Origin of the sequence: Methylorubrum sp. POS3, from assembly GCF_043352485.1 — a bacterium.
GTDB lineage: Bacteria > Pseudomonadota > Alphaproteobacteria > Rhizobiales > Beijerinckiaceae > Methylobacterium > Methylobacterium suomiense.
This window is the reverse complement of record NZ_JAPRBT010000001.1, coordinates 4,107,763-4,559,065: the sequence shown is the minus strand read 5'-3', so window position 1 is coordinate 4,559,065 and position 451,303 is coordinate 4,107,763. Positions and strand designations below refer to the sequence as shown.

The following is a 451,303-nucleotide window of genomic DNA, read 5'->3' as shown; positions in this document are numbered from 1 at the left end:
TGGGCCTGGAACGCTACGTCAACGGCCTCGGGCTGTCGCTCGCTCGAACGGCGGTCGGGGATCGCTACGTTCTCGAATATATGCGGGAGCACGGCTACAATCTCGGGGGCGAACAGTCCGGCCACATCATCATGTCGGATTATGCCACGACCGGCGACGGGCTTGTCGCGGCCCTTCAGCTCCTGAGCGTGGTCAAGCGTCAGGAACGGCCGGTGAGCGAGGTCTGTCATTGCTTCGAGCCGTTGCCGCAGATCCTGAAGAACGTCCGCTTCCGCTCCGGTGAGCCGCTGCGCGCCGATTCCGTCGTCTCGGCCATCGCTCAGGCCAAGGACCGGCTCGGCGCCTCGGGCCGTCTCGTCATTCGTCCGTCGGGGACCGAGCCGGTGATCCGCGTCATGGCTGAAGGCGATGACCGCGCGCTCGTCAACGAGGTGGTCGATGAGGTGGTCGACGCGGTGACCCGCGCCGCCGCCTGACGGCGCTGATGGGCAAGCCCCCGGCTTCCGCAATGAGGCCGGGGCTGGCGGGTCATCTCCTCCGCATCCGCTGAAAACAAAATCACCCTGTGATCATCGAGGGCTTCCCAACAGTTGCGATAGCTGTCGGCCGATCGAATGAACTTGCGGACGGCCTCCGGAATTCGCTGCAATTCGCCCACCTGTGGCAGTTTTGAAGTTCCGACGAGAAATCAAGGAAATCGGCAAGGCTAATTTTTAGCGTTAAGCGCGGCTTAACCGCCGGGGATCATTCTCCCACTCGCACCACGGGCTGGCCTCCCTGTTCTTCGGCGCGCCCAACGAGTGAAGGATACCCGCATGCGCCGCCGCACAACGCAGCTCGCCTGGGCGCGCTCTCTTACGCTCCTCGCGGGCGTCGGGGTGCCCTGCCTGGCCCAAGCCGCCGACCTTCTGCCTCCGCCGCCTCCGCCCCCGCCGCTTGTCGAGACCGTCGATTTTGCCGGTGGCTGGTACCTCCGCGGTGATGCTGGCTGGGGTGACCTCGAACTGCGTCGCACGGAGGCGATCGACGTCTCCAAGCCGCCGACCCCGTACAGTTACAAGGCCATCCAGGACAAGGTCGGTAGCCAGTGGTTTGCCGGAGGCGGTGTCGGCTATCAGGTCAATCCGTGGCTGCGCTTCGATGCCACCGGCGAGTACCGCTTTCATGCGAAGTGGCACCTCTATGCCGAGGATACGACGTTTCCGAACACCAACGGTTACAACCTGACCAAGGGTAAGTTCGATTCGGTCGTTGGCCTCGTCAACGGCTACGTCGAACTCGGTACCTTCTTCGGCGTGACACCGTTCTTCGGCGCGGGCGTCGGCGTGGCCCACCACATGTTCGGCACCGCGAACGATTACGGCTTCGGCGCCTATGCCGGCGGCTACGGCACCGGTCCGGCCAAGGACAAAACCAATTTCGCATGGGCTGCCCACGCGGGTATCGCCTATGCCCTGTCCCACAACGTCAAGCTCGAATTGGCGTATCGCTACCTCAACATGGGTGACGCCCAGACGGGTATCGTGACCTGCGGCGCGACCTGTCTGAGCACGGTCTACCGCGTCAAGGAAATCGATTCCCACGACGTAAAGTTCGGTCTGCGCTACCTGCTTGGCGCGCCTGCGCCCCTGCCGCCGATGGATTATCCGGCGCCGGGCCCGCTGGTGCGCAAGTACTGAGTGCAGCCATTAGAACAGGTTGCCTGACGGAAGAGACGGCGCGGGGCATTCCGCGCCGTCTTTCTTTGTTCGGACGTGAGCCGTTAAGGTTAAGTGGATCATAACCTTATTGCGGCAACCTTTGGACAATCGCAGAGCGGCTCCGGCCGCCGATGACCCGAGAGAGTCCATGATTGGTCGGCAGAGTTTCGCCCTTGCGGCGGCCATCATCGTCTGCGCTGCGCCCGGCCTTGCCGCAGCGGCGGATCTCCCCCCTCCGCCGCCGCTGCCGGTGGCCGCTCCCGTCGAGATCGGCGGCAGCTGGTATCTGCGGGGCGACTACACGGAAAGCTGGTTCCGCCATCCCAAGGATGCGGCCTTGCCCGATCCCAACGATCCCGGCCTGCCCCCCCTCGTCGGAGTGCGCATGAGCCGCGAGGGCGGCTATGGCGGTGGCATCGGCTACCGCATCAATCCGTGGCTTCGCGTCGATGCGACGTTTGATCAGCGGTCCAGCTCGGATTTCCGCGCCTTCTCGTCGCGCTCAAACTTCGCGACCGGTTACAACGTCGAGGCCGGCAAGATCGATGTCCTGACCGGCCTGGTGAACATCTACGCCGATCTCGGCACGTGGTACGGCTTCACGCCCTATATCGGCGCCGGCATCGGCTTTGCCGAAAAAAACATGCGTCGCAATTACACCCAAACCACCTGCCTGATCGCGGAATGCGACGGCGTCACCGGCTCGCTTCCTGGTCCGCGTGATGCGGTGCCCCGGCCCAATCACTCCGTTGCGAGCTTCGCCTGGGCGCTCACCGCCGGTCTGTCCTACGACATCGGCGCGGGCTTTACCGTGGACGCTGCCTATCGCTACGTCGATCTCGGGCGTTCCAAGAGCGGCCTCGACGCCTACGGCTTCGGCACCCGCGTGAAGGACTTGGCCTCCAACGAGTTTCGCATCGGCCTGCGCTACAGCTTCTCGAACCTGTTCACGCCCGGGCTGAACAACCCTTACGGCAATTGATGCCGGGGCGCCGATCGCGACCGTAGGTCGGGGTCGGTCACCCTATCCATCAGGCGCTTCGGGTCTTGAACACGTGCCCAATGCCGTAACGGCAGCCGGGGAATATCGACGACGCTTCGCGCGGATTGCCTGAGCCTCAAGGGCTTCAGGGTGCCGCGCTCCTGGCGCTGGCACCCGGCGGCGAACACCGCGCCGAGCCGGTGCGCCCCTTCATCATAACCATGACGACCGGATCAGACCGCTTGCCATTCTTGGCGTGGTCTTCGGAAGATCATAGCTGTCCGAATGAGACACAACCCGATACTGTCTTGGAACAGAAAATTAAGGTTACTGAAGTACCACGGTATGATCAGCCCGGCGCATCGTTCCGCTCCGGTGGCTGGAGGACGATGACGATGCGTATCGCGACCCTTGGTCTTCTCGCTGCTCTCGTGTCGGCGTCCGGCGCCGCCGCGGCCGATCTCGATTATGGCTATTTGCGCGGCGCAGACGACGATTATGCTCCCGCTCCCGATATCGATTGGAGTGGCTTCTATGTTGGCGGACATGGAGGATACTCTTCGTCGTCCATGAGTTTTTCCAGCTCCCTTGGTAAGATCTATAGCGCTTATTTTCGGAACAGGGACATCGAAGCTGAATACAACGTCTCTTCGTTCCTTGCGCTGCCGCCCCGTCGCGTCCACGGGGCAACTTATGGCGGATATGCTGGTTATAACCTGCAGTTTGACGATATTATCGTCGGCGTAGAGGCGGATTACACCTACTTTGGCAAATCAGGTGAGTCCTATAATGCCATAAGTCGGATTATGACCACTAAAGGCAACATGGTTGAGACCGTTAACTTGCGCGGAGTCTCGAAAACTGAGCTTGAGGATTACGGGACAATTCGTGGTCGGGCTGGATACGCCTTCGGGAGCTTTTTGCCCTTCGTGACGGCCGGTATTGCTATCGGGCGGGCGACAATCTCTGACCAGCCTGAAGTTCAGAACTACGGCTACGATGCGACGGCCGTTGCAGCGTATCAAGCCGATACAAAGGCGGGAATACCCTACAATCACGGGTACACTCGGTTCGATCCCAATAATCCTAATCTCTCCACCCCATCGGGCTTCGTTAAACTCCCGGTCAAGGAGAAAAGCAAGGCTATGGCCGGCGTAGCCCTCGGTGCCGGTTTTGAATTTGCCCTGACATCGAACATCGTTCTGCGCGGCGAGTATCAGTACATCCTCTTCAACGATTTCGATGGTCACAAGGTCAATGTGAACACCGTCCGCGGCGGTGCCGCCGTCAAGTTCTGACGCACTCGAATTTGTGAGGCAGCCCCGTGCGACCCATTCTCTCTATTGTCGCCGCTCTCGCTGCGTCCGCCTGCGGCTTCGCCTGCTGCTCGGCCGCCGCGCAGGAAATCGGGCGTGGTCCCGCGCATCGTCCGGTAGCCGAGATGCTGCCGCCGGAGGTGCCGTATCGCGATCCCCGGCCACGATTCCGCCTGCCGCCGCCCGGGCCCGGGTTCCGTGCGCCCCCTCCCGTGATCCGCTACACGGTACAGGGCTATCAACCCCGCGCGACCAATCAACCGATCTACAACGAACCGCCACAGCCGCTTCGCTGAGGGGATCCTCCGAACGGTCGCCCTCGTCCGCTGTGAGAGGGTTGGGCAAGCAAACCGCTCAGCTGTCGAGCTCGCTGTCCCAATAAAGGTAGTCGAGCCAGGTGTGGTGGTATTGCCGGTGGTCGAATTCCGGCTGGCGGCGGTGCAGTTCGTAGCGGGTGGGTCGGTGCGGCTCGTTGAGGAGCGGCATCTCGGCCTCGGCCGGGGTGCGGTTGGCCTTTCGAAGATTGCACGGTGAGCAGGCCGCGACCACGTTTTCCCAGGTCGAAAGGCCGCCGCGGGAGCGCGGCACCACGTGGTCGAAGGTGAGGCCGCCGGAGGGAAGGCGCAGGCCGCAATATTGGCAGCTGAAGGTATCCCGCAGGTAGATGTTGTAGCGGGTGAAGGCCGGGCTTCGGGCGAGGGCCACGTAGCTCTTCAGAGCGACGACGCTCGGTACTTTCAGGGACCGGCTCGGGCTATGCGCCTCGACGTCGTAATTGGCGACGAGCGTGACGCGGTCGAGGAAAAGGGCCGTGAATGCGTCCTTCCAAGACCATAAAGACAGCGGATTGTAGGAGAGCGGCCGGTAATCCGCGTTGAGGACCAGGGTTTGCAGATCGATCATCGACGCCACTCGCTGCTCGCGGCGGCGCCCGGTGGCGCCGCAGCCTCGGCCGGAGGAAGTCCGGAAGGCCCATGCCGCACCCGCCACGGCGGAAGCCCGGCATCCGGCGGGGCCGGATCCGGGCGAACGGCATCCTGGTAAGGGGTATCCTGACGGCGACGCTTCTCCCGTCCGGCGGAACGTGCCGGCTCGGTCCCAAGCGTGGCGGGGCGGACGATCAGCGCCGCCTCCTCGCTGCGTGAGGATATGGCCAAGTCCATCGGCGCTTAGTCTAATATCAGCGTGACAAGCTTGTGAAGGCGAAGCGTCCTGCCGTGTCGTCGCGGCGGGTGATATCCCCCGCCGATGTCGTCCGTACGGAATTGGCCGAGCCGCACGGTTTCGCCCCATTGCGCGGGCAGAGGAACGGGGCCGGTGGGGGGCGAGCGTGGCAGGATTGCCGCGCAACCGCGCCACACCGGCCTCCGCGGGAGGCACGACTGCGACCCAGGCGATCGAAGCCGGGCTGCACGGGCATGCCCGTGAACCGTCAGGACCTCGAATCCTCCGGCAAAGGATGACGATGCTCTCATCACTCCCCGGCCTCCGCCGCCTCGCCCGAAGCGCCGGTCTGATCGCCGGTCTCGGTGTCAGCGCCCTGCTTCCGAATGCAGCGATCGGTCAGGGACAGGCCGCGCCGCCCGCGGCTCAGCAGCCGGCCTCACCGCCGAAGGCTGCGCCCGCACAGCCCGCCGGAGCGCCGGCGCAGGGACAGGCGGCCGCACCGGCTCCCGCCGCCAAGCCGGCCCAGCCCAAGACCCCGGTCTCGGAGGCGCTGCAGACGGTCCGTGACCGGCTGGAAGGCATCAAGACCGACCTCGAAGCCCGGGAAAAGTCGATCACCGGGCCGAATGCCGGCCCCGGAGACCTGACCCGCGCCCGCGACGGGCTTGACGCCGTCGCGGATCGCCTGCGGACGATCATCGACGCCCTGGCCCCGCGCCTGGACGCCGCCCGCGAACGCCTGGAGCAGATCGGCCCGAAGCCCAAGGAGGGCGAGGAGGGCGAGGACGTCGCGCGCGAGCGGGCCGAGCGCGAGCAGGCGGTCAACGATGTCGACGGGACGCAACGGCTGGCGAAATCGCTTCTGGTCCAGAGCGACCAGATCGTCGATCAGATCGCGAACCGCCGCCGCGCCGCCTTCACCCGCGGTCTGCTGGAGCGCTCCTCGTCACTGCTGAGCCCGGATCTATGGATGCGGGTCGCCGCCGACATTCCGCGCGATATCACTTCGCTCAAATCGGGCCTGGACGATACGCTCACGCTCTTCCGCCGCAACGGCACCCTCTGGAACCTTCTGGTGCTCGGGCTCGCCTTCGGCCTGTCCTTCGCGCTCTATTTCGGACGCCGCAACATCGCACCCCGGCTCGGGCGTCGCGATACCGCGGTCACCGACCCATCGCGGCGGCGCAAGTTGCTGGCGGCGTGGCGGGTCCTGCTCCTGGGCACGCTGCCGGCGGTGGCGGGCAGCTACGCGATCTACTACGCCCTCGACGCCACCGAACTCCTACCGGTACGGTTTCTGCCGGTGGCGAGTGCGATCGTCGGCGGCTTTGCCTTCGTGGCCTTCGTCCAGGCAAGCGCCGATGCCCTGCTCGCCGTCGGCAAACCGGCTTGGCGCCCGGCTCCGGTCTCGGACGCGGCAGCGTGGCGGATCTCGGCCCTGGCCGTTTCCATCGCCGTCGTCATCACCGTCTCGAAGTCGCTCGAAGCCTTGAACTCGGCCATTTACGCGGCCCTGCCGATCTCCATCGCCACGCGCGGCCTCGGCGCCGTCGCGGCCGCCGCTCTGCTCGCCATCGGTCTCCACCGCTTCGCCGACACGGCGGAGAAGGAGGAGGAATGCTTCGGCCCCTACGTCGCCGCCGATGCCTCCAGCGGCATCGGCGGCCCGCTGCGCCTGCTCGGTTGGGCGGCGGCGGCGGTGATCGCGGTGGCGCCGCTCGTCGGCTACGTCGCCCTCTCGTCCTTTCTGGTCGACCAGCTCATCTGGGCCGCCGGGCTCATCGTCCTGCTCTGGCTGCTGATGGCCAGCGCCGATACCCTGATCGGCGGGAGCTTGAGCGGCGAAACGCGCCTTGCCACGACCCTTCAGGCCAATACCGGCCTGCGCCGCCGGTCGCTCAATCAGATCGCCGTCCTCGCCACCGGCGCCGCCCGGGTGCTGCTGATCGCCATCGCTGCCCTGTTGATCCTGGCGCCCTGGGGGCTCGATTCCACCGACGTCTTCTCCTCAATCCGTACCGCCTTCTTCGGCTTCAAGATCGGCGACGTCACCATCTCGCTCTCGGCCATCGCGCTCGGCATCACCATCCTGGGCGTCGGCGTCTTTATCACCCGGGGCATCCAGCGCTGGCTCGAGAACACCTATCTGCCGGCGACCGACCTCGATGCCGGGCTGCGCAACTCGATCTCGACCGTCGCGGGTTATGTCGGTTTCCTGCTGACCCTGGCGCTGGCGTTTTCGTATCTCGGCCTGAGCCTCGAGAAGCTCACCATCGTCGCTGGCGCGCTCTCGGTCGGTATCGGTTTCGGCCTTCAGTCGATCGTCAACAACTTCGTCTCAGGTCTGCTGCTGCTGTGGGAGCGTCCGATCCGCGTCGGCGATCAAGTGCTGATCGGCGATTCCGAGGGCATCGTGAAGCGCATCTCGGTGCGCTCCACCGAGATCCAAACCTTCGACCGCTCGGCCGTGATCGTGCCGAACTCCAATCTCATCTCCGGCATCGTCAAGAATCGGGTGCGCGGCGACCGGACCGGCCGCGTCATCATCGCGGTCAGCGTCCTGCGCAATCAGGATCCGGTGCGGGCCGCGGAGATGATGGTGGCCTGCGCCAGCGCCCATCCGGATGTGCTCAAGCAGCCGCCGCCGCGGGTCGTGTTCAAGAAGATCGGCGATCCCTTCCTGGAATTCGAGCTGGTCGCGATGATCGTCGACGTGAACCTATCGCAGAAGGTCCAGAGCGATCTGAATTTTTCCGTGTTCAAGACACTCTCCGACGCGGAATTCATTCCGCCCATGGGCCCGGCGTCGAGTTTCATTACGGTTCAAGGTTTGGAGCCGGTGCGCGACGCGCTTGGCCAGATCGCGCACGCGGTCGGCAACACTCAGACCGTCGCAGTCGCGGCTTCGGCCGAGGCGCCTGCGGGGGAGGGGGGCAGCGGCCCGGTTTCCGGCTCCCGCGACGAATCACGCCGTGTGGATGGTCAGTGGGACGGCGGGCGGCGCAAACTCGGTCAGCCCTCTTGAGCTGAAGCCGAGCCGTTCCCACCTAACGCCATCTCTTTCGGGACTTGGATTCGTGTTGGGACGTCCGCCTCTCGCCGCCATCGTTGCGGCTCTCGCTCTCGCTGCCCTTCTGCAGGGTTGCGCGAGTCGCACGACGCCCGAGGCTGCGCTTCCGACCCTCTACCTGCCGCTGACCACCGCTTCGACCTCCCTGAATACGGGCGAGGCGCGCGACATGATCTCGGCCTATCGCGGCAACAACGGCCTTCCGCCGCTCCGGCTCGATCCGGACTTGCAGAGGCTGGCGGAAGCGGAGGCGGCGGCGATGGCCGCGGCCGATCGGCCGAGCAGCAGTCGCACGGTCCGCAGCGCGGTCGGACGGCTGGGCTACGAGGGGGCCGATGCCAATCTCTCGGCGGGCTATCACACGCTCGCGGAGGCGTTCTCAGGTTGGCGTGACAGCCCACCGCATCGTTCGGTGATGCTGGCACCGGAGACATCCCGAATGGGCATCGCCACGGCCTACGCGCCGAATTCGAAGTACAAGGTCTACTGGGCGCTGCTCGTCGCCAAATAGGCCATCGACGCAGCCCTCACGGCATTCCCTTGCCGTTGGGCGTCGCCGGCGGTTCCGAGAGCAAGGTGACCGTCACCCGGCGGTTGGCCGCCAGATAGGGATTGTCGGGAAACATCGGCTCCGTGTCCGCCTTGCCGCTCACGGAGGCGAAGCGATCTTCCGGCATGCCGGCACTGGCCAAGATCTCGCGGACACTCAGAGCACGGTTGGCCGAAAGCTCCCAGGGAGGAGCGGTGTCGCGGGAGCCCGGCCGTGGGGTCGCCGTGAATCCCGTCACGACGATGCGGTTGGGCAGCCGTACCAGGGTGGGTACGAGGCGCTCCAGCAGGCGACGGGTGCGATCGTAGGGACGGCTCGATCCCTCCGGAAACATCGAGCGCCCGTCCTGATCGACGATGGCGACGTCGAGACCGCGCTTGGTCGGCGCAATGATGATGTTCTTCGACAACTCCGCCACCTCCGGCATGTCCTGCATGGCCTGATAGAGGGAGGCGGCGGCTTGGCCGAAGGCGTCCGGATAGCCGCGATCGGGGATCCCGTCGTCGAGACCGCTCTCGACCTGCGGCGGCGTGGTGCGGTCGCTCGCCCGATCCGGCGAGACGTCGCGCAGATTCCGCAGCTTGTCGGCGGTCGGCAGGCCCTCCTGCTCGATGATGCCGGCGAACTTCGATTCCTTGTTGGTGCCGAAAGCGTCGCGCATCGACCCCGCCACGACCTGCAGCTTCTTCTGGTCCTGGGTCGAGTAGGCGGCGATCATGACGAAGAAGCTCATCAGGAGCGCCATCAGATCGGCGAAGGTCACGAACCAGCCGTGACCGCCATGCGCGCCACCGCGCTTCTTCTTGGCCACGCTCCTGTCTCCTCAAACCGGACGCGTCGCTCCTCGGGGAGCGGCGCCCTCGTGGATCAAGCCGCTTCGGCGACGAGGTCGGCGCGGTGGTTGGCCGGCAGGTAGGCGATCAACATCTCGCGCACGAGCGAGGGGCTCTTCTGGTCGCGGATCAGCAGGATGCCGTCGATGATGAGGGAGCGCGACACGTCCTCCTCCTCCAGCTTGACGTGGAGTTTGTCGGCGATCGGCAGGGTGACCATGTTGGCGATCAGCGCGCCGTAGAGGGTCGCGAGCAGGGCGGTCGCCATGGCGGGGCCGAGCTTCGACGGGTCCGACATATTGGCGAACATGGTCACCATGCCGAGAATGGTGCCGATCATGCCCCAGGCGGGGGCGCAATCGCCGAAGGCGCGGTAAATCTTCGAGCCCTCGTCGAGATGCATCAGGAAATTGTCGCGGTCGCGCTCCATCGTGTCGCGAATGAAGTCACGGTCGTAGCCATCGGCGATGTAACGAGCGCCCTGGGCCAGGAACGGGTCGGAGATCTCCATGTTCTCCAGCGCGATCGGACCGGACTTGCGCACCACGTCCGCGATCTTCGTGATCTCCTCGATCAACTCGTGCGGCTTGATGGAGCGCATGGTGAACGCGTAGCGCAGGCCCATCGGCAGGCCGTGCAGCATGGTCGAGAAGGGGAAACGGATCATCGTGGCGGCGATCGCGCCGCCGAAGATGACGATGACGGCGTGCTTGTCGAAATAGGCGGCGAAGTTGCCGCCATCGATCATGATCAGCGTGAAGACCACGCCGACGCCACCGACGAGCCCGATACCGGTTGCGAGATCCATTGACGCGACGCCCGATCCAGCCCGCCTGCGGGCACTCGTCACAGGTCTAAAAAAACAGGCTGAAGGAAGCGTAAAGGCGTTGCCGGATCGCCGCTCTCCGCGTCATGTGCCGTTCAGGGGAGGCAGGGCATAAGTCCCGCACCGATGGTCGGAAAACCGCTAGAGCGGGTCGTGATCGTCGGGGCCGGGACGTTTCCCGGCGAGTCTCACAACCCGGTGCCGCACGACGGCAGGACGGGACGGGGAGCGAACACCTGATGTCGATGTTTCGACTCTACGCGCGGGTACTGGGCCTGCTCGGGGCGGAGAAGCGGCTGGCCGTCGGCTTGATCCTGGCCAACGTCGCCCTGGCGGTCGCCGCATTTGCCGAGCCGCTCATCATGGGCCGGATCATCGATGGCTTGACCCATCTGTCGAAGGAATCTCCCGCGAGCACTTTGGCTCCCTGGATCGTCGCCTGGGTGGTGTTCGGCCTGTTCACCATCGGAGCCGGCGTGGCCATCGCCCTGCATTCCGACCGGCTGGCGCATCGCAACCGCCTCGCCACCATGGCGAATTACTTCGAGCACGTTCTCGAACTGCCCATCGCCTTCCACTCGTCCAACCATTCCGGCCGCGTGCTCAAAGCCATGCTCGAGGGCACGAACGGCATGGCCTGGATTTGGCTCAATTTCTTCCGCGAGCATTTCGCCGCCCTGCTCTCGGTGGGCGTGCTGCTGCCGCTGACCCTGTTCGTGAACTGGCGCCTCGGTGCGATCCTCGTCGTGCTGGTCCTGATCTTCACGGCTCTGGCGAGCTACGTCCTGCGCCGCACGGAGACGCTTCAGGGCGAGGTCGAAGAGTACCAGTCGGGTCTCGCCGCCCATGCGTCCGACGCGCTCGGCAACGTCGCGGTCATCCAATCCTTCACCCGCGCCCGGGCCGAGAAGGAGGCGATGCGCAACATCATCCACGATCTGCTGCGCGTGCAGATCCCGGTCCTGTCGTGGTGGGCGCTCGCCAATGTCGCGACCCGCGCGTCGGGCACGCTGACCATGACCGCGATCTTCATCACCGGCATCGCCCTGCACCAGAAGGGCGCCGCGACGGTCGGCGAGATCGTGGCCTTCATGAGCCTCGCCACGATGCTGGTGACGAAGCTCGACCATGTCGTGACCTTCGTGAACGGTGTCTTCATGCAGGCCCCGAAGATGCGCGAGTTCTTCGAGGTGCTCGACACGGTGCCGACCGTGCGTGACCGGCCCCAGGCGAAGCCCCTGGCCCGGCCCGAGGGCGCGGTCGAGTTCGAGAATGTCAGCTTCTCCTATGACGGCCGCCGCCGTGCGCTCGACAACGTCTCGTTCAGCGCAAAGCCCGGAGAGACGGTGGCCCTCGTCGGCACCACCGGCTCGGGCAAGTCGACCACCCTCGGCTTGCTTCACCGAACCTTCGACCCGGAGCACGGCGCGATCCGCATCGACGGCATCGATATCCGCGACATCGGACTGTCGAGCCTGCGCCACAACATCGGTGTCGTGTTCCAGGAGCCGATGCTGTTCAATCGCTCGATCCGCGAGAATCTCCAGGTCGGCCGCCCCGATGCGACCGATGCCGAGATGCTCGACGCGCTGGAGCGCGCCCAGGCCGGCGAGTTCATGGCGCGCCAAGCCGATGGACTGGACACCGTGATCGGCGAGCGCGGCCGCTCGCTCTCCGGCGGCGAGCGTCAGCGCCTCTCGATCGCTCGCGCCTTGCTGAAGAACCCGCCCGTGCTGATCCTCGACGAGGCGACGAGTGCCCTCGACGCCGCCACGGAGCGGAAGCTGCAGCAGGCGCTGGAAACGGTGATGGAAGGCCGCACGACCTTCGTGATCGCCCACCGCCTCGCGACGATCCGCAACGCCGACCGGATCCTAGTGTTCGAGCAGGGCCGGATCGTGGAGGCGGGAACGTTCGACGAGCTCGTCGCCCAGGGCCATCGCTTCGCCGACCTCGCGAAGGCGCAGTTCATGGCGGCGCAGACCGAGGACGATCTGCCCATGGCGGCGTGACGTCCCACAGAAAAACGGCCCGCTCTCGGAAGAGGGCAGGCCGGGTCAGGGGAGGTTTCGCAGGAGAGTGCTGGTTGAAAGCGTGAGACGGGACAACGGTTCCCCGGCAAACCGCCTCAACGCGTCGAAACTCCGCAGCGTCACGGATCGGCCACACCTTCACGAGGGCGCGAGGCGTGGTATAGGGCGCGCCCCGCCCCCGCTCCCGGACCGCGATGTCGCCGATCGTCTCGATCGAGAACCTGTCGAAGGTCTACGCCTCCGGCCTCCACGCCCTTCAGGACGTGAACCTGACCATCAGCAAGGGTGAGATCTTCGCCCTGCTCGGTCCGAACGGCGCCGGCAAGTCGACCCTCATCAACACCGTCTGCGGAATCGTGACGCCGAGCTCGGGACGCATTCGCGTCGCTGGGCACGACCACCTCACCGATTACCGCGCCGCGCGCCGCATGATCGGGTTGGTGCCGCAGGAACTCACCACCGACGCCTTCGAGAAGGTGTGGGACACCGTCAGCTTCAGCCGCGGGCTGTTCGGGCTGCGCAAGGATCCCGGCCATATCGAGCGGATCCTGAAGGATCTCAGCCTCTACGAGAAGCGGGATAACCGCATCATGCAGCTCTCCGGCGGCATGAAGCGGCGGGTGCTGATCGCGAAGGCCCTCGCCCACGAACCGCAGGTTCTATTCCTCGACGAGCCCACCGCCGGCGTGGATGTCGAGTTGCGCCAGGACATGTGGCGTCTGGTGCGTCGCCTGCGCGATCAGGGCGTCACCGTGATCCTGACCACGCATTACATCGAGGAGGCCGAGGAAATGGCCGACCGGGTCGGTGTGATCCGGAAGGGCCGCATCATCCTCGTCGAGGACAAGGTCGAGCTGATGCGCAAGCTCGGCAAGAAGCAGCTGACCCTGCATCTCAACGAGCCCATCGCCGCTCTGCCCGACAGCTTGGCCGATTACGGCCTCCAGCTCGCCTCCAGCGGCCGCACGCTGATCTACACCTACGATACCAAGCGTGAGCGCACCGGCATCACCGGATTGCTGACCGACCTCGCCGCCGCCGGCATCGGCTTCACCGATCTCGACACCAGCCAGAGCTCGCTCGAAGAGATCTTCGTCGATCTCGTCCGCGAGCGGGCCTGAGGACTTCCGCCATGAACCTGCCGGCAGTCCTGGCGATCTATCGCTTCGAGATGGCGCGCTTCTGGCGCACGGCGCTCCAGAGCATCGTGGCGCCCGTGATCGCGACCTCGCTCTATTTCGTGGTCTTCGGCGCGGCCATCGGTTCGCGGGTGCAGACGGTCGATGGCATCGCCTACGGCGCCTTCATCGTCCCCGGTCTGATCATGCTGTCGCTCCTCACCCAGAGCGTGTCCAATGCCGCCTTCGGCATCTACTTCCCGCGCTTCGCCGGTACGATCTACGAGCTCTTATCCGCGCCGATCTCGCCGTTCGAGGTCGTGCTCGGCTATGTCGGCGCGGCGGCGACCAAGTCGATCTTCATCGGGCTCGTCATTCTGGCGACGGCAGCGATGTTCGTGCCGCTGCATATCGAGCATCCGGTCTGGATGGTGGCGTTTCTCCTCCTGACCGCCCTGACCTTCAGCCTGTTCGGCTTCGTCATCGGTCTGTGGGCGGACGGCTTCGAGAAGCTCCAGCTCGTCCCGCTGCTCGTCGTGACGCCGCTGACCTTTCTCGGCGGAAGCTTCTACTCGATCGAGATGCTGCCGCCATTCTGGCACGGCGTGAGCCTCCTCAACCCGGTTGTCTACCTCGTCAGCGGCTTCCGCTGGGCCTTCTTCGGCAAGGGCGACGTTTCGGTCGGGATCAGCGTCGGCGTGACGTTCCTGTTCCTGGCGCTGTGCCTCGGGCTGGTGACCTGGATCTTCCGCACCGGGTACCGCCTGAAGAGCTGAAGTGGGATCAGCCACCCGTCATCGGCGGGAAGAAGGCGATCTCCTGCGCGCCGGCGATCGGGCTGGCAGGCTTGGCATGGACGCGATCGATGGCCGTCCGCACGACGCCTTCCGCCTCGAAGGCATAGGCATATTCCTCGCCGCGGGTCTTCAGCCAGCCGATCAGGTCGGCCACGGTCGCGACCTCGGCCGGCGGGTGCACGGTCTCCTCGGGCTTTCCGACGCGCTCGCGCACCCAGGCGAAGTAGACGAGTTTCATGCGCGTGCTCCCGCACCCGCACCGCTCGTGCGGATGGTCTTCAAGACTCGAACGAATTCAGCGCGGATCGTCGATCGCGTGCCGGACACCGGCTCTCATGTAGTCCCAGCCGGTATAGAGCGTGAGGGCGGCGGCGAGCCACAGCAGAACGATGCCGAGCGTCATGCTCCCCGGGAACAGTTCCTCCGCCGCCGGACCCGCGACGAGAACGCCGAGGGCGAGGAGTTGCACGGTCGTCTTCCACTTGGCGATACGGCTGACCGGCAGTCCGACCTTCAGCTCGGCCAGATACTCGCGCAACCCCGACACTAGCACCTCCCGGCACAGGATTACGATCGCGGCTCCGATCGACAGCCCCTCGATGGTGCCGTCGGCCGCCAGCATGAACAGGCAGGCGGCCACAAGCAGTTTGTCGGCGATGGGATCGAGCATACGACCGAGGGCCGAACTCTGCGCGTAGGCGCGCGCCACGTAGCCATCGAGGTAATCGGTGATGGCCGCGACGACGAAGACCCCGAACGCGGCCCAGCGCGCGGTCAGCTCTTCCGGCCAGAACAGCAGGACGACCACGACCGGGACCGCGACGAGGCGGCCATAGGTGAGGCAGTTCGCAAGCGTCCAGGCCGGCGACCGGCGTCGAGGGAGGACGGCGTTCATCGGCGCCGAGAAATCATGGGCCGGGGAGGGCGTCAACCGCGGTGTCTGCGGCGCATCCTCGCGAACCGGAACGAAAGCGGGGCCGGGGACGGGTTCAGGCATTGGTGTGGAAGAAGTCGTAGACCGCTCGGGCGGTGGCGGCATTGACGCCCGGAGCCTTGGCGAGATCCTCCAGAGCCGCCCGCTGAATCGCTTTGACGGTTCCAAAATGGTGCAGGAGCGCGCGCTTGCGGGTCGGCCCGATGCCGGCAATCTCGTCCAGGGGGTTCTTCGTCATCTCGCGTTTGCGACGGGCGCGGTGGGTGCCGATGGCGAAACGGTGCGCCTCGTCACGCAGGCGCTGAACGAAATAGAGCACCGGATCCCGTGGCGGCAGCTTGAAGGGCGGTCGACCCGGCAGAAAGAAAGTTTCTCGGCCGGCGTCCCGATCTCGTCCCTTGGCGATTCCGACCAGCGGGACATCGGTCACGCCGATCTCGGCGAGCACCGTCCGCACGGCCTCCAATTGGCCGGCGCCGCCATCGATCAGAACGAGGTCGGGCCAAGCCGGGAAGGCGTCGATATCCTCCGGAACCGTCTCCGCTTCGGTCGCGGCGGGTACTGCCTGCCCCTCCACCGCCGCTTGCGGCTCGCCCACCTCCGCCTCCCGGGGCGTCCGGGGGGCCTCCTTGGCCAAGCGCTTGAAGCGGCGGGTCAGCACCTCCCGCATCATGCCGAAATCGTCGCCGGGGGTCAGTTCCTCCGACTTGATGTTGAAGGTGCGGTAATGCGTCTTCATGAAGCCGGTCGGGCCCGCGACGATCATCCCACCCACCGCGTTCGTGCCCGAGATGTGGGAGTTGTCGTAGACCTCGATCCGGCGCGGCGGCTTGTCGAGCCCAAGCGTCTGGCCCAGCGCCGTCAGCAATTTGCCTTGCGAGGCGGTGTCGGCGAGGCGCCGGCCGAGGGCCTCCTTGGCGTTGCGCTTGGCATAATCGACGAGGTTCCGGCGCTCGCCCCGCTGCGGCAGGTGGATCTCCACCCGGTGTTCCACCCTGCTGGACAACGCCGCAGCCACCAGCTCCGCATCCTCGACGGCATGGCTGACGAGCACCACACGCGGCGCCGGCTTGTCGTCGTAGAACTGCGATATGAACGACGCGAGCACCTCCTCGGCGCTCATGGATCGATCCGCTTTCGGGAAATAGGCGCGGTTGCCCCAGTTCTGGAAGTTCCGGAAGAAGAACACCTCGATGCAGAACTGACCCGCCTGCTCGTCGAGGGCGAAGACATCGGCTTCCTCGACGCCTTGCGTGTTGACCCCCTGCGTCCCCTGAATGGCGGAGAGCGCCGCGATACGATCCCGGAAGCGCGCGGCGCGCTCGAATTCGAGCGCCTCGGCGGCGCTCTGCATTTCCTCCCGCATCCGGTCCTTCACGGCGTTGGATTTGCCGGACAGGAAGGCACGGGCATTGTCCGCGAGGGCGATGTAATCCTCGGTGGCGATCTCACCGGTGCAGGGGCCGGAACAGCGCTTGATCTGGAACAGCAGACAAGGCCGGGTCCGATTCTCGTAATAGCTGTCGGAGCAGGTGCGCAGCAGGAAGGCTCGCTGCAGCGCGTTGACGGTGCGGTTGACCGCCCAGACATTCGCGAAGGGGCCGTAATAATTGCCCTTCCGGCGCCGCGCACCGCGATGCTTGACGATCTGGGGGGCCGGACCGTCGCTGGTGAGCAGGATGTAGGGGAACGATTTATCGTCCCGCATCAGCACGTTGAAGCGCGGCTTCAACTGCTTGATGAGGTTGGCTTCCAGCAGAAGCGCTTCCGTTTCGGTGGCGGTAGTGACGAACTCCATAGCCGCCGTCTGCGCGATCATGCGCGCGATGCGGTTCGAGTGGGCCTGACCCCGTGCATAAGAGCCGACCCGCGCTTTCAGGTTCTTGGCCTTGCCGACGTAGAGGACATCGCCCTTGTGGTCGAACATCCGGTAGACGCCGGGCGAGGACGGCAGGGTCGACCAGAATCGACGGATGATCTCGGTGCCGACTTTGACCGCGCCGTGATCGATATCGAAATCGATCTCGGGTGCCTCGTCGAGGGCCGCGATCTCGTCGGCCCCCTGGGTCTCGCCCTCGTCCTCGTCGAAATTCTCGGGCGGGACGTCCTCGAAGCTGGATCGGGTCGCGCGGTTCATGCCGCTGATGTAGGCCGACGCGATTCCGGTTGGAAGGGCAGCGCCGGATCCGTATCCGGCTCAATCTGCGTCGGCGTTGCTTCAGTCGAACAGCGCGTCGATATCCGACTGATCGACGTGGCCGGGATCGTCGTGGAGCTTGGGCCCGTTGAGCAGCGAGCTCTCGTCGTCCTCGGACGGTCCGATCGCATCGACCGCCAGGAGATCCCGGAAGCTGTCGAGCCCGCTCCAGGCATCGATCACCCGGTCGAGATGCTCCTCGACGAATTTCAGAACGCCGACGATCTTGCTGATGCGCTGTCCGGTGAGATCCTGAAAGTTGCAGGCCTCGTAGGCGCCGATCACGCTGTCGAGAATCGCGTCGACATTCTCCTGGGCCGCCTTCGGCAGGCGCACGCCGCGCATCATGTTGGCGTTGGTCTCGATTCGCTCGATCGCGCCGAGGATCGTCGAGGTGGCCTGCTCGGTCGACTCGACGACGGCATCGAGCTCACCGGCGACGCGGCGCATGCCTTTGCCGGAATGCTCGGAGCGGTGGAGGCTGGCGATCTCGGTCTTGGTCCGGGTGATCGCTTCCTTCATCAGTTCGAGTTCGTGACGCATGGCGAAGGCTTCACCGAGTTCGCGTCGGCAGGCTTCCACGGTCTCGCTCGCGCTCATCTGGGTGATGCGGCGAAGGTCGTTGATGGCGGCGAGGATCTCCTCGATACGCGGGCTCGGCGCGGCCTCGACCGGCTGCACGGGCGCAACCGGGGTGGCCAAGCCGAGGCTGTCCTCGATGCGGTAGCGCTTGGTCATCATCGGTCGTGTCGGCCTTCGGAATCGCGTCGTCGCGATACAATCCCGCGCAGTGGTTTCCATTTGCTGAAGATGGCCCATCCCCGTCGCCGTTAATCGGACATTGACGACATCGATCGATTTGCGGGGGCCCTTCCGCGATTCACCATCTTCATTCATCGGCCGCGAGCGGCCTTGCCGGACCCTTGCGCCATCCTGAGCAATCGGCGGGAGGGAACGATGCGGTTCGGATGGCGCGGGGCGGTGTTCTGCCTCGCCATGGTGGGATCGGGGCCGGCCCTGGCCCAGGCGCGCGCGCCGATCCAGCCCGGTCAATATGGCGGCGGCTTCATCGAATACCTGATGACGGGTAGCGCCCAGGGTCAGCCCTCTTCATCCGCCTTCGACGGCTACGGTGCGGTCTCCGCGCGTCCCTCCGAGCCCCGAGCCATGATGCGGCCCGAGTCTCGCACCCGGTTGGCGGCGCTTCCATCGCAGCCGATGGCGGAGGAGGGGGCCATCGCCCGCGCGGCCGATCCGCGCTTTGCCCGTCAAGTGGTTTCGTATGACGGCCCGGGGCGGCCCGGCAGCATCGTCATCGATACCCAAGCCAAGTACCTCTACCTGATACAGCCGGGAGCCCAGGCGATCCGCTACGGGATCGGCGTCGGTCGGCCAGGCTTCGTGTGGACGGGGACGAAGTCGATCACGAACAAGCGCGAATGGCCGGATTGGACGCCGCCCGCCGAGATGCTGGCACGCCGTCCCGATCTGCCGCGACACATGGAGGGCGGACCCGGCAATCCGCTCGGCGCGCGAGCGCTCTATCTCGGTACTTCGCTCTACCGCATCCACGGCACCAACGAGCCGCACACGATCGGCCAGAACGTCTCCTCGGGCTGCATCCGCATGATGAACGAGGACGTGATCGATCTCTACGAACGGACGCCCGTCGGCACCCGCGTCGAAGTGATCTGATCCGATCGGCGAGGGTGTCGGCACCGGCTTCTTCGAGGGTCGGACGCCTTTCCACGCATTGTAACGAGCCCGAAAAAAAAAGCCCGACACCGCGAGGTGCCGGGCTTTTCCGCGCTACGTCAGGGCCGGATCAGGCCCAATCGTCGTCGCCGCCATCGCTCAGGTCGCCCCCGAAATCGCCGCCGCTGTCGCCGCCGCCGAAGCCTGCGCTCTGGAAGCCGCCGTCACCGCCGCCGAGCGCGGACCCCAGGTCCTGGTCGCCGCCGGAGCCGCCGAAGTAATTGTTCTCGACGATGGTATCGCCGCCGCCGGTCAGACCGGCTGCCGACGCGCTACCCAGGCTCGAATGCCCGCCGGCGAACGCGTTGGACAGGGCGCTGCCGAGCAGCATGCCGCCGGCCGCGCCCGCCGCCATGGGAAGGGCGGTTGCGAGGAAGCCGCCACCGCGGGCCGGTTGCTGCTGCGCGTAACCGGGCTGGCCACCCCACGGACCGCCCTGCTGGGGACCGCCATAGCCGGGCTGCTGGCCATAACCGGGTTGCTGATTCCCGTAGCCGGGCGGCTGCTGGCCCCAGGCCTGTCCGGCCGGGCGCTGCGGCTCGGGGCGACTGCCGCCACCGAAGATGCTCGACAGGAAGCCGCCGCCGCCGGACGACTGGGGTTGAGCCTGCTGCTGGCGGGCCTGCTCCAGCTGCTGGTTGAGGCTCTTGATCGCTTCTTCCTGCACGTAGATCAGCTGCGCCATGGCGTAGGGCGCGTAGGGCTGGCTGCGCAGCTTGTCGGCGATGAAGCGCTCGGCATCGGCGTCGCGGGGCTGGCCGGATGCCTGTTCGAGCCGCTGGAAGATGCCGTTGATGATGTCGCGTTCTTCGCTGTTCATGGAGCCGTCCTCCTGAAGCGCCGGCGTCGCTGGCGTGGTGATCCACCGTGCGGTGCCGCTGAGATGGGTAATCGGCCGAGCTAATGTAAGAGCCGGACGAGAGACGGTGCCTTCGGCACCGCCGCCCGTGAGGGGAGGGCGGGCACCGGAATCCTGCCTCATGGCTTGAACGAACGAGATCGGATTTTCGACGCAGTCAAACTTGCGTGGCCACGAAAAAAGCCCGGCGCAGGAGCGCCGGGCTTTTTCGAAAGATAAGGAGGCGGCCCTTCAGGGGGCCGCCGCCGCGTTCGGCTTAATACGAGCCGAACTTGTAGTTGATGCCGGCGCGGACGACGGCGAACTCGCTCTCGCGAACCTGACGGCCGCCGCTGACGAGCAGGACGCCGGGGCTGTTCACGGTGACGGTGCGGCCGGCGTTGTCGACGGCGAAGGCGCCGTTGCGGGCCGAACCCTGGTCGAGGTTCACGTACAGGCCTTCGACCTTCAGCGTCACCGCCGAGGAGCGGAAGAAGTTCAGGAAGCTGTCGGTCGGCAGGGCGTACTCGACACCGCCGCCGGCGGCCCAGCCGGTCTGGAAGTCGTTGCTCGACACGCCGGTGCCGAAGTCACGGCCGCCGCCGCCACCATAGGCGAAGCCGCCGGTGCCGTAGACGAGGGTGCGGTCGAAGGCGTAGCCAAGGCGGCCGCGCACGGTGCCGAAGTAGTCGAGACCGGCGATGCCCGCCGGGTTGAACACCTGCTGAGCGGCAAGGCCGTTGACGCCGGCGGCGCTGTTGACGACCTGGAAGCGGTTCCGCTCACGGCCGAAATCGGCGTACTGGGCGTCGGCCTCGATACCGACGACGAAGCCGGAGCCCGGCGTGAACTGGTAGTTGTAGCCGATCTGGCCGCCGCCGACGAAGCCCTCGTTGGTGCGGTTGTTGTTGAAGGCGACGACGGCGGTGGTGCCGGCCGGCACGAGGCCCGAAGCGCTGTTCACGCCGATCACGGTGGAGTCACGGCGGTTGTCGTTGGTGCCGAAGCCGTAGCCCGCGTTGAAACCGGCGTAGAAGCCGGTCCAGGTGAACACGGGAACCGGGGTGAACACCGGCGGCGGGGCGGCGCGGCGCGGCAGATCGGCGGCGAGGGCGGAACCCGCGACGACGATACCGGCGAGAGCCGTACCGGCCCGAAGAATAGCTTTCATTACTCTGGTCCCTTTTGACTGTGCCGGCGCTTTCGTGAAGCGCGGCGGCACGGTGCCCCGTATCTATTCCAGCATCTCGCAAGATGCTGTTGCGGCCCGATCACGCCGACCGTCCCGAAGGCGGCCCCTTTGTGGCGAAGATCGTTTTCGTCCGTCAGTTCGAACATCAAACGTCACCAAACGGCCAAGGTTCATTTATGGCCGAGCTTTTCTTGGTGACATTCGTTGACAGATTGTCGCAGCCCATGGCCACGGCGATCCGCTGCCCGAACGGCTTACGACGGAGCTGCGGGATGAGCATGTGCGGCACCGCACAAAAGCTCGGCCGCAACGGGCGCCCCCTGACGAGGTGTGGCTTTAGGGTATCAGGGCGATCGCCGAGATCAGACGGCCGTAATCGGGTTCGCCGCGATGGGTCGTTCGGCGGAAGCTGTAGAAGCGCTCCGCATCGGCATAGGTGCAGTGCCCGAGCACGGTCGCCTCGCCGATGCCGGCTTGCCGAAGACGATCCAAAATGAAGGCGGGCAGATCGAACTGCGCACGATCCTCGCGACCTCGGGCGAAATACGGCGCGGAGCCCGGCACCTCGGCCAGAAAACGGGCCACGAAATCGGCACCGACCTCGTAATTCGCCTGAGAGATCGTCGGCCCGAGCACGGCAATGATCGATGGACGGGCAGCGCCCAGACGCTCCATTGCGGCCACCGTCGCCTCGACCACCCCGCCCAGGGCGCCCTTCCACCCGGCATGGGCCGCGCCGACGACGCCATTTTCGGGATCGGCGAACAGGATCGGCCCACAATCGGCCGTGGCGATTCCCAGCGCGAGACCGGGCACCCGGGTCACCATCGCGTCCGCCTTGGGCCGTTCCGCAAAGGGCGCTTCGACGGTGACCACGTCGGCGGAATGCACCTGATAGAGGCTGACAAGGCTTTCGGGCGGCAAGCCGAGATGGTCGCACATCCGCGACCGATTCTCGGCGACGGCGCCGGGCGCGTCGTTCGAGCCGAGGCCGCCGTTGAGCGAGGCGTAGAGGCCATCGGACACCCCGCCCTGCCGCGTGAAGAAGGCATGCCGCAGGGAGGCGTGGGCGCTGAGTTCGGGCGCTTCGATGAACATGGGATCTCCCGGGCTCAGGCGGTGGAGGGAAGGGCAGGTAGCCGCACGACGGCCGGGTGGCTGATGCCGAGGACCTTGAAGAGGGCGCCCATTCCGCGCGGGTTCGGGTCGGTCAGGCGGGCGACGGCCGCGTCGATCTCCGACGCCTGTTCAGGCCGCGTCCGCGCCTTGAGCCGGGCTGCGCGATCTTCGAGGCCGAGTGCGAGAAGGAAATCGCGCTGCGAGACGGGGCCGTGAACGACCGCTCCCTCGGCGATGGCGGCGCGAGCGAGGGCGGAGAAGTCAACATGAGTCGTGAGATCCGCCTCTCCCGGTCGCGCGAGTGGATCCGCGAAGCGGTGATCCTCGAGGGCTTGGAGCGTGTCGCCGAAGCCGGCCCGCTCATGCCCGTAATCGATGGCGAGGAGCACGCCGCCGTTGCGCACGAGGCGGCGAGCGAGGTCGCGCATTGCGGCAAGGCTCGCGCTCGGCAGTGTCAGCACGGCGCCGTCCGCGGCCTCGGCGGTGATCTGCGGATCGGGCTCCGGATCGAGTCCGAACATCAGATCGGTCTGGTCGGCATTCAGGCCGATCCGGCGCTCGCACCAACCGCGCGGGGTGCGCACGAATTGGCGGACAGGCAACGCGTCAAAGAATTCGTTGGCGATGACGAGAAGCGGCGCTTCGGGCAGGCTCGTCACGCTGTCGTGGAAGACAGGGCTGGCCCCGGCCAAGCGCTCCGCCTGAAGCGCCCGCAGAACCGGGCTCGTTTCGACGAGATGCAGGTCGAACGCTGCGCCCGCGGCCCGCAGGGAACGGAGGGCATCGCTCATCAACGTGCCGCGCCCCGGTCCGAGTTCGACGAGGCAGGGGCGCGGTCCGGAGAATCCGGCGAGAAGCGTGGCGGCCCAGGCGCCGATCAGCTCCCCGAACATCTGGCTGATCTCCGGCGCGGTGACGAAATCACCAGCCGCACCGAGGGGATCGCGGGTGGCGTAGTAGCCGTGGTCCGGATGGCTCAGGCACAGGGCCATGTAGCGGTCGAGGCCGATCGGCCCGTCGGTGCGGATCGTCCGCGCGAGCACCGGGAAGAGCGGCGTGGACACGCTCAGATCTGCCCGGCCTCGGCCTGAATCTCGGGGCCCTCGCGCCGGGGCCGCGTGACGCCGCGGGCGGCCAGAACAATGGCGGCAAGGCCGACGATGGCCATGGGCAGGCAGAGCAGCATGCCCATGGTGATGCCACCGCCGAGGGCATCGACGTCCCGGCCGAACAGGAAACCCAGCTGACGGTCCGGCTCGCGGAAGAACTCGCAGAAGGTGCGCGTGACCGCGTAGCCGAGAACGAAGATGCCGCCGAGCAAGCCGGGTTTGCGGAAGCCGTAGCGCCACACCGCGAGCGCCATGACGATGAACAGGAGCAGTCCCTCCGTCGCCGCCTCGAACAATTGGCTCGGATAGCGCGGCACGTCGCCCCCGGTCGGGAAGATCACCGCATAGGCAAAATCCGGCGCGGGCCGACCCCAGAGCTCGCCGTTCACGAAGTTGGCGATGCGGCCGAAGAACAGGCCGATCGGTACGACCACGGCGGCGATGTCGAGCATCGTCAGGCCGTTGAGGCCACGCGCACGGGCGAAGAGCAGGAGCGCCAGGATCGCGCCGAGGAAGCCGCCATGGAACGACATGCCGCCGTTGCGGATCGCCAGGATCTCCAGCGGCTGATCGAGATAGAGCGGAAGATTGTAGAACAGCACGTAGCCGATGCGCCCACCGAGCACGACGCCCAGAGCCACCCAGACCACGAGATCGTCGATATCGGGCAGACTCGGCCGCGTGGTGACGCCCCAGAGCGAATCCGCCTGGACCAGCCGTCGGGCGTAGAACCATCCGCCGATCAGACCGACGATGTAGGAGAGGGCGTACCACTTGATCTCGATCGGCCCGATCGAGACCGCGACCGGGTCGATGGCCGGAAAGGGCAAGGCGAGGAGCGGCGGCATCGGCGGCCCTTGGGCGACGTTGTCGAGAAGGCGCGCCGCATTGGACCCGCATGCCTCCGGGCGTCAAGGCGGGCGGGTTGCGCGCCGAGCGGCCCAGGGCGCAGGCTCACGGTGATCCCGCGATTCAGGAGGACAGATGCTCGGCAACACGGAAATGGTGGCGCGTCTTCTGCTCGCGGGCGCCATGGGCAGCGTGGTCGGCTTCGAGCGCGAACGATTGCTCTGGGCGGCCGGCCTGCGGACCCACATGCTGGTCTGCGTCGGCGCTTGCCTGTTCATGCTGGTCTCGGCCTTCGGCTTCGGCGACGTTCTCGGCCGCAAGGACGTCGTGCTCGATCCCTCCCGGGTGGCCGCTCAGGTGGTCTCCGGCATCGGCTTTCTGGGTGCGGGCACGATCCTTCTGCGCGGTGAAGTCGTGAAAGGGCTCACCACCGCCGCGAGCCTCTGGGCGGTGGCGGCGATCGGGCTCGCGGTCGGCGGCGGCCTCTACATCCCGGCCGTCGCCGCAACCGTGCTGGTGGTCGGCATCCTCGCCGGGGTGAAGCCGATCGAGGAACGCTGGCGTGATCGGATGCAGTCCTGCGAGATCCATCTCACGGTGAAGGCCGGCAGTCTCGCGATCGACGCGGTGCCGGATCTCACCGGCGAGCGCGCCTCGCGCATCCGGCAATTCGTGGTGCGACCGGGCGATGAGCCGGGCTTGGAGGACGTCACCATCACTTTCGCCCGTCTGCCGCGGGCTCATGTCGAGGCCGTCGCACGCCGGTTGCGCGAAAATCCTACGGTGATCCGGGTTCGATCCGGTCCAGATCTCTAGCGGGTCCGAGATTCGCTACGTCATCAACCGGGGAAATCGGCGACGATCACCTTCGCGCACGGCCAAACTGCGCTAGGACAAGCGGATCTTACAACGGGAACCGAGCCGCATGGCACTGAGACACGTCAGCACCAGCCCTTTTGCGGACCAGAAGCCGGGCACTTCGGGACTGCGCAAGAAGGTTCCGGTGTTCCGGCAGCCGAATTACGTCGAGAACTTCGTTCAGGCGATCCTCGACTGCATCCCGGAACGCGACGGCGCGACCCTGGTGATCGGCGGTGACGGCCGCTTCTTCAATCGCGAGGTCGTCCAGATCGCCATCAAGATGGCGGCCGCCAACGGCCTGGGTCGGGTGCTGGTGGGACGCGACGGCCTGCTCTCGACGCCGGCGGCCTCGTGCGTGATCCGCAAACACGGCGCCATCGGCGGCATCGTGCTCTCCGCCAGCCATAATCCCGGCGGACCGGACGGCGATTTTGGCATCAAGTTCAACGGCGCCAATGGCGGCCCGGCACCCGAGGGCGTCACCAGCGCGATCTTCGAACGAACCAAGACGATCACCGCCTATCGCATCTCCGATGCGCCCGATCTCGATCTCGGGGTCACCGGTACGAGCGAGATCGACGGCATGTCCGTCGAAACCATCGATCCGGTCGCCGATTATGCCGAGTTGATGCGCTCGCTGTTCGACTTCGAGGCGCTCACCAAACTGTTCGCCTCCGGCTTCCGCATGCGCTTCGACGCGCTCTCGGCGATCACCGGGCCCTATGCCAAGGCGATCTTGGAGGACACGCTGGGGGCGGAGGCCGGCACCGTCGTCAACGGCGAACCCAAACCCGATTTCGGTGGTCACCATCCCGATCCGAACCCGGTCCATGCCCACGAGCTGTTCGACCTGCTGCATGGCCCCGACGCGCCCGATTTCGGTGCTGCCTCGGACGGCGACGGTGACCGCAACATGATCGTGGCGCCCGGCCTGTTCGTGACGCCGAGCGACAGCCTCGCCATCCTCGCGGCCCATGCCCATCGCGCGCCCGGCTACGCGACGGGGCTCGCCGGCGTGGCCCGCTCCATGCCGACGAGCCGAGCCGCCGACCGTGTGGCGGCCAAGCTCGGCATCGAGGCGTTCGAGACGCCGACCGGTTGGAAGTTCTTCGGCAACCTGTTGGATGCCGGCCGCATCACACTCTGCGGCGAGGAGAGCGCGGGCACCGGCTCGAACCATGTACGGGAGAAGGACGGTCTCTGGGCCGTTCTTCTCTGGCTCAACATTCTGGCGGCGACGGGCAAGCCGGCGCAGGATCTGGTGCGGGCGCACTGGGCCGAGTTCGGCCGGGACTACTACACCCGCCACGATTACGAGGAGATCGACTCCGATGCCGCGAAGCGGCTGATGGACGGACTTCGGGCCAAGATCGCCTCTCTCCCGGGCCAGGCGATCGGCGGGCTCACGGTCAAGACGGCGGACGATTTCCGTTACGTCGATCCGGTCGACGGATCGGTCACCGAAGCCCAGGGCGTGCGCATCACCTTCGCGGAGGACGCCCGGATCGTCTACCGGCTCTCCGGCACCGGCACCGCCGGGGCGACGCTTCGTGTGTATATCGAGCGCTACGAGAGCGATCCCGCTCGCCTGGAGCAACCGGTGGCGGAGGTGCTCGCGCCGGTCGTCGCGGTCGCCCGTGACCTCGCAGACATCGCGGCGATCACCGGCCGGGCCGAGCCGAGCGTGGTGACGTAGGCGCCCGGCTGCATCGGTGAGATCCGCGCGCCGATCGCGCTCCGGACCTCACCGCGCGGCGCACTCGCAGGATGCTGCCGTGAGAGAGACCTAGTAACGCCCTCGGCCCATCCGCGCATCGACGCTCCAGGGGCCAGGGCCGGCGAAGAAGATGTAGAGGAAGACGAAGCAGTACAGGATCGCCGCATCGCCCCCGTTCAGGGCTGGAAACACGCTCTTGGGCGCATGTGCGAGGAAATAAGCGACGGCCATTTCACCGGAGAGCAGAAACGCCACGGGCCGGCTGAACAGACCGATCAGGAGCAGGGCGCCGCCGACGAGTTCCAGCACGCCCGCGATCCACGGCAGGCTGAACATCGCCGGGTTCATGGAGCTTGCCGGGAAGCCCAAAATCTTCTGCGTGCCGTGCGCCATGAAGATCAGGGCGGAGACGATCCGCAGGACGCTCAGCATCCGCGGGGCCCAGGGTGCGGTGGTGGTCGATAGGTCCATGCCTCGGTCTCTCCGCTCGGTTCGTCCGATCAGCTTCCGTAGCTCTGAACGAGCGAACCGGCCACCAGCGTCCAGCCATCGACCAGCACGAAGAAGATTAGCTTGAACGGCAAGGCCACGGTCGCCGGCGGCAGCATCATCATGCCCATCGCCATCAGCACCGAGGCGACGACCAGATCGATGATCAAAAACGGGATGAACAGCAGGAAGCCGATCTCGAAGGCCCGGCGCAGCTCCGAAATCATGAATGCGGGCGTGACGACCTCCAGCCCGATCGCCTCAGGCCCGGCCGGCACGGGCTGGCGGGCCATGTCGAGGAACAGCTTGAGATCCTTCTCGCGGGTGTTGCGCAGCATGAAGGTCTTGAACGGGCCGGATGCCCGTTCGAAGGCTTGGGACTGGCTGATCTGATTGGCCAAGAGAGGCTCGATCCCGGCCTTGTAGGCCTCGCGGGCGGTCGGAGCCATCACGAAGGCCGTCAGGAACAGGGCGAGGCTGGTGACCACCGCGTTGGGCGGCGCGGTCTGCGTTCCGAGCGCCGAGCGCAGGATCGACAGAACGACGACGATGCGGGTGAAGGCCGTCGCCATCACCAGGACCGACGGGGCCAGCGCCAGGACGGTGACGAGGGCGACGAGTTGCAGGGCGCGCTCGGTCGTGCCCCCCGCGCCGAGGTCGAGTGTGACGCTCTGGGCGAGTGCGGCGCCGCTGCTACCCGCCGTGAGCAGAGCGGCGAGCGCGAGGGTTCGCAATCGCTTCGACAGGGTCATCGCAGGCCGCAGCCGGAAATGGCGGGTGGGGTGACCGGGCTGGCGGATCGGGCAGCCGCCTCTAGGGAAAGACCACGGCCAGCTCATGGTGCGCGGCACCGTACCGGTTCGACGATGCTTCAGATCTCGCCGTCGCCGACGACACCGGCTTCGTCCTGGGCCTGGAGCACCGCGGGGCGGGGCATCGAGATGATGTTGTAGCCGGAATCCACGAAATGGACCTCGCCCGTCACACCTCCCGACAGGTCGGATAAGAGATACAGGGCCGAATTGCCGACATCGTCGAGGGTGACCGTCCGGCGCAGCGGGGCATGCGCCTTCTGGTGATTGTACATCAGCCGCGCATCGGCGATGCCGGCACCGGCCAGAGTCCGCATCGGACCGGCCGAGAGGGCATTCACCCTGACGCCGTCGGGTCCGAGATCGGTCGCGAGATAGCGGACCGACGCTTCCAGAGCGGCCTTGGCGACGCCCATCACGTTGTAGTTCGGCATGACGCGGGTCGAGCCGGCATAGGTCAGCGTCAGCAGAGCACCGCCACGTGGCATGCGGGTGGCGGCACGCTGGGCAATTTCGGTGAAGGAGAAGCACGAGATCGTCATGGTCCGCGAAAAATTCGCCCGGGTCGTCACATCGACGTAGCGGCCCTTGAGCTGCGATTTGTCGGAGAAGCCGATGGCGTGGACGATGAAATCGATCCCGTCGGGGAAGCGCTCGTCGAGGGCGCTGAAGACGGCGTCGACGGAGGCAATATCCTCGACGTCGCAGGGCAACACGATGTCCGAGCCGACCGAGGCGGCGAGCGGCGTGACCCGCTTGCCGAGGGCATCCCCCTGGTAGGTGAAGGCAAGTTCGGCCCCGTGCTGGTGCAGCGTCTTGGCGATACCCCAGGCGATCGAATGATCGTTGGCGACACCCATGATCAGGCCGCGCTTGCCCGCCATCAACCCTGTCATTCGCTTTAAACCCGTACGCGTTTCAGGTGGGGCGCCGCAGCACCGCCCCGACGCTTAGCGCGCCGGATGCGCGCCTGTCCACGCGGGAGCAATCATGCGAAGGCCCCGCCCGCTCGTGCGGGACGGGGCCTCGGAGCTGCCGGAAAGGGGATCAGAAGTAGCCGCGAGTGCCCGACTGGGCGTCGTCGATGAGCGTCTGCTTGGCGCGCCAAGCGACACTGCCCGCAACGGCGACGCTGAGCAGACCAATAACGACGAGCGAGGCGACCATGAAGCGATCCCGTAAAGGTCTGAGGGGAACGCAATTCTGGATGCGCGGTTCCGAATGGCTGCCAGTCTAGCTCTAGCCGCAAGCCTCGCCTTATTGCTCGCGACTGCGAAGGAACACTGTGCAGCGCCGCAAATGTCTTATGCGTCCGGATGTTTCAGGACGAGGGTCGCATTCGTTCCCCCGAAGCCGAACGAGTTCGACATGACATGGCTGAGCTTGGCGCCGTCGCGCCGTTCGCGCAGGATCGGCATGTCGGCGAAGGCAGGGTCGAGTTCGTCGATATGCGCGCTTTCACAGATGAAGCCGTTGTTCATCATGAGAAGCGAGTAGATCGCCTCTTGGACGCCCGTGGCACCAAGGGAATGGCCGGTGAGCGACTTGGTGGCCGAAATCGGCGGGCACGCCTCGCCCGCGCCGAACACTTCGCGAATGGCCTCGATTTCCTTGTCGTCGCCGACCGGCGTCGAGGTGGCGTGCGGGTTGATATAATCGATCTTCACGCCCTTCAGGTCTTCCATGGCCTGACGCATGCAGCGCATCGCGCCCTCGCCCGACGGAGCGACCATGTCGTGTCCGTCCGATGTGGCGCCGTAGCCGGCGATCTCGCCGTAGATGCGCGCGCCGCGGGCCTTGGCGTGTTCGAGTTCTTCCAGCACCAGCACACCGGCACCGCCCGCGATCACGAAACCGTCACGATTCGCGTCGTAGGCGCGCGAGGCCCGGGCCGGGGTGTCATTGTAGCGGGAGGACATCGCGCCCATGGCATCGAACAGGACCGAAAGCGTCCAGTCGAGATCCTCGCATCCGCCCGCGAAGATCACGTCCTGTCGGCCGCCGCGGATGATTTCGGCGGCATTGCCGATGCAATGGTTCGACGTCGCGCAAGCCGAGGAGATCGAGTAGTTCACGCCGCGGATCTTGAACCAGGTCGCGAGGGTCGCTGAGGCGGTCGAGGACATCGCCTTCGGGACTGCGAACGGGCCGACGCGCTTCGGGCCCTTGTCCCGCGCGATCGCTGCCGATTCGACGATGGTGCGGGTCGAAGGACCGCCCGAGCCCATGATGATGCCGGTGCGCTCGTTCGAGACTTCGTTCGCCTCAAGGCCGGCATCCCGGATGGCCTGATCCATCGCCACGTGATTCCAGGCGGTACCCCCACCGTGGAAGCGCATGGCGCGCCGATCCACCGCCTCCTCGGCGACGAGGGACGGTGCTCCAGCGACCTGGCTGCGGAAACCGTGCTCGGCCTGCGACTCCGACCGCGCAATCCCGGAACGGGCCTCGCGCAGGGAGGCGAGCACCTCCTGGGTGTTGTTGCCGATGGACGAAACGATGCCCATCCCGGTGATGACGACACGCCGCATGGTGGCTCAGGCTTGTTGTGCCGCAGGCGGTGCGGCACTTCATTAACGGTCAACTAGGATGCCGCGCCGGCAATCTCAACTGGTTGATTGGTGGCCAGGACCGAAACCCGACAGCCCCGCCTGAAACGAGGTTGCCGAGCCTACCATGGACGGCAGGCCGATCGGCTCGAAATCAGGCGCGGAACAGAGCCACACGCAGGTCGCTCGCCTCGTAGATGCGCCGGCCATCCGCCTCCAGCCATCCGTCGGCGATGCCGAGGACGAGCTTGCCCGTGCGGACGCGCTTGATGTCGATGCCGTAGACCACCTGCTTCACGGTCGGCAGCACCTGATCCGAGAATTTCACCTCGCCCACGCCGAGCGCGCGGCCACGGCCGGGGGCCCCGAGCCAGCCCAGATGAAAGCCGACGAGCTGCCAGAGCGCGTCGAGGCCGAGGCAGCCGGGCATCACCGGGTCGCCCTTGAAGTGGCACGGAAAGAACCAGAGATCCGGCCGGATATCGAACTCGGCCAGGACGTGCCCCTTGCCATGGGCGCCGCCTTCGGTACCGATCGAGGTGATGCGGTCGAACATCAGCATGGGTGGCAGCGGCAGCTGAGCATTGCCGGCGCCGAACAGCTCCCCGCGTCCGCAGGCCAGTAGCTCCTCATATGAGTAGCTCGAAGCCCGCTGCGGCGTCGCGGTGTCGTTTTGCGGGTCGGTAGAGGCCATGGAGAGGGTGCGTCCTCGCTAACGGACGAGTCCGATCGGTGCCGGACGGGGAATGACGGGGTCGGCGCCTCGTTAGCACAAGCTCCGCCGGCGCTCAAAGCGTCCTCGCTCCCCAATCATAGAGATTGCGAGCGCGATGCATCCGGCGTCCCGCATTCGAACGGAACGCGCGGTTCGGTCGTCTTTTCCCCAACCATTCGAACCGCGGCGTTTCGGTCCCCCCGATCATCAATGTTTCTCGGAGGCACCGACCCCCGAGCTATGCACTCACTGGGGGAACGCACCTGCGTGGCCATGCTTCGGGTTGCCGCAGGCGGGTGCGGACCGTATACTTGCCAGATCATTGTCTGCCTAAAGGTTGGGAATCACTCCCCGCGATGTCCGATCTGTTGCCCCTCCAGGCCGTGCTGAACGCGCGAAGCTCCCTGCCGATCGACGCTTCCGGCCCGCGTCGCGGCTGCCCGCTGTCCGATCTGCGTGATCGCCTGCGTCGTGCCGGATTGCGGCCGACCCGCCAGCGCCTGTCGTTGGGCTGGCTCCTGTTCGGGCGCGGTGACCGCCACCTGACTGCGGAAATGCTCTACGACGAGGCCATGCGCGCCAAGGTCCCGGTGTCGCTCGCGACCGTCTACAACACGCTGCACCAATTCACTGAGGCCGGGCTGCTGCGTCAGCTCGCGCTCGACGGGTCGAAGGCCTATTTCGACACCAACCCGAGCGAGCATCACCACTTCTTCCTGGAGGAGGAAGGCAAGGTGCTCGACATGCCGGAATGCGGAATCTCGGTCGATTCGCTGCCCGAGGCCCCGGAAGGCATGGAGATCGCGGGCGTCGAAGTCATCGTTCGCCTGCGCCGCCGCCAGGTTTCCGGTCGCGGCTGAGCCGCTCAGATCCTGACTATGAAAAGGGCCCGGTTCTCCGGGCCCTTTTTATTTGTCTCAGTCGATCTTCTCATCCGGATAGACACCCCAAAGGCGGTCCTGCCGGATATAGCCGTCGACATCGCCCTGCTTCTGCGGCAGCGCCACGACGAGGCGGCACCAACGGCCGGTGCAGGTCTTGACGCTGCCGATGACGCCCGGTTGCAGCCGCGCCTCCTCGCCGGAGGTTTCATCGGCCCGCGCCTTGAGCGGCACCGTGGATTTCGCGGCGTCGGCCTTCTCCCCCGAAGGCGGGATGACGACGGCCGTGCGGCGTCCGGACAGGAGCGAGTGCAGCACCCACCCTTCGGTGCCCTCCGAATCGCGGATGCGCCGCCAGGTTTCGAACTCGGCGACGATCTCGATCGGCAAACCAGCACGCTGAAACACCCAGAGGGTGCGATGATCCTTGGACGGACCCTCGCGCAGATTCACGCGATCGGTCTTGAGGCTGGCATAACGCGGCAAGGGCAGCTTGGTGACCGGTCCCTTGCCAACTTCGGAGGCGGCCGGGGGGGGAGCCGGCGCCGCGCGTGACGTCAGCGGTGCGATCAGGGCCAGCACCGCCGCCAGGATCGCGAGGCGGGCGGGGTTGACCAGGGGAAGGGCAGGCGGGCGCATGGTCCTCGTCTCCGAACCTTGGTTCCTCGAACAAACGAACGCAAATTCGATCCGCCTGGGGGGCGAACCGGTCCGCATTGTGTTCCCCAACCTCTCTGATAGAGAGGCCGGACGTCCTGCGGCGCGGCCGGGGATCGGCCGGTTTGCCGCCGGCCCATCTGGCCGCGACGTGGTTAAAGGAGCGTAAGCCGGACCATGTCCGGGCCGGCGCCGCCGGGAGGGATCATGTCGTCAATGAAGCGCAAGCCGCTCGTGGTCGTCACCCGGCGTCTGCCGGACGCGGTCGAGACGCGCATGCGCGAATTGTTCGATACTCGCCTGAACCACGACGACGCGCCGCTCTCGCCGGAGGCTCTCGCCACGGCGATCCGCGAGGCGGACGTGCTGGTTCCGACCGTGACCGACGAGATCAATGCCGGCCTGCTCGCCCAGGCCGGGCCGAATCTGCGGCTCATCGCCAATTTCGGCAACGGCGTCGATCACATCGACGTGGGGGCCGCCCTGGAGCGGGGCATTACCGTCACAAACACGCCCGGCGTGCTGACGGAGGATACCGCCGACATGACCATGGCGCTGATCCTCGCGGTCGCCCGTCGGATCGCCGAGGGCGCGCGCATCATCCCCGACGACGACTGGACCACCGGCTGGTCGCCGACTTGGATGCTCGGCCGCCGCATCACCGGCAAGCGCCTTGGGATCGTCGGCATGGGCCGTATCGGTCAGGCGCTTGCCCGGCGGGCCAAGGCCTTCGGCCTGTCGATCCATTACCACAACCGCCGCCGGGCGCCGACCGCGATCGAGGAGGCGCTCGACGCCACCTACTGGGAATCGCTGGATCAGATGCTGGCCCGCGTCGACATCGTGTCGGTCAATTGCCCGCACACACCCGCGACCTATCACCTGCTCTCGGCTCGCCGGCTGAAGCTGCTCAAGCCCGAGGCCATCGTCGTCAACACCGCCCGCGGCGAGGTCATCGACGAGAACGCCCTGGCGCGCCTGATCGAGGCGGGCGAGATCTCGGCGGCAGGCCTCGACGTGTTCGAGCAGGAGCCGGCGGTCAGCCCGCGCCTCGTTCGCCTCGCCCGCACCGGTAAGGTCGTGCTGCTGCCGCATATGGGCTCGGCCACTCACGAGAGCCGCACCGAGATGGGCGAGAAGGTCATCATCAACATCAAGACCTTCATGGACGGTCATCGGCCGCCGGACCGCATCCTTCCCACCATGCTCTGAACGCAGTCGAACGGGGGTTAGAATCCGCGGCTGCCCGATAGCGGGAAGCCGCGGAGCCATCCCGCTGCGTTTAAGATTGGGACACGGCTGCAAGCGGTGTCCTCGGGTTCCGGCGGGAGGCGGAGACGTCCGATCAATCGTCGATCCCCGGCGCGCCGTTACCGGCCCCGGGGTGGATCACCCCAACATCGACGGCACGGCATCGCCTCGAATGGCCGCTTTCGCCCGTGCCGAATCCACGTCCATCTGCGCGATCAGCGCCTCGGCGCTCGCAAACTTCTCCTCGCCCCGCAGATAGGCGACGAGCTCCACCGCGACCTCTTGGCCGTAAAGGTCGCCCGCGAAATCGAACAGATGCGCTTCCAGCAGCGGCGCACCGTCGTCGAAGGTCGGACGGCGACCGTAGCTCGCGACGCCGTCAATGAGCCGTCCATCGGCGAGGCGCACTCGTACCGCGTAGATGCCGTGGGCGAGGCCGCAGGAATCGAGGGCGAGATTGGCGGTGGGGTAGCCGAGCGTGCGCCCGCGCTTGTCGCCATGTCGCACCTCAGCCAACACGAACCAGCGATAGCCCAGCAGCGCGTTGGCCCGGGCCGTATCTCCCGCGGCGAGCGCGGCGCGGATCGCGCTCGACGAGATCGGCTCGTCGCCCGGTCCCGCCCCCACGGCCGGCACGACCCGGCAGGCCATACCGGCATCGGCGCAGAGCGCGGCCAGGATGGCGGGGGTGCCGGCGCGTCCCTGCCCGAAGTGGAAATCGTGGCCGATCACGACGCCCGAGAGGCCGAGATCGTCGCGCAACCAGCCCTCGACGAATCCGCGAGGGCTCGTCGCCGCGAGGGTTCCGTCGAAGCGCCGCACGAACAACCCGTCGAGGCCGAGCCGTGCGAAGACGATCTCCTTGGCGCGCGGCCCGGTGAGGCGGAACATCGGTTGATCGGGAGCGAAATAGGCGCGCGGATGCGGCTCGAAGGTCAGCACGGCCGCCGGCCGCGTTCCGGCTTCCTGACGAACGGCATCGATCAGCGCGCGGTGGCCGCGATGCACGCCGTCGAAATTGCCGAGCGCCGCCACCGCCCCCTGCAGGGCGGGCGGAACCGGGTCGTCCGCTCCACAGACCGTGAACGGACGGTCCGACGCATTCGGGCCGGGCTCGGTGATCGGATCGCCTGACGGCATCGGCTCCTGCGGGGCATCACGGCGGACCGGAGCGGGCGACGTCGGACGACGCCCTGGCCGCGAGATGCGGCTTGGCGAAAACCGCATGCCCGGTCAAGCGACACGGACAGGCGCCAAGCGCACAGGGATCGTTCGCGTGAGGCCGGTCGGCACGCGAACGCGGCGATTAAACCTTTCGCAATTCGCCGATGTCTAATGTTGGCGAGACCGGAGGCTCCCGGCACCTGCGCTCGCGAGACAGCGCGTCCAGATGAGCCTTCCGCCTCGACACAGGGACAACGGAGTACGATTCATATGGCCCTCGACCTCAGCATGCCGATCCTGGTGGTCGACGACTACCAGACCATGGTGCGCATCATCCGCAACCTTCTGAAGCAGCTCGGCTTCGAGGACGTGGATGAGGCCTCCGACGGCACCGCCGCGCTCGCCCGCCTCAAGGGCCGCAAGTACGGCCTCGTCATCTCCGACTGGAATATGGAGCCGATGACGGGCTACGAGCTGCTGCGCCATGTGCGCGCCGACGAGGGTCTGCGCACCACGCCGTTCATCATGGTCACGGCCGAGTCGAAGACCGAGAACGTCATCGCCGCCAAGAAGGCCGGCGTGAACAACTACATCGTCAAGCCGTTCAACGCCGCGACGCTCAAATCGAAGATCGAGGCGGTCTGCGGTGCGTGACCGACCTCGACCCTCGCCCGCCGCGGAGAGCCGCGGCGGAGCGGGGATCTCCCTGGTACCCGATCCTGCCCGGGACAGCACCGGCGCAGGGAGGCTCGAAAGCGCATCCATGGGATCGATGGCATTCCCGTCAGACGCGCGTCCGTCATCCGGCACGCCGTCGGCGATGATCCAGGAACTCCTCGACATCGCGGACTACATCGCCAAGCTTCGTGACGCCATCGCATTGCTGCGGGCGAACGAATTGACCCGCGACCGACTGCCGATGGTTCACGAGGAACTCGGCGAGGTCGTTGCCGCCACGGCAAGCGCGACCAACACGATCATGGGGAGCGCCGAGACCATGCTCGCTCTGCCCGATGGTCCGGATTATCGAGCCGCCGTCGAGGCGCAGATTTTCCACATCTTCGAGGCCTGCGCGTTTCAGGACATCACCGGTCAGCGCATCGCGAAGGTGGCCGAGGCGATGAGCCTGCTCGAAGGACGCCTCGCGCGCTTCAGCGTCGCCGTGAAGGCTCGCGACGCGGGCGGAATCGACGAGAGCGAGGCCGATCGGCGCCAGAGAAACGAAACGCTGCTGCTCAACGGGCCGCAGAAGGGCGGACCGGCCACGCCACAGGATGCCATCGACGCCCTGTTCGACTGAGCGCACCGGATCAGGCGTTCCAGCTCAACACCGACGCGGCCGATGAGAGCGACGGCCTGTACGCCGCCCTTACCAATCGAGTGCGGACGCTCGGATCGGAACACGGCTCACGGTCAAGCTGCCTTGATCGCGACACCGGGTGTGCGAAAAACTGTCAAGGTCATCCCGGAGACTGACCTCGGAATTCGCTCGAAGCGGAACCGAAGGGGCTGACCATGGCGAGCATCGATCTGCGGCCGGACCGCCGGTCCAACCGCGACACCGGCCGCGTTTCGAACCCGGCTGATACGCACCTCCTCGATCGCGCCCATGCGCAGGGTCGCCTCGACCAGTCCATCGCCACCACGTTGCTGTTGATCGCCGCTGCCCGCGTCGAGCGGGATGCCGCACCGGTGCTTGCCGCCCGGCAGCGTTTGGCTGAAGTGTACGGTGCCACGCGCCTGCGTCGCCGGTTGGAGCGCGAGACCGCGGCCGGCTGAACTCAGCTCGCCCGTCTCAGGAAATCCCGGAACGGGCGCCGCTGCGGCGGCGGGCTCGGCGGTGGATCCGGGGAGGGGGGTGGCGTGGGCGCCGGTGCGCTCGCCTCGCTCAAGACCTCCGCCCGCACCGCCCGCGGCGCGGCGAAGACCGGGCCCTGCGCCAACGGCACATCGAGATCAATCAGATCCGGAACCTCGCTCTCGCTTTCGACGCCCGTCGCCACGAGCCGGATACCGGCTCGGGCCAGGGAGGCGACCAGATCCTCCAGCGCGATTTCGGGGGTCGCCTCGCGGGGAAGGGGGCGGAGTAGCTGCACGGCCTGCACCTTGACTTGACCGATGCCGCGCTCGGCCAGCGCGACCGCGTCGAAGCGGAGATCGATCGGCCGATCCATGACGAAGCCGATCCGGCCTTTCAGCCCGGCCAGCAAAGCTGCTTGCTCCGCATCGAGATTTCGCCAGCTCGTCTGAGGGAGCGCCAGCACGACGCGACCGGCCAGATCCGGACCGTCCGAAACGAGGCGCCCGAGCGATCGAAGGAACCCCGGTTCGAACAGCGAGTGCGGCGTCAGCCCGTAGCCGACCGCTGCCGAACTGCCCCGGCCCTGCAGATGGCGGGCGATGGTGGCGACGCGCTGCAGCATGCGTCGGTCGAGCGCCGTCGTCCGCCCGTGCCGCTCCAGCACCGGTAAAAACGTCTCCGGATCCAGAATCTCCGAACCGACCTTCAGACGGGGCAGCGCCTCGTAGGAGACCACCTTGCGCTGCGGGAGAGTCACGATGGGCTGGAGATAGACCTCCAATCCTTCGCCATCGAAGGCTTCGACGAGAGCCGCCTCCGCCGCCGGATCGCGGGGCGGGGGCTCGACGCGCGACGGCGGCGGCAAGTTCGCCCGCGGCACGAGGCGGGCGGAGGGCGGCGCCGGCTCACCGGCGGACGCGGCAGGCTCCGGGACGACCCTATGCGCCGCAGGGGCCGGAATCTGGGGGGACGCGACCGCGCGCTCCCGATCGGCCTTGAGCCGGGTAATGTCGCCATCCTGGCTGGACACCACGGCGGCGAGTTCGCGCACGATCCCGCTGAGCAAACCGATTTCCGCCGTCACCTCCTCGATACCGGAGGCCAGTCGCGTTTCCAGTTCCGCCACCGCCTCCGCGTTGTCAGGGGCGTTCTGCGGAATGGGCGCCGGATGCGCCTTGTGGCGGGATTGGACGAGGGCGGCGGCCACCGCCTCCAGCTTGACGAGACGCTGGGACAGGACGCCGATTTCCTGCGAGACGACCTCCTGCGCCGTAGCCATCGCGATGAGGCGGCGGCGCAGGAAAAACCCGCTCACGACCGCGAGCCCGGACACGCCGGCTGCCGCCACGAGCGGGACATAGATCGCCAGCGGCACGAGGATCAGGACGACGATGAGGCCGAGGATCCAGGGGGTGCGGCGCGGGCCGATCGTCGGGGCTTTCGGTGTCATCACCGTCGGTCGACGCGCTTCTTCTCGAGCGGCTGCAGGCCGCTTGCCTCCCCGGAACGGAGCCGCCCCCTCGGGCCGCTCCGCATACGATCTGTAAACCTACTGTTGCCGAGCCGGCTCGTCGCCGCAAGGCGGCAGGCTGCCGGGCCGGCTCATGCCTGTGCAAAGGTCGCCGCGCTTGCCATCGGCGTGATGGGGGGCGACATGAACGGTCTCGAAGGAGACCGCAATGGACGATACGCCGATCGAACTGACGATGCGGGTCGAAGGCATGACCTGCGAGGGCTGCGCCAATGCCGTGCGCCGGACGATTCAGCGGCTCGATCCCGAGGCCGAAGTCGCCTTGGACGTCGCCCAAGGGCGCGTCACGACCTTCACCCGGGCGCAGAGTCTCGATGTGGCGCAGGCGCTGACCAAAGCCGGTTATACGGCGACGGCCATGACGGGCTGAGACCGTGGACGGCTCTCCGCGCAATGATCTCGACGCTTGGTGGATGCCGTTCACGGCCAATCGAGCGTTCAAGCGGGCGCCGCGGCTGATCGCGAGCGCCGAGGGCCTTCATTACCGGGACGATGCGGGGCGGATCCTGCTCGATGGCATCGCCGGCCTCTGGTGCTGCAATGCCGGTCACAATCGCGGGCCCATCGTTGCGGCGATCCGCGAGCAGGCGGGACGACTGGATTACGCGCCGCCCTTCCAGTTCGGTCACGGGCCGGCCTTCTCCCTGGCCGCCCGGGTCGCGGCGCTCGCGCCGCCCGGCCTCGACCACGTCTTCTTCTGCAATTCGGGATCCGAGGCGGTCGACACCGCGCTCAAGATCGCCTTGGCCTACCGCCATGCCCGTGGCGAGGGCGGACGGACCCGTTTCGTCGGCCGCGAGCGCGGATATCACGGCGTGGGCTTCGGCGGCATTTCGGTTGGCGGCCTGCCGAACAATCGCAGGGTGTTCGGCCATGGCCTGTCCGGTATCGATCACCTGCCCCACACCTACGACCGGGCGCGGCAGGCCTTCACGATCGGCGAGCCCGAATGGGGGGCGCATCTCGCCGACGAGCTCGAGCGGATCGTCGCGCTCCACGACGCCGCGACGATTGCAGCCGTCATCGTCGAACCGATGGCGGGTTCCACCGGCGTGCTGCCGCCGCCGATGGGCTACCTTAGACGCCTTCGCGACATCTGCGATCGACATGGTCTGCTGTTGATCTTCGACGAGGTCATCACCGGTTTCGGGCGCCTCGGATACGCCTTCGCGGCCGAGCGGTACGGCGTCACCCCGGACATGATCTGCTTCGCCAAGGGGGTCACCTCCGGGGCGGTGCCCCTCGGCGGCGTGATCGTCGCTTCATCCATTCACGAGCAGCTGACGCGGGGCCCGGAACAGGCCATCGAGCTGTTTCACGGCTACACCTATTCCGGACATCCGCTGGCCTGCGCGGCCGGTCTGGCGGCCCTCGATCTGTACCGCGACGAGGGATTGTTCGAGCGCGCCCAGGCCATGGAGCCGGTCTTCGCCGAGGCCGTGATGCGGCTGCGCGGCGCGCCGAACGTGCTGGACATTCGCACGGTCGGGCTCGCTGCGGGCATCGACCTCGCGCCTGACCCCGCTGGGCCGGGTGCCCGTGGCTTCGCCGTGCTAGAGCGGGCCTTTCACGATCACGACCTCGTCGTGCGCGTCTCCGGCGATACTCTGGCCCTCTCGCCACCGCTCAACATTGGGGCGGACGATATCTCGACGCTCGTGGAGCGGCTCGATCGCGCGATCCGCGCCGCCGCGTGAGGCCGCTCCTCATCCTCTGAAGAAAGTTGCTGGGGTTTCTCAAAAAAATCCGAGAGGCATTTCCCTTCGGCTTCGCACAAAATGCGATGATCGGTTTATCGTGGCTGCAAGGTTCGCCCGCTCGGACCGTGCTTCGGCATGCGCCACACCCTAAGAAACGACGGTGAGAGAAATGCCCTCTGATATCGAGATCGCCCGCGCGGCGACTTTGAAGCCTATCGCCGAGGTCGCCCGCAAGATCGGCATCCCGGACGAGGCGCTGCACAATTACGGTAAGCACATCGCCAAGATCGACCACGACTTCATCAAGTCGCTGGACGGCAAGTCCGAGGGCAAGCTCGTCCTCGTCACCGCGATCTCGCCCACGCCCGCGGGCGAGGGCAAGACCACCACGACCGTCGGTCTGTCCGACGGGCTCAACCGCATCGGCAAGCGCACCGTCGCCTGCCTGCGCGAGCCGTCCCTCGGTCCCTGCTTCGGCATGAAGGGCGGTGCGGCCGGCGGCGGCAAGGCGCAGGTCGTGCCGATGGAGCAGATCAACCTGCACTTCACCGGCGACTTCCATGCCATCACCTCGGCGCACTCCCTCGCCGCGGCGCTCATCGACAATCACATCTACTGGGCGAACGAGCTCAACATCGACGTGCGCCGGATCCATTGGCGCCGCGTGGTCGACATGAATGACCGGGCCCTGCGCGCCATCACCCAGTCGCTCGGTGGCGTCGCCAACGGCTTCCCGCGCGAGGACGGGTTCGACATCACCGTGGCCTCTGAGGTGATGGCGGTGTTCTGCCTCGCCAAAGATCTCGCCGATCTGGAGGAGCGTCTCGGCCGCATCGTCATCGCCGAGACCCGCGACCGCAAACCGGTGACGCTGGCACAGGTGAAGGCCACCGGCGCCATGACGGTTCTGCTCAAGGATGCCTTGCAGCCGAACCTCGTGCAGACGCTCGAAGGCAATCCGGCCCTCATCCATGGCGGCCCCTTCGCCAACATCGCCCATGGCTGCAACTCGGTGATCGCGACGCAGACCGGTCTGCGCCTCGCCGATTATGTCGTGACCGAAGCCGGCTTCGGGGCCGATCTCGGAGCGGAGAAGTTCTTGGACATCAAATGCCGGCAGACCGGCTTGAAGCCTTCGGCGGTGGTCATCGTCGCCACCATCCGCGCGCTCAAGATGCATGGCGGCGTCAACAAGAAGGATCTCGCCGGCGAGAACCTCGAGGCGCTGGAGAAGGGCTTCGCCAATCTGGAGCGCCACGTGACGAACGTGCGGAGCTTCGGCCTGCCGGTGGTTGTGGGTGTGAATCACTTCTTCCAGGACACCGATGCCGAGCACACCAAGCTGAAGGAGCTGTGCCGCGAACGCCTGCAGGTCGAGGCCATCACCTGCAAGCACTGGGCGGATGGCGGCGCCGGTGCCGAGGATCTCGCGCAGGCGGTCGTGAAGCTGGCCGAGGGCGAGCAGAAGCCGCTCACCTTCGCCTACGAGACCGACACCAAGCTCACCGATAAGATCAAGGCGATCGCGACGAAACTCTACGGCGCGGCCGATATCCAGATCGAATCGAAGGCGGCGAGCAAACTCGCCGGTTTCGAGAAGGACGGCTACGGTCACCTGCCGATCTGCATGGCCAAGACCCAGTACTCGTTCTCGACGGACCCAACCCTGATGGGAGCGCCGTCGGGACACTTGGTCTCGGTGCGCGACGTCCGTCTCTCGGCTGGTGCCGGCTTCGTCGTCGTGATCTGCGGTGAGATCATGACCATGCCGGGTCTTCCCAAGGTTCCGGCGGCGGACAGCATTCGTCTCGACGCCAATGGGCAGATCGACGGGCTGTTCTAGGCCATCGACGACATCTGCTGAAGACCAATGTGCCGCCGGACGAATGGTCTGGTCCGGCGGCACGGACCCGCGGAAACAGCACAAACTTCGCGCTACGCCGTTGTTGTTGCGCAAACGGCATGTGTGTATCGGCACGCGACTGTTGCAGAGCGGCGATCGTCTTTTGTGCCAATCAAGAAGGCACAGATGATCAGACCACGATGAGCTCGCCGAAGATTTCGGCAGCACAGTGCACAGCCATCGACCCCGGCACTCACAGAAATCGAAGACAAGTTTGCGGCGTTCCGTCAGTTCCAACGGTGCGATGCCACGTTCAGCCGCGGCTGCCGTTCGACAGCGCGCCCTATCTTCTGGTCACCACCCGATCTCCAGCGGATGACCATGAGCATTTTCAAAAGGATCAGCGGCGCTGCCGCCAAGACGATGCGCGCAACCGTCGGCGTGCTGACCACCGTCCTCGACGCGACGACCCGCATCGTTGACCGGACGAACGGGCGGATCGAGGCTCATCTTCTCGATCGGACCAAGCTCCTACGGGCGCATTATGAGCAGAAGACCAACCGGCAGGCCAAGCCGCTGCCGATCATCGAGGGGCCGATCGATCTGGCGATGCGCGGCGGCGTCCGGGACGCCGCCTGACCCTTTACCGGAACGCTTATTCCGGTCGCCGGCGCCCTTCTTCCAACTCGCGCCTCAAGCCGCCAATCCCCGCTTCTTCAGCAGGGGCTCGATGCTCGGCAGACGACCGCGGAAAGCGGTGTAGGCTTCGCGCGCATCGCGCAGGTTTCCCGCGCCGTAGACGAAGCGGCGCAGGCGTTGCGCCGTTTCGGGGTGGAAGATGTCGCCGGCTTCGCGGAACGCATCGAAGGCATCGGCATCGAGCACCTCCGACCAGAGGTAGCTGTAATAGCCGGCCGCGTAGCCGTCGCCGGAGAAGATATGCGCGAAATGCGGCGAGCGATGGCGCATGGCAATCTCGGTCGGCATGGCGATGCGCTTGAGCGCGTCCGCCTCGAACGCCGGCACGTCGAGCCCGTCCTCGCCGGCCGCCGACAGGTGCAGCGTCATGTCGACGATGGCCGAGGCCGTGTACTCGACCGTCGCGAAACCCTGGTTGAAGGTGCGTGCCGCGAGCAGACGCTTCAGCAAAGCCTCCGGCATCGGCTCGCCGGTCCGATAGTGGCGCGCATGCTGGCGCAGCACTTCCGGCTGCTCCAGCCAGTGCTCGTAGAGCTGCGAGGGCAGTTCGACGAAATCGCGGGAGACCGCCGTACCGGACAAGAGCGGGTAGGTGACGTCGGACAACAGGCCATGCAGCCCATGGCCGAATTCGTGGAAGAGGGTACGGGCGTCGTCGAAGGAAAGCAGCGTCGGCTCACCCCGCGGTGCGCGCGCGAAGTTCATCACGTTGACGATGATCGGCTTGATGTCGCCGTTCAAACGCTCCTGCGAACGGAAGGCGCTCATCCAGGCTCCCGACCGCTTGGACGAGCGGGCGAAGTAGTCACCGAGAAACAACCCGATCTCGGCGCCATCCGCATCCTGGACTTGCCAGGCCCGCACGTCCGGATGGTAGCGCGGGACGTCAGCGACTTCCTCGAAACGCAGCCCGAACAGCCGTGAGGCGGTGTCGAAGGCCGCCTGGATCACACCCTCCAGCGGCAGGTACGGCTTGATCTCGGCTTCGTCGAGGTCGTGCTCGGCCCGGCGCAGCTTCTCGGCATAGTGCCGCCAATCATGGGCTTCGAGGGCGAAATCCTGCCCCTCCGCCCGTACCAGCGCCTGCAAACGCTCGCGTTCCTCGGCCGCCCGGCGAAGGGCCGGCGCCCAGACGTCGCGCAGCAACGCCATGGCGGCGTCGGGCGAAGCCGCCATCGTGTCGTCCAGACGGAAATGGGCGAAGCTGTCGTAACCAAGCAGACGTGCGCGCTCGGCCCGGAGGGCGACGATCTCGGCGATGAGACGGCGATTGTCGGTCTCGCCCCCGTTCTCCCCGCGGCGGGTCCAGGCTTCGTAGGCGCGCGCCCGAAGATCGCGACGGGTGGAGAAGACGAGGAACGGCTCGATCAGCGAGCGCGAGAGCGTGACGACGTGGCCGTGCGTCCCGCCCCGTTCCGCCGCCGCCGCCGCGGTGGCATCGCGCAGGAAGGGCGGCAGACCGGCCAGATCCTCCTCACCGTCGAGCGGCAGGATGAAGCCGTTCTCGTCGGCGAGTAGGTTCTGCCCGAACTGGGTGCCAAGTTCGGCGAGCCGGGTCGCGATCTCGGCGATGCGGGTCTTGGCCTCGGGCGCGAGATCGGCACCGGCGCGGCGGAAGCGGGTGAGCGTACGGTCGAGGACGCGTTGCTGTTCGGCATTGAGGCCCTCGGCCTCCGGATCGATCGCCGAGAGGCGGGCCCAAAGCTGCGGGTTCAAGGTGATCGCGCTCGAATGCCGGGCAAGCTGCGGCGCCACCGCCCGCTCGATCGCCTGCAGTTCCGGGCTCGTGGTGCTGCCGGTGAGGTTGAAGAACACGCTCGCCACCCGATCCAGCGCTTGGCCGGCGCGTTCCAAGGCTGCGACCGTGTTCTCGAAGTCCGGCGCTTCCGCGTTTCCGGCGATCTGCGCGATCTCGGTCTCGTGCGCCTTCAGGGCCTCGGCAAAGGCCGGCACATAATGCTCGGGTCGGATCGATTCGAATGGCGGCAGGCCGAACGGCGTCGCCCAGTCCCCCGCAGCGAACGGATTCGCCTCCGTCGCGGCGGAGGCGGCGTTCAAGTCGGGGACAGTGTCGACGGTCATGCAGGAAAACCCTTCGATATCGGCGCCGGAACGCCTTTCGATCGGCCAAACGCCACTCGATCACGCAGAGCGTCGTGGGCGTCGGAACCTTCGCCAGGATAGGGCCCCGATCGGACACAGGCAAAAGGGCGTCCGGACGAGGGCGCGTTACCCTTCGCCGCACGATTGCCGAAGGGCGTGGCCGCAGCGTCCTAGTCGGGACGCCGTCAGGATAGGATCACGAGGCCGGTCCGCCATCCGTCGCGGAAGCGTTCGGGAAGGTCCGAGGCATGAAGCCTGTCATCGTCGCCTGCCTGCTGGGTCTGACCCCTTGTCTCGGTTCGGCTCTGGCCGACCCGGTTAAGCCGCCGGTCGCAACCGTCCCGCTTCCGCCGCCGGAGCCGCCCCAGCGCCCGAACGATCTCCTTCCCCCGGAGCCCCAGGTCACACCCCTCCCGCCGGAGCGGCCGCCGGAGTTCGTCACCGGCAAGGAAGCCGTGAAACCTCCCGAGGGAAAGACCGGCAGCGATGCCCCGAGGGGGCAAAGCCCTGACACGACCAATCCCACCGCTTTACCCGAAGCGCCGCTGCCGCCTGCGCGACCGCCGGAACTATCGGGCGAGGCGGCTCTGGCGTTGAAGGTCGCGGCGCCCGACGATGCCGCCTGCCTGCGCCGGCTGGAACGGCTCGGGGCGCGGTTCGAATCCGTGGCGCCGCTCGGCAACGGCCAGTGCAGCGCTCCGCGGCCGCTCAACGTGACGGCCCTGGCCGACGGCGTCGCGCTGGAACCGGCCGCGATCCTGACCTGCCGGGCGGCGGAAGCTTTGGCCCGTTGGACGACGGAAGTACAAGCGTCCGCGCGCAAGGAATTCGACGATCGGCTTGCAAGCCTGTCTCTGGGCGGAACCTATGTCTGCCGTGGCCAGAACCATGACAGCGACGCCAAGCTGAGCGAGCACAGCTTCGCCAATGCCATCGACGTGATGGGGTACGGTTTCGCCAAACGCCCGGCGATCAAAGTGACGGCCGCGGCGGAGGGGAGTCCGGAGGCCACCTTCCTCGCGACGGTGCGCGCCAGCGCGTGCGAGTTCTTCCGCACGGTGCTCGGACCAGGGAGCGATGCCGCCCACGGCAACCACCTCCACCTCGACGAGCGCGAGCGCAACGCCGGCCATCGCCTCTGCCAATAGCGGTCGCTTCGCCGCGGGAACGGCAGCGCTTTCCCGTCATTTCCTCTGCCATTGGCAGTGGGAGAGCGGACGGGCGATGGCGTGGACATGGATGCGGAGCGTCCCCGCGGCGCTCGTCCTCGGATTCACCCTCTCAGGCGTGAGCTTCGCTGCTCCGGCAACGGCTGAATCCAGCTCCGAAGCGCCCACGTTGACCAAGGATTCGATCAACAACGCCACCTTCCGCGAAGCGGAAGACGCGACCAAGGACGGTGCCCCGAAAGGGCGGACAAAGGGCAAGGCCGACCGTTCGAACATGAAAGCCGAGCCGGACACGAAACGTCCGGATCCTCTGCTGGTGAAGGTGCAGGTGCTGCTCGACCGTGCCCGCTTCTCCCCCGGTGCCATCGATGGACGCGACGGCGAGAATCTGCGTGGCGCACTCAAGGCCTACGCCTCCGCCCAAGGGCTCCCCGCCGAAGGAAAGGTGACCCGTGCCGTGTTCGATCGGCTCCAGGCCACGAGCCAGGACCCGGTCGTCACCGATTACGCGATCACGGACGCCGATGTGAACGGGCCCTTCGTCGAAAAGATGCCGGCGAAAATGGAGGAGCAGGCCGATATCGGTCCGATGCGCTACACCAATAACCGCGAGATGCTGGCCGAACGCTTCCATATGCAGCGGGATCTGCTCTCGGCGCTCAATCCGGGCGTTCCTCTGGACAAAGCCGGCGGTACCTTGATCGTCGCGGCCGTGCCGCCCACCGGTTCGGGCAAGGTCGAGGGCGTACCGTTGGCGCCCAAGGTGTCACGCATCGAGGTCGATAAGGAGACGAAGCGGGTTCGGGCCTTCGGTGAGGATGGCACCCTCACGGCCGATTACCCTGCTTCGATCGGCAGCTCCGAGAAACCCGCGCCGGACGGCACCGCCAAGGTGAAGGCCGTCGCCTTCGACCCATGGTACACCTACAATCCGAAATATCGCTTCAAGGGCGTCAAGACGAACCGAAAGTTCTCGATCCATCCAGGCCCGAACAATCCTGTCGGTCTCGTTTGGATCGATCTCTCGATCGAATCCTACGGCATCCATGGCACGCCGGAGCCGGAGAAGATCGGTAAGACGGAATCGCATGGCTGCATTCGGCTGACGAATTGGGATGCCCGCGACCTCGCCAGCCGCACCGTGAAGGGGGCGAAGGTCGAATTCCTCGATCGATAGGTCGATCAGCGTCGCTCGATCCGGCCGCCGACGACCTGCAGCAGGCCATCACCGAGGAAGGCGAGGGCGGCCGTCGCCAGCGTGCCTTGAAGCATCGCGGCGAGATTCTGGTTTTGAAGACCGGCGACGATGGGCGTGCCGAGGGTCGGGGCGCCGGCAAGGGCTCCCACCGCTGCGACGGAGACGGACAGGATGAAGGCGGTCCTCAGCGTCTCGAAGATGCCAGGGACAGCCAGCGGCAGTTCGACTCCGAGGAGAATCTGGATCTCCTTGAAGCCGATGGCCTCGGCCGCCGAGCGGGCCTCGGCCGGGACGGTTTCGATCGCGCCGACGATCCCGCGCAAGACCGGCATGATGCCGTAGGCCAGCAACGCCAAGAGTGTCGGGGGGCCGCCGAAGCCGAGGATCGGGAGCGCCAGTGCCACCACCACGACCGGCGGGACGGCCTGAGCGAAGGCCGCGAGCGTGTCGATGGCCGGGCGCAGGGAGGCAAAAGCCGGACGGGTGGCGGCGATACCGAGACCGAGGCCGAGCAGGGCGACGACGAGGAAGCCGGTGCCGGCCAGCATCAGGTGATTCAAAGCGAGATCGAGGAGGCGTTCCGCCGCCAGCGGGCGTGCTCCACCGCGCGTGAGCAGGCGGACCAAGGCGGGATGGCTCGCCGCTGCAAGAGCGAAGCCCAAGAGCAGCGGCGCGAGCGCCGGTCGGAACACCGCGATCATGATGACCAGCGTCGGCGCAAAGCCGCCTCGACGGTGCTCAGACCGGATTCGGTGGCGAGCGAGAGCCCCACAACGGGGACGGCGCCGAGCACGATCAGATCGGGGGCGAACTGGGCCATGCCGTCGAAGACGAGCCGACCGAGCCCGCCTGCTCCGACCAGCGGTGCCAGTGTCGCGAGACCCAAGGCCTGCACCGCCGCCACGCGCAGACCGCCGATCAGGATGGGGGCACCGAGCGGCAAACGCAGATCGACGAAGATCTGGCGGGGTGTCAGACCGATGGCGCGGGCGGCGTCGAGCATCGCCGGATCGGGCGCTCGCAAGGCACCCTGCAATCCCCGCCAGAGCGGCAGAAGAAGATAGGCGGCAATGCCGATGAGGGCTGGACCGGATCCGAGAGCCGACAGGCCCAGCCCGCGAAGAGCCGGCAGCATGGCCAGCAGCGCCGATGCTGCGGCGACCAGACCACCGAGCAGCGCGACAGCCGGAACGACTTGGAGTCCGCTCACGAGCAGATCGACGACCGCGCGTCCGCGCCGCCAGGAACCGAGCGCCGCGACGACGAGAGAGGCCAAGACCAACGCGCCCCCCGTCAATGCGAGATGGTCGAGGATCGCCTGGGTCAGGCCGTCCCGCCTTCCTCTGAGTTCCACCGTGAGGGACAGGGCATCCAGGAGGCCGGATGCACCGAGGGACACGATGACGAGTGCGATACAGGCCGCGACCAGCCAACAGGGCGCCGGGATACGGATCGCGCGAGCACCTTGCAGCATTCCGAAGCACAGGCCGAACCCGGTAAGCCACGCGCCTGCGGCCAGGCGAGCCCGTGCCGCCGGCGGCTGACCGGCCAGCAGATCGTGCGCCCCGCTCCCGAGTGCCGCCAGCAGGAGGGCGAAAGCTCCCGCGCAGGTGACGAGGGCGAGAAAGCCGGCAATGCGCCCCCGGCCTGACACCGCCAGACCCGGACCGAGGGCCACGAGGATGAGCAACGGCCAGAGCCCTGCGCCCAATGCCGTCGTGGAGGAAATGGCTTCGCCGCTGACGAGTCGGTTCGGGGCGAGATGCAGCAGAGGCAGTCGCCAGAGGATGAACGGCAGGGCGAGCGCTGCCGCGACGGAAAATGAGTTTTTGAAAAAAAGCCGCCCCCACGATTCGGCAGCAATGATCATCAACGGGCGCCCATGCGCTCGGCGAGCCATGAGGCGGCGACCTCTTCGGCCTGACGTCCCTCCACCGTGATCGCCCCGTTGAGGCGGCGCAAGGTCGCGGCATCGAGCGCTTCGAAAACCGGGTCGAGAGCTGCACGGATCTCCGGATACGCATCGAGGACGCGCGCGCGGATCACCGGTGCCGGCTCGTACACGATCTGCGCACGCTGAGGGTCACTCATCACGGTGAGGTCGAGGGCGGAGATTGCTCCGTCGGTGCCGTAGACCATTCCGGCATTGATTCCGCTGATCCCCTCGGCTGCCGCCCGAGCGGTGACGGCCGTATCGCCTCCGGGCAGGCTGACGATGCGGGTGATCGGCAGGTGAAAATCATAGGCCGCCTCGAAGGCTGGAAGCGCGGCGGGACTTTCGACGAATTCCGTCGAAGCAGCGAGCCGGATGCGATCGGCCCGCACGGCGCGCGCGAAATCCGTCATGGCTGCAAGGCCTTCTGATCGGGCGAGCGCGCCGTTGACGGCAATGCACCATGTGTTGTCGGCCCGAGCTCGGGCGAGCCAGCTGAGGCCCTCCGCCGCATCCAGCCGCCGCGCCATCTCAAAGGCGCTCTCACCGTCCTTCCAACCCGGATCGGTTTCCGTGCCGGCGAAGAACGCGACGTTGCCAGTATATTCCGGATAGAGATCGAGCTCGCCGCCGATCAGGGCAGATCGTACGATCAGCGTCGGCCCGAGCCCGAGGCGTCTCTCGACCCGGAAGCCAAGTCCTTCCAGAATCGTGGCGATCACGTTGCCGAGCAGAGTGCCCTCGGTGTCGCTCTTCGAACCGACGACCAGCGATTTCGAGGTCGCTCCGGACGCGCCGCGAGGCAGGAATCCAGCGGCGGCGGCCGATCCGGCAAGGCGGGCCAGCCCTCGCCGGGTGAAGCCAGGTCGGGACGGAATTCGCGCCCCCGTGCCGACCCGTGAGCAACAGGTCGGACGAAATGTATCTCTGAATAACATTGCGGCGGTCACGATAGCATACCGGGCCCGTCGCGGTGCTTGACACGCCTGGCTTTCCAAGCGACCCCTCCCAGGACCGGGGCAGGATCCGGAGGGGGCCGGGTCCGTCAGCGGGCGAAGTCACCTCGGTAACAATCCGGGATGCGACCGGACCGGCCGAGGCCGTGCCGCGACGATAACGGATCTGAAGGAAGACGACCCGGCGTGACTGTGGATTCGAACGAGGATCGTCTGGCGGGCGCCCGCGTGCTTGTCGTGGAGGACGAGGCCGCCATCTCGATGCTGCTCGAGGACATGCTCCTCGATTTCGGCTGCGAGATCGTCGGACCGGCCGCGCGCCTCGCGACTGCCCTCGAGATGGCGCGTGCGGAGGACTACACGGTCGCCATTCTCGATGTGAACGTAGCGGGCGAGCCGATCTATCCGGTTGCCGAAGCCATCGCCGAGCGGAACCTGCCGATCGTGTTCTCGACGGGCTATGGCGGCGCGGGGATCCGCGAGCCGTTCCGTGATCGTCCGGTTGTGCAGAAGCCGTTCAGCCAAGCGGATCTCAAGCGTACCTTGATCGCCGCGATCGTCAGCGCCCAGGGCTGACGGCGGCCCTATCTTTCCCGAAAGTCATCAGCGACTTCGGGACAGAGCTTCGGTCCATCGTGACCCACTCATCGATGGATGCGTCCGATCCGTCGATCCGACACCGTCACGGGCATTCACGCACTCACAATTTTTCGAGTTCGAAGACGTTGGGCAGGTGTCGAGGCCATGTCCTCGGCATCACGAACACGGCGTCGGCACGCAGGGTCATGTCCGCCTCGGTCGGATGGCGAGAGATCCAAGCACGCGCCGCCCGCGACATCCGCGCCCGTTTGCGGGCATCGATGGCGATGGCCGCCATCTCGAAGCTGGGCCGAGCCTTCACCTCGACGAAGGCGATGACCCGCCCGCGACGGACGATCAGGTCGATCTCACCGCCCGCTGCGGCGTAGCGCCGGGCCAGCGGCCGGTAGCCCTTCGCCATCAGGGCAACGAGCGCCCATGTCTCGGCGAAGAGGCCATGGCGATGGGTGGCGCGGCGCCGATTGCGGATCGTGTCAGGACGAAGCTTCGTCATTGCTGCGTCGGGCCAGGGCCAGGGCGCGGGCATAGACGACCCGCTTGGGCTGTCCGGTCTCGTCCGCGACCAGGGCAGCGGCGTCCTTGATCGAGTGACGGGCGAGGGCTGCCTCGATTCGCGCGTCGAGGCCGGTATCGACCTCGCGGGCCTTGGCGTCCTCGGGTTCGGCGCCGATCACGACCACGACCTCACCCTTGGGCGGTCCTTCCTCGGCGAAGGCGCGGGCGAGGCCCCCCAGGCTGTCGCGGCGGATGGTCTCGTAGAGCTTCGTCAATTCGCGGGCGACGGCCGCTTGACGGTCCGGGCCGAGCACGTCGGCGGCATCCGCCAGCATTTCCGGAAGGCGATGGGGGGATTCGAACACCACCAGAGTGCCGGGGATCGGCGCCAATGCCTCCAGACGGCTGCGGCGCGCCCCGGATTTCTGCGGCAGGAACCCTTCGAAGAAGAAGCGGTCGGTCGGCAGGCCGGCGGCGACGATGGCGGTCATGACCGCCGACGGACCGGGGATCGGCGTCACGGGAATGCCCGCGGCGATCGCGGCCTGCACCAGCTTGAAGCCTGGATCCGAGACGAGGGGCGTTCCCGCATCCGAGACCAAAGCCAAGGTCTCACCGGCCTGAAGCCGCAGCACCATCCGCTCGCGCACCGCCTCGTTCGAGTGCTCGTGATAGGAGAGGAGCGGTGTGGTGATCCCGTAATGCATCAGCAGCGTGCGGGTGACGCGGGTGTCTTCGGCCAGCACCGCGTCGGCGGCAGCGAGCGTCGCCAGCGCGCGGAACGAGACGTCGCGCAAATTGCCGATGGGTGTCGCGACGACGTAGAGGCCGGGCGCCGGCCGCTCCGCCTCCGCGGCGAGGCCGAAGGCGGTGAAGGTGGCCGGCCGGTCCCGGCGGGCTTCCGAGTCGCTGCGCTGTGTCATCGACGCGACAATGGCACGCCGCAGCGTGTTTGCGGACCGTGGAGAAGGCCGGCCTCACATTTACTTTTTGAAGGGCTCTCCGCATCGTGACCGACAGTTGCGGGCATCGGGAGGGTCGGCAATGACGCGGATCGGCGGGCGGCGAACGGGATTGTACGGCGTGGCGCTCATCACGCTCGCCCTCTCGGCCTGCGCCGGCGGGTCCGACGTCCTCGCGCCGTCGTCGCGTCCGACCCCCGCACTCAACGCCGACGCCCCGCCCCCAACCAATCAAAGTCAGCGCATCGGGACCGGATCGATCAAGGTTGCGCTGATCGTGCCGCTGACCGGCCAGGGCGCAGCGGTGGGAGCGGCTCTGCGCAACGCCGCGGAACTCGCCTACGACGACTTCCAGAAGCCGGATCTGCAGATCCTGGTGAAGGATGACCGCGGCACGCCCGACGGCGCCCGGGAAGCGGCGCAATCGGCCCTCGCCGACGGGGCCGAGATCGTCCTCGGGCCGCTCTTCGCCGCCAATGTCCAATCCGCGGGCGCCGTGGCGCGGGGCGCCGGGAAGCCGGTCGTCGCCTTCTCGACCGATGCCGGCGTCGCGGCGCGCGGCGTCTACCTCATCAGCTTCCTGCCGCAATCGGAAGTCGACCGCATCGTCGAGGAGGCGACGGCGGCCGGGCGACGCTCCTTCGCGGCCCTGATCCCCGAATCCACCTACGGCAATGCCGTCGAAGCGCAGTTCCGCGAGGCCGTAGCGCGTCGCGGCGCCCGCCTCGTCGCCATCGAGCACTACCCGACCGGCGCCCCCGGCCCGGCCGTCGAGCGCCTTCGCACGGTGATGGTGGGTTCGGCGGCCCCCGCCGACGCGTTGTTCGTGCCCGACACGCCCGACGGACTCTTGGCGGTCGCGCCGGCCCTGACCAAGATCGGCTTCTCGCCCACACGGGTCCGCCCGATGGGCCTCGCCCTGTGGAACGACCCTCGGGTGCTGTCGCAGCCGGCCTTCAAGGGGGGCTGGTTCGCCGCCCCCGACACGGCGGGCTTCTCTGGCTTCGCCCAGCGCTATCAAGCCCGCTACAATGCGTCTCCGCCGCGGGCCGCCTCGCTCGGCTACGATGCCGTCTCGCTCACGGCGGCGCTGATCCGCCAATACGGGACGCAACGCTTCGCCGACGCGACGCTGACGAGCCCGGCCGGCTTCTCCGGCCTCGAAGGGACGTTCCGCTTCCGCCCGGACGGCCTCAGCGAACGGACGCTGGCGGTCTACGAAATCCGAAACAACGCGGCCGCTGTGGTGAGCCCGGCGCCGAAAGTGCTGGGTCCCTCAGGGATCTGAACCTCACGCCGCCAGTTCCGCCACCACGGCGTTCAGCACCGGCGCCCCCCGTGGCGTGACGCCGATGCGTCCGTCGTTGCGGCGTGCGACCAGCCCATCGGCCGTCAGCGCGGCGAGACGTCCCGTATCGAGCGGGCGGCCCTTGAGGGCAGCGTAGCGGGCGGGGTCGATGCCCTCGGCAAGCCGCAGACCCATCATCAGGAACTCGTCGCCCTGATCCTCCGCCGACAGGGCCTCGGTCTCGACGATGCCGTGGCCCTCACCCTCGACGCGGGTGAGCCAGGCTTCGGGCGCCTTCTCGGTGAGCGTGCCGGTCCGGCCCTCCGGCAGGACGAGCCGCCCATGGGCACCGGGGCCGATGCCGGCATACTCGCCGTAACGCCAGTAGAGCTGGTTGTGACGGGACTCCGCACCGGGGCGGGCGTGGTTCGAAATCTCGTAGGCGGGCAAGCCGTGGGCCGTGCAGATTTCCTGCGTGACGTCGTAGAGCGCCCGCGACAGGTCATCGTCCGGCGTGACGAGCCGGCCGGTGCGGGCCAATCCGAAGAACGGCGTGCCCGGCTCGATGGTGAGCTGATAGAGCGAGAGGTGTTCGGCCGCATGGGCGATCGCTTCGCGCAATTCGCTGCGCCAAGCCTCCGGCGTCTGGTCGGGCCGGGCATAGATCAGGTCGAACGAAAAGCGTTCGAAATGTTCGGCCGCGACGCGCACGGCGGCGAGGGCTTCCTCGACCGAATGCAGCCGGCCGAGGCGCTTGAGATCGCCGTCGTTCAGGGCCTGGACGCCGAGCGACACCCGGTTCACGCCCGCCGCGCGATAGCCGCGAAACCGGCTCGCCTCGACGCTGGTCGGGTTGGCCTCGAGCGTCACCTCCGCATCGGCGGCGATCGTCCAGCCGCCGGCGACCGCATCGAGCAGGCCCGCGACCGTCTCCGGCGCCATCAGCGAAGGCGTGCCCCCGCCGAGGAAGATGCTGGTGACGGTGCGCCCCGGAACGAGGGCTGCCGCATGCGCGATCTCGCGCCGGAAGGCGGCAAGGAAACGTGGCTGGTCGACGCCCGCATGGCGGACATGGCTGTTGAAGTCGCAATATGGGCACTTCGCCGCGCAGAACGGCCAGTGCAGATAGACGCCGAAACCCGCATCGCGGGTCGGGTGATCGGGCGGTGTCATGACGGGCATCGGGCTTCTGGCGGGCTCATCCGCCCTCATCTCGACCACAGCTTGCTGTGTCGGCCCGCCCGTACGAAGGTCGCGACCGGGCAGCGATATTCGGGAGAGATCTCCCGTTCGACGATGTAGGTCCTGCGGGCGGGAAGCGAAAGCCTATGCCGGCCGTCGCAGGCAGGCTGCCGCCAGGGTCACGAACGCTCGAGCCCGGTGCGACAGGGCCTCGCCGCTTTGCCAATCGACGCCGTGCTTCTCCTCGGACGAGATCTCGCCGAAGGTCCGATTCATTCCCTCGGGCCGGAACATCGGATCGTAACCGAAGCCGAGATTGCCGCGTGGCGTCACGAGGTCGCCGAAGACGCGGCCCTCGAACAATTCGGTATGCCCGTCGGGCCAAGCGAGCACGAGGGCCGAGATGAAATGGGCGCGGCGATCCGTGGCTCCGCGCTTCGACAATTCGGCCTCGATCCGGGCCATCGCCCCGGCAAAATCCTTGTTCGGGCCGGCCCAGCGGGCGGAGAAAAGGCCCGGCGCACCGTCCAGGGCATCGACGCAGAGCCCCGAATCGTCGGCGAAGGCGGGCAGACCCGAGGCTTCCGCGGCGGCGATCGCCTTGATGGCGGCGTTCTCGGCGAACATCGTGCCGGTCTCGTCCGGCTCGGGCAGCCCGAGTTCGCCGGCGGACACAGCCTCGACGCCGAAGGGTGCGAGCAGCTCGCGCATCTCGACGAGCTTGCCGGCATTGTGGGTGGCGATGACCACCTTGCCGGACAGGATGCGGTGGTGTTCGCTCAAGCGATGGCCTTCCGTTGCAACTCGACCAACTGGGCAACGCCACCCTTGGCGAGCCGCAGCAATTCGAGGAACTGTTCGTCCGAGAAGGGCTCCATCTCGGCGGTGCCCTGAACCTCGACGATACCGCCCTTGCCGGTGACGACGAAGTTCGCGTCGGTCTCGGCCGCCGAATCCTCGGCGTAATCGAGATCGAGCACCGGCTTGCCCTTGTAGATACCGCAGGACACGGCCGCGACATGGTCCCTGAGCGGATCGACCGAGATGATCGATCGGGTCCGCATCCAGGCCAAGCAATCGTGAAGGGCGACCCACGCTCCGGTGATCGAGGCGGTGCGCGTGCCGCCATCGGCCTGAATCACATCGCAGTCGATCGTGATCTGGCGCTCGCCCAGAGCCGGCAGATTGGTGACAGCCCGGAGCGAACGGCCGATCAGACGCTGGATCTCCTGGGTGCGGCCCGACGGCTTGCCCGAGTTCACCTCGCGCCGGGTGCGCTCGTGGGTGGCCCGCGGCAGCATCGCGTATTCGGCCGTCACCCAGCCCTTGCCGGATCCCCGCAGCCACGGCGGCCCGCGCTCTTCCAGCGATGCGGTGCAGAGTACGCGGGTATTGCCGAACGTGACGAGGCAGGAGCCTTCCGCGTAACGGGCGACGGCCCGCTCCAACGTGACGGCACGCAACTCGTCGGGCGCGCGCTTGGACGGCCGCATCCGCAGGACACTCCAGGATCGAGAACGGAAGTCGGCGCTCTTAGGCGCTGCCGCGCCGGGCGGCAACTCCGCCGGCCTTCCGAATCGAGCGCAAAAAGGGCCGCCGTCGGTCCGACGGCGGCCTCGTGTTTCACGCGCGACCCGCGAGTTCCGCGCCGTTCGCGCTGCCTTAGCGCCAGTGATGATGGCGGTGATGGTGGCGCATATGGTGCCGCATCATGTGGCGACGCATCATGTGACGGTGATGATGGCGCATGTGGTGACGGTGCATATGCCGGTGATGCCGCATGCGATGGCCGTAGCCGTAGGCGACCTGCGTTGCCTCACCGGCGCTGGCCGCGGCCTCGGCCGGAACGGTGACCGGCGCCGCTTCCGCCCGATGCGGCGAGGCGGCCAGGCCGAACCCCGACAGGGCGATCGCGACGGCCGCGACCTTGATCATCTTCCAGTTGGCGCCGAGCTTCACGGGCATTCTCCACAACACAGAAATTTCTTCGTTGGCACCGCGAGCCGGAGCGCACGGTCCCCCGCTAACCGTCATCGCGGGAAGAACGATCCCTCCAGGCTAGAGGAGCGTTGATGGATGGTGGATTGGATCGACCGATCACGATCGAACCGAAGTCGCGAGCCATCGTTAGCGTTCTGCCGGGTGAGGTGATCGTCGCAGATCGGTCGGCTCGAATCCGAACCCGGGCATGACCGCCTTGGAGGAAGCCCCGCGGCTTGCCCGTCGAGAAGGATTGATCGCGGGCGACCTTGCGCCCACAATCGCATGTCAGATTGAGTTGGTCGTGTCCGAGATCCCGTTCAGCACCGCGCGTCATTCTTCCCAGGCGCTCTCCGCCCTCAACGAGCGCGCCCGGGAGATCTTCCGGCAGATTGTCGAGAGCTACGTCACCACGGGCGAGCCGCTGGGATCGCGCACCCTTGCCCGCATCCTGCCGATGAGCCTGTCGCCGGCCTCGATCCGCAACGTGATGGCGGATCTGGAACATTCCGGCCTGATCTTCGCGCCCCACACCTCGGCCGGAAGGCTGCCGACGGAGATGGGTCTGCGCTTCTTCGTCGATGCCATGATGGAGATCGGCGACGTCGATCGCGAGGAGAAGGCGCGGATCGAGGCGCAGATGCAGGCCGCCGCCTCGCGCCACACCTTCGACTCGGCCCTGGCCGAGGCCTCGACCCTGCTCTCCGGCATCTCGCGCGGCGCGGGCGTGGTGCTGACCACCAAGGTCGATTCCGGCCTCAAACACGTCGAGTTCGTGCGCCTCGACGCCGACCGGGCGCTGGTGGTTCTGGTCTCGACCGACGGCACCGTCGAGAACCGCCTGCTCGACCTGCCGCCGGGATTGCCCGCGAGCGCCCTGCAAGAGGCGTCGAACTTTCTCAATGCGCGGCTGCGCGGACGCACCCTCGATGCCCTGCGGGCCGATATCGAGGCCGGCCGCAAGGCGATGAAGCGTGAGCTCGACGCCATCACCGAGCGGCTCGTCGATGCCGGCCTCGCCACCACGGTCGGCCCCTCGGAAGCACGCCAACTCATCGTCCGGGGTCAGGCCAACCTCCTCGACGATCTCCGCGCCGCCGAGGATCTCGAACGGATCCGCCTGCTCTTCAACGATCTCGAAACGCAGAAGGACGTGATCGAACTCTTGGCCCGGGCCGAGCAGGGCGACGGCGTGCGGATCTTCATCGGATCGGAGAACAAGCTCTTCTCGCTGTCCGGTTCGTCGATGATCGCTGCGCCCTTCCGCGACAGCGCTCAGAAGATCGTCGGCGTGGTCGGCGTCATCGGCCCGACCCGCCTGAACTACGCCCGCATCGTGCCGATGGTGGATTACACGGCCCGCGTGGTCTCGGGCCTGCTCGACCGACCACGGTGACGCCCCCGGTCGAAACCGGTGAACTGCCGCCGCGTGTCTGACGTTGTCGCTGGACCTTGCCGATCCATCGACTTCGGAGACGCTCCGTGCGTTCCAACGCCTTGACCTGCCTCGCCCTCACACTCGGACTCGCGCTTCCATGGGCCGCGCCCGCCTATGCCGAGCCCGCAGCGCCCTTCATGACCACGAGCCCGGCCGGAACGGTGCGCGGTTCGAAGATCGTGGGCGTGCCGGTGATCGGCATGGATCACGTCCGGGTCGGCGAAATCGAGGATGTCCTCCTCGACGGCTCGGGTCAGATCCGGGCTGTGGTGATCGGTGTCGGCGGCTTCCTCGGCTTGGGTGAGAAGTCCGTCGCCGTTCCATTCGATCAACTCTCTTGGAACACGGGCGATGTCTCGCTGACCAGCGGGCCGTCCTCGGTGGTGAAGGTGGACGAGGCGCCGAGCCAGAAGGCGGCGGACAAGGCGGGGCCGGAGACGATGCCCGGTTCGCAGACCTCCAACGAGGTTCTCGGTGCCGTCCAGAACCAGCATAGCGGCCGGGTGACCGACGCGACCGGGTCCGTCGAGCCGCAGCGTCCTTCCAAGCACCCCGCGACCGTGCTGGCGGGCGATAAGATCGTTCATGCCGAGGTTCGGCTGACGAAGGCGCAGCTTCAGGATGCGCCGGCCTTCACCTTCAAGGCAGATTGATGCGTTTGACCGAGAGCAAAACGGGAGGTCCCATGCGGGCCATCGCCACCGCCGTGCCGTTCTGGGCTTTGACGGTCCATCAAGGGCTGGCGCAGCAGATGAATCCGGCGCCGCCGATTCCGGAGTCGGGACCGTCCGGTTCGAGCTCGCCCGCGGCGACCGCCGCCGCGATCGACTTCAACTGGGTCTGGATCAGCCTGTTGATCGCTCTTGCCGCTCTTGGCCTCTGGCTTTTCGCCCGGCGGCGGCAATCGGGACCGCCGCGATCGTAGAACCGCACAGTCGAGGCCGCCTTCGTCGGCGGCCTCTTCATGCTAACACCAACGGCGCTTGACGGATTATTTGTTCGTTTTGCCGGCGCTCGGGAAGAACAGGGCCTCGCCGCCGATCTTGTAGTTCGCAATCGCCGTCTGCCCCTCGGGTGAGACCAGCCAATCGATGAATGCCTGACCCTCCTTCACCTTCACGTTGGGATGCTTTTCGGGGTTCACCAGCATCACGCCGTAGGGGTTGAACAGGCGCGGGTCGCCCTGGACCAGAATCGTCAGTTCGCCGCGGTTCTTGAACGAGAGCCACGTGCCGCGATCGGACAGAATGTAGGCGTTGAGCGCCGAGGCCGTGTTGAGGGCCGGGCCCATGCCTTGTCCGACATCGCGATACCAATCGCCTTTGACGGCCGCGAGGTCGATTCCAGCCTCTTTCCAGGCCCGCAATTCGGCGCTGTGCGTGCCGGAACGATCACCCCGTGAGATGAATGGAGACTTGGTCTCGGCGAGCTTACGGAATGCAGTCTGAAGATCGGCGCCCTTGATGCCGGCCGGGTCCGATGCGGGACCGACAACGACGAAGTCGTTGTACATCACGTCCTGGCGCGCCTTGGCGAACCCTTCCGCGACGAACTTATCCTCCGCCGGGCGGTCATGGACCAAAACCACGTCGGCGTCGCCCCGGCGGGCCGCGTCGAGGGCTTGGCCCGTGCCGAGCGCCACGACCTTCACCTCGATCCCGGTCTTGTCCCGGAACAGGGGCAGGATGTGCTTGAACAAGCCCGATTGTTCGGTGGAGGTCGTCGAGGCGACGACGATGGATTGCGGATCGGCATGAACCGGAGCGCCGACTGCGAAGCCGGCAAGGAGACCGAGGGTCAGGAAGCCGCGGCGAAGGAAGTCCAAGGCAGTTCTCCGGTCAAGTAGGCCCGGGCTTCGGGCGTTCGGGGGGAGGAGAGGATCGAGCGGGTCGGGCCCTGTTCCACGGCGCGCCCTCCATCGAGCACGACGACGCGGGCAGCGAGGCGAGCGACCTGCCCGAGATTGTGGGAGACGAGCAGCACGGTGGTGCCGGCCTCGGCCATCTCGGCCACGAGATCCTCGACGATGGCGGTCGCGGTCGGGTCGAGGTTCGCGGTCGGCTCATCGAGCAACAGCAGCGTGGGGCGCAGGGCCCAGGCACGGGCGAGAGCGAGCCGCTGCTGCTCACCGCCCGAGAAGCGCGTCGCGGCATCCTTCGCCCGATCGGCAAGGCCGACCCGCGCCAGGGCCGACGCCACGCGCTCCGCCCGCTCCCGGCGGCAAAGCCCCAGGGGAGCCAGCGCCAGGGCAATGTTGGTTGCCGCGCTCGCCCGCACCAGGGCGGTGCGCTGGAAGACGAAGGCCGAGCGGCCCGCAGCCACATGCAGGGTGCCGGAATCGGGACAGAGCAAGCGGTCGATCACCCGGAGTGTCACGCTCTTGCCGGCGCCGTTCGGCCCGATCAGAGCGGTGACGCCGCAGGCGGGCACGGCGAATGTCAGACCCTCAAGGATCGATCGTCCGTCGAGCGCGAGACGCACGTCGTCGAGTCGGATGACCGGCGGCACCGTCATCCGTAGGCCCTCGCGGCATGACTTCGAAGGAACGCGGCGACGGCATTGATGGCAACGACGAGGCCCATGAGCACGATGCCGAGGGCCAGGGCGAGGCTGAGGTCGCCCTTCTGCGTTTCCAGCGAGATTGCCGTCGTCATGGTCCGCGTGTGGCCGTCGATGTTGCCACCGACAACGAGCACGGCACCGATTTCGGAGATCGCCCGGCCGAACGCGGCCAGCGCCGTCGTCACCAGCGAGAAGCGGGCATCGAAGATCAGCACCATCGCCCGTCGCGGGGCGGAGAGGCGCAGCGAGCGCAGCTGCTCGCCGAGATGGGCCTCGGCATCCGCCACCACCTGTCGCGACAGGGCAGAGACCAAGGGCGTGGCGAGCACCGCCTGAGCCGCGATCATCGCGCCGGGGGTGAAGAGCAGGCCGAAACTTCCCAACGGGCCGGAGCGCGACAGGACGAGGTAGAGGACCAGCCCGACGATGACCGGCGGCAGGCCCATGAAGGCATTGAGCAGGGCCACCAGCGCATCGCGTCCGGGAAAGCGGGCGACGGCGACGAGGGCACCGAGGGGAACACCGAGCGCGAGGCCGATGCCGACCGCCGTGAGACTGACGCGCAGCGAGAGCCACGCGATCGCGACGACGTCGCGGTCGAGGGACCAGAGGCGGATCAGCGTCTCGTGGAAGGTCTCAGTCATCGACAAAGCCGGCGCCGAGGGATGCGCCATGCTTCGCCGGATGCTACGTCCTTGTCGGATAAATCAATAGGAAAGGGCTTGCATATGAGGGTGAGCCTCCGGATCGACGGCCGCGCCGGTGGAGGTCGGGCCGACATCCCCCTCGCGCCGACTCAAGCCCTGCTGGAAGCGCTCGACCGCAGCGGCTCCCTTCAAGGCGTCGCCAGTGAGCTCGGCATCTCCTACCGCTCGGCCTGGGGACAGCTCGCAGCCCTCGAGCACGCGCTGGGGCGCCCGGCGGCGGTGAAGACCAAGGGACATGGCAGCGCGCTGACCCCGCTCGGAAACGGTCTGCTCGCCCTGCTGAAATCGTCGCAGGTTCGGCTCGGGCCCGCTCTCGCTGCCGAAGAGATGGCCCTCGCCGATGGGCTGCGTCGCCTCTTGGAACCCGGAATGGTGCGCATCCGGCTCGCGGCAAGCCACGATCCCCTGTTGCTGGACGCTCTCGAGACGCGTCAGGACATCGATCTGATGATCGCCGGCAGCCTCGATGCGTTGGCACGGCTTCGCGAAGGTGCGGTCGATGCCGCGGGATTCCATTACGGGGCCGAGGGACCACCCCCGCCGCCTTTCGATATCCTATTCTCGGATCCCGAATGGTCCGTGGAATCGCTGTTCCGGCGGGAGCAGGGATTGCTGTTCGCGCCGGGCAACCCCCTCGGTCTCACGGACGTCGCCAGTATTGCCGATCGCAAAGCCCGATTCGTCAACCGGCAGCGTGGCGCGGGCACCCGCATCTGGTTCGAACGATTGTGCCGGGAAGCGAGCGTGCCGCTCGACTCGATCGTCGGGCATCACACGGAAGAGTTCACGCATCAGGCGGTGGCGGCCCTCATCGCCACGGGCGCGGCGGATGTCGGGATGGGGACCCGTGCCGTGGCCGAGCGCTTCACCCTCGACTTCCGCCCGCTCGGCTGGGAGACCTATCACCTCGTGGTTCGTGCGACCCTGCCGCCGGAGCGTCTGGCCCCGTTACGGGAGCAGATCCTGAAGCGCGCCCAATCGGCCCCGGGCTACGCGCCGCCGGCGGCTCACCAGAGCAGAACGTGAGGGTAGAAGGCGAGGCTGTCGCCCGGCACGACACCGGTGGCATCGTCGGGCAGTTCGACCAATCCATCGCTGCCGGTAAGCGACGTCAGCACGCCCGCCCCGTCGCGGGGGTATTTGGTTGCAACCAGGCCGTCTCCGTCCCGGACGAGATTCACGCGCACGAATTCCCGGCGGCCCTGTTTCTTCTTGTAGGCGAAGCCCGCCCGCACCGGATAGGCGAGGGGGGCCTCGTTGCGCGCGCCGCCGAGCCGCGCCAGGAGCGGGCGGACCACGAAGAGCAGCGTCACGTAGACAGCAACCGGGTTACCCGGCAGGCCGACGAAGGGCGTTCCGGCGACGAGTCCCGCCGCCACCGGTCGGCCCGGTTTAACGGCCAAGCGCCACAGAACGAGCTGGCCCAGCGTCTCGACCGCCGCCTTCACGTGGTCTTCCTCGCCGGTCGAGACGCCGCCGGAGGTGAGGATCAGATCGTGGTCCTGCGCCGCGCGGGCGAGATGATCCGGCAAGGTCGTGGCATCGTCCCGCAAGATGCCGAGATCGGACACGGTGCAGCCGAGCCGCGTCAGAAGGGACGCCAGCAGGACGCGATTCGAGTCGTGGATGGCGCCTGGGCGCAGGGCGGCTCCGGGTTCGGCGAGTTCGTTGCCGGTCGAGAACAAGGCCACGCGCAACCGCTGCCTCACCGGAATGGTCGCATGACCGGTGGCGGCAGCGAGCGCGAGATCCTGCGGGCGAAGCCGCTGACCGGCGGGGATCGCCAGCGCATGCTGAGGCAGATCCTCCCCCGCGGGCCGGGCATTGGCGCCGAGCTTCAGGCCCGGCGGCAGAGCGACACGTTCGCCCTCGCGACGGACGTCTTCCTGCATGAACACCGTGTCGGCGCCGGGCGGCATCGGCGCTCCGGTGAAAATGCGGATCGCGCCCCCCGGCCATTCCGCGTCCGCCGGGGCGCCCGCGGGCAGGCGGCCGGTCACCGGCAGCACGGTCTCTCCCCCCGCGGTCAGGTCGGCGTGGCGCACGGCATATCCGTCGACCGCGGAATTGGCGAAGGGCGGCAGCGCGTGCTTCGCAAACACATCCTCGGCGGCGATGCGCCCGTCCGCCTGTGCCAGCGGCACGGTTTCGCTGCCGGCGATCACCGGGAAGCGCTCGGCGATCTGCGCCACCGCCTCCTCGAGCGGAAGGAGCTTTCCGCCGAACGCGAAGCAATCGTCGGTGAGCTGCGCCATCACGGAATCTCCAGGCGAGCGAGCACCGATTCCAGGGGCTCGGCGCGGGCGAGCACGAGATCGGCAATGGACTCCACGTCGTCGAGATCGATGACGGGCACACCGGCTTCCGGGAAGGGTACGTCGCTGGCGATTCCGACGATGCGCGGATCGTCGGGATGGATCGGCGATCGTCCGTTGCCGTGACGAAAGATTTCAAGCTTCGGATGACTCTCGCGCTTGAAGCCCTCGACCAGGGCGATGCCCTCCGGCGTCAGGCGTCGCAGGAGATCGGGCAGGCGCGCCTCCTCACCCTCGCCGACCTCGCGGATCTGCACCCAGCGTCGGGACGAGGAGACGATGACTTCGCTCGCACCCGCTTGCCGGTGAGTGTGCGAATCCTTGCCCGGGTGATCGACGTCGAAATGGTGATGGGCGTGTTTCAGGGTCGCGACGCGAACCCTGCGGGCGACCAAAACTGGAATCAGTTTGGCCAGCAACGTGGTCTTGCCAGCGCCGCTCCAGCCGGCAAGTCCGATCACCCGCAAGCCGCGCGATCCTGGCGCCATCATGGGGCGTCCCCCGCAGGTGTGAAGCCGAGCGCTTCCAGAACAGCGGCCGCTTCCGATGTCCTGAGCAGGGCGAGGAAGGCCGCGAGGGCTGGCCGGTCCTCGGCTCCGGCGGCGTAGGCAAAATCGTAGTGTTCCTCCGTCAACGGCAAAAAGTTCAGGCCGTAGGCCTCAGCCACGCTGGCGATGGCGACGCCCCAATCGGCCCGTCCCTGCGCGACGGCCGCCGCAACGGCATTGTGCGAGCGCGGCTGGTTCCAGAAGCCCGTAGGCCGCGCACCTCCGACCAGACCGTCGATGAGAAGGCGCGTGCCGGAACCGGCATTGCGGTTGACCATCACGGCATCGGGGTCCGCGAGGGCGGCAGCGACGCCATCTGCGGCCTTACGGCCCTCGAAGCGGCCATCGCCGGCCCGGAACACCACGCCCTGCAGGCGCCGCCAACCGGGAGCGAGCCGCATCCCGGCATCGAGCAACGGCGCGTTGTAGAGGCCCGTCTCGGGATCGAGCAGATGCATGGCTGCCAGATCGCACTCCCCGCGCCGCAGGGCCGCGAGGCCGCCGGCCGACCCGACCCAGACGGTGCGGGCCCGGTAGCCACGGTTGGCCAGTAGCCCCACGAGCCGGTCGAGTCCGACACAATGGCTCCCGACGATGGTGAGGTCCGGCGCCCGTACGCCCGCGCCCAGGCGCACCAGTGACACCGCCTCGCCCGCCTCAAGCCCGGACCGGGGGGCCGGGATCGCGAAGAAGCCGTCGGCCTGCGAGAAGGCCGTGACCGAGCCCGATCCTTTCGGCAGCGGCAGGGCCACCGGGCCGTCAAGGCCACGGCCGAGCGAGGCCATCACGAATTCGGTGCGGCCGAGTTCGGACGGGACGCGCTGCGGCACGCGGGCCGCCACCGCCGTCTCCTCACGCGGCGGCAGCCCCGCGAGCGCACGGATCAGCGGCACGACGAATTCATGGAAGGTGAACATCGCCGAGGTCGGAAAACCCGGCAGAACCACGACCGGCGTCCCGGCCGCCACCGCGAGGCAGAGCGGCTTGCCGGGTTTGAGCGCCACGCCGTGAACCAGGATACCGGGAGCGCCCAGGCGGTCGAGGATGCGGTGGGACACGTCGCCCGCCCCCTTCGAGGTGCCTCCGGATAGGACGACGAGGTCGTGCCCGGAGATGGCCTCGCGCAGGGCCCGTTCGAGCGCCGCCTCGTCGTCGCGCACGATGCCGAACGGAGCCGGCTCGCCCCCGTTCTCGGTCACGGACGCCGCGACGATGGCTCCATTCGAATCGTAGATCGACCCAGGCGGGAGCGTCGCGCCCGGGGCGACCAATTCGTCGCCGGTCGAGAGGATCGCGATGCTGGGCCGGCGCACCACCGGCACGGCGGCGAGACCGCAGGCCGCGAGCATCCCGATCTCGCGGGCCGTGATCGGCAGCCCCTTCCGCAGCACCGTTTCACCCAGTGCCATATCGGCACCCGCATATCCGACGAACTGACCGGGCCGGACCGGCGCCGATAGGTCGATGGCGAGCGCCGCCTCGTCGAGCTCGGTGTGCTCCACCATGACGACGGCGTCGGCCCCGCGCGGGATCACGCCGCCGGTGGCGATCGGGGTCGCGGTTCCGGGTGCAACCGAGAGAGACGGGGAGACGCCGCAGGCGAGGATCTCGCGGTTCAAAGCGAGGCGTCGGGGCCGACCCGCGCCCGCGCCCTCGGCGTCGGCAGCGCGCACCGCGAACCCATCGACCAGGGCGCGGTCGAAGGGTGGGACGTCGATCGGCGAGGCCACGTCCTGCGCCAGCACTCGACCGAGCGCGTCGGCGAGCGGCACCGTTTCGGCTGACAACGCGGCGTGGGGCACCGCGGCCCGGAAGGCGGCATGCGCCTCGTCCTGGGTCGCGACGCTCAGGAATTGCTCCTGGCGGGCCGCCGCCGTGAGGCGACGGACGAAATCCTCGGTTTCGCGGGGCTCGCTCACAGGTCCAGAACCTCGACCTCGGTTCCCTCGGGATAGCCCTCACGCTCCGGCGGCACCAGCATGGCGGCATCCGCCCGGATCAGTCCGCGCAACGGCAGATCGGCGCTCCCGAGCGGCTCGACCTCGCCCGGGCCATGGCGCCCGAACACGACCTCGCTCAAGCCGATACCGGAGGCAATCTTTCTGCGCAGCCGCGCCCGCCTCGGAGCGGGAGGAACGCCACCGGACAGGGCCGTCATCAGGGGGCGCCCGAGCGTCAGAAACACCGCCATCGCCGCCTCGGGTGAACCCGGCACCAGGATCACGGGCCGCCCGCCCGCTACGCCGATTCCTGAGGTCTCGCCGGGTCGCAGAGCGATTCCGTGCGCCAGGATCCGGCCAGCGCGGGAAAGGCCGGCAGCGCTGCGATCGGTACGGCCGAATCCGGTGCCGCCCAGAACGAGGATGGCATGGGCGTCCGTGTCGAGGATTGCCGCGGCGATGGCGTCCTCCGAATCCGCCACGGCGACGGTCCTGGCCGTACCGCCCTCCCGGGCGATCGCGGCGGTCAGGAAGGCGGACAAGGCCTCCGGTCCGGGCGCTCCGGTGACGATCAGCGTCACGCGCGGACGCCGAACCCGGATCTCCGACAGGGCGCAAAGCGCGAGGGCGAGGACATGACGCGACGCGATCCGCTCGCCTGACGCGACCACGACATCTCCCGACGACACATCGTCGGCGCGCTCCCGCACGCCCTCATGGACGAAGACGTCCGACACGGCATCGCGCCCTTCCAGCCCCTCGGGCGGAAGCACGGCATCGGTACCGTCCGGAAGGTCGTCTCCGGCCTCGACCCAGAACGGTGTCGCCAGCAGCCGCACCGGGGCGTAGGGCGATGCCCCGCCGAGCTCGGTTGCCGCCACGGCGTAGCCATCGCGCGACGCCCGCCTCCGCTCCGGAACATCGCGGGGCGCAAGCACCGGCTCCGCGCAGACATGCCCGGGAGCATCGGACAGAGGAATCGCCTCGCTCGGGACGGGGCCTGCGAGCGCGAGCAGAAGCGCGCGGGCCTCGACGAGCGGCATCAAGGCCGCGGAGGCAGCCCGCATCATCGTGGCGCCCGAACGCGCGACCGAATGGATCGACGGGGGGATCGTCTCATGCACCGAGCGATGCGCCATCCCTCCCGGATGATCAAGCATGTGGGGAGCGGCTGGGACATCGCGGCCCACCCGCCTCGCGCTGACAGTCGACGGGTGTCTGGTTATGGTCCCGCGCCCTCGCTCGACCGTGCCCCGATGCCCAAACTGCTATCGCTCCTCGCCTTCACCCTTGCGGTTGCCCTCGTCGGGCCGGCCAACGCCCAGATGCGGGGCCATGGTGGACCGGTGCGGGCGCTCGCCGTGACCGGCGATGGGCGGCTCGCCATTTCCGGTGGGTTCGATCAGGCAGCCATCGTCTGGGGGCTCGACACGGGCACGGCCCTCTCCGTACTTCGCTTTCACGAGGGGGCCGTGAACGCCGTCACGGTGCTGCCGGACGGACGCTTCGCCACCGCCTCGGAGGACGGTCGCATCGCCCTGTGGCGGCTCGGCCTTGCGGAGCCCGAGCGCGTGCTGGAGGGCCATGCCGGGCCCGTCGCGGCCCTCGCGGTCGCCCCGGACGGAACGAGCCTCGCCTCCGCTGCCTGGGACGGCAGCGCCCGCCTCTGGCCTTTGGCGGGCGGCGCCGCGCGAAGCCTCGAGGGGCACCGGGGCAACGTCAATGCGGTGGCCTACCTCACCGATGGGCGCGTCGTCACGGCCGGTGCCGACGCGACCGTGCGGATCTGGTCGGCCGAGGGCGAGCCGCTGTCCAACGTGACGCTGCCAAGTGCCGTCAGCGCCCTCGCCGTCGCGTCCGATGGGGAGATCGCTGCCGCCGGGGCCGATGCGACGGTGCGCTTTCTCGATCAGGCAGGCGGCGTCCGCGCCCCGGTGGAACTCGGACCGGCGCCGGTGATCGCCCTCGCTCTGTCGCCGGACGGGACGCGAGTCGCCGCCGCCGGAGCGGGCGGGACGGTGGCGGTGATCGATCGAGCGAAGGCGCAAGTTCTCTACACCTTGATCGGGCCCGGCTTGCCGGTCTGGTCGGTGGCATGGTGCCCCGACGGCTCGGAACTGATCACCGGCGGCGGCGACCGCCTCGTGCGCCGCTGGGACGCGGCGACCGGTGCGCCGATCGGTCCCCTCGCCATGCCACGCCCCGTCGACGCGCTGGCGGCTTTCCACGGCGAGCGCGGGGCCGAGGTGTTCCGCGCCTGCGTGGCCTGCCATTCCCTCAAAGCCGACGAAGGCCCCCGCGCGGGCCCGACGCTCGCCGGGATCTTCGGCCGTCGCATCGCCAGCCTGCCGGATTACCGGTACTCCGACGCGTTGAAGCGCATGGACATCGTCTGGACGCCGGAAACCGTGGCCCGCCTGTTCGAGGTCGGCCCCGCGCGCTACACGCCCGGCACACGGATGCCCGAGCAGACGATCAACAGCGCTGCGGATCGCGAAGCGCTGATGCAATTCCTCGAGAAGGCGACCAGGTAACGGGAGGGCCTTTGGCCCGTCACCGTCCCATCCGAAGGGACGGCGCGTTTCCGCGCCGTCTCAGGAGGCCGTGCCGCTCGTCTCACGCTCACGGAAATAGTCTTCCGTGGTGCGCGGTTTCGCCCGCTCCGGAGCGTGGGGATCGAAACCCTGGTTCAGGGCAGCCTCGACGCGGCAATCGTCGCACATCATAAGAGAGCGGATCCGGGCCTCGCCGGCCTCGCCCGTGAACATCCAATGGCGGTCACGCAGCTTGTCGATCACCCGCTCGATGCTGGCGCGGGTGCCGAATGGCTTGGCGCAGGCGATGCAGGCGAAGGGCTCTTCCTCCTTCACGATCCGGCGCGGGGCGGCCCAGGCGACGAAGTCGATCTGAGGCTTCAGGTCGATGACGTTCTCGGGGCAGGTCGCGGCGCACAGACCGCACTGGACGCACAGGCTCTCCTCGAAGGCGAGAAGCGGACGGTCCGTGCTGTCGGTGAGGGCATGCGTCGGGCAGGCGCCGACGCAGGAAAGACAGAGCGTGCAATCGTCCACGCGGAAGTTCAATCCGCCGAACGGCGCTCCGGCGGCCAGCGGCACGGCATCGACCGGCACGGGCGCGGCGGCATGCATCTCGCGGAAGGCGAGGCGCAGCATCTCCCGCTTCCCGCCATCCGGAACGAACCCCGCGGCGGTGACGGCCGTGCGCCCCGGAGTGAGATTCCGCAACGCCGCGCCGAGGGCATCGGGGTCGTCGGTCTCGATCGCCGCGACCAGACCGGAGCCGTAGCCGAGGGCTTCCGCCAGCGTCTCGGAGAGGGCGATGGTGCGGTAGAGGGCATCGAGGTCGTGCTTCGGCCGGGCACGGGCGAGCAGCCGCACGCCCGCGGCGCCGTAGGCGAAGAGCGCGGCGAACACTTCCGGGCCGAGTTGGGTCACCTCATTGACCCGCACCGGCAGGACATTGGCCGGAAGCCCATCGCCGTAGCGGCCGAGCGCGTCGATCAGCGGCTCGCCGTGCTCGCCGTCATGGAACAGGACGACGGCCTCCGTCCCCCCTGCCGCGCGATAGGCGCGCATCAGGCTGCGCAGCCGCCGCATCAGCGCGTCGCTCGGGGGCAGGGCATAACCGGCCGCACCCGTCGGGCAGACGGCGGCACAGCTGCCGCAACCGGCGCAGATATAGGGGTCGATCGCGACGCTATCGCCCGCGGAAGCGATGGCGCCGGTGGGGCACACGTCGAGGCAGCGGGTGCAGCCGGTGATGCGCGAGCGCGAATGGGCGCAGAGTTCGGCGCGGAACTCGACGAAGCGGGTCTTGTCGTACTCGCCGACGAGGTGGGACGCCGCCGTGACGGCGCGCTCGACCGCCGCCGGATCGCGCGGATCGGCCCGAAGGTAGCCGCTGCGCAATTCGTGCGCGGGAAACAGCGGCGTGCCGCCGGTGAAATCGATCACGAGATCGCAAGTCGAGGTCGCGCCGTCGCGGGGCACGCCGAAATCGAGCTGCGTGCGGGAGGACGGGGCCGGGAGCGCGTAATCGTCGATGCGCAGTTCGAACGCGCCCAAATGGCCCTTCGCGTTCCGCACCGTGCCCTTGAGGATCGGGAACTCGTTGCGATGGAGCGGCGCCACGGCGCCGGGGCGCGAAAGCAGCACCGTGACGTCGAGATGCTCGGCGAGGCGCTTGCCCGCCTCGACCGCAACCTCGTCGCGGCCGTAGATGAGGGCGACGCCGCGGCTCTCCATCGGGACCGTGCCGGCCGTCGGCAGCGGCTCGGCGGCCGCGGCGAGGAGAGCCGCCATCTTGGGACCGGAGCGTGCGGCCTCCGACGACCAGCCGGCCGTCTCGCGGATCTTGGCATAGGCGACGCGGCCCTCCGCGCCCATCTCCTCGGCCACCTCGTCGAACAGCGGCGCCTGAAGCGTGCAGGAGACGGTGATCGGCGACGATCCCGTGAGGGCTTGCCGAAACCGATCGAGCTCGCGGCCGCAGAGCTGATCGGCCGTGGTCAGACGTCCGCCGCAGCCCTTCTCCAGGCTGGCGGTATCGAGCGGCATCGTCCTCTCGCAGGAACAGGCGAACACGAGACGATCGGACACGGGGGAACCTGACTGCTTCAATGGGTGGCCCCTTCGCGGAGGGACATTCATTTCATATACTCATACCGATTCCAAACTACGAGCCATGGCTCGGCTCACGGCCCAGGGTGCGGACGCGACGCCGCAGCCCCGAAGACGGTTGCTGATGATTTCCATCTCCGAGGACCGCCCGGCGGACCTCATCCTTCCACCGGCCTTCACCGCCCGCATGGCAGAGCCGGCTGCGGACGTGCATGCGCAGGCCTGCCGTAGTGCCGAGGAGGGCGCGGAGCCGGGCACGTTGCTGCTCGGCGAGCGCGACGGCACCGTGACACTTGCCGTGGTGCTCGCCCCGGACGAGCCGCTGGCGCCCGCGCGCCGCGCATTGTTTGCCGGAATGTGGGCGATGGCCGAGGCCATCGGCGGCTTCGGCCCGCCGGAAATTCCCGTCGTCATCGCTTGGCCCGACACCATCCACTTCAACCAGGGGCGCCTCGGCGGGGGCCGGCTCGGTTGGCCCGATGGGTGCCGTGAGGACAATGTTCCGGATTGGCTCGTGTTCTCGGTGAGCCTCATCGTCTCGAAGCGCCATGCGGGCGATCCGGGGCTGACGCCCGATTCCACCTCGCTGGAGGAGGAGGGCTTCCCACCCGATCTCGCCGGTCCCCTCGCCGAGAGCTTCGCTCGGCTTCTCACCAAGGCGTTCGAGATCTGGAGCGAGGACGGTTTCTCGGTTCTGGCGCAGCGGTATCTCGATCACCTCGTCCTGCCGCCGGGCGCTCGCGCAGAGATCGACGACATGGGCGATCTGCAGCTGCACCGGCCGGATGCACAGGTCGAATCGTGGCCGCTCCAGCCCGTTCTGAACGTGCCCGCTTGGCGGGACCCCGACACCGGGACGGTGCGGCTGTGAGCGGCTTGAGATTGCCGCGTACCCTGCGGCTCGACCCCTCCGACACCTTCGTCTTCGCGGACGCCGCCGAACCCGGCGAGTGGGCGGTGACCGGCTCGTTCCTGTTTCTCGACGCCGACCCCGACACGCTGACCGGCAAGGCTCGGGCGGCGTTCCGCTCCGGTTTCGTCGGCGTGCGCTCCCTCGGATTCTCCACCCTGGTCGTGGTCAGCGAGGCGAGCGCGGCCGAACGGGCGGCGGCGGTGGAAGACCTCGCGCGCCACATCCTGGAGCGGTTCGGAGCGCCGGACCTCGCGGCGGCGCGCGGCGCCGCCGAGGAGGAGATCGCCGTGTCGGCCTCCCTCTGCCATCTGCCGGTCGGCAGCGTCGTCGCGATGCACCGCACCGCGGAAGGCGGGGAAATCCGCGAGAACTTCCGCACGCTTCACCAACGGGCGCCGGGTGCCGACCCGCTGCATGCCCGGGCCTTCCATTTCATAGAGACCGATGAGGACGCCGCCGAGGAAGAGGCCGACCTCGTCGGGCTCCTCCGCGACGCCGCTCCGGGACGCTGACACGATGACCGAGTTCTGGGTTTCGAGTGGCCACCACCTGACGCAACGCCACGAAGGCGGCGGGTTGGCCGTCACGGATGAACTGATCCTCGCCTATCTCGCCCGGCCCGAATTGATGCCGCCGGACGAGGCCTGCGCCGCCGAACGGGCGCTGCACGCATCGTTGATGGCCGAGCCCCGCCGCCCGGTCTCGGCCGAGGATCTGCGCGCCATCGCCGACGCGGATGCGCGCGAGAATTGGGAGGTGATGCTCGCCTTTCGGGATCGGTTGCTCGCCGCCCGCTCGGTGGAGGCGGCCTATCTCGCCCTGGTGCGCGGCGGCCTGCAGAACGTGCCGGGTCTGTTCCTGAACCAGCTCTGCCACCTGATCCTGCGCAACGCGCTCGACGGCTGCGACGACCCGCATGTCCTGCGGGCGGCCGAGCTGTTCTTCCGCCCGCAACGGGTCAGCCTGCACGAGGGTGCGGTGCTGCTCGCCGATGCCGAGGTGATCGAGGCGCGTGAGGGATCCTCCCCGCTCTCGCCCCTCGTCTCCATGCTCGGCAAGGAAGCGGCCAACGAACTCGACGTGCTGAACGACGACAACGCCTGGACCTACTGGAGCCGGTCCGACGCCTTCACGATGGCCTTGAACCTGAACGGCGCCAAAGCGCGCGTCGGGCTGGCCCGCGCCATCGAAGCCTATGTCGGCCATCTGCTCAACACCGCGATCCGTGTCGAACCGCGCGACGGATTGGAGGATCCGGATTGGCGCTGGTTCGTGGGGCTCGACGCCGAAGCCACCCGGATCGGCAATGCCCTGTGGAACGGCGAGGCACTCGATGCGGCCGCCCGCGAGCGACTCCTGGCCGTCTTCGCCCTGACCTTCGCCGATCCGGCCCGCGTCGATCCGCGGGTCGGGGAGAGGCCGGTCTATCTTCTGCTCGCCATGAACGCCCAGAAGACCGTCACGTTGAAGCCGCACAACCTCGTCGTCGGCCTTCCCCTGGCCCTCGACCGCGCCGCCTGAGGATTTCACATGACGCCGCAGGATCGCTTCGAGGTCGGCATCATCGTCGCCCGTCGACGCCTCAAGGGACCGTGGGCGAGCCATGCCTGGCTCCCGGTCGCGGCGCTTCCCGCCGCCCCCGACGCGCCCGCCTGGACCCAACTGGGTGAGACCGAAGACGAGGCGACCTTCTACGCCGGCGCGTACGAAGTTTCGCTGCACGTGGCCGAAACCGCGCATTACCGCGACAACCTCGTATCCGGACGACCGTCCCTCTGGGTCTCCCTGCGCAACACGGGCGAGGAGACGTACGAGATCGCGACCGTGACGGCCGACCCCTACGAGGGCGAAGCGATGGCTGAGGGGATCGGCGAAATCGTCGAGGCCGTGCCGATGCCGCCGGAGATTCAGGCCAAGCTGCTGGCCTTCTTCGAAGCCTTCCACATCGAGCGCATCTTCGAGAAGCGCAAGCGCGACCGGGCCGACCCGGAAGCCCTGGCCCGCAGTGCCCGCATCGAGGGGAGGGGAGAATGAGCGACGGGTTCCTCTCCCGTTGGGCCCGGCGCAAGGAGGCCGTGCGGGTCGCCGAGCAGTCTGCGACCAGGGAAGCATCGCTCACGCCCACGGCGCCAAGCGTGGGGGATTTGGACGGAGCGACTGAACTCCAGGCGATTTCACCGCTCCCATCGTCCCCGCATGGCGCGAGCCGGGCGCCGGACGATCGCCAAACGATCCCCGAGCTAGGCGCCGATGCCGAGCCGGATCTTCTCGCAGACCTCCCATCCCTCGACGCGCTGACGCCCGAGACCGACCTCACGCCATTCCTGAGATCCGGCGTGCCCACGGCCCTGCGCAACGCGGCCTTACGTCGGATGTGGTCGCTCGATCCCGGCATCCGCGATTTCGTGAGCGAGGCGCGGGAATACGCCTATGACTGGAATACGCCGGGCGGCGTGCCGGGTCTCGGGCCGCTTCTACCGAGCGACGACGTGAAGGCGATGCTCGGTCGGCTGTTCCGCGATCCCGCCGAAGCGAAAGCCCTTCCGGTCGAACACCCGCAGGAATCGATCGATGAATCGAATCCCGCTCCGGCCGATGCGACGCCCCCCGTCGAGGCGGCCCTGGAGGGCGAGCCGGTTCCCGACGAGGCGATGCGGCCAGCCACGGCCGCGATCCCCTCGGCGCCACAATCCGAAGTGGCACAAGTTCCGTCGATGGAACCGCGCATGCGGCGACATGGAGGCGCGATACCGGTCTAATTCTGACAAAATCTGATTGCGGCCAACTCAAACGCTTTTTATTATCGGTCCAAACAAGCGGTCCGGGCATGGGCCCGGAGGGACGATGGGTTCGGTGGCGTCGGTGTTGGCACATTCTGCCGAAGGGGTGTCGGGGTCGGTCGCAGTCGTCGACGATATCGACCTGCTTCGTGCGCAGCACTACGATCTGCTGGCGACCCTTCTCGGACGTGCGCCCGACGTGGCGCTTCTCGATGTCTTGAGAACGTTGGAGGGCGGCGAGGGCGCTCTCGGCCGTCACCTGTCCGATCTGAGCCGGGCCGCCGCCACGACCTCGGCAAACGCGGTCGAGCGCGAGTTCTTCGCGCTCTTCGTCGGCGTCGGCCGCGGCGAGCTTCTGCCTTACGCATCCTACTATCTCACCGGCTTCCTCAACGAGCGTCCCCTCGCGCGGGTGCGGGAGGATTTGTCCCATCTCGGCATTGAGCGGGGCGAGGCGATGAGTGAGCCGGAAGATCACCTCGCCATCCTCTTCGAGGTCATGGCGGGTCTCGCGGCCGGTCGGTTCGAGGCGGAGCCCGGAATGCAGGCCCGCTTCTTCGCGCGCCACATCGAGCCCTGGGCGACGCGCTTCTTCGCCGACCTCGAACAAGCGAAGGCGGGCCGGTTCTATCGGACCGTCGGAGAGCTTGGACGGACCTTCATCGAGATCGAGACCGAAGCCTTCTCGATGGAAGGCTGAGGCGGCGAACGCCAGAACCATCGTCGTCGCGGAGAGCGACGGCGGGGAACAAATTCGAGCCTCCGTTTTCGGGGGCGGAACAGAAATCTACGCGGAAGGATCATCTGGAATGAGCCTCCGCCAGGGGAGACAGGACGATGGGACAGGACGGGAAGACGCTCGGTCGTCGGCAGTTCTTCCGGGCACTCGGCGGCAGCACGGTGGTCGCCGCGGCGGCCGTCGCGTCGCCGATGGGGGCGACCGAGGCTCAGGCCTACGACCCCGGCAACGAAGAGACCAAGAGCCGCTACCGCGAGAGCGACCACGTCAAGGCGTTCTATCGCACCAACGGATACGAGACCTTGAAGAAGAACATGGACCCGGCGTCCACGGGCACGAAGTGAGGCGGCGATGCTGATCAAGCGTAGAAGCGGCGAAGCGTCCCGTTCCAAGCATCAGGCGGTGGCCGCCGGGCTCGCCGCCGGCGTTCTCGACCGCCGCGCCTTCCTGCGTCGCTCCGGTCTGACGGCCGGTGCGATCGCTGCCGCCGGCACGATCCAACTCGGCGCCGTGCGCAAGGCGCAGGCCGCCGGCTCTTCGGCGGTCGGTCCGGACACCGTCATCAAGAAGAACGTCTGCACCCACTGCTCGGTGGGCTGCACGGTAACGGCCGAGGTCGTCAACGGCGTTTGGGTCGGCCAGGAGCCGTCCTATGCCAGCCCGATCAACCGTGGCACCCACTGTGCCAAGGGCGCGGCCATCCGCGAACTCGTCTCGTCGGACCGCCGCCTGAAATACCCGATGAAGCTCGAGGGTGGGCAGTGGAAGCGGATCTCGTGGGATCAGGCCTACGAGGAAATCGGCGACAAGCTGATGGCCATCCGTGAGAAGAACGGCGCGGATTCCGTCTACTGGCTCGGTTCGGCCAAGTTCACCAACGAGGCTTCTTACCTGATGCGCAAGTTCGCGGCCCTTTGGGGCACGAACTCGATCGACCATCAGGCGCGCATCTGTCACTCGACGACCGTCGCGGGCGTGGCCAACACCTGGGGCTACGGCGCCCAGACCAACAGCTACAACGACATCCGCAACGCCAAGACGATGATCGTGCTTGGCGGCAACCCGGCCGAAGCGCATCCGGTCTCGCTCCAGCACGTGCTGTCGGGCAAGGAGATCAACCGCGCGAACATGATCGTCATCGATCCGCGCTTCACCCGCACGGCGGCGCACGCGACCGAATACGTCCGCATCCGCTCCGGCACCGACATTCCTGTCGTCTACGGCATCCTCTGGCACATCTTCCAGAATGGCTGGGAGGACAAGGAGTTCATCGCGCAGCGTGTCTACGCCATGGACGATGTCCGCAAGGAAGTCGCCAAGTGGACGCCCGACGAAGTGGAGCGGGTCTCCGGCGTGCCGGGCGAGCAGCTCAAGCGCGTGGCGGAGAAGTTCGCCAAGGAGAAACCCGCGACGCTGATCTGGTGCATGGGCGCGACCCAGCACACGGTCGGTACGGCCAACGTCCGCGCGCTCTGCATCCTGTGCCTCGCCACCGGCAACGTCGGAAAGCCCGGCACCGGCGCTAACATCTTCCGCGGCCATACCAACGTGCAGGGCGCGACCGATCTCGGCCTCGATGTCACGACGTTGCCGCTCTATTACGGCCTCGTCGAGGGCGGCTGGCGGCACTGGGCCCGCGTGTGGGACGTGCCCTACGAGTGGCTGCAATCGCGCTTCGACGAGGTTCCCGCGCAGGCCGGCCGCAAGGCCCGGTCCCGCAAGGAGAACATGGAGGCGCCCGGCATCACCTCGACCCGGTGGTTCGATGCCGTGAACCTGCCGCCCGAGCAGATCGACCAGCGCAGCCCGGTCAAGGCCTTCATGGTGTTCGGCCATGGCGGCAACACCGTGACCCGCATGCCCGAGGCGATCGAGGGCATGAACAAGCTCGAGCTGCTCGTCGTCGCCGATCCGCATCCGACCACCTTCGCGGCACTCGATGCCCGGCAGGACAACACCTACCTGCTGCCGATCTGCACCTCGCTGGAGATGGACGGTTCGCGCACGGCCTCGAACCGCTCGATCCAGTGGGGCGAGCAGATCGTCCAGCCGGCCTTCGAGTCCAAGAACGACTACGAGGTCCTCTACAAGCTCGCGACGAAGCTCGGCTTCGCCGACAAGCTCTGCAAGAAGATCAAGGTCGAGAACGGCATTCCGGTCGCGGAGGATATCCTGCGCGAGATCAACCGCGGTGGTTGGTCGACGGGCTACAGCGGCCAGTCGCCGGAGCGGCTGAAGGCGCATATGCGCAATCAGCACAAGTTCGACCTCATCACCCTGCGGGCGCCGAAGGACGATCCGGAAGTCGGCGGCGATTACTATGGCCTGCCCTGGCCGTGCTGGGGCAAGCCGGAGTTGAAGCATCCCGGTTCGGCGATCCTGTACAACACCAACCTTCACGTGAAGGAGGGTGGCGGCACCTTCCGTGCCCGGTTCGGCACGGAGCGCAACGGCGCGACGCTGCTGGCCGAGGATTCGTTCTCGAAGGGTTCGGATCTGACGGACGGCTACCCCGAGTTCACCTTCGGGGTGTTCAAGAAGCTCGGTTGGGACAAGGATCTCACGGAGGAGGAGCGCGCCACGATCCTCAAGATCGGCGGCGAGAAGCCCGATACCGTGAGCTGGGCGACCGACCTGTCCGGCGGCATCCAGCGCGTGTGCCTGGAACACGGCGTCTCGCCGTTCGGCAACGGCAAGGCCCGGGCCAACGCCTGGAACCTGCCCGACCCGGTGCCGGTCCACCGCGAGCCGATCTACTCCCCGCGCCCCGACCTCGTGGCCAAGTACCCGACGCGGCCCGACGAGCGGCAACTGCGCGTGCCGAATATCGGCCTCACGGTGCAGAAGGCGGTGGTCGACAAGGGCATCGCCAAGGACTTCCCGATCATCCTCACCTCCGGCCGTCTCGTCGAGTACGAGGGCGGCGGCGAGGAGACCCGGTCCAACCCGTGGCTCGCCGAGCTGCAGCAGGACATGTTCGTCGAGATCAACACCGGCGACGCGGCTGATCGCGGCATCAAGGACGGCCAGTTCGTCTGGGTCTACGGCCCGGAGAACAGCTCGAAGGCCAAGGTGAAGGCCCTGGTGACGGATCGCGTCGGTAAGGGCGTGGCCTTCATGCCGTTCCACTTCTCCGGTTGGTACCAGGGGAAGGACATGCGCGACTATTACCCGAAGGGCACCGACCCGGTGGTCCTGGGTGAGAGCGTGAATACTGTGACCACCTACGGCTTCGATCCTGTGACGGGCATGCAGGAGACGAAGTGTACCCTGTGCCAGATCAAGGCGGCGTGACGAGGAGCGACTTGAACCATGGCCCGCATGAAGTTCCTCTGCGACGCGGATCGCTGCATCGAATGCAACGCCTGCGTCACCGCCTGTAAGAACGAGCACGAGGTGCCGTGGGGCATCAACCGTCGCCGCGTCGTGACGCTGAACGATGGTAAGCCCGGCGAGCGCTCGGTCTCGATGGCCTGCATGCACTGCACCGACGCGCCCTGCGCGGCGGTGTGCCCCGTGAACTGCTTCTACACCACCGCGGATGCGGTGGTGCTGCACTCCAAGGACATCTGCATCGGCTGCGGATATTGCTTCTACGCGTGCCCGTTCGGCGCGCCGCAATATCCGCGGGTCGGGAACTTCGGTTCGCGCGGCAAGATGGACAAGTGCACCTATTGCTCGGGCGGCCCCGAGGCGGATTTCTCGACCGCCGAGTACGAGAAATACGGCTCGAACCGCCTCGCTGAGGGGAAGCTGCCGCTCTGCGCCGAGATGTGCTCGACCAAGGCGCTTCTGGCGGGCGACGGCGAGATGATCGCCGAGATCTACAAGCAGCGGGTCATCAAGCGCGGTTACGGCTCCGGCGCCTGGGGCTGGAAGACGGCCTACCGCGAGACCGTCGCGATCTGACGCCCGGTTCGAGGGTTTTTGCCCTCGAACCATATTCCCACCCTCGACCTCATCCTGAGGTGGCGACGCGAAGCGGCGCCCTCGCAGGAGGGCTCCAGGGATCGCGAAGGTTTCTTGAGCCCTCCTTCGAGGCCGCTTCGCGGCACCTCAGGATGAGGGGGATGGATGGGACGCCAACGTCGCGCGGGCTCGGCGGCGTCTCGACAAGGATTCGGAAAGGAACGCCGATGCGGCGGGCAGTAACCTTCCTCAAGACTTTTCTTCTGGCCGCGATGCTCGTCGCAGGTCCGACGGCGCTCGCGCCCGCCCTCGCGCAGAACCCGATTCAGGCGGACGGCGTGAACCCGATGGGCGCGCGACCGACCGCGGATTCGGTCAACGAGGAATTTCTGTTCAAGCAGTCCGACAAGATCCAGGGTCGAATCTCGATCCCGGACCAGAAGGCCGCCAACCTCATCCAGCCCCAGGGCCGGGAATACCGGAACTTCCGCGAGAGCTGGCTTCCGTGGATCGGCGGGCTCGTCATCCTCGGCATGATCGCCGCGCTCGGCGCCTTCTTCCTGTTCCGTGGCCGGATCATGATGGAGCACAGCCAGGAATCCGGAAAGAAGATCCTGCGCTTCAACGCCTTCGAGCGCTTCACGCACTGGATGACCGCGACCTGCTTCATCATCCTGTCGCTGTCGGGCCTGAACTACATCTTCGGCAAGCGCCTGCTGATGCCGCTGATCGGCCCCGATGCGTTCGGCGCGCTGGCGCAATGGGCGAAGTACAGCCACATCTATCTCGCGTGGCCGTTCATGCTCGGCGTTGCCTTCATGTTCGTCCTCTGGATCAAGGACAACATCCCGAACAAGATCGACATCGCCTGGCTGAAGGCCGGCGGCGGCCTGATCGGCAAGGGCCATCCCCACGCCGCCCGCTTCAACGCCGGCCAGAAGGGCGTGTTCTGGATGGTCGCCGGCTTCGGCGCCGCCATGAGCGTCACCGGCCTGATGATGATCTTCCCCTTCGCCCTCACCGACATCAACGGGATGCAGTTGATGCAGGTGGTCCACTCGGTGATCGGCATCGTCTTCATCGCCGGCATCCTGGCCCACATCTATATCGGCTCGCTCGGCATGGAGGGCGCCTACGACGCCATGGGCAGCGGTAAGGTCGATCTGGCCTGGGCGCGCGCCCACCACGACCTCTGGGTCGAGCAGGAGCAGGCCCGCACCGCCAGCGGTCCGCAGCTCAAGGGTCATCCGGCTCCGGCCGAGTAAGTCCAGGGGCGGCGGAAACCCGCCGTCCCGGCCAGCCTTTCGAACTGGAGCCACTTGGGCTCCTCGGAAAGAACCGCCCCCATGAAAGCCTTCGCCGTCGCCGTGATCGCAGCCATCTCCCTCGGGGTGTTGGCGATGTTCGCGCTCAACAGCAGCCAGAAGCTCGCCTATCAGGCCTTCGCGACCTCGGGTGCGCGCGTGTCCGAGCCCGGCACCAACCTCGTCGGCCCGCGCTGGAACGGCGCCCCGCGCCCCGACGAGTTCGAGTCCGAGCCGCACGGCAAGGCCGAGGGCGAGGCCTCGAACCCCAAGCGTTCGTGAACCGTCCCGATCACCGTTCCGTATCCAGGGACCGCCCATGATCTCGTCCTTTCTCGCCCGTCGGTTGGCGGCTGGTCTTTCAGCTTTCTCCTTCAGCGTCGGCTTGGCCGTCGCGCAGGACGCGCCTCCCCCCGCCCCGGAGCCGGGTAAACCGGCCAATCTGTGCCAGGAGCTGGTGGCTTTCGTGAAACAGCCTGAGCCTGCCAAGCAGGCGGCGGTGACGCCGCCCCAGCAGGCGACCGCCGTGTCGAACCCGTCCGGCAACACAGCGGGCGCGAAGCCTGCTCAAGCCGCTGGCACCGAGAAGTCCGCTGGCCTGAGCGGCCCGGTCAACGAAAGTGGACCGAAGTCGGAAGCCAATCGTCCCGCGGATGCGAAGCCCATGGATCCGCAGACCGCTGCGACGACGCCGAACGCTGCGACCAACCCGGCGACCGATCCCCGCGCTCGCGCCAACGCCGATGCCAAGGTTCCGCCCGCGCCCGCCACGCCCGCCCCCGGCCCGAAGCCTGATCAGGCGACGATCGAGAAGATCGAGGCGGCAGCCGCCGCCAACGATCTGCCGACTTGCCGCTCCGCCGCTCGTGCCATGCGGGTTGCCGGGGTCATCATGCCCCCGCCGCTGCTGGCTCTTTCGGCGCTCGATCTCAAATACTCGCAGCCGTAGCGGCCTCGTCTCCGTCCAGGCAGGGACGGTTCAATACGGGATCCTACTCCCCGCATCCGGGGAGTAGGGCGAGCCGGAACAGCGAACGCTCATTCCGTCAGCTTCGGCGACGTCCCCCGCCGACCGCAATCGCCGCGACGGTCGCGGCGACGCCGATACCGAGAACCGATGACGCCAGCGGGTGTAGGCTCGCCCGCGTATAGGCGCTGGTGCGCTGGACGTAGCCCGGCTGGTCACCGCGCTCGCGTCCGGCGTTGCGCGGCGCGTGCAACGCCCCTTCCGGTTCACGCGGGGGATCCTTCCGCTTCTGCATGGCGATGATCGCCGGTGCGAGCTGATCGAAGGCACCGGGCGCGAATTCCTTGCCCGCCGTGAACAGCTTCCCGCCACCACCGACGACGATGTCGCGCACCGGATGCTCGGCGGCATGCAGGATCGCGGCGGCGACCTCCCGGGGTGGGTAGACCGGCGGCGGCAGCATCGGCTCGCGATCCATGTAATTGCGCGCCCGTGCCGGCAGCGGCGTGTCGATCGAAGCGGGCTTGACGAGCGTCACCGAGATCGGTGCTCCCTCCGCGATCAGCTCCATCCGCAGGGTATCGGTGAAGCCCTTCACCGCATGTTTCGAGGCGGCGTAGAGCCCCTGGAACGGAAAGGCGAGATCGGAGGCGATGCTGCCGACATTGACGAGCGCGCCGCCTCCCGCCCGCAAATGCTCGGCCGCCACCAGAGAGCCGTTGACCGTGCCCCAGAAATTGGTGCGGATCAGGCGCTCGTGATCGGCCTGCTCTATCTCGCGCAGGGGGCCATAGACCGTTAGTCCTGCGACGTTGACCCACGTATCGATGCGCCCGAACGCCGCCACAGCCCGTTCGGCCAGATTTTCGACATCGGCGCGTTCCCCCACATCCGTCACCACGGCGAGCGCATCGGGGCCGAGTTCACGGGCAATGTCGTCGAGCACGTCACCGCTGCGGGCTGCGAGGACCACCCGGGCCCCTCGTTCTGCCGCTCGCCGTGCGGTCGCCAGACCGATGCCGCTTGAGGCACCTGTGACGACGACGACCTGATCGCGCAATGATTTCAATTTCACGGGCGCAGTTCCTCACTTCGCTCGGACGGCAATCCCGCTGCGATTTCAGCTGGGATCCTGCGCGGGAACCACCCGTTCGATGCCCCTGTTCCGGGCGTTGCGGCCGCACCACAGCGACGAGCACGGGCCACTCTCGTTAACCATCACTTCATTGGCTGCCCCTAGCGGAGCGACGTGCAAACGAGCGCGAAGACGCGCGCCGTCACGGGTTCGGGACCGGACGCCGGTACAGCCCAAGTCACCGCATCACACGAAGCGCCCATCATGACCGCCGCGGATCTCGGCTTCCTCCTGGCGAACGCCGTCCTGCCTCACCTCGACCTCTTCGGGGCCCTGGGGCTCAGCCTCGGCTTCGCGTCAGGGCTCATGCCGAGGCGGGATTGGATCCTGGTCACCGCGGCCGCATGCTCCCTTTGCTTCGCCCTGCATTTCTTCCGCTTGGGCGCCTATACCGGCACGGCCATGTGCACCGTTTCGATCCTGCAGAGCTTGGTCGCGGCCTACGCCATCGGCAACGGAGAACGCCCGGCCTGGATCGTGCCGCTCTTTACCGGCTCCAGCGTCGTCGCTGCCGGATTGACGCTGGCCACCTGGAATGGCTGGCCCTCGGCCTGTGCCGGGATCGGTGCGCTCCTGGCGACGCTGGCCCGCCTGCAGGCCGAGCCGCAGGCCATGCGCCGCCTGTTCCTGGGTGCCTCGTACTGCTGGGCCGTCCACAATCTGCTGGTCGGCTCGGTCTTCGGCCTGACCTGCGATTGCCTCACGCTCTCCGCCCTTGCCATCGCCCTGAAGCGCGGCTCCCGCACCCGGAACGCCGGCTTGGCTTCGGCCGTGTAGAGCGCCGACTTGTTGAGCGGATACTGGCCTTCGGAAAGCTGCGCGGCGACCTAAAGCCTAAGTAGTCATCTCGGATCTCAGATTTCAGACCATTCCCTAACGCAGCAGCCAGCGAAGGGAGCGACGCAGGGCCGGCGTGGCATCGTGCTCGAACCATGCGCCGTGGGCAAACAGCACCCGCTGAGGTGCGAGCGCGACGAGCGCAGCAGCGGCCCGCGAAGCGGCCCGACCGCCGAACCGTATGGCGAGGCGCAGATAGATCGGCGCACGCCCATCCGGTGCTGTAGCCCCGATGAGATGCATCGGCAGCCGGAGAGGGAAGGGAAGCTTTCGAGGCTCGAGGTTCAACACCAGATCGGTGAGGATCAGGCTTCGCGAAACGGGGTGGAAGAAGGCGATCTCGCGGAAACCGAAGCCACCGGGAATCACGGTTTGGCGGATGTCCGCGGCCCATTCCTCCGGGCTTTGCTCCCCCAGATCGCGATCGATCCGCAGCGCTCCCGCCTCGATCTGACGTTGTACCTGACCCCGACGGCGCAGTTCCGGCGGGGCCCAGGTGATGGCGGCAGGACAGCGCCGCTGCCATGCTCCGAGGAACATCCAGTGGGCGATGTTCGGGGCAACGAGGTGCCGAATGGGTCCGATGGCCTCAATGGACCGGGCGAGAGCCTCATCGAATCGCGTGGGCGAGTGGAGCCAGACCGAGCCGTCGCCCAAGCGCAGCACCGTCATCCGCACCGGCAACGGCAGGATGCCGGGGAGGGGACCGCTGTCGACGATCCAGAGATCGGGCGCGACCGGCTTCAAGGTGTCGAGGGGCGGATAGGTCGGATCGGTCAAGGCATCGCCGTGGCATTGTCTCGGCCGTCCCGGATGGACGCTCACAGGATCGGCGTCCACAACATCGGTTCGATTCTGACTGCAGGAGCGTCGGCTCAACCTGCAGCGGGCGCCCGCAACATGAGATCAGTGATCCGGTTCGACAGGCGCAGGGCCGAGGCGGGCCCGCCAAAATTCCAGATGTTGCGCTCGATGAGCCCGACACGGCCCGATCGCAGAGCCGGCACGCGCTGCCACGCGGCGCTGCGCGTCTTGGCGTCCAGCGGAACGTTTGGCCCGGTCATGCTCACGAGTATCACATCGGCATCGTCGAGACCGAGCAGCTCCTCCGATGTCAGTGGGCGTACGCCCTCGCGGCTGCGTTCGGACGGCCAGAATCGCAAGCCGAGCCGCGATGCCAGACCCGCGGACAGACTGTCGCCGGTGAAGACCCAGTAGGTGTCCAGCCCGGCCAGTTCCTGGAGAACCACAAGGCGCCGATTGCTGCGTCCGGCCGCCGCGAGGCGTGCGGCATCCCGATCGAAGCCCGCCGACACCTCGGCTTCGGCCCACACGGCCTCGGCATCCCGACCGACGAACTCACCGATCATCCTCTGAAGTGCGAAGGCGGAGTCGAGACGCGTTCTGGGTGGCTCGGGGGCAAAGTCGAGGAGGACGGTCGGAGCAATGCTCTCGAACACGTCGAAGAGCGGTGCGTGGCGGTAGGTGAGTCCGAGGATCAGGTCGGGCTTGAGGCGGGCGATGGCTTCGAGGCTCGGCTGCTGACGCGTGCCGACATCGGCGACGTCGGCGAGGCGTTCGGTTAGGACATTGATCCACCCGGGATAGAGCGTCGGATCGGACATGCCGACGGGCGGACGACCGACCGCCACGAGCATCTCGGCCAGGAGGAATTCGAGCGCCACGACCCGTCGCGCAGCGGCCGGCAGGTTTGCCGAGCGGCGAACCACGAGGTCAGAGGAGGAGGCCGCGCGAAGACCAAGCCCGGCTGCCGACGCGAGCCCCCAGGCGAGGCAATGGCGGCGGTTCGGCAAGCCGGTCACCGTGTTCCCCTCCGGCCGCGGGACATCAACCAGAGGAAGTAGGGGGCCCCGATCAACGCAGTCAGCGCACCGGCCGGAATCTCCTTCGGCGCCAAGGCGACCCGTCCGAGGATGTCGGCACCGACGGTGAGGAGCGCCCCCAGAAGCATCGCCACCGGCAGCCGATCCCCGTGAGCATGAAAGCCGACGAGGCGGGCAAGGTGGGGTGTGAGCAATCCGACAAAGGCCAACGGGCCGACGATGGCCACCGCCGCGCTGGCGAGCATGGCGGCGAGCCCGAGGCCGAGGGCCCGCAACAGCGCGACGTTGAGACCAAGCCCGGCAGCCGCGTCCTCGCCGAGCGTCAGCAGATCGAGCGGGCGGCTCAGGAGCGCCAGCGCCGGCAGGCTCACCAGGAGCCATGGCAGCAGCGCCACCGCGTCCGGCCAAGCCCGGCCATAGGTTCCACCCACGAGCCAGATGAGAGCACGGGCGGGTTGCGCGCTGGTCTCGACGATGACGGCGTAGGTCAGGGCCGCGAACAAGCCGCTGAAGGCGAGGCCGGTCAATGCCACGGGGAGCGGGGCGAACCGGTGACGGCGGTTGATGAGCAGGATCAGCCCCAGCGTGGCGAGCCCACCCACCAGCGCCAACGCGAAGGTCTCGGGCCGTCCGATCAAGGGCCAAGTGAGAAGCCCGACGAGGGTTGCGAGCGCTGCCCCCTGCGTGACGCCCAACAGCTCCGGCCCGGCCAGAGCATTGCGCACCACGCTCTGGAGAACGACACCGCTGGCCGCCAGCATCATGCCGGCGATCGCCGCGACCGCGATGCGGGGACCGCGAATACTTAAGATCAACGCCGCCTCGTTGTCGCCGCCCACGAAGGCCGCAACCCAGCGGGCGGGCGCGAGCCACGTCTCACCCCAGGCAAGGCCGAAGGCGGACAGGGCCGCCAGCGCCAGACCAAGGGCAGGCGCCACGACAGCGAGGGAAGCGACGCGGGTCGAGGCGGCGGCCTCCGTCCGATCCGGCGGCGAGAGCACCTGTCCGCGTACCACCAGAATCAGAAGCAGCGGCGTGCCGACGAGAGCCGTAGCGACCGCCGTCGAGAGCCCCGCCGAGAAGCCGAGGCCAGCGACCACGCCATCCGCGGCGAGCAGAAGGCCACCGCCGACCAGCGCCGAAAGGGCGATGAGCGCGGTCAGCCGCCGGATTTCTGCGGCGCGGACGAGATTCGGGGCGATCAGGCCGACGAAGCCAATGGGCCCGGCGAGGGCTACGGCGAAGGCAGTCAGCGCCGTCGCCGTGATCAGGCCCGCGAACCGAACCGGCAGCACAGCGACGCCGATGCCGGTGGCGGCATCATCCCCCAGAGCCAACGCATCGAGGCCGCGCAACAGGAAGGGAAGCACGAGGAGCGGAGGCAGCAGCCAGCAGGCCGCCTCGATAAGACCATCGGCGCCGGGCTGGTACAGCGCTCCACCACTCCAGAGTGCGAGGCCGGCAATATCCTGTTCGAAGAGAGCCAGCATCACGGTGAGGACGGCGCTGAGAAGCAGGGCGCAGGCGCCTCCTGCGAGGAGCAGCCGGAGGGGAGGGGCATGCCAACCACCGGCCGCCAGCAAAGCCAAGCTCGCGGCGCCGAGACCGCAGACGAAGAGGAGCGGGGGGCCGGCAATGCCTGCCAGCGCCGGCACGGTCAGACCGATGAGCACACCGACCTGTGCTCCGGCCGTGACCCCGAGGAGGTCCGGTGCCGCCAAGGGATTGCGCGTCACCGCCTGAAACAGGGCGCCGGCCATACCGAAGGCCGCACCCGCCGCGAGCCCGGCGAGAATCCGCGGCAGCCGCAATTCCCAGAGCAGGAAGCGCGCGGCCTCCGCCTCGACCGGGCCGGGCGCGGTCGTGAGTGCGTACCAAGTCGGCCAGAGCCGGGCCAAGGCGACGAGCGCCACGAAGGCGGTGATCGGCAGCCCAATCCGGAGACTGGGTATGGGCCGAACCAAGGTTGGCCGCTCAGCTGCCAGGACCGTCACGAGCGAAATTCGTGGGACCGGTGCCGGGCCGGAGCGAAAGCCGGGACACAGAGAGGCGCCGCCGATTCCGGGTGGTCGAGCCGCCACATCTCGACGCCGTAGACCTCGGCCAAATTGTCCGGCGTCAGCACTTGGTCCGGCGGACCGTCATGGAGGATGCGGCCCGCCTGCATCAGCAGCACCCGATCCGCCAAGGCCGCGGCCTGGTTGAGGTCGTGCAGCACGCAGACGATGGTGATGCCCCGCTCGCGATTGAGGGCCTTGAGGGCCAGGACCAGCTCGACCTGATGGCGCACGTCGAGCCATGTCGTCGGCTCGTCGAGGAGGAGCACGCGGCATTGCTGCGCGAGTGCCATGGCAATCCAGGCGCGCTGCCGCTCGCCCCCCGAGAGGGCCGTGACGTCACGGGCGGCATGCTCGCGCAGGCCCGTGGCGGAGAGAGCGTCGAGGATCGCGGTGCGATCGGTCGTCGAGAGCCCGCCGATCAACGGGCGATGGGCGTGACGCCCATAGGCGGCCAGCTCGAACACCGTCAGACCCGCCGGGACCTCATTGGCCTGAGCCAGCAGCGCCAACGCGCGAGCCCGCTCACGGCGTCGCAACGTGCCGAGCACGCGCCCGTCAATCCTCACGCTGCCGGCTTGGATCGGCTGCAATCCGGCCAGAGCGCGCAGCAGCGTCGACTTTCCGCATCCATTCGGACCGCACAGGGCCGTTACGCCGCCCGCGGTGATCGCCACCTCGAGGCCGTCGAGAACCCGCCGCCCGCCGTAGGCGACGGTGAGCTTCCGACCTTCGAGCGCGATGGCGCCGCTCATGCCGTCACGCTCATGCTGCTCGGCTCATCCCGTGGGCCTCTGCCATGGCGACCACGACCTTGCGCGGTCCCGCATAGGGTTCGCGACCGTGCATGATCAGCATGTTGTCCAGCATGAGCACGTCACCCGCCTGCCACGGGAAGCTCACCTTCTCGGCATCGAGCACGGCGCGCACGGCATCAAGCTCCGCATCGGGAATCGGGCTTCCGTCGCCGAAATAAACGTTGCGCGGGAGTTCGTCTTCCCCAACCGTGTCCAGCAGCACTTCGCGCTCCACCGCGTCGAGGGCCGAGACGTGGAACAGGTGGGCCTGATTGAACCACACATCCTCGCCGGTGCGGGGATGCTTGGCCACCGCTTGGCACAGCTGACTGGTGCGCAGTTCACCATCCTCTTTCCAAGTAAAGTCGATGGCGTGATCCCGGCAATAGGACTCGACGGCGCTTCGATCCTCGGTGTTGAACACCTTGGTCCAGGGCAGATCGAGGCCGTTGCCGAAATTGCGCACGTAGCGAAGCCCCTTCCGCGCGAACCGGTCCCGCAAATCCGGGTCGAGCGCGCGGTAGATCGCACGGCTGTCGGCGAGAGGGGTCGCTCCTCCTTCAGGAGAGGCGGTGACGCAGTGGAACCAGATCCGCAGCGGCCAGTCGCGCGTATAGGATTGCTCGTTGTGTAACGGGATCTCGCGATGCGCCGGATATTCGGTCGAGGAATAGACACCGCCCTCGACCTTGCTGCGTGGCGTCGAGCCGAACTCATAAGAGAGAAGCGGATGGCCGAAGGCGGCGGCGAAAGCCCGAAATGCCTCGACGCTCTCGACCGTGTAACCGCGCAATAGAACAGCGCCGACGGTGCCGAGCGCGTCGCGAATCTCGGAATCGCGTGCATCCTGCGCCCGGATCAACGGGCCATCACCTTGAAGCAGGACGGGAAGTGCGAGAGGGGTCATGGTCGGCTTCCTCGATCAGCGGCGGTTTCAGGCGCGGCTGGAGTCACGGTCCATCGCCTCGCGCAGGCTACGCGGGCGCATGTCGAGCCAGACGGACTCGATGTGCTTCAAGCAGGTGGCCTTGTCCCCGCTGACGCCGACGCGGCGCCATCCTTCGGGAGTCGGCTTGAAGTCGGGCCAGATCGAGTACTGGTCCTCGTCGTTCACGACGACGTGGAACTGGATGTCGTCGCGGTCGAAACTCATCGGATCCACCCTGCCTCGATGACGCTCGGCTTCGAACACACCGCCAGAAGCGGGGTCCTTCGAAGCGACTCGAAGCGGAGACGAACCGGGATCCGAGAAATTTAGGCGTCCCCATCCGCTTTGAGGTGACTCCGCGCTCCAGTCTGGAATAAGTAAAATATGCAGCTTTGTCCGCTTCTCGACGCTGGACGATTTGTTGATTGACGCTCGGAGCGATCGTCTCATAGTAAGTGAGGTGTTTTATCTTCGACCTAGCAACAAATCTCGCCCTTGGATGTGATCCAACGTGCGCGAACGGACCAATCGGATTGGCCGGATGTGTTGCTTGATGTGCCGACAGGAGCCGATCCGCGATGATGTTCTCCGAGGCCGCGGTGGCATTGTCGGATCCCGAACGGCTCGTCGCCGATCTCGTCGATCACATGACCGCTCACGATGTCGCTCACGACCGGATAGGACGCCGCGTCGTGGTGCATCTCGGCCTCGGCGACGCGACGCTCGAGCCGGATGGGGGTATCCTCCGGGTGCGGGTCGAAGCGCCGGACGAGGGGGGCCTGGAGATGATGCGCTCCGTGGTCGCGTCCAACGTCGTCGACTTCGCCGGAGGCGATACCCCCCAGATCGTCTGGTCGGGCTTCACGGCGGGGGCCGAGACCTTCTCGAACTTTCGCGAGCTTCGACTCATCGAGAGCCGATCGCTCACCCCGCGCCTTCGTCGGCTCACCTTTAGCGGTCTGAATCTCGGCCGCTTCGCCGATCATGAGAACCTGCACGTGCGGCTCTATCTGCCGCCGTCGGGTGTGGCGCGTCCGGAATGGCCCCGCCCGGGGCCCGACGGGCGCACGATCTGGCCGGACGCCACTCGGCGCCCGGATATGCGCTACTACACGATCCGCCGCGCCGAGGCCGAAACGGTAGAGATCGATTTCGTGCTGCACGACGCCCCTGGACCTGGGGCGCGCTTCGCCCTGCATGCGAAGCCCGGCGCGATCTGCGGCATCGCCGGCCCCCTTGGTCGGACCGCGTCACCCGCCGCCTGGACATTGCTCGTCGGCGACGAGACGGCCCTACCGGCCATCGCCCGCATCCTGGACGCCATGCCCGCCGATGCGCAGGGCATCGTGCTGCTCGAGGCGGAGTGCGAAGCGACGCACTATCCCCTGCGTGCCCTTGAGGGCGTGCCTGTGCGGTGGCTCGAGCGACGGGCAGATGCCGAGAGCCCGCTCATCGACAGTGTGCGGCGCCTCGAATTTCCGATGACGGACGACGTTTTCGTCTGGGCCGGCTGTGAATCGACGATCGCCCGCTCTCTGCGCCGCATCTTGCGCACCGAGCGGGGCTTGAGCCGAGAGAAGCACCTCGTCGTTGGCTATTGGGACCGGAATGAGCCGGCGACGCGCTGAGATCGATTTTCGTGGGCTCGACGCCTCACTTCATCAATGCAAAAGCTTGAATGGCTGCCGGCGTCATGATGACGACGAACAAGACCGGGAGGAAAAAGACAATCATCGGGACCGTCAACTTCGGCGGCAGTGCAGCGGCTTTCTTCTCCGCCTCGTTCATGCGGATGTCCCGGCTTTCCTGGGCCAGCACGCGTAAGGCCTGCCCCACCGGTGTGCCATAGCGCTCTGCCTGGATGAGGGCTGTGGTGAGTGACTTCACCGGCTCCAGGCCCGTACGCAGTGCCAAGTTTTCGTAGGCCACACGCCGATCCGGCAGATAAGACAATTCTGCATTGAGCAACGCCAATTCTTCGGCAAGGACGGCCGATTGCGTCGCAATTTCGAGACTGACCCGACGGAACGCGTTTTCCGAAGACATTCCCGATTCGACGCAGATCAAGCACATATCGAGCGCATCGGGCCAAGCTTGACGGATCTGTGCCTGCCGTTTGGAGGTGAGGTTGCTGAGGTAGAGTTCGGGCAATTTCATACCGATGAAACCTGCCAGCACCACGAGCCCGGCACGAATCATGAGAGGCTGGTCGAGGACTTGCAGTACGAACAAGTAGAACAAAGCCACAATGGTGACGCCGATTGGCATCACGAGGCGAAAGAAGAGGAAGGCTGTTTCGGCGCCTGCGCCGCGGTGGCCAGCCAGAACCAGTCTTGCCTTGGCTGTCTCTGTCCCGAGCCAGCGTGTGAGGTTAAACTGCTCCACCACCCGCTTCATGTAAGCCTTGGGCTCCGTGCGCAGTGTCACGCGATTTGAAAGCCGCTCCCGCTCACGCACCCGCATCTGCTCGCGCTCGTCACTCACGAGCTTCATGCGCTTGCCGAGTTCATCCGTTTCCAGCAGCGGCTGAACGAGCGTGTAGACTGTCGCGGCAGCAGCAATGCCCGTCAGCACGGCGGCGATAGAGCGCGGCTGAAAAGCCGTTTCGACCATCTGTTCCAGCATCACCCGCCTCTTCGTCCCCTCCGCGCCACCGCTCTGGAACCCCTCACCGGGCTTGTGGTATCACTGCAAGCATGTTGCAGTTCCGGGAAGCATGCTGGTGGCCGCGTCACACCGTGCGATGCACAGAATGTCTATTGCCCCTTGAAATAACGACTATCTTCAAACGTCGAAGTTAATCATTTTCCGCATCATCAAGATCCCGAGACCCATCCAAATACCAGATGCTGCGAGCGCCACCTTTCCGATCCAGGTTGTCCACAGGAGAGAGATGTAATCAGGATTTGAAAAATAGGTCGTTGAAGCCACCACGAAAGGAAGCGCCGCAATAATTCCCGCGGACACTTTCGCCTCCATACTCATAGCGGCAACCTTGCCCGCCATCTTCTTGCGCTCGCGCAGAACACGCGACAAATTACCAAGGGCTTCAGATAAGTTGCCGCCCGCTTTGGCTTGAATACCGATCACTACGGCGAAGAAATTCACCTCCGTCACCGGTACGCGCTCATACATGCGCTGAATCGCCTCCGACATCGACAGGCCAAGCGTCTGGGCCTCGTTCGCAGCCTTGAACTCCGATTTCAGCGGCTCTTTCGCCTCGCGGGCGATGATCCGGAGGCAATCGCCGAGGGGAATGCCGGACTTGAGGCCCCGGACGATCACGTCGATGGCATTCGGCAATTCGTCGATGAAGCCAGCGATGCGCCTCTTCTGCAGGTGCTTCAGCATCCAGACAGGGACACCGAGGCCGCCCGCGAACATCGCCAGCAATGCAACGTAAAAGTTGTCGGAGACTAAGAAAACGCCGAAGGCAAGCGCCACGGCAATCAGCACCGAGATAACTTGATATTTCCGTGGCGTCCAATCGAGGCCCGCTCTAGCCAGCTTCAGCTCCAAGGTAACTTTAGTGCTGTCCTTTTTCGCTTCCAGTTCCTTGAGGCTCTTAGCGACCTGCTCCCGTCGATTGGAAGCAAGGGCGCGCTCGGCGCTGACGGAACGGCTTTGGCCGACCGACTTACGACGCTGCTCCGCTCGGCGCTCGCCGGAAAGCAAGGGCATGAGCGTGACATAGGCGACAGCCCCCGCCGCCACGGCGACCAAGCCTGCCACAAGAGGAAGGTTCGGTATGCTCATGCCGCCTCTCCGGCCAGAGCAGCAGCGTCGAGTGCCTCCGCCAGCGCGCGCTCCTCGCCGTAATACCGCGCGCGATCCCAGAAGCGCGGGCGACCGATCCCGGTCGAACGGTGACGACCGATCAATCGGCCGTTCGCATCCTCGCCGAGCACATCGTAGACGAACAGATCCTGGGTGATGATGACATCGCCTTCCATCCCCAACACTTCGGTGATGTGAGTGATGCGGCGCGAGCCGTCGCGCATGCGCATGGCCTGGATGATGACGTCGACCGAACCGGTGATCATCTCGCGCAGCGTCCGCGAAGGCAGCGAGAAGCCGCCCATGGTGATCATCGATTCGATACGAGCGAGGCATTCGCGCGGCGAGTTCGAATGCAGCGTTCCCATCGAGCCGTCATGGCCGGTGTTCATGGCTTGCAGCAGATCGAACGCCTCCGGACCACGCACCTCGCCGACGATGATGCGCTCGGGGCGCATACGCAGGCAGTTCTTGACGAGATCACGCATGGTGATCTGGCCTTGACCCTCAAGATTTGGGGGCCGTGTTTCGAGGCGGACCACATGTGGCTGCTGAAGCTGCAATTCGGCGGCATCTTCGCAGGTGATGATGCGCTCATCGTTCTCGATAAAGGCCGTGAGGCAGTTGAGCAGCGTTGTCTTTCCCGAACCCGTACCTCCGGATATGACGACGTTGCAGCGAACCTTGCCGATGATCTGCAAGATTTTCGCACCCTCAGGCGAAATGGCGCCGAAGCGAACGAGTTGATCGAGAGTCAGCTTATCCTTCTTGAACTTACGGATGGTCAGGGCCGGTCCATCGATGGCGAGCGGGGGGGCGATGACGTTGACGCGCGAGCCGTCGGGAAGGCGTGCGTCACAGATCGGCGAAGATTCATCGACGCGGCGCCCGACCTGACTGACGATACGCTGGCAGATGTTCATCAGCTGCTGATTGTCGCGAAACCGCACATTGGTGAGCTGGATCTTGCCGGCGACCTCGATGAATGTCCGATCAGCACCGTTCACCATCACGTCGGCGATGTCGTCCCGGGCAAGCAACGGCTCGAGCGGGCCATAGCCCAACACGTCGTTGCAGATATCGTCGAGCAACTCCTCCTGCTCTGCGATCGACAGCACAATGTTCTTGAGGCCGATAATCTCCGTGACGATGTCGCGGATTTCCTCACGGGCCGATTCGCTATCCAAGCGTGCGAGCTGAGCGAGATCGATCGCCTCGATCAGCGCCCCGAAGATCATGCTCTTGGTACGGAAATACTCTTCGGATTTGTGTGCGGCAGGGGGCGGTGCCGGTTTCGGAATCGGTGGTGCTTCCGGACGCGCGGGGCGCACCTCGTCCTGCAGCACCGGCGCGGGCGGCAAGGCCTTCCCCACCGAAACGACAGGTGCGGCCGGAGCAGCGGGAACAGTGTTGGAGCGACGTCCGAACATGGCGCTATTCGCCCTCACCTGACGAGAGTGAAGAGGACGACATACCTACGATGCCTTCTTGCGGCCCAAGCGCGCCAAGAGCGGTTCAAGGATGTTCGCCCGCGCCCGCTTCACCTCGCTCCGGCCGGTGACGAGACTCGCGATTTCCGAAAAGATCTCGGCGGCCTTCGCCCCTGCCTGCACCTCAGCGATCATCTGACCGTTGTTCGCCGCCGTGCCGAACAAGGCGGGATCGAACGGGATGCTGGCCTGCAAGCCGGCATCAAGGGCCTTCTTGAAGTCGTTGGCGGAGATTTCCGGGCGCTTGGGCATCCCGACGCCGTTGAGGATGACCCGCGCTTGAGCATCGTTGGGCCTGCTCGCCTGAAGCAGCGCGAGCAAATTCTTCGTGTTGCGTAGAGACGTGAGATCTGGTGAGGCGACGATCAGGATTTCGTCGGCGGAGACAAGGACGCGACGGGTCCAAGCCGACCAGCGATGCGGGACATCGAGCACGATGCAGGGCACCGCCGCCCGCAGCAGATCCGTCAAGGCGTCGAAGGCGGGCTCGGTCAGATCGATGGTGCGATCGAGGGTGGCCGGAGCGGAGAGCAAACTCAGATTGTCCGCGCATTTGGACAGCAAGCGGTCGAGCAGGTTGGCGTCGAGGCGTTCGGGAGCGAACACGGCCTCGGCAATGCCCTGGGGCGGGTCCTGGTTGAAGTTGAGGCTCGCGGTTCCGAAGGCGATGTCGAGATCGGCGATCACGGTCGCGGTGCCGTGCTCTCGGGCGACTGTCCATGCCAGGTTGTGGGCGATCGTCGAGGCACCGACCCCGCCCCGCGCACCGTAGACGGCGATCGTGCGACCGACGGGCTTGGCTCCCGGCGCCGCAAACAGATCCGACACCGCCGTGATCAGCACGACGGGCTCTACCGGAGCGATAAGATACTCGCTCACGCCACGTTGCATGAATTGCCGATAGAGCAACACATCGTTGACATGCCCGACCACGAGGACTTTCGTTCCCTCGTCACAAACCTCAGCGAGTTGGTCCAGGCATTCCAGCGGACGCGATTTCGGCCCAACGAATTCGATCAGGATCACGTTCGGCGTCGGAGCGTGGCGGTAGGCTTCGACTGCGGCGGCGCCACCGCCCATCTGCACCTTCACATGCGCTTTCTGCATCCGCCGGTCGGAGACGATGCCTTCAATCATCGCCGCCGTCTCGGACGTCTCACAGAAGGCCTGGATCGTGATCCGGGGCACCGGGGCGATCGTCCGCTCTGTAGCCTCGTGGATGTCCGGCATGACGCGTGTTTCCGGTTCGATAATCGCACATCACAGGGGGGGCGAAGCGCGGGGGTGCCGCTGCTCAGTTCTTCACCTCGTCCTTGACGTTCGTCTTCCCATCCTGCCGCCAAGCGGTTGATGGATCCTTGCCATTGCGCAGATCGTCGATGTCGCGAGTGCGCCGGACGGTGTCGATGCGGCCTTCGGGGCGACCGCGGACGAGGTCGATCGGATCGGCGATTTGAGAGGCGACGTTCGATTGCATCGAGCAGCCCAGATTCCAGTGCGGCTCGTTTGACCAATCGGCACGAAGATCGCTCGTACCGAGATCCCGGGGCCATAGCCCGCATTTGCTCGATACCTTGGCCTGCATGCGCTGGAAGGTGAGGCGGATTGGGGAAGCGAGGGCGGGGTTGGCGATCGGATAACCACCGATCAACCATCCCCCCGGCGGCACGCCCAGATCTCCGCCGAGGCGGCGAATTGCTGCGCCGGTGCGCTCAACCGGTCCGACCAGGGCCGGGGCAACGCCGCGCGGGAGTTCGAGAGTGATCAATCCGCGTCCGTAGCGGCGATACTCGACGAGAAACGCTTCGAGATCGGCCGATTGGCGGGGATCGAGATGGCCGATGCCCGTGGGAAAGACGTCGAGGGTTCGATCGGAATCCGCCAGCACGATCGGATGGCGGGTGCGAACGTCGATCGGGTAAGTCGAGCCGGTGGTGGCAACACGGTCGGCCCGACAGGCGCTGAGCAACCCAGCGACCATCAACACCGCGACCGCGGATATCGGGCGAACAGGGAAGTGAGCGGGGAAACGCATCGGTCTCTCGATTCTGCTGAAGCGGCTCTGCGCCCGCGATCCGTCTGGTCCGGCAGGGCCTTGGAGTGGCTCGGCCCCGGTGCACGCATCGACCTAGTCGGCGATGAAGCCGACACGGCCGCGATAGGAGGGTCCGAGCGTGCCGCCCCCGACCGTTCCGTAAAGTTTGTTGAATCGTCCGAGCAGCACGGCCTGACCATCCGGCGCATCGACGAAGTTATCGTCCGGCCGTTGGACTTGGCGCGCTTCCATCGCCTGCGCGATGTAGGGCGTGACCATGATCATCAGCTCGGTCTCGTCGCGCTGATAGTCGCGTGAGCGGAACAGAGCGCCCAGAATCGGCAGGTTCATCAGCCCCGGCAGGCCGCCGATGGCAGCGCGGTTCTTCTGCTGGATCAGGCCTGCCGTCATCATCGTCGCGCCGGAAGCGAGTTCGACCGTCGTTTCCGAACTGCGCTTGGTGGTCGCAGGAATTGCCGTCGACCGCCCGTTGCCGGCGAAGGCGAAGTTGAAGCTGTTCTGCCGGTCCAATTCTGTCACGTCGGTCGCGACACGAATGGAGATGCGGTTTTCTGCCAACACGACTGGCGTGAAAGAAAGGCTGACACCGTAGGGCTTGTAGAGAATGGAAATCTGACAACCCGTCCCAAGGGTATTCGCCGTACAGGCACCCGGTACAGGAATTTCGCCACCCGCCGTGAACTTTGCAGCTTCACCGGAAATTGCCGTCAACGTTGGCTCAGCAAGAATTCGTGAAACGCCTGCCTGCTCAAAGGCTTTCAGCGTAGCTTTGAGTGAGAACCCCCCGGCCCGAACGGATGCATTCAAAGCGTTCCCTTCCGGCGAGTAACTGCCGGTGATCGGGAACGGTGTTGCGTTGCTGAGAAAGCTTCCTGGTGCCGATGCCGCTGAATCAACAGGATTCAACGCAGCCCAGTTTCCGGTCGTGCTAATACCGAATTGCTTGATGACGGAGCGCGACACCTCCACCACAGTGACGCGCAGCATCACCTGATCTTTGTTTCGAATCGTCAAATTATTGATGACCGCACCGCGAGCGCCGCCGCCGGCACTCGATATCCCAACAAAGGCGTTGGCGATGTCGACCGCCTGCTGAGCCTCTGAGGCCGAACCGACAGCGCCAGACAGGACGATCGAATCTCCAACTGCCTTCACATCGAACCGGCCCGCCGGCATGCTCTGCTGCAGCGAGAGTTTCAGAACGTTGATGTCGCGGGCAATCGTAACGTCGAGGGCGGCGATCTGCCGACCTTCGGCATCCATCACGAAAATCGAGGTGGCACCATTCTCGATGCCGATCAGAAAGAGCTTGCGACTCGACCGCACCACCGCATTCGCGACGGCAGGGTTAGCCACGAACACCTCTTTCGCATCGCGAGGGAGATCGACGATCAAGGAGCGGCCTTTGGTCAGCTCAATCTTGCGTGAAGCATTCGCCTCGGCTGCACCAATCGTCAGCACCGGGGAACCCGACGACGCACTTTCCGCGACCGAGGGGAGAGCTGCAGAGCAGGAGCTGGCAGCGAGCGCGAAGGCGAGGGCCCGGCGGTGTAACTGAAGGAACATGCGATTCGTCCTCACCGGCGCTGCTGCTTGGCGACGCCGAAGCGCACCACGGTCATGGCTCCGTCGGGCTCGGCATCCGCGACCGCTGTAGCTTGTCCTGCGTCCTGAACGCTGCGCAGCACGAGCGAGAGTTGTCCGACCTTCTGCGCGAGCGTCACGACCTCAGCTTGGCTGGGCGTCAGCGCCAAAGTCGCGGTTTCGGCGGTGACGACGTTCGCGCCACCCTTCTCCTGAACGATTTGACCGACTGCCAACACGCGGATGTCAGTCAGCAGCGTTTCGGCGAACTGATCGTTGCCATTGCCACTCTCGTCGCGAGCGGTCTTGATGACGTCGACGCGGTCATTCGGCAGGATGAAGCCGCCGGCCGAGCTCGAACCGCGGTTGTCGGTGGTGATCGCCACGGCTCGCATGCCCGGCGGCAGAATCGCCGACATGAAGCCGCTGCCGGCTTTGACGAGGCGCTCGGGGCGGATCGGCTCATTGGCCGAGAATGGCGTCCTAACGATCGAACCAACCGCGTCCTCGAGTCCGTGCGGCGCGGCTTTGCGCTCGACATAGGACGGTGACAACGCCTGCTCGGGCCAGGACATCCAACGAAGGTCTTCGGCCTTCAGAGTCTGCCCCATCGGCAGGTCGGCAGCGGCGACGAGCACGTCGGACAGTTGGATCTGCGGTGCAGGCTCCGTGCGGAGGACTGGCTCCGGCGGCTTCTCCTCACCGCTCATCAGAAGGGCGGCGCCGCAGCCCGCGACGATCGCGATGGCCAGTACGGCAAGACGGGCTGGTTTCATGGCGGGTGCAGAACCGTTCAACGGCTTCACTGCCGTCTGATCCCCACACTGCACCCAGATTCGTGTAGTTATGGTTAACCGACCGTCACCTCGCCGCGCCAATCAAATTAGGGAATAGCTCAAAAGCACGACTGTGTTTTCAGCGGCTCGATGGTTGACCACAATCCCGCTGTTAGATTAGTAGAAGATTTTTCCAGATCATGGTTTCCGGCGCCACGAACAGCGCAGCGCTTGCGAGAGCGATCCCGTAAGGGATACCAGTCCGAGAGTCATGTAGACGCACAGCAAAAGGCAACCGTAGAGTCGCCAGGGGGAGCGGATACATGCGAATATAGAGTATGGCTAAAGTCAGTGCTCCGCCAGCCAAGGACGCAACGAAGAGGAAATCCGCGAGATTGGCAAATCCGAACCAAAGGGCAATTCCCGCTGCAAGCTTTGCATCTCCCCCGCCGACCCAGTTGAGCGCAAACAATCCGAATGCAACGGCCAACGTAAAGGCACCAGCGGCGGCGTGCCAACTCATTGCTTCGATGGTCATGCCGGATGCAAGCCCATAGAGCGCAAATCCAGCAACTAAAAACAATGAAATTTTGTTAGAAATTTTCATTGTGAGGAGATCACTTGCAGCAGCATACGCCAGCAAGAAAGGAAACAAAACGCACAAGAGAAAGCCTGCTATATGGGCTGCCATAGGTAGTCCCTCATATGTCGAGACACGAGATACAGCCAAATAGCTGACGCAAATTATTTCTCCGATTATAAATCGATGTAAATGCTAGTTATTTGGTCGGATGTATAGGCGGGGAAATCCATGATTTTTATATATAATTTATATCTAACACATGCATTCCAACACAACAAACCATCCCGAATATTGTTCTTGAGTCACATATTAACATTATTATTAAATTATCTGTTTTCTTACCTAGAGATGGTGGCAGCAGAATGACGCTGAGCCTGAGGATGCGAGATGATAATCATCCCGCATTACTAAGACTTTTCCCATTCTAACTGCCACTCAATCAACAGTATTACTTGTTGATATCGCTTGCCTTGCTCTGAAGGGCGGAGCCCATCGTGGTAAAGGCGGTCTGAAGACTGGAGCCGAAAGCCTTGAAAATCGTAACGACGGCAATGCCCATCATCGCAGCGACCAGGCCATACTCGATCGCGGTGGCGCCAGACTCGTCGGCGACGAAACGCTTGGCAATAGCTTTCATGGTACTCTCCACTTGACCGTTATCTGATGTGTCGGTCGAAAGTCTGTTCAGGCCCCGATCGGCGACGGGGCTAGAGTTAGCGCCCATGAGTTGCTTTTGAGTTAAATCATCCGATGAACCTTGAGGAACGGGGCTCGTTCGAAAGCTGCGTTAACGGTCGGTTTCACCAATTGCACAGCGAAGGAACAGTGAGGAAGCGCCGACGCAAACGAGCCTTAGCAGTTCTTTCACCACTTTTCGGTTGTGCTGTGGGTCGCGCGCTGCCCGTTCGCCTCGCTCGTTATTGGGGTCTGGCAGGCGGCGCATCCCGGCAATGACTCGCCGGCTCATCGGACCGGATCGACCGCCCATGCCCTGCTCGCGACCTGCCCGTTCTGCCCTTCTCGCCATCGGCCCGGCGCTGCTCGCCCTGTTCGGTCATGCGGTCGCGAACGAGGCGGTGCCGCAGAACGTGGTGTCCGTCTCGGTGGACAACGCGAAGGTGATCCGATTGCCGGAGAAGACCGCGACGGTGATCGTCGGCAACCCGATGATCGCCGACATCACGCTTCAGCGGAACGGGGTCGTCGTGCTGACCGGCAAGAGCTTCGGCAGCACCAACCTGATCGCGCTGGATCACAAGGGCACGATGCTGGCCGAATCGACGATCAGCGTGCAAGCCCCGCAGGCTTCGATCATCACCGTGCAGCGCGGCCTCGATCGCGAATCCTATTCCTGCACGCCGAACTGTCAGCCTTCGGTGCAGTTGGGCGATGCCCAGAAATATTTCTCGGACACCAGCGCCCAGGCCGAACAGCGACGCTCGATGGCGGCGGGCAAGTAGCCCACCGTCGACGCAGCGCGGGGGACGTCAGATCGTCTGATTGTAAGCGCCCACTTCCGGGTGCTGCCGCAGCACGCCGTCGACGGCTTTGAACATCGCGTGCAGCCGCGCCTCGGAGACGGGGCTCTCCACCACGACGACGAGTTCCGGCTTGTTCGAGGAGGCGCGCACCAAGCCCCAGGTGCCGTCCTCGGTGGTGATCCGGACGCCGTTCACCGTCACGAGGCTGGTGATCGCCTGACCCGCCACCGGCTCACCTCTCGCCTGCATCGACCGGAAGCGCTCGGTCACCGCCTCGACGACGCCGTACTTCACCTCGTCGGCGCAGTGGGGCGACATGGTCGGCGAGCCCCAGGTCTTGGGGAGGGCCCGGTACAGGTCGGCCATCGTTTGGGTCGGATTGCGATCGAGCATCTCGATCACCGCGATCGCGGTCAGCAGGCCGTCGTCGTAGCCGCGGCCGACCGGCTCGTTGAAGAAGAAGTGCCCCGACTTCTCGAACCCGGCCAAGGCGCCCAACGCGTTGACGCGGCGCTTGATGTAGGAATGCCCGGTTTTCCAGTAATCGGTCTGGACCGCGCGCGATTGCAATTCCGGATCGGCCGCATAGAGCCCGGTCGATTTCACGTCGACCACGAAGGTGGCGCCCGGGTGAAGCTTCGACAGGTCGCGAGCCAGCATGACCCCGATCTTGTCGGCGAAGATCTCCTCGCCCTCATTGTCCACCACGCCGCAGCGGTCGCCGTCGCCGTCGAAGCCGAGGCCGACATCGGCGCCGGTCTCTTTCACCTTGGCCGCGATCGCATGGAGCATCTCCATGTCCTCGGGGTTCGGGTTGTAGCGCGGGAACGTGTAGTCGGGCTCGACGTCGAGCGGGATCACCTCGACGCCGAGGCGCTCCAGGAGGGCCGGGGCGAAGGCGCCCGCCGTCCCATTGCCGCAGGCCGCAACGACCTTGAGCTTCCGCGAGATCGGCTTGGCCCGCGCGACCAAGTCCGCGAGGTAGACCTCTGCGAAGCCTTCGACGAACGCGTAGGAACCGCCGTCGCGGTACTGAAAGGTGCCACCGGTGACGATCTCCTTGAGGCGGCCCATCTCCTCCGGGCCAAACGTCATGGGGCGATTGGCGCCCATCTTCACGCCGGTCCAGCCGTTGTCGTTGTGGGATGCGGTGACCATGGCCACGCAGGGACAATCGAGGGCGAACTGACCGAAATAGGCCATCGGCGAGAGCGCGAGACCGATATCCTTCACCCGCAAACCGGCAGCCTGCATCCCGGCGATAAGCGCGAGCTTGATCGAGGACGAGTAGCTGCGGAAATCGTGCCCGGTGACGATCTCGGGGCGCACCCCAAGTTCGTGCACGAGTGTGCCGAGTCCCAGTCCCAAAGCCTGGACGCCCATCAGGTTGATCTCCTGCGGGAACAGCCAGCGGGCGTCGTATTCGCGAAACCCCGTCGGCTTGACCAACGGCAGCTGCTCGAACGCGAAGGTGTTCGGATCGAGCTTCGGCACGGGCTTGGGGAACATCGCGGGCCCTTCGCGTCGGTGGGTGCGGAACCGCCGATGCATGTAGCCCGCGCTACCGGCCAGGGAAAGCGCGGCGGCTCTCCCTGGCCGGGCCCTCAACCGGTCAGAATACGCGCTTCTCGCGGATGCCGCCGTCGAAGCCGACATGGAGCAGGCGCTCGCGTCCATCCGTGCCCTTGGCAGCCACATCGAGATGGCGCGGTCCGCGCCCCGCGATGCGGACATCCGTGTAACCGGCCGCCTCGACCTTCGCCTTGAGGCCCGGAACGTCGATCTCGGGGCCGAGACCGACCTTGTCCTTCATCCAATCGACGCTGCCGGGGGGCGGGCCGCCCGCGGGCTTGAGACTCGTCGTGGTGCCATCGGCCCGGACCAAGGCAGCGGCGTGGAGGAAGCCGTTCTCGAAGCGACCGCGCACCGTCACGGTCTCGCCCTTACGGACGAGATCGCCGCCTTCGCCCTGACGGCCGGTCTCGATCAGCGCCCGGCCGGACGTGTCCTGCAGGATGAACTTGTTGCCGAAGATCTCGGCCACCTCGCCCTTGGCCGCCACGGCGCCGGACGGAGCCAGCGCCGAGATCGCCACGGGCTCCAGCGGGGTCGTCGCGACGTCGCCCTTCTGGGCGAAGGAGAGGCCGACGGCGCCGAGCGCCAACGGAACGGCCAGCGCACCGACGACGAGGCCGCGGCGGGCGCCGGAGCGGCGCGCTGCACGGGCAGGCTCGGCCTCGGTGGGGGTGGTGATGGGGGTGGGGATGGACTGCTCGGTCATCGTTCTCGTCTTTCCTCTGGGATCTCGAACATGCTCCGGCGACCGCTTCGCCGCCGGGATGCAGCGTGTTTAGGAGACGGCCCGAAATCCGGCCTGAACCTGCAGGTTCAGTTCCCGTTAAAGCTCGGCGCCTACAGCGCGCCGCCCTTCGAGATCCTGCGGGAGGCCCTTGGACGCCGATGAAGCTGCTGCTCGCCGAGGACGATGCCGCTTTGGCCGCGGAGCTGTTGCGGGCCTTGCGCGCCGAGCACTTCGCCGTCGACCACGCGGTGAACGGCGAGGATGCGCGCCATCTCGGCGAGACCGAACACTACGATGCCGTCATCCTCGATCTCGGCCTTCCGGTGGTGGACGGCGTCACGGTCCTCCGCGACTGGCGGACGGCAGGGCTCACGCTTCCGGTCTTGATCCTGACCGCGCGGGACGGCTGGAGCGACAAGGTCGCGGGATTCAAGGCGGGCGCTGACGATTACCTGGTCAAGCCGTTTCGTGTGGAGGAACTGGTGATCCGCCTGCGCGCGCTGGTGCGGCGCGCCAGCGCCAACGGCGCGACGCAGATCACCTGTGGCCCCCTCGTCTACGATTCCGGTCTCGGCAGCTTCGAGCGGGACGGCCTGCCGCTGCGCCTCACCGGCCTTGAATGGCGCGTGCTGTCCTGCCTGATCCTGCGCAAGGACGTGGTGGTGCCGCGCGATCAGCTGATCGAGCGCGTCTATGACGGCGATGCCGAGGTCGATTCGAACTCGGTCGAGGTCATCATCACGCGGCTGCGCCGCAAGATCGCCCCGGCCCGAATCGAGAGCGTGCGGGGTCACGGCTGGCGCCTTCATGCGGAGCCCGACGCGTGATGGGACGGCGCAGAGGTGCCTCGCTACAGCGGCGCCTGTTTCTCGGTGCCCTCGTCTTCGTCACGCTGGCCCTCGTGGTGGCGGGCCTCGCCATCGGTCTCGTGCTCTACCGCTTCGCCCGCGGGCAGATCGATGCGCGGCTCGATGGCGAGATTTTCGCGATATCCGCTGACCTGAAGACCGGCAAAGACGGTCCCGTTCTGTCGTACGCCCATGACGGGCCGCCCTTCGATCGCCCACGCAGCGGGTGGTACTGGCAGGTTCGGACGGGGGAGGGGATCCTGCGCTCCCCCTCGCTCGGCGAGGCCGAGCTCACCGTGCCGCGCGGCCCCGAGCGGGAGGATGGCCGACCCGCTCCCGCTGACGGAACGGGGCCACGGGGCGAGGGACTGATCCTGCGCGTGCTACGTCTGGCCGGTCCCCGCGATGCGCCCGAGACGGTGATCGTTGCCGCTGCTCCGGCGGCAACCCTGCACGGCCCGCTGCGCGAAGCGGGCAAGACGCTGACGCTGGCGCTCGGACTCCTGGGCATCTGTCTGCTGGCGGGCATTGCCGTGCAGGTGCGGCTCGGCCTGCGCCCCCTCGATACCTTGCGCCGCGAACTCGCGGCGGTGCGAGCCGGCGAACGGGACCGCGTGCCGGAGGAACAACCACAGGAGATTCGGCCGCTGGTGACCGAATTGAACCTGCTGCTGGACCAGAATGCGGCCAATCTCGAGCGTGCCCGCGCCCATGCCGCCAACCTTGCCCACGGTCTGAAGACACCGCTCGCGACCTTGGCCATGGCGGCGGAGCGCAGTGCCGAGCCCGGCCTCGCCCCGCTCGTCGCCGCCATGGACCGGCAGGTCCGCCATCACCTGCGCCGCGCCCGAGCCGCGGCATTGGGCGGGCCCTCGCGCGCACGCGCCGATCTCGCCGGGCAGGCCCGCGATCTGGCCGCCGCCCTGGCCCGGCTGCACGCCGAGCGCGGCTTGGCCATCGAAGCGGAAATCGCGCCGGGTACGAGCGTGGCCTGCGATGCCCAGGATCTCGACGAGATGCTGGGGAACCTGATCGACAATGCCTGTCGCTGGGCACGCAGCCGCGTTCGCATCGGAGCAGCGCGCAGCGGAGCCCTGATCGAGTTGCGCGTCGAGGATGACGGACCCGGCCTCTCGACCGGTCAGGTTGCCCATGTCCTCCAGCGCGGTCGTCGCCTGGACGAGAGCGTGCCGGGTGATGGGTTCGGGTTGCCGATCACGCTGGAACTCGCCGAACTCTACGGCGGGGATTTGAGATTGGAACGCTCGGACCTCGGCGGTTTGCTGGCGCGCCTGCGCCTTCCGGTGTGAGGAAGACTCGGTTCGACCCGCCGCCGCACCCAAGCGGCGGCGGATCGATCGGAGCCCCTACGGCAGACCGTTGCCGCCCGCGGCGCCGTAAATCTGCCCGGTCGCGTAGCTGCCATCGGAGGCGGCAAGCTGCACGTAGATGCCCGCGAGCTCGACCGGCTGACCGGGCCGGCCGAACGGTGTCTTCCCGCCGAACGTCTCGAGCTTGTCCATTGAAGCGCCGCCGGACACCTGCAGCGGCGTCCAGATGGGACCGGGCGCGACTCCGTTGACCCGGATGCCCCGAGCGGCGAGCTGCTTTCCGAGGGAGCGAACGAAGTTCGTCGTGGCGGCCTTGGTCTGCGCGTAATCGTAGAGGTCGGGCGTCGGGTCGGTCGCCTGCTCGGAGGTGGAGGCGATGATCGTCGAGCCGGGCTTGAGGTGCGGAAGCGCGGCCTTGATGATCCAGAACGGGGCGTAGATGTTCGTTTTCATCGTCCAGTCGAACTGCTCGCTGGAGATGTCGAGAATCGAATCGTGTGCCTGTTGGCGCGCGGCGTTGCTGACGAGAATATCGAGCCCGCTCAGGCCCTGAACGGCCCGCTCGACCAGAGAACGGCAGAAGCCTTCGTCGCGCAGGTCGCCCGGAATGGCGATGCCCTTGCGCCCCGCCTGCTGGATCAGGCGGATGACCTCCTGAGCGTCCGGCTCCTCGTCGGGATGGTAGTTGATCGCGACGTCGGCGCCCTCGCGGGCGAAGGCGATGGCCGCGGCCCGGCCCATGCCCGAATCGCCGCCGGTGATGAGCGCCTTCCGTCCGGCGAGGCGGCCCGAGCCGCGATAGCTCGTCTCGCCGTGATCGGGCTTCGGATCCATGCGGCTGGCCAGACCCGGCCAGGGCTGCGACTGCTTTTTGAAGGGCGGCTTCGGGTATTTGTCGATCGGGTTGATCAACGGGTTCGATGCGGGCTCCTGCGCCGCCGCTGGCCCGGCGGCAGCGACCGTTCCGGTCGCCGCCATGGCGAGGCCGCCACCGACGCCCCCCACAAGTTGGCGTCGGGAAAGGGGAATTCGGTTATGGTCGTCCGTGGCCATGGTCGCTCCTCGTGCAATGCCGATGGGAACGGCACCACCCGGTGATCGTTTCGGAGCGCGTTGCCGCAGGGCGGAGGCGAAGTCCGGATGTCCCGGGGGACACGAGCCCCGCTTGTGAACGGTGGACGCGCGATGGCGGGGGGCGGCTCGACCGGCCCGCCATTGCCAGAATGGGTGTTTGCGTGTATGCGCGCCTCGCGCCCTTGAGACACCCTTGGAGGCACGGGCGCGCTGGGAACGGTCGGGCCGTCCGCTTCGGGCGGCCTTTGTCGTTGGGCCCGGCTCCATTTTTCATCAGAAGGATCACGCCATGAGCGCTTCCAAGTCGCTTGAGGCCGTGGCACGCGACCGGGTCGGCAAGGGGGCCGCCCGGGCCGTTCGTCGCCAGGGCCAGATTCCCGCCGTCATCTACGGCGGCAACCAGGCTCCGCAGGCCATCGCCGTCGACCTCATCCGCACCCGCACGCTGATCTATGCCGGCGGCTTCAAGACCACGCTGTTCGACATCAGCGTCGGCGGCAAGAAGGTCCGTGCGATCCCGCGCGACTACCAGCTCGACCCGGTCTCCGGCGTGCCAATGCATGTCGACTTCCTGCGCGTCGTGGCCGGCCAGACCGTGACCGTCGAGGTGCCCGTGCACTTCGTGAACGAGGACGAGGCCCCCGGCATCAAGCAGAGCGGCGGCACGCTCAACGTCGCGCTGCACACCCTCTCGCTCGACGTCGCGCCCGATCAGATCCCCGAGGCCGTCGAGATCGACCTGACCGGCCGCCAGATCGGCGACGTGATCCACGTCTCCGACATCAAGATCCCGGCGGGCACCTATACCGGCGAGGCCACCGACACGGTCGCCAACATCCTGCCGCCGACCGTGCTCGGCGCCGAGGTCGAGGCCGAGGAGGCCGCGATCGCCGAGGCGCAGTCCGCCGAGGCCGCCGAGGAGAAGGCCGAGGGCGAAGAGACCGAGGGCGGCGAGGACGAGAAGTCCGACGCGTCCGACAAGGAGTGATCCGGTCCGGGCGCGGCAGCGCGCCCGGTCGATCGGAGAGATGCCTCGGCCGCCCGGCCGGGGCATTTTCATGTGTAACGGGGCATTCGCATGCGGCTCATCGTCGGCTTAGGCAATCCCGGCCCGCGCTACGCACGAAATCGCCACAATATCGGCTTCCTGGCGGTCGACGAGATTGCCCGCGTCCATCGGGCGAGCCCGTTCCGGCGCCGCTTCCAAGGCGAGGCGGCGGAAGTCGTGCTCGGTTCCGAGCGCGCCATTTTGCTCAAGCCGCAGACCTACATGAACGAGTCCGGCCGCTCGGTCGGCGAGGCGCAGCGCTTCTTCAAAATCGCGCTGGCCGACGTCATCGTGCTGCACGACGAGCTCGATCTCGCCCCGGCCAAGCTGCGGGTGAAGCTGGGAGGCGGCAATGCCGGCCATAACGGCCTGCGCTCGATCACGGCGCAATGCGGCAACGATTACCGCCGCGTGCGCCTCGGCATCGGCCATCCCGGTGACAAGGCGCAGGTTCATGCCTACGTCCTCAACGACTTCGCCAAGGCGGAGGAGCCCTGGGTCGAGGATTTGTGCCGGGCCATCGCCGACCACGCCGCCGTGATGGCCGCCGGAGAAGATGCGAGCTTTCAGAACAAGGTGCATCTCGCCATGGTCGGACGCGGATGGGACGCGGTGAAGACGCCCGCCGAGGCCGGCAAGGCGAAGGCCGCGTCCAGGGACGCGAATTGACACGACGGCACCAGACCCCGATGGAGCCCACAACCGGGTGCGGCTCCCGACCGATCACGACGGACCTTTAGGACCAGCCATGGGCTTCAAATGCGGCATCGTCGGCCTGCCGAACGTCGGCAAGTCGACCCTCTTCAACGCGCTGACCCAGACGGCGGCGGCGCAGGCCGCCAATTATCCGTTCTGCACCATCGAGCCGAATGTCGGCGAGGTCGCGGTGCCGGATCCGCGCCTCGACAGCCTCGCCAAGATCGCCGCGTCGAAGGAGATCATCCCGACGCGGCTCACCTTCGTGGACATTGCCGGCCTCGTCCGCGGCGCCTCGAAGGGCGAGGGGCTCGGAAACCAGTTCCTCGCCAATATCCGCGAGGTCGATGCCATCGCTCACGTCGTGCGCTGCTTCGAGGACGGCGACGTGACCCACGTCGAGGGCAAGGTCGATCCCATCGCCGATATCGAGACGATCGAGACCGAGTTGATGCTGGCCGATCTCGACAGCTTGGAGAAGCGCGTGGTGGCGCTGGAGAAGCGCGCCAAGGGCTCCGACAAGGAGGCCAAGGAATTCCTCGACCTCGTCAACCGGGCGCTCCCGCTGCTGCGGGACGGCAAGCCGGCGCGCCTCGTCGAGCGCAAGGATGACGAGGAACGCCTGTTCCAGCAGCTCGGCCTGATGACGGCCAAGCCCGTGCTGTACGTCTGCAACGTGGACGAGGGCGATGCCGACAAGGGCAATGCCCATTCGCAGGCGGTGTTCGATTGGGCGAAGGCGGAGGGCGCGGTGGCGGTCGTCGTTTCAGCAAAGATCGAGAGCGAGATCGCGGTGATGCCGGTAGCCGACCAGGGCGAATTCCTGGAAGCGGTCGGCCTGACCGAGCCCGGCCTGAACCGGGTGATCCGCGCGGGCTACGATCTGCTCGGCCTCGTCACCTACTTCACCGTCGGCCCGAAGGAGGCCCGCGCCTGGACGATCACCAAGGGCACCCGCGCGCCCGCCGCCGCCGGGGTGATCCATACCGATTTCGAGAAGGGCTTCATCCGCGCGGAAACCATCGCCTATAAGGACTACACCGCCCTCAACGGCGAGTCCGGCGCGCGCGATGCCGGCAAGCTGCGGCTGGAAGGCAAGGAATACGTGGTGCAGGACGGTGACGTCCTGCATTTCCGCTTCGCCAATTGAAGCCGCCTTGCACCTCTATTCGCGCCACGCCTGGGACCTGACACCGTCCGAGGCGGTGGCGCTGCAGAAGCGCCTGCGCGGGGAGGTGGCGATCGACCGGCCGATCGATCTCTCGTCCGTCCATCTCGTGGCGGGCGTCGATGTCAGCGTGAAGAACGAGCGCTCCCGTGCTGCGGTCGTTGTCGTGACGTTTCCCGGTTTTCTCGTCGTCGAGATCGCCACCGCCGAGCGCCCGACACCCTTCCCCTACGTGCCCGGGCTCCTCAGTTTCCGTGAAGGGCCGGTGCTGGAGGAGGCGTTCGGACGGCTGAGGGCCGAGCCCGACGTCTTCCTCTTCGACGGCATGGGCACGGCCCACCCCCGTCGCATCGGCATCGCCTGCCATATGGGCCTGTGGCTGGAACGCCCGACCATCGGCGTCGGCAAGACGCGCCTCGTCGGTACGCACGGACCGCTTGCCGAGGAGAAGGGTGCCTCCACGCCGCTGATCGACCGCGGCGAGACCATCGGCGCCGTCCTCCGCACGCGAACGGGCAAGCACCCGCTCTTCATCTCGCCGGGACACCGGGCCGATCTCACGAGCGCGGTGGCTCTCGTGCTTGCCTGTACGCCCCGATACCGCCTACCGGAGCCGATCCGGCTCGCTCACCGAGCGGCGGGAGATTTTTGAGGTATTCGAGAGATTCACTTCGGGCTCGAACCGGTCGTGAACCCCGCAGCGGCATCCCGCCCTATGAGGCATCCGCGGTCAGCTTTCTCCGCCCGGCCCGCACAGGTTGGATCTGCGAGGCATGACGCACCCGCGCCAACGCTTCCCCCGCCTGTCGGGCCAGAGCTTCGATGCGTGCGAGCGCGGTGGGATCCAGCCACACCATGGCGCACCAATAGGCCCCCAGGGCCGCTACGGGGTTGGGCGAGCCGATCGGAACCATCACGAGGCTGCAGATGGCCTTGTTCACGTAGCTGGCATGGGGCACGCGGGAATCGGACGCGATATCGGTGATCACCACCATCTCGTCGTTCAGCATCGCCCAACCCGAGATGCAGGCGTCGAGCGGAAAGCGGGAACCGCACCAGAGGGGTTCGATCGCGTCCTCCGCGACGTAGCGGCACGACGTACCCTCGCGCAGGACCACGGCAATGCCATCGGAACCGGCGATCCACCGGGCCGTGAGCCGCAGCACGTCGATCACCTCATCCTCCGATCCGGCTTCCGCCATCAGGGCGGCGGTTCTCGTCAGCGCCGGATCGTGCCTGTCATACGCATTCACCATGATGGCACGCTAGCGCGCTTAGCGCGGGGCGTACAGGCGACCCCAGGCCGCCGGAACCATCCGTACGGTCCGGCACAGTGCCGATCCGCTCTCGGGTCGAGTCAGCGGCGACGCCGGGTCGAGCCCGTCGAGAGCGACTGGGCCTGCGCCATCGCATCCGCCCGATCCCCCTCGCTCGCTGAGGCCCAGGCCTTGTCGTAGAGATCGACGATCCAGGCATCGGACGAGCCCTGCACGCCCGCGCGGGCCAGCGCGAGCCATGTCAGGCCCTTGACCATCTGACGCGGCATGCCGGTGCCGTTCACCAGCAGGTCACCCAGCAGCGCCTGGGCCGGGCGGTGGCCCTTCTCCGCAGCGAGATTGAACCAGCGCGCGGCTTTGCGCGGATCCTGCTCTACGCCGGTGCCTTCAAGGTAGAGCCGGGCGAGATTGTACTGGGCGTTCGGATCACCGAAATACGACGCCGCGTAGTTGAACATCTCGTAGGCACGCTCGGGGTTCGGGCGCACGTAAGTGCCCTTGATCCCCTCGAGGAAGTAGGTCCCGAGCGCGTTGAAGGCGCTCGCCAGCACCCCGGAATTCGGCGTGTCGGGCGCATCGTCGGTGGTGTCGTCGGCGATCCGCGAGAAATACTCGAACGCCTTCAAGTCGTCCTGAGGCACCCCGTCGCCCGACGCGTACATGCGGCCGAGTTTCCATAGGGCCAGGGTCTGGCCCTGGTCGGCGGCGTATTCCAGCGCGCGCACGGCGCCCTGCTTGTCACCCGCATTGTAATCGCGCACGCCCGAGCGCAGGGCGTCACGGCCCGACCGGAACCCCTTCTCCGGGACCGGGGTGCGGACGGTGGCATCGAGTGCGGTCGTCGGACCGTTGGCGGCGAGCATCAGCGTGAAGCCGAGGAAGCCGGCGAGAAAGGCCGCACGAAGCCGACCTGGATCGGCCCCGGCCGGCCACATGGGCCGGAACGAGACAGTCCTAGATATCGGCATAGATGTGCGTCTCCTGGGCACCGCCCGGATGCGTGACGGCGCCGTTCACGGCGGGCCCCACGGTCTGCGCGTATTTCCAGAGATAGCCCGAGGTCGCAGCATTGCCCCGCGGTGTCCAGGCGGCACGGCGCTGGGCCAGTTCCTCGTCGGACAGGGCGACGTCGAGGGTGCCCTGGATCGCATCGAGGGTGATGATGTCGCCGTCGCGCAGGAGGCCGATCGGACCGCCGATGGCCGCCTCGGGACCAACATGGCCGACGCAGAAGCCACGGGTCGCGCCGGAGAAGCGCCCGTCGGTGATGAGCGCCACCTTGTCGCCCATGCCCTGTCCGTAGAGGGCGGCGGTGGTCGAGAGCATCTCGCGCATGCCGGGGCCTCCCTTCGGGCCCTCGTAGCGGATGACCAGAACGTCGCCCGGCTTGTAGGTGCGGTTCTGCACCGCCTCGAAGCAGGCCTCCTCGCCGTCGAAGACGCGGGCCGGCCCGGTAAAGACTTGGCTCGAGGCCGGCATGCCCGCGACCTTCACGATGGCCCCCTCCGGCGCGAGGTTGCCCTTGAGGCCGACCACACCGCCGGTGACGGTGATCGGCTTGTCGGCCGGGCGGACTACATCCTGATCGGGATTCCAGGCGACCTTGGCCAGGTTCTCCGCGATCGTGCGGCCGGTGACGGTGAGGCAATCGCCGTGCAGGTAGCCGTGGTCGAGAAGTGTCTTCATGAGGAGCGGGATGCCGCCGACCTCGAACATGTCCTTGGCGACATAGCGGCCGCCGGGCTTCAAATCGGCGATGTACGGCGTCTTGCGGAAGATCTCCGCGACGTCGAACAACGTGAATTCGATCCCGCATTCGTGTGCGATTGCGGGCAGGTGGAGCGCCGCGTTGGTCGATCCGCCCGAGGCCGCCACCGTCGCCGCAGCGTTCTCGAGGCTGTTCCGGGTCACGATGTCCCGTGGGCGGATATTCTTGGCGATGAGTTCCATCACCTTCTCGCCCGCCGCGGCGCAGAATTGGTCGCGGATCTCGTAGGGAGCCGGGGCGCCGGCGGAATAGGGCAGGGCGAGGCCGATGGCTTCGGACACCGTCGCCATGGTGTTGGCGGTGAACTGCGCGCCGCAGGCGCCCGCCGACGGGCAGGCGACCCGCTCCAGTTCGTCGAGATCGTCGAGGCTCATGTCCCCGACGGCGACCTTGCCGACCGCCTCGAACAGATCCTGCACGGTGACCGGCCGACCGCGGAACGAGCCGGGCAGGATCGAACCGCCATAGATGAAGATCGACGGCACGTTGAGGCGCACCATGGCCATCATCATGCCGGGGAGGGACTTGTCGCAGCCCGCGAGCCCGACGAGCGCGTCGTAGGAATGGCCGCGGATCGTCAGCTCGACCGAATCGGCGATGACCTCGCGGGAGGGCAGGGAGGCGCGCATGCCGCCATGGCCCATGGCGATGCCATCGGTGACCGTGATGGTGCAGAATTCGCGCGGCGTGCCCTTGGCGGCGGCGACGCCCTTCTTCACCGCCTGCGCTTGGCGCATCAGCGAGATGTTGCAGGGCGCGGCCTCGTTCCAGCAGGAGGCCACACCGACGAGCGGCTGGTGGATCTGCTCGGTGGTCAGGCCCATGGCATAGAGATACGAGCGGTGGGGTGCCCGCTCGGGTCCCTCCGTCACGTGCCGGCTCGGCAGCTTCGACTTATCGGTCTGACGCGCGTCCATCGCTGATTGATCGCCGATCTCTGCCCCGGTCCCTGTACGCATCCGAGGTCGCGGCGCCTCCCGAGAGAGGTCTCGCGAAAACGTCGTTCGACGTCCTCGAAACTCCGCGATAAAGTGTTGGAGCGACAGCACTTACCGCGACCCCGGAAGTCGTCCCGGTTTATGGTGGGATTGCGGCGCTCGAAGGCACGCCCCAAGGCAAAGTCTGGTTGGTTTCGCGGTGTGTCGGGCCCGCAACAGCTACGCTTGCTTCAATTCATGTCCTGAGATTTCGTATCGAGCTTCATCCGCCTGCACGTTGAGCGCTCATCACTTGAAACCGTCGTGCGGCTTCATCCGGTTTTCCGGGTGATCAAATCCAGTCACACCCAGCATCAACTCGACGATTCGCGTCATCCCCAAGGAATCGACCGATCGCGCGGTGCCTCTGAGGATCTAGGCTCGATCTTGGCTATCCGTTGTCGACGACGCTGAGGCCATAGGCAGGTCGCACCCTCAACGACAGCCGAGCGCTGTCGGCTGCCATGAAAGCTGGAGGACGAGAAGGGAGGCCGATCGGCCTCCGTTCCGATGCGGTTCCGGCGCGGGACGCTGCGGCGTCGGAGCGATATGTCAGCTGGGCGGCGCCAGGGCCTCGGGTGAGTCGGCGGCCTCGATCAGCCGGTCGCTCTCGTCCTTCAAGCCGACCCCGGTCAGCCCGCGGGAGAAGGCTTGAGTCAACAACCAGTTCAGCTTGAAGGCGGCAAGGTCGTGCGAGAGACCGGCCGGGCGCACATTCGAGATGCAATTGCGCTCGGCATCCGAACGGCCGACCTTGGGATCGAAGGTGACGTAGAGGCCAAGACTATCCGGTGAGGACAGGCCCGGTCGTTCCCCGATCACCACCGCCACGGCGCGGGCCCGCAGGGCTTCCGCCGCCTCGTCGCCGAGGGCGACCCGCGCCTGCGTCGCGATCACCACCGGGGCGAGCCTCCAGCCGGCTTTGTCCGCGTGCGGTTTGAAGGCCCTCAGCATGGCGGCAGCCCCCTCGTGAACCGCCCGGGCGGACAGACCGTCGGCCACGACGAGGGCAAGATCGACCGATTCATGGGCCGCCTCGGCAAGGCTGGTGCGACCCTCCGGCGAGAGGCGGCGCCCGTAATCGGGCCGGCGAAGATAGGTCGCGCGATCCTCGGCGCGGGAGGTCACCGTGACGGTGGGCAGCGCGAGCGCTTCGATCTCGGCGGCCAAAGCCGCCGCATCCATCGCGGTGTGCACCGCGTCCCGTGCCTGCGCATGGGCGAGACCGAACTTGAGCACTTCACGGGTCGGCAGGCCTGCGCCGGCGCGACCCAGCCCGATGCGGGCCGGCGTCAGCGCGCCGAGGCGACGCCAGAGATCGTCGGTATCCCCGATCATGCGGCGAGCTCCGGTGCGACGGATATCAAGCGGGACGCCGCATTGCCGGGCAATAGGGTGCCGGTGGCATCGGTGAGCCCGATGCGGGCCAGCCATTCCTCGAATTCCGGGGCGCGCTTCAGGCCCAGGACCTCGCGGATGTAGAGTTGATCGTGGAACGAGGTGGATTGGTAGTTCAGCATCACGTCGTCCGCGCCGGGAATGCCCATGACGTAGGTGCAGCCAGCCGCCCCCAGCAGGGTGAGCAGCGTATCCATATCGTCCTGATCGGCCTCGGCGTGATTGGTGTAGCAGACGTCGACACCGAGCGGCACGCCCATCAGCTTGCCGCAGAAATGATCCTCAAGGCCGGCACGGATGATCTCCTTGCCATCGTAGAGGTATTCGGGCCCGATGAAGCCCACCACCGTGTTGACGAGGAGCGGCCGGTAGCGACGCGCCACCGCGTAGGCCCGGGCTTCGAGGGTCTGCTGATCGATGCCGTGATGGGCATCCGCGGAGAGCGCCGAGCCCTGTCCGGTCTCGAAATACATCACGTTGTCGCCCAAGCTCCCGCGCTTGAGGGCGAGCGCCGCCTCGTGCGCCTCCTTCAGGATCGGCAGCGTGACGCCGAAGCTCGCATTGGCCTTCTGGGTGCCGGCGATGGACTGGAACACGAGATCGACCGGCAGACCTCGGTTCATCGCATCCAGCGTCGTGGTCACATGGGTCAGCACGCAGGCTTGCGTCGGAATTTCGAGGCGGTCGATGATTCCGTCGAACAGGCGCAGCAGGCCGGCCATCGTCTGGATCGAGTCGGAGACCGGATTGATGCCGATGACCGCATCGCCGCAGCCGTAGCTCAATCCGTCGAGTATCGAGGCGGTGACGCCGGCGGGATCGTCGGTCGGGTGGTTCGGCTGGAGCCGCACGGCCAGCGTTCCCGGCAAGCCGATGGTGTTGCGGAACTTCGTCACCACCCGGCACTTGCGGGCGACGAGGATAAGATCCTGATTGCGCATGATCTTGGAGACGGCGGCGGCGATCTCCGGCGTCACGCCGGGCGCGATGCGGGCCAGGGTCTCGGACGTGGCGGTGAGCAGAAACTCGCGAAAATCGCCGACCGTCAGGTGAGCGATGTCGGCGAAGGCCGCCTCGTCGTGATCGTCGAGGATCAGACGGGTGACGTCGTCGTCCTCGTAGGGAATGAGCGGACGCGCCAGGATCTCCTTCAACGGCACGTCGGCGAGGCACCAGCGCGCGGCCATGTTCTCCTCGGCCGATTCCGCGGCGATGCCCGCGAGGCAATCGCCGGAGCGGATCGGCGTCGCCTTGGCCATCAGCGTCGCCAAATCGGCAAAGACATGGGTCCGCGGGCCGACGGTATGGCGATAGGGCATTCAGTGGCTCTCCTGCTCCGATCCCAGGATGCAAGGATCGGGGGAGATGTCGAGGCGCGAGGCCAGAATGGGCATCGGGCCGCCTATCAACGACAGGCTCACCGGATTTCAGGTCGTATCCCGCGAGGAGACTCGTGCCGCGGGTGTCATGAAACCGTTTGGGCGAAGGGCGCCGTCGTCAGTTCGTCGCGGGTGCGGCGCGCCCCGCAGCACGGATGCGCTCCAGCACGCTCGCGTAATTCTCCGGCGTCAGGATGCCGACGAGCTTGTCGCGAATGATGCCGTCCGGACCGATGACGAAGGTCTCGGGAACGCCGTAGACGCCGAGATCGATGCCGGCGCGACCCGTCACGTCGGAACCGACCGCGGAGAACGGCAGTCCGTGACGTTCCAGCCAGCGGCGACCGGCATCCCCCGGATCCTTGTAATCGATGCCGACCAGCCGGATGCCGGGTTCCTGCGCGAGCCGCATCAGCATCGGGTGCTCGACCTGGCAGGGTGCGCACCACGAGGCGAAGATATTCAGGACCGTGACCTGACCCTTGAGGTCGGTGCTGCTGAGCCCCGGCACCGATATGCCTTTGGCTTGCAGGCCCGGCACGGGACCGAGCGCGAAGGTCGGCACCGGCTTGCCGATGAGGGCGGACGGCAGGGCCTGAGGGTCGGCGCCCGAGCGCAGGCGGACGAAGAAGACCACCGCCAGCACGGCGAAGACCACCACCGGCAGCAGGACGAGGAGCGAGCGCCGGGGGCGCTCCACCGTCGGATTCACGCTCACCGGTTGCTGCTCCGCTCGTCCTGAAGTTCGGCCAATGCGCGGAGCTGAGCCCGCCCGTCGCGCCAGCCATTGAGAATCAGGGCGCCGAGCACGAGCGCCGTGAAGCCGAACGCGCCCGCGATGAACGCTGTGTAGGGTCCGAAGGCCATCGCTGGTTTCTCAGATCGCTTGACCGACGGGCAGCGATACCGCCGCCCGGGTGACGGGCGCCTGCACGCCCGAATCCAGCCGTTCGGCCTGGCGGATCAGCAGCGCCCGGACTCGGCGCCGGTAGATTTCGGTACGCATCGCCTGGAGATGCAGCGTCACGCCGAGAAGCGTCATGGCCAGGATCATCTCGAGGAGCGGGTAGAGCATCGACGCATGCAATGTCGGGCTGCCCATCCGGAGGATCGAAGCCGGCTGATGCAGCGTCGACCACCAGTTCACCGAGAACTTGATGATCGGCAGGTTGACCGCGCCGACGAGGGTGAGGATCGAGACCGCACGCGCGGCCCGGTTCGGATCCTCGATGGTGCGCCACAGGGCGATGATGCCGCAATAGAGAAGGAACAGCACCAGCATCGAAGTCAGTCGTGCATCCCAGACCCAGTAGGTGCCCCACATGGGCTTGCCCCAAAGGGAACCGGTGACGAGGCAGATCAGGGTGAAGGCCGCTCCGATCGGCGCGGCAGCACGCTGCGAAACGTCAGCGAGGGGATGGCGCCAGACCAGCGAGCCAACGGCCGACAGGGCCATCGCTCCGTAGAACCCCATTCCGAGGACCGCCGCCGGCACGTGGATGTACATGATCCGCACCGTATCGCCCTGCTGGTAATCCGGCGGCACGGTGAAGAAGGTCAGGAACAGACCGACCGCGATCATCACGGCCGAGAGCCCTGCGAGCCAGGGCAAAGCGGCGCCCGACCAGCGCAGGAAATGGCCCGGTTGGGCGAGGCGGTTCCAGAGAGCGGTCCACATGCCACTCTCCATAACGCTTGCTGCGGCGCACCAGCAATGCGCGCGTTTCGCGCGGGCGGGATCACAAAGGCTTGTGTGCGATGCGCAACATTTGAGCAGCGTCGTTCGGAACGACAAATCCGTCAAAGGATTGTGGGCTCACTCGCGCATCGATCGCAATCTCCGTTGTCGATCGAGCGCCCGTGTTGCAGTCCAAACCTCAAGGCACGGCCATGCTGATCCGCACCGGCTACGACATCGCGTTCGAAACCTTCGCCCCAACTCCGATGACGTTGCTGCTGAACGTGCATCCTTCCCGCAGGAAGGATCTGCGCAGCCCCGAGATCATCACGACCGATCCGCAGGTGCCGCAGCGGCAATCGCTCGACGCGTTCGGCAATGTCTGCACTCGGCTTCTGGCTCCGGCCGGACGCATCACGCTGTCAGCCGATTTCCTCGTCGAAGATTCCGGACTGCCCGACATCATCGAGCCGACGGCGCGGCAGCTTCCGGTGCACGAGTTGCCCGACGACGTGATGCCGTTTCTCCTCGGCAGCCGCTACTGCGACACCGACAAGCTGTGCCCGACGGCTTGGCAGCTCTTCGGCCAAACCCCGGAAGGCTGGGGCCGCGTGCAGGCGATCGTCGACTTCGTGCACGAGCGCATCCATTTCGACTACCAGCAGGCCGACGCCACCCGCACGGCCTTCGACGGCTACACCCAGCAGGTCGGGGTCTGCCGCGACTTCGCCCATCTGGCCATCGCCTTCTGCCGCTGCATGAACATTCCGGCGCGCTACTGCACCGGTTACCTCGGCGATATCGGGGTGCCGGCGGTGCCCGATCCGATGGACTTCTCGGCGTGGTTCGAGGTGTATCTCGACGGGCGCTGGTACACGTTCGACGCGCGCCACAACACGCCCCGCATCGGCCGGATCGTGATGGCGCGTGGGCGCGACGCCACCGATTGCGCGATCTCGACGAGCTTCGGCTCGGCGCGCCTCGTTCGGTTCGACGTGCACACCGACGAGGTGACGCAGTCGGATGCCGTTCGCATCGAACAGGCGGCGTGACCCGCGATCCGCTCCCCTCCTGAACGGGAGGGTAGCGGCCCACGGCCTCTTCGGGTCTTTACTCTTCGAGCCGACGCACGGCGCCCTTCGCCGCGCTGGTCGCCAGCATCGCGTAGGCCCGCAAGGCCGTGCTGACCTTGCGCTTGCGCGGTGATGCCGGGCGCCACCCCTCCCGTTCGCGCAACGCACGGCGCTCCGCCAAGACGGTCTCGTCCACCGCCAAGTGAATGCGGCGGTTCGGGATGTCGATCTCGATCCGGTCCCCCTGTTCCACGAGGCCGATTAGACCGCCCTCGGCGGCCTCCGGCGACACGTGTCCGATGGAGAGACCCGACGAGCCGCCCGAAAAACGTCCATCGGTGACGAGCGCGCAGGCCTTACCGAGCCCCTTCGATTTCAGGTAGCTCGTCGGGTACAGCATCTCCTGCATACCCGGCCCCCCACGGGGGCCTTCGTAGCGGATCAGCACCACCTCACCGGCTTTGACCCGACCGTTCAGAATGCCGTCGACGGCCGCATCCTGGCTCTCGAAGACATGGGCCGTTCCGGTGAAGGTGAGGATCGATGCGTCGACCCCAGCGGTCTTCACGATGCAGCCGTCCTCGGCCAGGTTGCCGTAGAGCACGGCCAGGCCGCCATCCTTGGAATAGGCATGTTCCGCATCGCGGATGACGCCGCCCGCCCGGTCGAGGTCGAGGTCGTCCCAGCGTGATTCCTGGCTGAAGGCGACCTGGGTCGGCACGCCGCCCGGGGCCGCGCGGAAGAATTTCTGCACCGATTCGCTGCGGGTCACCGTCACGTCCCAACGATCGAGCGCCTCGCCGAGGGTGCCGGCGCCGACATTGCCGACATTGCGGTCGATCAGGCCGGCGCGGTCGAGTTCACCGAGGATCGCCATGATCCCACCGGCGCGATGGACGTCCTCCATGTGAACGTTGGCCACCGCCGGGGCGACCTTGCACAGCACCGGCACGCGGCGCGACAACCGGTCGATATCCGCCATGGTGAAGGGCACCTCGCCCTCATGCGCGGCGGCGAGCAGGTGTAGCACCGTGTTGGTCGAACCGCCCATGGCGATGTCGAGGGTCATCGCGTTCTCGAAGGCCGCGAACGAGGCGACCGAGCGCGGCAGCACGCTGGCATCGTCCTGCTCGTAGTAACGGCGGGCCAGATCGACCACGAGGTGCCCGGCCTCCACGAACAGGCGCTTGCGGTCGGCATGGGTCGCCAGGGTCGAGCCGTTGCCGGGGAGGGACAGCCCCAGCGCCTCGGTGAGGCAGTTCATGGAATTGGCCGTGAACATCCCCGAGCAGGAACCGCAGGTCGGGCAGGCGGAGCGCTCGATGACGGCGACATCCTCGTCCGACACCCGGTCGTCGGCCGCTGCCACCATCGCATCGACGAGGTCGAACTTGCGGGTGATGCCGTTCATGACGACCTTGCCGGCCTCCATCGGCCCGCCGGAGACGAACACCGCCGGAATGTTGAGGCGGAGCGCCGCCATCAGCATGCCGGGGGTGATCTTGTCGCAATTCGAGATGCAGACCATGGCGTCCGCACAATGCGCGTTGACCATGTACTCGACCGAGTCGGCGATGAGTTCGCGAGACGGCAGCGAGTACAGCATCCCATCGTGACCCATGGCGATGCCGTCATCGACCGCGATGGTGTTGAATTCCTTGGCGACACCGCCCGCCTTCTCGATCTCGCGGGCGACGAGCTGACCCAAATCCTTCAAGTGGACATGGCCGGGCACGAACTGGGTGAACGAGTTCACCACCGCGATGATCGGCTTGCCGAAATCCGAGTCCTTCATGCCGGTGGCACGCCACAGGCCGCGGGCGCCGGCCATGTTGCGGCCATGGGTGGTGGTGCGGGAGCGATAGGCGGGCATTTTTGCTGATCGACTTTTCGAGCCGGATCGGCCGATGGGCCGGTCCTCCAAGACACGCCCTCATCCTGAGGTGCGAAGCGAAGCGGAGCCTCGAAGGAGGGCTCCAGAAGCCGCCGTGGTCCCTGGAGCCCTCCTTCGAGGCCCCGTAAAGGCGGGCACCTCAGGAGGAGGGGTTCGGGTGGGACAACGCGGCTCGTATTAGACCACCGCGGCGTGCTGCGCGTGCAGCCGGACGGAGGCCGCCGAGAGCTTGTTGAGGGCCGACAGATAGGCCTTGGCCGAAGCGACCAGGGTGTCGGGATCCGCGCCGCGAGCCGTCACCGAGCGCTCGCCGGCCTTCAGCCGCACCGAGACCTCGGCCTGCGCGTCGGTCCCCTCGGTGACGGCGTGGACCTGATAGAGCTCAAGGGTCGTGTCGTGCGGGACCATGGCGTGGATCGCGTTGAACACCGCGTCCACCGGCCCATTGCCGTCGGCCTCCTCGGTGAACGTGCGCCCGTCCATCTCGATCTTCATCGTGGCCCGCTGAGGCCCACGGGTGCCCGCGATCACCGAGAGTGAGACCAGCCTGATCCGGTCATGCGCGGTCGCGAGGTTCTGATCCACCAGCGCCTCGATGTCCTCGTCGTAGACATGCTTCTTCCGGTCGGCCAGATCCTTGAAGCGCTCGAACACGTCCTGCATCTGGTTGTCGGACAGCGAGATGCCGAGTTCGGACAGCTTCGATTTGAACGCGGCCCGGCCCGAATGCTTGCCCATCACCAGGGAGGTCTTGGACAGACCGACGGAGGCCGGCGTCATGATTTCGTAGGTCTCGGCGTGCTTGAGCATGCCGTCCTGATGGATGCCGCTCTCGTGGGCGAAGGCGTTCCGGCCGACGATGGCCTTGTTGTACTGGACCGGGAAATTCGCCGCGTGGCTGACGAGCTTGGAGGCGCGCGTCAGCATCGTGGTGTCGATCGCGGTCTCGTAGGGCATCACATCGCCCCGGGTGCGGATGGCCATCACGATCTCTTCGAGAGCCGCGTTGCCCGCCCGCTCACCGATCCCGTTGATCGTGCACTCGATCTGACGCGCGCCGCCCTCCAACCCGGCCAGCGAGTTCGCCACCGCCAATCCCAGATCGTTGTGGCAATGCACCGAGAACACCGCCTTGTCGGCATTCGGCACGCGCTCGCGCACCTGGCGGAACATCGCACCGTATTCCTGGGGGGTGGCGTAGCCCACCGTGTCGGGGAGGTTGATGGTGGTGGCGCCCGCGCGAATCGCCGCCTCGACGCAGCGGCAGAGATAGTCGATGTCGGTCCGGGTCGCGTCCATGGCCGACCATTCCACGTCCGCGACGAGGTCGCGGGCCTGGGCCACGGTCTTCAGGATGATCTCGATCACCTCGTCCTGCGTCTTGCGCATCTGGTGGGCGAGATGGATCGCCGAGGTCGAGACGAAGGTATGGATGCGCCCGTTCTGCGCATGGCGCACCGCCTCGCCCGCGCGGGCGATGTCGGCGGGGATCGCGCGGGCGAGCCCGGCGATGGTGGCGCGCTTCGTGCGCCGGGCGATCTCGGAGACGGCCTCGAAATCCCCGTTCGACGCGATGGGGAAGCCTGCCTCGATGATGTCGACGCCCATCCCGTCGAGGAGTTCGGCAACCGCCAGCTTCTCGTCGAGGGTCATGGTGGCGCCGGGGCACTGCTCGCCGTCGCGCAGCGTCGTGTCGAAGATGACGACGCGGTCCTTCGGGGTGGTGTTCGTCATGGGTCTGTCCTCGCGGTCGGCGCGCTCGACCTCGTGAGGAGCGGCGCCGGAAAAGCCTGTATCCGGGTTGGCGCGGCATCCCCTGAGAGCCCAGGCGCCCACGCCCGGACGGCCCTCAGGGGCGGCTAAGAAGCAGGCCGACGAGGATGAGCGCGCGCGACGATACGGCCGCGGAAGCGGCGCCGTCACTCGTCTGCGCGGAGCGGCCAGGGGCCACGCTCTCTCTCCTCAGGGGCTGACTCGCCGGCAGACCGCCCGCGACCAGGGTTCGGGTATGTATCGATTGGTGGGGAGTGTGACAAGCACAGCCGCGCGGAGCGATTGACCCGTCTCTTCGAGCACCGCACAAGTTCGCTCGACGAAAGCTTGGCCTTTCTCGAACGCGCCGCCCCCGATGGGAGACACGCCTTGACCCTGCCTCGCTCCGCCGCTCTCCTCGCCGGCCTTGGTCTGTCGCTCGGCGCTTGCCAGTCGAGCGCGCCGCCGCCGGTCGCGGCGGTGGCCGCCGCCCCGGCACCTGTGATCGCCGATCTGGCGCCGGGCGCCGGTTGTGCCCCGACCATCGCCCGCACCCAATCTATCGTCGCCGGCGACGTGCAGACCGGCGATCTGTCGGAGGCGGTCGGCAAGCGCTTCGGTGCCGATCTCGGTAAGGCGGCCGATGCCTGCGCCGCCGGACGCGACGCCGAGGCCTTGCGCCTGCACGCCGCGGCCAAGGCGCGCTACGGGTACCGGTAAGTCTCCGCCCCCGACGCAAACCCTCCGGGTAGGAGCGAAAGGAAGCCGGGTTCCGGCTCGGTCCTCTCTCAGTCCGGAAACACGCTCGCCAGATAGGCCTGAACGAAGCCGGGCATTCGCGCGGCGTCGATATCGGCGCGGGAGCGGGCGATGACGCTGTGGGCGAGTTCCGGCTCCGCCTCCTCGCCGCGATGGGCGTCGATGCGGGCCTTCAGCGATTCGGCATCGAGGTCGAACCGTACCGGGCGCAGGAAGGCGAGTTGTCCGTCGCCCCGCAGGAGAACCCAATCTTCGGCCGCGTCCTCGGGCAACGAAAGGCCCGTCTCCTCCAAGAACTCGCGCTCGGCGCTGCCGGCCAGATCGACCGTATCGTCGTCGCGCCGATCGCCCGGATCGGGCGTGCCGCAGGGGAAGTAGATCTGACCGGCATTGGCGGTCTGCGCGCCCATCACGCCGAGCACCACCGCGCCGTCGGCGCTGAGCGGCACGATCGCGGCGAAGGCGTTGGCGACGAGCGCATCCGGCACGCCCGCATCGCGAAAGGCGATGAAGCGCGAATACCGCACCTCGAAGAACGCTGCCTCGCAGGCACCGTCCTCGATGGCGCAGCCGCTCGCCAAGTAGACCGGGCCGTCGAACAGCTCCGGCGTGGCTTCCAAACGGCGTTGCCAATTCCGCTCGATCGACGCCTCGTTGTCCCTGGCCCAGACCCATTCGTAGGGTACGAGACGAGCGGCGATGCGCGTCAACGGCGTCAGGGTGAAGCCGGGCGCCGGCAGGCTCGACCCGTCAATCGACATGCAGTGTTCCCTCGGCGATCAGAACCGCGGCGCCACCGATCTCGGCCGAGCGCAAGGCGCCCTCGGTGATGACGAGTTGAAGCGCGATCGCGCTCGGGCGACCCATGGCGATGCCCTGGCGGATGAGCACGTCGTGGGTCCCGTCACCCAAGGGCTCGAATTGCATCAGCACGCCGGCGAAGGCCGCCGCGGCGCTTCCCGTGGCCGGATCCTCGCGCACGCCGAGCCGCGGAGCGAACATCCGCGCCTGATACTGATGGCCGATGCCCTCGGGATCGAGGGCGTAGAGATAGAGCGCGTCCGCCTCTCTCCTGAAAAGCCGGGCAAGACCGGCTTCGTCGATCCGTGCCCGGTCGAGAGCGTCACGGCTTGCCAGGGGAACGAAGGTGAAAGCGGGCCCCGCGGAGTGGCGGCTGGGATGATGTCGATGGAAGCCGATCTCCGAGTGACTCAGGCCAAGCGCAGCGGCTAGCGCCTCCGCCTTGGGAGCCTCGCCGAGATAGGTCGGCAGAACCGGCAGCTTGAAGCGCGCGCGGCCGGAGCGCCCATCCGCATCCGCCTCGACCACGCAGGAAACGGTGCCGATGCGCTCCTCGAGACCGAACGCCACGGCGTCCGCCGCCTCGACCTCGGCCCGCTCGGAACGGTCGCGCAGAGCGAGGAGCAGAGCCGTCCCGACGGTCGGATGACCGGCGAAGGGGAGTTCGCGGGCCGGGGTGAAGATCCGCAACGCCGCCCTGTGACGCGACTCCGCGGGAGCGGAGACGAACACCGTCTCGGACAAATTGAACTCGCGGGCGATGGACTGCATCGTCGCCTCGTCCAATCCGTCGGAGTCCAGCACCACCGCCAGCGGGTTTCCGGCAAGCGGCGTGCCGGTGAACACGTCGAGGATGGCATAGCGGCGTTTGGGCATCCGGAATGTCCTCGTCCTCAAACGGCCTCGACCGGGAAGGCGCTCGTCGGCGCCACGAACTCGTCCTGCGCCTCCACCGTCAGCAACTCCTCCGCGCCCGCCTCCGCCGTGCGGCGCAGGAGACCGTGGATCGACGCCGCCGCCATGCCGAGGGCCAGAGCCGCCGAGCGTGTGCGCCAGTAATGCACGAGATAGAGCGCGGCGACCGCGTCGCCCGCGCCCGAGACCGCCTTCAGATCGAGACGCGGCGTCCGTACCCGCCAGAATGCCCCGCCTTCGCCCGCCATCATGTCGATGGTCTCCGGCGGCGTCTCGGCGGTGGTCAGCGAGGTGACCAGCACGACCCTCGGGCCCAAAGCCTGGACGGCATTCACAGCCGCCTTGGCGGCGGCCAGCGTATCGGTCGGTCGCCCGGCGATGAGATCGAGCTCGAATTGGTTGGGTGTGAGGATGTCGGCCGCTGGTACCGCCTGGCTCCGCATGAAATCGGCGATGCCCGGGCGAACATAGACCCCGGAATAGGTGTCACCGATCACCGGATCGCAGCAATAGATCGCCTCGCGATTGGCCGCCCTGACGGCGGCGACCGCCCGCAGGATCGCCGTGCCGATATCGGCCGAACCCATATAGCCGGACAGCACCGCATCGCAGTGCTTCAGCGCGCCGCGTTCGGCCACGCCCTGGATCACCTCCTCGACCGCCGGTCCATCGAACACCCGACCGCGGCAGGCCCCGTAGCCGGTATGGTTGGAGAACTGCACGGTGTGCACCGGCCAGACCTCCACCCCGAGCCGCTGCATCGGGAACACCGCGGAGGCATTGCCGACATGGCCGTAGGCAACGTGCGACTGGATCGACAGAACCTTCATGCAGGGCGTTCTCGGCGCTCCGGGTTACGGCGTCCACTGCGTTCGTAACCCGATTGGCCATCCGGTGCATCCCGTGCCCTTGCTGCCGCGTTGCGGACCGGACAAGGGACGCCCTGAGGCACCGGAGACGGCATGGACTTCGAGACGATCAAGCAGACGGTGCTTACCTTCGTGGAGACCCACAAGGCCTGGGCACCGGTCGTGACGGCGGTCATCGCCTTCTGCGAGTCGCTGGCGTTCCTGTCGCTGCTCGTACCCGCCACCTTCATCCTGCTCGCCATCGGCGCGCTGATCGGATCGAGCGACCTGCCGTTCTGGCCCATGGTGATCGGGGCCGGCATCGGCGCCGGCATCGGCGATTGGGTGTCCTACGAGGTTGGCCATTACTTCAAGGACGACGTGAAGCGGGTCTGGCCGATGAAGCGCTATCCTGAGATGACCGACAAGGCCGAGGATTTCCTTCGGCGCTGGGGTGCGGGCGCAGTGGCGATCGGGCGCTTCATCGGTCCGGCCCGCGCCGTGGTGCCGCTGGTGGCGGGCTCCTTCGGGGTCCATCGCATCCCGTTTCAGGTTGCCAACTGGCTGTCGGCCTTCGTCTGGGCCTTCCTGATGCTGGCCCCCGGAGCCGGTTTGCTGACATGGTTCAAGCATTGAGATGCGCCGCTTCCCGCCCGAACGGATCGTCTGCCTGACGGAGGAGACCGTCGAGACGCTGTATCTGCTCGGCGAGGAGCATCGCATCGTCGGCGTCTCGGGCTACGCGGTGCGCCCGCCGCGGGTGCGCAAGGAGAAACCGCGCGTCTCAGCCTTCACGAGCGCGGACATCCCGAAGATCCTCGCCCTCGATCCAGACCTCGTCCTCGCCTTCTCCGACCTGCAGGCCGGGATCGCCGCCGACCTCGCCCGAGCGGGGATCGCCGTTCATCTTTTCAACCAGCGCGACGTGGCCGGCTGCCTCGCGATGATCCGCACGCTGGGCGCCCTCGTCGGCGCCGCAGAGCGGGCCGACGCCCTGGCCCGCTCCTACGAAGCGCGTCTGCGGGACGCCGCCGCGGCAGAAGCCGAACGGCCACGCCTCAAGGTCTATTTCGAGGAATGGGACGAGCCGATGATCTCCGGCATCGGCTGGGTCTCCGATCTGATCGGACATGCGGGCGGCTGCGACGTCTTCCCGGATCTCAGCCGAGCCCAAGCCGCCAAGGACCGCATTGTCACATCGGAGCAGGTGATCGCCGCGGCACCCGACGTGATTCTCGCCTCTTGGTGCGGAAAGCGCGTCAATATCGAGCGCATCCGCGCGCGGCCGGGCTGGCACGACATCCCCGCGGTGGCGGCCGGGCGCATCCATGAGATCAAGTCGCCTCTGATCCTCCAGCCGGGCCCGGCGGCGCTGAGCGACGGGTTTGATGGGATCCGCGCGGCCCTCGGATGAGCGTGGTCAGAGGTTGCCGGTGGATGCGTAGCGTCCCTCGGGCCCAACCCGGAAGCGCGGGAGCGACCCGCATCAGCAGCCTGAAACATTGCCGCAGGTGACAGCGGCGGCTGGCGCCTGCCAGGATAGGCCGGTCACGATTCGGCCTCACCCGCAAGCCATCGCCCCGCCATGTCCACAGCCCTCGCGTCGCCTGCCCTCGCGCACGTGGTTCTCCCGCCCGATCGGCGGCAATCGCCGACGGCGCTCAACATCCAGCGCGGGGTCCGTCGCCTGTTTGCCGAAATGGGCTGCGTGACCTTGCCGGAATTCTCCCTCGCCAACGGGCGTCGGGCCGACGTGATCGCCCTGTGCGGAGCGGGAAAGCTCACCATCGTCGAGATCAAGTCGAGCGTGGCCGATTTTCGTGCCGACCGGAAATGGCCGGATTACCGCGATTACTGCGACCGGTTCTACTTCGCGATTCCCGAGAGCGTACCTGAAAGCCTTATCCCGGAGGATTGCGGCCTCATCGTCGCCGATGCCTTCGGCGCTGCGATCCTGCGTGCGCCCCCGGATCATCCCCTGAGCGGACCGCGACGCAAGGCCGTGACCTTGCGCTTCGCCCATCTCGCCGCCGGATTGCTGCACGCTTTGGCCGATCCCGGAGCGATCCGCGAGGGCGCGCTCTGAGATCGATTCGATGCGGCCACGCTGAAGGGGCGCCTCAGGCTGCGCGGACCGTGTCGAGGAAGCGCTGAACCTCGGTGCGCAGGTGTTCGGATTGCTGGGATAGGCCGGAGGCCGCGCCGAGCACTTCGTTCGCCGCCGTGCCGGTTCGCTCCGCCGCCTGGGCGACCGTTACGATGTTGGCGGTCACCTCACCGGTTCCGGCCGCCGCCTGGGCCACGTTGCGGACGATCTCCTGCGTGGCCGCGCCCTGCTGCTCGACGGCCGCGGCGATCGACGTGGCAACGCCGCTGATCTCGCGAATCCGGTCAGTGATGCCGTCGATTGCGCCGACCGCCCTGCCGGTCGAGGCCTGGATCCGGCCGATCTGGTTCGAGATCTCGTCGGTGGCGCGCGCGGTCTGGTTCGCGAGTTCCTTGACCTCAGCCGCGACGACGGCGAAGCCGCGACCGGCGTCGCCGGCGCGCGCCGCCTCGATCGTCGCGTTGAGCGCCAGCAGATTGGTCTGTCCGGCGATCGTCGAGATCATGGCCACCACGTCGCCGATCCGGGTCGCAGCGCCGCTCAATTCCTGTACCAGGACGGCGGTTTCGCTCGCTTCGGTCACGGCGCTCCCGGCGAGCAGCGCCGAGCCGTCGACCTGTCGACCGATCTCCTGCACGGAGGCCCCGAGTTCCTCCGCCGCTGCGGCGACAGTGCCGACATTCGCGGCGGCTTCCTCGGCGGCGGCCGCCACCGACGTCGATTGTCCCGCCGTCTGCGACGCCGTACCGGCCATGCTCCGCGCGGTCGCTTGGAGCTGCGTCGCGGCCGCTCCCACAGAGGCGACGATCCCGCTCACAGCGCGCTCGAAGCCGTCGGCCATGGCCAGGGTGGCGGCCTTGCGCTGGGCTTCCGCACCGGCGCGGGCGAGAGCGGATTCCTCTTCGAGAGCGCGGCTGCGGATGAGATTGTCCTTGAACACCTGAACGGCGGCGGCCATCGCACCGATCTCGTCACGACGCTCTTGGTACGGTGTCACGGCGGTGGCATCGCCCGAGGCGAGGCGGTCCATCGCCGCCGTCATGGCGGTGATCGGTCGGGCGATGCGCAGCATGGCCATCATCGAAGCGGCGACGGCGACCGCGACGGCAAGGGCCATCGCCACGTAGGACGCGACGCTCGCCGCCTCCGCCTCGGCCACGCTGACAGCAGCGCTGTGTTTCGCGCCGCGCTCGTTCAATAGGACGTCCTGCATGATGACCTCGCGCATCGCCGCGTAGGTCCGGATGTTCTCCGCTGCGACGAGAACCGTCAGCGCCTCGTCGAACTTGCCGGCCTCGACCAGTGACTCGATCGGCCGGTTCATGACGAGATACTGTTCCCACAAGCGCAGGAAGGGCGCGTAGACGCTGCGCTCTTCCTCGGAGGAGATCAGCGGCTCGTACCGGTTCCGGGCGGTCGACACGGCCCCGAGCGACGCGAGGTAGTCGGTCCGATGCGTGGCGCGGCGCTGAGGATCAGCGGATGCGGTGATGTAGCGGTATTGGAGGATGCGGACCTGATCGATTTCGCTGCGCAGCCCCGCGAGTGCGGTCATCGATGGCAGCCAATTGGTCGATACCTCATTGGCCTCGTAGCGGATCCCCGACAGCTTGATCGTCGAGAGTATGCCCTGCCCGCAGGCTATGGCCGCCATCAGGGCGAAGAGGCCGGCGAGGGTTGTCTTAAGAGAGATCCCTCGGAGCGTTCCCGAACCCGAACCCATAACGATTCTCCCGACACGCTCGTCACGGCCGCGGCCGGTCTGGCGCGCCGTCGGAGCTCTCCCCCGCGGCGAGACGACAATACCGGGACGCTCAACGATTGATGAAGACGGCGACTGGCGACCCGTGTGATTTCGAGCCGGGATGCGCCAGAAAATGCGCGCTCATCGAGCAACTTTCGAGATGGTAATGCGTAAAACGCCCCATCTACTTCAGACTAGCGGCCTTATTCACCTCTGAGTAGTATCTGCATACATAATTTTGCAGCGACGAGTTGTTCGAGGTTCGGAGCAAGCGGCAAATTTGGGCTCTTCACGTCTCCGTGACAGGTCAAATTCTCTCGGACTAATCCATCCGGCCAGTCGTGGTCGTCTGACAAGCTTCCAAGATGAAAACCCGGATCGCCGAGGAGAGATTGCGCCCTTCGCGCGCCGCATCGACGGCGCCGACGAGGGCCTGGACCGATTGGCCCCGGCTTCGAGCCAGGGTCTGGAGGGCCTCCCAGAACTCGGTCTCGAGCGAGATGCTGGTGCGATGACCCGCGATACTGACCGAGCGCTTGACGATGCCCGGCTGCGGTGCCGCGCTCATTCCTTGTCGGGATCGGTCAGACGGTGGCCTTCGTGGCGGGCGGTCTCGATGGACTTGCGCGTCTCGGCCAGGGTCTTGGCCTTCTTCGGGCGGCCGAACAGAACCCGGTTCTCCGCAGCCTTCGCCTCCCGCTCGGCCTTCTCGCGCGCCTTACGCACCTGCCGCAGGTTGATGATCTCGGCCACCCCGTCCTCCGTCATCGCCCGGCGCAGGGTATCGCCCACGCCGGGCCGGAAGTTTGCGCTTATTCGGCGCCCGGCGCCAGCATGGTTTCCGGCCGCACCACGCGCTCGAATTCCTCTTCGGTGACGTAGCCCAGTCGCAGAGCCTCGTCCTTGAGCGTGGTGCCGTTCTTGTGCGCCGTCTTGGCGATCTCGGCAGCCTTGTCGTAGCCGATCGACGGGGCGAGGGCCGTCACCAGCATCAGCGAACGGCTCATCAGATCCGCGATGCGATCCTCGTTGGCCTTGATGCCGACGACGCAATTGTCGGTGAAGCTCACCGCCGCATCCGCGAGCAGCCGCACCGATTGCAGCACCGCGTTGGCGATCACCGGTTTGAACACGTTGAGTTCGAAATGGCCCTGGCTGCCGGCGAAGCTCACCGTCGTGCCGTTGCCGATGACCTGCGCGCAGACCATCGTCAGCGCCTCGCACTGTGTCGGATTGACCTTCCCCGGCATGATCGACGAGCCGGGCTCATTCTCCGGCAGCGAGAGTTCGCCGAGGCCGGAGCGCGGGCCGGATCCGAGCAGGCGGATGTCGTTGGCGATCTTGAACAGGCCCGAGGCCAGAGCCGAGAGGGCGCCCTGGAGGAAGACGAGGGCGTCGTGGGTCGCCAGCGCCTCGAACTTGTTTTCGGCGGAGGTGAAGGGCAGCCCGGTCAACTCGGCGACCTTGGCGGCGAAACGATCCGCGAATTCCGGATGGGCGTTCAAACCGGTGCCGACGGCGGTACCGCCCTGCGCCAGCGCCAGCACGCCGGGCAAAGTCGCGGCGATCCGGGCGCCGCCGAGGGCGACCTGCGCGGCGTAGCCCGAGAATTCCTGGCCCAGCGAGACCGGCGTCGCATCCTGGAGATGGGTTCGGCCGATCTTCACGACGCTCTCGAACGCCTTCGCCTTGGCGTCCAGCGCCCCGTGCAGGTGCGTCAGGGCCGGCATCAGGCGCTCCTGCACCTCGCGGGCGACCGCGATGTGCATGGCCGTGGGGAAAGTGTCGTTCGAGGATTGGCCGCGGTTGCAATGGTCGTTGGGGTGAACCGGCGATTTGCCGCCGCGCTTGCCGCCGAGCCGCTCGTTGGCGAGGCTGGCAATGACCTCGTTGGCGTTCATGTTGGACTGGGTGCCCGAGCCGGTCTGCCAGACGACCAGCGGAAACTCGTCGTCGTGCTTTCCGGCGACGACCTCGGCGGCCGATTCGGCGATGGCGTCGGCGACCTTGGCGTCGAGCCCGCCGAGATCCTTGTTCACCAGCGCGGCGGCCTGCTTCACGATGCCCAGCGCATGGACCAGGGGCGCCGGCTGCCGCTCGGTGCCGATGCGGAAATTCTGGATCGAGCGCTGGGTCTGCGCGCCCCAGTAGCGGTGGGCCGGCACCTCGATCGGACCGAAGGTGTCGGATTCCGTGCGGGTCTCGACGCGGGACTCGGCAGCTGGGGACTCGTGCGGCGACATCGTGGCCTCTTCGTTGGCTCGGGCGTGCCCCTACTTAACGAAGCCGAGGCTCGAGCGCGATGGCGCCCCGCGGAGGGGCGTGACGCATCTCCCGCTCCGTCACCGCGAAGGTTGTTCGGCCGATGCAGGACACGATTTCCCTTACGGCCGAGACCCTCACGGCGCGCCCGCCGTTCCGGCCGCAAGTGCCGCCACCGCTGACCCGGCCGCTCGGTCTGTTCGCCTTCCTCAAGGCCGTGCGGGAGAACCCCATCGCGACCTGGATGGAATCGCATTTCGAGGATTTCGTCGTAGCGGGCGAGGGCGCGATGGGGCGCATCACGGTGGTGAGCGAGCCCGATCTCGTGCGCTACCTCCTGGTCGAGAACGGTGCGAATTACCGCAAGGACGACCTGCAACGCCGCGTGCTCGCTCCCGGTCTCGGAAACGGCCTGCTGACCGCCGAGGGTGACGAGTGGCGCCTGCAGCGCCGCACCATGGCGCCGATCTTCTCCGCGCGCCACGTCGCAGGCTTCCTCACACAGATGGATGCCGCCGGCGCCCGGGTCGCCAAGCGCCTCGCCCGCCGCGACGGCGCCAGCATCGATGTCGTGCTGGAGATGACCCGCACCACCCTCGACGTGCTGGAGCGGACGATCTTCACCCAGGGCCTGCCCGGCGATCCCGATGCCCTCGGCCGCGCCCTGACGCGTCTTCTCGAATCGATCGGGCCGATCGACCCGCTCGACGTGTTCGGCGTCCCCGGCTTCGTGCCCCGGCTCGGGCGGTTCAAGGCGCGGCCGTCATTGCGATACTTCGCCGAAGTCGTCGACGAACTTCTGGATCGTCGCAAGGCGGCGCTGGCCAGGGGCGAGGCGCCCCACGATCTGATGACCCTGCTTCTGGCGGCGCAGGATCCCGAATCCGGCAAGGGCCTCTCGGACCTGGAGGTGAAGGCCAACATCGTCACGTTCATCGCCGCCGGACACGAGACGACCGCCAACGCCCTCACCTGGGCGCTTTACTGCATCTCGCAGGACGAGGCGGTGCAGTCCCGACTCGAGGCAGAGGTCGATGCCGCCCTCGGCGACGATGGCACCATGCGGCTCGACCGCCTTCCCTTCACAAAGGCGGTGATGGAAGAGACCTTGCGGCTGTTCCCGCCGGTGCCGTTCCTCAGCCGCCAAGCGCTGCGCGACGATCGCATCGGCCGTGTGAAGATCCCCCGCAACTCGACCGTGATCATCGCGCCCTACGTGATGCAGCGGCACAAGAAGCTGTGGGAGGCGCCCGACGCGTTCATCCCGGATCGGTTCTTCGGCGAGCGGCGGGACGCGGTCCGACGCTTCTCCTACCTGCCGTTCGGCGCCGGCCCCCGGATCTGCATCGGCCAGAGCTTCTCGCTGCACGAGGCGACCCTCGTCCTTGCCCGCGTCCTCCACGCGGTGCGGCTCACCCTGCCGGAAGGGCATCCGCCGGTCACACCACTCCATCGCGTGACCTTGCGCCCGAAGAACGGCTTGCGAATGGTCGTCACGCGGCGTCATTGACGCCGATGTGGCACCGCTTCCGAATGCCCGCGATGCCGATTGAAGAGTTTGCCTGCCCATGAAAAGCCTGCCGATCCTCGCCGTCCTCGCCGCCGCTTGCGGTGTGGCCACCCTCGCTCTCGCCGAGGGCTCCCATCACCACGATCACGGGACGACGTCCTCATCCAGCAAGGAGGTCGAGACCCCCGCCACCCGTGCCTTCCGGAAGGCCGACGCGCAGATGCACGGCGACATGGCGATCCGCTACACCGGTGATGTCGACGTCGATTTCGTGCGCGGCATGATCCCCCATCACCGGGGCGCCGTCGCCATGGCGAAGGTGGCCCTGGAGCATTCGAAGAACCCGGAGATCCGCAAGCTCGCGGAGGAGATCGTTCGTTCGCAGGATGGCGAGATCGCCTGGATGGAAAAGTTCCTGAAGGAGCGAGGCGTCACCCAACCGCGCTGACCGCCGCGGACGGGACTTCGCCGGCCGGCCTGCGACCGTTTCGCACTGCACTGGCCGAGTTCCTCACATGGGCTAATTGAAATGCTTCCAGATTGGGAGCCGACCCATGGGACAGCACGACAGCCTCACCGTTTCGCTGCGCGTCAACGGCGAGCCTCACGACATCGCCCTCGACGACCCGCGGGTGACCCTTCTCGACCTGCTGCGGGAACGCCTCGGACTCACCGGATCGAAGAAAGGCTGCGACCGCGGCCAGTGCGGTGCCTGCACCGTGCTGGTCGATGGACGGCGGGTGAATTCCTGCCTCAGCCTCGCGATCAGCCTCGACGGCTCCGAGATCACCACCATCGAGGGTCTGGCCCAGGGTGACGTTCTTCATCCGGTCCAGGCCGCCTTCATCGCGCATGACGGCTTCCAGTGCGGCTTCTGCACGCCCGGCCAGATCATGAGTGCCGTCGGCCTCATCCGCGAGGGACATGCGGGCGACGATCCCGAGCGGGTGCGGGAAGCCATGAGCGGCAATCTCTGTCGCTGCGGCGCCTATATCGGCATCACCGAGGCCGTACTCGACGCGCAGGCCAGGATGGCGTCCGACCGCCAGGGAGAAGCCGCGTGAACCGCTTCGACTACGTTCGCGCCCAGACCGTCGCGGAAGCCGTGTCGGCGGCGTCCGAGCCGGGTGCGGCCTACCTCGCCGCCGGGACCAACCTCCTCGACCTGATGAAGGGCGGCGTCACGCGACCCAATCGGCTCGTCGATGTCACGCACCTGCCCGATCTCGATCGGATCGAGCGCCTGCCCGACGGTGGGTTCCGCGTCGGCGCCCTCGTGCGCAACAGCGACCTCGCCTACGATCCGACCTTTGCGAAGGCCCATCCCTCCGTGGCCGAGGCCCTGCTGTCGGGGGCGTCGGCGCAGTTGCGCAATGCCGCCACCGTCGCCGGCAATCTGATGCAGCGCACGCGCTGTCCGTATTTCTACGACCCGGCTAGCGCCTGCAACAAGCGCGAGCCCGGCGCGGGTTGCGAGGCACGGGGCGGCGAGACGCGGCTTCACGCCATCCTGGGCTGGAGCGAGCACTGCATCGCGACCCACCCGTCGGATTTCTGCGTACCTCTGGTGGCCCTCGATGCCGAGGTCGAGATCGCGGGCCATGAAGGAACGCGAAAAGTCTCGCTCGACGCCTTCCATCGCCTGCCGGGCGATGCACCGCAGCACGAAAGCGTGCTGACGCCGGGCGAATTGATCGTCGCCCTTCACCTGCCGGCCGCTTCGGCAGCGTTCGCCGGCCATTCCCGATATCTGAAGATCCGCGACCGGACCTCCTACGCCTTCGCCGTCGTCTCGGCCGCCGCATCCCTACGCCTCGATCACGGACGGATCGTGGAAGGCCGTCTCGCTCTGGGCGGCGTCGCCTTGAAGCCCTGGCGGGCCCGAGAGGCGGAAGCCGTGCTGGCCGGGGCCGAGATCTCCGAGACCCTGTTCCGGCAGGCGGCGGACGCGGCGCTGGTCGCGGCCAAGCCCTCCGGCGACAATGCCTTCAAGATCGAACTCGCCCGCCGGCTGATCGTGCGCACCCTCGCGCGCGCCGCCGCCGGGACGCCGGCGCGCATGCCCGCGCTGCCGGCCTCCGCCTTCGCCTCCGAGAAGGACACGCTCCATGCCTGATATCGCTTACGAGCAGGCCCGGCACGGGTCGAGCATCGGCCAGCCGCTGACCCGACGCGACGGCTTCCTGAAGGTCACGGGCGGCGCGACCTTCGCCGCCGACAATCGTCCCGAGGGGATGCTGCACGCGGTCTTGGCCGTGAGCCGGATCGCCAAGGGGCGCGTCGTGCATCTCGACATCGCGGCGGCCGAGGCCCATCCCGGCGTCGTCGCGGTGATGACGCCGCAGAACGCCCCGAAGCTCGCCGCCGATCCGGACGCCAAGAACGACCCCTTCACCTTCCGGCTCGATCTCCTTCAGAACGATCGGGTTCGCTACGCGCATCAACCGATCGCCGTCGTGATCGCCGAGACGCTGGAAGCCGCCACCGAAGGCGCCGAATTGCTGGCGCCCCGCTACGAGACCGAAGCGCCCCGCATCGGCCTCGATACCGCCGAGCCTCATAAACCGCAGGCTGTCGGAGCGGGCGACAAGACGGCCGCCACCAAGGGCGATATCGAGGCCGGTCTCGCGGGAGCCGCGCGGCGGATCGAAGCCGTGTATGAAACGCCGGCGCAGTACCACAACGCCATGGAGCCCCACGCCATCGTGGCGCAGTGGGACGGCGACCGCTTGACCGTGGACACGCCGAGCCAGGGCATGGCGATGGCGACGATGCGGCTCGCCGGTCTCTTCGGGATCGATCCCAAGAACATCCTGGTCCGTTCGCCCTTCCTGGGCGGCGGCTTCGGTTCCAAAGGTTTCCTGTCAGGCCCGCAGGTTCTGGGCGTGATGGCGGCCAAGCTCGTCGACCGGCCCGTCAAACTCGTGCTGCGGCGGGAGCAGATGTTCGGCCCCGTCGGCCATCGGGCCGAGACGCGTCAGACCCTGCGCCTCGGCGCAGACGGGTCCGGCGCCCTGACCGCCCTCGACCACCATACGCTCACCGCCACCAGCAGCCACGACGATTTCTACGAGCCGGCGAGCGCGCTCTCGCGCTATCTCTATGCGGCACCGACGCTCTCGACGACGCATTCGGGTGTGCGCGTCGATACCGGGACGCCGCTTTTCATGCGCGCCCCGGGCGAGGCGTCGGGGAGCGCGGCCTTGGAAGCCGCCATCGACGAGATGGCCGAGGCCTGCGGCGTCGATCCGCTGGTCTTCCGCCAGATGAACTATGCCGAGGCCGAGCCGATTTCCGACCGGCCGTTCTCGTCGAAGGCCCTGCGTGAGTGCTACGAGCAGGGAGCCGCGCGCTTCGGTTGGGAGCGCCGCTCGGCGGCGCCGCGCTCCATGCGCGACGAGGCCGGGCGATTGATCGGGTGGGGCGTCGGCACCGCCCTGTTCCCCGCCCTGATGATGCAGGCGGAAGCCCGCGCCGAGATTCGTGCGGATGGCAGCGGTGTTGTCGCCATCGGCGCCCACGACATGGGACAGGGGGCCTGGACGGCGCTCGCACAGATCGCGGCGGATGGACTGGGTCTCGATCTGGAGCAGCTCGATTTCAGGAGCGGCAGCTCGGATCTGCCGAACGGCGGGATCGCGGGCGGCTCGGCTCATACGGCAACGGCGGGTTCGGCGATCCACGCCGCCGCCGCCGCCGTGCTGGCGCAGCTCTCGGACTTGGCCACCAACGACGAGAACTCGCCCCTCTTCGGTGCCGGCAATGCCGGCGTCTATGCCAGCAAAAGCCGCTTGATCCGTCGCGACGACGTGAGCCGCAGCGAATCGTTCACGGATATCCTCGCGCGTGCGGGGCGCGCGTCGATCTCGGCGTCCGGCAAGGGTGCGCCCGATCCGGCCGCCCGGGAATCCTATGCCATGCATGCCCACGGGGCGGTCTTCGCGGAGGTCAGCGTCGATCCCGATCTCGGACAGATCCGGGTGACGCGGCTCGTCGGGGCCTTCGCGGCGGGACGGGTCGTCAATCCCCGGTTGGTGACCAGCCAGTATTACGGCGGCATGATCTGGGGTGTCTCGTTCGCGCTCCACGAGAACGCGGTGGTCGATCCTCGCACCGGCCGGGTGATGAATCCCAATCTCGGCGAGTACCACGTGCCGGTGAATGCCGATGTACCCTCGATCGAGGCGATCCTGGTCGAGGAGAACGATCCGCACGTGAACCCGCTTGGGATCAAGGGTGTCGGCGAGATCGGCATCACGGGAACGGCAGGCGCCATCGCCAATGCGGTCTATCACGCGACCGGCGTGCGCGTCCGCAAGATGCCGATCACCCTCGACAAGCTACTGGGGTGAGATTTCGACCATAGTATTGGCCGGAGAGGTCGGAGACAACGTCAAGAAAGTTGTCTTTGAGATTATTTCAGAGCACCGTACTGTATCAATAATTCGGTACGGTGCTCTCAATGCGGTTGTTTCAACGTGCCGCGCGCCCTTGACTGGGCCTGACGGGACGAATCGGGCGAACCTGTCGATCAATGCGCAGCCGCCCTGCGACCTTCAGCGAGGCCGTTCCCACTGCCAGAACACCGATCCGGTGAATTCGAAGACCGGTTCGCCGCGCTGATTTTTTGCTGTGTTGTGGTGCGTGGCGATGCCCCAACCGGGTCGTGAGGCCGAGGCCCGCCGGTCGGTCAGTTGGCTGGCATAGGAAATGGTATCGCCGGCATAAACCGGGCGCAGCCAGCGCATATCCTTGAAGCCCGGCGATGGACCGAGTTGCGGCACCGGACCGGAGCGGGCGGTGAAGGCGACATCGCGGGCGAAGGTCGCGTGCAACCGCTTCATCCAAACGGCCGCTGTCTGCCAGCCAGACGCACAGAGACCACCGAAATGCGTGGCGCGGGCGGTTACAGGATCGAGGTGGAAGACCTGGGGATCGTATTCCTTGGCAAAACCGACGATGGAATCGGCCCCAAAACGATGGGCGCCGAGATCGCGCACGTTGCCGATCTCGGCCTCGGCGAGAAACGGGAAGTCCCGAGCCTCCTCGGCCTCAGGCAAGGGCGTCACCTCCACGTCCGTTGTGACCGCCCGCGGCTGCGGCACCGCTCCCGCGCGGGCGAACATCACCGCGAAGGCCTGGGTCATCACCCGGTCGCCGGACGCATTCGTGAGCGTCATCGACAGGCGGGCGAAGCCGCGATCCGGTTTCGAAGCCGAGGCTCGGACCTCCTCGACACGAACGACGGCGCTCAATTGGTCACCAGGCAAGACCGGCCGGATCCAGCGGAGGGCGTCGATGCCCGGCGAGCCCATCGAGGTGGAGCGCGAGATCAACGCCTCGGCGAGCAGCCGCATCCCGAAGGCCGCCGTCTGCCAGCCGGAACCGATCAGGGTGCCGACGAAGGTGTCCCTCGCCGCGGCCTCATCAAGATGGAAGGGCTGCGGATCGTAGTCCCGCGCGAAGGCGACCATCGCCTCGCGGGTCACCGTGATGGGACCGGCCGTATATTCCTGACCGGGAGCGAGATCGTCGAAGGTGAGAAGAGCCATGGCCTGCCGTGCGGCGTGACGGGTCCGCGCCGGGCTACCATGCCGCGTCGGATGGGTGCCAGTGCGCCGCGCTGTGCCGCGAGGAGCCCGATCCGTGCCGCCCATTCGCTAGACCGATCGAGAGTCCCAGGGGCAGCTCTGGGACGGAGCGTATTCCGCCCGCCGATCAAGACGAACCTCGCGGGCTGAAACCTCAGCCCGATGCTGTCAGGAGCCAGTTAAGGCAGGCCGTATCGGCTGGGCCGATCTGCTCCGCGCGCACCATCACGGCCACAGGCCCCTACGAGCGCACCTCGCGCTTGGCGACGAAGTTCAGCTCATCGACCAGCACATCCTTCACCACATCGGAACCCAACCGCTCGTTGACCTTGCTGCGGATCTGGGCGAGGCGCCCATTGATGTCGTACCGAGCCAGCTTTCTGAAATCGATCGTGGTGTCGCCGTAGATCTGGCGGAACGTCTCGTCGACGACGAAGGCGTTCGGCGAGACGGGCAGCGTGTGCATCAGCTTGGCATCCGCCGTGAAAACCAGCACGGCGACGATGTAGCCTTGGACCTTCCCATCGGCCACCATCGGAATGTTGATGGGGGCGAGCTTCTGGTACTGGAGGCCCTCCAGATACGGCTCGGTCGACTTCTTGAAGAAGCCTCCGCCGTAGGTCACGGCCGCGTAACAGGAGGCGATGGTGACGGCGCAGATCCACAGGCCGCTGACGAGGACGCGCATGGTTCAGCGTCCGGGATGCGCCGAATAGGTGCCGTCGGAATCCGCCGCCCGCAGCGTCGCGGCCAGCGTGTCGCCGATCTCTTCCACGGCCCGCAGATGCCGAGCCACAGCTTCCTGGTTGCGCGCCAGCTTGTCGTGGAGCCGGGCCAGGACGATGCCGGTGGCGGCGTCGATCTCCTCGGCCGGAACCGAACGGGCGAGACGCGTCAATTCGAGGAGGCTCTGGCTCTTGGCGCGATTGACGGCTTCCAGATCGATCGCGGCGTTGAGCGTGAGGGCCTCGGTCTCGGCCTCGATGGTGGCTTCGAGGCGCTTGAGGGATTCGAGCAGCATGGCGTGTCAGACCTTTCCGGCGACGCCCGTCGCCGCGGGAGAAAGCGTCGGTGCCCGAGTCGGTTGGGAGGCCTCCAGCATCCGGGCGATCCCGATGCCGCCGGATTTGGCGATCTGCTGACCGATTTGCTCGGCGAGCATGGATTTCCAGAGATTGCCGGTATGGCCCTTGCCGTAGATCGCCTCGGCCTTGTCCGGCAGCATCGTCTCGATGAATTGCTGAAGAACCTGCCCCTCGAACTTGCGGTAGGGATCGGAGGCTTCCTTCAGCGTCGTGTCGTTCTTGAGGTTCGTGAGCGTGCCCCTGGCATCGAGAGGCATGTGGAGGCTGTAGCCTACGTCACGGGCCGCCTCGGCCGCGATGCCGGCGAAGGCCGCTGGATCGCCGGGTTGCGAGAGCTTGGCCGCGGCCTCCTGATACCGCGCCGGATCGGCGGCACGGGCGACGTCCATCACGATGTCGGAGGGAGGGGTGATGCTCATCGCGGCAAAGTCCCTGGCAGCTGTCTTGAAACTGCGCCTCATCGCGGGCCTGCTGCCCGCCGCGGGCTGTCGTCGCCACCCCTCGAAGCGGGGAGGGGAAAGCACGCGGACGACCCTAGCGCCGCTGGCTTACGGCAGGCTTGCGTCGCGGCGTTGGGCCAGCCCGTCGAGGCGCTCGATGCCTTCGACCCGCTCGCGCTCCTGCCGCAGCAATTCGGCGACGCGCTCGGTGCCGCGTTCCGCCCGCTTCTGGGCGAGGCTCTGTTCACGCACGGCCTCGGTCTGTCGGGCAGCGGCCTCCTCCAGTTCGGTGGCGCGGGCAGCGAGCGACCTCAGACGGCGATTGGCGGCTTCGAGGAAGAGATGACCGTGGCTGTCTCCGCCGAGGGCTGCGAGCAGGGCGGCGCGATTCTCCTCCAAGGCCGCAGCATCGCGCTGGATCGCCGCCAGCTCCCATTCGGCCGCGCGGCGCATCTGCGCCTGAACGGCGCTGAGGCGCTCGGCGCGCTTGAGACGCTTGTTCAGATCCCCGGTCGCGGCCATGGCCTCAGCCGCGCCTCAGCCAGGCGGCGTATCCCGCCAGGAACTGGGTCACGAGTTCGTCCGCGACGCTGTAGAGCAGGATCAGCGCCCCGAACATGATGAACGGCGTGGCCACGAAGTAGACGGGAATCGTCGGCGTCAGCTTGTTCACGAAGCCTGCCGCGAGGTTCACCGCCACGGCGTAGATGACGAACGGGGCCACGATGCGAAGGGACAGGGTGAAGGCTTCGCCGATCTGATCGGTGATGCGGACCAGCGCCGTCTGCGTGCCGAGACCCTCCCCGGGTGGGATGCGGGAATAGGAATCGACCAGCCCGCGAAACAGCTCCCAATGCAGATCGGCGGCGAACATCAAGGCGACCGCCGAGAAGACGATGAACGACTCGACCGCCGGAACCGCCTCGGTGCCCTCCACCGGAGTCCCCGGCATGCTGCCGAAACCGACCATGGTCGAGGCCGCGTTCAGGACGGTCTCCAGCACGAAGACGAAGATGCGGCCGAGAAAGCCGATCATCAATCCGGTGAAGGTCTCGCTGGCGATCCAGGCCAGAGTCTCGGTCGGCGCATGGCCCGTCACCTTGGTCTGGAACAGCGGCAGCAGCAGCGGCGTCACGGCGAGGGAGACGCCGCCCGCCACCAGTAGCCGCACCTGCGCCGGCACCCGCGGGCTCGACAGGCCGGGTACGATCAGCAGGCAGGCGCCGACGCGGCAGAAGATCAGGAAGGTCGCGAGAAAGGCCTCGCCGCCGACGAGGCTTCCCGCCAGGGCCATCATGAGATGGTGCCCAGGGATTTGATCTCGACGCCGCGGGCGATCTCGAGATGCGAGAGCACCGGCAGGGTCGGGAAGATGCGCTCGACGATCATGCGGATATAGGGCCGCGCATCCGGTGCCACGACGAGGGCGAAGCTGTGGACTTGGCGCATCCGCTCGCGGATCGCCTCGCCGGCCTCGGTGCCGAATTGCTCGACGAGGCGGGGATCGATGTCGAACTCGATGACCTCGCCCTTCGCGTCGCGCTTGAGGGCTTGATGGAAGGTCAGGTCCCAATTGGCCCCGAGGCGCAGCACGTGCAGCGTGCCGTCCTCGGCGAGATCGCCGCAGATCTGCTGCGCCACCCGCATGCGCACATGCTCGGCGATCTGCTCGGCCCGGCGGGCATGGGGCGAGATCTCCGCCACCGCCTCCAGAATGAGGTGCAGATTGCGGATCGAGACGCGCTCGGACAGCAGCAATTTCAGAACCGCCTGCAGGCTCGAATGCGAAATCTGCGATGGGCTGATCTCATCGAGCAGGCGCTTGTATTCGGGATCGAGCCGATCGAGCAGCGCGCGCATGTCCTTGTAGGACAGGAACTGGGGCAGGTTGTTGCGGATGACCTCCGAGAGATGGGTCAGCAACACCGAGGCGCCGTCGATCGCCTCGAAACCGGCGCGGCGGACCTCGGCGGCATAGGCATCGACCACCCAGAGCGCCTTCATGCCGAAGGCGGGCTCGCGCACCTCCTCGCCTGGCACGTCCGGGCGCGGTCCCTCGCCGACGACCACGAGGAGTTCGCCCGGCCGCATTTCCTGGGTCGCCGCAACGGTCCCGTGGATGCGGATCTGGTAGTGTTTCGCCGGCAGGGTCAGGCTGTCGGTCAGCTTGATCTCGGGGACGACGAAACCGTACTGGCGCGCAAACTTGCGGCGCATCTTGGCGACGCGGTGCTGCAACTCCGTGTGGCTCGTCTGAATCTGCGCCGAGACCTGACGGCCGAGACACAGCTCGATCTCCGGGGTCTTGAGCTGCTCCTTGACCGAATCCTTGGCCTCAGCCTGCTTCGCCTCGGCCTCGAGTTGGGCCTTGGCGGCGGCGAAGGCGGTGCGGGCGGCTTGGCGCTTCGGGATGGTGATCGCCACGAAGCCCATCAGGCCCGACAGCGCGACGAAGGGGAGGAACGGCAGGCCGGGGACGAGGGCGAACATCAGCATCAGGGCGGCGGCCACCATCAGGGCGCGGGGATAAGCGCTGAGCTGACCGAGCACGGCCTCTTCCGCAGTGCCGCGGGTGCCCCCCTTCGAGACGAGAAGACCGGCGGCGAGGGAGACGATCAGCGCCGGGATTTGCGACACGAGGCCGTCGCCGACCGACAGCTTCACGAAGACATCCGCCGCCTGACCGAGCGGCATGCCGTGGCGGGTGGTGCCGATGATGACGCCGCCGAACACGTTGACCGCGATGACGATGAGCGACGCCACCGCCTCGCCGCGCACGAATTTCGAGGCACCGTCCATGGAGCCGAAGAACGCGCTCTCCTCCTCCAGTTCGCGGCGGCGGCGCTGCGCCTCCTTCTCGTCGATCAGCCCGGCATTGAGGTCGGCGTCGATCGCCATCTGCTTGCCGGGAATAGCATCGAGCGTGAAGCGAGCGCCCACCTCGGCGATACGGGTTGCCCCCTTGGTGATGACGAGGAAGTTCACCGTGATCAGGATCACGAAGACGACGATTCCGATGACGAAATCGCCGCTCATCACGAATTGCGAGAAGCCCTGGATGACGTGGCCGGCGGCGTCGACCCCCTTCTGACCGTTCGCCAGGATCAGGCGCGTGGTGGCGATGCCCAGGGCCAGCCGCAGCAGGGTCGCGATCAGGAGGACGGTGGGGAAGGCCGAGAATTCGAGGGGCTTCTGAATCCAGAGCGCCACCATCAGGATCAGCACCGACAGCGCGATCGAGAAGGCGAGGCCGATATCGATCAGTACCGCCGGAACCGGCAGGAAGAGAACCGCCAGGATCGCGACGATGCCGGCCGCGAAACCGAAATCCCGCCGTGACCGCTTCTCCGGGACGAGCGCCTCGCTCACCGCCATGTCGACACCGCTGCCAGCCTCATGGAGCGGTCATGGCCGAGCAAGCTTGCGTGGGGATGGGGGGCGGACCCGGCGAACGGGAGGCGCTCAGCCCAAGTTTTCGTCGCGGTTCGTCAGGTCTGGTTCGGCTTCAATTGGTAGAAGATGTGCCGGCCGATCATATCCTTGCGCTTGAGGCGACGGGACCAGCCCGGCTTCACGTAATCGGCGTGGTAATGCGTCGCCCCGCCGACTTCGCTGAGATAGGTCCGGCCCTCGATCACGGCGCTGGCGATGCGGGTCGCCGTCTGCCACGAGCCGGCATCGGTGATGCGCAGCGACTTGCCCTCGCAGGCGAACGAGAACTGGCATCCCATGAAGCGATGGCGGTTCTGGTAGACGACGCCGCAGACGCTCTGCGGATAGAGGCCGCTCTTGACGCGGTTGAGCACCACTTGGGCCACCGCGGCCTGTCCCTCCTCGGGCTCGCTGCGGGCTTCGAAATAGACGGCCTCGGCGAGGCAGCGCTGCTCCTTGTCCATGGCCTCCGGCCCGATCAGATCGGCGTAGCGATGCTTGGCGTCGGGGGCGGCATCTTCCGGTTCGGTGGCCGGCGCACGGTCGAGGCGCGGCGAGAAGCCCGGCATGACGAGGCTGCCGGCGGCGACCTCGATCGGTGTCGCGTCGGCCGGCGCGGGTGTGACGGAGGAAAGGGCCACCGCGCGGGGCACGGCAGGGGTCGATCCGTCGGAATCGGCCAGGGACGGCTGAGTGCCATCGTCCGGATCGCTGTCATGCGTCGAATCCGGCGTGGCAACGATGCCCGCGGCGATCATGTCGGAAGTCCAGGCCGAAGGGAGACCGCCTGTCGTGGTGACGTCGTGATCGTAGAGGCGCTCCGGCGGCATGGTCGTGTCCGTGCCGGCCGTGGCCGTGAACGAAATCAACAGGCCGCTCGCGAGCATCCACGGCACCACGGCCGAGACGATGAAGCGCGGCCCAAGGCCCAGTCCTCGAACGCGTCTCGTACGCAACGCCGACATCCCACGCTCATGCCAGGCCCGGGGATCGCAGCGTAGCGCACGCAGCAATCACCGTTCCCCATCAGCGTCAGTTTAATCGCGAACGTGGTTGCCGGACGGTTAAGTCCCGGCCGCGATCCGAGGAGAACCTGTCAGCGGGACGGCTGTCCGTGCCGCGCGGCAAAGCCGCCGACGACGATCGTCAGGTAACCGACCTGCCCCTGGGCTTCGACGATCATCCGTCCGGCCTGGCGCTCGCTGCGGTCCGCCAACGCGAAACCGAGCCCGAGCAGCCCTGAAGCGGTGACGAGGCTCGCCAAGATCCAGAGGAAGGCGTGCTGCATGGCCCGCGGGGACGGCGCAACGGTGCGCGCGTCGAGAAGGGCGATGGGGGAATCGGGATGGGGCATGTGGCAAGTCCCGCGAGGACCCGGACCAAACGAAAGGCCGGCGCTCCCGCGCGTAGACTCCCGCTAGCATTGAACGCGCCAGCACGACACGGGTTCACGCCGTCATCCGCAAAAATATTGCGTAGCTTCGTGTCCCTGAGCCGGCAAAGGCGTCCCGGAGGCTCCACTCCGGGACGCCGAGCCTTTTACTCGGTCTTGCCGAGCGCCGACTGCGCCGCGGCGAGGCGGGCGATCGGAACGCGGAAGGGCGAGCAGGACACGTAGTCGAGGCCGACTTCCTGGCAGAAGCCGATCGAGGCCGGATCGCCGCCGTGCTCGCCGCAGATGCCGAGCTTGATGTTCGGACGCTGCGCGCGGCCGCGCTCCGTCGCGATCTTCACGAGTTCACCCACGCCTTCCCGGTCGATCGATACGAACGGGTCGACGGCGAGGATTCCCTTCTGGGTGTAGGGCCCGAGGAAGGTCGCGGCGTCGTCGCGGGAGATGCCGAGGGCCGTTTGGGTCAGATCGTTGGTGCCGAAGGAGAAGAACTCCGCCGTCTCCGCGATCTCGCCGGCCTTTAGCGCCGCCCGCGGCAGCTCGATCATCGTGCCGACCTGATACTCGAAGGTCGCGCCCGTCTCCTCGGCCACCGCCTTTGCCATCGCGTCGATGCGCGATTTGACGATGTCGAACTCCATCCGGGTGAAGACCAGGGGAACCATGACCTCCGGGGTCACCGGGGCGCCGGTATCCTTGGCAGCCTGCACCGCGGCCTCGAAGATGGCGCGGGCCTGCATCTCGGCGATCTCCGGGAAGGCGATGGCCAAGCGACAGCCGCGGAACCCGAGCATCGGGTTGTGCTCGGACAATTCGCGAGTGCGGTGGCGGATCTTGTCCTCGCTCACGCCCGTCGCGGCCACGACCTCCTGCACCTCCTCGTCTGTATGCGGCAGGAACTCGTGCAGCGGCGGGTCGAGCAGGCGGATCGTGACGGGCAGGCCCGACATGATCGTGAACAGCTCGACAAAGTCCTGGCGCTGATAGGGAAGGAGCTTCGCCAAGGCGGCGCGGCGGCCCTCCGCATCGTCGGCCAGGATCATCTCGCGCACCGCGACGATGCGGTCGCCCTCGAAGAACATGTGCTCGGTGCGGCACAGGCCGATCCCTTCCGCGCCGAACTTGCGGGCGGCCCGGGCATCGGCGGGGGTGTCGGCATTGGTCCGCACCTTCATGGTGCGGACCGCGTCGGCCCATTCCATCAGCGCGGCGAAGTCGCCCGACAGCTCCGGCTGGAGCATCTTGACCTCGCCGTGGATCACCTGACCGGTCGAGCCGTCGATGGTGATGACGTCGCCCGCCTTCAGGGTGACGCCGCCGACCGTCATGGTCTGCGCCTTGTAGTCGATGCGGATCGAGCCGACGCCGGAAACGCAGGGCTTGCCCATGCCGCGGGCGACGACCGCCGCGTGGCTGGTCATGCCGCCGCGCGTCGTCAGGATGCCCTCGGCGGCGTGCATGCCGTGGATATCCTCCGGCGAGGTCTCGATGCGCACGAGGATCGACTTGCGCTCGGCCTTGCGGGCGGCCTCGGCAGCTTCGGAGTTAAACACGATCTCACCGACCGCCGCACCCGGCGAGGCGGGGAGACCCGTGGCGATCACCTTGCGCTCGGCATCCGGGTCGATGGTGGGGTGGAGCAGCTGATCGAGGGCACCGGGCTCGATACGCTTGATCGCCTCGTCCTTGGAGATCAGACCCTCGCCCGCGAGTTCGACGGCGATGCGCAGAGCCGCCTTAGCGGTGCGCTTGCCGTTGCGGGTCTGGAGCATCCAGAGCTTGCCACGCTCGATGGTGAACTCCATGTCCTGCATGTCACGGTAGTGCTTCTCCAGCACGCCGTAGATGCGGGTCAGTTCCGCGAAGCTCTCGGGCATCGCCTTCTCCATCGAAGGCTTGTCCGAGTTGGCCTCGATGCGGGCCTTCTCGGTGATGTCCTGCGGGGTGCGGATGCCCGCCACCACGTCTTCGCCCTGCGCGTTGATCAGGAACTCGCCGTAGAGCGCGCTCTCGCCGGTGGAGGGGTTGCGGGTGAAGGCAACGCCGGTCGCCGAGGTGTCGCCCATGTTGCCGAACACCATGGCCTGAACGTTCACCGCCGTGCCCCAGCTCTCCGGGATGCTGTTCAGCTCGCGGTACTTCTTGGCGCGCGGAATCATCCACGAATCGAACACGGCGCCGATGGCGCCCCAGAGCTGGTCCTCGGGCTTCTGCGGGAAATCCGAACCGTGCTCGTCGCGGACGATCTTCTTGTAGACGCCGATCAGGTGCTTCCAATCGTCGGCCTTCAGCTCGGTGTCGAGGCTGAGATTCTTGCTGTCCTTGTAATGCTCCAGGGCCTCCTCGAAGGCGTGGTGCTCCACGCCGAGCACGACGTTCGAGTACATCGTGATGAAGCGACGGTAGGAATCGTATGCGAAGCGCTCGTCGTCGGCGTCCTTGGCCAGGGCCTCGACGGTCTCATCGTTGAGGCCGAGATTCAGCACCGTGTCCATCATGCCCGGCATCGAGGCGCGTGCGCCCGAGCGGACCGAGACGAGGAGCGGCTTCTCGGCATCGCCGAAGCGGCGGCCGGTGAGGGCACCGACCTTCTCGAGCGCGGCCTTCACCTCCTCGGCGAGTTCCGACGGATAGGTCTCACCGTGCTGATAGTAGTAGGTGCAGACTTCCGTCGTGATGGTGAAGCCGGGCGGCACCGGCAGGCCGAGGTTCGACATCTCGGCGAGGTTGGCACCCTTGCCGCCGAGGAGGTTGCGCATCGACGCCTCGCCCTCGGCCTTGCCGTCACCGAAGGAATAGACCCATTTCGTCATCAGGCTCTCCGCTCGACGGATGGCGCGAACGCTCTTCCAATTCTCGTTCCGTCTGGCTCATATCGCCCGAACAGAACATGAAGGCCGCCAACGGGGCGCCCGAGAAGCATTCTAACGCATCGTTCCCGCGGGCGTGGCGCATCTGATCCCGCAGCGCAAGAAGAAGCTTTGCACTGCGCACAGACGCTGGTGACGAAGAGAGCCGTCTGTCAGAGGCAAGACCGGCGGGTCAGGTGAAGGACTTCAGCACGCCGAGCCCGATCAACCCGACCGCGATCAGGTAGATCGCCACGATGTAGTTCAGGAGCCGCGGCGCGATCAGGATCAGCACGCCGGCCACGATGGCGATGATGGGCTGAAGGTGGGAGATCGTGATCGTCATGGGCATCCTTCGCTGGTCGTAAGGCCGATCACGCGCGGTACTTGCCGCCGCGCTTCACCAGCACCCGTGTCCCCACCGGCACCCGCTCGTAGAGATCGACGATGTCCTCGTTGAGCATGCGGACGCAGCCGGACGACATCTGTTCACCGATGCTCCAGGGCTCGTTGGTGCCGTGGATGCGGAACAGCGTGTCGCGGCTGCCCTGGTAGAGATACAGGGCGCGGGCACCCAACGGATTGTCGACGCCGCCCTTGCGAGAGCGGTCGATGTCGGGATTGAGCGACACCATGGTGGTGGTCGGCGTCCAGTCGGGCCACACCCCCTTGCGGGCCACGCGCGCCTCCCCCTTCCACGAGAAGCCGAGCTTGCCGACGCCGACCCCGTACTGGATCGCACGCCCCCCCTCCTGCACCAGGGCGAGCTGGCGCTTGTCGATATCCACCACGATGGTGCCCGGCGCCTCGGGGCCGGCATAGGCGACCTCCTGGCGGCGGTATTTCGGATCGAGCCGGGAGGTATCGACCAGCGGCACGTCGTGCGGCTTGTCCGGCATGGTGCCGATATACCAAGCGGATTCGTCGTCCAGGGCCGCCATCGAGCCGGGGCCCGTGGATTTGCAGGCCGCGAGCGGCAGGAGGCAGAGGGCGGCGAGCAGGGTCCGGCAGGTGGACAGGCGGGCGGTCATGGCCACTCCGTTGCGGGCACCGGGGAACGGGCGTCGAGGAAACGTCATGTTTCATGACTAGCCCCAGCCGGGCCGTTCGGGTGTGACCTCCGGGCCGCATGGCGGCGGGAACGCGCCCAACCGGGCGCCTCGCCGAGGGACGGCCTCGCATTATCTTGATGGCCGATCGCTTCCCGGAGTTGCGCGTGATGCCCGAAACCGAGACCCTGACCGTCGAGGATGCTCCAGCCGACGCCCTCGCCCTCGCACCCGCGATCCATCTCGATCACTGCGTCATCCACGTCTCCGACTGGGAACGCGCGACCGCTTTCTACCGCGACGTCCTCGGCGCGGAGGTGATCCCTGCGGGAAAGGGCGTCGCCTTCCGCTTCGGCGGCGTGCAGCTCAACGTGCACGGCCCCGGCCAGATCGGAACGCCGCGGGCGGAGAAGCCGGTCATGCCCGGCGGCAGCGATCTGTGCTTCCGTTGGTCGGGATCGATCGAGGAGGCGATGGCGCATCTGGCCGCCCAAGGCGTGGCGGTCGAACTCGGGCCGGTCGAGCGCCAGGGGGCGGCGGGGGCCGGCATCAGCGTGTATTTCCGCGATCCCGACGGGTCGCTGATGGAGTTCATCACCTACCCGACGCCGTGAGCGGCTCGGCGCCTAGCCGCCGCCGCGCTCGGCCAGCCGCTGATTGGTCTGTTCCAGGCGCAACGCCAAATCCCGCATCACCGCGATGCCGATCTGGGGGAACTGGGCGAGCAACTCGAGAAACACGTCGCGGTCGATGCGCAGGGCGGTCGTCGCGCTGTTCGCGGTGACCGTGGCGGAACGGGGCTGATCGGCCAGGATGCCCATCTCGCCCACCAGCGCATTGGCGCCGAGAAGGGCGAGCGGGACCGGTCCGTGCGGGCCGTCGATCGTCACAGCCGCACCCCCTTCGAGGATGAGATAGGCGGCGTCCGCCGCCTCGCCCCGTGCGAAGACGAGCTGTCCCTCTTCGAAATGCACCCGCTCGCTGGTGAAGGCGAGGAGCTTGAGGCGCGCGGTCTCGACCTCGCGGAACAGCGGAACCTGCCGCAGCGACGTCACCTCGTTGTCGAGGGTCATTGCTTCCTCCGATCCGCCGCCAGAAGCGGCGTAGGAAAGCGCCGCGCCTAGACGCGTGCGCAGACCCTGTCAAAGCCGACGCTCCCGCACACCCTAGTCGCGCCGTTTCGTGGCGAGCCCGATCTCACCCGGCGCGGGCGGCTCGCGCTTGGCGCTGGCATTGGGCTGGGGCGAGTCGATCGGCTCCTCGCGCGTCGTCGGGGTGCAGCTGTCTTCCGGGGCCGGCCTCGGTGTCGAGGGTACCTGTTGCGCCCGCGAGGGCTTGGCCGCAGCGTCAGGCTTTACCATATTCCGATTGGTCATTTCCGGTGTCCTCCGGAGGTGATGGGGCCTGTGCAAGGCCTGTTCACAAGTCTGCGCAAATCCTTGTCTCAGCGCTCGTAACGTCTGGACTGGACTGGGGTTTCGCACTCGACCGTGATCGATACGGCCAAGGAACCATCGATTGCGCTGAAGGTTGAGAAACGTGTGAAGAATCGAGCCTGAGGAGGCGTCAATGGCAACTGGAAACTCGACCTCGAAGCGAGGTTTCGCGTCGATGAACATCGAGCGTCAGCGCGAGATCGCCAGCAAGGGCGGCCGTTCCGTCCCGGCGGAGAAGCGGTCTTTCTCGCAGGACCGCGAACTCGCTTCGTCGGCTGGCCGCAAGGGCGGACAATCGACCGGCCGCACCGGCGAAGCCTGATCCGGCAGGGGGGCGCGCAGCGCGCGCGACGCGCCGTGCCACCCCGGTCGACGATAACCAGAAACGTCAGTGATCTTCGACAGGCGCCCCCGGCGTCTGTTTTTGTTTGTCCGGCCCCTCGGCATCGGCACGTGCCAAGGCCCGCCATTTCAGGACCAGAGCCTCGAAGCTCTCGAGTTCCCGCCCCGTGAATTGCCCCAGGGTTCGCGCCACGTAAGCCGCCTGCGCTTCGATGCCGCGGGTGGCGAGAGCGGCGCCGGCAGGCGTCAGGTGGAGGGCGTGCGAGCGCCGGTCACCCGGTATCGGCCTTCGCTCGACGAGGCCGGCTTCGACCAGACGATCGATCAGGCCGGAGACATTGCCCTTCGTCACGTAGAGCCGTCCGGCCAGTTCCTGCTGGGTCAGACCCTCCCGCTCGGACAAGGTTGAGAGCACGTCGAATTGCGGAATAGAAAGACCGGTCTCACGCAACTCCGCCGCGACCGCCGCGGTGACGCGACGGCCGAGGCGGATGAAGCGAAACCAGACGCGCAGCGGATCGGGCTCGCCGCTCGGCTCGGGACGGGGGGGCTGCGACATGCTGCGTCAAGCTATAGCAGAGCGAAGTCCGGCGGGCAGCCGAGTGGCGCGGTCCGCCCCCAGGCGATACAAGTCGACTTCGACCACCGCCTCCTGATCCAAGGTCACGCTCCCGGCGATGCGCCGTCACATCCTCGACGAACCGGTGACGCGCGCGGGGCGCTACGCCCGCACGCTCGCGATCTTCTCGTTTCTGGTCACCGGCATGGCCGTGCTGATCGTGCGCAGCCCGTCCGCCGACGCGATGCCGGCCCTCGCCGTTCTCGGCAGCGGCGTGGCTCTCTCGCTCCTGGCGGTCGCCTTCGCCCTGTTCGCCTTCGTGCGGGTGTGGCGGGAGGGCGCGGGCGGCCTCGGCGCGGCGCTGGGTGGGCTGTTCGTCGCGAGCCTCGTGCTGGCCTACCCGGCCTACGCGGCCCTCAAGGGTGTGCGCCTGCCGGCGATCACCGACGTCTCGACCGACACCGAGCGTCCGCCCAGCTTCTCCCGCTCGCGCCAAGCCTTCGCGGCGCGCGAGGGCCGCTATCCGCCCGATCCCGGAGCAAAGGCCAGGGAGCTGCAGCGGGCGGCCTATCCGCAGATCGCACCGCTGACACTCGACGTCGAGGCGGATCAGGCCTTCGAACTGGCGCGCAAAGCGGCGGTGAATCGGAAGTGGCAGATCGTCGAGGCGATCCGCCCCGGCGGCCGCATGGGCAATGGCCGGATCGAGGCCGTAGCCCGCTCCCGCCTGCTCAACTTGGCCGCCGACATCACCGTCCGGGTGCATCCGCGGGCGGACGGCGCGCGGATCGACGTGCGCTCGGCCTCGCGGATCGGAACGCGCGATCTCGGCGATAACGCCGATCGCATCCGCTCCTACCTGGATGAGGTCGCCAACCTCGCCATCGCGCTCAAATAGGTCAGGCGGGCCGGAAACGGCCATCGATGAGCGGTGCCCCGTCGGTGACCACCAAGCCGCGCTCCACCAAATCCTCGAGATGGGCGAAGACCGAGAGCCCGGCTGCGCCCAGCAGCTTGGGGCTGAGTCCCTGATAGATCGCCCCGACGATGGTGCGGATGTCCTCGTCGCCCGCAGCCAGTCGTGCCCGGATCGCCGCCTCCCGCTGGCGCCGATGGGCCGCGAGGCCACGAACGAACCGGCGCGGATCCCGGACCGGCCCGCCATGGCCGGGCCAGTAGATCACCTCGTCGCGCGCGCGCAGGCGATCCAGCGACGCCATGTAGGCGCGCATCGAGCCATCCGGCGGCGCGACGATCGAGGTCGACCACGCCATCACATGGTCGCCGGAGAACAACGCTCGCTCTTGCGGCAGAGCGAAGGCGAGATGGTTCATGGTATGGCCGGGGGTCGCGATCGACGTCAGTGTCCAGCCGTCGCCCTCGTAGCTCTCGCCGTCCGCCAATTCGCGATCCGGGCGATGATCCCGGTCGGCGCTGGCGTCGAGCATCGGCAACTCGTTCTCCGCCAAGTCCCGCGCCGCACGGTGAGGTCCGCAGCCGATGATCGGCGCGCCGGTCGACGCCTGGAGCAGGCGTGCCCCCGGAGAATGGTCGCGGTGGGTATGGGTGACGACGATGACGTCGACCCGCTCGGGACCGAGATCGGCGAGCAATGCCGCGATGGTTCCGGGATCGGCCGGTCCCGGATCGATCACCGCAACACGACCCCGTCCGACCACGTAGCTGCAGGTCCCGCTGGCCGTGAACGGGCCGCCATTGGGACAAATCCGCCGTCGCACCAGCGGGCTCACCGATTCCATCTGCCCGGCGGCGGGCAGGGCGGCATCGAAGCCGGGGGAGGGGGCGGACGCGTCCGGCGCCTCTTCGTCGTGTCGGCTCATCAGGGGCTTCGGCGAGATTCGGATCGCGGGGACTCGGAGATGCCGCCTACGATAGCCGGCGGCATTCGCCAAATGCGATACTTTCACTGCCCGTACGGAGAGGGGGCGACCACCCGCACCGATGTGAAGCCTGTGCCCGCTCCGGGCAGTTCCGAGAAGCCGGTGACATATCCATCCGCGCCGGAACGGTCGATCCGAACCTCGGCGATCTGGATTCGGTGGGCGCGCTGATCGGCAAGCCGCAGGACCTGTCGGAAAGCGGCGGCCTCGGCATTCCGGCGGATCGCGCCGACCCGCCCTTCGATCGAGCGACGCCGCTTCTCGGCGATCTCCGCCTCGCGGTAATCGGTCAAAACCGGACCGTTCGGGGTGAGGGCCGTCACGACATCGGCGCTGTCCTCGGTGGCGAACACGTCCCCTTCCCGCACGGTACGATCGTCGCCCGGACCAAGCAGGCTGCCCGATGCGGCGGCGGGGCGGCAGGCGCATTCGGCCACGCGGGTGCGCCGGTAGAGACCCGCGTAAGCGGCCAAGCGATACGATTGGCCAGTCAGACTGACGGCCTGTTCGTAATCGGCCCGGCCCGAGGCCAGGGTGAAGAGCTCCGTACGGGCGCCGGGACAAGCGGCGGCACAGGCCGCTTGGTGGATCGGCAGGTCGGCAGCGTCACGAAGCCGACCGACAGGGAAAGGGAGGCCATCGCAGAGGCGCACGCAGACCGTCTGCGTGCCTTTCAGCGCCGGGGGGCCGAACCCATGGGTCGCTGCGGTCAGCGCCGGGCGCGGCGTGCGGGCACGAACACGCTGAGTCGGTTGCGCGAGCGAGGGTCCGGTCCGAAGCGTCCGGGCATCGGGTAACGACGCGTAACGCCGCTGTGCTTTGGGCGAGATCGTAACGGGCGCCGCAGCCACGGGGGTCGGCGTCTTCGGTGCTCCGAACAACGCATCGAACATCTCGGTCAAAAGACTGCGCTCGGAGGCCCGCACCAACGAGGTCGTTGCGCCTAAGCCGATCATCCCCAACGCGAGACCGAACACGGCGCGTCTGGACACAAGACGGAGTCTGCTCGGGAGCCGCGAACGGGAAGGCGTCCGGCCCCACGCTCCGGGCGCACGTTTGCCGAAAGCCATGTCTGTCCCGCTCCCGATACCGCGCGTCGGAGGCAAATCTTCACGCGCCGGGGCAGCTATGAACGCCCGCGCATGAGGGACAATTGCGGGAAATCACCGAGTTTTCCGCCCGAGAGATCGTATCGGTGAAACCCACACAACGCGCCAGGGCCAAGCTCTTGTTCCGGCACAGCTAACGGGATCGCTGCACGACCGATCCACTCGACATCGAAGACAATCGGATGTGGATGATGACCCTTGAATACGAAACGCCGCTCGATGGGGCGGCGCCTCAGATCTCCGTGCCCGACGTCGGCCGATTCAACGCCGCCGGCCGGTCTTGACGCGTACGGGGATCGGCTGAAGTACCGGCTGTGGCGTGAGAGACGAGAGCCGCTCAATGGCGGCATGCACGGCTTTCGCGAGAGCGGACTTGAGAGATCCCGGCTTGGTCTGTGCAGGCACGCCGAACGCCTCCTTCGGAAATCCTTGAGGGCCATCGCCCCTGAGGGCCATCGACAAATACTTGGTGACGAACGGCCCGTCACGCCACCCGGTTCCGCCCGGCATTCCGCCGCAGCCCTCAACCGCCGGGTACCGACGTGGCCCCAGAAAATCGTGTGGGCGGAGACGGAACCCGCACCGTCAAAAGGAACTGATGGCGAAACCTTGACGTTATTGCGGTCATGAGGCTGCTGCAGATGCCGCGCCAGTTCTTGGAAGGAAATCTAAAATGCTCGGTTGGGCCGTTACATTCCTCGTAGTCGCCCTGGTTGCCGCCCTGCTGGGATTCGGCGGCATTGCCGGCACTGCCATGGAAGCCGCGAAGCTCGTGTTCTTCGTCGCGATCGTGTTGTTCGCCATCTCTGCCGTGATCGGCCTGATGCGCGGCCGCTCGCCGACGCTTTAAGTACACCTGATCAAGTGCCGCCGCGGTCCGATCTCCGCGACGTAATTTGATTGATGGAGCCCTCGGCGGACCCGAACTTGGGTCAGGCCGGGGGTTTTTCTTTGAACGCTTGCGGTCGTCTTGCATTCCGCAGACCGCCGTCACGCCGCCACGAGCAACGCCGCTCCGGCCACGCCGGAAAGCGCCAAGCGCAACCGGCTCATCCAGTTCGGCACCATTCCTCGGCGGGCGAGATCCTGGTCGACGAAGCCCCAGAGCAGCACCAGCGCGCCGAGCATGCGCAGGTCCCAAGGGCTGGGGGCAGCCAGGGCCGCCCAGGCCAGGAGGGACGGGACGATCGCCAGAAGATAGTCCGGCCAACCGGCGCCGCGGGCCGCGGCGACCCCCCAACGGATACCGCCGAGAAACGACGCGATCACGGCTCCGTAGGCCGACAGGATCGTGCGCGGCGAAAGGCCGATCGTACCGAGCCCGCCGTCGGACCCACTGACGGCGAGGGCCGAAAAACCGATGAAGGGAATCAGTCCGGCAATACCGAGGAGAACTGCGCTCATCGGAACCGTCGTCAGCCGCGACATGCCGTCTCCCGGTTGTTGCTCGTACATCGCATTGCCGACCCGTTCGCTCGCGGGTCCATCTCGGAAGCGCAGCGCCTACTCACGCAGATCGGACCGCGTCCCGCAACCGGGACCATTTGCTGCACCGCAAGAGATGGGCTGTGAGTCCGCGACGCATCCATCCCCTTTTCGCGTACCGAAGCATGGCGGTGGATGACGCAGCACGGCAAGATCGCCGCGAACCAGAAAGTGACGTGTTCCTGATACCGGATCTCGATGGTGCTGCGTCCCTCCGCCCTGCGTTCCGCCCTCCGCCGCCTGCGCAGGCCCCCGGCGGATGTCTGGACCATCTGGCGCCGTCGCGCTCTGTTCTTGGCGGGAGGCATCAGCGTCGGGCTTGCCGCCGTCTTGATGGCCTGGGCCGCGGATGCCGCTCAGGCGGGATTCCACGGCCTTCTCGACCTGTCCCCATGGCTCGCCCTGATCATCTGCCCGGCAGGCTTCGGTTTGGCGGCTTGGCTGGCGCGGGCGGTTTTCCCCAACTCGCAGGGATCCGGCATCCCACAAGTCATCGCCGCCCGCGCCCTCGATGATCCGGAGGCCCGCCACGCCCTGGTCTCGCTCAAGGTCGCGGCCGGCAAGGTGACCGTGATGGTGATGGGTCTGCTGTGCGGCGCATCGATCGGTCGAGAGGGGCCGACCGTGCAGGTTGGGGCGGCGATCATGGCGGCCTTCGGGCGGCTCAGCCCGGAACGGGCGCGCGTCCTGTTGCTCGCGGGCGGCGCAGCCGGCGTGTCGGCAGCGTTCAATACCCCGCTCGCCGGCATCGTCTTCGCGATCGAGGAATTGGGTCGCGCCTATGACAGCCGCGGCAGCGGGCTCATCGTCGCCGCCATCGTGACCGCCGGCCTGACTTCCTTGGCGATCCTGGGCGACTATACGTATTTCGGGACGAGCGAGGCGAAGCTCTCGCTGGCCACCGGCTGGCTCGCCGTGCCGCTCGTCGGTGGGGCAGGGGGATTGCTCGGCGGATTGTTCAGCCGCACCGTCATTGCCGTCGCCCGCGGCCTTCCAGGCAGGATCGGGGCTGGAATCGCCCGATACCCAATTGCCTTCGCCACCCTCTGCGGACTCGGCGTCGCACTCTGCGGGCTCGCCTCCGGTGGCACGATCTACGGCACCGGCTACGAGGAGGCGCGGGCGATCCTGCACGGCGAAAGCCAAGCCCAAGCTGATTTCGCGCCGCTCAAATTTCTGGCGACGCTGCTCTCCTCGATCAGCGGGATCCCGGGCGGCCTGTTCGCACCGTCCCTCGCCGTGGGCGCAGGACTCGGTGCGGAGGCCGGCCTTCTGCTGCCCCAAGTCCCGATCGGGGCGCTCGTGCTGATCGGCATGGTCGCCTACCTGACCGGTGTGCTCCAAGCCCCGATCACGGCCTTCGTCATCGTCACCGAGATGACCCAGAACCACGCGATGATGATTCCGCTGATGCTGGCGGCGCTCATCGCCGATGCGGTGTCGAAGTCGGTATGCCGCGGCGGCCTTTATCACGCGTTGGCCGAGGTGTTGGTATTGCGGGCCGCGACCGTGCCGGAACGATAATCGTCAGCGGACGGAACGCCGCAGGCTCTGCGACGATTATCGCGACGCTTACGCTTCGGAGTTTCGCGTCATGACCCTTCTGAAATGGGCCCTCATCGCCTTCGTGATCTCGCTGGTCGCCGGTGCCCTCGGCTTTACCGGCATCGCCTCCGGCGCCAGCTCGATCGCCCGCATCCTGTTCGGTCTCTTCCTCGTCCTGGCGATCGTCATCGTGGTCATCGCCCTCGCCGTCGGCCAAGCGGTGTTCTGATCCCCGTGAGCGCCGCTCTGCGCGGGCGCGTCGCCCTCGTCACCGGCGCGACCTCCGGCATCGGGGCCGAAACAGCTCTCGGCCTCGCTCGTCTCGGGGCGCGGGTCGGGATCGTCGGACGCGATCCCGACCGGACCGAGGCCGTGGTTGCCCGTATCCGCCGCGAAGCGGGCGCCCAGGCCGATGCGTTCGTTGCCGATCTTTCCGAGCAGGCAGCGATCCGTCGTCTCGCGACGGAGGTCAAAGGCCGTTACTCCGCCCTCAATATCCTCGTGAACAACGCGGGCGCGATCTTTTCCGATCGCCACGTCACGGCGGACGGATTCGAACGAACCTGGGCGCTCGATCATCTGGCCTACGTGCTGCTGACGCACGAACTGATGCCCTGCTTGTCCGCCGCGTCGGCGGCCCGGATCGTCAATGTCGCCTCGGCCGCCCATACCCGCGGGCGCATCGATTTCGACAATCTGGACGGTGCCCGGCGCTACGCGGCGATGCGATCTTACTGTCAGGCCAAGCTTGGCAATGTGCTGTTCACCTATGCCCTGGCGCGCCGTCTGAGCGGGACGACGATCACCGCCAATGCGGTCCATCCCGGTGTCGTGGCCAGCGGCTTCGCGGGCAACACACACGGGCTGCTGCGCCTCGCCTGGGGCTTGATCCGCCCCGTATTAATCACACCGGAGAAGGGCGCCCGCACTTCTCTCCATGTCGCGTCCTCACCCGCGGTCGCGAGCGTGAACGGTCGCTACTTCGTGCGATGCCGCGCAATCGCATCATCGGCGATGAGCCGGGACGAGGTGCTGCAGGAAAGGGTCTGGACGCTGAGCCGCCGGCAGGTCGGCATAACGGACTGATCGGCAGCGGCTCCGCGGGGCCGCGCCCCCTTACGGGCTGGAGCGAGAACCCCGAGCCGTCGCGCTCAGAAATGGCTGAACGATCCCGCCGTGAAGGTCATCGCTGCACCGGTCGCATCGAGCACCCGCGGCGGCGCCTCACCCGGTTCCACAGACCCGATTTCAGTCGCCCGCACACCGGCCTGCTCCGCCTGGTGGAGAAACGCCGCAAGCCTCTCCGGCGGCACGGCGCAGAGAATCTCGTAATCGTCGCCACCGGTCAGCGCGATGGTGAGGCGTCCGGCATCGCCTCCGATCACGGCCCGTGCGGCCGACGACAGCGGCACCCGTGCGGCTTCGATCTGAGCGGTGAGGCCCGTCCCGGCCAGCATCTTCGTGAGATCGCCGACCAGACCGTCGGACACGTCCATGGCGGCGCGGGCGTGACGCCTCAGAAGCGGGGCGAGGGACAGGCGCGGCCGCGGATGCAGGTAGCGATCGCGCAGAGCGTCGAGAGCGACGGCGTCGGGCGTCGTCACCGTCGAAAGCCGTAGCGCCAGTCCCAGAGCCGCATCACCGATGGTGCCGCTCACGCAGAGGCGGTCGCCGGCCCAGGCCGTCTGCCGACGCACCATGCAGCCCGCCGGGACTTCGCCGAACGCCGTGATTCCGATCAGCGCCGGTCCGCCGGATCGGACGGTATCGCCGCCGAGAAGCGGGCATGCGTGATGGCGCGATGCCGTACCGAGCCCCTCCGCGAAGGCGCAGAGCCACGCCTCGGTCCAGTCGTCGGGCAAGGCTAAGGTCAGCAGAAAGCCGCGGGGGGAGGCACCCTTGGCGGCGAGATCCGAGAGATTGACGCCGAGCGCCTTGATCGCGATCGAACCCGGCGGATCGTCGGGAAAATAATGCACCCCGGCGACGACGGCGTCGGTGGTCACTACGAGATCGTGGCCGGGGGAGGGGGTCAGGCTGGCCGCATCGTCGCGCAATCCCTCCGCGCCGGGGCCGCTCAGCGGTGCGAAGTAACGCGCGATCAGAGCGTCCTCGCCCGCGCGCGCCACGACGGCGTCAGGCCTTCTTCGGCGCGGCCGGGATGCCGAACTCGGTCGATCGCGTCTCCCGGCCGACCCGGTCGAGCACCGCGTTGACCAAGCCGGGCTCGTCGCCGGAATAGAAGCTATGGGCGACATCGACATATTCGGAGATGGCCGCGCGGGCCGGTACGTCGCGGCGGAACATCAGCTCGTAGGCGCCCGCCCGCAAAATCGCGCGCAGAACCACTTCGAGGCGGCGCAGCGGCCAGCCCTTGGTCAGGGCAGCGTCGAGCTTCGGATCGATGGCACGCTGCTCCTCGACCGCGCCGCGCAGGACGTCCCGGAAGAAGGCCGTCTCGGCCGGCGGGTGGACGACACCGTCGACCTCCTGCCCGATCCAGAACGCCTCGAACTCGGCCAGGGCCTCGATCACACCCTTGTCTGAGATCTCCATCTCGTAGAGCGCCTGCACGACGGCGAGACGGGCCCCCTTGCGAAGGCTCAGGGGAGCGGGCTTCGGCTCGGGCTTGGCGGCCTCCGGCACGGCCGGGGTCTCGGCGGGCTGACTCATCGGGTGGGTTCCAGATTGGCGGCGCGCTTGATCGCGACGAGGCTCAAGGCCGCCTCCGCCGCGCCGCCGCCCTTGTTCATCTGCGAGACTCGAGCGCGGACAAGCGCCTGCTCCATGGTCTCGACGGTGAGAATGCCGTTGCCGAGCGGCAACCGCTCCGCGACGGAGAGATCCATCAGCGCACGGGCGCTCTCACCCGCGACGATGTCGTAGTGGCCCGTCTCGCCCCGGATGACGCAACCGAGCGCCACCGCCGCGTCGTAGGGCTCGCCGCGCCGCTCGCCAGCCTTGAGCAGGATCGCCATGGCAGCGGGAATCTCAAGCGCCCCCGGCACGGTGAAAACCCGCGCCTCGGCGCCGACCGCTTCGATCGCGGCGCGGGCACCGGCCAGCAATTCGTCGGCGATATCCTCGTAATAGCGCGCCTCGACCACCAGCACGCGGATGCCCGCGAGGCTCTCGAGAATGGCTTTCGGCGCAGCCGCGTCGCGGTTCTGGGCTACCATGGCGTCGGACGGGTCCGGGGAGGGGGTGGGGCCGGAGGGTTAGCCCAGAAGCCTTCCACACCACAAGCGGTGCCAACGCTCATGCGGCGATGCGCAGGGTGCCACCCTGAGCCCACCATGAGAGCCTGGGCGAGATCGGAGGATCGGGAGGCGACATGAGCGAGGAGCTTGAAGCGGCACTCGCGACGATCAGCGCGGAACTGAGTGCCACGCAGCAGCTCGTGACGATGCTGCCGGTCCAGCATTCGCTCGATCGCTCCCGTACGGAGCCGTCCCGTGCCATCGATGAATTGGAACGCGAGTTCGCACGGATCCTGGCGGAGCTTTCGGACGGTGCGGCGAATGCCGTCGACAAGCAGCATTTCACCCTGGTTCGGGAAGCGCTCGAAGCGCAGCTCGACAGCGCCTGCCAGCTCGCGCACGCGCTGGCGTTCAGCGCGACCCAAAACGAGACGCGCTGAAGAAAGGAACGCCGCGCCATTCTCCTGGGAGATCGCTTTTCGCTCGGAAACGGCGATCAACGATTTCGGACGGGCGTCCTCCCGAAGACGCGCGGGATCACTGAATAAGGTTAATTAGACGCAAGCCGATCGAATTATCTGTAAATATCACCGAATGGTCTCATCATACCGCCCCGGTGTCGTGCAGACAGGCGTTGTTCCGTCTCTGATTTAACCGAAATGAAGTTCTGATTGTCGGAAGCTCCAGCCACGAGACGGCGGTCGCGCGGCGGCTGCGCCTTCGGCACAGGCGATCGGCATGGGCTTCGCGAGCGTTCGACGGGCGGAACTTCCCACCCCCACTCCGGTATCCGCGCCCAGCGTACGGCCCGTCCCATTGGTGATCGATCTCGACGGCACGCTGCTGCGCACCGACCTGCTGCTCGAAGGCGCCGTCTCGATCCTTCGGCGCAACCTGTTCATGGTCTTCGCCATGCTCCTGTGGCTGCCGCGGGGGCGCGCCTTCTTCAAGCGGAAGGTCGCCGAGCGAGCCACTCTCGACATCGCGACGATGCCGGCCCACGCGGAATTGCTCGCGCATATCGAGGCCGAGCGAGCGACGGGCCGTGAGATCGTCCTCGCCACCGCCGCCGACGCGCTGATGGCTCTCAAGGTGATGCAGGCGTTTCCGGTCTTCGACCGCGTGGTGGCGAGCGACGGGATCCGTAATCTGAGGGGCGAGGCCAAGGCCCTGCAACTCGCCGCCCTCTACCCGCAAGGCTTCGATTACGCCGGCAACGCCGCTGCCGACCTCCCGGTCTGGGCCAGGGCGCGGGCGGTGATCGCGGTGGAAACGCCGACCAGGGTGACGCTTGCGGCGCGGGCCCTCGGCAAGCCGATGCAGGAGTTTCCCGCCGCTTCGCGAGTCCGCGCCCTGGTCAAGGGTTTGCGGCTGCATCAATGGGCCAAGAACGGCCTCGTCTTCCTGCCCCTCGTCCTCGGTGGCAGGGCGGGCGACCCGGCCGCCTGGGGGTTGGCTCTGGCGGCCTTCCTCGCGCTCGGCCTCGTCGCCTCGGCGAGCTATCTCCTCAATGACCTGCTCGATCTGCCGCATGATCGAGCCCATTGGTCGAAGCGCGAGCGTCCGCTGGCGAGCGGACGTCTGCCGCTGGCCACGGGCATTGCCGCCCTCATCCTCGGACTGGCAGGCGGCCTGGCCGTCGCGTTCGCGGCGGGCGCGGCGGTCCTCGCCGGTGTTCTCGCCTATCTGGCGCTGACGCTGACCTACTCCGCTTGGCTCAAGCGCGTGCCGATGCTCGATGCGCTGACCCTCGGCAGCCTGTTCACCCTGCGCATTGCCGTGGGCGTCGCGGCGATCGCCGTGGCGTGGTCACCCTGGCTCCTGACCTTCTCGATGTTCCTTTTCACCTCCCTGTCCTTCGCGAAGCGCCATACCGAACTGCGCGGAGCAGCCAAGCGCGGGCGCTTCGGCAAGCTCTCCGGGCGCGGCTATCAGAGCGCGGACGAGCCGGTCGTGCTGGCCTTCGGGATCGCGGCGGGGCTCGCCAGCATCGTCATCTTCATTCTCTACCTCGCCAACGAGGCGTTTCGGCACGCGGCTTTGGCGGCGCCCCTCGCACTCTGGATGTTCCCGATGGTCCTGGTCCTGTTCATGGGCCGGGTCTGGTTGCTGGCCGGCCGCGACGAGCTGCACGACGATCCGGTTGCCTTCGCCGTGAAGGACCGCCCGAGCCTTGCTCTGGCCGGGATCGCCGGCCTCGCTTTCGGCATCGCCGCCTTCGGATTGCCCCAGGGTCTTTTGCCGGCCTGGGGGCTTTGATGCGGCTCGCGCAGAACCGCGAAATCCTTCGCTTCCTGCTCGCCGGGGGCTTGGCCGCGGCGCTCAACTGGATCGCGCGCATCCTCCTGTCGCTCGTCATGCCGTTCGAGGCGGCCCTGCTCCTCGCCTACGTGATCGGCATGGCCGCGGGCTTCTGGCTCTACCGCCGCTTCGTGTTCCATGGCGCGCGCGGCGGCTCGCTGCGTGGACAACTCGCGGTGTTCGTCGCGGTGAACATGGCGGGCGCCGGTGTGGTGCTGACCGTCAGCGCCGGCCTCGTAGCCGGGCTGACACCATTGCTGCCGCAGGTGCCGCTCGCCCTGGTCGAAGCCTTCAGCCATGGGGTCGGCATCGCGGTGGGGGCAGGGGCGAACTATCTCGGCCACCGCCTCCTGACCTTCTCGGCGCGGTCGGGCGAGCCTCAGACCCTGTAGACCGACAGCACCGCGAGGACGGCGAGGTTCGCGGTCACGCCCCAGGTGACGAGGAGCGGCAGCGCCGCGAAAGCCGCCGGGCGTCCCGTTCCGGAGCCCTGCCCGTCCCCTGCGCGCGAATGCGGCCTCGCCATCAGGACGATCAGGATCGGCAACCAGTCGAGGGCGTAGCGCTGGGTCGCGATCTGCTCGGCGCCGTTCGAATGGTAGAAGAGGGTGATGCCGGCGATGGTCGCAATCACCGCCGCGCCGGCGAGGAAGACCCGATCGACCTTGGCGTAGAAGGCCAACAGAACCCAGGGGCTCGTCACCAGAAGAGCCGTTCCGGCTTTGTCGAAGCCGGTGAGCGCCGTGAGCTGCGGACCTCCGAATTCGAAATGGAAGCCCTGCAGGAACAGGTAGAGCGTGTTGAACAGCAGATAGTCGCGGGATAACAGACCCGTCTCGCTGATGCGCCGCCAGATGAAGGTGGTCTGATCCGGATTGTTGATGAAGGCGTAGCCGGTCTCGGTCGGACTTCCGAAGCGGGCGATGTTGTAGGCGAAATAGACCGCCAGCGCCGCGGCGACCGGTATCGCGGCGAGGATCACCGGCTTCGCCAATCCTGTAAGACCGCTCAGAAGCGGTCGCTCCCTCGGGAGGCACAGGAAGAGGAGAAACAGCGGGTAGAAGATCGCCATCTGCCGGCACAGGAAAGCAAGGCCGATGAAAAGCCCGGCGAGCGGCAGCGAAGCCCGGCAGATCGCGGCCCAGAGGCTGAGGCTGACCATCAGGAAGCCCACCGCCTGCGCGTAGAACCAGACACCGTCGGCGCGCAAAGTGACTTGGTAGAGGGGGCTCGCGAAGGCGAGAGCGGCGAGGAGCCATAGCGTGTCGCTCCGAGACAGGCCGAGACCGCGCAGGATCGCGCGCCAGACCAGCAGACTGAGTGCGCTCAGTGCGAGTCCCAGGACAACGAAGCCCTTGAAGCCGGGAAAGCCGAATACGGCCACGAACGGCATCGCCAGAACCGCCGGCAGCGGGGGAAAGATGACGTAGGTCCGCCCCTGAAACAGCGCGCAGTCGATCTCCGGGCAGGTCTCGATCCAGAGCCGCCCGTGCAGGAACGCGTCGGCCAGCGCGCCGTGCGAATTGAGGCCGGGATCACGCAAGGCGCCGCGCAGGAGGATCAGGGCCAGAAGAGTCGCCCCGGCGAGGCCGGTCATCACGGCCAGTAGCCGGTCGCGCCGCGCCTCGAACCCGTTCGCCGTCATCGCCGCTGCCCTTCGCTCGCGAATCGCGGAAGTCAGCTTTCGTGACGAAGGGTTAAGGACGATTCACCGTGCTGCCCACGACCGTAGCGGGGCGGAACCGCCGACCGCGGGTATCTTCGGTCAGGCGCGGGTCAATCCGCGCGCTTCGGCAAGGCGCGCGGCGTAGCGGGCGATCAAATCGACTTCGAGATTGACCCGGTCCCCGGCCCGACGCTCTTCCCAGGTCGTCACCGAGAGGCTGTGCGGGATCAGCAGCACGGAGAAGTCTCTGCCGGCGACCGAATTGACGGTGAGCGAGGTGCCATCGAGGCAGACTGAGCCCTTCTCGGCAATGAACCCGGCAAGCGCGGCCGGGGCGCGGAGCGTGAAGCGCTCGCTCGCCCCCCAGGGGTTGTCCTCTCCGGTCACGGTCTCACGTGCCACGATCTCGGCCACGCCGTCGACATGGCCGGTGACGAGATGGCCGCCCATCTCGTCGCCGAGCTTGAGCGAGCGCTCGAGATTGACCCGGGTGCCGTCGCGCCACGCTCCGACGGTGGTACGGGCGAGCGTCTCGGCGGCGGCATCGACGGCGAACCGGCATCCCGTGCCGTGCGGTTCGATCGTCACGGCGGTCAGACAGGGGCCGGAACAGGCGATGGAAGCCCCGAGCGCGATGCCGGCGGGATCGTAGGCGCTCTCGATCACGATGCGCCGCAGCCGATCCGTGCCGTCGATCGAGACGACGCGGCCGACATCCGTGACGAGCCCGGTGAACATCTCAGTGCCTCTCGTAGGTGATCGCCTCGTCCTCGCCATAGGCCTGCGCTTCGACTTGGCGCAGCGTGCCTTCGGCCAGGCGGCGGGCGAGGCTCGGTCCGATCGCCGGCAGGCCACCCGCGCCTCCGAGATCGATCGGGCCCGTGATGAGCGTGCAGGCATCGACGAGATCGTGCGCGGCGAGGGCGTCCGCAAGCGCGGGCCCGCCCTCGCTACAGATCCGCGTCAATCCGGTCTCGGCCAGGGCGATGAGCGCCGCGCGCAGATCGATCCGCCCATTGGCATCGGCGGCGACGGGCAGAAGCTCGACGCCGAACGAGGTGAGCATGCGCCGCGCATGGGCCGGGCTGTTGGGACCGGTGACGACGAGGGTCGGAATATCGCGGGCGCCGCGCACCAGATGTGTGGATGGCGTCAGCCGGAGCGTCGAGTCCAGGACGATCCGGATCGGCGACCGGTCTGATAGGCCCGGCAAGCGCACCGTCAGCGACGGGTTGTCGGCCCGCGCCGTGCCGATCCCGACCATGATGGCATCGGCATGGGCCCGCCAGAGATGCACGGCGCCATCGGCGATTGCGCCGGTGATCTTCAGCCGATCGCCGCCCGGGGGGGCCGCGAACCCGTCGCGGGTCCGGGCGAGCTTGAGATGCACGCTCGGACGCCCGCGCGTGATGCGGGAAACATGACCGCGATGATCCCGAAGCGCCTCGTCCCGCAGCAGCCCCGTTTCGACCGTGATCCCGGCCTCCCGCAACAGGGCATGACCGCGGCCCGAGACCCGCGGGTCCGGATCCTCCATTGCGGTGACGACGCGAGCGATGCCCGCGCGGATGGTCGCGTCGGTGCAGGGCGGCGTCCGGCCGTGATGCGAGCAAGGCTCGAGGGTGACGTAGAGTGTGGCCCCCCGCGCCGCCTCGCCCGCCATGGCGATGGCCAGCGGCTCCGCATGCGGGCGACCGCCCGGCGCGGTCGCCGCTTGGCCGACGATGCGGCCATCCGCGACCACGACGGCACCGACGCTGGGGTTCGGCCATGTCAGACCGAGATGGCGGCGCCCGAGGGCCAGGGCGAGGCGCATCGCGCGGTGGTCCAGGGCGTGCGTCGCGCTCACAGCCGACCTCGTCAACTTCGCGCCCGCGCCGAACGGCGACGCGGAGCCGCCACAGCCTCCGGCGTCCCCTCGACCGGGGCGGCATCGGCGACCGGGTCGCCTTCACCGGCAAGACGCCCCCCCAGGGTCCCAAGGAGATCCTGGAAGTCCTGGGCTTCGCGAAAATTCTTGTAGACGGAGGCGAAGCGCACATAGGCCACGTCGTCGAGGCCCTTGAGCCCTTCCATCACCGCCTCGCCGATGGCTTCGCTGGTGACCTCGCCGTCACCGGTGCTCTCCAGGCGACGGACAACGCCCGAGACGAGACGCTCGATCCGCTCGGGCTCGACCGGCCGCTTCCGCAGAGCCACATCGATCGAGCGTTGCAGCTTGTCCCGGTCGAACGGCATCCGCTTGCCGGACCGCTTGAGCACGGTGAGTTCGCGCAATTGCACCCGCTCAAACGTCGTGAAGCGCCCGCCGCAATCCGGGCAGATGCGACGACGGCGGATGGCCGCGGAATCCTCGCTCGGCCGCGAATCCTTCACCTGCGTGTCGGGACCCCCGCAGAACGGACATCGCATCGCGCGTCTTCGAACCCTTGCTCTCTCCCGGTCGTCCGGGACGCCTCTGTGCCCCAGCCAGGACCGGATTGCCAGGATGAGAATGTCTCATCGCAAACGAGAGCGGCCGCGGATCGCTAGGATCCGCGGCCGCGCCGTCATCCGTTGCCGGAAACGATTACTGGTAGATCGGGAAGCGGTCCGTGAGGGCGTGGACCTTCTGCTTCACGGCCGCTTCCACCGCCGCGTCGCCACCATCACCCTTGGCCCCCAAACCGTCGAGCACCTCGACGATGAGCGAGCCGACCTGCTTGAATTCCGCGACGCCGAAGCCGCGGGTGGTGCTGGCCGGGGTGCCGAGGCGGATGCCGGAGGTGATCGTCGGCTTCTGCGAGTCGAACGGAACGCCGTTCTTGTTGCAGGTGATGTCGGCCCGCGACAGCGCGGCTTCCGCCGCCTTGCCGGTGAGACCCTTCCGCTGCAGATCCACCAGCATCAGGTGGTTGTCGGTGCCGCCCGAGGTGATGTCGTAGCCGCCGGAGATGAGGGTATCGGCCAGCGCCTTGGCGTTGTCGATCACCTGCTTGGCGTAGATCTTGAACTCGGGCTTCAGGGCCTCGCCGAAGGCCACGGCCTTGCCGGCGATGACGTGCATCAGCGGGCCGCCCTGCAGGCCGGGGAAGATCGCCGAGTTGAACTTCTTGGCCAGGGCCTCGTCGTTCGTCAGGATCATGCCGCCGCGCGGACCGCGCAGGGTCTTGTGCGTCGTCGTGGTGGCGACATGGGCGTGGGGGAACGGCGACGGGTGCAGACCGGCGGCGACGAGGCCGGCGAAATGGGCCATGTCGACCATGAAGTAGGCGCCGACGGAATCGGCGATCTCACGGAACTTGGCGAAATCCCAGTGACGCGGATAGCCGGAGCCGCCCGCGATGATGACCTTCGGCTTGTGCTCCTGAGCGAGCTGAGCGACCTGCTCCATATCGATGCGCTGATCGTCGCGGCGCACGGTGTAGGAAACCGGCTTGAACCACTTGCCCGACACGTTCGGCGGGGCGCCGTGCGTGAGGTGACCACCGGCGGCGAGGTCGAGACCGAGGAACGTATCGCCCGGCTGCATCAGGGCCATGAATACGCCCTGGTTGGCCTGCGAGCCCGAATTCGGCTGCACGTTGGCGAAGCCGCAATCGAACAGGCGCTTGGCGCGGTCGATCGCCAGTTCCTCGGCAATGTCGACGAATTGGCAGCCACCATAGTAGCGGCGGCCCGGATAGCCTTCCGCGTACTTGTTGGTCAGCACCGAGCCCTGCGCCTCGAGCACGGCCCGCGAGACGATGTTCTCGGAGGCGATCAGCTCGATCTCGTGCTGCTGGCGGCCGAGTTCCTGGGCGACTGCCTTGGCGATCTCGGGATCGGTCTGGGCAAGGTTGGCAGAGAAGAACGTATCGAGGGCGGTGTGGTCGGTCGCGGTACCGGCGCTCATGTGAGGAGCCTCTTCTGATGTTTCCTGATTAAACCCGCCCGTTTGTCGTCGGCATGCACGGGGGTGTTTTTCGAGTCCATTCCTACACGGCGGAGCATGACAGGCCAAGCGCAGCTGATTTTGCGACTTCCGTCAAAAATTTTCACGGGAGCGTCATCGAATGCAGCACCGCATAGGTTCTTGCACGCAGCAAAACGCCCGGCACCGGGCCGGGCGTTCGCCGAAACGGATTCTTGCGAGACGGTTCAGGCGGAAAGGCGGCTCTTCACGTCGCCGAGGCTGGCACGGAGCAGATCCTGTGCGGCAGACCCCTGGAGCCGCTCGCGGAAGATCGTCTCCGAAACCCTCACGGCGGCATCGGCTGCGGCGGCACGGACCTGAGCGGCGGCCTGGACTTCCGCCTGCGCGATCTTGGATTCGGCGGACTTGGTGCGGCGGGCGACGAAATCGTTCAGACGGGCTTGACCCTCGGCCGCGAGGCGCTCGGCCTCCTCGCGGGCGCCTGCCACGATCGCCTCGGCATCCTTCTCGGCCTGGGCGCGACGACGCTTGTAGTCGTCGAGAACGGCGGCGGCCTCTTCCCGAAGGCGGCGCGCCTCGTCGAGTTCGTGACGCACGCGCTTGGCGCGGGTGTCGAGCCCGCCGGTCATCATGCCGAAGCCACCGACCTTCCACACGATGGCCAGGAACGCCACGAAGGCGACGGCGACCCAGAATTCTGCGGTCAACAGCATGTCGGTCTCAAACCCTTGGTCGGCCTGTCCCGGCGCGTCGGCCCGGGTCCGGTTCGTCGAGCGGGGCCGGCACCATGGCCGGCCCTCGGGATCAGTTCAGCGCGGGCGTGGCGTCGAGGGCCCGGTTCAGGGTCGCCGGATCGGGCGCCTGACCGGTCAGCCGCTCGACGATCGCGGAGGCGGTCTCGCCGGCGATGGAGCGGACATTGCCCATCGCCTCGGCGGTGCGGGCGCGGATCGTGGCGTCGGAGGCGGCCAACCGCTGGTTCAGCTCGGCCTCGAGCGTCTTGCGCTTGGCATCGGCTTCCGCCGAAAGGGTATTGCGGGTGTCCTGAGCGATGCCCTGAGCCTTGGCCTGCGCCTCGCGGAGGGACTTCTCGTAGGCGGCGCCGGCGGCGTCGGCCTCGGCCTTCATGCGTTGCGCCTGGTCGAGATCGGCGGACAGCCGGTTCGAGCGGTCGTTGAGGATCGCCTCGATGCGGGGCAGCGCCACCTTGGACATGAGGTAGTAGAGCAGGCCGAAGGCCAGAGCGAGCCAGATCAGCTGCGAGAGAAAGGTATGGCTCTCGAAGGGCGGGAAGGCCGCGCCGTGCCCGCCGGGCGCATGCTCGGTATGGGTCTGGGTGCTCCCGGGCGGAACGATCTTCGTATCCGCATTCGGGGAGGGGGTCGTGAGGGGATTCTTCTCGGCCATGGCCCTGTCCGGTGACGTCGGAAGGCCGGCTCCGCGGGCGGAGCGGCCGGATCAGCGAGCGGGGGAGGGAAGATCGGCTGAAGGCGCGACCTCCCGCTCCCCCGATAATCGACGCGTCAGACGGCGAAGAGCAGCAGCAGGGCGACGAGCAGCGAGAAGATGCCCAGCGCCTCGGTGAGCGCGAAGCCGAGGAGGAGGTTGGTGCGCTGGCTATCGGCGGCCGACGGGTTGCGCAGGGCGCCCGAGTAGAACTGGCCGAACAGGTTGCCGAGGCCGATGCTGGCGCCCGCCATGCCAAGGCAGGCGAGGCCGGCGCCGATGTACTTCGCAGCGACGGGATCCATGAAACACTCCTGAGGTTCGAACGAGGGTTCTCGGGGGAAGGGTCCGACCGATGAGGATCAGTGGCCGGGGTGAAGGGCGTCGGCGAGATAGACCGCCGTGAGCGTCGCGAAGACGTAAGCCTGGAGGGCCGCGACGAGGAACTCGAGAGCCGTCAGCGCGATGGTCAGCGCGAGCGGCAGGGGCGAGAGCACGCCCCAGGCGCCGGCCACCAGCAGCTGGACCACGAAGAAGGCAAAGATCTTCAGCGCGATGTGACCGGCCAGGATGTTGGCGAAGAGACGCACCGAGAGGCTGATCGGACGCGACAGGAACGACACGATCTCGATCGGCACCATGATGAGGAGCAGCGGCTTCGGCACGCCCGACGGGACGAACACGCCGAGGAAGTGGGTGCCGTGCTTGGCGACGCCGTAGATCACCACGGTGAGGATGACCACCAGGGCGAGGCCGAAGGTGACGATCAGATGGCTCGTCACCGCGAAGGCGTAGGGGATCATCCCGAGCAGGTTCAGGATGAGCACGAACATGAAGAGAGAGAACACCAGGGGCAGGAAGCGCTTGCCCTCGGCGCCGGTCGCCTGGTGAACCGTATCGGCGATAAATTCGTAGAGGGTCTCGGCCAAAGCCTGCAGGCGACCCGGCACCACGGAGCGGCCCGAGGTGGCTACGATGGTGAGGAGCGCGATGATGCCCACCGCAACGAACATGTAGAGAGCCGATTGCGTGAACGCGATCTGCTGGTTGCCGATATGCCCCAGCGAGACGAGCGGCTGCAGCTCGAACTGGTGGATCGGGTCGACACTGACCGCCATGTGCTCGCTTCCGCCCTTCTTCGAGTCGCGCCGGGCGCCTGGCGGCTCCCGTGTTGCGCGTCGCCCTTACACGATGCCGGGCGAGTCTCAAGACCCTTCCGGTCGATCTTTCTCAGCTTTCTGGCCGCTGAAGCCGCTCACCCGCATGACGTTGTAGATACCGGTCACGAAACCGAGCATCAGCAACACGATCATTCCCCAGGGCTTGGTGCCCAGAAGATGATCGAACAGGTATCCGAGAATTCCTCCGGCGATCACGCCCGCGATGAACTCGGTCGAGAGGCGCATGGCCTGCCCGAGCGGAGCCGATCCACCGGGCGCACCGTTGCGCGCAGGCCCGCCGGGAGCGGCTTTCGGCCGCCTGCCCTCGAGCTGCGTCTCGAGACGTCTGAGCCTCGCGGAGAGATCGCCGTCGTCGGGAGCCCCACCCGGCCCACTCCCGCTGCCTGAAGGATCGCCGCTCACGGGCGACCCCACATGTCGTCGGGAGCGGAGGGAAAAGGCTCGCCCCCTCGGCGCGGCGCACCATAGTTTCGCCATCCTGACGAGTCAAGGCACGGCTGGCTCAGCTTAAGCCGTTGATTTTTCATAGCAATCCGAGTTTTTCCGCACCTTTTCGAGGCCGATCGGCTACGCGCCGATGATCGGCTTGATGATCTTCTCCATCTCTTCGATCGACAACGCGCCGTTATGCTTGGTGCCGTTGATGAAGAACGTCGGTGTGGAATCGACCTTGAAGGTTTCGAGGCCGCGGGTCTTCACCGCATTGATGGCCGCGTAGGTGTTCTGATCCTTCAAGCAGGCTTCGAACTTCTCTTTCGAGAAGCCCGCCTGCCGCACGATCTGCTCGAGGGCATCGACCGGAGACTGCGGCTTACGCACGAAGGCCCAGTTCTGCTGCTGATCGAACAAGAGATCGGAGATCGGGTAATACTTGTCGTTCCCGTCGCAGCGGGCGAGCATGAAGGCCGCCGTCGACAGCGGGTCGAGCGGGAACTCGCGGAGCGTGAAGCGCACCTTGCCCGTATCGATGTAGCGCTCCTTCAGGACCGGATACGTGGTCGCGTGGAAATGGGCGCAGTGCGAGCAGGTCAGCGAGGCGTACTCGATGATCGTGCACTTGGCATCCGCCGGCCCGAGCCAGACGTCGCCGAGCGGACCTGGCTGCATCAGGGCGGCCGTGTCCGCCGATTGCGCCACCGCATCGGCAATGAGGCGGGGCATGAGGATGGCCGCGCCGAGGGCGAGACCGGTGGTCTTGAGGGCGTCGCGCCGGGTGATCATGGCAGGGACGGGCTCCTTGGGGGCCCAATCCGGGCCCGGGACATGCGAGGTATAGGCGGAACGGCGTCGCACGGGCCGCGGACGCGTCGCCGCACGGGTCGAGCGCCCCTTACCACGGCGAGCGCGCGCGAGGCAGCCCCGGTCTCAGGTGCGTCCGGCCACCACGGCGATGCCGAGCCGGTCCAGGGCGTCGCGCAGGGGATCGTGCTCGATGCGCGAGACCGCCAAGGCCACCTCGCCGCGCCGGGCGGGATCCAAGGGTGGGACCGGTCGGCGGCGGAGGGGCCGGCGCAGGCGGTCCTGCCGGAGCACGATCTTGCCGATACAGGCCCAGCCGTAATGCGCATTGACCCGCTCGATCACCACCGGGGCGAGATGCTGGAGTTCGAGAGCGAAGGCGCCCTCCACCCGAACCACCAGGGTGCCGGGCTCCGGACGCCCCTCGGCGTCGCGGCGGGCGCGGCGGGGCCATTCGAGCTTGACCGGCTGGCAGGCATCCGCGAGGCGCGACCCGACGATGCCAGGCCAGACCGCCAGGATGTCCGCCGAGGCGAACCCCTGCGCGGCGAAGGCGGGACCGACACAGTCACCGATCAATTCGGCCAGGGGTTTCGCGCGCGCCATCGGAGATCCGGTGGGTGAGGGAACGGGATTGTAGCCCAAGGTCGTGCGCGTCGGGAGTCGCGCGGGGCCGGGACGCCTGTGTGACCGATCTTCCCTACCGGTTCCTCTCGAATTGCAGTTCGCGCGCCGATCACGACGCGAGCCCGGCGTCCTGCTCGGCGAGCCGCCGATTCTTCCGGAAAGACGGTGCGTCGCGGATTTTTGTCGTCCCGGTGGAGAGCCCCACCGCTTTTGCGGTCGGCGCGGCCCGGCTATGGGTTCGCGCCATGTCCGCGCCCGCCGCCTCGGCCGACGACCTGCTCGCCTGGTACGACCGGCACCGCCGCGCGCTGCCCTGGCGCGCCCTGCCGGGACAGCGTTCCGACCCCTACCGCGTCTGGCTGTCGGAAGTGATGCTGCAGCAGACGACGGTCGCGGCGGTCAAACCGTATTTCGAGAAGTTCCTGACGCTCTTTCCCAGCGTCGATGCGCTCGCCGCCGCTCCGGAAGAGTCGGTGATGTCCGCCTGGGCCGGGCTCGGCTACTATTCCCGAGCGCGTAATCTCCATGCCTGCGCCAAGGCGGTGGCCACAGCCGGACGCTTCCCCGATACCGAGGAGGGCCTGCGCAAGCTCCCCGGCATCGGCGCCTACACGGCAGGCGCCATCGCGGCCATCGCCTTCAATCGCCCCGCGGCGGCGGTCGATGGCAATGTCGAGCGGGTGATGACGCGCCTCCACGCGATCGAGACGCCGTTGCCCGCCGCCCGTCCGCAGATCCGCGCGCTCACGCAAGCGCTCGTGCCGCACGACCGACCGGGGGATTTCGCGCAAGCCGTGATGGATCTCGGGGCGACGCTCTGCACGCCGCGACGCCCCGCTTGCGCACTGTGCCCGTGGATGCGCCCCTGCCACGCCCGCGCCGAAGGTTTGCAGGAGACCTTTCCGCGCAAGGTGAAGAAGGAGAAGGGGACCTTGCGCAAGGGCGCCGCCTTCGTCGCCCTCAGGGCCGGCGACGAGGCGATCCTCCTGCGCACGCGACCGGCGGAAGGTCTGCTCGGGGCCATGGCGGAACCGCCGGGCAGTCCATGGCTGCCCGATTACGATCCGGCCAAGGGCCTGCTCGACGCACCGCTGGATGCCCGATGGAAGCGTCTTCCGGGCGTCGTGAAGCACGGCTTCACGCATTTCCCGCTGGAACTGACGGTGTTCTTCGCCCGCGTCGCGGCGGGCACGGTGGCCCCGGACGGCATGCGCTTCACGCCCCGCGAGAAGCTCGATACGGAGCCGTTGCCTGGGGCGATGAAGAAGGTGCTGGCCCATGCGCTGACCGGCCCGGCCCCGGTCACCACGGCATCGGTGCCACCCCCGCGAGAACCGGATCTCGCCACCCCGCCCGAGCCTGAACCGGTCAAGCGTCGCGGACCGCTGCCCAAGCCGCCCTCATCCCGGCCGTCCGACCTGGCGCGGATCGTCAAGAAGGCGCCCAAGCCCCTCAAGACGCGCTGAGCGAAGAACCAGTGGTGCCGCCCCGACCGGGACCTCGGATCGCGCGCGTGCATGCCGATCCGCGGGAGCACGGCAGGAGCAGGCCAACCCGGCGTTGCGCCCAGGCGCCGGATCGGTTATCCGTCCCGCCGATTTCCCTTTCGGAACCGTCAGGATCGCGGTGCCCTGCGCACCCCGATCCGTCTTTCGTTTCAGCCGGGGATGTCGGCCCTCGACCATCGCTTGTTTCAGCATGCGTCGGCCCTCCGAGAGGAGGTTGGCTCGGCCGGATCGTTCCATCCGGCGGCCGGCGATGACGGGGGTCCTTGCCACGCTTGCCGTCGACGCGGCCTCCCGCGGGAGGCCATCTAGGAGAGAGAATGTCCGCTGGTCTGAACGTTTTCCAGCCGAGCCGCGAAGATTTCGCGAGCTTGCTTGAGGAGAGCTTCCTCAATCACGAGATCACCGAGGGTTCGGTCGTCAAGGGTCGCGTCGTCGCGATCGAGAAGGACGTCGCCGTCATCGACATCGGCGCCAAGACCGAAGGTCGCGTCGCCCTCAAGGAGTTCAACGGCCCCGGCCGCGACGGCGATCTGGCCGTCGGCGACGAGGTCGAGGTCTATGTCGACCGCATCGAGAACGCGCTCGGCGAGGCCGTCATCTCGCGCGACAAGGCGCGCCGCGAGGAGAGCTGGGTCAAGCTTGAGAAGGCCTTCGAGGCCAACGAGCGCGTGACCGGCACGATCTTCAACCAGGTCAAGGGCGGCTACACCGTCGATCTCGACGGCGCCGTGGCGTTCCTGCCGCGTTCGCAGGTCGATATCCGCCCGGTGCGCGACGTGACCCCGCTGCTCGGCACGCCCCAGCCGTTCCAGATCCTCAAGATGGATCGCCGCCGCGGCAACATCGTCGTGTCGCGCCGCACCGTTCTCGAGGAAAGCCGCGCCGAGCAGCGTTCTGAGCTGGTGGCCAACCTTGAGGAAGGTCAGGTCATCGACGGCGTCGTCAAGAACATCACCGAGTACGGCGCCTTCGTCGATCTCGGCGGCATCGACGGCCTGCTGCACGTCACCGACATGGCATGGCGCCGCGTGAACCACCCGTCCGAGGTCGTGACCATCGGCCAGACGGTGAAGGTCAAGATCATCAAGATCAACCACGAGACGCACCGCATCTCGCTCGGCATCAAGCAGCTGCTCGCCGATCCGTGGGAGGGCATCGCCGCCCGCTACCCGGAGGGTGCCAAGCTCAAGGGCCGCGTGACCAACATCACCGATTACGGCGCCTTCGTGGAGCTGGAGCCGGGCATCGAAGGCCTGATCCACGTCTCCGAGATGAGCTGGACCAAAAAGAACGTCCATCCGGGCAAGATCGTCTCCACCTCTCAGGAGGTCGAGGTGCAGATCCTGGAAGTCGATTCGGTCAAGCGCCGCATCTCGCTCGGCCTCAAGCAGACCCTGCAGAACCCCTGGGACGCCTTCGCCGAGAAGCACCCGGTCGGCTCCGAGGTCGAGGGCGAGGTCAAGAACAAGACCGAGTTCGGCCTGTTCATCGGCCTTGAGGGCGATGTCGACGGCATGGTTCACCTGTCGGATCTCGACTGGAACCGTCCCGGCGAGCAGGTGATCGAGGAGTACAAGAAGGGCGATATCGTGCGCGCCCAGGTTCTCGACGTCGATGTCGAGAAGGAGCGCATCTCGCTCGGCGTGAAGCAGCTCGGCGGCGATCCCTTCGCGGAGGCCGGCGAGATCAAGAAGGGCCAGATCGTCACCTGCGAGATCGTCGAGGTGAAGGATTCGGGCCTCGAAGTGAAGCTCGTCGACACCGACATGCAGACCTTCATCCGTCGCGCCGAGCTCGCCCGCGACCGTGCCGACCAGCGCCCCGAGCGGTTCGCCGCCGGTGAGAAGGTCGATGCCCGCGTGGTGCAGTTCGACCGCAAGGCCCGCCGCGTGCAGGTCTCGATCAAGGCCCTCGAAGTCGCCGAGGAGAAGGAAGCGATGGCCCAGTTCGGCTCGGCCGATTCGGGTGCCTCGCTCGGCGACATCCTCGGTGCCGCCTTCAACAAGAAGAAGGGCGGCGACGAAGAGTAAGGCGAAGCGCCCCGGGCCATCGGCCCGGGGAAGCCTTCGGCTCACGCGACGTCCCGTACCAACGGCCCGAAAAGCTTCGCTTTTCGGGCCGTTTCCGTTTGCGTTGTCCGCCGATCGTAGCGATGCCGCCTTGATCGTCCCCCGTGCCCGTCGGAGCAGGAGGGGCATGCCAGTCACCCTCCGGGCGCGTACGGTCGCGTCGTTCGAGTGGGTTGTTGTGTCATCGGGAACCGCCCGCCACGCGCGGCATGAGTGAGGATCGCGTGTCGAAACCCTCTCAGGACGATGGCCCGGTCGATCGGATGCGGATCGGCCTTCGCAGGCGGCTCGACGGCCTCTTGCGCGGCCGACGACGCAGCGCCGCTCTCCCAGTCGATTTCGACGCGGATCTCTATCTCGATCTCAACGCCGATGTGGCCATGGCCGTCGAGGCTGGCCACATCGCGTCGGCCGCCGAACATTGGCGCCATTTCGGTCGCCGCGAGCGTCGCGCCTACCGCTTGCCGATCCCGACGGCGGCCCTTGGTGGGGATATCGTCGGCGCGGGGACCTTCCGCTATCCGTATCGGGCGGTCGGCAGCCTGCCGCGGATCGAGTTCGCCGAACCCGCCATCGGTGGGGAAGACGGGGCGATTGCGCGTCGCCTCATCGCCGCTTGGCGTCACTCCGCCGCCGCTGCGCCGAACGCCGTCGAGGAGGGAATGTGGGCCGCCCGCACCCAGGGCTTCTCGGCCTTCCATAGGGCATTGCACGGAGGGGACGCGCCGGCTTTGGCCGCGATGCTCGTCGACCTGTTCCAGTCGCACCTCGCGCACGGCATCGCCATGGGCCGCACCACCGCGACGCTCGCCCGTCACGCGCCCGACACCTTCGCCGCCGGATGGCACGATCGCCTGCTGAGGCTTGCCGAGGCCCTCGCGGTCGAGCCGGTCCGCTGCCCCGAACAGGGCGACTACGCGCGACCGCTGGAATCCATCACGGGACTCGAACGCATCGAGGCCGCCCTCGGCTTTCCGCTGACCTTTCCGAATGTCGGTGCGCCCTACGGCGTACGCCTCGGCGGGAGCATCCTGCCCGAGCATGCCTTCAGCCACGCCTACGCTGCCCGGCGCATCCGTGATCTCCGACCCGGTCCGCGACTGGCCGAGATCGGCGGCGGATTCGGCGGCCTCGCTTGGTATCTGCACGATGCCGCGCAGAGCTACACGATCCTGGATCTGCCGTTCACCAACGTGATTCAGGGATGGTTCCTGCTCAAGGCCGGGCTCCCCGTCTCCCTCTCCGGCGAGGCCGATGCGCGGATCAGGATCCTGCCGTGGTGGGAAATCCATCGCGACGAGCGATACGACCTCGTCATCAACCAGGATTCGATACCGGAAATGCCACCGGATACGGCCGAGATGTATGTGGGCCGGATCCGCGAAATCGCGCCGCTCTTCTACTCGATCAATCAGGAAGCGGCCGCCGTGAACACGGATGCGTTCCGGCAGGGTGTCGTGCCCGACCTCGTTGCCCGGGACGGCGGCTATCGCCGCCTCAGCCGGAACCTCTTCTGGCTGCGCGACGGCTATGTGGAAGAGGTCTACGCCCGCCGCGGGTAAAGAGCCCGCGCTGACACGCCCCGCGGCATCAACCCCTTGCCGCCCCGCCATCGGCGGGTCTAAACACGGCCGCAAGGTCGAGCGGCCTGCACGAATCCAGATGCGTCAAGGACTTGGCCGCGAGTCGGGCCAGGGTGACGCCCAGGCTCGGACGCAGGTTGCCCGAATGGACAAGTGTGGTTCGCCATACCGCGGCGCATCCTGCGGCGGGCGAATCGCGAGGCGGCCTGAATGAGGCCGAACGCCAGGGAGTGGACCGTCGGATGGCCGCAGACGCCGAGTTTCTGATCGACCGCCGTCGTCTGCGCCGCAAGCTGACCTTGTGGCGGGTGATCGGCATCGGCGCGCTCATCGTTGCTGTGGGCGCTGTCGGCTACCGGGCCCGGATCGGCGAGGGACGATTCTTCGCGCCCAAGCGGGATCAGATCGCGCGCATTTCCATCGGCGGCTTCATCGCCGGCAGCGAATCCACCCGCAAGCTGATCGAACGCGTCGGCAAGGCCGACTCGGTGAAGGGCGTCGTCCTCTCGATCTCGTCGCCCGGTGGGACGACGACGGGTTCGGAGGAACTGTACCGCAACATCCGCGCGCTCGCCGACAAGAAGCCGGTCGTCGCTTTCGTGGACGGCACGGCAGCCTCGGGCGCCTACATCACGGCGATTGCCGCCGATCACATCGTCGCCCGCGAGACCGCCCTCGTCGGCTCCATCGGCGTCCTGTTTCAATATCCCGAAGTGTCCGGCCTGCTCGATCGGGTGGGCGTGAAGGTTGAGACGGTCAAGTCATCGCCGTTGAAGGCCGAGCCCTCGGGCTTCGCTCCGACCTCGCCGGAGGCCCGCGCTGCCCTCTCGGCGATCGTGATGGACACCTATGGCTGGTTTCGCGGGCTCGTCGCCGAACGTCGCGGCATGAACGAGCAGCAGCTCGCGGCGGTGGCCGATGGACGCGTGTTCAGCGGGCGCCAGAGCATTCCGCTCAAGCTCGTGGACGAACTCGGCGACGAGCGTCAGGCGGTGGTTTGGCTCGAGCAGAAGCGGGACGTGCCGAAGGACCTGCCGGTGAACGACTGGAAGCCGAAATCCGAGGGCGGCTTGACCCTCTGGTCATCCCTCGGCGGTGCTGCGGACTTCGCCGGTTTCGCCGGACTTGCTGCACGGCTGCGGGCGGTCGGCGCCGAGACGGCGGCGTTGGAGCAGGGCGGCCTCCTCGCCGTCTGGCGTCCGGCGCCCTGATCCACCCCCGCATGCCGCACCTGCCCCGCATCCGGAAGATGGCCGTATGATCAAGTCCGAACTCGTGCTCAAGATCGCCGAGCAGAATCCGCATCTCTACCAGCGGGACGTGGAGACTCTCGTCAACGCGATCCTCGACACCATCGCCGATGCGTTGGCACAGGGCGACCGGGTCGAGCTTCGCGGTTTCGGTGCCTTCTCGGTGAAGCGCCGGGAAGCCCGGCGCGGTCGCAATCCCCGCACCGGCGAATCGGTCGCCGTGTCCGAGAAGGCGATCCCCGTCTTCAAGACCGGCAAGGAGATGCGGCTGCGCCTGAACAAGGCCGGCATCGGCGAGGAGCGGGCCGAGGCGTGAGCCCTCTGTAGAACTGCCCCGTGACGGCGACGGTGTCTCGCCCTAACTCACCCTGAGAACAGCACCCGCCGTTGCCGGTCGGGCGCCAAGGCCCTTCACTCGCGCCGTCCGAGCCGTCCAGGCTCCCGCGGCGGCTCGCACCGGGCGTCGCCCCGGTACGCGCCGGCCGGGTCGGCGAGACCGATCCGTCGGAGACACGTTGGAATGATTCGTTTCCTGAAAGCTCTGGTGCTCCTGCCGGTCGCGATCGTGGTCGTGCTGCTGGCGGTCGCCAACCGTCAGGCCGTGACCCTGTCCTTCGACCCGTTCTCGCCGGAGCCCCTGTTCAGCGCGGTTCTGCCGCTCTACGCGGTGCTGTTCGGCGCCGTCGCCCTCGGCGTCGTGTTCGGCGGCATCGGCAGCTGGCTCGGTCAGAGCGGCACCCGCCAGAGGGCCCGCTACCACCGCCGCGAGGCCGACCGTCTCGCCAAGGAAGCCGCCACCCTGAAGACCTTCGGCGCACCGGGCGTCGAGCCCGGCTACGCGCCGGTTTCCGGCCATACGGCGCTGCCGGCTCCCGCCGGGCGCTGAGCGTTCACACTCCCGTCCCGATGTCGAACGTGCGCGTCAAGATTTGCGGTCTCTCCACAGAGACGACGCTCGACGCCGCGCTCGATGCGGGAGCCGATCTCGTCGGCTTCGTGCATTTTGCCAAAAGCCCCCGCCATCTCTCCCTTGAGGCGGCGGGCCGCCTCGCAGGCCGGGCGGGCGGTCGCGCGGAGCGTGTGCTTCTCTTGGTCGATCCCGACGACGACCTGCTGGCGGCGGCCATCGAGGCGGTCGATCCGGATTTGATCCAGTTGCACGGCCGAGAATCGCCGGAACGCGTGGCGTTTCTGCGTAGGCACGGTGGGCGGCCAATCATGAAGGCGCTCGGCATCGCGCGCGCCGAAGATCTTGCGGCTTTGGCGGTCTGGTCAGATGTGGCCGACCGGCTGCTTCTGGACGCCAAACCGCCTCCCGGCGCGCCGCTTCCCGGCGGCAACGGGATCGCCTTCGATTGGGATCTGCTGGCGCAGTCGCGTTTGCCGGAGCACACGATGCTGTCGGGCGGAATCGATGCTTCCAACGTCGCCGAAGCACTGGCCCGCACAGGTCTCTCGGCGGTCGATGTCTCTTCGGGCGTGGAGGTTCGCCCCGGCGAGAAGGATCCGGCCCGCATCGCCGCCTTCGTGACCGCCGCCCGTGGCCGGCCGACGATCAGGCAACGCGGCTAACGACATTCCCACGCAACGAGCCGAGAAGGCTCCGTCGCCGTCGATCCGCGGACCAACGAAAGTAGCCCGTCACTTCGCCGATCGGCAGCTCGCAGCTCGGGGCCCGTCCCGCACCGGTGCCGATAGCTTCCACTTGGTTCAGGCGAGCCGATCGAGAGTACGTCTCCAGCCGGCAAACCCGCCCCGACGAGATCCCGAAGCCCGAGGAAGCACGGGACGTCGCATTGCGGCCGGCCTCCCATGGGTCTAGCACGCGCAATCAGAAAGATTGACGCCTGATCGAGGACTGCCCGTCGTGACCCTGAACCCCGCACCGAACTCCTTCCGCACCGGGCCGGACGAGCGCGGCCGCTTCGGCATCTTCGGCGGCCGCTTCGTGGCCGAGACGCTGATGCCGCTGATCCTCGATCTGGAGAAGGCCTACGAGGACGCGAAGTCCGATCCGTCCTTTAAGGACGATATGGAGAGCTACGGCACCCATTATATCGGCCGCCCGAGCCCGCTCTACTATGCCGAGCGCCTGACCGAGCATTTCCGCGCGCAGGCACCGAAGGGCAACGGCGCCAAGATCTATTTCAAGCGCGAGGAGCTGAATCACACCGGCTCGCACAAGGTGAACAATGTGCTCGGCCAGATTCTTCTGGCCCGCCGCATGGGCAAGCCCCGGATCATCGCCGAAACCGGCGCCGGCCAGCACGGCGTCGCGACCGCGACCCTCTGCGCCCGCTTCGGCCTGAAATGCGTGGTCTATATGGGAGCCGTCGACGTCGAGCGGCAGGCGCCGAACGTATTCCGCATGAAGATGCTGGGCGCCGAGGTCGTACCGGTGCAGTCCGGCACCCGGACCCTCAAGGACGCGATGAACGAGGCGCTGCGCGATTGGGTCACCAACGTGGCCGACACCTTCTACTGCATCGGCACGGTGGCGGGTCCTCACCCATACCCGGCGATGGTGCGCGATTTCCAATCCGTGATCGGTCACGAAACCAAGGCGCAGATGCTGGCCCTGGAGGGGCGCCTGCCCGATTCGCTGATTGCCTGCATCGGCGGCGGCTCGAACGCGATGGGCCTGTTCCATCCCTTCCTCGACGACCGCGAGGTCGAGATTTACGGCGTCGAGGCCGCCGGCCACGGTGTCCAGAGCGGTCTGCACGCGGCCTCCCTGACGGGCGGCAAGCCGGGCGTGCTGCACGGCAACCGGACCTACCTGCTCATGGATGCCGACGGGCAGATCGCCGACGCGCACTCGATCTCGGCGGGCCTGGATTATCCGGGCATCGGCCCGGAGCACGCCTGGTTGCACGAGGCCGGCCGCGTCACCTACCTCTCTGCGACTGATTCCGAGACGCTGGAGGCGTTCAAGCTCTGCTCCTCCCTGGAAGGAATCATTCCGGCGCTGGAGCCGGCCCATGCCCTCTCCAAGGTCGCCGAGCTGGCTCCCACGAAGCCGGCCGATCACCTGATGGTGCTCAATCTCTCGGGGCGTGGCGACAAGGATATTCCCCAAGTCGCCCGCATCTTCGGCCAGACGCTCTGACGTCCGCCTGAGCATCCCGCGAAGAACCTGCAGCTCGAGGGCTGCAGGCCGTTGACACCCCCGCCCCCTTCTTCCTATATCGCCGCCCACCGGGGGACGCCGCAGCGCCCCCCGCGACGGTGGCGGGGTAGCTCAGCTGGTTAGAGCAGAGGAATCATAATCCTTGTGTCGGGGGTTCAAATCCCTCCCTCGCTACCAAAATTCTTCAATCAATTATCGAGTTATTCTGCCAAGCCCCGGATCGACTGTCCGGGGCTTTATGCTGTCCGGCCTATCCCTTGGCTGTGATATCCGGACTTTTTACCGGTGCATCTCACCGAGATCATGCCCGGTCATGCCTCAGGATCCGATCGTCTCGCACCGTGTTTGGCGGTGGCAGGCCCAAGCACAAAACGGGTTCACCCGAAGGTCCTGGGGAAGCCCTGGCAGCACCTGGCAGCATGAACCGCCGCTCCTGTTCCTGAGGCCGTAAAGTGCCCGCCGCTGCATCCTGAAGGGGTTCCACCAGGGCCGACATCGGCAGCCGCCCAGGTTACTCTGTTGCCCCGCCGGCATCATCGCTCGACGATACCCTATCCCACGACGATCAATGGCAGGGCCGATCGCTCCGTTGCGCTTCCCTCGCGCGGATGGGCCCATAGCAGCCCCTCTATCGTCTCAGATCAGCGTCGCGCGGAGGCGCCTAAGTTTCCTTCCCCTACGATGGAAAGCGGCCCGGCGAAGGTATCGGTCGTCAAACCTCAAAAGCCGCCCCAAGGCAGATCGAGAACGATCTATTGAGCCACGAAGGTGGACGTCATTTCTGCCAAAATCGAATCATGAGGGATACGTGGCCTGCACGTTACATTCTTCGCTTGCAGCAATAAGCAATATGAGACTCTGCGCCCACATGTTTGGCCGCAGTAGCAACACAGTTCCTCTTGGATTTTAGCAGAGTTACCACTATCGTAGTTGACGAAAGATAATATTTTTCCGCATCCGTAACGATATCGCCGAACGAGGAAAACACCTCAACGGGATGACACGGGCTGCACCGCATATCACCGACTGCCACCGATGTTGACCATCCGAAATCGGTTTCTTGTGTCGATCCGCTTTTTATAAGAAAATCAGCATGAGCAGATGCGGATGCGACCAATGCTTTCAAAAGTTGTTGCGCGGCATCTGTTGAGCGTTTTCGTTGTTCTCGTCGCCCTGCGCGTTTCGGCTGCTGCCGAACCGATCGTCGTTGTCGGAAAAGATTTTACGGAACAGGGTCTCGTCGCAGAACTGACGCGACAGCTTCTCGCCTCGAAAGGCTTCGATGCCCAAAAGGTCCAAGGCTTGAGCACCTCAGAGATGCACGCGCATATGCGGGCGAGAAGAGGTGACATCTATTGGGAATATACGACCACGCGCCTCTCGCTGATCTATGGCGACCGGGCGAACTACGACAAGGGCGCGGCCTATGCCCGGCTGCGAGAACTCGATCTGTCGATCGGATACACTTGGCTGAGACCGACGGACATCAACAATACCTATGCCCTCGCAATGCGTACCCAATCGTCGCAGGCGCTGAAGATCGCGACGATCTCCGAACTCTTTGCCGCCATCGGGAGAGGTGTGAATCTGATCGTTGGCATCAACAAGGAGTTTGCGGAACGTCCGGATGGGTTGGAGCCGCTCGAACGCACTTACGGCAGTCGTTTTCCTCGAGAGATCGTCAGGCAGGTCGACACCGACTATATCTATCAGGCACTCCGGATATCCGGCGTCGATGTCGGCGTCGTTTTTTCCACGGATGGACGTATCAGCGGCTACGACCTCCAAATCCTCCGTGATGACAGAGGCTTCTTCTTCAATTATTTTCTCGCACCGATCATCAAGACCGAGACGGCACAAGCTCATCCGACGCTGGTGCAGATCTTGGAAACGTTGTCGTCGAAACTCGATAGTGCGACGATCACTCGGTTGAACGCCGAGGTGGACGTCAAAAGGCGCCTGATCAGGGACGTCGCCGCTGAATTTCTTAAGGACAGCGGTCTCATCCAGGGCAATCGATGAGCGGACAGACGTTCACCGCATCCCGACATCCATCCGCCGAGCAAAATCACAGCATCGGTCCAGCCGAGCGAAGATCGCCCCCAACCTCGACGGCTGCCATGACAAGGTGCCGTCCATGGACGGCACCCTTCACCACATTCAGTACATCGGAGTGCCGCCGGTGACCGGGACGAGGGCACCCGACATGTAGCTGCCCTCGCGCGAGGCGAGCAGCACATAGGCGGGAGCGAGTTCCGCTGGCTGACCGGCCCGCCCGAGCGGCGTATCGGCCCCGAGTTGCTCGATCTGTTCCGGCGTCTTGGCGATCGGCTGGATCGGCGTCCAGACCGGCCCGGGAGCCACGCAATTCACCCGAATGCCCTTAGGTGCCAGGAGGTTCGACAGGCCGATGGTCAGGCTCGCGATCGCCCCCTTGGTTGCGGCGTAGATCAGCATCGAGCTGTCCGCGACCTTGGCCTGCTGACTCGTCGAATTGACGATGGCCGAGCCCGGGCGCAGGTGCGGCAGCGCGGCCTGGGCGAGGTAATACATGGCGAAGACGTTGGCGCGGAACGCCCCTTCGAGATCGTGGGACGTCACATCGTCCAGACCCTCGTTGATGGTCTGTGCGGCCGCATTGTTGACGAGGATGTCGAGGCGGCCGAGCTCGGACACGGTGCGCGCGACGATGGCGCGGCAATGGTCCTCGTCGCGCAGGTCGCCCGGCAGCAGCAGCGCGCGCCGGCCGGCCTGCTCGACCCACCGTGCCGTCTCCTCGGCATCCGATTGCTCGACGTCGAGATAAGAGATGGCCACGTCGGCTCCCTCGCGGGCATAGGCGATGGCGACGGCGCGGCCGATACCGGAATCGCCGCCGGTGATCAGCGCGACCTGATCGGTCAGCAGACCCTTGCCCACATAGCTCATCTCACCGTGATCCGGCGCGGGCGTCATCTTCGAACTGAGCCCCGGCCGCTCCTGCTGCTGCGCCCCTGGGAAAGGGGGACGCGGACCGGCCTCGTGCGGATCGATCGTCATGGTGGCTCCTCGATAGCGCCTGGGGGGCTCCTCGGGAGCGCCACCTGCGGTATCCGGTAACGTGTCTGGCCCCACTTGGTGGCCGCGACAGAATGGTGCCGAGATGTGCAACCTCTACAGCCTGACGAAGAGCCAGGATGAGATCCGGCGAGCCTTCCGGATTGACGACGACCGCACCGGCAACCTTCCGCCCTTGCCCGGCATCTTTCCCAATACCGCTGCGCCGATCATTCATAACCACGAGGGCCGGCGGGTGCTGGCGATGCATCGCTGGGGCATGCCGTCTCCGGCCTTCGCGCTTGAGGGCAAGCGAGTCGATCCCGGCGTGACCAATGTGCGCAACACCGGCTCACCGCATTGGCGCCGCTGGCTCGGCCCCGAGCATCGCTGCCTCGTGCCGCTCTCCGCCTTCAGCGAGTTCAACAAGGCGGAGGGCGGAGATGTGTGGTTCGCCCTCGGTGCGGAACGCCCGCTCGCGGGCTTCGCCGGTATCAGGACCGAGGGTTGGACCTCCGTGCGCAAGCTCAAGGATGGCGAGACCACGGACGACCTCTACGCCTTCCTGACCTGTCCCCCGAATGAGGAAGTCGGCGCGGTGCATCCGAAAGCGATGCCGGTGATCCTGACCACGGAAGACGAGTGGGAGACATGGCTACGAGCGCCATGGTCCGAAGCGAAGAAACTCCAACGTCCTCTGCGAGATGGTTCTCTCACCCTGGTCGGGCGTGGCATGAAACATGACGATGCCCGCTGATCGCAGGACCGGTGACCCCTTCGGCCGGATGCATGAGCCGGTGAAGCGCGCCACGACCAAGACCGACACCGGCCCTACGCTGTTCGACGAGGTTTCCGCGCGCCTGCCGCTCTTCGACGGCCTCACCGGAGACAGCGTCGAACGCCTCAGTTCATCGGGCTACGGGCGCGGATTGCTGACGGCGTCGCTCCGAGCACGGCTGCGAAAGGCGGGCTTTGCCGATATGGGCGCGCTGGTCCGCGCCTCGCCGACGGATCTTCTGGCCGTGCGCAAGATCGGTCCGCTGCGGGTCGCCGCATTGCGAACCCACCTGCTCGGCGAACTCGCCAGAATGGTGCCGGGCGCCCGCGCCGATCACGACACGGAGGCAACCCAGCGGCGACGGCTCGAGCGCCTGCGCAATGCGCCGGCGGCTACGCTTTCCCTCGAACCGTCCCTTCGCGCGCGGCTCGCTCGGGCCTTCACGACCGGGGCCGATCTGGCCCAGCGGCGCAGGACCGAGATCGGGACGGACCTCGGGATTGCCTCGGTCGATCTCGACCGGATCGTCGTCGCTCTCATGCGGGCGGTGCAGCCGGACCCGTCCCCGGCAACCTCGAACATTCGTACACGCGACGATGGGGTGGAGCAGGATGCAGGGGACCGGCTGGATCGAGCCGAATTGCTGAAAGAGCGCGATCGGGAATGGGACGCGGCAGCCCCCGCCGCCGAGGCCCGGCCCCGCGGCAGGTCCTGAACCAAGGTCGGCACCCATCGGCAGCCTGTCCCCGCCGCGTCGTCTCGGCTATCTTGGCCGTATGAAGCGGCATCTCGATTCGTCCACGCTGCGACGCCTCGCGGCGGGCCTCATCCTCGGATCCGGCCTCGTCGGAGCAACACCGGCCCTGGCGCAGAGCGTCCTGCCGTTCGCGGGCTTCGCGCCGCTGCCCACCTTCGCTTGGTCGACACCGAGCGTCGACGGCGTTTCGCGCTGGTCCGGCTCCTACGCCGCCCTGTCGACCGGCTACGCGTTTTCCTCGTCCAAGCATTTCGGCAGCTATGGCGGCCCGACGATCGGGTTCGAGGGCGGCCGAATGTGGCAGGAAGGGCGGTTCGTCTACGGCATCGTCGGCGGGGCCGATCTTCTGATACCCGGCACCGGCGGTCTCACGCCGGGCGTCGGAGGTTTCGGCTACGCGCGAGACTTTGCCGGCGCCTTCCAAGTGCAGGTCGGGACGCTGCTGACCGACAACGTCCTGCTCTACGGCAAGGCCGGGGCGTGGGCGGTGCACGAACGGCTGCGCTTCGGCGGCAATGCCGCCGCACCGCTCTACACCCGCGAGGACATTGCCGTACTTCCCGATGCGCGCGTCGGCGTCGAATGGGCGATCACCGACCGGCTCTCGGTGGCGGTCGAGGCGGGCGTGGTCGGCAACCGATTCCGCTGAGGGTGGGAAGCGATCGCCCGGCGCGCCCTTCATCCTGGGGACGCAGCGAGCAGGCGACGCTATTGACAGGCCGGGCCGCGCCTGTCGCCCGATCAACCGCCCCGTGGGGCGAACAGGATCACCGCCATTCCGACGAGGCAGATTGCACCGCCGGCCAAATCGAAGCGGTCGGGCCGGTGGCCCTCCACGGCCCATAACCAGCCGATCGACGCCGCGACATAGACGCCTCCATAGGCGGCGTAGGCGCGACCGGCGGCTTCGCTTTCCACGAGGGTGAGCAGATAGGCGAACAGAGCCAGCGAAGCGAGGCCCGGCACGACCCATCCCATCGAGCGGCCGAGGCGCAGCCAAGCCCAGAAGGCGAAGCAGCCGCCGATCTCGGCGAGCGCGGCGGCGGAGAAGGCTAGGAGCGAGCGGGTCATGGCGTGCGCTTGCACCGGACCGGGCCGATGGCCAAGCCGGGTTTCGGCGTCACGCATCGTCCTCGGGTGCGAAGACCTCGCCGCGCTCGGCGAGGTGGACATTGTCCTCGTCCGCCCGAAGCTGTCGCGCGGCGCGATAGGCTGCGACGGCCCGGTGGAGCTGAGCTGCCTCCGGATCCGCCGGTTCGGTGTCGGCGGGATTGCCGCGGTCGGCCAGTGCCTCCACCTCGCGATCGACCGCCGCCCGATCCTGCGGAGCGAGCTCAATTGGATCGGCGAACCCCATCCGGCGCGCCACCAGAGCCGCCAGAGCCTGCCGCTTCACTTCCCAATCCGCCATGGCGTCCTCGGTCGCTCCGGTGAGACGATTCCACGCCCCCGGAAACATCGCGCAGCGGCAGGCGCGGTTCCGAACCGGGTGGACCCGCGGGCCGAGTCGATCGTTGCCCTGCCATGATCGAGGCACCCGACAGGTCGAGCGAGGCGCGCGAACGCGCATTCCACCCCGGAGCGGCGGCCCGCAAGCCGGCCCGGCTGTGGCGGCCGCGCCGGGTGCTCGTGACCCCGGCGGCCCTGGAGCATGCTCATGGCCGCGCCATCGCCGAACGGGCGGAAGGGCAGGGCTTGCCGGTGGAATACCTGGCAAGCAACCGGATCAGCGCGAAGCAGGGCGACCCGGGCCGCGCCTATGCCGAGGCGAAAGCGACGCTGGCGATCGTCGTGGCGCCGCCCTCGAAGCTCAAGCTTCAGCCGATCCCGCCGAGCGCCGATTGGCGCTTCGATCTCGCCGAAGGTTGTCCGGCACATTGCCAGTACTGCTACCTTGCCGGGTCCCTGTCGGGGCCGCCGATCACCCGCGCCTATGCCAATCTCGACGCGATCCTGACCAATCTCGACACTTATGTCGGTCGCGGCAACGTCACCAGCGCGTCCGCAGAGCGCGCGGCGGAGGGCACGACCTTCGAGGCCTCCTGCTACACGGATCCCCTCGGGATCGAGCACCTGACCGGGTCACTCTCGGCAGCGATCCGGCATTTCGGTGCCTGGGAAGCGCCGGTCCAGCTGCGCTTCACCACCAAATTCGCCGCGATCGGGCCTCTCCTCGACCTGCCGCATCGCAGGCGCACCCGCATCCGCTTCTCGGTCAACGCCGCCCCCGCTGCCCGTTACGAGGGTGGCACCGCGCCGCTCGCCGAGCGCTTCGCGGCGCTCGGCGCCATGGCCGGTGCGGGCTATCCGGTCGGCCTCACCATCGCGCCGATCCTCCCCGTGGAGGACTGGCGAGAGGCCTACGATGCCCTTCTCGCCGATGCCGCCGAAGCGCTGGCCGACGTATCCGCGCCCGACTTGACGCTCGAACTCATCACCCACCGTTTCACGCCGGGGTCGAAGGAGGTCCTGGAAGGCTGGTATCCCGGCTCCGACCTGCCCATGCGCGAGGCCGAGCGCAGCCGCAAATTCACGAAGTTCGGCTCAGTGAAATACGTTCTCCCGGCGGACGTCATGCGGGAGATGCGGGCCTTCTTCCACGAGCGGATCGGGATGCGGCTGCCCTTCGCGAAAATCTTGTATTGGACGTGAGCTGGTCTGGGATCGTCCCGATCCAAGTGGCCCGCGCGCGACGATCGGCTCGCAGTACGAAGCTTTACTTTCCAGACAATTCGTTCGTGGCACGCCTTCTCCCGGGTCGCGGTCGAAGCGCGAGACCGCTCCGCTTACCGCTGCATGCGCGCCTGTCCGGTTGGGCAGAGTTCCAGCAGCACGCAGCGGTCACAGGCCGGCTTGTGGTGGAAGCACACCTTCTGCCCGTGCAGCATCAGCACCTCATGGTTGTCGTAGAGGGCCTGAGCCGACCAATCGGCGGGCAATTGCGCCCGCAGGATCGGATGGCTCGGCCCGACATCGACGCTCTTGCCGATCAGCCCCGTGCGCTGTGCGACCCGATGGTGATGACTGTCGACGGGCAGCGCCGGCATCCGCAGCGTGCTGAAGGAGAGCACCGCCGCGCTGGTTTTCGGACCGATGCCGGGGATTGCCTGGAGCCAGGCGCGGGCGTCCTCGACGCTCATCTCCGAGAGGAAATCGAGATTCAGCGATCCCTGGCGCTCGCGAATGGCCGACAGCACCGCTTTGATGCGCGGTGCTTTCAGCTCCGGCCAAGTGACGCCGCGGATCGTCGCCTCGATCTCTTCCGTCGGCGCCGCCTCGACCGCTTCCCAATCCGGCCAACGCGCCCGCAATGCTTTGAAGGCGCGTCCGGAATCGGCGTTGCGCGTGCGATGGGACAGGAGCGAGGAGATCAGCTCGGAGAGGGGATCCAGGCTGTGGAAGTACGGGATCGGGCAATGATAGACGCCGCATAACCGGCGGTGAATATCGAGTGCCTTGTCCCGCAGGGCCTCGCTCGGCGCAGGCGGCTCGGCCCGGCGGGCGCGGCGCGGGGAGGGGGTCTCGAATCCGGGCAGCATCGACATGTGAGCCGAATCCACCAATGGAGTCTCCGGTTCCCCCGCGCCGGTGAAGACTATTTCGGCAGGGCGTAGATGTTGATGTCGAGCTTGTCCTCCGAGCCACTCTTGAGGTCGCTGACATATTCCTCGACGAAACGGTCCTGAACGTCGATCTCCTTCACGTCCAGATAGGCGGTGAGGGTCTCGTAGGTGCCGTCGATCTCCTCGTAGGTCCCATTGTGCTTGAAGCGCAAAGCCCGACCCGAAGGCGTTGACCCGAAGCGCACGCCATCGACTGCGCCACCGCCCGCGGGGGCCGCCTCGATCGGGATCATCGCCTCGTACTGGAAGCCGTCCTCTTCCGTCTTCGTGAAGACCGAGAGCGGGCGACCGGCCGCCTTCAGGCCGGCCTTCGCCAAGGCCGCCTCGATCGTCCTGAACGAGCCCGTCAGGCTCGCGACGGCGTCCTCCCACTTGGTCTGGCCCGAGAGGATCGCCGCCGGCTTGGCCGGCAGGGTCACCTCGTCGACGTCGTTCGCCTCGCCGGAATTCGGCACGAGGGTCGGCAGGGTGGAGGGGCCGGGCTTGGCGATCGGTGCCGGATCCGAGCCGCCGGGATTGCGCACCGGCGCTTGTTCGGGGGCAGGCATCGCCGTTCCGGGGCCGGATTTCGAGGGATCCGGGGATGTGGTGAGGGGCAAGGGGTTGGTTTCCGCCGGTGAGGGCGCGTTGGTGGGGGGCGGGGCGCCCTTCGGCGCGTCGCCGGGCGCGGGCGTCTGGGCCAGGGCGGCGAGAGGGCCGAGGACCAGGAGACTGACGGCAACGAGGGTGGAACGGGTCAAGGCGCGAGGCTCCCAAGGGTCCGCGGCGCAAGCGCGGGCCATGGCATCAGGTTAGGGCCGAACGGGCCTTTCCGCGAGGGTGCAGAGCGGATGCGTCTCACGATCCGCGACGCGCCCGCCGGTTTGCCCTATAGGGCGACGGACAAGCTCCCTTCGCCGCTCCACCTGCAAAGAGGTCGCATGAGCCCTCTCGCAAACCGCCGCTTCCTGAAAATGCACGGCGCGGGCAACGCCATCGTGGTGCTCGACCTGCGCGGCACGAACCTGCGCGTCTCCGCATCCGAAGCGCGTGCGATCGGGGCCGATCCCCGTTCGCGCTTCGACCAATTGATGGTGGTGCACGATCCCGTCAGCCCCGGCACCGACGCGTTCATGCGCATCTACAACACCGACGGCTCGGAATCCGGCGCCTGTGGCAACGGCACGCGATGCGTCGCCTACGCGCTGCACGACGACCCGGCCATGGCGCGACCGGCCGAGGGCGGACGGCTGACGCTGGAGACCAAGGCGGGGCTCGTCGCCGTGCGCCGCGTCGGCGAACTCTCCTTCACCGTCGATATGGGCAAGCCGCGGCTCGCCTGGGACGAGATCCCCCTGGCCGAGCCGTTTCCCGACACGCGCCGCATCGAGCTTCAAATCGGGCCGATCGACGATCCCATCCTTCACTCGCCCGCAGCGGTCAGCATGGGCAATCCGCACGCGATCTTCTTCGTCGACCGTGATCCCGACAGCTTCGATCTCGGCCGGATCGGACCGCTGCTCGAAGCGCATCCGATCTTTCCCGAACGGGCCAACATCTCCATCGCCCAAGTCACCAGCCCCGACACGATCAAGCTCCGGGTCTGGGAGCGGGGCGCGGGGCTGACCCTGGCTTGCGGAACCGCCGCCTGCGCCACCGTCGTCGCGGCCTCGCGCCTGCGCATGATCGGCCGCTTCGCCCGCGTCGCCCTGCCGGGGGGCGTCTTGTCGATCGAATGGCAGGCCGACGACCACGTGCTGATGACAGGCCCGGTCTTCCTCGAAGGGGAGGGCACCTTCGCCCCCGGCATCTTCGAGAGGGCGGACGGATGAGCGTCGAGACGCTGACCTTCGGCTGCCGGCTCAACATTGTCGAGTCGGAGGTGATGCGCGGTCGCGCGGAGCCCGGCGCCGAGGGCCGCGACCTCGTCCTCGTCAACACCTGCGCGGTCACGTCGGAAGCCGGCCGGCAGGCCCGCAAGGCGATCCGCCGTCTGGCCCGCACCCGTCCCGGCGCCGAGATCGTGGTGACGGGGTGCGGTGCGGAGGTCGAGCGCGCGGCCTACGCGGCCATGCCGGAGGTCGCGCGGCTCGTCGGCAACGCGGTGAAGCTCCGCCCTGAGAATTGGGGCGAGACCGCGGACATCATGGCCCCGCGCGCGGCCGAAGCGAGCGCCCTCGATCGGATGGCCGGTCACACCCGCGCCTTCGTCGCCGTGCAGAACGGCTGCGATCACCGATGCACCTTCTGCGTCATTCCGTTCGGCCGCGGGAACTCACGCTCGGTGCCGGTGCCGGATGCGGTTGCGCAGGTCCGCCGCATCGTCGAGCATGGCGGGCGCGAGGTGGTGCTGACCGGGGTCGATCTCACCGCCTATGGCCGCGACCTCGATCCCGACTTGACCCTGGGACGCCTCGTGCGGTCGATCCTGAGGGAGGTACCGGACCTCGCGCGACTGCGCCTGTCCTCGATCGATTCCGTTGAAGCCGATGCTGAGCTGATCGCGGCCTTCGCCGAGGAACCGCGGCTGATGCCCCATATCCATCTCTCCCTTCAGGCCGGGGACGACCTGATCCTCAAGCGGATGAAGCGACGTCACTCCCGCGCCGACGCGATCCGCTTTTGCGAGAGCCTGCGGGCGCTGCGCCCCGGCCTCGTCTTCGGTGCCGATCTCATCGCCGGTTTCCCGACCGAGACGGAGGCGCAGTTCACCCGCTCCCTCGATCTCGTGGCGGAATGCGGGCTGACGCATCTGCACGTCTTCCCCTACTCGCCGCGCCCCGGCACGCCGGCCGCCCGCATGCCGCCGGTCTCCCCGGACAACGTGCGCACCCGCGCCGCCCGGCTGCGCGAAGCCGGCGCGGCCGCGCTCCGGCACCATCTCGACGGCGCCGTCGGTACGGATCGCCGGGTGTTGACCGAGCGCGGCGGGATGGCTCGGACCGAGGATTTCACCGGAGTGCGTCTCGTTACGGAGGTGCCGTCGGGGGAGATCCGGGACGTGACGATCACCGGCCATGACGGGCAGGTGCTGCTGGCCGCCTGAGACCATCCGCCAAGGGCTTTTCGGACATCTCGCACGTTGCGGCAGGTCTGATATCGTCTTCGTCCTGCGGAGCCGCCGATGCCTCCGACGCGCCTGCATCACCGGATCGGAGCGCGTCCTTGTCCTTGGGTGAGCGAGGCGGATCGAGCGCTGCCGCCTCACCGAACCGGCACGTTCGCCGCCCAGGGCACCGTCATTGGTGAAGCGCTAGATCAAGGAATTGCTTCCAACGTCTTCGTCCTCCGGCTTGAGGCCGCAGGCGAGAAGGCCGCTGCGCATATGCACCGGCGCGGGCGAAACGACCGTGATCGGGTCGCGTTTCGGATAGAGTGGCAGGCTCAGGGCGCGGGCGTGAAGCTGTAAGCCGGTCCGCTCCGTTCCGGCGATGCCGTAGATGGCATCCCCCTTTATCGGCCAGCCCATGGCGGCGCAGTGGACGCGAAGCTGGTGCGTCCGCCCGGTGACCGGCTTCAGTTCAAGCCAAGCCAAGCCATCGGCGCGGCCGAGAACACGAAAATGTGTCAGCGAGGGCAGGCCCGCGGGATCGACCTTCATCCACCAGCTGCGCGGATCGTCGGATCGACGGGCGAGGGGAAGGTCGATACGGCCTTCTTCCGGCGGAGCCCCCTCCACCAACGCCCAGTAGGTCTTCTCGACCTTTCCGTCGGCGAAGAGGCGGTTCAGCCGCGCGAGGGCCTTGGCGTGACGGCCGAGCACGAGGCAGCCCGACGTATCGCGGTCGAGCCGGTGCGCGGCCTCCGGGCGACGGGGCAGACCGAAGCGAAGCGCGTCCAATCGATCGGTCAGCGTCGGGCCGCCCTTCGGCCCGGGATGGACAGGAAGGCCCGCCGGCTTGTCGATGACGAGCATCAGGGCATCGCGGTAAAGGAGGGAAAGCCCTATCTGCGGGTCAACGCTGCGGTTCGGCGACGATGCTCGGGGATCCATCCCCGGTGGCTAGTGCGCCGGACCATCGGGAGCAAGGTTTTCGAGGATGAGCGACGACGAGAAGCCCGGCTGGTTCGGGCGCCTGTTCGGGCGAAAAGCTCCCGAGACGAAGCCGTCCGAGGAATCGGTTCTCCCGGAGCCGACTTCGCCGGCATCCGAATCGGAGGGCGTGCCGGACTTCGCCACAGGTGCCGAAGACGTCTCCCACGTGCCGCCCCCGGTGAGCGAACCCTCACCCGACGGCCCGAACAAGAATCGCATCCCCGACGAGATCGAGGGCGCCGACCTCCAGCCCGAGCCGCAGCCGCCAACCGAGGACGTGGCCTTCGATGCACCGTCGGATGAGGCGCCGGAACCGGTGCCGGAGCCCGAACCGGCGATCCCCGAGCCTGCGGCCGCTCCCGCGGAAAAGCGCAATTGGTGGTCTCGCGTCACCGGCGGTGAGACGCCGCCGGCGGAGCTGACAGCGCCCGCCGAAGTCGACATCCAGCCCGTCGACAGCGCGGCGGCCCTCGCGAGCGACGCCGTTCAGGGCGCCGTCGAAGGTACGGAGAAGCGCGGTTGGTGGTCGCGCCTCACCGGCGGATTGATGCGCACGTCCACGGCCCTGTCCGACCGGGTGACGGGCCTGTTCACCAAGCGCAAGCTCGACGCGACGACGCTCGAAGATCTCGAGGACGCGCTGATCCAGGCCGATTTCGGCGTCGAGACCGCGACACGGATGGCGGAGGCCGTCGGCAAGGGACGCTACGAGAAGGGCATCTCCCCGGACGAGGTGCGGTCGATCCTGGCGACCGAGATCGAGCGGGCTTTGGATCCCGTAGCGGTGCCGATCACCGTCGATCCGGCGAAGAAACCCTACGTGATCCTCACGGTCGGCGTGAACGGCGCGGGGAAGACCACGACCATCGGCAAGCTCGCGCTCAAGTTCAAGGCGGAAGGGCGCCGCGTCATGTTGGCGGCGGGCGATACGTTCCGCGCCGCCGCCATCGAGCAATTGCGGGTCTGGGGCGAGCGCACCGACGTGCCGGTGATCAGCCGGGCGCAGGGATCGGATGCGGCCGGTCTCGCCTTCGATGCGTTCAAGGAGGCGCGGGAAGCCGGCGCCGACGTGCTCCTAATCGATACGGCGGGCCGCCTCCAGAACAAGGCCGGTCTGATGGACGAGCTTGAGAAGATCGTCCGGGTGATCCGCAAGCTCGATGCGGAAGCGCCGCACGCCACCCTGCTGGTGCTCGATGCCACCGTGGGGCAGAACGCACTGAGTCAGGTCGAGCTGTTCTCGCAGGCCGCCCCGGTCTCGGGCCTCGTCATGACGAAGCTCGACGGTACGGCGCGGGGCGGCATCCTCGTCGCCCTCGCTGCCAAGTTCGGCCTGCCGGTCCATTTCATCGGAGTCGGAGAAGGTATCGAGGATCTGGAGCCGTTCGCGGCCCGGGACTTCGCCCGTGCCATCACCGGCCTGCCCAGGGAGGAGCGCGTATGAGCCTCACCGACACCGGAACCGAGCGGACCGGCCTCAAGGTCGAGGGTGTGCCCCCGCGCCGCCACCTGCCGCCTCTGCTGAAGCTTGCCCTGGAAATGGGCCCGCTCGTCGTGTTCTTCTTGGGCAACGCCTATGCCGAACGCTTCGGCGTGCCGCCCGAGAGCAAGCTGTTCGTCGCGACCGGCGTCTTCATCGCCGCGACCGTGATCGCCCTCGCGGTGCACTTCGCCCTGCTGCGTCGATTGCCGATCATGCCGATGGTTTCCGGCGTCGTCGTGCTGGTGTTCGGGGGTCTCACCCTGGCGCTTCAGGACAAGACCTTCATCATGATGAAGCCGACCATCGTGAACACGCTGTTCGGCCTCGTCCTCCTCGGCGGGCTCGCCTTCGGGAAGCCGCTGCTCTCGGTCGTTCTCGACAGCATGTTCGCCCTCTCCGACGAGGGCTGGCGAAAGCTGACCTTCCGCTGGGGCTTGTTCTTCCTCGCGCTGGCCGCCCTCAACGAAATCGTCTGGCGCACACAGACCGAGGATTTCTGGGTGAACTTTAAGGTCTTCGGCATCATGCCGCTGACCATCGCCTTCGCTCTCGCGCAGACGCCGTTGCTTCTGCGTCATGAGAAGAAGGACGGCACGGAAGCGGCGTAGTTGTCCCGATTCAGGCAATCCGCCGCGGCATCCGGAACGGCAGCATGAACTGCACGGCCGGGTGCCTGAAGCGCCCGAGCGACAGGCTCTCATGCACCGGTCGCACCTGTTCGCCGTCGAGCGTCGAGGCGAGGAGCGAGCGGGCGTAGAACGGCGTGTCCTCGAAGGTCTCGACCACGCGGGCCTGCCCGTCGTCACTGCGGGTCGCGCGCGGCATTCTCCAGAAGCTCGTCCTCGGTAGCGCGGCGGCCAGCGGCGCGGGCATTTCCCGCCGGCGACCGTCGCCGTCGAAGCGCAAGGTGAGGTTCTGGCCGCTGCCGTCCTTTCGACGGACGTCGTAGAGAATCGCCGAGCCGCGCTTCATCGACGCCCGACACCATGTCCAATCGGTGAAGGCGTCCTCCAGCCGTCCGTCGCCGTCATTGGTGTCGAGATAGCCGCTGCCGCGCCACGCGAGATCCGGCGCCGTGAAGGCCGCCTCGACCTCGCAGGACGGCGCCATCGGCCACCAGCGATGCAGCCCTTGGCTGTCCAGGGTGAAAGGCTGCGCCGTGATGGCCTGCGGGCGCACCCGGACGGTGCCGCGTAGCGCCCTCGGAATTGGCGCGGAGCGCTCGTCGAGATGGATCGTCAGCACGCTTCCGTCCCACTGAAGTGAGGACGGGCCGATGGCGATGGAGGTGGCGTCGCGCGCCAAGGACCGGGCATTGCGTTCGGTCATGGCGAAGCGTTTGTCGGCCCCGTAGAGCACGACGTTGATGGCGCAGTGTGCGAAGGGGTCCTGCCGCGCATCCCAGACGTAGTAGGGCGAGAAGACGCTGCCGATGAAGGCGATGATGGTGAGGCCTTGGCGGCCGTCGTCGCTCAGCGCGTCGACGTACCACCAGACATAGCCGCCCCGCGCCACGTCGGCGTCGAAGCGAGGTCCTCGATCAGTGCCGCCGCCGCGAGCCGGCCGGACTGCGCCGCCATCGGCACGCCCGGACCCGGATGCACGCTGCCCCCCGCGAGGTAGAGCCCCGGCACCCGCGTCCGCGCGCCCGGTCGCTTGAAGGTCGCCGTCCAGCCGTGGGACGCTCGACCGTAGAGGGCCCCCCCGGTCCCCGGAAACAGCCCCGAGAACCCGTCCGGCGTGGTCACCGTGGCGGGGGCCGCCGAGTTCAGACTCAGCCCGCAGGCCGCCAGCTTCCGGGTCCAGCTCGTCTCGCATGCAGCGATCTCCTGCGGTGTGAAGCGGCGCTCACCGCCATCGGCGGGCGCATTGACGAGGACGAGCAGGCGCTCGGGTCCCTCGGGAGCTCGGACCATCTCATCCCGATCCTGAGCGCAGACATAGACGGTGGGGTCGGGCGGCAGACGCCGTCCGCGCAGGATCGTGTCGAATTCGGCGCGGTAATCGGCGGAGAAGAACACGGTGTGATGGGCCAGCGGGAAGCCTCGCGCCCGCGCATGCAGGCAGAATGTCACCGCCGAGAGCGACCGTTCGCGGGGCGGCACGCGATCCCCCGCCGCCGCGACGTCGGGTCCGAGCAATCCCGCGCCGAGCGCCGCCACATCGCCGCCCGCAATTACGGCATCCGCCGCGAGTCTTTCCCCGTCGGCCAGCTGGACACCCGCGACGCGTCCGCCCTGGGTCAGGATCCGGGCCACATGGGCCGAGGGGCGGATCCGCGCACCGCGCCGCTCGGCGAGATCGGCCACGGCGCGGGCGAGCTGGCTCAGGCCGCCCTCGACCGTCCAGATTCCGGACTGTTCGACATGGGCCACCAGCATCAGGGTGGCAGGCGCTGCGAAGGGCGAGGCCCCGCAATAGGTGGCGTAGCGGCCGAACAATTGGCGCAGACGAGGATCGCGGAAATGGTCGCCCAAGGCCGACCAGAGGGTCGCGAAGGGCTGGATCCGCCAGAGATCGCCGATGCCGCTGAGGCCGACGCGCTTGCCGAGCTCGACCGGGTTCGGTCGATCGGAACGGATGAAGGGCCCTTCCAGCGTGCGATAGACCTCGGCGGCTCGCGCACAGAAGCGGCGGTAGCCATCGGCCTCTCGCGGGCCGGCAAAGGCGGAGACGGCCTCGGCCGAGGCATCGATGTCGGCAAACAGATCGAGTCGCTCGCCCGCGCTCCAAGCGTGACGAGCCAGCAGCGAGGCGGCTTGCAACCGAACTTCGGCGGCGAGCGAGGCGCCGGCTTCGAAGAACAATTCCTCGAACACCCAACGCATGGTGAAGACGGTCGGCCCGGCTTCGACCGGTACGGGGCCGACGGCCACGGAGCGCATCTTTCCGCCGACGGTGTCGGCGCGCTCAAGCACCGTCACGTCGAATCCCCGTGCCGCGAGCGTCAGGGCTGCGGCGAGACCACCGATGCCGGCGCCGACGACGATGACGCGCTTCTCCGCCACGACTCCCCCGGTATGCCCTCAGGTCAGCGTTGATCCCGATCCCGGAAAGTGTCAATCTGAGATGACATACAAAGAGACAACATGAGTTGACATAGGAAGAGCGCCATGGATGTCGGCCGGCGGATCGAAACAGCGCTCGACGTGGCGGTCTCGCATCTCGAGGCGCCCGGAGCGCCGCCGCAGCTGGCCGAAGCCATCCGCTACGCCGTTTTCCCCGGCGGCCACCGCATCCGCCCGCGCCTCTGCCTCGCAGTGGCCCTCGCCTGCGGCGACGACGATCCGGCGGCCTCCGATGCGGCCGCAGCGGCGATCGAGCTGCTGCATTGCGCGAGCCTCGTCCACGACGACCTGCCCTGCTTCGACGATGCCGCCGTTCGCCGTCAAAAGCCCTCGGTTCATGCCGCGTTCGGCGTGCCGCTGGCGGTCCTCACCGGCGACGCGCTGATTGTCGCCGCCTTCGAGACACTGGCCCGCAGCGCCGCGCGCCGGCCGCAGCGGCTCGCCGCCCTGGTCGGCCTCGTCGCCCGCGCCGCCGGCTCGCCGGCCGGCATCGTCGCCGGTCAGGCCTGGGAATCCGAGGCGCATGTCGATCTGAGCGCCTACCAGCAGGCTAAGACCGGCGCGCTCTTCGCAGCCGCGACCGTCGCCGGGGCCGCCGCCGCCGGGGCTGCCCCGCTGCCCTGGCGCCTCCTCGGCGAATGTCTCGGCGAGGCCTATCAGGTTGCCGACGATCTGCGCGACGTCGCCTGCCGCCAGGAGGAAATCGGTAAGCCGGCCGGGCGCGATGCCACTCTCGGGCGACCCAACGCGGCGGCGCTTCTCGGCTTGGGCGGTGCGCTCGACCGCCTCGCGCGACTCACCCGCGAGGCCATCGAGGTGATTCCGGCCTGCCCCGGCCTGGAAGCGATCCGGGCCGAGATCGAGGCGCAGAGCCGGCTGTTCCTGCCCGCCTCCCTCCGCCCTGCCATGGCCTGAGGCGACGAACCCATGACCGCCGCGACGGCCCGCACCGAACCGCCGGCGGCGCCCCGACACGGCTGGCGCGAGCGATGGCTCGCCTTTCGCAATGGACTTGTAGCGCGCCCGGCCTTCCAACGGTGGGCGGCGGGCTTCCCATTGACCCGCGGAATCGCGCAACGGAACACGCGAGCGCTGTTCGATCTCTGCGCGGGATTCGTCTACGCGCAGGTTCTGTTCGCCTGCGTGCGCCTCGACCTCTTTGGTTTGCTGCGGCCCGGACCGCTCGCGCCCGAAATCATCGCGCGCCGGCTCGACCTGCCGCCCGAACGCGCTCTGACGCTCCTGAAGGCCGCTGTCGCCTTGAAACTGCTGTCCCGACTTCCTGATGGCCGCTTCAGCCTCGCCGACCTCGGGGCCGCGATGATCGGCAATCCCTCGATCGCTGCGATGGTCGAGCACCATGCCATGCTCTATGCCGACCTCGCCGACCCCGTCGCGCTGCTGCGCGGCCCGTCCGATCAAACGCGCCTCTCGCGCTACTGGCCCTATGCCGAGGGCGTCGAGGCCATTCGACCCGACTCGGTCGCGGCCTACAGCGGCCTGATGGCGGCCTCCCAGGCCTTCATCGCGGGCGACGTTCTCGACGCGCTGCCGCTGAACGGGCGCACCTGCCTCATGGATATCGGGGGCGGCGAGGGCGTGTTCCTGAGCGAGGCGGGTCGGCGACATCCGAACCTGTCCCTGTGCCTGTTCGACCTGCCGCCTGTTGCGGAACGCGCGCGCGTCCGCTTCGCCGCTGGCGGTCTCGCCTCGCGCGTCACGTGCCATGGCGGCAGCTTCTCGGACGGAAACCTCCCGACCGGCGCCGACGCGATCTCGCTGGTGCGGGTCGTTCACGATCACGACGACGCCGTCGTCGAAGCCCTCCTGCGCGCGGTCCACGCGGCACTTCCCCCCGGCGGGCTCGTCGCCATCGCCGAGCCGATGGCCGGGACACCCGGCGCGGAGCCGGTTGGCGACGCCTATTTCGGCTTCTACCTCTTGGCCATGGGCAGCGGGCGCCCGCGCCGAGCGGACGAACTCACCGCGATGCTCACCCGCGCCGGCTTCACCGACATCCGCGAGCGCCCGACGCGCCGCCCCCTGCTCGCCCGGATGATCACGGCAAAGCGCTGATCGGTGTGTAAAGATAGCTTGACGCACATCAGTGTAAGTCTAGGATGACATTAAGCGCTCTTCCAATCGGCAGAGTCGCAATGATCGGGGCGGAGGCGGGGACATGGAGGCTTTGGCCGTCGTCCTTGAGCGACCGGAGCACTTGGCGCTCAACCGCCTCGCGCTGACGCCCGCGGCCGGAGGTGACGCGGTGGTCGCCGTGTCCTGGAGCGGGATCAGCACCGGCACCGAGCGCCTGCTCTGGTCGGGCCGGATGCCGCCCTTTCCCGGTATGGGCTACCCCCTCGTCCCCGGCTACGAATCCGTCGGTACCGTGATCGCGGCCGATCCGGCCTCCGGGCTCGCTCTCGGCCAGACCGTGTTCGTGCCCGGTGCCCGCTGTTTCGGCGAAGTGCGCGGCCTGTTCGGCGGCGCCGCCTCCCATCTCGTCGTCCCGGCGGCGCGCCTGGTCCCAGTCGATGCCGGCCTCGGCGACCGAGCCTGCCTGATCGCGCTCGCCGCCACCGCCTATCACGCCTTGTCCGGCGTCACGCCCGGCACCGCCAACCTCATCGTCGGGCACGGCGTGCTCGGGCGTCTGCTCGCCCGGCTCACCCTGCTGGCGGGCGGCCAGCCCGTGGTGTGGGAGCGCGATGCCGTGCGGCGAGAGGGTCGCTTCGGCTACCCGGTCCTCGCGCCCGAGGACGACACGACCCGCGACTACGCCACCATCACCGACGTGAGTGGCAGCGGCGGACTTCTGGACACGCTGATCGCCCGCCTCGCACCGCAGGGCGAGATCGTGCTTGCCGGCTTCTACGAGGCGCCGCTCGCCTTCGCCTTCCCGCCTGCCTTCATGCGCGAGGCCCGCATCCGCGTCTCGGCCGAATGGCGCCCGGACGACCTCGCCGCGGTGAGTGCCCTGATCCGGAGCGGCAGCCTGTCGCTCGATGGGCTGATCACCCACCGCCTGTCCGCGGACCGGGCCCAGGAGGCCTATCGCACCGCCTTCACCGATCCGGCCTGCCTGAAGATGATCCTCGACTGGAGGGCCTGCTCATGAACGTCCAGCTGAACAAGGCGTCGCTGAACGCCGCGGAGCGGCTGCGCGAGGAGGCCGCCCGCGAGCCGGATCCCGTCGCCACCGGACCCGTGAAGCGCGAGACCCAGATCATCGCGATCTATGGGAAAGGCGGCATCGGCAAGTCGTTCACCCTGGCCAATCTCAGCTACATGATGGCCCAACAGGGCAAGAAGGTGCTGCTGATCGGCTGCGATCCGAAGAGCGACACGACCTCGCTGCTGTTCGGCGGCAAGGCTTGCCCGACGATCATCGAGACCTCCACCCGCAAGAAGCTCGCGGGCGAGCCCGTGGCCATCGGCGACGTCTGCTTCAAGCGCGACGGCGTCTACGCGATGGAGCTGGGCGGCCCTGAGGTCGGGCGCGGCTGCGGCGGCCGCGGCATCATCCACGGCTTCGAACTGCTCGAGAAACTCGGCTTCCACGATTGGGGCTTCGACTACGTCCTGCTCGATTTCCTCGGCGACGTGGTCTGCGGCGGCTTCGGCCTGCCGATCGCCCGCGACATGTGCCAGAAGGTCATCGTCGTCGGCTCCAACGACCTTCAATCGCTCTACGTCGCCAACAACGTCTGCTCGGCGGTGGAGTATTTCCGCAAGCTCGGCGGCAATGTCGGCGTCGGCGGCCTCGTCATCAATAAGGATGACGGGACCGGCGAGGCGCAGGCTTTCGCGGAGGCTGCGGGCGTTCCGGTTCTGGCCTCGATCCCGGCCAACGAGGACATCCGCCGCAAGAGCGCGAATTACGAGATCATCGGCCGGCCCGACGGGCGCTGGGGTCCGCTCTTCGCGGAGCTCGCGCAGAACGTGGCCGAGGCCGCGCCGCATCGACCGACCCCGCTCACGCAGGACGGCCTGCTCGGGCTGTTCTCCAGCGCGACGACGGGGCGGGACGTGGTGCTGGAGCCCGCGACGCTCGAGGACATGTGCGGGGTCTCGACGCTGGTCAAGCCGTCCCTCGAAGTCGTCTACGACGAGGTCTGAGGCATGGCCGTCTCCCTCGACATCGCAGCCCTTCGCGCCCGCAGCCCGGCGGATGCCGTCAACCTGGACGCCACCAAGGGCGACGGGCTCGGCTGCCACGCGGGGAAGGACGCGATGCGGGCGGCTGCCGAAGCGGCCGGCATGTCCGAAACTCTCGAGCAGCTGCGACAGGATTATCCGGCGGGACCCCACGACCAGCCGCAGAGCATGTGCCCGGCCTTCGGGAGCTTGCGCGTCGGCCTGCGGATGCGGCGGACGGCGACGATCCTGTCGGGCTCGGCCTGCTGCGTCTACGGGCTGACCTTCACCTCGCATTTCTACGGCGCCCGCCGCTCCGTCGGCTACGTCCCGTTTAATTCCGAGACGCTGGTGACCGGCAAGCTGTTCGAGGACATCCGCGAGGCGGTCCACGCCTCGGCGAGACCCGAGGAGTGCGACGCCGTCGTCGTCATCAATCTCTGCGTCCCCACCGCGTCGGGCGTGCCCCTCCGCCTGCTCCCGAAGGAGATCGGTGGCGTCCGCATCATCGGCATCGACGTGCCGGGCTTCGGCGTGCCGACCCACGCCGAGGCCAAGGACGTGCTGGCCGGCGCGATGCTCAAATTCGCCCGCGGCGAGGCCGAGCAGGGGCCGGTCCAGGCGCCCCGCGGCGGCCGGTCCGAGCGCCCGAGCGTGGCGCTTCTCGGCGAGATGTTCCCGGCCGATCCGGTGGTGATCGGCGGCCTCCTCGAACCGCTCGGGCTCGCGGCCGGGCCGGTGGTTCCGACGCGCGAGTGGCGCGAACTCTACGGCGCCCTCGATGCCGGTGCCGTCGCAGCGATCCATCCGTTCTATACGGCAAGCATCCGTGAATTCGAGGCGGCCGGCCGCCCGATCGTCGGCTCCGCCCCGGTCGGCCATGACGGAACCGCCGAGTGGCTCGCCGCCATCGGTCGAGCCTGCGATGTGCCGTCGGAGACGATTGCGGCAGCGCAGAACCGGCTGCTGCCGGCCATCCGCGGCGCACTCTCAGCCATGCCGATCAAGGGCCGCATCACGCTCTCGGGCTACGAGGGCTCCGAGCTTCTGGTCGCCCGCCTCCTCGTCGAGAGCGGGGCCGAGGTGCCTTACGTCGGTACCGCCTGTCCGCGCACGCCCTGGTCCGAGCCGGATCGGGTCTGGCTTGAGGCGCGCGGTGTCACCATTCGCTACCGGGCTTCGCTCGAAGACGATCTCGCGGCCTTCCACGAATTTCGGCCCGATCTCGCCATCGGGACGACGCCGGTGGTGCAGCATGCCAAGGAGCGCGGCACGCCGGCCCTCTACTTCACCAACCTGATCTCGGCCCGCCCCCTGATGGGGGCCGCCGGTGCCGGCTCGCTCGCCCGGGTGATCAACGCCGCTCTCGCCAACAAACCGCGCTTCGACGCCATGCGGGACTTCTTCGAGGGCGTCGGCACCGGGCATGCCGCCGGCATCTGGCAGGAGATCCCGACCCGCAAGGCGTCGCCGAAGGCCGCCGCGCCCCTGAAACCGATCGGGGAGATGGCCTGATGCTCGTCCTCGATCACGACCGCGCCGGCGGATATTGGGGCGCCGTCTACGTCTTCACCGCGATCAAGGGGCTCCAGGTCGTCATCGACGGCCCGGTGGGCTGCGAGAATCTGCCCGTCACCTCGGTGCTCCACTACACCGACGCGCTGCCACCGCACGAACTGCCCATCGTCGTCACCGGTCTCGCGGAGGAGGAACTCGGCCGCCACGGGACCGAGGGCGCGATGAAGCGGGCGCATGCCACGCTCGATCCGGGCCAGCCGAGCGTCGTGGTCACCGGATCGATCGCCGAGATGATCGGCGGCGGCGTCACCCCGGAAGGAACCGGTCTCCAGCGTTTCCTGCCGCGCACCATCGACGAGGACCAGTGGCAAGCGGCCGACCGGGCGATGTCCTGGCTCTGGCAGGAATACGGCGCGAAGCGCTTCGCCAAGAAGGGCATTCCGGCCCGGCCCGAGCGAAAGCCCGGAGAGAAGCCGCGGGTCAACATCCTCGGCCCGGCCTACGGCACCTTCAACATGGCCTCCGATCTCGCCGAGATCCGCCGCCTCGTCGAGGGCATCGGCGCCGAGGTGAACCTGACCTTCCCCCTCGGCTCGCATTTGGCCGACGTGCCGAAGCTCGTGAATGCCGATGCCAATATCTGCCTCTACCGCGAGTTCGGCCGGTTACTCTGCGAGAGCTTGGCGCGGCCCTATCTGCAGGCGCCGATCGGCGTGCTCTCGACGACCAAGTTCCTGCGCTCGCTGGGCGAGATCCTCGGCCTCGACCCGGAACCCTTCATCGAGCGCGAGCGGCACACCACGATCAAACCGGTCTGGGACCTGTGGCGCTCGGTGACGCAGGATTTCTTCGGGACGGCGAGCTTCGGCATCGTCGCCACCGAGACCTACGCCCGTGGCGTACGGAATTTTCTCGAAGTCGAGATGGGGCTGCCCTGCCATTTCGCGTTCAGCCGCAGCGCCGGGACGAAGCCCGACAACGCCGCCGTGCGCGAGGCGATCCGCGCGAACCCGCCGCTCGTCCTGTTCGGCTCGTTCAACGAGCGGATGTATCTCGCCGAGGCGGGTGGGCGGGCGGTCTACGTGCCGGCCTCCTTCCCCGGCGCGATCATCCGGCGGCACACCGGAACGCCGTTCATGGGCTATTCCGGCGCGACCTACCTCGTTCAGGAAGTCTGCAACGCCCTGTTCGACATGCTCTTCCACATCCTGCCGCTCGCCCGCGACATGGATGCGGTCGAGGCGACACCCGCGCGAAGCCATCGCGAATTGCCGTGGGACAGTGCGGCGCGGGAGAAGCTCGAAGCCCTGGTCGAGGCGCAGCCGGTGCTGGTGCGTATCTCGGCCGCCAAGCGCCTGCGCGACGCCGCCGAGCGGGCCGCCCGCCGGGCGGCGGCAAGCCAAGTCGCGCCCGCCCATGTCGAGCGGGCCCAGGCCGACCTCACGATGGGGGCCGCCGCGTGAGCGCCGCTTCCCCCCTCGCATCCCCCTTTCACCGTCCGGCGCCAGCCAATCCCGGACCCATCGCGGAGAGCCCGTCCATGCAACGCTCCCTGACCGCTCCGTCGCGCCAGCACAGCGAGGCGATCCAGTTCCGGATCATCCTGGCGGCGACCTATCCGTTCTTCCTCGCCGCCGCCCTGGTGCAGCGTGTGCTCCCGGGTCATGCGGAGCCGCGGCGCGGGCTGCCCGCGATCCGCCGCTCGGTCTTCAGCGAAGCCAAGGCCATGGCGGTCTCGGCGATCCCCTTCGCCTTCATGGGCTAGCCGCATCGGCCAGACGATCCGACGGGCGAAACACACTTCCGTGCGGTGTCACGGGGGATCCTACGCCGCGATGTCATCGAGTTGCGGCGTCACCCGCTGCGTCCCTCAAGGGCGCGGCCCAACCAGCGGAGGTTCAATCGATGGCCAACGGAGTGACCACCGAAAGACCGAGCAGCCTGTCGGGGCTGACGGAACCGGAAGCCAAGGAGTTCCACGCGATCTTCCTGACGAGCTTCATCATCTTCACGGCGATCGCCGTGGTCGCCCACATCCTCGTCTGGCTGTGGCGCCCCTGGCTTCCCGGGCCGAAGGGCTACGCCATGCTCGACGGCGTGACACAGGCCGCGCACGGCCTCGTCTCGATGATCGTCTGAGGAGGCTCGCATGCACAAGGTTTGGCTTCTGTTCGATCCGCGCCGCACGCTGGTGGCGCTCTTCACCTTCCTGTTCATCCTGGCGCTGCTGATCCACTTCATCCTGCTCAGCACCGACCGGTTCAACTGGCTGGAAGGCCCGAAGGACGCCAAGGCGGCCGCCGCTCACAGTCTCGTCCTCCCGACCATGCCGGGCTGACACGACACCTCCGCCGCGGACGGGCCTCGCCTGCCCGCGGCATTCCCTCTCCGACCACCCGGGAGGAACCGCCCCATGGCGATGCTGAGTTTCGAGCGCAAATACCGGGTCCGCGGCGGCACCTTGCTCGGCGGCGACCTTTTCGATTTCTGGCTGGGCCCGTTCTACGTCGGCTTCTTCGGCGTCACGGGGATGTTCTTCACGGTGCTCGGCACCGCGCTGGTCATCTACGGCGCCGCCATCGGCCCGACCTGGAACATCTGGCAGATCAACATCGCCCCGCCGGACCTGAAATACGGATTGGCGCTGGCGCCCCTGAAGGAGGGGGGCCTGTGGCAGATCATCACCTTCTGCGCGGTCGGGTCGTTCTCGTCCTGGGCCCTGCGCGAGGTCGAGATCTGCCGCAAGCTCGGCATCGGCTACCACGTGCCGTTTGCCTTCTCGGTGGCGATCTTCGCCTACGTGACGCTCGTGGTGATCCGTCCGTTCCTGATGGGTGCCTGGGGCTACGGCTTCCCCTACGGCATCCTCAGTCACCTCGATTGGGTGTCGAACACCGGATACCAGTACCTGCACTTCCACTATAACCCGGCGCACATGCTCGCGGTGACGTTCTTCTTCACCACGACCTTCGCGCTGGCGCTCCACGGCTCGCTGATCCTGTCCTCGACCAATCCGCCTAAGGGCGAGTCCGTCAAGACGCCGGAACACGAGGACACCTATTTCCGCGACACGATCGGCTACTCGATCGGCACCCTCGGCATCCACCGGCTCGGCCTGTTCCTGGCCCTCTCGGCGGGCTTCTGGAGCGCGGTCTGCATCGTCATCAGCGGCCCGTTCTGGACGCAAGGGTGGCCCGAATGGTGGGGCTGGTGGCTCAACCTGCCGATCTGGCGCTGAACCGACCTCGTCGGCCGGCGTCCGCGCCGGCCGCTTCATCCGTGGAACGATCGATCGACGGGCACGAGGGTCACCTCGGGCGACCGTAGGTCCAGGGAGGGAGAACCCGTGGCCTACTATCAGAACATCTTCACCGCGGTTCAGGTGCGCCCGCGCGAGCCGGAACACGGCATCCCGGTGGCCGTCGACAACCGCGTCGGCCGACCGTTCAACAGCTACCTGTTCGGCCTCATCGGCAATTCGCAGGTCGGGCCGATCTACGGTGGCTATCTCGGGGCGCTGTCGCTGACCTGCGGGCTCATCGCCTTCGAGATCATCGGCCTCAACATGCTGGCCTCCGTGAACTGGGATCCGATCCAGTTCGTGCGTCAGCTACCCTGGCTGGCGCTGGAACCGCCGCTGCCCAAGCACGGGCTCAAGGTACTTCCGCCGCTGAACGAAGGGGGATGGTGGCTGATCGCCGGCTTCTTCCTCACCGCCTCGATCCTGCTATGGTGGGTGCGCATGTACCGCCGCGCGAAGGCGCTGGGGCTCGGCTCGCACACCGCCTGGGCCTTCGCCGCAGCGATCTGGCTCTATCTCGTGCTCGGTTTCATCCGCCCGCTGATGATGGGCTCGTGGAGCGAGGCGGTGCCCTTCGGCATCTTCCCGCACCTTGATTGGACCGCGGCGTTCTCGCTCCGTTACGGCAATCTGTTCTACAACCCGTTCCACATGCTCTCGATCGCGTTCCTGTACGGATCGACGCTGCTCTTCGCCATGCATGGCGGGACGATCCTCGCGACGAGCCGCTACGGCGCGGAGCGTGAGATCGACCAGATCGTCGACCGCGGCACGGCCACCGAGCGCGCCGCCCTGTTCTGGCGCTGGACCATGGGCTTCAACGCCACGATGGAATCGATCCACCGCTGGGCGTGGTGGTTCGCGGTGCTGACGACAATCACCGGCGGGATCGGCATCCTGCTCACCGGCACGGTGGTCGACAATTGGTACCTCTGGGCGGTCAAGCACGGCGTCGCGCCGGCCTACCCGCAGGTCTACGGGCCGATCACCGATCCGCTGAGCACGCCGGGAGGGACGCCATGAAGACCCTGCTCCTCGTCGCGGCGGCGGTGGTCGCCGCGTTCCTCACCATCGCCCAGTTCGGCACCGCTGGCTGGACCCGACCGCCGATCCTGGCCCAGCAGCACGGCTACCGCGGCACCGGCATGGATCAGATCCAGACCAAGGCGGGGGCGGCCGCGCTCAAGGCCGCCAACGTCGCCCCGGATCCGGCCGAACCGGTGGAGCAGGGCAGCGAGAAGGCCGGGACGACCTACGAGAACGTCCAGGTGCTCAAGGACGTCAGCGTCGAGGAATTCAACCGGTTGATGACCTCGATGACCGAATGGGTCGCCCCCGAGCAGGGCTGCACCTACTGCCACAACACGGAGAACATGGCCGACGACAGCCTCTATCAGAAGAAGGTCGCCCGGCGCATGATCCAGATGGTGCAGCACATCAACACCAGCTGGAAGGAGAAGCATGTCGGCGAGGCGGGCGTGAATTGCTACACCTGCCACCGCGGACAGCCGGTGCCGAAGAACATCTGGTTCGAGAACCCGGGTCCGAACTACAAGACCGCGTTCACGCCGCGCAACAACGGCCAGAACATGGCGTCACCCTCGGTCGGCCTCGCCTCGCTCCCCTACGACACCCTGAGCGAGTTCTTCGGCAAGAAGAACGTCGACGAGAACCTGATCCGCGTCAACGCCACGACCGCTCTGCCCGAAAGCAAGGGCAAGCCGATCCAGGCCGCGGAGAAGACCTACGGCCTGATGATCCACATGTCGTCGGCGCTCGGGGTGAATTGCACCTATTGCCACAACACCCGGGCGATCTCGAACTGGTCGCAGAGCACGCCGCAGCGCACTCTGGCCTGGCACGCGATCCGGATGGTGCGAGACCTCAACGGCGACTACATCGAGCCGCTGACCTCCACCTTCCCGGCCAACCGCCTCGGGCCCACCGGCGACGCGCCGAAGCTCAACTGTGCCACCTGCCATAACGGCCAGAACAAGCCCCTTGCGGGTGCCCACGTGGTCGAGACCTACCCGGAACTCACGCAGGTGACGGCCGATGCGGCGGCGACCCAGGAACCCGGCAAGGCTCCCGCCCAGGAGCCGACAAAGGAGCCGTCTCCGAATCCGCCGCAATAGGCAATTCGGCGAACTAAACCAGGCGCTCGGTCATTGAGCCGCCGGCCCGTCTCCTCGGGCCGGCGGCATTTTTCATCACACCCAAGCCGCGAAGGCAGACAACTTTCCGTGTTGAGTGGCCACGTGTCACGTCACCCGGATCTGTTCTATGCCTTCCTATAGTGCACAAAATCGGTGGACAGCCGGATCGCACCATCAGAATACATAGATCTTAAGTTTTATTACAAATAATAATCGTTTTCCAACAGATATTATCATTCGATTATTGCATGGTCGTGGACATTCATTGACATATGAGATAAACTCAGAATCTTACACTATATGAATTATAGAACTCCGCCAAATCGGCTGGATATTGTTATATACAATAAGAATTGTGCCGGTGTGCGCAAGCCTTGATCGCGGCAACATTGCTCATCGGCGCGATACGCAGACCCATCGCTTAAATTTGGACGCATTTACGAATATGAAGGCTGGACGTCCGAAGCATTTGGGCGGCGCATGCCACGACGGTGGTGGGGCGTACGCCGGAGGACGGGGGGCCAGAGCGGTGAATCGAGGGCGCGACCACAACGAGATCGCTGCCGCATTGAGGCAGTGCAAGGCGGCGTTCATCGGCGTCGCCGTGATGAGCGGCCTCGTCAATATCCTGTACCTCACCGGCTCGTTCTACATGCTGGAGGTCTATGACCGCGTGATCCCGAGCCGCAGCGTGCCGACGCTGATCGGCCTCAGCGTACTCGCCCTCGTACTGTACGGCTTTCAGGGCGTGCTGGAGGCGATCCGCTCGCGCATCCTCGCGCGGATCGGCGCCGCGCTCGATGAATCGCTGAGCGCGAGGGTCTTCGACATCATCGTCCGCGCACCGCTGAAGGGTGCGATACCCGGCGACGGTCTACTTCCCCTGCGCGATCTCGATCAAATCCGGAGTTTTCTATCGGGAACCGGCCCGTCGGCGTTCTTCGACCTGCCGTGGATGCCGATCTATATCGGCATCTGCTTTCTGTTCCATCCCTATATCGGCATCGCGGCGATTGCCGGCTCGCTGATCCTGGCGGGCCTCACGTTCCTGACCGATCGGGCAACCAAGGCCCCGACCCAGGCCGCTACGGGACATGGCCTCCGCCGCAACGGGCTCGCCGATTCGAGCCGTCGCAACGCCGAGGTCTTGGCCGCGATGGGCATGCAGCAGCGCTTGGCTGCCCGCTGGGCCCTCGCCAACCGCGAATACCTTTCCGCCAACCAGACCGTGGCGGATGTCGGCGGCGGATACGGTGCCGGCTCCAAGGTGTTCCGCATGGCCCTGCAATCGGGCGTGCTGGCGCTCGGCGCCTGGCTCGTGATTCATGCCGAGGCCACCGCCGGCATCATCATCGCCGGCTCGATCCTCGTCTCCCGCTCCCTCGCGCCAGCGGAACTCGCCATCGGCAATTGGAAGGGGTTCGTTGCCGCCCGTCAGAGCTGGCGCCGTCTCACAGACCTCTTCGCCAAGCTGCCCGCGACCGAGCAGCCGCATACCCTGCCGGCTCCGACCCAGACCATGGCGGTGGAGGGTGTCAGCGTCGCTCCGCCCGGCACCCCGCGCGTGGTCATTCAGGATGTCAGCTTCACGCTGGAGGCCGGGCAGGGCGTCGGCGTGATCGGCCCGTCGGCCTCCGGCAAGTCCTCCCTGGTGCGGGCGATCGTCGGCGTGTGGCCGCCGATCCGCGGCAAGGTACGCCTCGACGGCGCGGCGCTCGATCAATGGTCGAGCACCGACCTCGGCGTCCATGTCGGCTTCCTCCCGCAGGAGGTGGAGCTGTTTGCCGGAACCGTTGCCGAGAATATCGCGCGGTTCGAGCCGAACGCGCCGTCCGAACTCGTCATCGCCGCGGCGCGCGCCTCCGGCGTCCATGAGCTGATCCTGCGCCTGCCCGAGGGCTACGACAGCCGCATCGGCGAGGGCGGAGCCGGCCTCTCCGCCGGCCAGCGCCAACGCATCGGACTGGCGCGCGCCCTCTACCGCGACCCGTTCCTCGTGGTTCTCGACGAGCCCAACGCCAACCTCGACAGCGAGGGCGAGAACGCACTGACCCAGGCGATTCTCAGCGTCCGTCAGCGCGGCGGCATCTGCATCGTCGTCGCCCACCGTCCCAGCGCCTTGGCGGCCGTCGATCTGATCCTGATGCTGGCCGATGGGCGCGCCCAGGCCTTCGGACCCAAGGACGAGGTGCTGAAGCGGGTGTTGCGTCCGGCTCCCGCGCCGGTGGCGGCACCGGTCGCCGCGCAGCAGGTCGCCAAAGGCAACATTCCCGGCATGCAGGAGAGCGCCTGATGTCCTCGAGCCTCGCTCCGATGGTCGGCCTCAATCCGGCTCTGCCGCGACCGACCGCTCTGGGTTCGATCCGCCGCCATCTCGCGGTCGCCCTCGGTCTCGGCGTCGCCCTCGTCTTCGGCATCGGCGGCTGGGCGACCTTCACCCATGTCTCGGCCGCGGTGATCGCACCGGGTCAGCTCGTCGTCGAGACGGATGTGAAGAAGGTCCAGCATCCGACGGGGGGCGTCGTCGGTCAGCTCCTCGTGCGCGAGGGCCAGAAGGTGTCGGCGGGTGATGTCTTGATCCGCCTCGACGAGACGCAGACCCGAGCCAATCTCGACATCGTCCTGAAGGCCATGGACGAACTCGCCGCCCGCCAAGCCCGGGACGAGGCCGAGCGTGACGGCCACAAGACCATCGCTTTCCCCGACGAACTTCTCTCGCGGCTCAACACCGACCCGACGGTCGCCCGCCTCATCGACGGCGAAACGCGGCTGTTCGTCTCCCGTGTCGCCGGTCGCGAGGGCCAGAAGGCGCAGCTGCGCGAGCGCGTTCAGCAGCTTCGCCAGGAAATCCTCGGCCTCACCGATCAGGCGGCGGCCAAGGACCGTGAGATCGTCCTGATCGGCCAGGAACTGAAGGGCGTGCGCGAGCTCTATTCCAAGAACCTCGTGCCGCTGTCGCGCGTCACGGCGCTGGAGCGCGACGGCGCGCGGATCGAGGGCGAGCGCGGCCAGCTCATCGCTTCGACGGCCTCGGCCCGCGGCAAGATCGCCGAGACCGAGTTGCAGATCTACCAGATCGACCAGGAGATGCGCACCGAGGTCGGCAAGGATCTGGCCGATATCCGCGGCAAGTGGTCGGAACTGCGCGAGAAGCGTGTCGCTGCGGAGGACCAGCTCAAGCGCATCGACCTGCGCGCACCCCAGGACGGTTACGTCCACCAGCTGACCGTGCACACCATCGGCGGCCTCGTGACGCCGAGCGAGCCGGCCATGCTGATCGTCCCCACCGCCGATCAGCTCCTCGTCGAGGTCAGGGTGCAGCCCCAGGACATCGACAATGTCCGCGTCGGACAGAAGGCGACCTTGCGCTTCTCCGCGTTCAACATGCGCACGACGCCGGAGGTCGACGGACAGGTCATGCGCGTCTCGGCCGATGTGACCACGGATCCCAAGACCGGGATGAGCTATTACACGGCCCGAATTCGCATCGACGACGGCGAGAAGAACAATCTCAACGGCCTCCGGCTCGTGCCCGGCATGCCGGTGGAATCCTACACGCAGGTCGGCGAGCGCTCGGTGCTCTCCTATCTGGTGAAGCCGCTGACCGACCAGCTGGCGAAAGCGTGGCGCGAGCGCTGAGGCGACACCTTGCCTGCGAAGGCTTTTGTCTGATATGGCGGCGGCCTTCCCGCGATGTCATAAACCGCCATCGCCGGAGTGCCGTCCGCGGCGCTCCGTTCCGAGAAACACTTTCTGACAACAGGCGGCCGGTCTCGATCCGTGCCGACGTGAGACCGATGAAGATTCGCAACTCGCTCAAGTCGCTGCGCGGCCGTCACCGCGACAACCAACTCGTGCGCCGCAAGGGCCGGGTCTACGTGATCAACAAGACCCAGAAGCGCTTCAAGGCCCGCCAGGGCTGATCGGACGCGCCGCCGCCCGCTGCGGGCGCGGCGCCCGGGCGCGTTGACGCCCCCGGCGACCGGGTGGATGCTGGCGACATGCCCGCCCACCCGCTCCCGAGCCTGACCCTCCTCCTCGCCCTGATCCTGGCGGGGACAAGCGCGTCGGCCGCTCCGGCCAATCCCGAGCAGGGCAGGCGCGAGCAACCGGAGAAGGAGCGCAAGGCGCCACCTCCCGTCAGCCTCGACGATCTGTACAAGCGCTTGAAGGAATCGGACGACGAGGCCGAGTCCAAAGCCATCGCCACGTTGATCGAGCGTCGCCTCGGCCGCTCCGGAAGTGCGACGGCCGACCTCCTCTCCGACCGCGCCCGCCAAGCCATGGCCGGCAACGAATTGGCCCTCGCCGTCGAATTGATGGACCGGGCCGTCGCTCTGGAGCCCGACTGGGCCGAGGGCTGGAGCCGTCGGGCCACCTTGTTCTGGCGGCTATCCGATTCGGCGAGTGCCATCGCCGATCTTCAGCGCGCCCTCGTGCTGGAGCCCCGCCATTTCGAGGCTTGGGCGGCCCTCGGCAAGCTCTACCTCGCGGCGGACGACAAAGGCCGCGCCATGGACGCCTTCCGTCGCGCAGAAGCGCTCTATCCCCGCTGGGACGTCCTCAAGAAGGCGATCGACCGCTTGCGGCCCGAGGTAGATGGTCGCGACCTCTGATCCGGTCGCCGTGATCCGTGCCTGACCCCTTCGTCATCCTGCGCTTCGCCGCCGGCTTCCTGGCCTTGGCCGCCGGCCTGATCATCCTCGTGCTCGGTGTTGCCGCTGCCGCAACGCTGCTGATCGCCGCCAGGGTCGAAGCGCGCCATCCGCCGGCCGGGCATCGCATTCCCGTTCCAGGCGGGTCGGTCGCTTATCTCGAGGATGGCCCGCGAGACGGCCCACGGGCAACGATCGTGCTGCTACACGGCGCATCGGCCAATGCCTACGACCCGATGGAAGGCGTCGGCCGGCGCCTTGCCGCTGCCGGATTCCGCGTCGTCTCGTTCGATCGTCCCGGCTATGGCGGCAGCGATCGGCTTGCCGGGGCCGAGGCCGCGACGCCGGCCTTCCAGGCCAGGATGCTGGCCGACGCCATCGACCGGCTCGGCCTCGGACCGGTGATTCTCATGGGCCATTCATGGTCCGGGGCACTGGCTCTGCGGATGGCCCTCGATCGGCCGAAGGGCATCGCCGGTTTGGTTCTCGTCGCGCCGGTCGCCATGCCGTTCCCGCCGATGCCCCTCCCGTGGTGGGCCGATCTCGCGCTGAAACCGCCGGTGACATGGCTGCTGACCCGCACGATCGCGGTACCCCTCGGCTTGTATTACCTGCCCGGCGTCGCCCGCGGGGTATTCCGGCCCGAGCCGCCGGTGGAGGATTATGTCGAGAAGAGCCGCGCCGCGCTGATCCTCAGACCGGGATCGGCGCTTGCCAACATCCAGGATCTGGCCGGCCTGCCGGCGGCTCTAGCGCAGCAGGCACCACTTTATGCCTCGCTCCGACTACCGACCGTGATCGTGACCGGGGAGGGCGATCCGGTCGTCGTCACGGCGAAGCAGGCGGAGCCGTTGAGCCGTGCCGTGCCCGGCGCGCGCCTCGTGGTGCTGCCGGGCGCCGGACACATGATCACCTACACCGCCCCCGACGCCCTGGTGCGGGAGACGGAGGCGTTGCTCGGGCGGCAGTGAGATTTACGCCTGTTCGGCGTGCTCCCGGGTCACGAAGGCGATGCGCACCATGTTGGTGGCGCCGGGAATGCCGAAGGGCACGCCCGCAACGACGATGACCCGGTCGCCGAGTTCGGCAAAACGTTCGCGCACGGCGAATTTCGCCGCCCGGAACGCCATGTCGTCGATGTCGCTCGCATCCTTGGTGACGATCGGGTGCGTGCCCCAGACCATGGTGAGCCGGCGGGCCGTCTCGCGCTTCGGCGTCAGCGCGATCACGCTGGCATTCGGCCGCGAGCGGGCGAGGCGCTGGACCGTCGAGCCCGAATGGGTCCAGGCCATGATGGCGCGCAGGCCCAACGCTTCGACGATCTGGTGGGCGGCCGCCGCGATGGCGTCCGAGGCGGTCGGCTCGGGGGCGGTGCGCTGCGCCGTCAGGATCGACCAGTAGAGCGCGTCCCGCTCCACCTGCTCGGCGATGCGGCTCATGGTGGTGATCGCCTCGACCGGGAAGGCGCCGGCCGCGCTCTCGGCCGAGAGCATCACGGCATCCGCGCCCTCGTAGACGGCTGTGGCGACGTCCGACACTTCGGCGCGTGTCGGCACGGGCGCGGTGATCATCGATTCGAGCATCTGCGTCGCGACGACGACCGGCTTGCCGAGACGACGGGCGCCACGGGTGATGCGCTTCTGCACGCCGGGCACCTGCTCCAGCGGCATCTCCACGCCGAGATCGCCGCGGGCGACCATGATGCCGTCGGAAATCTCGATGATCTCGTCGAGGCGTGTGAGCGCCTGCGGCTTCTCGATCTTAGCCATGACCAGGGCGCGGCCGGCGGCGACCTTCTTGACCTCGGCGACATCCTCGGGACGCTGAACGAAGGACACGGCGATCCAGTCGGCGCCCGCGGCGAGGCCGGCTTCGAGGTCCGCCCGGTCCTTGTCCGTCATCGCCGGCACCGGAATGACCGTCTGGGGCAGCGACACACCCTTGCGGTTCGAGATGCGGCCACCGACCTCGACGCGCGTGACCGCACGGCCCTCGCTGACCTCCGTCACGATCAGGCGCAGCTTGCCGTCGTCGATCAGAATGGTGTGCTCGGGCTCGAGCGCCGAGAGAATCTCCGGATGGGGCAGGTAGACGCGGTGCACATCGCCCGGGGTCGGATCGGAATCGAGCACGAAGCTCTGCCCGTTCTCCAGCTCGGCCGCGGTATCGACGAAGGTGCCGAGCCGCAGCTTCGGGCCCTGGAGATCGACCAGGATGCCGATCGGCCGCTTCGCTTCACGCTCGATCGTGCGGATCACCTCGATCCGCTCCGGCAGCTTGGCGCGGTCCAAGTGGCTCATGTTGATGCGGAATACGTCCGCGCCGGCCTGGAACAGCTTGGTGATCATCTCCGGCGTGTCGGAGGCCGGCCCCAGGGTTGCGACGATCTTGGTACGGCGCGAGCGCTTCAATCCAGCCTCCATGACCCGCTGGACCCGCCGGTCGCGGGAGCGCGAGGGCGGGAACGGCCCGGCTGCCGCGCGGCGGGATGGGGCGCTGGCGGCCGGACGGGGGCTTCCGGCGCCAGAAGCATCCCTGGGCCCCACAGGTCAAGGTCGTCTTGCCGAGCGCAACGGCAGCCCTTTTTGCGAGTCGTCGGGCGCCGACAATCGGCAGTCGAAACATTCGAATGATCAACGTCCTGACCGGTGGGACCGGCGTGCATCGCAACAAGAGGCAGGCGGTCGCTACGTGTTGCTTCGTTGCCATAGGCAGCGTGGCCGTAAGGCTGCTACGGTTACGCTACAAATTCAGCTCTCCAAGGCGGCACCTCGTGATCAAAGCTTTCCTCCTCGGCGGCGCAGCGGCGCTCGCGACCTCCGCGGCCCTGGCTGCCGACCTTCCGCGCCGGGCCGAGCCGCCGCCGGTCTTCTCGCCGGTTCCGGTCTTCACCTGGACCGGCTTCTATGCCGGCCTGCACACCGGCTACGCCTTCACCGACAACCCGAACATCCGCACGGTCGGCAATCAGGCCGGCACGGCTCTAAACGTTGCCAACAACTTCCGCCCCGCCTCGCTCAAGAGCGAAGTCGACGGCTTCTCGAAGATCGGCGGCGGCTTCGGCTATAACCTGCAGTTCACGCCCGGCTCCGGCTTCGTCGTCGGCGCGGCGTTCGACATCACCTGGACGGATCTGGAGAAGAACCGCGGCTTCCTCGGCTCGCCGAACACCGTCGGCGGCCTGTTCCCGGCCACGCCGAACGCCAGCGTCTACACGCAGAACCTCGACTATCTCGGCACCGTGAACGGCAAGATCGGCTACGCCTTCGATCGGTTCCTCGTTTACGGGACCGGTGGTTTGGCCTTCGGTCAGGTTGCCTACGGCGCCTCCTTCTTCGGCACCGCCGCGCAGGGCCAGCCTCTGCAGTTCGTCGGCGGCTACGACAAGCAGTTCGAGACCGGCTACAACTACGGTGGCGGCATCGAGTACGCCATTCCGGCCGAATCGTTCCTCAACTACTTCGCATTCGGTCGCTTCCTCGGCATCAAGTCCGACGTAACGATCAAGGCGGAATACATCCGCTACGATCTCGGCGGCCGCAGCATCGTTGTGCAGGGCGTCCTGCCCGGCAACGCCGCCACCAGCTACACCTCGACCTTCAAGACCGAAGGCAGCCTGATCCGCGCCGGCTTCAACTACAAGTTCAGCGCCTACTGATCGCCTTCCGCTTATTCAGTGGGAACGAACGGGCGCCCCTCGGGGCGCCCGTTCGCGTTTCAGGAGGACCCACCTGGATCCAACGGCCAGGGTGAATTCGCGCACCCGTCGATGGCAAGGTCAGCGCCGTTTGTCCGCTGAGGCTCTCCCGAACAGCGTGCCTGGGGCTTCGGCGCCGCCATCCCTCATGCCTTCTTCTTCTTGTTCTTCTTCTTGGCGCCGTCCTTCCGTTCCTTCTTGCCCTCAATCTTCGTGTCCCCGGCGGCATCCTTCGTCTTGACCGGCGCATCGTGATCCACCCCGTCCCACGTCGCCGCGAAGGGGCGGCTGACGAGGGCCCTGGGTGGCGGGGCCGGGGGTGAGGCGGACTCGGGTGGAGCGGTCTCGCCGCGGCGCAGCGGTGCCTCCCCGGCCGCGAGCGCGGCGAGGCGACGACGGTGCCAGCCGGGCGTTGCCTCTTTCAAAGTCGGATGATGGGGATCGAGGCGGGTGACCACCGCCTTCACCTCCGCATCGGTCAGGCCGTCGGCGATCAGGGCGAAGGCTTCCATACCGATCACGTCCCGGATGAGGCGAAGTGCCGGGACCTTCAGGGTTCGGGCCTTGAGCTGACGCATCACGAGGGAACGGGCGGCCTTCGGCACCTCGGCGCGGATGTCGGGGAAGGCTTCCGGTGCCGAGGCCATGGCCTGCAACACCGCGTATCCGTCGACATCAAGCGCCATGGAGGATGTCCTTCACTTCCGCGACGAGGGGGATCAATACGTTCGGCACATGCGCGCCGTACTTGGCCGAGAAGGTCGGCGGCGTCCCGCCGACCGGGACAAGGGCATCGGCGAGTGCCGCAGCCTGGGGTATGCGGGTCTCCAGCAGGCGGAAGCCTGCATCCGCCGCCGCCGCCTCGGCGACGAGCCGCGCGAGCGTCTGCTGATGCTGGCGCACCTGCGCCTGATAGCGGGTGACGAGCACATATGGCTCGCTCTTGGGGCGGATATGGCTGCCCTGGCGTCCGCTCCGCCGCCAGATCGTTTCCACGAAGGCGTTCAGGCCGTAAGTCGAGAGGAAATCGGGGATCGATGTGACGAGGACGAGGTCGGCGGCGCGCACCGCGACCTCGGTCATCGGCGAGATGCCGGGCGCACAATCGAAGAGTACGTAATCGTAATCCTGAACCAGCGGCGCGAACTCGTCCTGGAACAGCGTCCAAAGCCGAGCCTCGATGTCGTGCATCGAGAACTTCCGCTCGGTCAGCTCGTACAGGATCTCCCGCTCGACCAGTCGCAGATGCGGACCGGAGGGCAAGAGCGCGAGTTCCAGCGGCCGGTTCTTGTGCATGGTCAGGCTGACGCCGGGCTGGATGCGGGCGCGCAGATCGGGCTTGTGCCGGGTAATGAGCTTGAGGGCGAGATAAGCCTCGAGCGTCCGCCCGCGGCCGATCATCTGCGCCAGCAGGTCGTCGCCCGCGAGACAGACCGAGACGGAGGCTTGCGGATCGAGATCGACCACGAGAACCCGGGCCCCGTCGGCGGCAAGCGCCTCGGCCAGCATCACGACCGTCGTCGTCTTGCCGACGCCGCCCTTCATGTTGGCGACCGCGATCAGCTTGCCGCTCACGAACGCGCCCTCCCACGTTTCTCGGTGCCGACATCGGCGCAAGGCAAGACAGACATATGTCAGCCTTCGTCTTCACGAAGCGATGCAGAGCCCGACCGATCTCGATCAATCCACAGCGGCATCCCCCCGCGACCGGCACGGATCAACACGTTGACGTGCGTATGTGGGGGGGAACCACTGAGACCGGTGCCGATTGGTGCCGTGATCGGCACCTTGGCCGAATCGCGACGGAGACCGATGCCTGTGATCTTTCCGGCCACCACCGCCTTCTATGCCGGCCTGCTCGGCCTGATCTATGCCGGGATGTCCGGCTGGGTGATCGGTGGACGGCTGACGGGTAATGTGCTGTTCGGCGATGGTGGACAGGACAGCCTGCAGCGGCGCATCCGCTCCCACGCCAATTTCATGGAATACGTGCCGATTACCCTTCTGCTGATCGCCCTCTACGAGGCGGGTGGGGGCGCGCAGGGTTGGGTACGCGGCCTCCTGATCGTGCTGGTGATCGCCCGAATCCTGCACCCGATCGGCATGTTCGCCGCCGCGAACACGCCGCGCCAGTTCGCCTGCCGCGGCGTCGGCATCCTGGCAACGCTCGCGGTCATGACGATCGCTTCGATACTGCTGTTGCTGCGGACCGCCTGAGCGTCCCCCGGTCTCGGCCCTGCCATGCTGGGCTGATCGAGCCTGCTATATTCGTCACGCACCCCGGCGGTAGCTGAACCGTTGTAATTGAGCCACGCGTGGCGATCAGACCATCGCTGGCCCACGGCCAAAGAGGAACGGCTGACGACCCGGCCTACTCGGCGACAGCGAACATCTCGTCGAACGAGTAGCCGGACCCGCGCACGGTCCGAATCGGATCGCTCTGGCGCGGACGGTTGATCGCCTTGCGCAGGCGGCCGACATGCACGTCGACGGTGCGCTCGTCGATATAGACGTCGTGGCCCCACACGCCGTCGAGCAATTGCTCCCGCGAGAAGACCCGGCCGGGGCTCTGCATGAGATATTCGAGCAGCTTGAACTCGGTCGGCCCGAGATGGATCTCGCGACCCTGGCGGCGGATGCGATGGCTCACCCGGTCGAGCTCGATATCACCGGCGGTCAGCATGTCGGCGACGTGGGTGGGCTTGGAACGGCGCAGGAGCGCGCGCACCCGGGCGAGCAGTTCCGGCACAGAGAACGGCTTGACCACGTAATCGTCGGCTCCGGTCGACAGGCCGCGCACCCGGTCGGCCTCCTCGCCGCGGGCCGTGAGCATGATGACCGGGAGCCGTTCGGTCTCGCGGCGGGCACGGATACGCCGGCACAGCTCGATCCCCGACAGGCCGGGCACCATCCAATCGAGCAGCACGAGATCGGGGGTGGTCTCGTGCAGGCGAAGATCGGCCTCCTCGCCGCGGCTCGCGACATCCACCACGAAACCTTCGGCTTCGAGGTTGTAGCGCAGCAGCGTGGTCAGTGATTCCTCGTCCTCGACGATCAGGATGCGCGCGCTCGTCATCGCCCGTCTACCCATTCGCATGCGTCGCCTCGGGCTTTGTCCGTCACCGTGACGGTGCCGGAGCGGCGCGCGGGAATCCAGTCCCGCCGCAGGGTCATGCCCTGCGAAGACGATTCTTGCTTCATTCTACATTCCAACCGGTCGCGGGTTCAGGCGCCCGGCACGACCGTCGCGTAGTTCGACGCGTCGTTCTTGGGTCGCTCACCGGCGGGGGCCTCGCCGGTGGCAAGATAATGGATGGTTTCGGCGACGTTGGTGGTGTGGTCGCCGATGCGCTCGACATTCTTGGCGCAGAACAGCAGATGCGTGCAGAACGAGATGTTGCGCGGATCCTCCATCATGTAGGTCAGGAGTTCGCGGAACAACGAGTTGTAGAGCGCGTCGATGGCACCGTCGCGCTCCCACACGTCGTGCGCGGCGGTCGTGTCTCGGCTCGAATAGGCATCGAGGACGTCTTTGAGCTGTTCCTGCACGAGGTCGCTCATGTGCTGAACGCCGAGCACGATCTTCTGCGGCTGGGCCTGATCGCTGATCGCGACGACGCGCTTGGCGATGTTCTTGGCGAGATCGCCGATCCGCTCCAGATCGGCGGCGACGCGGATGCCGGAGATGGTCTCGCGCAGGTCGATGGCCAGGGGCTGGCGCCGGGCGATCAGCAGCACCGAACGCTCCTCGATCTCGCGCTGCAACACGTCGAGGCGCTTGTCGGCGGCGATCACCGCCTGGGCGAGGGCGGTATCCCGGCGCACCAGCGCCTCCGTGGCCTCCGAGAGCATCTTCTCGGCCACGCCCCCCATCTCGGCGATGGAACGGCGCAGGTTTTCGAGGTCGTTGTCGTAGGACGAGACGATATGTTCGGACATCTTCGGACTCTCCGGTCGGGCGTTGCCGCCCGTCGCCTGGTCGATGGGTTGCGCGGGCGGGCCGGTCAGCCGAAGCGGCCGGTGATGTAGTCCTGCGTCTGGCGCTTGGCCGGGTTCATGAAGATCTTCGAGGTCGCGTCGAACTCGATCAGCTCGCCGAGATACATGAAGGCGGTGAACTGTGAGATGCGCGCGGCCTGCTGCATGTTGTGCGTCACGATGACGATCGTGAACTCGGACCGCAATTGCTCGATCAGCTCCTCGATGCGGCCCGTCGAGATCGGATCGAGGGCCGAGGTCGGCTCGTCGAACAGGATGACCTCCGGACGCTGGGCCACGGTGCGGGCGATGCAGAGGCGCTGCTGCTGACCGCCCGAAAGGCCCATGCCGGACTGCTTGAGCTTGTCCTTCACCTCGTCCCACAGCGCGGCCTTCCGAAGCGACTGCTCGACGCGCTGGTCGAGTTCCGCCTTCGGCAGCTTCTCGTAGAGCCGAAGGCCGAACGCGACATTGTCGTAGATCGACATGGGGAAGGGCGTCGGCTTCTGGAAGACCATTCCGACCCGCGAGCGCAGCTCGTTGAGATCGATCTTGGGGTCGAGGACGTTCTGCCCGTCGAGCAGGATCTGACCCTCTGCGCGCTGCTCTGGATAGAGGCTGTAGATCCGGTTGAAGGTGCGCAGCAGCGTCGACTTTCCGCAGCCCGAGGGGCCGATCAGCGCGGTGACCTGCCGGTCGCGGAAGTCGAGGTTGATGTTCTTCAGGCCGTGGAATTGGCCGTAATAGAAGTTCAGGTCCTTGACGGCGATGCGGACCGCCGCGGCGTGATCGGCCGGGTTGCGGCCGTCGAGCTGGCTGCGGATCGCGGGGGAGGCGCTCATCGGAGGTCTCTCGTGGGGTAGGAGGTCGGGACTGAGGCCGCGCGACGGTCAGCGCTGCCGCTGTTCCTTGATCACGAAGCGGGCCGTCACGGAGAGGGCCAGGATGGTGACGGTGATGAGCAGCGCCCCGGCCCAGGCAAGGCTCTGCCAGTTCGGGTAGGGCGAGAGGGCGAACTGATAGATCATGACCGGCAGGTTCGGCACGCCGCCGAGCAGATTGGCGTTGAACCACGAATTGTTGTTGAGCGCGGTGAAGAGCAGCGGGGCGGTCTCGCCGGCGATGCGGGCAAGCGCCAGGATGATGCCGGTGACGATGCCCGCGGAGGCCGCCCGCCAGGTGATCGCCCGGATCACCAGGGAGCGGGGGGCACCGAGTGCCGCACCGGCCTCCCGCATCGGACCCGGCACGAGGCGCAGCATATCCTCGGTGGTACGGACGATGACCGGGACGGCGATGATGGCGAGCGCCACCGCGCCGGCCCAGCCGGAATAGGTCCCCATCGGCCGCACCATCAGGGTGTAGACGAACAGGCCAATCAGGATCGACGGTGCCGAGAGCAGCACGTCGTTGAGGAAGCGGATGACGTCGGCGATCTTCGAGGTCTTGCCGTACTCGGCCAGGAACGTCCCGGCCATCAATCCGATCGGCGTGGCGATGACGATGCCGATGAAGGTCATCACGAGGCTGCCGAGGATGGCGTTGGCGATGCCGCCGCCTTCCGAGCCGGGGCCGGGGGTCGGCGCGGTGAGGAGGGTCGGGGTGAAACCCTTCACACCCTCGACGATCAGCATCAGCAGGATCGAGCCGAGCACGACGATGCCGAGCAGGGTGGCGAGGGTGCTGGCCACGATCAGGATCCGGTCGGCAACCCGGCGGCTCGAGCGCACGCGGCTGACGGCGGGCGTCCGGCCGGCCGCGGTGATGGGGTTGGTGGCGTCCATGGTCGGCGCTCGTCCCGCTTGAGGCTCAGGCGATATCGGTTCAGGCGACCTTCGCGCGCCGCACCAGCAGGCGCGCAATGATCAGCACGAAGAAGGTGATGATGAAGAGCAGGCAGCCGAGCGCCATCAGCGAGGAGAGCTGGAGACCGTCGGCCTCGTTGAACTCGTTGGCGATGCGCGAGGCGATGGTGGAGCCGGGATCGAAGATCGAGGCGGAGAGGCGGTTGGCGTTGCCGATCACGAAGGTGACCGCCATGGTTTCGCCGAGCGCGCGGCCGAGGCCGAGCATGATCGCGCCGATGATCGATACGGAGGCCTGCGGCACGAGGACGTGCCGGACGACCTCCCAGGTGGTGCAACCGATCCCGTAGGCGCTCTCGCGCAGCACGGTCGGGATCTGATCGAGCATGTCACGGGTGATCGAGGCCACGAAGGGCACGATCATGATGGCGAGGATGATGCCCGCGGTCAGCACGCCGACGCCGGAGGGGATGCGGGCGTAGAGGATGGTGCCGACGATCGGCATGCCCTCGACGAGGTTCGACACCGGAACCTGCACGAAGCGGGCGAAGAGCGGGGCGAACACGAACAGGCCCCACATGCCGTAGATGATGCTCGGCACCGAGGCGAGGAGCTCGATCGTCATGGCGACGGGCTTGCGCGCCCAGCCGGGGCAGAGCTGCGTGAGGTAGATCGCGATTCCGAAGGAGATCGGCACGCCGATGACGAGGGCGAGCAGGGCCGCGGCCACGGTGCCGATGATCGCGGGCAGCGCCCCGAACTGCTCGGTGCCGATGTTCCAGGCCGACGAGGTGAGGAAGCCGAAGCCGAATTCCGCGAAGGCCGGCCACGCGCCGTAGATGATGGAGCCGAGGATGCCCGCGAGCACCAGCAACACCAGCAGCGCCGAGGCGTAGGACAGCCCCTGAAAGAGCCGGTCCCCGGTCTTGCTCGGGGCAGTGCGGGGGGCCACGCCGCTCTCGCGGGCCAGGGCGACGGATTGGGTCAAGGCGGTCATCCGCGAATGCTCATCGAGTGCGTGGCGTGTAGCGCGCTCGTGGGCGCGAGGCGAGCCGGCGCGAAAAGGGCCCCTCGGAAAGGGGCCCCGGTGACGCCTCACATGCTGCCGAAGACCGGCTTGCCGTCCTTGCCCTTGATGGTCTTCCACTCTTCGTGGATCAGGCCGACGACGTTGTCGGGGAGCGGCACGTAATCGAGCTCGGTCGCGAGCTTGTCGCCGTTCTTGTAGGCCCAGTCGAAGAACTTGAGCACGTCGGCGGACTTGGCCGGATCAGCGGGCTCACGGTAGACCAGGATGAAGGTCGCGGCCGTGATTGGCCACGCGTCGTCGCCGGCCTGGTTGGTCAGGGCGATGCCGAAGCCGGGGGTCGACTTCCAGTCGGCGCTGGCGGCGGCGGCCTGGAAAGCCTTGTCGTCGGGCTGCGGGAACTTGCCGGCCTTGTTCTGGATCAGGGCGTAGGCCAGCTTGTTCTGCTTGGCATAGGCCGACTCGACGTAACCGATCGCGTTCGGCACCTGCTTGACGGTGGCGGTCACGCCCTCGTTGCCCTTGCCGCCCTGGCCGACCGGCCAGCTGATCGTGGTGGCGGCGCCGAATTCCTTCTTCCAGCTCTCCGAGACACCCGAAAGGTAGGTGGTGAAGATGTTGGTCGTGCCGGAGGCGTCGGAGCGGTAGATCGGGGTGATGTTGGCCTCGGGCAGCTTGAGGCCTTCATTCAGCTTGGCGATCTTCGGGTCCGACCACTTCTGGATCTTGCCAGCGTAGATGTCGGCGACGATCTCGCCGGTCAGCTTCAGCTTGCCGGGCTCGAGGCCGGCGATGTTCACCACGGTGACCACACCGCCCATGACGGTCGGGAACTGGACGAGACCGTCTTTTTCGAGCTGAGCGGGCTTGAGCGGAGCGTCGGTGGCGCCGAAATCGACGGTCTTGGCCTGGATTTGCTTGATGCCGCCGCCGGAGCCGATCGACTGATAGTTCAGGCCCGTTCCGCTGTCCTTGCGGTAGGCCTCGGCCCATTTCGAATAGACCGGGAAGGGGAAGGTGGCACCGGCGCCGGTGATGTCGGCGGCGAGCGCCGAGGTCGCGAGCTGAGCGGCGGCGAGGCCGACGGCCAGGGCGTAAGCGAAGGGTTTCACAAGCATCTCCGTAACGGGTCGGGCGCTGCCGGCGGCGGAGGGCGATCCCGGGCGTCCCCACCCGTCAAGAACCGGCCTCCCGCCACGACGGAACAGCCTTAGCCAGCCGACGCGCCGCCTCTATGACGGCCACATGACGGGGACATGACAGCGCCGGCCACTCCCATGCCTTCGCCGAATTTCGCTGCGGATGGGACCGCTTGGCGGCTTTCGGGCGTTGAGGGAAGTCGGGGCGCTCCGGCCCGGTTCCGGTCGGGTGGGCTGCGCAGGGACCGACACCGCAGGAGGACGACAGCGTGGCGGAGCCATCCCGCAGAAACGATCGCCCGGGCGATCCGACGCCAGGCGACCCGCAGACCGAGGATACGACCGAGGCGCTCGATCCGCAGGAGGCGGTCTATCGCGCGCTGCACAGCGAGCGTGATGCGCTCGAACGCGCCCTTACCCTGGCCCAGCAGACTCAGCGATTCGGTGAGGCGGACGATGTGGAGGTAGCCCGCCACAACGAGGCGGCCCTGCTGAAGGACCTCGACCGGGTGATGACCCTGATCCGCGCCGCGGAGATCCGGCGCAGCCAGCCGCTGGCGCGGCGCTGGCAGTAGCGCCCAGTTCGGCGATCACACGCCGCGGCGGCGATCCCGTTCCTTCTGACGAAGCCGGAGCAGCAATTCGACTTGTACGTCGGTGATGGGCCGCGATTCGCAGGTATCGACGTAAGCCTCACGGAGCGCGTGACCGAGACGGTCCCGCGTCTCGTCGCTCAGGCCCGGCATGGACGCTTGTGTGAGGGTCTCGGCGGCATAGTCCGTCGCAAGATGTGCCATGGAGGACCGAAGCGATGATGAATGTTCCGTCACCGCAGAGATGCGGATCTGCAACCGAGAATGAAACCTGCCGCAAGATGGTTAACAAGGGTTTAACATTCCAGGTCCGATCGAGAATTCCGACCGCCGGAGCGACGAATTGAATCCCCGTCGCGTTCCGTCGAACGCGACGAAGGATGAGATTTGGTCAGCCGATCAGGAGCAGATCGAGCAGGACTGCGGCGATGCCGCCGGCGACAGCGATTCCGAGCAGGACCACGCTGCTGACTTGATCGACACTGTTTACGTCATGACCGACGCGGTGGGGGAAATCGTTGGCGGACAAGATCGGCTCCTTACTTCTGCCTTGGCCAACAATCGCCGAGGGCGCCTTTCGGTTTCAGCCCATGACGCTCGGTGCCCTTGCGGCGTTCATCCCGTGGAAGCCGATTTGCGGATCTGCTCGATCGCTGCGTCCCGGTCGAAACCGGGCGACAGCAGCTCGTCGAGGGTGAAGAGGGATTGACGCGGCAGGGTGAGATTGACCCGCCCTTCCAAGGGTTGAAGCTCCGGCGACTCCGCCATTTGGATCGCGAGGGTCCAGGCGCCGTCCATGCGGAGTTCGGCCGGATTCGGAGGATCCTCGCGCAGCTCCGCCAAGCCGGTCCGCGCCGCCTCACGGAAGGGGAGCCCTTCGTGATCATCCGAGATCAGGGCCGCCTTGATCAACGCGGCCAGGACATCCCTGACCCGATTCACGCTCTCGTTCATCCGTCCCTCGTGCTCAAGCATCGCCCATAGGGGGCAAAGGCAATGCCAAGGGATCAGTAAGGCGTTCCGGTCGCGCGCTTCGCCCGCAACGCCTCGGCGTACCAGGTGAGTTCATCGAGGAACTTGCGAGCAGCCTTGGGCAACCACTCCTCCGCAGGCTCCCCGGTCTCTGTCAGTGCCTTGTGCACGCGCGGGATCGGCAACAGCGACGGGATGCTCGGGGCGCCGAGTTCCGCCATCATCGCGCGCAACTGCATCGCCGCACGCACGCCTCCATATTGACCCGCGGAGTAGCTGCAGATGGCGGAAGGCCGCCAGTAATACTCCTCCAAGAAGTGGTCGAGCGTGTTGGAGAGAGCCGGTGGGATCGAATGATTGTACTCGGCTGAGACGACGATGAAGGCGTCGGAACTCCGATAGAGAGCAGCCAGCCGCTCGAGAGTCTCGGGCGCTTCGCCCTTCGGGTATTCCTTGTACATGCGATCGAGGAGCGGGAGGTCGAGTTCGGCCGGGTCGACCAGCGGCGCCGTATGGCCGCGTGCCTCGATCTGCGCGACGAGGAAGCGGGCGGCGCGCAGACCGTTGCGGTCCGCCCGCACCGAGCCGAGAATCACGGGGATCGTCAGGGACATGGTCGGGCCTCGGTTTTCGCAACGAGCCCGGAGACTATACGAGTCGGACCGTCGCCGTCAGGCTGCTGCCGGCTGCCCCTCTCGCCCCTGATGCTTGATCATTCCCGGACCGGAAGCGGCATCGAACGCGGCGATCGCCTCCGCCGGCATGGGTCGTTGGAACAAGTATCCCTGCATCGATCGGCAGCCGACCGATCGCAGCAGTCGTTTCTGCTCGATGGTCTCGATCCCTTCCACGACGCAGTCGAGCGCAAGGTGGCGGCAGAGGTCGAGAATTGAGCGGATGATGTTAAGGGACGTCTCGTCCTCGGTGCAGCGGGAGATGAAGCTGCGATCGATCTTGAGCCGATCCACCGGCAGACGCTGGAGATAGCTCAAGCTCGAATATCCGGTGCCGAAATCGTCGAGGGCGATGCGAACGCCGAGTGCCTTGAGCGAGGTCAAGGCCCGCCGGGCATCGACGAGATCGCGCATCAGGCCGCTCTCGGTGACCTCGAAGACGATCCGGCTCGGATCGATCCCACTCGCCACGACCAGGGTGGTCAATGCATCGACACCCTCGGGGCCTGCAATGTCGTGGGCCGAGAGGTTAAACGACAACCGACGCTCGACCGGCCAGCCCCGCATCGTCTCCAAGGCTTTGGTGAGCAGTATGCGGGTCAAGTCCCGGATCAGGCCGCTGCGCTCGGCCACGGGGATGAAATCAGCGGGCGAGACCGAGCCGAGGATCGGACTGTTCCAGCGGGCCAGCGCCTCGTAGGCCTCGACGCGTCCGTCCGCGACGTCGATGATCGGTTGATAGAGCAGGTGAAACTCGGCGGCCAGGTCAGCCCGTCGCAGCGCCTGCTCGACATCGGCATGACGGCGCAACTCCGCCTCGTGCTCGGGCGCAAAGCAGGTGGACGAGCCCCGGCGACGCGCCTTGGCGTGATAGAGGGCGAAATCCGCCCGGTCCACGAGCGTCTCCGCCCGCGTCGCCGCGTCAGGGAACACCGCGAACCCGATAGAGGCGCCGATCTGCGCCTGTCCTTCCCGCAGATGATAGGGTCTCCCGAGATCTGCGCAGATCCGACGTCCGATTTCATCCAGATCAATTCCGTCCTCGACGATCAGCCCGAACTCGTCACCACCGAGACGGGCCGGCCAGCCGAGACCGACCGATTCAAGCCGCCGGGCGACTTCGCGCAGCACCGCGTCCCCTGCGCCGTGGCCGAGGCTGTCATTGACTGGCTTGAACCCATCGAGATCGATGACGCCGACGCCGAAACGCCCGCCCTTCGCCAGGGCGGTCTCCACGGTTTCTTCGAGTCGCGCGACGAAGGAACGACGGTTCGGTAGACCGGTCAAAGGGTCGGTAAGGGCGAGGCGGCCGTTTTCTTCCGTGAGACTCACCAGATCACAGAAATCGCGATAGGCGAATTGGTGCATGACCAAGGAGCCTAACAGCACCACAACGTAGTTCACGACCGTCATCTTGACCAACGGTTCGCCGATACTGATATAATAAACACAATAGGGGAGAGCGACCGTCGCAAGAATATAAGACGCACTGCGCAGTTGCGAGAGGCACTGCATGCAGAACATCACCGTAATGCCGAGGAAGAAGAGGATATGGATGTCGTCCGCCGGACTACCCCGGCCGAATAAGGTCGTCGCCCAGACGGCAATGCATAAGGCAAGCAGGAAGGCGAAAAAGTTTACGATACGGAGGCTGGCGAAGGCCTCCTCTCCCTGAGGGGGCCGTCGCGACATGTGCACCCAAACCGCCGCACTGATCACGATCACCGTGATGAGGACCGCGGGCGGCCCGACGATCGACCAGAAGGGCGCCTGCCCGTAATGGGCAAAGGCCAGCCCGACGAGGTTGAAGCTGAGGACCGCGTAGAGAATCAGAACCTGTCGGGCGAAGGCCCGGAACTGCGCCTCCGCCAGAACCGGGTCGTTCTGGCGGATGTCGTAGAGGCCCAGGAGGTGCCGGAGCCCCGGGATCGTCATGGTCGCCTCGCCCTCAACGCGTCGGAGGCTCGATAAAAACTATCATCTGTTAAAAATTAGAGACCTCGTTCCCCCACGATCGGTTTGAACCGCAGTTTCCCGAGGATGATCACGTCGGCTTCAAGAGCGGCAGGTCACATCCGTTACGAGCATCGGCAGCTAAACTGATCTGGGTCGGCAAAGGGATTTTCCAGAAGAACAATAGGCCCTCGCATCGGCGGAAAGTTGGTGCCGACACCACCACAGCCGGACTTCAAGGTCGGCCTGAAAACCGAAACGCCGGCACCTTGTACGAGGCACCGGCGCTGCGGTAGGGTGGTGGGAGAGGAAAGGCGGGCCGAAAAATCGGCCCGCTCAGCCCTCGCTCAGAGGGAGTAGTACTGCACGAACTCGATCGGATGCGGGGTCATCTCGTAGCGCAGCACCTCGGTCATCTTCAGCTCAATGAACGAATCGATCTGATCGTCCGAGAACACCCCGCCGGCCTTGAGGAAGGCGCGGTCCCGGTCGAGATTCTGCAGCGCCTCGCGGAGCGAGCCGCAGACGGTCGGGATCTTCTTCAGCTCGCGCGGCGGCAGATCGTACAGGTCCTTGTCCATCGCCGGACCCGGATCGATCTTGTTGATGATGCCGTCGATGCCGGCCATCAGCAGGGCGGAGAAGGCGAGGTAGGGATTGGCCATCGGGTCGGGGAAGCGGACCTCGACGCGCTTGGCCTTCGGGTTCGTCGTCCACGGGATACGGCACGAGGCCGAGCGGTTGCGGGCCGAGTAGGCGAGCAGAACCGGCGCCTCGTAGCCCGGGACCAGGCGCTTGTAGGAATTGGTGGACGGGTTGGTGAAGGCGTTCAGCGCCTTGGCGTGCTTGATGATGCCGCCGATGTACCACAGGCATTCCTGGCTCAGATCGGCATACTTGTCGCCGGCGAAGAGCGGCTTGCCGTTCTTCCAGATCGACTGGTGGACGTGCATGCCGGAGCCGTTGTCGCCGTAGACGGGCTTGGGCATGAAGGTCGCGCTCTTGCCGTAGCTCTGGGCGACGTTGTGGATGCAGTACTTATAGATCTGCATGTGGTCGGCGAGCAGCGTCAGCCGGTCGAACTTCATACCGAGCTCGTGCTGGGCCGAGGCCACCTCATGGTGGTGCTTCTCGACCTTCACGCCCATCGACTGCATGGCGGCCAGCATCTCGCCGCGCATGTCCTGGGCCGAATCCTGCGGCGGAACGGGGAAGTAGCCGCCCTTGGTCTGGACCCGGTGGCCGAGGTTGCCGCCCTCGTAATCGGTGAAGCCGTTGGTCGGCAGCTCGGTGGAATCGAGCTGGAAGCCGGTATGGTACGGGTCGGCGCCGAACTTCACATCGTCGAACACGAAGAACTCGGCCTCGGGGCCGACGAAGATGTCGTCGCCGATCCCGGTCGAGCGCAGATAGGCCTCGGCGAGCTTGGCGGTGCTGCGCGGATCGCGGGAATAGGGCTCGCCGGTGGAGGGCTCGAGCACGTCGCAGACGATCGACATGGTCGAGGCCGAGAAGAACGGGTCCATGCAGGCCGTCACGGGATCGGGCATCAGCAGCATGTCGGACTCGTTGATCGCCTTCCAGCCGGCGATCGAGGAGCCGTCGAACATCGTGCCGTCGGTGAAGATCTCCTCATCGACGAGGGAGACGTCGAAGGTCACGTGCTGCCACTTCCCACGGGGGTCGGTGAACCGGAAATCGACGTATTTCACGTCGTTGTCCTTGATGGCCTTCAGCACATCAGCGGCCGTTTTCATCGTAAGCGTCTCCTCGGTCGTCTCAAAAGCGGAGCGGCGCAGAATGCCGTCCGGGGCCGGGGCTGATCCCGGCCGGTCCGTCGGATCGATGGAGGGGGGAGGGCGTTCGCCTCAGAGGCCCGCGCGCCTTCGGCGTGGCACGGATCCTGAAGCGGACATCCTCCTCGCGCCCCCGGGTCGATCCGGCCGACGGGCGCGGACGATACTGCCCGTGCCCCACGGTTGCCAGCCATCCTGAGACAAAAATCTCCGCCGAAGCGGGTGTCTGACGGGTCAAACGGCCTCCGGGCGGCTCCTCAAAACCGCGGCGGATTTTTGCGGGAAGACATGGCGCGTTTGTGGGCAGTTTGGCACGCCGCATGCTAGAGGGCTGGCCGAAGCGATCGGTATGGGCCCGACGCTTCGAGGGTTGGGCGAAAGCCGTGCCCGCCGGCGTATCGGCCCCCGCATGACGGCAGGGATATCCGCCGGAGGCGACGATACGGACCGGAGGGGAAGGCGGACAGGGCGCCGGACCTTGAGGGGCTGCGTCAGACGGAATTCGTCGATCAGGAACGAGAGACTCGAAATGACAAAGTATAAGCTCGAGTACATTTGGCTCGACGGGTACACCCCGGTTCCGAACCTGCGCGGCAAGACGCAGATCAAGGAGTTCGACAGCTTCCCGAGCCTTGAGCAGCTCCCGCTCTGGGGCTTCGACGGCAGCTCGACCCTGCAGGCCGAGGGCTCGTCGTCGGATTGTGTGCTCAAGCCGATCCGCCACTTCGTCGATCCGGCCCGCACCAACGGCGTGCTCGTGCTGTGCGAAGTCATGATGCCCGACGGCAAGACTCCGCACCCGTCGAACAAGCGCGCCACCGTGCTGGACGATGCCGGTGCGTGGTTCGGCTTCGAGCAGGAGTACTTCCTCTACAAGAACGGCCGCCCGCTCGGCTTCCCTGAGTCCGGTTACCCCGCCCCGCAGGGCCCCTATTACTGCGGCGTCGGCTCCTCGAATGTCGGTCCGGTTGCCCGCAAGATCGTCGAAGAGCATCTCGACCTGTGCCTGGCCGCCGGTATCAACCACGAGGGCATCAACGCCGAAGTGGCCAAGGGACAGTGGGAATTCCAGATTTTCGGCAAAGGCTCCAAGAAGGCCGCCGATGAGATGTGGATGGCCCGCTACCTGCTGCAGCGCCTGTGCGAGACCTACGAGATCGACATCGAGTACCACTGCAAGCCGCTCGGCGACACCGACTGGAACGGCTCGGGCATGCACTGCAATTTCTCGACGACGTTCATGCGCGAGACCGGCGGCAAGGAGTACTTCGAGGCCTTGATGGCCCAGTTCGAGAAGAATCTCGACGACCACATCGCCGTCTACGGCCCGGACAACCATATGCGGCTGACCGGCAAGCACGAGACCGCCCCGTGGAACAAGTTCTCCTACGGCGTGGCCGATCGCGGCGCCTCGGTGCGCGTGCCCCACTCCTTCGTCAACAACGGCTACAAGGGCTACCTTGAGGATCGCCGCCCGAACTCCATGGGCGACCCCTACCAGATCGCCAGCCAGGTCCTGAAGACGATCACCGAGGTTCCGCTCCCGGGCGAAGCCGCCGCGAAGGCCGTCGCCTAAGGATCTCCGAGGTCGATTGACCGTGTGCAACAGCCGCTCCCGTCACCAGACGGGGGCGGTTCTTTTTTGGGTCGGTCGCTTTCCTCACCCGTCGATAGCTGCGCCTTGCGGGACACCTGGGCGAGTTTCTCGAGAGCCGCGCGACTTCACCGAACGCTCGTTGAGACGGTCGCTCAACGCCATGGCCCTGAGGAGTACGGCGCCTCGGCTTCAGGTACCGAAAATCGACCAGCCGGTCCGTTTCACCAGCATCTCCAGGGCGATGCGCCCGAGATGCGAGTTGCCGGCAGCGTCCAGCCCCGGCGACCACACGCAGATCGAGGCTTTCCCCGGCGCCACCGCCAGGATGCCGCCGCCGACCCCGCTCTTGCCCGGAAGGCCGACGCGATAAGCAAAATCGCCCGAGCCGTCGTAATGCCCGCAGGTCAGCATGATCGCGTTGATGCGACGCGCCCGCTCTGCCGAGATTACCGAATGGCCGGAGAGCGGATTGCGCCCGGAATAGGCCAGAAACAGCCCGGCGGTGGCGAGCTGACGGCATGTCATGGCGATGGCACAGTGGTGGAAATAGACGCCCAGCGTGTAGTCCACCGGGTTCTCGATCACGCCGAACGAGCGCATGTAGTTGGCGAGCGCCGCGTTGCGGAACCCGGTGCGCTTCTCCGAAGCCGCCACCGTCTCGTCGATGGTGATGCTGGAATCCTGCGCCAGGAACTGCAGGAAGCGCAGGATCTCGCCGAGCGCCTCCCGCGGCTGGTGCCCCGACAGGATCACATCGGTCACCGCGATGGCGCCCGCGTTGATGAAGGGATTGCGCGGGATGCCCTGCTCGCGCTCCAACTGGACGATGGAATTGAAGGGGCTGCCCGAGGGCTCGCGGCCAACCTTGCGCCATAGCCGGTCGCCGACCATGCCGAGCGCCAGGGTCAAGGTGAAGACTTTGGAAATGCTCTGGATCGAGAAGGGCGTATCGGCCTCGCCGCCCGCCGCGACGCGCCCCGCTCCGTCGATCACGACGAGGCCGAAAGCCCGGGGATCGACCCCTGCCAATTCGGGGATATAGCTGGCGACTTCGCCGCGATCGGGCCGGGCCCGCATCTCGTCGGCGATCTCTTTCACGATGAGGTCGAGATCGGGCACAAACTTGCTCGCGTCGCCGCCGCGCCTCGTCGGACGCGCAGCCGCCCGTTCACGAAGCGCGCCAAAATCGTTCGTTGTGGGGGGAGAAGCGTAGAGCTGCCGAAAGGGCCACCCTGTTAGATCGCGTCAGCGCCGGTTTCGCCGGTCCGGATGCGGATGGCTTCCTCGATCGTCGAGACGAAGATCTTGCCGTCTCCGATACGCCCGGTCTGAGCCGATTTGCGGATCGCCTCGACGGCGCCCTCGACCATCGCATCGGACAGGACGATCTCCAGCTTCACCTTCGGCAGGAAGTCGACGACATATTCCGCGCCCCGATAGAGCTCGGTATGTCCCTTCTGCCGCCCGAAGCCCTTCGCTTCGATGACGGTGATACCCTGGAGGCCAACTTCCTGGAGGGCCTCCTTCACCTCGTCGAGCTTAAATGGCTTGATGATCGCCTCGATCTTCTTCATCCCGGCTCGACCCGATCCACACGTCGTCACTACGTCGCAGGTGTATCATCGCAGGGGCGTGACCGCCACGGCGATTTGCGATGCCGGCTCGGTATGCTGCGCATCACGCAGGCACAAACTGCGGATTATGTAGGCATATGCGGCTTTTTGGATGAATTTATAGGCACATTGTGAGCGCGATGCATGCATGATCCGTCCGCCGCCGAGAGCGCGAACCTCGCACTGCTTACCGTACAGGCGATGCGCCGGGTCGATGCGGCGGCCATCAGCTCCGGTACATCCGGTCTGACGCTGATGCAGAGAGCTGGTGCCGCCGTCGCCGACAGAGCCCTGGCCATGGGCGGAGAAAAGATTTTAGTCCTATGCGGACCGGGCAACAACGGAGGCGACGGCTTCGTCGCCGCCCGATTGCTGGTGGATGCTGGACGTTCGGTCGAGCTGCAATTGCTCGGTGATCGGGCATCCCTGGCTGGCGACGCCGCTATCGCCGCAGCCGAGTGGCCCGGGCCGGTGGGCCGAGCAAATGCGTCATTGCCGGATTGCGACCTCGTGATCGATGCCCTGTTCGGGGCAGGTCTATCGCGTGACTTGGAAGGCGACGCCCGCGCCCTGGTCGAGGCCGTGAATGCGGCCGGGCAGCCCGTGCTGAGCGTCGATGTTCCGAGTGGTCTCGACGGTGACACCGGCCGTATCCGCGGCGCGGCGATCCGGGCGCAGGAGACCGTGACATTCGTCGCCCTCAAACCCGGCCATCTGCTTCAGCCCGGCCGGTCCCTGTGCGGGCACATCACCCTCGCCGATATCGGCACGGGGCCCGCCGCGCTGGAGGCCGGATTGGCGGGTGCGCCGAGACTGTTCCGCAATGCGCCGGGCCTGTGGACGCTGCCCGCCCTGAGCGCATCGAGCCACAAATACACCCGCGGTCACGCCCTGGTTCTTTCCGGCCCTGCCTTCAAAACCGGCGCCGCACGTTTGGCCGCGCGCGGCGCGCTGCGGGTCGGCGCGGGACTCGTCACCATCGCCTCGCCCGCCTCGGCGCTCCCGGAGAACGCGGCCCATCTCACCGCGATCATGCTTCGCCCGTGCGAGACCGCCGACGATCTCGACGATCTGCTCGTCGATGACCGCCTCAACGCCCTTCTGATCGGCCCCGGCCTCGGGACTGGCCCGACGACCTGCGAGCTGGTGGCCGTCGCCGCCTCCGCTGGACGCGCCCTGGTTCTCGATGCCGATGCCCTGACGAGCTTTCGCAGCGAGCTTCGCACGCTCGCCCGCCATCTCCGCGACGGCGAGGCCCGGGCGGTGCTGACGCCGCATGAGGGGGAGTTCGGTCGCCTGTTTTCCGGCACCGAGGTGCTGGCGCAGGATTTGACCAAGCCGGAACGCACCGCGCGGGCGGCACATCTCGCCGGCGCGGTCGTCGTGCTGAAGGGTGCCGATACGGTGATTGCCGCGCCCGACGGGCGGATCGCGATCAACGACCACGGCTCGCCCTATCTCGGCACTGCCGGCTCCGGCGATGTGCTCGGCGGACTGATCTGCGGGCTGTTGGCACAGGGCCTGGAGCCGTTCGAGGCGGCTTGCGCGGCCGTCTGGCTCCACGGCGATGCGGGCCTCCGCCACGGGCCGGGCCTCATTGCCGAGGATATCCCGGAATTGATGCCGGCAGTCCTGCGCGATCTGGCTCCCAGCGTCAGCTGACCTCGAAGCTCGTCCACAATCCCGTATCGAACCGCTCCAGCACCGTCGAGGACAGGAGCCAGCGACCGGGATTGTCCGCGACGAAGGCGATCTGGGCGTGCCGATTCTCCGGAATCTGCATGGTATCGAGCCAGTAGGGCTCCCAGCCGTCATCGAGGAGATGCAGCAGGCGGAAGACATGGCCGTGCAGGTGGAGGATCTGAGGAAAGGCGGTGTCGTTGCGGATCGTCAGGACGACGACTTGTCCACGCTTGACGGTGAACAGGGGAGGGGCGCCGGACGCGCCACTCGCGCCGTTCACCTGCCAGATCTTCGCGGGGTCGGCGATATAGGGCGTGTCGTCGCCCGGCTTGGCGCGGTCGGGTTTGACGCCCCCGGTCAGAACGAGATCGCGGCGAAACGCAGTCTGCAGCCGGATCTCATCGGGAAGGCGCTTGTTCTCGGGGATCGACGCGATCGGGCTGCGACCCGCCTGCGTGACGGGGTCGCCGGCGACGATCAGGTTCGCCAAAGGCAAGCCCTGTCCGAGGAGGGCCATGATCGCACCGGCCGGGCCGGACTGTGTCGGCAGGTCGAGGAGCAGATCGTAGCGCGTGCCCGGTGCGAAGGGCAGGGTGGCCTTGAGCGGCTCGAACGTGTCGGCGGGCTGCCCATCGACGGCGGCGACATAGACCTTCACGCCGTCGAAACGGATGCGGGTCGCGCGGGCGTTGCACGCATTCGCCAGACGGAGACGCAGGCGGCTGCCGGGACGCCCCTCCAGCTTCAACGGGATTGCCTGGCCGTTCAACGTCACGGCGCTTCCCAGGCGTCCAGCGGAGGCGGCGAACGCCACTTGGCCGAACGGAAGCAGGGCTCCGGCCTCGTCGAGGCGCCAATCCTGAAGCAGCAGCGCCACGTCCTGCTCGACCGGGGGCGGGGACCTCTCCTCGACGACCAGAAGGCCGGCCAGCCCGCGGCCCGACGGTTCGCTCGCCCCGCCGATCACGAGGGGACGGATCAGGAACGTGCCGGCATCCGGCGGCGTGAACTCGTAGGTGAAGTCCTGTCCAGGGCCGATCGGAGCCTGGGTGACGCCACCGACACCGTCCATGGGATTGCGATTGCGCACACCGTGCCAATGCAGGGAGAGCGGCTTGTCGGTGCCGTTCTCGAGCCGCAGACGCACCGCCTCGCCGAGCTTGATCCGTATGACCGGCGGTGCGGCGCCGTCGCCGAGGCGCCACACCTGGGTCTCCGCGGCGGGCTCCGGCCTGAGCCGGGCTTGAGCCGGACCCGCCTTGAGCGACATCGTCTCCGACGGTTTGGCTTCGGGAACGGGCGCGTCGGCGGGCTTGGCCGCCGGAGCCGATTTGCGAGCCGGCGACTGGGCCAGGGCGGGGAGGGGTGCGAGCATGAGCGCCGCACTTCCGACGATCAGCGCGCGGCGGGACAGATCGCCCGCTGTCCGCGCATCCTCCCGCATCGGCTCGTTCGGGGCCTCGGGGGCGGACATGCGCATGGGGGCTCGTGCGGCTGGTGGGGCAGTGGCCCGCGTTGTAGCTGCGCCCTTCAGCGGGCGCCAATCGTCCCTCAGGATAAAAGCGGCGCGAGCGATCATCGGCGCGGATAGAAACGGGGTCGTACGCCTGGACGCAAAGAGCGCTCCCCGGCTGGGCTCGACGAGGACACAGCGTCTCGTGGTGTGCGGCGCCAAAGCCGCAGGCGCGGTTGACGGCGTTTGAGGTCGACCCCGAACAAATTTTTGCTGCGGCCCCGAACGCGCGTGCTATAGACGCGCGCTTCGAAGGCCCGGACAGGGCCATGTCGCTCAAGCGCTCGCGGGCGTGGCGGAACTGGTAGACGCGCTGGATTTAGGTTCCAGTGTCGCAAGACGTGGGGGTTCGAGCCCCTCCGCCCGCACCAAGTCCGCATCGGGCCGGCATCGGGACCGGACCGGTTCCTGCCGGGCCTTGCGCTGTTTGGGCTCCCGCCAGGGTTTCCCACGGCGCCGCGGCATCGAGGACGAGATTGCGGTTTTTAAAAAAAGCGGACGAACGACGATGCAGGTGACCGAGACGACCTCCGAGGGGCTGAAGCGCGAGTTTCAGGTACTCCTCCCCGCCACCGAGCTTGAGGATCGCCTCAACACCGAGCTCTCGAACATCAAGGGCAAGGTTCAGATCAAGGGCTTCCGCCCCGGCAAGGTGCCGGTCGCGCACCTGCGCAAGGTGTACGGCAAGTCGGTGATGGCCGACGTGCTGCAGAACGCCGTCAACGAGGCCAACCAGCAGATCGTCGCCGACAAGGGCCTCAAGCTGGCTCTCGAGCCGCAGATCGAGTTCCCGAAGGACGAGGAGCAGAACATCATCGAGCGCGCGCTCGATGCCAAGGGCGACCTCGCCTTCAAGGTGAAGCTCGAGGTGCTGCCGAGCTTCGAGCTCGCGGACCTCTCCGACGTCTCCATCAAGAAGCTCGTGGTGAAGCCCTCCGATGAGGAGATCACCGAGGCGCTGGAGCGCATGGCCAAGGATGGCCGCTCCTTCGAGGATCGCGACGAGGGCGCCGAAGCGCAGTCCGGCGATCAGGTCGTGATCGATTTCGTCGGCCGCATCGACGGCGTGGAGTTCGAGGGCGGCAAGGGCGAGGACGTCCCGCTGGAACTCGGCTCCAACACTTTCATCCCCGGCTTCGAAGACCAGCTCGTCGGCGCCAAGGTCGGTGACACCCGCCTCGTGAAGACCGCCTTCCCCGAAGGCTACCAGGCCGAGCAGCTCGCCGGAAAGGACGCCGAGTTCGACGTGACCGTCAAGGCGGTCAAGGCGCCGGGTGAAGCCAAGATCGACGACGAGCTCGCCAAGCGCTTCGGCATGGACGACCTGGAGAAGCTCAAGGAGGCCGTCTCCAAGGCGATCGGCTCCGACTACGAGGCGCAGTCCCGCCGCAAGCTCAAGAAGGAGCTGCTCGACGCCCTCGACGGCAAGTACGCCTTCGAGCTGCCCCCGAGCCTCGTTCACCAGGAGTTCGCCGCGGTGTGGGCCCAAGTCGAGCAGGACCTGAAGAACCGCGGCAAAACCTTCGAGGAGGAGGGCACCTCCGAGGAGAAGGCGCAGAGCGAGTACCGCAAGATCGCCGAGCGTCGCGTGCGCCTCGGCCTGGTGCTTGCGCAAGTCGGCGAGACCGCCGATATCAAGATCTCGGATGACGAGGTCAACCAGGCCCTCTTCGCTCGGATCCGGCAGTTCCCGGGTCAGGAGAAGCAGGTCTACGACTTCTACCGCAACAATCCCCAGGCGCTCGCCGAGCTTCGCGCGCCGCTGTTCGAGGAAAAGGTCGTCGACCACGTCCTCGGTCAGGTCCAGGTCGTCGAAGAGCCGGTCTCGAAGGAGACGCTCTTCGCCGAGGACGACGAAGCCGACGCCGAGGGCGCGTCGAAGGCCGACGAGCCCAAGGACGTGACGAAGAACGAGGCGGCCGCCGAGACGGCTGCCGGCTGATCGACGCCTAGCGGCTCCGCGGCGGGCGACGATCGTAACGTGATCTTCACGGGGCGCCTGCCACGCGGGCGCCTCGCGAAGCACTGAGGATCAGACGGCGTTAAGGCGCGCCGTGTTCGCTGTAACCACCGGCCCCGGAGGATTCGTCCGAGGCCGGATTCCGGAGCCGAGGGCTGTCATGAGAGATCCGGTCGCATATTTTCATAATTCACTCGTCCCGATGGTGGTCGAGCAATCGAGCCGCGGCGAGCGCGCCTTCGACATCTATTCCCGGCTGCTGCGCGAGCGGATCATCTTCCTGACCGGACCGGTCGAGGACCAGGGCGCCTCGCTCATCGTCGCCCAGCTCCTGTTCCTGGAAGCCGAGAACCCTAAGAAGGAAATCTCCTTCTACATCAACTCGCCCGGCGGCGTCGTGACTTCGGGCCTGTCGATCTACGACACCATGCAGTTCATCCGCTGCCCGGTGACGACGCTCTGCGTCGGCCAGGCTGCCTCGATGGGCTCCCTGCTGCTGGCCGCCGGTGAAGCCGGTCACCGCTTCGCCCTGCCGAATGCCCGGATCATGGTCCACCAGCCCTCCGGCGGCTTCCAGGGGCAGGCGACCGATATCCTGATCCACGCGCGCGAGATTGAGGCGCTCAAGAAGCGCCTGAACGAGATCTACGTGAAGCATACGGGTCGCGAGTACGAGACCATCCACCAGGCGCTGGAGCGCGACAACTTCATGACCGCCGACGCGGCCAAGGAGTTCGGCCTCATCGACGACATCCTCCACAAGCGCCCGGAGCCCGCCGCCGCCTGACGCGGACGGTTCGGCCCGTGATCCGGGGCGCCTCGGGTGAGGCGTTCCGGGCACGCCCGTTAGCCATGCGGCCTTTCGGCGCTTCGCCGACCCCCGGGGCTGGTTGATCCCGAGACGGCAGCATGGTTGCATCGGGATTCGAGCGCCTCACTCCCGACGCATCCGCGCGGTGTGACTGTTTCTTTAGGCGGATGCGCTTACATCCTATGACGAAGCGCGTGCCCTGCTGGCTGGGGCTGCGCCCGCGAACCGGAGACCGACATGAGCAAGACAGGCGGCAACGACTCGAAGAGCACGCTGTACTGCTCGTTCTGCGGCAAGAGCCAGCACGAGGTCCGCAAGCTGATCGCGGGCCCGACGGTGTTCATCTGCGACGAGTGCGTCGAGCTGTGCATGGACATCATCCGCGAGGAATCGAAGTCCTCGCTGGTGAAGAGCCGCGACGGCGTGCCGACCCCGAAGGAGATTCGGCGGGTCCTCGACGATTACGTCATCGGCCAGGACTTCGCGAAGAAGGTCCTCTCGGTGGCGGTGCACAACCACTACAAGCGGCTTGCCCACGCGACGAAGCACAACGACGTGGAGCTCGCCAAGTCCAACATCATGCTGATCGGGCCGACCGGCTCGGGCAAGACGCTGCTCGCGCAGACGCTCGCCCGCATCCTCGACGTGCCCTTCACGATGGCGGACGCGACCACCCTCACGGAAGCCGGTTACGTCGGTGAGGACGTCGAGAACATCATCCTCAAGCTGCTCCAGGCCTCCGACTACAATGTCGAGCGGGCGCAGCGCGGCATCGTCTACATCGACGAGATCGACAAGATCTCCCGCAAGTCGGACAATCCGTCGATCACCCGCGACGTGTCGGGCGAGGGCGTCCAGCAGGCGCTCCTGAAGATCATGGAGGGCACTGTCGCCTCCGTGCCGCCGCAGGGTGGCCGCAAGCACCCGCAGCAGGAATTCCTGCAGGTCGATACCACGAACATCCTGTTCATCTGCGGCGGCGCCTTCGCGGGGCTGGAGCGGATCATCTCGCAGCGCGGCAAGGGCACCTCGATCGGCTTCGGCGCCAGCGTCCAGGCTCCCGATGACCGCCGCACCGGCGAGATCTTCCGCTCGGTCGAGCCGGAGGATCTGCTGAAATTCGGACTCATCCCCGAATTCGTCGGCCGTCTCCCGGTCCTGGCGACCCTCGAGGATCTCGACGAGGAAGCTCTCAAGAAGATCCTGCAGGAGCCGAAGAACGCGCTGGTGAAGCAGTACCAGCGGCTGTTCGAGATGGAGAATGTCGAGCTGACCTTCCAGGACGAGGCGCTGAGCCTCGTGGCCCGCAAGGCGATCGAGCGCAAGACGGGCGCCCGCGGCCTGCGATCGATCCTGGAAACCATCCTCCTCGATACGATGTACGATCTGCCCGGCCTCGACTCGGTGGAGCAGGTGGTCATCGGCCCGGAGGTGGTCGACGGAAAGTCGAGGCCACTCTTCATTCACGGCGACCGCAACAAGGACGCCCCGGCAAGCGTCAGCGCCTGACGGGTATGAAGTGAGGGCCGCCCGGCCATGCCGGCGGCCCTCTCTCGTTCCGGGGTGTCGCGCTTGAAACCGCGCCGACGAAGGACCAACTCAGGTCCATCGCAGCCGGCACGCTTTCACCCCTCTACAAGGTGCGAGCTGCGCTACCAGCCGCAGACGTATCATTCGCCTCCGACCCTTCGCGGCCCGGTCGGCACCTGGCAGGATGCTTGCTCGATTCGAGGAGCGTATGCCCGGCGTCAACAGATAAGGGAAACTCCATGACCCAGTCGAAATCGCGCCAGCCGGTCGTTCCCGGTTCGACGGGCTCCTACGCCGTCCTGCCGCTGCGCGACATCGTCGTCTTTCCGCACATGATCGTCCCGCTCTTCGTCGGTCGGGAGAAGTCGATCCGCGCGCTCGAGGAGGCGGTGCGTTCGGATCGTCACATCCTGCTCGCGACGCAGATCAACGCGAGCGACGACGACCCGGCGACCGACGCGATCTACAAGATCGGCACGCTCGCCTCCGTGCTTCAGCTCCTCAAGCTGCCCGACGGCACCGTGAAGGTGCTCGTCGAAGGCGCCGGTCGCGCGCAGATCGAGGAGTTCGTCCGCTCCGACGAATTCTACGAGGCACGCGCCCTGACCCTCGACGACGACCTCGGTGATCGCGTCGAGGCCGAGGCCCTCGCACGCTCGGTGATCTCCGAGTTCGAGAACTATGTGAAGCTCAACAAGAAGATCTCCCCCGAGGTCGTGTCCGCCGTCACCCAGATCGACGAGCCCTCGAAGCTTGCCGACACGGTCGGCTCGCATCTGGCGGTGAAAATCGCCGACAAGCAGGCGATCCTCGAAATTCCCACGGTGGCGGCACGCCTGGAGCGTGTCCTGTCCCTGATGGAGAGCGAGATCTCCGTGCTGCAGGTGGAGAAGCGCATCCGGACCCGCGTCAAGCGGCAGATGGAGAAGACCCAGCGCGAGTACTACCTCAACGAGCAGATGAAGGCGATCCAGAAGGAACTCGGCGACGAGGACGGTCGCGACGAGCTGGCCGAGCTGGAAGAGAAGATCGAGAAGACCAAGCTGACCAAGGAGGCCCGCGAGAAGGCCACCGCCGAGCTGAAAAAGCTTCGTCAGATGTCACCGATGTCGGCCGAAGCGACCGTCGTGCGCAACTATCTCGACTGGATGCTCGGCATCCCGTGGGGCAAGCGCTCGAAGATCAAGAAGGACCTGCTCGGCGCCCAGGCGATCCTCGATTCGGATCATTTCGGCCTCGACAAGGTCAAGGACCGGATCGTGGAGTACCTCGCCGTCCAACAACGGACGAACCGCCTCACGGGCCCGATCCTCTGCCTCGTCGGCCCGCCCGGCGTCGGCAAGACTTCGCTTGGCAAGTCGATCGCGAAGTCCACGGGCCGGGAGTTCGTCCGGATGTCGCTCGGCGGCGTGCGTGACGAGGCCGAGATTCGCGGTCACCGTCGGACCTATATTGGTTCGATGCCCGGCAAGATCGTCCAGTCGATGCGCAAGGCCAAGACATCGAACCCGCTCATCCTGCTCGACGAGATCGACAAGATGGGCATGGATTTCCGCGGCGATCCGTCGGCGGCCCTCCTCGAGGTGTTGGACCCGGAGCAGAACGCGACCTTCAACGACCATTACCTCGAGGTCGATTACGACCTGTCGAACGTGATGTTCGTGACGACCGCGAACACGCTCAATATCCCTGGGCCTCTTATGGACCGCATGGAGGTGATTCGCATCGCCGGCTACACCGAAGAGGAGAAGCTGGAGATTGCCCGCCGCCACCTGATCCCCGAGGCGATGAAGAAGCACGGGCTCGGGACCGACGAGTGGTCGATCACCGATGACGGTCTGATGATGCTCATCCGCCGCTACACGCGGGAGGCGGGCGTCCGCAACCTCGAGCGCGAGATCTCCAACCTGATCCGCAAAGCTGTGAAGGAGATCCTGATCACCAAGGTGAAGCAGGTCGAGGGCAACCCCGACACTCTGCCGGTCTTCCTCGGCCCGCCGAAGTTCCGCTACGGCGAGATCGACGCGGACGATCAGGTCGGCGTGGTGACGGGTCTGGCCTGGACCGAGGTCGGCGGCGAGTTGCTGACGATCGAGGGCGTCATGATGCCCGGTAAGGGCAAGATGACGGTCACGGGCAACCTTCGCGACGTTATGAAGGAGTCGATCTCCGCAGCGGCCAGCTATGTCCGTTCGCGGGCCATCGATTTCGGCATCGAGCCGCCGCTGTTCGAGCGTCGGGACATCCACGTCCACGTGCCGGAAGGGGCCACCCCGAAGGACGGGCCGTCGGCGGGTATCGCCATGGCCACTGCGATCATCTCGACGCTCACCGGCATTCCGGTGCGTCGCGAGGTGGCGATGACCGGCGAGGTGACCCTGCGGGGTCGCGTCCTGCCGATCGGTGGCCTCAAGGAGAAGCTGCTCGCGGCGCTCCGCGGCGGGATCAAGACGGTTCTTATCCCTGAGGAGAACGCCAAGGACATCGCCGAGGTGCCCGACAGCGTGAAACAGGGGCTCGAGATCATCCCGGTCTCCCGGATGGATCAGGTTCTGACGCACGCCCTCGTGCGCCAGCCCGAACCCATCGAGTGGGACGAGCCGCTCCCGGCCAAGACCCCGGCGCGGGACGACGACGGGGCGACCCTGATCGCTCACTAAACTCGAGCGAGCCCGACTCCTCGCGAAAGGCCCCCGACGCTCAGCGCCGGGGGCCTTTTTCGTGCTGGAGATCGCAGGAAATCGAGCTTGAGCCTTGCGCGTCCAGCCCCGCTCTCGTAACCCTGCGGCGCAGGCGAGCGGGCGGTTAGCTCAGTTGGTAGAGCGTCTCCTTTACACGGAGAGGGTCGGGGGTTCGAGTCCCTCACCGCCCACCAATATTATCAATATGTTAGACTGCCTCAGGAGATTAGGGACCACCCGTCTCCCTTTTCACTACACAAGAATGCTTCCCTCATTGTTGCACTGAGCCTCCCGGGGCACGTGCCTGCCGTTAGCTTAGAGCGTCTAACAGAACGGGCACGGAACGGTTGGGCGTGCGTTGGTTGTGATGGCTCGTCCGCTTCTGCCGCCGCCCCGGCCACGTCCGAAGGGCGGGCGGCGCCCGATCGAGAACCGGGCGGCGCTGACCGGGATCCTGTCGTGCTGCGCTCAGGTCTGCCCTGGGAGATGCTGCCCGCCGAGATGGGCTGCGGCTGCGGGATGAGTGGTTGGCGCCGCCTGAGCGACTGGCAGGAGGCCGGCGTCTGGGCGTGGCTGCATCAGGTGCTGCTGGAGCGCTTGCATGCAGCTGAGCAGATCGACTGGAGCCGGGCGAGCCTGGACAGCGCGTCCGTCCCGGCCAAAAAGGGGGGCCTGCCACCGGCCCGAACCCGACGGATCGGGGCAAGCCGGGCACCAAGCGCCACCTCGTCACCGACGCGCGCGGCACGCCGCTCGGCTTCTGCCTGAGCGGGGCCAACCGGCACGACAGCGTGATGATGGCCCAGACCCTCGAGGCCATCCCGCCCCTGCGCAACGGCCGGCGCGGACGCCCACGACACCGACCCGACAAGCTGCACGCCGACAAGGCCTACGATGCCAAAGCACGCCGCCAGGAGTGTCGGGCGCGCGGGATCGTGCCGCGCATCGCCCGCAAAGGCATCGAGTGCAGCCAGAGGCTCGGCCGCCATCGCTGGGTCGTCGATCCTTCGACAAGCTCAGGATGAGGGCACCCACGCTTGGTTCAATCGTTTCCGCCGCCTGCCCATCCGCTACGAGCGACGCGCCGACATCGACGAGGCCTTCACCAGCCTCGCCGCAAGCCTCATCACCATCAACCAGATCAGACGGTTCTGTTAGGCGCTCTATATCTTGAAGGAGGGGGGATGCCATGCCTCGCAAACGCTTCATGAACAAACAGATCACCTTTGCCCTGCGGCAAGCGGAGAACGGCGCGAAGGTGGACGAGGTCTGCCGGAAGATCGGCGTATCCGAGCCGACCTTTGATCGCTGGAAGAAGCAGTTCGTCGGCATGGGCGTGCCGGAGATCCGACGGCTCAAGCCACTGGAGGACGGGAACAGCAAGCTGAAGCGGCTGGTCGCCGATCTGACGCCGGACCGCTCCATGCTGCGGAACGTCCTCAAACGAAAGTGGTGAGGCCTGCCGCTCGCCGTGAGGTCGTTGGTCAGCTGCAGGGGGCATACGAAATTAGCGGGCGTCGGGCCTGTCTGGCTACCGGCTTCGGCCGTTCGTCCCAGCGCGACAGGAAGCGCTTGGACCTTCAGGCGGGTTTGCGCATGCGGCTGACGGAATTGGCTGCCGCACGGGTGCGCTACGGCTACCGGCGGCGGCACATCCTGTTGCGACGGGAGGGCTGGGAGGTGAACCATCAGCGCGCCGACCGGATCTACCGCGACGAGGGGCTCTCGATCCGGTCCAAGATGCCTAAGCGCAAGCGAGCCCGGCGCTCTAGCTAGGGACGACCGGCGATCGGTGGAGCCAACGAGGTCTGGGCCATGGACTTCATGTCCGACTGCCTGTTCAACGGGCGTCCGTTCCGGATCCTGACGGTGGTCGATTGCCACACGCGAGAGGCGCTCTCACTGATACCAAGAGCCAACTTCCGCACCTTCCAGGCGACCGAGGCTCTGGACGCCTTGGTCGGGCTGCGAGGTTGGCCCAAGAGCCTGCGGGTGGATACTGGACCGGAGTTCGCCGGGCGCATGCTCGACCGATGGGCCTCCCTGAACGGGGTCGAGATCGACTTCTCCCGACCGGGCAAGCCGACCGACAACGCCTGTATCGAAGCGTTCAACGGCCGTCTTCGAGTGGAGTGCTTGAACGCCTCGTGGTTTCTGTCGCTGACAGATGGCCGTGAGCGCATTGATGACTGGAGGTGCCACTCCAACGAAGATCGACCTCACACGGCCTTGAGCTGATTGACGCCTCGAGCCTTCGTCGAACAAGCTGTCATAGCCCGATAACTTGCATGGGCCGTGGAATACAAACCGGGGCAACTCCAAATGCCCGAAAAACTTGCGCTCAGCGCGGATCAGTTTGGTGGGTCAGGGTCAGCTCCCTCGTAGCTCACAACTTCGGACCGGATGAGCGCCTCGGCGACGCTCTTCTTCGGCAGGGCTTCCTCGCGGCGCCGAGGCTGTCCTTCCGTTAGGGCATGCAAAAGAAAGACAGTCATCCAAGTTACTGCGCACGCTCATAAGGTTTGAGCATGCCACCGCATCACATGCATCCGACCCAGCGGCACGGAAGGCCACCGCAGAGGCGCGGATGGCTGCAGGCATTGCGATCGCATCGTTGTGGACAATAGAGAACGAATTGAATTTTATTATCTGAGAGTCGGCACAATTTCGCATCTCTTAGGCAGCCGGACACCGGCGATTGGCACTCGATGTTGAAAACAAACGTGCCGATTTGCAGGATTACTTTCGAATTCGCTTCGTTCATAACGAGAGCGAATTCGCGAGGCGACGTTGCAGGTTATCCCGATAGACGATCTTTCAGTCTGGGACGCGGCGGTGTGGGCGCATGCAAGCGGCACAATCTTCGCAACCGCGGGCTGGGGTACCTACAAGGCGCGATGTGGCGCGGACATCGCCCGCCTAGGCGTCTCCGACGAGAATGGCGATCTACTTGGCTTAGCGCAGATGCAGATCCGCGCTCGCGGCCCCGCGCGGCAGATATACATCCAGGGTGGGCCGCTCCTGACCGACAAGGGTGAACGTCATGGCGAGGCCGTCATGCGCGCGCTTCTCACATACCTTGCGCTCGGGCCGCTCGATCTCATGATCGTCGATCCCGCACGAGCGGAGAGCCCTGGCGCGGTGCTCGGTCTCCTGGCAGCCGGCTTCGCGCCCGTCACCGCGGCTGGTCGCCATACCCTCGAGGTGGATCTCACCCACGGTCTCGAGAAGGTGCAGGCTGAGATGGAACAACGATGGCGCAAGGCTTTGCGAAAGGCCCAGCGCAACACAGAGCTCAGCTTGCACTTCCTCGATACAGTGACCGAGCGGCTCGCCGCCTTCGATGCTTTTGCGGAGATGTACAAGGCTCTGAAGCTACGGAAGGGCTTCTCGAACAACTTCGACGCTTCCGCTTATCGCGACCTCGCAGCAAACGATCCGCATCTCGTTATGCTGGATGTCCGAGATGGTGGCGAGCGGTGCTTGGTCCGCATCGCGCATGTGAGCCGCAATCGCCTCACCGATTTTTTCACCGCCTCGACCGAGCGAGCCAAAGTGAACGCTGCCGCCTACTTAGCAGTGTGGGGCTTCATCTGCCGTGGGGCAGAGGAGGGCTGCCGAGTGTTCGATTTTGGCGGGATCGATCCGGCGAACAATCGCGGTGTTTATGATTTCAAGCGCGGACTGACCCGCAACGTCGTTCCAAGCAGCTCACTTTGGCTCTACAGCCGCACCCGCACCGTCAGGGCGGTAGCCGGGACTTTGCTGTCAAGATGAGCACGCTCTCGGTTCCTCGATTACTATCAGCACAGCACCTCAACAATTGCTCTTAAATGGCCACGGACAGCAAGGCATTAACATCGTGACGTTCGCAATCTTGCTGGCAAGAGCTGCTTCATTGCTGAAAGGGCTGTCATCGCGTGCGTCGGGAGAGCCGATCTATCTGCGTCGAGTCAGCAAGACGATCCGATGGGACTGGTCGATGTGCTAAAGGTTCACGGTGCATCGAGCCCAGCAATCGAACCCAAATCAAGGCCACCTCTGACTCGTCGTATTGCGTGATGATCGGATATCCAGCGGGAACGCACCAAACTGCCGCCTTCGCCTCAAAGTGGGAGTTCGGAAGGTCCAGTTTAAGGCAGCGGGTCGGGCCTCAGCTGACACTGGAACCATGATAGAGTTCAACTTCTTATTGGGCGCGAAACCAGTTCAACATGCCCTAGCTCCTCAGAATATCACCGGTATAGGCGGATGTGGCGGTGTCTCATGAAACATTCGCCTGATGATCAGGCACACGGCGATGTCTAGGATCCCTAGTCCCACCGACTTGTGCAGGACGAACCGGGTGCCCTCGTTTGCCGCCTCCGGCGACAGGCTTGTGGCGCCCTAGGCCAATGACAGCACCGCGAGCACGAGGAGCGTCGCGGGCCAGTGCATGACCGACGCGACGCCACCTGAGCAATAGAATTACGAGGCGGTTGGGTTGGACATGACGGCCCAACGGGATCCCAACTGACTCCATCGGGTCGGTGCGGCGGCGAGTCCCTCGTGGCACGCCACCGGCATGCTCTCGGGACAGGCATGGCCAGTGCACGCGTCAGGTTGTCGACTGCGACTCGGCCAGATGCTGTTCGATCAGGTCATCGAAGCGCGCATCGCCCTTGAAACCTAGATCGAGCGCGCGGCGTGTGTTGAAAGCCTCCGGCCAAGTCTCGACGATCGCCTGGATCGCCGGGTTCGGCTCGCGCCGGATCAGCGCCACCGCCGCGTCGCCGCCCACCCGGCGCAGGGCCTCGATTTCGTCGGCCACCGTGGCCGAGAGGCCGGGCATCGTCAGGCTTCGGCGCAAGCCCAGGGGACTGAGGTCGATGCGGGCGGCGTGCAGGAGGTACTCGGTGGCCGAGCGCGGGCTCGCGAACCAGTGGCGTACAGTGTCGGGAACCGGAAGGATGGCCTCCTGGCCGGCCAGCGGCTCCCGGATGATGCCCGAGAAGAACCCGGAGGCCGCCTTGTTCGGCTTGCCCGGCCGGACGCAGATGGTGGGCAAGCGAAGTCCGATGCCGTCGAAGAAGCCACGCCGCGTATAGTCGGCGAGGAGCAGCTCGCCCATGGCCTTCTGCGTGCCGTAGGAGGTGGCCGGCGTGAGGATCATATCGTCAGGAATGACGCCCGGCAGCGGCGGCCCGAACACGGCCAACGACGAGGTGAAGATCACCCGTGGGCGATAGCCCTCGGCGACATGGGCATGCCGGATTGCATCGAACAAGAGGCGCGTTGCGTCGAGGTTGACCCGGTAGCCCTTTTCCAAATCGGCCTCGGCCTCGCCCGAGACGATTGCCGCGAGGTGGAAGATCACGTCCGGTCGGCCGATCAGCGCGGCTTCCGCCGCGCCTGGACTCGAGAGGTCGGCGGCCGCCGTGACGACCGAGCCAGCGAAGCCCGCCGGCGCCGTCGGCTCCACCACGTCGACGAGCGTGAGGGCGCGGGCATCGCCCTGCGCGGCGAGAGCATCGGCAAGACGCCGGCCGATCATGCCGGCGGCGCCGAGGATTAGGGCATGCATGGATTGTCTTCCTCCAGAACGGGATTCAGAGCATCAGGTCGAGGGCGCGGGCGAAGAAGTCGCGACCGCCGAAATTGCCCGATTTGAGGGCGAGCAGCATCGGATCGCCCTGTCCCAGGGTCCGCAGCACCGGCACCCCGGCGGCGATCTCCGGCCCGAGTTGGAAAGCCCTCAGCCCGAGCCGGTCCACGACGGCCCCCGAGGTCTCGCCACCCGCCACCACGAGACGGCGCACACCGCGCGCATTGAGGCCCTCGGCGATGCGGGCCAGTGCGTCTTCGAGGGCATGGCCGACCCGGTCGCCGCCGTAGCGGGCCTGGAGCGCCCGCACGGTCTCGGGTTCGGCGCTGCTGGCAATGAGGATGGGGCCGGTCCCCACGCGTTCGCCGGCCCAGGCCAGGGCGGCCTCGATCTCGGCATCGCCCGCGAGCACCCGCTCGGGGTCGAGGCGACGCACAGGCATCACGGCTTCGGCCGCCGCGATCTGGCCGAGGGTCGCCTGGGAACAACTGCCGGCCAGGCAGGCGGCAAGCCCCCCGACCGGGGCGCCGACATCGGCGGCGCTGTCCGGCGCACAGGCGCGCCCGGCCGCGACCAGGGCGCGGGCGAGACCGAGGCCGAGGCCCGAGGCGCCCACCGAGACCCGATGGGCGAGGGCTGCCCTGCCGAGGGTTTCGAGGTCGGCCTCCGTCACGGCGTCGGCGATGGCGGCGCCCACGCCCTCGGCGGCGAGCGCGTCGAGGCGCTTGGCCACCGCCTCGTGGCCCCGGACCACAGTGGCGAAATCCACCAGCCCCACGGGCGAAGCGCTCTGGCGCGCCAGCACCCGCACGAGGTTGGCGTCCCGCATCGGATTGAGGGGATGGTCCTTGAGCGGGCTCTCGTTCAGCGGGACCGCGCCGACGAAGAGATTGCCTTGGTAGACCGTGCGCCCCGTCTCCGGGAAGGCGGGAGTGACGAGGGCGATGGCTTCACCGGCCTCGCCGCGCAGGGCGTCCATGACGGGACCGATATTGCCCGCGTCGGTGGAGTCGAACGTCGAGCAGATCTTGAACAGGACGTGGGCGGCGCCGCGTCGGCGCAACCAAGCCTCCGCCGCGCGGGAGCGCGACACGGCCTCTCCGACCGGGATGGAGCGGGTCTTGAGGGCGACGACGACGGCGTCGATACCGGCCAGATCCAGATCGTCGGCGGGGATGCCGATGGTCTGCACCGTGCGCAGACCGCCCTTGGTGAGCGTGTTGGCGAGGTCCGAGGCGCCAGTATAGTCGTCGGCCACCGATCCGAGGGCGAGGCTCATCGGCCGACCTCCCCGCTCTGCGCGGCGCGATAGGGCTCGAACCAGCCGAGGCCTGCCTCCGTGCCGGCGGCCGGGTTGTACTCGCAGCCGACGAAGCCCGCGTAGCCGAGGCGGTCGAGTTCGGCAAACAGGAAAGCGTCGTTCATTTCGCCCGTGCCGGGTTCGTTCCGGGCCGGGACGCTGGCCGTTTGGACGTGACCGATCATCGGCATCAGGTCGCGCAGGCGGGTCGTCACGTCCCCGTGCAGAATCTGGCAGTGATAGAGGTCGAACTGCAGTTTCAGGTTCGGCAGCGCCAGCTCCGTGATCAGGCGGGCGGCGGCGCCGAAGTCGTTGAGGAAATAGCCCGGCATGTTGCGGGCGTTGATCGGCTCCAGCACCAGATCGAGGCCTTCGCGCCCGACGCGCTCGGCCGTCCAGGCCACGGCCCGGCGATAGGCCTTCCTCGCCTCGGGATCGTCCGCCGCGGCCATGCCGGCCATGAGGTGGAGCCGGGCGACGCCGGTCGCCTCGGCGTAGGTCAGCCCGGTCTCGACGCCCGCCTGCAATTCGGCGAAGCGGTCCGGCAGGGCGGCAAGGCCGCGCTCGCCCGCCGCCCAGTCGCCCGGCGGCAGGTTGAACAGCGCCTGGGTCAGCCCGTACCGCGCCAGGCGCTCGGTGATGGCCTCGGGCGGATGGTCGTAGGGAAACAGGAATTCGACCGCGGTGAAGCCCGCCGCAGCGGCGGCGGCGAAGCGGTCGAGGAACGGCCGCTCCGTGAACATGAGCGTGAGGTTGGCAGCGAAGCGCGGCATGGGCGCGGTCTCCCTTCAGTCCTTCGGCGACGGCAGGACGGCGCCGGCCACCTGCGCGTAGAGGCGGGCCACGGAGGCGTCGTCGTCCCGGCCCATGCCGGAGCCCGAGGCCATCAGGAACATCTGCAGCGCGGCGGCGGCCACCGGCACGGGGTATTTCTCGGCCCGCGCCATGTCCTGCACGATGCCAAGATCCTTGACGAAGATGTCGACGGCGCTCTTGGGGCTGTAATCGCCCTCCAGCACGTGCGGCATCCGGTTCTCGAACATCCAAGAATTACCGGCCGACGCCGTGATCACCTCATAGACCTTGTGCAGATCGAGGCCTTGCTTGGCGGCAAAGCTCATCGCCTCGCTGGCCGCGGCGATGTGAACCCCGGCAAGCAGTTGGTTGATCATCTTGAAGGCGGCGCCCTGCCCAGCCGCATCGCCGAGTTCATAGAGCTTGCCCGCCATGGCCTCGAGCGCCGGCCGGGCCGCGTCGAAGGCGGCTTTGGTGCCGGAGGCCAGGAAGGTCAGTTCGCCCTCCGCCGCTCGGGCGGCCCCACCGCTCATCGGCGCATCGAGGTAGTGGCGCCCCGTCTCTTCGAGTCGGGCCGCGAGGCGCCGGGCGATGGCCGGGTCCATGGTCGCGGAGGACACGAACACGGTGCCCGGCGGCATCGCGGCGGCGGCTCCCTCGGGGCCAAACAGGACGGCCTCCGTCTGTGCCGCGTTCACGACGACGCAGACCACGACGTCGGCACCGTTCGCGGCCTGGGCCGGGGTCGCGACCCCGCGCCCGCCCGCAGCTTCAAAGCGGGTCACCGCCTCCGGATCGACGTCGCAGGCGGTGACCGAGAATCCCGCCCGCAGGAGCGAGCCGGCCATGCCGGCGCCCATCGACCCGAGGCCGATCACCGCAACGCGACCTGTCTGAGGGGTGATACTCATCGTGTAGGATCCATTCTCTGAGATCGAAGCAGCGAGATTGGCGGTCTCGCCGCCGCGGACGGGGTATCCCTTGCAGCCGCGGGGGCCAGGCAGGGCGACGGTCGAAAGACGCGCTAGCGGTTCACGAGCCGCTTCGGCGTCAGGAACACGCAGACGGCGCCGACCACCAGCATCCCGGCCAGGGCGTACATGCCGGCCGCCGTGCTACCCGTGGAATCTCGCAGCGTCCCGATCACGTAGGGGCTGGCGAAGCCCGCGAGGTTGCCGACCGAGTTGATCAGCGCGATGCCAGCCGCCGCGCCGGTACCGGTGAGGAAGGCGGTCGGGAGCGACCAGAACAGCGGCGCGCAGGTCAGCACGCCGCCCGCCGCGACCGAGAGGGCTGCCACCGCGACGACGGTGCTGCCGGTGCTCGCCGCGACGATGAAGCCAACCGAGCCGAAGAGCGCCGGCACGATCAGATGCCAGCGGCGCTCACGCATCCGGTCGGCGCTGCGGCCGAGCAGGATCATCACGAGGACGGCAAACAGGAACGGGATCGCGCTGACGAGACCGATGTTGAAATTGCCTTGGATCCCGGAGGCTTTGACGATCGTCGGCATCCAGAACGTCAGGCCGTACTGTCCGGTGACGAACGCGAAGTAGATCAGGCTCATGAACCAGATCCGTCCGTTGCGGAACACGCTGGTGATCGAGTGCGGGCTCTCGACCTTGCTCGCGCGCTCGGCCGCAATGTCGCGCTCGATCACCGCCTTCTCGGCCGGAGAGAGCCACGCCGCGTCGGCCGGGCGGTTGTCGAGGTAGAGGAACACGGCCACGCCCACGAGCACGGCGGGAATGGCCTCGATCAGGAACATCCACTGCCAGCCGGAGAGGCCGTAGGTCCCGTTGAAGGCATCCATGATCCAGCCCGAGAGCGGGTTGCCGAAGATGCCGGAGACAGGAATCGCGGACATGAACACTGCGATCACCCGCGCGCGGCGATGGGAGGGAAACCACGCCGTCACGTAGAGGATCACGCCCGGATAGAAGCCTGCCTCGGCCAACCCCAGCAGGAAGCGCATGATGTAGAACGAGGTCGCCGAGTTCACGAACATGAACGCCCCAGAAATGATCCCCCAGGTGATCATGATCCGGGCGATCCAGACCCGAGCACCGACCCGGTCCAGGATCACGTTCGAGGGCACCTCGAACAGGAAGTAGCCCACGAAGAACAGGCCTGCGCCGAAGCCGTAGACCGTGTCGCTGAACTGCAGCTCCTGCGACATCTGAAGCTTGGCGAAACCGACGTTCACCCGGTCCAGGTAGGCGATCACGTAGCAAAGCATCAGGAACGGCACGAGGCGCCAGAACACCTTCGTGTAGGTCTGCTCGACGAATTCGTTCGGCGGCGCGGCGGCCCCCGAGAGTGCGGCGGCTGGCGTGGTCATGGGCGTTCTCCCGGCTGCCCGTCCAGGCGGGCGGCCTATCGGCACCACTCGAAGTGGCAGTGCTCGAATCGATACGTATGATGTTTTGGCAGCGCTGCCAATTTATATTTGGCAGCGCTGCCAAAATCGGTTGTGATAGGCAGGCCCGGTTGTTATGCAGAACCTCAGCCGGAGGGAGCAGGCATGACCCTTCACCAGGTGCCGGGCCGCCTCGTGACGATCGCCGATGTCGCCCGCGAAGCGCAGGTCGGCGAGAGCACGGTCTCCCGCGTTCTGCGCGGCCAGGGTTCCTACTCGAAGCGGGCAGGCGAGCGTGTGCTGGAGGCGGCCGCCCGGCTCGGCTACGTTCCGAACCGGCTCGCCGGCTCTCTCGCGGGCAACGCCGATTCGGTCGGCTCGCAACTCGTCGGGGTCGTGATCCCGTCGCTCACCAACATCGTTTTTCCCGATCTGCTCCGCGGGCTTACCGGTGATCTGGATACCACCGGCTTCCAGAGCGTCATCGGGGTGAGCGACTACGATCCCGCCCGCGAGGAGACGCTGGTCGAAAGCCTCCTGTCCTGGCGCCCGTCCGCCCTCGTGCTGACCGGGCTGGAGCACACGGCGCTGACGGTGACCCGTCTGCGAGCCGCCGGCATCCGGATCGTCGAGATGATCGACACGGATGGGCCGGGTCTCGATATCGTCGTAGGTTTCTCAAACCGCGCCGTGGGGCATGCCAGCGCCCGTCATCTGATCGAGCGCGGCTACCGGCGCATCGGCTATGTCGGGCACGACTTGAGCCGGGATTTGCGAGCCGCGAAGCGGTTCGCCGGTTTCGAGGCGGCACTCCGCGAAGCAGGGCTCAGCCTGCACAGCCAGGAACTCGTGTTCGATCGTTCGTCAGCCGCCGTCGGCCGCGCGGCTCTGGAGGCGCTGATGGCGCGGGCGCCGGACACGGACGCGGTCTATTTCTCGAACGACGACATGGCGCTCGGCGGCTATTTCGGCTGCCTCGGACGCAGTTGGGCCGTGCCCGGGCGCGTCGCCCTGTTCGGCTGCCACGCCCTCGACATCACGGCCGCGATGCCGCAGCCGCTCTCCACGATTCGGACGCCACGCCTGGAGATCGGCCGTGCGGCGGCCCGGAGCCTCGCCGACGGCGCGCTCGCGGGGACGATCGATCTCGGCTTCGAACTCTGTCAGGGGGCAACCGCATGAGGACTTCGGAATGAGCAGCTCGGACGGCAAGCTGCGCGAGGAGATCTGCCGCTACGGCCGCTCGCTCTTCGAGCGGGGTCTGACGCCGGGCTCGTCGGGCAACATCTCGGTCCGTCTCGACGACGGCGGCTGGCTGGTCACGCCGACGAACGCCTCGCTCGGCTTCCTCGATCCGGCCCGGATCGCCCGGCTCGATGCGGCGGGCCACCTCCTATCCGGCGACAAGCCGACGAAGGAGATTCCGCTTCACGCCGCCCTCTACGAGAGCCGGACCGAAGCACGGGCAATCGTGCATCTGCACTCGACCCATGCGGTGGCGGTGTCGATGCTGCCGGAAATCGATCCACGGGCGGTGCTGCCCCCGTTGACGCCCTACTACGTGATGCGGACCGGCGGCACGGCCCTGGTCCCGTATTTCCGACCGGGCGACCCGGCCGTCGCGGACGCGATCCGTGGGCTCGCCGGGCGCTACAGTGCGGTGCTGCTGGCCAATCACGGTCCGGTGGTAGCGGGCGACAGCCTGGAAGGCGCGGTCTTCGCAACGGAAGAACTGGAGGAGACAGCCCGGCTCTACCTGCTTCTGCGCAATCTCAATCCCCGCGCGCTCTCACCGGCCCAGGTCGACGACCTCGTGGCACATTTCGGCCTGACGCTGCCGGATCACCGCGGTGATTGCGGATGATCCGGCGCGGTCCGCGCGGGAGGAACGCGCGCAGGGCGCTCCCGAATGGCCGGCAGACGGTCTGCGCGTCGTGGCGCTGCCGTGGGGACCAAAGCCGAAGACGTCATCCATTCGAGCGAGTTTCGGCTGACATCCTCGCCGTGGGCTCAAGATAAAACCAAATACAACAAGATAAACAACGGGAGGAATATCATGCGCACGAATATGGCCGTTGCCGGCGTGCTCGGCTACGCACTGTGCCTCACACCTGCACAGGCACGCATCACGAGAATCGACATTGCCTCAGTCGAGCCATTCGCGGACGGCGCCGAGTTCGGAACCGCCGGGAGCTACGAGCGTGTGATCGGCACGGCCCGCGGCGAGCTCGATCCGTCCGATCCTGCGAATGCCGGCATTGTCGACATCGCGCTGGCGCCCCGCAACGCCCGCGGCATGGTCGAATACAAGACCGACCTGTTCATCCTTCGCCCGAAGGATCCCGCGCGTGGGAACGGCACGCTGCTGTTCGAAGTGCTGAATCGCGGCCGCAAGTTCCTGTTCAACTGGGTTCTCGATGCGCCCGCCCAGGCGGTTCAAGCCGTCAACGACCCAAAATCCGCGGCCGATGCCGGGACCGGTCTCGTCCTGCGTCGCGGCTACACCCTGGTCTGGTCGGGTTGGGAGGCGGACGCGCTGCGCCAGCAGGGCGGCATGGCGATCGATGTGCCGGTGGCGACCCGCTTCGGCCAGCCCATCGTCGAGACCGTGCGGGACCAGCTCGTGAGCGCCACACGCGGTCCGCCGGAAGCGCCGTTTTTCCTCACCTTCAAGACGGCGAGCCCGGACAAGGACAATGCCCGCCTCACGGTTCGGCGCCGGGAATCCGATCCGCCGCGACCGGTGCCCGCCGAGGCATGGCACTACGCCACGCCGCGCCAGATCGAGTTGCTGCCCAAGGGCACCAAGCCGCTGCCCGGCTCACTCTACGAGTTCACCTATCAAGCCACCGAGCCGAAGGTGCTCGGCATCGGTTTTGCCGCCACGCGGGACGTGGTGGCGCATCTGCGGACTGAGGCCTCTGGCGATGCCAACCCGGCCGGAGGCAGCATCAAGCAGACCCTCGCGCTCGGCATCTCGCAGAGTGGGCGCTACCTGCGTGATTTCATCCAGCAGGGCTTCAATCGCGACGAGGCTGGGCGGCGCGTGTTCGACGGCGTCCTGTCGCACATCGCCGGCGTGGGCGGGGTGTTCCTCAACGCCCGCTTCGGCCAGCCGTCGCGCACCAACACGCAGCACGAGGATCACCTCTACCCGGAGAACGCGTTTCCGTTCTCGGCCGCGGCCCAGCACGATCCGGTCACGGGGCGGACGGGCACGATTCTGCGCGGCGACGGCTTCGATCCCCTCCTGATCGAGATGAACACCGGCACCGAGTACTGGCAGAAGGGCGCTTCCCTCCTGACCACGGATCCGATCGGACGCCGCGACGTCGCGCTGCCGGACACGGCGCGGGCCTATCTCGTGTCGAGCGGCTTCCATTACGGGCGCGCCGGCATGACCTCGACCAAGGGCCCCTGCGCGAACGAGCGCAGCACGCTGAACCCCGCACCCGCGATCCGGGCGCTGCTCGTCGCACTCGAAGAGTGGGTGAAGGAGGGCAAGGCCCCGCCGGAAAGCCGCGTGCCACGCATCTCGGACGGGACGCTGGTCGAGGCGGCTGAGATCGGCTTTCCGTTCATGGTCGGCGTGCCCGTGCCGACGGCACCGAACGCCATCGCCCGGTTCGGCACCTACGTCGATCCGCGCCCCGAGGCTGGGCCGCAGTACCGGCCGCTGGTCCCGCGGGTCGATGCGGATGGCAACGACGTGGCGGGCATCCGCCTGCCCGCCATCGCCGCCCCCCGCGCGACCTATACGGGCTGGAATCTCTACGCCGATCCGTTCCCGGCCGGCGCTCTGTGCGACCGGGAGGGCAGCCAGATCCCGTTCTCGCCCAAGCAGGCCGACCGGATCGCGAAGGGTGATCCCAGGCCCTCGATCGAGGAGCGCTATCCGGATGCGAACGCCTACGTCGCCGCCGTCACGAAATCGGTCGATGCACTCGTCGCCGATCGCCTGCTCCTGCGCGAGGACGGCGACCACATGATTGAGGCCGCCCGGCCGCGAACCCCGTAACGGTTTTCTGCAGCCGAGCAGGCATTCACCAATTGCCTGTTCGGCTATGCGTCCGAAGCGACGCGAGGCTTGGACGCGCGAAGCGCGGCTACGGTCTCCTTGCCGAAATACAACGCCCCTCCCAAAGTCTGGATCGGGTTATGAGCTGCTTAGGCAGTCTAGTAAATTTCACTGAGAATACCAAAACCATTAGGAGCGCGAAATGCGCGATTTTTACTTCATTTGTTGAATGCTTTCCTAAAAAATATCTCGTTGTAGAGCTATGTACCGAATTTTAATAGATAAAATTTTCGATATGTATTGATTTGCCGAGCGTCAGGTCGGCAACCGCCCTGCGAAACCTGCGGTTCTCGCGCTGTAGATCCTTCATCCGTCGGACCTGACTGGTCTTCAGACCACCAATCTCCTAACGCCAGCGTTTCGTAGGTAACCTCCAGCACAGCCAGCGTACGGATTACCTAGGTCACGCTCTGGGCCTGCGCGATCAACACGTCCGCCTGCTGCAGCTTGGCGACGACATTCTCCGGCTGGTGCCACTACGTTCCCGACTGTCTCACCTTGTCTTGGCCCGCAGGCCATGCCGCAGGGCGGACCACTCACAGGGGGCGAATTAACTGCAATCCGACCAAACGGAGAGGCTTCCACTGAAGTGGAAATGCTTGCGATGCTGCGGATATTAGGGGCGATCGCGTGCGGGTGGCGACAGGCGATATGGCTTCGGCGCGCTACCATGCGTAGCTGCTGATCACCGAGGATTCGGCAGCGTTGCGGCGTGGAAATCAGTCCACCGATACGAACAAAAGTCGATGCTCGGATGTTACGTATGAAAACTTAGATCGTAACGCTCCATTTCCAATCAGCTGAACGGAACAGCCTCAGCGCAGGCCGTAAACCGTATTGAGATGCGGCATGTCGCAAGGCCAAGGCGCCGGTGCCCCAACGTTGAATCGGAAAATGCAGTCTCGGCTGGCAAATCTCACACACTAATTGCCTTTCAACCAAATGCATCATTTGATCGTTATGTAGCCTCTCGCCTGCCGCACGATGATCTGTAAGTTGAAAACGCAGAGCATCTACGCTTTTGGCACTCACTCGTTGGCCTCGTTGGGCAATCTGAGGGGGCGTCAATTAGCTATTTTGCCAAGTCCGACATACGGGGAGGGGTAGTCATGCCGCAGTTTACCTACAACTTCAGCGATCCCGCCGGCAGTAGCTTCACGGTTACGACAGAAGACAATACGACCGTATTCACGTCCCCGAGCGGGCAACAGGCTGAGGGATTTGCAATCACGGGGATCAGTGGCACATTCAACGGCCAAGAGATTACTGGCCTGTCAGGCCCGGCCGGTTTCAGTCAAAGTGACACCGATGCAAATGGCGGCGGAGCGTCCGGACCTTTCAATAACATCATTTTCATCAACGACACGCAGGCCGAATTCGGCACAAGCTCGCGCGGAGTCGATTCGAACGGTATCGGGTTCCGAACCGCAACGACTGACTATGGTGTCTTCACCGACGGAACCGAGTTTCGCTATCAGGCAAACGGGAACCCGACACCTGCTACTCTCTCCTCCACGAACGCCCCCTGTTTTGTCACGGGCACGATGATCCGTACGACTCGGGGTGAAGTGGCAGTGGAGGATCTGCGTGTGGGGGATCTGGCCGTTACCGCTTCAGGGGCGGTGCGTCCGATCACCTGGATCGGTCACCGCGAGGTTGCCTCCGCGAGCGGTTCAATCTGTTTCAGTCATCAGCCGGTGCGTGTGCGCGCCAACGCGTTCGGTCGCGGCCTTCCTGTGCGGGATCTTCGCTTGTCGCCGGGCCATCCCGTTCTCGTCGGTGCGGATGCGGACAACGAAGGGGGTTACCTCGTCCCCGTGATGTGCCTCATCAACGGTACGACGATCGCGCGCGAACCGGTTTCTTCGGTGACCTATTGGCATGTCGAACTCGAATGCCATGATATCCTGCTAGCCGAAGGCCTTGCTGCAGAAAGCTACCTGGATGGAGGCGAACGCGCTTTCTTCGAGGAAGCCTCCGACCATGCCCTCCACAATCCGGACTTCGTTGTTCCGGGCTGGGATGCTCGGTGCCGCCCGGTCGCGGTGGATGGGCCCGTGGTCGAGGCCGAGCGGGCTCGTCTTGCTGGGGTCTTCGCCGGAAGCCTCACCGCCGATTGCGCATGGGAAGACGCCACGCGCTTTCCTTGGCTCGCTGCCTGAGACAGCACGCGCCGGAGGCCGGGTCGTGAGACCCGGCTTCCCTCCTTGAACACCGTTCCAAACCGTCGAGCGGCGGACGAGCGGCAACTCAGGACAAAGCTGAAACGTGTGCCGTTCGTGCGGGGTGCAGAAACGGGCAGCACGAAAATCGACAAAGGTGTGGTCATGCGCAAGAGCGACAAGCTTCACACCGTTCCATTCAAAGCCCTCGATACTGGGGCTTCAAGGCAGACCCAATTCAACGGGTTGGGCGATATGGCAGGAGAATTTGCCGGGTTCGGCCGGGCCTGACTGTCGAGACTGTTTTTCCCGCGATCCATTGCCAAACCTGAATGTCGCTCACAAGCTTGGCTGAGTGGACGAAGGCGAAAAAAGTCATTGAATTCGCCACGCATGGTTTTGATGTTATATTGATCTCATACGCTTTGACCGTGATCATATCGGGCAGATAATAGAAATTATCTGCACTCGTCAGCCAATCCGATGCCGACGAGGCCTCTGCCAACTGGCCATAACTTTGCAATGATGCGCTCAATAGATGCGCGCAACATTGTCTCAAGCTCAAAGAATATTATATCGTTTGAAGTAATTCGAGGAATCCCTCCGATTTGGGCTCTGCCTGTAGGATGGGCGGACTCGAACACCATGGCTGCCACGCGAAGGGTGGTGCGAACGGCCGCGCCCTTATGGTTCTGGGGACTGCCGGTCACTACGATGTCGCCGGGTATGAGCCGGGGCATCAACACTCAATCGACTCCGGTTTGGAAGGCTACACGGTCGATTGGCCTGCGGAACACGAGCGAGGTCGTGAATTAAATAAAACGCAAATTTATTATAAAGTTGTTTGTTTCCAGGCCTGCGAACAAATTTTGCTGGCTCAGGAAAGTCGCGATCACATCATTGTGACTTGGTACGGGGGCGAACAAATATTGATTTTCAGCCATCTTGCAGCCGGAAACTGCTCAGGTTTCGGTTGCAAGCGGGGGAGCGATGTCTGTCGATGCGGCGACGAAGGGCCATTTGATGGACTTAACTGCGAGTATTGTCGGCAATTATGTGTCCAACAACACAATTGCGACGATACAAATGTCTGAATTTATATTGAATATTTATGCAACCTTGGCTTCGATTGTGCAAAGTGATCCAGCCTTAGCAAAGCCCAATACGCCGAGCAAACCGACCAAAACTCAAATCCAAACTTCGATTACCCCAGAGGCGATTATTATTTTTATCGATGGCAAACCATACAAGTCGCTCAAACCGCATCTCAATGCGAATGGGTATAATGCCGATTCATACCGCGATCACTACGGCCTACCGTCTGACTACCCAATGGTTTCTCCACACTATTCTGCGAAGCGTTCGAAAATTCGAACCAAAATAAAAACTCGGTAGTATGCTTTTAATACAATATTCGAATAATTTTTATTGCATAGCCCAATAAATACCGAGCCAATTGTCAAATGTCTATGCCGTAATGTAATTTATATTTACGATCTAAATGCGCAAAGAATTCTCAAACGGTGAATTATCGTCATATTTGAAGCACCTGCGGTGAATTCGAAGTCGTCAGCAAACCGTAACGCTTCAAACCTAATGGAAGGCGACGACACTTTCAAACGTTGTTCAACGCTCCAGCATGCTCTCAAGATTCAGGAGCGGCTCCGAAAAGTCGCTCCCAGGTTCTCTATTGAGCCGTTGCTATCCTACAATCAGGTTTCGACTTTTTCGGCAACGGCGTTTAAGCGATAAGACAGTTGAAGTCGAGTTCCGTCAGAAATCTACGGACGCCGACAGGATGAAAGTTCGGGGCGCACCGACGGCGAGGAACCCGCGTGCGGCGGACGCCCAATATTTCTCGTCGAACACATTCTTGACCGTGGCCCGCAGGACCACCGGCTTACCGTTGACGCCCTCGAACGTGTAACGCAGTCCCGCATCAAACCGCGTCCAGTCCGGCACTGTCTGTTTGTTGGCCTGATCGAAGTACACCCCACTCGTGTAGATCGCCCGGCCCGTCAAGGTGAGCCCCGGCGCCAACCACGGCGGCAGGTCGAGTTCGCCGTAGAGGTTGAATGTCGTGCTGGGGACACCGGGCGCGATATTGCCATTGAAGTCCGGTACCCCGTTCTTGTCCTTGTCCTCGGTGTTGACCAGCCTCGCATCGATGAAGGTCACGCCGCCGAGCAGCCTCACGCCGGGCAGGGGCTCTCCGAACAGGTTGAGTTCGAGGCCACGGTTCCTCTGAAGACCGCTGACGGTGAAGGTTCCGGCATCGTTGAACGCGTTCGGCTGCTCGATTTCGAACAGTGCGGCCGTGACGGCATAGGTGCCGAAATCGTACTTCGCACCGATCTCCTTCTGCTGACTCACGACAGGGGGAAACACTTGACCTGGATTGGAGACGCCCGTGCTCGGTGCAATTGGTCCTTCCGTGAGAGCCTCGATGTAATTGCCGTAGAAGGAGAGATTGTCGAACGGGCGGAACACCAGGGTGATGGCCGGGCTAAACCGGCTTTCGAGATAGTTGGTCGAGAGGCTCCCCTGAGTTGCGACCGGTCGGGTGACGTAGCTCTTCAGCCCGACCTCTTGATAGCGGCCGCCCAAGGTTAGGAGGAAGCGATCATCGCCACCGAAGGAGAGCGTATCGGCCACGGCGACGCTCCGAACGGTGAGGTCGTTGAAGAGCGGTTGCTGGCCGGATCGCGGAAGGCCGAAAGTGGCGACCGAACCGAATGGAAGATAGTTCGGCTCGTAGATATTTGTCGTGAAACTTGGGAGTTTTGGAGGGAAGTATCCTCTCGAGTAATTCTTATTATTGACTTCGGTGGCGGAGACACTGAGCTGATGGCCGATGAAGTCGGTCTGGAAATTGGAGCGGAGGCCCACTTCCCCGGTCAGTCCATGCAATTGAATGGGGGCGATAGCGAACGTGTTGGTCGCCCGCCCGTTCGAGTTCGTGATCAGATAGTACGAGCTGAGGGAATCCTCGCTGTAGCGACTGATACCTCCCGCTGCGTAGAGCGTGGTATCGGGCGTCAGGTCATATTCGACGCGACCCACCGCCATATTGTATCGGCTATCGTTGAATTCGAAGCTGCTCGCGGTGTTGCGCCGATTGGCGGGATTGCGGGGGATGCGGATATCCGCCACCGCTGAATTGAAAAGGGATGTCGGGGCGGTGATGTTCTGCCGGCTATGCACCAGATCGAGCGAGGCCCGGACCCGCTCGCCGCGATAGTCGAGTCCGAGCGCTGCGACCCCGACCTCGATCTCGTTCTTGTCGAGCGCTGTGGCTCCGTTCCGGTACGCACCGTTGAAGCGCACGCCCCACTCCTTGAACGTGCCGAAGCGTCGGCCAAGGTCGGCATGCGTCCAGATCTGCGCGTCGCTGATATACGTGGTCGTGAGCCGGGCGAGGGGCTCGTCGAGGGCACGCTTGGGAACGAGATTGATCGTACCGCCGATCCGGCCGATGCCGCCGCTCAGAAGGGCTGTGGGCCCGAGCAACACTTCGACCCGCTCGATCCCCTCGACGAAATGGCGACGTGGGCTGACGAGGTAGAACAACCCGTCGAAGGCGGTATCGAGATTGGTCACCGAGTAACCGCGGATGAAGTAGGAGTCCCGCTCGCTGAAGGCCGGCGCATCACTGCGGACGGAAGGATTGTTCAGCGTGACGTCGCCGATGGATTGGGCCTCCTGATCCCGGATCAATTTCTCAGTATAGCCGGTGACGCTGAACGGCGTCGTGAGCACCGAGCGGTTGCCGAGCATGCCGAGGCGGGTCCCCGTGGCGACCTGCCCGCCGGCATAGGGCGCGGGCGGCTGACCGATGGTGCCGGACCGAGGCGGCTGACCAGCTGAGACCGTGTTGCGGCCTCGGGCATCGCCTTCGACCCGCAATTCATCGAGTCGCACCGAGCCGACCGGGTCCGGGCCGAGTTGGGCGTAGCGCGGATTGACCAAGGTGATCGTCGTCGCGCCGGCCGGCCGATAGGTCAAACCCGTCCCCTTCAGCAGCTTGGCCAGCGCATCGATGGGGGAGAACTCACCGTCGAGGCCCTCGGTCTCCAACGTTGCCGTCAATTCGGTCGGGTAGACCAGTTTCACGCCCGCCTGCTCGGTGAAGGCGACGAGGCCGTTCTCCAACGGTCCCTTGGGGATGGTCAGATGGACGCTGCTCCGCTCCCCAACGAGGCGCTCGGCCGGCGGGCTGGGTTGGGCCGCGACCGCCTGAGCCATCGCCCCAAACGACACGCCAGCGAGGGCGATCGCCGCCACCCGGCTCCGTGAAATTCTCCTGATCTGCGCTGCCATGTTCTTGCCCCTTGATCGGTCGGGGCGGGCGTTTCGCGCGCTCTTGCCCCGTTACGGACCAAGATCAACGAGCTCGCGATCTCCTGACGTCGGCGGCAGAATTTTTTCGCGCTCCCTCAGAAAGGCGCGCCGACCAGGACCAGCAACGGAGATACGCGATGGAGGGAGACCCCCATCGTGGCAGCAATCACCGCAAGGGCGTCGTCCGTGTCACGGGTGTCGAACGCTCCGGTCACACGCCGCTCACCGAGGCGGCGGTCGAGGAGGAGGATACGCCCATGGCGATAGCGACCGAGTTCAGTCAAAACCGCGGAGAGCGGCTGACCGGCGAAGAGAAGCCGATTCTCACGCCAAGCCATGCTGCGCTCAACATTCGCTGCGGCTGCGGTCAGGGAGGCGTCGCTACCGCGGTGAACGGCTTCGCCGGCCGATACCAGCGAGCGGCGACCCGCCTCGCCGACTTCGACACGGCCCTCTGCGACGCCGACCGGCTGATCGGTGCCGTCGGCGCGCACGAAGAAGCGCGTCCCCACGGCCCGCGCGCTCAATCCTCCGGCCTCGACCGTGAAGGGTCTGCGAGGATCCGACACAACATCGAAGCTGGCCTCGCCGCGGAGCAGCGAGATCCGGCGCTCTTGGGGCGTGAAGCGGATGATCAGAGCCGTATCGGTATTGAGGTCGATGCGGCTGCCGTCGGGAAGCGTCGCGTGCGTGATCTCGCCAACACCGCTCCAGAGATCGGCCCGCAGCCGATCCACGAGACCGTACCGATCGGCCAATATCCCACCGAGCGCGGCGGCGAGAGCGATGCCGGATACGGTTTTGGTCACCCGTCGTCTGAGCAGCCGTCGTGCGGCTTTGTCGGAGCCGGACTTGGCTTCGGGCAGCTGCCCGAGCCTGTGCCAAAGGGCGTCCATCTCGTCGTAGGCATCCGCGTGCAGCGGATCGGCCGAGCGCCAGACTTCGAACGCGGCCCGGTCGGCCTCGGTCGCGTCCGCTGACGACAGACGGGCGACCCACCCGGCGGCCTCCTCGAAGACCGGATCGTCGGATTCGACGCCGCTCCCTTCGGTCTGCTCGTTGCCGGCCACGGCCGTTCCCCCGGTTCGCGCCGTCTGCCAGGCGATGCGCTTCCCTGCTTTAGATCAACGAAGCACCGAACTCCTGAGGCCTTGCGTTTAAAAAAATTCCGATTGCCGAGTTCGGCAGTGCAGAAGCGCCTTGATGAGGTGCTTCTCGACCATGTTTCGCGAGATGCCCAGGCGAATCGCGATCTCCCCATTCGCCATGCTCTCGAAACGGCTCAGCAGAAACACCTCACGGCAGCGCGGCGGCAACTCGTCGATGGCGGAGGCAAGACGCCTCAATTCCTGACGGGCGATCACCTGCCGTTCCGGAACAGCCAAGCCGTCGACGGCGTCCGCGAGATCCACCTCACCGTTGTCGCTGAAGAGGCAACGTTCGAGCCGATGGCGGTTGCGCGTTCGCAACGCGACATTTCGGGCGATCCGAAAGAGGAGCGCCGAGGGATGCTCGACATGGGTGCGCGACAAGGCCGCGATCATGCGCAGGTAGGTTTCCTGCGTCGCATCGGCGGCATCGACGGGGTCGCCCAGCATGCGCAGGAGGAAGCGCTGCAGCTTCAACCCTTCCCGGCGATGAAGAGCATCGACCGATACTCCGCTCATGACTCCAATCCTGTCGGTGACGGACCTCCTGGCCGCTCAACGCCGTGACGCATCGCTGATCGTCAGACAAGACAGCTCAAATCATACCCGGATTTTAGGGCGCTTCTAAACACGGCAAGCTTCTAAGATAAGATGCTGAGCGCAATATAGGAAATAGTTTGATTTGAATTGATCAGAATTGCCGCGGCCCAAAATCCGTTTGCTCTTTCCGGAACAGTTGCGTTTTTGCGACAGGCATAGACCACAGCTTCACAATCTGGAATATATAAATTGTACACCGAATAGAAACCATCAATTTATGCTGTATTCAATGTTAGGCATGCGCATTCGATCTATCACAAGCCTTAATCAATGCGATTCAAAAAATATTCATATCGACATATTTCTGTACTTAAGCGTGTTGATCAAAGTTACATTGATGTTAACTTGATACACTGCGCAACCAACCTGCATTAAATAGGATCCTATCTTATAGACTCATAAAATTCGCTATTGATACCAATTTTTTCATAAACTATAGGTAACTAATCAGCTGAACGGAATGCAGAAGAAATATTTAATTGACATAATGTATGTCAAGACTTGCCTACCAATGCTCCAAGTTGCCGTTTAGGCTTCGTTCTAGGAAAACATATTACCAACCCTCATGGCGCGCCCTGATTTCGAAAGATTCACAAGCGACACAATTTTATCAGGAATCAAAGCGATCTTTCGCGACAAAAAAGGGAGGATGCTTCGAACAGCTTGGCCGAGCAAAGACTGAAAGGCGTTCACCGAATGTTTGCAAGCGCTTGCCGCTCAAAACGGAAGCGCAGTGCCGCGCAAAAAGGGCTGCAACGAATTTGTGATGGACCGGGTTAATGCCTAGCTCAGGCGAACCGGCTCGAGCGACAGGAGAGCCATCGATGTCCGTCACAACCATTCTGCTGATTTTGCTCATCCTCCTCGCATTCGGCGGTGGTGGTTTCCTCGGCGGTGGCGCTTATCGGGGTCCCGGCTTCGGCCTCGGCGGCATCCTGCTCATCATTTTGATCGTGCTCCTGGTAACAGGCAGGATTTGAGGCAGCTTCACACGATCTACAGTGGCCTGATCGCTCTATTGGCGGTCTTGTCGGAATGAGGATGCGGGTTGTCCCTCCCAGCTACGGCCGGGAGGGACGTTGCCGCTTGATGGGTTCCGAAGCCAGCCTCGGTGCCACGGGAACCTGGCGATGAGCCGGACCCGGCATCAGAGGCACCGGTGCTGTTCGATGTGCCTGAGCGGCTCTTGTCGCCCGCCGATGGCGCGCTGCCCGATGCGCCGGGCGTTGAACCCGAGCCCGCATCGTTCGCACCCGTCGCGTTGGCCGTGCCTGAGCTGCTAGCCCCAACCGATTCTGATCAGGAGCTTGAGCGGCCGGCAGCAACTTGCGCGACCGTTGCGACCAGAGGCAGACCTGCGAACGCAGCTGCTGTCATCCCCGTTAAGTTTCTTCTTCTTGATGCCTGCTGGCGACTGGAGAACTTCAGCCGAACGCGGCCGTTCAAAAACGTCATAATTAATCAAACGGCTATATTCCGAGGGTTATGGTACAAAACGATCAATTACGCCGTCGATATAGATAAGATGTACTTACCAATAATTCGATCAAGGCCGATTTCGAAGCAATTGCTTGAAAATTGGACGTCATGACGAAATTTTTAAACGCTAATAGTGCGGTAAGTCTTTTCATTAAACAGCCCGCACCCTTCATTCATCGATATATTCCAACGAAACGCATCACCGCACCGAGTCTAAAGGTGCGTTACAAAATGACATCCAAGCGAGGCGTGACGACCACTTACCTTAACAAATTCTTCACGACCACCGTTCAGACTCTCCGCATCCTGAGCGATCCCTCACCCTTTGCCGGGGTCATCGACCAATCGTGCGAAGGTCGATGCTGAACGGATGACGAGGATCCATGTTGCGCATCTTGATGACGATCCTCGCATTGTCGCCCATCGCGCAGGCACAGGCCGAATTCCGCGCCTATGCCCCTTATCGGGTTGCCTATCGGCAACCGACCGCCGCACTCGTGACGGATAGTCCGGAAGCCGAGGCTCCCCCGGACCCCGTGCGCGAGGCGGCCAAAGCGCAACAGGAAGCTTTCGATCGAAAGATTGCGGACAGCAGCGATCGGGCCGTGAAGTCGATCTGTTCGCGCTGCGCAGATTCTCAAATCTCCGTCGCATCGGCATCGCCGCGGCAGCGTCAGGCGCGCGCACGCGTCAATGCGGATGGGGTGATGATCGCAAATCCCGGTCTGGCCCCCCTCGACTGAGTGGATCTCTGAAGATCCTCTCTCGCCATAGCGCGCAGCGGGTTCTGGATGGGGTGAACCTTCGCGTCTGAGGGGGAGCGGGAATTGTCATGGTTCATATCCCGACAGTCATCGGCCTCGCCCCTGTGAAACCATAGGCAGCACGGGACCGCGTCACAAAAGGGTCAAGCTCGCGCAACACCCTCTGCCTTCCGTTCGGTCGGCAGAATGTACGGGATACGGGCATGACGGTTCGTCGGACCATTAGAGGCAGCACCCACGGGTCGCTGCATCAGGCGAACAAATTTCTGCGCTTCCTTTCGGTCCTTCTCATTTCGACAATCGGCCTCGGGATCTTCCAAACCCCTTGCGCATCGGATTCGGACGACGATGCGGATCGCGAGGAACGGGTCGTGTTTCGCCACTACGTCTGACCGAGGGGAGGGACCGCCGGCACATCGGCGCTTCCTCGATTTCGGCGCGATTGGCTGAGATGAATCGCGCAAACACATCATCCGCGCGACGGATTTCATGAACCTACAGCCCCCGACCGCCCTGATACGGCGAAGCCAGACGGATATCTATCTACAGGTCCTCAACGCATTGATCCTCCGGGACATGCGCAGTCGCTTCGGCGGTTCGTACTGGGGCTATCTCGTCCAGATGCTGTGGCCGGTCGCCCACGTCATCCTCATCGTCGGCATCATGGTGTTTCGTGAGGTGCCGTCACCGATGGGCGATTCGACGATGCTCTTCGTTGCATCGGGTGCGTTTCCCCTTTTGGCTTTCAAGTATATCTCGCGCGAGATGATGAAGGGATATCTGGTCCACAAGAGTCTCACGTGGTTCCCTCAGGTCAAACGCATCGATACGATGGTGGCCCGTGCTGTCGTGGAGATCTGCAGCAGCTTCATGGGCTTCGGTGTCATCTGCCTCTTCCTGCTGGCATTCGGCGTCGATCCGATCCCGGTCGACATCACGACCGCCATGACTGGTTATATCGCCGCCATCGCCCTCGGAATTTCAGTCGGCACCGTCAATGTTGGGATTGTTTCGATTTTCCCACCTTGGCAGATCATCTACATTCTTGTTGTTCTGCTCGTGTATTTTTCAAGCGGATTGATGTTTGTTGCCGCCTACATGCCGGAGCAGATCTATTCGCTGATGCGGTGGAACCCCTGCGTACAGATCGTCGAATGGGTCCGCCTGGGCTATGAACCGAGCCTCCCGATTCAAATTGATTATCTGTACATTCTCGGCTGGATCTTCGGCAGCCTCACCGTCGGCCTCTTGATGGAACGGTACGTCATGGAACGGTGAAACGACGGCCGGGACGCTCCGTCAAACCAGACGGAGCGGGCGGCCGGGTGTGAGGCCGAGTCTCGCGGCGACATTCGAATTGAGCACCTCGCCGGTGATCTCGGCGATGTCGGACAGGCCGAGATCGGCGACCATTGCGGCCATGGCCTGTCCCGAACTCGGGGCAAGGACGGCAAAGCGGGTCGGGGCCTTGTTCGGGCTGGAAACGCGGATGACGTAGGTCCGCACTGCCGAGGCTCCATGTCGGAGGGTGGTTCGATGTGACCGCCGGCTTCGCGCACAGCGTGTGCGAAGCCATTAGGCACTGACGTCTCCCATTCCGCGAAGCCCCGATAAATAACAAAGAGCAAGGCGTTCCGCCGAGAAAGTACGCTCCTTGGAGTTGGTGATCGGCAGACCGAACCTGTTGCCTCGAAGAAACAGCCGCGGCTTTCGGCCTTCGAGCCGATTAATTGAAATGCCTCCTGGGCCGACATGGAAACGGCGCACGGCGTTCGTCACGACATGCGTCGTGAACGACACACCGCCTCCGAGGATCTCAACGCCAGTAAGAGGTTGCCAGTGCGGTACAGGTGACGTGCCTTCAGGCCATCCCGCTTCTTACCGCTCAAGAAGTTCCGCCGACGAACACGCTGATCGAGCCGTTCGATCTGCCTGCAAGCAGGCGTGCCCCCCGCAAGGCTGGCGGGCGGCACGCTTCTCGTTCGACTGGGCGATCTACCAAGCCACCGTATAAGCGACCTCGAACGAACGGGGCCGTCCGAGATACCAGCACGTGTTCATCCCGCCGGCGGCACGGCCATCGACGGCATAAACCGTATCGAGCAGGTTGAAGACCCGGAACGACAAGCGGGAAGATGGGGTTACCTGCCGATCTAGGCCGAGCGTCACCAAGGTATAATCCGGCCTGCGGGCGAGGTTGGCGAAATCGCTGAAGACTGCGCCGACATACTGCACCCCGACCCGAGCCTCCCAATCGCGGGCGAAGGCCCAGTTGACCCAGAGATTGGCGACCTGCTCCGGCACGTTGATGGGACGGTTTCCGGCGAAGGAGACGCCACCCTGACTGAAGGCATCGTATTCAGCGTTGAGCAAGGCGAGATTGGCATCGACGCGCAATCCAGGCGCGGGCAGCCAGGACAAGGCGGCCTCGGCACCGTAGGAGGATTGCTGGCCGACCTGGACCGAGACCGTAGGCCGAGCGGGGTCGTTCGAAATCAGGTTGTCCTTGACGATGCGGTAGCCGGCCAGCGTCCACTCGACGGCGCCGCCGAAGGCGAGCCCCTTCGCCCCGACTTCGACTTGGCGACCGGTGGACAGCTCGAAGCCCGCCAGCGATTGCGAGAGCGAGATGAGGCTGTTCACCGGGTCGGTGGCGGTGGCGTATTGCGCATAGAGCGTCGTGTCGGGCGCCACCGCGTAGACGAGGCCGAAACGATAGCCGAGGGCGCGGAACGAGCGCTCGAAGGACGTGCGGTTCAGCAAATTGACCCGCGACAGGTGCGGGGCATCGAAGCGCACACCCGCCAGAAACGATAGCCTATCGGTCAGTTCGAGCCGGTTCTCGGCAAAGACGGACGCTTGGTTCGTGCTTGTGGCGTAGGCCGGAACCGCCCGACCATTGGCGGGGAAGAACCCCGGATCGTATCCGATCAGCGGGACGCTCGTGGGCGTCTCCACGAAGTCGCCGCTGAAGTTGTTGGTATGGCGGAACGCGATATGGTTCACATCGAAGCCCGCCGTGAACTGGTTCGCCAACCCGAAGGCCGAGCCCCGGATCGTCGCATCGAAGCGATTCCCGATCTGTTCCTGACTATGGTAGATTTCGGTATAGTCCGACCGATCGACGAGGCCGGTCGTCGGGTTGTAGGCGGTCTGCTCCACATCGAACCAATGGCGGCGGCTCTGTAAACGATAAGCCGTGTTGCGCACAGTGATATCCGCGGACGGCGTCCATTCGGTGCGGAACTGGGTCCAGTTGTCGTTGTAGGTGATCTTGGAATCGCGGACGTTGTAGTTGTTGAAGCGCACAGCATCGAGCACGCGCCCATTCACCAGCGGCGTACCCCAGTAGCGGGTCGGCTCCTGGTAGCCGAGGTCGTGGCTCACAGTGAAGGTAAGGTCGGGCGTCGCCCGCAAGGTGAGGGCGCCGGAGATCGCGAGATTGCGGAACTCACCGTTCGGCGAGATCCAACCATCGGCGCGGTTGCCGCTGATATTGAGGCGGTAAGCCATCGACTCACCGATCGGCCCGGTCGTGTCGACCGCCGCACGCGCCAGCCCGTCGGAGCCAAGGCCGACACGGGCGACGTTGAGCGGCGTGAAGAGCGGCTTCTTCGAGACGACATTGACGATCCCGCCAATCGCGCCCTCTCCGTAGAGCACCGAGGCCGGCCCGCGCAGCACCTCGATCCGCTCGACATTCCACGTGTCGAACGGGAAGGTCAGTGTATTGGCCCCGACATAGAGCCGTGTGCCGTCGAACAGCGTCTGGATCGAGTTCTGCCCGGCGAAGCCTCGCGCGGTAAAGGCGCCGATGCCGAAGCCGGGCGAGCCGAAGGCGGTGATGCCCGTGCCGTTCTGCGAGACGGCCTCCAGCACCGACGATTGACCGCGCAGCCGGATGGTTTCCCCGGACACGATATCGAGGCTGGCCGGTGTCTCCAGAGGGGTCAGGCCCAGCCGGCTCGCGCCGCGCGACGGCGTGCGCAGATTGAGCCCGACCGGTGAGGCCTGAGTCAGGCTCGGCTTGCGCAGCAGGGCGGCCGCCTCCGCACCGACGGCGTCGGCGGGCGCATTGGCCGGAATGCCGGCGATCGCGATCTCGTCGAGGTGGGTCTCGACGGGTGCCACGACCTGGGACTTCGCGGCCAAAGGAAGAGAGGCGGAAAGAGCAGCAGAGAGGGCGGCGAGGAACGGCCTCGCTCGGCGGCCTGCGGGATAGGACATGATGGCAACAGCCTCGGACGGCAACAATGGCACGTCACCGCGAACGAGGCCGTGGCGCGAATCCGCGCTTTGGCAACCGCCGAGGCACCCCGCCCAGCGCGTTTCGCGTGTGACCACGGCAGACGGCAGGTCTCCTGGCTCGCGGGTCGCCGCCCCCCATCGTCTTCCCAGGCGAGGCGCCCAGTGACGTGGTGATGGGGAACTCTCCGCTCACAGTTGCGGGGGCAGCCGCGGGTTCGGGACCGATCCCTCACCGCGTTCCCTTTTGATCCCTCGCGGGAACCGTCTAGTATTAGACTAAGAGGAGCGGGACCCGGCGGTCAACTGAATTTGAACAGGTCTCAGGGGATTTCCCGTGGACGATCAGGCCCACGGCATCGCGCACCGAACAAGAAAAAAGGCCGCCCCAATGGAGCGGCCCGAAGTCTAGGGAGGAAACGCCCAAGAAGGGCAACGGGACCGCGACGCCATCGCGATCTCGCATGCGGATCAGTCTCACGTTGCGCTGCACAAAACAATCCGGGAGTGACGATCGCAGCTATGCACCACATGCATGAATGGGAGGGCCGCGGCTGCCCCCACGCGTCGTGATGAGCGCGCGAAACGGAGGGTCGTCCCACTCGCTGCCGGATGGACATTCATTTCGCGGCCCAGGAACGGACGCACCTTTGATCACCGCATGCGAAGGCCCAGTGTATTGCCGAATTTGTACGCATGATCGGCACCGGATGGACGGCGCCGCCTGATTTGATTGTGCGCGAATGCGAACTCGTGATTGCAAAGTGATTGGATTAATGCCGATCGCAGATTTTGCCCCTCAAATCAGTGGAGCGAGCACAAACACGTGACGCGCCCAGGGTTTCAGTCCCGCAAAGTTGCATAAGCTTTGCTTAGGTTCGGAAGCGACGAATCCGAGGCCCCGACGATCATGCGGATATCAGCACTTCTTCCCGTTCTCCTCTCGACACTCCCGTCTCCGGCGGAGTTGATGGCCATGGAGTCTCATATCGCGGCGGTCGAGTTCTCCGTTGCGGCCGATCAACTGATCGGCGAGCGCGTGACCCTCGAAGATTGCCATCTCGTGTTCGCCACGGAGAACGAGGCGACCTGTCTCGGTTTCACCCCGCAGCCGGTCGCGGCCGAGGCAACGGCTCCCCTACGCCGGGTGCTAATTCGGCTGGCGGATGTCGGCGAACTCGCACAGCGGCAGGCCCGCGGCCTGTGCGAGGGCGGGGCGCTCGACGAGGCCTGCCATGTCAGTGTGTCCGGCGTGGTCGAAGATCAGTCGAGCGATTTCGGCGTCAGCGATCGGCACGTTCTCGGCTTGCGCGAGGGGACGATCCACTGGCCGGATTGACCGGTTCGTCTTGCCTTCGCCGATGGGAAACCCACTCCAGGCCCCGGCGTTGACGGGCCAGGGAGTTCCATCATGACCATGCGCATTCTGCTCGCCGCGGCTCTCGGCGTCACCGTTGCGACCGCAGCCTCAGCCCAAACGCCGCAGACCGGGACCGGCGGCGGTCCCACCTCGACCGTCACGGCACCGAACACCTCCGCCGTCGGACGGACCATGCCCCCCGCCGGCGGTGGGCTGGATCGGATCGATCGCAGCGAGTCGCGTTCGATCGAGCGGGAATCCCGCACCGAGCGGCGGAACGACAAGATCGACACCGGCATCTGTATCGGCTGCGATAAGTAGCCGGCCGTTCCGTCGAGCGGTTACTCCGACCAGCGCAGCGACGCCGCAGCGGCCAGGGTCCCGATCACCCCCGCAATCAGGCTGAGCGCACCGAGTACGGCGAGGGGTGTCGTGAACGGCACGGTGCCGCCGAGCGCCGCCTCCGTCGCCGACACGCCGAAGATGAGGGTCGGAATCATTAAGGGCAGCACCACGATCGCCAGGATCAGGCCCCCGCGACGGATGGTGGCGGTGAGGGCCGCCCCGACCGCACCGATGAAAGCGAGCGCCGGTGTGCCGATCAGCAAGGTCAGAGCCGTTGCACCCATGGCCGTCGGCGAGAGCGCGACCAGCAGGCCGAATAACGGGGCGCTGAGCGCCAGCGGCAGACCGGTGGTCAGCCAATAGGCGGTGACCTTGGCGAGCACCACGAGTTCCAGCGGCACCGCGGCGCCCGTCATCAGGTCGAGGGAGCCGTCCTCCTCATCGGACTGGAACAGGCGGTCGAGGCCGATCAGGGTCGCCAAAACCGCGGCCAGCCACAGGATCGCCGGGCCGATCCGCGACAGCAGGTTGAGATCGGGACCCAGCGCGAAGGGCACCATCACGACGATCATCAGGAAGAACACCAGCGAGAGTGCCCCCGAACCGCCGACGCGGGCAGCTAGCCGGAGATCGCGGGCGAGCAGCGCCGAGAAGGCCCGCATCATGCCCAACTCTCCTCGATCCGCTCGTCGAGCACCTGTTCCGCCGCGGCCGGACCGATCCGCAATTCACGGGCATCCTCCAGTCCAAGCGCCTGATGCGTCGCGGCGACGACGAGACCGCCCTCCGCCCGGTGTCGGCCCATCATCGCGGCGAGCACATCCTGGGAAGCGAGATCGAGGGCGGCGGTCGGTTCGTCGAGCAGCCAGAGCGGGCGGCGGCAGACGAGCAGCCGGGCGAGGGCGACGCGCCGCCGCTGACCGGCCGAAAGGTAGCCCACCGGCAGCCGCGCCACATGCGGGAGCCCCATCGCCGCCAGGGCCTCGCCCGGCGTCAGCTGCGCGTCGCCGAGAAGGTCACGGGCGAAGTCGAGATTCTCCTGGGCGGTCAAAGCGGATTTGAGGCCGTCGCGATGGCCCACGACATGCAGGCATTCGGGGAGACCCGCGTCGCCGATGTCCTCTCCACGGATCGTCCCCGCGTCGGGCTTCAAGCGGCCGGACAGCATGGCGAGCAGGCTCGATTTCCCCGCGCCGTTGCGGCCCGTGATCATCAGGGCCTCGCCCGGTCCAAGGGTGAACGAGAGCCCGAAGAAGATGCGTCGACCGGAACGCCGACAGGCGAGGTTCTCGACGATCAGCCGCACGGATTGCCCTGTGACGCCACGCGTCCATCCTCCGACCGCCCGGAACGACCCAGCGGAAACGGGAACCCGATAGCCTAATGCGCGGCGAGAGGCGAACCGCGCCGCTCTCGCATCGACGATCGCAAGGGCCCGGGCCGGTGGGGGCCTGACCCAAGGCGGATATTTAGCCCGATGCCGCGACCCCGTCCCAAAGGTGGCGAGGACCGAGGGCGATCCGGCATCCGTCGCCGACCGTGCGCCGCTGAAAGAGCATCACGCTTGCATCAGGTGCGAACACGGGCCGCATGCGGGTGGCTCGTCGGTGACTGCTTCAGGGCACCGCCGACGAAGGCATCTTAAGGGGACGTTACCCGCCGCAGGCTGAGGTCTCCGTTTCAATCATGGGACGGCGTCACTGCCCGCGTAAGAGGCAGTAGCGGCCAATTTCGAAACGTTCTATAGACCGGGCAGGCTGCGCCGCGCGATTTTCTCAGGGCGTCCAATTCGCCCCTCGCGCACCATCCTGAGTGTCCTCTCGGGCACTCTTCCCGGGCGCCCCCGGGGCGGCGCGCGCTCGTTAGAGCGCATACGGCCGAACACCTTTCGTGGCGCAGGTTATGCCTACGCCGTGTTCGACAACGCCAGCTTCAGGATGAGACCCGCCGTGGCATCGCTCGACAGCTTCAAAGCCCGCCAGACGCTCCAAGTCGCGGGCAAGACCTACACCTATTACTCGATCCCCGAGGCGCAGAAGAACGGCCTGGCCGACGCCGCCGCTCTCCCGTTCTCGATGAAGGTGATCCTCGAGAACCTCCTGCGCTTCGAGGATGACCGCTCGGTCCGCAAGGGCGACATCGAGGCGGCCGTCGCGTGGCTCGACAACAAGGGCAAGGCCGAGACCGAGATCGCCTTCCGCCCCTCTCGCGTGCTGATGCAGGATTTCACGGGCGTCCCCGCGGTGGTGGACCTCGCGGCGATGCGCGACGCCATGGCGGCGCTCGGTGGTGACCCGCAGAAGATCAACCCGCTGGTGCCGGTCGATCTCGTCATCGACCACTCCGTGATCGTCGACGAGTTCGGCACCCCGAAGGCGCTCGCGGACAACGTGGCGCTGGAATACGAGCGGAACGGCGAGCGCTACACCTTCCTCAAATGGGGTCAGTCCGCATTCCGGAACTTCTCGGTCGTGCCGCCCGGCACCGGCATCTGCCATCAGGTGAACCTGGAATACCTGTCGCAGACGGTGTGGACGCGGTCCGAGGACGGCACGGACGTCGCCTATCCGGACTCGCTCGTCGGCACCGATTCGCACACCACCATGGTCAACGGCCTGGCCGTGCTCGGTTGGGGCGTCGGCGGCATCGAGGCCGAGGCCGCGATGCTCGGCCAGCCGCTGTCGATGCTGATCCCCGAGGTCATCGGCTTCAAGCTGTCGGGCAAGCTGCCCGAGGGCACCACCGCGACCGACCTCGTGCTCACCGTGACGCAGATGCTGCGCAAGAAGGGCGTTGTCGGTAAGTTCGTCGAATTCTACGGCCCCGGCCTCGACGACATGGCGGTGGCCGATCGCGCCACGATCTCGAACATGGCTCCGGAATACGGCGCCACCTGCGGCTTCTTCCCGATCGATCAGAAGACCATCGACTTCCTCAAGGTCACCGGCCGCGACGACGACCGCATCGCCCTCGTCGAGGCCTATGCCAAGGCGCAGGAGATGTGGCGCGACGCAGAGACCCCGGACCCGGTCTTCACCGACACGCTCGAACTCGACATGGGCACCGTCCGCCCGTCTCTCGCCGGCCCGAAGCGCCCGCAGGACCGGGTCCTTCTCGACGCCGCCAAGGCCGGTTTCGCCGACGCCATGGAGAAGGAGTTCAAGAAGGCTGCCGATATTTCCAGCCGCTACGCGGTGGAGGGCACCAATTTCGACATCGGCCACGGCGACGTGGTGATCGCGGCGATCACCTCCTGCACGAACACGTCGAACCCGAGCGTGATGATCGGCGCCGGGCTGCTGGCCCGCAACGCGGTCGCCAAGGGCCTGCGCTCGAAGCCGTGGGTGAAGACCTCGCTCGCCCCCGGCTCGCAGGTGGTGGGCGAATACCTCGACAAGTCGGGTCTGCAGGAGAGCCTCGACGCCCTCGGCTTCAACCTCGTCGGCTTCGGCTGCACCACCTGCATCGGGAATTCGGGTCCGCTCCCGGCCCCGATCTCGAAGGCGATCAACGACAACGACGTGGTCGCGGCGGCCGTGCTCTCGGGCAACCGCAACTTCGAGGGCCGCGTGAACCCCGACGTGCGGGCCAATTACCTCGCCTCGCCGCCCCTGGTCGTCGCCTACGCGCTCGCGGGCTCGCTCCAGATCGACATCACCACGGAGCCGCTGGGCCAGGGCGCCGACGGTCAGCCGGTCTACCTCAAGGACATCTGGCCGTCCTCGGAGGAGGTGAGCCGCTTCATCGAGGAGAACATCACCTCGGCCCTGTTCAAGAGCCGCTACGCCGACGTGTTCGGCGGTGACGACAACTGGAAGGGCGTCGAGGTGACCGAGGCCGAGACCTTCGCCTGGGACGGCGGCTCGACCTACGTGCAGAACCCGCCCTATTTCGAGGGCATGGAGATGAACCCGGCTCCGGTGAAGGACATCGAGGGCGCGCGCATCCTCGGCCTCTTCCTCGACTCGATCACCACCGACCACATCTCGCCCGCGGGCAACATCCGCGCGGCCTCGCCCGCCGGTGAATATCTGCAGTCGCACCAAGTCCGTGTGCAGGACTTCAATCAGTACGGCACACGGCGCGGCAACCACGAAGTCATGATGCGGGGCACCTTTGCCAATATCCGCATCAAGAACCAGATGGTGAGGGACGAGAGCGGAAACGTCGTCGAGGGTGGCTGGACGCTGCACCAGCCCGATGGGGAGAAGATGTTCATCTACGACGCCGCGCAGAGATACGCGGCGGAGAACACCCCGCTCGTCATCTTCGCCGGCAAGGAATACGGCACCGGTTCGTCGCGCGACTGGGCGGCCAAGGGCACCAAACTCCTCGGCGTGCGCGCGGTGATCGCCGAGAGCTTCGAGCGCATTCACCGCTCGAACCTCGTCGGCATGGGCGTGGTGCCGCTGGTGTTCCAGGGCGAGACCTCCTGGCAATCCCTGGGGCTCAAGGGCGACGAGACCGTCACCATCAAGGGCCTGGAGGGCGAGCTGAAGCCCCGCCAGACCTTGACCGCCGAGATCACGTCGGCCGACGGCTCGAAGAAGGAAGTGCCGCTGACCTGCCGGATCGATACCCTCGACGAGCTGGAATACTTCCGCAACGGCGGGATCTTGCCCTACGTGCTGCGTTCGCTCGCGGCCTGAGGACGACCCGTCGATCGGGGCGCTCCTGAGCGCCCTGGAAATAGGCTTCTCCCGAAAGGGAGGGGCCTTTATCGTATCGGCGCGCTATGTCGTGGCGTGGCAGGACTCGGAGACACGGCACGCATGATCTTGGAAATCGCGCAGATCGACGTGAAGGTGGGATCGGAGCCTGCCTTCGAAGCCGGTATCACTCAGGCCGCGGAGATTTTCCGCGCGGCGAAGGGCTGCCGCAGCTTCACGGTGCGTCGTTCCATCGAGAAGCCGCAGCGCTATCGCCTGCTGATCACGTGGGACACCCTGGAGGCCCATACGAAGGACTTCACCGGCTCTCAGGCTTGGAAGGACTACCGCGCGCTGGTCTCCGACACCTTCGAGAGCCCGCCCCAAGTCGAGCACACCGAACTCCACCTCGAGGCGTTCTGAGCGGAAGAGGGGAAACGCTCTGATGAAGATGTATGGCAATTGGCGCTCGGCGGCGGCCTTCCGCGTGCGCATCGCGATGAACCTCAAGGGTATCGCCTACGAGGAGATCTTTCTCGATCTCGACGCGGGGGAGCAATTCAAGCCCGACTTCCTGGCCATCAATCCGCAGGGCGCGGTCCCCGCTCTGTTCGATGGCGATGGCCCGCCTCTCACGCAATCGCTCGCGATCCTCGATTACCTCGAAGAGACGCAGGGCGGTATGAAGCTCCTGCCGGCCGATCCACGGGAGAGGGCGCGCGCGCGTTCCCTCGCGCAGGTCGTCGCCTGCGACACGCACCCCCTCTACGTCCCTCGGGTGCGCACCTTCCTGATGGAGCATTACGGTCTGCCGCGGGAGAAGATGCTCGACTTCCTGCGCAACGCCTTCACCACTGGCCTGAAGGTGCTGGAAAAGCGGCTCTCGACCGAGGCCGGCACCGGTCGTTACTGCCAGGGCGATGCGGTGAGTCATGCCGATCTCTGCCTGATCAGCCTCTGGGTCGGCACCGGCATCTTCGGCATCGACACCGCGCCCTATCCGACGGTCAAGCGCATCGCCGAGGCTCTGCTCGCCCTCGATGCCGTCGCCAAGGCTCACCCCTTGCGGCAGCCCGGCGCGCCGGCGCAATAAGACCACCACCTGTCCGCCCCGCGCCCCACCCGCGCACGGTTGGTGTGGGCCGTTGCAGGATTGCTGGTGTAAGATCATTCCAAACTGGCAAAAGGGCCGTCCGCGAGGCGGCCCGTTCGTGGAGTGGGGCGAGGATGGTTCCGAGCGAGTCGGTCACCGATCTGCACAAAATCGTCGTGGTGGGGGGAGGGGCGGCCGGGCTGGAATTGGTGACGGCACTGGGCAACAAGTACGGCAAGTCCGGCAAGGCCCATGTCACCCTGGTGGACCGGGCCCGCACGCATATCTGGAAGCCGCTCCTGCACGAGGTGGCCGCCGGCTCGCTCGATGTGGGCCATCACGCCGTCGACTACCTGCACCACGCCCACGCCAACCACTTCCGCTACCGCATCGGCGAGATGACCGGGCTCGACCGCGAGCGCCGTGTGGTCCAGCTGGCCGCCAGCACCGATAGCGAGGGACGCGAGGTCACCCCGGTCCGCTCGATTCCTTACGACACGCTGGTCATGGCGGTGGGCTCGACCACCAACGATTTCGGCACACCCGGCGTGCAGGAGCATGCCATCGCGCTCGACACCCAGGAGCAGGCGGTGCGCTTCCACCAGCGCCTCGTCAACGGCATGCTCCGTGCCCATACGCAGGCGGGCCCGGTCCGTCCCGGGCAGCTTCACGTTACAGTGATCGGCGCGGGCGCGACCGGCACAGAGCTCGCGGCGGAGTTGCATCGCACGACCCGGGAGGTCGCCCAGACCGGCCTTGATCGCATCGATCCGGCGAAGGATCTCAAGATCACCCTGGTCGAGGCCGCCGACCGCATCCTGCCCGCGGTCCCGGCCCGACTTTCCTCCGAGGTGATGACGCTTCTCAGCAAGATCGGCGTCGAAGTGCGGGTGAAGGCCCGCGTGACCGAGGTGCGGGCCGACGGCGTTCAGCTGGCCGATGGCGGCTTCATTCCGTCCGAGCTCGTCGTCTGGGCTGCGGGCGTGAAGGGCGCGGGCTTCCTGAAGGATCTCGGCGGCCTTGAGACCACCCGCAACAATCAGCTCATCGTGACCCCGACCCTTCAGACCACCCGCGACCCGGACGTGTTCGCCATGGGCGACTGCGCCTATCTCGTCGAACAGGGTTCGGACACGCCCATTCCACCCCGCGCCCAGGCCGCCCACCAGCAGGCCGCCCATCTGTTGAAGCAAATCCCCAACAAGATGGCCGGTAAGCCGCTCAAGCCGTTCAAGTATCGCGACTTCGGTTCCCTGGTGTCTCTGGGCGAGTACACCACTGTTGGAAATCTGATGGGGTTCATCCAGGGCAAGAACATGTTCATCGCCGGCCTCTTCGCCCGGCTGATGTATCGCTCGCTCTACAAGATGCACGAGACGGCGGTGAACGGCTTCTGGAAGACCAGCCTGGACGCGCTCGCCCGTGCGATCACGCGCCGGACCGTGGCGCGGGTGAAGCTGCACTGATCCTGCGCAAGACGGAGGTTGTGGCCGGCCATTCAGCGCAGCGGCACGATCGAAGCGGGCGCTTCGAGAAGGCGGGATCGACACGCGCTTGAAGCGTGACGGACCGCGCCTCATCTTCCTGTACGGCCGCCTCGCGTGAGGATGGCCGGAAGGAGATGCCATGGTCCTGATCAGCGTGATGTACCCGAGCGACAGCGGCACCCGCTTCGACATGGGGTATTATCTCAAGAGCCACATGCCTTTGGTGAGCCAGCGTTGGTCGTCCAAGGGGCTGCACGACTACACGGTGCTCAAGGGCGTCGGCGCACCGGATGGGGGCGCTCCGGTCTATCAGGTGGTGGCCAATCTTCGCTTCGAATCGGCCGACGCCTTCAAGAAGGCGGCCAGCGAGGACGGTCCGGAAATCTTCGGCGACATCCCGAACTTCACGGATTCCCAGCCGGTGGTTCAAATCAGCGATTTCGCCGAGTAAGCGATTGCCCGGGCCGTCTTCACGGCCCGGGCAGCGTGTTTGAAGAGGGAAGGGCGCCGATGATCGACATCATCAAGCAATTGCAGGAGGCGAACCCCGCCCTCGGCACGACGATCATCGTTCTGCGCGCCGATTCGCGGGCACTCGACGGCACAGATCGGCTGACGCCCGAGGCGCAGGCCTGGATCGACGCGAATGCGCCCGACGCGCGTCTCTCGCAGGAAACCGTGTTGCTCGCGCCCTATCCGGGCGGGACACCGTCCGAGCGGCGCGTCACGGTTCTGGCCTTCTCCGATTCCCGCCAGCTTGCCGCCTTCGCGACGGCCTGGACCGCGGACCCGATCGAGGAAGAGGATGCCGCCTGAGGCTGTCGCTCGTTCGGCCGGCCCCGTTTCTTAAGGGTCGGCTCGATCGAGTGTGGCCCGTCTTTTCCGAGACCGAATGCGCGACGGATCATCCGTCGTCCCGGATCGGACATCCGGGACGACGGTGAGGCGCGCTCAGACGATTTTCTCGGCAGCCAGGATCATGTCCTTCATCGCGGCCGTGGCCGCCTTGTAGGCCGGGGTGCCGACGTCCCAATTGCCCTGGGCGATGGCGGTCACCATGCGCGCGGCTTCCTCGTGGGCCTTGGCCTCGGCCGTCAGGAATGCTTCGATCGCCGCCGAAGGGGCGGAGCCACCCTTTGCCGCTTCCGCAGCCCGCTTGGCCGCACGGCCCCGCAGGGTCGCGGAGGCGTGATCGGCGGGGGAGAAGCCGACGAGGATCGTGGCGAGCGCCCGCTTCCACTGGCCGATATCGGCCGGCAGCCGCACCAGTTCGTAATGGTCGATGCCGACGGGCTCCTCCAGCCCCTTCTGCGCGAGCGCCTCGGCCTTGGCGAGCCGGCTCGTGATGCTGTCGATTTCGGTGCGGGTCTTGGCCGCCTTCTCCGCAATGCTCTGAACGCTGCCCGAAATCTCCGAGGTGGCGCTGCGTTGCTGGCCGAGGGAGGCGGCGAGCGCCGCGTTCATCTCGCTGGTCTGAGAGATGCGCTCGGCTGCGCCCTCGACGCGCCCGCCGAGTTCCTCGACGACCGTGCTGCCGGACGCCACGGCGGCGCGGCTCTCTTCGACCGCCTTGGCGATCTGGCCCATCTCACCCTGGAGAGTGTTGAGCCAAGTGCGGATCTGCTCGGTGGAGCGGGCGGTCTGGCCGGAGAGCGACTTCACCTCCGCGGCCACCACGGAGAAGCCGCGCCCCGCCTCGCCGGCGCGGGCCGCCTCGATGGTGGCGTTGAGGGCCAGCAGGTTGGTCTGGCTGGAGATCGTCGCGATGGTTCCCGCCATCGTGCCGATCTCGGCGATCGCGTTCTGAAGCAGCTTCAGCCGCTCGTCGATCTGGTGGGTGCGGTCACGGATCGCATCCATGGCGGCGCGGGCATTGCGCACATCCGCCGTGCAGCTCGCCATCGCCTCACGGGCGGCAAGCGCGCAGGCTCCGGCCGATTCCGACGTATCCGAAACCTCGGCGATGGAGGCGACCATCTCCTCGATGGCGCTGGCGATGGTCTGCGTCGATTGTGCGACCTCGCCGATATCGTAGGTAGTCCATCCAATATTGATCGCGGCTTCGGACGCTTCCTTGGCGACGGAGGCGAGATTCGTTCGTTCGGCCTTGAGACCGGCGCTGCGAGCGCGATTCAGCCCGTCGAGGGCCGTACCGACCGGCGTACCGGCAAGGGCAGGCTCATCGACGCGACCGCTGGTCTTCGTCAGCCGCTCGATTGCCGCCACGAGGCGCGCATCATCGGACGGTGTACCAGATTGGCGTTCCGGGACCGGCGGCGAGACGGTGCCAGCATCGCGGCGGAACTTGAGTGGCAGCATAGGAATCCCGTTTACTTCGCCATCCCGGGTCGAGCCGGGACGACGGATCGTAAAAGGACGATGAGCCGCTCGGGTCGGACGCTCGGTGCGGTTATCGTCCGCTGGCCGATACAGTGTCAGCGCGTCGTTAAAATTCGATTTCCGAAATTCATCTGGGATATTCTGTCAGCTGCCTTGGGCACACAACCCTCGCCTGCATAGTCACGTACAATCCTTGCGGGTTTGAAGCCCGCCACTCATGCGATTTTTGTGCGTCGCAAAAATGTTATGCTCAGTCGTAGCATATCTGGACAACGGATCGGACGATCCCTAACTTAGGCGGCACAATGCTCACTTTGAGCATAAAGGAGTCCGCGATGTTGCAGGCTGGATCCGCCCCCCGCGAGGACATCGGCCGGGCCTTCACGCTGCCCGAGCTGTATGCGCGCGTCAGCCGCCACGTACCGGCCATGGAATGGCCGGCGCTCGCGCCCGACGTGGAAGCGATCCTGCGGCTCAAGCGCGAGCGGAACGCCGTGGTACTCGCCCACAATTACCAGGCGCCGGAGATCTTCCACACGGTGGCGGACATCGTCGGCGATAGCCTGGCTTTGGCGCGCGAGGCCGTCAACGTCGATGCCGACGTGATCGTGCTGGCCGGCGTCCACTTCATGGCGGAAACCGCCAAACTCCTGAACCCGAACAAGACCGTGCTCATACCGGACATGGGCGCGGGCTGCTCGCTGGCGGACTCGATCACCGCCGCCGATGTGCGCGCCCTGAAGGCGCGTTACCCCGGCGTGCCGGTCGTCACCTACGTGAACACCTCCGCCGCGGTGAAGGCCGAATCCGATGTCTGCTGCACCTCGGGCAACGCCGCGGACGTGGTCCGCGCCCTGGGCGTGCCGCGCGTTCTGATGATCCCGGACGAGTTCCTGGCGCGCAACGTCCAGCAGCAAGTTCCCGAGGTCGAGATGCTCACCTGGGCCGGCCACTGCGAGGTGCACGAGCGCTTTACCCCCGCCGACATCGCCGAGGTGCGTGACAGCTATCCCGGCATTACCGTGATCGCCCATCCCGAATGCCCGCCGGAGGTCGTCGAGGCGTCCGATTTCTCGGGGTCGACCGCGATGATGATGAACTACGTCACCGAGAAGCGTCCCGCCCAGGTCGTGCTCGTGACCGAGTGCTCGATGGCCGACAACATCGCCGTGGCCAACCCGGATATCGAGTTCATCAAGCCCTGCAATCTCTGTCCGCACATGAAGCGGATCAGCCTCGCCAATATCCGGCACGCTCTTGAGACGATGACGCACGAGATCACCGTCGAGCCCGCTCTTGCGGACCGGGCGCGCCTCGCCGTCGAGCGGATGCTCGCCGTGCAGCCGACCAAGACCGTCTCGCCCGCACCGGCCGCGGCGGCCGCCTGATGAGCATCGTCGCCCGCAGCCCCGCCGACCGCGTGATCGTGGTCGGCGGCGGCGTCGCCGGTCTCGCGACCGCCCTGCGGCTCGCCCCGTGCCCCGTCACGCTCATCACCGCGGCCCCCCTGGGCCTCGGTACCGCGACCGGCTGGGCGCAGGGTGGCATCGCCGCTTCCATCGGCCACGACGATGCGCCAGCCCTCCACGCCGCCGATACCGAGGCCGCGGGCGCCGGCCTGACCGAGACGGACGTCGCTCTGTCCGTCGCGGAAGCCGGCCCCGGATTGATCGATTGGCTGGTCGATCTCGGCATCGGCTTCGACCGCACGGCGGACGGGGCGCTCGCCCTCGGGCTGGAGGCTGCCCATTGCCGCCGCCGCATCGTGCGGGCGCGGGGCGACTCGACCGGAGCGACCGTGCTGCAAGGGCTGGTGCGCGCCGTGCAGGCCTGCCCGTCCGTCGAAATCGTCGTCGCGACCCTGCAGGATCTGCTCCGCGACGCGGATGGGGCGGTGCGGGGCGTGATCTGCGCCCGCGACGGGGCGGCGTTTCGCCTGCCCGCCCGCGCCGTCGTCCTCGCGACCGGCGGGCTCGGCGGGCTCTACGCCTCGACCACCAATCCCCGCGGCGCCACCGGCCGTGGCCTGCTCGCGGCGGCTCGGGCGGGCGCAGCCCTGCGCGACCTCGAATTCGTGCAGTTCCACCCGACCGCCATCGCCTCGGGGCGTGATCCGATGCCGCTTGCCACCGAGGCCCTGCGCGGCGAGGGCGCGGCGCTGATCGACGAGCACGGCGAGCGCGTTATGGCCGGCGTGACCGGAGGCGACTTGGCCCCACGCGATGTCGTCGCACGCGGCATCTTCCAGGCGCTGGCTCGGGGCCGCACGGTCTATCTCGACACGCGCGGCGCTCTCGGTCGATCCATGCCGACGCGGTTTCCGACGGTTGCGGCGCTCTGTGCCGAAGCCGGAATCGACCCGGCGGTGCAGGCGATCCCGGTGCGACCGGCGGCGCACTACCACATGGGCGGCGTGCTCGTGGACGCGTTCGGCCGCAGCAGCGTCTCCGGCCTGTGGGCTTGCGGCGAGGTGGCCTCGACCGGCCTGCACGGCGCCAACCGCCTCGCCAGCAATTCCCTCCTCGAGGCACTCGCCTTCGCCCCCCGGATCGCCGCGGCGATCACCGACGCGGCTCCGGCCCATGCTCCGGTCAGCCCCGCGCCGCTGCCCGCGTCATTCCCGGCCGGGGAGGGCGCGCCGGACGAGGTCCGTTCGGTGATGGAGCGGCATGTCGGCGTGGTGCGCGATGAGAACGGTCTCTCCACGGCGATCGAGCAGTTGGACCGCCGTGCCCGCCTCGGCTGCGCCGCGGCCGAGACCGGCCTGATGATCGCGCGGGCGGCGCTCGCCCGTCGCGAGAGCCGTGGCGCTCATTGGCGCAGCGATTTCCCCGAGCAGCTTCCGGCTTACCACGCGGTGACGACGCGGGCCGATACGATCGGGATGCCGGCGAAGCAGGAGTTCACCGATGCCTGACGATCGGCTCTTGCCGCTCCCCCGCATCCTGATCGAGCCGGTGGTGCGCGCCGCACTCTTGGAGGATCTCGGTCGGGCCGGTGACATCACCACCGACGCCATCGTTCCCCCATCCGAGCGGATGGAGGCGGTGATCGCGTCGCGTCAGGACGGGGTGATCGCCGGCACCGACGCGGCGGCGATCGCCTTCGAGCTGATCGACCCGACTCTCTCCGTCACGGTCGAGCATCCCGACGGGGCCCGTGTCGTGCCTGGGGATGTGGTGATCCGCCTCTCCGGCCCCGCCCGCGCGGTCCTCACCGCCGAGCGCGTCGCCCTGAACCTGCTCTGCCGTCTCAGCGGCGTCGCCACCGCCACGGCCTCCCTGGTCGACGCGGCGCGCCCGCACGGCAAGGCCAGCATCGTCTGCACGCGCAAGACCACGCCGGGCCTGCGGGCTTTGGAGAAGCACGCGGTGCGGGCAGGCGGGGGCTCGAACCACCGCTTCGGCCTCGACGACGCGGTTCTCATCAAGGACAACCACGTCGCGGTGGCCGGCGGCATCGTGCCGGCGATCGAGCGGGCCCGCGCGCGGGCCGGGCATCTCGTGAAGATCGAGGTCGAGGTCGATACGCTGGCGCAGCTCGAAGAGGCGCTGCGCGTCGGGATCGACGCCGTGCTCCTCGACAACATGAACCCCGAGACCCTAGCTCGGGCCGTCGCCATGGTCGATGGCCGCGCCATCACCGAGGCATCGGGCCGGATCAATCGCGACACGGTCGGCGCAGTGGCCGCCTCCGGCGTCGATCTGATCTCCGTCGGATGGATCACGCATAGTTCGGCGATCATCGATCTGGGGCTGGACGCGGCCTGAGCCCGTCCTTGCGCATCCGGTAGCGCCGGAAGTGTTGGCCACTCCGAGCCACCGTCTCCTCCGCGAGAATGCGGAAGCCGACGGCCTCGAAGAAGGGGCGGGCGGTCAGGCTTGCCTCGGTGTACAGCGCGCTGAGCCCGGAAGTGACCGCGTGCGCCTCTAACGCGGATATGAGGCATCGGCCGACTCCGCGGCGAACGAAGCCAGGATGCACGTAAAGATGATCGAGATGGCCGTCCGGCTCCAGGTCGGCGAAGCCCGCAGGCACGGCCTCGATCCGGGCGACCCAGGTCGTGCGCGCCGCACGCTGTCTGATCCAAGCCGCAGGGTCGAACCGGGACCACGCAGCGATTTGCGCCGGATCATAATCGGCTGAAGCCGTCTCACGGATCGCGCGCACGAAGATGTCGGCGACGGCCGGGAGGTCAGCCGGATCGTAAGGATGAAAGTGGCAATCACTCATCGCAAACCGTTCCGCCTTCGCTTCGCGGACGACACGCGCCAGAAGCAGTTTCCTTCCCATCGCACGGCCAAGCTGACATAGTGTTGCCACACGGTCACGAGGCGCCCCGAACCGGTGGTGCGGTGCAAATCAAGCTTGGCTTTAAGCGGCGAGCGTTTACGCCTTGGCGATGATCCGCACGGCATCGTGCGACCTGAGTTCACCGCGTTCCCGCACATTCCGCCTGTCCCCGAGAGGACCTGATGCGCCGTTTCGTCACCGCCCTGAGCGGGCTTGCCTGCGCGACGATCGCGCTGGCCGGCCCCGTTGCCGCCTACGAGATCGACCCGCTGACCCGCCAGCCGCTCTCCGACGTCCTGACCGTCCGCGTGCGCGCACAGGCGGTCCCGACCGCCAACGCCGCCCTGCCGAGCGCCGACCCCCTGCTGCCGAGCTCGGCCGCGGCTGCCGTGCCGCAGGCGACCGCCATCAGCCGCGAGACGATTCCGTATTCCGGCCCGCACAGCCCCGGCACCATCGTGGTCTCCACCGCCGAGCGGCGCCTCTACCTGGTCCTGCCGGGTGGGGAGGCCATGCGCTACGGCGTCGGCGTCGGACGCCCCGGCTTCACCTGGGGCGGCGCGCAGACCATCACGATGAAGCGCGAATGGCCGGATTGGCGTCCCCCGGCCGAGATGCTGCGCCGTCGTCCCGACCTGCCGCGCTACATGAAGGGCGGCATCGAGAACCCGCTCGGCTCCCGCGCGATGTATCTCGGCAACACGATCTACCGCATCCACGGCTCCAACGAGCCGGAGACGATCGGCACCGCCGTGTCGTCGGGCTGCATCCGCATGACCAATGAGGACGTCGCGGATCTCTACACCCGGGTGAAGGTCGGAACTCGCGTTATCGTCCAGCGCTGAGGCGCATCAACGCCGTCGAAACATCGGGGCTGGCGGCGACGCCGGCCCCGATTGCGTTTCACGGCTGCGTGAGACCGGAACATCGAGCCTGCGCCTCCCGTTGCGCCAGCAACCGAACGGGAGATGAAACATGGTCGATTCCAGCACCATCCGTGAGCACGCCACCGTCGTCGGGTCCGACGGCGGCCATGTCGGCACCGTCGATCACGTCGACAAAGGCGAGATCAAACTGACGAAGAAGGATTCCGAGGCGGGCGGCCTGCACCATTACATCCCGCTCGACTTCGTGGACTCCGTCGATGGCGATCAGGTGCGGCTGAACAAGCCGGCCGATGAGGTCAAGCGCGAGTGGAGCACCTCCGGCGCCGCCTGACGTTTCGAGACGGGCGGCGCTTTGCCGCTCCGCCCGTCTGGTCGCCGTTCAGTGGCAGCCACAGCTTCCGCTGCCGCATCCGCCCCCGCTCTGGCCGCTCTTGGCCGGTGCGGTGGCAATCCGGTCTCGGTTCAACCCGCGCTCATCCAACTCCTTGAGGTAGGTCGCCCATCGATTCCGATATTCGCGACCGAGATCGTAAAGATAGCCCCAGCCGTAAATCCCGGTGTCGTGCATATCGTCAAAATGCAGCTTGACGGCATAGTTGCCGATCGGCTCAACCGAGAGAATGGCGACGTCGCGCTTTCCGCCGATCACCTTGCGCTCTGCCGGCGAATGGCCTTGTACTTCGGCCGATGGGCTGGATACGCGCAGGTATTCGGCCGGGAGATCGAACCGGCCGCCATCGTCGAACGCCACCCGCAGGATGCGCTTGTCCCCGGTCAATCGAATTTCTGTGGGCCAGCGCTCGCTCATGGGACAAGTCTCACGTATTGGCTCGCGTATCTGATCCACGCCCCGCGCGGTTGTGGGCGGGCGCGTAAACCCTCATATGGCCGAAGATGTTGGATCTGTCAGCCGACAAGCCGCGTGCCGCCGAGACCGCCCATGACGAGGCGTCGACGCTGCTGAGACCGGCTCCCCTGATCGACCCGTTCCAGCGGGCGATCACCTATCTGCGCCTTTCGGTCACCGACCGCTGCGACTTCCGCTGTGCCTATTGCATGGCCGAGGACATGCAGTTCCTGCCCAAGCGCGACCTGCTGACGCTGGAAGAACTCGACCGGCTCTGCGGCGTCTTCGTCGAGCGCGGCGTACGCAAGCTGCGGATCACCGGGGGAGAGCCCCTGGTGCGGCGCGATATCATGCAGCTGTTTCGAAGGCTGTCGCGCCATCTCAAGAGCGGCGCTCTCGAAGAGCTGACGCTCACCACGAACGGCTCGCAGCTTGCGCGGTTTGCCTCCGAGCTTGCCGATCTCGGTGTGCGACGGATCAACGTCTCGCTCGATACGCTCGACCCGACGAAGTTTCGCGAGATCACCCGGCGCGGTGATCTCGCCACCGTGCTCGGCGGGATCGAGGCCGCGCGCGCCGCCGGTATCAAGGTGAAGCTCAACGCCGTGGCCCTGAAGGGGGTCAACGAGGACGAGATCGCGCCGATGCTGACCTGGGCGCATGAGCGCGCCATGGACATGACGTTGATCGAGGTGATGCCGCTCGGCGAGATCGACGGCGACCGGACCGATCAGTTCCTGCCGCTCTCAGTCGCCCGCGCGCGGTTGGAGGAGCGCTTCACCCTGACGCCGCTGCCGGACCGTACCGGTGGCCCGGCCCGCTATGTCCGCGTCGAGGAGACCGGCGGGCGGCTCGGCTTCATCACGCCGCTGACCCATAATTTCTGCGAGAGCTGCAACCGCGTGCGCCTCACCTGCACCGGCAAGCTCTACATGTGCCTCGGACAGGAGGATGCCGCCGACCTGCGTGCGGCCCTGCGCGCCTCGCCGGACGACACCCTCGTCACCCGGGCCGTGATCGAGGCGATCTCGCGCAAGCCGAAGGGGCACGATTTCGTCATCGAGCGCGCCCGCCCGGCAGCCGTTCCGCGCCATATGAGCGTGACGGGGGGCTGAGCTTTCAGCCCGTCACCGGCTGCAGCACCGCCCGCACCTCCGCATTGTCGAGCCAGCCCTGCACCCGGTCGCAATGCTGCGCGATTTTCGGTGCCGGAGCATAATGCGCGAGCGAACCCTCGACCATCGCCTGTAGATCGAAGCAGCGAACGGCATCCAAGAGGAAATCGAAGCCGCCGGCCGGCGGTTTGAAGGTGGTCCCACCGGTGAGCCCGTATCGCGCCGCGATCTCCGGATAGACCGGCCAGACGATGCCGCTCAGCGGATCGGTGAGAATCTCCTCGCAGCGAACCGGGCGGGCCGGAATATCGGCCCGCGCCAGGGCTTCGCGGGCGAGATCCTCCATCACGAACAGCTTCGGATGGTTGATCGTGTGCATGAAGCAGCCCCGGCGCATCCAGCCGGCGAACAAGCGCCCGAGCTCGAAGCCATGCGCTCGGCTCATCGCCAGGAGCGAGTCGCGCGCGCCGAACCAGCCGTCGAGATAGCCGATCTTGGCGAACACCTCGGCCCGGAACAGCGAGACGATCTCGCGCGCCGAGTAGCCGCAGGCGAAACCGTAGACGATCAGTGCCGAGTGGTAATCACCCATCGGCGAACCGAAATTGCGGCCCTTGTTGCTGATATAGACGATATCCGGATGGAAGGCCGGGAAGATGATGCTCGGCACCGGCACATAGGCACGCGCGGCCTCGCGCAGGCGGGCGGGCGTCAGAGCACCCAATTGCCCCTTCTCGAAGGGCAAGCTGACGGTGAGATCGGCGCCCGCCGCCATCGTCAGAACCCGTTCGGGGCTCGACTCGAACTCAGTGACGTTCGCCGGTTCTACCGTGGCGACCTCAGCATCCGGCGCAAGGAACCGAAAGCACCCGCCCAGGACCGCGACCTGACAATTGTGGCCGACGACGAGGATACGCCTAGCCACGGCTGTGCGCTCCCGCCCGCCAGAAGCTCCTCATCGCAGATGATGGCAGCCTGCTCGGCGAATTCGCGCCGCGCTTCGTGGAGGCTGCGGGACGAGGCGGGGAGGGCATCGGCGTCCCCGCCTTCGGTGAGATGGCGGAAAAAGACCCGCATGACATGGTCGACACCGTCCTTGCTGACGGATCTGAGATCGCTGTCGAGATAGCGAAACGCACCCTCGGGTGAGGTGACGATCTCGTAGGAGGGGAAGTAGAGCGTATCCGAGCGGGTATCGGCGAGGCGCTGCGCGGCGACCCGCAGGACTGCCTTGCTGTGCACGGTCGATTGCAGCACGTGCCGCGGCGCGTAGGTCGCCACCAGCGGCACCGGCGACACGGTGAGGATGAGGCGAGCCTGCGAATTCACCGCCTTCAGCGCATCGGCGAAGGCGGTGAGATCGGCGATCACTTCCTCGACCGGCTGGTTGGCGAACAGGTAGGCGGCCGCATCGTAGCGGCCGGCCGCGACGCCTGGGCATAGCGGGAACGCCGCCCCGTCGGAGGCCGCCTGCCATCCCTCGGTGAGGCCGAGAGTGAAGACGAAGACGTCGAGCGTTTCGAACAAGCACCGCACCTGCGCGAGATGCGCCTGCCGTTCGATCTCGACCGCCTCTGGGGAAGCGAAGCCGTCCGGCTCGATGCGCGGGCGAAACGGATCGGCGAAGCGTCCGTCCGGCCGTGTCCAGACCCGGTCCTGCGGGACGAAGCGGCCATAGGCCCGTTCGATCAATTGGTGCAGCTGGCGGGCGGTGTAAACGTTGCCGTAGCGCGCCGAGAACAGCCGATAACCGCGCGCCCGCGCCGCTTCGGGCGTCGTGCCTTCCGGTGCGTCCTCAGTGACGAGATAGCGGTAGCCACTTTCCTGGAGCCGCTCCGCGATATGCTGCGCAAAGCAACTGCCGGCCGTGCCGATCCGTGTCTGTCGTGTCAGGCGGAACGCGTCCGGGACCGCATGTCCCACCATCGGATCGAGGGCGAAGAGAGGAACGCTGCCGACCGACCGCTCCCAGAAGGCATGGTCGGGCAATCCCGAATAGGGGTTCTTATGCGGCGCGCGGTCCTGCATCGGCAGGCGGACCGTAATGGAGCGGGGAGGGGGCGGCAATGGCACCCTGTGAAGCGACGCCGACCGAAACCGATGCCGAGTTCCCGTGTCAACCTTCCGGCTTTCAGCATGCGTCGCTCGCTGAGATCGCCAGCGCAACAAGCAACCGAGCAGCGTTCAGTGCCCCCGGATTCCAACACCGGAACGGTGCGGATCGCGCGCCCTGGACACTCTTCGCATTTTGAATGCGACCGCGTCGGCGATAAAGCGGGCCTACGATCCGATCAAAGGCTGAAGAGACGATACCCATGGCCAATGTCGCATTCCTGGGGCTCGGCGTGATGGGCTCGCCGATGGCGGGGCATCTCGCCAAGAAGGGCCACACGGTCACGGTCTACAACCGGACGGGATCCAAGGCCGAGGCCTGGGTCGCGGCCAACGGAGGCCGGGCCGCCGCGACGCCCCGTGAGGCGGCACGGGGCTGCGCCGTCGTCTTCGCCTGCGTCGGCAATGATGACGATCTGCGATCGGTCGTGCTCGGAGAGGATGGCGCCTTCGCCGGCATGGAGAAGGGCGCGATCTTCGTCGATCACACCACCGCCTCCGCCGAAGTCGCCCGCGAATTGTCGGACGCGGCGGAGGCCGCCGGTCTGCGCTTCGTCGATGCACCGGTCTCCGGCGGCCAAGCCGGGGCCGAGAACGGCGTGCTGACCGTGATGTGCGGCGGCGACACCGCCGCCTATGAGGAAGCCGAGCCGGTGATCGCCGCCTATGCCCGCTCCTGCCGATTGCTCGGGCCGATCGGGTCGGGCCAGCTCACCAAGATGGTCAATCAGATCGCCATTGCCGGCTTGGTGCAGGGCTTGTCCGAGGCGATCCACTTCGCCAAGCGCGCCGGGCTCGATGTCGAGGCGGTGCTGGAGGTGATCTCCAAGGGTGCGGCCGGCTCCTGGCAGATGGAGAATCGCGGCAAGACCATGAATGCGGACAAGTTCGATTTCGGCTTCGCCGTCGAGTGGATGCGCAAGGATCTCGGTATTCTTCTCGCCGAGTCGCGCCGCAACGGCGCCCGGCTGCCGGTGACCGCTCTGGTCGATCAGTTCTACGCCGAGGTCGAGGCCATGGGCGGCAAGCGCTGGGACACCTCCGCGCTCATCGCCCGGCTGGAGCGCTCAGGCGGCTGACGGCGAGATCGCGCGCCGCCTCCGGCGGCAGCCAGTGCCAGTCCGCCCCCATCTGGTGGCGGAACCACGTGTGCTGCCGTTTGGCGTAGCGGCGGGTGTCGCCCTGGCCCCGCCGGATCGCCTCGTCGCGGCTGATCGTCCCGTCGAGATGGGCGATCAGCCCCGGCACGCCGTGAGCACGCATCACCGGCAAGAGGGGATCGAGCCGACGCGCCCGCAGCGCTGCGACCTCGTCGAGGGCGCCGTCGTCCATCATCGCGAGGAAGCGCGCATCGATCCGTCGACGCAGCGTGTCACGTTCGACCTCGAGAAAAAGCTTCAAGGTTGCCCGTCCGGCCAGCGGGCCGGGCTCGCGGCTCTCGTGGAACGCGCCGATCGGCCGGCCGGTGGCGGCGAAGATCTCCAGGGCCCGCATCACACGCATCCGGTCAGTGGGGCGCAGGCGCGCGGCACTGACGGGATCGCGCTCGGCGAGCCGCGCGTGCAAGGCCTCGGTCGGTCGATCCTCCGCCTCCAACCGGACGGCCTCGCGGACGGCGGCCGGAACCTCGGGCAGATCGGACAGACCTTCGTCGAGCGAGAGGAAATAGAGGCCGGTGCCCCCCACGAAGATCGGGAGCCGGCCGGTTGCCTCGGCCTCAGCGAGAAACGCGGCGGCTTGGCGCTGAAAATGACCCACGGAAAAGTTCACGGCCCCGTCGACGCTGCCGTAAAGGCGATGGGGAGCGAGCGATTCCTCCTCCAGGTTCGGCCGTGCCGTCAGGACGCGCAGGTCGCCATAGACCTGCATCGAGTCGGTGTTGATCACCGTCCCACCGAAGGCACGGGCGAGCGCCAAGGCCAGGGCCGACTTGCCCGACGCCGTCGGCCCTGCAATGAGAACCGCGGGCAGGCGGCCTTCCTCGCGTCCCTGCGCCACAGGCACGGCGTCGCCTCCATCAAGCTTTCGCACCACGCACTCTCATGACACTCTTCGCGACGCTGATAGCAAACCCGTCCCGGCCCGCCATCACCGATGCGGTGCTCGCAGAGACCCGCAGGGTGCTCGCCACCGACCATCAACCGCGAATCCTGCACGGCGAGGTCGCCGCGGAACTGCTCGTTCCGGCGGAGCCGGACGAGGCGGCGGCCCTCACGGAGCGGCTGCGCCACGCCTTGCAAGGGGAGCCTATCGACGTGGCGGTGCTGGAGGGTGGCCCCCATCGGCGTCGACGCCTGTTCCTGGCCGACATGGATTCGACCATGATCGAGCAGGAATGCATCGACGAGCTCGCTGACCTCGTCGGCATCAAGCCGCAGGTGGCCGCCATCACCGAGCGGGCCATGCGCGGAGAGATCGCGTTCGAGCCGGCGTTGCGGGAGCGGGTCGGACTGCTCAAAGGTCTCTCGGTCGATGTCATCGACGGGCTGATCCGGGACCGCATCCGCCTGACGCCGGGCGGGCGAACCCTCATCGCGACGATGCGGGCGCACGGAGCCCATACCTGTCTCGTCTCGGGGGGCTTCACCCTGTTCACCGGGCCGATCGGAGCGATGCTGGGCTTCGAAGAGACGCGCGCCAACACGCTCGACGTGGCGGATGGCCATCTCACCGGACGGGTGGTCGAGCCCATCGTCGGGGCGGAGGCCAAGCGTGCGACGCTGATCGAATGGCGCCAGCGGCTCGGCCTGTCCGAGGCCGACACGCTGGCTGTGGGGGATGGGGCCAACGACCTGCCGATGCTCGGCGAAGCGGGCCTCGGCATTGCCTTTCGCGCCAAGCCCAAGGTCGCGGCGGCGGCGCGGGTGCGGATCGAGCACGGCGATCTGACGGCGCTCCTCTACCTCCAGGGATACTCGGCCGCCGAATTCGTCGGTTGACCGGACGCCTCAGGTCTTTCGCCGGGCGATGAGCCCGACCAGAACCAGAGACACCGCAAGCGAGGTCGAGAGCGCGACCGTGTAAGTGACCGCCATGCCGGTCGTCGGCGCGAGGCGGATCACCGCGAGGTTGAAGGCACAGAGGCCCACGGCCCCTGAGACGGTCCCGCGGATGGTGGCCACGGCCTCGGGACGTCCGTTTTGAGCGTGGACGAAGACGATCAGCGGCCACGCGATCACCGGCACCGGAGCGAGGAGGCCGCTGACGGCGGGCCCCAGCAGCGGTGCGCCGAGCGTCACCAGCACGACGAGTCCGGTCGAGACGGCGATCCGCGCCGGGAGATCCCAGGGCGGCAAGCGGGCAGCCCGCGTCCCCGCAGGTGCATCGCGGGTGAGCACCAGCATCAGCCCAGTCAGGACGAGATCGAGGAGGACAAGAACCGTCTCCGCGCCGATACGGCCGGCGGCGAAGGCCCAGAGGATGAAGCCGGACAGGCCCGCCAAGCAGGACAGCGGAACCGACCAGCGCCGGCTCGCCTGGAGATAGGCGAGATAGGAGGCAAGGACCGCCCCGACGCCGACCAGCGAGCCGTGAGCGGCCTCGCCGGCAAAGCACAACCCCTGCTCCGCGGCGAGATAGATCGAGATCGGCCCGGAGGTCAGGGGCAGGCCAGCGGCGACGCCGCCGGCGAAGCTGCCGAAGCGCCGGTTCACGTAGGTGACCAGCGCCATCAGCAGCGGCGTGACGGTCAGCTTGACTGCAAGCAGTCCCACCGTCACGCGGCCGGTAAGCAGGCGTCAGTCGAGCCCGATCGCGACGAAGCGCACATCGCCACCCGTGCTGGCGACCAGCAACAGCACGGATTTGCGGCCCTCTTTCTTCAGGGCCTCGACCCGCTTGGTGACGTCGGCGGGGGCCGCCACAGCCTCCTGTCCAACTTCGACGATCACCTCGCCGGGCTGGATGCGCTTGTCGGCCGCGGTGGAGTTCGGATCGACCTTGGTGACGACGACGCCGCTCTTCACCGTATCCTTGATGTTGTAGCGACGGCGGGCCTCATCGGAGAGGCCGGACAGGTTCAAACCGAGGATTTGCCGGTTGACGGTTTCCGGCTCGGGCTGCTTCGCGTTGGCGACCTGGGTCTTCTCGCCGTCCTCGAGACGTCCGAGCAGGACCGACTTCGACTGCTCCTCGCCCTTGCGCACGACCAGCACATCGACGGTCTTGCCGACCGGGGTCGCGGCGACGATGCGGGGCAGCTCGGTGGACGACTTGACGGGCACGCCATTGAACTTGACGATGACGTCGCCGACTTCCAGGCCGGCGGTCTTGGCCGGGCCCTTCTCGTCGATGCCCGCGACCAGCGCGCCCTTGGCGCCGCCCTTGAGGCCGAGCGCCTCGGCCGTGGCATCGTCCACGTTCTGGATGCGCACGCCGAGCCAGCCGCGGCGCACTTCGCCGAACTGGCGCAGCTGATCGATGACCGGGCTCGCCGTACCCGACGGGACCGCAAAGCCGATGCCGACCGAGCCGCCGGAGGGCGACAGGATCGCGGTGTTGATGCCGATGACCTCCCCGTCCATGTTGAACAGGGGTCCGCCGGAATTGCCCTTGTTGATGGCCGCGTCGGTCTGAATGTAGTTGTCGTAAGGACCGGACTCGATATTGCGGCCGCGGGCCGAGACGATGCCGGCGGAGACCGAGCCGCCGAGGCCGAACGGGTTACCGATCGCCATCACCCAGTCGCCCGGGCGCATCCTGTCGGAATCGCCGAACGGAACGGCCTTCAACGGACGCTCGGCGGTCGGCTTCACGCGGAGCAGGGCAAGGTCGATCTTGGAATCCTTGCCGATGATCTCGGCCTTGAGCTTCACGCCGTCGCTGAGAATGACCTGGATGTCATTGGCATCGCCGATGACGTGGTTGTTCGTGACCACGATGCCGGACGCATCGATGATGAAGCCGGAGCCGAGCGAGTTCGATTTGCGCGACGGCGAGCGCGGGCTGTCCTCATCGCTGCGAGGGGTGCCCTGCTGTCCGCGACGCTTGAAGAATTCCTCGAAGAGATCCTCGAACGGGGTTCCCTGAGGCAGCTGGGGCAGGCTGCGACCGGTGCTCTTGGCCTCCACGGTGGTGGAAGCAGAGATGTTGACGACGGCGTCCGTCACCTTCTCGGCGAGGTCGGCGAGCGATTCCGGGCCCTTCGCCAGGGCGGGAAGCGGCAGCGACGTTGCGGCCACCGCAACACCGATCATCGCGGCAGTGAGCGCCGAGGCGGCGCGTCGGGCGATGGTCGAGCCGGACGACGGCCGACGGCCCTGTTCGGCATTCGCGGCGAATCTCGCTGCGGGCATCATCGGCGGTTTCCTCACGTTCATGAACGCGGCCCGTTTCGGGCCTGCCCCTCTATAAATTCGGCGGCCGGCACCCCGATCAAGAGTGCCGGCCGCGGATGCCGCAGGCTCAGGCGGCTTAGCGGACCGTACCGGTCGTGCCGGGGCTGGCCTCGCCCTTCGCCGCTTCGCCCTTCGCCGCCTCGGGCTTGCGGCCCTGCGGATCGGAGAAGTAGCGGAAGAAGTCCGAGTTCGGACTGACCACGAGCTTCGTATCCTGCCCCTTGAGCGCGGATTCGTAGGCCTGCATCGAGCGGTAGAAGGCGAAGAAGTCGGCGTCACGACCGAAGGCTTCGGCGAGGATGCGGTTCTTGTCCGCCTCGCCCGCGCCGCGCAGTTCTTCGGCCTTCTGATTGGCTTCGGCCAGGATCACGGTGACGTCGCGATCCGCCTTGGCGCGGATCAGCGTTGCCGCCTGATCGCCGTTGGCGCGGATATCGGTCGCCTCCTTCTTCCGCTCAGAAGTCATGCGATCATAGACCGCCTGACTGTTCTTCGCCGGAAGGTCGACGCGGGTCATGCGCAGATCGACGATCTCGACGCCGAGTCCCTTGGCCTCGCGGTTCACGCTGTCCTGGATCTCGTTCATCAACTTCGCGCGGTCGGTGCGCACCAGCGCATCACGGCTGGAGCGGGCGAGCACGTTGCGCAGGGCCGAGTTGGTGAAGCTCGCCAGACGCTGGTTCGCCTGGGCCACCGTGCCGACCGACTGGTAGAATTTCAGCGGATCGACGATGCGGTAGCGGGCGAAGGCGTCCACTTCCAGGTTCTGCCGGTCGGCCGTGAGCAGCGGCTGGACCGGCAGGTCGAGATCGAGCACGCGCTTGTCGAACAGCACGACGCTGTCGGCGAACGGCACCTTGAAGTAGAGGCCCGGCTTGTTCTGGCCGACCGGATTCAGGACGTCGCGCACGCGGCCGAGCTGGAGCACCAGCGCCTGCTGCATCTGCCCGACGGTGAAGACCGAGGCGTAGAGGCCGACCGCGATCGCTGCCGCGACCACCATCAGGCCCGTGCGGAGGGCGGGATTGTTCATCGGTTCGTCGCTCCGCTCGCAGCAGGGGCCCGCAGGGTGTCGGTCAGGGGCAGGACCGGCAGCACGCCGGCCGCTCCGCCGGCACCCGAGACACCGGAGCCGCTCTGGTCGATGATCACCTTGTTCACGGAACCGAGAACCTTCTCCATGGTCTCCAGGAAGATGCGCTCGCGGATCACGGCGGGCGCGGCCTTGTACGACTCGTAGACCTGGCTGAACCGGGCGGCCTGACCGGTCGCGTCGGCGGTTGCCTGGGTGCGGAAGGCTTCCGCGCCCTGGACCACTTGGCTCGCCTTGCCTCGGGCCTGAGGCACCTCGCGGCTGGCGTAGGTTTCGGCCTCGTTGCGCACCTGCTGGGCGTATTGCTGCGCGGCGTTCACGTCGATGAAGGCCGGACGCACCTCCGGAGGCGGGTTGACGCTGGTGAGCTGCACCACCTCGATGCGCACGCCCGCGCCGTACTCGTCGAGCGCCGCCTGAAGGATCTCCTTGACCTCCTGGGCGATGCTGGACTGCTCGTTGGTCAGGATCGGCTGGATGTTGCGCCGACCGATCACCTCGCGCATGGCGCTCTCGGCGATGGCCTTGATGGTGCCGTCGGGGTTGGCGAGATTGAAGACGTAGTCTTCGGCCTTGAGCGGATTGACGCGCCACTGCACCTCGAAATCGAGGTCGACGATGTTCTCGTCGCCGGTGAGCATCAGGCTCTCCTCCGGCACGTCGCGGGTGCGCGTGGCGCTCCCACCGGTGACGTAACCGATCGGAATCGAGTTCACGACGCCGACATTGGGCTTCTGCACCGTGCCGATCGGATAGGGGAAGTTGTAGCGCAGGCCCTCACCCGTCGAGCCGGTATAGCGGCCGAAGATGGTGTTGATGCCGACTTCGTTGGGCTTCACGATGTAGAAGCCGGTGAGCAGCCACGCCCCGAGCACGAGGCCCGCCGCGATCAGGATGCCCTTGCCGCCGCCGAAGCCGCCGCCCGGCATCACGCCGCGCAGTCGGTCCTGTCCGCGCCGGAGCAGATCCTCGAGATCGGGGGGCGTCTTGCCGCCGCCCCCGCCACCCCAGGGACCGCCGCCGTTGCCGCCGCCGGGACGGCCCCAGGGACCGCCACCGCCGCCGCTCTGATTGCTCCAAGGCATTCTCGACGTGAACTCCTGCTCAGGCCGCGCCCGCACGGGGCGGATACGACAAATTTCTCAAGCCGCGAGAACGCGTTTGCGGCGCCAACCGGACGCCGCGCACCTGAGTGGCCACGAACGGTCCTGTCAAGGCTGGCAGGTGGGCGCGCGGCCCGTCAATGGCAACCGCACCGACCGACCTCGCCCCCATCGGAACCCTGCGGCCAATGCGCCCCGGTTCGATCAACGGCTGGACCCGCGTTCCCAATCCACGAAGCTGTAGGGAAACTCGTCGCGCTCCCCCGCCGGATGCCGTTCCCGCAGGGTCTCGTGGAAGAGAGACCGGTCGAAAGCGGGGAAATGCACATCGCCCTCCGGGCTCGCCTCGACCTCGGTGAGATGCAACCGGTCCGCATGGGGTAGGGCGAGTGCGTAGATTTCCGCACCGCCCGTCACCATCAATTCGTCGGACCCGGCGGCGGCCACCGCCTCTTCCCAGCTATGGACGATCTCGGCGCCGTCCAGGGTGAGGTTCCGGTCACGGGTCAGCACGAGGCTGCGCCGTCCGGGCAGGGGCCGCCCGATGGAATCCCAGGTTTTGCGGCCCATCAGGATCGGCTTGCCGAGGGTCAACGCCTTGAAGCGCTTCAGGTCACTCGACAGGCGCCAGACGAGGTCGTTGTCGCGGCCGATGACGCCGTTGCGGGCAACGGCCGCGACGAGGGAGATGCGGGAGGCCATCAGACCGCCACCGGTGCCTTGATGGCGGGGTGGGGGGCGTAATCCGCGATGGCGATGTCCGCGAAGGTGAAATCGAACAGGGAACGGACCTCCGGGTTGAGCCGCAGCCGGGGCAGGGGGCGCGGCTCACGGGAGAGCTGGAGGCGGGCCTGCTCCAGATGGTTCACGTAGAGATGGGCGTCGCCGAAGGTATGGACGAAATCGCCGGGTCGATGGCCCGTCACCTGCGCCATCATCGCGGTCAGCAGAGCGTAGCTCGCGATATTGAACGGTACGCCAAGGAAGACGTCGGCCGAGCGCTGGTAGAGCTGGCAGGAGAGGCGCCCATCCGCCACGTAGAACTGGAACAGGCAGTGGCACGGAGCGAGCGCCATCCGATCGAGATCGGCCGGATTCCAGGCCGAGACCACGAGTCGGCGCGAATCCGGATTACGGGCGATCTCGTCGAGGACCCACGCGATCTGGTCGACCGTCCCGCCGCCGGGCTTCTCCCAAGACCGCCACTGACGCCCGTAGACGGGGCCGAGATCGCCCTGCGCGTCGGCCCACTCGTCCCAGATCGTGACGCCGTTCTCGCGCAGATACCGGACGTTGGTGTCCCCCTTCAGGAACCACAGCAATTCATGGATGATCGAGCGCAGATGCAGCTGCTTCGTGGTCACGAGGGGAAACCCCTCGGCCAGATCGAAGCGCATCTGATGCCCGAACACCGACAGCGTTCCGGTGCCGGTGCGGTCCTCCTTGCGGATGCCGTCCGTGAGGATGCGGGTCAGGAGATCGTGGTACGCGCGCATGTCCGGTCAGGTCTGACGGGCCGCGAAGCGGATGTCGAGTCATCGTCGCAGTCAGCGTAAACCGGGCCCGATCTGGTAGACGACCAGCGCGAGGTTGCTCCACGCGTGCAGCAGCATGCAGGGCCACAGCCGTCCCGTACGCCAGCGCAGCCAACCGAGGGTGAGGGCGAGCGGCAACAGGGTCAGGGGCCGGGCTAGGGCGTGAAACGCGTTGGCGTTCCTGGGGGCTGGCTCCAATCCGATATGGGCGAGGCAGAAAATCAGCGCCGTCGTCACGATGGTCGCGGCCGGCCCGAGGAACCGGCTCGCCCGCGCATAGACCTCGCCCCGCAGGAGCAGTTCCTCCGCGATCGGCGCGAGCAGGACCACGAAGGCGAACCACAGGGCGACCATGGAGGGCGACAGGAACGGCGAGATCCGCACGCCCTGGGCGAAATTGACCTGGAGCGCCGCGGCGGTCGCCGTGACCCAGGCGATGTGGATGAGGGGCCAGAGCGGCAACAACCACAGGAGCCGCCGGGTCGAGGCGCGGGGTATGGCCGGGGCGGCGAAGCCCAGCCGCGCCCACACGGCCCCCGGCCCAGCGCTGCGGCAGGCCCAGGCGGCGAGCGCCACCACGAGGAGTGCCATCAGCCCCTGCCGCAAGGCATCCGTCACGACGCCACGGGCGGCGAGTTCGGCCAGCGGCAGGCGCGGACGCTGAAGGGTCGGGGTGAACGGGTCGATACCCAGACGCCAATCGCCCACGAACCGGACGAGGGCGATCGCGAGGAGCGTCGCGGCGATGAGGACGACGAACGGCACCGCCACGAGCGCGAGGATGCGCCCCATCCACAGGAGCGGAGCGACGGGGGAGGGGGAAAACCGCGGCGAATCCGTAGGGGAAGGTAGGGACGCGCGCATGCCATCGGGCGGCATATCGGCCACGCTTGCAACGCGGAGCGGATCTGAGCGCGGATCGCTCTTCAAAACCGCCGTCAGCCCCTCTATATTCCCCTTGCCGGTCGCAAGGCCGGCTATGGCGATAAACGTTCTTCGCAATAAACCTATCGGACCCGGGGGCGGTACCCGGCGCCTCCACCCGAACCCAGGACCGATGGCCGCATGGTCATCACGCGGCAAATTCCTGGGCTCCGGCGGGGGCGAAATAGGATCGACGAGGGCGTAAAGGGAGCACTTTCGCTCGGCATGGTTCCGCCGTTATCGGGCCTTTGCAATAGTTGCCAACGACAACTTTGCTCCGGTGGCTGTCGCCGCGTAAGCGGTGCCAAAAACCGACCTAAAGTCCTAGCGGGTAGCACCGCATAGGCGGGGTTCGGAGGTACCTGGCAACAGAAACCTCCACTCAATTTCCACGTCCCGGCGCTGCCGCCCTCCGGCCGTGACCGGACAAGCGAGCGCCGATGGCCGAAGATCTGATCCGTTACGATCTCCTGGTTCAGGATGCCCTGCGCGGCGTCGTGCGCAAGGTGCTGACCGACGCGGCCCGCGAGGGCCTCTCGGGCGAGCATCATTTCTACATCTCGTTCCGGACCGAGGCGCCGGGTGTGCGCATGTCGCAGCGTCTGCGGGAGAAGTACCCGCAGGAGATGACGATCGTTCTTCAGCACCAGTTCTGGGATCTCGGCGTCACCGAGCACAGCTTCGAGGTCGGCCTGTCCTTCTCCGGCGTGCCGGAGCGGCTCCTGATACCCTTCGACGCGCTGTCCGGCTTCTTCGACCCGTCGGTGCAGTTCGGGCTCAAGTTCGACCTGAACGACGGCACCGAGGGCGAAGAGACCGCCGAGGTACAGCCGGCCACGCCGAAGATCGGTCCACGCGGTGCGGCGTCCGAGCCCACCGAGATGAAGCCCAAGGGGACCGGCCTCACCCCCATCGCCGCCGGCCCGAAGATCGTTCCGGCACTGCCGGCGACGCGCGAGGGCAAGGAGACCGAGGACGGCGCCAAAGCTCCGAAGCCCGAGGCGGCCGAGAAGGGCGACAAGGAAGCCAGTGCCGAGGTCGTCAGCCTCGACGCGTTCCGCAAGAAGAACTGACCCAGGCCCCAGCCGTTTGGCGTTTACCGCACTTGGGAAAATCCCTGTCGCGCCCTCACTAGGCGGGCAATTTTGGTATCCAGAACCGGGATAAATCGGTAATTCACACGGGCGGCCTCGAGTCGCTGGCGGGGGTCACGCGTGTGAAGGGGCGAGGCAGCTCACAGTCCTGGCTCATCGTTGCGCTCTTCCTGGCGGTGGGCTGCCTCGTATTGGCGGTCGAGCCACGGCTGCTGGAGCGCGTCCCGAGCCTCGCCCTTCCCTCGGCGAGAACAGCGTTCAGGGCGGAATCGCCCGCCCATGAAGCCCCTGCCGTGCCGAAGCCCGCGTCGCGCACGGCCATCGAAGGTGGGCGCATCGTCGTGAAGCTCGCCCCCGGCGAGCGCGAGCGGATCGGCGTCGAGACACTGGATGTCGCCCCGGGCAACCACCGCATCGAGATCCAGGCCTATGGCAGCGTCCTCGATCTTGCCCGGGTCACCGAACTCACGAATGCCTATGCCAGCGCGCAGGCCGCGCTTCAGACTGCCCAGGCCAAGGCCGAAGTCTCGAAGAGCGCTTTTCAGCGTGCCCGCAATCTCGGCCCCTACGCGACCCAGGTGCAACTGGAAACCGCCGAGGGCACCTACCAGACCGATCAGGCGAGCCTCTCCGCGGCCCAATCGCAATTGCGAACGTTGGCGGCCACGGCCCAGCAGGAATGGGGACCGGTGATCGGGAAGGCGATCATTGAGCGCGCCCCGGCGGTGACGCGCCTGATCGAGCGAACCGAGTTCCTCGTCCAAGTCACGCTGCCCCCCGGCGAGGTGCTGAAGGGCCAGCCCAACACGGCTTTTGCCGAAGTCCCGCCGCAGAGCGAGCGCGTGGCCCTGCGCTACGTCTCGCCCGCCACCCGCACCGATCAACGCATCCAGGGGGTCAGCCTCTTCTACGTCGTATCGGGTGACAGCGGGCTGCTGCCGGGCATGAGCACCCTCGCCTTCATCACCGCGGACCGGGCGGCACACGGCATCCTCGTGCCGGAAGACGCCGTGGTGCATTGGCAGGGCGGGGCGTGGTTCTATCGGGCGATCGGCGAGGGCGGGTTCGCCCGCCATCCGCTCCCGTCGGGCGCCGCGATGTCGGCGGATGCCTACGTCGTCGGCGACATCGCCGAGGAGACCGAGATCGTCGTCCGCGGGGCACAGGCGCTGCTGTCGGAGGAGGCGAGGGCCCAATCGCCCGCGGCCGTGGACGACGACGATTGAGTCCGCCCGTGTCACCGGCCACCGGCCCGCAGGCCGCCCTCGTCGCCTTCGCGGTGCGCTTTCCCGGCGTGGTGCTGGCGCTCGCGCTGGCGCTGCTCGTCTACGGTGCGATGGCCCTGAACGAGGCGAAGTACGACGTCTTTCCGGAATTCGCCCCACCCACCGTCTCGATCCAGACCGAGGCACCCGGCCTGAGCCCGGAGCAGGTGGAAGTGATCGTCACGCAGACGGTCGAAGGCGCGATCAACGGCCTTCCCGGCATCGCGACACTGCGCTCCTCCTCGATCCAGGGGCTCTCCGTCGTCACCGCCACCTTCACGACCGGGACCGACATCTATCGGGCGCGCCAGCTCGTCAATGAGCGCCTATCGACCATCGCGAGCCGGTTGCCGCAGGGCATCATGGCCCCGACCATGACGGCGCTGACCTCCTCGACCGGGACGGTTCTGGTCCTCGGTCTGACATCGACGACGCGATCGCTCCTCGACCTGCGCACCGTCGCGGATTGGCGGCTGCGGCTACGGCTGCTCGCGGTTCCCGGTATCGCCGAAGTGCTGGTCTATGGAGGCGATCTCCGCTCGATCCAGATCCAGGTCCGGCCGCGCGATCTCATCCGTTTCGGGATCGGCCTCAACGACGTGCTCGTCGCGGCGCGCAAGGCGACCGGCGTGCGCGGCGCCGGCTTCGTCGACACCACCAACCAGCGCATCGCCCTGCAGACGGAAGGACAATCGCTCACGCCGGAGGAGGTCGCCCGCACGGTGCTGGTCAACGAGGGCGGGGCCAGCGTCACCCTCGGCGATGTGGCCGATGTGCGCGACGCCCCCGAGCCGTCGATCAGCGCGGCGCAGATCGACGGCGTGCCCGGCGTCCTGCTCTCCGTCGGGGCGCAGATCGGCGCCAACACCGTCGAGGCCACCGCGCGGGTCGAGGCGGCGCTCGCCGAATTGCGGCCGAGCCTGGAGCGCGAGGGCATCGTGCTGCGCACCGACCTGTTTCGCCCCGCGAATTTCGTCGCGGTCGCCAACGGCCACGTGATCCAGGCGCTGGCGCTGGGCGGCCTTCTCGTCGTGGTCGTGCTGTTCCTGTTCCTGCTCGACTGGCGCACCAGCCTCATCAGCGCGGTCGCCATCCCGCTCTCGCTGATCGCGGCGGTGGTCGTCCTCGCGGCCATCGGCGAAAGTCTCAACGCGATGACGCTGGGCGGGCTCGCCATCGCCATCGGCGAGGTGGTGGACGACGCGGTCATCGGCGTGGAGAACGTCGTACGGCGCCTGCGCGAGAACCGGCGGTCGGACATGCCCCGGCCCGGACCCGCCATCGTCTTCGACGCGGTGATGGAGGTGCGCACCTCCGTGGCCTACGCGACCCTCGCCGTGCTGCTTGTCTTCCTGCCGGTCCTGGCGCTGACCGGAGTGGCGGGCCGGCTGTTCGGGCCGCTCGCGCTCACCTACATCCTCGCCGTTCTGGCCTCGCTCGCGGTGGCGCTGACGCTCACCCCCGCCCTCGCCGTCCTTCTGCTCGCCCGGCGCAAGCGACTGCCCACGCACGATCCGCTGCCCATGCGGACCTCGCGCGCCGCCTATATGCGGCTGCTCGCGCGCATCGACCGCGCCCCGAAGCGGGTGATGGCGGTGGGGGTCGTGGCGGTGGCCGCCGCGGGGGCGGTCGTGCCCTTCCTCGGCGGCGCGTTCCTGCCCGATCTGAAGGAGGGGCACCTGATCCTCCACATGGCCGCGGCGCCCGGCACCTCCCTCGAGCAGTCGCTGCGGCTCGGGCAGCACCTGACGAAGGCGCTGAAGGAGGTGCCCGGCGTGCGCGCCGTGGCGCAGCAAGTCGGGCGGGCCGAGGCCGGCTACGATGTGGGCGGCACCCATTACAGCGAGATCCATATCGATCTCGCGGCGGGACTCGATGGCGAAGGCCAGGAGGAGGCCGAGGCCGGCATCCGTGCCGTCATGGCTCGCACGCCCGGTGCGGGCTTCTCGCTCAAGACCTTCCTGACCGAGCGCATCGAGGAAACGGTCTCGGGCTTCACCGCACCGGTGGCCGTCAACGTGTTCGGCAACGATCTCGCCGCGATCGAGGCCGCCGCCCGCGACGTCGCCCGCGAACTCGCCGAAGTGCGGGGGGCGGCCGACGTGCAGGTGGTCTCGCCCGCGGGTCTGCCGCAGATCAACGTATCGCTGCGCGCCAACGATCTGCGCCATTGGGGCCTCGACGCGGTCGAGGTCCTCGAGATCGTACGCACCGCCTATCAGGGCGACGTGGTCGGACAGACCTACCAGGGCAACGCCGTCTTCAACGTCACCGTCATCTTGGAGCGCGCGGCGCGGACCCGATTATCAAATCTCGGCGACCTGCCGATCCGGGTGCGCGGGGGCAGCTTCATCCGCCTGTCCCAGGTCGCCGACATCTACGAAACCTCCGGCCGATACGCCGTCCAGCATATCGGCGCGCAGAGGGTGCAGCCGGTCACGGCCAACGTCGTCGAGCGGGACGTCGCCTCCTTCGTCGAGGCGGCGCGGCGCAAGATTGCCCGCGAAGTGAAGTTGCCGCCCGGGGTCTATGTAAGTTTTGCGGGCGCGGCAGAGGCGCAGACCAAGGCGCGGCGCGATCTCATCGCCTACTCGGCCCTCGCCGGCCTCGGCATCGTGGTGCTGCTCGCCGTCGTGACCGGATCGGTGCGCAATCTGATCCTCGTTCTCGTGAACCTGCCCTTCGCCTTCGTCGGCGGCGTCGCCGCCGTGGCGGCGACCGGAGCCGTCGTGTCTCTCGGCTCGATCGTCGGCTTCGTCACCTTGTTCGGCATCTCGCTGCGCAACACCATCATGATGGTCTCGCATTACGAGCACCTCACCGCCGTCGAAGGTCGCGCCTGGAGCCGCGCAACCGCGATCGACGGCGCGGCAGATCGCCTCGTGCCGATCCTCATGACCTCCCTGGTGACGGGCCTCGGCCTCCTGCCGTTGGCGCTCGGCGCCGGCGAACCGGGCCGCGAGATCGAGGGACCGATGGCGCTGGTGATCCTCGGCGGCCTCGTGACGTCGACCGTTCTGAACCTCCTGATCCTTCCGACGCTCGCCCTGCGCTACGGCCGGTTCGGCCGCACATCCCTTGCTGGCTAAGCCTTCAACGGTCCGGCTCGGAGTGGAGCGGTTGCCTTCCACTTGACCGAGTACGCTGTCCAGACAGCTCTCGACTTGAGTGCGTCACTCTCAATACCCACAAGGCAAACGTAGTTTTTTAAAAACCTCCCTTGCGTCTTCCTGCAACACGTATGATCTTCGCGCACGGGGGCCTTAGGAGCGGACAAGCAGGATGACGGAAGAAAGCCAGAAAACGTTCAACGACTTCGTAGAATTAGCGAGTGATATCGTTTCGTCCTACGTGTCGAATAACTCAGTGCCTGCATCCGAGCTTCCGGGCCTGATCATCAACGTTCACGCAGCTTTGACCGGCCTCGGAACGGCCACTACGGCAGCGCCCCCCGCTGAAGAAGCCATCGAGAAGCCCACGCCGGCCCAAGTCCGCAAGTCCGTGACCCCGGATGCCATCATCAGCTTCGTCGACGGCAAGCCCTACAAGACCCTGAAGCGCCATCTCGGCACGCACGGTCTCGATCCCTATTCCTATCGTCAGCGCTACGGCCTGCCGAACGACTACCCGATGGTCGCTCCGAACTACGCCGCGCAGCGCTCGGCGCTCGCCAAGTCGATCGGCCTGGGCCGTCCCGGTGGGCGGATCGAAGACGAGGTCGAGCCGGAGCCTGAGCCGAAGCCGACCCGTTCGCGCCAGAAGGTCGCCTGAGCGCCGCTCAAGCCCGAAGGAGCGCCCGCCTCGATGCCGATGCGGGCCATCATTCGACCGACCCAGCCCGCTTCCCGGCTACGGTCGTCGCTCTAGATCAATGACCGGCCCGTCCCGTGGGGCGGCCGGTGTCCCTGGGATGCGGGATGCCGCGGAGGCTCGCGAGGGATGAGGCATGGCGGGCGCCGCCCATCTGATAGTCGACGTGGCCGGCACGCCCTGTGCCCTGCCGCAGGCCGAGATCCGCGAAATCCTGCCGTTGCCGCGTCTGCACGCGCCGCCCGCCTCGGGCGGCCCGCTGGCCGGGTTTCTCAATCTCGGTGGCGAACCGGTGCCGGTCGTCGATCTTGCCCTGCTGTTCGGCTTGCGCGACGTCGCGGAGACGGACGACCCCTACCGTCACGTGATCCTTGCCCGCGGTGGGTCGCTCGGCCTCCTGGTCGACCGCGCCCTCGATGTGATGCAGATTGCGGATGAGAGCCTGCGACCCGTCGAGCCGGAGCGAAGCCTGAATGGCTGCGTCGTCGCCGAGTTCACCCGCGGTAACGAACTCGTTCATCGCCTGTCGCTACCGCGGATCCTGACGCTGGAGGAGCGGGTACGACTCGATGCCCTGGCCGCGGAGGCGCGCGACCGCCTCGCACGGTTCGCCTTCAACGAGACCATTCGGCCCGCGTGACTCGCCCGCCCGAACGTTTGCAGCGCGCCCCGCTCGCGGGCGCCGATCCCGGCTTTCCCGCTCTGAAGGAGCAGGTGATCGCCCGCACGGGCCACAACTACTACATCGACAAGGACGATCTCCTCCACGACCGGGTCCGGCGGCGGCTGAAGATCTGCGGTCTCCCGGATTGCACCGCCTATCTCGCGCGGCTCGAAGGACCGGGCGGGCGCGAGGAATGGGCGGCGTTGGAAGCCGAGATCACCATCGGTGAAACCTTCTTCTTCCGCTACGCCGAGCAATTCGAAGCTCTGCGCGGTCGCATCCTGCCCGAACTGATCGCGGCGCGCGGCAATGTTCGCACCCTGCGCATCTGGAGCGCCGGCTGCTCGACCGGCGCCGAGCCCTATTCTTTGGCCATCCTGATCCGCGACCTTCTCGGCGAGGCGTTGTCCGACTGGTCGGTCACGATTCTCGGCACGGATCTGAGCGTGGAGGCGCTCGCTACCGCCCGCGAGGCCGAGTTCGGCCCCTGGGCTCTGCGGACACTCGGCGAAGCCGACCGCCTACGCTGGTTTCGTCGTCTTCCCGCACGGTCCGGCCGGCCGCACGGATCCTATGCCCTGCGTCCGGTCTACCGCCGCATGGTCCGGTTCGAGCGGCAGAACCTGCTTTCGCTGATCGACGCTGCGCAGCCTGCCGGTGGGGCGGCATCCCCGATCGGACCGACCTACGATCTGATCCTGTGCCGCAACGTGCTGATCTATTTCAATGCCGATCATGTGAACCGGATCGTGCGTGCCCTCGGACAGCGGCTTCAACCCGGTGGATGGCTGCTGATCGGTCACGCCGAGCCCAACCCCGCCTTCGCGCAATGGCTGGAACCGGTGGCCTTGCCCGGCACCGTCGCCTACCGCCCGGCGGGAACGGTTCTGGAGGTCGATCCACCGGCTCCCTTCATGCCGCCCCTACTGGAAGCGGCAGCGGTCGAGCAGGCCGTTCCCCTCCCACCTCTTCCGGAACCGCCCCAAGACTTGCCTCCCGCCCCCATGCCGGAGGCATCTCGCGAACCCCTATCGGTCGATGCTGCAATCGAAGCGGCGGAACCCGCCGCGTTGATCGAAACGGTCCGAAGGCTCGCCGATGCGGGAGAGACCGCTCAGGCTTGGCGCCTCCTTCAGGACGCGATCGGCGGGCGAGGCACGGAACCGGCTCTCCGCTATTACGAGGGCCTGCTCGCGCTCGATCTCGGCCGCGAGGTGGAGGCGGAGCGGGCTCTGCGGGGCGCCCTGTTCCTCGACCGTGGTTTCGTGATGGCGCATTATCAGCTCGGCCTGCTGCTCGCCCGCCACGGGCGTCGGGACGAGGCGGCCCGTGCCCTCGACAACGCGCTCCGGCTCGCGCAAGGACTACCGCCCGTCACGATCCTGCCGGAGGGAGACGGCGTGAGCGCCCATCTGTTGGCCGAGAATGCGCGGGGGATCCTCTCCGGCATCGGTGGGCCGCCCGCCCGGGAAGCCGCCAGGGAATCGGAATGAAGGCCGCTCTCGATGCCAGCCGCGACGCCCTGCTCGACGCCCGCGCGGCGGCTCTGGCCGGCCGCTCGACGGAAGCGGCCCGCCCCATCGAAACGCACGGCTATCTCGTCTGTCTCTGCGGACCCGAACGCTACGGCCTGCCGCTCGGTGCGGTCGCGGGCGTAACGCCGCCACGTCCCATCACGGCGCTGCCCGGCGCACCGGCGACCCTCCGCGGCATCTGCGCCATGGCCGGGACGATCGTCAGCGTTCTCGATCTCGCTGCCTGTCTCGGACTCGTCGCCGAAGGCGAGGGCGGGCATTTCGTACGGCTTCGGGCGCAGGAGCCGCCGCTGGCCCTCGCGGTGGATCGTGTCGTCGGGATTGCCCGCATCGAAGCCCGCCCGGCCGATCCCGCGAGCACCCTGGGAGGCGGACCGCTTCTGGGCTATGTCCCGCCCGGCTCCGACCGCACCGACGACGTCCGCGACGGCTTCACGATCCTCGACCTGCCGGCCTTGCTGGCTCGCTTCCTTTCCTGATGGCCCGGCTGAGGCCGGATCCCTCTCGCCGGAGTCTTCGAACGCTCGTGTCACCGACGCATCGGACCACGCATTCTCCCGGGACCGGTGAGGCAAGCCTCCACGGATCGGCGTTCGCCGCTCCGGCGATGAGACGATCCATTCGCGGCTGGCACGAGATCGCGTCGAGCCCGGCCCGCTCCGGCGCGGCTGCGTCTCGCTCGAACGGGAATCGCTCTGTCGGGCAGCGCGGACACAACCATCGCGAAGCGGCTTTCGCCGCCCCCATCGACATCCGGGACGCCGTTCCCGACGGTTCCTGGATCTGAGAGAAGTCGAGCATGGCGAACACATTCGGCCTCAACCGCTCGCTGGGCGGCGCCATCGGTGCGATCGCGCTCGTGTCGGTTCTCAGCAGCGTTGCCGTGCAGGTGACGCTCGCTCAGTTGCACGACGCGACCGAGGCCCGCGGACGATCCAATCGTATCATCCGCGGCCTCGACGCGTTCCGCTCGGCCATGCTCGATCAGGAAACCGGGATTCGCGGCTACCTGCTCACCGGGCGGGAAAGCAGCTTGGAGCCCTACAAGACCGGCCGGCTCGCACTGGACGAGACGATCAATCGCCTCCGGGCGACGATGGGCAGCGACACCGACCAATCGCGCATGCTGGCCGATGCCGTCGTGGCGGCTCGGGCATGGCAGACCGATGTCGGGGAAGCCGCCCTCCGCCGCGCGGCGGATCCGGCGACGCGCTCCGAAGCCGTCCGGATCGAAGCCGACGGGTCGGGGAAACAGCTCTTCGATACCCTGCGCGAGAAGCTCGGCGCCATCGAGATGGCGGAAGAGCGCGTCCGCGCCAAGCAGAACGAGCGGGTCGCCGAGGGCGAGCGCAATTCCAATTTCGCCCTTTGGGGCACCACGCTGCTCACCCTCCTCATCTGCGCCGGGTTGGCCTTCGTCATCAGCCGCCTGATCGTTCGCCCGCTCGCGAGCGTGATGGCCTTCGTCGAGCGGGTCGGCTCCGGGGATCTGACCGGCCGTGTCGAGGCGACGGGCCTCAACGAGGTCGGGCGGCTGGCCACGACGCTCAACACGATGGTGGCAGGCCTCGGGGACCTAGCCCGGACGAACCGCTCCGCCACCAACGACCTCAACGCCGCCGCGGCGGAGATCCGCGCCTCGGCCCAGCAGCAGGCGGCCAGCGTCGAGGAGCAATTCGCCGCCGTGCAGGAGACCGCCGCCACGGTCGACGAGATCACCCATTCGGGCGCCCAGATCTCGAAGCGGGCGAGCGAAGTGATCGCCACCGCGCAGGCTGCGGCGCAAACCGCCCGCTCGGGCCTGCGCGCCGCCACCGACACCGCCAAGGCGATGGAGTCGATCCGCGAGCAGGGCGAGGCCGTGGCCGGCAACATCGTCGCGCTCAGCGAGAAGACGCAGGCGATCGGCGAGATCATCGTCACCGTCAACGACATCTCCGAGCGCACCCATCTGCTGGCGCTCAACGCCGCCATCGAGGCGGCGGCCGCGGGGGATGAAGGCCGCAGCTTCGCCGTCGTCGCTTCGGAGATGAAGCTGCTGGCCGATCAGGCCAAGCAGGCGACCGTGCAGGTGCGCGGCATCCTCGGCGAGATCCAGCGGGGCATCAACGCCTCGGTCATGCTGACGGAGGAGGCGGTCAAGCGTGCCGCCGCCGGCAAGACCCGCACCGACTCGACCGTCCGCACGATCGAGGAGATGGCCGCCCGGGTCGAGGAGGGCGTTCAGACCTTCCAGCAGATCGTGGCCTCGACCAACCAGCAACAGCTCGGCATCGAGCAGGTGATGGGGGCGCTCCAGAACATCCGGCAGGCGAGCCAGCAGACGGCAGCCGGCACCCGCGAGGTCGAGACCGCCTCGGCCAACCTGACCGAGCTGGCGCAGGGGCTGATGGCGTTGGCCGAACGCTACCGGCTCTGACGCGCGCTGATGGATATCCGTCAGCAACTGCTCGCCGCCTTCGATGTCGAGCATCGGGAGCATCTCGACGCGATCCGCGCCGCCCTCGCGGCCGAGGGCGGGGTCGATTGGCACGACGTGTTCCGACGGGCCCATAGCCTGAAGGGCGCCGCCCGCGCCGTCGATCTGCCGCCGGTCGAGGCCGTGGCGCATCAGCTGGAGGCCCTGTTCGAGCGCATCAGCGCGGGCCGGCATCCCCTCGACCGGGACGCCAGGGCCGCGACCCATCTCGCCCTCGACCGGATCGAGGCCTACGTGGCCGCGGGTGGCGCGGCGTCGATGCCGGACGATGCGCTCGCCGCCCTTGCCGCCTGTCTCCACCCCACCGCATCGACGCCCTCAGGGACCGGGACTTCGGGAGCGGAGGCTGCGGCCCCCCCGCCCCCTGAAGCGATCCCGTCAGCCGCAAAGCTGCCCCCCTCCACTGCGCCGGAAGCGGCGGGCGAGCCGTCGCTCGCGGTCCTGCGCGTACCGGCCGCCGCGGTCGAGGCGCTGACCCGGGCAAGCCATGGGCTCGGGGCCGCCTTGCCGACCCAGCTCGCGGCAGCCGAGCGGGCGTCGCGGCTCGCGGCCCATGCGCGGTCGCTGCGGGGCCGGACCGAGGCCGTCCAGCGCCAGAGCTTGGCCGGCGGCATCGACGAGGTCACCGCCCTGCGCCGTGCGCTCGCCGAGATCGAATCTGGACTTGGCGCTTTGGCACGCGAGGCCTCCGATCTGGCCCAGGGGCAGAAGGCGGCCAATCTGGCCGTCGAGACCGCCGCCGCCCGCGTCCGCGAGGAGACCGAGCGGCTCGCCCTGGTGCCTGCCGAGACGGTGTTCGGCGGTCTCGCCCGGATGGTGCGGGATCTCGCCCGTGCCGAGGGACGCGATGTGGAGGTGAGCGCCCGTGGCCTCGACCTCCCGGTGGAGCGGGCCATGCTCCAGTCTCTCAAGGATCCGGTTCTGCACGCCCTGCGCAACGCCCTGAGCCATGGCGCCGAGGCGCCGGAGGCACGGCGCCGCGCCGGCAAGCCGCCTACTTTGTCCATCTTGCTGACCATCGAGGCCCAGGGCGGACGCCTCGTGCTCGGTATTCACGATGACGGGCGCGGGCCGAATCTCGACGCGATCGCGGCGACGGCCCGGGAGCGTGGTCTCATCGCTCCGGACGAGCATCCGGCGCCCGAGGCTCTGCTCGCCATGCCCTTCGAGCCCGGCTTCTCGACCGCCGGCGCCGTGGATGCCCTGTCGGGACGCGGCATGGGCCTCTCCGTGGTGGCCGAGGTCGCCCGCGCGCTCCATGGGCAGGCACGGCTCGCTCCGCGCACGCCGCACGGCACGTCCCTGATCCTGACTCTGCCCCTCTCCGCCGCCCAGCGCCCGGTGGTGATCGTCGAGGCGGGCGGTGCCCGCTACGCCCTGCCGAGCGGCGCGGTCGAGGCTCTGACCCGACTCGATCCGGACACGCTGGAGACCGTGGCGGGCCGTCCGGTCGTACCGGTCGAGGGTGATGGGGCGCGGGCCGGTGCGACGCTGCCGGTCGCCTCGCTCGCCGCGCTGCTCGGCGTGCCCGAGACGGCCGCCGAGGCCGGGACGGTGCCCGCGCTGCGGCTGCGCGGGAGCCAGGGAAGCGGTTTCGTGACGGTCACTCAGCTGCACGACGTGCGCCGGCTGCTCGTCCTGCCGGCCCCGCCGATCGGTGTCGATCCCGCTCTCGTGACTGGCACCGTGCTGCTCGGCACGGATATGCCGGCCCTGGTGCTCGATCCCGACGGCCTGCTGGCGCGGTTCGGCCGCACCGGTCCGCGGCCGGCGCAGGAACGTATGAAAGGATACGGTTCCGCCGACGGAACGATGGCAGAGAAACGACGTTCGACGATTCTTGTCGTCGACGATTCCATCACGACCCGCACCCTGGAGAAGAGCATTTTGGAAGCGGCGGGCTACCGCGTGATCGTCTGCGTCGATGGTCAGGAAGCACTCGACCGTCTGCGGGCGCGGATCGAGCCGGTCGATCTCGTCCTGGCCGACGTCGAGATGCCGCGTCTCGACGGCTTCGGCCTCGTCGAGGCCCTGCGCCGGGAAGACGATTTCGGGCGGTTGCCGGTCGTCCTGATGACCTCGCGCGGCGACGAGGCGGACGTCGCCCGCGGGCTCGAACTCGGAGCGGATGCCTACCTGACGAAGCAGAAATTCGATCAGCGCGCGCTCCTGGATACCATCGGTCAGCTGCTGTGAGCGGGGGGAGCGATCATTCCGCGCCGAAGGGGCGCGTGCGCGTGCTGGTGGTCGAGGATTCGCTCGTCGTTCGGATATTGCTGACGCACATCATCGCCCGCGATCCGCGGCTCGAACTCGCGGGGGCCGTCGAGTCCGGCGAGGAGGCTCTCGCCGTCCTCGATACGGTACGGCCGGACGTGATCTCGATGGATATCCGCCTGCCGGGCATCGACGGATTGGAGACGACCCGGCGCATCATGGCCGATCGGCCGACACCGATCGTCGTCATCGCCGATGCAGTCGAGGATTCTTCGCTCAAGATCTCGATGAACGCGTTGCGGGCCGGTGCCCTCTCCGTCGTCGAGAAGCCCGTCGCGACCACGAATGACGGGTACGACGCGGTGGCCGGGCAGATCTGCACCCAGCTGCGCATCATGGCGGCGGTTCCCGTGATCCGACGCCGGCCGATCGGCGCCGAATGGGCCAGCCGCAAATTCGCGGGTCCCAGCGAGACTCCGGTCCCGTTCGAGCCCGTCATGGCGGCGCCGACCGTCCTCGCCATCGCGGCGTCGACCGGCGGCCCACCGGCGCTCGCCAAGGTGATCGGCGGACTCGCCGCCGATTTCCCGCTGCCGATCCTCCTCGTCCAGCACATGGGCGCGGCCTTCATGGAAGGATTCGCGAACTGGCTCGACGGCGTGGTGCCCCTACCCGTCCACCTCGCCCGCGACGGCGAGATGATGCGGGCCGGGCAGGTCTACGTCGCCCCCGGAGACCGTCACTTGGAACTTGGCTGTGGCGGCGTGCTCCGCGTCCACGACGCGCCTCCGGTCGGGGGACAGCGCCCGGCCGCGACGGTCCTGTTCGCCTCCGTCGCCCGGCAGGCCGGGGCTCAGGGCATCGGCGTGCTCCTGACCGGCATGGGGGAGGACGGCGCGACGGGGCTTCTCGACATGCGCAAGGCGGGGGCCGCGACGGTGGCCGAGCACGAGAGTTCGGCGGTGGTTTACGGCATGCCCGCCGCGGCGGTGCGTCTTTCCGCTGCCTCGCGGGTCCTTCCCCTCGATCAGGTCGCGCCCCATCTGCTGCGGCTCGCGCAACGGAGGCCGGCATGAACGCACCGATGGGTGCAGCTGCCCCCGAAGCGGCGGCGCGGGAGCACCGCCTGCTGCTGGTGGAGGATTCGGAAACGCAGGCGCTGGAATTGCGGCTCCAGCTCGAAGCCCAGGGCTTCTCGGTCCAGCGCTGCGCGACCGCAGAATCCGCCCTCGATCTCCTCAACACCGATCTGCCGGATCTGGTGGTCGCCGACCATCACCTGCCCGGCATGAACGGGGACGAGTTCACGCGGCAGATGCGCCTGTCGCTGCGCACCCGCGCGCTGCCGGTGGTGATGCTGACGAGTGCCCGCGACGGCGAACGCCACGGCTTCGAGAGCGGCGCCGACGCCTATGTCGAGAAGTCGGCCGACCGTGATCTCTTGGTATTGCGGATCCGCGCCCTTCTGCGCGAGCGCAAGAACGGCGCGGCGGAGGGCCCCTCCGGCGCTGCCTTCCGCCGGGGCCGCGTGCTGATCGTCGATGGCAGCGCCACCTACCGCGCCTTCTTCACCGGCCTGCTCTCGCAGGAGGGCCACGCCGTGATCGCCGCCGCCGATCGCGCGGCGGCGCTGGCGGCTCTCGACGCGCCGGGGGCGAGCTTCGATTGCGTGACGCTCGACCTCATCGGCAGCCCCTATGACGGGATCGCCCTTTGCACCGAGATCGGTGCGCGCCGCCTGAAGGAGGTCGAGGCGGGTGGCCTCGGCTTTCCGCTGATCGGCATGGCCGGGGCCAAGCCCGACAAGAGCCTCCTGGTATCCGCCTTCGCGGCAGGTGCCGATGACGTTGTGTCGAAGGCCGACGGCGAGGTCTTGGCGATGCGGGTGCGCGGCCTCGTACGCCGCCGCCTTCTGGAAGAGGACAATCGTCGAATCTCCGGTGAGTTCGGGGACCGGGAGCGGGCCGTCGAGCGGGCCCGGGCCGAGGCGGAGGCCGCGGCGGCCCGGGCGGCCCTGGCCGACGCGCTGCAGCAGGCCAACCGCGATCTGGAGGATGCCAACCGCAAGCTGACGGAGGCGCAGGCGAAGCTGGTTCAGGCCGCCAAGATGGCCTCCCTCGGCGAGTTGGTGGCGGGCATCGCCCACGAGATCAACAATCCGCTCGCCTTCATCCTGGCGCATCAGGGCACCGTCGAGCGCATTCTGGGTGAGCTGCCCGCTCCGGAGGCCCCGGACAGCGCGCGGGCCCTGACCAAAGCCCGCGACCGGGTCGGCTCGATGCGACTCGGTCTCACCCGCATCCAGGATCTCGTCCTCAACCTCCGCAAATTCTCGCGGCTCGACGAGGGTGAGCGCGGTCTCGTCAACGTGCCGGAAGCGATCGAGACCGTGCTGGCCCTCATCCAGCACAAGCTCGGCACCCGCATCGCGGTCATCCGCGACTTCTCCGGACGGACGGAGATTCACTGTACGCCCGCGCTGCTCAATCAGGTCGTGATGAACATCCTCGGCAACGCAGCCGACGCGATTCCGGGCGAGGGCACGATCACCATCGCGACGTCCACCGACGCGGAGACCGACATCATTCGCATCAGCGACACGGGGCCGGGCATTCCCGAAGATCTGCGCGAGAAGATCTTCGAGCCGTTCTTCACGACAAAGCCGGTCGGATCGGGTACCGGACTCGGCTTGGCGATTGCCTACAGCGTCGTTCAGGCGCATAGCGGCTCGCTGACCGTGGAGACGGCGCCGGGTGGGGGCGCATGCTTCGTCATCGGCATCCCGAGGCAGTCGGCAGCGGCATGAGCAGAGGCACGATCCTGGCCGTCGATGACGAGCCGGACATCCTGATCGCCCTGGAGGACCTGTTCGAGGACGAGTACCGGGTGCTCACCTCGGCCAAGCCCGAGGAGGCGCTCGCGATTCTCCGGAGCGAGCCGGACATCGCCGTCGTCGTTTCCGATCAGCGCATGCCCGGCATGACCGGTGATGCGCTGCTGGCCGAAGCCCGGCTGTTCCACGAGGCGCAGGCGATCCTGCTCACCGGCTATGCCGACATCTCGGCGGTGATCGCGGCGCTCAATCGCGGCGGTATCATCGGCTACGTCGCCAAGCCCTGGGATCCGACGCTCCTGCGCGCCACGGTGCGCAACGCCTATGAGCGCCACCGCCTCGGCCGGGACCTCGCCACCGAGCGCGCCCTGCTGCGCGGCCTTCTCGATCACGCCGAGGAGGCGATCTCGTTCAAGGATGCGGGCGGGCGCTTCGTGCGGCTCAACGCCCGCAAGGCGGCCCTCATGGGCGCGGAGGTCGAGACGAGCCTCGGTCGCACCGAATCTGCCATCACCGACGCGGCCGAGGCGCGGGACGCGGAGGAAACCGATGCGCGCGCGGTCGCGGCGGGTGAGGCGGGCTCGACGGTGATCGCCCGCGGCGTGCTCGGCGCCGAGCGCTGGTCACATGTCATCCGCGTGCCAATCCGCGGCGCCGGTGGGGACGTGACCCACCTCGCGACGATCGAGCGCGACGTGACCGAGCAGAAGAGCCTGGAGGCGCGTCTGCGCCAATCCGACAAGATGCAGGCACTCGGTACCCTCGCCGGGGGCATTGCCCACGACTTCAACAATCTCCTCACCGCGATCCTCGGCAGCCTGGAACTGGTCGGCCCCAAGATCGCCGACCAGCCACGCGTCAAGCGCCTCGTCGACAACGCCACGGGCGCGGCCCAACGCGGCTCGGCGCTGACGAAGCGCCTCCTCAGCTTCAGCCGATCCAACGATCTGAAGGCGCGGCCCGTCGATCCCAATGCCCTGATCGAGGGAATGAGCGCCCTGTTCGGGTCGAGCCTGGGCAGCCTCGTCACCGTGATGCGCGATCTCGAACCCAAGACGCCCCATGCCCTCGTCGATCCCGACCAGCTCGAACTGGCGGTGCTCAATCTCTGCATCAACGCCCGTGATGCGATGCCCGACGGCGGGAGGGTGACGATCTCGACCCGCCGCGTCGAGATCGCGGACGATCCCGACCTGAAGCCCGGCATTTACGCCGTGGTGACCGTCGCCGACGAGGGCACCGGCATACCGCCGGAGCTGCTGGAGCGGGTCTGCGAGCCGTTCTTCACCACCAAAGCGGTGGGGCAGGGAACCGGCCTCGGTCTCGCGATGGTGTTCGGCCTCGCGCAACAGGCGGGGGGACGCCTGCGCATCACCAGCACGGTCGGCGTCGGCACCCGGATCGAGCTGGCCCTACCGCAGGCCGAGGCCGTCAGCGAGGGCGACACTGCCGAAACCCTGCCGCCGCTGGCGACGGCGGCGGCACCGGCCCGCATCCTCGTGGTCGACGACGATCCGGAGGTGCGGCACGTGACGGCCTCCTTCCTCAGCGACTTCGGATATACCGAAACCGAAGCCAACGACGGACACACGGCGCTCGCCCTGATGGAGGAGGGGACCGCCTTCGATCTCGTCGTCGCCGACCTCGCGATGCCGGGAATGACCGGGGTCGAACTCGCCGCCGCGATCCGCAGCCGCTTCGCCGGCGTGCCGGTCCTGCTGCTCACCGGTCATGCCGAGGCTGTGCCGATCCCCGACGATCTGCCGGTGATGCAGAAGCCGTTCGCGTCGGCGGAACTCGCCGCGCGGGTATCACAATTGCTCGCCGGAAGCGCCTGACGCGCCCGTCTTCCTCGCGGGCGCAGCGACGCCAAAGCGATTCGAGGGAGAACGGTTCGATCGCGAAACGTCCTTCGCTCCCGGCGTCTCCGCGCATGTTGGCCCCCGGCGGGGTCTTGTGACGGACGCGAAAAACGTGGTCCGTTCACCGGCGCGCCGCGTCATCGAAATCCCCCGATCCGCGTCCCGAGCGCAACATTCCTGCGATCTTAGCAGGAGATGATTGCGCTTCGATCAGCTGAGGCAGAAGATCGATTTGCGTCGGCACGCGCCGGAACGCGCAACATTTGTCTTAAGGGGACCGTGATGAGCAGCGTGAATGTCGAGATGGTGAAGTGCGCCTGCCCGGACTGCGTCTGCGTGGTCTCGCTGGAAAAGGCGGTGAAGCGCGAGGAGAAGGCGTTCTGCTGCGACGAGTGCGCCGACGGCCATCCCGAGCACAATGGCTGCGACCACGCCGGCTGCACCTGCCACGGCTGAAGCGTCAAGGCCGGGCCCTGGTCAGGGGAGCGGCCATTCGTAGAGCCGTGCCGGAAGTCCTTTGAAAGGGGTTTCGACGCGGAACAGATGTCCGGCCATCGGGTCGATGGCCGGATCACGCCCTCGCTGGCAGGTCGTCACGTAGAGCGTCGTGAGGTCCGGCCCGCCGAAGGCGCATTTCGTGACGAGCGCCGTGGGAATCGGCAGCACGCGCTCGATGCTTCCGTCCGGGCGGAAGCGCGTGATGCGCGAGGCGCCGTAGTGGCAGATCCAGAGATGCCCCTCGGCATCGAGCGTCAGGCCGTCGGGCTTTCCCCATCCATCCTCGAAGCGGATCAAGGGTTCCGCCGGGCCGATCTCGCCGCCTTCATAGGTATGGGTCCGCACGATCCCCTCGGCCGTATCGATGGTGTAGAGCCGTCGCCCATCCGGGCTCGCCACCGGCCCGTTCGTCACCGCCGCGAGCCCGCCGAACGTCGCGAGCCGGGTGCCGTCGAACCGGTGATAACTGCCGGTCTCGGCCTCCTCCGCATCGTCCATGCTGCCGAAATAGAGGCTGCCGTCAGGGCCGATATTGCCGCTGTTCAGACGGTTGCCCTCGGGAAAATCGTCGGGCCGCACGATCGGCCGGCACGTCCCGTCGGCGAGGTTCAGCGCCGCCACGCCGGAACGGAAACCCGCCACGACGACATCCGGGTCAGTCGTCGGTAGGGCAAAGCTCAGCTTCTCGTCGAGACCGAGCCGTTTGGTCTCGCCGGTCTGCGTCCAATGCCGCCAGATGGCGGGATTCTCGATGTCGACCCACAGGAGCGAGGCGTCGCGCGCGTCCCAAATGATCTCCTCCCCAAGGGTGCAACCGCAGGCCACCGCGACACAGGCAGGTTCGGGATGGATCGTCGGGGTCATCGCAGCTCCGCGGACTGAGAGGTCGCAGGTCAACGCCCGGCGGCCCGGTTTGTCACGAAGCCTTGAAGCCAGTTCGGTCGGCTGATCCCATCGATTCCTCGTCCTGAGATGCGCTGCGAAGCGGAACCGTGAAGGAAGGCTTCGGAAGTCTCAGCGATCCCTCGAAGCCTCGTTCCAGGCCGCCGACGCGGCAGCTCAGGATGAGGGGTTGGCGAGGGCGAGCCGGACAAAGCCCCTCAGCGAGTCTGCTCGGCGATGATCTCCGTGTTGATGGCGAAGGCCGCCATGGCGCCTTCCGCTGCCGCGACGACGGCGAACTGGACCCGGCGCGACGCGTCGCCGGCCACGAACAATCCCGGCACGTTGGTGCGCTCGTATTCGCGGGTCGGCACGACCCCGCGCTTCTCGTCGAGGTCGCACCCGAGTTCGGTGATGAGCGGGGAGGGGCTGCAGGCGAAGGGCATCACGAACAACGCCGCGCAGGGAATGTCGCTGCCGTCCCGGAAATGCAGGCGATGCGGGCGGGCCCCGTCGCCGTCGAGCCGGTCGACCGAGGCCTCGACGATGCGGATGCCGTTGCGGGTGAGGCGGGCGCGGTCCTTGTCTGTAAGCTCCGCGTCGGCGCCATCGGTGCAGAGCGTCACGTCACGGCTCCAGGCCGACAATTCGAGGGCGAGCCCGCTTCCGCCATGTCCGCGTCCGTAGATCGCGAGGGGCCGGTCGCGCACCTCGTAGCCGTCGCAATACGGGCAGGAATGCACCCCCGTGCCCCAGTAGATGTCGAAGCCGGAGACCGGGGGCAGATCCTGGCGAAGGCCGGTTGCGAGGATCATGCGGCGGGCCTGCTCGCTTCGTCCGTCGGCGAGGCGCACGGAGAAAGCCTCGCCGTCGCGGGAGGCACCGATCACCTCGACATCGCGAATTTCGACGGTGTCGTAGCGGGCGAGATCGGCCCGTGCCTGCGCCCGCAACGCGGTGGGCGGGGTGCCGTCGCGCGTGAAAAGGCCCCAGGTCGCCGGCGTTCCGGCATTGCGCGGATGCCCGGCGTCGCAGAGCAAGACGCGGCGTCGCGCCCGGCCGAGGATCAGGGCGGCGTTGAGCCCGGCGGGGCCACCACCCACGATGATGACGTCGTACATGCCGTCTCCCGGGCTGACCCGGGAGACAAGTGTTCGGGCAGAAAAGAGTTCAGACGGAGTACGGCGATCAGGCCGCGCTCTTCACCGGCACGCCCTTCTCGGACAGGAACTGCTGGAGCTCACCGGACTGGAACATCTCGCGGGCGATGTCGCAACCGCCGACGAACTCACCCTTCACGTAGATCTGCGGGATGGTCGGCCAGTTGGAGAAGGCCTTGATGCCCTCGCGGATGCCCATGTCGTCGAGCACGTTCACGCCCTTGAACGGGACGCCCAGGTAATTGAGGATCTGGACGACCTGACCGGAGAAGCCGCACATCGGGAATTGCGGCGTGCCCTTCATGAACACGACCACGTCCTGCGACGCGATCTCGTTCTGGATCGTGGTGTTGGTGTCAGTCATCGCGTGGTCCTCGTCGAGCTTTCGTTCATGCCACTGGCCGTGAGGTCAGGCCGGCCCGTCCGAATACAAGGCCGTACCGCCCTGCGCGGCACATCTCCGCTTCAATCCTGGGGGACGCCCGTGGTCAGCGCAAGAGCGTGGAGCACGCCGCCCATGCGCCCCTGCAGCGCGCCGTAGACCATCTGGTGCTGGGCGACACGGGTCTTGCCCTTGAACGCGGCGGAGATGACCGTTGCGGCGTAATGGTCGCCATCGCCGGCGAGATCCTTGATCTCGACCTTCGCGTCGGGCAGCGCCTCGCGGATCATCGCCTCGATGTCGCGCGCATCCATCGGCATGGAGTGTCTCCCGTTTCTCGTGTCGCCCGGAAGATCACACTGGATTTCGGATCCAGGGCGATCTTCCGGAGTGTTGGTCCGCATCGGCTTTTTCCGAAAGCCGTCATCCGCCTTTCGGGCCGATGCTCTAGGCCGCCGGAGCGGCGGGCTGGCTCGCCATATAGGCGGGGAACCAGCCCTCGTGGGCCGACTTCAACGCGGCCACCGCAACCGATTCTTCGCCCGGCAGGACGAGGCTGTCACCCCCGACGATGCCCACGGTCGCGGCGTCGATCCCCTGCGCCGAGGCGCTGTAGAGGAGATCGGCGGCCGCCTCGGCCGGGACGGCGATGAGGTAGCGGCCCTGATCCTCGCCGAACAGGTAGGCATGGACCGGCAGCTTTCCGTCCGGCACCGCGGGAAGCGTCGCGCCGATCCCCCCGGCCATCGCCATCTCGGCGAGCGCCACGGCGAGACCCCCATCCGACAGGTCGTGGACCGTGTCGGCGATCCCGGACACGATCAGGCTGCGCACGAAGTCGCCGGCCCGGCGCTCGGCAGCGAGATCGACGGGGGGCGGCGCCCCCTCCTCGCGGCCGGCGATCTCGGAAAGATACAGCGACTGGCCGAGCCAACCCTCGGTGCGGCCGATCAGCACCAGCACGTCCCCCTCGCGCTTGAGCGAGAGCGTCGCGTGCCGCTCCACGTCATCGAGGACGCCGACGCCGCCGATGGTCGGGGTCGGCAGAATGCCGACGCCGTTGGTCTCGTTGTAGAGCGAGACGTTGCCGGACACGACGGGGAAATCGAGGGCCTTGCAGGCCTCGCCGATGCCCTTGAGGCAGCCGACGAGCTGGCCCATCACCTCGGGCTTCTCGGGATTGCCGAAGTTGAGGTTGTCGGTGATCGCCAGCGGGCGCCCGCCGACGGCGGAGATGTTGCGCCACGCCTCGGCCACGGCCTGGCGCCCGCCTTCCACCGGATCGGCCTCGCAGTAGCGCGGCGTCACGTCGGTGGAGATGGCCAGCCCCTTCGGACCGTCCTCGATGCGCACGATCGCCGCGTCGCCGCCGGGCTTCTGCACGGTGTTGCCGAGGATGAAGTGGTCGTACTGCTCGTAGACCCAGCGCTTGGAGGCGAGTTCGGGCGAGCCGATCAGACGCGTCAGGGCCTCGGCATTCGGGACCGGCGCCGCCACATCGGCGGCGGCGATCACCGGCTGGTGCGTGTTGGCGATGTGCGGGCGGTCGTAGAGGGGAGCCTCGTCGCCGAGTTCCTTGATCGGCAGGTCGGCGACCGTCTCGCCGTTGTGCTTGATGACGAAGCGGAGCGTGTCGGTGGTGTGGCCGATGACGGCGAAGTCGAGACCCCACTTGACGAAGATGGCCTGGGCTTCGGCCTCCATGCCGGGCTTGAGCACCATGAGCATGCGCTCCTGGCTCTCGGACAGCATCATCTCGTAAGGGCTCATGCCCTCTTCGCGGGTCGGCACCTTCTCGAGATGCAGCTCGACGCCGAGATCGCCCTTGGCGCCCATCTCCACCGCCGAACAGGTCAGCCCGGCCGCGCCCATATCCTGAATCGCGATGACGGCGCCGGAGGCCATCAGCTCCAGACAGGCCTCGAGCAAGAGCTTCTCGGCAAAGGGATCGCCGACCTGCACGGTCGGGCGCTTCGACTCGCTCTCCTCGTCGAACTCGGCGGACGCCATGGTGGCGCCGTGGATGCCGTCGCGTCCGGTCTTGGAGCCCAGATAGACGATCGGATTCCCGACGCCGGTCGCCGCCGCGTAGAAGATGGAATCGGCCCGCGCCAGGCCGACCGCCATGGCATTGACCAGGATGTTGCCGTCGTAGCGCCGGTGGAAGCCGACAAGGCCCCCCACCGTCGGCACGCCGAAGGAATTGCCGTAGCCGCCGACGCCCGCGACGACGCCCGAGACGAGGTGGCGGGTGCGCGGATGGTCGGGCGAGCCGAAGCGGAGCGCGTTCAGGGCGGCGATGGGGCGGGCCCCCATGGTGAACACGTCGCGCAGGATGCCTCCGACGCCGGTCGCTGCGCCCTGATACGGCTCGATGAAGCTCGGGTGGTTGTGGCTCTCCATCTTGAAGACGCAGGCTAGACCGTCGCCGATATCGATGACGCCGGCATTCTCGCCGGGGCCCTGGATCACCCACGGCGCCGAGGTCGGCAGCCCGCGCAGATGTTTTCGCGACGACTTGTAGGAGCAGTGCTCGTTCCACATCGCCGAGACGATGCCGAGCTCGGTCAGGGTCGGCTCACGACCGACGAGCGCGCGGAAGCGCTCGTACTCGTCGGGCGTCAGACCGTGCTGGCGCACGAGCTCGGGGGTTATCGGAACATCGTTGCGAAACATTCGCAGCCCTTGCTCAAAATCCTCGCCGCGCGAGCGTCCAAACGACGGCGCCGCTGCCCCGCCAGACCCGCGGCCGATCCCCGCAAGGACCGGCGCGACGCGGGCTTCGCTCTAGAGCGGAACGGGGGCGGCTGCAAACACGGAACGGCATCGCAACATGATCGCGCGCGATACGGTCTCGGCTTTTCCTCACAATTCCTTAACCGGTTCCAGGATGGCAAGCCCCTAGGTCTTCGTGGCCGGGGCCGCGATCCGGGCAACCGCCGCGTGGACCGGCTCGGGTCCGGCCACGAAGGCCGCGTAATCGAAGGCACCCGGCTTCCGGCTCGACATCAGGAGCTGGAAATGCATGCGGAACAGGTTCCAGCGCCGCCGCGCGACGATGGCCGGCTCGATCAGATCCTCGATGGACACCCGCAGCACCGCGAACCGCCCCGGCGGCGGCGCGGGCAGCCCCGAGGCACTCACGGGATCGCGCAGGTGAATCGACAGCCAATCCCAACTGGCGCGCACGTCGAGCCAGCCGATGCGGGTCTCGCCGCCGATCCGGGCGAGGGCATTCCGCGTCCGCTCGGCCCGGGGATCGAGGGTGATCCAGGGAATCACGCTGCCGATCGTCACGAGAGTCACCGGCGTGCCCCGCGATCCGAAATCGGGATCCTGGGCAAGGATGCGGTCGAGGACTTCGAGGGCGAGGAAGCTCGAGGAGGAATGGCCGATCACGACGATCTCGGAGGCGACCCCTTCGGCGGCGCGGATACGCTCGGCCCAGGGAGCCAGACGTTCGCGCATCGCCGGCTCACGGCCGGACGCATGGTCGTGGGTGAAGGCGGTGTCGTCGACGAGATGGGCGACGTAGAGCGGTTTTCCCCGCGTCACCCGCATCACGAGGCTGAGGATCGCGTAGGCGAGAGGCGGTACGACGGCTGCGGCGGCGAGGCCCGGCCAGCCCGCGGGCGATACGATCGCGACGAGTCCGGCGGCGAGCGCGAGGCTCAGCACGACGAGGACCAGGTAGATGAGGTGGATGCCGAGGATGACGCGATGGAAGCGCCGCGCCTCGCGCCGGAATGCCCTGAGATAGCCGCTGCGCCACAAGCGCCACCAGAGGGCAGGCACCTCGGCGAGGCGGCGCAGGTTCGAGCGGGGGAAGCGGGCACGCACGATATCGTCCCAGCGCAGCAGGCTGTAGCGCAGGCGGGTGACCGCGCCATCGACATCGCTCGTCACGTCCCAATCGAGACTGATCTCGTCGCCGGAGCGCACCGGTTCGCCGACCGTGATGCCGATCCCCCGCCGCTCCGCCGTGATGCGGCTCTCCCGGCGGAACAGGCCCCAATACGTCTCCGGCGGGCGCGGGTCGAAGCCCGGCAGGTAGAAGACCTGCCGCACCGGCTCGGAAGGGTCGGGGCGGGAAATGGCGTGCGGCCCTTGTTGCGACGTGCGGCCAGCGGCCGTTTCCGTTGCCTACACGATGGCGCACGGGGCGCGCGAGGGCAAAAGGGCAACGGCCCAGGCTTCCACATCACCGCCGCCATCCTGTGGCGCTGATCAGCGCCCCAGGCTGACGGCGTCCGGTGACCGCTCGCTGCGTCAGCCCGCCTCCAGCCATTCCTGCAACCGGGTCCAGCGGCGGCGCACGGTATGATCCTGCACCGCCATCCGGATGGCCCGGGGCTGGCCGATCAGGACCACGACGCGACGTCCCCGGGTCAGCCCCGTGTAGAGGAGGTTGCGTGCCAGCATGGTGCGGTGCTGCGTCACCACCGGAATCACCACGGCCGGGTATTCCGAGCCCTGCGCCTTGTGGATCGTGGTGGCGAAGGCCGGCACGAGCGTGTCGAGTTCGGCGAAGGGATAGACGACCGCGCGCCCGTCGAAATCGACGCTGAGCGCCTCCTCCGCCATATCGATCGCGGCGATCGTGCCGAGATCGCCGTTGAACACGTCGCGATCGTAGTCGTTGCGGGTCTCCATCACCCGGTCTCCGGGGGCGAAGCGCCAACCGAAGCGCTCGACCAGCGTGGGCGGATTGGGGTTCAGGACCGCCTGGAGCCGGTGGTTCAGGTTGCGGCTGCCGAGGGATCCACGGATCATCGGCGTCAGAACCTGGATGTCCCGGGTCGGATCGAGGCCGAAGCGACGGGGGATGCGCCGGGTGACCGCCTCGATCAGGGTCTCGACGCCGGCATCCGGATCGTCGATCTCGATGATGTGGAAGTCGCTCGGCTCGCCCCGCGGCGGGGTCTCGGGCACACATCCGCTGTTGACCCGATGGGCGCTCGTCACGATCCGGCTCTGCGCCGCCTGGCGGAAGATCTCGGTGAGCCGGGCCACGGGGACGCGCCCGGAGGCGATCACGTCGGCCAGGACCTGTCCCGGACCGACCGAGGGAAGCTGATCGACATCGCCGACGAGGATCAGCGCCGCGCGCTCGGGTATCGCCTTGAGCAGAGCGTGCATCAACGGCACGTCGACCATGGACATCTCGTCGATGACGACGAGATCGGCGTCGAGGGGATTGGTCTCGTCGCGCTGGAAGCCGCCGTTGCGCGGGTCGATCTCAAGAAGGCGGTGGATCGTGCGCGCTTCGAGCCCCGTCTGCTCGGCCATGCGCTTGGCGGCGCGGCCGGTCGGGGCGGCGAGCAGCACGCGGACGCCCTTGGCCGTGAGGATGCGCAGGATCGCGTCGAGGGTGCTGGTCTTGCCGACGCCCGGCCCGCCGGTCAGCACGCAGAGTTTTGCGGACAGCGCGAGATCCACGGCTTCGGCCTGGGACGCGGAGAGCGCCTTGCCGGTCCTCGCCTCGACCCAGGGGCGGGCACGTCCGGGAAAATCGATCGGGGGCCAGGACGGCGTGCCTCCGGCACGGTCGAGGAGGCGGGCAGCGATGGCACGCTCGGCCCCGTGCAGGCCCTTCAGGAACAGGCAGGGCTCGCCCCGGAGCGTATCGGCGACGACATCCCGGCCCTCGCGCAGCGCCAGGGCGGCGGCGCAGCGCACCAGTTCGGGTGCGACGTCGAGCAGATCGGCGGCCGAGCGCACGAGGGCATCGACGGGGAGGCCGCAATGGCCCTCGTCCATCGCTTTCTGGAGCGCGTAGGCGACACCGGCAGCGAGGCGCCGCGGCGCCTCGCGGGCGAGCCCGAGCCGGAGCGCGATCGCATCGGCCGTGCGAAAACCGATGCCCCGGATGTCGCGGGCCAAGCGGTATGGGTCCTCGGCCATGACCTTCAGGGATTCATGGCCGTAGGTGCGGAAGATGCGGGTCGCCCGCGCGGTGCCCACGCCGTGGGCGTGCAGGAAGATCATGATCTCCCGCACGGCCTTCTGCTCGGCCCAGCCCTTCACGATGCGGGCGGCGCGGGTCTTGCCGATGCCCTCGACCTCGGTAAGGCGGCCGGGCGCGGCCTCGATGATCTCGAAGACGGCCTCGCCGAAGGCCGCGACGATGCGCTTGGCCATGAGCGGGCCGATGCCGCGCATCTGGCCCGAGGCGAGGTAGCGCTCGATTCCCTCGATCCCGGTCGGCGCCGTGACCTGAAGCGTCTCGGCCCGAAACTGGAGCCCGTGCTCACGATCGTTTGTCCAGCGGCCGGAGGCGGTCATCCACTCGCCGGCGGCGATGGCGGGCGCGTGCCCCACCACTGGAACGAGATCGCGCTTACCCCGGGCATGGACCTTGAGGACGCAGAATCCGGTCTCCGCGCTGTGGAAGGTCACCCGCTCGACCGAACCCGCCAGCACATCCATGCGTCACCGAATCCAGGTTTCGAAAGGACAAGTCCTTTCGCGGGTCCAGGGCGGAGCCCTGATCTAGGAGGGAAACCGGGGCTCTGTCCCAAAGCCCCGCCAAAGGGCTTGCCCTTTGGGAACCCGTTACGCGGCCCGTCCGCGCCCTGCCTTCTTGGCCGGCGGCCAGCCCAATGCCCGCAGGCGGGCCTTGGCGTAGTCGCGCACCTCCTCGCGGGTGCCGTGGGGCATGGCGTTGAGGATGCCCTGGCTGCGCTCGTCGAGCATGAGATCGGTGACGGCGTTGATCGATTCCGCCTCGTCGATCAGTCGCTTCAGGTCGGCTTCCTGCTCGGTCACCTCGTCGAAGGCGGGCGGGGCGTCGTAATCCTCGTCCACCGCGCGGATCGGCACGCCGTGGTTCTGGCGGAACTCGTCGGCCTCCTCCTCGGAATAGACGAGCCCGTGCAACTCGATCAGCTTGAGGATCACCCGGTCCTTCGCCCGCTTCTCGGCCATGGCGTAGACGTAAGCCGCCTGCCGGCCCGAGACGCGGTAATTCACGTTCACCAGCGCCTCGCCGATCGACCACTCGACCCGCTCCTCCCCGGCCTTCTCGCCGGGCATGTGGCCGGTGACGAGAATCACCGCCTCGTCGCGCTCCGAGCGGATCAGCGTCGGCGGGTCGAAGCGGATGCGGGTGTGAGCGGCGATGCGCTCCAGCGTCTTGTGATAGATCACGGCGGTGCCCTGCACGCGCCAGACATTGCCCGCGAAGGGCTCGCCGTAGCGCACGAGGATATCGGCAATCTGCTTGTCGGCGGTTCTCATGGTGCGTCCCGATCTGGGGGCGGAGCCCGTGAGCGAAAGGTGCTGCGGCCGCGCTTGTTCGTGTTTTGTTCCGTTGAAGATTTATATGTGGATAAGTGTGGACGACGCAATGCATCCGCCTGCGGCGGCCGGTCGCTGTCGCCTGTGGATAAGCCTGTTGAAGAAGGCCGGACTCGTCCCATCCGCCCCCCTCATCCTGAGGTGCTGCGAAGCAGCCTCGAAGAAGGACTCCAGGGATCGCGCGACTTCTGGAACCCTCCTTCGAGGCTCCGCTTCGATCCGCACCTCAGGATGAGGGGATTTGTTTGGATGAACCTCAGCCGGGTCCCGCCCCGCGACCCGCGGCGTCGCTCAGAAACTCGCGGATCGCGTCGGTGAAGCGCTCGCCATAGGCCTCGCGCTTGCGCTCGCCGACTCCGTGGATCGAGCGGAGCGCCCAGAGATCCACCGGCTTGCCGCGGGCCATCTCGATCAGGGTGCGATCGGGAAACACCATGAAGGCCGCGATGCCTTCCGCCCGGGCGATGGTGGCGCGCAGCCCTCGCAGGTGCTGGAACAGCGCCTCGTCGGCCTCGTTAAGGCCATCGGCGCCGTCCTCGGTGCGGGTGGTGCGGCGGCTGCGCGGCTCGGCCTTCTTCGGTTCAGGATCCGGGCGCACCTGCACGGTCTCGCGGCCGAACAGGATCGCCTCGCCCTTCTCGGTCATGACGAGGCCGCCATAGCCGTCGGTGTTCTCGGCCACCGCGCCGGCCGCGAAGAGCTGGCGCAGCAGCGCGCGCCAAGCGGCCACCGGCTTGTCCGCGCCGACCCCGAAGGTCTTGAGGGCGGCGTGGCCGTTGCGGCGGATCTGCTCGCTCTCCTTCCCATGCACCACGTCGCAGACATAGGCCGCACCGAAACGCTGGCCGGTGCGCACGATCGCCGAGAGCAGCTTCTGCGCGCTCACCGTGCCGTCGATCAAAGAGACACCGCCGCGGCAGAGATCGCAGCGTCCACAGGGCTGGCTCGCCTCGCCGAAATAGCCGAGCAGCGATTGCCGGCGGCAGGCCGCACCCTCGCAGAGCGCGATCATCGCCTCGAGCTTGCGTCGCTCGACCCGGCGGCGCTCGTCCGGAATCTCCTTCTCGTCGATCTGGCGACGGCGGAGCGCCATGTCGTCGAGACCGTAGAGGGTGAGCGTGTCGGACGGCAGGCCGTCGCGGCCGGCGCGGCCGATCTCCTGATAATAGCCCTCGATATTGGTCGGCATGTCGGCGTGGCAGACGTAGCGCACGTCCGGTTTGTTGATGCCCATGCCGAAGGCGATCGTGGCGGTCATCACCACTCCGTCCTCTTGCAGGAACGTGTCCTGGTTCTTCGCCCGCGTGCCCTGATCGAGACCGGCATGATAGGGCAGGGCGTTGAAGCCGTCGGCCTTCAAGGTATCGGCCAGCTGCTCCACGCGCTTGCGCGAGGAGCAGTAGATGATCCCGCTCTCCGAGCGGCGGTTCTTCAGGAAGCGTTCGAGCTGCCGCGTCGGGTTGTCCTTGGGCTGAAAGGTCAGCCGGATGTTCGGCCGGTCGAAGGAATGGACGAAGGTCTTGGGTGGGCGGCCCGCGGGAAAGAGCCGCTCGGCGATCTCGGCCCGGGTCGCCGCATCCGCCGTGGCGGTCAGCGCCAGGGTCTGCACGTTGCCGAGCGCCTCGCGGGCGCGGGCGATCTCGCGATATTCGGGCCGGAAGTCGTGTCCCCATTGCGAAACGCAATGGGCCTCGTCGACCGCAAGCCGGCACACACCCGCGCTCTGCAGCGCCTCCATGCAGCCATCCATCAGGAGGCGCTCGGGGGACACGAACAGCAGGCGCAGATCGCGCGCGCGGATCTTCCGCCACGTCTCGCGGGAGGTCGTCTCGGCCACGGTGGAATTGAGGGTCGCCGCCTCGATGCCGAAGGCGTGCATCTGCTGCACTTGATCGTGCATCAGCGCGATCAGCGGCGAGACCACCACGGTCAGCCCGTCATCGACGAGAGCCGGCAACTGGTAGGTCATCGACTTGCCGGAGCCCGTCGGCATCACCGCGAAGACGTCGTCGCCGTCGAGCACGGCCCCGATCACCTCGTCCTGCCCGGGCCGGAAATCGTCGTAACCGAAGGTCTTTTGGAGCGCGGCACGGGCCTCGGCGAGGCGAGCGGACATGAGGTCTCGGAGGGCTCAGGGGAGGGGTGCGGACCAGCTTATCGCAGCCGGCCGATAGGCAGCCATATCGCAGATGACCGGCGATCGCGCGAGCCGATGCGCCGCAGGATCTTGGTCGGCTCACCCATCTCCCGGCAGAATTCGACCCTCGGCCACGCGGACGAGGTCGGCCCGGCCCTCCAACTCGCCGAACAGGGCCGGATCGGCGCCCGTCATCCAGACCTGGCTCTCCAAGGCCTCGAGGGCGTCGAACAATCCGCCGCGACGGCGCGGATCGAGATGGGCCGCCACCTCGTCGAGGAGGATCAGCGGCGAGAGGCCGCTCATGGCGCGCACGAGGCGGGCATGGGCCAGGACGAGACCGATCAGGAGTGCCTTCTGCTCGCCGGTGGAGGCCGTGGCCGCCGGTACGTCTTTGGGGCCGTGACGCACGACGAGGTCGGTGGTTTGCGGGCCGATGAGGGTGCGGCCGGCCGCACGGTCGCGATGGCGACCCTGCATCAGCGCCCGCCGGAACCGGTCCTCGGCCTCCAAGGCGGGCCAGACCGCGACGAGGTCGTCGAGATCGCCCTCAAGACGGATCGACGCCCAGGGGAAGGGCGCAGCATCGTCCCGGGTCTCGGCGATGAGCCGGTCCAGGCGCTCCGCGGTCTCGCGGCGGGCGAGCGCCACGGCGACGCCGAGTTCGGCCACCTCGCGCTCGACCGCGTCGAGCCAGCGGGTGTCGTCCGGGCGCTCGTCGAGCAGGCGGTTGCGCGAGCGCAGGGCCCGCTCCATCGCCGAGACGCGGGCGCCGTGGCTGGCATCGACGGCGAGGACCAGCCGATCGAGGAAGCGGCGCCGGTCGCCCGCCGGACCGCGGAACAGCCCGTCGAGATCGGGCGTCAGCCAGACGATCCGCAAGAATTCCGAGAAGGCGACCGGCGAGGGAGCCGCCGCCCCGTCGATGCGGCAGACCCGCGTGCCGCGCGCCTCGTAGACCGGGGGCTCGTAGCCGGTGCCGAGCCGATGCTCGGCCTCGCCGCTGTCGAGCGTCAGCGAGACCGCGAATCCGCCGGGCCCGGAAACCCGCGCCATGGTGGCGAGATCCGCCCGGCGCAGGCCGCGACCGGGGCAGAACAGCGAGACCGCCTCCAGCAGATTGGTCTTGCCCGCCCCGTTCTCGCCGACCAGCGCCACGAAGCGGCGCGCGGTCGACAGATCGAGATCGACGTGGTTGCGGAAATCGCGGGCGATCAGGCGGGTGAGGCGCGTCGCCGGGGCTGGTGCTTCATTCATACGGCAGCAGGCCGGACCGATCTCGGGCAGAATGGATGACGCGATCGATCAGGACGACGTCGTCGCCGACACGGTGGAGAATCAGATAGGAACGGAACACCAGAACGCGGACTTCTGCCGCGATCTCCGGTGTCGGCCGGCCCTGGAACGGGGTGTGGGAAAGAGATCGGCACCGCTCGCGAAGTTCCGTGACGAAGCTCACGGCGCGCGTCGGATCGTCAACCGCAATGAAATCGCCGATATCCCTGAGGTCCGCTCGCGCCCGCCGCGAGATGACGACCGATCTCACGAGCCGGCCGCATCCCTCGTCTCGTAGCGCGCGGCAAGCGCGTCGAGAACATCCTCGACCGGCTCATACGCGCCGCTCTCGACGCCCTCGACCCATGCCGTGCGCAATTCCGATAGTCGCTCTTCGCGCAAGCGCAGGAGACGAATGCCGTCGACCACGGCCTCGTCGATCGAAGCGTAGCGCCCGGCCGCAACGAGATCATCGACGAAGGCCGCGTTTTCCGGGTTGAGGACGACAGGTTCGGACATGGGCTCCCTCGCGCCGGCCAATCTAACCGGTCGATCCGAGCGAGGCGAGGGACCCTTTCGCCTCACACCCGCATCGGCATCAGCACGTAGAGCGCCGGGGCCCCGTCGCGATCCTGTATCAGCGTCGGCGAGCCCGGATCGGCGAGCTTGAACAGGGCGGTGTCGCCCTGGAGCTGGGCGGTGATGTCCAAGAGGTAGCGGGCGTTGAAGCCGATATCGAGGGCGGCGGCCTCGTAATCGGCGTCGAGCTCCTCGGTCGCCGATCCGGCATCCGGGTTCGTCACCGAGAGGGCGAGCCGCCCTTCCGTCACCGAGAGCTTCACGGCGCGGCCGCGCTCGGACGAGATGGTCGAGACCCGGTCGACGGCGCGGGCGAAGGCGTCACGCTCCACCGTCAGGCGCTTGTCGTTGCCGGTCGGGATCACCCGCTGGTAATCCGGGAAGGTGCCGTCGATCAGCTTCGAGATCAACGTCACCCCACCGGCGAAGGTAAGGCGGATCTTGGCCGGCGAGATCTCGACCTCGACGCTCTCGCCGCCGTCATCCACGAGCTTCTGTATCTCGGCCACGGCCTTGCGCGGGACGATGATGCCCGGCATGCCGCGGCTGCCCTCGGGCGCGGCAGTCTCGACCCGGGCCAGTCGATGCCCGTCGGTGGCGACGGCGCGGAGCTTGGCCTCGCCTTCGACCTCCACCGCGTGAAGGTAGATCCCGTTGAGGTAGTAGCGGGTCTCCTCCGTCGAGATCGCGAACTGCGTCTTCTCGATGAGGAGCTTCAGCTCGGCCGCCGGGATCGAGAAGGAGTGCGGCAGCTCGCCCGCGGCGAGATCGGGGAAATCGCCCTCGGGCAGCGCGCCCAGCGCGAAGCGCGAGCGGCCGGACCGGATCGTCATCTGCCCGGTCTCGCCGGAGGTCTCGAGCGAGACCTGCGCGCCGTCGGGGAGCTTGCGGACGATGTCGTAGATGACATGGGCCGGCACCGTGGTGGCGCCCGCATCCAGAACGTCCGCCGGCACGGTCTCGGTGACCTCGATATCGAGGTCGGTCGCCTTCAGCTGCAGGCCGTTCTCGGCGGTGCGCAGCAGGACGTTGGAGAGGATCGGGATGGTGTTGCGCCGCTCCACCACCCGGTGCACGTGGCCGAGCGATCTGAGGAGGGCCGCGCGCTCGACAGTGACTCTCATCGACGGATCCGTGATCTTTCGCAACAACGCCCGCCCGCCAGGAGGCTCGGCCCGGAGCCGTGAGCGGAAAAGGGCCGTATAGCTTGGCGAAGCCCCCTGCCGAAGGCAAGGGCACGGGGGCGCCTGTCCCGCCTCGCGGCATGCGAACGCACCCGCGCCAAGCGCGCGGGTGGCCTCGGGCCGCCGGTCTCGGCGTGCACCGACGCCGGACTTTACCTGCAGCGCCCTGCGCCGTCGCGGAGCCCCGGCATTGGAGCCGGGATCAGAGCCGCGGAGACCGGCGCAGGACGATCCCGCGGGGTCAGTCCTGAAGCATGCGCTTCAGCAGCTCGACCTCATCCCCCAGAACCGCGTCCTCGCCGATCTGCTTCTCGATCTTGCGCACGGCGTGGAGCACCGTGGTGTGATCGCGTCCGCCGAAGCGGCGGCCGATCTCGGGGAGCGAGCGGAGCGTCAGTACCTTCGACAGATACATCGCGATCTGGCGCGGCTTGACGACGGCGGCAGTGCGCCGTTCGGACAGGATGTCGGAGCGTGAGACATTGTAGCGCGAGGCGACCAGTTTCTGGATGTCCTCGATCTTCACCCGCTTCGGCTCGCGATTCTTGACGAGATCGCGGATCGCCGATTCCGCGGTCTCGACCGTCACCGGGGCACCGGTCAGCGTCGCGTGGGCGAGCAAGCGGTTGACCGCACCTTCGAGATCGCGGCCATTCGCCGTGATCGCGCGGGCCACGTAAGCCGAGACCGCCGGCGAGACTTCGAAGTTCGGGTGGCTCTGGCGCACGGCGGCGAGGCGCGCCGACAGGATCGACGTGCGAAGCCCCTCGTCGAGGGTGCCGATCTCGACGACGAGTCCGCCGGCGAGACGCGAGCGGACCCGCTCGTCGAGGGTCTCGAGTTCGGTCGGCGGCCGGTCCGAGGCGACCACGACCTGACGGCCGGAATCGATGAGGGCGTTCAGGGTATGGCCGAACTCGGTCTGGATCGACTTGCCCTGGATGAACTGCACGTCGTCGAGGATCAGCAGGTCGATCGCCCGCAGCTTCTCTTTGAAGGCGAGCGCGCTCTGCGTCTTCAAGGCGTTGACGAAGCCGTACATGAACCGGTCGGCGGTGAGATAGATGACCCGCCGGCCCGATTCGCGGGCGGCATGTCCTGCGGCATGCAGCAGGTGGGTCTTGCCGAGGCCGACCCCGGCATGGACGTAGAGCGGGTTGTACAGAGCGCCCTCGCCGTCGTTGCGGGCGATCCGCTCGGCTGCGGCATGCGCCAGCGCGTTGGAGCGGCCGACCACGAAGCTCGCAAAGGTCAGGCGCGCATCGAGGGGCGCCCCGTTGAGATCGACCGCGGCCGATTCACCGCGCGGCACCGCGATCTCGGTCTCGACCATCGGGCCGGGGCCCTGAAGCGCCGCGGGCGTCGCCGTGGCGTGGAGCCGAGTCAGCGGCCCGCTCGTCGGGCTGGGCTTGCCCGCATTGGCGACGGGGCGCGACGGCGCCGAGGGACCGCGCACGCCCACCTCGATCCGGCCGACGCTCTCGGCCTCGGCCCGGAAGGTGGTGAGCACCCGGTCGAGATAATGCGATTCGATCCAGCTCTTCAGGAATCGGGTCGGCACGGTAAGACGGGCCACGCCGCCGGAGACCTCTTCCAGTTCGAGCCGGGCGAACCAGCTCGCGAACACATCCTCGCCCAGTTCGGCCCGAAGGCGCCGCTTCACCCGCCCCCAGGCGGCGGACACGTCGATCCCGTTCCTCCCATCGCCGCCATTCCCGCCGTCCGCCATGCTGCCGTCGAGGTGCATCGAAACTCTCCTCGCACCCGCCCGGCGGACCGGACGGCTGCGTACGCAAACGCTACACGAGAGGGCCCACCCGACTCAGGCGGGACCGAATGAACTCCGCGACGCTGTCAAGAGGCGCGTCGACGGCCATCGCTCAAGAAGGCTGTGTATCAACAATCCTCTATCGTTCTCCTAACAGCGGGACGATCGGGGACAACTTCTTCGCTGGCACGGAGACGTGATCGGGCCTCCGCCGAGTCGAGAGCGGGGGACCATCTTGGGGAAGACTCGCGCAGCATCGGTGCTCACCTTGTGCAGCGCCCCCGCTATCAAGGTTTTGTTAAGCTACACGTCGCGCCACGACTCGGCGAGTCGATAACGATTCGAACGTGGTTAATGGATATTTGCCAATGCTGGCGCGCCATGGCGCAAGAGGCAATCCGGGAGTATGGCGCGAAACCTGTGGACACCGGACCGAGTCCGGTGGATGGGCGCGCTCCTCATGGGGACAGCGAAGGCCTCGTTTCGCGCACGAAAAAAGCCCGGCACAGGGCCGGGCTTGTGTCGTCCATAACGATGTCACCCGGCCGACGGCCGGGCGAAGGGGCTTAGGCGGCGATGGCCTTCACCCGGGCGGCGAGGCGCGAGACCTTCCGCGAGGCGTTGTTCTTGTGAACGATGCCGTGCTGGGCAGCGCGCATGATCTCCGGCTCGGCAGCGCGGAGGGCGGCCAGAGCGTTGGACTGATCGCCCGAGGCGATGGCCTCCTCGACCTTGCGGACGAAGGTGCGCATCCGCGAGCGGCGCGAGCGGTTGATCGCCGTGCGCTTGGCGATCTTGCGGGTCATCTTCTTGGCCGACACGGTGTTGGCCATGGGGCATCCTCGTCTGGTCGCGGCGGCAACGACCCGAATTCGGGAATTTCCCGTGTCGGTCAGCGCAGCCTGAATGATTGGCAATGGCGAAGCGCCCGGTCACCGAGAGCGGCCGGTCGCGGAGCGGGTCCTATAGCGGTGCCCCCGCGCTCCGTCAACAAATCGTCACGCCGCGGCGGCCCCGCCGATTTCCTTGCCTCGAAACGCCGGAGAAGCGTTGCCAAGCGGAATTCGATCCGCTAATGCCGCCTCCGGTTCGGCGACGGCACCGCCCGCCGAACCCGCGCTGCGGTAGCTCAGTGGTAGAGCACCTCATTGGTAATGAGGAGGTCGAGAGTTCAATCCTCTCTCGCAGCACCATCCATCTCAACGACTTAGCTGACAATTAATGAAGTGCTTGGGGGTTCTGTTGAACCCACAGCCTTTCCCTGAACCTGTCGATAGGTTCAGCACATGGCCGAATCGTCCCTCCCTCATCTCCGAATTGCATAAGGCGAAAGCCATCACCAACGGTGACGGGAACCGCCTGGTGCAGGCGGCGCTCAATCGCGGAAGCGGTAAAAAACCATTCGCCGTTACCGACCTAGCCGCCCTTATTTTTGCGGCGAACTGGGGCACAGTTTTGAAACATATCACGTACCCGTGAACGCTTGTCCGAGATACCTGTGACGCTCCAGACATCGTTACGAGAGCCCCGGGGCGAGGGGGAGCACTATGGTAAAAAAATGCACACCTGAAGATGTCTCGAGCAATGCCAAAACTTTAGAAGTAATATCTAATCTTTGTCTTGCAGCCGCCGCCCTCGTTGATAAAGAAAAATTACCATCAATACACAAAGCAATGCAGGTGCTTATTGCGGAAATCGATGCAGAAATCGCGATGGGCACGCGCACACGCGCGCGCAGCTGAAACAGGTTCGGTCACGGGTCGGTGATGTTGACTTGGCTTCTTAAGGCAGTGCCGAAGCGTTATCCTTAAAGGAGTGCTGTCTCTGACCCCGATCGTGGCAGCACCATCTTCCAGACCGCGTCCTTCGGGACGCGTTTTTTTTGGCCGGACCCAATTCACGGCAGAGGCGATCGAGCGATCGCGCTCATGATTTGGGCGGGTGGAGGATCCGAGCAATCCCGCGGGGCCGAGCCTCCGCTCCGCTGAAAGTTCGCCCTGATGATCGTACCTCTCGTCTGATGTTTCCCTCGGGATACGCCGCAAGCATGGGCGACTCGTCCCCTGTTGTCTCCGAGCTTTTCAAAGCGAGAGACGTCACCGACGACGACGTGAACCGCCTTGTGGAGGCGGTACTCGACAGCCCAATGGACCGGGCTCGGCCTAACGATGGCTACGCGGTCGATCTGGCCGCAGCCGTGGAGGCGAGCGCTTTTGCCAAGTCGGTGCTGGGCAACAAGGACAGCGCGCCGGCAACCAGGCGCAGCGCGGCGCGGACGGCGATCCGGCTGGCCCGAGCGGATAAGGCGTGACCTCGGATCCTGAAGTCTGGACTCACACCTTCGGCGAGCGTGCCCCCGACTTCGTGCTGGCGATCCGTGGCGAGATGATTGGCCGGGTCTACCATTGCGAGGTTCGACACGGCGGCCCGCGATGGGTCTGGACGATCCTGTGCTCGATACGGTGGGTATCTGCTCACAAGCCTACAATCATGCCCGGCGGTGAGGCTGATACGAAGGCAGAGGCGATCAAGGGGCTGCGGGCTGCCTGGAAAGTCGAGCGCGAATGGCGACGCGAAATGCGCGAGGTGACCGCCACGACGCACGGATGCTGGTCACCCTTCATGCTGGCTGTGGTCTGGCGCGGGTACGAACTGGAATCGACCACCCACTAATCGCACATCTCTGTACGATTTTCCTTGCTGATCGCACATCCATGTGCGATAACAGGATCATCGAAACGGAGACGAGAGGTGAAGCGCGAGGCACTGATCCGAGACCTTCGCAAGTACGCCAGGAGCCACGGGTTGGACTTCGAGGTGTACGAGGCGAGGGGCAAAGGGAGCCACTACTTGGTCCGGCTCGGCGATGCGGTGACGACGATCCAAAGCGGAGAACTCGCCCCCCAGCAGGTCCGGACAATCAAGCGGCAGCTCAAGGTGAACCCCGCCTAACGGTGGGGTTCAACCCGTGCCTGGCCTTCACCCGCAGGAGAGCGGAGATGGGAAGCAACTGGATCTATGGCGTCGCGGTCGTGCGCGAGGACGACCAGTTTCGCGCGGTGTGTGCCGAAGCCCCCGAGGCCATCGCCTACGGGGCGACCGAAGCCGACGCGCTGCGCGAAATGGCGGAGGCCCTCAAGGCGGTCGTGCGCGGTCGCATTCATATGAAGCTCGACCTTGTTCCGCCCGCCGGCGATCCCGCCGCGCCGCATCAGGTCGGCTTGCCGGCGCAACTCGCGGCCAAGGCGTCGGTCTACGTCGCATGGCGGGCAAGCGGCCTCAGCAAGGTCGCGCTTGGCGAGCGCCTCGATCGTCGCGAGGGCGAGGTGCGACGCATTCTCGACCCGGATCACCGCACCGGCCTCGACCAGCTTGAGGAGGCAGCCGCAGCTTTGGGCGGACGGCTCATTGTGTCATTCGAGGCGGCGTGAGCCTCGCAACGCAAAACCGCGCCAAGGCGGTGCCGGGTGGGGATAGATAGAACGGGCAATGCATCGTCGAACTGAAAGGGTCACGAGGTGGCTTCGAAGCGACGCCAGCGACGGAAGGCTTGCGAGGGCAAGGCGAAGCACGCCGATCAAGCTGCAGCCCTTGTCCAGATGAAGCGGTCGCAAGAGGGAGGCTTGCACGCCTATAAGTGCCAGCATTGTAGCGGCTGGCACGTTGGTCATCCGCCAGCCCGTGTACGCCAAGGGATCGCCGCAAGGAGACGGAACGACGATTTCAGGGGCCGGCTTGGTTGAGAAGGATGATGAATGCTTTGTTGAGCATGGTGATGGGGTCAAAACCTAGGCGTTTATGTAGCTTGCAAACCGCAATGCTTCAGGTAGCCCTGGGGAGACAGCAGATCTGGATTGCATCATGAGAGGCCGGAGAGTTCGATTAGGTTTGACTTGCTTGTGGCTGGCAGCAATCACATGCTTGTCCCAATCTATTACAAGTTACGGCGAGGAACGAGATACATTGACCCGAGAAGATCGGGATCAAATCCAGCTTACTGATGAGCAAATTGAGAATATCAAAGTCCTTATTCGCGGCATAGTCGGGCCAACGGCGCAGTTCGGTCCTATCAAGGCAAATAAAAAAGGATCAAACCCGATTTCTGTGTGTTCGACGGTCAACGCCCGCGATGGATATGGCGGAAAAACTGGGTATAGACCATTTACAACTTCGATACGGGGCAGCGAAAAGCCACGATTTGCAGAAATCGACAAGCAGGATGGCAGACATGACATCGCTAAAATTTGTAGAGATAATGGACTCAGCATCGATTAGCTAGACGACCAATCCGCCTTTGCCAGCTTCCTCAACCGCTCTTTGAAACGCTCGGGATCTTCAAAGGCTTATGGGGCGATCAACGATGAAATTGTTTTTGCAGCCTTTACACCTGCCTTAGGCGGAAAGGGGTTTCTGGGTTGCATGTAGAGAACCCACCTAAGTGTGGCTTACCGGTCATAGTACGGCCCATTTGTTCGATGCCAGTTTCTCGCCTTGAGTCATATCAACCTACAGATTGATACAAGAGGTATGGGGCAATGTTGTTGAGATCAGCCTTGGCAGCAGCTGGAATTATTCTGATAACAACATTTCAGGCAGTCCCTCAATACAGTATACCCCGTGGTAGTGTTGAAATCAATCTTGATAAAGCAACCGATCTGTATAAGTTAATGATTGATCAAACTTGCTATCGCCAACGTCATTCACTTCAAAATCTTGTTAGGGAACGCCCAACATCTGAGTTTACGCTAGTTCCACGCCAGTATCCTTATTATGACGAAAAAAAGAAGAGAACGTTACTCGCGGAGTGGGGGATTTTCACCCGTAGCGGTCCCTACCTTGTCACTTTGTACGACAATAATGAGCATGATAATATCACATCATGTGTGGTTCATACGGTTGCGGTACAAAAAAATGCCCTGAAGGATACGATATTACAAATAGACGGACTATATTTCGTCGATGAAATAGAAGAAAACGGAATGAAAATTTTTGGCTTCAGGCACAAAAAAGAGCGCGGTTTGCGAGTTCTATGCATGATATCCAATATATCAAATGACTTTACCTGCGAATGTCATTTGTGGTCTTGGCCAGAAGATGGCTCTTAGCAAAGCCTCAAACTCTTATGGCAATTGATTTATAGATTTGAGATGCTGCATTTGATAGGCGCCAAGGGGGCAAGTAGCGGACGGGAACTTTTCGCCTGCTAAGGGCGGGCAGCGGTCATTTGGGGTGAAGTTTACGAATAACCGTGCCGTAAGATGCTCGAATGTCTATCTCACTGAGGAAAATTTGTAGCGCGTTGCGCCGGCCCAGGCGATGAATCATTGTATACACATAAGGATCCGAGGCCGTTAACAATGCCATTCGTAAAATGGTAGGAGAAAGCAATGTTAAGAAAACTTGGTGCGTCGGCAGTAGCTTTCGCATTATTGGGTTATACGCTAGCATTCTTTATTGCATATGAGACTGGATATTATATTGAAAAGGCTTTCGCAAGAGAAATGTACGACTATAGTATCTCAGGTGAAAATATTAGAAGTCATCTAGCCATATCAGCGAATCACGCAATGTTAAGCGACTACAGGAGAGATAACCCCAAATGTTGTAAACAAGAAATAGTTTTTTCGGACTTATATGGGAATATGACCTATCTACCGATGATTCATGTGATGTTGCAGAGCGAAGCTAACGATACGTCCTACCTACTTGACATATTTGGAGATCTGCGTGGCTTCAGCGGTTACTCTCGATCTGAGGGTGAGAAGCTTGAGATGCGCAGGAAGCCGTTCAATTGATTGCTCGCAGTCGGCTCCTAATTTGTGGATTAACTTCGGTACAATTTAAAGGCACAACGTCCGCTGAGGGTGGGAAGCGGAGTTTGGAGCTTGTATCATCGCCGATCTTATAGAAGCCATACGCCGGTAATAAGATTACCATTCTTTATATATAGGCGACGGCGCTCCTAGCAATTAATATAATAATTCCGGAAAATAACGATCTTCAACCCAAATAAAATATTTCATTTTCCCCCTGATGATAACTATTGAATCCGCCAAATATTGATACGAATATTCCAGCCATGCCGACCCAGGCAAAAAGCAAGGCGATTATGTATCTTACAAACTCGCCTGTTCAAGGCGTGCGGTTGGCGGGCCCCCAATTCAGTCCGCCATTGTATATAATTGCACCACACTTATCGAACTCAAGTTCGTGTTGAAACTCATTTGGGACGCCAAAAGCAGAAATTTGTACGTTCCAGCCTATTCCTGATCCTTCAATTTCATATGGACCATAGGAGGCATCACAGCAATTGGGGTTTTGTTCTATGGCAACAATATATGCCCTGCCGTTTGCAAATCCCGACCTCGCTACAGCGGACTTGCCTGATGATATGGCATTTTTTGCAAATTCAACAGCCTGGGCCTTCGTTTCAATAACCTGATCTACACAGGGTGCATCGACCTGATATACAGATCGTAATGCTATCGTAATGATGGCCGCCGTAATGACGGCCGAACTTACGACGGTGAGGTACGCGGTCCTCATCACCTTTTTGTCGATGGGATCGTTGCATCAGGTTCATGCTCAGATCGCCGCTTTGCCAGCCGTTTAACCCGCTCGGCGAACCGCTCGGGATCATCATCGGTCCCAAGCTCCTGAGCCGTTTTGATGAAGCGCTCGGATTGGCTAAGGCCGCCGTCGGACGTCGGCCTTCCCGCGCCCGTCTCCACCTTCGACTTCGTTGCTGGGTCAGTCACTACGCATCCCCCTCGGCAACGGAGCGGAGCAGGCTCCATAGGGCCTGATGTTCAGGACCATCCCGACCGGCGCCTAGGAACGTCGCCAGCGGTATATCCGTGACACTGCCACCTGACGCCATGTTGGCGGTATGGCACACAACAACGTGCCCGGTCGCCTCGTCGGCCTTGAGGTACCAGTAATCCCCGTTCGAACTGACGTACAGTTCCCGCATATCGACCTCCGCTAGCGGTGAATGTAGGCCGAACCCCAAAAAAATACGCCCCGGCCGAAGCCGAGGCGCCTGGAGCGTGAACAAGTGTCAATGGCCGCGTATCAGCCGGACGGTCGCCGCCCGCGCTCCAATTCGTCAATGCGGCGCTGCATCGCCTGGATCGTGTCGCGCGGCGTGTTCAGGTCGGACAGGTCCTTCCGCAGGCTGTCGATCTGACGCTGTATCCCCTCGTCCTTCTGACGCTGGGCAGCGGCGCGCTCGTCATGCTCGCCGCGGGGAACGAGGGTCTTCTGCACGGTGTCGACGTCCCGCTCCACGCGCTCAATTCGGGCATCGGTGAGCCGCTGGAGGTCGTCGCGCCGCTGCGTGATGACGTTGAAGCGTGCATCAAGATCAACACGCGGCACGAACGACTCGGTGCGGCCCTCCACCTTCGCAATTAGCCCCTCGAGCCGGCCCTGGCCCGCGTTGATCCACGAGAACCCCATGCCGCCGACGATGGCGAGCACGGTGACCAGGATCGAGATCGGCGCCCAATTGATGCCGGAGCGGGCATCGAGCTTCGTCACGATGGATTTGATGCCATCCTCAATCCCGGCGACGCGGGTTTCGAGGACGCCGATGCGGGCCTCGACAGGGTTGGTGGTCATGACATGCAGGCCCCGATGACGGCGTTTGAGGGGAGCCCTTCCCCAGCGGGGCAGAGCCGAGTTGATGAGAAAGTGGCTACTTGGCCAGGACCTGCGGGACGATCTTGTCCACCGAGCGGGCCAGCATGTAGGCGCCGATCCCGACGGACAGCAGCGACCACAGATCCGCAGGCACGCCCTTCAGCGCTGCGATGGTCTCGGCTTGCAGCCCGATCATCGGCGAGACGACGCCAACCCAGGTGATCATCGCCAGCGCCCAATAGACGACGATCGGCCGGGCGTTGCGGGCCATGGCGCTTTCCGACGAGGCGTCCGCCTTCATCACGTCGGCCATGGCCTTGTTGAGATCGGCCTGCTGCTCGAGCATCGCCCGTTGGAGCTCGGCCTGCGCTTCGGCGCGCTTGCCTTCGTCGGGGATGACTTTCTGCAAGACGGGCCCGAGGACCTGCATCAGGATCGGAAACAGGGTGAGGAACGCGCCCATGGTCAGGCCCCCTTCGTCATGTTGCTGCGGATGGTTTCCCGCAGGCGCACCCACCACGGCGCGGCCGGCGCCGGGCTCGGCGCAGAAGAAAGCCCGCCGGAGGGGGCGGGCTGGGGAGCGGGCTGGGTCGGCGCCGTCTTCATCGGCGCCAAGGGGTCAGGCATCGGCTTCGCCACCGGAACGGAGCCGGCCGACGCCCAGACGGGGTTCGGATCCCCGCGGCGCGCTCGAGGCAGCGCTTGGCTGTAGGGCGTCGCGGCTTGGTCCCGCTCGCCCTGCCGACGCGGGATGATGACCGCGGGCTTGTTCCACATCAGGAACGCTTCGGTCGCACCCGCCATGTCGCCCGCATTGGCGCGGCGCACGACCGAGCTTTGTGCGAAGCCGACCGGGCCGATGTTGTAGGCCAGCGACACGCAGGCGTCGAAGAACTCCTGCGGCCATGCCCGATCGGAGCGCAGCGCCTTGCGGACCGGGTCGACGTATTTCGCGACGGCCTGCGCGAACAGCGCCTCGCTCTGGGCCTTCGTGATCGTGAGCCCGGGGGTGACCTTGATGAGCCCCGACGCCGTGGTGATCCCGACGCCGATGGTCAGAACGCCGACCGAATCCTTGTAGGCAGTCAGCCGCTCGCCTTCGCGCGCCACGAGGGCCGCGCGTCCGATGGGGGACAGATCCATTGTCTTCTCCGATGAGGGCGAGGGCCCGAAGCCGCTACTCGACGAACCGGGCGGTCATGACCGTGCTCGGGATGCCGCCTGCGGTCGCCACGGTCGCAACCGATCCGGTGCCCGTGATCCGAGCTTGAAACTCGACGTAATCGCCGGCCTTGAGCGTGAGGCGCTCGGCAACCTGCACCGGCGTCAGGAACGCGCCGTTCGGGCAGTAGGCGAAGACCGTCGCGACCGTGTTGCCGTTGACGCGAATGTCGAGCAGCACCCGGTCGCCACTGTTCAGGCCGGAGACGACCGAGCGAAGCGCGACGTCATAGTCGCCCGGCGACTTGATCGTGAGCCGCTGCGTCGCCGTGCTGAACTCGGACCGGCGATCGGTAGAGACCGTGTCCAGGCCGAGGGCGACCCCGCCGGCCGTGAGCGGCACCGCAGCGGCGGCCGAGACGCGCACGTTGGTCTTCACGTAGGGGACGAACTTGCCCCCATCCGTCATGTGGGCCACCTCTCCGGACCGTCCGGGCTGCGCGAGCTTGTTGTCCGCATAGTCGTTCGAGCCGGCCACGCTCCGGACGATCCCGTAGCTTGCGCCATTCGGATCGAGCGTGTTGTTCTCGATGACGTTGCCGGTCGGCAGCTGCGTCGCGCCGCCGGTGTTGCCGGAGCCGTTCGCGCCACCGTTGTCCTGCATCAGCACGCAAGCGGAGGTCGCCGTGCTGAAACTCGGATTGGCGGCGTAGTCCTTCACCAGGTTGCCGCTGACCCGATTGCCGGTGGTGTTGCCGACGTCCTTCTCGGTTGAGCCCGCCAGCGTGATCCCGGCGAGGCCGAAGCGCATGATGACATTGCCGAAGGCGGCGTTGTTCTTGGCCCCGTGGATGAACTTGAGGCCGAAGATGTAGCAATCGAGCAGCTCGTTACCAGAGAAGGTCCCATGAGAGCCGAAGCTGTCGATGCCTTCACCGACGGAGCGGATGTAATTGCCGATCACGCGGGCATAGAGCGTGCCGCAGAGATTGATGCCGTCGGTCTGGTAGCCGTAGAGCGCCAGGAAGTCGGCGCCGACCTTCAGTCCGACGATGCGGTTGCCTTCGATCAGCACACCGTCGCTGAAGATGCCGCCGACGCGGTCGTTATCGATCTCGATGCCGGTGATCTGGGGAACGTTCGCGGCCAGCCACCCCGTCGAGTTGTCGAGGAAGTCGTGGATGTGGTTGCGAATGATGCGTCCGTTGCCCTGGAGGGTGCCGGCGACGATGCCCTTGCCCAGCGGGAAGCCGACGATCTCATTGTCGGCGATGAGGGCGTCGAGGACGTTGAAGGCGCGCACAGCGGACACGGCGCGGATCAGGTCGGTGCCGGACCCCGACGGCGCTCCGTAGACGACGCGCACGTTCTCCAGGCTCGGCGCGAGCGAGGCTTTCGCCGGATCGGTGGGATGCCCCGACAGGTCGATGACGACCGCGTTATTGCCCTTGCGCCCGTCGGGCGTCAGGTCCTGGTTGTTGAACGAGCCGCGACGGGCCAGGATCTTCGACCCGCCCGCGCCGACGAGACCGCCACCCGCCGGGATCACGATCTTGGTGTTGCATCCGTAGAGGCCGCCGCCCTTGAGACCGACCTTCCGGCCGGAACTGGCCATGTACTCGATGGCCTGAGCGAAGGCGGCATCCTCGTCGCGTCCGCTGCCGAGCGCCCCGAAATAGTCGAGCGTGCGCAAGGGGGCGCTCGCATCGACGGACATCTCGGGAATGATCGATCGGACGACGTCGGACGCTGCGTCATAGACGACGCTGTAGATCCGGCCCGCTCGGAGCACGACCGGGACATCGGCGCCGGCCGAAAGCCAGTCGACCGCCGGCAGACCGTCGATGCGCAGCGTCGGGGCGATCACGCTGTCGCGGTTGGCTCGCACCATGAATTGCAGGCCAGCCCGCAGGCCGGTCAGGCCGACGCCGGTCGTGACGGTGTAGGCGTCGCCGACACCCGCGGTCGTCAATGCGCCGCCCTGTGCGTCACTCATCCGACGGATCGCGGCCATGACGCCGCGGATCAGCGACGGGATTTCCCGTCCCGATGCACCGTCGTGAGCCGGAATGCTGCGGTCGGCCACGGCGTTGCCGCTCGGCTGGGGGGACCAGTCGATGACGCTCATGCGAGATGTCCGATTTTTGAGGAGCCGAAGGCGCTCAGGCCTTGATGGCGAAGACGACGACGAGGCCCGGGGGGATGTTCGGGTGAGCACCGCCACCGCCCGCGTTATCGACGCTGACCGTGTGGCTGTGCGCCGGGATTTCCGGAACGGAGTGCGTGTGATCGGGCGCGCCCGGGATCGAGTGCGCGTGCGCCGACACGGCGTCGGTCGTCAGGCCGTGGGTGTGGCCAGCGATCGGATCGGTGGTGAAGCTGTGACCGTGTTCGCCCGCCGCATCGGTCTGTGCGGTCGAGTTGGTGCCGGGCGGATAGAGCTGCGTCACCGCGAAGACCGCGCTGCCCTTCTCGTAGATGGTCTGTCGCTCGTATCGCTGGCCGTGGACGTGCGAGCCGGCCACGTCGGTAGTGCCGCTGTGGCTGTGGCCGCCTGCGTTTTCGGTCGACCCGGTGTGACTGTGAGCGCCGCCTGCACCCGTCGTGCTGGCCGCCACCGCCCCGCCGGCGCCGGTCGTCGTCGCTGGCTGCGCCCCAGCCGCGCCGGTCGAACCGGTGTGGCTGTGGCTCGGCATTTGTGCCGCCGTCAGCGTCACCGTCTCCGAGCCGCCGCTGTTGCCGACGCCACCACTCAGGCCGCCGACACCGTTCAAGCGGCCTGCCGCCGAGCCCCCCATCGCGTCGGCGCCGAAAGGCGCACGACCCCGCAGGTCCGGCACACGGAAGTCTGTGTCGCTGGTCGAGCCGTGTGCGGTGCCGATGGCGCCGAACAACGCATCGTAATTCGAGCGAGACAGCGCTCGCCCGTCGCAGACGACCCAACCCTTGGGGATCGCCGTCTCGGCCCCGAACATCTCGATTTTGCCGGGGGCCTCGGGGACCGGCGAGACCAGAATGTAGCGGCCGAGAACCCTCACCCAGCGTGCGCGATAGACGACTTTGGGGGTCAGATCGCCCGGCCCCATGGCAATGTTGCCGGGCCGGTGGAGCGGACGTGAGGGCGCGCCATCCACCACCATTTCGACAGGCCCGGTGTTTTGGCTGTCGACCGTAAAATTGAATTCGAAGGCCTTGGTGAGATTGACGCCCTGCGCGGTGGCGATCGTGATGGTTCCGCGGGTCGGACCTGAGCCGACGATGACGTCGGTATTGTCGGCGTACCAGTTGGCCAGCGCCGCCATCATCTGCCGCGCCGAGTCGTTGATCGATCGTGCCGATTGCCCTTCAGGCCAATAGATCGGCGGCGCCGCGACGTCGTTCGAGGACGAGTCCTGGCTGAAGTGGAACAATCCGGTCATCGGCAGGTCCGCGAAGCGCGCAAGCGTCCGGCTCCGACGACGCCAGGGCGTTCGGATCGATCGGCTCGGCTGGGAAGGGATCAGCTCAGCGCGGCAGGCGCGCGAGGTAGGCGTTGAGATCGAAGGGGATCGCGCGGCGCGGGGGCGGCGCCGGCATCCGCGAGGGTTCGGCGGCCCCGGCCTGCGGGGATGCCAGGGCGGCGAGGCCCTTGTCGCCCGCCACGAGCTTCAGCAGCGCGCCGTAATCGGTCGGCTTGTCCTCAGTCTGGGCCGGCGTCGTCATCGTCGGCGCGGACGCGGCCGATGGCTCGATGCCGGCAAACCCGAAGCGGCCGGAGGCGGAAGCAGAACCAGCCTCCGCCGGCATCGTCATCGCCGCATCGCCGCCGAGGAACGCCGCGGCCTTGGCCCGATGGCCCGCCATCTGGGAATTGACCTTGTCGGCCACGGTGCCCGGCGCACCGCCGTTCCCGGCATCGCTGGCATTGTATCGGCCGGGGCTGCCCGCGTTGATTGTCGAGTAGAGATCGAGAATGCCCATGCCGGGCTTGAAGCCGCGATCCACGAGGTAGCGCTCGACGGCCGGCAGCTGCTCCGCGAAGCTCTGGTCCTGGCTCGCGCCGTACTGCTTCTGCTCCGGGATGCCGAACTGGATCAGGCCGATATGGCGGTTGCCGGACCCGCCCCGGATTGAAGGGGAGAAGGTGCCGCCAGTCTCGTACGAGATCACCGTCCCATAGTCGGTCGGATCGGCGCCGATGCGCCGCGCCGAGGCGATCAGGGCATCGCGGTCGGCAGCGTTCATGGCGGGATCCTGAAACGACGAAGCCCCGCGCAGGGGCGGGGCTGTCGGGTCCGGCGGGTAGCGCTGCGGACGGTGATGAATTCGCGGGTTTCGCCCGACGGGTCAAGTGCGCAGGCGCCGGCTTTGCGCTACGGTTGCGAAATGCCCCGTTGGCTCCAGATCACCCTCAGCCTCGTCCTGTTCGCCGCCGCGATGCTGGCGCTGCGCTGGGTTCTGCACGCCACGGTGCCGGGCGGCATCCGGTGGGCCGATGCGATGATCGGCAAGAACGCCGTCACCGGCATCATGGTCGCCGCTTTTTGCGCAGGGGCATACTTCGTTTGGTGGCCGCTACTTCGCGCCTGGCTGGCGAAGCGGCGCGGCCCCTCCGTTGGCCAGCGTCAGCAGACGACGGGTGAAGAGTTCGGCGTTCGGCGACCCGACGGGCGATTTCGCGAGCGCCCGTAGATCGGGCAGCGCGCGCGGATCAAACATCAGACGCGACAACGCCTCGCTCTGGCCAAGCATGCTCGCCCGAGTCATCGCATCGCCTGCCGTCCGTCGCAGACCGACCATGGCGCCCGCCGCCGCACCCGTGACACCGCCAACGGATGCGCCAGCGGCGGCGCCGGTGGTGACGTCCGAGATTGCCTGCCCGATCCGGGTGTTTCCGCTGTCGAGGCGCTTCTGGATCGCCTGATTGAATGCGGTATCCGACCCCTTCTGCGGCCGGTAGCCGGTCGCCTCCAGCGTCGTCATGAGGCGATCGACACCCTTCCAGATCGTTTCGCCGTCGGGGAGGGCCCGTAGCACCGCCTCAAGGTTCCGCCGCTGCTGCGGGTTGCCCCGGACAGCCGAGGCGAACCCCGCACCGCCGTACTGTGCGGCGAGACCCCGCTGCTGCTGTGTCGCTTCGTTGAACACCCCCTCGAGGTGGACCCGGGCGAGTTCGCGCGCCGCGGTTGGACGATTGCGGGCGAGCGCCGCCATCGCATCGGCAACCTCGTCCGCGCTCCCAGGCAGCGGGTTGGCGTTGAACACGGCGCCGATCGCACGCTTCACGTCGGGCTGCTCCGCGATACGGCCGAGCGGAGAGGCGAGGACGCGGTCGAGCCCGTCACGAGCCCGGACCACGCCGTCAAGCCGACCGTAGACCTCCGGCAGCATCTCCAGCACGTCGGCGTTGTCGCGAAGAAGCCCGTTCAGCCGGTCGGGATCGATCGCGCCGCGCTTGTCCGTCGCCCCGTCGAGGATCTGCGTCGCCAGCCGATTACCGTAGGCGGTCCGCGCCTCCGGCGTGGCATTGGCGAGCAGCTCGCGCGCTGCGGTAGCGCCCCGGAGGTGGGACGGCACCTCCTCCGACGGGGTCGCCATGCGGCCGGTGAGCGGATCCTGCTGCGTCACCCGACCGAGAGGCGTGTCGCCGCCGAAGACATCGAGCGGGCGGCTGTTGCGGGCGAAGTTCGCATCCGCCGTCGCGACCTCCGGAGCACCCTTGAGCTGCTCGTCGAGGCTCGCGCGCACGGTCTGGAGATCGCGCACCTTCGTCGCGTCGCCATCGCGCCGCGCTAGACCGATGCGCTGATCCAGCCGCTCGCGGGCATGCAGCAGGCCTTCGACGCTCAGATCGGTCTCGCGGACGCCGGAGACCGGATCGGTGCCAGCCTCGAACAGATCGCGGCGGACCTGGTCGAGCGAGGAACGGACATCGCCCTTGGCGGTGAGCGCCTGTCTGTCGAGCGCATCGACCGCAGCCTGCGGGTTCACCTGCCCGAACCGCGGCGCCGAAATCTCTTCCGTCACCGTCGTCGGCACCATGCGCGAAGACGGTCCGCTCATGGGCTCTTTGGCTGCCATGACGACGCGTTCGAAGGCGGTGAGGGGATCGGAGTCCTCCCCGCGCACCAGCGCCGCCGCCGTACGGTCCAACACGCCCTTATCGACGGTCCTGGGATCGACGCCGGCTTCGGTGAGCGCCTTGCGGACATCGGCCAGGGCGGTGCTGGACGCGGCCTGGAACTCATCGCGCATCTGAGCGAAGCCCGAGCGGTCGTCGCTGCCCTGCCAGTCCCACGGATAGGTTCGGCGACCGCGCTGCTCCTGCTCCAGAAGCCTGATCAGCTCGTCGTGAATGTTGCGCTCCATCCCGCCGCCGCGATCCGGCGGAAGGTAGCCCTCCTCAATCAGCTTCGTGCGCCAGTACGCGTCGATGCCCTTGCCATTCTCGCGCACGAGGTTCGCGACGCCGGGCTGTCGGTAGCGGTCGAGACCGGCGGCCTTCACGTCACCGCGCTCGAGGCCGATGCCGCCGTTCTCGGCGATGTAGCGTGCGAGCGATTTCGCGCCGGGCGGCACCGGAGGCGCCTCTGGTCGGGTCGGCGCAAGAGATCCGAGCGTGTCCGGCCCCTGCGGGGGCGGATCGTAGCGCAGCGGCGCACCCGCGTTGTTGTCGAGGGTCTGGAGCATCGGCTCGCCGGGCCGCTCGACGGTCACGGTCCGCTCGATACCGATCCGATCCGGCGCGGCGCGGGCAGTGCCGTAATCCCAGGCGGCCTGCTCTGCGCGGGTCGCCTCGCGCGCATCGCGCACGGTCGTCATCTCGCGCTGGATCACCTGCCCGGCGCGATCGGCCGAAGTGCGCGGCCCGACGGCTTCGCGCGCCTGTGTCAGGGCCATGCCTTCGGGCGTTTGGGCGATGCCGGCACGGGCCGCGGCTTGGACGTCGAAGGCCAACCCGGTCGGCGTACCCGGAGTCGGCGTCACGCCGTCGAAAGCGGCGCGGGCGGCATTGTCGATGGCCGCCGGGCGAGCGGCATAGAGTTCGGAGGCGATGCGTCCGCCCTCACCGCCGGAGTTCGCCGCAACGCGCTCCAGCTGCGAGACACGACCCGCCCGTCCGCCGGTGGCGGCATTGAGCGCCTCGCCGACCGACAGCGCAACCGGACCACCGGGCGAGGAAAGCGCCTGGTCGCGGATGAACTGTGCCGATGCGAGTTCGGCCTCGCTCAGCCCTTCAGTCGCCTCGCGCAGCAGCGGCATGCCCGGAGCCTCGCCGCGCACGGCCGTCACGAGCTTACCAATGCCGCGGCCGATCGCCGGCCCCGCACCACCGAGTGCGCCACCAACCCCCGCGCCAAATCGGATTTCGTCGAGATCACCGCCGCTGCGCACCGCTGAATCGGCACCGCCAATTCCCGCGCCGGAAAGAGCCCCGGCCACACTGCGGACGGCGAGCGATCCAGGGCCGACGCCGAAGGCGGCCGGAGCTGCGGCGACGAGAGGAGCGGTTCCCACCACCCCGCCGCCGATTTCGCCCGCAACGGTCGCGATGGGATGCTCGGCCGCGGTGTTCTCGCCGAAGCGCTCGACGTTCGCGAGTTCGTCCGAGAACCGGGTGTCGTTCTTGAGGGACCGGATACCGGCTGCGACGCGATTCACGCCGCCCAGGAGGTACGGACCGACTACCGGCACACCGTTGATGAGCCCGCGGCCGACGGCGGCAGATGCATCACCCACCTGCCCGTCGGCGAACGGGTCATGATCCACCGGCACGAGCTTCGGGCCGGACGACGAAGCCGCCGGCGCATCGGCGAAGGGATCGTGATCGACGGGGACCAGCTTCATCACTGCACCTTCAGGTACTTGCCGGGCCGTTTCGGGTCAGGGACGTACCACATGCCGTCGCCGGCCTGCCGGGCGCCTGCCGGAGCGCCCTGCGGCGGCTCTCTCGGAGCTGACGCCGTGGCGCCTTCGCGGGCCAGCGGGAACAGCGGATTCGCGGTCGCGTACTCATCGAGCACCTGGTCGAACCCAGCGTCGAGCCGGCCCTGGTTCTTGCCAGCATATTCGCGCGCGAGGCGCGCAACATCCTGCTGGCGCTGAGCCAGCTTTCGAGCCACGCCGATCAGGTCCCGGTTGCCCTGTTCGGACTGCGCGAGCGTCGGCGCGGTGCGGCTGATGTAATCGCGATCGGTGTTCGAGATGCCGGGGCCGAGCGAACCGCCGAGGCCGTCGAGCACCACCTTGTTCGAGAGGGCGTCGAACACTTCCGCAGCGGAGGCGGCGCGGGGATCCTTCACACCGAGCGCTCCGAGGAACTGGTTCGCCCGCTTCATGCCCTCACCGCCGACACCGGAGTAGAAGCCCGGCGTCTTCATCGCCTGCTCCATCAGCGCCAGGGTGTTGAGGGTGGATCCGGCGTTCCGGCCCTTCGTGGCAAGGTCGAGCTGATACTCGCCGTATCCCTTGCCGACCGTGGCGTCCTGCGCCTTCTCGGCACCCATGTTGATCGTGGTGCCGGCCTGGTTCACCGCCGAGACCTTGCCGTTCGCATCGCGCTGGTACGAGCCGGCCGGCAGCCCGAGCCGGACCCGCTCATCCTCCGGCACCATCGACACGGATTTGTCCTCCTGCCGCTGGAGCGCGACGGTGCGCTGTCCGGTGCGGCGGTTGACGCTCCAGGTGTTGCCGGCTTCGTCCGTCTCGGTGCCGTAGACGTCCTGCGGCTGGCCCGCGGCGGCACCCTCTGCCTGCGCCTGGGCACGGGCCCGGATGATGCTGGGATCGTTTTCGCGCCCATGGTTCGGGTCGCGGACGATCTTCAGCGCTTCGGTGACGAGAGAGGTGTTCGAGCCCGCCGCCAGCGCTTCGGCGTCGGACAGGTCCGGGAAGGCGCGTTTCAGGATCTGGGCGTTGCCCTGGAGGGCGCCCGTCTCCTGCTGAAGCTTGCGCTGCTTCAGCGCGAGTTCGGCCTGCGCCAGATCGGTCGCTACCCGAGCTTTCTGGGCGGTCTGGTGATGCTGAAGACCGGCGCCGACGGCAGGGCCGAACCCCGGCGTGGTCATCAGCCCCATGCCGATCGAGGTGAGCAGCCCGTCGGTCGAGCGGATGGCGCCGGCAGCCTTGTCGAGGAAGCCAGGTTCCTCGCGGGTCGGCGCGGTGGCGAGGCCAGCCTGGGGCTGGGGCGCGGCCATGATCGGCTTCGCGCCCTCCGCCGGCAGGTCGGCCTCAGGGTTACCCGAGAATTCGGGAGGACGGGTCGGCGGCATCGGCATGCGCATCGAGGCCGTGGGCGCCTGCGGGGCCGCTGCCTTGGGAGCAAGGCCCGGAAACCCGTAAGGAGCCGGGGCGGCTGACCCCGACCCTTCGAGGCGGCGCACGTCGTTCTCGGTCTCCGCGATCGCGGGTGGAGCAGCCTGAGGGCCGGCCACCGATCCGCTCATCGGCATGGGACTGAACAGTCGCGCGACGTCTTCCGGGCGCATGGACGCTGTCCCGAGACCGACGGGGGATGCGCTCACCGTCCCCTCGAGACGGCGCACATCGTCCTCGGTTTCTGCAACCGCGGGGGCGAACGGTGCACCGCCGACCGGCCCGCTGAGCGGCATACGGTTGAACAGCCGCGCCATGTCTTCCGGACGCATCGAGGCCGCGCCGAAACCGAAGGGGGATGCGCTCACGGCTTAAACCTTCCCGTAGAATTTCGAGGCGGTGTCCGCGCCGGCCAACGCGAGGCCGATGAACTGCTGCAAGGCGCTCGGCTGCGGGATCTTCTTCGTCTCCTGCCCGACGACCGTTCCGCCGAGCCCGGCAGCCGGGAACACGAGGCTGCTGGCGAGCCCAAGCGACTTCCACGGCGCGGCCTGCGTCTCGTCGAACAGCTCGCGGCTGGCGTCGATTTCCTCCTGGCGGGCGGCATCGCGTGCCGCACCGACGGTGGTGACATCGCGACCGCCTTGGGTGAGGGCGGCCTGCATCGTCGGCACCATGCCGGCAGCGGCGAGCCCCGCCGCCCTGTCGCCCTGCGCCCCCGAGAGCAGCGCGCTCGACTGCTGGAGCCGGCGGGTGATGTTGTCGGCATCAAGCCCGGCCAGCGCGGTCTCGCCCGTCAGCGCGTCCTTGAGCGCGCCCTGCGCCAGCCCGGCGCCGGTGGCGGCGATCGAGGCGTTGCCCTGGTTCACGCCCGCGACCTGCCCCATCAGCGAGCCGGCGAGGCCCGCGCGGGCGTTTTCGGCCGCGTCGATGGCGGACGCCGCCGAGGCCTGGCGACCCCGCTCAGCGTTGTAATCGGCATACCGCGCTTCGGTGCCGATCCGGTTGGCGGAGTCGGCGATGGCCCCGGCGAACCGGCCGGAACCGTAGCGACCGGAGGCGGCGAAGCGCTGCGCGACGGCGGTGCCGGCCTCGTTCGCTCCGCGGGAGATGATCGATTCCAAATAGGGATTGCCGGCGTCGAGGTACTTGCCGTCGGCGACGTCCTGGAGGGAGCGCTGGGTCTGGGACGAGCCCGAGGCCAGCCCGGCGGCGAGGCCCGCGACCGGCTTGGTGTCCGTCGCGTAGGAGCCGCCTGCCATCGCGGCCCCCGTGGTGGCCGCGACGTTGTTCGGATCGGACAGCTTGCCGACGATGGCCGAGGTGCCTCCCCTGTTGACCGTCGTGTCGATCCCGGCGAGCCCTGCGGTCGCGTCCCGCGTCGCCGCGGTCGTGCCACCGGAATCGGTGAGACCGTTGACGAAGCCCGCACCGGACTGCGCGACACCGACCCCGGCCTGAGCGCCGGACTTCAGCATGTCGAGCCCGGCCTGCGTGTCGGACCCGAGCCCGGCGGTGCGCTGGCCCCCGTAGACCGCCGAGCCCGCACCGGAGTCGAGCAGCCCGTTCGCCCGGTTGACGATGTTGGTGGCCGCCGGGATGGCGGGGGCCCAAGGCGTCGATTCCTGCTTCGTGTTGGTGGTCTGCGTCTTCGATCCGCCGCCGGGCATGGTCAGAGGTCCTTGGACAGAGAGATCAGGGGGCGGCGGCGGTAGCCGCGGAAGATGCGTTCCCAGCCCGGACGACCGCACAGGTGCACGCTCATGGCGCCGAGGTGCCGCGCCCAGGCCTCGAAATCGGGGATGACGTGCTGCCACGCCCGCAGCGAGCCGCCGCCCGCCGCGACGAGTTCGCAGGCCACGGTGCCATCGGCCTGGAGACAGAACCGGGCGACCGCGGCGGCGAGGATCGTGTCGTCCCGGCAGGTCAGCAGGAGATGCGCCGCACCGGCCCGGCAATCGGTCAGCAGCGTGTCGGTCGAGATGTCACCGACGCTCCGCTCGCAGGCCCGGCGGAGATGCGCCTCGACGGCGGGCCAGTATCGCACCGCCTCGACGGGCGGGATGGCGTAGAAGCGGATCATGGCTTCCGCACCTCGAAGCGGACCCGTCGCCCCTCCGCTCCGGCAGCGTGGCCGAGCGTGAACGAACCGCGGCCCGTCGAAAGGACGTGGATCCCGGCCAGTGCCGCACCGGCATCGAGCGGGGAGAGCAGCACGAGGCTGTTCGGACCGCACCGCGGATCCAGAACCTGCGTGGTGGAGGCCGCCGCGAGCGTCGCCTCACCGATGGCGTTCGAACTGCCCTGCGCGAGATCGCGGATCGCGCGGGTGATCTTCGCGAACGAGGTCTCGAATTCGCCGGGGACGATCATCGGCCGCCCTCCTCGACGACGTCGGCCTCGACGCCCGTTGCATAGGACCAGGTCGTGCCGGCCGGGATGCGGAAGCGGGCCCGGTGCACTCGCGCCGAGACGCGGCACGGCGACCAGCCCTCGACGTTCGGGGGCCGCTCCCTCGCATAGACCGGCGCGTCCGAAGCCTTCAGGCTTTCCCGACCGCCGACGGCGGCGCGCCAGTCGTCGGCATCTGACGACAGGCGGACGCCGCGCGCGAAGGCCCGGTTCGGCAGGAACGGGCGAAGGTCCGGCGTCTCGAATTCCGCCTCGAGCGGATCGCCGTTGAACAGCGCGAGCCGATTGTCGGAGGTGACCATGCCGAGCGCGGGCACGCCGCCGGCATAGGTCGCATCGTCGAGCGAGAGCTGCCCCTCGTCATCGAGCGAACCCGCGATGTCGTCGATCGACGTGGCGGGCGTGGCCGCGACGAGGCCGGCGCGGATCGAGAGCGTGACCGGACCCGCCCACCGGTCGAGCAGCCAATCGTAGACCAGGGCTTCGCCCAGCACCGTCGGATCGGCGGCCGGCGCGCCCTTGAGGCGATAGGCGAAGAACATGCGCGGGCCGGTCGCGTCGCGGATCGCCAGCGTCGCGGCGATGCGGTTCGGATCCACCCTGGACAGGAAGAACCGATTCACGCGCTCCGCGCCGATCGGCGTGGAGGTCGAGCCGGCGAACGGGAAGGCGTGGAAGCCGTCGCGATCGACGAAGAACACCCGACCACCGACCCGGGCGACCGCCGAGGGCGAGACCGCGCCGCGGTTCTCCTCGAGCACGGTGAAGCCGAACACCGCCTCACCGCCCGCGAAGTCCATCCGGCGCGTGGTGCGCTCCTGCAGGAGGAGACCGCCATCGCCGCCGGCCAACCCGGTGACGGCACCACCGTCGGGGAAGCTCTGAATGTCCCCGTCGTGGCCATCCTGGACGCCGAGCGGCCAGGAGGCGGGATCGCCGATGTCCGACCACTGCACCGCGTTCGGGTCGGAAGCGAGGTTCCCAAGCACCAGGTACTCGCGCACCACGGCGACGAGGCGGGCGCGCGGCGGCGGAAACGCGCCCCCCGCGCCGAGATCCCGGAATTGCTTCTCGATGTCGACGTCGATGACCTGGGGCGGGGCGCCGAGATGCACCGCGACGAGGAGCATGCCGTAGAGCGCGAACTGCCAGGAATCGTCCGTCGGCATCGAGTACGTGCGGGCCGCGTTCGACACGTCGACCCACTCGCCCCGTCCGAGGGAGCGATAGAGCTTGGTGCCGGTCCCGGCGAAGTAGACCGGCGTGCCGAAGCGCGGGGAGATGACCGCGACCGCGCCGCGACAGGCTGCGGGCAGCGCTACCGTGATCGGGACCGGCGACAGGATCGGCGCGTAGCCGTCGGCGCGCGGTACGACGTTACGGGCGACAGCCGACACGGTGGCATCGACCGAGGCGACGTCCGGCGCGTATGGGGCGAGCGGGGTGGCGGGCACGGATCAGCTCAGCGCTTTGGCGGCGACGTCCGCCTCCATCTCGGCCGTCTTCTCGGGACGGCGCCCGACCTTGCCTTGGCTCGAGCCGCCCATGAGCAGCTTGAGCCGCTCGTCGGCATCGGCGCGCCACTTCGCGGCGTTCGCCTCGTCCTTCTGGAATTTGTAGGCCTCAGCCAGCACCCCGTAGAGGTAGAGGTGCGGCGCCTTCGCGATCAGCCAGTTGGTCTGGGCGCTCGCCGACAGCGGGGGGATCTGCCGGTAGAAGGCGAGGTCGATTGATCCGGCGACGAAGGGCTTGATTCGGACCGCGCCCGCCAGGACCGTGAAATACTGCGGCGGGCCGTTCGGGCGGTAGCGGAAGGTGAATTCCGGGCTGTTCGGCTCGAAGAAGCGAAGGGAGCGCGGGCGCAAGCCTCCTTTGGCGCCGGTCCATTCCGCGCTGATCCACTCGACATAGTCGGCCGGGACAGGAGCCCCCTTGAGCGTCGCGTCGAGCGCGATGGTGGCAACCTGCTCCATCCCCGGCGCCTTCAGGGCCGAGTTGAACCGGTTTTCGGTGAGCTGCACGAAGGTCGGGAAATGCTCGTCGATGTCGCTGCGGGCGAGATACGCGCCCACGGCGTCGAGGAGCGTGTCGAACGACGTGATCGTTGCCGGATCAGCCATGGTGTTCTCCGGGCAGGCCAGCCCGGTCCCCTGCGCTGCGTGGCGCCGGCAACGGGACGATCGGGATGGGAGGGGCCGTCAGAGGTCGTGCGCGGCGATCCGGCCGGACGAGGCGATGACGTTCGAGCGCGCCCGCAGGCGGCCCTCTTCCTCGCTCACGAGGACGCCCTGTGCCTGCGCGAGCTTGGCGTCCTTCAGGCTGTTCAGCGCGAGGTGCCGCTTGGCCGACGCCGCGATCAGGCTGCCGGCCTCGTCGGTCCAGGCGTTGCCTTCGTCGAGCGGCGGCACCGGCAGCAGGACATGCGCGGTCAGGCGCACCGTCCATTCGCCGGACGGCATCGGCCAGAGCCGGAGCGACCGGTCGAAGTAGGAGAACCCGCAGGGCCGGGACGGTGCCGCGGGATCGTCGAGCGCCTCGATGGACGTTTCGGGAATGCGCCGGAGCGTCGAGACTTGGCCATTCTCGATGAGAACGGCGCTGTCGATCGCCATCAGGTCCGGGATCGCCGGGGCGTCGCCGGAGCCGTAGACGTCCGTCCCCGGTAGGGTCACGAACGTCAGGATCTGCTCGTTGAAGAAGAAGCGGACCGGCTGGTAGTGCCGGATCGCCCGCTCAACGGCGCGGAGGACCTGCGGCTCCAGGTCGGCCCGCTCGATGTCGTCCTCGATCTCCGCGACGAGTTCGGCCAGCGTCGGGCGGTTCTGCGCGTCCGGCATCGGCATCGCTCGGTTCGGGAGGAGGGGGCGGCGGGGCCGGTGGCTCCGCCGTCAGGAGCGCGGCGGCCGCAAAGTGCAGCCAGACCAGCGACATCAGGCGTCGTTGTTCGGCGCGTATTCGAACACGAGGGTCGCGGCACCGGCGGCCGGACCGCCCGTGATCGTGCCGTAGAGCGGGGTGTCGGCCGCCAGCGGACCCTTGAGGGTGCCGGTGTCCGGACGCTTCACGCCCGCCGCGGTCACGGCCGAGTCGGCAGCCGCGACGATGTCGTTGCCGCCCGGCGTGGTGCCGACGATCAGCGCAGCGCCGGCCGAGAACGCGGTCGAGACGAGCACGAGGGTGCGGGAGATGAGCGCGCCGGCCGGGAGCGCGGCGGGCATCACGAAGGTGCCGTTGGCGAAGGTGACGGAGCGGCGGACGTAGTGGATTTCCTGCTCGCGATACTCGCGCGCGGGCGGGTTGGACGGGGGGACGTCGGTGGCCATGGCGGGCCCTCTTCAGGATGGGGGGAGGAGGACGCGCGGAGCCCGTGGCCCCGCGCGCTGATCACTCAGGGGAGGGCGATGCCTCAGGCCGCGTCGGCGGGCTTGGCGTAGGTCGGGATGACGATCGTGCCGAAGTCGTCGCCGTTGTAGGTCGTCTTCTTCATGCCCCAGATCGCCCAGGCCGAAACCTCGAGGTTGCGCTTGTGGTCGAGCAGCTCCTCGTTCCAGCGGTAACGGGTGTCCCCGCCGGCCTTGCCGTAGGCGATGGTGGCCGCCTGCGCGCCGAGCAGCACGGCGCGGCGGGTGTTGGCGACCGCAGACTTGCCGTCGGCCGAGACGCCCGCGGTGATGTCCTGGGCCTCGCGCAGGATGACGCCGTTGTACTCACCGAGCGCGCCGGTGAAGATCGGGCTCTCGCTCGACTTGGCGCCGGCCATCGCCGCCTTCTGGATATCCAGCCACTGGCCCGCCGAGGTGTTGGTGCGCAGCGAGGTGATCTGCTCCGAGGCGAGGTAGAGGATGTAATACTTCTTCCCGTTCACCACGACGGGGCGGATCATCACCTTGCGGCCCTGGCCGCCGGTCTTCGCCAGCTCGACGGAGCGGTCGATCAGGTCGAGGGTGAAGATGTCGCCTGCCACGAGGGCGGCGTCGTTGGCACGGCCGTTCGGACGCATGATGCGACCGGACGACGGCGCGGTGACGACGTTGTTGGCGGTGAACTTCTTGCCCAACTCGTTGGCCGGGGTGAAGCCGCAGACGTGGTTGAAGAAGCAGACCGTCTTGCGGGTCTGGAACCAGTCGGCGAGGCCGGCACGGGCCTGCTCACGGAGATCGAACGGCACGCGCTGCTGGTCGATCGTGTTCTCGGACTTCACGCCGACGACGTGACCGAGCTCGTCGATCGTGACCTTGTCGGAGTTGGTGCCGAGCTGCTCGCCGTTGCCCTCAGCGACGTCCGAGGACGAGAAGCCGGGGCCCTTGAGCTGCATGCGCAGGCCGAAGGTGACCTGGTCGCCGTTGCCCTTCTTGGTCTCGGTCTTCTCCTGAACGACCGAGGCGTCGGAGGTGCCGATCAGGGGATCGATGTCGATGGACTTGTTGGCTTCGACCGCGAGCTTCTTCGACCAGAGCTTCACGGCCATCGGGTCGTTCTGACCGAAGGCGGTATAGGACATGGGGGTGCCTCTGAGGCTTGGGATTCCGTGGGAAGGGGCGTTGCGGGCGTGCGTCGCGCCGCGGACGGAAGCCGGGCCCCATGTGCCGTTGGGGACGGTGGTCGGACGGGAGCCGTAACGGGGCTCAGGCGGAGGCGCTGACGCGGCTTGGGCGGATCGCGTGACGTGCGATCAGGCGAAGCGGCATGCGACGGCGCGCCGGTCCGCGGATCGCGGGCAGCGTGTCGAGGATGCCGAAACTCGGAGAGATGCCGCAGACGGGGCCTGTGTCCGCACGTCTCGCGACGGATAGTCCTTGGGGCTGTTTTGCCCGTCGGGTCAAGGGGGTCGCCGGCTGCCGCAGCGGGATGGTCCCACCGCGACAGCCTCATTCAGCCGTTCGCTACGTCACGCTGGGCGGTTTTGCTCCAATGCCAGCTTGGCACCCGTCTCCATCCGATAGTTGTCATAGATGACAGCCTGAGAGGGGATCGGGGCGAGGTATTCGCCATAATCCGCTGCACCGTTCTTCTGATTGCTCGGGAAGTTCTGCGCAGCGAAGTAGTTACCGTTGATGACGATCGCCGTGTTTTGGCCGGGGAACGAGATGTCATAGTTCGGATCGACGAACACATTGCCTGTGATCGTGATCGTCACGCCGGCGTCGATTGCAGCGATGTCAGCCAGCCTCACGGCCTGAACGTGTCCGACGCCGCGACGCATATCGAAGTAGTTATCTTTGACGACGATACTGCCCTTGAGCGTGCGCGGCACCACGTTCGGGAGCACCTGAATGCAGTCGAAGTGTGGGTCTTCGAGCTGAGACTGGCCGCCGCCGAAGAAGAAGTTGCCCTGTACGGTGCCACCACCTTCCGACAGGCGGATGTGGTCCTCCGGCATGTTCCAGAAAGCATTATCCTTGTAGGTATGCGATCCCGTACCACCGGGATGCATGACGAAAGTCTGCGCGCAGCCCGCCGCGTCTTGGATACTGCCGCCGATGTCGTTGTTGATCAGCGTGTAACTGCCGTTCTGGCGGTTATCGATCGCGCAGATCTTGGACTTCGCAGGCTTGATGACGTTCTGCGAGAACGTGAGGTTGAGCGGCGTACCTCCCGAGGCCGGAATGCGGAACGTCCAGTCGTCCTGAAGCAACCAATCCGAGATCGTCGTCTGGTCGGACGGGATCGAGCTTGTGAGATTGATCCACTTGTTCGTCGTGTCTCGCTGCCACCCGGTCGGCAGGGTCGCCGTGGCCGCGTCCTTCAGAGCATTCGTCGAGGTCCGCCCGACCAAGCGTCCGTTGGCATAGGCGCCGCCCTCGTAGAGGTTCGAGCCCGGCAGAGCGCTTCGGATAGCCGAAGGCAGGTTCGCCAGGTTGAGGGGCGCCGGATCGACGACCGCGTTGACCCACCCCATGAACTGCTTCCAGGGGACCACGGCCTCCATCGCGATCTTGATGTGATGCTTGGTGCCGGGATGGAGGCCGGTTCGGTCGTTCAGCGCCGCGGTGACCCGAGTGCCGGCCGCCATGGCCGTGCTGCTGCTGCCGGAGAGCGTCACGACGTTGCCGTTGATCGTCTTGACGATCGCGTCATAGGACCCGGTGCCGCCCGGGTTCACGATCAGCATTTCGCCGAGCGAGATGCCGGTGACGCTGGCGAGCGTGACCGTGAGGTTGTTCGCCGCGCTGTCGACCGTGATCGTCGTGTCGAAGGGGACAATAGCGAGTTTGTCGCGGTTCGCCCCGGTGTCATAGGAGCCGGGCCGCCACGCCGCGAACGAGCCCTGGATCCACCCCTCGGAGCGGGCCTGCGCAGTCGGATCGCCGTTCGCAGCGCCCTTGCCGATGATCTCGTTCGCGGTCCAACGGATGCCCGGGGACGTGCCGCCGTTGTACGCGTCCGATGCCTGTACGTTCTGGCCCGCGAGGGACTGCCAACCATCCGACGAGGAGACCGGACGGGCCAGCAGCTCGGAGTGATAGATCGGGACGCCCGGCCACTCCGTTTTCAGCACCTGCCAGAAGCCGGTGAGCCATGAATACGGGTTGGCGATCGACGCGGAGTTATTGCCGTGGTTCGAACCGATGAACGTCATCGGCGGCTTGTTCGAATTGACCGCCGTCACCTTGGCGACCGCGTCGAGCTTGCGGCTCCAGTTGGCACGGGTCGACCAGTCGCTCGGCCGCGCGCCTTCAAGGGCCAGCGTGCCGAACGCGATGCGCTGGGAATTCGTGTTGTCGTCGAGACCGCGCTGCCAGTAGCCCTGCGTGCCGCGGGGCGACATGAAGCCGGTGATCGAATTCTCGTTCGCGCCCGCCTGGATCGAGTCGCCGGCGAGCAGGCCGACGGGACGCCCGTCCCAGCCCTTGGCGACCATGAAGGCCGGGATGACATGGCGCGCGAAGCCGTTGGCGGTCAGCGCCGTGCCATCGGTGCACTTCGCCGCGAGGCTCCCAGAAGATGAGAGCATGCTGATTTCAGCGATGTCATTCGCGCGCGAAACGCCCGCGAGCGTCGAGCCGCCCGGCGCATTCCAGGCCATCCGGCACTCGATGACCGTGTTTGCCGGCATCGTGACGGGGATGGCGTCGAGGAGGAACCCGGAGGCATCAACGGCCGGATCGACCATGAACGCTGCGTTCGGGCACTCGTACCAGGTGCCGCCGACCTTGATGGCCAGCTTTTCGTACTGATAGGCGGTCGGAAGCGCGAACTCGGACGGGTTCGCCCCTGTCGTCACCCCGTAAAACGTGGGCAGGAAGAACCGCGGGTTCGACACCGCATAGTCCGGCGTGCCGATGAAGAACGACTGCACGGAGTAGACCGTGCCGCTCCCCGACAGGGTGCCGGTCGTGGAAGGGAACCGCAGGCGCGTCGCCGCGAACATGTAGCGGTTCGGGTCGCCCGCCGCCGGGGCCTCCACCGTCACGGTGATGTTGAACGTCTCGCCCGTGCTCAGCGTGACCGTGTAGGCCTTCGTGCCGACCGAGGAGGCGGTGAGGCCGACGAGGATCGCGTTGCCGGCAGCGTTGAGCGTCAGACGGCCGTCGTTCGGCGCGATCGACTTCGCGGTCACACCGGCATCAAGGCCCGTGATCGCCGCAACCAACGAACCCGCCGACGCGCCGGCCGTGAACTTGGTGGCCGCCGGGCCGAGTCCGACGATGACGGCTGTGAACACGCTCTCGCCCGGCAGCGTCCAGGCGAAGCCGTAGCTTTCACCGCCGGCCGCCGCGGCGCTCAGGGTGTAGCTCGCCGCGCCGGTCGCCGTGACGGTGGCGGCGCCGAGTGTGGTCACCGTGCTGCCGACCTTTTTGCGGCAGACGGCGGTTGCGCCGGCCGGTACGGTGCCGGTGACGAGCATGGCGCCGACGGCGACCTTGCCGACCGAGGCAGCGGGCGAGTTGCCGCCGCCGAAGAGGTTGAAGGGGTTGCGCTGGGCCATGGTTCAGCCCCGACGCAGGACGGTGACGGAGCAGGTCGCCGAGGTGCCGGCGGCCGAGACGTCCTTGACCGCGAGGTTGTCGACGATGGCGGTGCCCTGCTGCGCATAGAAGTCGAGCAGCGAGCCGTCGTGCATCACGAGCCGGAGCGTGCCGCCGACCGAGCAGGCCAGCGCGACGCCGTCACCGGAGGAGACCGGCGTGCCGGGCGTGATCGGCGCGGCGGAGCGATAGGCCGGCACCACCGACTGCGCCAGGACGGGCAGCGGAGCGAGTAGAGCGCAGGCAAGCGCAAGGGTTCGGACAAGACGCATGGTGCGCTCCGTGGGGTCGTTCGGGGAGGGAGGAGGGGCTTAGGGGCGGTCGCCGACCCGCAGCGTGGTGCTCAGCACGGCGGTCTGGCCGCTCAGGAGCGTTGGGCGCACGCCGGGCGGCAGGAGGACGATGGCGACGACGACGCCGAGCGCGAGGATCGCCCAGCGCTTCGCCGGGGCGACGTACATGTTGGCCGGGATCAGGGCTTCGGGCTCAAGAAGGTCCCAGCGGCGATACCCGACGTTGGCGGGCATCAGTCGACGTCCGCCTCAACCGTGATCGAGAACCGCTGACCGCTCGTGGGGGTGAAAGCGGTGCGGGCCTCAAGCAGCGCGTAGATGTCCGATGCGCCCGCAGGCACGTCGAAGGCGATCGGCGGCGAGAAGGCCATGAAGCCCTTCGAGCCGTCGGAGAGGATGCCCTGCGCGAGCGTCACATCGGCGGAGCCGTAGTAATTCACGTAGTTCGCGACCGCGGCGGCGAGCACGCCGTTATCGCCAACGGCCGGCGCGACCAGCGTCTTGAACAGGTGAAGCCGCAGAGTGCCGGCGAAGGCTGCTTGGTTGGTCGCCGCACGAACCTGGATGACGCGGCCCGTCCCGCCCGGAATGCGGGCCACGCCGGGCAGGGTGATGACGTTGCCGACGCCGGGTGCGGTCGAGGCGCCGATCAGGTCACCGACCGCATAGTCCGCGGTATCGGCCGGGCGGATCAGCACGCCGGTCGAGATGATCGTGGTGCCGCCGACCTGCCCGATGTGGGCCTCACCGGGGGCGTTCGAGGTGACGAGCGGGGCCGCGGCGACGCCCAGCGGATTGCCGGAGCGATCCACGAGCTGCGTGGTGACCATGGGTGCGGGCATCGTGCCGGGCTCCGTTCAGCGTTTGATCGAGGTGACCGCCCTCAGGCGGCCTCCCCCATGAGGCGGGCGACCTTGCCCGGGTTCTTCGCCTGGAAGGCCTCGAACTCGCTCTCCGACATGGAGGCGAGCATTTCGAGCGTGACCTCGCCGGCCGGAGCGCCACCGGCGGACGACAGCGACTTTGAGGCAGCCTGCCCGGCAGCGAGGCGGGTCTGACGCTCCGCAGCGGTCTCGGCAGGGGCAGCGGCCGGGGCTGCGGGCTCCGAAGCCTTCGGGGTAAAGCCGCGCGACTTGGCGAGGGCGAAGGCCTGCTCGGCGGGCGAGACGTTGCGGGCGAAGCAGGCACGGACGAAGGACAGCTCGTCGGCGTTGGCCTGCGCGATGGCCTGCTGGTCGTTGAGGCCGAACATCTTCAGCTCGGCGACGCGACCGTGGATCAGGTAGGCGTAGGCATCGCCGTAGGTCGGTTCGGCCTGGACGAGGCGGGCGTGATCGCGCTGGAACGCGGAGACGACGCTGTTGCGCTCCTGGGTCTCGCGATCGGCCTCCGCCTGCTGCTTCTGCGCCTCCGTCATCTGCTGCTGACCGGAGGCGATTTCGGCGAGCCGCTTCTCGAGGTGCTGCACGTACCCGAAGATATCCTGGTTCGGATCCGGGACGGGCTCGGGCTCGGCCGCCGCCGGCTGGGCGGCCTGCTGGCCCTGCGGACCGGCCTGCATCGCCTGTGTCAGGAGCTTCAGGCGCTCGTCGCCGCGAGCATAGCGCTCCTGCAACTCGGCGAGTTGGCGCTCGGCATTCTTGCGGCGCTCGCGCTCCTGATGGAACGCGCCATGGCGGACGAACTTGCCCTTGTTCTCCTCGGGCGAGCCGTCTTCCGCATCGGGATCGACCACGTCGCCGGGCGCGGCAGCCTCACCGCTCACCGCAGGGGCAGCAGGAGCAGCCTCAGGGGCAGCAGCGCCACCCGGCGCCGGCTCACCGCCGCCTACGGGCGCGGGAGGGGCTTCAGCACTGCTCGCATAGGCGTCGAACGCGGCCTGTTCCTCAGCCGTGAAAGCATCATCGCCGCCGCTGTTCGCGTCGTCGTTCATGGTCGATTCCCCGTAACGTGATGGAGACGAAGGCCGGACTGACGCGCCGACCGTGCGGTTTAGCTTGGCCCAGAAACTGCTCAGCGACTTGCCGGGCCGACGTCATCGCGTTCTCGTGATTACACCTGGAAGTAACCTCAGCTCATGCAATAATGCCATTCAGTTTGCGCGTGATGTGTGAGCAGCTTAGGCTACGTCCGAATTTGCCCATTTAGTTTACGAATAAATATGCTTGAATGGAGCCGAAATTGACAAGAGAAGACTTGAGCGACAGCCTCGTGCACCTGACAAAAGTAGATTGGCATAAATGGAATGCAAGCGTACCATCTGGAAAATGTGACATGGAGAATGAAGCGTTTTTTACACTCTTGAAAATCCTCAAAGAGAAAAAACTTCGGAGCCACGACGGAATGATTAAGGGTCGCTATAAATGCGTATGCTTTAGCGAGACGCCTATCATGACCTTGCAACAGCTATTTGATAATAATCATGACAACTTTAGGTACAGACCTTTTGGCATAATTTTCAAAAAGAAATATATTTTTGATAAAGGGGGTCGGCCTGTTATTTATCAGCCAGCGGATGACTTTGAGAAACTTCACGAGGATCATCAGCATTTACATGTAACATATGACTTGAAAAATTCGCCTTCAATAGATTTTACATGGGAACGGGAGTGGCGATTTCGAAGTGATACCGGAATAGAACTCACAAAAGAATGTGCAGAAATACTTGTCCCCAATAATGGGATTCGCAAATTAATTGGGAGGTACCTACGTGAATCAACTAAGGCAGCCGACGACCCTTGGAATTATGTAGTTCTAGATCAGTATGGCGTCAAAGTTTCCGTTCCAAATTTGTCGATTCCCGAAACATAACCGAAATATCTACGCAAAAAATTACTGAAAAGATCAATTTTGACTGGCAGCATTTCCATTGGCAAATCTGGATGGTTCAGCCTCGGCTAAAGTTGTCCTCAAGCCGTTGAATCGGTCCTGTTCGGCCAGCCCACGCTCGCGATCGGCTTTCGCGGCCTTGAGACCGGCGCCGGCCGTCATGTCCTCGATTTTGGCCACTGCGGTGCGAACCGCGATCTGCCGCTGTTCCTCGGCATGCGGGTCGGTCGGCGCGTTGGCCAGCAACTCGCGCAGCTTGGCGACGAAGCTGTCGGGGAACGGCGAGTAGGGCAGCACCTCGAGGAGGACCTGTGGGGTGATCATATCCTTGATGATCGGCAGGACCTGCACGAACGTCGCCCAAACCCGCTCCTGCTGGTTCGGCGAATTTGGCGCCTCGTCGATGACGACGTCGTATTGACCCGCCGTCTTGTCTCGCACGAGCGGCACGACGCGGGTGCCCTTGTCGCCGACGATGCGGATCAGGCGCCCATCGGAGAGGTACGTCTGGATGAAGTAGAGGCGCACGCGGCCGATGTGCTTGCGGGCGCGCCGCAGGGCATCGAACAGCGAGGCCAGGATCGTCATGGCCGCCTGCTTGCGCTGGTACTCCAGCACGCCGGCCTGCTCCTGCTGCTTCGCCCCCAGCAGTTCGAGGTTCACGCCGGACGAGTCCCGAATGGACCCGATGGCGAACTCCATGAGCTGCCAGTGCCCCGACGGCAGGACCGGCAGTGGCTTTTCCTTCATCAGGCCGCCCCTCAGCGCACCGTCGGCAACCCAAGAGATGCCGCCGGGCTTGGCGTAGGAGGCTTCGAACGCGGCTTGGTCCGGCACCGCGCCCTGCTCCATCATCATCCCGCCCTTGGCTTGGCGGTTGAGCATGTCGAGGGTCTGACTCAGCCACTTGTTGGCGAAGCGCTGCGGGTCGCGCATCGGGCGCACGATGCCGAACCACGAATTCCGGTTCTGGTCGCGGTCGCCGGTCAGGAACGCGTAGCTGAAACGGTCACCGGCCGGGGCCGGACCCTGCTCCAGGACCTCCGTCCCGAGGAAGGCGCGCCGATAGCGCCGCTTCATCCGGTGGACGATCTGAACCGGCATGGCAAGCACGTTGGCGCGCCTCTCCAGCACCGCAGCCTGCTCCGGCTCCATTTCGGTCGTCTCGCCCGTGGCCGGGTTGATGGCCACCGCGATGCGAACCCGCTCCCACCACTGGCATTCGACGATCGTGACGCGCGACGTGCCCTCGTCGGCAGTGCCGGGCCGATCGATGCGACGCTCGCCGGCCCCGATCTCGCGGTGCGGCTTCCCACCGTCGCGATCCTCAGCCCATGCCGCATCGAGCACGGACGGATCGGTATCGGGGAACAGCCCCTCCGCTTCGAGGCGATCCATGCTCTTCGCGCGAAAGATCCGGCGGGCATCCGAGAGGTTCCGCTTCGTCGCGGAGGCGTCCCAAAACATCTCCAGCGGGTTGACCCGATCTTCGCAGTACGCGCCGTCCGGATCGATCTCATAATCCAGCCGCATCTCGACGGCGCCGAGCCCGCAGATCGCGCAGTCGACGAAAGCGTCGGATTCCTCGTCCTCCGCCTCAGCCTCATCCGCGAGGTAGCGTGAGCCTTCGGTGAGCAGCTCGTTCAGGGCACCATCACCGACCTCGCGCGGCAGGTATTGGATGTCCTGGCGAGCGTTGACCTCGGAGCCCGCGACCGCCTTGATGACCGGCAGGACGCGGTTGAACGTGATCGGGGGCCGACCCTGCTCCCGCAGCGCGGCCGCATCCTCCGGCGCCCACTGCTCACCTGCCACGAAGTCGTAATCGGTCCGAGCCTCAGACCGCCACTTCGAGGAGGCATCGCGATCGGCGCGGAACCACCCCTGCAACTTGCGCAGCAGCGCGGCATCTTCGAGGGCGGCCCGCTCCTCAGCGGACGCGGGCTCGCGATCGGCGTGGGTGTCCGTCATGCCGCCCAACCCGATTCTTGTGAGGTGCTGATGCGCTCGCGACGGCGGCGCGCATAAACGTCGTTGGGGCCCGCCACCGTCTCATCGGGCGCGCGCGGCTCGGCGATGCCGACCGCGAAGTAGCGGAAGGCGTCGGCGCCGTGGCTGGCCCAATCGTGCAGCGGGTTCTTTGAAAACTGCTGCGTGTCGGGATCCACGTCGTAACGGTAGTTCCGCAGCGCCTGGAGCCCGTCGGCGCACCGGGTCTCATCGAAGAAGCACCGCCCGAACACCTGGCGCGCGGCGTCGATGCCGGCGGCGACGGTCAGGCGAGGCACGATGCGGACCCGGTACTTGGCGTCCCAGAGCTGCTGCTCGATGGTGCGCTTCGAGGCCAGAAGCTCGTTCTGCGCGTCGTGAGGGAGCCAGTTCTCCCCGTAGACGTAGCCGCGTTCCTCGGAGAGCGCCTTGAGCTTGTCGAGGTAGTGCTCGAGCGCGAAGCCGCGGTTCTCGTAATAGTCGATCAGCCGGAACTCGAAGCCGACCATCTGGGCAAACCAGATCGAGGTTTTGTCCGCCCGACCCAGATCCCAGAACGTGTGCACCGGCTTCGAAGGATCGAACGGAACGCTGGTGAAGCGCCCGGCCCGCGTCGCCGCCAGGATCTCGTTCGAGTAGATCGCGCCGTCGAGGACCTGCTTGCAGTGCCCCTCCCAGACCGTCTCGTAGGCGATCGGGTCGCGGGCCAGCAGGTCCTTCGCTTCCTGCTGTAGCTCCACCGGAAACCACGGATTGTCGTACCAATTGATGGTCGCGACTTCGGAATTTGTCGGCGGGTGCGCGATGAAACGCTTGTACGTTTCGTCCTCTGCAAGTTCCGGGTTGAAGCTGATCCAGATTTCCGAGCCCGGTTTGCGGATCGTCGGTATCAGCGTGTCCCAGGACGACTTCGAGACGGTGCGGGCCTCTTCAACCCAGCAGATGTCGACGCCTTCAAAAGACTTGATCTTCGTGACGTTGTGCCGAAGGCCCTCGAACGAGAATTCGGTGCCGTTCGCCCCGATGATCCGCGTTTGCTGGACCTGATAGAAGTGGCCGAGCCCGAGCTTCTCGGCTTGGTCCTTCAGCAGCGCGTGCACGCTGTCCGCCGTCGAATTCTGGAACTCGCGGGCGCAGAGGATCCGGAGCTTCCGCTGCGCACCGAGGATCAGGAGCGCCCGGGCGAAGGCCCAGGATTTCCCGCCGCCGCGTCCACCCTTGGCGATCTTGTACCGTTTCGGCTGGAACAGGAACGCCAGCTTGCGCGGGAACTCAGCTCGGTTTTCCGGGGCCATCGATGAAGGTGACGGCGATGCCAGCATGGATTGGCCCACCCTCACCGTCGCCGTCTATGGGTTGGGTCGCCTTGCCGTACCCGCGGTCGAGGATGGCCGAAGCGGCGGAAACGCGCGCGGCCGAGGCCGCACTGTCATCCCGCATGATGCTCACCAGCGTCTCGATCGCAGCTTCGGTGTATTCACGGGCGGCGTCACGGACGCGGGCCGAAGCTTTCGGGCGACCGCCGGGATTGCCCGACTGCCCAGGTTGGAAAGCCATTGCTCGAGCCTTGTTCTCAGAAGCGCTCGACGGGCGTCAGATACGCAGCCGGGAACCAGCGCTCACCGCCGGGCCACGCGCACAGGAAGCGCCGCGGATAGAGCTCCAAGTCGACGACGAGCATCTGACGGGCGCCGGTGTTGAGCCGGACGCGCGAACCGATGCCCATGGTCATCGACCGCATCCGTTGCTGAGGACGCGGCCGGTGCGGATCACCGGCAGGGCCGGCGCCTTCGGCTCAGGCGAGGCGAGGAGCCTGCGGAAGAAGGCGATGAGCTTCACGGTCAGAACCTCGCGGAGACGTGCCGGCGCAGCTCCGCCGCCGCGGCGGCGACGTCGTCGGCGGGCGTGGTGACGAGCACGGGCGTCGCGGCCGGCAGGCGGCACACCGCCATCAGGATGCGGACGCGTTCGGCCTCGCGGCGGATCGCGCCGGGATCGCGCATGTGCGCGCCGTAGGCGGACGCGGCCGGATCGGTGCGGCCGAGGGCGACCGCTTCCGTGCGCGACATGGGGGAAGCGGTCATAGAAATTTGCGTCCGGCGTGATCGTCGAAGGCGCGGGCGCGCCGGTCGTATTTCTGGAGCGTCGTCACTGCGGTATGCCGGGTGACGTGCATGACCTTGAGGACGTCGGCCCCGGCAGCGAGCGCCGAGGTGACGAAGCCGGCGCGCAGCGAGTGGCCGGAGAACAGCGAGGCATCGAGACCGGCGGCGCCGACGTGGCGCTTGACGATGTCCGCCACCGAGCGATCGGTGAGGCGGTCCGGCAGCACGCGCCCGCCCTTGTTGACCGGACGAAACACCGGCCCGGCAATGATCCTCGCCGCCGCCAGCCACGCATCGAGCGCGTCGCAGGGCTTCAGCTTCCCACCGCGCGGGACCGCGATCTCCTGCCCCTGCCCGTCCTGGTCCGTCTTCGAGCGGCGGACGTGGACGATGATGCCGTCGGGCACCCGCTCCAGGTCGGCGACGTCGAGCGCCACCAACTCGGAGCGCCGGAGCGCCGCGGCGAATCCGATCAGGAGCAGCGCCCGATCCCGTGCGCCGGAAAGGTCGTCCGGGATCTTGCGCAGCGCCTTTTTCAGCGTCTCGACGGTCACCGGGGCCTTGCGGACCTGGCGCGTGCCAAGCGTTCGGCGAACGCCGCGCTGTGTGGCCTTCACCGCCTCCGAGGCGGTCGGGACGTCGAAGCCGCCCGCCCGATGCACCGCCGCGATCGCTGCGACGTGCAGGTTGATGGTCGCCGGCTTCCGGCCGGTATCGGCGAGGTGCGCGACGTAGGCCGCGACCGTGACCGGCTCGGCCGGCATGGCGTTGGCGTCAACGCCCCGGCACCAGGTCACGAACATCCCGAAGGCGGAGGCGTAAGCCTTCCGGGTCCGCTCGGACCGGGCTTCCGCCGCGTAGGCTCTTGCCCGATCGAGCGACACGACCTCCGCCGGTGCGGCGGGCACCAGCGCAGGGATCGTCATTGGTTTTTCGCTTGTTCGAAAGCCGAAATGGCGTTGTTTTTCGAAGCGGGATCAGCGGGTTGGAACTTAAGCTCGTCCGGCCCGGCTTATCGTCCGATCACTTCCGACAACAAAACTTAGCGGAAGCTCTGCCCATGGCAGATCGACCATATTCCGCGAGCGGATCAGCCCGCTTTTCGGGCCCGCGGCATCCGCAACTCGACGCTGAACGAGCGTCCGCCGAACGAGCGCCGGCCGGTGCCGAGGCTCAGCATCTCGGGCATGCCGATCTGCCGACGAAGCTCCCGAACCAGCCGATCGACGCGCTTGCAGTGCGCATCCTTGGCCTCGAGGTAGCTGGCGGCATCGGTGAAGCGCAGGCGACAGAAGGCACGGGCCTCCTGCTCAATCGCCGTGAGGGTGGCGTGCGCGCTCATCGAGGACCGATCATGCCATGAAAGCCCGCAGCCGTCCCGCCAGGGCAACGCCTTGGCTGTGGGGAGGTTCGAGGGCTTGATAGGGTGCCGGCCTCTTCGCCGCCGGCAAGCGGCCCACGGTTCTTTCACCGGGTTGGGGTCTGAAGCCTTGCGGCTCCCGGGTCATCGGTCGCAGCGAGTAGGTAGGGGCCGTCCCGCCGGTTCCAGAAACGACAACGCCCGGCGGCTGGAAGGCCCCAGGCGCGCGTCTCGCGACGGATAGTGAGATGCAGTGTTTCGCCCGACGGGTCAAGAACCAAACCAACGCCTCAAGACATCGCCAACCACTGCCCATCGAGCGAGCTGCTTCACGCCTGGCCAGCATGATGCAATGGTATCGCACCAATATAACAGGCGAGCCTCTGACTCAGACCTTTCAACAACGTTGCGATTGAAGCGCTCTTCACGACTGCCGAGGACGCGATCCCTGAGGGATGGTTTAGTCACTAGGCGTGATAGCGCTTCGGCGAGTACGGGGGGCTTTTTGAGCACCTCATTTTCTACCAACTCGGCCTTTTCGGACAGCTCAGTTTTTTCAGACAGCGCACCTTCCAGCGCGTCACTAAGCATATGTAAATCGGCGTATAAATTGGCAAGCTTATGACTTTCATTTTGCCAACGTTTTTCAGCAGCCTCCAAAATGAGCATATGCGTAGGCGCATGCTGTTCAGATACTGGCCTTCCACGCAATTCAGCTAAACGTAGAGCCGCAAGGTCACATTCTTTATGCTGCTCTGCGATTGCTGATTTTATTTTCTCATTCTTGAGTATGATTTCGATGCTCATATCCGGACCTCCCCACCAATACCAGCTCGAAGGGAGTCCAGAGCCATCATCGAACTATTCAGTGCTCGGTGCCCTGGCGCGCTTACAGTAAAATGCACTTTCCTTCGCCCGCCCCGCTCAGCGGTTGGCTCGCCCTGGCGAGACTCTACGAAGCCACGCTCTTCAAGCTTGTCGAGCGCCGCATAGATCGAGCCGAACGACACGGTCTTGCCGGTACGGGAAAGGATCTCATCCTGGACCGACACGCCGTAGCCGTTCGGATGCAGACGCGTAAGCGCGAGCAGTATGCGCTGCTCGAGGGCGCTCAGTTCATCGGGGTCTTTGGCCATGGGCCACCTCATATCTTCTGAAACACGAAGATATGCGATCGCCAGCAAACTGCAAGGGGAGGGTGCTACTGCTCTCGCGTGGCCCGGATCGCCTATCCCGTGGCTTCCGTCGCAGTGTGCTGCGCCTCAGGCATTGTCCTCAAAATTTTTTCGCAACCCTCCCATATAAGTCTGCCATGCCGTAAACATCTTCATTGTCTTCCTCGTATATTCTTACGATAAATAATGCGCTTCTTATTTCCTTCCCCTCATCAAATGCACCAACCGTATCAACTTCCCCCCGAGCCCAAGCAAGAGGTCGTACCGACAGAGCATATAATTTCGCAGAATCAACTATAGCTGTTGTAAAATCACTATTACTTGGCCTACCACTTTCATTTGCAATATATTTTCTAAATTCACGCAATCTTGCTTCACTTACCTGAAACCACGATATTATGTCCGCAAGTGTCAAAGCATGCTTTTCGTCGGTCGCAAGAACCGCACTTTTAATTTCGTTAATCGCCTCACTCGGACGCGGTGGCAGCGTATAACGATGTTTGTAGATGTCTAAAACATCAGGATCATTTCTGAGCGCATGAATGATCTCTGTGCAATTTTGCGAATATTCCGCCATCCGACTAAGCGCGTCGGGTAGAGCTACCCTGGCAGCAAAAAAAGCGCCGCTTTAATTGCCTATCTTCAGAATCCTTTATTTGCGCTATTTGACGATCAACACCTTTGAGTGTAGCCCAAGCTCCAAAAATTGCTAATATACCGGCTATCAATGTTTGCCATTTTTCTAAAAATGACACAAACTGAACAATAAATTCCATCACACACTCCCATCAGCCTAATCGAGTGAAGTGGATTCGCTTCGGTGTGTCTATGGGCAGAGTGGCTGCATTTTATTCCTCGACCGTAGATCTGTGCCTTGCAGATACCCGATCGCGAACCCGCGCATCACGTCCGGCGAGGTTGAGTGCGTGATCGTTCATGTGCGGGGCGTAACGGCTCTCTTCACCGCCCCAGGCGTACCCATGCCCCGCAGGAACGACCCGCCCGCGCTCGTCGGTCACCTCGCCGGTATCGTCGGTGCGGAAGAAGCGATCCACGACGGTGGCGACGCCCTCAGCTGCGAAGTCGGCATCCAGATATTCGAGCAGGATGCGGAAGTGCTCGGCGACATAGGCAGTCCCGCGCTCACCGGCCTTGCCGCGCGCTTCGGCGAACTGCCCGAAGGTCTGGCGTCCGGTCAGGACCTCGCCAAGGAAGCGAGCGCCCGGTTTGCCGACGGCTCGGACGATCTTGCCCTTGAGCTTGTCGACGAGGCGGGCGTCGTCGAGCGCGTAGATGACAGCCAATTCGTGGGCGATGACCTGGTCGCGTGACCCGGAATTGTCCCACATCCCACCGCCGGAGCGAGCGCCCGAAGCGCGCTCGAGGATGGCCTGGACTTGGCGACCGACTTCGTACTGTGAGACCGTGATGCGCCCGTGCCCGCGCTCCATCTCCAAGACATCGACGCGCCGGTTGATCGTCGCCTGAACACGCTTGCCCGGCTCCAAGGGATCATCGACCGCGCCGACGGCAGTGTCGACAGCCTGACGACGAGCAGGGCGGCCGAGCCCGGCGCCGTGCTGATAGGCGCCCGAACGATTGTAGCGGTCACCCCGCGCATCGCGTTCACGGGCAGGGCTGGCATAGCGCGAACGCTGGGCGGAGATCGACGGAAGGGAAGACGAAGCGGCGACGGACACGAGCCAGACCTCGATGAGGGCACAACCGGATCGGGCGCCCGTTATTCACGGGATCGTGCGCCGGTTTCCTCACCGTCAAGAGGTATTAACGCGCCGCGTCGTCTTGGCTGTCGGCGCGGTTCTTCGCCTCGACGATCCGCTCGCAGGCCCTGATCCTGATACGGTCGAACGTCGCCCGGCTGCGCCCGGTCCGCAGGCAGTATTCCGAGACGGAACCGCCGACCCCGCCGCCGGTCGCCATGGATCGCGCCCACAGCAACAGGATATGCCGTTCCTCGCTCTTCTCGCCGAGAACGGTGCCGGTGAACGCCAGCAGGTCAAAGGTCGCGTCTGGGGTGACGCCGGCCGCCACCTGGAGCGTGCTACCGCGCGGGGCGTAGATCGGTGCATAGGGCATCGCCCGGAACGCAGCCTTCAGCCAGCGTTCGACATCGGCACGGGTCCACGGATCAGCGCGACGGGCAGGCGGGTCAGGTCCTTCGATCCGGGGCGGCATTCAGTTCAATGTGGCGATCTATAGTCACAACTCATAGCCTTTGACGGCGCTGTGATCAGCCATGAACCAAAATTGCAGCCTTCAAGACCCGGCGGAAACACCTCATTGAGCGCGCGGTGGTCTGGGTTTGTTGGCCTGCGCAATGGCCACGCGCCGAGCTGAGTATTCAGCAGCGGTCATCGGATAATCTTGAGGCAAACCATAACGAGCCCGGTAACTTTCAGGCGTCATATCATGCTGTTTTAAATGCCTACGAAGCATTTTGTACGGTTTCCCGTCGATAAACGAAATCAAAGCGTCGCGGCCGATCGATTTTTTAATTTGATCCTGTGTAGGTATCTCCAAACTTGGCGTAATCTGCGTGCCACCATGGCGCCCGTCCAAGTTGGCAAGGGTTACATGTACGTTGGCTATCAAAGCCGGCAGATCTTTTGCGGGAATTGTATTGTTACCCACAAAGGCAGAAACTATGCTGACGACACGATCAGCAATCTTATCTCGATCATCTGGGCTGGAGTTGCCTGGAAGGTTATTTGACACCACCAAACATTCCTACGTGATACTTCAGGATAATTGATGATTATTATTTGAATTATAAGCTTATATACTTAGATAACTATCTTGCAATCCTCAAAATGATAAAGACGTTGTGAAATCCGCAAAGTGCGATCACATTGTTTTGTAGTGAGGCTTCCCACTGTGGTGTCGGCGTCCGAGCCGGCGTGAATGGGGCCGCCGAACGCCTGCCTGGTCTCAGGATCGAATGATCCGCCGCGGATTTCGCCGGTGCGGCTGGGGACGCGCCCGGTCCCGCAGCAGGTCGTGCAAACATCCGGACGGGTCTCGGCGTGCCGGTCCTCGTGCGTGGCCCAGCCGGTGCCGGCACAAGCCTCACATGGGAGGGAGAGATCGGGCATGCTCATTCTCCCCGAAACAGCCAGATCGTCACCGAGTCGGCCGGGTTGGTTTGGGCGGTGGCGACAGTGATCGAGCCACGGCGCTCGAGGTGGATTTCCCGCTCGCACAGGGCGACGCAGCGGCGGGGATAGATAGTGACCAGGGCGCCCACGGAATCGACGCGATAGGCCCCGGCGAGCCGATGGACGCCGAACAGCGCTTCCGTCGACCAGCCCAGGCGCGCGGCGTCCTCACCCCACTCGTCGATGAAAGCGAGCATGGCCTTACGGACCGCCGGCCAGACGCCGGAGCGCCCTCTCGCGCCCGGCGCCGTCCAGATCATGCCGGGACACGGCACGCGGTCCTCCGGCAGGCTGCACACGCCGATGCGCCACGAGGCGGCGAGCTGCTGCGCGTCGGTGAGGGCGAGGGCGACGCTCATGCGACCTCCGCCCCCTGTCGCGGCACCTTCGCATCGAGGCGGCCCATCAGCCGGCCCAGCGTGGCGCCGTCGGCCGCGTCACGGAGTTGCGCGCCGAGATGGTGGAGGTGCGCCTCGCGAGCCTGCGCGACCTCCTCCGGCGCGGGATGGGCCCGCTCGCGCTCCGCATCGGTGGTGGCGCGCGTGTCGCGCCAGTTCGCAGCGATCGCCTCAACCTTCGCCCGGTCCGCTTCAGACGGCGGCTCGAAGACCTCAGCGTCGAGGATCTGGCGGACGTGGACGAGCTTGAGATTGTGCAGGAACAGACCGCGGCGCGCCTCTTCGGCGAACTCGGCCGGCGACGGGCGAAAGGCCCGATTCCAGGTGATGATCGTCTCACCAGACCGGAAGCGCTCGCCCGCGCCATGGATGGCAAAGAGCGGGAGGCCGGCCAGACCCTTGATGTACTCGTTCACGAGGATCTCGTTGCCGACGTCCTCGCGCCCGCGGCCCAACTCGAAGCCCAGCAGGACCCGCGAAACCGTGACATCGACGGCCGTGGGGTCCGCGGGTGCTTTCCGTTCCAGCTCAAGACGCTCGGCGACGGCGCAGAGCGCTCGACGCTCGGCTGTCGTGACCGCCATATCCCGCCGCACGCAGAAGCGGTTCGGCTGGCCGTCCACCGGAACCAGCCTGCCACGCAAGGCCGGAATCTTCGCCTCGACTCGGTTCAGCGCCGGCAGAGTTCGCATCGACGGAAGGCGGTTCGACATCGAAGGCTCCGGCTAGGGATTGCTCGTGGAGGCGGACAAGGCGGCCGGCGAGGCCGGTGACGTTGGCGGGTGAGTGGCGGCCGCCGCCGCGAGGGCCGTTGAACGGCGGGTCGCGATCCGGGGGCCGGTCGAGTTCATGCCGGCGCCTGCGGAGCCGAAACTCGACCCAGGTCGAGAAATCGGCCAATTCGCGCCCATCGGCGTCCTCGATCACGTCGAGCACTACCGCGGCCTCGTCCCGGGCGATTCCGAGCCAATGGCCGATGAGGCCGCGCGCCGAGCGACGGGACCGGCCAGTGTTGGCGCTGATCAGGTCCACGCCGATCGTCAGCAGGGCTTGCCGGTTCGACCGAGCCAGTTCCGCCGCCTCGCTGCCCGCCTGCCCGGCATCGCCGGCCGAGCCGTCAGGCTCGGAACCGGGGGTTGGGGAGGGATTAAGGGTGGGGTGAGGGGGTGCAGGGGGAGAGGGGCGACCATCAGGGGAGGGGCCGGGGGGTAACGCGTTACCGCCGTTACTTGCGTTACGGTGCGTTTCACGGTGGCGCCGGACCCGTGCCGCCGTCAGCGCCCGCCGCTTCTCCGTCCTGGCATCGACCTCTTCAGCCTCCGCCTTCTCATCGGCCGCGACGGCCGCGACCAGCATCTCCGCCGAAGCACCGGCCGCGAGCATCGCCCGTAGAACTTCCGATCGAATGGCCATGGCTCTACTCCGCCGCGACCGGCAGGGGTTGGGATTCAGGCTCGTCGACGAAGTCCTCCCAGGAGAGGCGGCCGAGCGTCGTCGGACCTCGATGAGAGCGGTCCCAGACGAACCAAGCGAAGGCCGTCATGCTGGTGGCCTTGGGGCCGTCCCAGCCGTCGCGGTGCATCATCGGCAGCCGCTTCCGAAAGACGTGGACGCGGGCCAGTGTGCCGGTGTCGAGCAGAGAGCCGCGCGTGATCCCTTCGTAGAAGGCGAGCCGCAGCAGCATCATCACCCGCGGGCAAAGCTCGACGGCTTTCTCGGCGAAGGCGCGGGCGTGCTTGTAGGGAGGATTCGTGACGATGCAGTCGACGCCGAACGGGGCGCCGTGCAGCTTCAGGAAGTCCATTTCGGCGACCTGACCAGGGCAGCCGTAGGATACGAGATCGGTTGGCACCACCTCGTGGCCAGCCTGAACCAGTTCGCGGACGATGGCGCCGGGCCCGCAGGCCGGCTCCCAGATCCGCTGCGGCAGCCATTCGGTTGCGAGCAGCGCCCGAACCGCGACGCCCGGCGTCTCGTACAGATCGTTTCCGCGCTCGGCGTGCGGGTGAGCCTTGTTCTCGCGGTAGCCGCTCATGCGGCGGCCCTCGCGACCTGGACACGCACAACGCCCCATCGCTCAAGCACAGCGATCGGCTCATCACGGCCACGGGTGACGACGCAGGGTATACCGAGGCGGTCGCACCGCTCTCGGAACGCGATCTGCGCATCGCTCTCGACGCCGCGCGCTGTCTTCAGCTCGATGAAGCCAATCCGGATCAGACCGCCAAGCACGAGGAGATCGGACAGCCCGGCGGTGAGGCCCGCTTGCCCAAGAGCGCCCGCGTTTGGGATGGCGGCCACGAGCGTGTCCGGCAGGCCAAGAACACGCCAGTGCTCGACAACGGCCGACTGGATAGCGGATTCGCGGAGGTGCGGGCGCTTCATGGCTCAGCCCCGAGCCGCGACGTAATCTTCGAGATCGACCTGAGCGCCAGCCTCGCGCATCTTTCGGGCGGCCTGACGCATAATCGGACCGGCATCCCGGCCGATGGTGACGGTAACGCCTTCCATGCCGGCGAAGGCATGGTTCAGCGTCTCGCCGATCCGTCGGCGCAGTCCGCTTTCGCTGGCTCGAGACCGAGAGGATTCGCGCTCGATCGCAGCTTGGCCAAGCGGCGTGTCCGCCAGCATGCCGAGCGCCTGCATGTAGAGTTCGAGGATCGCCTCCTCCTCCATGCGCTCGTCATAGTCGCGCTTTCGAAGGCCGATGATCTTGCGAATGATCTTCGTATCGAAGCCGTTGGCCTTGGCCTCCGCATAGACATCCTTGATGTCGCCCGCGATGCCGGCCTTTTCCTCTTCAAGCCGTTCAATGCGCTCGACGATGGTTTTTAGTTGATCGGCTGCAACGGACGACGGATCGACTTGCGGCAGGGCCGTAGATTTGGCATTCATTTGGCTCACCATGACTTCGGCATTCGACCGCCCGGCACCCGCTCCCCAGCAGGCCGGGCGGTTCGCGTTTCAGGGGTTGGCGGTGGCGGCAGCCGGGATCGTCGTCCCCGCGCCGCACATCCGGATCCGATCCTCAGCCGCGGAAAGCAGGCGGAGGGCTTCCCGCAGGTTCGCCCGCTCGCTCCGGGCGGCCGGCTCGTCGCACCCGTGCAGCTCACCGCAGCGGCGCACGACCTCGTCCCGGAGGCTGGAGACCTTTTCGGCGATGGCGGCGAGGGGCGAGGCGCCGGACATGATCAGCCGAGGCGTCGCTCGATGCGGGCCAGCGCGTTTCGAATGCGGACGATCGGATCGCGCACGGCCTCGGCACGCTCATTCAGCGCGTCGGTCAAACAGTCGATATCCCGACGCCCCTTCGTCAGACTCTCCCCTGTCGGGGCGACGCCTGCGAGATGGTTCGCGAGCCGCTCGGCATGATCCGCGGCACCGTTCGCCAGCTCGCCGATATCTGTCAGCACAGCCAGGGCACCGCCCAGCGTCGGCGCCGCTACCGCCATGCCGCCGACAGGACCGCTTTCGTGGGACGCCATTCTCGTGGCGGACGCATACTGATCCATCGTCTCTTCCTCAGGTTCGGCGGCTCACGGCCGCGGGTCGGCCGCCCGGAACAGCGGCAGATCGGTCAGTTCGGGGGGAGGCCGCCGTCGCGACGACCGAGCACGCGTGCCCAGAGGCGGCGGCACCAGGTCGTCACCGCTGTCGTCAGGCTCGACGGCAGCCGCACGCAGAAGAGCACCAGCCGCGCGAACAGCAGGGTGGTCAGGCCCGGCGACGATGGCGGTGAGCGCGGTTTCATCGGCGAGCTTCCTGAGTTGCCGCTCGCGTTCGGCGGCATGGGCGGCTTCGAGCCTGGACAGGACGTGAGAGGCGATTTCCTTGGGCGGCCGGTATTTGAGCGCCCAGACCTTCGAGAACGGGACCTTGGCGCGCGCCGCGACCCGCTTCATTGCGTTGCCGGCGTCGCCCCAGCCCTTGGCTTCCCAGCGAACGAGATCATCGGCCCAGGTCTGAGCCCGTGAGACGTCAGCGCTATTCATTTGCGCCACCCGCAAAAGCTTTTTGCACACCTGCAAATCCCCCTGTGGTTACTTCGAACCACTGGAGGAGGAGACGCAGGTGCGGAGGGAGGACGAACGCACGAGGTACACAGGCGCGACCGCTACTTGCTGGCAGGCGTCGGCGGGCGCGCGGGATGAGAAGGGCCGGAGCCCGCAGGCTCCGGCAGTCACGGAAGGAACCATCCAAGACGGATGTGCCCTCGCGGGCCACGGACGCATCGTGAAGACGATGCGAAGAGGGGAGGCGCCGACGACCATCGGAAACGGGGGCCATCGACGCCACCGGCCGGGTCATTCCAGCGCGGTTCGAAAGGGGAGCGCGGCGGACGCTTGGGGGCTTTAGCGCACCCGCCGCGCACGGGAGGCCAAAGCCGCCCGATGACAAGAACGTTACCGGATTGCTGAAGGGGTTTGGAACGTGGGCACCTTGGCCGCCGTATCGTACCCGAACGCCTGTTTTGGGCGCAGAAGGATCCTCGATGGCTTGGCAAATGCTGAATGTGACTTGCCCGTATTTGAAGGAAATGTGGTCAATACTACAAGCAGATCGCGCCGCCGGTATCGCGGCGACCAGCTTGGAAGTTATGAAAGATTTATCAAACTTGGAGCACCGCGCCATAGCAGAGCGCGCGAACCCAGATACCTTGACAGTTTTATCAGTGTTTCGAGAAATCGCTACAGAGCAAGCCCTGGCGCTATTCCCACCACGTGCGCGGGAAATCTGACCGGGGGTATTCACGGCAGTCGCTCCACGAACCAGAGCGCGCCGGCCGCGAGGATTTCGACGCCGCCCAGCACGAGCGGCAGCGCAGCGCCATGCTTCACCGCGAGGGCGATGCAGACGACAGCGGAAGCGGCGAGGGCGAGCGGGGCCATCTCAAGCGCCCCGCAACATCAGGCAGGCGAAGCCCGCCGCGAGGAAGCACGCGCAGGCCGCAGCGGGCGGACGACCATCCGCGCCGCCCAAGCGGGTCGCATGCTCCCGCTGGGCAATGCCTGCGGCCAGGGCGGCGAAGTAGAGGGCGGCCGCGCTGCTCATCGCCCGCCCCCGAACGCGTCCCAGGTCGGGGCCCGGCTGGCGACGATCCTGCCGCCGCGCACCTGCGCGTCGTGAGCGCCCTCGGACACAGCGCACAGCACGCCGGAGATGCGCCGCCCGTCGCGCGTGGCGACGAAGTGCCGGGCGTAGAGCTGCGACCAGTCGCAGGGGCGACCGAACACGGGTTCAGCGGAAGTCTCGACGTGTTCGAATCCCTCGTCACGAAAAGCTTCGCGCGCAGCCTGGGGCTCAATCGCGCAGGCGCCGAGCGCCAGGAGCGAGAGCAGGGCGAGCGTGGAGCGGGGCGCGCTCATGCTGCCTCCGGCGAGGCAGGGGCAGGAATCAGGTCGGAAGCGGTGACCTTCCCACCCGTACCTTCCACAATTTTGCGGATGGTCGCGCCCCTCGGATCGCGCTCACCGCGAATGATCCGATGAATAGTCGAAGGCGGCACGCCGATCTCGGCCGCGAAGGCGGTCGGATTGATCCTGCGTTCAGCGAGATAGGCGGGAAGGTCCATTCCCCATGAATTCGCCAATTGGCGAATTTTGTCAACGGGGTTCTCGCCATTTGGCTCTGTTCGATCCCCAGCCACTCAAGCAGTTTCGCCTAATGGCAATGCCTGAGCTGAAACGACGACGCAAAGAGAAGAAGCTGACGCTGGATGCCCTGGCGCAGATCGTTGGCGTGTCGCTTTCGCAGATTCAGCGCTTTGAAACTGGAGAGCGCGAGCCAAAGCGAACCGAACTCGAAGCGTTGGCCCGTGCCTTGGACTGCTCGATTCCCGAGCTTCTTGGCGAAGAGGCGGCTGGCGCCAAAACACCGCCGCGGCGAGGTGACCTGTTACCCGTTCCTCTGGTCGGCCGAACGGCTGCTGGTATTTTTCGCGAAGTAGTTGAATTCGACGACGCCGAGCCAGATTACGTCTTTGAACCGGAAGATGAAGATTTCCCAAAAGCCAGGCGCTTCGCACTGACAGTCGAGGGCGACAGCATGGACGCTGCTGTCCCGCCTATGCCAGATGGCGCCCGAGTAGTTTGTTTAGACTTCGACCAAACCGGGCAACCCTTCGTCGAAGGAATGATTGTTGTTGTGCAGCGGGTCCGCGAGGGAGGACATCTGCGCGAATGGTCCGTCAAGCAGATTGAATTACACGACGACGAAGTTTGGTTTTGCCCAAGATCGACGAATTCTAAGCATAAGCCCATCAAAATTGTAAACGACCCCAGCAATGAGCAATGGGGCTCCATAGAGGTCATTGGATTAGTTCGCGACGTCTCAATGAGAGTACGCGTTCCCCGGATGCGTTTATCTCGCTAATTCAGTCGCTCAACTTACCGTGATGTTCACAAGTTGCATTTTCGCCCGCGAGGGCATGGACGGCTCGTGTGCAGTTGTAGAACAATGAGTGAACACTGAGGGAGAAGAGCGCGCATGTTCGACGAGGGGTCCACGGTTCGAGCGCGGTTCATAGTGCGGTTGCGGTGTCACAACTGTTTGAAGACGACCACGCGGACCATCGAGTCGCCGGACCGGGAAGACGCTCCCTGCAACGTTGAGGAGTTGCTCGAGAGCGCTTGGCTTCAGCGTCAGAGCTTTGCCTGTGGAGAGTGCGAGAACCCGATCGCGACATTGGTGAGCGTGAAGCAGGAGGACATCAACTAAAGGCCAACCAGTCGGCAAATTTCGCCAATTGGCGAGAAATGCCTTGACGACGTTTTCGCCAATTGGCAAACTTTCTCCATCGCCTCCCCAGCGATGGAGCCCCAAGTGCCCGCCGCCCCCGACTTCTGGATCGTTCGCCTCGACGGCGCCTATGCCGTCCGCTCTGCCGCCGGCATCGAGCTAGAGGGCATCCCCTGTTTGGGGGAGGCCGAGTCCCACATCCTCGACCTGAAGCACGCTGCCCAGGACGACGACGCCGCGCTCGACGACTTCGAGGCGCAGCGCTTGGCGGAGGCGGCGTGATGCTGGCCTTCCTCGACGCCCTCTCGCCGCTCCAGGCCCTTGCCGTCTGCGGCATCGGCCCGGCCGTGGGCACGCTCGCAGCGTCCTTCTTCGTCTACGAAGCCGCGTGCTTCGTGCGCTTCGCTTGGCGGGGGCGGTAATGGCCGCGCCCGTCCTCCCCTGCTGCGGTCACGGCGAAACCGCCGACGACCTGCGCCACCTGCGCAACGCCCTCGAAAGCGCCCGCTACCACGCCGAGCGCATCCGAGCCGGCGCCGACATTGGAAGCGCCGACACCTTCCAGAGCCTGGTGGCCGCCGAACTGGCCGCCGAGGCCGAGCAGCTGCGCGACGTCCTGAACGACGTGCGCCTGACCGTCACCACCTCCGCCACCCTCAGCCAGCGAGCCGCAGCATGAGCGCGCCCGAAGCCCAACCCGTGTCTACCGCCCAAGCAGCGCGCGTTATCGATGTCTGCGACCGGGCGCTCGCCCAGGTCGGCTGGGCCTCCTACTCCGACCTCGTCGCCCGCATCGAGGACCTCGAGCGACTAGCCGCGCTCCGGTATGGGCAGGTCTACGCCCTCACCTTCGATCACGAGGCGGTCGCGCAGGGCATCCACCGCAACACCGAGGCGAGCCTCGACGAGGCGATCGAGCGCGCCGCCAGCGCCGCGCGCCGTGGCGCCAGCTTCCTCCTGGAGGCGATCGCCAGCCCGGACCTCAGCGACCCGCCCCCGAACGTCGTGCTGTTCGCCGCCCACCGCATCCAGGTCGCGGCAGGTCGGCCATGAGCATCGAGCAGATACCCGCCGGCCTCGCCGGCATCGGCTTCATTCTGCTCATCGCCTCGCTGTGCGCCTCCGCGACCGCCCGTCGGGACGGTCTCCGCCAGCAGGCTACCGACGACGGGGAGAGCCGCGACCGTGGCTGATCACATCACCCTCACCGGGCTCGCGCCCGCCGGCCTCTTGGCCGACCTGCACGACGTCGGCGCCTACGGGCCCTTCCACGTCGATCCGGCCCGGACGGCCTGCGTCGTTGATCGTGAGGGCCACGGCGTCGTCACCATCGCCGCGGCCGATTGCGGTCCGGCCCTCCGGCGGAAGCTCGCCGAGCTGCTCGCGGCGGATCTCACCCACCTCGAAATCGAGGCCCGGGCGATCCGCGACCCCTTCGACCCGAATCACCTCAACGCCGTGTCCGAGCAGAGCCGCGCGCTTGGCGAGCGGCTGGCCCGGCGCCGCTCTGCTGCGGAGTGAGACCGATGCGCATCATCGACCACCGTCTTGAGGGCTTCGTGCCCGGCCCCGGCCTCTACCGGTTGAGCGCCGAGGAATACCACGCCGACCCTTGCCCGGAGCCGTCGCTGTCGTCCTCGATCGCGAAGCTTCTGATCGACCGCAGCCCGGAACACGCCTATCTCGCGCATCCCCGGCTCGGCGGGCCGCAGGAGGACTCGGACCCGACCCGCCCGAAGGAGATCGGCACCGCGGCGCATAAGCTGCTGCTCGGCCAAGGCCGCGACCTCAGGATGGTCGAGGCCGACGACTGGAAGAAGCCCGAGCACCGCAGGCAGCGCGCGGAAGCCTACGAGGTCGGCGCGTGTCCGATCCTGCAGCCCGACCTCCTCAAGGCCGAAGGCATCGCCGACCAAGCGCTCGCTCGCCTCGCCAAGGTTCCGGGCTGCGAAGGCTTCCAGAGCGCCCCCGCCGAAATCGTTGCCATCGCCCGCGACCGCTCCGGCGCGTGGCTGCGGATCATGATGGACCGCGTCGAGATCACCGACCAGGGCGCCATCATCTGGGACGTGAAGACCGGAGATCAGGCCGCCGCTCCGCAGGGACTCGGTCGCCGTATCGAAGGCATGGCGATGGAGGTTCAGGCCGCCTTCTACGTCCATGTCCTTGGGCTGCTGCTGCCGAAGCTTCAGGGCCACATCCTCTTCCGGTGGGTCTTCATCGAGAACGACCCGCCACACGCCGTCACCGTGGCCGAGGCCGATGGGGCGGGCATGCACGTCGGCGAGCGCAAGGTCGCGCTGGCCCTGCACCGCTGGAACGCCAGCCTGCGCCGCAGCGTCTGGCCGGGCTACCCCACCCAGATCATCCGCGCCGAATACCCCGAATGGGCCGCTCGCCGCTGGGCAGAGCGCGAGGAACTGGACCCCACCGTCGCGGACGTCGCTTGGTCGCTCGACAAGAGCCCGTGGCGCCCCCTCGACATGGGAGATGCCGCGTGACGTTCACGTTCGCTCCGGCTGCTTCGTTCACCGAACGGGCCGGCCTCTTCGTCTCGCTCACCGGTGGGACCAACTCCGGAAAGACGTTCTCGGCGCTGCGGCTCGCTCGCGGCATCGCCGGCAAGAACGGCAAGGTCGCCGTCCTCGACACCGAGGGCGGCCGGACGCTTCATCTCAAAGAGGCCTTCGACTTCGACGCGAACGTGATGCAGGCCCCGTTCCGCCCGGAGCGGTTCGCCGAGGCTGCGCTCGCTGCCGAGAAGGCCGGCTACGACGTGCTGGTAATCGACAGCTTCTCGATGGAGTGGGTCGGCGTCGGCGGCGTGCTTGACTGGCAGGCCGAGGAGCACGCCCGGATGGGCGGCAAGGACAGCACCAAGGGCGCGTCCTGGATCAAGCCGAAGGTCGCCCACAAGGCGATGGTCTACTCGCTCCTACAGCGCCGCATCCCGATCGTGTTTTCGATCCGGGGCGAGGAGACTTTCGTCCCGCCCAACAAAACCCTGTTCAAGTCGATCACGAACAAAGCCTTCCCGTTCGAGGTGACGGTCTCGTTCCGGCTCGCCGCTGACCGGAAGGGCTTCATCGATCTGTCCGACCCCCTGTCCTTCAAGATGGAGGGCGCGCACCGCCAAATTTTTCGCGACGGTGACCGGATCAACGAAGACCAAGGCGCCGCTCTCGCAGCGTGGGCCCGTGGCGACCAAGGTGCGCGTGAGACCCAGGCGGAGACGCCGGAGCCGAGCGAACAGCGCCAGCCCAGCAACCGGGATCGGTTGTTCACGGCCGCGCGTGCCGAAGCGGCCAAGGGCAGCGCCGCGCTGCGCACCTTCCGCGATGGCATCGATCCGAAGGCCGACAAGGCACTCGCCCCGATCCTCGCAGAGTTGGAGCGCACCGCCGAGCACGCCGACGATGACGACGGATTCCCCGGCTTCGGTGGCGTGAACTGGGAGGCCAACTGACATGGCCGACTCCGCCATCTACTGCGCCGATTGCGGCACCGAATGCGAGCAGGTCACCGGTCGCGAGGCCGGCGCCCGCGACCCCGACCTGATCGACGCCCAGGTCTGGGCCTGCCCGCTATGCCTGGAGGCGTGGGCCCCGTGCGCGACCGACGGCGCCTGTGTCGGCCTCCCGGCGGGCCCCGAGACCCGCAACGCCCGCACCGTCCTGCGCGAGCGCCAGGTCGAGCGGCTGATCGGGGAGGCCCTGCGCCAGACCCCCAACGGTCGCGCCATCGCCGAGGAGCGCGTCGCGTCCTTCCTCGCGCACGAGCTGCGCCTGCCGCTCGCCGAGGCCGCGGTCGACCGCCTCGACATCGAATGGTGCCGCCGCGCGTGGCTCGCCCTCAAGGGCGCCGCCTACGCCGACGTCGTGCGGCACGCCCAGACCTTCCGGCCGCGGAAGGCTGCCTGATGCTCGCGCCCCGCCTTGCCCCCCACGCTCCAGGAGCCCGTTCGATGCCGAACCTCGCCGACATCGCCGGGCTCGTCACCCCGGACCTCATTCGGCGCAACGTCGAGATGGCTGCCTGTCTCGGGTTGAGCCATCGCAAAAGCCGCCGAATCCTCGGGCAGAAATACGTGGCGCCGACGGGCGACGACCACGTCATCAAGCCGCGCGACTTCCCCGCGATCGAGCGGTCGGTCGCGACCATGGACGAGGCATCCGCGATGCTTTCCGCGAACGCGGAGGTGTTCGAGACCATCCTCGCGTTCCTTGCCGACCAGAATGAGCGCCGGCCCGCGCCGGTCCTGCGGATCGTCCCCCGCTCCGAGCCGCCGGCCGCCTCTCCCCGGACCGAGCCATCGCGGGCCGGCATCATGGCCCGGTGCTGGGCGCGCCTCGCCGGCACGCCGACAGCAGAGGTGGCGTGATGCGGCCGCTCGGCAGCAATCATAGCAATGAAAATTCACGAGATTAGTGCGCCGACGATATTTTCTATCTTAGAGGACATTTGTTTATGCGCGTCCTTAAACAAGGCTTGATCCGGAAGTTTGGACATTTCATCAAAGTTTACTTCTCTCAGATTATACCATATACTTTCCGGTATGTCAGCTTCTCCTTCCTTGAAATAATTGTATATATTTTCGTAATCGAGCCGTATATGCACGCATTCAGTTTTAATATAGCTGATCGCTTCGCATATTTCCGAATACTCGCGAATCACGTCGCTGCTAACAGTCATGCGACTCCCCACCTCCAATGCTGCCTTGTACGCAGACTCGAAATTCGTTTCCGCACGTTCAAAATCTTGATCGGATCTATATATGTAAATGATTGCTTTTGTAAAATTGTCACCCATTATTCTGCCATCAGATTCATAAGCAGCGCTGAGACTTTGCCTAGAATTTTTTACAACATTAACAAGTCGCAGAAGTGCAGATTTCAGCTGTGTGACAGCAGAATCAGCTTCATTCATCTTGTTGTAAAGCATTTCGAGCACGGGCAATGCGGCTGCAGCATATTGTTGCTGCCCAACTTGAGCTTGGTGTTTAGCAGCAGAAATTTGTCCTTGCGATGCGAGCCAAGCAGCAGCGGCAGCACCTACGGCTGCAAAGGTACCAATCAACGTCTGATATCTATTGAACCAAAATTCAAAGCAACCAACAGCCCCATCTTTATTCTTCTGCTGCAGCAAATCTACGACAAAGGGTTGTTTGCAAAGGAAATCGTCCCATGGCGCCAAAGAAAAGGCGACCAGCAAACCGATAAGCGAAACGAAGAAGAGAGAGACGCGCAGGTTCATTCGCAATGCTTTCCGGCGAGTCGCGACAAAGCGCAACTGTGCAGCATCGTCTCGACGGGTACGCTGATGAGTTGGGTGCCCCTTGCTGCCGCCACCTCAGTTGTAGGGAACGCAGTATGACGGACCTTCTGGCCTTCACGAGGGATCGGGCCCTCACACCGGTCGAGCGCCGTAGCATGCAGCAGCGCGGCTCCAAGGCTCAGGGCTATGCGGCGGCTCCAGGCTCCGGTCCGGCTGGGGAGACATGCGGATCGTGCGGGCATCTCGTCCGGAAGCGCCTCGCTAAGGTCTACCGCAAGTGCCGTCTCTTGGAACCTCATTGGACCGGCGGGAAGGGCACCGACGTGCTGACGACTGCGCCCGCATGCCGAAACTGGAAAGCGTTCGAGGAGCAGCGGGCAAAGCCGGCCCCGAAGATGGCCGCCCGCGGTCAGACGCCTCTCCCGCCGCCGACCGATGACGAGCGCCGCATCGCCGGAGAGGCGGCCCGCGCCCTCCGCGCGGCGATCGCCGACCCCAGCACGAGGGGCGCCGAGTCGACAGCGCACATCGACTTTGCCCGGCCACGGCGCGGCGAGTGGTGCACGATGTGGGCGAACCTGCCCGGCTTCGTGCGCGTGAACGGGTACGGCGGGCACTACTCGCACGCCTGCTTGCCGGGCTGGACGTACAAGCGGGCCGAGATCGTGGCCGAGATGATCCCGGACCTCGAGGCGCTGGCCGAGCGCGGCGTGCGGCCGACCGAGGCAACGAACCAGGGAGCAGTCAGCCGATGACAGCTTTCACCGATCAACTCACCACGCAGATGAGGAAGACCATGTTCGTCGTGTTCGACCTGGACGGCACGCTCGCCCTGACCGAGCACCGGGCGCACTTCCTGAAGCGGCCCGGCAAGGACAAGGACTGGCGCGGGTTCTATGCGGCCTGCGACAAGGACGAGCCCTGCCACCCCATCATCCGGACCCTGCTGGCGCTCCACCACACGGGCGCCGAAGTCGAGATCTGGTCCGGCCGGTCCGATGAGGTGAAGGACAAAACCACGGCTTGGCTCGCCGAGCACGGGCTGGGGCACATCCCGATCCGGACCCGCCGCGCTGGCGACCACCGCCCCGACACGGTGCTCAAAGCCGAGTGGATGGACGAGGGGCGCAAGCCCGCCCTCGTGTTCGAGGATCGAGCTTCCATGGTGGCGATGTGGCGCTCGCGCGGCATCGTCTGCTGCCAGGTCGCACCGGGGGACTTTTGATGAGCGCCCTAAGCCTGTCTGCTGCCGATGAAGAGGACGAGGTCTTCACCGCCGCCGAAGTCGCGACGCGGTGGAAGTGCTCCGCGTCGTTCGTGCGCCGCTTGATCGACAATGGCGAGTTGCCGGCGTTCCGGGTCGGCGGCAAGTTGCTACGGATCACGGCACGCGCCGTCCGGGAGTACGAGGCATGCCGGAATACAAGCTCCAAAGGTTCCGCGGCGGGTACGCCATCTGCCTCTACGAAGGGGGCAAACGCGTCAGCCGCCGAGGCCTTGAAAGCAGCGACGCAGCGGGAGCGGCGGCGGAGTTCAGCCGAATCGTTGCGGACGCATCCCGGCCGATAGACCCCGACATCCGCAAGATCTGGGACGCCTACTGCGCCGATCGGGAAGGGCGGCGAATCGCACGGAACATGGCTTGGTCGGCCAAGGCCGTGCTTGGCTTCTTCGGCGATCACAAGCCGGAGGAGATCACGACGAAGCTCTGTCGCGCCTATGCGGCCCAGCGTCGGGCGGCACCCAGGGGCTCAGCTGCGCAGCAGGCCCGATGGCGCTCCGCAGGACGACCGTCCGCGCAGTGGACCGGCGTGCAGGATGGTACGATCCGAACGGAGTTGAACCAGCTCCGCGCCGCGCTGCTGTGGGCCGAGAAGGCGAAGATCATTGTCAAGGCGCCCGCGATCGAGATGCCGAGCGCGCCGGCGCCGCGCGAGCGCCACCTAACCCGCGACGAGTTCGAGCGCTTGCTTGACGCTGCCGAGACCCCGCACCTGCGGCTCTACCTGCTTCTCGCCATCTCGACGGCCGGACGGAACGCGGCGCTGCTCGAACTGACTTGGGACCGAATCGATTTCGAGCGTGGACTCGTTTTCTTGGGCGAGCGCAACATGCTCCGGCCCCAGAAGGGCAGGGCGACCGTCCCAATGACGAACGGTCTGCGCGCGGCCCTGACCAACGCCCATGCGCACCGCAGGACCGACCGCGTCATCGAATGGGCCGGCGAGCCCGTGGCGAGCGTCCGCACCGCGCTCACGAAGGCGACGAAGCGGGCAGGGCTCATCGGCGTCACGCCGCACGTCTTCCGGCACAGTGCCGCATGCTGGTTGGCGGAAGCCGGAAGGCCGATGGGCGAGATTGCTGCCTTTCTCGGCCACGCCGACGACCAAATTACGCAACGTGTCTATGCAAAATTCAGCCCCCAGTACCTTCGCACCGCCGCGGGGAGCCTGGAGGTACGCACGCGACCGTCACTAGCGAGCCGTACTACGAGGTAGCTAGATAGGCTGGAGGACTGCTTTCGACCCGTTGCGGATTTTCGGAAGGTCCGCTCCCAGGAAAGCCTGAGTGAGTCCAGGCGAACCGGCTTGACCAAGAGCGGAAGGGCGACGATTTTGAGGGGTTCTACGGCGGATCAGCCGATGCTCACTGCTATAGACCTAATAATTACCGGGCATCCAATTGCTCAAGCACCATCGCCGTCGACCATTAACAATGATGCACAAGATTAACTATTTACCTCTAGAATTAATTTTTAGTGGACACTGCCTACGGTTCGGGCGAAGCCTCGATTGCCGCAACGCGCGCTAAATTTTCCTGTGCGAGCTGAAAGTCGCGGCGAAGTCGAGCGACGCCGCTCAACACCGCCTCCTTGGATCCGGCCCGGTTAGTGAGAAGCTCAAGCTTCAGCAACTCGTAATCTACATTCCCTGGATTGCGCGCGATGAGGCGTTCGACAATATGGAGGGCCCCATCGATGTCTTCCAATAGCCAAAAACAACAGGCGAGATTACGCCCATTTTGCGGGTGCCGTCCTGTGACGATGGTACCATCCCGCGCGAGTTCCAGAAGCTTGCGGGCTTCGGCCGTCGTCGGTGGTTCGGCTATCAGCAAGACAAGCCCCACGTGGTCGCCGGCCGCGATGAGTTTGCGCGCTGCGTCCGCGCGCTCGGGACGTCCTATGCGCGCGAGTTCGTCACCTACCAGGGTTCTGAGACGATCATCGACCGCTCGAATCTCCCGCTCGAAGGGCGCGTAGAAGACGTCGAGTCCAGACTTCCAGAACCCACTCGCCATAGCGAGCAGGAGTTCAAGTTCCTGAGCCAGGGGCAAATGGGAAACCCAGGGCTCCACCTCCCGTCCGAAATCAAGTGAAACCGCCTGGGAGTTGATTCGGTGCAAGCCTTCATAGCGCACAAATGCCTCAAATAGGCCTAAGATCGCTGCCCGGCGGAGGTCCCAAGGCTGACCTGAGACCGCCTTTGCGCGGAGCGGTTCGATCTGGCGAGCAGCGTCCCATTCCGCCACCCTCCCAAGCGCGGTGTAGAGCGCTGGTCCTGTCCAAGTGATGTTACTGATATCATCGATGTATCGAACCAGCGTTTCTGCGGCACGGTTCGGGTATCCGCGGCCTGCAGTGAGCAGGAGTTCCAGGACTTGGCCGAACTCTGCTGCCGACTTGGCCGTTCGAAGCGCGTTCAGGACGGCAAAATGAGCGTGGGTGAAGACGCAGCGCCTCCAGCTCGTCCCAAGGCCGATGCTGTGCTCGACGGTGAACTCCTCCCCGATGTTCCTGGAGAGCCCTGATCGGATGGCCTCCTCGGCTTCGTGCCGCCTGCCCTCGTCGCCGGTAAGCCAAGCCTCGATTGCGATGCGAAACTCGTCGGCCGTCCAATCGGGGGTCGGCCGCAACGTAGGCCAAGCTGGGGCGGGCGCGGCGGGATCGTATGCAGCCACATGGCCCGATGGTGAGGGTACGCCACCTCGGACTGGTTCGCCATCGGCGACGTAGCCGTACAGGTAAACGCGCTCCATGCAAGCAGCACCGAATGCCGCTCGCAGGATCTCGAACGTCGAGACGACGTCAGCCCAGTCAGTGCCGTCAACACGAGTGATTAGATCGCCCAGACTCTGGGCAGGGTCGACCTCGAAGTGGCCACCAAAGCTGTCCCGAACCGGTCGCAACCGGTCGAGCGCAGCATCGAGCCGAAATGCCGCCGTGAGGTTAGATAGCGTGACCGAGGGTCCGCCTTCGGCCGCGAGCAGGTGGTCGAATCCGGCCATCGCTTGCGGGGCATGCGCAGCGACCGGACGTGTCATCAAGCAGTCGGCGAAGCTAACCACATCCGTGACGAGGCGAGCCTGCAGAATGCGGCGTACGCGAGGAAACGATTCAAAGCGAGCGAGCGTCTCCCGATCCCAAGCCACCCAGCGCGCGACCAGAGCGAGTTGGGAAGCGCGTTCGTGGATGGGTGTGCCACCGCGGCCGCCGAGAGTGCCCGGACGCGTTCCGGCAAGCGGATCCATCGCAAATTCGGCGCGCGGCGCCGGAGCGGCATCCCGAAAGCCAATAAGGGCCGACGTGAACGCCGGGGTGGCGCACTCCGCCGGCTCCGGGGGAAGAGGTATGTACCCCGGCAGACCCAAAGAGGCCAGCGTGCCATAGATCTCGGCTGCCCCGTCGACAAAAGTTTCTATTTTACTCGTCTCGATGTCGTTCCAGAGCTCGATGCGGAGGCCGAAGTCGAGGTCCTGCATGTGAGCGCCCAGCTTGTGGCGAGCTGTGGCAAAATATTCGTCGAACCACCTCGCGTAGGTTTCCTTCGCCTCGTGAAAGGCTCGGACCGAACCGTACGGCTGGGCTAGCCTGCGAAGCAGTCGGGAATGCGCAATCACATCGTAGGCACGGATCAAAATGTGACGCGCGACGAGCCTTCCCGTCCAAGCATCCGGTGCGGCCCGAGAGAGTGTAAAGGCCAGCCGCAGATCCTCGGTCAGGAAATGCAGCTTCTCAAGGCGGACCGGCAATTCGGAGGAGGACATATCGCTCACGTAGTAGGTCCGGTCGCCTTGCGCACTCTTGGCGCTGTTGCGTCAGAATGAACGTTCGCATCTTGTAACGGTTCAGTCAGGCGACTAAGGCCAAGGTTGGGCGCGAAGCCGCATGTCCGGTTCTGGGAGCGCGGCCAGCGTCTCCTCAACACCCTCAGCGGTCATTCGCTTGATCGCGACTAGGTCCGCGGCGGGCCCAGTGAGGTTATGATGTGCTCTCAGGTTCCGGTGAACCCCTACGCAGGGTTTTAGGGGTTGGAGAGCGCTTCCCGCGCGGAACGGGTTGCGCACAGCGCGAAAACAAACGATGAAGACCGGGCGAAGCGCCTTTTTGGTAATGAGGAGGTCGAGAGTTCAATCCTCTCTCGCAGCACCATTTATCTCAACGACCTTCCCGTCGCCTTGAAGAATATCTTGAGCGTGCGTCTTCCCCGCAGCTCGACATGAGCCCTTCGATCAGCTCGTTCCATTTCAGATTTTTCTCATCAACTCAGTAGCCGTGTCCATCATGGCCGACGAGGAGCGGAATCGCCCTGTGCCGTCGGCTTTTCACTGAAAAGCGGATCGCTCCTCCCGGCCTGACGACGACACAATCGCCCTCGAGCCAGGCGGCGAGGAGAGGTCGGCCGGCCAAATCGATGTCGAGCCGGACAGCGAGGGCGGAACACGGGCCCCTCGACGCTGCGCGCAGGACGCCTCTGTCGCCGCGCGAGAGATCGGCTGGAGCAGCCAGCGCCGTCGCACAGCCAATCGAATTCACCGATGGCGATGGCGGAACCAACAAGGCGAGCAATTTCTGATGCGTCCATGAAAACCTTGGGGTAGGCTCGGCAGGTATTAGATTTCGACCCTACGCAACTCGCTGCTTCATCGTCCATACGATGCTAATTCAGTCACCGCAAATAATGCATCATCTAAAACAAGATTTGTTATCATAATACTTGTAATATTTTATCATAAAAATGATTACTTCGGGCTGATTGATTGATAGGAATTCGACTCGTCGATGAAGCCGTAAATCGGAGCATAGAGACCACCAATGGAACCAAAAGCCGAACTGCACAAAGCCTATATTAATCTGATGCAGGCACCGGATCGTCAGGCAAGAGCTCAAGCAGCCAATGAACTCAATACGATTGCTTTAAATTTCGCCGCAACGTTTGAGGATGCCGATCAGCCGGATGCGGGCAAGGCGCTCGAACGGGATCACATCGCCCTGAGCAGAAGCGGGAGGAATATCGGATTATTGAGCGACGAGTTGCTGGCCTCGTTCAACCGCTTGCTGCCTTGGGCAGCTATGACGGTCGACAACAAAGGTCGTTCGGTCGGCAATGCTTGGAGCTCCACCAAACGTACATATTACAACGCGCTGATTGATCCGCGCTTGCGCAACTTCGACAGAATTTGGCCTCTGGAAGGCAAGCACGTCCTAGAAGTTGGCTGCTTTGAAGGCATTCATACTCTCGCAGCGCTGCTCTTAGGGGCCGCTCGGGTCACTGGTGTAGACGGCAGAATTGAAAATATTCTCAAAACCATGGCTCGACTATGGGCCTACGACCAGACCACAGAGTTGCTTCTTTGGGACCTGGAGAAAGAAGTGCCAAACACGATCCCGGAACACTGGGATATGCTTCACCACATCGGGGTCCTCTATCATCTGACCAATCCGGTCGAGCATCTGGACGTGGTTCTTCCGAGGACGAGAGGAGCGCTGATGCTCGATACCCACGTGGCGCTGGACGACGCAAAAGCAAAGTTCACTTATACTGTCGGCAACCAAACTTACGCTTATCAAAAACACATCGAGGCCGGCATCGAGATCAATCCGTTCGCAGGCTTGAGCGATCACGCCAAATGGCTGCGAACTGAAGATCTCATTGCAATCTGTCAGAGGCATGGGTTCAAGACAGTGAGTTTGATCGAGGATCGCGCTGAACGAAACGGTCGTCGCGTGCTGATACACGCCTTCCGCTGATACAGAATTGACAACGGAATTAGGTTCGAGCGCGCAGTCGAACGTTCAAGCCGGCACTTACGAGCTGATCGAGAAACCCCGCCTCGGCCGAGCCTGGCGGGGTTGGTACAGAGCTTCAGGTCGACCGCCCCCCATGGGAAGGCGAACGTGAAGCGCGACAGGAGGCGACGGGTGGGAGTCGATGCGCCCGGTGCAGCCTCCATCGACAAGGACGGGATAGGATATGGTTGGGCGATCGCCGGCTGCGCGCAGTTCTAGAGGCGCTTCCGGCACGAGCGATCATATCGTCAGCCGAAATTCGGTGCTGAGTATCATCCCTTGGCTGTACGAGTGGCGCACGGCTCCAGTCGCGTGAGCGCTTTCGGCGCGGAACGGGTTGCGCGTGGCGTGCAAACGACCCTAGAGGATCGGCCAGAAACCGTTTCGGTGATGAGGTCGAGCGCTCGATACGCTCTTGCGGCACTATCCCACCCACTTCCACCTATCCAGTACCTCAAGCCCGGACGGAATGGCCGAAGGTGCATACGCCTAAGGGGCGGACGACGAAGCCCGGACCGACATGCGAACCGGACTGCATCCCCCCCTCCACGCGCTGCTCGGCCGGTTCGAGAGCATCGGCGATAATTGTGAATTCGGCCTCGTCCAGCGGTATTGCGGCGTCGAGAATCTCGGCCTGCTCCGGTTCTCCGCATCCAAGGTCGACGATCTGATCCACGCGCTCGACTCGGATTTCGAACTTTACGGCCAGGGCGACGATCTGTTTGTCTATCCGCACGCCTCGAATTACTTGTTCTGTCGCAGCCATCGGTACGTGTTCGAGTACAACACCGGTCATCCGGCCGGGTCGGACGATCCCGCCGCCGTGCTGAAGCGGGAAAGCCGCAAGGTCGCCTATCTGAAGCGGCGCTTCCTGGAAGACCTCCGGCTCGGCGAGAAGATCCTCCTGCGCAAAGCCGGGGCGGACGAGGGCCCCGACGCGGTTGCCGCATTGCTGCGGGCGGTGCGCCGCCATGGGTCCTGCGAGCTGCTGTCGGTGAGGGCGGGGGAGGGCGGACCGCGCCTGCGCCGTCACGAGGGCGGCTGGCTCGAGGGGCGGGTCGAACGGTTCGCGCCCTACGATCAGGTCGCCTCGGTCGATCTCCCGCCCTGGCTCGACCTGTGCCGCCGAACCGCCGCCCTCGTCGACGGCTTTCCGATGGTTGACCGGCCTGCGAGCCACCGGCCGCCCATCAACCTACTGTCCGGCTTCAGCGGTCGCCCGCGACGGCACCGGCCGGATCCGGACGCGGAGCAGACCGTGTTCGGGCCCCTGGTCGATCTGCAGCCGCTCGACCGTAAGGCGGTCCATGCCCTGACCTGCTGGGTCTGGGTTCCGCGCGCCTATCGCGGGGAGGCCATCTCTGCCGCGATCGGCGACCGGCGCCTTCGCTCGCGTGAGGCCGATCTCGGCCTTCGGGACCAATGGCAGAAGCTCCACGTCACCGCGACCTTGCCGGATGATCATCGCCGGCTGCGGGTCGGCCTCGTCGCCCGCGGTCCCGGCGCCGGAGCGTTCTGGTCCGCCGGCTGGCGTTTCGAGGAAAACCCCGAACCCGATGCTGCCCCACGCCCACCGCTGGCAGCTCGGCTGATGATCCGCGGTTAGAGCGACATGAGGTGCCGCGGCTCCCGGCGGCCTGATAAGGACCGGCGAGACCGTTTACCATCATCATCGGCGGTGATCGCCGAGAGCGGACCCGGAACGACCATGACCTCGGACGAAATCGATGCCCGCCTGACCGACATTTTTCGTGAGGTCTTCGACGATTCGGCCATGACCCTGCGGCCGGATATGACCGCCCGCGACGTCGCCGGATGGGATTCGGGTCGGATGGTGGAAATCCTGATGGCCACCGAAGAGGCGTTCGGAATCACCTTCACCACGCGGGAGGTCGATGCCCTCGCCCGCGTCGGCGATCTTGCGGACACGATCGCCCGCAAGCGGGCCGGAGCCTGACGGCGTGCCGGATCTCGACTGGCTGCCCGATCCCGGCCCGTGGGCGGAACGCGTGGCAACCCTGCGCCAGATACCCTCGTGGGACGGCTTCGTCGCGCTCGCGAACACGCGCCTCAACGCCGTGCGCACGAATGCTCTCGCCCGAGCCCTGGACGCGGCCTTTTCCGAAGCGCCGCCGGGCTTGGCCCGCCCCCCGCTGCGGCTCGCGGTCCTCGGCTCGGCCACCGTGTCACATCTCGTGGCCGGGATCCGCGTTGCCGGGCTTCGGCGCGGGCTCTGGATCGAGATCTATGAAGGGGCCTTCGGGGCCTATCGCCAAGAGATCCTCGATCCGTCCTCAGGGCTTCACGCCTTCCGCCCGGACGAGATCCTGCTCGCTCTCGATACGCCGCACGCGACCGCCGGGTTCACGATCGGGCAGGAGGCAGACGATGTCCGCCGGACGGACGAGGCGGTGCTGGCGGATTGGCGTCATCTCTGGCGCGCCGCGCGGGCGCGCTTCGGCTGCGGACTGATCCAGCAGACACTCCTACCGACGCCGGTGCTCCTGCTCGGATCGGGCGAGGCGAGATTGCCGGGCTCCCGTGCGGCCTGCGTCGCCCGCCTGAACGCCGCCCTCCACGGCATGGCCGCGGAGGAGGGTGTCGACGTGCTCGCCATGGAGAACGCGATCCTGCGGCATGGCCTGTCCGCGTGGCACGAGACCGTTTGGTGGCTGCGCGCCAAGCAGGAGATCGCCCCGGCGGCGGCGCCCTTCTACGGGGATCTCGTCGCGCGGATGCTGGCGGCCCGGCGCGGCCTCTCACGCAAGGCCCTGGTGCTCGATCTCGACAACACCGTCTGGGGCGGCGTCGTCGGCGACGATGGTCCGGCGAATCTGGTGCTCGGGCCGGGCAGCGCCGAGGGCGAAGCCTTCGCCGCGTTCCAGACCTATGCCCGCGATCTGTCGCGGCGGGGCATCGTGCTGGCGGTCGTCTCCAAGAACGATGCGGCCAACGCCCTGGAGGCATTCGAACACCATCCCGAGATGGTGCTGCGGCCAGGCGAGATCGCCGCCTTCGTGGCCAACTGGGACGACAAGGCGGCCAATCTACGCCGGGTCGCCGAGCGGCTGGGCTTGGGCCTCGACGCCCTCGTCTTCGTCGACGACAACCCGTACGAGCGTGACCGGGTGCGCACGGCCCTTCCCGAGGTCGCCGTTCCCGAATTGCCGCCCGACGTGAGCGGCTACGCCGACCGCATCGCCCAGGCCGGCTATTTCGAGGCGCTCGGCGTGACATCGGAGGATCGTGCGCGCAGCGGCCATTACGCGGCGCGCCGAGAGGTCGAGGCGCAGAGAAGCGATCTGCCGGCTTATCTCGCCGGTCTCGAGATGCGCCTCCTGTGGCGGCCCTTCACGCCCGCGGATCTTCCCCGCATCGTCCAGCTCATCAACAAGACCAATCAGTTCAACCTGACGACCCGTCGCATCGATGAAGGCGAAGCAGCCGCCTTGCTGACCGATCCCGATACGCTGGCCTTGTCCTTCCGGCTGATCGACCGGCTCGCCGATAACGGCATCATCGGCGTGATCATCGGGCGACGGAGCGGGACGGATCTGATCGTCGAGACCTGGCTGATGAGTTGCCGGGTGATCGGCCGCGGCGTCGAGGCGGCGATGTGCGATGTGCTGGTCGCGGCGGCGCGCGACCGGGGCGTCGACCGCCTCATCGGCCTCTACCGGCCGAGTCCGAAGAACGGCATGGTCCGCGATCTGTATCCGCGGCTCGGCTTCGTGGATCACGATTTCGGCTGCGAGGAAGCGGCCGAACGGCGCTTCGCCCTCCCGTTGGAGCGGGCGGCACCTCAGGCCATTGCGATTCGCATCGCGGCGGAGGGGTGACGCGTTTCGCCGCGCCCCGTCATGCGCCCGCCTCAGCCCAGGGCAGCGGGCTTCTGGCTCGGCGGCGGCGAGCGGGTGAGGCTCTCGATCTCCCGCGGCGGGCGTCCGGCCTTCTGGGCAATCTCCGCCTCCTGCTCGGCAATGAGCTCGCGGGCGGGCAGATCGCCGTCGAGGCCGCCCAGGATTTCCATCGGGACGCGCCGGTTCGAGGCACGCGAGCCGTCAGCGAAGACGACGTCGAAACTCACGAAGCCGCGTTGCTGCGGCAGAGACTTGATGCGCTTGGCCATCGGCGCTGATAGACGCGGCTCGATGTGCAGGGCAACGGCGGCCGCCGCGGTCGGGGTTGCGTCCAGCGCAAGGTTCGAAGGGCAGCAATGAACGCCTGGGTCCATCTCGACACCGGGCACGTGCCCGGCGGCGGCAAAAGCCTCGACCTGATGCAGCGCGGCGCCGAGTTCTCGATCGTCGTCGAGTGCAAGGAATTGATGAACAGCACCCGGGGCCATTCGGAAGAGGCCCTGGCCTCTCTGACCTGCGCGCGCCTGACGGGACGCTCCGGCGCGCGGGTGCTCATCGGCGGCCTGGGGATGGGCTTCACGTTGCGGGCGGCGCTGCGGACGCTCCCGGCGGATGCCCGGATCGTCGTGGCCGAACTCGTGCCGGCGGTGACGGCCTGGGCCCGGGGTCCCCTCGCCGACATCTTCCGCGGTTGCCTGGACGACCCGCGGGTCACTTTGTGCGAGGTCGACGTGAACCGGCTCGTGCAATCGGGCGCGGAGGCCTGGGACGCGATCCTGCTCGACGTCGATAACGGCCCCGAGGGCCTGATGCGGCGGGCGAACGACCGCCTCTACGACGCCTGGGGTCTCAAGCGGGCGCAATGGGCCCTGACACCGGGCGGGATCCTCGGCGTCTGGTCCGGGACGCCCGACCGGAAGTTCAAGGCCCGGCTGCAGCGGATGGGGTTCGCCGTCGTGGAGACGCGCATGCCCGCCAATGGCACGAGCGGCCCGCGCCACGTGGTGTGGATCGCGACGCGGGTCTGAAGCCCCGCCTGCACGAATTCTGCACGAAACGCCTGAACCTCTGCGCACGAGCTCCAAAGCTACTGCCGAGTGCCGGGTCAATCTCAGCAGACGGAAGCCGCGCACCGCTCAAGGGGAACGCGCACGGCTCCGCCCTTGAGGTTGCCCGCCGATGCTCGCTCTACGCACCGTCTCTCCGTCGCGACTGACCCATCGGCCACCACGATGGCTGTTTCTGCCCGCCCTGGTGGCCCTCGGCGATCAGCTCTTCTACGGATCTTCGCTAGGGATTTCAGTCGCAGTGTTCCTGGCTGCGCTGGCCGCCACCGTGCCGCTGGCAAATCCGGTGCAGCGGGACGCTCGCAGTCTCGGCATGGCCCTCGCGCTGCTCGTGCTCGGCCTGCTGCCGCTTGTCGAGGATACCGGTTGGCTCGCCATCCTGTTTGGAATCGGCGGCCTCCTGGCCTTCGCCGTCATCGTCACCGGCGGGTTGGCGCCGGGCTGGGGCGCAACGCTGAACGCCATGCGATGCATGCTGATCGCCGGCCCGTTCCAGATCGTCTTCGATGCCGCCGTCGGCTTGACCAATTCCGTCGGCGCGGTTCGGCGCTGGCGCGTCGGGGCGGTCGTGGGCTGGATCCTGCCTGTCGTCCTCACCGGTCTCTTCGCCGCCTTGTTCGTCTCGGCCAACCCGCTGATCGATGCGTGGCTCAAACGCATCCCGAGCTTGTCGCTATATCCGAACGTCGCCCTCGGACGGGTCTTCGCCTGGACTTTCCTCGCGGCGCTGGCATGGCCCTTCGTGGCATTACGCCTGCGCCACCGCGCCCGCAAAGCTCCGGCCAAGCTCCAAACGGCGCCACAGGTTGCCCGCGACCCGACCATCGTCCGGCGCTGCCTCGTGCTGTTCAATCTGCTCTTCGCCGTACAGAGCGGGCTCGACATCCTCTATCTCTGGGGCGGCCTCAGTCTTCCCGAGGGACTTACCTACGCGGCTTATGCCCATCGCGGCGCCTATCCGCTGGTCGCTACCGCCCTCCTCGCCGCCGCCTTCGTCCTGATCGCGATGAGCCCCGGCGGGGCCGGGGAGCATTCTCCGAAGATCCGCCGACTCGTCTATCTCTGGATCGCCCAGAATGTCCTGCTCGTGGTCTCGGCAGCCTTGCGGCTCGACCTCTACGTCGCGGTCTATTCGATGACGCTGGTGCGCGCCGCAGCCTTCGTCTGGATGGGCCTCGTGGCAGTAGGCCTGCTGCTCATCGTCGCCCGCATTGCGCTACGGCGCTCGAATCGCTGGCTCGTGGCCGCGAACGGCCTCGTGCTCCTCGTCGTCCTCTATGGCTGCGCCTTCGCCAACTTTTCCGCGCTGGTGAGTGATTTCAACATCGCGCAGAGCCGCGAACTCGGCGGCACGGGCGAAGCCTTCGATCTCCCGTACGCCATGAGCCTCGGGCCGAATGCAGTCCGAGCGGTCGACCGTTACCTGCCTCACGCCTTCGGCCAGAATCTGACGATCGCCGCGCAGTGGCGTGCCGCTCAGGTCGAGCATGCTCGTCGGGGCGGCAATTGGCGCGGATGGAGCTTTCGCGTGCAAAGGTTGCGGCATTATCTGGAGCGCCGGCCCTTCGCGCCCGTCGACGTGAGCCCGATGTTCAAGGCGCCGGACATCCGGTAGGGCCGAACCATGGCCGGCCCGATCCTCGTCGTCGATGACGACCCGCATATCCGCGACGTGATCTGCTTCGCGCTCACCAAGGCCGGTTACGCCACGGCCATCGCCCGTGACGGACACGAGGCGCTCGCCCGGATCGCGGCGCAGCCGCCGCGCCTGATTGTCCTCGATGTCGGGATGCCGAGCATGGACGGGCTGGAGCTGTGCCGGCAAGTCCGCCGGACGTCGGAGGTACCGATCCTGTTCCTCTCCGCGCGCGACGAGGAGATTGACCGGGTGCTCGGGCTGGAGATCGGCGGGGACGATTACGTCACCAAACCATTCAGCCCACGCGAACTGGTGGCTCGGGTCGGCATCATCCTGCGCCGGGGTACCCCGCGTTTCCCGGTCACGCCCGATCCGGTGCTGGTTCATGGCGGCCTCACCCTCGACCTGAAGCGGTACGAGGCGCATTTCGGCGCGGAGGAGCTGGCGCTCACAGCGACCGAATTCGCGATGTTGGCGGCGCTCGCCGCACGGCCGGGCCTCGTGCTGAGCCGCGACCAGCTGATGGATGCGGCCTATTCCGGCCGTGTCCACGTCTCGGATCGGACCATCGACAGCCACGTGCGCAACATCCGGGCGAAGCTCGCCGCAGCCGGATGCGGCGAGGGTATCGTGACGGTCCACGGCATCGGCTTCCGGCTCAGCGCCTGTGAGCCGCTCGCGTGAGCCAGGGAATGCCGCGCGACAAGTGGCGCCCCAGCCTCGGCCTCGTGGTACTCGGCGTGCTGGGTATCGTCGCGGCTCTGCCGCTGTTCGGCCTCTTCCTGATCCGGCTCTACGAGAACGGGCCGATCCGCGAGGCCGAGGCCGAACTGATCGCACAGAGTGCCGCGCTCGCAGCGGTGATGGCCCGCACGATCGAGGCGCTACCGGATCACGAGGGGCTGCTCGGCACCGTCGCGCCGCCCCCGGCAGAAGCGGTGGACAACCGGTACCGGCCGATCCAGCCGAGCCTCGACCTCGCGGTGGCCGACATCCTTGATCGCCGCCCGGACGCGACCGAACCGGCCACCCCGCCTGATCCCGCCCTCCTGGCGGTCGGCGCGGGGCTGCTGCCGGTGCTGGAGCGGACCCAGGCGGTGACGCTGGCGGGTTTCCGGATCACCGACCGGGACGGCACCGTGATTGCTGGGCGCAACGAGATCGGGCGCTCGCTGGCCGGCTTGCCGGAGGTTGCCGCGGCGCTCGAGGGCAGGTTCACTTCAGTCCTCCGGCGGCGCGTCTCCGACGAGCCGCCGCCCGCGCTCACATCGATCAGTCGCGGCACTCGCGTACGCCTGTTCGCCGCCATGCCGATCCTCGTCGGTGAGCGGGTGGCGGGCGTGGTCTACGCCTCGCGCACCCCCAGCAACGTGGTACGCCATCTCTACGGCGAGCGCGTCAAACTGGCCCTCGCCGCCGCAGCGGTCCTTGCTGCCGTGATCGCCATTGCGGCCATATTCTCGCGGGCGATCACCCGGCCGATACTTGCTCTCGTCGCGCGCAGCCAAGATATCGCCCGCGGCAACCGTGCCGTCCTGGCAAAACCCGGTCCCTTCGGGACACGCGAGATCGCGCTGCTGTCATTCGGCGTGGACCGGATGGCGCATCAGTTGCACGAACGGTCCGACTACATCGCCACCTTCGCGGCGCATGTTTCGCACGAGCTGAAAACACCGCTAACCGCAATTCAAGGCGCGGCCGAGCTGTTGCGCGACGCGCAGAAGAACCCCGCAGACGCCATGACTGCGTCTCAGCAGATCCGGTTCCTCGACAATATCCTGTCGGATACGGGCCGCCTGACGGCTTTGCTCGTACGCCTGCGCGAACTGGCTCGGGCCGACAATCCGGACATCCGCGGCTCGGCCCCTCTCGAAACCGTGCTCGCGGCCTTGCAACGGGCCTTCCCGAGGCTCGTCGTGGAGGTGGACGCCGCATTGGACCACACTCTCGCGATCTCGGCCGAAAATGCCGAGATTGTGTTTACCCACCTCGCCGACAACGCCGTTCGACACGGAGCACGGAAGCTCCGTATCGCTGTGCAGACGGGTGAGGGCGCCGTGTCGATCCGACTGTCGGATGACGGCAACGGCATTCCAGAGGACAACCGCGCCCGCGTGTTCGATGCGTTCTTCACCACGCGTCGGGAGAGCGGAGGCACCGGCATGGGGCTCGGCATCGTCCGCGCGATGCTGCGCGCCCATGGCGGCACCATCGCGCTGCTCCCTGCCGGTGGAGAGGGCGCGGCGTTCGAGATCACGCTCCCGACGACGCGCCCGATGTGATTGTCCTCAAGCCGCGTCGGCGGGCTTGTCCTTGCCGGCTTCGGGCTTGGGGCCGCCCTTCGAGACACCGACAAGGGCCGGGCGCAACGTCCGGTCGCCGATGACGTATCCGGTCTGCACGACCTGAACGACGGTGCCGTTCGGGACCTCGGCGTTCGGCACCTCGAACATCGCCTGGTGGCGATTCGGGTCGAAGCGTTGGCCTTGGGGCTCGACCACCTTCACGCCGTGGCGTTCCAGGGTCTTGGCGAGATCGCGCTCGGTCAGCTCGATGCCCTCGATCAAGCCCTTGAACGCGCCGTCGGCGCTCGCGCGGGCCTCGGCCGGCACGCTCTCCAGTGCGCGGCGGATATTGTCGGCGGCGTTGAGCATGTCGCGGGCGAAATTCGTCACCGCGTAGGTGCGGGCATCCGTCACCTCGCGCTCGGTACGGCGGCGCAGATTCTCCATTTCGGCCAGCGTGCGCAGCAGCCGGTCCTTGAACTCGTCGCGCTCGGCGATCGCCGCCGCCAGCGCCTCGGCGTCGGCACCCGCGGTCTGGACGGAGGCCTGCGCGGTCTCCGGGCTCGCCTCGGCGCCGTTCGTCCGGTTCTGATGTTCCGTGTCGTCAGCCATCATCGTGCGATCGGTTGCGCTCTCGTGTCGGGGTGAGCGCTGATATCATTCGGCGAAATGCCGAAATCAAGTTTGGAGCAGCACCGAGCCCGGACAAGCGTGGCGCTACCGCCGCAATTTTGTCGGCCCAGTCGCCGGCGCCCCCCTCCGCCAGCTCGCGCTTCGGCTCCGCCAGACGAATCGGCTGAGCCGCTGCGCGAAGCGCCCTCCGTGCCCGGCCATACGGCGCATCACCCGTGACGCTCAGGCGATAGGGCCTATTGCTCCCTGGGCGGCGGTGAATCGACGAGCGCGTCGAGCCCCTCCGCCCGGAGCGCCGCGACGTCGCTGGCGAACACCTCCATCACCGCCGCGCGGATCGTCGCCAGGCGATCCGGCTGCATGACGCGCGTGCCCGTGAGGTCGGTCACGTAGAACACGTCGACCGCGCGCTCGCCGAAGGTCGCGACATGGGCCGAGGTGATATTCAGGCTCAGGCGGTTCAGCGCGGTCGTCAGCTCGTAGAGCAGGCCTGGCCGGTCGAGGCCGGTGATCTCGACCACGGTCTCGCGGCTCGACAGGGCGTTGTCGATTGACACGTCGGGGGGCACGAGGAAGGTTTTGGGCGGCTCCTTCGGATGCTTGTCGGCCACCAGTTCGGCGATCTTGATTTCGCCCTTCAGCGCCCGCTCGATCGCCGTGGCGATGCGCTTGGCGCGGCGCAGTTCGTCCTCGTCGCGCTCGAAGGCACGCGAGATGAAGATCGAATCGAGGGCGAAGCCGTCGGACGTGGTGAAGATCTGCGCGTCGACGATGTTGCCGCCGCTCGTGGCGCAGGCCCCGGTGATGATGGCGAGCAGACGCGGATGGTCGGGCGAGTAGACCGTCAACTCGGTCACGCCGCGCACCGGATCGGTCTCGTAGGTGGTGGCGCTGGTGCGGCCCTCCTCGACGATGGTGCGCAGGAAGCGGGCGTTCTTGTACTGGCGCGTCCCGTCGACCTTGAGCCAGTAGGCCTGACCGTGGCGGGCGGCGTAGGCGTCGAAGGTCTCCGCGCTCCAATCGGCGAGCTGCTCGCGCAGGCCCATCTGGATCAGCCGCACCCGGTCGGTGCGGGCGATCTCGGAATGGCCGCCGGAGAGCACGACTTCGGTCTCGTCGTAGAGGGTGCGTAGCAGCGTCCCCTTCCACGCGGTCCAGACGCCGGGGCCGACCGCCTTGATGTCGGCGACCGTCAGGATCGCCAGCAGCTTCAGCCGCTCCAGGCTCTGCACGACGCTCGCGAATTTCTCGATGGTCTTGTGATCCGACAGGTCGCGGCTCTGCGCCGTCATCGACATGAGCAGGTGGTGCTCGACGAGCCACGCCACCGTCTCGGTCTCCGCCTGGGAGAGGCCGAAGCGCGGCCCGAGCTTGCGGGCGATGGCCGCCCCCGCGATCGAGTGATCCTCCGGACGACCCTTGGCGATGTCGTGCAGCAGGATCGCCACGTAGAGGGCGCGCCGGTTGTGGATCGTGTCGATCAGGCGCGTGGCGAGCGGATGCTCCTCCCGCACCCGGCCGGAATCGATCGCCGCCAGCACGCCGAGGGAGCGCAGCAGATGCTCGTCCACCGTGTAGTGGTGGTACATGTTGAATTGCATCATCGCCACGATGCGCCCGAAATCCGGGATGAACCGGCCGAGCACGCCGGCCTCGTTCATCAGGCGCAGGATCGTCTCGGGGGCGTTCTTCGAGGTGAGGATGTCGAGGAACAGGCGGTTCGCTTCCGCATCGGTCCGCACCGCGTGGGTGAGCAGCCGCAGCGAGCGGCTGGCGAGGCGGGTCGCGTCGGGGTGGATCGGCAGGTTGTGCCGGTCGGCCAGCCAGAACAACCGGATCAGATTGACCGGATCGCGCTCGAACGCGTCCTCGCCGCGCAGGTTGACCCGCCCGTTGTCGATCCAGAAATCCTCCGCCTCCATCGCGGTGGCGCGGAAGCGGTCGCGGAAGCGGCCGATCCAGCGGTCGAGGACCGGCGTGCGCTTGGCGTGGCGCGCCTCCAGTTCGGCGCAGACGATGGCGGTCAGGTCACCGACATCCTTCGCGATCAGGAAATAGGCCTTCATGAAGCGCTCGACGCCCGACAGGCCGCCGCGGGCGCCGTAGCCGAAGCGTTCGGCGATCTTCGGCTGGAGCCCGAAGGAGAGACGCTCTTCGGGGCGCCCGGTCACGAAGTGCATGTGGCAGCGCACCCGCCACAGGAACTCCTCGCAGCGCTCGAACAGGCGGTACTCGTCCGGCGTGAACAAGCGGGCATGGACGAGTTCCATCGGGTCGCGGACCCGGTAGGTGTATTTCGCGATCCAGAACAGCGTGTTGAGGTCGCGCAAGCCCCCCTTGCCGTCCTTGACGTTGGGCTCGACGAGGTAGCGCGAGGCGCCCGCCTTGCTGACCCGCCCGTCGCGCTCGCGCAGCTTGGCATCGACGAATTCGGGGGCCGTGCCGATCACCAGCTCGGAATCGAATCGCGTCACGAGCTCCTCGAACAGGGCGCGCGAACCGAACAGGAAACGCGATTCGAGGAGCGCGGTGCGGATCGTCATGTCGGCGCGGCCTTCGCGCAGGCATTCCTCCACCGAGCGGGTGGCGTGGCCGACCTTGAGCTTGAGGTCCCAGAGAACGTAGAGCATCGCCTCGACGACGCTCTCCGACCAGGCCGTCTGCTTGTAGGGCAGCAGGAACAGGAGATCGATGTCCGAGCCCGGCGCCATCGTGCCCCGGCCGTAGCCGCCGGTCGCCACCACCGCGAGCTGCTCCCCGGTGGAGGGGTTGTCGTTCGGGTAGAGCCGCCAGACCACCGCGTCGTAGATCGCCCGCACGACGGCATCGGTGAGCCGGCTGATGCGTTTGGCGCAGGCAAGGCCGTCGCGCTCCTTCAGGAGAAGGCGCTCGGCGTCCTTGTGGCCCGCCTCCAGCACCTTCTTCAGCTCGGGCACGAGAAGACTGCGCAGCTTGGTCGGCTCGCGCGCGTCGCGATCGAGGCCGTCGACGACCTTTTCCAGAACAATCACAGGATCGAACATGGCCGATCCGTTAGCATGTTACGTCGGCTTGGGCAGCGCTGGGTTATGCGCAACTCAACCGTTCTGTTTCGCGGATTTTTGTTTGACGAAACGAACGGTCGTGTTCTAGCCATGCAGGATAAGGCGCTTGCGACACCGCGCCCGCCCTCGCATGGAGAGAGCCGCATGATGCACCGCCGCACCCTTCTGTCCGCGCTTCTGTCCGTCCTCTCCGGCGCGCTCGCAGGGACGCTGGCGGTTCCGGCGGCGCAAGCGGCGGATCCGGCCGAAATCCGCCTCGATTGGGCGACCTACAACCCGGTCAGCCTCGTCCTGAAGGAGAAGGGCTTCCTCGAGGAAGCCCTGAAGCCCCGTGGCATCAAGGTGCGCTGGACCCAGTCGCTCGGCTCCAACAAGGCACTCGAATTCCTCAACGGAGGGGCCATCGATATCGGGTCCTCGGCGGGAGCGGCGGCCCTACTGGCGCGCATCAACGGCAATCCGATCAAGTTGGTCTACGCCTTCTCCCGGCCGGAATGGACCGCCCTCGTGACCCGCAAGGACACGGGCATCGCCAAGCCCGCCGACCTCAAGGGCAAGCGCGTCGCCGTCACCCGCGGAACCGACCCGCACATCTTCCTGATCCGTGCGCTCCAGGGCGCCGGCCTCACCGAGAAGGACGCCAAGCTCGTCCTGCTCCAGCACGCCGACGGACGTACGGCGCTGGAGCGCGGCGATGTCGATGCCTGGGCGGGCCTCGACCCGATGATGGCGGCCTCCGAGATCGAGGGCGGCGCCGTACTGTTCCATCGCGATGCCGCCGCCAACACCTGGGGCGTGCTCGACGTGCGCGAGGACTTCCTCAAGGAGCATCCCGATCTGGTGAAGACAGTGATCGCCGCCTACGAGCAGGCCCGCACCTTCGCCCTGGCCAATCCCGACGCCCTCAAGAGCGCGCTCGTCAACGCCACGAAGCTTCCCGATGCCGTCATCGCGAAGCAGATCGAGCGCACCGACCTGAGCCAGCCCGCGGTCGGTCCGGCCCAGGCGGAGAGCATCAAGGCGGCGGGCCTCGCCCTGCAGCAGGCCGGCGTCGTTCCGGCCGGCATCGATGTGACGGCCGCGGTCGATGCGCTGATCGACCCGCAGTTCAATCCCGCCCCGGGGCGCTGAAGCGATGCCCGACCTCACCCACCTAACCGCCTTCGCCCTGATCGCGCTCGGGATGGTGCTGACGCCGGGCCCGAACATGGTCTATCTCGTCTCGCGCACGCTCGTTCAGGGGCGTGCGGCCGGGCTCGTCTCCCTGCTCGGCGTGCTGGCGGGTTTCCTCGTCTACCTCCTCTGCGCCGCCCTCGGCATCACCGCGCTCCTCGTCGCGGTGCCCTTGGCCTACGACGCGCTGCGCTTCGCCGGCGCCGCCTACCTGCTGTTCCTCGCGTGGCAGGCGGTACGGCCGGGCGGAACCTCGCCCTTCGCGCCGCGCCGGCTGAGTCCCGACGGGCCGGGCCGGCTGTTCGCCATGGGGTTCCTGACCAATCTGCTGAACCCGAAGATCGCAGTGATGTATCTCTCGCTGCTGCCCCAATTCCTCGAGCCGGAGCGGGGAGGGGTGCTGGTCCAGTCCCTGGCGCTCGGGGCGGCACAGATCGCGGTGAGCCTCGCGGTCAATGCCGGGATCGTGCTGGCCGCCGGCAGCGTCGCCGCCTTCCTCGCCGGACGCCCGCTCTGGCTCCTGGCGCAGCGCTGGCTTCTCGGAACCGTGCTGGCGGGCCTCGCCCTGCGCATGGCAACCGACGCGCGGCGCTGAGTCGTTTCGCGGCGCGCTGTCGATGCTATAGGCCGCCCCGATGTTCGTCCGCCCCGACAGACTCCCATGAGCGGTTCCACCGTCCTGCCCGACACCGCCCCGGCCGATACGGCATCGCCCCGTCGCGCCGCCCTCTTGGGCGGGGGAGGGCGCGCCGCGCTCGGCCTGCTGCTGCCCGTGATCCTGGCCGGTGCCTGGGAGATCGCCGTGGCGAGCGGCCTCGCGACCGGGCGCCTGCTGCCGCCGCCGAGCCGGATCGGCGCCGCTCTCTGGTCGCTCGCGGCCTCCTGCGAACTCTGGATGCATGTCGAGGCGACGCTGATCCGCGTCGGGCTCGGCTTCGCGTTCGGCGCCGGTGCCGGCATCCTGATCGGTACGCTGACCGCGACCCTGCCGGCCCTGCGGTGGCTGGTCGATCCCAGCCTTCAGGCCCTGCGCGCCGTGCCCTCGCTCGCCTGGGTGCCGCTGTTCATCCTCTGGTTCGGCATCCTGGAGACGCCGAAGGTGGCGCTGATCGCCGTCGGGGTCTTCTTTCCCGTCTATGTCGGCGTCGCCGGCGCCATCGCCTCGGTCGATCGCAAGCTGATCGAGGTCGGGCGCATCTTCCGCCTGTCGAAGCTCGCCCTCGCCCGGCGCATCCTCCTGCCCGCCGTCCTGCCCGCCACGCTCACGGCCCTGCGCACCGGGCTCGGTCTCGGCTTCCTGTTCGTGGTCGCCGCCGAACTGATGGGCGCCTCCGAGGGTCTCGGCTACCTGCTGGTCGACGGCCAGCAATTCAGCAAGCCCGACCAGATCCTGGCGGCGATCATCTGCTTCGCCATCGTCGGCAAGCTCGCCGACACGGCCCTCGTGGCGCTCACCACCCCGCTGGTGCGCTGGCAGGACACCGCGCGGGAGACGCTGTGAGGACCCGATGCTGAGCCTCCAAAGCCTCTCCAAGACCTATGCCGACGGCACCCGCGCCCTCGCCGGGATCGATCTCGCCGTGCCCAATGCCGAGATCGTCGCCCTCATCGGCGGCTCCGGCTGCGGCAAGACGACGTTGCTGCGCCTCGTCGCCGGCCTCGATCGGCCGAGCACCGGATCGATCGCGCTCGACGGCGAGCCGATCACCGGCCCCCATCCCGGCGTCGGCCTCGTCTTCCAGGAGCCGCGCCTGCTGCCCTGGCTCGACGTGGCCGGCAATGTCGGTTTCGGCATCGGCGACCTGCCCCGCCGCGAGCGGGCGGAGCGGGTCGCCCACGCCCTCGAACGGGTCGGCCTTGCCGAGCATGCCAAGCGCTGGCCGCGGGAATTGTCCGGCGGCCAGCAGCAGCGGGTCTCCATCGCCCGCGCCTTCGTGGCCAATCCCCGTGTGCTGCTCCTCGACGAGCCGTTCTCGGCCCTCGACGCCTTCACCCGCAAGGATCTGCACCGTCACCTCCTCGCCCTGTGGGAGGAGGTGCGACCGACGGTCCTGATCGTCACCCACGACGTGGCGGAGGCGGTGGCGTTGGCCGACCGGGCCATCGTGATGCGACCGAAACCGGGCCGGCTCGACGAGAGCATCGCCCTCGACCTGCGCCGCCCGCGCGACCCGGCCGCCCCGACGAGCGAGGCCGCCACCCGGAAGATCCTCGGTGCGCTCGACCGGTCGCTGCGCCCGCGCGAAGCCTCGCGCGCGCCGGAACTGGCCGGCGGCAGCTCGTTCTGAGCCGTCGCGCGACTGTCGCACGGGCGCAAAACCCGTTAAGCGGCAGCGTCATCGCCGCGATCAGAACGCCAAGAACGATCGGAGGAACCCCATGGACGCCAACGCCCTGCGCGCTCTCCAGGCCCCGCTGAAGGGCCAGTACCGCGAGAACCCGGATTCCGCGGTCATCACCCTCAAGGCGCGCGGCGCCCTCGACGACACCAGCATCGCCTGCAAGGTGGAGACCGGTCGGGCGCTGGCCGTGGCGGGCCTGCATCCGGCGACCGGCGGCTCGGGCGCCGAACTGTGCTCGGGCGACATGCTGCTCGAGGCCCTCGTGGCCTGTGCGGGCGTGACCGTAAAGGCGGTCGCCACCGCCCTCGAGATCCCGCTGCGGGCCGGCACCGTCAGCGCCGAGGGCGACCTCGATTTCCGCGGTACGCTCGGCGTCGACAAGGAGGCCCCGGTCGGATTCCGGGCGATCCGCCTCCGTTTCGACCTCGACACCGACGCCCCGCAGGAGAAGCTCGACCAGCTGCTCAAGCTCACCGAGCGCTACTGCGTCGTGTTCCAGACGCTCAACCACAAGCCGGAACTGACCGTCGGCGCCTCCCGCGCCTGAGGCGGCCGCCTTACATCGAAGGGTGCCGGGTCGGGCCTCGTTCGGCCCCGGCACCCCAGCCTGATCGACCGAAGCCCGATGCGCCTGCTCATCATCGAGGACGACCGCGAGGCCGCCGCCTATCTCGCCAAGGCCTTTCGCGAGGCCGGGCACACGGTCGATCAGGCCGCTGACGGCCTCGACGGCTACGCGCTCGCCCGCGAGGGCGCCTACGACGTGCTGATCGTCGATCGGATGCTGCCGAAGCTCGACGGGCTGTCCCTCGTGCGGTCGCTGCGCGAGCAGGGCATCGCGACGCCGGTGCTGATCCTCTCCGCTCTCGGTCAGGTCGACGACCGGGTGAAGGGGCTGCGCGCTGGCGGCGACGACTATCTCCCGAAGCCCTATGCCTTCTCGGAGCTGCTCGCCCGCACCGAAGTGCTGGCCCGCCGCCAGGCCGGTCCCGCGGGTGCGGCCGAGCCCACCGCCTACCGGGTCGGCGATCTCGAACTGGATCGGCTCTCCCACCGGGTCAGCCGGGGCGGGCGCGAGATCCTGCTTCAGCCCCGCGAGTTCCGCCTGCTCGAATACCTGATGCGCCATGCCGGCCAGGTCGTGACCCGCACGATGCTGCTGGAGAATGTCTGGGACTACCATTTCGACCCGCAGACCAACGTCATCGACGTCCACGTCTCGCGCCTGCGGGGAAAGATCGACCGCGGCTTCGACCGGCCGATGATCCACACCGTGCGCGGTGCCGGCTACGTCGTGCGGACGGAGGAGCCCGGCGGGTCGTGACCGGGCCCGTCGATCGGCCCAACGCCCGACCCAGCGAGGGCCTGCGCGCCCGGTTGCAGAAGGTGCTGCGCACGACGGCCTTCAAGCTGTCGCTCGCCTATCTCGTCCTGTTCGCGCTGCTGGCGAGCATCGGGCTGGGCTACGTCGCCTGGAACGCCCGCCGCATCCTCGACGATCAGATCGTCTCGACCATCGAGGCCGAGATCAACGGTCTGTCGGAGCAGTACACGGCCGGGGGCCTGCGCCGGCTCATCGCCGTGGTGGAGCGCCGGGCCAAGGAGCCCGGCGCCTCGCTCTACCTCGTCACCACGCCCGCTGGCGAGCAGATCGTCGGCAACGTCAACCGCGTGCCGAGCGGCATCCTGTCGACGCCCGGCCAGTATGACGGCCCCTACGGTCGCGGCTCGGAATCCGCCCATGCGGAGCACCGGGCGATCATGCGGGTCTACACCCTGGCCGGCGGTTTCCGCCTGCTGGTCGGCCGCGACACCGAGGAGCGCGACCGCCTCCGCGACGCCATCGGCAACACCTTCGGCTCGTCGCTCGCCCTGGTTCTGGTGCTCGGGGTCGTCGGCGGCTGGTTCGTGGCGAGCCGGGTGCTCAAGCGCGTCGACGACATGACCGAGACGACCCGCACCATCATGGCGGGAGACCTCGACGGACGCCTCCGCGTCTCGGGCAGCGGCGACGAACTCGACCGCCTCGCCCAGAACCTCAACCTCATGCTGGAACGCATCGGCGAATTGATGCGGGGCATGCGCGAGGTTTCCGACAACATCGCCCACGATCTGAAGACCCCGCTCACCCGCCTGCGCAACCGCGCCGACGAAGCCCTGCGCACGGCCGAGACCCCGGAGGCGCTCAGGGCCGCGATCGAGGGGATCGTGGAGGACGGCGACGGGCTGATCCGCGTCTTCAACGCGCTCCTCACCATCGCCCGCCTGGAGGCCGGCAACACCCCGGACGCGGCCGGCACATCCTTCGACGCCGGCGAGGTGGCGCGGGAGATGGCCGAACTCTACGAGCCCCTGGCCGAGGAGCGGGGCCTGCACATCGCCCTCGACGTCGCGCCGAACCTGCCGCTGAGGGGCAATCGCGAGCTGGTCGGGCAGGCCCTGGCCAACCTCATCGACAACGCGATCAAGTACGGCGTGTCCGGCGGACCGGAGATCACCGTCTCGGCGCGCCGAGCGGGCGAGGCGGTGGCTCTGCGCGTCGCCGATCAGGGACCGGGCGTACCCGAAGCCGAACGCGCCCGCGTCCTCGACCGCTTCGTTCGCCTCGACGCGGCCCGCTCCCGTCCCGGCTTCGGCCTGGGGCTCAGCCTCGTCAACGCGGTGGCGCGTCTCCACGGCGGCAGCCTGACGCTGAGCGACAACGCCCCCGGCCTCGCCGTCACCCTGACGCTGCCGGGTGCCGACGCCTCTGCCCCTTGAAGGCGCTCGCATTGCGCGCTTGATGGGCAGGGCCGCGAGGCGGCGGCGGGCACGGGCGCGGCGGACCGATATGAGCAGGCCAGAAAACGGGCAGATTGCCCAGCGCGATGGCAGCCGCGCTCCGTGGATCCAGTGCCTCGGGCCGATGCCGCCGCTCTCCGATCCGGTGGCGGCCGAGGCGCGCCTCGCCGAGGTGGCCGAGGCCCTGCCGGCCGAACTCCGCGACGGGCCGGCGCGCGGTCTCCTGCTGGCCCTGGCCGAGCACTCGCCGTTCCTGTGGTCGCTCGCCGCCCGCGACCCCGACCGCCTCGCCCGACTGCTTCGGACGCCGCCCGAGGAATCCGATGCACGCATCCTCCGGGAGCAGCGGATTGCAGGACGCGGACAGGACGGCGCAGCGCCCGATCTCGAAGCGGTCAGCGAGATCCTGCGCCGGAACCGGGCCGAGCACGCGCTTCTGGTGGCGCTCGCGGATATCGGCGGGGCGTGGCCGCTGGAACGGATCACCGCCGCGCTCTCGGACTTCGCCGATGCCTCGGTCACGGCGGCCTTCGACGCGCTCCTGTTCCAGGCCGCCGCCTCCGGACGGTTTCACCCGGCCGACCGTGAGAACCCGCAGGCCGGCTCCGGTCTCGTGGTGCTCGGCCTCGGCAAGCTCGGCGGGCGGGAGCTCAATTACTCCAGCGATATCGACCTGATCGTCTTCTTCGATCCCGAGATCGCGCCGCTCAAGGAGGGTCTGGAGCCGACGCCGTTCTTCACCCGCCTCGCGCAGGGCGCGGCCAAGCTCCTGCAGGAGCGGACCCGCGACGGCTATGTCCACCGGGTCGATTACCGGCTCCGCCCCGATCCCGGCTCGACGCCGACGGCGCTCAGCCTCGCCTCGGCCTATATCTATTACGAGACGACCGGGCAGAACTGGGAGCGGGCGGCCTTCATCAAGGCCCGGCCGATCGCCGGCGACATCCCGGCGGGCGAACGGTTCCTGGCCGAACTGACGCCCTTCGTCTGGCGCAAGTACTTCGACTTCGCGGCGATCGCCGACGTGCACGCGATGAAGCGCCAGATCCACGCCGTGCGCGGCCACGAGGCGCTCGCCGTCGCCGGTCACGACATCAAGCTCGGCCGCGGCGGCATCCGCGAGATCGAGTTCTTCGTGCAGACCCAGCAGCTCGTCTTCGGCGGACGGCGCCCGATCCTGCGCGGGCGCTCCACCGTCCCGATGCTGGCGCGCCTCCACGACGATGGCTGGATCTCGCAGGAGGCGCGCGACGAACTCGGAGCAGCCTACACCTTCCTGCGCACCATCGAGCACCGGCTCCAGATGGTGCGCGACGAGCAGACCCAGCGCCTGCCGACCGATCCGGCCGAGCTCGACGCCTTCGCCCGCTTCGCCGGCTTTCCCGACCGGCCCGCCTTCGAGGCCGCCCTGCTCGGTCACGCGCGGCGGGTTCAGGCCCATTACGCCCTGCTGTTCGAGGCGGCCCCCGACCTGTCGTCGGAGGTGGGCGACCTCGTCTTCAGCGGCGCGGCCGACGATCCGGCGACCCTGGCGACGTTGCGCAGCCTCGGCTTCCGCGAACCGGAGACGGTGGCCGAGACCGTGCGCGGCTGGCATTTCGGCCGCCGCGCCGCGGTGCGCAGCCCCCGCGCCCGCGAGGTGCTCACGGAACTCGTGCCCGCGCTTCTGAAGGCCTTGTCCGGCACGCCGGATCCGGATGCGGCTCTGGCCAATCTCGACCGCGCCTTCGGCCGTATGCCGGCGGCCGTCGAACTCCTCACCATCCTGCGCGAGCATGAGCGGCTGCGGCTGCTCTTCGCCGACCTCCTGGGCAGCGCGCCGCGGCTCGCCGGCACCGTCGCCTTCAGCCCGCACGTGCTCGACGCGGTGATCGACCCGGATTTCGGCGATCCGGTCATCGATCCCGCCGGCATCGCCGCCCATTACCGGGCGTTGCTCGGCCGCCCGGACGACCATGAGATCTTCCTCGACCGCAGCCGCGATGCGGCGCGTCAGCTTCGCTTCGTGGCCGGTGCCCGGCTGCTCTCCGGCATCCTGAGGCCCCAGGGCGCGGGCGAGGCCTTCTCGGCCATTGCCGACGCGGCGATCGCCACGGCTTTGGAAACGGTCGCGGCGAAGTTCCTCGCGGAGCACGGCGCGGTGCCGGGGGGGCGGATCGTCGTCATCGGCTATGGCCGCCTCGGCAGCCGACAGCTGACGGCGGAGTCCGATCTCGATCTCGTCGTGCTCTACGATTTCGACCCGGACGACCGCACCAGCGCCGGCCCCAAGCCCCTGGACGCGGCGGTGGCCTATAATCGGCTGACGCAGCGCCTGGTCGCCGCCTTGACGGCCCCGACCCGGCGCGGCCTGCTCTACGAGGTCGATCTCCGCCTGCGGCCCGGCGGCGGCCAGGGCGCGACGGCGACGCAATTCCGCAGCTTCAAAGCCTATCAGAGCGAGGAGGCGGAGCTGTGGGAGCACATGGCGCTCACCCGTGCCCGGGTGATCGCGGGCGACGCCGCGCTTGCCGCGGATGCCGCGGCGGTGATCGACGAGGCCCTGCGCCGCCCCCGCGACGCGCACAGCGTCTATCGCGCCGTGCGCGACATGCGCGCTACCGTGGAGCGCGAGAAGGGCGATCACGGCCCCCTCGATCTGAAGCTCACCCCCGGCGGCCTGCTCGATCTCGATTTCCTGGGCCAAGCCCTGGTGCTCGCCCATGCCCACGACCATCCCGATCTGATCGGCCTCGATGCCCCCGCCCTGTTCAAGCGGGCGGCGCAAGCCGGCCTGCTGGAGGGCGGCGAGGCGGAGGTGTTGGGCCGCGCCTACCGCCATTTGGACGACGTGCATCACTGGCAGCGCCTGATGGTCGAGGGCGATCCGACCCAAGCCTCCCCCGTGGCGATGGCGCGCCTCGCCCGCGCGGCCAACCTTCCCGACGCGAAGGCCCTCGCGGCTCAGCTGGAGGCCGAGCGGCTCGAGGTCCGCACCATCTTCGACCGTCGCCTCGGCAGGCCGGGGTGAGACGAAGGCGGGAGTGTCAGCCCGGCAGGACCGGTGACTTCTCCGTGGGCAGGCCGTCGATCGAGGCGCGGTCGATCCGGGTATGGGCCTGCACCAGAGCGTGCGGCGTCAGCGCCATCCATTGCCGCAGGGAGAGATCGGCGTAGCGCGGACTCTTGAACATCTCGAGGAAGACCAGCGGTTCGGTGCCGGTGTTCTCGATGTAGTGACCCATGGCGAAGGGCACGTAGCCGACGTCGCCGCCGCGATAGTCGAAGGTTCGGGCCTTCGATTCGGAGCCGAACACGGTCATCCGCCCCTGGCCCGAGAGGTAGTATTGCCACTCGTCGCCGTTGGGGTGCCAGTGCAGCTCGCGCAGGGCCCCCGGTTCCAGTTCCACCAGCGCCGCCGCAATGGTCGCGGAGGCCGGGAAGACCGAGGAATCGGTGATCCGTACCGTTCCGCCGCGGCTGCGGATCGGCTCCTGCGCCAGCATGCGATGGCTGAACTTTTGCGGCACCGGGCCGGCCCCACCCATCCGGTCCTCCGCCAGCGGTCCCGGCTTCGGCCCAGGGAAGATGTAAAGTTCCTTCTCCGGCAGGCCGGCGAGGGCGCTCTCCGGCAAACCGAGATTCTTGGCGATGACGTCGCGGGGCGTATGCGCCAGCCAGTCGCTGATGAGAAAGGTCGAATCCTCGGAGAAGCCGCCGTCATCGAACACGAGCAGGAACTCGCAGCCGTCGATCTCGCTCTCCAGACCCTGGATCGAATGCGGGATACCGCTGGGGAAGTACCAGAGGTCGCCCTCGCCGACATCGTCGGCGAAGGTCCGTCCCGCCGGGTCGATGGCGGTGATGCGGGCCCGTCCCTTGATCATGTAGGCCCACTCCGCCTCCTTGTGCCAGTGCATCTCGCGCACCGCATTGGCCTTGAGCCGCATGTTCACGCCGGCCATGGCCTTGGAGATCGGGAGTTCGCGGATGGTGGTCTGCCGGGCCCAACCGCCATCCTCCAGCCGCATGTGACTGTCGGCGAACGACCATTTCAGGTTCGGCATGGTGCCGTGATCGGTCTGCGGCGGGTGGAGGGTGAACGGCTCCTGCGCCTCGCGGGACGGGTTGCGCGGGCCGAGGATGTCGGCACCTTTCGGGCTCTCGGCGGCCCGTGCGCCGCCGGCTTTCCACGCGATTCCGCTGGCGACCCCACCGGCGGCGGCGATGAGGCTGCGACGTGAAACATCGGTCATGGCGGTCCCCGGATGAACCCTGTGGTCCGGGGTAACGGCGCGGACCGCCACCGGATCGACGGGGGCCGATCACGACATCCGGCGCAGGCTGCCCACGACGATGGTTGCACGCCCATATCTTGCGGGCGCCCCGCCTCGGCCCCTAATCTCCCGCGATGAACGTCGTCGCGATCGACTTCGAGACCGCCAACGAGCGGCGCGACAGCGCCTGTGCGGTCGGGCTCGCCTGGATCGAGGGCGGTCGCGTCGTGCGGCGGGAATCGCGGCTGATCCGGCCGCCGCAGATGCGGTTCTCCCCGGGCAACATCCGTATCCACGGGATCCTGCCCGCCGACGTCCGCGACGCGCCGACCTTCCCGGAGGCGATGGCGCCGTTCCTGCCCGATCTCGCGGGCGGCCTCGTGCTCGCCCACAATGCCGGCTTCGACATGGGCGTGCTGGCTGCCTCGCTCGGCGCCTACGGCGAGCCGGTGCCGACCCTGACCGGCCATTGCACGCTCCAGATCGCCCGGCGCATCTTTCCGGATCCGGCCGGCTGTGGGCTGTCAAAGGTCGCGGGCCGCCTCGGCATCCGCTTCGAGCACCATGATGCGGGCGAGGACGCCTTTGCCTGCGCCGAGATCGCCCTCGCCGCCGTGCGCGAGACCGGTGCCCGCGACGTGCCCGACCTCGTCCGCGGTCTCGGCCTCACACCGATCCGCGCCATCAACGCGCCCCGCCGCGACCTCGTCCGCTCGACCTCGGCCCAGGCGCTGCGGGTGGCGGGCGTCACGCCCCCGGTCGCGGCGGCGGATCTGCGCTTCTCCCTGCGCGGCAGCACCGGCAACCGCTACGTAGTGGTGTTCGAGGAGAGCGCGGGGGGACCCTACCTGCGCTGCTCCTGCCCGGCGGGCACCCATCGTCGCCGCTGCCGCCACGTCGACGCGCTGGTCGACGGGGACATCACCGACCTGATCTCGAACAATCCCGAGGACGTGGAGCGCCTTCGCCTGCGCATCGGGGATGCAACGGTCGGCCCGGTGCGGATCAAGGGCGCGGCGGCGGCATGAGGCCGCCGACGCTCACGGCCGCACGCCCGGCGGCGTGATGTCGAGGGGCGCGGGAGTCTCCGGTGACGGCTCCGCGTCCTGTCGGGCGCGACGGGCCAAATCCTCCACCTCGCGCTGGCGGCGCGCCGTCTCCTCGGCCTCGCGCTGACGCCGGGCGGCCTCCTCGGCGGCCTGCTGCGCCTTGATCCGCGCCAGACGCGCCGACTCCTCGGCCGCGGCCCGCGCGCGGTCCATCTCGATGCGGGCGCGGCGGCGTTGGCGCTCGGCCTGGTCGGCATCGAACAGCTCGATCTTCTCGAGTTCGCGCTGGAGCACCAGGGCGGCGAGGCCCGTCGTCAGCGGGGCGGCATCGACGCGGCGCTCGGGCGCGCCGAGCGGACCGGAAAAGCCGAGCTGGACGGCAGGCGGCGCACCGGACCAGCCCTTCGGCGCCGACAGGCTGGTGAGAATTCCCTTGGCGTCGAGGCTTCCGCTGCGCAGATCGACCCCGAAGGTGCCGTTCCAGCGGGCGGGTCCGAGATCGAGCCCGAACGGGGCGGAGCGCAGCACGCCGCCGACCAGAGTGACGGCGGCGGTCGCCGGTCCCTTGGCGACGAGCGGTGCGGCGGAGAACTCTTCCGAGACGAGCGCCTGGGGGCGGCCGTCGCGGAGGGGATCGTCCTCGGCCAGCGCCCGGACGAGCGCCCGGTCGAGGGCGGCAGGATCGGCCTCGGGCAGGCGGATCTGTGAAAGCCGGATGTCGCCATTGCCGGAAAGGTCGTCGGTGAGCGCAGCGGGGTTCGGGCCGGAGGCGCTGAAGCGCAATCCCCCGGACAATGTCGCGGCGAGGCGTCCGCCCTCGACGATCTGGGCGAGGTTCACGTCCGACAGCGTGGCTTCCCCCGAGACCGAGGCGGCACCGGCCGGCCGCGTCACCGTCACGCTCGCGCCGATCCGCCCGCCGCCGAGGCCGGCGGTGAGGTCGCCGATGCGAAGGGCATCGCCCTCGCGGAGCAACCGGAAGGCCGCCGCCTCGGCGACATATCCGCGGCCAAGATCCAGTCGGCCGATCTTGAGATCGAGATTGGCCCGCGGCAGATCCGGCGCCGGGGCGAACCGGGTGCCCCGGGGGTCCGTGGGCAGGATCAGGGCGGTGGTCAGGGCCGGCAGGGAAAGCCGTCCGAGGGACACCGCGCCCGTCACCGCCCCATCCTGATGGCGGTCGAGGGCAGCGGTGATGTCGGATCCGGCGGCCTGACCCGTCAGATCGAGATGCAGCGCCTCGCCCCGACGCGACAGGGCGAGGGTGCCCGAAGCGGGCAAGGGTCCGGCGCCGGACACCACTGCACCGGTCAGGGCCAGATAGGGCGTGAGGTCGGTGCCTTCGATTCGGACCTCCCCCGAGAGCGGGGGGCGACCGGACACATCGAGCAGGATCGGCTTTTGCGAGGCGAGGCTCAGGCCCGGAAACGCTCCCTCGATCGTGAGGGCCAGGGATACTACGACCGGTGCCACCTCCGGCGCGAGGCGCTCCTCGTTCGGCCGAGTCGTCTCCGCCCCGGGCGACCGCGTGCCGGTCAAGCGCAGGCGGGCGGGTTGGCGCAACGCGGCGATATCGTCGCGACCGAACCAGAGGCCGGCCCGGGCCACGTCGAGCCGGGCGGCGAGATTGTCGATCCGTCCGGCCCGGATCAGAGCCGAAGCCTCGATCTCGCCGCCGCCGGCTTTGCCGCGGGCCTGGGCGCGCAAGGCATCGGCCTCGCCAGATTCCCGCTCGAGCGTCAGATCGAGATCGAGCCCGGCCTCGCGGAAGGCGCGGGGCACCAGCCGCGCCTCCGCCAGGAAGCCGCGTTCCAGCAGCGCCAGGAGGGGGGCAGCCTTGGGTGCGGAGACCCGGCCCTCGATCTTGCCCGAACCGTCCGGGGCGATGCGGCCGGCGAGCTTGGCGCTGGCCCCGGCGAGATCGGCAATCTCCAGGCTGTCGACGACGAGGCTCGCCCCATCGGATTGCAGCCGCACCATGATGGTGCCGCCCGCGCCGCCCGAGGCGCCGTAGCGGACGTCGCGGGCACTGAGCGTCAGGCCGAGGTCGTGCCGGTCGAGGCTTTCCATCAGGCGGCTGGCCGGGGGCATTTCGGCGATATCGATGCCGTTGGCCGCGATCTGCGCCTCCAGCCGACCGCGCCGTCCGGCCTGCGGGCGGGTGTAGGCGGCATTGCCCGTGACCCGCACCGGGCCCAGCGCCAAGCGCAGATTGCGCAGGGACAGGTCGGTAGCGGTGGAGGACAGGTCGGCCCCGAGGTCGAGCGTCCGCCCGTCGAGCAGTGAGGCGACGGCATCCTCCGCGCCGAGCCGCCCGAGATAGCGCCCGAGACCCTCGGAGTTGCGCGCCGCGATGTCGAGATGGCCGGTGAAGCGGGCCGAGGCGGAGAGATCGATCTCTCCGGTCGCCGAGACGGTGGCGGCGCCCGGAGCCAGCCCCGAGAAGCGGCGCAGCACCAATCCGCCGGATCGATCGAACGTGCCGCGGAACGCCACGTCGGACCAATCGTCCAGGCCGAGCGCCACGCTCTCGGCCTTGAGATCGAGGTCGAGCATCATCGCCAGCGAAGGGGCAAGGCCGCCCGCGCCTCGCGACAGCAGCGCCCGGCCGCCCGGCGTCAGCAGCAGCCCGTCGAGGTCGAGACGGCGGGTGCGCAGGTCCAGCCCGGCGCGGCCCTCCCGCCAATCGATCCGACCGGTGCCTGACAGGCGCGCCGCCTTGCCGCCCGGATCGAGTTCGAGTTCCACGCTCTTGGCGTTCACGACCGTGCCGCGCGCCTCGAACTTTCCGGCCAGCGTCGACGGGAGGTAATCGCCCGCCGCCTGGACCGGAGGACCGACGGTGAGCTTCGCCGAGCCCTCGGCTTCGGGCACGAGGCCGCGGCGGGCCTGCGCCCCCCCCTCGACGGCCTCCGGCTTAAAGGTGAGGCGGGCATCGGCCTCGAGTCGCGGCAGCGTGTCGCCGCCGCCGGTGAACTTCAGATTGAGCGTGCCATCCGACGTTACGACGCCGGTGGCGAGATGGAACGGGCTTCCCGCTACCATCCCCTCGGCGAGCCACGGCCCGGCCAGGTTGGGGGCGCGCAGCCGCACGTCATCGGCGGCCCAGATCTCGCTCGGCTCAGCGCCGTCGCGCCACGTCGCGACGGAGAGGTGACGGACGGTGAGCGCATCGATGACCACGTCCCGGCGCGGCGTCTCACCGCCGCGCGGCAGAAGCAGGGCGTCGTCGGCCACCGGCAGGGTGACGCGGGCCCGTTCGATGGACGTGCGCGTGAAGCGCACCTCGCCCTTGAGCAGGGGCGAGAGGGCGATTTCCGCATCGACCTGCCGGGCTTCGAGGGATGGTCCGTCCTCGGCACCGAGGCGCAATTGGTCGAGGCGGAGATGCGGGGAGGGCAGGAGCCGCAGATCGATCGCGCCGGCGCTGGAAGCCGGTGTGCCGAGGGATTGCGCGATCGCCCGGTCGATCAGCGCGCGCTGGCCCGACCAGTCGATGAAGGGCGGCACGGCGAGCGCCGCCACGAGGATCAGCACGACGGCGCCCGCGAGCGCGGTCAGGAGGTCACGCACCGATTTCGCTTTCGCCTCGCCTGCACAGCCCAGGCGCATCCGATCGAGGCGCACCGCCGGAGCGACGGCACAACCTCACGGGCGGCCATAGCACAGGCGGTGCGAGGCTCGCATCTCAAGCTCGGCGATGGCGTTTACGCGCGATCAATGGCGCGCCGCCGCCTTGCGGATCGATCGGCGCGAAGCCGTCGAAGCGCGCATAGAGGGCAAACGCCGCGGGGTAGGCAGGACGCGCCCCCCCCCGAGGTTCAATGCGTCGCGAACTTGATGCTGATCGCGGCCTTGGCGGTCAGGCCCGGGCTCGGCAGGGCATTGAGGTACTGCGTGTAGCGCTTGTCGAGCGCGTTCTGCAGGACGAAGTCCGCCTTCACATGATCGTTGACGACGTAGGTGGCCATCAGATCGACGAGGCCATAGGCCTTGGTCGGCGAAAGGGTGACGCCGGACGGCAGGCCGGTCCGTGCCTCGACGAAGGTGAGGCGGCTGGCCAGGGTCAGATTGCCGTTGAGGAAGCGCAGGCCGATCGTGGCGCTCACACGGTTCGGCGGGACACTGATCAGCGTCTCTCGCGTCGCCCGGTTCCGCCCATCCGTATGGGTGGCCGCGACGGTGACGAAGCCGCCACCCCAATCGTAGGCTCCCTCGAGTTCGACACCGTCGAGTTCGGCCCGGGCGATATTCAGGTACTGCACGTCGCGTTGGGGGATGACGCAGGGGAAGCGCCCGGGGATGCGAGCGCAGACCGAGGCGGGAATACCGACAACGGCCGGAACGAAATAGGTGGACCCAACTGGCTGAATGCCGATAAAATCATCGACCGTATTTTGAAAGACGTTGAGTTTGGCCCGGAACACGTCGCCGGGCTTCAGCACATCGTTGTACTTCAGGTTGACGCCGCCCTCGACGGTGTGGGCGGTTTCCGGGCGCAGAGCCGGGTTCGGCCGGATGCTGAAGGCCGGGAACGGGTGGATGCCCTGCATGAGCGTCTCGGTGATCGACGGCGCGCGGTAGCCTTCGGCGTAGGTTCCGTAGACCTCGAAGCCGGGAAACGGTGAGACGCCGACCGTTATCTTCGGGGAGAGACGATCGCCGCTGGAGCGGTAGGCGCCGCCCGAGAGATCGTAATGGTCGTAGCGCAAGGCGCCGACCACCCGCAGCCACGTACTGTAGCGGATCTCGTCCTGCACGAAGGCACCGGCGAGGCTGCGCTCGCCCGACGGGGTGAAGGCAGCGCCGAAGCCGCCGGCCTTGTCGGTGGTGCGGACGCGATTGCCGACATAGTCACCACCGATCGTGAGGGCATGGGCCAAAGCCCAAGTGTCGAAGCGGGCCGTGTTGTGCACGTCGAAGCCGAGGGTCTCGAGATCGTAGGTGATCCGGTTGCCCGCCCGGACGCCCAGGGTGCCGTAGGTGCCCCTCTGCGAATCCTGAAGGAAGGTCAGGTCGTTCTGCGTCGTGGTGGAATAGCCGCGGATGCTGACATCGAGGAGCGGCACATCGGGCCGGGCGAAGCGGTAGCCGAGGGTATAGGTGTCGGTCTGCACCGCATTCGCAAACCGTGCGCCGCGATTGGTGGTGCCGGAATTGGTGAAATCGAAGCGCTGAAGCAGCGCCGTACCGGAGATCTCGTGGCCATCGGCCGGACGGAGATTGATCTTCGCGAGACCCGCGCTCAGCTCGTTGCCCGTATCGGCGATGCGGCGGCCGAGGCCATCCTGGTAGGGGCCGTTGTTGCGGAACACGAACTGCCCGAACACGTCCGCCGCCGTGCCGATGCGCGCGCCGATGGCGGTTGAATTGAGGAAGCGCTGGCCGTTGCTGCCGAAGCCCTGGGTCTGCACGATGCCGGCCCGCTCATCGGGGGCAAGGATGTCGTCGATGGAGCGGGTGCGGAACGCGACGACGCCGCCGATGGCGCCGGAACCGTAGATCGTCGCACTCGGCCCGCGGGTGATGTCGACGCCGCCGACGAGTTCCGGATCGAGGTAGAACACCCCGTTGGCGCTGTGGCCCGAGGTCTGGAAGTCCTGGCGGGCACCGTCGATCAGAACGTTGACGCGACCGAAATCCTGGAGCCCGCGGATATTGATCGCCTGGGCCGGATCGCTCTGGCTTCCCTGCGTGGTCACGCCAGGCACGTCGCGCAAGACCTCCGAGAGCCGGCTCGGCTGAAGGCGGTCGATCGCCTCGCGGGTAACGACGCTGCTTCCGGACAGCGCATCGATGGCGGCGCGTTCCGTCTTCGTCGCCGTGACGGAGAGCGTGTCGAGGCTCACTTCTTCGACGGGGGCATTTCTGCGCGCCACGTCGCGCTGGGTGCCGATGGGCCGTGTGTTGGTGGCCTGCGCTTGGGCCGCGTCGAGGGCGAGCAGCGAGGTACCGAGAGCGAGGGCGACACGAAGCGGCGCAGGCGACATCGGGGCATCCGGCCAGATGGGGAGGGGGCGGCTGGCTGGCGGATGGCTGGCTGGCGCCTGTTCGGTCTGCGCCGGAGATCAGGACCAAGTCAACACTGCATCGAAACGATCAATTTAGTCCAATTACTGCTTATCTGCCGATAAGTTTACGGCCATTCCAATCTTGTCGTCCGCCTCTCATTCTTGTTGCTGGCCTGCAACACTGCGGCGCGGCAGGATGAACGGACGCCCGCCCTCCGGCACCTGTCCGACGCGCCAGGGAACGCCGAACACCGCGGCGACGAGTTCGTCGCGCATCACCGTGGCGGGCGTGCCCCGCGCGACGATCCGGCCCGCCTGCATCACCACCAGGGTATCGGCATAGGCCGCGGCGAGGTTGAGATCGTGCAGGATCGCGACGATCGCCGTGCCGGTCGCCGCCAGTTCGGCGGCGACATCGAGAAGTGCGGTCTGGTGACGCAGATCGAGGCTCGCGGTCGGCTCGTCGAGGAACAGCACCTGCTGCATGGCCAGCGTCCGGCCAGCGGCAAGCTGGCACAGCGCCCGGGCGAACTGGACCCGCGCCTGCTCGCCGCCCGAGAGCGTCGGATAGGCCTGATGCGCGAGATGATCCGCATCGGCCCGGCGGAGGCTGTCATCCACGATAGCGTCCCGCGCGCGCCGGCTGAGGCCGCGGCCGATGCCGTCGAGGCCGATCCGTGCGAGCTGGGCGGCGTTGAAGGGAAAGGCGAGCCTCAGGGCCTGCGGCATCACCGCCCGCATCGCCGCGAGCCGCCAGGGCGGGATTGCGCCGATCGGCTCGCCTCCGTAGCGGACGCCGCCGCGGCTCGGCGTCAGCTCGCCGCTTAGCAGCCGCAGCAGGGTGGATTTGCCGGCGCCGTTGGGCCCGACGATGGCGTAGATCCGGCCCGGCTCGATCGTCAGATCAATGTCTTCCACGAGGTGGCGCCCCGCCACCGCGTAGGCGAGACCTTGGGCGCGAAGGCATTCAGGCATCGGCCAGCGCGCCCCGGCCCAGCAGCAGCCACAGGAAGATGGGCGCTCCGACGATCGCGGTGACGATGCTGATCGGCAATTCGGCCGGCGCGACGACGAGGCGGGCGATGATGTCCGCCAGAACCAGCAGCGCACCGCCGAGGAGGGCGCAGGCCGGCAGCAGGCGCCGATGCTCCGGACCGATCAGCAGGCGCAGCACGTGCGGGACGACGAGACCGACGAAGCCGATCACCCCCGCCGCCGCGACTCCCGCCCCGACCGCGAGGGCGACCAGCACGATCACGATCCGCTTCAGCCGCTCCACGGCGACCCCAAGGTGGAACGCCTCCGCCTCGCCGAGAACCAGGGCGTTGAGACCGCGGCCGAGGAACGGAACCGTCAGGAGAATCGGCAGGATCGCCGGGGCGCTCGTCGCCACCTTGGTCCAAGTGGCGCCGGACAGGCTGCCGAGCGACCAGAAGGTCAGATCGCGCAATTGCCGATCATTGCTGGCGAAGACGAGAAGCCCGGTCAGGGCCCCGGTCAGAGCCGCGAGGGCGATGCCGGCGAGCAGCATCGTCGCCACGGAGATACGCCCGGACCGGGTGGCGACACGGTAGAGGCCGTAGGTCGTGGCGAGGCCGCCGAGGAAGGCCGCCGCCGGCAGCGCGAGATAGGGCATCGATCCGGGGAGGCTCAGGGCGGCCAGGACGCGGTCGCCGAGGACGATCACCGCGGCCGCGGCAAGACCCGCTCCGGCCGAGACGCCGACCAAGGCCGGATCCGCGAGGGGATTGCGGAACAGCCCCTGCATGAGGGCACCGGAGACGGCGAGCCCAGCACCGACCATCAGGCCGAGCAGGGTCCGCGGCAAGCGCAGGTTGAGGACGACGAGGGCGTCCCGTGCCCAGGTCGGATCGGACGACCCCGATCCACCCCCCAGGATGTCGAGGATGCGCATCGGCGGGATGGAGATCGCGCCGAGGCTGAGGGAAAGCAGGAGGATTGCCGAGACGAGCAGGCCGAGCCCGGCGAAGACCGGGACCGCCCTCCCGCGATTCTCAGTCACGGGGCAGGTCCGGGTAGACCGCCCGCATCAGAGCGGTCGCCGTCTCCGGCGTGCGTGGGCCGAAGCCGAGGAGGGCGAGGCCGTCCATGGCGACGAGGCAGCTTCTGGCGGCAGCGGGCGTCTGCGCGAGCGCCGTGCCGGCGGCGAACACCGTGTCCGCGGCGAGGGCGTGCCCCCCATTCGCCATCACGATCACCGCGTCGGGCGCCGCGGCGATGATGGCCTCGTCGGTGATCGGCTTGAAGCCGCTGAGGCCCTCGGCGGCGTTGTGAAGACCGGCCAGGGCGAGGATGCCGTCCGCCGTGCTGTCGCGACCGCCGGCCATGACGCGCCCGCTGGCGAGGGAGAGCACGACGAGGGCACGTGCCGGCCGTGCGATCCGGGCGCGCCGTTGGGATAGGGCGGCGAATTCGGCCTCGACCGTTCGGCACAGGGATTCGGCTTCCGCCTCGAGCCCGACCTGCTGGCCGATCGTCCGGATCTTGTGCAGCACCCCTTCCGCCGTCGGCGGATCGGTGATGATCGTGACCGGAATGCCGGCTTCTCGGATCTGATCGAGGACCGCGGGCGGCCCCGCGCCCTCGGCCGCGAGCACGAGGTCCGGGCCGACCGAGAGGAGGCCCTCCGCCGACAATGCGCGGAGATAGCCGGCATTCGGCTTCTCGCGCAAAGCTTCGGCCGGATAGACGCTGGTCGTGTCGACGATCGCGATCCGCGGGCCCGCACCGAGGCGCCAGAGGATTTCGGTGACGGCTCCGCCGAGGGAGGCGATGCGCGTGGCCGAGGCCGCGGCACGGGTCGGTCGGATCGCCGCGCCGAGGCCGAAGCCGGCGAGGGCGCCAAGGATCGAACGACGCGAAACGGCGGGCATGGAGGGATCAGCAGTCATTTGGTGAGGATCAGCTTGTTGTTGCTCGTGATGCGGAGGCGGTAGCTCGACCCGTCATGGACGATCACGATCTCGCGCCGCCCCTCCATGAGCGCATCCGACGCGATTCTCGGTTCGATCATCGGTTCGGTTTCTCGGCTCGATCCTGCCGCAGTGAGACGGAGATCGGTGATCGAGACAGGATCATTCCCCGATATTTCAGGCATTGGCGAACGCAGCTATTTTCGGATTTATTATCATTCCAAAAATCAAATCTGTTGTGATCATGGGCTGATCAGGCGTAGGCGCAATTATGGCCGGGGACAAGCTTGACGGTGCTCCGCTGCACGAGGGAACCCCATCGGTCATGGCCGCCGCACAGCCAAGTCCGGCGAGGTCACCGGCAGCTTCAGCGGGCGAGGCTTCGGGTCGGCCCAGCCTCACCACTTACAGCCGTCGGTGAGACGTAGAATGCACCCCGGCGGATCCGCCCCCTCTCGATCGAGCCCGTCGCCGTGTACGCCGGCCCGCTATCGCTTTCTCTGGAAGGAGTAAGCGGTGGCCGTTACGCCGCCGACGTCGCGATGCGCGCCGTCGTGCCGTAGCGGACGTTCTTCTCCTTCAGCCAGCGCCGGTAGGCGACCGACGACGAATCGGCCCGCGTCGGGATTTCGGCCCGCGGCTCCAACGGCAGGAGGACGGGCCGCTGATTCTCGAGGATGATGCGATCCTGCAGGAAGATCATCTGCTGGAAGGCCAGGAGGTCGGCGTCGCGCGAGGCTTCATCGATGAGGAACATCACGGGATGGGCCCGCGAGCGGCCCGGATCGAGCGGCTGGACGAACAGGCAGATCACGTCCCAGCGGTTCGCCGCATTGGGGCAAGTCTTGTAGAGCATCGTGACGTAGGGCGTGGCGACGCGGTACTCGTAGCGGGTCAGCAGGCCCCCGGTCGCCGAGACTGCCGCCTGCGGCTGGAAGAACGTGCAATTCGTCGCCCAGACCTCGTCGACGTCGCGCCGAATCTCGCTCGTGTACTGCGCAACCTCGGTGTGCGGCTCGGCGCCGAGGATGTCGGTATGGACGAAGGGGAAATGCGCCATGTCGAGGAAATTCTCGACCAGGCGCAGGCCGGAGGCGCGCACCGAGACGGCGCCGCAGACAACGTGTCGCCGGTCCGGCTCATCGGCCTCCGGGATCGGAGGCGGCTCGCCCCGCGGCGCCCCGAGGCTCGTCCAGACGCAACCATAGAGTTCACGCACGGGCAGCCCCCGCCCGCTTGCATCGCGCACATTCGGCGGCGCGCCCTCCGCGCCCGCTTCCACGACGACGTTCTGTCCGAGGAGCCGCGTGGTCCAACCGCCCCGGTCGAGCTGAGTCAGGGCGCCGACGACGTACCAATCGTCCCGCACCGCGGGTTCGAGCTCCGAGCCGGTCGCCATGGCGATCTCCTCCGTCATTGCCAGATCCGCCGCATCGTGGCGGCGTGCTCGGCCAGCAACGCCTCGACGTCGAGGCTGCAGAAGGCTCCGTCCGCAATGATCTGACGGCCGTCGATGAACGAGTGGGAGACCCGGAACGGGCCGCACATCACCATCGCGGCGAGGGGGTCGCGCTGGGTGCCGGACAGCCCGAGCTGATCGAGCTTGACCGCGATGAAATCGGCGCTCATGCCCGGTCCGAGGTGGCCGACATCGTCGCGCCCGAGCAGGCGCGCGCCGCCGCGGGTCGCCATCGTCAGCGCTTCACGGGCCGAGAGCGCGCCCGGCGAGCCGCCGAAGCCGCCGCGCCCACCGGGTTTCTCCGAACCGTAGCGGGTCGGCGCCACGCGCTGGAGGAGTTGGGCGAGGCGCGCCTCGAGGAACAGGTTCGAGGTGTCGTTCGAGGCCGAGCCGTCGACGCCGAGCCCGCATGTCACGCCCGCATCGAGCATCTCGCGAATTCGGGCGATGCCCTGGCCGCAGCGCATATTGGCGGAGGGGCAATGCGTCATGCCCGTGCCGGTCCGGGCGAACTGCGCGATCTCGGCGGCGTCGAAGAAGATGGCGTGGGCAAACCAGACGTCGGGGCCGAGCCAGCCGACCGATTCCGCGAAGGCCACGGGCCGCATGCCGAAAGCGGCCTCGCACCACGCCTCCTCGTCGAGATCCTCGGCGAGATGGGCGTGGAGATGGACATCGTGGGCGCGGGCCAGCTGCGCGGCCTCCCGCATCAGCCCCGGCGTCACCGAGAAGGGCGAGCAGGGCGCGATCACGATCCGCGTCATCGCGTGGCGGCGGGTATCGTGATGCGTGTGGATCAGCCGCTCGGCGTCCTTGAGGATCGCCTCCTCGCGCTCGACGCAGGAATCGGGCGGCAAACCGCCCTGGCTCTGGCCGCGGGACATCGCGCCCCGCGCCGCGTGGAAGCGCAGGCCGATCTCCCCCGCGGCGCGGATCGTGGAATCGAGCGTGACGTCGTTGGGGGCGATGTAGAGGTGGTCCGAACTCGTGGTGCAGCCCGAGGCGATCAATTCGGCCATCGCCACCTTGGCCGAGACCGCGATCGCGGCGTCGTCGAGGCGCGCCCAGATGGGGTAGAGCGTGGTGAGCCAGGTGAACAGCGTGTCGTCCTGCACCATGACCCGGGTGAGGTTCTGGTACATGTGATGGTGGGTGTTGATCATGCCCGGCATGACGAGGTGGCCGGACAGATCGATGGTCCGGTCCGCCTGTCGCCCGGCCAGTTCCGCCGTGGTGCCGACCGCCTCGATCACGTTGTCACGCACGAGGATCGCCCCGTCGGCGATCTCGCGGCCGCCATCGTCGAAGGTCGCGAGAAGGGCGATGTTGCGGACGAGCAGCGTCGGCATCGAAATCTCAGCGCACGTCGCGGTGATAGGGCCGCGCGAGCGCCGCAGGCTCGGCGAAGAACGGCTTGAGCCGCCGCCACGCGACCACGGGTAGGATGATGAAGGCGATGGTGCCGAGATAGGGCAGCATCGACAGGATCGCGGGCGCCACCGGCCAGCCGCGGGCTTGGCCGACGAAGCCCAAAGCCGTGATGACGCCGAAGACCAGAGCGGCGGCCACCGCCGTGAGCGGGCGGTAACCCGCGAAGATCACGAGCGCCACCGCGATCCAGCCGCGGCCCGCGACCACGCCCTCCGACCAGGACGGAACGAAGGCGAGCGTCAGGTAGGCGCCCGCGCCCCCGGCGAGGCTCGCCCCCAACGCCACGTACCAGAAGCGGATGGCCGTGACCGGAATGCCGGAGGCATCCGCAGCCGCGGGGTTCTCGCCGACCGCCCGCATGTTCAGGCCGTGGCGCGTCTTGAACATCAGCCAATGGATGGCGATCGGGAGGATGAAGTAGATCAGGTAGACGAGCCAATTCTGGGAGAACAGTGCCGACCCCACGACCGGCAGCTCGCTCAGGTAAGGGATTGGCACCGGCTCGAACGTGGCCTTCGCGGGCGAGCCGGCATAGGGGCGCCCGGCCGTCGCGGCGAGGCCCGTGCCGAGCAGCGTGAGCGCCAGGCCGCACAGGACCTGGTCGGCGCGCAGAAGCACGGTCGCGAGCGCGAACAGGCAGCCGAACAGGAAGCCGACGCCGAGCGCCGCGACGAAGCCGAGCGTCGGACTCGCGGTCGCCGAGACGGTGGCGATGCCGGTCAAGGCGCCCAAGGCCATCAGCCCCTCGACGCCGAGATTGACGACGCCGACCCGCTCGGCCAGCACCTCCCCGAGGGCGGCCAGCGCCAGCACGCCGCCCGCGAGCACTGCGGTGGCCAGGATGCCGGTGACGATCTCCATGGCGCGCGCTCCCTCAGCCGGTCGGCGCCGGTCGGCGCACGAGCTTGTAGTGGGCCAGTTCGTCGCCGATCGCCGTGAAGAACAGAATCAGCCCGGTGACCGCGAGCACGGCGCTGGTGTTGAGCCCCTGCGCCGAGAGGATGATGCCGGCATTGAGCAGGGTCGCCATCAGCGCGGCGGTCGCGAGCACGGCGAGGCATGACCCGCGGGCGAGGACCGCGACCATGATGCCGAGATAGCCGTAATTGTTGGAAATGCCGCCCTGGAGCCGATGGGCGGTCCCGGCGAGTTCGATCATCCCGGCCATTCCCGCCACCGCGCCCGACAGCAGCATCACCGCGACGATGCGGGCCCGCACGGGAATGCCCGCATAGACCGCCGCTCCGGGATTCGCGCCGGCCACGCGGGTCTCGTAGCCGAACCGGGTGAAGGTCAGGGCCGCCGCCGCCACGACCGCAACCGCGACCGCGATCGGCAATCCCCAATGCCCCGCCTCGCCGAGAGGCGGCATCTCGTAGGGCACCCGCAGGGTGGCCGCGAGGGCGCCGCCGGTGCGGTCGCGCCAAGGACCGGTGGCGACCCAGGCGATCAGCAGCGCCGCGACGAAATTGAGGAGCAACGTGGTGATGAGTTCGTTCACGCCGGCATAGGCGCGGGCGATCGTCGGCACGAGGATCCAGAGCGCCCCCGCGACGGCGGCGGCGGCGGCCATGGCGAGCAGCATCACCGGCTCGGGTCCGTCGAGATGGAGACCGACGGCGGCCGCGGCGAGGGCGCCGATGCCGAATTGCCCCTCGCCGCCGATGTTCCAGAGACCGATCCGCGTCGTCAGCGCCACGGCGATCCCCGTCAGGATCAGCGGCGTGACGAGCAGCCCGACATCCTCGAGTCCGGCGGTCGAGCCGGTCGCCGTATCCCAGAAGTCGGCGCCCATCGCGATCGGCGCGCGGCCCGTCATCGCCAGGACGATGCCGGCGCAGGCAAGCGCGGCGAGGATGGCGAGGATCCGGCCGGTCAAGGCCGCCGCTCTGTGCGCGGAGGGCGTCCGCTGCAGGCGCCAACCCATCCTAAATCCCTCCCGTCATGGCGCCCGTCCCGACCGGTCCTGCCGCTGACCGCCCATCATCAAGCCGAGCGTCTCGACGTCGGCCTCCGCCGTCGGCAGCGTTCCCATGATCCGCCCGTTGAAGAGCACGGCGATCCGATCGGAGAGTTCGATGAGCTCCGACAGCTCCTCCGAGAACAGCAGCACCGCCTTGCCCTCGTCGCGGAGCCGCGCGATCAGCGCGAGGAGCGTCTCGATCGCGCCGACGTCGAGGCCACGGCTCGGATAGGCGGCGACGAGCACCCGCTCGGCGATGCGCGTCTCGCGCCGCGCCACGAGCCGCTGCTGATTGCCGCCCGAGAGGTTGCGGGCGGGCATCTCGAAGCTCGGGACCGCGACCTCCGCCGCCGCCGCGATCGCGCGGGCGAGCCGGCCCGCGGCCCAGGGCCGGAACAGTCCGAAGCCGCCGACCGGCGGACCGCCATACTCGCGCAGAACCGCGTTGTCGGTGATGCTCAGCGACGGCGCGAGGCCCGCCCGCAGCCGGTCCTCGGGGATATGGCCGATGCCGCGTCCGGCGAAGCCCGCCGCGTCGCCGGGCTTCGCCGGCCTTCCATCGATGCGGATCGCGCCGGCCGTGATCGGGCGCATGCCGGTGACGACCTGGCTCAGCTCGCGCTGTCCGTTGCCGGCGACGCCCGCGATGCCGAGAATCTCGCCGCCGTGCAGCCGCAGCGAGATGTCGTGGAGCGCAGGCAGACCGCGATCATCGAGCGCCGAGACGCCCTCCAGCGCGACGAAGGGCTCGGGCGAGACGGGCAGACCCGGTCGCCGCGGGCGCACCTTCCGCAGGGTGATCTCGTGACCGACCATCAGGGCGGCGAGGCCCCGCTCGGTCGCGCCCGCCGCCTCGCGGGTCGCGATCTTGCGGCCCCCGCGCAGGACGCTGATCCGGTCGGCGATGGCGATGACCTCGTCGAGCTTGTGGCTGATGAAGATCACGGCATTGCCGTTGGCGCGGAAGGCCCGGAGCGCGCGGAACAGATCTTGCGCTTCCTGCGGCGTCAGAACCGCGGTCGGCTCGTCGAGGATCAGGATGCGCGCGGCGCGGGCGAGCACGCGCAGGATCTCGACGCGCTGCTGCTCGCCCGCCGAGAGATCGCCGACGCGGGCGTCCGGGCGCACCTTGAGGCTGAAGCGCTCGGCGAGCGCGCGGGTGCGCGCTTCGAGGACGGAGGCGGAGGCGCGCCACGGCGTCTCCTCCCAGCCGAGATGGACGTTCTCGGCCACGGTGAAGGCCGGGACCAGCTTGAAATGCTGGTGGACCATGCCGATCCCGGCGGCGATCGCCGCCTGCGGGCTCGAGAGATCGCGCGCGTAGCCGTCGAGGATGATACGGCCCGCATCCTGCCGGTAGATGCCCGTGAGCACGTTCATCAGGGTCGATTTGCCCGCGCCGTTCTCGCCGAGCAGGGCGTGGATCTCGCCCGGCATCACATCGAGATCGACGCTGTCATTGGCGACGATCCCGGGAAACGTCTTGGTGATGCCCTGAAGCGCGACGAGCGGCGGCGTGCCGGGCGGGAGGTCCGACCGACCGCCGGTCTCGGGAACGACCTCCGCGCCCGTCTCGACGCGTTCGGTGCGGGCGAGAGCGGGCGCGCTCACGGGGTTGAACCCGGCGATCCGGTCACGCGCCGAGCCCGGCCACGCCCTCGATCGACCAATCCCATTTGTAGAGGTCCATCTCGCTCATCGTTTGGCCCGCCGGGACGCGCACCTTGCCCTTGTTGTCGCGAATTTCACCGGCGAAGGGATTGAAGCCGCCGCTCAACATCTTCTCGCGCACGGCATCGGCTTGCTTGGCCACCGCCTCCGGCACGGTCTCGCCCCACGCGTCGCGATCGACGCCCTTGCCGAGCGGCAGGATGGTGGACTTGGGCTCCCAGGTCCCGGCGAGCCGCTTGGCCACCTGATCGACGTAGTACGCCTTTAGATCGATGACGACCGAAGAAACATAGGCCTTCGGGCCGAACCGGCGCATGTCGGTGTTCCACATCGCCGCCTTGATGCCGCGCTGCTCGGCGATCTGGAGGTAGCCGGCCTCGTCCATGATCCCGAACAGGAAGTCGCAGCCGTTATTGGCGAGCGCCACGCCCGCCTGGGTGGCCGCCTGCGGATCGAACCACGAATTGATCGTCACGACCTGAAGCGTCGCCTCGGGCTTGACCGAGCGCGCGCCCATGAGAAACGCGTTGGTCGAAGCGTAGCACGAGGTCACCGGGAAGGACGCGACGTAACCGAGCTTGCCGGTCTTGCTCATCAGGCCCGCCGCGACGCCGATCACGTAGGTTGGGTACCAGTGGGCGAAGTAATACCAGCCGAGATTCTCTTCGAGGCTGCTGCCGTTGCATTCCATGAAGGCGATGCCGCGGTTGCGCTTGGTCACGTCCTTGTAAAAGTCGCCGTATTGCGACGTGGCGAAGATCAGGTTTGCCTTCTGCGTCGCGAATTGGCGGAAGGTGCGGGTGGCATCCGCCGAGTAGGGGATCGACTCGACGAACAGCGTCTTGGCCTTCGGAAACGCGGCCTGGACGGCCTTCATTCCCTGGTCGTGGCTCCAGGTCCAACCCTCGTCATTCACCGGTCCGACATGGCCGAAGGCGATGACCGCATCCTTCTCGGCGACGGCCGGAAAGCCGGCGGCCTGCGCCCCACGGAGACTTGGCGGGAGGAGAAGCCCCGCACCAGCGGCGGTCCCGAGGCCGAGGAGGCGTCGGCGATCGATCGACAGTGCACTCTTCACCACTGTTCTCCTTCGGTCCCGCACGCGGCGACGCGCCCTCTGCATCCGGGCATGCGGCTCTGCCCCGGCGAATTTCCGCAAGTTCCGTGCCCAAGCACGGCAGGGGGCCCGTGAACCGTCCCATCCTGGCGGCTCGGCCGATCTCGCTGGACCGGTGCGTGCGCATCTGGAGATCCGGCCCGGCGCCCGGGCTTCGGCGACCGCGGCGAGCGGGAGGTTGGTAGGCACGCGTCTCCCTCGGCGGCCACAGCGCCTTCCCCCCGCTGCCACGCCATCAGCGCGGAAGCCGACGGGGGTGGCGCGAATGATGCAAGCCGCCACGACCATGAGCCGAAGCCTGCGCGGGGCGTATCGATCCCGATGCGGTTCGCAGCGTGCCGGATGCCACCGGCTGCACGGAATGGGGTCTGCCCAAGTTTTGGATATGCGCGCGACCTCACTCGCGAGCCGAACTCGCGGACGGGGCCTCGAACGGGGCCGCGATCTACCCGCAGGCGAGACGTCACCGGCTTCGGGCCGGATCACCCTCGTCGAAGGGGCCGATTTCGCCCGTCGGAACGAGGGCGGGGCCGGGTCCGCATCCGGTCGGCCCGCCGCCAGAGCGGCGTGCTGATGCGGCGGCAGGCGTTGCTCGCCTTCAGCGGCAGATTCCGGCCGGAGAGTTTCCTGGCCTTCATGGATGCACGGGCGCGGCTGCTCGATCTCGTGCTCCGCCCGCGCCGGAGCGACCCGGACCGCGTGGAGGTGATCGTCGACGGCGAGGACGCCCTGATCGGCATGTTCGAGATGGCCTGCAGCCTCGGGCCGATCGACTGCCTCGTCCTCGACGTCGCGGAACTCGCCGAGGCGGGCGTTCCACCGCCCGCGACACGGGAAGAGGAAGGCGCATGAGCGATTTAGACCAGCCGCAGGGATGGTACGCGGTGGCGCTCGCCGCCGACCTCGATCCCGGCACCTCCGCGGGCACGCGCCTGTTCGGTGCCGAACTCGTCGTCTGGCGCGACGCGGCCGGGTCCGCCCATGTGTGGGAGGACCGCTGCCCCCATCGCGGCATGCGCCTCAGCTTCGGCTTCGTGCGCGGCGATCACATCGCCTGCCTCTATCACGGCTGGCAGTACGACGTGGCCGGGCAATGCCGCTACATTCCGGCCCATCCCGACCTCGCGGTGAGCCCGATGATCCGGGCTCGCACCTACGTGTCTCTGGAGCGCCTGGGTCTCGTCTGGGTCGCCTGGGGCGAGGAGCCGGGACCGCCGCCGGATACCGGTGCGGACGGCCTGACGCCGCTGCGCAGTCTCTATCTCGATCGGCCCGCCGCCTGGGTGCGGGCAGCATTCGCGGACGCGCCGGAAGATGGTCTCGCTTCCGGTCTCCTGCGCACCGCGCTCGCCGGGATACCGGTCTTGGTGGCCGTCCAGCCGCTCGCCGATGATCGCTGCGCCGCCCACTTTCTCATCGATCGGCCAAGCGATGCCGTGACGCGCTCGGACCGAGCGCGTGCCGCGAGCGCTTGCGTGGCTTGGCGCCGGTCGGTCGAGGCACGAAGCGGGGAGAGGGCCGCCGCGTGAGCCTGACCCTCTACGACTACGAACTCGACGAGAACGGATACAAGGTCCGGCTGCTGCTCGGCGCCCTCGGGTTGCCGCACGCGACGGTCGCCGTCGACATGATCCCCGGGGCCGAGCAGACGCGGGCGCCGCTGATCGACCTCAATCCCCTCGGCACGCTGCCCATTCTCGTCGACGGGGAGACGGTCCTGCGCGAGGCGGAAGCGATCCTCCTCTACCTCGCACAGAGGTTCGACCCGGGCGGACCATGGCTGCCGCGGGAGCCGGACGCGTTCGGGCGGACGATGGCATGGCTCGTCTTCGCCGCGCGCGATCTCCATGCCGCGACGCTCGCGCGACGCACGGCGATGTTCGACGTCCCGGGCGATGCCGCCGCCCTCGAGCGCGCGTCGCGCGACGCCTTCCGCGCCATGGAGGATCACATGGTGCTCCAGGCCATCGCGGATGCGGGCTTCTTCGTGGGTGCGACCGCGACGCTGGCCGATCTGGCCCTGTTTCCCGCCTTCGCCCTCTCGCGCGACCACGGCATCGACCACGAGACCTTCCCGGCCCTGCGCCGCTGGGCGCGCCGGGTGCGGGCCCTCCCGGGCTTTCGGACGATGCCCGGCATTCCGGACTACCACTGATCGGACCGTATCGAGGGTTTGCCGTGAAGAAGGGCTCTTTCGCATGACGCCTGCGACCGTCGACGCGGTGATCCGAGGTCTGAAGAAGGCGGGCGTATCGATCGCCTGCTACCTTCCGGATTCGCTGTTCCGCCCGCTCTACCCGGCGCTCGACGCCGATCCCGATATCCGCACCATCCCGGTGACGAACGAGGGGGAGGGCGCCGCGATCTGCGGCGGCGTGTTCCTCTCGGGCAAGCGCGCGGTGCTCGTCATGGAGCATTCGGGGCTCCGCGCCTCCGTCGAGCCGCTGGCGCGGATGGGGCTCGGCGCCGGCATCCCCGTCGTCATGCTCATGAGCTACCGGGGCGAACTCGGCGAGAACAATTGGTGGGCGATCCCGCACGGCATCACCATGGAGCCGGTGCTCCAGGCGCTGCGCGTGCCCTACGCGGTCGTGCGCGAGGAAGAGGAGATCGAGCGGACGATCGAGGCGGCCTACGCCTCCGCCTACGCCTCCTACTACCACACGGCCATCGTCCTCGGCGGGAGGCTCGTGCGATGATGACGCGCTACGACTGCATGCGGGCGTTGGCCGCGCGGCTCAGCGACGAACTCGTCATCCTCTCCCTCGGGGGCAGCGTCGACGAGTGGTACGACGCGGCCCCGCACATGCGAGCGGCGAGCCTGTTTCAGCAACAGCTGGGCTGCGTGACGCCGCAGGCCTTCGGGCTTGCGGCCGGGTTGCCGCACCGACGGATCGTCTCGCTCGACACCGATGGCGGGCTGCTGTTCAACCTCGGCATCCTGGCCACGCTCGCCAACGAGCGGCCTAGGAACCTGTTCGTCGTCGTCTGGGACAACGAGCGCTACCAGTCGATCGGCGGTCCGCCGACACACACCGCGAAAGGCCTCGTCGACCTCGCGGCGATGGCCCGCGGCGCGGGGATCGAGCAGGCTCATACGGCGCGCGATCTCGACGCATTCGACCGGCACTGTGTCGAGGGGCTCGCGGCGCAGGAACCCTACCTCGTCGTCGCCAAGGTCGACGGGAGCGTGCGGGCCGGCATCCGGCGCAAGCACAGCGACGGGCGCGAGGACAAGTACATCTTCGTGCGCCATGTCGAGGCCACCGAAGGCATCACCATCATGGGCCCGAGCGAGCACAATTGATGCTGGCCGACGCCGATGCCCTAAAACCCGCCTACGACGTGCTCGTCGCCGGCGCCGGCACCGGGGGCTGCGTCGTGGCCGGGCGCCTTACCGAAGCCGGACTATCGGTGCTGCTCATCGAAGCCGGCCCGCCGAGCGACGGGCATCCTGCGATCGCCGATGCGGGCGCCTGGGCGAGCCTGCTCGGCGGGCCCTGCGATTGGGGTCTCTCCTACGCGCCGGGCCCATACGTGGATGGCCGGATCATCGCCATCCCGCGGGGCAAGGTGCTCGGCGGCTCGAGCAGCATCAACGCGATGCTGTGGAACCGCGGCCACCCGTCCGACTACGACGGCTGGGCCGAGAGCGGCGCGGTGGGTTGGGACTTCGCCTCGGTCCTTCCCTATTTCCGGCGCGCCGAGGATTGGGAGGGCGGCGAGACCCCGCTTCGCGGCGCGGGCGGGCCGCTGCGGATCGAGACCCCGCCCGATCCGCACCCGGTCGCCCGCGCCCTGATCGCCGCCGCCGCCGAGAAGGGGTGGCCGGTGCTGGCGGACGCCAACGGGCCGGACAACGAGGGCGCGGCGCTCGCCAATCTCAACATGCGGGACGGGCGGCGCTGGAGCGTGGTCGATGGCTATATCCGGCCCCATGCCGGGAACCCGCGCCTGACCGTGCTGACCGGCTCGACCGTCTTGTCCCTGCTGTTCGAGGCGGGGCGCTGCGTCGGGCTGCGCCACGCGCTCGACGGGCGCGTCGTCGAGACACGGGCCGGGCACGAGACCGTACTGGCATTGGGCGCGGTCGAGACGCCGTGCCTGCTGATGCGTTCGGGCATCGGCGATCCGGCCGAACTTGCACGGCTCGGGATTCCGACGCGTCTCGGCCTGCCGGGCGTCGGGCGCAACCTCCAGGACCATCCGCTCCTGATGGGCATCAACTTTACCGCGCGCGCGCCGCTCGGACCGGTTCGCGACAACGGTGGCGGCGCGCTCCTGAACTGGCGCAGCCGCGACGGCCTCGCCGCGCCGGATCTCCACGCCTTCGTGGTGCAGGGCCCCCATGCCGGGCCGGACCTCGCGGCGACGGCCGATCTCACGGGGCCGGTCTTCGCCGTCTCGCCGGGTCTGATGGGCTCGAGGAGCGTCGGATACCTTCGGATGGAGGGCCCCGAGCCCGGAAATCCGGTGACGCTCCAGCCCCATTACCTCGCGGAAGCCTCCGACCGCGCCGCTCTGTCCAGCTCGGTCGACACCATCCTCGATCTGGCCGGGACCGCCGCCTTCCGGGACCTCGGCGCCGCACCGCTGATCCCGCACGGCCGCCTCGGGCAGGCGGAGAGCGAGCGCTTCGTCCGGGCGGCCTGCTCGACCTTCTTCCACACGAGCGGCACCTGCGCGATGGGCGTCGGTTCGGAGGCGGTGGTCGATCCGGCCCTGAACCTGCATGGCGTCCCGGGCCTTCGCATCGCCGACGCCTCGGTGATGCCCATCATTCCGACGGGCAACACGCAGGCCCCCGTCGTGATGATCGCCGAGCGGGTCGCCGAGTGGATCGCACAGGGCGGACCGGGCAAGGCGCGTGACACGAGGATGGAACGCGCATGAGCACCGACCGCATCCTCGCCGCCGACCTCGTGGTCACGATGGACCCGGAGAACCGCGTCGTCACCGACGGGGCGGTCTTGGTTCAAGGGAGCCGCATCGGCGCCGTGGGTCGGCGCGAGGCTCTCGCTGCCGCGCACCCGCACGCGACGCTGGTGCACTTGCCCGACCGGCTCCTGATGCCGGGCCTCGTCAACGCGCATATGCATTCGGGCTTCCTGCGCGGCACCGCCGAGCATCTGCCGGTCTGGGACTGGTTGCGGCTCCACATCAACCCGATGCACCGGATGCTGAACGCGCAGGAGGCCGAGGCCGCCTCCTGGCTCTGCTACGCCGAAGGGCTCCTGTCGGGCACGACGACGATGCTCGACATGTGGCGCTTCATGGAGGGCAGCGCGCGGGCCGCCGAGACGCTCGGCAACCGCCTCATCTGCGTGCCCTATGTCGGCGAGCATCCCGATTACGATTATTTCGATCGTCTCGACGACAACGAGCGGCTGATCGAGGCCCGCCACGGCAGCGCGGATGGGCGCATCTCGGTCTGGGTGGGACTGGAGCACCTGTTCTACGCCGACGAGGCCGGCCAGCGGCGCGCGATCGAAATGGCCAAGCGGCACCGCACCGGCTTCCATACCCATTGCAGCGAGGCCGAGGTCGAGGTCGCCGAGTTCGAGCGCCGCTACGGCTGCCGCGCGATGCTGGCGCTGGACCGGCTCGGCTTCTTCGAGGCGCCGCACGCCCTCATCGCCCACGCGGTCTGGCTCGACGGGGAGGAGATCGCGCTCTTGGCGCGCAGGGGTGTGGCGGTCGCCCACAATCCCGTCAGCAACATGAAGCTCGCCAGCGGCATCGCCCCCGTGGAAGCGATGCTGCGGGCGGGCGTCGCCGTGGGGCTCGGCACCGACGGCGAGAAGGAGAACAACAATCTGGACGTCTTCGAGGAGATGAAGACGGCCTCGCTGCTCGGCAAGCTGAAAGGCCTCGACGCGGCGGCGCTCGATTCCTGGGAGGCGCTTCGCATGGGGACGATCCTCGGCGCCCGGGCGCTCGGGCTTGAGGCCGAGACCGGCTCGCTCGAGCCCGGCAAGCAGGCCGATCTCATCGCGGTCCGCACCGACACGCCACGGATGACACCTTTGTTCGGCGATGGCCCCTATTTCAATCTCCAGCACAACCTCGTCCACGCCGTGCGCGGCTCGGATGTCGACCTCACCATGGTCGCCGGCCGCGTGGTCGTGGAGGATGGCCGCCTGCTCTCCGCGGATCTGCGCGCGCTGATCGACCACGTGCGCGGGCTCGCGCCCGGCCTGTTCGCGCGTCGCGCCGCGTGGCTCGCCGAGCACGAGACCGGCAGCGTGCAGTGGACCGGACCGGGCGCCTGAGGATGGGCCAGGGGACGGGAAACGGGACGGGAAACGGGACGGGAAACGGGACGGGAAACGGGACCGGCAAAACCGACGATCGGGTCGCGCTCGACGATTGGTACGCGGTCGCGACCGCTTCCGAGGTGACGCGGCAGGCCCGCACCACGCGCCTGCTCGGGCAGGAGATCGAGGTGACGCGCTCGGGCGACGGCGCGCCGCTCGCACGGGAGCGGTCCCGCGACGGCGAACTCGGCCCGCCGCTGCCGGTGCGCGAGCGCTACGGCTGCCTGTGGACCACCCTCGGGCACCCGAATCGAGACGTTCCGACGATCGAGGAGGCGGAGGAAACCGATCGCCGCTTCGTGCCCTGCGGCTGGGTCACGCTGCGCACCTCCGGGCCCCGCGTCGTCGAGAACTTCCTCGACATGGCCCATTTCCCCTTCGTCCATACCGACATCCTCGGCGCCGAGCCGCATACCGAGGTGCCGGCCTACGCCTCCGAGATCCGGCGCGACGTCGACGAGGTCTGGGCGACGAACTGCACCTTCTTCCAGCCGCGCATCGCCGCGACCGAGAGCGCGGGGGATTTCGTGCGGCTGACCTACCGCGTACCCTCGCCGTTCACGGTGATGCTGTACCGTGTCTGCCCGAGCGCGCCGTCCCGGCTCGATGCCATCGCGCTGTTCATCCAACCGATGGAGGAGGAACTCTGCCGGGCGCAGGCCGTGATGTACCTCGTCGACACTGTCTCGACCCATACCGCTCTGCTCGCCTTCGAGCAGACGATCTTCCTGCAGGACCGCATCATCGTCGAGAATCAGCGGCCCTTGCGCCTGCCGCTGGAGCCGCGCGGCGAGATCCCGACGCGGGCCGACAAATCGTCGGTGGTCTACCGGCGGTGGCTCAAGGAGAAGGGACTGCGCTTCGGAACGGTGGGATTGTCCTGAAGCGCGGTTTCACTCCAAGCTCGCCGGGATCGGCCGCCAGCCCGCGCCGTCCGGCTCGAATTGCGGGATATGCGCGAGGCCGTGCACGAGCCCGGCATCGGCTCCGAGCGCGGCCCGCCAATCATGCGCCTCGGTGAGGATCACCCCGATGCCGACGATGTCGGCGCCGGCCGCCCGTGCCAGTGCCAGCGCGCCGACCAGCGAGCCCCCGCTCGCCACGACGTCGTCGACGAGAACCGTGCGCCGGCCCTTCAGCAGCGGCAAGGCGCGGCGGTCCAGCAGGAGACGCTGTTCGCCCTGAGAGGTGATTGAGCGGATCGGACGGGTCAGGGCGTTCGCGAGGTGGAGTTTGGGCGATTTCTGCAGGACGACGTAGTCGTCGAGGCCGAGCGCCCGGCTGGTCTCGATGGCCACCGGGATACCGAGCGTCGCCGCCCCGACCACGACCTCCGGTTCGAGCGGCGCGAGCCGTTCCGCGAGCTTTTGCCCGATATGCGTCCCGAAGCGCACGCCGAGATCGATCACCATCATCAGCGAGATCGCGAAATCGGGTTTGATCGCCACGATCGGCAGATCGACGGTCAGCCCCGCGACGTCGACGGGCCAGGAATGTCCGGTGAAGGGCGGTTCGGCCGGGGGCGGACCGGAGTGAGACGTCGCGCTCATCGGGCCTGCGCCGGGGCTTCGGAGACGAGCGCGGTTTTGGGCATGAGCATATGCACCCCCTTGTTGCCGTCGACCGTCTGCGTGATGCGCAGGTTCCCCGCGAGAGAGCAGAGCATGTAGGCTTGGTTGCGGGTGAGGCGCGTGCGGGCACAGACGAGGCGCACCATCTCGCGCACCGCCTGACGCATCGCTTCGTCCAGGCTCTCATGCAGGCCGATCGACATCAGGTCGGTCGGCGTCTCCGCGAACGGCCACTGGCCGCCGAGATCCTTGCGCACCGTCAGCCGGAATGTCCCGGTCAGCCCCGTCTCCAGGGCGGTGATGCAGACCTCGCCGTCCCCCTGCAGGCCGTGGCCATCGCCGGCATAGAAACCGGCGCCCGCATTGAAGACCGGCAGATACAGCGTGGTGCCGACCCGCATCTCCTTGTTGTCCATGTTGCCGCCGAAGGCGCGAGGCACGGGCGTGCCGACGCGGCCCCAGGCGGCGGGCGGGGCGGTTCCGAGGATACCGAAGAAGGGGGCGAGCGGCAGTTCCAGCCCCCAGGGCAGCCGGCAGATGCCGCGCGCCGCGTCGATATCGGCATGGATCGTCTCGTAGTCGGTGAATTCGTCCGGCAGGGTGCCGAGCAGCGGCAGGATCGCGACGAAGCCCCAGTCGAGACGGAACTTCAGGTCGAGGATGTCGACCTGCAGCATGTCGCCGGGCTCCGCGCCGCGCACATGGACCGGCCCGGTCACGAAATGCGGGCCGGGGCCGGGCGGCAGCGCGTCGAGGGCGGCGGTGAGATCGGCGGGAATGCGGGCGGGATCGGGATGCAGCGCCTCACGCCCGCCCGCCGGGTGCGAGTGCAGGGTCACGGTATCGCCGGACTCCACCGTAAGCACCGGGGGGAGGGCGGCGTCGAAGTAGCCGAGCACCATCGTCTCGGGCAGGGCGGGAATCTCGTGATGACGGGACACGGCTCTCTCCTCAGCGGCCCCGGATGGCGTGCCGACGGGGCGCTTGGCGGCATACGAACCCGCTCCTTTGCTATAATCGCAC

The 451,303-nt window shown here is 66.9% G+C and carries 444 protein-coding genes, 4 tRNA genes, 1 other RNA gene, 5 pseudogenes and 1 riboswitch (1 of these 455 cut by a window edge); of the genes and pseudogenes, 211 read left to right on the top strand and 243 right to left on the bottom strand.

Annotated features, from left to right (window positions below; genetic code table 11):
• The 4 genes from glmM to OWC43_RS21160 all read left to right on the top strand — a co-directional run.
• On the top strand, positions 1-476 hold the end of the coding sequence (gene glmM / locus OWC43_RS21175; RefSeq protein ID WP_137828142.1) for a phosphoglucosamine mutase. It extends 865 nt beyond the left edge of the window; only the last 476 of its 1,341 coding nucleotides appear in the window; its start codon lies beyond the left edge, outside the window; it ends in the stop codon at positions 474-476.
• Between the two features lie 339 nt (positions 477-815).
• On the top strand, positions 816-1,679 hold the full coding sequence (locus OWC43_RS21170; protein ID WP_393958195.1) for an outer membrane protein: 864 nt from the start codon (positions 816-818) through the stop codon (positions 1,677-1,679).
• A 169-nt stretch (positions 1,680-1,848) separates the two neighbouring features.
• A complete protein-coding gene (locus tag OWC43_RS21165) occupies positions 1,849-2,682 on the top strand; it encodes an outer membrane protein (RefSeq protein WP_393958194.1) in 834 nt (277 codons plus the stop codon).
• A 125-nt stretch (positions 2,683-2,807) separates the two neighbouring features.
• A complete protein-coding gene (locus tag OWC43_RS21160; RefSeq protein ID WP_393958193.1) occupies positions 2,808-3,980 on the top strand; it encodes an outer membrane protein in 1,173 nt (390 codons plus the stop codon).
• Positions 3,981-4,352: 372 nt separating this feature from the next.
• Here the strand turns inward: OWC43_RS21160 and OWC43_RS21155 are convergent, their stop codons facing one another.
• Entirely contained in the window at positions 4,353-4,901 is a 549-nt protein-coding gene (locus tag OWC43_RS21155) for an HNH endonuclease (protein ID WP_137828138.1), read from the bottom strand.
• A gap of 562 nt (positions 4,902-5,463) precedes the next feature.
• On the opposite strand from OWC43_RS21155, the gene OWC43_RS21150 reads away from it, so the two are divergent.
• Both OWC43_RS21150 and OWC43_RS21145 read left to right on the top strand, forming a co-directional pair.
• Positions 5,464-8,190: a DUF3772 domain-containing protein gene (locus OWC43_RS21150; RefSeq protein ID WP_393958192.1), complete on the top strand. Its 2,727-nt coding sequence runs from the start codon at positions 5,464-5,466 to the stop codon at positions 8,188-8,190.
• A 52-nt stretch (positions 8,191-8,242) separates the two neighbouring features.
• The gene (locus OWC43_RS21145) at positions 8,243-8,746 is read left to right on the top strand and encodes a CAP domain-containing protein (protein ID WP_393958191.1); all 504 of its coding nucleotides are present in this window, start codon (positions 8,243-8,245) and stop codon (positions 8,744-8,746) included.
• A gap of 16 nt (positions 8,747-8,762) precedes the next feature.
• Here OWC43_RS21145 and OWC43_RS21140 read toward each other — a convergent pair whose 3' ends face one another.
• Both OWC43_RS21140 and OWC43_RS21135 read right to left on the bottom strand, forming a co-directional pair.
• Positions 8,763-9,596, bottom strand: coding sequence for a flagellar motor protein MotB (locus OWC43_RS21140; RefSeq protein WP_393958190.1), 834 nt, complete (start codon positions 9,594-9,596; stop codon positions 8,763-8,765).
• Between the two features lie 56 nt (positions 9,597-9,652).
• Positions 9,653-10,426 carry a motility protein A gene (locus OWC43_RS21135; protein ID WP_137828134.1) on the bottom strand — a complete coding sequence of 258 codons (774 nt, stop codon included), beginning with the start codon at positions 10,424-10,426 and terminating at the stop codon, positions 9,653-9,655.
• A 257-nt stretch (positions 10,427-10,683) separates the two neighbouring features.
• On the opposite strand from OWC43_RS21135, the gene OWC43_RS21130 reads away from it, so the two are divergent.
• From OWC43_RS21130 to OWC43_RS21120, 3 genes are all read left to right on the top strand, one after another.
• Positions 10,684-12,456 (top strand): glucan ABC transporter ATP-binding protein/ permease, encoded by a 1,773-nt coding sequence (locus tag OWC43_RS21130; RefSeq protein WP_393958189.1) that lies wholly within the window; start codon positions 10,684-10,686, stop codon positions 12,454-12,456.
• Between the two features lie 215 nt (positions 12,457-12,671).
• On the top strand, positions 12,672-13,598 hold the full coding sequence (locus tag OWC43_RS21125) for an ABC transporter ATP-binding protein (protein ID WP_393958188.1): 927 nt from the start codon (positions 12,672-12,674) through the stop codon (positions 13,596-13,598).
• Positions 13,599-13,609: 11 nt separating this feature from the next.
• Positions 13,610-14,371, top strand: coding sequence for an ABC transporter permease (locus OWC43_RS21120; protein ID WP_137828131.1), 762 nt, complete (start codon positions 13,610-13,612; stop codon positions 14,369-14,371).
• Between the two features lie 7 nt (positions 14,372-14,378).
• Here OWC43_RS21120 and moaD read toward each other — a convergent pair whose 3' ends face one another.
• From moaD to OWC43_RS21100, 4 genes are all read right to left on the bottom strand, one after another.
• The gene (moaD, locus tag OWC43_RS21115; protein ID WP_393958187.1) at positions 14,379-14,630 is read right to left on the bottom strand and encodes a molybdopterin converting factor subunit 1; all 252 of its coding nucleotides are present in this window, start codon (positions 14,628-14,630) and stop codon (positions 14,379-14,381) included.
• Between the two features lie 57 nt (positions 14,631-14,687).
• Positions 14,688-15,287 carry a CDP-diacylglycerol--glycerol-3-phosphate 3-phosphatidyltransferase gene (pgsA, locus tag OWC43_RS21110; protein WP_238308500.1) on the bottom strand — a complete coding sequence of 200 codons (600 nt, stop codon included), beginning with the start codon at positions 15,285-15,287 and terminating at the stop codon, positions 14,688-14,690.
• A gap of 94 nt (positions 15,288-15,381) precedes the next feature.
• Positions 15,382-17,463, bottom strand: a complete 2,082-nt coding sequence (gene uvrC / locus OWC43_RS21105; protein WP_393958186.1) for an excinuclease ABC subunit UvrC — start codon at positions 17,461-17,463, stop codon at positions 15,382-15,384.
• Positions 17,464-17,544: 81 nt separating this feature from the next.
• Positions 17,545-18,264, bottom strand: coding sequence for a protein phosphatase CheZ (locus tag OWC43_RS21100; RefSeq protein WP_137828127.1), 720 nt, complete (start codon positions 18,262-18,264; stop codon positions 17,545-17,547).
• Positions 18,265-18,480: 216 nt separating this feature from the next.
• Here OWC43_RS21100 and OWC43_RS21095 point away from each other — a divergent pair, with 216 nt between their 5' ends.
• Positions 18,481-19,218: a L,D-transpeptidase gene (locus OWC43_RS21095; RefSeq protein WP_393958185.1), complete on the top strand. Its 738-nt coding sequence runs from the start codon at positions 18,481-18,483 to the stop codon at positions 19,216-19,218.
• Between the two features lie 130 nt (positions 19,219-19,348).
• Here OWC43_RS21095 and OWC43_RS21090 read toward each other — a convergent pair whose 3' ends face one another.
• From OWC43_RS21090 to lgt, 5 genes are all read right to left on the bottom strand, one after another.
• The gene (locus tag OWC43_RS21090) at positions 19,349-20,098 is read right to left on the bottom strand and encodes a DUF2076 domain-containing protein (protein ID WP_393958184.1); all 750 of its coding nucleotides are present in this window, start codon (positions 20,096-20,098) and stop codon (positions 19,349-19,351) included.
• A 295-nt stretch (positions 20,099-20,393) separates the two neighbouring features.
• Positions 20,394-21,287 carry an outer membrane protein gene (locus tag OWC43_RS21085; protein ID WP_393958183.1) on the bottom strand — a complete coding sequence of 298 codons (894 nt, stop codon included), beginning with the start codon at positions 21,285-21,287 and terminating at the stop codon, positions 20,394-20,396.
• A gap of 357 nt (positions 21,288-21,644) precedes the next feature.
• The gene (pgeF, locus tag OWC43_RS21080; protein WP_393958182.1) at positions 21,645-22,406 is read right to left on the bottom strand and encodes a peptidoglycan editing factor PgeF; all 762 of its coding nucleotides are present in this window, start codon (positions 22,404-22,406) and stop codon (positions 21,645-21,647) included.
• 14 nt (positions 22,407-22,420) lie between these two features.
• Entirely contained in the window at positions 22,421-23,491 is a 1,071-nt protein-coding gene (locus OWC43_RS21075; RefSeq protein WP_393958181.1) for a class I SAM-dependent methyltransferase, read from the bottom strand.
• A gap of 2 nt (positions 23,492-23,493) precedes the next feature.
• Positions 23,494-24,384, bottom strand: coding sequence for a prolipoprotein diacylglyceryl transferase (gene lgt, locus OWC43_RS21070; protein WP_393958180.1), 891 nt, complete (start codon positions 24,382-24,384; stop codon positions 23,494-23,496).
• A 136-nt stretch (positions 24,385-24,520) separates the two neighbouring features.
• Between lgt and OWC43_RS21065 the strand changes: the two genes are divergently transcribed.
• Positions 24,521-25,201 (top strand): MgtC/SapB family protein, encoded by a 681-nt coding sequence (locus OWC43_RS21065; protein WP_393958178.1) that lies wholly within the window; start codon positions 24,521-24,523, stop codon positions 25,199-25,201.
• Between the two features lie 109 nt (positions 25,202-25,310).
• Complete coding sequence (locus OWC43_RS21060; protein ID WP_393958177.1) at positions 25,311-26,942, top strand: alpha-D-glucose phosphate-specific phosphoglucomutase; 1,632 nt, start codon at positions 25,311-25,313, stop codon at positions 26,940-26,942.
• A gap of 90 nt (positions 26,943-27,032) precedes the next feature.
• Here OWC43_RS21060 and OWC43_RS21055 read toward each other — a convergent pair whose 3' ends face one another.
• From OWC43_RS21055 to fabA, 5 genes are all read right to left on the bottom strand, one after another.
• The gene (locus tag OWC43_RS21055) at positions 27,033-27,434 is read right to left on the bottom strand and encodes a DoxX family protein (protein WP_393958176.1); all 402 of its coding nucleotides are present in this window, start codon (positions 27,432-27,434) and stop codon (positions 27,033-27,035) included.
• A 29-nt stretch (positions 27,435-27,463) separates the two neighbouring features.
• The gene (gene fliP / locus OWC43_RS21050; RefSeq protein WP_393958174.1) at positions 27,464-28,204 is read right to left on the bottom strand and encodes a flagellar type III secretion system pore protein FliP; all 741 of its coding nucleotides are present in this window, start codon (positions 28,202-28,204) and stop codon (positions 27,464-27,466) included.
• Between the two features lie 119 nt (positions 28,205-28,323).
• Positions 28,324-29,160 carry an enoyl-ACP reductase FabI gene (fabI, locus tag OWC43_RS21045; protein WP_137828116.1) on the bottom strand — a complete coding sequence of 279 codons (837 nt, stop codon included), beginning with the start codon at positions 29,158-29,160 and terminating at the stop codon, positions 28,324-28,326.
• A 408-nt stretch (positions 29,161-29,568) separates the two neighbouring features.
• Complete coding sequence (gene fabB / locus OWC43_RS21040; protein ID WP_393958173.1) at positions 29,569-30,795, bottom strand: beta-ketoacyl-ACP synthase I; 1,227 nt, start codon at positions 30,793-30,795, stop codon at positions 29,569-29,571.
• Between the two features lie 172 nt (positions 30,796-30,967).
• Positions 30,968-31,507, bottom strand: a complete 540-nt coding sequence (fabA, locus tag OWC43_RS21035; protein ID WP_137828114.1) for a 3-hydroxyacyl-[acyl-carrier-protein] dehydratase FabA — start codon at positions 31,505-31,507, stop codon at positions 30,968-30,970.
• A 377-nt stretch (positions 31,508-31,884) separates the two neighbouring features.
• Here fabA and irr point away from each other — a divergent pair, with 377 nt between their 5' ends.
• A complete protein-coding gene (irr, locus tag OWC43_RS21030) occupies positions 31,885-32,388 on the top strand; it encodes a Fur family transcriptional regulator Irr (RefSeq protein ID WP_137828113.1) in 504 nt (167 codons plus the stop codon).
• Between the two features lie 57 nt (positions 32,389-32,445).
• Here irr and OWC43_RS21025 read toward each other — a convergent pair whose 3' ends face one another.
• Complete coding sequence (locus tag OWC43_RS21025; RefSeq protein ID WP_137828112.1) at positions 32,446-33,048, bottom strand: SH3 domain-containing protein; 603 nt, start codon at positions 33,046-33,048, stop codon at positions 32,446-32,448.
• Between the two features lie 225 nt (positions 33,049-33,273).
• Here OWC43_RS21025 and OWC43_RS21020 point away from each other — a divergent pair, with 225 nt between their 5' ends.
• Complete coding sequence (locus OWC43_RS21020) at positions 33,274-34,278, top strand: D-glycerate dehydrogenase (protein WP_137828111.1); 1,005 nt, start codon at positions 33,274-33,276, stop codon at positions 34,276-34,278.
• 177 nt (positions 34,279-34,455) lie between these two features.
• Here the strand turns inward: OWC43_RS21020 and OWC43_RS21015 are convergent, their stop codons facing one another.
• On the bottom strand, positions 34,456-35,457 hold the full coding sequence (locus OWC43_RS21015) for a bifunctional riboflavin kinase/FAD synthetase (protein ID WP_393958172.1): 1,002 nt from the start codon (positions 35,455-35,457) through the stop codon (positions 34,456-34,458).
• A 294-nt stretch (positions 35,458-35,751) separates the two neighbouring features.
• Here OWC43_RS21015 and OWC43_RS21010 point away from each other — a divergent pair, with 294 nt between their 5' ends.
• The 3 genes from OWC43_RS21010 to OWC43_RS21000 all read left to right on the top strand — a co-directional run bounded on the left by OWC43_RS21010 (position 35,752) and on the right by OWC43_RS21000 (position 37,260).
• On the top strand, positions 35,752-36,135 hold the full coding sequence (locus tag OWC43_RS21010) for a response regulator (protein WP_137828109.1): 384 nt from the start codon (positions 35,752-35,754) through the stop codon (positions 36,133-36,135).
• 118 nt (positions 36,136-36,253) lie between these two features.
• The gene (locus OWC43_RS21005; RefSeq protein ID WP_238308493.1) at positions 36,254-36,781 is read left to right on the top strand and encodes a chemotaxis protein; all 528 of its coding nucleotides are present in this window, start codon (positions 36,254-36,256) and stop codon (positions 36,779-36,781) included.
• A 215-nt stretch (positions 36,782-36,996) separates the two neighbouring features.
• Positions 36,997-37,260, top strand: coding sequence for a hypothetical protein (locus OWC43_RS21000; RefSeq protein WP_393958171.1), 264 nt, complete (start codon positions 36,997-36,999; stop codon positions 37,258-37,260).
• 2 nt (positions 37,261-37,262) lie between these two features.
• Here OWC43_RS21000 and OWC43_RS20995 read toward each other — a convergent pair whose 3' ends face one another.
• Entirely contained in the window at positions 37,263-38,735 is a 1,473-nt protein-coding gene (locus OWC43_RS20995; protein WP_393958169.1) for an EAL domain-containing protein, read from the bottom strand.
• Positions 38,736-38,961: 226 nt separating this feature from the next.
• Between OWC43_RS20995 and OWC43_RS20990 the strand changes: the two genes are divergently transcribed.
• The 4 genes from OWC43_RS20990 (at position 38,962) to OWC43_RS20975 (ending at position 42,995) form a co-directional block, all read left to right on the top strand.
• The gene (locus OWC43_RS20990; RefSeq protein ID WP_393958168.1) at positions 38,962-39,183 is read left to right on the top strand and encodes a heavy-metal-associated domain-containing protein; all 222 of its coding nucleotides are present in this window, start codon (positions 38,962-38,964) and stop codon (positions 39,181-39,183) included.
• A 43-nt stretch (positions 39,184-39,226) separates the two neighbouring features.
• Positions 39,227-40,510: an aspartate aminotransferase family protein gene (locus tag OWC43_RS20985; RefSeq protein WP_393958612.1), complete on the top strand. Its 1,284-nt coding sequence runs from the start codon at positions 39,227-39,229 to the stop codon at positions 40,508-40,510.
• A gap of 172 nt (positions 40,511-40,682) precedes the next feature.
• The gene (locus tag OWC43_RS20980) at positions 40,683-42,356 is read left to right on the top strand and encodes a formate--tetrahydrofolate ligase (protein ID WP_393958167.1); all 1,674 of its coding nucleotides are present in this window, start codon (positions 40,683-40,685) and stop codon (positions 42,354-42,356) included.
• A 381-nt stretch (positions 42,357-42,737) separates the two neighbouring features.
• On the top strand, positions 42,738-42,995 hold the full coding sequence (locus tag OWC43_RS20975) for a hypothetical protein (RefSeq protein ID WP_393958166.1): 258 nt from the start codon (positions 42,738-42,740) through the stop codon (positions 42,993-42,995).
• 54 nt (positions 42,996-43,049) lie between these two features.
• Here the strand turns inward: OWC43_RS20975 and OWC43_RS20970 are convergent, their stop codons facing one another.
• Positions 43,050-45,137, bottom strand: a complete 2,088-nt coding sequence (locus OWC43_RS20970) for a M3 family metallopeptidase (RefSeq protein WP_393958165.1) — start codon at positions 45,135-45,137, stop codon at positions 43,050-43,052.
• Between the two features lie 269 nt (positions 45,138-45,406).
• On the opposite strand from OWC43_RS20970, the gene OWC43_RS20965 reads away from it, so the two are divergent.
• Positions 45,407-46,306: an extensin family protein gene (locus OWC43_RS20965; RefSeq protein ID WP_393958164.1), complete on the top strand. Its 900-nt coding sequence runs from the start codon at positions 45,407-45,409 to the stop codon at positions 46,304-46,306.
• Positions 46,307-46,397: 91 nt separating this feature from the next.
• Positions 46,398-47,504, top strand: coding sequence for a L,D-transpeptidase family protein (locus OWC43_RS20960; RefSeq protein WP_393958163.1), 1,107 nt, complete (start codon positions 46,398-46,400; stop codon positions 47,502-47,504).
• A gap of 5 nt (positions 47,505-47,509) precedes the next feature.
• On the opposite strand, the gene OWC43_RS20955 is transcribed toward OWC43_RS20960, so the two are convergent.
• Genes OWC43_RS20955 through OWC43_RS20945 form a run of 3 tightly spaced genes read right to left on the bottom strand, consistent with a single transcriptional unit; the run spans position 47,510 to position 50,411 of the window.
• Positions 47,510-48,226: an ABC transporter permease subunit gene (locus OWC43_RS20955; RefSeq protein ID WP_393958162.1), complete on the bottom strand. Its 717-nt coding sequence runs from the start codon at positions 48,224-48,226 to the stop codon at positions 47,510-47,512.
• On the bottom strand, positions 48,223-49,395 hold the full coding sequence (locus tag OWC43_RS20950) for an ABC transporter permease (protein ID WP_393958161.1): 1,173 nt from the start codon (positions 49,393-49,395) through the stop codon (positions 48,223-48,225). The genes OWC43_RS20955 and OWC43_RS20950 overlap by 4 nt, the downstream gene beginning before the upstream one ends.
• The gene (locus OWC43_RS20945; protein ID WP_393958611.1) at positions 49,395-50,411 is read right to left on the bottom strand and encodes a glycine betaine ABC transporter substrate-binding protein; all 1,017 of its coding nucleotides are present in this window, start codon (positions 50,409-50,411) and stop codon (positions 49,395-49,397) included. The genes OWC43_RS20950 and OWC43_RS20945 overlap by 1 nt, the downstream gene beginning before the upstream one ends.
• A 189-nt stretch (positions 50,412-50,600) precedes the next feature.
• Between OWC43_RS20945 and OWC43_RS20940 the strand changes: the two genes are divergently transcribed.
• Complete coding sequence (locus OWC43_RS20940) at positions 50,601-50,990, top strand: response regulator (RefSeq protein WP_137829934.1); 390 nt, start codon at positions 50,601-50,603, stop codon at positions 50,988-50,990.
• A gap of 124 nt (positions 50,991-51,114) precedes the next feature.
• Here OWC43_RS20940 and OWC43_RS20935 read toward each other — a convergent pair whose 3' ends face one another.
• Together OWC43_RS20935 and rsmI are read right to left on the bottom strand one after the other, a co-directional pair.
• Complete coding sequence (locus OWC43_RS20935; protein ID WP_393958160.1) at positions 51,115-51,507, bottom strand: YraN family protein; 393 nt, start codon at positions 51,505-51,507, stop codon at positions 51,115-51,117.
• Positions 51,488-52,432 carry a 16S rRNA (cytidine(1402)-2'-O)-methyltransferase gene (rsmI, locus tag OWC43_RS20930; RefSeq protein ID WP_393958159.1) on the bottom strand — a complete coding sequence of 315 codons (945 nt, stop codon included), beginning with the start codon at positions 52,430-52,432 and terminating at the stop codon, positions 51,488-51,490. The genes OWC43_RS20935 and rsmI overlap by 20 nt, the downstream gene beginning before the upstream one ends.
• Positions 52,433-52,553: 121 nt before the next feature.
• Between rsmI and OWC43_RS20925 the strand changes: the two genes are divergently transcribed.
• A complete protein-coding gene (locus OWC43_RS20925) occupies positions 52,554-53,759 on the top strand; it encodes a penicillin-binding protein activator (RefSeq protein WP_393958157.1) in 1,206 nt (401 codons plus the stop codon).
• A gap of 3 nt (positions 53,760-53,762) precedes the next feature.
• Here OWC43_RS20925 and hemW read toward each other — a convergent pair whose 3' ends face one another.
• The 4 genes from hemW to OWC43_RS20905 all read right to left on the bottom strand — a co-directional run bounded on the left by hemW (position 53,763) and on the right by OWC43_RS20905 (position 56,900).
• Positions 53,763-54,941, bottom strand: coding sequence for a radical SAM family heme chaperone HemW (hemW, locus tag OWC43_RS20920; RefSeq protein ID WP_393958156.1), 1,179 nt, complete (start codon positions 54,939-54,941; stop codon positions 53,763-53,765).
• Positions 54,942-55,085: 144 nt separating this feature from the next.
• On the bottom strand, positions 55,086-55,724 hold the full coding sequence (gene rdgB / locus OWC43_RS20915) for an RdgB/HAM1 family non-canonical purine NTP pyrophosphatase (protein ID WP_393958155.1): 639 nt from the start codon (positions 55,722-55,724) through the stop codon (positions 55,086-55,088).
• Entirely contained in the window at positions 55,721-56,434 is a 714-nt protein-coding gene (gene rph, locus OWC43_RS20910; RefSeq protein ID WP_393958154.1) for a ribonuclease PH, read from the bottom strand. The genes rdgB and rph overlap by 4 nt, the downstream gene beginning before the upstream one ends.
• Positions 56,435-56,603: 169 nt before the next feature.
• Entirely contained in the window at positions 56,604-56,900 is a 297-nt protein-coding gene (locus tag OWC43_RS20905) for a hypothetical protein (protein WP_393958153.1), read from the bottom strand.
• A 325-nt stretch (positions 56,901-57,225) separates the two neighbouring features.
• Between OWC43_RS20905 and hrcA the strand changes: the two genes are divergently transcribed.
• The 3 genes from hrcA to OWC43_RS20890 all read left to right on the top strand — a co-directional run bounded on the left by hrcA (position 57,226) and on the right by OWC43_RS20890 (position 59,284).
• Positions 57,226-58,317, top strand: a complete 1,092-nt coding sequence (gene hrcA, locus OWC43_RS20900; RefSeq protein WP_393958152.1) for a heat-inducible transcriptional repressor HrcA — start codon at positions 57,226-57,228, stop codon at positions 58,315-58,317.
• An 86-nt stretch (positions 58,318-58,403) separates the two neighbouring features.
• Positions 58,404-59,012 carry a PRC-barrel domain-containing protein gene (locus tag OWC43_RS20895; protein ID WP_393958151.1) on the top strand — a complete coding sequence of 203 codons (609 nt, stop codon included), beginning with the start codon at positions 58,404-58,406 and terminating at the stop codon, positions 59,010-59,012.
• A 32-nt stretch (positions 59,013-59,044) separates the two neighbouring features.
• Entirely contained in the window at positions 59,045-59,284 is a 240-nt protein-coding gene (locus OWC43_RS20890; protein ID WP_137829941.1) for a hypothetical protein, read from the top strand.
• A gap of 66 nt (positions 59,285-59,350) precedes the next feature.
• Here the strand turns inward: OWC43_RS20890 and OWC43_RS20885 are convergent, their stop codons facing one another.
• The 3 genes from OWC43_RS20885 to OWC43_RS20875 are packed head-to-tail and all read right to left on the bottom strand — an operon-like array spanning position 59,351 to position 61,565.
• Entirely contained in the window at positions 59,351-60,184 is an 834-nt protein-coding gene (locus OWC43_RS20885; protein WP_393958150.1) for an extracellular solute-binding protein, read from the bottom strand.
• Positions 60,157-60,873, bottom strand: a complete 717-nt coding sequence (locus OWC43_RS20880) for a phosphate ABC transporter ATP-binding protein (RefSeq protein WP_393958149.1) — start codon at positions 60,871-60,873, stop codon at positions 60,157-60,159. The genes OWC43_RS20885 and OWC43_RS20880 overlap by 28 nt, the downstream gene beginning before the upstream one ends.
• Positions 60,870-61,565 carry an ABC transporter permease gene (locus OWC43_RS20875; RefSeq protein WP_393958148.1) on the bottom strand — a complete coding sequence of 232 codons (696 nt, stop codon included), beginning with the start codon at positions 61,563-61,565 and terminating at the stop codon, positions 60,870-60,872. Before OWC43_RS20875 ends, OWC43_RS20880 begins: the two co-directional genes overlap by 4 nt.
• Before the next feature lie 84 nt (positions 61,566-61,649).
• Between OWC43_RS20875 and OWC43_RS20870 the strand changes: the two genes are divergently transcribed.
• Entirely contained in the window at positions 61,650-62,654 is a 1,005-nt protein-coding gene (locus tag OWC43_RS20870) for a substrate-binding domain-containing protein (RefSeq protein WP_393958147.1), read from the top strand.
• On the opposite strand, the gene glp is transcribed toward OWC43_RS20870, so the two are convergent.
• Genes glp through OWC43_RS20850 form a run of 4 tightly spaced genes read right to left on the bottom strand, consistent with a single transcriptional unit; the run spans position 62,636 to position 67,498 of the window.
• Positions 62,636-63,883: a gephyrin-like molybdotransferase Glp gene (gene glp, locus OWC43_RS20865; protein WP_393958146.1), complete on the bottom strand. Its 1,248-nt coding sequence runs from the start codon at positions 63,881-63,883 to the stop codon at positions 62,636-62,638. The two genes, OWC43_RS20870 and glp, sit on opposite strands and share 19 nt — an antisense overlap.
• Complete coding sequence (gene mobB / locus OWC43_RS20860; RefSeq protein ID WP_393958144.1) at positions 63,883-64,431, bottom strand: molybdopterin-guanine dinucleotide biosynthesis protein B; 549 nt, start codon at positions 64,429-64,431, stop codon at positions 63,883-63,885. Before mobB ends, glp begins: the two co-directional genes overlap by 1 nt.
• The gene (locus OWC43_RS20855) at positions 64,431-66,410 is read right to left on the bottom strand and encodes a molybdopterin biosynthesis protein (RefSeq protein WP_393958143.1); all 1,980 of its coding nucleotides are present in this window, start codon (positions 66,408-66,410) and stop codon (positions 64,431-64,433) included. The genes mobB and OWC43_RS20855 overlap by 1 nt, the downstream gene beginning before the upstream one ends.
• Positions 66,407-67,498: a molybdopterin-binding protein gene (locus OWC43_RS20850; protein ID WP_393958610.1), complete on the bottom strand. Its 1,092-nt coding sequence runs from the start codon at positions 67,496-67,498 to the stop codon at positions 66,407-66,409. Before OWC43_RS20850 ends, OWC43_RS20855 begins: the two co-directional genes overlap by 4 nt.
• Before the next feature lie 189 nt (positions 67,499-67,687).
• On the opposite strand from OWC43_RS20850, the gene OWC43_RS20845 reads away from it, so the two are divergent.
• Entirely contained in the window at positions 67,688-68,965 is a 1,278-nt protein-coding gene (locus OWC43_RS20845; protein ID WP_393958141.1) for a c-type cytochrome, read from the top strand.
• Between the two features lie 60 nt (positions 68,966-69,025).
• On the opposite strand, the gene OWC43_RS20840 is transcribed toward OWC43_RS20845, so the two are convergent.
• Entirely contained in the window at positions 69,026-71,008 is a 1,983-nt protein-coding gene (locus tag OWC43_RS20840) for a 4Fe-4S binding protein (protein WP_393958140.1), read from the bottom strand.
• Positions 71,009-71,195: 187 nt separating this feature from the next.
• Between OWC43_RS20840 and OWC43_RS20835 the strand changes: the two genes are divergently transcribed.
• The 12 genes from OWC43_RS20835 to OWC43_RS20780 all read left to right on the top strand — a co-directional run bounded on the left by OWC43_RS20835 (position 71,196) and on the right by OWC43_RS20780 (position 81,665).
• A complete protein-coding gene (locus tag OWC43_RS20835; protein ID WP_393958139.1) occupies positions 71,196-71,942 on the top strand; it encodes a biotin/lipoate--protein ligase family protein in 747 nt (248 codons plus the stop codon).
• Entirely contained in the window at positions 71,939-72,496 is a 558-nt protein-coding gene (locus OWC43_RS20830) for a DUF6505 family protein (protein WP_393958138.1), read from the top strand. The genes OWC43_RS20835 and OWC43_RS20830 overlap by 4 nt, the downstream gene beginning before the upstream one ends.
• Before the next feature lie 4 nt (positions 72,497-72,500).
• Entirely contained in the window at positions 72,501-73,505 is a 1,005-nt protein-coding gene (locus OWC43_RS20825) for a DUF6352 family protein (protein ID WP_393958137.1), read from the top strand.
• A gap of 9 nt (positions 73,506-73,514) precedes the next feature.
• Positions 73,515-74,018 carry a DUF3305 domain-containing protein gene (locus tag OWC43_RS20820; RefSeq protein WP_393958136.1) on the top strand — a complete coding sequence of 168 codons (504 nt, stop codon included), beginning with the start codon at positions 73,515-73,517 and terminating at the stop codon, positions 74,016-74,018.
• Positions 74,015-74,743, top strand: coding sequence for a DUF3306 domain-containing protein (locus OWC43_RS20815; protein ID WP_393958134.1), 729 nt, complete (start codon positions 74,015-74,017; stop codon positions 74,741-74,743). Before OWC43_RS20820 ends, OWC43_RS20815 begins: the two co-directional genes overlap by 4 nt.
• A gap of 85 nt (positions 74,744-74,828) precedes the next feature.
• Positions 74,829-75,464 (top strand): molecular chaperone, encoded by a 636-nt coding sequence (locus tag OWC43_RS20810; protein ID WP_393958133.1) that lies wholly within the window; start codon positions 74,829-74,831, stop codon positions 75,462-75,464.
• Between the two features lie 137 nt (positions 75,465-75,601).
• Positions 75,602-75,847 carry a formate dehydrogenase gene (locus tag OWC43_RS20805; RefSeq protein ID WP_137829957.1) on the top strand — a complete coding sequence of 82 codons (246 nt, stop codon included), beginning with the start codon at positions 75,602-75,604 and terminating at the stop codon, positions 75,845-75,847.
• Between the two features lie 7 nt (positions 75,848-75,854).
• Entirely contained in the window at positions 75,855-78,797 is a 2,943-nt protein-coding gene (locus tag OWC43_RS20800; protein WP_393958131.1) for a formate dehydrogenase subunit alpha, read from the top strand.
• An 18-nt stretch (positions 78,798-78,815) separates the two neighbouring features.
• Positions 78,816-79,412: a formate dehydrogenase FDH3 subunit beta gene (gene fdh3B / locus OWC43_RS20795; protein WP_108938525.1), complete on the top strand. Its 597-nt coding sequence runs from the start codon at positions 78,816-78,818 to the stop codon at positions 79,410-79,412.
• Positions 79,413-79,639: 227 nt separating this feature from the next.
• The gene (locus OWC43_RS20790; RefSeq protein WP_137829959.1) at positions 79,640-80,677 is read left to right on the top strand and encodes a formate dehydrogenase subunit gamma; all 1,038 of its coding nucleotides are present in this window, start codon (positions 79,640-79,642) and stop codon (positions 80,675-80,677) included.
• Positions 80,678-80,758: 81 nt separating this feature from the next.
• Positions 80,759-80,998 carry a hypothetical protein gene (locus OWC43_RS20785; RefSeq protein ID WP_137829960.1) on the top strand — a complete coding sequence of 80 codons (240 nt, stop codon included), beginning with the start codon at positions 80,759-80,761 and terminating at the stop codon, positions 80,996-80,998.
• A gap of 184 nt (positions 80,999-81,182) precedes the next feature.
• Positions 81,183-81,665 (top strand): hypothetical protein, encoded by a 483-nt coding sequence (locus tag OWC43_RS20780; RefSeq protein WP_393958130.1) that lies wholly within the window; start codon positions 81,183-81,185, stop codon positions 81,663-81,665.
• A gap of 97 nt (positions 81,666-81,762) precedes the next feature.
• On the opposite strand, the gene OWC43_RS20775 is transcribed toward OWC43_RS20780, so the two are convergent.
• On the bottom strand, positions 81,763-82,758 hold the full coding sequence (locus OWC43_RS20775) for an SDR family oxidoreductase (RefSeq protein ID WP_393958129.1): 996 nt from the start codon (positions 82,756-82,758) through the stop codon (positions 81,763-81,765).
• A 264-nt stretch (positions 82,759-83,022) separates the two neighbouring features.
• Between OWC43_RS20775 and OWC43_RS20770 the strand changes: the two genes are divergently transcribed.
• Entirely contained in the window at positions 83,023-83,595 is a 573-nt protein-coding gene (locus OWC43_RS20770) for a YgjV family protein (RefSeq protein ID WP_393958128.1), read from the top strand.
• Between the two features lie 96 nt (positions 83,596-83,691).
• On the opposite strand, the gene OWC43_RS20765 is transcribed toward OWC43_RS20770, so the two are convergent.
• From OWC43_RS20765 to OWC43_RS20740, 6 genes are all read right to left on the bottom strand, one after another.
• Positions 83,692-84,435: a DUF4336 domain-containing protein gene (locus tag OWC43_RS20765; protein WP_393958127.1), complete on the bottom strand. Its 744-nt coding sequence runs from the start codon at positions 84,433-84,435 to the stop codon at positions 83,692-83,694.
• A gap of 95 nt (positions 84,436-84,530) precedes the next feature.
• Positions 84,531-85,478: an ABC transporter substrate-binding protein gene (locus OWC43_RS20760; protein ID WP_393958126.1), complete on the bottom strand. Its 948-nt coding sequence runs from the start codon at positions 85,476-85,478 to the stop codon at positions 84,531-84,533.
• Entirely contained in the window at positions 85,475-87,412 is a 1,938-nt protein-coding gene (locus OWC43_RS20755; RefSeq protein WP_393958125.1) for an iron ABC transporter permease, read from the bottom strand. Before OWC43_RS20755 ends, OWC43_RS20760 begins: the two co-directional genes overlap by 4 nt.
• Before the next feature lie 77 nt (positions 87,413-87,489).
• Positions 87,490-88,311 carry an ABC transporter ATP-binding protein gene (locus tag OWC43_RS20750; protein WP_393958124.1) on the bottom strand — a complete coding sequence of 274 codons (822 nt, stop codon included), beginning with the start codon at positions 88,309-88,311 and terminating at the stop codon, positions 87,490-87,492.
• Positions 88,312-88,321: 10 nt separating this feature from the next.
• Positions 88,322-89,215, bottom strand: a complete 894-nt coding sequence (locus OWC43_RS20745; protein ID WP_393958123.1) for a TauD/TfdA family dioxygenase — start codon at positions 89,213-89,215, stop codon at positions 88,322-88,324.
• A gap of 72 nt (positions 89,216-89,287) precedes the next feature.
• Positions 89,288-89,506 carry an MbtH family protein gene (locus OWC43_RS20740; protein WP_393958122.1) on the bottom strand — a complete coding sequence of 73 codons (219 nt, stop codon included), beginning with the start codon at positions 89,504-89,506 and terminating at the stop codon, positions 89,288-89,290.
• A gap of 353 nt (positions 89,507-89,859) precedes the next feature.
• Here OWC43_RS20740 and OWC43_RS20735 point away from each other — a divergent pair, with 353 nt between their 5' ends.
• Complete coding sequence (locus OWC43_RS20735; RefSeq protein ID WP_393958121.1) at positions 89,860-90,909, top strand: DUF2218 domain-containing protein; 1,050 nt, start codon at positions 89,860-89,862, stop codon at positions 90,907-90,909.
• A gap of 25 nt (positions 90,910-90,934) precedes the next feature.
• Here OWC43_RS20735 and OWC43_RS20730 read toward each other — a convergent pair whose 3' ends face one another.
• The 9 genes from OWC43_RS20730 to OWC43_RS20690 all read right to left on the bottom strand — a co-directional run bounded on the left by OWC43_RS20730 (position 90,935) and on the right by OWC43_RS20690 (position 100,184).
• Positions 90,935-91,906, bottom strand: a complete 972-nt coding sequence (locus OWC43_RS20730; protein ID WP_393958120.1) for a type II secretion system F family protein — start codon at positions 91,904-91,906, stop codon at positions 90,935-90,937.
• 159 nt (positions 91,907-92,065) lie between these two features.
• Entirely contained in the window at positions 92,066-93,037 is a 972-nt protein-coding gene (locus OWC43_RS20725) for a type II secretion system F family protein (protein ID WP_393958119.1), read from the bottom strand.
• A complete protein-coding gene (locus OWC43_RS20720) occupies positions 93,034-94,488 on the bottom strand; it encodes a CpaF family protein (RefSeq protein ID WP_393958118.1) in 1,455 nt (484 codons plus the stop codon). The genes OWC43_RS20725 and OWC43_RS20720 overlap by 4 nt, the downstream gene beginning before the upstream one ends.
• A gap of 45 nt (positions 94,489-94,533) precedes the next feature.
• Positions 94,534-95,778 (bottom strand): CpaE family protein, encoded by a 1,245-nt coding sequence (locus OWC43_RS20715; RefSeq protein WP_393958117.1) that lies wholly within the window; start codon positions 95,776-95,778, stop codon positions 94,534-94,536.
• Positions 95,779-95,842: 64 nt separating this feature from the next.
• Positions 95,843-96,583 carry a CpaD family pilus assembly protein gene (locus OWC43_RS20710; protein ID WP_393958116.1) on the bottom strand — a complete coding sequence of 247 codons (741 nt, stop codon included), beginning with the start codon at positions 96,581-96,583 and terminating at the stop codon, positions 95,843-95,845.
• A 93-nt stretch (positions 96,584-96,676) separates the two neighbouring features.
• Positions 96,677-98,170: a type II and III secretion system protein family protein gene (locus OWC43_RS20705; RefSeq protein WP_393958115.1), complete on the bottom strand. Its 1,494-nt coding sequence runs from the start codon at positions 98,168-98,170 to the stop codon at positions 96,677-96,679.
• Positions 98,171-98,181: 11 nt separating this feature from the next.
• Positions 98,182-98,964: a Flp pilus assembly protein CpaB gene (cpaB, locus tag OWC43_RS20700; protein WP_393958609.1), complete on the bottom strand. Its 783-nt coding sequence runs from the start codon at positions 98,962-98,964 to the stop codon at positions 98,182-98,184.
• Positions 98,965-99,136: 172 nt separating this feature from the next.
• Positions 99,137-99,655: a prepilin peptidase gene (locus OWC43_RS20695; RefSeq protein ID WP_393958114.1), complete on the bottom strand. Its 519-nt coding sequence runs from the start codon at positions 99,653-99,655 to the stop codon at positions 99,137-99,139.
• A gap of 340 nt (positions 99,656-99,995) precedes the next feature.
• Positions 99,996-100,184: a Flp family type IVb pilin gene (locus OWC43_RS20690; RefSeq protein WP_393958113.1), complete on the bottom strand. Its 189-nt coding sequence runs from the start codon at positions 100,182-100,184 to the stop codon at positions 99,996-99,998.
• Between the two features lie 349 nt (positions 100,185-100,533).
• On the opposite strand from OWC43_RS20690, the gene OWC43_RS20685 reads away from it, so the two are divergent.
• Positions 100,534-101,007 (top strand): pilus assembly protein N-terminal domain-containing protein, encoded by a 474-nt coding sequence (locus OWC43_RS20685; protein WP_393958112.1) that lies wholly within the window; start codon positions 100,534-100,536, stop codon positions 101,005-101,007.
• A gap of 27 nt (positions 101,008-101,034) precedes the next feature.
• On the opposite strand, the gene OWC43_RS20680 is transcribed toward OWC43_RS20685, so the two are convergent.
• Positions 101,035-102,537, bottom strand: a complete 1,503-nt coding sequence (locus tag OWC43_RS20680; protein ID WP_393958111.1) for a phosphomannomutase/phosphoglucomutase — start codon at positions 102,535-102,537, stop codon at positions 101,035-101,037.
• Between the two features lie 103 nt (positions 102,538-102,640).
• On the bottom strand, positions 102,641-103,309 hold the full coding sequence (locus OWC43_RS20675) for a DNA-binding protein (RefSeq protein WP_393958110.1): 669 nt from the start codon (positions 103,307-103,309) through the stop codon (positions 102,641-102,643).
• Between the two features lie 179 nt (positions 103,310-103,488).
• Between OWC43_RS20675 and OWC43_RS20670 the strand changes: the two genes are divergently transcribed.
• Both OWC43_RS20670 and OWC43_RS20665 read left to right on the top strand, forming a co-directional pair.
• Positions 103,489-104,157 carry a response regulator transcription factor gene (locus OWC43_RS20670; RefSeq protein ID WP_393958109.1) on the top strand — a complete coding sequence of 223 codons (669 nt, stop codon included), beginning with the start codon at positions 103,489-103,491 and terminating at the stop codon, positions 104,155-104,157.
• A complete protein-coding gene (locus tag OWC43_RS20665; protein ID WP_393958108.1) occupies positions 104,157-105,488 on the top strand; it encodes an ATP-binding protein in 1,332 nt (443 codons plus the stop codon). Before OWC43_RS20670 ends, OWC43_RS20665 begins: the two co-directional genes overlap by 1 nt.
• A gap of 57 nt (positions 105,489-105,545) precedes the next feature.
• Here OWC43_RS20665 and OWC43_RS20660 read toward each other — a convergent pair whose 3' ends face one another.
• A complete protein-coding gene (locus OWC43_RS20660) occupies positions 105,546-106,562 on the bottom strand; it encodes an SDR family oxidoreductase (protein ID WP_393958107.1) in 1,017 nt (338 codons plus the stop codon).
• A 310-nt stretch (positions 106,563-106,872) separates the two neighbouring features.
• Between OWC43_RS20660 and OWC43_RS20655 the strand changes: the two genes are divergently transcribed.
• From OWC43_RS20655 to nfi, 4 genes are all read left to right on the top strand, one after another.
• The gene (locus OWC43_RS20655) at positions 106,873-107,571 is read left to right on the top strand and encodes a 50S ribosomal protein L25/general stress protein Ctc (protein ID WP_393958106.1); all 699 of its coding nucleotides are present in this window, start codon (positions 106,873-106,875) and stop codon (positions 107,569-107,571) included.
• A gap of 90 nt (positions 107,572-107,661) precedes the next feature.
• Complete coding sequence (pth, locus tag OWC43_RS20650; protein ID WP_137830040.1) at positions 107,662-108,300, top strand: aminoacyl-tRNA hydrolase; 639 nt, start codon at positions 107,662-107,664, stop codon at positions 108,298-108,300.
• Between the two features lie 79 nt (positions 108,301-108,379).
• Entirely contained in the window at positions 108,380-109,477 is a 1,098-nt protein-coding gene (gene ychF / locus OWC43_RS20645) for a redox-regulated ATPase YchF (protein ID WP_393958105.1), read from the top strand.
• Positions 109,478-109,484: 7 nt separating this feature from the next.
• Entirely contained in the window at positions 109,485-110,147 is a 663-nt protein-coding gene (nfi, locus tag OWC43_RS20640; RefSeq protein ID WP_393958104.1) for a deoxyribonuclease V, read from the top strand.
• Between the two features lie 61 nt (positions 110,148-110,208).
• Here nfi and OWC43_RS20635 read toward each other — a convergent pair whose 3' ends face one another.
• From OWC43_RS20635 to OWC43_RS20600, 8 genes are all read right to left on the bottom strand, one after another.
• Positions 110,209-110,697, bottom strand: a complete 489-nt coding sequence (locus OWC43_RS20635; RefSeq protein WP_393958102.1) for a GAF domain-containing protein — start codon at positions 110,695-110,697, stop codon at positions 110,209-110,211.
• A 155-nt stretch (positions 110,698-110,852) separates the two neighbouring features.
• Positions 110,853-111,740, bottom strand: a complete 888-nt coding sequence (locus tag OWC43_RS20630) for a tetratricopeptide repeat protein (protein ID WP_393958101.1) — start codon at positions 111,738-111,740, stop codon at positions 110,853-110,855.
• Positions 111,727-113,457 carry a dihydroxy-acid dehydratase gene (gene ilvD / locus OWC43_RS20625; protein WP_393958100.1) on the bottom strand — a complete coding sequence of 577 codons (1,731 nt, stop codon included), beginning with the start codon at positions 113,455-113,457 and terminating at the stop codon, positions 111,727-111,729. The genes OWC43_RS20630 and ilvD (OWC43_RS20625) overlap by 14 nt, the downstream gene beginning before the upstream one ends.
• 612 nt (positions 113,458-114,069) lie before the next feature.
• Positions 114,070-114,855 (bottom strand): ethanolamine ammonia-lyase subunit EutC, encoded by a 786-nt coding sequence (eutC, locus tag OWC43_RS20620; protein WP_393958099.1) that lies wholly within the window; start codon positions 114,853-114,855, stop codon positions 114,070-114,072.
• Positions 114,852-116,234, bottom strand: coding sequence for an ethanolamine ammonia-lyase subunit EutB (locus tag OWC43_RS20615; protein ID WP_137830047.1), 1,383 nt, complete (start codon positions 116,232-116,234; stop codon positions 114,852-114,854). Before OWC43_RS20615 ends, eutC begins: the two co-directional genes overlap by 4 nt.
• A 178-nt stretch (positions 116,235-116,412) precedes the next feature.
• Entirely contained in the window at positions 116,413-117,006 is a 594-nt protein-coding gene (locus OWC43_RS20610) for a DsbE family thiol:disulfide interchange protein (protein ID WP_393958608.1), read from the bottom strand.
• A gap of 2 nt (positions 117,007-117,008) precedes the next feature.
• Entirely contained in the window at positions 117,009-117,161 is a 153-nt protein-coding gene (gene ccmD / locus OWC43_RS20605) for a heme exporter protein CcmD (RefSeq protein WP_137830049.1), read from the bottom strand.
• Positions 117,162-117,171: 10 nt separating this feature from the next.
• Positions 117,172-117,972 carry a heme ABC transporter permease gene (locus tag OWC43_RS20600; protein WP_393958098.1) on the bottom strand — a complete coding sequence of 267 codons (801 nt, stop codon included), beginning with the start codon at positions 117,970-117,972 and terminating at the stop codon, positions 117,172-117,174.
• A 212-nt stretch (positions 117,973-118,184) separates the two neighbouring features.
• Between OWC43_RS20600 and OWC43_RS20595 the strand changes: the two genes are divergently transcribed.
• Positions 118,185-119,024: a transglutaminase family protein gene (locus OWC43_RS20595; RefSeq protein ID WP_393958097.1), complete on the top strand. Its 840-nt coding sequence runs from the start codon at positions 118,185-118,187 to the stop codon at positions 119,022-119,024.
• Between the two features lie 58 nt (positions 119,025-119,082).
• Here OWC43_RS20595 and ilvD (OWC43_RS20590) read toward each other — a convergent pair whose 3' ends face one another.
• On the bottom strand, positions 119,083-120,918 hold the full coding sequence (gene ilvD / locus OWC43_RS20590; RefSeq protein ID WP_393958096.1) for a dihydroxy-acid dehydratase: 1,836 nt from the start codon (positions 120,916-120,918) through the stop codon (positions 119,083-119,085).
• Positions 120,919-121,116: 198 nt separating this feature from the next.
• Positions 121,117-122,673: a 2-isopropylmalate synthase gene (locus OWC43_RS20585; protein WP_137830053.1), complete on the bottom strand. Its 1,557-nt coding sequence runs from the start codon at positions 122,671-122,673 to the stop codon at positions 121,117-121,119.
• 408 nt (positions 122,674-123,081) lie between these two features.
• Here OWC43_RS20585 and OWC43_RS20580 point away from each other — a divergent pair, with 408 nt between their 5' ends.
• Positions 123,082-123,411 carry a hypothetical protein gene (locus OWC43_RS20580; protein ID WP_393958095.1) on the top strand — a complete coding sequence of 110 codons (330 nt, stop codon included), beginning with the start codon at positions 123,082-123,084 and terminating at the stop codon, positions 123,409-123,411.
• Positions 123,412-123,479: 68 nt separating this feature from the next.
• On the opposite strand, the gene OWC43_RS20575 is transcribed toward OWC43_RS20580, so the two are convergent.
• Genes OWC43_RS20575 through pdxY form a run of 3 tightly spaced genes read right to left on the bottom strand, consistent with a single transcriptional unit; the run spans position 123,480 to position 125,996 of the window.
• Positions 123,480-124,211 carry an NUDIX hydrolase gene (locus OWC43_RS20575; protein ID WP_393958094.1) on the bottom strand — a complete coding sequence of 244 codons (732 nt, stop codon included), beginning with the start codon at positions 124,209-124,211 and terminating at the stop codon, positions 123,480-123,482.
• On the bottom strand, positions 124,201-125,127 hold the full coding sequence (locus OWC43_RS20570; RefSeq protein ID WP_393958093.1) for a PhzF family phenazine biosynthesis protein: 927 nt from the start codon (positions 125,125-125,127) through the stop codon (positions 124,201-124,203). The genes OWC43_RS20575 and OWC43_RS20570 overlap by 11 nt, the downstream gene beginning before the upstream one ends.
• A gap of 17 nt (positions 125,128-125,144) precedes the next feature.
• Entirely contained in the window at positions 125,145-125,996 is an 852-nt protein-coding gene (pdxY, locus tag OWC43_RS20565) for a pyridoxal kinase PdxY (protein ID WP_393958092.1), read from the bottom strand.
• 132 nt (positions 125,997-126,128) lie between these two features.
• On the opposite strand from pdxY, the gene OWC43_RS20560 reads away from it, so the two are divergent.
• The 3 genes from OWC43_RS20560 (at position 126,129) to OWC43_RS20550 (ending at position 128,100) form a co-directional block, all read left to right on the top strand.
• A complete protein-coding gene (locus OWC43_RS20560) occupies positions 126,129-126,650 on the top strand; it encodes a DedA family protein (protein WP_393958091.1) in 522 nt (173 codons plus the stop codon).
• A 1-nt stretch (position 126,651) separates the two neighbouring features.
• Positions 126,652-127,428, top strand: coding sequence for a cobalamin-binding protein (locus OWC43_RS20555; RefSeq protein WP_393958090.1), 777 nt, complete (start codon positions 126,652-126,654; stop codon positions 127,426-127,428).
• A 171-nt stretch (positions 127,429-127,599) separates the two neighbouring features.
• Positions 127,600-128,100, top strand: a complete 501-nt coding sequence (locus OWC43_RS20550; RefSeq protein WP_137830060.1) for an MmcB family DNA repair protein — start codon at positions 127,600-127,602, stop codon at positions 128,098-128,100.
• Positions 128,101-128,134: 34 nt separating this feature from the next.
• Here OWC43_RS20550 and OWC43_RS20545 read toward each other — a convergent pair whose 3' ends face one another.
• The 4 genes from OWC43_RS20545 to fumC all read right to left on the bottom strand — a co-directional run bounded on the left by OWC43_RS20545 (position 128,135) and on the right by fumC (position 132,108).
• A complete protein-coding gene (locus tag OWC43_RS20545) occupies positions 128,135-129,844 on the bottom strand; it encodes a methyl-accepting chemotaxis protein (RefSeq protein WP_393958089.1) in 1,710 nt (569 codons plus the stop codon).
• A gap of 343 nt (positions 129,845-130,187) precedes the next feature.
• Positions 130,188-130,433, bottom strand: a complete 246-nt coding sequence (locus OWC43_RS20540) for a ribbon-helix-helix domain-containing protein (protein WP_393958088.1) — start codon at positions 130,431-130,433, stop codon at positions 130,188-130,190.
• On the bottom strand, positions 130,430-130,618 hold the full coding sequence (locus OWC43_RS20535) for a DUF4169 family protein (RefSeq protein ID WP_137830093.1): 189 nt from the start codon (positions 130,616-130,618) through the stop codon (positions 130,430-130,432). The genes OWC43_RS20540 and OWC43_RS20535 overlap by 4 nt, the downstream gene beginning before the upstream one ends.
• A gap of 59 nt (positions 130,619-130,677) precedes the next feature.
• Complete coding sequence (gene fumC, locus OWC43_RS20530) at positions 130,678-132,108, bottom strand: class II fumarate hydratase (RefSeq protein WP_137830063.1); 1,431 nt, start codon at positions 132,106-132,108, stop codon at positions 130,678-130,680.
• 122 nt (positions 132,109-132,230) lie between these two features.
• On the opposite strand from fumC, the gene OWC43_RS20525 reads away from it, so the two are divergent.
• The 5 genes from OWC43_RS20525 (at position 132,231) to OWC43_RS20505 (ending at position 137,989) form a co-directional block, all read left to right on the top strand.
• Positions 132,231-133,637, top strand: a complete 1,407-nt coding sequence (locus tag OWC43_RS20525) for a cytochrome P450 (protein WP_393958086.1) — start codon at positions 132,231-132,233, stop codon at positions 133,635-133,637.
• 58 nt (positions 133,638-133,695) lie between these two features.
• Positions 133,696-134,085, top strand: a complete 390-nt coding sequence (locus OWC43_RS20520) for a DUF305 domain-containing protein (RefSeq protein WP_393958085.1) — start codon at positions 133,696-133,698, stop codon at positions 134,083-134,085.
• 106 nt (positions 134,086-134,191) lie between these two features.
• Positions 134,192-134,701, top strand: a complete 510-nt coding sequence (locus OWC43_RS20515; RefSeq protein WP_393958084.1) for a (2Fe-2S)-binding protein — start codon at positions 134,192-134,194, stop codon at positions 134,699-134,701.
• Positions 134,698-135,753 carry an FAD binding domain-containing protein gene (locus OWC43_RS20510; protein ID WP_393958083.1) on the top strand — a complete coding sequence of 352 codons (1,056 nt, stop codon included), beginning with the start codon at positions 134,698-134,700 and terminating at the stop codon, positions 135,751-135,753. The genes OWC43_RS20515 and OWC43_RS20510 overlap by 4 nt, the downstream gene beginning before the upstream one ends.
• Positions 135,746-137,989, top strand: coding sequence for a xanthine dehydrogenase family protein molybdopterin-binding subunit (locus tag OWC43_RS20505; protein ID WP_393958082.1), 2,244 nt, complete (start codon positions 135,746-135,748; stop codon positions 137,987-137,989). The genes OWC43_RS20510 and OWC43_RS20505 overlap by 8 nt, the downstream gene beginning before the upstream one ends.
• A gap of 204 nt (positions 137,990-138,193) precedes the next feature.
• Here the strand turns inward: OWC43_RS20505 and OWC43_RS20500 are convergent, their stop codons facing one another.
• The 12 genes from OWC43_RS20500 to OWC43_RS20445 form a co-directional block, all read right to left on the bottom strand.
• Positions 138,194-139,189: a MaoC family dehydratase gene (locus OWC43_RS20500; RefSeq protein ID WP_393958081.1), complete on the bottom strand. Its 996-nt coding sequence runs from the start codon at positions 139,187-139,189 to the stop codon at positions 138,194-138,196.
• A gap of 280 nt (positions 139,190-139,469) precedes the next feature.
• Positions 139,470-139,916, bottom strand: a complete 447-nt coding sequence (locus tag OWC43_RS20495; protein WP_393958080.1) for a hypothetical protein — start codon at positions 139,914-139,916, stop codon at positions 139,470-139,472.
• Positions 139,917-139,919: 3 nt separating this feature from the next.
• Positions 139,920-140,249 carry a flagellar protein FlgN gene (locus OWC43_RS20490; protein ID WP_393958079.1) on the bottom strand — a complete coding sequence of 110 codons (330 nt, stop codon included), beginning with the start codon at positions 140,247-140,249 and terminating at the stop codon, positions 139,920-139,922.
• A gap of 6 nt (positions 140,250-140,255) precedes the next feature.
• On the bottom strand, positions 140,256-140,732 hold the full coding sequence (locus OWC43_RS20485) for a rod-binding protein (RefSeq protein ID WP_393958078.1): 477 nt from the start codon (positions 140,730-140,732) through the stop codon (positions 140,256-140,258).
• Positions 140,733-140,861: 129 nt separating this feature from the next.
• Positions 140,862-141,275, bottom strand: coding sequence for a hypothetical protein (locus OWC43_RS20480; RefSeq protein ID WP_393958077.1), 414 nt, complete (start codon positions 141,273-141,275; stop codon positions 140,862-140,864).
• A gap of 4 nt (positions 141,276-141,279) precedes the next feature.
• Positions 141,280-142,050 (bottom strand): flagellar biosynthesis protein FliR, encoded by a 771-nt coding sequence (gene fliR / locus OWC43_RS20475; RefSeq protein ID WP_137830073.1) that lies wholly within the window; start codon positions 142,048-142,050, stop codon positions 141,280-141,282.
• Positions 142,047-144,128 (bottom strand): flagellar biosynthesis protein FlhA, encoded by a 2,082-nt coding sequence (gene flhA / locus OWC43_RS20470; RefSeq protein WP_137830074.1) that lies wholly within the window; start codon positions 144,126-144,128, stop codon positions 142,047-142,049. Before flhA ends, fliR begins: the two co-directional genes overlap by 4 nt.
• Before the next feature lie 113 nt (positions 144,129-144,241).
• Positions 144,242-145,141, bottom strand: coding sequence for a cell wall hydrolase (locus OWC43_RS20465; protein WP_393958076.1), 900 nt, complete (start codon positions 145,139-145,141; stop codon positions 144,242-144,244).
• A gap of 140 nt (positions 145,142-145,281) precedes the next feature.
• Positions 145,282-145,539, bottom strand: coding sequence for a hypothetical protein (locus OWC43_RS20460; RefSeq protein ID WP_393958075.1), 258 nt, complete (start codon positions 145,537-145,539; stop codon positions 145,282-145,284).
• 185 nt (positions 145,540-145,724) lie between these two features.
• A complete protein-coding gene (gene ppdK / locus OWC43_RS20455; protein WP_393958074.1) occupies positions 145,725-148,391 on the bottom strand; it encodes a pyruvate, phosphate dikinase in 2,667 nt (888 codons plus the stop codon).
• Between the two features lie 229 nt (positions 148,392-148,620).
• Entirely contained in the window at positions 148,621-148,773 is a 153-nt protein-coding gene (locus tag OWC43_RS20450; protein WP_393958073.1) for a DUF3096 domain-containing protein, read from the bottom strand.
• 28 nt (positions 148,774-148,801) lie between these two features.
• Complete coding sequence (locus OWC43_RS20445) at positions 148,802-149,458, bottom strand: L,D-transpeptidase (protein ID WP_393958072.1); 657 nt, start codon at positions 149,456-149,458, stop codon at positions 148,802-148,804.
• Between the two features lie 188 nt (positions 149,459-149,646).
• Between OWC43_RS20445 and OWC43_RS20440 the strand changes: the two genes are divergently transcribed.
• Positions 149,647-150,090, top strand: coding sequence for a VOC family protein (locus OWC43_RS20440; protein ID WP_393958071.1), 444 nt, complete (start codon positions 149,647-149,649; stop codon positions 150,088-150,090).
• A gap of 12 nt (positions 150,091-150,102) precedes the next feature.
• Here the strand turns inward: OWC43_RS20440 and OWC43_RS20435 are convergent, their stop codons facing one another.
• Positions 150,103-150,549, bottom strand: coding sequence for a Crp/Fnr family transcriptional regulator (locus OWC43_RS20435; protein WP_137830081.1), 447 nt, complete (start codon positions 150,547-150,549; stop codon positions 150,103-150,105).
• A gap of 93 nt (positions 150,550-150,642) precedes the next feature.
• Positions 150,643-150,837 carry a hypothetical protein gene (locus OWC43_RS20430; protein ID WP_393958070.1) on the bottom strand — a complete coding sequence of 65 codons (195 nt, stop codon included), beginning with the start codon at positions 150,835-150,837 and terminating at the stop codon, positions 150,643-150,645.
• 208 nt (positions 150,838-151,045) lie between these two features.
• Here OWC43_RS20430 and OWC43_RS20425 point away from each other — a divergent pair, with 208 nt between their 5' ends.
• On the top strand, positions 151,046-151,234 hold the full coding sequence (locus tag OWC43_RS20425; RefSeq protein WP_091950803.1) for a general stress protein: 189 nt from the start codon (positions 151,046-151,048) through the stop codon (positions 151,232-151,234).
• Between the two features lie 66 nt (positions 151,235-151,300).
• Here OWC43_RS20425 and OWC43_RS20420 read toward each other — a convergent pair whose 3' ends face one another.
• A complete protein-coding gene (locus tag OWC43_RS20420) occupies positions 151,301-151,813 on the bottom strand; it encodes a MarR family winged helix-turn-helix transcriptional regulator (protein ID WP_393958069.1) in 513 nt (170 codons plus the stop codon).
• 118 nt (positions 151,814-151,931) lie between these two features.
• Here OWC43_RS20420 and OWC43_RS20415 point away from each other — a divergent pair, with 118 nt between their 5' ends.
• On the top strand, positions 151,932-152,711 hold the full coding sequence (locus OWC43_RS20415) for a DUF1499 domain-containing protein (RefSeq protein WP_137830084.1): 780 nt from the start codon (positions 151,932-151,934) through the stop codon (positions 152,709-152,711).
• 1 nt (position 152,712) lies between these two features.
• Here the strand turns inward: OWC43_RS20415 and OWC43_RS20410 are convergent, their stop codons facing one another.
• Positions 152,713-153,654, bottom strand: a complete 942-nt coding sequence (locus tag OWC43_RS20410) for an MBL fold metallo-hydrolase (RefSeq protein ID WP_393958068.1) — start codon at positions 153,652-153,654, stop codon at positions 152,713-152,715.
• An 83-nt stretch (positions 153,655-153,737) separates the two neighbouring features.
• The gene (locus OWC43_RS20405) at positions 153,738-154,607 is read right to left on the bottom strand and encodes a DUF2865 domain-containing protein (protein WP_393958607.1); all 870 of its coding nucleotides are present in this window, start codon (positions 154,605-154,607) and stop codon (positions 153,738-153,740) included.
• 889 nt (positions 154,608-155,496) lie between these two features.
• Here OWC43_RS20405 and OWC43_RS20400 point away from each other — a divergent pair.
• The gene (locus OWC43_RS20400) at positions 155,497-155,673 is read left to right on the top strand and encodes a DUF1328 domain-containing protein (RefSeq protein ID WP_003599466.1); all 177 of its coding nucleotides are present in this window, start codon (positions 155,497-155,499) and stop codon (positions 155,671-155,673) included.
• A gap of 140 nt (positions 155,674-155,813) precedes the next feature.
• On the opposite strand, the gene OWC43_RS20395 is transcribed toward OWC43_RS20400, so the two are convergent.
• Positions 155,814-156,251: a DUF3429 domain-containing protein gene (locus tag OWC43_RS20395; protein ID WP_137830087.1), complete on the bottom strand. Its 438-nt coding sequence runs from the start codon at positions 156,249-156,251 to the stop codon at positions 155,814-155,816.
• 255 nt (positions 156,252-156,506) lie between these two features.
• On the opposite strand from OWC43_RS20395, the gene OWC43_RS20390 reads away from it, so the two are divergent.
• The 3 genes from OWC43_RS20390 (at position 156,507) to OWC43_RS20380 (ending at position 158,939) form a co-directional block, all read left to right on the top strand.
• On the top strand, positions 156,507-157,832 hold the full coding sequence (locus OWC43_RS20390; RefSeq protein WP_393958067.1) for a chloride channel protein: 1,326 nt from the start codon (positions 156,507-156,509) through the stop codon (positions 157,830-157,832).
• Positions 157,833-157,902: 70 nt separating this feature from the next.
• Positions 157,903-158,082: a DUF1328 domain-containing protein gene (locus OWC43_RS20385; protein WP_137830089.1), complete on the top strand. Its 180-nt coding sequence runs from the start codon at positions 157,903-157,905 to the stop codon at positions 158,080-158,082.
• Positions 158,083-158,099: 17 nt separating this feature from the next.
• Entirely contained in the window at positions 158,100-158,939 is an 840-nt protein-coding gene (locus OWC43_RS20380) for an SDR family oxidoreductase (RefSeq protein ID WP_393958606.1), read from the top strand.
• A gap of 65 nt (positions 158,940-159,004) precedes the next feature.
• On the opposite strand, the gene thiL is transcribed toward OWC43_RS20380, so the two are convergent.
• The 3 genes from thiL to ribH are packed head-to-tail and all read right to left on the bottom strand — an operon-like array spanning position 159,005 to position 161,032.
• Positions 159,005-159,982 (bottom strand): thiamine-phosphate kinase, encoded by a 978-nt coding sequence (thiL, locus tag OWC43_RS20375; protein WP_393958066.1) that lies wholly within the window; start codon positions 159,980-159,982, stop codon positions 159,005-159,007.
• A 7-nt stretch (positions 159,983-159,989) separates the two neighbouring features.
• Positions 159,990-160,526: a transcription antitermination factor NusB gene (gene nusB, locus OWC43_RS20370; protein ID WP_393958065.1), complete on the bottom strand. Its 537-nt coding sequence runs from the start codon at positions 160,524-160,526 to the stop codon at positions 159,990-159,992.
• Entirely contained in the window at positions 160,523-161,032 is a 510-nt protein-coding gene (ribH, locus tag OWC43_RS20365) for a 6,7-dimethyl-8-ribityllumazine synthase (RefSeq protein ID WP_393958064.1), read from the bottom strand. The genes nusB and ribH overlap by 4 nt, the downstream gene beginning before the upstream one ends.
• A gap of 155 nt (positions 161,033-161,187) precedes the next feature.
• Between ribH and OWC43_RS20360 the strand changes: the two genes are divergently transcribed.
• The 3 genes from OWC43_RS20360 (at position 161,188) to OWC43_RS20350 (ending at position 163,746) form a co-directional block, all read left to right on the top strand.
• Positions 161,188-161,493 (top strand): hypothetical protein, encoded by a 306-nt coding sequence (locus tag OWC43_RS20360; RefSeq protein WP_393958063.1) that lies wholly within the window; start codon positions 161,188-161,190, stop codon positions 161,491-161,493.
• Between the two features lie 298 nt (positions 161,494-161,791).
• Positions 161,792-163,312, top strand: a complete 1,521-nt coding sequence (locus OWC43_RS20355; RefSeq protein WP_393958061.1) for a UbiA family prenyltransferase — start codon at positions 161,792-161,794, stop codon at positions 163,310-163,312.
• A complete protein-coding gene (locus tag OWC43_RS20350) occupies positions 163,312-163,746 on the top strand; it encodes a GtrA family protein (protein WP_393958060.1) in 435 nt (144 codons plus the stop codon). Before OWC43_RS20355 ends, OWC43_RS20350 begins: the two co-directional genes overlap by 1 nt.
• On the opposite strand, the gene OWC43_RS20345 is transcribed toward OWC43_RS20350, so the two are convergent.
• From OWC43_RS20345 to OWC43_RS20290, 12 genes are all read right to left on the bottom strand, one after another.
• Entirely contained in the window at positions 163,734-164,999 is a 1,266-nt protein-coding gene (locus OWC43_RS20345) for a hypothetical protein (RefSeq protein ID WP_393958058.1), read from the bottom strand. The two genes, OWC43_RS20350 and OWC43_RS20345, sit on opposite strands and share 13 nt — an antisense overlap.
• A 120-nt stretch (positions 165,000-165,119) precedes the next feature.
• Positions 165,120-165,758 carry a riboflavin synthase gene (locus OWC43_RS20340; protein ID WP_393958057.1) on the bottom strand — a complete coding sequence of 213 codons (639 nt, stop codon included), beginning with the start codon at positions 165,756-165,758 and terminating at the stop codon, positions 165,120-165,122.
• Position 165,759: 1 nt separating this feature from the next.
• Positions 165,760-166,836 carry a bifunctional diaminohydroxyphosphoribosylaminopyrimidine deaminase/5-amino-6-(5-phosphoribosylamino)uracil reductase RibD gene (ribD, locus tag OWC43_RS20335; protein WP_393958605.1) on the bottom strand — a complete coding sequence of 359 codons (1,077 nt, stop codon included), beginning with the start codon at positions 166,834-166,836 and terminating at the stop codon, positions 165,760-165,762.
• Positions 166,837-166,880: 44 nt separating this feature from the next.
• Positions 166,881-167,432 carry a transcriptional regulator NrdR gene (gene nrdR, locus OWC43_RS20330; RefSeq protein ID WP_137831220.1) on the bottom strand — a complete coding sequence of 184 codons (552 nt, stop codon included), beginning with the start codon at positions 167,430-167,432 and terminating at the stop codon, positions 166,881-166,883.
• A 157-nt stretch (positions 167,433-167,589) separates the two neighbouring features.
• Complete coding sequence (gene glyA, locus OWC43_RS20325; RefSeq protein WP_137831221.1) at positions 167,590-168,894, bottom strand: serine hydroxymethyltransferase; 1,305 nt, start codon at positions 168,892-168,894, stop codon at positions 167,590-167,592.
• 245 nt (positions 168,895-169,139) lie between these two features.
• A complete protein-coding gene (locus tag OWC43_RS20320) occupies positions 169,140-169,625 on the bottom strand; it encodes an ATP F0F1 synthase subunit B (RefSeq protein WP_393958604.1) in 486 nt (161 codons plus the stop codon).
• A 94-nt stretch (positions 169,626-169,719) separates the two neighbouring features.
• The gene (locus tag OWC43_RS20315; protein ID WP_137831223.1) at positions 169,720-170,322 is read right to left on the bottom strand and encodes a F0F1 ATP synthase subunit B; all 603 of its coding nucleotides are present in this window, start codon (positions 170,320-170,322) and stop codon (positions 169,720-169,722) included.
• Positions 170,323-170,438: 116 nt separating this feature from the next.
• Positions 170,439-170,666: a F0F1 ATP synthase subunit C gene (locus tag OWC43_RS20310; RefSeq protein ID WP_012455237.1), complete on the bottom strand. Its 228-nt coding sequence runs from the start codon at positions 170,664-170,666 to the stop codon at positions 170,439-170,441.
• A 57-nt stretch (positions 170,667-170,723) separates the two neighbouring features.
• Positions 170,724-171,479 (bottom strand): F0F1 ATP synthase subunit A, encoded by a 756-nt coding sequence (locus OWC43_RS20305; RefSeq protein ID WP_137831224.1) that lies wholly within the window; start codon positions 171,477-171,479, stop codon positions 170,724-170,726.
• Positions 171,480-171,566: 87 nt separating this feature from the next.
• Positions 171,567-171,944, bottom strand: coding sequence for an AtpZ/AtpI family protein (locus OWC43_RS20300; protein ID WP_137831225.1), 378 nt, complete (start codon positions 171,942-171,944; stop codon positions 171,567-171,569).
• A gap of 165 nt (positions 171,945-172,109) precedes the next feature.
• On the bottom strand, positions 172,110-172,763 hold the full coding sequence (locus OWC43_RS20295; protein ID WP_137831226.1) for a DsbA family protein: 654 nt from the start codon (positions 172,761-172,763) through the stop codon (positions 172,110-172,112).
• Positions 172,764-172,907: 144 nt separating this feature from the next.
• Positions 172,908-173,387 carry a DUF721 domain-containing protein gene (locus OWC43_RS20290; RefSeq protein WP_137831227.1) on the bottom strand — a complete coding sequence of 160 codons (480 nt, stop codon included), beginning with the start codon at positions 173,385-173,387 and terminating at the stop codon, positions 172,908-172,910.
• Positions 173,388-173,653: 266 nt separating this feature from the next.
• On the opposite strand from OWC43_RS20290, the gene mutY reads away from it, so the two are divergent.
• The 10 genes from mutY (at position 173,654) to OWC43_RS20240 (ending at position 184,970) form a co-directional block, all read left to right on the top strand.
• Positions 173,654-174,874 (top strand): A/G-specific adenine glycosylase, encoded by a 1,221-nt coding sequence (gene mutY, locus OWC43_RS20285; protein ID WP_393958056.1) that lies wholly within the window; start codon positions 173,654-173,656, stop codon positions 174,872-174,874.
• Between the two features lie 359 nt (positions 174,875-175,233).
• The gene (gene rpsA / locus OWC43_RS20280) at positions 175,234-176,946 is read left to right on the top strand and encodes a 30S ribosomal protein S1 (RefSeq protein ID WP_137831229.1); all 1,713 of its coding nucleotides are present in this window, start codon (positions 175,234-175,236) and stop codon (positions 176,944-176,946) included.
• Positions 176,947-177,209: 263 nt separating this feature from the next.
• Positions 177,210-178,547, top strand: coding sequence for a hypothetical protein (locus OWC43_RS20275; protein WP_393958055.1), 1,338 nt, complete (start codon positions 177,210-177,212; stop codon positions 178,545-178,547).
• A 263-nt stretch (positions 178,548-178,810) separates the two neighbouring features.
• Positions 178,811-179,779: a signal peptide peptidase SppA gene (sppA, locus tag OWC43_RS20270; RefSeq protein WP_137831230.1), complete on the top strand. Its 969-nt coding sequence runs from the start codon at positions 178,811-178,813 to the stop codon at positions 179,777-179,779.
• A gap of 46 nt (positions 179,780-179,825) precedes the next feature.
• Complete coding sequence (ihfB, locus tag OWC43_RS20265) at positions 179,826-180,134, top strand: integration host factor subunit beta (protein ID WP_137831231.1); 309 nt, start codon at positions 179,826-179,828, stop codon at positions 180,132-180,134.
• Between the two features lie 204 nt (positions 180,135-180,338).
• On the top strand, positions 180,339-180,704 hold the full coding sequence (locus tag OWC43_RS20260; RefSeq protein WP_137831232.1) for a LapA family protein: 366 nt from the start codon (positions 180,339-180,341) through the stop codon (positions 180,702-180,704).
• 20 nt (positions 180,705-180,724) lie between these two features.
• Positions 180,725-181,390 (top strand): phosphoribosylanthranilate isomerase, encoded by a 666-nt coding sequence (locus OWC43_RS20255; RefSeq protein ID WP_393958053.1) that lies wholly within the window; start codon positions 180,725-180,727, stop codon positions 181,388-181,390.
• A gap of 295 nt (positions 181,391-181,685) precedes the next feature.
• On the top strand, positions 181,686-182,927 hold the full coding sequence (gene trpB, locus OWC43_RS20250) for a tryptophan synthase subunit beta (RefSeq protein ID WP_393958052.1): 1,242 nt from the start codon (positions 181,686-181,688) through the stop codon (positions 182,925-182,927).
• A gap of 121 nt (positions 182,928-183,048) precedes the next feature.
• Positions 183,049-183,125, top strand: a tRNA-Met gene (locus OWC43_RS20245).
• Between the two features lie 939 nt (positions 183,126-184,064).
• The gene (locus tag OWC43_RS20240) at positions 184,065-184,970 is read left to right on the top strand and encodes a glycine betaine ABC transporter substrate-binding protein (protein WP_393958050.1); all 906 of its coding nucleotides are present in this window, start codon (positions 184,065-184,067) and stop codon (positions 184,968-184,970) included.
• Between the two features lie 138 nt (positions 184,971-185,108).
• Here OWC43_RS20240 and OWC43_RS20235 read toward each other — a convergent pair whose 3' ends face one another.
• On the bottom strand, positions 185,109-185,987 hold the full coding sequence (locus OWC43_RS20235; protein WP_393958049.1) for an SDR family oxidoreductase: 879 nt from the start codon (positions 185,985-185,987) through the stop codon (positions 185,109-185,111).
• Between the two features lie 103 nt (positions 185,988-186,090).
• On the opposite strand from OWC43_RS20235, the gene OWC43_RS20230 reads away from it, so the two are divergent.
• The 3 genes from OWC43_RS20230 to OWC43_RS20220 all read left to right on the top strand — a co-directional run bounded on the left by OWC43_RS20230 (position 186,091) and on the right by OWC43_RS20220 (position 188,168).
• The gene (locus tag OWC43_RS20230; RefSeq protein ID WP_393958048.1) at positions 186,091-186,741 is read left to right on the top strand and encodes an SOS response-associated peptidase; all 651 of its coding nucleotides are present in this window, start codon (positions 186,091-186,093) and stop codon (positions 186,739-186,741) included.
• On the top strand, positions 186,731-187,477 hold the full coding sequence (locus OWC43_RS20225; protein WP_393958047.1) for a hypothetical protein: 747 nt from the start codon (positions 186,731-186,733) through the stop codon (positions 187,475-187,477). The genes OWC43_RS20230 and OWC43_RS20225 overlap by 11 nt, the downstream gene beginning before the upstream one ends.
• A gap of 61 nt (positions 187,478-187,538) precedes the next feature.
• Positions 187,539-188,168: a hypothetical protein gene (locus OWC43_RS20220; RefSeq protein WP_137831238.1), complete on the top strand. Its 630-nt coding sequence runs from the start codon at positions 187,539-187,541 to the stop codon at positions 188,166-188,168.
• Positions 188,169-188,260: 92 nt separating this feature from the next.
• Here OWC43_RS20220 and OWC43_RS20215 read toward each other — a convergent pair whose 3' ends face one another.
• Both OWC43_RS20215 and OWC43_RS20210 read right to left on the bottom strand, forming a co-directional pair.
• Positions 188,261-188,590, bottom strand: a complete 330-nt coding sequence (locus tag OWC43_RS20215; RefSeq protein ID WP_393958046.1) for a YnfA family protein — start codon at positions 188,588-188,590, stop codon at positions 188,261-188,263.
• A 49-nt stretch (positions 188,591-188,639) separates the two neighbouring features.
• Positions 188,640-188,930, bottom strand: coding sequence for a hypothetical protein (locus OWC43_RS20210; protein WP_393958044.1), 291 nt, complete (start codon positions 188,928-188,930; stop codon positions 188,640-188,642).
• 113 nt (positions 188,931-189,043) lie between these two features.
• Here OWC43_RS20210 and OWC43_RS20205 point away from each other — a divergent pair, with 113 nt between their 5' ends.
• A complete protein-coding gene (locus OWC43_RS20205; RefSeq protein ID WP_393958043.1) occupies positions 189,044-190,171 on the top strand; it encodes a radical SAM protein in 1,128 nt (375 codons plus the stop codon).
• A 134-nt stretch (positions 190,172-190,305) separates the two neighbouring features.
• On the opposite strand, the gene nth is transcribed toward OWC43_RS20205, so the two are convergent.
• Together nth and OWC43_RS20195 are read right to left on the bottom strand one after the other, a co-directional pair.
• Positions 190,306-191,064, bottom strand: coding sequence for an endonuclease III domain-containing protein (nth, locus tag OWC43_RS20200; protein ID WP_393958603.1), 759 nt, complete (start codon positions 191,062-191,064; stop codon positions 190,306-190,308).
• Between the two features lie 50 nt (positions 191,065-191,114).
• Complete coding sequence (locus OWC43_RS20195) at positions 191,115-191,882, bottom strand: GyrI-like domain-containing protein (protein ID WP_393958042.1); 768 nt, start codon at positions 191,880-191,882, stop codon at positions 191,115-191,117.
• Positions 191,883-192,062: 180 nt separating this feature from the next.
• On the opposite strand from OWC43_RS20195, the gene dapF reads away from it, so the two are divergent.
• Positions 192,063-192,953 (top strand): diaminopimelate epimerase, encoded by an 891-nt coding sequence (gene dapF / locus OWC43_RS20190; protein ID WP_393958040.1) that lies wholly within the window; start codon positions 192,063-192,065, stop codon positions 192,951-192,953.
• Positions 192,950-194,167, top strand: a complete 1,218-nt coding sequence (gene mtaB, locus OWC43_RS20185) for a tRNA (N(6)-L-threonylcarbamoyladenosine(37)-C(2))-methylthiotransferase MtaB (RefSeq protein ID WP_393958038.1) — start codon at positions 192,950-192,952, stop codon at positions 194,165-194,167. The genes dapF and mtaB overlap by 4 nt, the downstream gene beginning before the upstream one ends.
• 207 nt (positions 194,168-194,374) lie before the next feature.
• On the opposite strand, the gene OWC43_RS20180 is transcribed toward mtaB, so the two are convergent.
• Positions 194,375-195,115: an RluA family pseudouridine synthase gene (locus OWC43_RS20180; protein WP_393958036.1), complete on the bottom strand. Its 741-nt coding sequence runs from the start codon at positions 195,113-195,115 to the stop codon at positions 194,375-194,377.
• A 46-nt stretch (positions 195,116-195,161) separates the two neighbouring features.
• Between OWC43_RS20180 and ftsY the strand changes: the two genes are divergently transcribed.
• The gene (ftsY, locus tag OWC43_RS20175) at positions 195,162-196,601 is read left to right on the top strand and encodes a signal recognition particle-docking protein FtsY (RefSeq protein ID WP_393958035.1); all 1,440 of its coding nucleotides are present in this window, start codon (positions 195,162-195,164) and stop codon (positions 196,599-196,601) included.
• A complete protein-coding gene (locus OWC43_RS20170) occupies positions 196,598-197,248 on the top strand; it encodes a septation protein A (RefSeq protein ID WP_238308084.1) in 651 nt (216 codons plus the stop codon). Before ftsY ends, OWC43_RS20170 begins: the two co-directional genes overlap by 4 nt.
• A gap of 10 nt (positions 197,249-197,258) precedes the next feature.
• Here the strand turns inward: OWC43_RS20170 and OWC43_RS20165 are convergent, their stop codons facing one another.
• Together OWC43_RS20165 and crtD are read right to left on the bottom strand one after the other, a co-directional pair.
• Positions 197,259-198,155: a carotenoid 1,2-hydratase gene (locus tag OWC43_RS20165; protein WP_393958034.1), complete on the bottom strand. Its 897-nt coding sequence runs from the start codon at positions 198,153-198,155 to the stop codon at positions 197,259-197,261.
• The gene (gene crtD / locus OWC43_RS20160) at positions 198,113-199,648 is read right to left on the bottom strand and encodes a 1-hydroxycarotenoid 3,4-desaturase CrtD (RefSeq protein WP_393958032.1); all 1,536 of its coding nucleotides are present in this window, start codon (positions 199,646-199,648) and stop codon (positions 198,113-198,115) included. The genes OWC43_RS20165 and crtD overlap by 43 nt, the downstream gene beginning before the upstream one ends.
• Positions 199,649-199,753: 105 nt before the next feature.
• Here crtD and OWC43_RS20155 point away from each other — a divergent pair, with 105 nt between their 5' ends.
• The 17 genes from OWC43_RS20155 (at position 199,754) to OWC43_RS20075 (ending at position 216,446) form a co-directional block, all read left to right on the top strand.
• Entirely contained in the window at positions 199,754-200,623 is an 870-nt protein-coding gene (locus OWC43_RS20155; protein ID WP_393958030.1) for a polyprenyl synthetase family protein, read from the top strand.
• A gap of 12 nt (positions 200,624-200,635) precedes the next feature.
• Positions 200,636-201,784, top strand: coding sequence for a methyltransferase (locus OWC43_RS20150; protein WP_393958029.1), 1,149 nt, complete (start codon positions 200,636-200,638; stop codon positions 201,782-201,784).
• A gap of 103 nt (positions 201,785-201,887) precedes the next feature.
• Positions 201,888-202,826, top strand: a complete 939-nt coding sequence (gene bchC, locus OWC43_RS20145) for a chlorophyll synthesis pathway protein BchC (protein ID WP_393958028.1) — start codon at positions 201,888-201,890, stop codon at positions 202,824-202,826.
• Positions 202,823-203,827: a chlorophyllide a reductase iron protein subunit X gene (locus OWC43_RS20140; protein WP_393958026.1), complete on the top strand. Its 1,005-nt coding sequence runs from the start codon at positions 202,823-202,825 to the stop codon at positions 203,825-203,827. Before bchC ends, OWC43_RS20140 begins: the two co-directional genes overlap by 4 nt.
• Before the next feature lie 3 nt (positions 203,828-203,830).
• Positions 203,831-205,360 carry a chlorophyllide a reductase subunit Y gene (gene bchY / locus OWC43_RS20135; protein ID WP_393958025.1) on the top strand — a complete coding sequence of 510 codons (1,530 nt, stop codon included), beginning with the start codon at positions 203,831-203,833 and terminating at the stop codon, positions 205,358-205,360.
• Positions 205,360-206,826, top strand: coding sequence for a chlorophyllide a reductase subunit Z (gene bchZ, locus OWC43_RS20130; protein ID WP_393958024.1), 1,467 nt, complete (start codon positions 205,360-205,362; stop codon positions 206,824-206,826). The genes bchY and bchZ overlap by 1 nt, the downstream gene beginning before the upstream one ends.
• Before the next feature lie 77 nt (positions 206,827-206,903).
• Positions 206,904-207,128 (top strand): hypothetical protein, encoded by a 225-nt coding sequence (locus OWC43_RS20125; protein WP_137828902.1) that lies wholly within the window; start codon positions 206,904-206,906, stop codon positions 207,126-207,128.
• A gap of 140 nt (positions 207,129-207,268) precedes the next feature.
• Complete coding sequence (pufB, locus tag OWC43_RS20120) at positions 207,269-207,502, top strand: light-harvesting antenna LH1, beta subunit (protein ID WP_393958023.1); 234 nt, start codon at positions 207,269-207,271, stop codon at positions 207,500-207,502.
• 10 nt (positions 207,503-207,512) lie between these two features.
• Positions 207,513-207,701 carry a light-harvesting antenna LH1, alpha subunit gene (gene pufA, locus OWC43_RS20115; RefSeq protein ID WP_137828900.1) on the top strand — a complete coding sequence of 63 codons (189 nt, stop codon included), beginning with the start codon at positions 207,513-207,515 and terminating at the stop codon, positions 207,699-207,701.
• Between the two features lie 75 nt (positions 207,702-207,776).
• A complete protein-coding gene (pufL, locus tag OWC43_RS20110) occupies positions 207,777-208,601 on the top strand; it encodes a photosynthetic reaction center subunit L (protein WP_393958021.1) in 825 nt (274 codons plus the stop codon).
• Between the two features lie 108 nt (positions 208,602-208,709).
• Positions 208,710-209,687 carry a photosynthetic reaction center subunit M gene (gene pufM / locus OWC43_RS20105; protein ID WP_137828898.1) on the top strand — a complete coding sequence of 326 codons (978 nt, stop codon included), beginning with the start codon at positions 208,710-208,712 and terminating at the stop codon, positions 209,685-209,687.
• Positions 209,684-210,799, top strand: a complete 1,116-nt coding sequence (pufC, locus tag OWC43_RS20100) for a photosynthetic reaction center cytochrome PufC (RefSeq protein ID WP_393958020.1) — start codon at positions 209,684-209,686, stop codon at positions 210,797-210,799. Before pufM ends, pufC begins: the two co-directional genes overlap by 4 nt.
• Positions 210,800-211,349: 550 nt before the next feature.
• Positions 211,350-213,113, top strand: a complete 1,764-nt coding sequence (locus OWC43_RS20095; RefSeq protein WP_393958019.1) for a type I secretion system permease/ATPase — start codon at positions 211,350-211,352, stop codon at positions 213,111-213,113.
• Entirely contained in the window at positions 213,113-214,459 is a 1,347-nt protein-coding gene (locus tag OWC43_RS20090) for an HlyD family type I secretion periplasmic adaptor subunit (protein ID WP_393958018.1), read from the top strand. Before OWC43_RS20095 ends, OWC43_RS20090 begins: the two co-directional genes overlap by 1 nt.
• A 158-nt stretch (positions 214,460-214,617) precedes the next feature.
• Positions 214,618-214,743 (top strand): type B 50S ribosomal protein L36, encoded by a 126-nt coding sequence (gene ykgO / locus OWC43_RS20085; RefSeq protein ID WP_003601867.1) that lies wholly within the window; start codon positions 214,618-214,620, stop codon positions 214,741-214,743.
• 78 nt (positions 214,744-214,821) lie between these two features.
• Positions 214,822-215,436 (top strand): tetratricopeptide repeat protein, encoded by a 615-nt coding sequence (locus OWC43_RS20080; RefSeq protein ID WP_393958017.1) that lies wholly within the window; start codon positions 214,822-214,824, stop codon positions 215,434-215,436.
• A 17-nt stretch (positions 215,437-215,453) separates the two neighbouring features.
• Positions 215,454-216,446: an alpha/beta fold hydrolase gene (locus OWC43_RS20075; protein WP_393958016.1), complete on the top strand. Its 993-nt coding sequence runs from the start codon at positions 215,454-215,456 to the stop codon at positions 216,444-216,446.
• Positions 216,447-216,449: 3 nt separating this feature from the next.
• On the opposite strand, the gene pyk is transcribed toward OWC43_RS20075, so the two are convergent.
• On the bottom strand, positions 216,450-217,886 hold the full coding sequence (gene pyk, locus OWC43_RS20070) for a pyruvate kinase (protein WP_393958015.1): 1,437 nt from the start codon (positions 217,884-217,886) through the stop codon (positions 216,450-216,452).
• A gap of 362 nt (positions 217,887-218,248) precedes the next feature.
• Between pyk and OWC43_RS20065 the strand changes: the two genes are divergently transcribed.
• Entirely contained in the window at positions 218,249-219,133 is an 885-nt protein-coding gene (locus OWC43_RS20065) for an outer membrane protein (protein WP_137828891.1), read from the top strand.
• A gap of 185 nt (positions 219,134-219,318) precedes the next feature.
• On the opposite strand, the gene OWC43_RS20060 is transcribed toward OWC43_RS20065, so the two are convergent.
• Positions 219,319-219,858 carry a hypothetical protein gene (locus tag OWC43_RS20060; protein WP_393958014.1) on the bottom strand — a complete coding sequence of 180 codons (540 nt, stop codon included), beginning with the start codon at positions 219,856-219,858 and terminating at the stop codon, positions 219,319-219,321.
• Positions 219,848-220,747 (bottom strand): ParA family protein, encoded by a 900-nt coding sequence (locus OWC43_RS20055; RefSeq protein WP_393958013.1) that lies wholly within the window; start codon positions 220,745-220,747, stop codon positions 219,848-219,850. The genes OWC43_RS20060 and OWC43_RS20055 overlap by 11 nt, the downstream gene beginning before the upstream one ends.
• Before the next feature lie 243 nt (positions 220,748-220,990).
• Here OWC43_RS20055 and OWC43_RS20050 point away from each other — a divergent pair, with 243 nt between their 5' ends.
• Positions 220,991-221,389: an MAPEG family protein gene (locus OWC43_RS20050; RefSeq protein WP_393958602.1), complete on the top strand. Its 399-nt coding sequence runs from the start codon at positions 220,991-220,993 to the stop codon at positions 221,387-221,389.
• A gap of 154 nt (positions 221,390-221,543) precedes the next feature.
• On the opposite strand, the gene phoB is transcribed toward OWC43_RS20050, so the two are convergent.
• From phoB to pstS, 6 genes are all read right to left on the bottom strand, one after another.
• Positions 221,544-222,248, bottom strand: a complete 705-nt coding sequence (gene phoB / locus OWC43_RS20045; RefSeq protein ID WP_393958601.1) for a phosphate regulon transcriptional regulator PhoB — start codon at positions 222,246-222,248, stop codon at positions 221,544-221,546.
• Positions 222,249-222,397: 149 nt separating this feature from the next.
• On the bottom strand, positions 222,398-223,111 hold the full coding sequence (gene phoU, locus OWC43_RS20040; RefSeq protein WP_393958012.1) for a phosphate signaling complex protein PhoU: 714 nt from the start codon (positions 223,109-223,111) through the stop codon (positions 222,398-222,400).
• 65 nt (positions 223,112-223,176) lie between these two features.
• Entirely contained in the window at positions 223,177-223,992 is an 816-nt protein-coding gene (gene pstB, locus OWC43_RS20035; protein WP_137828885.1) for a phosphate ABC transporter ATP-binding protein PstB, read from the bottom strand.
• Positions 223,993-224,040: 48 nt separating this feature from the next.
• Entirely contained in the window at positions 224,041-224,934 is an 894-nt protein-coding gene (pstA, locus tag OWC43_RS20030; protein WP_393958011.1) for a phosphate ABC transporter permease PstA, read from the bottom strand.
• Positions 224,935-224,974: 40 nt separating this feature from the next.
• Complete coding sequence (gene pstC, locus OWC43_RS20025; RefSeq protein ID WP_393958010.1) at positions 224,975-225,952, bottom strand: phosphate ABC transporter permease subunit PstC; 978 nt, start codon at positions 225,950-225,952, stop codon at positions 224,975-224,977.
• 98 nt (positions 225,953-226,050) lie between these two features.
• Positions 226,051-227,094, bottom strand: coding sequence for a phosphate ABC transporter substrate-binding protein PstS (gene pstS / locus OWC43_RS20020; RefSeq protein WP_137828882.1), 1,044 nt, complete (start codon positions 227,092-227,094; stop codon positions 226,051-226,053).
• Between the two features lie 296 nt (positions 227,095-227,390).
• Here pstS and OWC43_RS20015 point away from each other — a divergent pair, with 296 nt between their 5' ends.
• Complete coding sequence (locus OWC43_RS20015) at positions 227,391-227,696, top strand: hypothetical protein (RefSeq protein ID WP_393958009.1); 306 nt, start codon at positions 227,391-227,393, stop codon at positions 227,694-227,696.
• A gap of 15 nt (positions 227,697-227,711) precedes the next feature.
• On the opposite strand, the gene OWC43_RS20010 is transcribed toward OWC43_RS20015, so the two are convergent.
• The 6 genes from OWC43_RS20010 to glnA all read right to left on the bottom strand — a co-directional run bounded on the left by OWC43_RS20010 (position 227,712) and on the right by glnA (position 233,070).
• Complete coding sequence (locus tag OWC43_RS20010) at positions 227,712-227,918, bottom strand: hypothetical protein (protein ID WP_393958008.1); 207 nt, start codon at positions 227,916-227,918, stop codon at positions 227,712-227,714.
• Between the two features lie 187 nt (positions 227,919-228,105).
• Positions 228,106-228,243, bottom strand: a complete 138-nt coding sequence (locus OWC43_RS20005) for a hypothetical protein (RefSeq protein WP_171015446.1) — start codon at positions 228,241-228,243, stop codon at positions 228,106-228,108.
• A gap of 86 nt (positions 228,244-228,329) precedes the next feature.
• On the bottom strand, positions 228,330-228,668 hold the full coding sequence (locus OWC43_RS20000) for a hypothetical protein (RefSeq protein ID WP_393958007.1): 339 nt from the start codon (positions 228,666-228,668) through the stop codon (positions 228,330-228,332).
• Positions 228,669-228,721: 53 nt separating this feature from the next.
• Entirely contained in the window at positions 228,722-229,300 is a 579-nt protein-coding gene (locus OWC43_RS19995) for an NADPH-dependent FMN reductase (RefSeq protein WP_393958006.1), read from the bottom strand.
• Between the two features lie 57 nt (positions 229,301-229,357).
• Positions 229,358-231,295, bottom strand: coding sequence for a putative bifunctional diguanylate cyclase/phosphodiesterase (locus OWC43_RS19990; protein ID WP_393958005.1), 1,938 nt, complete (start codon positions 231,293-231,295; stop codon positions 229,358-229,360).
• Positions 231,296-231,660: 365 nt separating this feature from the next.
• Positions 231,661-233,070: a type I glutamate--ammonia ligase gene (glnA, locus tag OWC43_RS19985; protein WP_137828877.1), complete on the bottom strand. Its 1,410-nt coding sequence runs from the start codon at positions 233,068-233,070 to the stop codon at positions 231,661-231,663.
• A gap of 568 nt (positions 233,071-233,638) precedes the next feature.
• On the opposite strand from glnA, the gene OWC43_RS19980 reads away from it, so the two are divergent.
• Entirely contained in the window at positions 233,639-234,685 is a 1,047-nt protein-coding gene (locus tag OWC43_RS19980) for a glutamine synthetase beta-grasp domain-containing protein (protein WP_393958004.1), read from the top strand.
• A 210-nt stretch (positions 234,686-234,895) separates the two neighbouring features.
• Here OWC43_RS19980 and OWC43_RS19975 read toward each other — a convergent pair whose 3' ends face one another.
• On the bottom strand, positions 234,896-235,825 hold the full coding sequence (locus OWC43_RS19975) for a glutaminase (RefSeq protein ID WP_393958003.1): 930 nt from the start codon (positions 235,823-235,825) through the stop codon (positions 234,896-234,898).
• Positions 235,826-235,941: 116 nt separating this feature from the next.
• Positions 235,942-236,280, bottom strand: coding sequence for a P-II family nitrogen regulator (locus OWC43_RS19970; protein ID WP_137828874.1), 339 nt, complete (start codon positions 236,278-236,280; stop codon positions 235,942-235,944).
• A 183-nt stretch (positions 236,281-236,463) separates the two neighbouring features.
• On the opposite strand from OWC43_RS19970, the gene OWC43_RS19965 reads away from it, so the two are divergent.
• Entirely contained in the window at positions 236,464-237,981 is a 1,518-nt protein-coding gene (locus OWC43_RS19965; RefSeq protein ID WP_393958002.1) for an NAD(P)H-hydrate dehydratase, read from the top strand.
• Here OWC43_RS19965 and OWC43_RS19960 read toward each other — a convergent pair.
• The gene (locus OWC43_RS19960; protein ID WP_393958001.1) at positions 237,974-239,482 is read right to left on the bottom strand and encodes a multicopper oxidase family protein; all 1,509 of its coding nucleotides are present in this window, start codon (positions 239,480-239,482) and stop codon (positions 237,974-237,976) included. The two genes, OWC43_RS19965 and OWC43_RS19960, sit on opposite strands and share 8 nt — an antisense overlap.
• A 319-nt stretch (positions 239,483-239,801) precedes the next feature.
• Here OWC43_RS19960 and OWC43_RS19955 point away from each other — a divergent pair.
• The 9 genes and pseudogenes from OWC43_RS19955 to OWC43_RS19915 all read left to right on the top strand — a co-directional run bounded on the left by OWC43_RS19955 (position 239,802) and on the right by OWC43_RS19915 (position 250,274).
• Positions 239,802-239,886, top strand: a tRNA-Leu gene (locus OWC43_RS19955).
• Positions 239,887-240,023: 137 nt separating this feature from the next.
• On the top strand, positions 240,024-241,457 hold the full coding sequence (gene tig, locus OWC43_RS19950; RefSeq protein WP_393958000.1) for a trigger factor: 1,434 nt from the start codon (positions 240,024-240,026) through the stop codon (positions 241,455-241,457).
• Positions 241,458-241,635: 178 nt separating this feature from the next.
• A complete protein-coding gene (locus tag OWC43_RS19945; RefSeq protein WP_137828871.1) occupies positions 241,636-242,262 on the top strand; it encodes an ATP-dependent Clp protease proteolytic subunit in 627 nt (208 codons plus the stop codon).
• Positions 242,263-242,523: 261 nt separating this feature from the next.
• On the top strand, positions 242,524-243,795 hold the full coding sequence (clpX, locus tag OWC43_RS19940; protein ID WP_137828870.1) for an ATP-dependent Clp protease ATP-binding subunit ClpX: 1,272 nt from the start codon (positions 242,524-242,526) through the stop codon (positions 243,793-243,795).
• 260 nt (positions 243,796-244,055) lie between these two features.
• A complete protein-coding gene (lon, locus tag OWC43_RS19935; protein ID WP_137828869.1) occupies positions 244,056-246,476 on the top strand; it encodes an endopeptidase La in 2,421 nt (806 codons plus the stop codon).
• Between the two features lie 139 nt (positions 246,477-246,615).
• Positions 246,616-246,691 (top strand) — tRNA-Val (locus tag OWC43_RS19930).
• Between the two features lie 173 nt (positions 246,692-246,864).
• A pseudogene (locus OWC43_RS19925) lies at positions 246,865-247,655 on the top strand (IS5 family transposase).
• Positions 247,656-247,686: 31 nt separating this feature from the next.
• Positions 247,687-248,735: pseudogene (locus OWC43_RS19920) on the top strand (IS3 family transposase).
• 552 nt (positions 248,736-249,287) lie between these two features.
• Positions 249,288-250,274, top strand: a complete 987-nt coding sequence (locus OWC43_RS19915) for a lipid II:glycine glycyltransferase FemX (protein ID WP_393957999.1) — start codon at positions 249,288-249,290, stop codon at positions 250,272-250,274.
• Between the two features lie 820 nt (positions 250,275-251,094).
• Here the strand turns inward: OWC43_RS19915 and denD are convergent.
• The 5 genes from denD to OWC43_RS19890 form a co-directional block, all read right to left on the bottom strand.
• Positions 251,095-252,060, bottom strand: coding sequence for a D-erythronate dehydrogenase (gene denD, locus OWC43_RS19910; RefSeq protein ID WP_393957998.1), 966 nt, complete (start codon positions 252,058-252,060; stop codon positions 251,095-251,097).
• Positions 252,061-252,085: 25 nt separating this feature from the next.
• The gene (gene otnK / locus OWC43_RS19905; RefSeq protein ID WP_393957997.1) at positions 252,086-253,360 is read right to left on the bottom strand and encodes a 3-oxo-tetronate kinase; all 1,275 of its coding nucleotides are present in this window, start codon (positions 253,358-253,360) and stop codon (positions 252,086-252,088) included.
• Positions 253,357-254,154 (bottom strand): 2-oxo-tetronate isomerase, encoded by a 798-nt coding sequence (gene otnI, locus OWC43_RS19900; RefSeq protein ID WP_393957996.1) that lies wholly within the window; start codon positions 254,152-254,154, stop codon positions 253,357-253,359. The genes otnK and otnI overlap by 4 nt, the downstream gene beginning before the upstream one ends.
• 15 nt (positions 254,155-254,169) lie before the next feature.
• A complete protein-coding gene (ltnD, locus tag OWC43_RS19895; RefSeq protein WP_393957995.1) occupies positions 254,170-255,087 on the bottom strand; it encodes an L-threonate dehydrogenase in 918 nt (305 codons plus the stop codon).
• Between the two features lie 113 nt (positions 255,088-255,200).
• The gene (locus OWC43_RS19890; RefSeq protein ID WP_137828863.1) at positions 255,201-256,517 is read right to left on the bottom strand and encodes an MFS transporter; all 1,317 of its coding nucleotides are present in this window, start codon (positions 256,515-256,517) and stop codon (positions 255,201-255,203) included.
• Between the two features lie 183 nt (positions 256,518-256,700).
• Between OWC43_RS19890 and OWC43_RS19885 the strand changes: the two genes are divergently transcribed.
• The 3 genes from OWC43_RS19885 to OWC43_RS19875 all read left to right on the top strand — a co-directional run bounded on the left by OWC43_RS19885 (position 256,701) and on the right by OWC43_RS19875 (position 260,553).
• Positions 256,701-257,717: a LacI family DNA-binding transcriptional regulator gene (locus tag OWC43_RS19885; protein WP_393957994.1), complete on the top strand. Its 1,017-nt coding sequence runs from the start codon at positions 256,701-256,703 to the stop codon at positions 257,715-257,717.
• A 10-nt stretch (positions 257,718-257,727) separates the two neighbouring features.
• Positions 257,728-258,399 (top strand): aldolase, encoded by a 672-nt coding sequence (locus tag OWC43_RS19880; RefSeq protein WP_137828861.1) that lies wholly within the window; start codon positions 257,728-257,730, stop codon positions 258,397-258,399.
• Between the two features lie 192 nt (positions 258,400-258,591).
• Positions 258,592-260,553 (top strand): alpha/beta hydrolase domain-containing protein, encoded by a 1,962-nt coding sequence (locus OWC43_RS19875; RefSeq protein WP_238308079.1) that lies wholly within the window; start codon positions 258,592-258,594, stop codon positions 260,551-260,553.
• A gap of 298 nt (positions 260,554-260,851) precedes the next feature.
• Here OWC43_RS19875 and OWC43_RS19870 read toward each other — a convergent pair.
• Positions 260,852-261,059 (bottom strand): annotated as a pseudogene (locus tag OWC43_RS19870) (transposase); the annotation flags it as partial.
• Between the two features lie 663 nt (positions 261,060-261,722).
• Between OWC43_RS19870 and OWC43_RS19865 the strand changes: the two are divergent.
• The 3 genes from OWC43_RS19865 (at position 261,723) to OWC43_RS19855 (ending at position 264,170) form a co-directional block, all read left to right on the top strand.
• Positions 261,723-262,775 (top strand): Hint domain-containing protein, encoded by a 1,053-nt coding sequence (locus tag OWC43_RS19865; RefSeq protein WP_393957993.1) that lies wholly within the window; start codon positions 261,723-261,725, stop codon positions 262,773-262,775.
• Between the two features lie 45 nt (positions 262,776-262,820).
• Entirely contained in the window at positions 262,821-263,066 is a 246-nt protein-coding gene (locus OWC43_RS19860; protein WP_393957992.1) for a hypothetical protein, read from the top strand.
• A gap of 699 nt (positions 263,067-263,765) precedes the next feature.
• Complete coding sequence (locus OWC43_RS19855) at positions 263,766-264,170, top strand: MucR family transcriptional regulator (protein ID WP_393957991.1); 405 nt, start codon at positions 263,766-263,768, stop codon at positions 264,168-264,170.
• 378 nt (positions 264,171-264,548) lie between these two features.
• Here OWC43_RS19855 and OWC43_RS19850 read toward each other — a convergent pair whose 3' ends face one another.
• From OWC43_RS19850 to OWC43_RS19840, 3 genes are all read right to left on the bottom strand, one after another.
• Positions 264,549-267,095, bottom strand: coding sequence for a TonB-dependent siderophore receptor (locus OWC43_RS19850; protein WP_393957990.1), 2,547 nt, complete (start codon positions 267,093-267,095; stop codon positions 264,549-264,551).
• A gap of 116 nt (positions 267,096-267,211) precedes the next feature.
• Positions 267,212-268,186, bottom strand: a complete 975-nt coding sequence (locus OWC43_RS19845) for a FecR family protein (protein WP_393957988.1) — start codon at positions 268,184-268,186, stop codon at positions 267,212-267,214.
• A gap of 87 nt (positions 268,187-268,273) precedes the next feature.
• The gene (locus OWC43_RS19840; RefSeq protein WP_393957986.1) at positions 268,274-268,783 is read right to left on the bottom strand and encodes an RNA polymerase sigma factor; all 510 of its coding nucleotides are present in this window, start codon (positions 268,781-268,783) and stop codon (positions 268,274-268,276) included.
• 905 nt (positions 268,784-269,688) lie between these two features.
• On the opposite strand from OWC43_RS19840, the gene OWC43_RS19835 reads away from it, so the two are divergent.
• From OWC43_RS19835 to OWC43_RS19820, 4 genes are all read left to right on the top strand, one after another.
• Positions 269,689-269,844, top strand: coding sequence for a DUF3309 domain-containing protein (locus tag OWC43_RS19835; RefSeq protein WP_091943448.1), 156 nt, complete (start codon positions 269,689-269,691; stop codon positions 269,842-269,844).
• Positions 269,845-270,023: 179 nt separating this feature from the next.
• Positions 270,024-270,455 carry a hypothetical protein gene (locus tag OWC43_RS19830; RefSeq protein WP_393957985.1) on the top strand — a complete coding sequence of 144 codons (432 nt, stop codon included), beginning with the start codon at positions 270,024-270,026 and terminating at the stop codon, positions 270,453-270,455.
• 271 nt (positions 270,456-270,726) lie between these two features.
• Positions 270,727-271,086, top strand: a complete 360-nt coding sequence (locus tag OWC43_RS19825; RefSeq protein WP_393957983.1) for a hypothetical protein — start codon at positions 270,727-270,729, stop codon at positions 271,084-271,086.
• 510 nt (positions 271,087-271,596) lie between these two features.
• Positions 271,597-272,385, top strand: a complete 789-nt coding sequence (locus OWC43_RS19820) for an ABC transporter permease (protein ID WP_137828853.1) — start codon at positions 271,597-271,599, stop codon at positions 272,383-272,385.
• Between the two features lie 21 nt (positions 272,386-272,406).
• Here the strand turns inward: OWC43_RS19820 and OWC43_RS19815 are convergent, their stop codons facing one another.
• Together OWC43_RS19815 and OWC43_RS19810 are read right to left on the bottom strand one after the other, a co-directional pair.
• On the bottom strand, positions 272,407-272,613 hold the full coding sequence (locus tag OWC43_RS19815; protein WP_393957982.1) for a hypothetical protein: 207 nt from the start codon (positions 272,611-272,613) through the stop codon (positions 272,407-272,409).
• 489 nt (positions 272,614-273,102) lie between these two features.
• Positions 273,103-275,334: a TonB-dependent receptor gene (locus OWC43_RS19810; protein WP_393957980.1), complete on the bottom strand. Its 2,232-nt coding sequence runs from the start codon at positions 275,332-275,334 to the stop codon at positions 273,103-273,105.
• 106 nt (positions 275,335-275,440) lie between these two features.
• Positions 275,441-275,636, bottom strand: a riboswitch (cobalamin riboswitch).
• Positions 275,637-276,328: 692 nt separating this feature from the next.
• Here OWC43_RS19810 and OWC43_RS19805 point away from each other — a divergent pair.
• Both OWC43_RS19805 and OWC43_RS19800 read left to right on the top strand, forming a co-directional pair.
• Positions 276,329-276,691 carry a hypothetical protein gene (locus tag OWC43_RS19805; protein ID WP_393957978.1) on the top strand — a complete coding sequence of 121 codons (363 nt, stop codon included), beginning with the start codon at positions 276,329-276,331 and terminating at the stop codon, positions 276,689-276,691.
• A 72-nt stretch (positions 276,692-276,763) separates the two neighbouring features.
• Positions 276,764-277,033, top strand: a complete 270-nt coding sequence (locus OWC43_RS19800; protein WP_393957977.1) for a hypothetical protein — start codon at positions 276,764-276,766, stop codon at positions 277,031-277,033.
• Between the two features lie 20 nt (positions 277,034-277,053).
• Here OWC43_RS19800 and ccmB read toward each other — a convergent pair whose 3' ends face one another.
• Together ccmB and ccmA are read right to left on the bottom strand one after the other, a co-directional pair.
• Positions 277,054-277,722, bottom strand: a complete 669-nt coding sequence (gene ccmB, locus OWC43_RS19795) for a heme exporter protein CcmB (RefSeq protein WP_137828848.1) — start codon at positions 277,720-277,722, stop codon at positions 277,054-277,056.
• Positions 277,719-278,363, bottom strand: a complete 645-nt coding sequence (gene ccmA / locus OWC43_RS19790) for a heme ABC exporter ATP-binding protein CcmA (RefSeq protein ID WP_393957976.1) — start codon at positions 278,361-278,363, stop codon at positions 277,719-277,721. The genes ccmB and ccmA overlap by 4 nt, the downstream gene beginning before the upstream one ends.
• 643 nt (positions 278,364-279,006) lie before the next feature.
• Between ccmA and acnA the strand changes: the two genes are divergently transcribed.
• The 6 genes from acnA (at position 279,007) to OWC43_RS19760 (ending at position 285,102) form a co-directional block, all read left to right on the top strand.
• On the top strand, positions 279,007-281,706 hold the full coding sequence (gene acnA / locus OWC43_RS19785) for an aconitate hydratase AcnA (RefSeq protein WP_393957975.1): 2,700 nt from the start codon (positions 279,007-279,009) through the stop codon (positions 281,704-281,706).
• Between the two features lie 123 nt (positions 281,707-281,829).
• The gene (locus tag OWC43_RS19780) at positions 281,830-282,129 is read left to right on the top strand and encodes an antibiotic biosynthesis monooxygenase family protein (protein ID WP_393957974.1); all 300 of its coding nucleotides are present in this window, start codon (positions 281,830-281,832) and stop codon (positions 282,127-282,129) included.
• A gap of 22 nt (positions 282,130-282,151) precedes the next feature.
• A complete protein-coding gene (gene maiA, locus OWC43_RS19775) occupies positions 282,152-282,799 on the top strand; it encodes a maleylacetoacetate isomerase (RefSeq protein WP_393957973.1) in 648 nt (215 codons plus the stop codon).
• Between the two features lie 134 nt (positions 282,800-282,933).
• Positions 282,934-284,265: an NAD(P)/FAD-dependent oxidoreductase gene (locus OWC43_RS19770; RefSeq protein WP_393957972.1), complete on the top strand. Its 1,332-nt coding sequence runs from the start codon at positions 282,934-282,936 to the stop codon at positions 284,263-284,265.
• A 160-nt stretch (positions 284,266-284,425) separates the two neighbouring features.
• Positions 284,426-284,737, top strand: coding sequence for an EthD family reductase (locus tag OWC43_RS19765; RefSeq protein ID WP_137828842.1), 312 nt, complete (start codon positions 284,426-284,428; stop codon positions 284,735-284,737).
• Between the two features lie 59 nt (positions 284,738-284,796).
• The gene (locus OWC43_RS19760) at positions 284,797-285,102 is read left to right on the top strand and encodes a hypothetical protein (protein WP_393957971.1); all 306 of its coding nucleotides are present in this window, start codon (positions 284,797-284,799) and stop codon (positions 285,100-285,102) included.
• A gap of 135 nt (positions 285,103-285,237) precedes the next feature.
• Here the strand turns inward: OWC43_RS19760 and OWC43_RS19755 are convergent, their stop codons facing one another.
• A complete protein-coding gene (locus tag OWC43_RS19755; protein ID WP_393957970.1) occupies positions 285,238-286,605 on the bottom strand; it encodes a methyl-accepting chemotaxis protein in 1,368 nt (455 codons plus the stop codon).
• Between the two features lie 356 nt (positions 286,606-286,961).
• On the opposite strand from OWC43_RS19755, the gene nadA reads away from it, so the two are divergent.
• The 3 genes from nadA to nadC are packed head-to-tail and all read left to right on the top strand — an operon-like array spanning position 286,962 to position 290,396.
• Positions 286,962-288,014: a quinolinate synthase NadA gene (gene nadA, locus OWC43_RS19750; protein ID WP_393957969.1), complete on the top strand. Its 1,053-nt coding sequence runs from the start codon at positions 286,962-286,964 to the stop codon at positions 288,012-288,014.
• Positions 288,014-289,543 (top strand): L-aspartate oxidase, encoded by a 1,530-nt coding sequence (locus tag OWC43_RS19745; protein WP_393957968.1) that lies wholly within the window; start codon positions 288,014-288,016, stop codon positions 289,541-289,543. The genes nadA and OWC43_RS19745 overlap by 1 nt, the downstream gene beginning before the upstream one ends.
• The gene (gene nadC, locus OWC43_RS19740; RefSeq protein WP_393957967.1) at positions 289,536-290,396 is read left to right on the top strand and encodes a carboxylating nicotinate-nucleotide diphosphorylase; all 861 of its coding nucleotides are present in this window, start codon (positions 289,536-289,538) and stop codon (positions 290,394-290,396) included. The genes OWC43_RS19745 and nadC overlap by 8 nt, the downstream gene beginning before the upstream one ends.
• On the opposite strand, the gene OWC43_RS19735 is transcribed toward nadC, so the two are convergent.
• Positions 290,368-290,859: a GNAT family N-acetyltransferase gene (locus OWC43_RS19735; protein WP_393957966.1), complete on the bottom strand. Its 492-nt coding sequence runs from the start codon at positions 290,857-290,859 to the stop codon at positions 290,368-290,370. The two genes, nadC and OWC43_RS19735, sit on opposite strands and share 29 nt — an antisense overlap.
• A 242-nt stretch (positions 290,860-291,101) precedes the next feature.
• Here OWC43_RS19735 and OWC43_RS19730 point away from each other — a divergent pair, with 242 nt between their 5' ends.
• Positions 291,102-291,764 carry a L,D-transpeptidase gene (locus OWC43_RS19730; protein WP_137828836.1) on the top strand — a complete coding sequence of 221 codons (663 nt, stop codon included), beginning with the start codon at positions 291,102-291,104 and terminating at the stop codon, positions 291,762-291,764.
• A gap of 130 nt (positions 291,765-291,894) precedes the next feature.
• Entirely contained in the window at positions 291,895-292,137 is a 243-nt protein-coding gene (locus OWC43_RS19725; RefSeq protein WP_137828835.1) for a DUF2171 domain-containing protein, read from the top strand.
• A gap of 48 nt (positions 292,138-292,185) precedes the next feature.
• Here the strand turns inward: OWC43_RS19725 and OWC43_RS19720 are convergent, their stop codons facing one another.
• The gene (locus tag OWC43_RS19720; protein WP_393957964.1) at positions 292,186-292,614 is read right to left on the bottom strand and encodes a gamma-butyrobetaine hydroxylase-like domain-containing protein; all 429 of its coding nucleotides are present in this window, start codon (positions 292,612-292,614) and stop codon (positions 292,186-292,188) included.
• 167 nt (positions 292,615-292,781) lie between these two features.
• Between OWC43_RS19720 and moaA the strand changes: the two genes are divergently transcribed.
• Positions 292,782-293,768, top strand: a complete 987-nt coding sequence (gene moaA / locus OWC43_RS19715) for a GTP 3',8-cyclase MoaA (RefSeq protein WP_393958600.1) — start codon at positions 292,782-292,784, stop codon at positions 293,766-293,768.
• Positions 293,769-293,772: 4 nt separating this feature from the next.
• On the opposite strand, the gene OWC43_RS19710 is transcribed toward moaA, so the two are convergent.
• Together OWC43_RS19710 and OWC43_RS19705 are read right to left on the bottom strand one after the other, a co-directional pair.
• The gene (locus OWC43_RS19710; protein WP_393957963.1) at positions 293,773-294,693 is read right to left on the bottom strand and encodes a WcbI family polysaccharide biosynthesis putative acetyltransferase; all 921 of its coding nucleotides are present in this window, start codon (positions 294,691-294,693) and stop codon (positions 293,773-293,775) included.
• Positions 294,594-295,796 (bottom strand): GSCFA domain-containing protein, encoded by a 1,203-nt coding sequence (locus tag OWC43_RS19705; RefSeq protein ID WP_393957961.1) that lies wholly within the window; start codon positions 295,794-295,796, stop codon positions 294,594-294,596. The genes OWC43_RS19710 and OWC43_RS19705 overlap by 100 nt, the downstream gene beginning before the upstream one ends.
• A 287-nt stretch (positions 295,797-296,083) precedes the next feature.
• On the opposite strand from OWC43_RS19705, the gene OWC43_RS19700 reads away from it, so the two are divergent.
• On the top strand, positions 296,084-296,959 hold the full coding sequence (locus OWC43_RS19700; protein WP_393957960.1) for an NAD(P)-dependent oxidoreductase: 876 nt from the start codon (positions 296,084-296,086) through the stop codon (positions 296,957-296,959).
• Here OWC43_RS19700 and miaA read toward each other — a convergent pair.
• The gene (gene miaA, locus OWC43_RS19695) at positions 296,928-297,878 is read right to left on the bottom strand and encodes a tRNA (adenosine(37)-N6)-dimethylallyltransferase MiaA (RefSeq protein ID WP_393958599.1); all 951 of its coding nucleotides are present in this window, start codon (positions 297,876-297,878) and stop codon (positions 296,928-296,930) included. The genes OWC43_RS19700 and miaA overlap by 32 nt on opposite strands.
• Before the next feature lie 44 nt (positions 297,879-297,922).
• Between miaA and serB the strand changes: the two genes are divergently transcribed.
• Entirely contained in the window at positions 297,923-298,819 is an 897-nt protein-coding gene (serB, locus tag OWC43_RS19690; protein WP_393957959.1) for a phosphoserine phosphatase SerB, read from the top strand.
• A gap of 9 nt (positions 298,820-298,828) precedes the next feature.
• On the opposite strand, the gene OWC43_RS19685 is transcribed toward serB, so the two are convergent.
• The 7 genes from OWC43_RS19685 to OWC43_RS19655 form a co-directional block, all read right to left on the bottom strand.
• Complete coding sequence (locus OWC43_RS19685; RefSeq protein ID WP_393957958.1) at positions 298,829-299,593, bottom strand: hypothetical protein; 765 nt, start codon at positions 299,591-299,593, stop codon at positions 298,829-298,831.
• A gap of 24 nt (positions 299,594-299,617) precedes the next feature.
• On the bottom strand, positions 299,618-301,174 hold the full coding sequence (locus tag OWC43_RS19680) for a DegQ family serine endoprotease (RefSeq protein ID WP_393957957.1): 1,557 nt from the start codon (positions 301,172-301,174) through the stop codon (positions 299,618-299,620).
• Positions 301,175-301,292: 118 nt separating this feature from the next.
• The gene (gene hflC / locus OWC43_RS19675) at positions 301,293-302,249 is read right to left on the bottom strand and encodes a protease modulator HflC (protein WP_137828826.1); all 957 of its coding nucleotides are present in this window, start codon (positions 302,247-302,249) and stop codon (positions 301,293-301,295) included.
• On the bottom strand, positions 302,246-303,394 hold the full coding sequence (hflK, locus tag OWC43_RS19670; protein WP_137828825.1) for an FtsH protease activity modulator HflK: 1,149 nt from the start codon (positions 303,392-303,394) through the stop codon (positions 302,246-302,248). Before hflK ends, hflC begins: the two co-directional genes overlap by 4 nt.
• Positions 303,395-303,616: 222 nt before the next feature.
• Entirely contained in the window at positions 303,617-304,114 is a 498-nt protein-coding gene (locus OWC43_RS19665) for a dihydrofolate reductase (protein ID WP_393957955.1), read from the bottom strand.
• Positions 304,114-304,908 carry a thymidylate synthase gene (locus tag OWC43_RS19660; RefSeq protein ID WP_393957953.1) on the bottom strand — a complete coding sequence of 265 codons (795 nt, stop codon included), beginning with the start codon at positions 304,906-304,908 and terminating at the stop codon, positions 304,114-304,116. Before OWC43_RS19660 ends, OWC43_RS19665 begins: the two co-directional genes overlap by 1 nt.
• A 51-nt stretch (positions 304,909-304,959) precedes the next feature.
• On the bottom strand, positions 304,960-305,739 hold the full coding sequence (locus OWC43_RS19655) for a CPBP family intramembrane glutamic endopeptidase (protein ID WP_393957952.1): 780 nt from the start codon (positions 305,737-305,739) through the stop codon (positions 304,960-304,962).
• 129 nt (positions 305,740-305,868) lie between these two features.
• Between OWC43_RS19655 and ssrA the strand changes: the two genes are divergently transcribed.
• The 14 genes from ssrA to OWC43_RS19585 all read left to right on the top strand — a co-directional run bounded on the left by ssrA (position 305,869) and on the right by OWC43_RS19585 (position 324,086).
• Positions 305,869-306,254: a transfer-messenger RNA gene (ssrA, locus tag OWC43_RS19650) on the top strand.
• A 57-nt stretch (positions 306,255-306,311) separates the two neighbouring features.
• Positions 306,312-306,944 carry an SspB family protein gene (locus OWC43_RS19645; protein ID WP_393957950.1) on the top strand — a complete coding sequence of 211 codons (633 nt, stop codon included), beginning with the start codon at positions 306,312-306,314 and terminating at the stop codon, positions 306,942-306,944.
• A 230-nt stretch (positions 306,945-307,174) separates the two neighbouring features.
• Positions 307,175-308,191: an efflux RND transporter periplasmic adaptor subunit gene (locus OWC43_RS19640; protein WP_393958598.1), complete on the top strand. Its 1,017-nt coding sequence runs from the start codon at positions 307,175-307,177 to the stop codon at positions 308,189-308,191.
• A gap of 8 nt (positions 308,192-308,199) precedes the next feature.
• Complete coding sequence (locus OWC43_RS19635) at positions 308,200-311,319, top strand: efflux RND transporter permease subunit (RefSeq protein WP_393957949.1); 3,120 nt, start codon at positions 308,200-308,202, stop codon at positions 311,317-311,319.
• Between the two features lie 193 nt (positions 311,320-311,512).
• Positions 311,513-312,001, top strand: a complete 489-nt coding sequence (locus tag OWC43_RS19630; protein ID WP_393957947.1) for a MucR family transcriptional regulator — start codon at positions 311,513-311,515, stop codon at positions 311,999-312,001.
• 175 nt (positions 312,002-312,176) lie between these two features.
• Complete coding sequence (locus OWC43_RS19625; protein ID WP_393957946.1) at positions 312,177-312,680, top strand: chemotaxis protein CheW; 504 nt, start codon at positions 312,177-312,179, stop codon at positions 312,678-312,680.
• Entirely contained in the window at positions 312,677-314,197 is a 1,521-nt protein-coding gene (locus OWC43_RS19620) for a CheR family methyltransferase (protein WP_393957945.1), read from the top strand. The genes OWC43_RS19625 and OWC43_RS19620 overlap by 4 nt, the downstream gene beginning before the upstream one ends.
• Complete coding sequence (locus tag OWC43_RS19615; protein WP_393957944.1) at positions 314,194-314,718, top strand: chemotaxis protein CheW; 525 nt, start codon at positions 314,194-314,196, stop codon at positions 314,716-314,718. Before OWC43_RS19620 ends, OWC43_RS19615 begins: the two co-directional genes overlap by 4 nt.
• 320 nt (positions 314,719-315,038) lie before the next feature.
• Positions 315,039-316,658 (top strand): methyl-accepting chemotaxis protein, encoded by a 1,620-nt coding sequence (locus OWC43_RS19610; RefSeq protein WP_393957943.1) that lies wholly within the window; start codon positions 315,039-315,041, stop codon positions 316,656-316,658.
• A gap of 9 nt (positions 316,659-316,667) precedes the next feature.
• On the top strand, positions 316,668-318,914 hold the full coding sequence (locus OWC43_RS19605; protein WP_393957941.1) for a response regulator: 2,247 nt from the start codon (positions 316,668-316,670) through the stop codon (positions 318,912-318,914).
• Between the two features lie 35 nt (positions 318,915-318,949).
• Positions 318,950-320,011, top strand: a complete 1,062-nt coding sequence (gene cheB, locus OWC43_RS19600) for a chemotaxis-specific protein-glutamate methyltransferase CheB (RefSeq protein ID WP_393957940.1) — start codon at positions 318,950-318,952, stop codon at positions 320,009-320,011.
• Entirely contained in the window at positions 320,008-321,741 is a 1,734-nt protein-coding gene (locus OWC43_RS19595) for a response regulator (protein WP_137828098.1), read from the top strand. The genes cheB and OWC43_RS19595 overlap by 4 nt, the downstream gene beginning before the upstream one ends.
• A complete protein-coding gene (locus tag OWC43_RS19590; protein ID WP_393957939.1) occupies positions 321,738-323,606 on the top strand; it encodes a response regulator in 1,869 nt (622 codons plus the stop codon). The genes OWC43_RS19595 and OWC43_RS19590 overlap by 4 nt, the downstream gene beginning before the upstream one ends.
• 306 nt (positions 323,607-323,912) lie before the next feature.
• Positions 323,913-324,086, top strand: coding sequence for a metallothionein (locus OWC43_RS19585; RefSeq protein ID WP_137828096.1), 174 nt, complete (start codon positions 323,913-323,915; stop codon positions 324,084-324,086).
• A gap of 21 nt (positions 324,087-324,107) precedes the next feature.
• Here the strand turns inward: OWC43_RS19585 and OWC43_RS19580 are convergent, their stop codons facing one another.
• The 15 genes from OWC43_RS19580 to rpsT form a co-directional block, all read right to left on the bottom strand.
• Positions 324,108-324,992 (bottom strand): SMP-30/gluconolactonase/LRE family protein, encoded by an 885-nt coding sequence (locus OWC43_RS19580; protein ID WP_393957938.1) that lies wholly within the window; start codon positions 324,990-324,992, stop codon positions 324,108-324,110.
• Positions 324,993-325,228: 236 nt separating this feature from the next.
• Positions 325,229-326,131 carry an NAD(P)/FAD-dependent oxidoreductase gene (locus OWC43_RS19575; RefSeq protein ID WP_393957936.1) on the bottom strand — a complete coding sequence of 301 codons (903 nt, stop codon included), beginning with the start codon at positions 326,129-326,131 and terminating at the stop codon, positions 325,229-325,231.
• Between the two features lie 67 nt (positions 326,132-326,198).
• Positions 326,199-326,534: a Grx4 family monothiol glutaredoxin gene (grxD, locus tag OWC43_RS19570; RefSeq protein ID WP_056243117.1), complete on the bottom strand. Its 336-nt coding sequence runs from the start codon at positions 326,532-326,534 to the stop codon at positions 326,199-326,201.
• 101 nt (positions 326,535-326,635) lie between these two features.
• Complete coding sequence (locus OWC43_RS19565; protein ID WP_137828093.1) at positions 326,636-326,872, bottom strand: BolA family protein; 237 nt, start codon at positions 326,870-326,872, stop codon at positions 326,636-326,638.
• A 127-nt stretch (positions 326,873-326,999) separates the two neighbouring features.
• Complete coding sequence (purL, locus tag OWC43_RS19560) at positions 327,000-329,228, bottom strand: phosphoribosylformylglycinamidine synthase subunit PurL (RefSeq protein WP_393957935.1); 2,229 nt, start codon at positions 329,226-329,228, stop codon at positions 327,000-327,002.
• A 225-nt stretch (positions 329,229-329,453) separates the two neighbouring features.
• The gene (locus OWC43_RS19555; protein ID WP_393957934.1) at positions 329,454-330,620 is read right to left on the bottom strand and encodes a hydrolase; all 1,167 of its coding nucleotides are present in this window, start codon (positions 330,618-330,620) and stop codon (positions 329,454-329,456) included.
• A gap of 201 nt (positions 330,621-330,821) precedes the next feature.
• A complete protein-coding gene (locus OWC43_RS19550; protein WP_393957933.1) occupies positions 330,822-332,981 on the bottom strand; it encodes an ATP-dependent RecD-like DNA helicase in 2,160 nt (719 codons plus the stop codon).
• Positions 332,982-333,107: 126 nt separating this feature from the next.
• Positions 333,108-333,791, bottom strand: coding sequence for a trna delta -isopentenylpyrophosphate transferase (locus OWC43_RS19545; protein WP_137828089.1), 684 nt, complete (start codon positions 333,789-333,791; stop codon positions 333,108-333,110).
• A 316-nt stretch (positions 333,792-334,107) separates the two neighbouring features.
• Positions 334,108-335,967, bottom strand: a complete 1,860-nt coding sequence (recQ, locus tag OWC43_RS19540) for a DNA helicase RecQ (RefSeq protein ID WP_393957930.1) — start codon at positions 335,965-335,967, stop codon at positions 334,108-334,110.
• Positions 335,968-336,087: 120 nt separating this feature from the next.
• A complete protein-coding gene (recF, locus tag OWC43_RS19535) occupies positions 336,088-337,245 on the bottom strand; it encodes a DNA replication/repair protein RecF (protein ID WP_393957928.1) in 1,158 nt (385 codons plus the stop codon).
• A complete protein-coding gene (locus OWC43_RS19530; RefSeq protein WP_393957927.1) occupies positions 337,238-337,534 on the bottom strand; it encodes a type II toxin-antitoxin system RelE/ParE family toxin in 297 nt (98 codons plus the stop codon). Before OWC43_RS19530 ends, recF begins: the two co-directional genes overlap by 8 nt.
• Positions 337,531-337,782 (bottom strand): type II toxin-antitoxin system ParD family antitoxin, encoded by a 252-nt coding sequence (locus OWC43_RS19525; protein ID WP_137828085.1) that lies wholly within the window; start codon positions 337,780-337,782, stop codon positions 337,531-337,533. The genes OWC43_RS19530 and OWC43_RS19525 overlap by 4 nt, the downstream gene beginning before the upstream one ends.
• Before the next feature lie 62 nt (positions 337,783-337,844).
• Positions 337,845-338,966, bottom strand: coding sequence for a DNA polymerase III subunit beta (gene dnaN, locus OWC43_RS19520; protein WP_137828084.1), 1,122 nt, complete (start codon positions 338,964-338,966; stop codon positions 337,845-337,847).
• A 301-nt stretch (positions 338,967-339,267) separates the two neighbouring features.
• The gene (gene dnaA / locus OWC43_RS19515; protein WP_137828083.1) at positions 339,268-340,773 is read right to left on the bottom strand and encodes a chromosomal replication initiator protein DnaA; all 1,506 of its coding nucleotides are present in this window, start codon (positions 340,771-340,773) and stop codon (positions 339,268-339,270) included.
• Positions 340,774-341,360: 587 nt separating this feature from the next.
• On the bottom strand, positions 341,361-341,627 hold the full coding sequence (gene rpsT, locus OWC43_RS19510) for a 30S ribosomal protein S20 (protein WP_137828082.1): 267 nt from the start codon (positions 341,625-341,627) through the stop codon (positions 341,361-341,363).
• A 285-nt stretch (positions 341,628-341,912) separates the two neighbouring features.
• Here rpsT and OWC43_RS19505 point away from each other — a divergent pair.
• The 9 genes from OWC43_RS19505 (at position 341,913) to OWC43_RS19465 (ending at position 346,589) form a co-directional block, all read left to right on the top strand.
• Positions 341,913-341,987 (top strand) — tRNA-Thr (locus tag OWC43_RS19505).
• Between the two features lie 354 nt (positions 341,988-342,341).
• A complete protein-coding gene (locus OWC43_RS19500; protein ID WP_393957925.1) occupies positions 342,342-342,536 on the top strand; it encodes a hypothetical protein in 195 nt (64 codons plus the stop codon).
• 305 nt (positions 342,537-342,841) lie between these two features.
• The gene (locus tag OWC43_RS19495; protein WP_393957924.1) at positions 342,842-343,105 is read left to right on the top strand and encodes a hypothetical protein; all 264 of its coding nucleotides are present in this window, start codon (positions 342,842-342,844) and stop codon (positions 343,103-343,105) included.
• Positions 343,102-343,467, top strand: coding sequence for a hypothetical protein (locus OWC43_RS19490; RefSeq protein ID WP_393957923.1), 366 nt, complete (start codon positions 343,102-343,104; stop codon positions 343,465-343,467). The genes OWC43_RS19495 and OWC43_RS19490 overlap by 4 nt, the downstream gene beginning before the upstream one ends.
• Positions 343,468-343,545: 78 nt before the next feature.
• Positions 343,546-343,746, top strand: coding sequence for a hypothetical protein (locus OWC43_RS19485; protein ID WP_393957922.1), 201 nt, complete (start codon positions 343,546-343,548; stop codon positions 343,744-343,746).
• Positions 343,747-343,748: 2 nt separating this feature from the next.
• Complete coding sequence (locus tag OWC43_RS19480; protein ID WP_393957920.1) at positions 343,749-344,225, top strand: type II toxin-antitoxin system HicB family antitoxin; 477 nt, start codon at positions 343,749-343,751, stop codon at positions 344,223-344,225.
• A 532-nt stretch (positions 344,226-344,757) separates the two neighbouring features.
• Positions 344,758-345,069 carry a hypothetical protein gene (locus OWC43_RS19475; RefSeq protein ID WP_393957919.1) on the top strand — a complete coding sequence of 104 codons (312 nt, stop codon included), beginning with the start codon at positions 344,758-344,760 and terminating at the stop codon, positions 345,067-345,069.
• Positions 345,070-345,347: 278 nt separating this feature from the next.
• The gene (locus tag OWC43_RS19470; protein WP_393957918.1) at positions 345,348-345,899 is read left to right on the top strand and encodes a hypothetical protein; all 552 of its coding nucleotides are present in this window, start codon (positions 345,348-345,350) and stop codon (positions 345,897-345,899) included.
• Positions 345,900-346,181: 282 nt separating this feature from the next.
• Positions 346,182-346,589 (top strand): hypothetical protein, encoded by a 408-nt coding sequence (locus OWC43_RS19465; RefSeq protein ID WP_393957917.1) that lies wholly within the window; start codon positions 346,182-346,184, stop codon positions 346,587-346,589.
• A 337-nt stretch (positions 346,590-346,926) separates the two neighbouring features.
• Here OWC43_RS19465 and OWC43_RS19460 read toward each other — a convergent pair whose 3' ends face one another.
• The 22 genes from OWC43_RS19460 to OWC43_RS19355 form a co-directional block, all read right to left on the bottom strand.
• Positions 346,927-347,340 carry a hypothetical protein gene (locus tag OWC43_RS19460; protein ID WP_393957915.1) on the bottom strand — a complete coding sequence of 138 codons (414 nt, stop codon included), beginning with the start codon at positions 347,338-347,340 and terminating at the stop codon, positions 346,927-346,929.
• Between the two features lie 528 nt (positions 347,341-347,868).
• Positions 347,869-348,417, bottom strand: a complete 549-nt coding sequence (locus tag OWC43_RS19455; RefSeq protein WP_393957914.1) for a hypothetical protein — start codon at positions 348,415-348,417, stop codon at positions 347,869-347,871.
• 76 nt (positions 348,418-348,493) lie between these two features.
• Complete coding sequence (locus OWC43_RS19450) at positions 348,494-348,901, bottom strand: 3TM-type holin (protein WP_393957912.1); 408 nt, start codon at positions 348,899-348,901, stop codon at positions 348,494-348,496.
• 2 nt (positions 348,902-348,903) lie between these two features.
• The gene (locus tag OWC43_RS19445; protein WP_393957910.1) at positions 348,904-349,581 is read right to left on the bottom strand and encodes a lysozyme; all 678 of its coding nucleotides are present in this window, start codon (positions 349,579-349,581) and stop codon (positions 348,904-348,906) included.
• A 34-nt stretch (positions 349,582-349,615) separates the two neighbouring features.
• The gene (locus OWC43_RS19440) at positions 349,616-351,727 is read right to left on the bottom strand and encodes a hypothetical protein (protein WP_393957909.1); all 2,112 of its coding nucleotides are present in this window, start codon (positions 351,725-351,727) and stop codon (positions 349,616-349,618) included.
• Positions 351,728-351,761: 34 nt separating this feature from the next.
• On the bottom strand, positions 351,762-353,018 hold the full coding sequence (locus tag OWC43_RS19435; RefSeq protein ID WP_393957908.1) for a tail fiber protein: 1,257 nt from the start codon (positions 353,016-353,018) through the stop codon (positions 351,762-351,764).
• Between the two features lie 85 nt (positions 353,019-353,103).
• On the bottom strand, positions 353,104-353,823 hold the full coding sequence (locus OWC43_RS19430; RefSeq protein ID WP_393957907.1) for a hypothetical protein: 720 nt from the start codon (positions 353,821-353,823) through the stop codon (positions 353,104-353,106).
• A gap of 330 nt (positions 353,824-354,153) precedes the next feature.
• Positions 354,154-357,426, bottom strand: coding sequence for a hypothetical protein (locus tag OWC43_RS19425; protein ID WP_393957906.1), 3,273 nt, complete (start codon positions 357,424-357,426; stop codon positions 354,154-354,156).
• On the bottom strand, positions 357,426-359,261 hold the full coding sequence (locus OWC43_RS19420) for a hypothetical protein (protein ID WP_393957905.1): 1,836 nt from the start codon (positions 359,259-359,261) through the stop codon (positions 357,426-357,428). Before OWC43_RS19420 ends, OWC43_RS19425 begins: the two co-directional genes overlap by 1 nt.
• Positions 359,262-359,264: 3 nt before the next feature.
• On the bottom strand, positions 359,265-360,563 hold the full coding sequence (locus tag OWC43_RS19415; RefSeq protein WP_393957904.1) for a hypothetical protein: 1,299 nt from the start codon (positions 360,561-360,563) through the stop codon (positions 359,265-359,267).
• 2 nt (positions 360,564-360,565) lie between these two features.
• Entirely contained in the window at positions 360,566-360,976 is a 411-nt protein-coding gene (locus OWC43_RS19410; RefSeq protein WP_393957903.1) for a hypothetical protein, read from the bottom strand.
• On the bottom strand, positions 360,973-361,266 hold the full coding sequence (locus tag OWC43_RS19405; RefSeq protein WP_137829139.1) for a hypothetical protein: 294 nt from the start codon (positions 361,264-361,266) through the stop codon (positions 360,973-360,975). Before OWC43_RS19405 ends, OWC43_RS19410 begins: the two co-directional genes overlap by 4 nt.
• Positions 361,263-362,759, bottom strand: a complete 1,497-nt coding sequence (locus OWC43_RS19400) for a hypothetical protein (protein WP_393957902.1) — start codon at positions 362,757-362,759, stop codon at positions 361,263-361,265. The genes OWC43_RS19405 and OWC43_RS19400 overlap by 4 nt, the downstream gene beginning before the upstream one ends.
• A 3-nt stretch (positions 362,760-362,762) precedes the next feature.
• The gene (locus OWC43_RS19395) at positions 362,763-363,425 is read right to left on the bottom strand and encodes a hypothetical protein (protein ID WP_393957901.1); all 663 of its coding nucleotides are present in this window, start codon (positions 363,423-363,425) and stop codon (positions 362,763-362,765) included.
• A gap of 78 nt (positions 363,426-363,503) precedes the next feature.
• Positions 363,504-364,142 carry a hypothetical protein gene (locus OWC43_RS19390; protein ID WP_393957899.1) on the bottom strand — a complete coding sequence of 213 codons (639 nt, stop codon included), beginning with the start codon at positions 364,140-364,142 and terminating at the stop codon, positions 363,504-363,506.
• Between the two features lie 93 nt (positions 364,143-364,235).
• Positions 364,236-364,628, bottom strand: a complete 393-nt coding sequence (locus OWC43_RS19385) for a hypothetical protein (RefSeq protein ID WP_393957898.1) — start codon at positions 364,626-364,628, stop codon at positions 364,236-364,238.
• Between the two features lie 83 nt (positions 364,629-364,711).
• Complete coding sequence (locus tag OWC43_RS19380) at positions 364,712-365,806, bottom strand: N4-gp56 family major capsid protein (protein WP_393957897.1); 1,095 nt, start codon at positions 365,804-365,806, stop codon at positions 364,712-364,714.
• A gap of 387 nt (positions 365,807-366,193) precedes the next feature.
• Positions 366,194-369,235 (bottom strand): hypothetical protein, encoded by a 3,042-nt coding sequence (locus OWC43_RS19375; protein ID WP_393957896.1) that lies wholly within the window; start codon positions 369,233-369,235, stop codon positions 366,194-366,196.
• Positions 369,236-369,238: 3 nt separating this feature from the next.
• Positions 369,239-369,547 carry a hypothetical protein gene (locus OWC43_RS19370; RefSeq protein WP_393957895.1) on the bottom strand — a complete coding sequence of 103 codons (309 nt, stop codon included), beginning with the start codon at positions 369,545-369,547 and terminating at the stop codon, positions 369,239-369,241.
• A 39-nt stretch (positions 369,548-369,586) separates the two neighbouring features.
• The gene (locus OWC43_RS19365) at positions 369,587-369,802 is read right to left on the bottom strand and encodes a hypothetical protein (RefSeq protein WP_393957894.1); all 216 of its coding nucleotides are present in this window, start codon (positions 369,800-369,802) and stop codon (positions 369,587-369,589) included.
• Positions 369,802-370,410, bottom strand: coding sequence for a hypothetical protein (locus OWC43_RS19360; RefSeq protein WP_393957893.1), 609 nt, complete (start codon positions 370,408-370,410; stop codon positions 369,802-369,804). Before OWC43_RS19360 ends, OWC43_RS19365 begins: the two co-directional genes overlap by 1 nt.
• 41 nt (positions 370,411-370,451) lie before the next feature.
• Complete coding sequence (locus OWC43_RS19355) at positions 370,452-371,333, bottom strand: hypothetical protein (protein WP_393957892.1); 882 nt, start codon at positions 371,331-371,333, stop codon at positions 370,452-370,454.
• Positions 371,334-371,764: 431 nt separating this feature from the next.
• Here OWC43_RS19355 and OWC43_RS19350 point away from each other — a divergent pair, with 431 nt between their 5' ends.
• The gene (locus OWC43_RS19350; protein WP_393957891.1) at positions 371,765-372,379 is read left to right on the top strand and encodes a hypothetical protein; all 615 of its coding nucleotides are present in this window, start codon (positions 371,765-371,767) and stop codon (positions 372,377-372,379) included.
• 33 nt (positions 372,380-372,412) lie between these two features.
• On the opposite strand, the gene OWC43_RS19345 is transcribed toward OWC43_RS19350, so the two are convergent.
• From OWC43_RS19345 to OWC43_RS19235, 23 genes and pseudogenes are all read right to left on the bottom strand, one after another.
• The gene (locus OWC43_RS19345) at positions 372,413-374,368 is read right to left on the bottom strand and encodes a hypothetical protein (RefSeq protein ID WP_393957890.1); all 1,956 of its coding nucleotides are present in this window, start codon (positions 374,366-374,368) and stop codon (positions 372,413-372,415) included.
• Positions 374,365-375,681 carry a PBSX family phage terminase large subunit gene (locus OWC43_RS19340; protein WP_393957889.1) on the bottom strand — a complete coding sequence of 439 codons (1,317 nt, stop codon included), beginning with the start codon at positions 375,679-375,681 and terminating at the stop codon, positions 374,365-374,367. Before OWC43_RS19340 ends, OWC43_RS19345 begins: the two co-directional genes overlap by 4 nt.
• A complete protein-coding gene (locus tag OWC43_RS19335; RefSeq protein ID WP_393957888.1) occupies positions 375,659-375,943 on the bottom strand; it encodes a DUF5681 domain-containing protein in 285 nt (94 codons plus the stop codon). The genes OWC43_RS19340 and OWC43_RS19335 overlap by 23 nt, the downstream gene beginning before the upstream one ends.
• Before the next feature lie 16 nt (positions 375,944-375,959).
• Positions 375,960-376,118, bottom strand: coding sequence for a hypothetical protein (locus OWC43_RS19330; RefSeq protein WP_393957887.1), 159 nt, complete (start codon positions 376,116-376,118; stop codon positions 375,960-375,962).
• A gap of 109 nt (positions 376,119-376,227) precedes the next feature.
• Positions 376,228-376,470: a hypothetical protein gene (locus OWC43_RS19325; RefSeq protein ID WP_393957886.1), complete on the bottom strand. Its 243-nt coding sequence runs from the start codon at positions 376,468-376,470 to the stop codon at positions 376,228-376,230.
• Positions 376,467-377,417 (bottom strand): tyrosine-type recombinase/integrase, encoded by a 951-nt coding sequence (locus tag OWC43_RS19320; RefSeq protein ID WP_393957885.1) that lies wholly within the window; start codon positions 377,415-377,417, stop codon positions 376,467-376,469. Before OWC43_RS19320 ends, OWC43_RS19325 begins: the two co-directional genes overlap by 4 nt.
• A 164-nt stretch (positions 377,418-377,581) precedes the next feature.
• Entirely contained in the window at positions 377,582-377,833 is a 252-nt protein-coding gene (locus OWC43_RS19315) for a hypothetical protein (RefSeq protein ID WP_393957884.1), read from the bottom strand.
• A gap of 288 nt (positions 377,834-378,121) precedes the next feature.
• The gene (locus OWC43_RS19310; RefSeq protein WP_393957883.1) at positions 378,122-378,658 is read right to left on the bottom strand and encodes a hypothetical protein; all 537 of its coding nucleotides are present in this window, start codon (positions 378,656-378,658) and stop codon (positions 378,122-378,124) included.
• On the bottom strand, positions 378,655-378,987 hold the full coding sequence (locus OWC43_RS19305) for a PadR family transcriptional regulator (protein ID WP_393957882.1): 333 nt from the start codon (positions 378,985-378,987) through the stop codon (positions 378,655-378,657). Before OWC43_RS19305 ends, OWC43_RS19310 begins: the two co-directional genes overlap by 4 nt.
• Before the next feature lie 139 nt (positions 378,988-379,126).
• Positions 379,127-379,603 carry a hypothetical protein gene (locus OWC43_RS19300; protein ID WP_393957881.1) on the bottom strand — a complete coding sequence of 159 codons (477 nt, stop codon included), beginning with the start codon at positions 379,601-379,603 and terminating at the stop codon, positions 379,127-379,129.
• A gap of 4 nt (positions 379,604-379,607) precedes the next feature.
• A complete protein-coding gene (locus OWC43_RS19295) occupies positions 379,608-379,802 on the bottom strand; it encodes a hypothetical protein (RefSeq protein WP_393957880.1) in 195 nt (64 codons plus the stop codon).
• A 72-nt stretch (positions 379,803-379,874) separates the two neighbouring features.
• Positions 379,875-380,726, bottom strand: coding sequence for a hypothetical protein (locus OWC43_RS19290; protein WP_393957879.1), 852 nt, complete (start codon positions 380,724-380,726; stop codon positions 379,875-379,877).
• An 85-nt stretch (positions 380,727-380,811) separates the two neighbouring features.
• The gene (locus OWC43_RS19285; RefSeq protein WP_393957878.1) at positions 380,812-381,222 is read right to left on the bottom strand and encodes a hypothetical protein; all 411 of its coding nucleotides are present in this window, start codon (positions 381,220-381,222) and stop codon (positions 380,812-380,814) included.
• A 102-nt stretch (positions 381,223-381,324) separates the two neighbouring features.
• A complete protein-coding gene (locus OWC43_RS19280; RefSeq protein ID WP_393957877.1) occupies positions 381,325-381,762 on the bottom strand; it encodes a MucR family transcriptional regulator in 438 nt (145 codons plus the stop codon).
• 379 nt (positions 381,763-382,141) lie between these two features.
• The gene (locus OWC43_RS19275) at positions 382,142-382,561 is read right to left on the bottom strand and encodes a hypothetical protein (RefSeq protein WP_393957876.1); all 420 of its coding nucleotides are present in this window, start codon (positions 382,559-382,561) and stop codon (positions 382,142-382,144) included.
• On the bottom strand, positions 382,558-383,184 hold the full coding sequence (locus tag OWC43_RS19270) for a hypothetical protein (RefSeq protein WP_393957875.1): 627 nt from the start codon (positions 383,182-383,184) through the stop codon (positions 382,558-382,560). Before OWC43_RS19270 ends, OWC43_RS19275 begins: the two co-directional genes overlap by 4 nt.
• Entirely contained in the window at positions 383,129-383,983 is an 855-nt protein-coding gene (locus OWC43_RS19265) for a hypothetical protein (protein WP_393957874.1), read from the bottom strand. The genes OWC43_RS19270 and OWC43_RS19265 overlap by 56 nt, the downstream gene beginning before the upstream one ends.
• A 34-nt stretch (positions 383,984-384,017) precedes the next feature.
• Entirely contained in the window at positions 384,018-384,635 is a 618-nt protein-coding gene (locus OWC43_RS19260) for a class I SAM-dependent methyltransferase (RefSeq protein ID WP_393957873.1), read from the bottom strand.
• On the bottom strand, positions 384,632-384,985 hold the full coding sequence (locus OWC43_RS19255; RefSeq protein WP_393957872.1) for a hypothetical protein: 354 nt from the start codon (positions 384,983-384,985) through the stop codon (positions 384,632-384,634). The genes OWC43_RS19260 and OWC43_RS19255 overlap by 4 nt, the downstream gene beginning before the upstream one ends.
• A 243-nt stretch (positions 384,986-385,228) precedes the next feature.
• A pseudogene (locus OWC43_RS19250) lies at positions 385,229-385,495 on the bottom strand (DUF2312 domain-containing protein); the annotation flags it as partial.
• Positions 385,496-385,564: 69 nt separating this feature from the next.
• On the bottom strand, positions 385,565-385,789 hold the full coding sequence (locus OWC43_RS19245) for a hypothetical protein (RefSeq protein ID WP_393957871.1): 225 nt from the start codon (positions 385,787-385,789) through the stop codon (positions 385,565-385,567).
• Between the two features lie 2 nt (positions 385,790-385,791).
• Positions 385,792-386,112 carry a hypothetical protein gene (locus tag OWC43_RS19240; RefSeq protein ID WP_393957870.1) on the bottom strand — a complete coding sequence of 107 codons (321 nt, stop codon included), beginning with the start codon at positions 386,110-386,112 and terminating at the stop codon, positions 385,792-385,794.
• A gap of 24 nt (positions 386,113-386,136) precedes the next feature.
• The gene (locus OWC43_RS19235; RefSeq protein WP_393957869.1) at positions 386,137-386,592 is read right to left on the bottom strand and encodes a hypothetical protein; all 456 of its coding nucleotides are present in this window, start codon (positions 386,590-386,592) and stop codon (positions 386,137-386,139) included.
• A 500-nt stretch (positions 386,593-387,092) separates the two neighbouring features.
• Between OWC43_RS19235 and OWC43_RS19230 the strand changes: the two genes are divergently transcribed.
• Positions 387,093-387,338 (top strand): hypothetical protein, encoded by a 246-nt coding sequence (locus OWC43_RS19230; RefSeq protein ID WP_393957868.1) that lies wholly within the window; start codon positions 387,093-387,095, stop codon positions 387,336-387,338.
• Positions 387,339-387,348: 10 nt separating this feature from the next.
• On the opposite strand, the gene OWC43_RS19225 is transcribed toward OWC43_RS19230, so the two are convergent.
• Genes OWC43_RS19225 through OWC43_RS19210 form a run of 4 tightly spaced genes read right to left on the bottom strand, consistent with a single transcriptional unit; the run spans position 387,349 to position 388,172 of the window.
• Positions 387,349-387,489 carry a hypothetical protein gene (locus tag OWC43_RS19225; RefSeq protein WP_238308529.1) on the bottom strand — a complete coding sequence of 47 codons (141 nt, stop codon included), beginning with the start codon at positions 387,487-387,489 and terminating at the stop codon, positions 387,349-387,351.
• 1 nt (position 387,490) lies between these two features.
• On the bottom strand, positions 387,491-387,652 hold the full coding sequence (locus OWC43_RS19220; protein WP_393957867.1) for a hypothetical protein: 162 nt from the start codon (positions 387,650-387,652) through the stop codon (positions 387,491-387,493).
• Complete coding sequence (locus OWC43_RS19215; RefSeq protein ID WP_393957866.1) at positions 387,649-387,966, bottom strand: hypothetical protein; 318 nt, start codon at positions 387,964-387,966, stop codon at positions 387,649-387,651. The genes OWC43_RS19220 and OWC43_RS19215 overlap by 4 nt, the downstream gene beginning before the upstream one ends.
• The gene (locus OWC43_RS19210) at positions 387,963-388,172 is read right to left on the bottom strand and encodes a helix-turn-helix domain-containing protein (RefSeq protein WP_393957865.1); all 210 of its coding nucleotides are present in this window, start codon (positions 388,170-388,172) and stop codon (positions 387,963-387,965) included. Before OWC43_RS19210 ends, OWC43_RS19215 begins: the two co-directional genes overlap by 4 nt.
• 50 nt (positions 388,173-388,222) lie before the next feature.
• Between OWC43_RS19210 and OWC43_RS19205 the strand changes: the two genes are divergently transcribed.
• The 11 genes from OWC43_RS19205 to OWC43_RS19155 all read left to right on the top strand — a co-directional run bounded on the left by OWC43_RS19205 (position 388,223) and on the right by OWC43_RS19155 (position 393,719).
• Positions 388,223-388,972, top strand: coding sequence for a helix-turn-helix domain-containing protein (locus OWC43_RS19205; protein ID WP_393957864.1), 750 nt, complete (start codon positions 388,223-388,225; stop codon positions 388,970-388,972).
• Between the two features lie 450 nt (positions 388,973-389,422).
• A complete protein-coding gene (locus OWC43_RS19200; protein ID WP_393957863.1) occupies positions 389,423-389,620 on the top strand; it encodes a hypothetical protein in 198 nt (65 codons plus the stop codon).
• Positions 389,620-389,760 (top strand): hypothetical protein, encoded by a 141-nt coding sequence (locus OWC43_RS19195; RefSeq protein ID WP_393957862.1) that lies wholly within the window; start codon positions 389,620-389,622, stop codon positions 389,758-389,760. The genes OWC43_RS19200 and OWC43_RS19195 overlap by 1 nt, the downstream gene beginning before the upstream one ends.
• Positions 389,727-390,017 (top strand): hypothetical protein, encoded by a 291-nt coding sequence (locus tag OWC43_RS19190; protein WP_393957861.1) that lies wholly within the window; start codon positions 389,727-389,729, stop codon positions 390,015-390,017. Before OWC43_RS19195 ends, OWC43_RS19190 begins: the two co-directional genes overlap by 34 nt.
• Positions 390,014-390,391 (top strand): hypothetical protein, encoded by a 378-nt coding sequence (locus OWC43_RS19185; RefSeq protein ID WP_393957860.1) that lies wholly within the window; start codon positions 390,014-390,016, stop codon positions 390,389-390,391. Before OWC43_RS19190 ends, OWC43_RS19185 begins: the two co-directional genes overlap by 4 nt.
• On the top strand, positions 390,388-390,531 hold the full coding sequence (locus tag OWC43_RS19180; RefSeq protein WP_393957859.1) for a hypothetical protein: 144 nt from the start codon (positions 390,388-390,390) through the stop codon (positions 390,529-390,531). The genes OWC43_RS19185 and OWC43_RS19180 overlap by 4 nt, the downstream gene beginning before the upstream one ends.
• Entirely contained in the window at positions 390,524-390,859 is a 336-nt protein-coding gene (locus tag OWC43_RS19175; protein ID WP_393957858.1) for a hypothetical protein, read from the top strand. The genes OWC43_RS19180 and OWC43_RS19175 overlap by 8 nt, the downstream gene beginning before the upstream one ends.
• A gap of 5 nt (positions 390,860-390,864) precedes the next feature.
• The gene (locus OWC43_RS19170) at positions 390,865-391,839 is read left to right on the top strand and encodes a PD-(D/E)XK nuclease family protein (RefSeq protein WP_393957857.1); all 975 of its coding nucleotides are present in this window, start codon (positions 390,865-390,867) and stop codon (positions 391,837-391,839) included.
• A complete protein-coding gene (locus tag OWC43_RS19165) occupies positions 391,836-392,804 on the top strand; it encodes an AAA family ATPase (protein ID WP_393957856.1) in 969 nt (322 codons plus the stop codon). Before OWC43_RS19170 ends, OWC43_RS19165 begins: the two co-directional genes overlap by 4 nt.
• 1 nt (position 392,805) lies before the next feature.
• Complete coding sequence (locus OWC43_RS19160) at positions 392,806-393,258, top strand: hypothetical protein (RefSeq protein WP_393957855.1); 453 nt, start codon at positions 392,806-392,808, stop codon at positions 393,256-393,258.
• A 44-nt stretch (positions 393,259-393,302) separates the two neighbouring features.
• Positions 393,303-393,719, top strand: coding sequence for a hypothetical protein (locus tag OWC43_RS19155; protein WP_393957854.1), 417 nt, complete (start codon positions 393,303-393,305; stop codon positions 393,717-393,719).
• A gap of 35 nt (positions 393,720-393,754) precedes the next feature.
• Here OWC43_RS19155 and OWC43_RS19150 read toward each other — a convergent pair whose 3' ends face one another.
• Positions 393,755-394,591 carry a hypothetical protein gene (locus OWC43_RS19150; protein WP_393957853.1) on the bottom strand — a complete coding sequence of 279 codons (837 nt, stop codon included), beginning with the start codon at positions 394,589-394,591 and terminating at the stop codon, positions 393,755-393,757.
• A gap of 344 nt (positions 394,592-394,935) precedes the next feature.
• On the opposite strand from OWC43_RS19150, the gene OWC43_RS19145 reads away from it, so the two are divergent.
• From OWC43_RS19145 to OWC43_RS19130, 4 genes and pseudogenes are all read left to right on the top strand, one after another.
• Positions 394,936-395,367 (top strand): hypothetical protein, encoded by a 432-nt coding sequence (locus OWC43_RS19145; protein ID WP_393957852.1) that lies wholly within the window; start codon positions 394,936-394,938, stop codon positions 395,365-395,367.
• The gene (locus tag OWC43_RS19140) at positions 395,364-395,837 is read left to right on the top strand and encodes a hypothetical protein (RefSeq protein ID WP_393957851.1); all 474 of its coding nucleotides are present in this window, start codon (positions 395,364-395,366) and stop codon (positions 395,835-395,837) included. Before OWC43_RS19145 ends, OWC43_RS19140 begins: the two co-directional genes overlap by 4 nt.
• Positions 395,837-396,007: pseudogene (locus tag OWC43_RS19135) on the top strand (helix-turn-helix domain-containing protein); the annotation flags it as partial. The gene OWC43_RS19140 and the pseudogene OWC43_RS19135, both read left to right, overlap by 1 nt.
• A gap of 17 nt (positions 396,008-396,024) precedes the next feature.
• The gene (locus tag OWC43_RS19130) at positions 396,025-397,110 is read left to right on the top strand and encodes a tyrosine-type recombinase/integrase (RefSeq protein WP_393957850.1); all 1,086 of its coding nucleotides are present in this window, start codon (positions 396,025-396,027) and stop codon (positions 397,108-397,110) included.
• A gap of 271 nt (positions 397,111-397,381) precedes the next feature.
• Here OWC43_RS19130 and OWC43_RS19125 read toward each other — a convergent pair whose 3' ends face one another.
• Positions 397,382-399,664 carry a hypothetical protein gene (locus OWC43_RS19125; RefSeq protein WP_393957849.1) on the bottom strand — a complete coding sequence of 761 codons (2,283 nt, stop codon included), beginning with the start codon at positions 399,662-399,664 and terminating at the stop codon, positions 397,382-397,384.
• 1,039 nt (positions 399,665-400,703) lie between these two features.
• Between OWC43_RS19125 and OWC43_RS19120 the strand changes: the two genes are divergently transcribed.
• The 4 genes from OWC43_RS19120 (at position 400,704) to OWC43_RS19105 (ending at position 405,517) form a co-directional block, all read left to right on the top strand.
• Positions 400,704-401,639: a DUF1698 domain-containing protein gene (locus OWC43_RS19120; RefSeq protein WP_393957848.1), complete on the top strand. Its 936-nt coding sequence runs from the start codon at positions 400,704-400,706 to the stop codon at positions 401,637-401,639.
• Between the two features lie 559 nt (positions 401,640-402,198).
• Complete coding sequence (locus tag OWC43_RS19115; RefSeq protein WP_393957847.1) at positions 402,199-403,284, top strand: hypothetical protein; 1,086 nt, start codon at positions 402,199-402,201, stop codon at positions 403,282-403,284.
• Positions 403,285-403,386: 102 nt separating this feature from the next.
• Positions 403,387-403,635 carry an acyl carrier protein gene (locus tag OWC43_RS19110; protein ID WP_393957846.1) on the top strand — a complete coding sequence of 83 codons (249 nt, stop codon included), beginning with the start codon at positions 403,387-403,389 and terminating at the stop codon, positions 403,633-403,635.
• Between the two features lie 4 nt (positions 403,636-403,639).
• A complete protein-coding gene (locus tag OWC43_RS19105; RefSeq protein ID WP_393957845.1) occupies positions 403,640-405,517 on the top strand; it encodes an HAD-IIIC family phosphatase in 1,878 nt (625 codons plus the stop codon).
• A 32-nt stretch (positions 405,518-405,549) separates the two neighbouring features.
• Here the strand turns inward: OWC43_RS19105 and OWC43_RS19100 are convergent, their stop codons facing one another.
• A complete protein-coding gene (locus OWC43_RS19100) occupies positions 405,550-405,807 on the bottom strand; it encodes a hypothetical protein (protein ID WP_137828077.1) in 258 nt (85 codons plus the stop codon).
• Positions 405,808-405,894: 87 nt separating this feature from the next.
• On the opposite strand from OWC43_RS19100, the gene OWC43_RS19095 reads away from it, so the two are divergent.
• The 4 genes from OWC43_RS19095 (at position 405,895) to OWC43_RS19080 (ending at position 410,526) form a co-directional block, all read left to right on the top strand.
• Complete coding sequence (locus OWC43_RS19095) at positions 405,895-406,566, top strand: spermidine synthase (RefSeq protein WP_393957844.1); 672 nt, start codon at positions 405,895-405,897, stop codon at positions 406,564-406,566.
• 280 nt (positions 406,567-406,846) lie between these two features.
• Complete coding sequence (locus OWC43_RS19090; RefSeq protein ID WP_393957843.1) at positions 406,847-408,220, top strand: DUF4153 domain-containing protein; 1,374 nt, start codon at positions 406,847-406,849, stop codon at positions 408,218-408,220.
• A gap of 9 nt (positions 408,221-408,229) precedes the next feature.
• Entirely contained in the window at positions 408,230-408,928 is a 699-nt protein-coding gene (locus OWC43_RS19085; RefSeq protein ID WP_393957842.1) for a response regulator, read from the top strand.
• A 179-nt stretch (positions 408,929-409,107) separates the two neighbouring features.
• Positions 409,108-410,526 carry an ATP-binding protein gene (locus OWC43_RS19080; RefSeq protein WP_393957840.1) on the top strand — a complete coding sequence of 473 codons (1,419 nt, stop codon included), beginning with the start codon at positions 409,108-409,110 and terminating at the stop codon, positions 410,524-410,526.
• A 6-nt stretch (positions 410,527-410,532) separates the two neighbouring features.
• Here the strand turns inward: OWC43_RS19080 and grpE are convergent, their stop codons facing one another.
• Positions 410,533-411,144: a nucleotide exchange factor GrpE gene (grpE, locus tag OWC43_RS19075; protein WP_238308560.1), complete on the bottom strand. Its 612-nt coding sequence runs from the start codon at positions 411,142-411,144 to the stop codon at positions 410,533-410,535.
• Positions 411,145-411,398: 254 nt separating this feature from the next.
• On the bottom strand, positions 411,399-414,185 hold the full coding sequence (locus OWC43_RS19070; RefSeq protein WP_137828072.1) for a [protein-PII] uridylyltransferase: 2,787 nt from the start codon (positions 414,183-414,185) through the stop codon (positions 411,399-411,401).
• 165 nt (positions 414,186-414,350) lie between these two features.
• Here OWC43_RS19070 and OWC43_RS19065 point away from each other — a divergent pair, with 165 nt between their 5' ends.
• The 8 genes from OWC43_RS19065 (at position 414,351) to OWC43_RS19030 (ending at position 423,512) form a co-directional block, all read left to right on the top strand.
• Positions 414,351-415,337: an aliphatic sulfonate ABC transporter substrate-binding protein gene (locus OWC43_RS19065; RefSeq protein ID WP_393957839.1), complete on the top strand. Its 987-nt coding sequence runs from the start codon at positions 414,351-414,353 to the stop codon at positions 415,335-415,337.
• Between the two features lie 4 nt (positions 415,338-415,341).
• Entirely contained in the window at positions 415,342-415,974 is a 633-nt protein-coding gene (locus tag OWC43_RS19060) for a LysE family translocator (protein ID WP_393957838.1), read from the top strand.
• 66 nt (positions 415,975-416,040) lie between these two features.
• Positions 416,041-416,880, top strand: coding sequence for an ABC transporter permease (locus tag OWC43_RS19055; RefSeq protein ID WP_393957837.1), 840 nt, complete (start codon positions 416,041-416,043; stop codon positions 416,878-416,880).
• A 7-nt stretch (positions 416,881-416,887) separates the two neighbouring features.
• Positions 416,888-417,667 (top strand): ABC transporter ATP-binding protein, encoded by a 780-nt coding sequence (locus OWC43_RS19050; RefSeq protein ID WP_393957836.1) that lies wholly within the window; start codon positions 416,888-416,890, stop codon positions 417,665-417,667.
• Between the two features lie 91 nt (positions 417,668-417,758).
• On the top strand, positions 417,759-418,268 hold the full coding sequence (locus tag OWC43_RS19045) for an OsmC family protein (RefSeq protein WP_393957835.1): 510 nt from the start codon (positions 417,759-417,761) through the stop codon (positions 418,266-418,268).
• A gap of 78 nt (positions 418,269-418,346) precedes the next feature.
• Positions 418,347-419,045 (top strand): winged helix-turn-helix domain-containing protein, encoded by a 699-nt coding sequence (locus tag OWC43_RS19040; protein ID WP_393957834.1) that lies wholly within the window; start codon positions 418,347-418,349, stop codon positions 419,043-419,045.
• On the top strand, positions 419,042-420,481 hold the full coding sequence (locus OWC43_RS19035) for a sensor histidine kinase (RefSeq protein WP_393957833.1): 1,440 nt from the start codon (positions 419,042-419,044) through the stop codon (positions 420,479-420,481). Before OWC43_RS19040 ends, OWC43_RS19035 begins: the two co-directional genes overlap by 4 nt.
• A 70-nt stretch (positions 420,482-420,551) precedes the next feature.
• Entirely contained in the window at positions 420,552-423,512 is a 2,961-nt protein-coding gene (locus tag OWC43_RS19030; protein ID WP_393957832.1) for a bifunctional [glutamine synthetase] adenylyltransferase/[glutamine synthetase]-adenylyl-L-tyrosine phosphorylase, read from the top strand.
• A 16-nt stretch (positions 423,513-423,528) separates the two neighbouring features.
• Here OWC43_RS19030 and OWC43_RS19025 read toward each other — a convergent pair whose 3' ends face one another.
• Positions 423,529-424,737 carry an oxalate decarboxylase family bicupin gene (locus OWC43_RS19025; protein ID WP_393957831.1) on the bottom strand — a complete coding sequence of 403 codons (1,209 nt, stop codon included), beginning with the start codon at positions 424,735-424,737 and terminating at the stop codon, positions 423,529-423,531.
• Positions 424,738-424,892: 155 nt separating this feature from the next.
• On the opposite strand from OWC43_RS19025, the gene OWC43_RS19020 reads away from it, so the two are divergent.
• Entirely contained in the window at positions 424,893-425,786 is an 894-nt protein-coding gene (locus OWC43_RS19020) for a 3'-5' exonuclease (RefSeq protein WP_393957830.1), read from the top strand.
• Between the two features lie 12 nt (positions 425,787-425,798).
• On the opposite strand, the gene OWC43_RS19015 is transcribed toward OWC43_RS19020, so the two are convergent.
• The 12 genes from OWC43_RS19015 to OWC43_RS18960 all read right to left on the bottom strand — a co-directional run bounded on the left by OWC43_RS19015 (position 425,799) and on the right by OWC43_RS18960 (position 442,398).
• Positions 425,799-429,380, bottom strand: coding sequence for an AsmA family protein (locus tag OWC43_RS19015; RefSeq protein ID WP_393957829.1), 3,582 nt, complete (start codon positions 429,378-429,380; stop codon positions 425,799-425,801).
• A gap of 248 nt (positions 429,381-429,628) precedes the next feature.
• Complete coding sequence (locus OWC43_RS19010) at positions 429,629-431,797, bottom strand: TonB-dependent hemoglobin/transferrin/lactoferrin family receptor (protein WP_393957828.1); 2,169 nt, start codon at positions 431,795-431,797, stop codon at positions 429,629-429,631.
• Between the two features lie 177 nt (positions 431,798-431,974).
• On the bottom strand, positions 431,975-432,793 hold the full coding sequence (locus OWC43_RS19005; protein WP_393957826.1) for a heme ABC transporter ATP-binding protein: 819 nt from the start codon (positions 432,791-432,793) through the stop codon (positions 431,975-431,977).
• Positions 432,786-433,841 carry a FecCD family ABC transporter permease gene (locus OWC43_RS19000; protein ID WP_393957825.1) on the bottom strand — a complete coding sequence of 352 codons (1,056 nt, stop codon included), beginning with the start codon at positions 433,839-433,841 and terminating at the stop codon, positions 432,786-432,788. The genes OWC43_RS19005 and OWC43_RS19000 overlap by 8 nt, the downstream gene beginning before the upstream one ends.
• Complete coding sequence (locus OWC43_RS18995; protein WP_393957824.1) at positions 433,834-434,712, bottom strand: hemin ABC transporter substrate-binding protein; 879 nt, start codon at positions 434,710-434,712, stop codon at positions 433,834-433,836. The genes OWC43_RS19000 and OWC43_RS18995 overlap by 8 nt, the downstream gene beginning before the upstream one ends.
• Before the next feature lie 14 nt (positions 434,713-434,726).
• The gene (hemP, locus tag OWC43_RS18990) at positions 434,727-434,852 is read right to left on the bottom strand and encodes a hemin uptake protein HemP (RefSeq protein WP_393957823.1); all 126 of its coding nucleotides are present in this window, start codon (positions 434,850-434,852) and stop codon (positions 434,727-434,729) included.
• Positions 434,853-435,274: 422 nt separating this feature from the next.
• Complete coding sequence (locus tag OWC43_RS18985; RefSeq protein ID WP_393957822.1) at positions 435,275-436,168, bottom strand: aromatic ring-hydroxylating dioxygenase subunit alpha; 894 nt, start codon at positions 436,166-436,168, stop codon at positions 435,275-435,277.
• Positions 436,165-437,559, bottom strand: coding sequence for an 8-oxoguanine deaminase (locus tag OWC43_RS18980; protein ID WP_393957821.1), 1,395 nt, complete (start codon positions 437,557-437,559; stop codon positions 436,165-436,167). The genes OWC43_RS18985 and OWC43_RS18980 overlap by 4 nt, the downstream gene beginning before the upstream one ends.
• A 7-nt stretch (positions 437,560-437,566) precedes the next feature.
• A complete protein-coding gene (locus OWC43_RS18975) occupies positions 437,567-438,502 on the bottom strand; it encodes an ABC transporter permease (RefSeq protein WP_137828055.1) in 936 nt (311 codons plus the stop codon).
• Between the two features lie 13 nt (positions 438,503-438,515).
• Positions 438,516-439,568: an ABC transporter permease gene (locus tag OWC43_RS18970; protein ID WP_137828054.1), complete on the bottom strand. Its 1,053-nt coding sequence runs from the start codon at positions 439,566-439,568 to the stop codon at positions 438,516-438,518.
• A 15-nt stretch (positions 439,569-439,583) separates the two neighbouring features.
• On the bottom strand, positions 439,584-441,215 hold the full coding sequence (locus OWC43_RS18965) for an ABC transporter ATP-binding protein (protein WP_393957819.1): 1,632 nt from the start codon (positions 441,213-441,215) through the stop codon (positions 439,584-439,586).
• 22 nt (positions 441,216-441,237) lie between these two features.
• Positions 441,238-442,398: a BMP family ABC transporter substrate-binding protein gene (locus OWC43_RS18960; protein ID WP_393957817.1), complete on the bottom strand. Its 1,161-nt coding sequence runs from the start codon at positions 442,396-442,398 to the stop codon at positions 441,238-441,240.
• 567 nt (positions 442,399-442,965) lie between these two features.
• Between OWC43_RS18960 and OWC43_RS18955 the strand changes: the two genes are divergently transcribed.
• Genes OWC43_RS18955 through OWC43_RS18920 form a run of 8 tightly spaced genes read left to right on the top strand, consistent with a single transcriptional unit; the run spans position 442,966 to position 449,593 of the window.
• Entirely contained in the window at positions 442,966-443,244 is a 279-nt protein-coding gene (locus OWC43_RS18955; protein ID WP_393957816.1) for a hypothetical protein, read from the top strand.
• Positions 443,241-443,921 (top strand): Rieske 2Fe-2S domain-containing protein, encoded by a 681-nt coding sequence (locus OWC43_RS18950; RefSeq protein WP_393957814.1) that lies wholly within the window; start codon positions 443,241-443,243, stop codon positions 443,919-443,921. Before OWC43_RS18955 ends, OWC43_RS18950 begins: the two co-directional genes overlap by 4 nt.
• The gene (locus OWC43_RS18945; RefSeq protein WP_393957813.1) at positions 443,918-444,547 is read left to right on the top strand and encodes a glutathione S-transferase family protein; all 630 of its coding nucleotides are present in this window, start codon (positions 443,918-443,920) and stop codon (positions 444,545-444,547) included. The genes OWC43_RS18950 and OWC43_RS18945 overlap by 4 nt, the downstream gene beginning before the upstream one ends.
• Positions 444,548-444,590: 43 nt before the next feature.
• Positions 444,591-445,091 carry a thiamine pyrophosphate-binding protein gene (locus OWC43_RS18940; protein ID WP_393957811.1) on the top strand — a complete coding sequence of 167 codons (501 nt, stop codon included), beginning with the start codon at positions 444,591-444,593 and terminating at the stop codon, positions 445,089-445,091.
• Entirely contained in the window at positions 445,088-445,699 is a 612-nt protein-coding gene (locus tag OWC43_RS18935; protein ID WP_393957809.1) for a thiamine pyrophosphate-dependent enzyme, read from the top strand. The genes OWC43_RS18940 and OWC43_RS18935 overlap by 4 nt, the downstream gene beginning before the upstream one ends.
• The gene (locus OWC43_RS18930; RefSeq protein ID WP_393957808.1) at positions 445,699-447,285 is read left to right on the top strand and encodes a GMC family oxidoreductase; all 1,587 of its coding nucleotides are present in this window, start codon (positions 445,699-445,701) and stop codon (positions 447,283-447,285) included. Before OWC43_RS18935 ends, OWC43_RS18930 begins: the two co-directional genes overlap by 1 nt.
• Positions 447,282-448,664 carry an amidohydrolase family protein gene (locus OWC43_RS18925; protein ID WP_393957807.1) on the top strand — a complete coding sequence of 461 codons (1,383 nt, stop codon included), beginning with the start codon at positions 447,282-447,284 and terminating at the stop codon, positions 448,662-448,664. Before OWC43_RS18930 ends, OWC43_RS18925 begins: the two co-directional genes overlap by 4 nt.
• 2 nt (positions 448,665-448,666) lie before the next feature.
• Positions 448,667-449,593, top strand: coding sequence for an aromatic ring-hydroxylating dioxygenase subunit alpha (locus tag OWC43_RS18920; protein ID WP_393957806.1), 927 nt, complete (start codon positions 448,667-448,669; stop codon positions 449,591-449,593).
• 9 nt (positions 449,594-449,602) lie between these two features.
• On the opposite strand, the gene OWC43_RS18915 is transcribed toward OWC43_RS18920, so the two are convergent.
• Positions 449,603-450,259 carry a phosphoribosyltransferase family protein gene (locus OWC43_RS18915; RefSeq protein WP_393957804.1) on the bottom strand — a complete coding sequence of 219 codons (657 nt, stop codon included), beginning with the start codon at positions 450,257-450,259 and terminating at the stop codon, positions 449,603-449,605.
• Positions 450,256-451,221 (bottom strand): acetamidase/formamidase family protein, encoded by a 966-nt coding sequence (locus OWC43_RS18910; RefSeq protein WP_393957803.1) that lies wholly within the window; start codon positions 451,219-451,221, stop codon positions 450,256-450,258. The genes OWC43_RS18915 and OWC43_RS18910 overlap by 4 nt, the downstream gene beginning before the upstream one ends.
• Positions 451,222-451,303 lie beyond the last annotated feature (82 nt).

Bases quoted from the DNA above. Each gene is read 5' to 3' on its own strand.
- OWC43_RS19885 (WP_393957994.1), top strand. From the start codon at position 256,701: ATGACCCTTCACCAGGTGCCGGGCCGCCTCGTGACGATCGCCGATGTC.
- OWC43_RS21125 (WP_393958188.1), top strand. From the start codon at position 12,672: ATGTCGCCGATCGTCTCGATCGAGAACCTGTCGAAGGTCTACGCCTCC.
- OWC43_RS20980 (WP_393958167.1), top strand. From the start codon at position 40,683: ATGCCCTCTGATATCGAGATCGCCCGCGCGGCGACTTTGAAGCCTATC.
- ilvD (WP_393958096.1), bottom strand. From the start codon at position 120,918: ATGCCCGCCTATCGCTCCCGCACCACCACCCATGGCCGCAACATGGCC.
- OWC43_RS19625 (WP_393957946.1), top strand. From the start codon at position 312,177: ATGGCGGGCGCCGCCCATCTGATAGTCGACGTGGCCGGCACGCCCTGT.
- OWC43_RS19255 (WP_393957872.1), bottom strand. From the start codon at position 384,985: ATGAAGCGCCCGCACCTCCGCGAATCCGCTATCCAGTCGGCCGTTGTC.
- ccmB (WP_137828848.1), bottom strand. From the start codon at position 277,722: ATGATGCGGGCCTTCTCGGCGCTGCTCGCCCGCGATCTCCGGCTAGCT.
- OWC43_RS18950 (WP_393957814.1), top strand. From the start codon at position 443,241: ATGAGCGATTTAGACCAGCCGCAGGGATGGTACGCGGTGGCGCTCGCC.
- OWC43_RS20500 (WP_393958081.1), bottom strand. From the start codon at position 139,189: ATGGCTCTTCTCACCTTCGACGATCTCGCTCCCGGTCAGGAATATACG.
- fabA (WP_137828114.1), bottom strand. From the start codon at position 31,507: ATGGCCTCTACCGACCCGCAAAACGACACCGCGACGCCGCAGCGGGCT.
- OWC43_RS19990 (WP_393958005.1), bottom strand. From the start codon at position 231,295: ATGACGATCCCGGGGCTCCGGCACCTCCTGGGCCTCTACGACATCCGC.
- OWC43_RS20635 (WP_393958102.1), bottom strand. From the start codon at position 110,697: ATGGCGGAAGCCGGATCGGAGGATGAGGTGATCGACGTGCTGCGGCTC.
- OWC43_RS18970 (WP_137828054.1), bottom strand. From the start codon at position 439,568: ATGGGTTGGCGCCTGCAGCGGACGCCCTCCGCGCACAGAGCGGCGGCC.
- OWC43_RS19855 (WP_393957991.1), top strand. From the start codon at position 263,766: ATGTCTGTCGATGCGGCGACGAAGGGCCATTTGATGGACTTAACTGCG.
- OWC43_RS18985 (WP_393957822.1), bottom strand. From the start codon at position 436,168: ATGACGGAGGAGATCGCCATGGCGACCGGCTCGGAGCTCGAACCCGCG.
- OWC43_RS20990 (WP_393958168.1), top strand. From the start codon at position 38,962: ATGGACGATACGCCGATCGAACTGACGATGCGGGTCGAAGGCATGACC.
- OWC43_RS20720 (WP_393958118.1), bottom strand. From the start codon at position 94,488: ATGTTCGGACGTCGCTCCAACACTGTTCCCGCTGCTCCGGCCGCACCT.
- OWC43_RS21060 (WP_393958177.1), top strand. From the start codon at position 25,311: ATGGCACTGAGACACGTCAGCACCAGCCCTTTTGCGGACCAGAAGCCG.
- OWC43_RS20220 (WP_137831238.1), top strand. From the start codon at position 187,539: ATGAAGCGGCATCTCGATTCGTCCACGCTGCGACGCCTCGCGGCGGGC.
- ihfB (WP_137831231.1), top strand. From the start codon at position 179,826: ATGATCAAGTCCGAACTCGTGCTCAAGATCGCCGAGCAGAATCCGCAT.
- OWC43_RS20825 (WP_393958137.1), top strand. From the start codon at position 72,501: ATGACCGAGTTCTGGGTTTCGAGTGGCCACCACCTGACGCAACGCCAC.
- OWC43_RS20540 (WP_393958088.1), bottom strand. From the start codon at position 130,433: ATGAGCGCGGCACCGCAGCCGGGCATCGTCAAGCGCTCGGTCAGTATC.
- OWC43_RS20815 (WP_393958134.1), top strand. From the start codon at position 74,015: ATGAGCGACGGGTTCCTCTCCCGTTGGGCCCGGCGCAAGGAGGCCGTG.
- lon (WP_137828869.1), top strand. From the start codon at position 244,056: ATGACCCAGTCGAAATCGCGCCAGCCGGTCGTTCCCGGTTCGACGGGC.
- recQ (WP_393957930.1), bottom strand. From the start codon at position 335,967: ATGTCCGCTCGCCTCGCCGAGGCCCGTGCCGCGCTCCAAAAGACCTTC.
- OWC43_RS19960 (WP_393958001.1), bottom strand. From the start codon at position 239,482: ATGCGCATGTCCGCCCCCGAGGCCCCGAACGAGCCGATGCGGGAGGAT.
- OWC43_RS19630 (WP_393957947.1), top strand. From the start codon at position 311,513: ATGACGGAAGAAAGCCAGAAAACGTTCAACGACTTCGTAGAATTAGCG.
- OWC43_RS19050 (WP_393957836.1), top strand. From the start codon at position 416,888: ATGCTGAGCCTCCAAAGCCTCTCCAAGACCTATGCCGACGGCACCCGC.
- dnaN (WP_137828084.1), bottom strand. From the start codon at position 338,966: ATGAGAGTCACTGTCGAGCGCGCGGCCCTCCTCAGATCGCTCGGCCAC.
- OWC43_RS19735 (WP_393957966.1), bottom strand. From the start codon at position 290,859: ATGAGTGATTGCCACTTTCATCCTTACGATCCGGCTGACCTCCCGGCC.
- grxD (WP_056243117.1), bottom strand. From the start codon at position 326,534: ATGACTGACACCAACACCACGATCCAGAACGAGATCGCGTCGCAGGAC.
- OWC43_RS20675 (WP_393958110.1), bottom strand. From the start codon at position 103,309: ATGACCGAGCAGTCCATCCCCACCCCCATCACCACCCCCACCGAGGCC.
- OWC43_RS19345 (WP_393957890.1), bottom strand. From the start codon at position 374,368: ATGACGGACACCCACGCCGATCGCGAGCCCGCGTCCGCTGAGGAGCGG.
- pdxY (WP_393958092.1), bottom strand. From the start codon at position 125,996: ATGAAGGTTCTGTCGATCCAGTCGCACGTTGCCTACGGCCATGTCGGC.
- nadA (WP_393957969.1), top strand. From the start codon at position 286,962: ATGTTGCAGGCTGGATCCGCCCCCCGCGAGGACATCGGCCGGGCCTTC.
- OWC43_RS19810 (WP_393957980.1), bottom strand. From the start codon at position 275,334: ATGTCCTATCCCGCAGGCCGCCGAGCGAGGCCGTTCCTCGCCGCCCTC.
- OWC43_RS20730 (WP_393958120.1), bottom strand. From the start codon at position 91,906: ATGCTGGAACAGATGGTCGAAACGGCTTTTCAGCCGCGCTCTATCGCC.
- OWC43_RS19755 (WP_393957970.1), bottom strand. From the start codon at position 286,605: ATGCTGCCACTCAAGTTCCGCCGCGATGCTGGCACCGTCTCGCCGCCG.
- OWC43_RS20180 (WP_393958036.1), bottom strand. From the start codon at position 195,115: ATGGATCCCCGAGCATCGTCGCCGAACCGCAGCGTTGACCCGCAGATA.
- OWC43_RS19310 (WP_393957883.1), bottom strand. From the start codon at position 378,658: ATGAGCATCGAAATCATACTCAAGAATGAGAAAATAAAATCAGCAATC.
- OWC43_RS19425 (WP_393957906.1), bottom strand. From the start codon at position 357,426: ATGAAGCTGGTCCCCGTCGATCACGATCCCTTCGCCGATGCGCCGGCG.
- OWC43_RS20340 (WP_393958057.1), bottom strand. From the start codon at position 165,758: ATGTTCACCGGGCTCGTCACGGATGTCGGCCGCGTCGTCTCGATCGAC.
- OWC43_RS20000 (WP_393958007.1), bottom strand. From the start codon at position 228,668: ATGAACGAGAGCGTGAATCGGGTCAGGGATGTCCTGGCCGCGTTGATC.
- OWC43_RS18960 (WP_393957817.1), bottom strand. From the start codon at position 442,398: ATGCAGAGGGCGCGTCGCCGCGTGCGGGACCGAAGGAGAACAGTGGTG.
- OWC43_RS19880 (WP_137828861.1), top strand. From the start codon at position 257,728: ATGAGCAGCTCGGACGGCAAGCTGCGCGAGGAGATCTGCCGCTACGGC.
- OWC43_RS21095 (WP_393958185.1), top strand. From the start codon at position 18,481: ATGCGGTTCGGATGGCGCGGGGCGGTGTTCTGCCTCGCCATGGTGGGA.
- OWC43_RS19865 (WP_393957993.1), top strand. From the start codon at position 261,723: ATGCCGCAGTTTACCTACAACTTCAGCGATCCCGCCGGCAGTAGCTTC.
- OWC43_RS19300 (WP_393957881.1), bottom strand. From the start codon at position 379,603: ATGGCGGAATATTCGCAAAATTGCACAGAGATCATTCATGCGCTCAGA.
- OWC43_RS20460 (WP_393958075.1), bottom strand. From the start codon at position 145,539: ATGCCCCATCCCGATTCCCCCATCGCCCTTCTCGACGCGCGCACCGTT.
- OWC43_RS20660 (WP_393958107.1), bottom strand. From the start codon at position 106,562: ATGGCCACGGACGACCATAACCGAATTCCCCTTTCCCGACGCCAACTT.
- OWC43_RS18925 (WP_393957807.1), top strand. From the start codon at position 447,282: ATGAGCACCGACCGCATCCTCGCCGCCGACCTCGTGGTCACGATGGAC.
- bchZ (WP_393958024.1), top strand. From the start codon at position 205,360: ATGCTCGTCCTCGATCACGACCGCGCCGGCGGATATTGGGGCGCCGTC.
- OWC43_RS19100 (WP_137828077.1), bottom strand. From the start codon at position 405,807: ATGGCCAAGCGCATCAAGTCTCTGCCGCAGCAACGCGGCTTCGTGAGT.
- OWC43_RS18995 (WP_393957824.1), bottom strand. From the start codon at position 434,712: ATGCCCGCCGTTTCGCGTCGTTCGATCCTTGGCGCCCTCGCCGGCTTC.
- OWC43_RS19260 (WP_393957873.1), bottom strand. From the start codon at position 384,635: ATGAGCGGCTACCGCGAGAACAAGGCTCACCCGCACGCCGAGCGCGGA.
- fdh3B (WP_108938525.1), top strand. From the start codon at position 78,816: ATGGCCCGCATGAAGTTCCTCTGCGACGCGGATCGCTGCATCGAATGC.
- OWC43_RS20090 (WP_393958018.1), top strand. From the start codon at position 213,113: ATGTCCTCGAGCCTCGCTCCGATGGTCGGCCTCAATCCGGCTCTGCCG.
- pgsA (WP_238308500.1), bottom strand. From the start codon at position 15,287: ATGAACGCCGTCCTCCCTCGACGCCGGTCGCCGGCCTGGACGCTTGCG.
- OWC43_RS20400 (WP_003599466.1), top strand. From the start codon at position 155,497: ATGCTCGGTTGGGCCGTTACATTCCTCGTAGTCGCCCTGGTTGCCGCC.
- OWC43_RS18935 (WP_393957809.1), top strand. From the start codon at position 445,088: ATGATGACGCGCTACGACTGCATGCGGGCGTTGGCCGCGCGGCTCAGC.
- OWC43_RS19770 (WP_393957972.1), top strand. From the start codon at position 282,934: ATGGTTCCGAGCGAGTCGGTCACCGATCTGCACAAAATCGTCGTGGTG.
- OWC43_RS19460 (WP_393957915.1), bottom strand. From the start codon at position 347,340: ATGAGGACCGCGTACCTCACCGTCGTAAGTTCGGCCGTCATTACGGCG.
- OWC43_RS19405 (WP_137829139.1), bottom strand. From the start codon at position 361,266: ATGATCGTCCCCGGCGAATTCGAGACCTCGTTCGCGAAGATCACCCGC.
- OWC43_RS21090 (WP_393958184.1), bottom strand. From the start codon at position 20,098: ATGAACAGCGAAGAACGCGACATCATCAACGGCATCTTCCAGCGGCTC.
- nusB (WP_393958065.1), bottom strand. From the start codon at position 160,526: ATGAGTCAGCCCGCCGAGACCCCGGCCGTGCCGGAGGCCGCCAAGCCC.
- OWC43_RS20255 (WP_393958053.1), top strand. From the start codon at position 180,725: ATGTCGAACGTGCGCGTCAAGATTTGCGGTCTCTCCACAGAGACGACG.
- bchY (WP_393958025.1), top strand. From the start codon at position 203,831: ATGGCCGTCTCCCTCGACATCGCAGCCCTTCGCGCCCGCAGCCCGGCG.
- OWC43_RS19970 (WP_137828874.1), bottom strand. From the start codon at position 236,280: ATGAAGAAGATCGAGGCGATCATCAAGCCATTTAAGCTCGACGAGGTG.
- sppA (WP_137831230.1), top strand. From the start codon at position 178,811: ATGGCCGCAGACGCCGAGTTTCTGATCGACCGCCGTCGTCTGCGCCGC.
- OWC43_RS19450 (WP_393957912.1), bottom strand. From the start codon at position 348,901: ATGGGCGCGTTCCTCACCCTGTTTCCGATCCTGATGCAGGTCCTCGGG.
- OWC43_RS21065 (WP_393958178.1), top strand. From the start codon at position 24,521: ATGCTCGGCAACACGGAAATGGTGGCGCGTCTTCTGCTCGCGGGCGCC.
- OWC43_RS19080 (WP_393957840.1), top strand. From the start codon at position 409,108: ATGGCCCGCACGATCGAGGCGCTACCGGATCACGAGGGGCTGCTCGGC.
- flhA (WP_137830074.1), bottom strand. From the start codon at position 144,128: ATGGCGGTGAGCGAGGCGCTCGTCCCGGAGAAGCGGTCACGGCGGGAT.
- clpX (WP_137828870.1), top strand. From the start codon at position 242,524: ATGAGCAAGACAGGCGGCAACGACTCGAAGAGCACGCTGTACTGCTCG.
- OWC43_RS19550 (WP_393957933.1), bottom strand. From the start codon at position 332,981: ATGGATGTGCTGGCGGGTTCGGTCGAGCGGGTGACCTTCCACAGCGCG.
- OWC43_RS20585 (WP_137830053.1), bottom strand. From the start codon at position 122,673: ATGACGAACACCACCCCGAAGGACCGCGTCGTCATCTTCGACACGACG.
- cpaB (WP_393958609.1), bottom strand. From the start codon at position 98,964: ATGAAACCAGCCCGTCTTGCCGTACTGGCCATCGCGATCGTCGCGGGC.
- lgt (WP_393958180.1), bottom strand. From the start codon at position 24,384: ATGCCGCCGCTCCTCGCCTTGCCCTTTCCGGCCATCGACCCGGTCGCG.
- phoB (WP_393958601.1), bottom strand. From the start codon at position 222,248: ATGACGAGCGCGCGCATCCTGATCGTCGAGGACGAGGAATCACTGACC.
- OWC43_RS19415 (WP_393957904.1), bottom strand. From the start codon at position 360,563: ATGCCCGGCGGCGGATCGAAGACGCAGACCACCAACACGAAGCAGGAA.
- OWC43_RS20735 (WP_393958121.1), top strand. From the start codon at position 89,860: ATGATGTTCTCCGAGGCCGCGGTGGCATTGTCGGATCCCGAACGGCTC.
- OWC43_RS20170 (WP_238308084.1), top strand. From the start codon at position 196,598: ATGAGCCTCACCGACACCGGAACCGAGCGGACCGGCCTCAAGGTCGAG.
- pstA (WP_393958011.1), bottom strand. From the start codon at position 224,934: ATGGACGCCACCAACCCCATCACCGCGGCCGGCCGGACGCCCGCCGTC.
- OWC43_RS19820 (WP_137828853.1), top strand. From the start codon at position 271,597: ATGAACCTACAGCCCCCGACCGCCCTGATACGGCGAAGCCAGACGGAT.
- OWC43_RS19875 (WP_238308079.1), top strand. From the start codon at position 258,592: ATGCGCACGAATATGGCCGTTGCCGGCGTGCTCGGCTACGCACTGTGC.
- OWC43_RS19270 (WP_393957875.1), bottom strand. From the start codon at position 383,184: ATGGCGGTCACGACAGCCGAGCGTCGAGCGCTCTGCGCCGTCGCCGAG.
- OWC43_RS20560 (WP_393958091.1), top strand. From the start codon at position 126,129: ATGGACTTCGAGACGATCAAGCAGACGGTGCTTACCTTCGTGGAGACC.
- ftsY (WP_393958035.1), top strand. From the start codon at position 195,162: ATGAGCGACGACGAGAAGCCCGGCTGGTTCGGGCGCCTGTTCGGGCGA.
- OWC43_RS19595 (WP_137828098.1), top strand. From the start codon at position 320,008: ATGAACGCACCGATGGGTGCAGCTGCCCCCGAAGCGGCGGCGCGGGAG.
- rph (WP_393958154.1), bottom strand. From the start codon at position 56,434: ATGCGGCCGTCCAAGCGCGCGCCCGACGAGTTGCGTGCCGTCACGTTG.
- OWC43_RS19070 (WP_137828072.1), bottom strand. From the start codon at position 414,185: ATGTTCGATCCTGTGATTGTTCTGGAAAAGGTCGTCGACGGCCTCGAT.
- OWC43_RS20260 (WP_137831232.1), top strand. From the start codon at position 180,339: ATGATTCGTTTCCTGAAAGCTCTGGTGCTCCTGCCGGTCGCGATCGTG.
- OWC43_RS19890 (WP_137828863.1), bottom strand. From the start codon at position 256,517: ATGACCACGCCAGCCGCCGCACTCTCGGGGGCCGCCGCGCCGCCGAAC.
- OWC43_RS20790 (WP_137829959.1), top strand. From the start codon at position 79,640: ATGCGGCGGGCAGTAACCTTCCTCAAGACTTTTCTTCTGGCCGCGATG.
- OWC43_RS20125 (WP_137828902.1), top strand. From the start codon at position 206,904: ATGCAACGCTCCCTGACCGCTCCGTCGCGCCAGCACAGCGAGGCGATC.
- OWC43_RS19575 (WP_393957936.1), bottom strand. From the start codon at position 326,131: ATGTACGACGTCATCATCGTGGGTGGTGGCCCCGCCGGGCTCAACGCC.
- OWC43_RS20445 (WP_393958072.1), bottom strand. From the start codon at position 149,458: ATGACCGCCCGCCTGTCCACCTGCCGGACCCTGCTCGCCGCCCTCTGC.
- OWC43_RS20820 (WP_393958136.1), top strand. From the start codon at position 73,515: ATGACGCCGCAGGATCGCTTCGAGGTCGGCATCATCGTCGCCCGTCGA.
- OWC43_RS19230 (WP_393957868.1), top strand. From the start codon at position 387,093: ATGGCTTGGCAAATGCTGAATGTGACTTGCCCGTATTTGAAGGAAATG.
- OWC43_RS20925 (WP_393958157.1), top strand. From the start codon at position 52,554: ATGACGCGGATCGGCGGGCGGCGAACGGGATTGTACGGCGTGGCGCTC.
- OWC43_RS20595 (WP_393958097.1), top strand. From the start codon at position 118,185: ATGCTGATCCGCACCGGCTACGACATCGCGTTCGAAACCTTCGCCCCA.
- OWC43_RS20630 (WP_393958101.1), bottom strand. From the start codon at position 111,740: ATGCCGATATCTAGGACTGTCTCGTTCCGGCCCATGTGGCCGGCCGGG.
- OWC43_RS19210 (WP_393957865.1), bottom strand. From the start codon at position 388,172: ATGGACCTTCCCGCCTATCTCGCTGAACGCAGGATCAATCCGACCGCC.
- OWC43_RS20740 (WP_393958122.1), bottom strand. From the start codon at position 89,506: ATGAGTTTCGACCGCGACGACATCCAGTTCCACGTCGTCGTGAACGAC.
- OWC43_RS20420 (WP_393958069.1), bottom strand. From the start codon at position 151,813: ATGTCGCAGCCCCCCCGTCCCGAGCCGAGCGGCGAGCCCGATCCGCTG.
- OWC43_RS19160 (WP_393957855.1), top strand. From the start codon at position 392,806: ATGGCCGACTCCGCCATCTACTGCGCCGATTGCGGCACCGAATGCGAG.
- OWC43_RS20770 (WP_393958128.1), top strand. From the start codon at position 83,023: ATGACCGCCGCGGATCTCGGCTTCCTCCTGGCGAACGCCGTCCTGCCT.
- otnK (WP_393957997.1), bottom strand. From the start codon at position 253,360: ATGAGCCTCGCCCTCGGATCGGTGGCCGACGACTATACTGGCGCCTCG.
- recF (WP_393957928.1), bottom strand. From the start codon at position 337,245: ATGAATGAAGCACCAGCCCCGGCGACGCGCCTCACCCGCCTGATCGCC.
- mutY (WP_393958056.1), top strand. From the start codon at position 173,654: ATGTCCGCGCCCGCCGCCTCGGCCGACGACCTGCTCGCCTGGTACGAC.
- OWC43_RS19665 (WP_393957955.1), bottom strand. From the start codon at position 304,114: ATGGCCTCCCGCATCTCCCTCGTCGCGGCCGTTGCCCGCAACGGCGTC.
- OWC43_RS19700 (WP_393957960.1), top strand. From the start codon at position 296,084: ATGGCCAATGTCGCATTCCTGGGGCTCGGCGTGATGGGCTCGCCGATG.
- OWC43_RS19580 (WP_393957938.1), bottom strand. From the start codon at position 324,992: ATGACCCCGACGATCCATCCCGAACCTGCCTGTGTCGCGGTGGCCTGC.
- OWC43_RS19730 (WP_137828836.1), top strand. From the start codon at position 291,102: ATGCGCCGTTTCGTCACCGCCCTGAGCGGGCTTGCCTGCGCGACGATC.
- OWC43_RS21055 (WP_393958176.1), bottom strand. From the start codon at position 27,434: ATGGACCTATCGACCACCACCGCACCCTGGGCCCCGCGGATGCTGAGC.
- OWC43_RS19585 (WP_137828096.1), top strand. From the start codon at position 323,913: ATGAGCAGCGTGAATGTCGAGATGGTGAAGTGCGCCTGCCCGGACTGC.
- OWC43_RS20305 (WP_137831224.1), bottom strand. From the start codon at position 171,479: ATGGCGGTCAGTGTCGACCCGATCCACCAGTTCGAGCTGCAGCCGCTC.
- OWC43_RS20425 (WP_091950803.1), top strand. From the start codon at position 151,046: ATGGCAACTGGAAACTCGACCTCGAAGCGAGGTTTCGCGTCGATGAAC.
- OWC43_RS20690 (WP_393958113.1), bottom strand. From the start codon at position 100,184: ATGAAAGCTATTGCCAAGCGTTTCGTCGCCGACGAGTCTGGCGCCACC.
- fabI (WP_137828116.1), bottom strand. From the start codon at position 29,160: ATGACAGGGTTGATGGCGGGCAAGCGCGGCCTGATCATGGGTGTCGCC.
- OWC43_RS20985 (WP_393958612.1), top strand. From the start codon at position 39,227: ATGCCGTTCACGGCCAATCGAGCGTTCAAGCGGGCGCCGCGGCTGATC.
- OWC43_RS19725 (WP_137828835.1), top strand. From the start codon at position 291,895: ATGGTCGATTCCAGCACCATCCGTGAGCACGCCACCGTCGTCGGGTCC.
- OWC43_RS20225 (WP_393958047.1), top strand. From the start codon at position 186,731: ATGCCCGCTGATCGCAGGACCGGTGACCCCTTCGGCCGGATGCATGAG.
- OWC43_RS19805 (WP_393957978.1), top strand. From the start codon at position 276,329: ATGGAGTCTCATATCGCGGCGGTCGAGTTCTCCGTTGCGGCCGATCAA.
- OWC43_RS19010 (WP_393957828.1), bottom strand. From the start codon at position 431,797: ATGTCGCCTGCGCCGCTTCGTGTCGCCCTCGCTCTCGGTACCTCGCTG.
- rsmI (WP_393958159.1), bottom strand. From the start codon at position 52,432: ATGACACAGCGCAGCGACTCGGAAGCCCGCCGGGACCGGCCGGCCACC.
- OWC43_RS19120 (WP_393957848.1), top strand. From the start codon at position 400,704: ATGGAACCAAAAGCCGAACTGCACAAAGCCTATATTAATCTGATGCAG.
- pufL (WP_393958021.1), top strand. From the start codon at position 207,777: ATGGCGATGCTGAGTTTCGAGCGCAAATACCGGGTCCGCGGCGGCACC.
- OWC43_RS20725 (WP_393958119.1), bottom strand. From the start codon at position 93,037: ATGAGCATACCGAACCTTCCTCTTGTGGCAGGCTTGGTCGCCGTGGCG.
- ccmD (WP_137830049.1), bottom strand. From the start codon at position 117,161: ATGGCCTTCGGACCCTACACAGCGTTCATCGCGGGCGCGTTCGGCTTC.
- OWC43_RS20435 (WP_137830081.1), bottom strand. From the start codon at position 150,549: ATGACCCTCGACAACGAGGTGACGTCGCTGCGGCAGGTTCCGCTGTTC.
- hflC (WP_137828826.1), bottom strand. From the start codon at position 302,249: ATGAACAATCCCGCCCTCCGCACGGGCCTGATGGTGGTCGCGGCAGCG.
- OWC43_RS19295 (WP_393957880.1), bottom strand. From the start codon at position 379,802: ATGGAATTTATTGTTCAGTTTGTGTCATTTTTAGAAAAATGGCAAACA.
- OWC43_RS19765 (WP_137828842.1), top strand. From the start codon at position 284,426: ATGGTCCTGATCAGCGTGATGTACCCGAGCGACAGCGGCACCCGCTTC.
- OWC43_RS20290 (WP_137831227.1), bottom strand. From the start codon at position 173,387: ATGGCGCGCGCGAAACCCCTGGCCGAATTGATCGGTGACTGTGTCGGT.
- OWC43_RS19615 (WP_393957944.1), top strand. From the start codon at position 314,194: ATGAAGGCCGCTCTCGATGCCAGCCGCGACGCCCTGCTCGACGCCCGC.
- ltnD (WP_393957995.1), bottom strand. From the start codon at position 255,087: ATGAGTATCACCCCTCAGACAGGTCGCGTTGCGGTGATCGGCCTCGGG.
- rpsT (WP_137828082.1), bottom strand. From the start codon at position 341,627: ATGGCCAACACCGTGTCGGCCAAGAAGATGACCCGCAAGATCGCCAAG.
- OWC43_RS20685 (WP_393958112.1), top strand. From the start codon at position 100,534: ATGCCCTGCTCGCGACCTGCCCGTTCTGCCCTTCTCGCCATCGGCCCG.
- OWC43_RS20215 (WP_393958046.1), bottom strand. From the start codon at position 188,590: ATGACCCGCTCGCTCCTAGCCTTCTCCGCCGCCGCGCTCGCCGAGATC.
- OWC43_RS20680 (WP_393958111.1), bottom strand. From the start codon at position 102,537: ATGTTCCCCAAGCCCGTGCCGAAGCTCGATCCGAACACCTTCGCGTTC.
- OWC43_RS20390 (WP_393958067.1), top strand. From the start codon at position 156,507: ATGGTGCTGCGTCCCTCCGCCCTGCGTTCCGCCCTCCGCCGCCTGCGC.
- OWC43_RS19410 (WP_393957903.1), bottom strand. From the start codon at position 360,976: ATGATCCGCTTCTACGCCATCCCGCCCGTCGAGGCGGTGCGATACTGG.
- OWC43_RS19245 (WP_393957871.1), bottom strand. From the start codon at position 385,789: ATGTCCGGCGCCTCGCCCCTCGCCGCCATCGCCGAAAAGGTCTCCAGC.
- OWC43_RS20010 (WP_393958008.1), bottom strand. From the start codon at position 227,918: ATGGCACATCTTGCGACGGACTATGCCGCCGAGACCCTCACACAAGCG.
- OWC43_RS20875 (WP_393958148.1), bottom strand. From the start codon at position 61,565: ATGACTGAGACCTTCCACGAGACGCTGATCCGCCTCTGGTCCCTCGAC.
- OWC43_RS20555 (WP_393958090.1), top strand. From the start codon at position 126,652: ATGCGCCGCTTCCCGCCCGAACGGATCGTCTGCCTGACGGAGGAGACC.
- OWC43_RS20545 (WP_393958089.1), bottom strand. From the start codon at position 129,844: ATGGGTTCGGGTTCGGGAACGCTCCGAGGGATCTCTCTTAAGACAACC.
- OWC43_RS19220 (WP_393957867.1), bottom strand. From the start codon at position 387,652: ATGAGCAGCGCGGCCGCCCTCTACTTCGCCGCCCTGGCCGCAGGCATT.
- OWC43_RS19840 (WP_393957986.1), bottom strand. From the start codon at position 268,783: ATGAGCGGAGTATCGGTCGATGCTCTTCATCGCCGGGAAGGGTTGAAG.
- pgeF (WP_393958182.1), bottom strand. From the start codon at position 22,406: ATGTTCATCGAAGCGCCCGAACTCAGCGCCCACGCCTCCCTGCGGCAT.
- hemW (WP_393958156.1), bottom strand. From the start codon at position 54,941: ATGCCCGTCATGACACCGCCCGATCACCCGACCCGCGATGCGGGTTTC.
- OWC43_RS20230 (WP_393958048.1), top strand. From the start codon at position 186,091: ATGTGCAACCTCTACAGCCTGACGAAGAGCCAGGATGAGATCCGGCGA.
- OWC43_RS20315 (WP_137831223.1), bottom strand. From the start codon at position 170,322: ATGGCCGAGAAGAATCCCCTCACGACCCCCTCCCCGAATGCGGATACG.
- OWC43_RS20840 (WP_393958140.1), bottom strand. From the start codon at position 71,008: ATGCCGCTCGATACCGCCAGCCTGGAGAAGGGCTGCGGCGGACGTCTG.
- OWC43_RS19340 (WP_393957889.1), bottom strand. From the start codon at position 375,681: ATGGCCCCGGAAAACCGAGCTGAGTTCCCGCGCAAGCTGGCGTTCCTG.
- OWC43_RS19360 (WP_393957893.1), bottom strand. From the start codon at position 370,410: ATGCCCGCACCCATGGTCACCACGCAGCTCGTGGATCGCTCCGGCAAT.
- OWC43_RS18940 (WP_393957811.1), top strand. From the start codon at position 444,591: ATGACGCCTGCGACCGTCGACGCGGTGATCCGAGGTCTGAAGAAGGCG.
- dnaA (WP_137828083.1), bottom strand. From the start codon at position 340,773: ATGCACCTCGACGGCAGCATGGCGGACGGCGGGAATGGCGGCGATGGG.
- OWC43_RS19365 (WP_393957894.1), bottom strand. From the start codon at position 369,802: ATGCCCGCCAACGTCGGGTATCGCCGCTGGGACCTTCTTGAGCCCGAA.
- OWC43_RS20670 (WP_393958109.1), top strand. From the start codon at position 103,489: ATGAAGCTGCTGCTCGCCGAGGACGATGCCGCTTTGGCCGCGGAGCTG.
- OWC43_RS18955 (WP_393957816.1), top strand. From the start codon at position 442,966: ATGCGGCGGCAGGCGTTGCTCGCCTTCAGCGGCAGATTCCGGCCGGAG.
- phoU (WP_393958012.1), bottom strand. From the start codon at position 223,111: ATGTCCGAACATATCGTCTCGTCCTACGACAACGACCTCGAAAACCTG.
- glnA (WP_137828877.1), bottom strand. From the start codon at position 233,070: ATGAAAACGGCCGCTGATGTGCTGAAGGCCATCAAGGACAACGACGTG.
- OWC43_RS20935 (WP_393958160.1), bottom strand. From the start codon at position 51,507: ATGACGAAGCTTCGTCCTGACACGATCCGCAATCGGCGCCGCGCCACC.
- OWC43_RS20240 (WP_393958050.1), top strand. From the start codon at position 184,065: ATGCTTTCAAAAGTTGTTGCGCGGCATCTGTTGAGCGTTTTCGTTGTT.
- OWC43_RS20235 (WP_393958049.1), bottom strand. From the start codon at position 185,987: ATGACGATCGATCCGCACGAGGCCGGTCCGCGTCCCCCTTTCCCAGGG.
- OWC43_RS20350 (WP_393958060.1), top strand. From the start codon at position 163,312: ATGCGGCTCGCGCAGAACCGCGAAATCCTTCGCTTCCTGCTCGCCGGG.
- OWC43_RS19155 (WP_393957854.1), top strand. From the start codon at position 393,303: ATGCCGAACCTCGCCGACATCGCCGGGCTCGTCACCCCGGACCTCATT.
- OWC43_RS19850 (WP_393957990.1), bottom strand. From the start codon at position 267,095: ATGGCAGCGCAGATCAGGAGAATTTCACGGAGCCGGGTGGCGGCGATC.
- OWC43_RS21015 (WP_393958172.1), bottom strand. From the start codon at position 35,457: ATGCCGTCAGGCGATCCGATCACCGAGCCCGGCCCGAATGCGTCGGAC.
- OWC43_RS20360 (WP_393958063.1), top strand. From the start codon at position 161,188: ATGAGCGAGGAGCTTGAAGCGGCACTCGCGACGATCAGCGCGGAACTG.
- OWC43_RS19285 (WP_393957878.1), bottom strand. From the start codon at position 381,222: ATGCCGCCCCGGATCGAAGGACCTGACCCGCCTGCCCGTCGCGCTGAT.
- glp (WP_393958146.1), bottom strand. From the start codon at position 63,883: ATGGCGCAGCTCACCGACGATTGCTTCGCGTTCGGCGGAAAGCTCCTT.
- OWC43_RS20450 (WP_393958073.1), bottom strand. From the start codon at position 148,773: ATGACGATCACGATCTCCCACCTTCAGCCCATCATCGCCATCGTGGCC.
- OWC43_RS19565 (WP_137828093.1), bottom strand. From the start codon at position 326,872: ATGCCGATGGATGCGCGCGACATCGAGGCGATGATCCGCGAGGCGCTG.
- OWC43_RS20155 (WP_393958030.1), top strand. From the start codon at position 199,754: ATGGATGTCGGCCGGCGGATCGAAACAGCGCTCGACGTGGCGGTCTCG.
- fabB (WP_393958173.1), bottom strand. From the start codon at position 30,795: ATGCGGCGTGTCGTCATCACCGGGATGGGCATCGTTTCGTCCATCGGC.
- OWC43_RS20140 (WP_393958026.1), top strand. From the start codon at position 202,823: ATGAACGTCCAGCTGAACAAGGCGTCGCTGAACGCCGCGGAGCGGCTG.
- OWC43_RS20950 (WP_393958161.1), bottom strand. From the start codon at position 49,395: ATGATCATTGCTGCCGAATCGTGGGGGCGGCTTTTTTTCAAAAACTCA.
- OWC43_RS20550 (WP_137830060.1), top strand. From the start codon at position 127,600: ATGTCCACAGCCCTCGCGTCGCCTGCCCTCGCGCACGTGGTTCTCCCG.
- OWC43_RS20960 (WP_393958163.1), top strand. From the start codon at position 46,398: ATGCGGAGCGTCCCCGCGGCGCTCGTCCTCGGATTCACCCTCTCAGGC.
- OWC43_RS19140 (WP_393957851.1), top strand. From the start codon at position 395,364: ATGACAGCTTTCACCGATCAACTCACCACGCAGATGAGGAAGACCATG.
- OWC43_RS19660 (WP_393957953.1), bottom strand. From the start codon at position 304,908: ATGCGCGCGTACCACGATCTCCTGACCCGCATCCTCACGGACGGCATC.
- OWC43_RS19495 (WP_393957924.1), top strand. From the start codon at position 342,842: ATGGGCGACTCGTCCCCTGTTGTCTCCGAGCTTTTCAAAGCGAGAGAC.
- OWC43_RS18920 (WP_393957806.1), top strand. From the start codon at position 448,667: ATGGGCCAGGGGACGGGAAACGGGACGGGAAACGGGACGGGAAACGGG.
- OWC43_RS21020 (WP_137828111.1), top strand. From the start codon at position 33,274: ATGTCGTCAATGAAGCGCAAGCCGCTCGTGGTCGTCACCCGGCGTCTG.
- OWC43_RS21010 (WP_137828109.1), top strand. From the start codon at position 35,752: ATGGCCCTCGACCTCAGCATGCCGATCCTGGTGGTCGACGACTACCAG.
- OWC43_RS20570 (WP_393958093.1), bottom strand. From the start codon at position 125,127: ATGCCCAAACGCCGCTATGCCATCCTCGACGTGTTCACCGGCACGCCG.
- OWC43_RS20600 (WP_393958098.1), bottom strand. From the start codon at position 117,972: ATGTGGACCGCTCTCTGGAACCGCCTCGCCCAACCGGGCCATTTCCTG.
- OWC43_RS19130 (WP_393957850.1), top strand. From the start codon at position 396,025: ATGCCGGAATACAAGCTCCAAAGGTTCCGCGGCGGGTACGCCATCTGC.
- OWC43_RS18915 (WP_393957804.1), bottom strand. From the start codon at position 450,259: ATGAGCGCGACGTCTCACTCCGGTCCGCCCCCGGCCGAACCGCCCTTC.
- OWC43_RS21085 (WP_393958183.1), bottom strand. From the start codon at position 21,287: ATGAAAGCTATTCTTCGGGCCGGTACGGCTCTCGCCGGTATCGTCGTC.
- OWC43_RS20480 (WP_393958077.1), bottom strand. From the start codon at position 141,275: ATGGCCGCGACCGGGGATCTGAACAAGCGTCTCAAGCGCGCCGAGCGC.
- OWC43_RS19060 (WP_393957838.1), top strand. From the start codon at position 415,342: ATGCCCGACCTCACCCACCTAACCGCCTTCGCCCTGATCGCGCTCGGG.
- OWC43_RS19170 (WP_393957857.1), top strand. From the start codon at position 390,865: ATGCGCATCATCGACCACCGTCTTGAGGGCTTCGTGCCCGGCCCCGGC.
- hflK (WP_137828825.1), bottom strand. From the start codon at position 303,394: ATGCCTTGGAGCAATCAGAGCGGCGGCGGTGGCGGTCCCTGGGGCCGT.
- ychF (WP_393958105.1), top strand. From the start codon at position 108,380: ATGGGCTTCAAATGCGGCATCGTCGGCCTGCCGAACGTCGGCAAGTCG.
- OWC43_RS19980 (WP_393958004.1), top strand. From the start codon at position 233,639: ATGACAAAGTATAAGCTCGAGTACATTTGGCTCGACGGGTACACCCCG.
- OWC43_RS19525 (WP_137828085.1), bottom strand. From the start codon at position 337,782: ATGTCCGAACCTGTCGTCCTCAACCCGGAAAACGCGGCCTTCGTCGAT.
- OWC43_RS19380 (WP_393957897.1), bottom strand. From the start codon at position 365,806: ATGTCCTATACCGCCTTCGGTCAGAACGACCCGATGGCCGTGAAGCTC.
- uvrC (WP_393958186.1), bottom strand. From the start codon at position 17,463: ATGAACCGCGCGACCCGATCCAGCTTCGAGGACGTCCCGCCCGAGAAT.
- OWC43_RS20870 (WP_393958147.1), top strand. From the start codon at position 61,650: ATGAGGGTGAGCCTCCGGATCGACGGCCGCGCCGGTGGAGGTCGGGCC.
- OWC43_RS20615 (WP_137830047.1), bottom strand. From the start codon at position 116,234: ATGCCCTATCGCCATACCGTCGGCCCGCGGACCCATGTCTTTGCCGAT.
- OWC43_RS19370 (WP_393957895.1), bottom strand. From the start codon at position 369,547: ATGCGTCTTGTCCGAACCCTTGCGCTTGCCTGCGCTCTACTCGCTCCG.
- OWC43_RS21120 (WP_137828131.1), top strand. From the start codon at position 13,610: ATGAACCTGCCGGCAGTCCTGGCGATCTATCGCTTCGAGATGGCGCGC.
- pufC (WP_393958020.1), top strand. From the start codon at position 209,684: ATGAAGACCCTGCTCCTCGTCGCGGCGGCGGTGGTCGCCGCGTTCCTC.
- OWC43_RS20490 (WP_393958079.1), bottom strand. From the start codon at position 140,249: ATGCTGCTCGAATCCCTCAAGCGCCTCGAAGCCACCATCGAGGCCGAG.
- OWC43_RS19610 (WP_393957943.1), top strand. From the start codon at position 315,039: ATGGCGAACACATTCGGCCTCAACCGCTCGCTGGGCGGCGCCATCGGT.
- OWC43_RS20575 (WP_393958094.1), bottom strand. From the start codon at position 124,211: ATGTCGATTGACGGGTCGAGCCTGCCGGCGCCCGGCTTCACCCTGACG.
- OWC43_RS20520 (WP_393958085.1), top strand. From the start codon at position 133,696: ATGAAAAGCCTGCCGATCCTCGCCGTCCTCGCCGCCGCTTGCGGTGTG.
- OWC43_RS19375 (WP_393957896.1), bottom strand. From the start codon at position 369,235: ATGGCCCAGCGCAACCCCTTCAACCTCTTCGGCGGCGGCAACTCGCCC.
- nadC (WP_393957967.1), top strand. From the start codon at position 289,536: ATGCCTGACGATCGGCTCTTGCCGCTCCCCCGCATCCTGATCGAGCCG.
- OWC43_RS20710 (WP_393958116.1), bottom strand. From the start codon at position 96,583: ATGCGTTTCCCCGCTCACTTCCCTGTTCGCCCGATATCCGCGGTCGCG.
- ribH (WP_393958064.1), bottom strand. From the start codon at position 161,032: ATGGTAGCCCAGAACCGCGACGCGGCTGCGCCGAAAGCCATTCTCGAG.
- OWC43_RS19040 (WP_393957834.1), top strand. From the start codon at position 418,347: ATGCGCCTGCTCATCATCGAGGACGACCGCGAGGCCGCCGCCTATCTC.
- OWC43_RS20850 (WP_393958610.1), bottom strand. From the start codon at position 67,498: ATGCGGGCTGCCTCCGCGGCCTTGATGCCGCTCGTCGAGGCCCGCGCG.
- OWC43_RS21025 (WP_137828112.1), bottom strand. From the start codon at position 33,048: ATGCGCCCGCCTGCCCTTCCCCTGGTCAACCCCGCCCGCCTCGCGATC.
- OWC43_RS19800 (WP_393957977.1), top strand. From the start codon at position 276,764: ATGACCATGCGCATTCTGCTCGCCGCGGCTCTCGGCGTCACCGTTGCG.
- OWC43_RS21150 (WP_393958192.1), top strand. From the start codon at position 5,464: ATGCTCTCATCACTCCCCGGCCTCCGCCGCCTCGCCCGAAGCGCCGGT.
- OWC43_RS19395 (WP_393957901.1), bottom strand. From the start codon at position 363,425: ATGGCTGATCCGGCAACGATCACGTCGTTCGACACGCTCCTCGACGCC.
- purL (WP_393957935.1), bottom strand. From the start codon at position 329,228: ATGTTTCGCAACGATGTTCCGATAACCCCCGAGCTCGTGCGCCAGCAC.
- mobB (WP_393958144.1), bottom strand. From the start codon at position 64,431: ATGGCGCCAGGATCGCGCGGCTTGCGGGTGATCGGACTTGCCGGCTGG.
- OWC43_RS20410 (WP_393958068.1), bottom strand. From the start codon at position 153,654: ATGAGCCGACACGACGAAGAGGCGCCGGACGCGTCCGCCCCCTCCCCC.
- OWC43_RS19330 (WP_393957887.1), bottom strand. From the start codon at position 376,118: ATGACCATGGGCATCGGTTCGCGCGTCCGGCTCAACACCGGCGCCCGT.
- OWC43_RS20655 (WP_393958106.1), top strand. From the start codon at position 106,873: ATGAGCGCTTCCAAGTCGCTTGAGGCCGTGGCACGCGACCGGGTCGGC.
- moaD (WP_393958187.1), bottom strand. From the start codon at position 14,630: ATGAAACTCGTCTACTTCGCCTGGGTGCGCGAGCGCGTCGGAAAGCCC.
- rpsA (WP_137831229.1), top strand. From the start codon at position 175,234: ATGTCCGCTGGTCTGAACGTTTTCCAGCCGAGCCGCGAAGATTTCGCG.
- OWC43_RS20515 (WP_393958084.1), top strand. From the start codon at position 134,192: ATGGGACAGCACGACAGCCTCACCGTTTCGCTGCGCGTCAACGGCGAG.
- otnI (WP_393957996.1), bottom strand. From the start codon at position 254,154: ATGCCGCGCTTCGCTGCCAACCTCACGCTCATGTTCACGGAGCGGCCG.
- OWC43_RS19390 (WP_393957899.1), bottom strand. From the start codon at position 364,142: ATGCCGGACGCGCAGAACCGCCCGACGCTGGCCGAACTCGTCGCGGAG.
- OWC43_RS20060 (WP_393958014.1), bottom strand. From the start codon at position 219,858: ATGGCGCTTGATGTCGACGGATACGCGGTGTTGCAGGCCATGGCCTCG.
- nrdR (WP_137831220.1), bottom strand. From the start codon at position 167,432: ATGCGATGTCCGTTCTGCGGGGGTCCCGACACGCAGGTGAAGGATTCG.
- OWC43_RS19645 (WP_393957950.1), top strand. From the start codon at position 306,312: ATGGCCGAAGATCTGATCCGTTACGATCTCCTGGTTCAGGATGCCCTG.
- OWC43_RS20890 (WP_137829941.1), top strand. From the start codon at position 59,045: ATGCGGGCCATCGCCACCGCCGTGCCGTTCTGGGCTTTGACGGTCCAT.
- mtaB (WP_393958038.1), top strand. From the start codon at position 192,950: ATGAGCGTCGAGACGCTGACCTTCGGCTGCCGGCTCAACATTGTCGAG.
- OWC43_RS19590 (WP_393957939.1), top strand. From the start codon at position 321,738: ATGAGCAGAGGCACGATCCTGGCCGTCGATGACGAGCCGGACATCCTG.
- irr (WP_137828113.1), top strand. From the start codon at position 31,885: ATGTCCGATCTGTTGCCCCTCCAGGCCGTGCTGAACGCGCGAAGCTCC.
- OWC43_RS19115 (WP_393957847.1), top strand. From the start codon at position 402,199: ATGCGAACCGGACTGCATCCCCCCCTCCACGCGCTGCTCGGCCGGTTC.
- OWC43_RS19445 (WP_393957910.1), bottom strand. From the start codon at position 349,581: ATGGATCTGTCCCCCATCGGACGCGCGGCCCTCGTGGCGCGCGAAGGC.
- OWC43_RS20345 (WP_393958058.1), bottom strand. From the start codon at position 164,999: ATGACGGCGAACGGGTTCGAGGCGCGGCGCGACCGGCTACTGGCCGTG.
- OWC43_RS20835 (WP_393958139.1), top strand. From the start codon at position 71,196: ATGATTTCCATCTCCGAGGACCGCCCGGCGGACCTCATCCTTCCACCG.
- OWC43_RS20205 (WP_393958043.1), top strand. From the start codon at position 189,044: ATGATCGAGGCACCCGACAGGTCGAGCGAGGCGCGCGAACGCGCATTC.
- OWC43_RS19745 (WP_393957968.1), top strand. From the start codon at position 288,014: ATGAGCATCGTCGCCCGCAGCCCCGCCGACCGCGTGATCGTGGTCGGC.
- OWC43_RS19945 (WP_137828871.1), top strand. From the start codon at position 241,636: ATGAGAGATCCGGTCGCATATTTTCATAATTCACTCGTCCCGATGGTG.
- OWC43_RS19055 (WP_393957837.1), top strand. From the start codon at position 416,041: ATGAGCGGTTCCACCGTCCTGCCCGACACCGCCCCGGCCGATACGGCA.
- nth (WP_393958603.1), bottom strand. From the start codon at position 191,064: ATGTCGATGCTGCCCGGATTCGAGACCCCCTCCCCGCGCCGCGCCCGC.
- OWC43_RS21100 (WP_137828127.1), bottom strand. From the start codon at position 18,264: ATGATGACCAAGCGCTACCGCATCGAGGACAGCCTCGGCTTGGCCACC.
- OWC43_RS19720 (WP_393957964.1), bottom strand. From the start codon at position 292,614: ATGAGCGAGCGCTGGCCCACAGAAATTCGATTGACCGGGGACAAGCGC.
- OWC43_RS19240 (WP_393957870.1), bottom strand. From the start codon at position 386,112: ATGGATCAGTATGCGTCCGCCACGAGAATGGCGTCCCACGAAAGCGGT.
- OWC43_RS19045 (WP_393957835.1), top strand. From the start codon at position 417,759: ATGGACGCCAACGCCCTGCGCGCTCTCCAGGCCCCGCTGAAGGGCCAG.
- OWC43_RS20705 (WP_393958115.1), bottom strand. From the start codon at position 98,170: ATGTTCCTTCAGTTACACCGCCGGGCCCTCGCCTTCGCGCTCGCTGCC.
- fumC (WP_137830063.1), bottom strand. From the start codon at position 132,108: ATGTCGCCGCACGAGTCCCCAGCTGCCGAGTCCCGCGTCGAGACCCGC.
- OWC43_RS20975 (WP_393958166.1), top strand. From the start codon at position 42,738: ATGAGCATTTTCAAAAGGATCAGCGGCGCTGCCGCCAAGACGATGCGC.
- OWC43_RS19185 (WP_393957860.1), top strand. From the start codon at position 390,014: ATGAGCGCGCCCGAAGCCCAACCCGTGTCTACCGCCCAAGCAGCGCGC.
- OWC43_RS19965 (WP_393958002.1), top strand. From the start codon at position 236,464: ATGCATGATCCGTCCGCCGCCGAGAGCGCGAACCTCGCACTGCTTACC.
- OWC43_RS20210 (WP_393958044.1), bottom strand. From the start codon at position 188,930: ATGGCGGATTGGGAAGTGAAGCGGCAGGCTCTGGCGGCTCTGGTGGCG.
- OWC43_RS21135 (WP_137828134.1), bottom strand. From the start codon at position 10,426: ATGGATCTCGCAACCGGTATCGGGCTCGTCGGTGGCGTCGGCGTGGTC.
- OWC43_RS19005 (WP_393957826.1), bottom strand. From the start codon at position 432,793: ATGCCTGAATGCCTTCGCGCCCAAGGTCTCGCCTACGCGGTGGCGGGG.
- OWC43_RS19325 (WP_393957886.1), bottom strand. From the start codon at position 376,470: ATGACCGCTTCCCCCATGTCGCGCACGGAAGCGGTCGCCCTCGGCCGC.
- OWC43_RS19995 (WP_393958006.1), bottom strand. From the start codon at position 229,300: ATGTCCCTGACGATCCCCGTGATTCTCGGCTCGGTGCGGGCGGACCGC.
- OWC43_RS19680 (WP_393957957.1), bottom strand. From the start codon at position 301,174: ATGCCCGCAGCGAGATTCGCCGCGAATGCCGAACAGGGCCGTCGGCCG.
- OWC43_RS20080 (WP_393958017.1), top strand. From the start codon at position 214,822: ATGCCCGCCCACCCGCTCCCGAGCCTGACCCTCCTCCTCGCCCTGATC.
- OWC43_RS20525 (WP_393958086.1), top strand. From the start codon at position 132,231: ATGCAGGACACGATTTCCCTTACGGCCGAGACCCTCACGGCGCGCCCG.
- OWC43_RS20430 (WP_393958070.1), bottom strand. From the start codon at position 150,837: ATGGTAAAGCCTGACGCTGCGGCCAAGCCCTCGCGGGCGCAACAGGTA.
- OWC43_RS20785 (WP_137829960.1), top strand. From the start codon at position 80,759: ATGAAAGCCTTCGCCGTCGCCGTGATCGCAGCCATCTCCCTCGGGGTG.
- OWC43_RS20355 (WP_393958061.1), top strand. From the start codon at position 161,792: ATGGGCTTCGCGAGCGTTCGACGGGCGGAACTTCCCACCCCCACTCCG.
- OWC43_RS20385 (WP_137830089.1), top strand. From the start codon at position 157,903: ATGACCCTTCTGAAATGGGCCCTCATCGCCTTCGTGATCTCGCTGGTC.
- OWC43_RS20415 (WP_137830084.1), top strand. From the start codon at position 151,932: ATGCGCCGTCACATCCTCGACGAACCGGTGACGCGCGCGGGGCGCTAC.
- OWC43_RS19275 (WP_393957876.1), bottom strand. From the start codon at position 382,561: ATGAGCGTCGCCCTCGCCCTCACCGACGCGCAGCAGCTCGCCGCCTCG.
- dapF (WP_393958040.1), top strand. From the start codon at position 192,063: ATGAGCCCTCTCGCAAACCGCCGCTTCCTGAAAATGCACGGCGCGGGC.
- OWC43_RS19025 (WP_393957831.1), bottom strand. From the start codon at position 424,737: ATGACCGATGTTTCACGTCGCAGCCTCATCGCCGCCGCCGGTGGGGTC.
- OWC43_RS19150 (WP_393957853.1), bottom strand. From the start codon at position 394,591: ATGAACCTGCGCGTCTCTCTCTTCTTCGTTTCGCTTATCGGTTTGCTG.
- OWC43_RS20880 (WP_393958149.1), bottom strand. From the start codon at position 60,873: ATGACGGTGCCGCCGGTCATCCGACTCGACGACGTGCGTCTCGCGCTC.
- OWC43_RS19835 (WP_091943448.1), top strand. From the start codon at position 269,689: ATGTCCGTCACAACCATTCTGCTGATTTTGCTCATCCTCCTCGCATTC.
- OWC43_RS19195 (WP_393957862.1), top strand. From the start codon at position 389,620: ATGCTGGCCTTCCTCGACGCCCTCTCGCCGCTCCAGGCCCTTGCCGTC.
- OWC43_RS19760 (WP_393957971.1), top strand. From the start codon at position 284,797: ATGATCGACATCATCAAGCAATTGCAGGAGGCGAACCCCGCCCTCGGC.
- tig (WP_393958000.1), top strand. From the start codon at position 240,024: ATGCAGGTGACCGAGACGACCTCCGAGGGGCTGAAGCGCGAGTTTCAG.
- maiA (WP_393957973.1), top strand. From the start codon at position 282,152: ATGAAGATGTATGGCAATTGGCGCTCGGCGGCGGCCTTCCGCGTGCGC.
- pstB (WP_137828885.1), bottom strand. From the start codon at position 223,992: ATGAGCGCCTCCCCCGCGATCCGCAGCCAGCTCGACGGCCGCAACCCG.
- OWC43_RS19065 (WP_393957839.1), top strand. From the start codon at position 414,351: ATGATGCACCGCCGCACCCTTCTGTCCGCGCTTCTGTCCGTCCTCTCC.
- OWC43_RS20810 (WP_393958133.1), top strand. From the start codon at position 74,829: ATGGGTTCGGTGGCGTCGGTGTTGGCACATTCTGCCGAAGGGGTGTCG.
- OWC43_RS19455 (WP_393957914.1), bottom strand. From the start codon at position 348,417: ATGACCACCAACCCTGTCGAGGCCCGCATCGGCGTCCTCGAAACCCGC.
- pufB (WP_393958023.1), top strand. From the start codon at position 207,269: ATGGCCAACGGAGTGACCACCGAAAGACCGAGCAGCCTGTCGGGGCTG.
- OWC43_RS21170 (WP_393958195.1), top strand. From the start codon at position 816: ATGCGCCGCCGCACAACGCAGCTCGCCTGGGCGCGCTCTCTTACGCTC.
- OWC43_RS21005 (WP_238308493.1), top strand. From the start codon at position 36,254: ATGGCATTCCCGTCAGACGCGCGTCCGTCATCCGGCACGCCGTCGGCG.
- OWC43_RS19215 (WP_393957866.1), bottom strand. From the start codon at position 387,966: ATGAGCGCGCCCCGCTCCACGCTCGCCCTGCTCTCGCTCCTGGCGCTC.
- OWC43_RS19180 (WP_393957859.1), top strand. From the start codon at position 390,388: ATGAGCATCGAGCAGATACCCGCCGGCCTCGCCGGCATCGGCTTCATT.
- OWC43_RS19500 (WP_393957925.1), top strand. From the start codon at position 342,342: ATGGTAAAAAAATGCACACCTGAAGATGTCTCGAGCAATGCCAAAACT.
- OWC43_RS20440 (WP_393958071.1), top strand. From the start codon at position 149,647: ATGCCCGAAACCGAGACCCTGACCGTCGAGGATGCTCCAGCCGACGCC.
- OWC43_RS20965 (WP_393958164.1), top strand. From the start codon at position 45,407: ATGAAGCCTGTCATCGTCGCCTGCCTGCTGGGTCTGACCCCTTGTCTC.
- OWC43_RS18975 (WP_137828055.1), bottom strand. From the start codon at position 438,502: ATGGAGATCGTCACCGGCATCCTGGCCACCGCAGTGCTCGCGGGCGGC.
- OWC43_RS20805 (WP_137829957.1), top strand. From the start codon at position 75,602: ATGGGACAGGACGGGAAGACGCTCGGTCGTCGGCAGTTCTTCCGGGCA.
- OWC43_RS19320 (WP_393957885.1), bottom strand. From the start codon at position 377,417: ATGACGATCCCTGCGCTGGTGCCCGCCGCACCGGCGGAGGTCGTGTCG.
- OWC43_RS20750 (WP_393958124.1), bottom strand. From the start codon at position 88,311: ATGAGCGGCGCCATCGCGCTCGAAGGTCGGAAGCTCACCGTCGCCTAC.
- OWC43_RS20295 (WP_137831226.1), bottom strand. From the start codon at position 172,763: ATGATCACCCGGCGCGACGCCCTCAAGACCACCGGTCTCGCCCTCGGC.
- OWC43_RS19780 (WP_393957974.1), top strand. From the start codon at position 281,830: ATGATCTTGGAAATCGCGCAGATCGACGTGAAGGTGGGATCGGAGCCT.
- OWC43_RS19655 (WP_393957952.1), bottom strand. From the start codon at position 305,739: ATGGGGCGCATCCTCGCGCTCGTGGCGGTGCCGTTCGTCGTCCTCATC.
- OWC43_RS19095 (WP_393957844.1), top strand. From the start codon at position 405,895: ATGAACGCCTGGGTCCATCTCGACACCGGGCACGTGCCCGGCGGCGGC.
- OWC43_RS19705 (WP_393957961.1), bottom strand. From the start codon at position 295,796: ATGCAGGACCGCGCGCCGCATAAGAACCCCTATTCGGGATTGCCCGAC.
- denD (WP_393957998.1), bottom strand. From the start codon at position 252,060: ATGCATGCCCTAATCCTCGGCGCCGCCGGCATGATCGGCCGGCGTCTT.
- OWC43_RS20665 (WP_393958108.1), top strand. From the start codon at position 104,157: ATGGGACGGCGCAGAGGTGCCTCGCTACAGCGGCGCCTGTTTCTCGGT.
- OWC43_RS19315 (WP_393957884.1), bottom strand. From the start codon at position 377,833: ATGAGCGCGCACGCCACCCTCACGGCGATTGAGCAGGAGGCCCGTGCC.
- OWC43_RS19265 (WP_393957874.1), bottom strand. From the start codon at position 383,983: ATGCTCGCGGCCGGTGCTTCGGCGGAGATGCTGGTCGCGGCCGTCGCG.
- OWC43_RS18980 (WP_393957821.1), bottom strand. From the start codon at position 437,559: ATGCCGACGCTGCTCGTCCGCAACATCGCCCTTCTCGCGACCTTCGAC.
- OWC43_RS19430 (WP_393957907.1), bottom strand. From the start codon at position 353,823: ATGAACGCTGCCGACCGCGATGCCCTGATCGCCTCGGCGCGGCGCATC.
- hemP (WP_393957823.1), bottom strand. From the start codon at position 434,852: ATGATCGAACCGAGAATCGCGTCGGATGCGCTCATGGAGGGGCGGCGC.
- OWC43_RS21155 (WP_137828138.1), bottom strand. From the start codon at position 4,901: ATGATCGATCTGCAAACCCTGGTCCTCAACGCGGATTACCGGCCGCTC.
- fliP (WP_393958174.1), bottom strand. From the start codon at position 28,204: ATGACCCTGTCGAAGCGATTGCGAACCCTCGCGCTCGCCGCTCTGCTC.
- OWC43_RS20405 (WP_393958607.1), bottom strand. From the start codon at position 154,607: ATGTTCGATGCGTTGTTCGGAGCACCGAAGACGCCGACCCCCGTGGCT.
- bchC (WP_393958028.1), top strand. From the start codon at position 201,888: ATGGAGGCTTTGGCCGTCGTCCTTGAGCGACCGGAGCACTTGGCGCTC.
- ppdK (WP_393958074.1), bottom strand. From the start codon at position 148,391: ATGACGAAATGGGTCTATTCCTTCGGTGACGGCAAGGCCGAGGGCGAG.
- OWC43_RS19605 (WP_393957941.1), top strand. From the start codon at position 316,668: ATGGATATCCGTCAGCAACTGCTCGCCGCCTTCGATGTCGAGCATCGG.
- OWC43_RS19385 (WP_393957898.1), bottom strand. From the start codon at position 364,628: ATGGCCACCGACGTCCCCCCGTCCAACCCGCCCGCGCGCGAGTATCGC.
- OWC43_RS19305 (WP_393957882.1), bottom strand. From the start codon at position 378,987: ATGGCCAAAGACCCCGATGAACTGAGCGCCCTCGAGCAGCGCATACTG.
- fliR (WP_137830073.1), bottom strand. From the start codon at position 142,050: ATGATGGCCCTGGCGGGAAGCCTCGTCGGCGGCGAGGCCTTTCTCGCG.
- OWC43_RS20310 (WP_012455237.1), bottom strand. From the start codon at position 170,666: ATGGATCCCGTCGCTGCGAAGTACATCGGCGCCGGCCTCGCCTGCCTT.
- pstC (WP_393958010.1), bottom strand. From the start codon at position 225,952: ATGACCGCCTTGACCCAATCCGTCGCCCTGGCCCGCGAGAGCGGCGTG.
- OWC43_RS20970 (WP_393958165.1), bottom strand. From the start codon at position 45,137: ATGACCGTCGACACTGTCCCCGACTTGAACGCCGCCTCCGCCGCGACG.
- grpE (WP_238308560.1), bottom strand. From the start codon at position 411,144: ATGATGGCTGACGACACGGAACATCAGAACCGGACGAACGGCGCCGAG.
- OWC43_RS21165 (WP_393958194.1), top strand. From the start codon at position 1,849: ATGATTGGTCGGCAGAGTTTCGCCCTTGCGGCGGCCATCATCGTCTGC.
- OWC43_RS19020 (WP_393957830.1), top strand. From the start codon at position 424,893: ATGAACGTCGTCGCGATCGACTTCGAGACCGCCAACGAGCGGCGCGAC.
- pufA (WP_137828900.1), top strand. From the start codon at position 207,513: ATGCACAAGGTTTGGCTTCTGTTCGATCCGCGCCGCACGCTGGTGGCG.
- OWC43_RS20395 (WP_137830087.1), bottom strand. From the start codon at position 156,251: ATGTCGCGGCTGACGACGGTTCCGATGAGCGCAGTTCTCCTCGGTATT.
- OWC43_RS21000 (WP_393958171.1), top strand. From the start codon at position 36,997: ATGGCGAGCATCGATCTGCGGCCGGACCGCCGGTCCAACCGCGACACC.
- OWC43_RS21130 (WP_393958189.1), top strand. From the start codon at position 10,684: ATGTCGATGTTTCGACTCTACGCGCGGGTACTGGGCCTGCTCGGGGCG.
- OWC43_RS19435 (WP_393957908.1), bottom strand. From the start codon at position 353,018: ATGACCGGATTGTTCCACTTCAGCCAGGACTCGTCCTCGAACGACGTC.
- OWC43_RS19465 (WP_393957917.1), top strand. From the start codon at position 346,182: ATGTTAAGAAAACTTGGTGCGTCGGCAGTAGCTTTCGCATTATTGGGT.
- OWC43_RS19110 (WP_393957846.1), top strand. From the start codon at position 403,387: ATGACCTCGGACGAAATCGATGCCCGCCTGACCGACATTTTTCGTGAG.
- OWC43_RS19225 (WP_238308529.1), bottom strand. From the start codon at position 387,489: ATGGCCCCGCTCGCCCTCGCCGCTTCCGCTGTCGTCTGCATCGCCCTC.
- OWC43_RS20505 (WP_393958082.1), top strand. From the start codon at position 135,746: ATGCCTGATATCGCTTACGAGCAGGCCCGGCACGGGTCGAGCATCGGC.
- OWC43_RS20495 (WP_393958080.1), bottom strand. From the start codon at position 139,916: ATGCGCGTCCTCGTCAGCGGCCTGTGGATCTGCGCCGTCACCATCGCC.
- OWC43_RS19335 (WP_393957888.1), bottom strand. From the start codon at position 375,943: ATGGCTTTCCAACCTGGGCAGTCGGGCAATCCCGGCGGTCGCCCGAAA.
- OWC43_RS20800 (WP_393958131.1), top strand. From the start codon at position 75,855: ATGCTGATCAAGCGTAGAAGCGGCGAAGCGTCCCGTTCCAAGCATCAG.
- OWC43_RS19030 (WP_393957832.1), top strand. From the start codon at position 420,552: ATGAGCAGGCCAGAAAACGGGCAGATTGCCCAGCGCGATGGCAGCCGC.
- OWC43_RS20845 (WP_393958141.1), top strand. From the start codon at position 67,688: ATGCCCAAACTGCTATCGCTCCTCGCCTTCACCCTTGCGGTTGCCCTC.
- OWC43_RS19825 (WP_393957983.1), top strand. From the start codon at position 270,727: ATGTTGCGCATCTTGATGACGATCCTCGCATTGTCGCCCATCGCGCAG.
- eutC (WP_393958099.1), bottom strand. From the start codon at position 114,855: ATGATCGGGGATACCGACGATCTCTGGCGTCGCCTCGGCGCGCTGACG.
- OWC43_RS20485 (WP_393958078.1), bottom strand. From the start codon at position 140,732: ATGAGCATCACCCCTCCCTCCGACATCGTGATGGACGTCGCCCGTGCC.
- OWC43_RS20150 (WP_393958029.1), top strand. From the start codon at position 200,636: ATGACCGCCGCGACGGCCCGCACCGAACCGCCGGCGGCGCCCCGACAC.
- ribD (WP_393958605.1), bottom strand. From the start codon at position 166,836: ATGCGCCTCGCCCTGGCCCTCGGGCGCCGCCATCTCGGTCTGACATGG.
- OWC43_RS19235 (WP_393957869.1), bottom strand. From the start codon at position 386,592: ATGAATAGCGCTGACGTCTCACGGGCTCAGACCTGGGCCGATGATCTC.
- serB (WP_393957959.1), top strand. From the start codon at position 297,923: ATGACACTCTTCGCGACGCTGATAGCAAACCCGTCCCGGCCCGCCATC.
- OWC43_RS20715 (WP_393958117.1), bottom strand. From the start codon at position 95,778: ATGCCGGACATCCACGAGGCTACAGAGCGGACGATCGCCCCGGTGCCC.
- pth (WP_137830040.1), top strand. From the start codon at position 107,662: ATGCGGCTCATCGTCGGCTTAGGCAATCCCGGCCCGCGCTACGCACGA.
- OWC43_RS20955 (WP_393958162.1), bottom strand. From the start codon at position 48,226: ATGATCGCGGTGTTCCGACCGGCGCTCGCGCCGCTGCTCTTGGGCTTC.
- OWC43_RS19085 (WP_393957842.1), top strand. From the start codon at position 408,230: ATGGCCGGCCCGATCCTCGTCGTCGATGACGACCCGCATATCCGCGAC.
- OWC43_RS18930 (WP_393957808.1), top strand. From the start codon at position 445,699: ATGCTGGCCGACGCCGATGCCCTAAAACCCGCCTACGACGTGCTCGTC.
- OWC43_RS19545 (WP_137828089.1), bottom strand. From the start codon at position 333,791: ATGAGAACCGCCGACAAGCAGATTGCCGATATCCTCGTGCGCTACGGC.
- glyA (WP_137831221.1), bottom strand. From the start codon at position 168,894: ATGAGCGCCGGTACCGCGACCGACCACACCGCCCTCGATACGTTCTTC.
- OWC43_RS20695 (WP_393958114.1), bottom strand. From the start codon at position 99,655: ATGGCAGCCCATATAGCAGGCTTTCTCTTGTGCGTTTTGTTTCCTTTC.
- OWC43_RS19440 (WP_393957909.1), bottom strand. From the start codon at position 351,727: ATGAGCGTCATCGACTGGTCCCCCCAGCCGAGCGGCAACGCCGTGGCC.
- ilvD (WP_393958100.1), bottom strand. From the start codon at position 113,457: ATGGACGCGCGTCAGACCGATAAGTCGAAGCTGCCGAGCCGGCACGTG.
- ykgO (WP_003601867.1), top strand. From the start codon at position 214,618: ATGAAGATTCGCAACTCGCTCAAGTCGCTGCGCGGCCGTCACCGCGAC.